Source organism: Bradyrhizobium sp. HKCCYLS2038 (assembly GCF_051167655.1).
Classification (GTDB): Bacteria; Pseudomonadota; Alphaproteobacteria; order Rhizobiales; family Xanthobacteraceae; genus Bradyrhizobium.
This window is the reverse complement of sequence record NZ_JBNPTM010000005.1, coordinates 284,947-708,925: the sequence shown is the minus strand read 5'-3', so window position 1 is coordinate 708,925 and position 423,979 is coordinate 284,947. Positions and strand designations below refer to the sequence as shown.

General features: G+C 65.3%; 385 protein-coding genes, 1 tRNA gene and 1 pseudogene (1 of these 387 cut by a window edge). 219 read left to right on the top strand and 168 right to left on the bottom strand.

Annotation, left to right across the window (positions count from 1 at the left end):
* Positions 1 to 58 precede the first annotated feature (58 nt).
* Entirely contained in the window at positions 59 to 631 is a 573-nt protein-coding gene (locus tag ACQR1I_RS25125) for a nitroreductase family protein (protein ID WP_434867938.1), read from the bottom strand.
* Positions 632 to 895: 264 nt separating this feature from the next.
* Between ACQR1I_RS25125 and ACQR1I_RS25120 the strand changes: the two genes are divergently transcribed.
* Positions 896 to 1,675 (top strand): enoyl-CoA hydratase/isomerase family protein, encoded by a 780-nt coding sequence (locus ACQR1I_RS25120; RefSeq protein WP_434867939.1) that lies wholly within the window; start codon positions 896 to 898, stop codon positions 1,673 to 1,675.
* Positions 1,676 to 1,858: 183 nt separating this feature from the next.
* Here ACQR1I_RS25120 and ACQR1I_RS25115 read toward each other — a convergent pair whose 3' ends face one another.
* On the bottom strand, positions 1,859 to 2,644 hold the full coding sequence (locus ACQR1I_RS25115) for an SDR family NAD(P)-dependent oxidoreductase (protein WP_434867940.1): 786 nt from the start codon (positions 2,642 to 2,644) through the stop codon (positions 1,859 to 1,861).
* A 112-nt stretch (positions 2,645 to 2,756) separates the two neighbouring features.
* Positions 2,757 to 4,319 carry an ABC transporter substrate-binding protein gene (locus ACQR1I_RS25110; protein ID WP_434867941.1) on the bottom strand — a complete coding sequence of 521 codons (1,563 nt, stop codon included), beginning with the start codon at positions 4,317 to 4,319 and terminating at the stop codon, positions 2,757 to 2,759.
* A 360-nt stretch (positions 4,320 to 4,679) separates the two neighbouring features.
* Here ACQR1I_RS25110 and ACQR1I_RS25105 point away from each other — a divergent pair, with 360 nt between their 5' ends.
* From ACQR1I_RS25105 to ACQR1I_RS25080, 6 genes are all read left to right on the top strand, one after another.
* Positions 4,680 to 5,621, top strand: a complete 942-nt coding sequence (locus ACQR1I_RS25105) for an ABC transporter permease (RefSeq protein ID WP_434868433.1) — start codon at positions 4,680 to 4,682, stop codon at positions 5,619 to 5,621.
* Between the two features lie 80 nt (positions 5,622 to 5,701).
* Positions 5,702 to 6,553, top strand: a complete 852-nt coding sequence (locus ACQR1I_RS25100) for an ABC transporter permease (RefSeq protein ID WP_434868434.1) — start codon at positions 5,702 to 5,704, stop codon at positions 6,551 to 6,553.
* Positions 6,550 to 8,247 (top strand): ABC transporter ATP-binding protein, encoded by a 1,698-nt coding sequence (locus tag ACQR1I_RS25095; protein ID WP_434867942.1) that lies wholly within the window; start codon positions 6,550 to 6,552, stop codon positions 8,245 to 8,247. The genes ACQR1I_RS25100 and ACQR1I_RS25095 overlap by 4 nt, the downstream gene beginning before the upstream one ends.
* Before the next feature lie 110 nt (positions 8,248 to 8,357).
* Positions 8,358 to 9,578, top strand: coding sequence for a CaiB/BaiF CoA transferase family protein (locus tag ACQR1I_RS25090; protein WP_434888847.1), 1,221 nt, complete (start codon positions 8,358 to 8,360; stop codon positions 9,576 to 9,578).
* A 228-nt stretch (positions 9,579 to 9,806) separates the two neighbouring features.
* Positions 9,807 to 11,210, top strand: coding sequence for an aldehyde dehydrogenase family protein (locus tag ACQR1I_RS25085; RefSeq protein WP_434867944.1), 1,404 nt, complete (start codon positions 9,807 to 9,809; stop codon positions 11,208 to 11,210).
* A 98-nt stretch (positions 11,211 to 11,308) separates the two neighbouring features.
* Positions 11,309 to 11,536: a rubredoxin gene (locus ACQR1I_RS25080; RefSeq protein WP_434867945.1), complete on the top strand. Its 228-nt coding sequence runs from the start codon at positions 11,309 to 11,311 to the stop codon at positions 11,534 to 11,536.
* A 201-nt stretch (positions 11,537 to 11,737) separates the two neighbouring features.
* On the opposite strand, the gene ACQR1I_RS25075 is transcribed toward ACQR1I_RS25080, so the two are convergent.
* Positions 11,738 to 12,316 carry a DUF308 domain-containing protein gene (locus tag ACQR1I_RS25075; RefSeq protein ID WP_434868435.1) on the bottom strand — a complete coding sequence of 193 codons (579 nt, stop codon included), beginning with the start codon at positions 12,314 to 12,316 and terminating at the stop codon, positions 11,738 to 11,740.
* Between the two features lie 118 nt (positions 12,317 to 12,434).
* The gene (locus ACQR1I_RS25070; protein WP_434867946.1) at positions 12,435 to 13,019 is read right to left on the bottom strand and encodes a TetR/AcrR family transcriptional regulator; all 585 of its coding nucleotides are present in this window, start codon (positions 13,017 to 13,019) and stop codon (positions 12,435 to 12,437) included.
* Between the two features lie 318 nt (positions 13,020 to 13,337).
* On the opposite strand from ACQR1I_RS25070, the gene ACQR1I_RS25065 reads away from it, so the two are divergent.
* From ACQR1I_RS25065 to ACQR1I_RS25055, 3 genes are all read left to right on the top strand, one after another.
* Complete coding sequence (locus ACQR1I_RS25065) at positions 13,338 to 14,609, top strand: cytochrome P450 (protein WP_434867947.1); 1,272 nt, start codon at positions 13,338 to 13,340, stop codon at positions 14,607 to 14,609.
* A 124-nt stretch (positions 14,610 to 14,733) separates the two neighbouring features.
* Positions 14,734 to 15,534 (top strand): enoyl-CoA hydratase/isomerase family protein, encoded by an 801-nt coding sequence (locus ACQR1I_RS25060; RefSeq protein ID WP_434867948.1) that lies wholly within the window; start codon positions 14,734 to 14,736, stop codon positions 15,532 to 15,534.
* A 104-nt stretch (positions 15,535 to 15,638) separates the two neighbouring features.
* A complete protein-coding gene (locus ACQR1I_RS25055) occupies positions 15,639 to 16,439 on the top strand; it encodes an SDR family NAD(P)-dependent oxidoreductase (protein WP_434867949.1) in 801 nt (266 codons plus the stop codon).
* A 143-nt stretch (positions 16,440 to 16,582) separates the two neighbouring features.
* On the opposite strand, the gene ACQR1I_RS25050 is transcribed toward ACQR1I_RS25055, so the two are convergent.
* The 7 genes from ACQR1I_RS25050 to ACQR1I_RS25020 all read right to left on the bottom strand — a co-directional run bounded on the left by ACQR1I_RS25050 (position 16,583) and on the right by ACQR1I_RS25020 (position 23,407).
* Entirely contained in the window at positions 16,583 to 17,359 is a 777-nt protein-coding gene (locus tag ACQR1I_RS25050) for a molybdopterin-dependent oxidoreductase (RefSeq protein WP_434867950.1), read from the bottom strand.
* Positions 17,356 to 18,210, bottom strand: a complete 855-nt coding sequence (locus ACQR1I_RS25045) for a cytochrome b/b6 domain-containing protein (RefSeq protein WP_434867951.1) — start codon at positions 18,208 to 18,210, stop codon at positions 17,356 to 17,358. The genes ACQR1I_RS25050 and ACQR1I_RS25045 overlap by 4 nt, the downstream gene beginning before the upstream one ends.
* A gap of 63 nt (positions 18,211 to 18,273) precedes the next feature.
* The gene (locus tag ACQR1I_RS25040; RefSeq protein WP_434867952.1) at positions 18,274 to 18,909 is read right to left on the bottom strand and encodes a hypothetical protein; all 636 of its coding nucleotides are present in this window, start codon (positions 18,907 to 18,909) and stop codon (positions 18,274 to 18,276) included.
* Positions 18,910 to 19,324: 415 nt separating this feature from the next.
* Positions 19,325 to 20,488: an acetyl-CoA C-acetyltransferase gene (locus ACQR1I_RS25035; RefSeq protein WP_434867953.1), complete on the bottom strand. Its 1,164-nt coding sequence runs from the start codon at positions 20,486 to 20,488 to the stop codon at positions 19,325 to 19,327.
* 76 nt (positions 20,489 to 20,564) lie between these two features.
* The gene (locus ACQR1I_RS25030) at positions 20,565 to 21,326 is read right to left on the bottom strand and encodes an SDR family NAD(P)-dependent oxidoreductase (protein ID WP_434867954.1); all 762 of its coding nucleotides are present in this window, start codon (positions 21,324 to 21,326) and stop codon (positions 20,565 to 20,567) included.
* A 12-nt stretch (positions 21,327 to 21,338) separates the two neighbouring features.
* The gene (locus ACQR1I_RS25025; RefSeq protein WP_434867955.1) at positions 21,339 to 22,523 is read right to left on the bottom strand and encodes an acetyl-CoA C-acyltransferase; all 1,185 of its coding nucleotides are present in this window, start codon (positions 22,521 to 22,523) and stop codon (positions 21,339 to 21,341) included.
* A gap of 95 nt (positions 22,524 to 22,618) precedes the next feature.
* Positions 22,619 to 23,407 (bottom strand): crotonase/enoyl-CoA hydratase family protein, encoded by a 789-nt coding sequence (locus ACQR1I_RS25020; protein WP_434867956.1) that lies wholly within the window; start codon positions 23,405 to 23,407, stop codon positions 22,619 to 22,621.
* A 243-nt stretch (positions 23,408 to 23,650) separates the two neighbouring features.
* Here ACQR1I_RS25020 and ACQR1I_RS25015 point away from each other — a divergent pair.
* Together ACQR1I_RS25015 and ACQR1I_RS25010 are read left to right on the top strand one after the other, a co-directional pair.
* Positions 23,651 to 24,751, top strand: a pseudogene (locus ACQR1I_RS25015) (alkene reductase).
* Between the two features lie 1,227 nt (positions 24,752 to 25,978).
* Entirely contained in the window at positions 25,979 to 26,185 is a 207-nt protein-coding gene (locus ACQR1I_RS25010; protein ID WP_434867957.1) for a hypothetical protein, read from the top strand.
* 951 nt (positions 26,186 to 27,136) lie between these two features.
* Here ACQR1I_RS25010 and ACQR1I_RS25005 read toward each other — a convergent pair.
* From ACQR1I_RS25005 to badH, 5 genes are all read right to left on the bottom strand, one after another.
* On the bottom strand, positions 27,137 to 27,913 hold the full coding sequence (locus tag ACQR1I_RS25005) for an enoyl-CoA hydratase (protein WP_434867958.1): 777 nt from the start codon (positions 27,911 to 27,913) through the stop codon (positions 27,137 to 27,139).
* Between the two features lie 63 nt (positions 27,914 to 27,976).
* Complete coding sequence (aliA, locus tag ACQR1I_RS25000) at positions 27,977 to 29,620, bottom strand: cyclohexanecarboxylate-CoA ligase (RefSeq protein WP_434867959.1); 1,644 nt, start codon at positions 29,618 to 29,620, stop codon at positions 27,977 to 27,979.
* Positions 29,621 to 29,652: 32 nt separating this feature from the next.
* Entirely contained in the window at positions 29,653 to 30,804 is a 1,152-nt protein-coding gene (gene aliB, locus ACQR1I_RS24995; protein WP_434868436.1) for a cyclohexanecarboxyl-CoA dehydrogenase, read from the bottom strand.
* Between the two features lie 102 nt (positions 30,805 to 30,906).
* Positions 30,907 to 31,689: a 2-ketocyclohexanecarboxyl-CoA hydrolase gene (gene badI, locus ACQR1I_RS24990; protein ID WP_434867960.1), complete on the bottom strand. Its 783-nt coding sequence runs from the start codon at positions 31,687 to 31,689 to the stop codon at positions 30,907 to 30,909.
* A 24-nt stretch (positions 31,690 to 31,713) separates the two neighbouring features.
* Positions 31,714 to 32,481, bottom strand: a complete 768-nt coding sequence (gene badH / locus ACQR1I_RS24985) for a 2-hydroxycyclohexanecarboxyl-CoA dehydrogenase (protein ID WP_434867961.1) — start codon at positions 32,479 to 32,481, stop codon at positions 31,714 to 31,716.
* Between the two features lie 128 nt (positions 32,482 to 32,609).
* On the opposite strand from badH, the gene ACQR1I_RS24980 reads away from it, so the two are divergent.
* The 3 genes from ACQR1I_RS24980 (at position 32,610) to ACQR1I_RS24970 (ending at position 35,435) form a co-directional block, all read left to right on the top strand.
* Positions 32,610 to 33,119 (top strand): MarR family winged helix-turn-helix transcriptional regulator, encoded by a 510-nt coding sequence (locus ACQR1I_RS24980; protein WP_434867962.1) that lies wholly within the window; start codon positions 32,610 to 32,612, stop codon positions 33,117 to 33,119.
* Positions 33,120 to 33,202: 83 nt separating this feature from the next.
* Entirely contained in the window at positions 33,203 to 33,691 is a 489-nt protein-coding gene (locus ACQR1I_RS24975) for a MarR family winged helix-turn-helix transcriptional regulator (protein ID WP_434867963.1), read from the top strand.
* A gap of 67 nt (positions 33,692 to 33,758) precedes the next feature.
* Positions 33,759 to 35,435: an FAD-dependent oxidoreductase gene (locus ACQR1I_RS24970; protein WP_434867964.1), complete on the top strand. Its 1,677-nt coding sequence runs from the start codon at positions 33,759 to 33,761 to the stop codon at positions 35,433 to 35,435.
* A gap of 99 nt (positions 35,436 to 35,534) precedes the next feature.
* Here the strand turns inward: ACQR1I_RS24970 and ACQR1I_RS24965 are convergent, their stop codons facing one another.
* The gene (locus tag ACQR1I_RS24965) at positions 35,535 to 35,696 is read right to left on the bottom strand and encodes a hypothetical protein (RefSeq protein ID WP_434867965.1); all 162 of its coding nucleotides are present in this window, start codon (positions 35,694 to 35,696) and stop codon (positions 35,535 to 35,537) included.
* Here ACQR1I_RS24965 and ACQR1I_RS24960 point away from each other — a divergent pair.
* Entirely contained in the window at positions 35,695 to 36,108 is a 414-nt protein-coding gene (locus ACQR1I_RS24960; RefSeq protein WP_434867966.1) for a DUF4142 domain-containing protein, read from the top strand. The two genes, ACQR1I_RS24965 and ACQR1I_RS24960, sit on opposite strands and share 2 nt — an antisense overlap.
* A gap of 92 nt (positions 36,109 to 36,200) precedes the next feature.
* Here the strand turns inward: ACQR1I_RS24960 and ACQR1I_RS24955 are convergent, their stop codons facing one another.
* On the bottom strand, positions 36,201 to 36,992 hold the full coding sequence (locus ACQR1I_RS24955; protein ID WP_434867967.1) for a Crp/Fnr family transcriptional regulator: 792 nt from the start codon (positions 36,990 to 36,992) through the stop codon (positions 36,201 to 36,203).
* A 185-nt stretch (positions 36,993 to 37,177) separates the two neighbouring features.
* On the opposite strand from ACQR1I_RS24955, the gene ACQR1I_RS24950 reads away from it, so the two are divergent.
* The gene (locus ACQR1I_RS24950; RefSeq protein WP_434867968.1) at positions 37,178 to 38,113 is read left to right on the top strand and encodes a c-type cytochrome; all 936 of its coding nucleotides are present in this window, start codon (positions 37,178 to 37,180) and stop codon (positions 38,111 to 38,113) included.
* 6 nt (positions 38,114 to 38,119) lie between these two features.
* On the opposite strand, the gene ACQR1I_RS24945 is transcribed toward ACQR1I_RS24950, so the two are convergent.
* The 7 genes from ACQR1I_RS24945 to ACQR1I_RS24915 are packed head-to-tail and all read right to left on the bottom strand — an operon-like array spanning position 38,120 to position 43,797.
* A complete protein-coding gene (locus tag ACQR1I_RS24945; protein WP_434867969.1) occupies positions 38,120 to 38,530 on the bottom strand; it encodes a c-type cytochrome in 411 nt (136 codons plus the stop codon).
* Positions 38,511 to 39,401 carry a cytochrome c oxidase assembly protein gene (locus ACQR1I_RS24940; protein WP_434867970.1) on the bottom strand — a complete coding sequence of 297 codons (891 nt, stop codon included), beginning with the start codon at positions 39,399 to 39,401 and terminating at the stop codon, positions 38,511 to 38,513. Before ACQR1I_RS24940 ends, ACQR1I_RS24945 begins: the two co-directional genes overlap by 20 nt.
* On the bottom strand, positions 39,389 to 39,724 hold the full coding sequence (locus ACQR1I_RS24935; RefSeq protein ID WP_434867971.1) for a hypothetical protein: 336 nt from the start codon (positions 39,722 to 39,724) through the stop codon (positions 39,389 to 39,391). Before ACQR1I_RS24935 ends, ACQR1I_RS24940 begins: the two co-directional genes overlap by 13 nt.
* Positions 39,721 to 40,323 carry a cytochrome c oxidase subunit 3 gene (locus ACQR1I_RS24930; RefSeq protein ID WP_434867972.1) on the bottom strand — a complete coding sequence of 201 codons (603 nt, stop codon included), beginning with the start codon at positions 40,321 to 40,323 and terminating at the stop codon, positions 39,721 to 39,723. The genes ACQR1I_RS24935 and ACQR1I_RS24930 overlap by 4 nt, the downstream gene beginning before the upstream one ends.
* Positions 40,320 to 42,233, bottom strand: a complete 1,914-nt coding sequence (gene ctaD, locus ACQR1I_RS24925; protein ID WP_434867973.1) for a cytochrome c oxidase subunit I — start codon at positions 42,231 to 42,233, stop codon at positions 40,320 to 40,322. Before ctaD ends, ACQR1I_RS24930 begins: the two co-directional genes overlap by 4 nt.
* Positions 42,230 to 43,240, bottom strand: a complete 1,011-nt coding sequence (gene coxB, locus ACQR1I_RS24920) for a cytochrome c oxidase subunit II (RefSeq protein ID WP_434867974.1) — start codon at positions 43,238 to 43,240, stop codon at positions 42,230 to 42,232. The genes ctaD and coxB overlap by 4 nt, the downstream gene beginning before the upstream one ends.
* Complete coding sequence (locus ACQR1I_RS24915; RefSeq protein ID WP_434867975.1) at positions 43,237 to 43,797, bottom strand: c-type cytochrome; 561 nt, start codon at positions 43,795 to 43,797, stop codon at positions 43,237 to 43,239. The genes coxB and ACQR1I_RS24915 overlap by 4 nt, the downstream gene beginning before the upstream one ends.
* Positions 43,798 to 43,964: 167 nt before the next feature.
* On the opposite strand from ACQR1I_RS24915, the gene ACQR1I_RS24910 reads away from it, so the two are divergent.
* From ACQR1I_RS24910 to ACQR1I_RS24900, 3 genes are all read left to right on the top strand, one after another.
* Complete coding sequence (locus ACQR1I_RS24910) at positions 43,965 to 44,750, top strand: SDR family NAD(P)-dependent oxidoreductase (RefSeq protein ID WP_434867976.1); 786 nt, start codon at positions 43,965 to 43,967, stop codon at positions 44,748 to 44,750.
* An 88-nt stretch (positions 44,751 to 44,838) separates the two neighbouring features.
* Complete coding sequence (locus tag ACQR1I_RS24905; RefSeq protein WP_434867977.1) at positions 44,839 to 45,111, top strand: hypothetical protein; 273 nt, start codon at positions 44,839 to 44,841, stop codon at positions 45,109 to 45,111.
* A gap of 52 nt (positions 45,112 to 45,163) precedes the next feature.
* Positions 45,164 to 45,643, top strand: a complete 480-nt coding sequence (locus ACQR1I_RS24900; RefSeq protein ID WP_434867978.1) for a GNAT family N-acetyltransferase — start codon at positions 45,164 to 45,166, stop codon at positions 45,641 to 45,643.
* A gap of 64 nt (positions 45,644 to 45,707) precedes the next feature.
* On the opposite strand, the gene ACQR1I_RS24895 is transcribed toward ACQR1I_RS24900, so the two are convergent.
* From ACQR1I_RS24895 to ACQR1I_RS24885, 3 genes are all read right to left on the bottom strand, one after another.
* The gene (locus ACQR1I_RS24895; protein WP_434867979.1) at positions 45,708 to 46,610 is read right to left on the bottom strand and encodes a hypothetical protein; all 903 of its coding nucleotides are present in this window, start codon (positions 46,608 to 46,610) and stop codon (positions 45,708 to 45,710) included.
* 10 nt (positions 46,611 to 46,620) lie between these two features.
* Positions 46,621 to 46,749 (bottom strand): hypothetical protein, encoded by a 129-nt coding sequence (locus ACQR1I_RS24890; protein WP_434867980.1) that lies wholly within the window; start codon positions 46,747 to 46,749, stop codon positions 46,621 to 46,623.
* 235 nt (positions 46,750 to 46,984) lie between these two features.
* Positions 46,985 to 47,230, bottom strand: a complete 246-nt coding sequence (locus ACQR1I_RS24885) for a DUF3551 domain-containing protein (protein ID WP_434867981.1) — start codon at positions 47,228 to 47,230, stop codon at positions 46,985 to 46,987.
* A 292-nt stretch (positions 47,231 to 47,522) separates the two neighbouring features.
* On the opposite strand from ACQR1I_RS24885, the gene ACQR1I_RS24880 reads away from it, so the two are divergent.
* From ACQR1I_RS24880 to ACQR1I_RS24865, 4 genes are all read left to right on the top strand, one after another.
* On the top strand, positions 47,523 to 48,608 hold the full coding sequence (locus ACQR1I_RS24880; protein WP_434868437.1) for a YihY/virulence factor BrkB family protein: 1,086 nt from the start codon (positions 47,523 to 47,525) through the stop codon (positions 48,606 to 48,608).
* A 185-nt stretch (positions 48,609 to 48,793) separates the two neighbouring features.
* Positions 48,794 to 50,305 carry an ATPase domain-containing protein gene (locus ACQR1I_RS24875; RefSeq protein WP_434867982.1) on the top strand — a complete coding sequence of 504 codons (1,512 nt, stop codon included), beginning with the start codon at positions 48,794 to 48,796 and terminating at the stop codon, positions 50,303 to 50,305.
* A 15-nt stretch (positions 50,306 to 50,320) separates the two neighbouring features.
* Positions 50,321 to 52,018 carry a response regulator gene (locus tag ACQR1I_RS24870; protein ID WP_434867983.1) on the top strand — a complete coding sequence of 566 codons (1,698 nt, stop codon included), beginning with the start codon at positions 50,321 to 50,323 and terminating at the stop codon, positions 52,016 to 52,018.
* A gap of 118 nt (positions 52,019 to 52,136) precedes the next feature.
* Positions 52,137 to 52,607 (top strand): DoxX family protein, encoded by a 471-nt coding sequence (locus tag ACQR1I_RS24865; RefSeq protein WP_434867984.1) that lies wholly within the window; start codon positions 52,137 to 52,139, stop codon positions 52,605 to 52,607.
* A gap of 94 nt (positions 52,608 to 52,701) precedes the next feature.
* Here the strand turns inward: ACQR1I_RS24865 and epsC are convergent, their stop codons facing one another.
* Positions 52,702 to 53,475, bottom strand: a complete 774-nt coding sequence (gene epsC / locus ACQR1I_RS24860; RefSeq protein WP_434867985.1) for a serine O-acetyltransferase EpsC — start codon at positions 53,473 to 53,475, stop codon at positions 52,702 to 52,704.
* A 278-nt stretch (positions 53,476 to 53,753) separates the two neighbouring features.
* Here epsC and ACQR1I_RS24855 point away from each other — a divergent pair, with 278 nt between their 5' ends.
* The 12 genes from ACQR1I_RS24855 to ACQR1I_RS24800 all read left to right on the top strand — a co-directional run bounded on the left by ACQR1I_RS24855 (position 53,754) and on the right by ACQR1I_RS24800 (position 65,498).
* The gene (locus ACQR1I_RS24855) at positions 53,754 to 54,578 is read left to right on the top strand and encodes a phytanoyl-CoA dioxygenase (protein WP_434867986.1); all 825 of its coding nucleotides are present in this window, start codon (positions 53,754 to 53,756) and stop codon (positions 54,576 to 54,578) included.
* Between the two features lie 72 nt (positions 54,579 to 54,650).
* Complete coding sequence (locus ACQR1I_RS24850) at positions 54,651 to 55,223, top strand: GNAT family N-acetyltransferase (protein WP_434867987.1); 573 nt, start codon at positions 54,651 to 54,653, stop codon at positions 55,221 to 55,223.
* Between the two features lie 109 nt (positions 55,224 to 55,332).
* The gene (locus ACQR1I_RS24845) at positions 55,333 to 56,085 is read left to right on the top strand and encodes a ZIP family metal transporter (protein WP_434867988.1); all 753 of its coding nucleotides are present in this window, start codon (positions 55,333 to 55,335) and stop codon (positions 56,083 to 56,085) included.
* Between the two features lie 128 nt (positions 56,086 to 56,213).
* A complete protein-coding gene (locus tag ACQR1I_RS24840) occupies positions 56,214 to 57,170 on the top strand; it encodes a mechanosensitive ion channel family protein (protein WP_434867989.1) in 957 nt (318 codons plus the stop codon).
* A 189-nt stretch (positions 57,171 to 57,359) separates the two neighbouring features.
* A complete protein-coding gene (locus ACQR1I_RS24835) occupies positions 57,360 to 57,992 on the top strand; it encodes a hypothetical protein (RefSeq protein ID WP_434888846.1) in 633 nt (210 codons plus the stop codon).
* A gap of 791 nt (positions 57,993 to 58,783) precedes the next feature.
* Complete coding sequence (locus ACQR1I_RS24830; RefSeq protein ID WP_434867991.1) at positions 58,784 to 59,296, top strand: hypothetical protein; 513 nt, start codon at positions 58,784 to 58,786, stop codon at positions 59,294 to 59,296.
* A 69-nt stretch (positions 59,297 to 59,365) separates the two neighbouring features.
* Positions 59,366 to 59,878 (top strand): hypothetical protein, encoded by a 513-nt coding sequence (locus ACQR1I_RS24825; protein WP_434867992.1) that lies wholly within the window; start codon positions 59,366 to 59,368, stop codon positions 59,876 to 59,878.
* A gap of 156 nt (positions 59,879 to 60,034) precedes the next feature.
* Positions 60,035 to 60,478 (top strand): DUF695 domain-containing protein, encoded by a 444-nt coding sequence (locus ACQR1I_RS24820; protein WP_434888845.1) that lies wholly within the window; start codon positions 60,035 to 60,037, stop codon positions 60,476 to 60,478.
* A 717-nt stretch (positions 60,479 to 61,195) separates the two neighbouring features.
* Positions 61,196 to 61,591: an EF-hand domain-containing protein gene (locus tag ACQR1I_RS24815; protein WP_434867994.1), complete on the top strand. Its 396-nt coding sequence runs from the start codon at positions 61,196 to 61,198 to the stop codon at positions 61,589 to 61,591.
* A gap of 178 nt (positions 61,592 to 61,769) precedes the next feature.
* On the top strand, positions 61,770 to 62,153 hold the full coding sequence (locus ACQR1I_RS24810; RefSeq protein ID WP_434867995.1) for a DUF302 domain-containing protein: 384 nt from the start codon (positions 61,770 to 61,772) through the stop codon (positions 62,151 to 62,153).
* 1,497 nt (positions 62,154 to 63,650) lie between these two features.
* Positions 63,651 to 65,201 (top strand): L-piperidine-6-carboxylate dehydrogenase, encoded by a 1,551-nt coding sequence (gene amaB / locus ACQR1I_RS24805; RefSeq protein ID WP_434867996.1) that lies wholly within the window; start codon positions 63,651 to 63,653, stop codon positions 65,199 to 65,201.
* Positions 65,202 to 65,300: 99 nt separating this feature from the next.
* Complete coding sequence (locus ACQR1I_RS24800; RefSeq protein WP_434867997.1) at positions 65,301 to 65,498, top strand: DUF3606 domain-containing protein; 198 nt, start codon at positions 65,301 to 65,303, stop codon at positions 65,496 to 65,498.
* On the opposite strand, the gene ACQR1I_RS24795 is transcribed toward ACQR1I_RS24800, so the two are convergent.
* A complete protein-coding gene (locus ACQR1I_RS24795) occupies positions 65,495 to 65,695 on the bottom strand; it encodes a hypothetical protein (RefSeq protein WP_434867998.1) in 201 nt (66 codons plus the stop codon). The genes ACQR1I_RS24800 and ACQR1I_RS24795 overlap by 4 nt on opposite strands.
* 80 nt (positions 65,696 to 65,775) lie before the next feature.
* A complete protein-coding gene (locus ACQR1I_RS24790) occupies positions 65,776 to 66,048 on the bottom strand; it encodes a hypothetical protein (RefSeq protein WP_434867999.1) in 273 nt (90 codons plus the stop codon).
* A gap of 177 nt (positions 66,049 to 66,225) precedes the next feature.
* Between ACQR1I_RS24790 and pncA the strand changes: the two genes are divergently transcribed.
* Positions 66,226 to 66,849 (top strand): bifunctional nicotinamidase/pyrazinamidase, encoded by a 624-nt coding sequence (pncA, locus tag ACQR1I_RS24785; protein ID WP_434868000.1) that lies wholly within the window; start codon positions 66,226 to 66,228, stop codon positions 66,847 to 66,849.
* Between the two features lies 1 nt (position 66,850).
* On the opposite strand, the gene ACQR1I_RS24780 is transcribed toward pncA, so the two are convergent.
* From ACQR1I_RS24780 to ACQR1I_RS24770, 3 genes are read right to left on the bottom strand one after another with little or no spacing between them, the layout of a single operon-like run.
* Positions 66,851 to 67,144: a helix-turn-helix domain-containing protein gene (locus ACQR1I_RS24780; RefSeq protein ID WP_434868001.1), complete on the bottom strand. Its 294-nt coding sequence runs from the start codon at positions 67,142 to 67,144 to the stop codon at positions 66,851 to 66,853.
* A 31-nt stretch (positions 67,145 to 67,175) separates the two neighbouring features.
* Positions 67,176 to 70,715, bottom strand: coding sequence for a molybdopterin cofactor-binding domain-containing protein (locus ACQR1I_RS24775; RefSeq protein ID WP_434868002.1), 3,540 nt, complete (start codon positions 70,713 to 70,715; stop codon positions 67,176 to 67,178).
* A complete protein-coding gene (locus ACQR1I_RS24770; RefSeq protein ID WP_434868003.1) occupies positions 70,715 to 71,197 on the bottom strand; it encodes a (2Fe-2S)-binding protein in 483 nt (160 codons plus the stop codon). The genes ACQR1I_RS24775 and ACQR1I_RS24770 overlap by 1 nt, the downstream gene beginning before the upstream one ends.
* 283 nt (positions 71,198 to 71,480) lie before the next feature.
* Here ACQR1I_RS24770 and ACQR1I_RS24765 point away from each other — a divergent pair, with 283 nt between their 5' ends.
* From ACQR1I_RS24765 to ACQR1I_RS24730, 8 genes are all read left to right on the top strand, one after another.
* Positions 71,481 to 72,932: a 6-hydroxynicotinate reductase gene (locus ACQR1I_RS24765; RefSeq protein ID WP_434868004.1), complete on the top strand. Its 1,452-nt coding sequence runs from the start codon at positions 71,481 to 71,483 to the stop codon at positions 72,930 to 72,932.
* A complete protein-coding gene (locus tag ACQR1I_RS24760) occupies positions 72,929 to 73,816 on the top strand; it encodes a UPF0280 family protein (protein WP_434868005.1) in 888 nt (295 codons plus the stop codon). The genes ACQR1I_RS24765 and ACQR1I_RS24760 overlap by 4 nt, the downstream gene beginning before the upstream one ends.
* 42 nt (positions 73,817 to 73,858) lie before the next feature.
* Entirely contained in the window at positions 73,859 to 74,443 is a 585-nt protein-coding gene (locus ACQR1I_RS24755; RefSeq protein ID WP_434868006.1) for an amino acid synthesis family protein, read from the top strand.
* Between the two features lie 44 nt (positions 74,444 to 74,487).
* Entirely contained in the window at positions 74,488 to 75,675 is a 1,188-nt protein-coding gene (locus tag ACQR1I_RS24750) for an ABC transporter substrate-binding protein (RefSeq protein WP_434868438.1), read from the top strand.
* Between the two features lie 197 nt (positions 75,676 to 75,872).
* The gene (locus ACQR1I_RS24745; protein WP_434868007.1) at positions 75,873 to 77,759 is read left to right on the top strand and encodes an ABC transporter permease; all 1,887 of its coding nucleotides are present in this window, start codon (positions 75,873 to 75,875) and stop codon (positions 77,757 to 77,759) included.
* Positions 77,756 to 78,547: an ABC transporter ATP-binding protein gene (locus ACQR1I_RS24740; RefSeq protein WP_434868008.1), complete on the top strand. Its 792-nt coding sequence runs from the start codon at positions 77,756 to 77,758 to the stop codon at positions 78,545 to 78,547. Before ACQR1I_RS24745 ends, ACQR1I_RS24740 begins: the two co-directional genes overlap by 4 nt.
* Positions 78,544 to 79,248: an ABC transporter ATP-binding protein gene (locus ACQR1I_RS24735; protein ID WP_434868009.1), complete on the top strand. Its 705-nt coding sequence runs from the start codon at positions 78,544 to 78,546 to the stop codon at positions 79,246 to 79,248. The genes ACQR1I_RS24740 and ACQR1I_RS24735 overlap by 4 nt, the downstream gene beginning before the upstream one ends.
* Before the next feature lie 12 nt (positions 79,249 to 79,260).
* Positions 79,261 to 79,773 (top strand): MarR family winged helix-turn-helix transcriptional regulator, encoded by a 513-nt coding sequence (locus tag ACQR1I_RS24730; RefSeq protein ID WP_434868010.1) that lies wholly within the window; start codon positions 79,261 to 79,263, stop codon positions 79,771 to 79,773.
* A gap of 228 nt (positions 79,774 to 80,001) precedes the next feature.
* Here ACQR1I_RS24730 and ACQR1I_RS24725 read toward each other — a convergent pair whose 3' ends face one another.
* Complete coding sequence (locus tag ACQR1I_RS24725; protein WP_434868011.1) at positions 80,002 to 81,198, bottom strand: amidohydrolase family protein; 1,197 nt, start codon at positions 81,196 to 81,198, stop codon at positions 80,002 to 80,004.
* Positions 81,199 to 81,490: 292 nt separating this feature from the next.
* On the opposite strand from ACQR1I_RS24725, the gene ACQR1I_RS24720 reads away from it, so the two are divergent.
* From ACQR1I_RS24720 to ACQR1I_RS24710, 3 genes are all read left to right on the top strand, one after another.
* Positions 81,491 to 82,372 (top strand): aldose 1-epimerase family protein, encoded by an 882-nt coding sequence (locus ACQR1I_RS24720; RefSeq protein ID WP_434868012.1) that lies wholly within the window; start codon positions 81,491 to 81,493, stop codon positions 82,370 to 82,372.
* Between the two features lie 294 nt (positions 82,373 to 82,666).
* A complete protein-coding gene (locus ACQR1I_RS24715; protein WP_434868013.1) occupies positions 82,667 to 83,071 on the top strand; it encodes a hypothetical protein in 405 nt (134 codons plus the stop codon).
* 201 nt (positions 83,072 to 83,272) lie between these two features.
* Positions 83,273 to 84,094, top strand: a complete 822-nt coding sequence (locus tag ACQR1I_RS24710) for an aldo/keto reductase (protein WP_434868014.1) — start codon at positions 83,273 to 83,275, stop codon at positions 84,092 to 84,094.
* Positions 84,095 to 84,174: 80 nt separating this feature from the next.
* Here the strand turns inward: ACQR1I_RS24710 and ACQR1I_RS24705 are convergent, their stop codons facing one another.
* Positions 84,175 to 84,399 carry a hypothetical protein gene (locus ACQR1I_RS24705; protein WP_434868015.1) on the bottom strand — a complete coding sequence of 75 codons (225 nt, stop codon included), beginning with the start codon at positions 84,397 to 84,399 and terminating at the stop codon, positions 84,175 to 84,177.
* Positions 84,400 to 84,534: 135 nt separating this feature from the next.
* Positions 84,535 to 84,987, bottom strand: coding sequence for a hypothetical protein (locus ACQR1I_RS24700; RefSeq protein WP_434868016.1), 453 nt, complete (start codon positions 84,985 to 84,987; stop codon positions 84,535 to 84,537).
* 178 nt (positions 84,988 to 85,165) lie between these two features.
* On the opposite strand from ACQR1I_RS24700, the gene ACQR1I_RS24695 reads away from it, so the two are divergent.
* A complete protein-coding gene (locus ACQR1I_RS24695; protein WP_434868017.1) occupies positions 85,166 to 86,446 on the top strand; it encodes an amidohydrolase family protein in 1,281 nt (426 codons plus the stop codon).
* A 7-nt stretch (positions 86,447 to 86,453) separates the two neighbouring features.
* Here ACQR1I_RS24695 and ACQR1I_RS24690 read toward each other — a convergent pair whose 3' ends face one another.
* Complete coding sequence (locus ACQR1I_RS24690; protein WP_434868018.1) at positions 86,454 to 87,689, bottom strand: PLP-dependent aminotransferase family protein; 1,236 nt, start codon at positions 87,687 to 87,689, stop codon at positions 86,454 to 86,456.
* Between the two features lie 179 nt (positions 87,690 to 87,868).
* On the opposite strand from ACQR1I_RS24690, the gene ribB reads away from it, so the two are divergent.
* The 3 genes from ribB (at position 87,869) to ACQR1I_RS24675 (ending at position 91,271) form a co-directional block, all read left to right on the top strand.
* Positions 87,869 to 88,945, top strand: a complete 1,077-nt coding sequence (ribB, locus tag ACQR1I_RS24685; protein ID WP_434868019.1) for a 3,4-dihydroxy-2-butanone-4-phosphate synthase — start codon at positions 87,869 to 87,871, stop codon at positions 88,943 to 88,945.
* 63 nt (positions 88,946 to 89,008) lie between these two features.
* The gene (locus tag ACQR1I_RS24680; protein ID WP_434868020.1) at positions 89,009 to 90,223 is read left to right on the top strand and encodes an acyl-CoA dehydrogenase; all 1,215 of its coding nucleotides are present in this window, start codon (positions 89,009 to 89,011) and stop codon (positions 90,221 to 90,223) included.
* 130 nt (positions 90,224 to 90,353) lie between these two features.
* Positions 90,354 to 91,271: an MBL fold metallo-hydrolase gene (locus ACQR1I_RS24675; RefSeq protein WP_434868021.1), complete on the top strand. Its 918-nt coding sequence runs from the start codon at positions 90,354 to 90,356 to the stop codon at positions 91,269 to 91,271.
* Positions 91,272 to 91,364: 93 nt separating this feature from the next.
* Here the strand turns inward: ACQR1I_RS24675 and ACQR1I_RS24670 are convergent, their stop codons facing one another.
* The 3 genes from ACQR1I_RS24670 to ACQR1I_RS24660 form a co-directional block, all read right to left on the bottom strand.
* Positions 91,365 to 92,225 carry a DUF1499 domain-containing protein gene (locus ACQR1I_RS24670; RefSeq protein WP_434868022.1) on the bottom strand — a complete coding sequence of 287 codons (861 nt, stop codon included), beginning with the start codon at positions 92,223 to 92,225 and terminating at the stop codon, positions 91,365 to 91,367.
* A 270-nt stretch (positions 92,226 to 92,495) separates the two neighbouring features.
* Positions 92,496 to 93,701: an ABC transporter substrate-binding protein gene (locus tag ACQR1I_RS24665; RefSeq protein ID WP_434868023.1), complete on the bottom strand. Its 1,206-nt coding sequence runs from the start codon at positions 93,699 to 93,701 to the stop codon at positions 92,496 to 92,498.
* Positions 93,702 to 93,868: 167 nt separating this feature from the next.
* Positions 93,869 to 95,497: a fatty-acid--CoA ligase gene (locus tag ACQR1I_RS24660; RefSeq protein ID WP_434868024.1), complete on the bottom strand. Its 1,629-nt coding sequence runs from the start codon at positions 95,495 to 95,497 to the stop codon at positions 93,869 to 93,871.
* Between the two features lie 127 nt (positions 95,498 to 95,624).
* Here ACQR1I_RS24660 and ACQR1I_RS24655 point away from each other — a divergent pair, with 127 nt between their 5' ends.
* Positions 95,625 to 96,740, top strand: a complete 1,116-nt coding sequence (locus tag ACQR1I_RS24655) for an extensin family protein (RefSeq protein ID WP_434868025.1) — start codon at positions 95,625 to 95,627, stop codon at positions 96,738 to 96,740.
* Between the two features lie 134 nt (positions 96,741 to 96,874).
* Here the strand turns inward: ACQR1I_RS24655 and ACQR1I_RS24650 are convergent, their stop codons facing one another.
* Entirely contained in the window at positions 96,875 to 97,555 is a 681-nt protein-coding gene (locus tag ACQR1I_RS24650; RefSeq protein ID WP_434868026.1) for a L,D-transpeptidase, read from the bottom strand.
* 346 nt (positions 97,556 to 97,901) lie between these two features.
* On the opposite strand from ACQR1I_RS24650, the gene ACQR1I_RS24645 reads away from it, so the two are divergent.
* Complete coding sequence (locus ACQR1I_RS24645) at positions 97,902 to 98,879, top strand: magnesium transporter CorA family protein (protein WP_434868027.1); 978 nt, start codon at positions 97,902 to 97,904, stop codon at positions 98,877 to 98,879.
* Positions 98,880 to 99,287: 408 nt separating this feature from the next.
* Positions 99,288 to 99,530 carry a hypothetical protein gene (locus tag ACQR1I_RS24640; protein WP_434868028.1) on the top strand — a complete coding sequence of 81 codons (243 nt, stop codon included), beginning with the start codon at positions 99,288 to 99,290 and terminating at the stop codon, positions 99,528 to 99,530.
* A gap of 249 nt (positions 99,531 to 99,779) precedes the next feature.
* On the opposite strand, the gene ACQR1I_RS24635 is transcribed toward ACQR1I_RS24640, so the two are convergent.
* Together ACQR1I_RS24635 and pdxH are read right to left on the bottom strand one after the other, a co-directional pair.
* Entirely contained in the window at positions 99,780 to 100,532 is a 753-nt protein-coding gene (locus ACQR1I_RS24635; protein ID WP_434868029.1) for an SDR family NAD(P)-dependent oxidoreductase, read from the bottom strand.
* Positions 100,533 to 100,670: 138 nt separating this feature from the next.
* The gene (gene pdxH / locus ACQR1I_RS24630) at positions 100,671 to 101,321 is read right to left on the bottom strand and encodes a pyridoxamine 5'-phosphate oxidase (RefSeq protein ID WP_434868030.1); all 651 of its coding nucleotides are present in this window, start codon (positions 101,319 to 101,321) and stop codon (positions 100,671 to 100,673) included.
* A gap of 125 nt (positions 101,322 to 101,446) precedes the next feature.
* Between pdxH and ACQR1I_RS24625 the strand changes: the two genes are divergently transcribed.
* Together ACQR1I_RS24625 and ACQR1I_RS24620 are read left to right on the top strand one after the other, a co-directional pair.
* Positions 101,447 to 101,851, top strand: a complete 405-nt coding sequence (locus ACQR1I_RS24625; protein ID WP_434868031.1) for an RT0821/Lpp0805 family surface protein — start codon at positions 101,447 to 101,449, stop codon at positions 101,849 to 101,851.
* Positions 101,852 to 101,963: 112 nt separating this feature from the next.
* Positions 101,964 to 102,929 carry a DnaJ C-terminal domain-containing protein gene (locus tag ACQR1I_RS24620; protein WP_434868032.1) on the top strand — a complete coding sequence of 322 codons (966 nt, stop codon included), beginning with the start codon at positions 101,964 to 101,966 and terminating at the stop codon, positions 102,927 to 102,929.
* A 341-nt stretch (positions 102,930 to 103,270) separates the two neighbouring features.
* Here the strand turns inward: ACQR1I_RS24620 and ACQR1I_RS24615 are convergent, their stop codons facing one another.
* Both ACQR1I_RS24615 and ACQR1I_RS24610 read right to left on the bottom strand, forming a co-directional pair.
* Entirely contained in the window at positions 103,271 to 104,041 is a 771-nt protein-coding gene (locus tag ACQR1I_RS24615; RefSeq protein ID WP_434868033.1) for an anti-sigma factor family protein, read from the bottom strand.
* A 103-nt stretch (positions 104,042 to 104,144) separates the two neighbouring features.
* Positions 104,145 to 104,633 carry a sigma-70 family RNA polymerase sigma factor gene (locus ACQR1I_RS24610; protein WP_434868034.1) on the bottom strand — a complete coding sequence of 163 codons (489 nt, stop codon included), beginning with the start codon at positions 104,631 to 104,633 and terminating at the stop codon, positions 104,145 to 104,147.
* A 306-nt stretch (positions 104,634 to 104,939) separates the two neighbouring features.
* Between ACQR1I_RS24610 and fabI the strand changes: the two genes are divergently transcribed.
* The 4 genes from fabI to ACQR1I_RS24590 all read left to right on the top strand — a co-directional run bounded on the left by fabI (position 104,940) and on the right by ACQR1I_RS24590 (position 108,829).
* Positions 104,940 to 105,773: an enoyl-ACP reductase FabI gene (gene fabI / locus ACQR1I_RS24605; protein ID WP_434868035.1), complete on the top strand. Its 834-nt coding sequence runs from the start codon at positions 104,940 to 104,942 to the stop codon at positions 105,771 to 105,773.
* 11 nt (positions 105,774 to 105,784) lie between these two features.
* Positions 105,785 to 106,384 (top strand): histidine phosphatase family protein, encoded by a 600-nt coding sequence (locus tag ACQR1I_RS24600; protein ID WP_434868036.1) that lies wholly within the window; start codon positions 105,785 to 105,787, stop codon positions 106,382 to 106,384.
* A gap of 115 nt (positions 106,385 to 106,499) precedes the next feature.
* On the top strand, positions 106,500 to 107,585 hold the full coding sequence (aroC, locus tag ACQR1I_RS24595; RefSeq protein WP_434868037.1) for a chorismate synthase: 1,086 nt from the start codon (positions 106,500 to 106,502) through the stop codon (positions 107,583 to 107,585).
* 53 nt (positions 107,586 to 107,638) lie between these two features.
* Positions 107,639 to 108,829 carry an adenylate/guanylate cyclase domain-containing protein gene (locus ACQR1I_RS24590; RefSeq protein ID WP_434868038.1) on the top strand — a complete coding sequence of 397 codons (1,191 nt, stop codon included), beginning with the start codon at positions 107,639 to 107,641 and terminating at the stop codon, positions 108,827 to 108,829.
* Positions 108,830 to 108,835: 6 nt separating this feature from the next.
* On the opposite strand, the gene clpS is transcribed toward ACQR1I_RS24590, so the two are convergent.
* A complete protein-coding gene (clpS, locus tag ACQR1I_RS24585; RefSeq protein ID WP_434868039.1) occupies positions 108,836 to 109,141 on the bottom strand; it encodes an ATP-dependent Clp protease adapter ClpS in 306 nt (101 codons plus the stop codon).
* A gap of 232 nt (positions 109,142 to 109,373) precedes the next feature.
* Between clpS and ACQR1I_RS24580 the strand changes: the two genes are divergently transcribed.
* Positions 109,374 to 110,219: a DUF1194 domain-containing protein gene (locus ACQR1I_RS24580; RefSeq protein ID WP_434868040.1), complete on the top strand. Its 846-nt coding sequence runs from the start codon at positions 109,374 to 109,376 to the stop codon at positions 110,217 to 110,219.
* A 295-nt stretch (positions 110,220 to 110,514) separates the two neighbouring features.
* Positions 110,515 to 111,084 carry a septal ring lytic transglycosylase RlpA family protein gene (locus tag ACQR1I_RS24575; protein ID WP_434868041.1) on the top strand — a complete coding sequence of 190 codons (570 nt, stop codon included), beginning with the start codon at positions 110,515 to 110,517 and terminating at the stop codon, positions 111,082 to 111,084.
* 102 nt (positions 111,085 to 111,186) lie between these two features.
* Here ACQR1I_RS24575 and ACQR1I_RS24570 read toward each other — a convergent pair whose 3' ends face one another.
* From ACQR1I_RS24570 to ACQR1I_RS24540, 7 genes are all read right to left on the bottom strand, one after another.
* Complete coding sequence (locus tag ACQR1I_RS24570; protein WP_434868042.1) at positions 111,187 to 112,422, bottom strand: class I SAM-dependent RNA methyltransferase; 1,236 nt, start codon at positions 112,420 to 112,422, stop codon at positions 111,187 to 111,189.
* Complete coding sequence (locus ACQR1I_RS24565; RefSeq protein ID WP_434868043.1) at positions 112,415 to 113,152, bottom strand: TlyA family RNA methyltransferase; 738 nt, start codon at positions 113,150 to 113,152, stop codon at positions 112,415 to 112,417. The genes ACQR1I_RS24570 and ACQR1I_RS24565 overlap by 8 nt, the downstream gene beginning before the upstream one ends.
* Positions 113,153 to 113,375: 223 nt before the next feature.
* Positions 113,376 to 113,933: a nucleoside 2-deoxyribosyltransferase gene (locus tag ACQR1I_RS24560; protein WP_434868044.1), complete on the bottom strand. Its 558-nt coding sequence runs from the start codon at positions 113,931 to 113,933 to the stop codon at positions 113,376 to 113,378.
* Positions 113,934 to 113,964: 31 nt separating this feature from the next.
* Positions 113,965 to 115,890: a 1-deoxy-D-xylulose-5-phosphate synthase gene (gene dxs, locus ACQR1I_RS24555; RefSeq protein ID WP_434868045.1), complete on the bottom strand. Its 1,926-nt coding sequence runs from the start codon at positions 115,888 to 115,890 to the stop codon at positions 113,965 to 113,967.
* 892 nt (positions 115,891 to 116,782) lie between these two features.
* Positions 116,783 to 117,034: an exodeoxyribonuclease VII small subunit gene (locus ACQR1I_RS24550; RefSeq protein WP_009027911.1), complete on the bottom strand. Its 252-nt coding sequence runs from the start codon at positions 117,032 to 117,034 to the stop codon at positions 116,783 to 116,785.
* A gap of 99 nt (positions 117,035 to 117,133) precedes the next feature.
* On the bottom strand, positions 117,134 to 118,063 hold the full coding sequence (locus tag ACQR1I_RS24545) for a histone deacetylase family protein (protein ID WP_434868046.1): 930 nt from the start codon (positions 118,061 to 118,063) through the stop codon (positions 117,134 to 117,136).
* A 115-nt stretch (positions 118,064 to 118,178) separates the two neighbouring features.
* Entirely contained in the window at positions 118,179 to 119,855 is a 1,677-nt protein-coding gene (locus ACQR1I_RS24540; RefSeq protein ID WP_434868047.1) for a bifunctional metallophosphatase/5'-nucleotidase, read from the bottom strand.
* A 104-nt stretch (positions 119,856 to 119,959) separates the two neighbouring features.
* Here ACQR1I_RS24540 and bla point away from each other — a divergent pair, with 104 nt between their 5' ends.
* Complete coding sequence (gene bla / locus ACQR1I_RS24535) at positions 119,960 to 120,844, top strand: subclass B3 metallo-beta-lactamase (RefSeq protein WP_434868048.1); 885 nt, start codon at positions 119,960 to 119,962, stop codon at positions 120,842 to 120,844.
* Here bla and solA read toward each other — a convergent pair whose 3' ends face one another.
* The 5 genes from solA to ACQR1I_RS24510 all read right to left on the bottom strand — a co-directional run bounded on the left by solA (position 120,845) and on the right by ACQR1I_RS24510 (position 124,488).
* Complete coding sequence (gene solA, locus ACQR1I_RS24530; protein ID WP_434868049.1) at positions 120,845 to 122,038, bottom strand: N-methyl-L-tryptophan oxidase; 1,194 nt, start codon at positions 122,036 to 122,038, stop codon at positions 120,845 to 120,847.
* Positions 122,039 to 122,059: 21 nt separating this feature from the next.
* Entirely contained in the window at positions 122,060 to 122,824 is a 765-nt protein-coding gene (locus tag ACQR1I_RS24525) for an enoyl-CoA hydratase-related protein (RefSeq protein WP_434868050.1), read from the bottom strand.
* A gap of 265 nt (positions 122,825 to 123,089) precedes the next feature.
* Positions 123,090 to 123,539 (bottom strand): hypothetical protein, encoded by a 450-nt coding sequence (locus tag ACQR1I_RS24520; protein WP_434868051.1) that lies wholly within the window; start codon positions 123,537 to 123,539, stop codon positions 123,090 to 123,092.
* Positions 123,540 to 123,599: 60 nt separating this feature from the next.
* On the bottom strand, positions 123,600 to 123,965 hold the full coding sequence (locus tag ACQR1I_RS24515; protein ID WP_434868052.1) for a hypothetical protein: 366 nt from the start codon (positions 123,963 to 123,965) through the stop codon (positions 123,600 to 123,602).
* The gene (locus tag ACQR1I_RS24510; RefSeq protein WP_434868053.1) at positions 123,952 to 124,488 is read right to left on the bottom strand and encodes a hypothetical protein; all 537 of its coding nucleotides are present in this window, start codon (positions 124,486 to 124,488) and stop codon (positions 123,952 to 123,954) included. The genes ACQR1I_RS24515 and ACQR1I_RS24510 overlap by 14 nt, the downstream gene beginning before the upstream one ends.
* 386 nt (positions 124,489 to 124,874) lie before the next feature.
* Here ACQR1I_RS24510 and ACQR1I_RS24505 point away from each other — a divergent pair, with 386 nt between their 5' ends.
* Complete coding sequence (locus ACQR1I_RS24505) at positions 124,875 to 126,146, top strand: DUF892 family protein (protein WP_434868054.1); 1,272 nt, start codon at positions 124,875 to 124,877, stop codon at positions 126,144 to 126,146.
* 232 nt (positions 126,147 to 126,378) lie between these two features.
* Here ACQR1I_RS24505 and ACQR1I_RS24500 read toward each other — a convergent pair whose 3' ends face one another.
* Both ACQR1I_RS24500 and ACQR1I_RS24495 read right to left on the bottom strand, forming a co-directional pair.
* Positions 126,379 to 129,222 carry an autotransporter domain-containing protein gene (locus ACQR1I_RS24500; protein ID WP_434868055.1) on the bottom strand — a complete coding sequence of 948 codons (2,844 nt, stop codon included), beginning with the start codon at positions 129,220 to 129,222 and terminating at the stop codon, positions 126,379 to 126,381.
* A 569-nt stretch (positions 129,223 to 129,791) separates the two neighbouring features.
* Positions 129,792 to 130,007: a hypothetical protein gene (locus ACQR1I_RS24495; protein ID WP_434868439.1), complete on the bottom strand. Its 216-nt coding sequence runs from the start codon at positions 130,005 to 130,007 to the stop codon at positions 129,792 to 129,794.
* Positions 130,008 to 130,262: 255 nt separating this feature from the next.
* Between ACQR1I_RS24495 and ACQR1I_RS24490 the strand changes: the two genes are divergently transcribed.
* Positions 130,263 to 130,955: a phytanoyl-CoA dioxygenase family protein gene (locus tag ACQR1I_RS24490; RefSeq protein ID WP_434868056.1), complete on the top strand. Its 693-nt coding sequence runs from the start codon at positions 130,263 to 130,265 to the stop codon at positions 130,953 to 130,955.
* Between the two features lie 138 nt (positions 130,956 to 131,093).
* On the opposite strand, the gene ACQR1I_RS24485 is transcribed toward ACQR1I_RS24490, so the two are convergent.
* Entirely contained in the window at positions 131,094 to 131,387 is a 294-nt protein-coding gene (locus ACQR1I_RS24485) for an HdeA/HdeB family chaperone (protein ID WP_434868057.1), read from the bottom strand.
* A gap of 1,104 nt (positions 131,388 to 132,491) precedes the next feature.
* A complete protein-coding gene (locus ACQR1I_RS24480) occupies positions 132,492 to 134,270 on the bottom strand; it encodes an acyl-CoA dehydrogenase (RefSeq protein ID WP_434868058.1) in 1,779 nt (592 codons plus the stop codon).
* A 289-nt stretch (positions 134,271 to 134,559) separates the two neighbouring features.
* On the opposite strand from ACQR1I_RS24480, the gene ACQR1I_RS24475 reads away from it, so the two are divergent.
* A tRNA-Gln gene (locus tag ACQR1I_RS24475) sits at positions 134,560 to 134,634 on the top strand.
* Positions 134,635 to 134,695: 61 nt separating this feature from the next.
* On the opposite strand, the gene ACQR1I_RS24470 is transcribed toward ACQR1I_RS24475, so the two are convergent.
* Genes ACQR1I_RS24470 through ACQR1I_RS24460 form a run of 3 tightly spaced genes read right to left on the bottom strand, consistent with a single transcriptional unit; the run spans position 134,696 to position 136,826 of the window.
* Positions 134,696 to 135,190, bottom strand: a complete 495-nt coding sequence (locus ACQR1I_RS24470) for a nuclear transport factor 2 family protein (protein ID WP_434868059.1) — start codon at positions 135,188 to 135,190, stop codon at positions 134,696 to 134,698.
* A complete protein-coding gene (locus ACQR1I_RS24465) occupies positions 135,187 to 136,041 on the bottom strand; it encodes an SDR family NAD(P)-dependent oxidoreductase (protein WP_434868060.1) in 855 nt (284 codons plus the stop codon). The genes ACQR1I_RS24470 and ACQR1I_RS24465 overlap by 4 nt, the downstream gene beginning before the upstream one ends.
* Positions 136,038 to 136,826 carry an SDR family NAD(P)-dependent oxidoreductase gene (locus tag ACQR1I_RS24460; protein WP_434868061.1) on the bottom strand — a complete coding sequence of 263 codons (789 nt, stop codon included), beginning with the start codon at positions 136,824 to 136,826 and terminating at the stop codon, positions 136,038 to 136,040. Before ACQR1I_RS24460 ends, ACQR1I_RS24465 begins: the two co-directional genes overlap by 4 nt.
* Before the next feature lie 405 nt (positions 136,827 to 137,231).
* On the opposite strand from ACQR1I_RS24460, the gene ACQR1I_RS24455 reads away from it, so the two are divergent.
* The 3 genes from ACQR1I_RS24455 to ACQR1I_RS24445 all read left to right on the top strand — a co-directional run bounded on the left by ACQR1I_RS24455 (position 137,232) and on the right by ACQR1I_RS24445 (position 138,766).
* The gene (locus ACQR1I_RS24455) at positions 137,232 to 137,528 is read left to right on the top strand and encodes a putative quinol monooxygenase (RefSeq protein ID WP_434868062.1); all 297 of its coding nucleotides are present in this window, start codon (positions 137,232 to 137,234) and stop codon (positions 137,526 to 137,528) included.
* Positions 137,529 to 137,689: 161 nt separating this feature from the next.
* Positions 137,690 to 138,394, top strand: a complete 705-nt coding sequence (locus ACQR1I_RS24450; RefSeq protein ID WP_434868063.1) for a Crp/Fnr family transcriptional regulator — start codon at positions 137,690 to 137,692, stop codon at positions 138,392 to 138,394.
* A gap of 135 nt (positions 138,395 to 138,529) precedes the next feature.
* The gene (locus tag ACQR1I_RS24445; protein ID WP_434868064.1) at positions 138,530 to 138,766 is read left to right on the top strand and encodes a hypothetical protein; all 237 of its coding nucleotides are present in this window, start codon (positions 138,530 to 138,532) and stop codon (positions 138,764 to 138,766) included.
* A gap of 21 nt (positions 138,767 to 138,787) precedes the next feature.
* Here ACQR1I_RS24445 and ACQR1I_RS24440 read toward each other — a convergent pair whose 3' ends face one another.
* Complete coding sequence (locus ACQR1I_RS24440) at positions 138,788 to 139,138, bottom strand: RidA family protein (protein WP_434868065.1); 351 nt, start codon at positions 139,136 to 139,138, stop codon at positions 138,788 to 138,790.
* A gap of 299 nt (positions 139,139 to 139,437) precedes the next feature.
* Between ACQR1I_RS24440 and ACQR1I_RS24435 the strand changes: the two genes are divergently transcribed.
* From ACQR1I_RS24435 to ACQR1I_RS24410, 6 genes are all read left to right on the top strand, one after another.
* Positions 139,438 to 140,415 (top strand): ABC transporter substrate-binding protein, encoded by a 978-nt coding sequence (locus ACQR1I_RS24435; protein WP_434868066.1) that lies wholly within the window; start codon positions 139,438 to 139,440, stop codon positions 140,413 to 140,415.
* A 25-nt stretch (positions 140,416 to 140,440) separates the two neighbouring features.
* The gene (gene ilvD, locus ACQR1I_RS24430) at positions 140,441 to 142,147 is read left to right on the top strand and encodes a dihydroxy-acid dehydratase (RefSeq protein ID WP_434868067.1); all 1,707 of its coding nucleotides are present in this window, start codon (positions 140,441 to 140,443) and stop codon (positions 142,145 to 142,147) included.
* A 105-nt stretch (positions 142,148 to 142,252) separates the two neighbouring features.
* Positions 142,253 to 143,098 (top strand): ABC transporter ATP-binding protein, encoded by an 846-nt coding sequence (locus ACQR1I_RS24425; protein WP_434868068.1) that lies wholly within the window; start codon positions 142,253 to 142,255, stop codon positions 143,096 to 143,098.
* Positions 143,095 to 143,871: an ABC transporter permease gene (locus ACQR1I_RS24420; protein WP_434868069.1), complete on the top strand. Its 777-nt coding sequence runs from the start codon at positions 143,095 to 143,097 to the stop codon at positions 143,869 to 143,871. Before ACQR1I_RS24425 ends, ACQR1I_RS24420 begins: the two co-directional genes overlap by 4 nt.
* Positions 143,868 to 144,629 (top strand): ABC transporter permease, encoded by a 762-nt coding sequence (locus ACQR1I_RS24415; protein WP_434868070.1) that lies wholly within the window; start codon positions 143,868 to 143,870, stop codon positions 144,627 to 144,629. Before ACQR1I_RS24420 ends, ACQR1I_RS24415 begins: the two co-directional genes overlap by 4 nt.
* A gap of 32 nt (positions 144,630 to 144,661) precedes the next feature.
* Positions 144,662 to 145,708 carry a peptidase M29 gene (locus ACQR1I_RS24410; RefSeq protein ID WP_434868071.1) on the top strand — a complete coding sequence of 349 codons (1,047 nt, stop codon included), beginning with the start codon at positions 144,662 to 144,664 and terminating at the stop codon, positions 145,706 to 145,708.
* A gap of 1,351 nt (positions 145,709 to 147,059) precedes the next feature.
* Here the strand turns inward: ACQR1I_RS24410 and ACQR1I_RS24405 are convergent.
* The 5 genes from ACQR1I_RS24405 to ACQR1I_RS24385 are packed head-to-tail and all read right to left on the bottom strand — an operon-like array spanning position 147,060 to position 152,787.
* On the bottom strand, positions 147,060 to 148,046 hold the full coding sequence (locus tag ACQR1I_RS24405; protein WP_434868072.1) for a 3-hydroxybutyryl-CoA dehydrogenase: 987 nt from the start codon (positions 148,044 to 148,046) through the stop codon (positions 147,060 to 147,062).
* On the bottom strand, positions 148,043 to 149,137 hold the full coding sequence (locus ACQR1I_RS24400) for an NAD/NADP octopine/nopaline dehydrogenase family protein (protein ID WP_434868073.1): 1,095 nt from the start codon (positions 149,135 to 149,137) through the stop codon (positions 148,043 to 148,045). Before ACQR1I_RS24400 ends, ACQR1I_RS24405 begins: the two co-directional genes overlap by 4 nt.
* Before the next feature lie 19 nt (positions 149,138 to 149,156).
* Positions 149,157 to 150,671 carry a class I adenylate-forming enzyme family protein gene (locus ACQR1I_RS24395; RefSeq protein ID WP_434868074.1) on the bottom strand — a complete coding sequence of 505 codons (1,515 nt, stop codon included), beginning with the start codon at positions 150,669 to 150,671 and terminating at the stop codon, positions 149,157 to 149,159.
* A gap of 2 nt (positions 150,672 to 150,673) precedes the next feature.
* Positions 150,674 to 151,960: an acyl-CoA dehydrogenase family protein gene (locus ACQR1I_RS24390; RefSeq protein WP_434868075.1), complete on the bottom strand. Its 1,287-nt coding sequence runs from the start codon at positions 151,958 to 151,960 to the stop codon at positions 150,674 to 150,676.
* Positions 151,957 to 152,787 carry an alpha/beta fold hydrolase gene (locus tag ACQR1I_RS24385; protein ID WP_434868076.1) on the bottom strand — a complete coding sequence of 277 codons (831 nt, stop codon included), beginning with the start codon at positions 152,785 to 152,787 and terminating at the stop codon, positions 151,957 to 151,959. Before ACQR1I_RS24385 ends, ACQR1I_RS24390 begins: the two co-directional genes overlap by 4 nt.
* A 171-nt stretch (positions 152,788 to 152,958) precedes the next feature.
* Here ACQR1I_RS24385 and ACQR1I_RS24380 point away from each other — a divergent pair, with 171 nt between their 5' ends.
* The 4 genes from ACQR1I_RS24380 to ACQR1I_RS24365 all read left to right on the top strand — a co-directional run bounded on the left by ACQR1I_RS24380 (position 152,959) and on the right by ACQR1I_RS24365 (position 158,336).
* The gene (locus ACQR1I_RS24380) at positions 152,959 to 153,720 is read left to right on the top strand and encodes an SDR family NAD(P)-dependent oxidoreductase (RefSeq protein ID WP_434868077.1); all 762 of its coding nucleotides are present in this window, start codon (positions 152,959 to 152,961) and stop codon (positions 153,718 to 153,720) included.
* 42 nt (positions 153,721 to 153,762) lie between these two features.
* Positions 153,763 to 154,599: an enoyl-CoA hydratase family protein gene (locus ACQR1I_RS24375; protein ID WP_434868078.1), complete on the top strand. Its 837-nt coding sequence runs from the start codon at positions 153,763 to 153,765 to the stop codon at positions 154,597 to 154,599.
* Between the two features lie 87 nt (positions 154,600 to 154,686).
* Positions 154,687 to 157,035: a bifunctional salicylyl-CoA 5-hydroxylase/oxidoreductase gene (locus ACQR1I_RS24370; RefSeq protein ID WP_434868079.1), complete on the top strand. Its 2,349-nt coding sequence runs from the start codon at positions 154,687 to 154,689 to the stop codon at positions 157,033 to 157,035.
* A gap of 53 nt (positions 157,036 to 157,088) precedes the next feature.
* Entirely contained in the window at positions 157,089 to 158,336 is a 1,248-nt protein-coding gene (locus tag ACQR1I_RS24365) for a flavin-dependent oxidoreductase (RefSeq protein ID WP_434868080.1), read from the top strand.
* A gap of 121 nt (positions 158,337 to 158,457) precedes the next feature.
* Here the strand turns inward: ACQR1I_RS24365 and ACQR1I_RS24360 are convergent, their stop codons facing one another.
* Both ACQR1I_RS24360 and ACQR1I_RS24355 read right to left on the bottom strand, forming a co-directional pair.
* Positions 158,458 to 158,916 carry a cupin domain-containing protein gene (locus ACQR1I_RS24360; RefSeq protein WP_434868081.1) on the bottom strand — a complete coding sequence of 153 codons (459 nt, stop codon included), beginning with the start codon at positions 158,914 to 158,916 and terminating at the stop codon, positions 158,458 to 158,460.
* A gap of 20 nt (positions 158,917 to 158,936) precedes the next feature.
* Positions 158,937 to 160,106 carry an ABC transporter substrate-binding protein gene (locus tag ACQR1I_RS24355; protein ID WP_434868082.1) on the bottom strand — a complete coding sequence of 390 codons (1,170 nt, stop codon included), beginning with the start codon at positions 160,104 to 160,106 and terminating at the stop codon, positions 158,937 to 158,939.
* 320 nt (positions 160,107 to 160,426) lie between these two features.
* On the opposite strand from ACQR1I_RS24355, the gene ACQR1I_RS24350 reads away from it, so the two are divergent.
* From ACQR1I_RS24350 to ACQR1I_RS24335, 4 genes are all read left to right on the top strand, one after another.
* On the top strand, positions 160,427 to 160,921 hold the full coding sequence (locus ACQR1I_RS24350) for a MarR family winged helix-turn-helix transcriptional regulator (protein ID WP_434868083.1): 495 nt from the start codon (positions 160,427 to 160,429) through the stop codon (positions 160,919 to 160,921).
* Between the two features lie 173 nt (positions 160,922 to 161,094).
* Positions 161,095 to 162,774: a benzoate-CoA ligase family protein gene (locus ACQR1I_RS24345; protein WP_434868084.1), complete on the top strand. Its 1,680-nt coding sequence runs from the start codon at positions 161,095 to 161,097 to the stop codon at positions 162,772 to 162,774.
* Positions 162,775 to 162,795: 21 nt separating this feature from the next.
* Positions 162,796 to 163,242 carry a RidA family protein gene (locus ACQR1I_RS24340; RefSeq protein WP_434868085.1) on the top strand — a complete coding sequence of 149 codons (447 nt, stop codon included), beginning with the start codon at positions 162,796 to 162,798 and terminating at the stop codon, positions 163,240 to 163,242.
* A gap of 257 nt (positions 163,243 to 163,499) precedes the next feature.
* Complete coding sequence (locus tag ACQR1I_RS24335) at positions 163,500 to 163,775, top strand: hypothetical protein (protein ID WP_434868086.1); 276 nt, start codon at positions 163,500 to 163,502, stop codon at positions 163,773 to 163,775.
* A 125-nt stretch (positions 163,776 to 163,900) separates the two neighbouring features.
* Here ACQR1I_RS24335 and ACQR1I_RS24330 read toward each other — a convergent pair whose 3' ends face one another.
* The 4 genes from ACQR1I_RS24330 to ACQR1I_RS24315 form a co-directional block, all read right to left on the bottom strand.
* The gene (locus ACQR1I_RS24330; protein WP_434868087.1) at positions 163,901 to 164,773 is read right to left on the bottom strand and encodes a hypothetical protein; all 873 of its coding nucleotides are present in this window, start codon (positions 164,771 to 164,773) and stop codon (positions 163,901 to 163,903) included.
* Between the two features lie 138 nt (positions 164,774 to 164,911).
* On the bottom strand, positions 164,912 to 166,738 hold the full coding sequence (locus ACQR1I_RS24325) for an adenylate/guanylate cyclase domain-containing protein (RefSeq protein ID WP_434888848.1): 1,827 nt from the start codon (positions 166,736 to 166,738) through the stop codon (positions 164,912 to 164,914).
* Between the two features lie 442 nt (positions 166,739 to 167,180).
* A complete protein-coding gene (locus ACQR1I_RS24320; protein ID WP_434868089.1) occupies positions 167,181 to 168,554 on the bottom strand; it encodes a vWA domain-containing protein in 1,374 nt (457 codons plus the stop codon).
* Positions 168,555 to 168,558: 4 nt separating this feature from the next.
* Positions 168,559 to 169,518: an AAA family ATPase gene (locus ACQR1I_RS24315; RefSeq protein WP_434868090.1), complete on the bottom strand. Its 960-nt coding sequence runs from the start codon at positions 169,516 to 169,518 to the stop codon at positions 168,559 to 168,561.
* Between the two features lie 262 nt (positions 169,519 to 169,780).
* On the opposite strand from ACQR1I_RS24315, the gene ACQR1I_RS24310 reads away from it, so the two are divergent.
* The 10 genes from ACQR1I_RS24310 to ACQR1I_RS24265 all read left to right on the top strand — a co-directional run bounded on the left by ACQR1I_RS24310 (position 169,781) and on the right by ACQR1I_RS24265 (position 179,050).
* Entirely contained in the window at positions 169,781 to 170,194 is a 414-nt protein-coding gene (locus tag ACQR1I_RS24310) for a TspO/MBR family protein (protein ID WP_434868440.1), read from the top strand.
* 237 nt (positions 170,195 to 170,431) lie between these two features.
* Positions 170,432 to 171,331 carry a LysR family transcriptional regulator gene (locus ACQR1I_RS24305; RefSeq protein WP_434868091.1) on the top strand — a complete coding sequence of 300 codons (900 nt, stop codon included), beginning with the start codon at positions 170,432 to 170,434 and terminating at the stop codon, positions 171,329 to 171,331.
* A gap of 472 nt (positions 171,332 to 171,803) precedes the next feature.
* Complete coding sequence (locus tag ACQR1I_RS24300) at positions 171,804 to 173,180, top strand: MFS transporter (protein ID WP_434868092.1); 1,377 nt, start codon at positions 171,804 to 171,806, stop codon at positions 173,178 to 173,180.
* A 42-nt stretch (positions 173,181 to 173,222) separates the two neighbouring features.
* Positions 173,223 to 174,248, top strand: coding sequence for an amidohydrolase family protein (locus ACQR1I_RS24295; RefSeq protein WP_434868093.1), 1,026 nt, complete (start codon positions 173,223 to 173,225; stop codon positions 174,246 to 174,248).
* A gap of 15 nt (positions 174,249 to 174,263) precedes the next feature.
* Complete coding sequence (ligK, locus tag ACQR1I_RS24290; protein ID WP_434868094.1) at positions 174,264 to 174,959, top strand: 4-carboxy-4-hydroxy-2-oxoadipate aldolase/oxaloacetate decarboxylase; 696 nt, start codon at positions 174,264 to 174,266, stop codon at positions 174,957 to 174,959.
* Positions 174,960 to 174,962: 3 nt separating this feature from the next.
* Positions 174,963 to 175,901 (top strand): DUF1932 domain-containing protein, encoded by a 939-nt coding sequence (locus ACQR1I_RS24285; RefSeq protein WP_434868095.1) that lies wholly within the window; start codon positions 174,963 to 174,965, stop codon positions 175,899 to 175,901.
* Positions 175,902 to 175,909: 8 nt separating this feature from the next.
* Positions 175,910 to 176,824, top strand: coding sequence for an amidohydrolase family protein (locus ACQR1I_RS24280; protein ID WP_434868096.1), 915 nt, complete (start codon positions 175,910 to 175,912; stop codon positions 176,822 to 176,824).
* Between the two features lie 12 nt (positions 176,825 to 176,836).
* Complete coding sequence (gene ligA / locus ACQR1I_RS24275; RefSeq protein WP_434868097.1) at positions 176,837 to 177,226, top strand: protocatechuate 4,5-dioxygenase subunit alpha; 390 nt, start codon at positions 176,837 to 176,839, stop codon at positions 177,224 to 177,226.
* A complete protein-coding gene (locus tag ACQR1I_RS24270; protein WP_006609597.1) occupies positions 177,227 to 178,090 on the top strand; it encodes a class III extradiol dioxygenase subunit beta in 864 nt (287 codons plus the stop codon).
* Positions 178,091 to 179,050: a Gfo/Idh/MocA family oxidoreductase gene (locus ACQR1I_RS24265; protein ID WP_434868098.1), complete on the top strand. Its 960-nt coding sequence runs from the start codon at positions 178,091 to 178,093 to the stop codon at positions 179,048 to 179,050. It begins immediately after the preceding gene.
* A 71-nt stretch (positions 179,051 to 179,121) separates the two neighbouring features.
* Here ACQR1I_RS24265 and ACQR1I_RS24260 read toward each other — a convergent pair whose 3' ends face one another.
* From ACQR1I_RS24260 to ACQR1I_RS24250, 3 genes are read right to left on the bottom strand one after another with little or no spacing between them, the layout of a single operon-like run.
* On the bottom strand, positions 179,122 to 180,273 hold the full coding sequence (locus tag ACQR1I_RS24260; protein WP_434868441.1) for an ABC transporter substrate-binding protein: 1,152 nt from the start codon (positions 180,271 to 180,273) through the stop codon (positions 179,122 to 179,124).
* A 27-nt stretch (positions 180,274 to 180,300) separates the two neighbouring features.
* Positions 180,301 to 181,149, bottom strand: coding sequence for an amidohydrolase family protein (locus ACQR1I_RS24255; protein WP_434868099.1), 849 nt, complete (start codon positions 181,147 to 181,149; stop codon positions 180,301 to 180,303).
* Positions 181,150 to 181,171: 22 nt separating this feature from the next.
* Complete coding sequence (locus ACQR1I_RS24250) at positions 181,172 to 182,014, bottom strand: shikimate dehydrogenase (protein WP_434868100.1); 843 nt, start codon at positions 182,012 to 182,014, stop codon at positions 181,172 to 181,174.
* A gap of 258 nt (positions 182,015 to 182,272) precedes the next feature.
* On the opposite strand from ACQR1I_RS24250, the gene ACQR1I_RS24245 reads away from it, so the two are divergent.
* Together ACQR1I_RS24245 and ACQR1I_RS24240 are read left to right on the top strand one after the other, a co-directional pair.
* Positions 182,273 to 183,757, top strand: coding sequence for an AMP nucleosidase (locus ACQR1I_RS24245; RefSeq protein WP_434868101.1), 1,485 nt, complete (start codon positions 182,273 to 182,275; stop codon positions 183,755 to 183,757).
* Between the two features lie 87 nt (positions 183,758 to 183,844).
* Positions 183,845 to 184,963 carry an NADH:flavin oxidoreductase gene (locus ACQR1I_RS24240; protein ID WP_434868102.1) on the top strand — a complete coding sequence of 373 codons (1,119 nt, stop codon included), beginning with the start codon at positions 183,845 to 183,847 and terminating at the stop codon, positions 184,961 to 184,963.
* Between the two features lie 365 nt (positions 184,964 to 185,328).
* Here ACQR1I_RS24240 and ACQR1I_RS24235 read toward each other — a convergent pair whose 3' ends face one another.
* On the bottom strand, positions 185,329 to 186,492 hold the full coding sequence (locus tag ACQR1I_RS24235; protein ID WP_434868103.1) for a cytochrome P450: 1,164 nt from the start codon (positions 186,490 to 186,492) through the stop codon (positions 185,329 to 185,331).
* Between the two features lie 133 nt (positions 186,493 to 186,625).
* On the opposite strand from ACQR1I_RS24235, the gene ACQR1I_RS24230 reads away from it, so the two are divergent.
* The 3 genes from ACQR1I_RS24230 (at position 186,626) to ACQR1I_RS24220 (ending at position 190,613) form a co-directional block, all read left to right on the top strand.
* The gene (locus ACQR1I_RS24230) at positions 186,626 to 187,546 is read left to right on the top strand and encodes a helix-turn-helix domain-containing protein (RefSeq protein ID WP_434868104.1); all 921 of its coding nucleotides are present in this window, start codon (positions 186,626 to 186,628) and stop codon (positions 187,544 to 187,546) included.
* A gap of 165 nt (positions 187,547 to 187,711) precedes the next feature.
* Positions 187,712 to 188,884, top strand: a complete 1,173-nt coding sequence (gene pobA / locus ACQR1I_RS24225; protein ID WP_434868105.1) for a 4-hydroxybenzoate 3-monooxygenase — start codon at positions 187,712 to 187,714, stop codon at positions 188,882 to 188,884.
* A 70-nt stretch (positions 188,885 to 188,954) separates the two neighbouring features.
* A complete protein-coding gene (locus ACQR1I_RS24220) occupies positions 188,955 to 190,613 on the top strand; it encodes a tannase/feruloyl esterase family alpha/beta hydrolase (RefSeq protein WP_434868106.1) in 1,659 nt (552 codons plus the stop codon).
* A 950-nt stretch (positions 190,614 to 191,563) separates the two neighbouring features.
* Here ACQR1I_RS24220 and ACQR1I_RS24215 read toward each other — a convergent pair.
* Positions 191,564 to 192,340, bottom strand: coding sequence for an alpha/beta hydrolase family protein (locus ACQR1I_RS24215; protein ID WP_434868107.1), 777 nt, complete (start codon positions 192,338 to 192,340; stop codon positions 191,564 to 191,566).
* A 366-nt stretch (positions 192,341 to 192,706) separates the two neighbouring features.
* On the opposite strand from ACQR1I_RS24215, the gene ACQR1I_RS24210 reads away from it, so the two are divergent.
* From ACQR1I_RS24210 to ACQR1I_RS24180, 7 genes are all read left to right on the top strand, one after another.
* Positions 192,707 to 193,735: a LacI family DNA-binding transcriptional regulator gene (locus tag ACQR1I_RS24210; protein WP_434868108.1), complete on the top strand. Its 1,029-nt coding sequence runs from the start codon at positions 192,707 to 192,709 to the stop codon at positions 193,733 to 193,735.
* A 115-nt stretch (positions 193,736 to 193,850) separates the two neighbouring features.
* Positions 193,851 to 195,317, top strand: a complete 1,467-nt coding sequence (gene xylB / locus ACQR1I_RS24205) for a xylulokinase (protein WP_434868109.1) — start codon at positions 193,851 to 193,853, stop codon at positions 195,315 to 195,317.
* A 5-nt stretch (positions 195,318 to 195,322) separates the two neighbouring features.
* The gene (gene xylA / locus ACQR1I_RS24200) at positions 195,323 to 196,645 is read left to right on the top strand and encodes a xylose isomerase (protein WP_434868110.1); all 1,323 of its coding nucleotides are present in this window, start codon (positions 195,323 to 195,325) and stop codon (positions 196,643 to 196,645) included.
* Between the two features lie 46 nt (positions 196,646 to 196,691).
* Positions 196,692 to 197,453: an ATP-binding cassette domain-containing protein gene (locus ACQR1I_RS24195; protein WP_434868111.1), complete on the top strand. Its 762-nt coding sequence runs from the start codon at positions 196,692 to 196,694 to the stop codon at positions 197,451 to 197,453.
* Positions 197,453 to 198,550 carry an ABC transporter permease gene (locus ACQR1I_RS24190; RefSeq protein WP_434868112.1) on the top strand — a complete coding sequence of 366 codons (1,098 nt, stop codon included), beginning with the start codon at positions 197,453 to 197,455 and terminating at the stop codon, positions 198,548 to 198,550. Before ACQR1I_RS24195 ends, ACQR1I_RS24190 begins: the two co-directional genes overlap by 1 nt.
* Before the next feature lie 121 nt (positions 198,551 to 198,671).
* Complete coding sequence (locus ACQR1I_RS24185) at positions 198,672 to 199,607, top strand: sugar-binding protein (RefSeq protein ID WP_434868113.1); 936 nt, start codon at positions 198,672 to 198,674, stop codon at positions 199,605 to 199,607.
* 348 nt (positions 199,608 to 199,955) lie between these two features.
* On the top strand, positions 199,956 to 200,834 hold the full coding sequence (locus tag ACQR1I_RS24180) for a bifunctional helix-turn-helix transcriptional regulator/GNAT family N-acetyltransferase (protein ID WP_434868114.1): 879 nt from the start codon (positions 199,956 to 199,958) through the stop codon (positions 200,832 to 200,834).
* Positions 200,835 to 200,846: 12 nt separating this feature from the next.
* Here the strand turns inward: ACQR1I_RS24180 and fabA are convergent, their stop codons facing one another.
* On the bottom strand, positions 200,847 to 201,371 hold the full coding sequence (fabA, locus tag ACQR1I_RS24175; RefSeq protein WP_434868115.1) for a bifunctional 3-hydroxydecanoyl-ACP dehydratase/trans-2-decenoyl-ACP isomerase: 525 nt from the start codon (positions 201,369 to 201,371) through the stop codon (positions 200,847 to 200,849).
* A 390-nt stretch (positions 201,372 to 201,761) separates the two neighbouring features.
* On the opposite strand from fabA, the gene ACQR1I_RS24170 reads away from it, so the two are divergent.
* Both ACQR1I_RS24170 and ACQR1I_RS24165 read left to right on the top strand, forming a co-directional pair.
* On the top strand, positions 201,762 to 202,208 hold the full coding sequence (locus tag ACQR1I_RS24170; RefSeq protein ID WP_434868116.1) for a hypothetical protein: 447 nt from the start codon (positions 201,762 to 201,764) through the stop codon (positions 202,206 to 202,208).
* Between the two features lie 193 nt (positions 202,209 to 202,401).
* Complete coding sequence (locus tag ACQR1I_RS24165; RefSeq protein WP_434868117.1) at positions 202,402 to 203,943, top strand: L,D-transpeptidase; 1,542 nt, start codon at positions 202,402 to 202,404, stop codon at positions 203,941 to 203,943.
* Between the two features lie 74 nt (positions 203,944 to 204,017).
* On the opposite strand, the gene ACQR1I_RS24160 is transcribed toward ACQR1I_RS24165, so the two are convergent.
* Both ACQR1I_RS24160 and ACQR1I_RS24155 read right to left on the bottom strand, forming a co-directional pair.
* The gene (locus tag ACQR1I_RS24160; protein WP_434868118.1) at positions 204,018 to 204,692 is read right to left on the bottom strand and encodes a hypothetical protein; all 675 of its coding nucleotides are present in this window, start codon (positions 204,690 to 204,692) and stop codon (positions 204,018 to 204,020) included.
* A 124-nt stretch (positions 204,693 to 204,816) separates the two neighbouring features.
* Positions 204,817 to 204,990, bottom strand: coding sequence for a hypothetical protein (locus ACQR1I_RS24155; RefSeq protein ID WP_434868119.1), 174 nt, complete (start codon positions 204,988 to 204,990; stop codon positions 204,817 to 204,819).
* 14 nt (positions 204,991 to 205,004) lie between these two features.
* On the opposite strand from ACQR1I_RS24155, the gene ACQR1I_RS24150 reads away from it, so the two are divergent.
* On the top strand, positions 205,005 to 205,919 hold the full coding sequence (locus ACQR1I_RS24150) for a PaaI family thioesterase (RefSeq protein ID WP_434868120.1): 915 nt from the start codon (positions 205,005 to 205,007) through the stop codon (positions 205,917 to 205,919).
* Positions 205,920 to 205,951: 32 nt separating this feature from the next.
* On the opposite strand, the gene ACQR1I_RS24145 is transcribed toward ACQR1I_RS24150, so the two are convergent.
* The gene (locus tag ACQR1I_RS24145; RefSeq protein WP_434888844.1) at positions 205,952 to 207,424 is read right to left on the bottom strand and encodes an alpha/beta fold hydrolase; all 1,473 of its coding nucleotides are present in this window, start codon (positions 207,422 to 207,424) and stop codon (positions 205,952 to 205,954) included.
* 435 nt (positions 207,425 to 207,859) lie between these two features.
* Here ACQR1I_RS24145 and ACQR1I_RS24140 point away from each other — a divergent pair, with 435 nt between their 5' ends.
* From ACQR1I_RS24140 to ACQR1I_RS24130, 3 genes are all read left to right on the top strand, one after another.
* Positions 207,860 to 208,579 carry a RibD family protein gene (locus tag ACQR1I_RS24140; RefSeq protein WP_434868122.1) on the top strand — a complete coding sequence of 240 codons (720 nt, stop codon included), beginning with the start codon at positions 207,860 to 207,862 and terminating at the stop codon, positions 208,577 to 208,579.
* Positions 208,572 to 209,849 carry a flavin monoamine oxidase family protein gene (locus ACQR1I_RS24135; RefSeq protein WP_434868123.1) on the top strand — a complete coding sequence of 426 codons (1,278 nt, stop codon included), beginning with the start codon at positions 208,572 to 208,574 and terminating at the stop codon, positions 209,847 to 209,849. The genes ACQR1I_RS24140 and ACQR1I_RS24135 overlap by 8 nt, the downstream gene beginning before the upstream one ends.
* A gap of 70 nt (positions 209,850 to 209,919) precedes the next feature.
* Positions 209,920 to 210,306 (top strand): VOC family protein, encoded by a 387-nt coding sequence (locus ACQR1I_RS24130; RefSeq protein ID WP_434868124.1) that lies wholly within the window; start codon positions 209,920 to 209,922, stop codon positions 210,304 to 210,306.
* 13 nt (positions 210,307 to 210,319) lie between these two features.
* Here ACQR1I_RS24130 and ACQR1I_RS24125 read toward each other — a convergent pair whose 3' ends face one another.
* A complete protein-coding gene (locus ACQR1I_RS24125) occupies positions 210,320 to 211,252 on the bottom strand; it encodes a LysR family transcriptional regulator (RefSeq protein ID WP_434868125.1) in 933 nt (310 codons plus the stop codon).
* A gap of 123 nt (positions 211,253 to 211,375) precedes the next feature.
* Here ACQR1I_RS24125 and ACQR1I_RS24120 point away from each other — a divergent pair, with 123 nt between their 5' ends.
* Together ACQR1I_RS24120 and ACQR1I_RS24115 are read left to right on the top strand one after the other, a co-directional pair.
* Complete coding sequence (locus tag ACQR1I_RS24120; RefSeq protein ID WP_434868442.1) at positions 211,376 to 211,729, top strand: protocatechuate 4,5-dioxygenase subunit alpha; 354 nt, start codon at positions 211,376 to 211,378, stop codon at positions 211,727 to 211,729.
* A gap of 5 nt (positions 211,730 to 211,734) precedes the next feature.
* Positions 211,735 to 212,574, top strand: coding sequence for a class III extradiol dioxygenase family protein (locus ACQR1I_RS24115; RefSeq protein ID WP_434868126.1), 840 nt, complete (start codon positions 211,735 to 211,737; stop codon positions 212,572 to 212,574).
* A 95-nt stretch (positions 212,575 to 212,669) separates the two neighbouring features.
* Here ACQR1I_RS24115 and ACQR1I_RS24110 read toward each other — a convergent pair whose 3' ends face one another.
* Both ACQR1I_RS24110 and ACQR1I_RS24105 read right to left on the bottom strand, forming a co-directional pair.
* Complete coding sequence (locus tag ACQR1I_RS24110; RefSeq protein WP_434868127.1) at positions 212,670 to 213,587, bottom strand: PepSY domain-containing protein; 918 nt, start codon at positions 213,585 to 213,587, stop codon at positions 212,670 to 212,672.
* 266 nt (positions 213,588 to 213,853) lie between these two features.
* A complete protein-coding gene (locus ACQR1I_RS24105) occupies positions 213,854 to 214,417 on the bottom strand; it encodes a MarR family winged helix-turn-helix transcriptional regulator (RefSeq protein ID WP_434868128.1) in 564 nt (187 codons plus the stop codon).
* A 135-nt stretch (positions 214,418 to 214,552) separates the two neighbouring features.
* On the opposite strand from ACQR1I_RS24105, the gene ACQR1I_RS24100 reads away from it, so the two are divergent.
* Positions 214,553 to 215,689, top strand: a complete 1,137-nt coding sequence (locus ACQR1I_RS24100) for an amidohydrolase family protein (protein ID WP_434868129.1) — start codon at positions 214,553 to 214,555, stop codon at positions 215,687 to 215,689.
* A gap of 46 nt (positions 215,690 to 215,735) precedes the next feature.
* Here the strand turns inward: ACQR1I_RS24100 and ACQR1I_RS24095 are convergent, their stop codons facing one another.
* From ACQR1I_RS24095 to ACQR1I_RS24085, 3 genes are read right to left on the bottom strand one after another with little or no spacing between them, the layout of a single operon-like run.
* Positions 215,736 to 216,533: an ABC transporter substrate-binding protein gene (locus tag ACQR1I_RS24095; RefSeq protein ID WP_434868130.1), complete on the bottom strand. Its 798-nt coding sequence runs from the start codon at positions 216,531 to 216,533 to the stop codon at positions 215,736 to 215,738.
* A 32-nt stretch (positions 216,534 to 216,565) separates the two neighbouring features.
* Positions 216,566 to 217,879 (bottom strand): C4-dicarboxylate transporter DctA, encoded by a 1,314-nt coding sequence (gene dctA / locus ACQR1I_RS24090; RefSeq protein WP_434868131.1) that lies wholly within the window; start codon positions 217,877 to 217,879, stop codon positions 216,566 to 216,568.
* Between the two features lie 48 nt (positions 217,880 to 217,927).
* Positions 217,928 to 218,896 (bottom strand): amidohydrolase family protein, encoded by a 969-nt coding sequence (locus ACQR1I_RS24085; protein ID WP_434868132.1) that lies wholly within the window; start codon positions 218,894 to 218,896, stop codon positions 217,928 to 217,930.
* Positions 218,897 to 219,487: 591 nt separating this feature from the next.
* Between ACQR1I_RS24085 and ACQR1I_RS24080 the strand changes: the two genes are divergently transcribed.
* From ACQR1I_RS24080 to cyoD, 6 genes are all read left to right on the top strand, one after another.
* The gene (locus tag ACQR1I_RS24080) at positions 219,488 to 220,720 is read left to right on the top strand and encodes an acetyl-CoA C-acetyltransferase (protein ID WP_434868133.1); all 1,233 of its coding nucleotides are present in this window, start codon (positions 219,488 to 219,490) and stop codon (positions 220,718 to 220,720) included.
* Between the two features lie 240 nt (positions 220,721 to 220,960).
* Entirely contained in the window at positions 220,961 to 222,757 is a 1,797-nt protein-coding gene (locus ACQR1I_RS24075) for a chloride channel protein (RefSeq protein ID WP_434868134.1), read from the top strand.
* Between the two features lie 117 nt (positions 222,758 to 222,874).
* Complete coding sequence (locus tag ACQR1I_RS24070) at positions 222,875 to 224,176, top strand: PQQ-dependent sugar dehydrogenase (protein WP_434868135.1); 1,302 nt, start codon at positions 222,875 to 222,877, stop codon at positions 224,174 to 224,176.
* 72 nt (positions 224,177 to 224,248) lie between these two features.
* The gene (locus ACQR1I_RS24065; RefSeq protein WP_434868136.1) at positions 224,249 to 225,082 is read left to right on the top strand and encodes a cytochrome ubiquinol oxidase subunit II; all 834 of its coding nucleotides are present in this window, start codon (positions 224,249 to 224,251) and stop codon (positions 225,080 to 225,082) included.
* Positions 225,083 to 225,106: 24 nt separating this feature from the next.
* On the top strand, positions 225,107 to 225,748 hold the full coding sequence (gene cyoC, locus ACQR1I_RS24060; protein ID WP_434868137.1) for a cytochrome o ubiquinol oxidase subunit III: 642 nt from the start codon (positions 225,107 to 225,109) through the stop codon (positions 225,746 to 225,748).
* Positions 225,745 to 226,137, top strand: coding sequence for a cytochrome o ubiquinol oxidase subunit IV (gene cyoD, locus ACQR1I_RS24055; protein WP_434868138.1), 393 nt, complete (start codon positions 225,745 to 225,747; stop codon positions 226,135 to 226,137). Before cyoC ends, cyoD begins: the two co-directional genes overlap by 4 nt.
* Before the next feature lie 176 nt (positions 226,138 to 226,313).
* On the opposite strand, the gene ACQR1I_RS24050 is transcribed toward cyoD, so the two are convergent.
* Complete coding sequence (locus ACQR1I_RS24050; protein WP_434868139.1) at positions 226,314 to 227,081, bottom strand: thermonuclease family protein; 768 nt, start codon at positions 227,079 to 227,081, stop codon at positions 226,314 to 226,316.
* 154 nt (positions 227,082 to 227,235) lie between these two features.
* Between ACQR1I_RS24050 and ACQR1I_RS24045 the strand changes: the two genes are divergently transcribed.
* From ACQR1I_RS24045 to ACQR1I_RS24025, 5 genes are all read left to right on the top strand, one after another.
* The gene (locus tag ACQR1I_RS24045) at positions 227,236 to 228,282 is read left to right on the top strand and encodes a S1C family serine protease (protein WP_434868140.1); all 1,047 of its coding nucleotides are present in this window, start codon (positions 227,236 to 227,238) and stop codon (positions 228,280 to 228,282) included.
* A 1,414-nt stretch (positions 228,283 to 229,696) separates the two neighbouring features.
* Entirely contained in the window at positions 229,697 to 230,263 is a 567-nt protein-coding gene (locus ACQR1I_RS24040; RefSeq protein WP_434868141.1) for a hypothetical protein, read from the top strand.
* Between the two features lie 269 nt (positions 230,264 to 230,532).
* A complete protein-coding gene (locus ACQR1I_RS24035) occupies positions 230,533 to 232,038 on the top strand; it encodes an alginate export family protein (RefSeq protein ID WP_434868142.1) in 1,506 nt (501 codons plus the stop codon).
* A 249-nt stretch (positions 232,039 to 232,287) separates the two neighbouring features.
* The gene (locus tag ACQR1I_RS24030) at positions 232,288 to 232,974 is read left to right on the top strand and encodes a cysteine hydrolase family protein (RefSeq protein ID WP_434868143.1); all 687 of its coding nucleotides are present in this window, start codon (positions 232,288 to 232,290) and stop codon (positions 232,972 to 232,974) included.
* Positions 232,975 to 233,049: 75 nt separating this feature from the next.
* The gene (locus ACQR1I_RS24025; RefSeq protein ID WP_434868144.1) at positions 233,050 to 234,693 is read left to right on the top strand and encodes a regulator; all 1,644 of its coding nucleotides are present in this window, start codon (positions 233,050 to 233,052) and stop codon (positions 234,691 to 234,693) included.
* A 90-nt stretch (positions 234,694 to 234,783) separates the two neighbouring features.
* On the opposite strand, the gene ACQR1I_RS24020 is transcribed toward ACQR1I_RS24025, so the two are convergent.
* Positions 234,784 to 235,215, bottom strand: coding sequence for a DoxX family protein (locus ACQR1I_RS24020; protein ID WP_434868145.1), 432 nt, complete (start codon positions 235,213 to 235,215; stop codon positions 234,784 to 234,786).
* 101 nt (positions 235,216 to 235,316) lie between these two features.
* Between ACQR1I_RS24020 and ACQR1I_RS24015 the strand changes: the two genes are divergently transcribed.
* Entirely contained in the window at positions 235,317 to 236,276 is a 960-nt protein-coding gene (locus ACQR1I_RS24015) for a LysR family transcriptional regulator (protein WP_434868146.1), read from the top strand.
* A gap of 223 nt (positions 236,277 to 236,499) precedes the next feature.
* Here the strand turns inward: ACQR1I_RS24015 and soxA are convergent, their stop codons facing one another.
* From soxA to ACQR1I_RS23970, 9 genes are all read right to left on the bottom strand, one after another.
* On the bottom strand, positions 236,500 to 237,279 hold the full coding sequence (gene soxA / locus ACQR1I_RS24010; protein WP_434868147.1) for a sulfur oxidation c-type cytochrome SoxA: 780 nt from the start codon (positions 237,277 to 237,279) through the stop codon (positions 236,500 to 236,502).
* Complete coding sequence (gene soxZ, locus ACQR1I_RS24005; protein ID WP_434868148.1) at positions 237,276 to 237,596, bottom strand: thiosulfate oxidation carrier complex protein SoxZ; 321 nt, start codon at positions 237,594 to 237,596, stop codon at positions 237,276 to 237,278. The genes soxA and soxZ overlap by 4 nt, the downstream gene beginning before the upstream one ends.
* Entirely contained in the window at positions 237,596 to 238,084 is a 489-nt protein-coding gene (locus tag ACQR1I_RS24000; protein WP_434868149.1) for a SoxY-related AACIE arm protein, read from the bottom strand. The genes soxZ and ACQR1I_RS24000 overlap by 1 nt, the downstream gene beginning before the upstream one ends.
* 6 nt (positions 238,085 to 238,090) lie before the next feature.
* Entirely contained in the window at positions 238,091 to 238,537 is a 447-nt protein-coding gene (gene soxX, locus ACQR1I_RS23995) for a sulfur oxidation c-type cytochrome SoxX (protein WP_434868150.1), read from the bottom strand.
* Complete coding sequence (locus ACQR1I_RS23990; protein WP_434868443.1) at positions 238,521 to 239,798, bottom strand: FCSD flavin-binding domain-containing protein; 1,278 nt, start codon at positions 239,796 to 239,798, stop codon at positions 238,521 to 238,523. The genes soxX and ACQR1I_RS23990 overlap by 17 nt, the downstream gene beginning before the upstream one ends.
* A gap of 55 nt (positions 239,799 to 239,853) precedes the next feature.
* Positions 239,854 to 242,037, bottom strand: a complete 2,184-nt coding sequence (locus ACQR1I_RS23985; RefSeq protein WP_434868151.1) for a molybdopterin cofactor-binding domain-containing protein — start codon at positions 242,035 to 242,037, stop codon at positions 239,854 to 239,856.
* A gap of 10 nt (positions 242,038 to 242,047) precedes the next feature.
* On the bottom strand, positions 242,048 to 242,497 hold the full coding sequence (locus ACQR1I_RS23980; RefSeq protein WP_434868152.1) for a (2Fe-2S)-binding protein: 450 nt from the start codon (positions 242,495 to 242,497) through the stop codon (positions 242,048 to 242,050).
* 138 nt (positions 242,498 to 242,635) lie between these two features.
* On the bottom strand, positions 242,636 to 244,036 hold the full coding sequence (locus ACQR1I_RS23975) for an MFS transporter (RefSeq protein WP_434868153.1): 1,401 nt from the start codon (positions 244,034 to 244,036) through the stop codon (positions 242,636 to 242,638).
* 449 nt (positions 244,037 to 244,485) lie between these two features.
* Positions 244,486 to 245,118 carry a GntR family transcriptional regulator gene (locus tag ACQR1I_RS23970; protein WP_434868154.1) on the bottom strand — a complete coding sequence of 211 codons (633 nt, stop codon included), beginning with the start codon at positions 245,116 to 245,118 and terminating at the stop codon, positions 244,486 to 244,488.
* Positions 245,119 to 245,233: 115 nt separating this feature from the next.
* On the opposite strand from ACQR1I_RS23970, the gene bioB reads away from it, so the two are divergent.
* From bioB to ACQR1I_RS23955, 3 genes are all read left to right on the top strand, one after another.
* Positions 245,234 to 246,283 carry a biotin synthase BioB gene (gene bioB, locus ACQR1I_RS23965; protein WP_434868155.1) on the top strand — a complete coding sequence of 350 codons (1,050 nt, stop codon included), beginning with the start codon at positions 245,234 to 245,236 and terminating at the stop codon, positions 246,281 to 246,283.
* Between the two features lie 181 nt (positions 246,284 to 246,464).
* Positions 246,465 to 248,330, top strand: coding sequence for an alkyl/aryl-sulfatase (locus ACQR1I_RS23960; protein WP_434868444.1), 1,866 nt, complete (start codon positions 246,465 to 246,467; stop codon positions 248,328 to 248,330).
* 162 nt (positions 248,331 to 248,492) lie between these two features.
* The gene (locus tag ACQR1I_RS23955; protein ID WP_434868156.1) at positions 248,493 to 249,698 is read left to right on the top strand and encodes a diguanylate cyclase domain-containing protein; all 1,206 of its coding nucleotides are present in this window, start codon (positions 248,493 to 248,495) and stop codon (positions 249,696 to 249,698) included.
* 80 nt (positions 249,699 to 249,778) lie between these two features.
* Here ACQR1I_RS23955 and ACQR1I_RS23950 read toward each other — a convergent pair whose 3' ends face one another.
* Positions 249,779 to 250,849 (bottom strand): glycosyltransferase family 4 protein, encoded by a 1,071-nt coding sequence (locus ACQR1I_RS23950; protein ID WP_434868157.1) that lies wholly within the window; start codon positions 250,847 to 250,849, stop codon positions 249,779 to 249,781.
* A gap of 269 nt (positions 250,850 to 251,118) precedes the next feature.
* On the opposite strand from ACQR1I_RS23950, the gene ACQR1I_RS23945 reads away from it, so the two are divergent.
* The 4 genes from ACQR1I_RS23945 (at position 251,119) to ACQR1I_RS23930 (ending at position 257,088) form a co-directional block, all read left to right on the top strand.
* Positions 251,119 to 252,882 carry an ABC transporter ATP-binding protein gene (locus tag ACQR1I_RS23945; protein ID WP_434868158.1) on the top strand — a complete coding sequence of 588 codons (1,764 nt, stop codon included), beginning with the start codon at positions 251,119 to 251,121 and terminating at the stop codon, positions 252,880 to 252,882.
* Between the two features lie 94 nt (positions 252,883 to 252,976).
* Entirely contained in the window at positions 252,977 to 255,175 is a 2,199-nt protein-coding gene (locus ACQR1I_RS23940; protein ID WP_434868159.1) for an amylo-alpha-1,6-glucosidase, read from the top strand.
* A 47-nt stretch (positions 255,176 to 255,222) separates the two neighbouring features.
* Positions 255,223 to 255,675: a PRC-barrel domain-containing protein gene (locus tag ACQR1I_RS23935; RefSeq protein ID WP_434868160.1), complete on the top strand. Its 453-nt coding sequence runs from the start codon at positions 255,223 to 255,225 to the stop codon at positions 255,673 to 255,675.
* 96 nt (positions 255,676 to 255,771) lie between these two features.
* Entirely contained in the window at positions 255,772 to 257,088 is a 1,317-nt protein-coding gene (locus ACQR1I_RS23930) for an MFS transporter (protein ID WP_434868161.1), read from the top strand.
* Positions 257,089 to 257,099: 11 nt separating this feature from the next.
* Here the strand turns inward: ACQR1I_RS23930 and ACQR1I_RS23925 are convergent, their stop codons facing one another.
* From ACQR1I_RS23925 to fixL, 4 genes are all read right to left on the bottom strand, one after another.
* The gene (locus ACQR1I_RS23925; RefSeq protein WP_434868445.1) at positions 257,100 to 257,792 is read right to left on the bottom strand and encodes a helix-turn-helix domain-containing protein; all 693 of its coding nucleotides are present in this window, start codon (positions 257,790 to 257,792) and stop codon (positions 257,100 to 257,102) included.
* 111 nt (positions 257,793 to 257,903) lie between these two features.
* Positions 257,904 to 258,308, bottom strand: a complete 405-nt coding sequence (locus tag ACQR1I_RS23920) for a response regulator (protein ID WP_434868162.1) — start codon at positions 258,306 to 258,308, stop codon at positions 257,904 to 257,906.
* 77 nt (positions 258,309 to 258,385) lie between these two features.
* Entirely contained in the window at positions 258,386 to 259,003 is a 618-nt protein-coding gene (fixJ, locus tag ACQR1I_RS23915) for a response regulator FixJ (protein ID WP_434868163.1), read from the bottom strand.
* Positions 258,996 to 260,447, bottom strand: a complete 1,452-nt coding sequence (gene fixL, locus ACQR1I_RS23910) for a sensor protein FixL (protein ID WP_434868446.1) — start codon at positions 260,445 to 260,447, stop codon at positions 258,996 to 258,998. Before fixL ends, fixJ begins: the two co-directional genes overlap by 8 nt.
* Positions 260,448 to 260,762: 315 nt before the next feature.
* Here fixL and ACQR1I_RS23905 point away from each other — a divergent pair, with 315 nt between their 5' ends.
* The 10 genes from ACQR1I_RS23905 (at position 260,763) to ccoS (ending at position 270,244) form a co-directional block, all read left to right on the top strand.
* A complete protein-coding gene (locus ACQR1I_RS23905) occupies positions 260,763 to 261,596 on the top strand; it encodes a universal stress protein (RefSeq protein WP_434868164.1) in 834 nt (277 codons plus the stop codon).
* Positions 261,597 to 261,625: 29 nt separating this feature from the next.
* Positions 261,626 to 262,051: a CBS domain-containing protein gene (locus ACQR1I_RS23900; protein ID WP_434868165.1), complete on the top strand. Its 426-nt coding sequence runs from the start codon at positions 261,626 to 261,628 to the stop codon at positions 262,049 to 262,051.
* Between the two features lie 233 nt (positions 262,052 to 262,284).
* Positions 262,285 to 263,931, top strand: coding sequence for a cytochrome-c oxidase, cbb3-type subunit I (ccoN, locus tag ACQR1I_RS23895; RefSeq protein ID WP_434868166.1), 1,647 nt, complete (start codon positions 262,285 to 262,287; stop codon positions 263,929 to 263,931).
* An 11-nt stretch (positions 263,932 to 263,942) separates the two neighbouring features.
* On the top strand, positions 263,943 to 264,677 hold the full coding sequence (gene ccoO, locus ACQR1I_RS23890; protein ID WP_434868167.1) for a cytochrome-c oxidase, cbb3-type subunit II: 735 nt from the start codon (positions 263,943 to 263,945) through the stop codon (positions 264,675 to 264,677).
* 18 nt (positions 264,678 to 264,695) lie between these two features.
* Entirely contained in the window at positions 264,696 to 264,860 is a 165-nt protein-coding gene (locus tag ACQR1I_RS23885; protein ID WP_434868168.1) for a cbb3-type cytochrome oxidase subunit 3, read from the top strand.
* A 6-nt stretch (positions 264,861 to 264,866) separates the two neighbouring features.
* Positions 264,867 to 265,739 (top strand): cytochrome-c oxidase, cbb3-type subunit III, encoded by an 873-nt coding sequence (ccoP, locus tag ACQR1I_RS23880; protein ID WP_434868169.1) that lies wholly within the window; start codon positions 264,867 to 264,869, stop codon positions 265,737 to 265,739.
* Between the two features lie 114 nt (positions 265,740 to 265,853).
* Positions 265,854 to 267,335, top strand: coding sequence for a cytochrome c oxidase accessory protein CcoG (gene ccoG, locus ACQR1I_RS23875; protein WP_434868170.1), 1,482 nt, complete (start codon positions 265,854 to 265,856; stop codon positions 267,333 to 267,335).
* A 17-nt stretch (positions 267,336 to 267,352) separates the two neighbouring features.
* The gene (locus ACQR1I_RS23870) at positions 267,353 to 267,853 is read left to right on the top strand and encodes a FixH family protein (protein WP_434868171.1); all 501 of its coding nucleotides are present in this window, start codon (positions 267,353 to 267,355) and stop codon (positions 267,851 to 267,853) included.
* 13 nt (positions 267,854 to 267,866) lie between these two features.
* Positions 267,867 to 270,068, top strand: coding sequence for a cation-translocating P-type ATPase (locus ACQR1I_RS23865; protein WP_434868172.1), 2,202 nt, complete (start codon positions 267,867 to 267,869; stop codon positions 270,066 to 270,068).
* Positions 270,059 to 270,244: a cbb3-type cytochrome oxidase assembly protein CcoS gene (gene ccoS, locus ACQR1I_RS23860; RefSeq protein ID WP_434868173.1), complete on the top strand. Its 186-nt coding sequence runs from the start codon at positions 270,059 to 270,061 to the stop codon at positions 270,242 to 270,244. The genes ACQR1I_RS23865 and ccoS overlap by 10 nt, the downstream gene beginning before the upstream one ends.
* On the opposite strand, the gene ACQR1I_RS23855 is transcribed toward ccoS, so the two are convergent.
* Both ACQR1I_RS23855 and ACQR1I_RS23850 read right to left on the bottom strand, forming a co-directional pair.
* A complete protein-coding gene (locus ACQR1I_RS23855) occupies positions 270,214 to 271,443 on the bottom strand; it encodes an MFS transporter (protein WP_434868174.1) in 1,230 nt (409 codons plus the stop codon). The two genes, ccoS and ACQR1I_RS23855, sit on opposite strands and share 31 nt — an antisense overlap.
* A gap of 81 nt (positions 271,444 to 271,524) precedes the next feature.
* The gene (locus tag ACQR1I_RS23850; RefSeq protein WP_434868175.1) at positions 271,525 to 272,016 is read right to left on the bottom strand and encodes a cupin domain-containing protein; all 492 of its coding nucleotides are present in this window, start codon (positions 272,014 to 272,016) and stop codon (positions 271,525 to 271,527) included.
* 304 nt (positions 272,017 to 272,320) lie between these two features.
* Here ACQR1I_RS23850 and ACQR1I_RS23845 point away from each other — a divergent pair, with 304 nt between their 5' ends.
* Positions 272,321 to 273,037, top strand: coding sequence for a peroxiredoxin-like family protein (locus ACQR1I_RS23845; RefSeq protein WP_434868176.1), 717 nt, complete (start codon positions 272,321 to 272,323; stop codon positions 273,035 to 273,037).
* On the opposite strand, the gene ACQR1I_RS23840 is transcribed toward ACQR1I_RS23845, so the two are convergent.
* The gene (locus tag ACQR1I_RS23840) at positions 273,025 to 273,921 is read right to left on the bottom strand and encodes a LysR family transcriptional regulator (RefSeq protein ID WP_434868177.1); all 897 of its coding nucleotides are present in this window, start codon (positions 273,919 to 273,921) and stop codon (positions 273,025 to 273,027) included. The genes ACQR1I_RS23845 and ACQR1I_RS23840 overlap by 13 nt on opposite strands.
* A gap of 194 nt (positions 273,922 to 274,115) precedes the next feature.
* Here ACQR1I_RS23840 and ACQR1I_RS23835 point away from each other — a divergent pair, with 194 nt between their 5' ends.
* From ACQR1I_RS23835 to ACQR1I_RS23825, 3 genes are all read left to right on the top strand, one after another.
* Entirely contained in the window at positions 274,116 to 274,922 is an 807-nt protein-coding gene (locus ACQR1I_RS23835; protein WP_434868178.1) for a 3-hydroxybutyrate dehydrogenase, read from the top strand.
* A gap of 66 nt (positions 274,923 to 274,988) precedes the next feature.
* A complete protein-coding gene (locus tag ACQR1I_RS23830) occupies positions 274,989 to 276,143 on the top strand; it encodes a DUF3734 domain-containing protein (protein ID WP_434868179.1) in 1,155 nt (384 codons plus the stop codon).
* A gap of 236 nt (positions 276,144 to 276,379) precedes the next feature.
* A complete protein-coding gene (locus ACQR1I_RS23825) occupies positions 276,380 to 278,503 on the top strand; it encodes a methyl-accepting chemotaxis protein (RefSeq protein WP_434868180.1) in 2,124 nt (707 codons plus the stop codon).
* A gap of 63 nt (positions 278,504 to 278,566) precedes the next feature.
* Here the strand turns inward: ACQR1I_RS23825 and glgA are convergent, their stop codons facing one another.
* Positions 278,567 to 279,982, bottom strand: coding sequence for a glycogen synthase GlgA (gene glgA, locus ACQR1I_RS23820; protein ID WP_434868181.1), 1,416 nt, complete (start codon positions 279,980 to 279,982; stop codon positions 278,567 to 278,569).
* A gap of 351 nt (positions 279,983 to 280,333) precedes the next feature.
* Here glgA and ACQR1I_RS23815 point away from each other — a divergent pair, with 351 nt between their 5' ends.
* The 6 genes from ACQR1I_RS23815 (at position 280,334) to ACQR1I_RS23790 (ending at position 286,070) form a co-directional block, all read left to right on the top strand.
* A complete protein-coding gene (locus ACQR1I_RS23815) occupies positions 280,334 to 281,410 on the top strand; it encodes a CaiB/BaiF CoA transferase family protein (RefSeq protein ID WP_434868447.1) in 1,077 nt (358 codons plus the stop codon).
* A 211-nt stretch (positions 281,411 to 281,621) separates the two neighbouring features.
* Positions 281,622 to 282,689: an alcohol dehydrogenase gene (locus ACQR1I_RS23810; RefSeq protein WP_434868182.1), complete on the top strand. Its 1,068-nt coding sequence runs from the start codon at positions 281,622 to 281,624 to the stop codon at positions 282,687 to 282,689.
* Between the two features lie 136 nt (positions 282,690 to 282,825).
* The gene (locus ACQR1I_RS23805) at positions 282,826 to 283,905 is read left to right on the top strand and encodes an isocitrate/isopropylmalate dehydrogenase family protein (protein WP_434868183.1); all 1,080 of its coding nucleotides are present in this window, start codon (positions 282,826 to 282,828) and stop codon (positions 283,903 to 283,905) included.
* Between the two features lie 123 nt (positions 283,906 to 284,028).
* Positions 284,029 to 284,358, top strand: a complete 330-nt coding sequence (locus ACQR1I_RS23800) for a hypothetical protein (protein WP_434868184.1) — start codon at positions 284,029 to 284,031, stop codon at positions 284,356 to 284,358.
* 414 nt (positions 284,359 to 284,772) lie between these two features.
* On the top strand, positions 284,773 to 285,405 hold the full coding sequence (locus ACQR1I_RS23795; protein WP_434868185.1) for a sigma-70 family RNA polymerase sigma factor: 633 nt from the start codon (positions 284,773 to 284,775) through the stop codon (positions 285,403 to 285,405).
* Positions 285,402 to 286,070, top strand: a complete 669-nt coding sequence (locus ACQR1I_RS23790) for an NrsF family protein (RefSeq protein WP_434868186.1) — start codon at positions 285,402 to 285,404, stop codon at positions 286,068 to 286,070. Before ACQR1I_RS23795 ends, ACQR1I_RS23790 begins: the two co-directional genes overlap by 4 nt.
* A 91-nt stretch (positions 286,071 to 286,161) precedes the next feature.
* Here ACQR1I_RS23790 and ACQR1I_RS23785 read toward each other — a convergent pair whose 3' ends face one another.
* The 3 genes from ACQR1I_RS23785 to ACQR1I_RS23775 form a co-directional block, all read right to left on the bottom strand.
* On the bottom strand, positions 286,162 to 286,980 hold the full coding sequence (locus ACQR1I_RS23785) for an enoyl-CoA hydratase (protein WP_434868187.1): 819 nt from the start codon (positions 286,978 to 286,980) through the stop codon (positions 286,162 to 286,164).
* 429 nt (positions 286,981 to 287,409) lie between these two features.
* Entirely contained in the window at positions 287,410 to 287,805 is a 396-nt protein-coding gene (locus ACQR1I_RS23780; RefSeq protein ID WP_012042961.1) for a helix-turn-helix domain-containing protein, read from the bottom strand.
* Positions 287,806 to 287,812: 7 nt separating this feature from the next.
* Positions 287,813 to 289,045: a LysR family transcriptional regulator gene (locus ACQR1I_RS23775; RefSeq protein ID WP_434868188.1), complete on the bottom strand. Its 1,233-nt coding sequence runs from the start codon at positions 289,043 to 289,045 to the stop codon at positions 287,813 to 287,815.
* A 561-nt stretch (positions 289,046 to 289,606) separates the two neighbouring features.
* Here ACQR1I_RS23775 and ACQR1I_RS23770 point away from each other — a divergent pair.
* Both ACQR1I_RS23770 and ACQR1I_RS23765 read left to right on the top strand, forming a co-directional pair.
* Entirely contained in the window at positions 289,607 to 289,852 is a 246-nt protein-coding gene (locus ACQR1I_RS23770) for a hypothetical protein (protein WP_434868448.1), read from the top strand.
* Between the two features lie 294 nt (positions 289,853 to 290,146).
* The gene (locus ACQR1I_RS23765; protein WP_434868189.1) at positions 290,147 to 290,881 is read left to right on the top strand and encodes a cytochrome c biogenesis CcdA family protein; all 735 of its coding nucleotides are present in this window, start codon (positions 290,147 to 290,149) and stop codon (positions 290,879 to 290,881) included.
* Between the two features lie 19 nt (positions 290,882 to 290,900).
* Here ACQR1I_RS23765 and ACQR1I_RS23760 read toward each other — a convergent pair whose 3' ends face one another.
* Positions 290,901 to 292,418, bottom strand: a complete 1,518-nt coding sequence (locus ACQR1I_RS23760; protein WP_434868190.1) for a sensor histidine kinase — start codon at positions 292,416 to 292,418, stop codon at positions 290,901 to 290,903.
* A 237-nt stretch (positions 292,419 to 292,655) separates the two neighbouring features.
* Positions 292,656 to 293,930 (bottom strand): serine hydrolase domain-containing protein, encoded by a 1,275-nt coding sequence (locus ACQR1I_RS23755; protein WP_434868191.1) that lies wholly within the window; start codon positions 293,928 to 293,930, stop codon positions 292,656 to 292,658.
* A 559-nt stretch (positions 293,931 to 294,489) separates the two neighbouring features.
* Between ACQR1I_RS23755 and ACQR1I_RS23750 the strand changes: the two genes are divergently transcribed.
* The 8 genes from ACQR1I_RS23750 to ACQR1I_RS23715 all read left to right on the top strand — a co-directional run bounded on the left by ACQR1I_RS23750 (position 294,490) and on the right by ACQR1I_RS23715 (position 305,040).
* Positions 294,490 to 295,806 carry a CmpA/NrtA family ABC transporter substrate-binding protein gene (locus ACQR1I_RS23750; RefSeq protein ID WP_434868192.1) on the top strand — a complete coding sequence of 439 codons (1,317 nt, stop codon included), beginning with the start codon at positions 294,490 to 294,492 and terminating at the stop codon, positions 295,804 to 295,806.
* A 63-nt stretch (positions 295,807 to 295,869) separates the two neighbouring features.
* On the top strand, positions 295,870 to 296,778 hold the full coding sequence (gene ntrB / locus ACQR1I_RS23745) for a nitrate ABC transporter permease (RefSeq protein WP_434868193.1): 909 nt from the start codon (positions 295,870 to 295,872) through the stop codon (positions 296,776 to 296,778).
* A gap of 11 nt (positions 296,779 to 296,789) precedes the next feature.
* The gene (locus ACQR1I_RS23740; protein ID WP_434868449.1) at positions 296,790 to 297,584 is read left to right on the top strand and encodes an ABC transporter ATP-binding protein; all 795 of its coding nucleotides are present in this window, start codon (positions 296,790 to 296,792) and stop codon (positions 297,582 to 297,584) included.
* 55 nt (positions 297,585 to 297,639) lie between these two features.
* Complete coding sequence (locus tag ACQR1I_RS23735; RefSeq protein ID WP_434868194.1) at positions 297,640 to 298,854, top strand: NAD(P)/FAD-dependent oxidoreductase; 1,215 nt, start codon at positions 297,640 to 297,642, stop codon at positions 298,852 to 298,854.
* Between the two features lie 19 nt (positions 298,855 to 298,873).
* On the top strand, positions 298,874 to 301,567 hold the full coding sequence (locus ACQR1I_RS23730; RefSeq protein WP_434868195.1) for a nitrate reductase: 2,694 nt from the start codon (positions 298,874 to 298,876) through the stop codon (positions 301,565 to 301,567).
* A gap of 189 nt (positions 301,568 to 301,756) precedes the next feature.
* Positions 301,757 to 302,596 (top strand): aldo/keto reductase, encoded by an 840-nt coding sequence (locus tag ACQR1I_RS23725; RefSeq protein ID WP_434868196.1) that lies wholly within the window; start codon positions 301,757 to 301,759, stop codon positions 302,594 to 302,596.
* A 215-nt stretch (positions 302,597 to 302,811) separates the two neighbouring features.
* Positions 302,812 to 303,762 carry a DMT family transporter gene (locus ACQR1I_RS23720; RefSeq protein WP_434868450.1) on the top strand — a complete coding sequence of 317 codons (951 nt, stop codon included), beginning with the start codon at positions 302,812 to 302,814 and terminating at the stop codon, positions 303,760 to 303,762.
* Positions 303,763 to 303,867: 105 nt separating this feature from the next.
* On the top strand, positions 303,868 to 305,040 hold the full coding sequence (locus ACQR1I_RS23715; protein WP_434868197.1) for a fumarylacetoacetate hydrolase family protein: 1,173 nt from the start codon (positions 303,868 to 303,870) through the stop codon (positions 305,038 to 305,040).
* Positions 305,041 to 305,455: 415 nt separating this feature from the next.
* Here the strand turns inward: ACQR1I_RS23715 and ACQR1I_RS23710 are convergent, their stop codons facing one another.
* From ACQR1I_RS23710 to ACQR1I_RS23700, 3 genes are all read right to left on the bottom strand, one after another.
* Positions 305,456 to 306,712 (bottom strand): 2Fe-2S iron-sulfur cluster-binding protein, encoded by a 1,257-nt coding sequence (locus tag ACQR1I_RS23710; RefSeq protein WP_434868198.1) that lies wholly within the window; start codon positions 306,710 to 306,712, stop codon positions 305,456 to 305,458.
* 53 nt (positions 306,713 to 306,765) lie between these two features.
* The gene (locus ACQR1I_RS23705) at positions 306,766 to 307,866 is read right to left on the bottom strand and encodes a ferredoxin (RefSeq protein ID WP_434868199.1); all 1,101 of its coding nucleotides are present in this window, start codon (positions 307,864 to 307,866) and stop codon (positions 306,766 to 306,768) included.
* Between the two features lie 1,417 nt (positions 307,867 to 309,283).
* Positions 309,284 to 309,745, bottom strand: a complete 462-nt coding sequence (locus ACQR1I_RS23700; protein WP_434868200.1) for an Lrp/AsnC family transcriptional regulator — start codon at positions 309,743 to 309,745, stop codon at positions 309,284 to 309,286.
* Positions 309,746 to 309,883: 138 nt separating this feature from the next.
* Between ACQR1I_RS23700 and ACQR1I_RS23695 the strand changes: the two genes are divergently transcribed.
* The 5 genes from ACQR1I_RS23695 to ACQR1I_RS23675 all read left to right on the top strand — a co-directional run bounded on the left by ACQR1I_RS23695 (position 309,884) and on the right by ACQR1I_RS23675 (position 318,447).
* Positions 309,884 to 312,253 carry a transketolase gene (locus tag ACQR1I_RS23695; RefSeq protein ID WP_434868201.1) on the top strand — a complete coding sequence of 790 codons (2,370 nt, stop codon included), beginning with the start codon at positions 309,884 to 309,886 and terminating at the stop codon, positions 312,251 to 312,253.
* 441 nt (positions 312,254 to 312,694) lie between these two features.
* Complete coding sequence (locus ACQR1I_RS23690; RefSeq protein ID WP_434868202.1) at positions 312,695 to 314,095, top strand: hypothetical protein; 1,401 nt, start codon at positions 312,695 to 312,697, stop codon at positions 314,093 to 314,095.
* Positions 314,096 to 314,313: 218 nt separating this feature from the next.
* On the top strand, positions 314,314 to 314,571 hold the full coding sequence (locus tag ACQR1I_RS23685; protein WP_434868203.1) for a hypothetical protein: 258 nt from the start codon (positions 314,314 to 314,316) through the stop codon (positions 314,569 to 314,571).
* A 54-nt stretch (positions 314,572 to 314,625) separates the two neighbouring features.
* A complete protein-coding gene (locus tag ACQR1I_RS23680; protein WP_434868204.1) occupies positions 314,626 to 316,815 on the top strand; it encodes a peptidase domain-containing ABC transporter in 2,190 nt (729 codons plus the stop codon).
* 201 nt (positions 316,816 to 317,016) lie between these two features.
* The gene (locus ACQR1I_RS23675) at positions 317,017 to 318,447 is read left to right on the top strand and encodes an aldehyde dehydrogenase family protein (RefSeq protein ID WP_434868205.1); all 1,431 of its coding nucleotides are present in this window, start codon (positions 317,017 to 317,019) and stop codon (positions 318,445 to 318,447) included.
* 111 nt (positions 318,448 to 318,558) lie between these two features.
* Here the strand turns inward: ACQR1I_RS23675 and ACQR1I_RS23670 are convergent, their stop codons facing one another.
* Positions 318,559 to 319,527, bottom strand: coding sequence for an SMP-30/gluconolactonase/LRE family protein (locus tag ACQR1I_RS23670; RefSeq protein ID WP_434868206.1), 969 nt, complete (start codon positions 319,525 to 319,527; stop codon positions 318,559 to 318,561).
* Positions 319,528 to 319,616: 89 nt separating this feature from the next.
* Here ACQR1I_RS23670 and ACQR1I_RS23665 point away from each other — a divergent pair, with 89 nt between their 5' ends.
* From ACQR1I_RS23665 to ACQR1I_RS23645, 5 genes are all read left to right on the top strand, one after another.
* Positions 319,617 to 320,435 carry an NAD-dependent epimerase/dehydratase family protein gene (locus ACQR1I_RS23665; protein WP_434868207.1) on the top strand — a complete coding sequence of 273 codons (819 nt, stop codon included), beginning with the start codon at positions 319,617 to 319,619 and terminating at the stop codon, positions 320,433 to 320,435.
* Between the two features lie 81 nt (positions 320,436 to 320,516).
* Positions 320,517 to 322,223, top strand: coding sequence for an IlvD/Edd family dehydratase (locus ACQR1I_RS23660; protein WP_434868208.1), 1,707 nt, complete (start codon positions 320,517 to 320,519; stop codon positions 322,221 to 322,223).
* A 124-nt stretch (positions 322,224 to 322,347) separates the two neighbouring features.
* On the top strand, positions 322,348 to 323,343 hold the full coding sequence (locus ACQR1I_RS23655; protein WP_434868209.1) for a TRAP transporter substrate-binding protein: 996 nt from the start codon (positions 322,348 to 322,350) through the stop codon (positions 323,341 to 323,343).
* A gap of 75 nt (positions 323,344 to 323,418) precedes the next feature.
* On the top strand, positions 323,419 to 324,003 hold the full coding sequence (locus tag ACQR1I_RS23650) for a TRAP transporter small permease (protein WP_434868210.1): 585 nt from the start codon (positions 323,419 to 323,421) through the stop codon (positions 324,001 to 324,003).
* Positions 324,000 to 325,340 (top strand): TRAP transporter large permease, encoded by a 1,341-nt coding sequence (locus ACQR1I_RS23645; RefSeq protein WP_434868211.1) that lies wholly within the window; start codon positions 324,000 to 324,002, stop codon positions 325,338 to 325,340. Before ACQR1I_RS23650 ends, ACQR1I_RS23645 begins: the two co-directional genes overlap by 4 nt.
* A gap of 20 nt (positions 325,341 to 325,360) precedes the next feature.
* Here the strand turns inward: ACQR1I_RS23645 and ACQR1I_RS23640 are convergent, their stop codons facing one another.
* On the bottom strand, positions 325,361 to 326,146 hold the full coding sequence (locus tag ACQR1I_RS23640) for an enoyl-CoA hydratase/isomerase family protein (RefSeq protein WP_434868212.1): 786 nt from the start codon (positions 326,144 to 326,146) through the stop codon (positions 325,361 to 325,363).
* 150 nt (positions 326,147 to 326,296) lie between these two features.
* On the opposite strand from ACQR1I_RS23640, the gene ACQR1I_RS23635 reads away from it, so the two are divergent.
* Complete coding sequence (locus ACQR1I_RS23635; RefSeq protein WP_434868213.1) at positions 326,297 to 327,532, top strand: NAD(P)/FAD-dependent oxidoreductase; 1,236 nt, start codon at positions 326,297 to 326,299, stop codon at positions 327,530 to 327,532.
* On the opposite strand, the gene ACQR1I_RS23630 is transcribed toward ACQR1I_RS23635, so the two are convergent.
* Positions 327,529 to 328,437 carry a ribokinase gene (locus tag ACQR1I_RS23630; protein ID WP_434868214.1) on the bottom strand — a complete coding sequence of 303 codons (909 nt, stop codon included), beginning with the start codon at positions 328,435 to 328,437 and terminating at the stop codon, positions 327,529 to 327,531. The two genes, ACQR1I_RS23635 and ACQR1I_RS23630, sit on opposite strands and share 4 nt — an antisense overlap.
* 23 nt (positions 328,438 to 328,460) lie before the next feature.
* Complete coding sequence (locus ACQR1I_RS23625) at positions 328,461 to 329,354, bottom strand: sugar kinase (protein WP_434868215.1); 894 nt, start codon at positions 329,352 to 329,354, stop codon at positions 328,461 to 328,463.
* A 207-nt stretch (positions 329,355 to 329,561) separates the two neighbouring features.
* On the opposite strand from ACQR1I_RS23625, the gene ACQR1I_RS23620 reads away from it, so the two are divergent.
* The 3 genes from ACQR1I_RS23620 (at position 329,562) to ACQR1I_RS23610 (ending at position 332,941) form a co-directional block, all read left to right on the top strand.
* Positions 329,562 to 330,818, top strand: a complete 1,257-nt coding sequence (locus tag ACQR1I_RS23620; RefSeq protein WP_434868216.1) for a Glu/Leu/Phe/Val family dehydrogenase — start codon at positions 329,562 to 329,564, stop codon at positions 330,816 to 330,818.
* Positions 330,815 to 331,663 carry a VOC family protein gene (locus ACQR1I_RS23615; protein ID WP_434868217.1) on the top strand — a complete coding sequence of 283 codons (849 nt, stop codon included), beginning with the start codon at positions 330,815 to 330,817 and terminating at the stop codon, positions 331,661 to 331,663. The genes ACQR1I_RS23620 and ACQR1I_RS23615 overlap by 4 nt, the downstream gene beginning before the upstream one ends.
* 336 nt (positions 331,664 to 331,999) lie before the next feature.
* On the top strand, positions 332,000 to 332,941 hold the full coding sequence (locus ACQR1I_RS23610; RefSeq protein ID WP_434868451.1) for an NAD(P)H-binding protein: 942 nt from the start codon (positions 332,000 to 332,002) through the stop codon (positions 332,939 to 332,941).
* A gap of 1,035 nt (positions 332,942 to 333,976) precedes the next feature.
* On the opposite strand, the gene ACQR1I_RS23605 is transcribed toward ACQR1I_RS23610, so the two are convergent.
* On the bottom strand, positions 333,977 to 335,197 hold the full coding sequence (locus ACQR1I_RS23605) for a cytochrome P450 (protein WP_434868218.1): 1,221 nt from the start codon (positions 335,195 to 335,197) through the stop codon (positions 333,977 to 333,979).
* A 269-nt stretch (positions 335,198 to 335,466) separates the two neighbouring features.
* Between ACQR1I_RS23605 and ACQR1I_RS23600 the strand changes: the two genes are divergently transcribed.
* The 3 genes from ACQR1I_RS23600 (at position 335,467) to ACQR1I_RS23590 (ending at position 340,513) form a co-directional block, all read left to right on the top strand.
* Complete coding sequence (locus ACQR1I_RS23600) at positions 335,467 to 336,153, top strand: TetR/AcrR family transcriptional regulator (RefSeq protein ID WP_434868219.1); 687 nt, start codon at positions 335,467 to 335,469, stop codon at positions 336,151 to 336,153.
* A 1-nt stretch (position 336,154) separates the two neighbouring features.
* Positions 336,155 to 337,345 (top strand): efflux RND transporter periplasmic adaptor subunit, encoded by a 1,191-nt coding sequence (locus tag ACQR1I_RS23595; protein ID WP_434868220.1) that lies wholly within the window; start codon positions 336,155 to 336,157, stop codon positions 337,343 to 337,345.
* Positions 337,346 to 337,414: 69 nt separating this feature from the next.
* On the top strand, positions 337,415 to 340,513 hold the full coding sequence (locus ACQR1I_RS23590; protein ID WP_434868221.1) for a MexW/MexI family multidrug efflux RND transporter permease subunit: 3,099 nt from the start codon (positions 337,415 to 337,417) through the stop codon (positions 340,511 to 340,513).
* 248 nt (positions 340,514 to 340,761) lie between these two features.
* On the opposite strand, the gene ACQR1I_RS23585 is transcribed toward ACQR1I_RS23590, so the two are convergent.
* The 11 genes from ACQR1I_RS23585 to ACQR1I_RS23535 all read right to left on the bottom strand — a co-directional run bounded on the left by ACQR1I_RS23585 (position 340,762) and on the right by ACQR1I_RS23535 (position 353,209).
* Positions 340,762 to 341,061, bottom strand: coding sequence for a hypothetical protein (locus tag ACQR1I_RS23585; RefSeq protein ID WP_434868222.1), 300 nt, complete (start codon positions 341,059 to 341,061; stop codon positions 340,762 to 340,764).
* Between the two features lie 26 nt (positions 341,062 to 341,087).
* The gene (locus ACQR1I_RS23580) at positions 341,088 to 341,981 is read right to left on the bottom strand and encodes an ABC transporter permease (protein ID WP_434868223.1); all 894 of its coding nucleotides are present in this window, start codon (positions 341,979 to 341,981) and stop codon (positions 341,088 to 341,090) included.
* Position 341,982: 1 nt separating this feature from the next.
* On the bottom strand, positions 341,983 to 342,924 hold the full coding sequence (locus tag ACQR1I_RS23575) for an ABC transporter permease (protein WP_434868224.1): 942 nt from the start codon (positions 342,922 to 342,924) through the stop codon (positions 341,983 to 341,985).
* A gap of 346 nt (positions 342,925 to 343,270) precedes the next feature.
* Positions 343,271 to 344,743 (bottom strand): ABC transporter substrate-binding protein, encoded by a 1,473-nt coding sequence (locus ACQR1I_RS23570; RefSeq protein ID WP_434868452.1) that lies wholly within the window; start codon positions 344,741 to 344,743, stop codon positions 343,271 to 343,273.
* 124 nt (positions 344,744 to 344,867) lie between these two features.
* Positions 344,868 to 345,578 (bottom strand): DUF1028 domain-containing protein, encoded by a 711-nt coding sequence (locus ACQR1I_RS23565; protein ID WP_434868225.1) that lies wholly within the window; start codon positions 345,576 to 345,578, stop codon positions 344,868 to 344,870.
* 14 nt (positions 345,579 to 345,592) lie between these two features.
* On the bottom strand, positions 345,593 to 347,395 hold the full coding sequence (locus tag ACQR1I_RS23560; RefSeq protein ID WP_434868226.1) for a gamma-glutamyltransferase family protein: 1,803 nt from the start codon (positions 347,393 to 347,395) through the stop codon (positions 345,593 to 345,595).
* A gap of 140 nt (positions 347,396 to 347,535) precedes the next feature.
* Positions 347,536 to 348,543, bottom strand: coding sequence for an ABC transporter ATP-binding protein (locus tag ACQR1I_RS23555; protein ID WP_434868227.1), 1,008 nt, complete (start codon positions 348,541 to 348,543; stop codon positions 347,536 to 347,538).
* Entirely contained in the window at positions 348,540 to 349,523 is a 984-nt protein-coding gene (locus ACQR1I_RS23550; RefSeq protein ID WP_434868228.1) for an ABC transporter ATP-binding protein, read from the bottom strand. The genes ACQR1I_RS23555 and ACQR1I_RS23550 overlap by 4 nt, the downstream gene beginning before the upstream one ends.
* A gap of 31 nt (positions 349,524 to 349,554) precedes the next feature.
* On the bottom strand, positions 349,555 to 350,523 hold the full coding sequence (locus ACQR1I_RS23545; RefSeq protein ID WP_434868229.1) for an ABC transporter permease: 969 nt from the start codon (positions 350,521 to 350,523) through the stop codon (positions 349,555 to 349,557).
* A gap of 2 nt (positions 350,524 to 350,525) precedes the next feature.
* A complete protein-coding gene (locus ACQR1I_RS23540) occupies positions 350,526 to 351,506 on the bottom strand; it encodes an ABC transporter permease (RefSeq protein WP_434868230.1) in 981 nt (326 codons plus the stop codon).
* A gap of 104 nt (positions 351,507 to 351,610) precedes the next feature.
* Positions 351,611 to 353,209, bottom strand: a complete 1,599-nt coding sequence (locus ACQR1I_RS23535; protein ID WP_434868231.1) for an ABC transporter substrate-binding protein — start codon at positions 353,207 to 353,209, stop codon at positions 351,611 to 351,613.
* Between the two features lie 526 nt (positions 353,210 to 353,735).
* On the opposite strand from ACQR1I_RS23535, the gene ACQR1I_RS23530 reads away from it, so the two are divergent.
* The gene (locus ACQR1I_RS23530; RefSeq protein ID WP_015668166.1) at positions 353,736 to 353,996 is read left to right on the top strand and encodes a DUF6489 family protein; all 261 of its coding nucleotides are present in this window, start codon (positions 353,736 to 353,738) and stop codon (positions 353,994 to 353,996) included.
* A 199-nt stretch (positions 353,997 to 354,195) separates the two neighbouring features.
* On the opposite strand, the gene ACQR1I_RS23525 is transcribed toward ACQR1I_RS23530, so the two are convergent.
* A complete protein-coding gene (locus tag ACQR1I_RS23525) occupies positions 354,196 to 355,116 on the bottom strand; it encodes an alpha/beta fold hydrolase (protein WP_434868232.1) in 921 nt (306 codons plus the stop codon).
* Positions 355,117 to 355,262: 146 nt separating this feature from the next.
* Here ACQR1I_RS23525 and ACQR1I_RS23520 point away from each other — a divergent pair, with 146 nt between their 5' ends.
* The 8 genes from ACQR1I_RS23520 to paaE all read left to right on the top strand — a co-directional run bounded on the left by ACQR1I_RS23520 (position 355,263) and on the right by paaE (position 361,558).
* Complete coding sequence (locus ACQR1I_RS23520) at positions 355,263 to 355,997, top strand: hypothetical protein (protein ID WP_434868233.1); 735 nt, start codon at positions 355,263 to 355,265, stop codon at positions 355,995 to 355,997.
* A gap of 146 nt (positions 355,998 to 356,143) precedes the next feature.
* Positions 356,144 to 356,620: a phasin gene (locus tag ACQR1I_RS23515; protein WP_434868234.1), complete on the top strand. Its 477-nt coding sequence runs from the start codon at positions 356,144 to 356,146 to the stop codon at positions 356,618 to 356,620.
* Between the two features lie 93 nt (positions 356,621 to 356,713).
* Positions 356,714 to 357,595 (top strand): phenylacetic acid degradation operon negative regulatory protein PaaX, encoded by an 882-nt coding sequence (gene paaX, locus ACQR1I_RS23510; RefSeq protein WP_434868235.1) that lies wholly within the window; start codon positions 356,714 to 356,716, stop codon positions 357,593 to 357,595.
* A gap of 78 nt (positions 357,596 to 357,673) precedes the next feature.
* Complete coding sequence (gene paaA, locus ACQR1I_RS23505) at positions 357,674 to 358,663, top strand: 1,2-phenylacetyl-CoA epoxidase subunit PaaA (RefSeq protein ID WP_434868236.1); 990 nt, start codon at positions 357,674 to 357,676, stop codon at positions 358,661 to 358,663.
* A 15-nt stretch (positions 358,664 to 358,678) separates the two neighbouring features.
* Positions 358,679 to 358,966: a 1,2-phenylacetyl-CoA epoxidase subunit PaaB gene (paaB, locus tag ACQR1I_RS23500; protein ID WP_012043014.1), complete on the top strand. Its 288-nt coding sequence runs from the start codon at positions 358,679 to 358,681 to the stop codon at positions 358,964 to 358,966.
* A 133-nt stretch (positions 358,967 to 359,099) separates the two neighbouring features.
* Positions 359,100 to 359,876, top strand: coding sequence for a 1,2-phenylacetyl-CoA epoxidase subunit PaaC (gene paaC / locus ACQR1I_RS23495; protein WP_434868237.1), 777 nt, complete (start codon positions 359,100 to 359,102; stop codon positions 359,874 to 359,876).
* Positions 359,870 to 360,373 (top strand): 1,2-phenylacetyl-CoA epoxidase subunit PaaD, encoded by a 504-nt coding sequence (gene paaD / locus ACQR1I_RS23490; RefSeq protein ID WP_434868238.1) that lies wholly within the window; start codon positions 359,870 to 359,872, stop codon positions 360,371 to 360,373. Before paaC ends, paaD begins: the two co-directional genes overlap by 7 nt.
* Positions 360,374 to 360,478: 105 nt before the next feature.
* Entirely contained in the window at positions 360,479 to 361,558 is a 1,080-nt protein-coding gene (paaE, locus tag ACQR1I_RS23485) for a 1,2-phenylacetyl-CoA epoxidase subunit PaaE (RefSeq protein WP_434868239.1), read from the top strand.
* A 267-nt stretch (positions 361,559 to 361,825) separates the two neighbouring features.
* Here the strand turns inward: paaE and paaK are convergent, their stop codons facing one another.
* Together paaK and paaI are read right to left on the bottom strand one after the other, a co-directional pair.
* Positions 361,826 to 363,154 (bottom strand): phenylacetate--CoA ligase PaaK, encoded by a 1,329-nt coding sequence (paaK, locus tag ACQR1I_RS23480; protein ID WP_434868240.1) that lies wholly within the window; start codon positions 363,152 to 363,154, stop codon positions 361,826 to 361,828.
* 30 nt (positions 363,155 to 363,184) lie between these two features.
* Positions 363,185 to 363,637: a hydroxyphenylacetyl-CoA thioesterase PaaI gene (paaI, locus tag ACQR1I_RS23475; RefSeq protein WP_434868241.1), complete on the bottom strand. Its 453-nt coding sequence runs from the start codon at positions 363,635 to 363,637 to the stop codon at positions 363,185 to 363,187.
* A gap of 245 nt (positions 363,638 to 363,882) precedes the next feature.
* On the opposite strand from paaI, the gene ACQR1I_RS23470 reads away from it, so the two are divergent.
* Positions 363,883 to 364,929, top strand: coding sequence for a YeeE/YedE family protein (locus ACQR1I_RS23470; protein ID WP_434868453.1), 1,047 nt, complete (start codon positions 363,883 to 363,885; stop codon positions 364,927 to 364,929).
* On the opposite strand, the gene ACQR1I_RS23465 is transcribed toward ACQR1I_RS23470, so the two are convergent.
* The 5 genes from ACQR1I_RS23465 to ACQR1I_RS23445 form a co-directional block, all read right to left on the bottom strand.
* Positions 364,930 to 366,147, bottom strand: coding sequence for a bifunctional alpha/beta hydrolase/OsmC family protein (locus tag ACQR1I_RS23465; RefSeq protein ID WP_434868242.1), 1,218 nt, complete (start codon positions 366,145 to 366,147; stop codon positions 364,930 to 364,932). It lies immediately after the preceding gene.
* An 18-nt stretch (positions 366,148 to 366,165) separates the two neighbouring features.
* Positions 366,166 to 366,684: a hypothetical protein gene (locus ACQR1I_RS23460; RefSeq protein WP_434868243.1), complete on the bottom strand. Its 519-nt coding sequence runs from the start codon at positions 366,682 to 366,684 to the stop codon at positions 366,166 to 366,168.
* A 12-nt stretch (positions 366,685 to 366,696) separates the two neighbouring features.
* Positions 366,697 to 367,359: a sulfite oxidase-like oxidoreductase gene (locus ACQR1I_RS23455; RefSeq protein ID WP_434868244.1), complete on the bottom strand. Its 663-nt coding sequence runs from the start codon at positions 367,357 to 367,359 to the stop codon at positions 366,697 to 366,699.
* 214 nt (positions 367,360 to 367,573) lie between these two features.
* Positions 367,574 to 368,998 carry an amidase gene (locus ACQR1I_RS23450; protein ID WP_434868245.1) on the bottom strand — a complete coding sequence of 475 codons (1,425 nt, stop codon included), beginning with the start codon at positions 368,996 to 368,998 and terminating at the stop codon, positions 367,574 to 367,576.
* 79 nt (positions 368,999 to 369,077) lie between these two features.
* Complete coding sequence (locus ACQR1I_RS23445) at positions 369,078 to 369,854, bottom strand: SDR family oxidoreductase (RefSeq protein WP_434868246.1); 777 nt, start codon at positions 369,852 to 369,854, stop codon at positions 369,078 to 369,080.
* A gap of 169 nt (positions 369,855 to 370,023) precedes the next feature.
* On the opposite strand from ACQR1I_RS23445, the gene ACQR1I_RS23440 reads away from it, so the two are divergent.
* Entirely contained in the window at positions 370,024 to 371,097 is a 1,074-nt protein-coding gene (locus ACQR1I_RS23440; RefSeq protein WP_434868247.1) for a tartrate dehydrogenase, read from the top strand.
* Positions 371,098 to 371,382: 285 nt separating this feature from the next.
* Here the strand turns inward: ACQR1I_RS23440 and ACQR1I_RS23435 are convergent, their stop codons facing one another.
* From ACQR1I_RS23435 to ACQR1I_RS23425, 3 genes are all read right to left on the bottom strand, one after another.
* The gene (locus ACQR1I_RS23435) at positions 371,383 to 372,294 is read right to left on the bottom strand and encodes an NAD(P)-dependent oxidoreductase (protein WP_434868248.1); all 912 of its coding nucleotides are present in this window, start codon (positions 372,292 to 372,294) and stop codon (positions 371,383 to 371,385) included.
* Between the two features lie 221 nt (positions 372,295 to 372,515).
* Positions 372,516 to 373,766, bottom strand: coding sequence for a Zn-dependent hydrolase (locus tag ACQR1I_RS23430; protein WP_434868249.1), 1,251 nt, complete (start codon positions 373,764 to 373,766; stop codon positions 372,516 to 372,518).
* Complete coding sequence (locus tag ACQR1I_RS23425; RefSeq protein ID WP_434868250.1) at positions 373,763 to 374,725, bottom strand: LysR family transcriptional regulator; 963 nt, start codon at positions 374,723 to 374,725, stop codon at positions 373,763 to 373,765. The genes ACQR1I_RS23430 and ACQR1I_RS23425 overlap by 4 nt, the downstream gene beginning before the upstream one ends.
* A 113-nt stretch (positions 374,726 to 374,838) precedes the next feature.
* Here ACQR1I_RS23425 and ACQR1I_RS23420 point away from each other — a divergent pair, with 113 nt between their 5' ends.
* The 6 genes from ACQR1I_RS23420 (at position 374,839) to ACQR1I_RS23395 (ending at position 380,409) form a co-directional block, all read left to right on the top strand.
* Positions 374,839 to 375,657, top strand: coding sequence for a putative hydro-lyase (locus ACQR1I_RS23420; RefSeq protein ID WP_434868251.1), 819 nt, complete (start codon positions 374,839 to 374,841; stop codon positions 375,655 to 375,657).
* 62 nt (positions 375,658 to 375,719) lie between these two features.
* Positions 375,720 to 376,964, top strand: coding sequence for an ABC transporter substrate-binding protein (locus tag ACQR1I_RS23415; RefSeq protein ID WP_434868252.1), 1,245 nt, complete (start codon positions 375,720 to 375,722; stop codon positions 376,962 to 376,964).
* Positions 376,965 to 377,110: 146 nt separating this feature from the next.
* Positions 377,111 to 377,989 carry a branched-chain amino acid ABC transporter permease gene (locus ACQR1I_RS23410; protein ID WP_434868253.1) on the top strand — a complete coding sequence of 293 codons (879 nt, stop codon included), beginning with the start codon at positions 377,111 to 377,113 and terminating at the stop codon, positions 377,987 to 377,989.
* Complete coding sequence (locus tag ACQR1I_RS23405; protein ID WP_434868254.1) at positions 377,989 to 378,993, top strand: branched-chain amino acid ABC transporter permease; 1,005 nt, start codon at positions 377,989 to 377,991, stop codon at positions 378,991 to 378,993. The genes ACQR1I_RS23410 and ACQR1I_RS23405 overlap by 1 nt, the downstream gene beginning before the upstream one ends.
* Positions 378,990 to 379,721, top strand: coding sequence for an ABC transporter ATP-binding protein (locus tag ACQR1I_RS23400; RefSeq protein ID WP_434868255.1), 732 nt, complete (start codon positions 378,990 to 378,992; stop codon positions 379,719 to 379,721). Before ACQR1I_RS23405 ends, ACQR1I_RS23400 begins: the two co-directional genes overlap by 4 nt.
* A complete protein-coding gene (locus ACQR1I_RS23395; protein WP_434868256.1) occupies positions 379,705 to 380,409 on the top strand; it encodes an ABC transporter ATP-binding protein in 705 nt (234 codons plus the stop codon). The genes ACQR1I_RS23400 and ACQR1I_RS23395 overlap by 17 nt, the downstream gene beginning before the upstream one ends.
* A gap of 214 nt (positions 380,410 to 380,623) precedes the next feature.
* Here the strand turns inward: ACQR1I_RS23395 and ACQR1I_RS23390 are convergent, their stop codons facing one another.
* The 7 genes from ACQR1I_RS23390 to otnC all read right to left on the bottom strand — a co-directional run bounded on the left by ACQR1I_RS23390 (position 380,624) and on the right by otnC (position 386,833).
* Positions 380,624 to 380,911, bottom strand: coding sequence for a GIY-YIG nuclease family protein (locus tag ACQR1I_RS23390; protein WP_434868257.1), 288 nt, complete (start codon positions 380,909 to 380,911; stop codon positions 380,624 to 380,626).
* A gap of 232 nt (positions 380,912 to 381,143) precedes the next feature.
* Entirely contained in the window at positions 381,144 to 382,046 is a 903-nt protein-coding gene (locus ACQR1I_RS23385; protein WP_315719168.1) for an ABC transporter permease, read from the bottom strand.
* Between the two features lie 4 nt (positions 382,047 to 382,050).
* Positions 382,051 to 382,986, bottom strand: a complete 936-nt coding sequence (locus tag ACQR1I_RS23380; RefSeq protein ID WP_434868258.1) for an ABC transporter permease — start codon at positions 382,984 to 382,986, stop codon at positions 382,051 to 382,053.
* Positions 382,987 to 383,073: 87 nt separating this feature from the next.
* Positions 383,074 to 384,363 (bottom strand): ABC transporter substrate-binding protein, encoded by a 1,290-nt coding sequence (locus tag ACQR1I_RS23375; RefSeq protein ID WP_434868259.1) that lies wholly within the window; start codon positions 384,361 to 384,363, stop codon positions 383,074 to 383,076.
* A 39-nt stretch (positions 384,364 to 384,402) separates the two neighbouring features.
* Positions 384,403 to 385,437: an ABC transporter ATP-binding protein gene (locus ACQR1I_RS23370; protein ID WP_434868260.1), complete on the bottom strand. Its 1,035-nt coding sequence runs from the start codon at positions 385,435 to 385,437 to the stop codon at positions 384,403 to 384,405.
* Between the two features lie 496 nt (positions 385,438 to 385,933).
* On the bottom strand, positions 385,934 to 386,146 hold the full coding sequence (locus tag ACQR1I_RS23365; RefSeq protein WP_434868261.1) for a hypothetical protein: 213 nt from the start codon (positions 386,144 to 386,146) through the stop codon (positions 385,934 to 385,936).
* 24 nt (positions 386,147 to 386,170) lie between these two features.
* Complete coding sequence (otnC, locus tag ACQR1I_RS23360; RefSeq protein ID WP_434868262.1) at positions 386,171 to 386,833, bottom strand: 3-oxo-tetronate 4-phosphate decarboxylase; 663 nt, start codon at positions 386,831 to 386,833, stop codon at positions 386,171 to 386,173.
* 132 nt (positions 386,834 to 386,965) lie between these two features.
* Between otnC and ltnD the strand changes: the two genes are divergently transcribed.
* From ltnD to ACQR1I_RS23320, 8 genes are all read left to right on the top strand, one after another.
* Entirely contained in the window at positions 386,966 to 387,880 is a 915-nt protein-coding gene (gene ltnD / locus ACQR1I_RS23355; RefSeq protein ID WP_434868263.1) for an L-threonate dehydrogenase, read from the top strand.
* 43 nt (positions 387,881 to 387,923) lie between these two features.
* Positions 387,924 to 388,706 carry a 2-oxo-tetronate isomerase gene (otnI, locus tag ACQR1I_RS23350; protein WP_434868264.1) on the top strand — a complete coding sequence of 261 codons (783 nt, stop codon included), beginning with the start codon at positions 387,924 to 387,926 and terminating at the stop codon, positions 388,704 to 388,706.
* The gene (gene otnK, locus ACQR1I_RS23345) at positions 388,703 to 389,983 is read left to right on the top strand and encodes a 3-oxo-tetronate kinase (RefSeq protein ID WP_434868265.1); all 1,281 of its coding nucleotides are present in this window, start codon (positions 388,703 to 388,705) and stop codon (positions 389,981 to 389,983) included. Before otnI ends, otnK begins: the two co-directional genes overlap by 4 nt.
* Before the next feature lie 250 nt (positions 389,984 to 390,233).
* Positions 390,234 to 392,261: a methyl-accepting chemotaxis protein gene (locus tag ACQR1I_RS23340; RefSeq protein WP_434868266.1), complete on the top strand. Its 2,028-nt coding sequence runs from the start codon at positions 390,234 to 390,236 to the stop codon at positions 392,259 to 392,261.
* Between the two features lie 349 nt (positions 392,262 to 392,610).
* On the top strand, positions 392,611 to 394,302 hold the full coding sequence (locus ACQR1I_RS23335; protein ID WP_434868267.1) for a methyl-accepting chemotaxis protein: 1,692 nt from the start codon (positions 392,611 to 392,613) through the stop codon (positions 394,300 to 394,302).
* 268 nt (positions 394,303 to 394,570) lie between these two features.
* On the top strand, positions 394,571 to 395,536 hold the full coding sequence (locus tag ACQR1I_RS23330; protein WP_434868268.1) for an MBL fold metallo-hydrolase: 966 nt from the start codon (positions 394,571 to 394,573) through the stop codon (positions 395,534 to 395,536).
* Positions 395,537 to 395,575: 39 nt separating this feature from the next.
* Positions 395,576 to 396,679 (top strand): J domain-containing protein, encoded by a 1,104-nt coding sequence (locus ACQR1I_RS23325; protein ID WP_434868269.1) that lies wholly within the window; start codon positions 395,576 to 395,578, stop codon positions 396,677 to 396,679.
* A gap of 130 nt (positions 396,680 to 396,809) precedes the next feature.
* On the top strand, positions 396,810 to 397,148 hold the full coding sequence (locus ACQR1I_RS23320) for an antibiotic biosynthesis monooxygenase family protein (RefSeq protein ID WP_434868270.1): 339 nt from the start codon (positions 396,810 to 396,812) through the stop codon (positions 397,146 to 397,148).
* 63 nt (positions 397,149 to 397,211) lie between these two features.
* Here the strand turns inward: ACQR1I_RS23320 and ACQR1I_RS23315 are convergent, their stop codons facing one another.
* Positions 397,212 to 398,726, bottom strand: a complete 1,515-nt coding sequence (locus tag ACQR1I_RS23315) for an acetyl-CoA acetyltransferase (RefSeq protein WP_434868271.1) — start codon at positions 398,724 to 398,726, stop codon at positions 397,212 to 397,214.
* 181 nt (positions 398,727 to 398,907) lie between these two features.
* Here ACQR1I_RS23315 and yghU point away from each other — a divergent pair, with 181 nt between their 5' ends.
* From yghU to ACQR1I_RS23300, 3 genes are all read left to right on the top strand, one after another.
* Positions 398,908 to 399,783 (top strand): glutathione-dependent disulfide-bond oxidoreductase, encoded by an 876-nt coding sequence (yghU, locus tag ACQR1I_RS23310; RefSeq protein WP_434868272.1) that lies wholly within the window; start codon positions 398,908 to 398,910, stop codon positions 399,781 to 399,783.
* A gap of 620 nt (positions 399,784 to 400,403) precedes the next feature.
* A complete protein-coding gene (locus ACQR1I_RS23305; protein ID WP_434868273.1) occupies positions 400,404 to 401,603 on the top strand; it encodes a molybdopterin-dependent oxidoreductase in 1,200 nt (399 codons plus the stop codon).
* Between the two features lie 5 nt (positions 401,604 to 401,608).
* Positions 401,609 to 401,938, top strand: a complete 330-nt coding sequence (locus ACQR1I_RS23300; protein WP_434868274.1) for a cytochrome c — start codon at positions 401,609 to 401,611, stop codon at positions 401,936 to 401,938.
* Positions 401,939 to 401,956: 18 nt separating this feature from the next.
* Here ACQR1I_RS23300 and ACQR1I_RS23295 read toward each other — a convergent pair whose 3' ends face one another.
* Entirely contained in the window at positions 401,957 to 402,568 is a 612-nt protein-coding gene (locus ACQR1I_RS23295; RefSeq protein ID WP_434868275.1) for a flavin reductase family protein, read from the bottom strand.
* Positions 402,569 to 402,746: 178 nt separating this feature from the next.
* On the opposite strand from ACQR1I_RS23295, the gene ACQR1I_RS23290 reads away from it, so the two are divergent.
* Positions 402,747 to 403,037: a hypothetical protein gene (locus ACQR1I_RS23290; protein ID WP_434868276.1), complete on the top strand. Its 291-nt coding sequence runs from the start codon at positions 402,747 to 402,749 to the stop codon at positions 403,035 to 403,037.
* 72 nt (positions 403,038 to 403,109) lie between these two features.
* Here ACQR1I_RS23290 and ACQR1I_RS23285 read toward each other — a convergent pair whose 3' ends face one another.
* On the bottom strand, positions 403,110 to 403,943 hold the full coding sequence (locus tag ACQR1I_RS23285) for an alpha/beta hydrolase (protein ID WP_434868277.1): 834 nt from the start codon (positions 403,941 to 403,943) through the stop codon (positions 403,110 to 403,112).
* Positions 403,944 to 404,111: 168 nt separating this feature from the next.
* Positions 404,112 to 404,891, bottom strand: coding sequence for an SDR family NAD(P)-dependent oxidoreductase (locus ACQR1I_RS23280; protein ID WP_434868278.1), 780 nt, complete (start codon positions 404,889 to 404,891; stop codon positions 404,112 to 404,114).
* A gap of 164 nt (positions 404,892 to 405,055) precedes the next feature.
* Between ACQR1I_RS23280 and ACQR1I_RS23275 the strand changes: the two genes are divergently transcribed.
* Genes ACQR1I_RS23275 through ACQR1I_RS23265 form a run of 3 tightly spaced genes read left to right on the top strand, consistent with a single transcriptional unit; the run spans position 405,056 to position 407,222 of the window.
* Positions 405,056 to 405,850, top strand: a complete 795-nt coding sequence (locus ACQR1I_RS23275) for an enoyl-CoA hydratase/isomerase (protein WP_434868279.1) — start codon at positions 405,056 to 405,058, stop codon at positions 405,848 to 405,850.
* On the top strand, positions 405,847 to 406,836 hold the full coding sequence (locus ACQR1I_RS23270) for a phosphotransferase family protein (protein ID WP_434868280.1): 990 nt from the start codon (positions 405,847 to 405,849) through the stop codon (positions 406,834 to 406,836). The genes ACQR1I_RS23275 and ACQR1I_RS23270 overlap by 4 nt, the downstream gene beginning before the upstream one ends.
* The gene (locus tag ACQR1I_RS23265) at positions 406,836 to 407,222 is read left to right on the top strand and encodes a DUF6285 domain-containing protein (protein WP_434868281.1); all 387 of its coding nucleotides are present in this window, start codon (positions 406,836 to 406,838) and stop codon (positions 407,220 to 407,222) included. The genes ACQR1I_RS23270 and ACQR1I_RS23265 overlap by 1 nt, the downstream gene beginning before the upstream one ends.
* A 244-nt stretch (positions 407,223 to 407,466) precedes the next feature.
* Here ACQR1I_RS23265 and ACQR1I_RS23260 read toward each other — a convergent pair whose 3' ends face one another.
* A complete protein-coding gene (locus ACQR1I_RS23260; protein ID WP_434868282.1) occupies positions 407,467 to 408,246 on the bottom strand; it encodes an enoyl-CoA hydratase-related protein in 780 nt (259 codons plus the stop codon).
* 160 nt (positions 408,247 to 408,406) lie between these two features.
* Between ACQR1I_RS23260 and ACQR1I_RS23255 the strand changes: the two genes are divergently transcribed.
* Positions 408,407 to 409,681 (top strand): acyl-CoA dehydrogenase family protein, encoded by a 1,275-nt coding sequence (locus ACQR1I_RS23255; protein ID WP_434868283.1) that lies wholly within the window; start codon positions 408,407 to 408,409, stop codon positions 409,679 to 409,681.
* A gap of 190 nt (positions 409,682 to 409,871) precedes the next feature.
* On the opposite strand, the gene ACQR1I_RS23250 is transcribed toward ACQR1I_RS23255, so the two are convergent.
* Positions 409,872 to 411,452: a fatty acid--CoA ligase gene (locus ACQR1I_RS23250; protein ID WP_434868284.1), complete on the bottom strand. Its 1,581-nt coding sequence runs from the start codon at positions 411,450 to 411,452 to the stop codon at positions 409,872 to 409,874.
* Positions 411,453 to 411,578: 126 nt separating this feature from the next.
* The gene (locus ACQR1I_RS23245; protein ID WP_434868285.1) at positions 411,579 to 412,454 is read right to left on the bottom strand and encodes an SDR family oxidoreductase; all 876 of its coding nucleotides are present in this window, start codon (positions 412,452 to 412,454) and stop codon (positions 411,579 to 411,581) included.
* A gap of 101 nt (positions 412,455 to 412,555) precedes the next feature.
* Here ACQR1I_RS23245 and ACQR1I_RS23240 point away from each other — a divergent pair, with 101 nt between their 5' ends.
* From ACQR1I_RS23240 to ppc, 3 genes are all read left to right on the top strand, one after another.
* Entirely contained in the window at positions 412,556 to 413,365 is an 810-nt protein-coding gene (locus ACQR1I_RS23240; RefSeq protein WP_434868286.1) for a crotonase/enoyl-CoA hydratase family protein, read from the top strand.
* A 9-nt stretch (positions 413,366 to 413,374) separates the two neighbouring features.
* Positions 413,375 to 414,919: an acyl-CoA synthetase gene (locus ACQR1I_RS23235; protein ID WP_434868287.1), complete on the top strand. Its 1,545-nt coding sequence runs from the start codon at positions 413,375 to 413,377 to the stop codon at positions 414,917 to 414,919.
* Between the two features lie 129 nt (positions 414,920 to 415,048).
* Positions 415,049 to 417,832, top strand: coding sequence for a phosphoenolpyruvate carboxylase (gene ppc, locus ACQR1I_RS23230; RefSeq protein WP_434868288.1), 2,784 nt, complete (start codon positions 415,049 to 415,051; stop codon positions 417,830 to 417,832).
* Positions 417,833 to 418,515: 683 nt separating this feature from the next.
* Here ppc and ACQR1I_RS23225 read toward each other — a convergent pair.
* The 5 genes from ACQR1I_RS23225 to ACQR1I_RS23205 all read right to left on the bottom strand — a co-directional run bounded on the left by ACQR1I_RS23225 (position 418,516) and on the right by ACQR1I_RS23205 (position 423,040).
* Positions 418,516 to 418,809, bottom strand: coding sequence for a hypothetical protein (locus ACQR1I_RS23225; RefSeq protein ID WP_434868289.1), 294 nt, complete (start codon positions 418,807 to 418,809; stop codon positions 418,516 to 418,518).
* Between the two features lie 174 nt (positions 418,810 to 418,983).
* Positions 418,984 to 420,156 (bottom strand): SMP-30/gluconolactonase/LRE family protein, encoded by a 1,173-nt coding sequence (locus ACQR1I_RS23220; protein ID WP_434868290.1) that lies wholly within the window; start codon positions 420,154 to 420,156, stop codon positions 418,984 to 418,986.
* 126 nt (positions 420,157 to 420,282) lie between these two features.
* Positions 420,283 to 421,197, bottom strand: a complete 915-nt coding sequence (locus tag ACQR1I_RS23215) for an SDR family oxidoreductase (protein ID WP_172112034.1) — start codon at positions 421,195 to 421,197, stop codon at positions 420,283 to 420,285.
* Between the two features lie 285 nt (positions 421,198 to 421,482).
* Positions 421,483 to 422,622 carry a thiolase C-terminal domain-containing protein gene (locus ACQR1I_RS23210; protein ID WP_434868291.1) on the bottom strand — a complete coding sequence of 380 codons (1,140 nt, stop codon included), beginning with the start codon at positions 422,620 to 422,622 and terminating at the stop codon, positions 421,483 to 421,485.
* Between the two features lie 4 nt (positions 422,623 to 422,626).
* A complete protein-coding gene (locus tag ACQR1I_RS23205) occupies positions 422,627 to 423,040 on the bottom strand; it encodes a Zn-ribbon domain-containing OB-fold protein (protein ID WP_434868292.1) in 414 nt (137 codons plus the stop codon).
* Between the two features lie 190 nt (positions 423,041 to 423,230).
* Between ACQR1I_RS23205 and ACQR1I_RS23200 the strand changes: the two genes are divergently transcribed.
* Both ACQR1I_RS23200 and ACQR1I_RS23195 read left to right on the top strand, forming a co-directional pair.
* The gene (locus tag ACQR1I_RS23200) at positions 423,231 to 423,554 is read left to right on the top strand and encodes an AtuA-related protein (protein WP_434868293.1); all 324 of its coding nucleotides are present in this window, start codon (positions 423,231 to 423,233) and stop codon (positions 423,552 to 423,554) included.
* Positions 423,555 to 423,563: 9 nt separating this feature from the next.
* Positions 423,564 to 423,979, top strand: the beginning of a protein-coding gene (locus ACQR1I_RS23195) for an amidase (protein ID WP_434868294.1). Its footprint extends 937 nt past the window's final position; only the first 416 of its 1,353 coding nucleotides appear in the window; its start codon is at positions 423,564 to 423,566; the stop codon falls past the right edge of the window.

Below are 423,979 nucleotides of genomic sequence, written 5' to 3'. Positions count from 1 at the left end.
GCTACGGCGCTATGTGAGAGCGCGCGTCCGGGCGGCTTTGCTCTACCGAGCTACACCACTACCCGGGACACGACCCACGCCAAAAATCGGGAAAGTCGGCTAGAGTAGCCAGAATTGACGTTGCGACTCCGAAAGCTTGGGCCGCAAGCAGAAAATTAGCTATGTAGCCGCCGCAATCGAGAGTACTCAAGTGCCCTAGCCCTCCCGGTGTTGTGACAAGCGCCAAACGAGGAGCGTCAAAGAACTGTAGCTCCTCCGGCTCCACAGCATCGCTCGTCCTGGACGGCAGGTTCTGAGCCTTACGGCGGGAATCCCAGAAGCGCTCGGCGCGCTTCATGTATTCTCCGCTCAGGCATGTAGGAGGGTCTGGCTGTTTCCGATGTTCTTTTGCATATTGACGGATCAAGGTTCGCAGACGTCGGGTCGCCCTGGCGCTAGCGATCGCGACGTTCCAGGGTTGGGTATTTTGCCAGGATGCCGTGCGCTGCGCGGTCAGCAATATCGCGTCGATCGTTTGCTGCGGAATATCCATCGGCAGAAATGCGCGACAACTGTATCTCTCTTGAACGATACCGACGAGTATGTCGCCGCGTCGAAGGAAAAACGAATCGGCGGCGGTTGGCGCCGTCATTGCAGCATCGATGATAGGCCGACATGTTCGATCGCTCACCTTGCTCTTCTCCCACTTCTGCTCGCCTCGGAAAAGCAGCTATTACGAAGCCACACTCGGCGTTTGGGCAACGCCAGGACCGAGGCATCAAGCCACGAGTCGTGAAGATAGGCGTCCCCTGCATTTGATATCGTCATTTCAATACGGTCGTAAATTTGCTAAACAGTCAACAAGTAAATGTTGTCTCGCAGCCCTGTTGGGCTCCCAATTGGTGAAGTGGCCTCCATGAACGACAATGAGCTTGTGTTACTTGATGTGGATGGTGGCGTTGCAACGATAACGCTAAACAGATCTCGGGCCCAAAATGCCTTCGACGGAGCTTTGGCCAGGCGATTGAGCGAGATCGTGCGTCGTGTGATGAAGAATGACACGGTTCGAGTCGTCGTCTTGAGGGGAAATGGCCCCGCCTTTTGCATTGGGGCCGATTTGGCGACGTTCTTTCGCCATCGGGGAGATCCATCCCCTATGGTGAGGGAAATTCTGGGTGATCTCAACGAGGTGTCGCTCGCTCTACGCGAGGGCGGGCGTCTGGTCATCTCAAGCATTCATGGTCGGACGGTGGGCATAGGATTATCGCTGGCAATACAGGCCGACTTTTGCATCGCTGCAGATACAACGACGCTCACGCCGGCCTACGCGCTCCTTGGGCTTCCGCCCGACGGCGGGGCAACCAGGGCGGCTGCGGAGCGGATCGGAATAAGAAGGGCTATCCAGCTCTATCTAGGTGAACAGACGCTTGACGCGGACCGCGGTCTTGAGCTCGGCTTGATCGACCGCCTCGTTCCGGCGGCCGAGCTTGAGCAAGCGACACGCGAGCTTTCCAATCGGCTTGCCCAGAACTCTGCTGACGCGATCCTTCATACGAAAGCACTGCTTCGACAGTCTATGTCGACGCCCCATGCTGTGCAGCTCTTTGCCGAGATGGAGGCGATCATCGATTGCATGGGGACCGAGTTCTATCGGACCGAATTGAGGAAACGCATCCAGACGATCCTTCAATCCTGATGAGACTCGAAGCTGTGGTCCCCAATATCTGCAGCTGCGGCGCGCTGACCCGGCCCGCCGAAAGGGGCAAGGCTGACCCTGCGCACCAACAGGGTCAGCGTTGTGATCGCTTCAAGCGCCCTTGAGCAGAGTGACGTGAAGCAGGAAAGACTCGGGGCCCAGCTTGTGCTCTTCGGCTGGCTGCTAGAACATGCCGCCCCCGGAGCCTCCATCGATGACGATATTCTGTCCCACAACGAAGTTTGCGAATTCGGAAGCGAAGATGGCCGCGAAGCGACCGAAGTCGTCGGGATCTCCCATTCGTCCCGCTGGGATACGCCACTCTTTTGCGACATCCTTCTTCGCACGATCGAGCTCGTCGGTCGACGCGTTGAGCAGCTCGGCGCGCGACAGAAAGGAGTCTGTTGCATACATTCCGGGGAGTAGATTGTTGATGATGACGTTGTGCTTCGCCAGCTTTCGAGCCACCACCGCCGTATAGCTCGCCAGCGCCGTCCGTGGCGCACCAGACAACAGCCGACGCTCGACCGGGAACTTTATGGCAACGGTTACGATGTTGATGATGCGGCCCCAGTGACGGTCGGCCATGCCGTCCACGACTGCTCGCATCAGCTCGATTGGTCCTACCGTGCCAGATCGATAAGCATCGATCCAATCATCGGCTGTGATTTGCCGGAAATCAGGTGTGTACGGCGGGGGCGAAATCGTGGTGACCAAAATGTCGGGGGCGGGGCACGCGTCGAGGAGCGCTGCTCGACCCTCCGCAGTGGTATGGTCCGCTCGAATGAACCTGACCTCTCGACGGGTCTCGCGGGTGAGCTCCGCTGCAGCCTGCCGTAATCGCTCCTCGTTTCTGGCGCTGATCAGGACATCGGCGCCTTCCAGAGCGAGGGCCGCTGCGGTTGCCCGTCCCATCCCGGCGCTGCCGCCGGCCACAATGGCTCTGCGCCCCTTTATTCCAAGATCCACGATAGCTCTCCTCTCTAGCGGGCCGTAACATTGAAGCGACCAGGCACATAAGCAGGCCGACAACGCCAACGGTGTCGGCCTGCCGCGGCCCCGTCCTTTTGCGGGGACCGGATCAGGGCTTCTTTTCGACGTTCCAGAACACCGGCACATTGGCCTCGATGTTTCCACTCACGGTTTTTCGGCGGGCGATGGGTAGGTTGACCTGACCGAGCGGGATATGCGTCGGGTATTCCAACATCCGAATCTGGATCGCCTCGGCAATCTCCGTTTGCCGTTCCATCGCGGTTGCTTGACTGAAGGCGCGCCGAAGGTCCTCGAGTCGTTGATCACAGGGCCAGCCGAACCAAGCCTTGTCGCAGGATGCGTTGACCATGCCATTGACCAGAGGATTATAGAGATCCGAAGCGGTTGGCAGCGTGAACATCGCGCTCCAACCTGCAGGAGGGGGGTCCTTCTTGGCCCTGCGAGAGACCAGGGTGGACCAGTCCATCCGCTGAAAATCGACGACAAAGCCGGCTCGCTCGAGCAGGGATTTGGCGACGGGCCCGAGATTGTTCAGGATTGGAAGATCGGTGGGACCCATGAGGACGACGGGAGTTCCGTCATAACCTGCCTCGGTGAGCAGGGCTTTCGCTTTGGTGAAATTCGATTCGAGCTTGTCGTCCCACCCCTTGGTTGAACCGAAGGGGGTATTACAGATGAAGACTGCCTTACACTTGATATAGAACCGCGGGTCTCCGACCGCGGCATTTAAAAAGTCCTCCTGGTTGAGCGCGTAGAGCACGGCTTGGCGAATTTTGGGATTATCAAACGGCTTGTTCAGCACATTGAAGCGAAGCAGAAACTGGGAACCCTGCTTGCTCAGCGATACGAGCTCGATATTGGGGTCCCCCTCAAGCAGCGGGAAGAGATCGGGTTGAGGTGATTCGATCATATCGATTTCACCCTTCAGCAGCGCATTCACGGTCGTTTGTGCGTCAGCGAGAGTGATCCACTCCACGCGGTCGACTTTTGCTACCTTGCCTCCGGCGAGGCCCGAAGGCGGCTCCGCGCGCGGCTTGTAGTTCGGATTCTTGACGTAAACGGCCTTTTCGCCTGGCTTCCATTCGTCCTTCTTGAAAATGAATGGACCTGAGCCGGTCGTATCGCTCAGTTGGACATTCGGATCGAGCTCGGCAACGCGCCGAGGCATGATGAAGATGCTCAGCGAGGGCTTCGAAAGCGCGGTCATCAACAAGGACGTCGGCTCAGTCAGGACGATACGAAAGGTGCGTTCATCGACGGACGTCATTTCCTTGATCAGCCGCATGAGCGGTTGTCCCAGGGCGGCGTCACGCGCCGACCACCGTCTGATCGACGGAATCACGTCTGCGCTGGTGACCGGTTGGCCATCGTGCCACTGGAGACCCTCTCGCAACTTGAACGTATAGGTCAGCTGGTCTTCGGAAACATTCCAGGAGTCAACCATCTGCGGCCTGATCTGCAAATTTGCGTCGGTCGCAAACAGGGTATCGTAGATCATATAGGCGTGATTCCGTACGATATAGGCGGTCGTCCAGTACGGATCGAGGATTTTGAAATCGGAAGACATGACCACGCGTAGCGTGTTGGCCTCGACCGTGCCTGCGGTTAGCGCGAGGACGGCCGCTACAAGGATGCAGCGAACCCACGACATTTCTTGTTTTCTCCCTCGGTGAACGCCCCTGGAGGGCGCTTCGGGACGAAGTCAAAACACTTGCTAGACAAAAAGCAAGTATTATGATCAAAGTCTCATCTGCCTCGGCCGAAAGAAGTCGGGCAGAAGGGAAGGAGATCACGCCGATGACGTTCCGTCGTCCGGTGCCGTGGAGCTTGATTGCGCGGATATGCTTGCCGTGTCGTAATCCGGCGCTGTCTTGCCTTGCTCGGGTCTGCTCGCGTCTTGATCGGGCCGACCGCGCTCGCCGTCGTCGAGTACGGTTCTGCCGCAAATCGATGTCGGCCGTTGGCCTTGATCTGGCATGCCAAGCTGTCTCCCGCTATCGATGGTGCAGATATGCCTGATTTCATTGTTCGGCGCCTGCTCGGGACGTTGCCCGTTCTCGCCGTTGTGACGATCCTGGTTTTCCTAATGTTGCGCCTCATTCCCGGGGATCCGGCAGCGATCATCGCCGGAGACAATGCGACGTCAGATCAGATTGAGCTCATTAGAGGCAAGCTGGGCTTGAACGAGGCATTGTGGGCGCAATTCGGGATCTGGCTCGGCCACCTTGCGCAAGGGAATCTTGGAGAAAGTTTCTTCTTCAAGACGACCGTCGCTGAACTGATAGGGCAGCGCATCGAGCCGACATTAGCGCTGTCTCTCTGTACGCTTCTCATTGCTACGGTGATAGCGGTGCCAACCGGAGTGTTGGCCGCCTATCGGCAAGGATCGTACTTCGATCGGATCGTGATGGCTCTTTCAGTAATCGGATTCTCTGTTCCGGGCTTTGTTGTTGGCTACTGCCTCATCTACGTCTTCTCGATTTCTCTGAGCCTTCTTCCCGTACAGGGCTACGTTCGGCTGCACGAGGATGCAGTGGGCTGCATCCTTCATCTCATTCTGCCGTCGCTGACGCTCTCCGTCGGCTTCATCGCTCTCATTTCGCGGATGACTCGGGCTGCGGTAATCGAGGTCTTGAAGGAAGACTATATTCGTACAGCCCGTGCGAAGGGGCTGTCCGAGCAGACCGTCTTGGTTCGTCATGCTCTTCGCAACGCTGCCGTTCCAGTGCTGACCATTATTGGCACAAGCGTTGCGGTGCTCATTGGTGGCGTCGTCGTCACAGAGACGGTCTTCGGTCTTCCTGGGCTAGGACGGCTCACCGTGGAAGCTGTGCTCAGTCGCGATTTCCCGACGATTCAGGCGGTGATCCTGATGTTTTCGGTTGTGTACGTGTTGATCAACCTGCTGATCGACATCCTTTATACCATTTGCGATCCGAGGATTCGGCTTTGAGTATGCTGGTTGAAAAAGCGTCGGGTCAGGGACGGAGCGCCAACGTGCGACGAAACCGTGGCTGGCTCTGGCTTCCCGCCATGCTGAGCCCCGGCGTCATCGTTGGAACGTTGCTTCTGCTATCGGCGATATGCACCGCTATGATGGCCCCCGTCCTCGGAACCGTGGATCCCTCGCGGATTGATCCTGGAAACCGCAATCGCAAGCCGGGCACGGAGATCTCCGTGCGGCTGGATGATGGTAGCAAAGTGACGCGGACCGCCCTGATGGGGACCGATACTTTGGGGCGCGACGTTTACAGCCGGGTGATCTACGGCACCCGGGTATCGTTGTTTGTCGGCGTCACGGTCGCCGCCCTCGCCATTGCGATAGGCGTCTTCATCGGCCTTCTCTCGGGGTACATCAGGCGTCTGGATGGTCCGGTCATGCGGATAATGGATGGCTTGATGGCCATTCCAGGCATCTTGCTAGCGGTCGCGCTGGTTTCGATTTGGCGTGGGGGGCTGCTGACCGTCATTTTTGCGATCGTGGTGCCCGAGGTGCCTCGCGTTGCGCGGGTCGTGAGATCGATCGTGCTGAGCGTGCGCGAGGAACCGTATGTAGAAAGCGCGGTATCGGTCGGCACGAGGACGTGGGTTATCATGTTTCGGCACATTCTGCCCAACCTCGTGCCACCGCTCATCGTGCAGGGCACGTTTCTCGCAGCGTCGGCCATCCTGCTGGAGGCCGCTTTGTCCTTCATCGGGATCGGCACGCCGCCTGAAATTCCTAGTTGGGGGAACATTATGTCCGAAGGGCGTGCGTTGTTCCGTATCCAACCTCACAACGTGCTTTACCCCGGCGTATTTCTCGCAGTGACCGTTCTTGCCATCAATATGATCGGTGACGGCCTGCGCGACGCGCTCGACCCTACGAGGGGCGAGGAGCCATGACAGGAGCAGCGGTCATCCCAGAGCGTTCCGGCTCCGAATACCAAGTCGGTAACAAGACGTCGACCGGCAAACCCGTGCTCGAAATTCGCAACCTCACGATAGGTCTTCCGACTAGAATCGATCGCCGCTACGCGGTCCGGGACTTCAACTTGACCGTCAAGGCAGGTGAAGTGGTCTGCCTGGTCGGAGAATCGGGCTCGGGCAAGTCGGTGACAGCCTTTGCTGCGATGGGATTGCTGTCGAAGCCCCTCAAGCCTTCCGCGGGGCAGATTCTTCTCGAGGGAGAAGATGTGCTCAGCGTAGGCGAGGCCAGGCTGCGCCAATTGCGCTGTGCGCGAATGTCCATGATTTTTCAGGAACCCATGACCGCACTCAACCCAGTGTTGACGTGCGGAAGACAGATTGACGAGGTTCTCCAAGCGCACTGTGATATGGGCCCCGCCGCTCGCAAAGCCAAGATCATCTCCATGTTCGAGAGCGTGCGGCTTCGCGACGCAGAGAGGATCTACGCAGCCTTTCCGCACCAACTGTCCGGAGGGCAGCGCCAGCGGATCATGATCGCTATGGCATTGGTTCTCGATCCTGTCCTTCTCATTGCGGACGAGCCAACCACGGCGCTGGATGTCACGACACAAGCCGGAATCTTGAAGCTGATCTCGGAGCTGCAAAGCACCCGAGGCGCGGGCGTACTCTTCATTACCCACGATTTCGGCGTCGTTGCCGAGATTGCGCATCGCGTCGCGGTGCTCCGGTCGGGGGAGCTTGTCGAGGTGGGGCCGACAGATCAGATTTTGTCGAACCCTCGCCAGGACTATACGAAGATGCTGATCTCCTCGGTTCCCTCGCTACAGCCACCGGCGCGCGAGCCAGTGCGGGGTCAACCGATCATTCTCAGGACCGACAAGCTGGGCAAAAGCTATCAGCGATCTGGACTCTTCCGGCGCGGAAGCGTCGTCCGGGCGGCCGCCAATGTGGATATCGAGATTCAAAGAGGAGAGACGCTCGGGATTGTGGGAGAATCCGGCTCCGGAAAGTCGACAGTGGCGCGGTGCATCGCACGCCTGATCGATCCGAGTGAAGGCCAAGTGTTCCTCGGCGGAACGGATGTAACGCATCTTGCGGCGTCACAAATGCGCCCGCACCGCCGGCGGGTTCAGATCGTCTTCCAGGATCCTTATCGATCCCTCAACCCGCGGCTAACGGTGGGCCAGTCAATCATTGAAGGCCCCGTAAATTTCGGCATGAGCAGGACGGAGGCCCTGTCCCGTGCAGCGCGGCTGATGGAGACCGTGCAGCTCGACGGTTCCATGCTACAGCGCTATCCGCATCAGTTCTCGGGAGGTCAACGTCAGCGAATTTGTATTGCTCGCGCGCTGGCGATGGAGCCAGATCTTCTGATTGCGGACGAGGCGGTGTCCGCACTGGACGTTTCGGTCCAGAGACAGGTTCTGCAGCTTCTGGATGACGTTCGTAAGCGCCTCAAGTTGGCGGTTCTCTTCATAACGCATGACCTTCGGGTGGCGGCGCAAGTGTGCGACCGAGTGGCCGTCATGAGGCAGGGGGAAGTCGTCGAGCTCGGTTCGACCGAAGCGATATTCCGGGATCCGCAGCACGATTACACCAAATCGTTGTTTGCAGCCGCTCCTGGCCGCGGTCGCAAGTTTGGTGAGTTCATCACGCAACTCCCCGGCTAATCGCTGGAACGTCCTGAGCGTTGTCAGGATGCGGCGGCGTCGTAGGCGATGCCCGGCGTGCGGCTTTGCGCTCTCAAGCCCGAGCGCCGTAGAAGCAAGGTAGGAATGTTATGAACGCTCGTCAGAATCGTCCGTTGGACGGCATTACAGTGATTGATTTAGGGCAAGTCTACCAAGGGCCATACGCGACCTATCTGATGGCGAAGGCCGGAGCCAACGTCATCAAGGTTGAGCCACTGGATGGAGAGCCAGTTCGCCAGCGTGATGCAGTCAGTCGTGGCTCCGGTGCGCCCTTTGCGATGCTCAATGGGCACAAGAGGTCTATGACCTTGAACTTGAAGAGCGCGCGAGGCCGGGAGATTCTCAAAGCGCTTGTCGGGACAGCCGACGTTCTGTTGGAAAACTTCGCACCAGGCGTATTGGACAGGCTAGGTGTCGGCTGGTCAGTGCTTAGCGATCTCAATCCGCGGCTCGTCTATGCATCGGGATCCGGTTTTGGCCTTTCCGGTCCAGACAAGGACAAGCTCGCGATGGACATTACGGTCCAGGCCGTCTCGGGGTTAATGAGCATCACGGGTTTTACTGATAGTCCTCCTGTCAAAGCGGGCGCGGCAATCGTTGATTTCCTGGCTGGTACCCATCTTTATGCCGGCGTGGTGACTGCTCTCTACGAGCGGCATTTCACGGGGCGGGGCCGTCTCGTCGAAGTCGCGATGCAGGAGGTTGTATACCCGACGCTCGCGTCAAATCTTGCCTATATGTATGATCTCGGGCAGGCGCCTCCTCGTACAGGAAATCGTCATGGAGGCCTCTCGGCTGCGCCATACAACGTGTATAGGTCCAGTGATGGTCATATCGCGATTATCGCAACGAACGAAAGGCATTGGACAAACCTGCTCCGCGCAATGAATCGCGCTGACCTGCTAAGCGATCCGCGCTTCTCGAGCAAGGTCTCACGTGTTCGCAACATGGAGGAGGTCGACCGGACTGTTTCGGAATGGAGTTCGAGAATTACGCGACAGGAGGCCTGCGCAATCCTCGACGAATGGAAAGTGCCGTCCGCTCCGGTCCGCAATTTGTCCGAGGTGAGCAACGATGTTCATATGCAGGCCCGAGGCATGTTGACGTGGATCGATCATCCAAAATTCGGAAGGATCGTCATCCCTGATAGTCCCATCCGAATTCACGGGACTGATCGGCTTCCGGCAGCGATATCTCCAGAGCTTGGGCAGGACACCGAAGAGATCTTGCGTACGATGCTCGATTTCTCCGCTCAGGACATCGAAGGTCTACGATCCGAAGGTGTGATTGGCGGCAAAACAGACGGTTGAAGGTAGGGGGCTGTTTGCGCGCGTATCCGTTCAATGAATTGGGTCCGTTGCCGAATTGGTGACATCCGCCCACATCAGGTTGCGTGAAATTCACGAATAGATGGGTTACGGAGAAACAGAGAAGAGGGTGACGCTCGCTTTGAGAGCGATAGAGCGGTGGCGGCTCCGAGTCTCACGAGCGGGGCTCTTTGTACCAGGGAACGTGCTGCGCGCACGAGGAGGATATCGGTGAACGATTACGCTATGCTGATCAACGGACGTCTCGTCCCAGGCGACTTGACGATGGAAGTCATGAATCCGGCCACGGAGACTCTGGTGGCGATAGCGCCGAGGGCATCGATCGGCCAGCTTGATCATGCCGTCAGCGCTGCCAAAGCGGCATTCCCAAGTTGGAGCCGCATTCCGATTAGCGACCGACGCGCCGTACTGCAGAGAATAGCTGCGGTCGTCGAGGCGAATGCCGACATGTTGGGCCGGATCTTGACCCAGGAGCAGGGGAAGCCTCTCACAGACGCCGTACAAGAGGTTCGTGGCGCAGCCGGCGTATTTCGGGCGATTTCACAGATGGAGCTGCCGGCGAGAATCATCGAAGACTCAACGCAGAGGAGGGTGGAAATCCATCGTAGGCCGCTAGGGGTCGTGGCGGCCATCGTACCGTGGAACTTTCCGATCGCTCTGATGGCTTTCAAGGTTCCTCCGGCCCTTTTGGCTGGCAACACTGTTGTCATAAAGCCGGCAGCAACCACGCCGCTCAGTACCCTCAAATTCGGTGAGTTGATCTCAGATGTTGTTCCCGCCGGCGTCCTCAACGTCATCGCCGATGCGAATGACCTTGGTGGCGCCCTGTCCGCTCACCCGGATATCCGCAAGGTCAGCTTTACCGGCTCGACCGCGACCGGCAAGAAAGTCATGGCGAACGCTGCAGATACGCTCAAACGGCTAACGCTCGAATTGGGAGGTAACGATGCGGCGATTGTGCTGGGCGACGTCGACCCCAGTGCCGTGGCGCCGAAGATCTTCCAACAAGCCTTCCGGAACAGTGGGCAGATCTGCATCGCAGTGAAGAGGGTCTATGCGCATGCGTCAATTTACGACGAACTGTGCAATAAGCTCGCAATGCTGGCGGATGCCGCGGTGGTTGGCGATGGCCTTGAGCAGGGTGTTCAGATCGGGCCGATCCAGAATCGGGCTCAGTTCGAGCGAGTGCGAGAGCTCATCGATGACGCAAAGGAGAATGCCAACGTCATTGCCGGAGGTCTCGTTGAAGGCCGTAGCGGCTACTTCGTTCGGCCGACTATTGTGCGTGACATTGCAGACGATGCCCGGTTGGTCAAGGAGGAGCAATTCGGCCCCGTTTTGCCTGTTCTGAAGTTTACCGATGTCGATGATGTGGTTCGCCGAGTGAATGATAGCCCGTGGGGGCTTGGCGGCTCCGTATGGTCCAACGACGAGAACCGAGCGCTCGAGGTCGCCGGCCAGGTCGAAGCTGGCACCGTGTGGATCAATAGCCATGCGGCGTTAGCGCCTAACGTTCCGTTTGGTGGAAGCAAGCAGTCTGGCTTTGGAGTCGAATTTGGAGACGAGGGACTGGCTGAGTTTACTCAGCTCCAGGTCATTAGCATTCCTCGATAGACCAACAATCTGCCTGCGAATGACGTCTGGCAATCGTAAGAGCGTGAATGAGGCGACGATGGCAGGCAGATTGAACTGTATCAGATGGGAGATGTTTGATGACCGAGATGCGGCGGCTTGATGGAGACGAGGTCAAGACAACTGAGAGCCAGTTCAAGATCTATCAGTGTCGAACGTGCGGGTTTGTCTATGATGAACAGGCCGGCGCGCCCGAGGAGGGGCTGCCACCCGGCACGCGGTGGGAGGATGTGACTGACGAATGGATCTGCCCGGCCTGCGGTGCGACGAAAGCCGATTTCGACATGGTGGAAATTGACCGCGCCTGATCGACGACCGGGGCACTCCGAGCATAGAACGTCACTGCCGGCCTTCATCGGTGCAATTGAGGCTTTCAGCCGCTGATCGTCTCGCGGCAAGTAAGACTGCCCGAGGTCACTCACGCTCGCGTTGGACACGATGACTGAGGCCCTGGATCGGTGTCCAGGGCCTAGTACGTTTCGGCGCAATTGGCGCGGAGCGCGATGTCGTCAGGATGCGGCGGATGCCCTTTGGCGCAATTCGCTCACCACCAGCCATACTGCCGATACCAGGAAGTAGAATGCGCCGCCTGAGGCGTATCCCGCGATGTTCAGAATAGACGGAGGCACAGGCATGCGCGCCTGAACGATCAATATGGCCCCGACCAGCGCCGATTGGCCGCCGCTTAGGATCATCGCCCATTGAGCACCATAGGTCTTCCATCGACGCGCCGCGGTTGCGAGCTGAAGGAGCCCAGCAAGGATCGCCCACGCACCGAATACGCCGATCACCCAATTCATGCTGATTTGGATGGTGAAAGCCACGGCCAGCGTGGCTAAAACGCTCACGATCACGTTGATGAGTTGGGTTCGGTTTTGGGCGAGTCCGCCGCTGCGGGATGCATCCAGGTAATTTGCGAGAGCGTCCCAAGCAGGATACGAGACGAGAAGTGTGGTCGCGGCCGGCTCGGAGTGCTGGCCAACCGTGAACGCTGCAGCGATCCACAGGAGGGATACGCCCGTTCGAACGAAATAGTACTGCTTCAACCAGTGCGCCTGGTTTCGAGGGACTGTTGATGTGGTGGTCATAGGAAGCCTTTCGACTAGTTGGTAGATGATGTGGGCGAACGCTTTTGTCATCGGCTCTGTTTCAGCAGTGGCCTCCTAAGCCTGGTGGCGGTTGGTCCTGGCGGGCGTCGAGTGGAGATCAGTCAAGAGTCGTGAGACGTCTCAGTAGGGGCGTTGTAATGATGCCGAACATCTTGGGGTCGCCGTAGGCCCGGGCTGACAACATTGCCCCGTGTACTGTCGCGATGAGCGCTTCCGCTTCGACGTTAGCCTTACTCGCGAGTTGAAAACGCCCCTGACGCGCGCCGCGTTGGAGGACGGACGTGACCCAAGCTGACAAAGCGCGGAAGTGGCCTCTCACCTCCAGCGCAACCTCCGGCGGCAGCGCCGGGAGCTCACTCGCCAACAATGCGCAGACGCAAAAGGATGCGCTCGAATCGGTGATGCACTTTTCCCAGAACTTGACATAACCGGAGAGTTGCTCGACCGGATCTGCGACATGGCGCTCGAGATCCGCGACACCTGCTTCTGCCTCTTGGCGGTATTGAGAGACCACCGCGCGAACCAGCTCGACTTTGCTCGCGAAGTGATGGTGGATGCTGGGTTTCCGTATTCCGACGACGTCGGCGATATCGGCATAGCTGAAGCCGTTATAGCCACCGGATATGATCAGGGAGCGCGCGCAAGCGAGGATCTGATCGGCTGTCGAGGACACATTCATCATATAAAGAACCTACCGTCTGATAGGTTGAATGTCAATAGACCAATCGCGCTCGGAGGAGCCATTAAGGGAGGGGCCCGCTGAGGAAAAGCGCATGGCAGGTCGCCAGTCGCAGTTGCCTTGGATGCAGAGGGATGGGTTGGGTACCGCGCCCGCGCGGGGCCGGCAGTTTCGTGGCCTGGCTTTGGGATTATGGTCCGAAGGTCGCGCAGAAGAGAAAATACTAGTTGACCAATCAGCAAGTGAAAAACTAGGATACTGTCCAAAATGCCGGTGGGACTCATTGATGTTCGCGGCGCACAATTTGGATGGGAGGGTCAAATGAAGGTCCCGCAGAATTTTGCGGATGCGATCGTAGATCCGCTTGCCTATGCAGAAGTGGAGCGCGTTGACGAAGCCCTTCGCTGGCTCCGCAGGGAAGCGCCGCTCGCTCGTATCGAACCGCGCGGATACGAACCTTTCTGGACTGTGACGCGCCATGCCGACATTCTCGAAGTCGAGCGTCAGAACGAGCTGTTTCACAACGCGGATAGATCCGTAACGGTCATTAGCATGGAAGCTGAACGTAGTATTCGTCAGCTTACCGGCGGTTCACCTCACCTCAATAGAAACCTGACCCGGATGGATAATCCGGACCATTTTGCTCATCGGCGGATCGCGCAAGGGGTCCTGCTTCCGCAAAAGCTTCGCGAGCGCGAGCCCCGAATCCGCGCGATCGCACGCGAGTTCGTCGATCGCATGGCCGAGTTTGACGGTCGTTGCGATTTTGCCAGAGACATCGCCTTTCTTTACCCCTTGCGCGTATTGATGGAGATCATGGGGCTGCCTGCGAGCGATGAGCCATTGATGCTGAGGCTGACGCAGCAAGCATTTAGCTCCACCGACCCCGACCTCAATCGTTCTGGGAAGCAGGTGTCGGACGCTGAGCGGGTGGCCGACCTCCACAGACTTCGCGGCGACGTAACGACCTATTTCACGGACATTGCCAACGATCGGCGAAAATGCCCACGCGACGATCTTGCAAGCGTACTTGCAAATGCAAAAGTCAACGGGGAGCCACTGAAGGATTACGAGCTTGTCTCCTACTACGGTCTGGTCGCGACGGCGGGGCACGACACCACGTCGAATACCATAGCAGGCGGCGCCTGGGCTCTGGCAGAGAACGCCAATCAATTTGCAAAGCTCAAGGCAGCGCCGGAATTGATTCGGGGGCATGTGGAGGAGTCCGTCCGCTGGGAAACTGTCGTGAAGCACTTCATGCGGACGGCAACGGCGGACACCGAGCTGCGTGGGCAAAAGATCGCGAAGGGAGATTGGCTTATGCTCTGCTATCTCTCGGGCAATCGCGATGAGGCCGTCTTCAATGAGCCCTATCAATACGATGTAGGCCGTACCCCCAACAAGCACGTCGCTTTCGGTTATGGGGCACATATTTGCCTCGGCCAGCATCTTGGCCGTCTGGAGATGCAGATTTTCTGGGAGGAGCTTTTGCCGAGGCTGGAGAGCCTGGAGCTCGACGGAACGCCAACGCGGACCAAGGCCAATTTCGTGTCCGGGCCGAAGTCGGTGCCGATCCGCTACAGGATGAACTGAGAAGCTCGACTTGGCCGACGTCTATTTGGACTAGATTTCGTGGAAGAAATTGGGTCGGCGATTGGGACGCTCCGCGCGGGCTTGAGCAAAGCGGGCACGTGCCAAACGAGGGAATGGAACGAGAATGGTTGAATATGAGACCATCAAAGTGGATGTTCGCGGGCAAGTCCATTGGCTGACGCTGAACAGGCCCGAAGCGCTGAATGCCATCAATGCTGCCATGGTGGCTGATCTGCGCGATTACTTTGACACGCTTTACCACAATCGCGTCTGCCGGGTCGTCGTGATGCGCGGCGCTGGTCGCGCATTTTGCGCCGGTCTCGATATCAAAGCTGCGCAACACCAGAAGGCAGAGGACGTTCCGTTCGCCGGTGGCTTCAATTTTCAGAGCTACCTCTCGGACGTATTCGTGAAAATGCGACGATGCCCCCAGCCAATTATCGCGTTGATCCAGGGGCCGGCTTGCGGCGGCGGCCTCGGCCTTGCCCTGGCCTCAGACGTGCGGATTGCAGGGGAGACGGCTCGCATGAATGCCGCTTTCATCCGTCTCGGTCTTTCAGCATGCGACATGGGTGTCAGCTATTTTCTACCGCGGCTTGCGGGCCTTTCTGTCGCCTCCGAGCTGATGCTCACCGGGCGCTTTATCGACGCAAGGCGCGCCCTGGCGACCGGGCTCGTATCAGAGGTGGTCCCTGACGGCCATCTCGAGCAATCGGCTCAGTCATATCTCGACGAGATGCTGCAAACTGCTCCCATGGGGCTCCGCCTTACCAAGGAGGGGTTGAACTTCTCGGTCGATGCACCGTGCCTTGAGGCAGCAATTGCAATGGAGAATCGCAATCAGATGCTTTCCGGTCAGACCGAGGATTTCCGGGAGGGGCTAAGAGCCTTCGTCGAGAAACGTGCGCCGCACTATCGCGGATAATCGCGACCCTAGACTAAAGCCGTTCAGCGTGTCCGCGAGAATCAAGACCGTTGGGCAGCAGAACGGCGCTTTTGCCCGGTGAACCGGAGCCGGAAGGTGCTCAGATGGTCTTCGGATTGAAGGATCGCGTCGCCCTCATCACGGGAGCAGCTAAAGGTATTGGCAGGAGAACGGCTCAGCGGTTGCATGAGGCGGGCGCTCAAGTTGTGCTTTGCGACATTGATGAAGCAGGATTAGCGGAATGCGTTGGCCTGCTTGGGAACGGCGCAAGAGCAATCCGCCTCGATGTGACGTCTGTGGACGATTGGAGGCACGCCATTGCGAGCGTCGAACAGAATGAAGGGCGGCTTGACGTTCTCGTCAACAATGCCGGCGTTATCCTGAGTCGGCCATTTTTGGAAACATCGTTGGACGACCTTCGCCGAGTATATACGACAAATGTGGAAGGGGTCTTCATTGGCATGCAGGCGGCTGTGCCGCTGATGCAGCAATCTGCTAGGATTACGCCGCATGGCGGCTCGATCGTCAACCTATCGTCGATATACGGCCAAGTCGCAGGTCGATCCCATTCGGCATACTCCGCGTCGAAGGGCGCTGTCCGCCTATTGACGAAGGCTGTTGCAGTGGAGCTTGCACGCCTTTCGTCCGGAAAGATTCGGGTGAATTCTGTACATCCCGGACCGACGGAAACGGATCTCGGGACCAGTGGGTTGCATGAAGCAGTCACGCAAGGAGTCTACGCGAACGTTGAAGTCGCCCTACAGCAAAGCAAGGCGGCCTTCCCAATGGGGCGATGGGGGCAGGTGGACGATGTTGCCGGCGTTATTCTGTTTCTCGCCTCGGATGCCTCGAAGTTCATGACTGGTGCGGAACTCACGGTCGACGGCGGTCTTACAGTGCTCTGATACCATCCGATGAGAGTCGTGTAGCGCGATTGTCTGTCTATTCTCGTTGTTAAAACGAAGGCGCGCGGCCAACGCCATACGGGCAAAAAGAGCGCATGAGTTCTCATGACGTCGAGCGAAATTACGTAAGACGCGCGCGTTCTTTAGATGCCCGCGTACCACTCGTAACCACGGTCTTCCCAGAACCCGCCTTTGCCACCCCAGAGGTGGCTGATGGTTGCGACCACTTCGATGCGCATCAGATACTTCGCGTGCTTATAGCCAAGCTGTCGTTCGACGCGCAGTCGCAGCGGCGCACCGTGCGCGACAGGAAGATCTGTTCCGTTCATTCCGTAGGCCAGGATTGTCTGCGGATGAAGCGCATCGAGCAGGTCGATGCTCTCGTAGTAGCGACCGCTGCCATCAAGTGACCGCTCCAGCTCATCCGCGCAGTGGAAGACGACGTAACGGGCGTCTGGCAGTAGGCCGGCGACGTCGAGCACATGGCGAAGGGCAACACCCTCCCATTTTCCGATGGCACTCCAGCCCTCGACGCAATCGTGCCGAGTGATCTGGGTACGAGGTGGGAAGCGCTTCAGTTCAGCAAGCGAGAGTCGGAGCGGACGCTGAACGAGACCATCGACCTGCAGCCGCCAGCCCGCGAAGCCGCCTTCGAGCAACTGAGAATATTCCTCTGAGTCGGGCATCTGCGTTCCATTCGCGCGGAAGGTGGGCGATAGGTCGCTTTCGGCGAACTCGCGGGCCAGCGGCTGGTGAGAGAGCAGAAGCCGCTGGCTGGTCATCGTCCACCGTTCGGCTATTCGGAGCATCGCGTCGACCTCGGCGCTTTGCGTCAGACGATCGCAGCCGGCTAGCGACGCTGCTGCGCTGCCGTACGCTAGTCCGGCGAGAAACTGACGGCGGGAGACGTGTCTGGTCATGAGGCATCCTCCGCGGTGCGGATCGCGTAGCGACCACTCAGCATTGATCGGAGATTGTTCCACGGGCCGGATGCGGCGACCATGGTCACATGGACGGCCACAAACAGAACCAACAACATCGCTGCGATGAAGTGCAAAGTGCGGGCCGAAGCGCGGCCACCGAAGCAGTCCAGCAATAAGGGAAGCGCAGCATCCATCCCAGGGGACATCGTGAGCCCGGTGCAGACCATCAATGGGAGGAGCAGCAGAACGACCAGCAGGTAGGTCATTTTCTGCAGCGCGTTATAGCGCCGAGCCTCCTCGCCCTTTGGAAAATGGAGGCAGGCATGGTCTCGTAACTGGTGCCAAAGGTGGCGTAGCTTCATCTGTTCCCGGCTGAGCAGCAAATCGCGCCGAAAATGCCCGCTGTAGAGTCCGTGCGCCAGGTAGACCGTGCCGTTCACGACGAGCAGCCAGGCGAAAAAGAGGTGCCAGCGCCGACCAGCTGCGAGATCGAGATAAGATGGAAGGGTAAGCCACGCAGGGAACGCCCTTGCTGTTTCGACACCAGCGTCGGAAGAGATCCCGAGGAGACCTGTGGTCGTGATTTTCACCGCGCCAATACGGAGGTATCCGCGCAGTCCATCCGCATGCTGCTCCGCGCTGACGCTGACGAGTGCTGGGTCGGTGTCGGCGCCGTAGGCGCCGAAATGCAGGTGCGGATATGCGTTAAAGATTTGAAGTCCGCTCGGCAAGAGAAACACAAAGCAGAGCAGGTTGATCCAATGGGTCAGCCGCACGATGAAAGAGTGCCGCCAAACAAGGCGCCGTTGCATCAAGGGCGGTGAGGGCGAATCTGTCTCGGCATACATGTTCGGTCTGCATATGACTGGGGGGGAGCCCGACCGTAAGCGCGCACGGTCGGGCCTTGGATGTCACATCGGGGGGACGACGCCGTCCTTACCGACGATCACGTTGCCGGCTGAGATGGATCCGTCTGCCCCTTTTAACGCGGGAATGAAAATCACACTGCCGGGCTTGACGTCGTCTGGCGTTGCCGGTGCCAGCGTGACCACCGGCGTGCCTTGGGGGATCGATATCTTCTTCTCCTGACCATGGAAGTTCACCGTCACCACGCTGCCGCTGACCGACTTGACCGCGTCCGCCACGGTGGCATTTGTCATCGTGCTGCGTGGCTTCAGATCATACGCGAAGCTGCCTTCAGCGGTGCCCTTCAGCGGAGGCGGAAAAATCAAGACCTCTAGTGCGCCATCGCCGCCTTCCGATGTGGGAAGCGATGCGATGCCAACATATCCGCCCGGCTTGATGTCTTCGATCGTTGCCTTCACAACCGCCGACGCGGCCCAGCCAGGGGCAAGGGAGACAATGATATTGGTACCGTCGCGAGACTTAACCTCGAGCTTGTTGCTATTGAGGGCGATCACTGTGCCACGGACACTGATCCTTTGATCCGCCGGACCAGCCGCGGACGCGGAGGACAGGCTGTGGCTGATGACGACGGCAGTCGTCATGCCGACGATCAACGACCTGAAAAAGCTTGGCCGATTCATGTTGGGCCTCGTTTGCATTTGAAGATCCTGGTGGTCTGCTCGGCGCTTGAGTTAGGGTTCTCGGGAAGCTGCGCCTTGATGGCTTTCCTTGAACGTATACCGACTAGTCGGTAGTCTCTGCTTGTAAGGTTGACCTATCGCTCGCCCAGCGGTGGATTCCGGAGAGGATTAGCAGCGGGATAGAAAGAACTGGGGATCGCTTCCGGACCTTGAGGGCCGGCTTCGAACGGGATTTCAGACTTCCGTGGCTAATCTACCAACTAGTTGGTCGTTCAGCAAGTGATTTCGCAAGAATCGCCCGGAATTTGCTTGCTGCTCAATAAGGTTTTGGATTTTTTGAAGAATTGCCGTCTCGGATGCTGCTCGTCGGCCGGACCATTTTCGTTTTGGGACGCGTGGGGCACGGGTCATGAAATCACAGAGCCTCTAGGATTGTGACATTGGCAACGCCACCACCTTCACACATCGTTTGAAGGCCAAACCGCCCACCGCGCGCTTTCAATGAATGAATCAGTGTCGCCATGAGCTTGGTCCCGCTTGCACCAAGCGGGTGACCTAGCGCGATAGCGCCTCCATTTATATTGAGTTTGGCGGGATCGGCGCCTGTCGCCTGAAGCCATGCCAGGGGGACAGATGCGAAGGCTTCGTTGACTTCGAAAAGGTCGATATCTTCGATCTTTATGCCGGCCCGGGCGAGAGCGCGTTTCGTGGCCGGGATGGGTTCTTCAAGCATGATCACTGGATCGCCGGCCGTGACCGTCAAATTGACGATGCGTGCGAGTGGGGTGAGGTTGAAGCGCTTCAGTGCCTCCGCTGATACGATTAGAGCACCGGACGCGCCATCGCAGAGTTGGCTCGCATTGGCGGCAGATATTACGCCGCCTTCCTTCAACGGCTTCACAGAGCCAATGGCGTCAAGGGAAGCATCCCGGCGGATTCCTTCGTCGATCTCATGGAAACCACCGTCGATCGCGAGTGGCACGATCTCACTTCGGAAGTTCCCGCGGGCACTAGCCGCTGCGGCCTTGCGATGGCTATCGAGCGCAAAGCGGTCGAGAGTCTCGCGATCGAATCCGTATTTCGCCGCTATCATCTCGGCGCCATCGAATTGACTGAATGCGTCGACCCCATAGCGGGCTTTGATCCGGTCGCTAAGTGGACCCGTTCCAACACCCTGCTGGGCATGAAATGACATGTTTGAGAACATCGGTACACGGCTCATGCTCTCGACACCGGCAGCGATCACAACGTCCTGCGTGCCCGACATGACGGCCTGGGCCGCGAACTGTACCGCCTGTTGAGAGCTGCCGCATTGACGATCGATCGTCACCGCCGGCACCGATTGGGGAAGCGTGCGGGAGGCGAGGACGACATTTCGCGCCAGAGCGAATGCTTGCTCTCCGGCCTGTGTCACGCAACCGAGAATGACGTCCTCAATGGCGCCGGGATCGATGTTAGTCCGTTCGATGAGCGCGTCGAGGACCTCGGCCCCCATGTTGGCGGGATGCCATCCCGCTAGCTTACCATTGCGCCTTCCGCCTGCGGTACGGACAGCATCGACGATGTAAGCTTCGGCCATGTTTGCACTCACTTCAGGTTCGGATCTTGTTTGCCGCTAAGTTCTGGCGAATGCCGGGGATCCCATAGCCGCTCGGCTATTTAGGGGCCATTCGGATTGCGCCATCGAGGCGAATGACCTCGCCGTTGAGCATGGGATTTCCAATGATGCTGTCGACGAGCTGCGCATACTCAACCGGCTTGCCCAGTCGGGATGGATGAGGAACTTGGGTGCCGAGGCTATCCTGTGCGGCCTGCGGTAGGCCCATGAGCATGGGCGTCAGGAAAATGCCAGGGGCGATCGTCATGACTCGAATTCGATACTGCGCGAGATCCCGTGCGATCGGAAGTGTCATGCCCACCACGCCTCCCTTGGAGGCGGCGTAGGCTGCTTGTCCGATCTGTCCATCATAGGCGGCGACGGACGCGGTGTTGACAATCACGCCAGCCTCTTCGCCCTCGATGCGCGCAGCGATGAGCCGCGCAGCAAATTTCGTGATGGTGTTGAAGCTCCCGATCAGATTGACCTCAACCGCTTTGCGGAAGGCGTCCAGTCCATGAGGGGTTCCGTCTCTCGCAACGACCCGGATCGCTGGCGCGACTCCAGCGCAGTTGACCAATATCCGCGCCACCCCATGCGCGGCCTCGGCCGCAGCCAGTCCTGCGGCGACCGATTGATCGTCGGCGACGTCGACCTTGTGGAAGCTGCCACCAATCCGCTTAGCGGTTTCATTTCCTTCGGACGCGTTGAGGTCGAAAATGGCGATTTCAGCGCCTGCCCGAGCGAGCTGCTCCGCCGTCGCCGCTCCCAGACCGGATGCTCCGCCGGTGATGATTGCCGAGACGCCCTCGATATTCATGAAATGGATCCCTCAAATGAGTTCGATAGCCATAGCGGTCGCTTCTCCGCCGCCGATGCACAGGCTGGCGACGCCTCGGCGCAGGCCGCGGTGCTTGAGAGCAGCCAGCAACGTCACGATGAGGCGAGCACCGGACGCCCCAATCGGATGGCCCAGCGCCGTCGCGCCTCCGTTGACATTCAGCCGGTCTTCTTGAATTCCGAGGTCATGCGCGGCAATCATGGCGACCGCAGCAAACGCTTCATTGACTTCGAAAAGGTCGACGTCATTGACGGTCCAACCAATGTCGGCGAGCAATTTGCCGATTGCCCCCACCGGGGCTGTCGTAAAGAGCGCGGGACCTTGCGCGTGGGCTGCACAGCCGACAACCCTCGCAGCCACTGCCAGATCCAATCTTTGCGCAACGCTTTGCCGCGTCAGGACGAGAGCGGCGGCGCCGTCAGATATTGAGGCGGAACTCGCGGCAGTAATGGTCCCGCTGTTCGAGAACGCGGGCTTGAGAGATGCAATCTTCTCGGGTCGCGCGTGACCGGGCTGCTCGTCAGTATCGACAAGAACAGGACCGGTACGATTAGTCACAGCGACTGGCGCGATCTCTGCGGCAAAAGCTCCGCTGGCGATGGCCGTCCGAGCGCGTTCCAGGGAGCGTAGCGCATAGGCATCTTGCATCTGGCGACTAAAGCGGTATGAGTCGGCTGTATCTTGAGCGAATGCGCCCATTGGCTTACCAGGCTCGTAAGCGTCCTCGAGTCCGTCCATCATCATGGTATCGATCACACGATCGTGGCCTATCCGGGCGCCACTACGATGCTTAGGAAGCGCGTACGGCGCGTTGGTCATGCTCTCCATACCCCCTGCCACGATGATATCCGCAGCGTTCGCCTGGAGAGTCTCGACGGCCATAATCGCTGCCTGCATTCCTGATCCGCACATCTTGTTCACGGTGGTCGCTTGCACCGACTCTGACAGGCCCGCGCCGAGAGCCGCTTGTCTTGCGGGCGCTTGCCCCAGCGCCGCCGAGAGAACGCATCCCATGTAGATGCGGTCGATGGCAGTGAATGCTGCGCCCGCGCGTTGTGTTGCCGCGCGCACTGCCACTGCCCCTAGATCCGTCGCCCTGAGGGACGAAAGTGCTCCCTGGAAGCTCCCGATGGGCGTTCGTGCGGAGCCTGAGATGACGATCGGATCAGTCGACATGGCGCTCCTCTTGGGGCGTAAATGATGACCGCATCACTGATGTGCAATAGGATTTCATAAGTTCGGCCGGTGCTGAATTGACGACGCGAACTCCATCATGCTTCCTTCGCGGGGCTCGACCTGCGCGCTTGTTTATCGAGGAAGGCTGTCATGCGAGCTTCAGCGTCTGGGCTTGTGGCAGTGAAGGCCGAGATGAAGCTTTCAGCGAAAAGACCGTCATCGCGGCTCATTTCCGCAATCCTTGGCAAGCCGTTGAGGATGCTATAGTTCGATAGCTCTGCGTTGCTGGCGGCCTGCTTGGCGAGATCGAATGCGGCGTCCAGAGCCGTCCCCGCGGGTACAACATATTGCACGATGTTCCATCTTTCAGCTTGTTGAGCGTCGATTGTTCGCCCCGTCAGCATCAGATCGGTCATTCGCGCAACGCCCATCAGCCTAGCCGCTCGGACTGACCCGCCGCCGCCAACGAATATTCCGCGTTGTCCTTCGGGCAACGCGAAAAACGCTGTATTATCCGCCACTCGAACATGGGTTGAAGCCGCCAATTCGAGGCCGCCTCCGATGACAGCACCATGTAACGCGCTAAACCAAGGAATTGGGCCAAACTCGATCTGACCAAAGACCTCATGCCACCGACGCGAGCTCCGCATGCCTTCAAAGGGCGTCTTGAGCCTGTGTTCGGCGAGGTCCAGCCCAGCGCAGAAGTGGCCGCCCTTGCCGCAGATCACCCCAGCTCCGGCTTCGCCTCGGGCTCGCTCCACAGCAGCTGAAATTTCCTCGACGACCTGGTTGCTGAGCGCATTCCGCTTATCGATCCGATTCAAGCTGAGGATTGCGATGTTTCCTCGCATTTCATAGGTCACGTATGCGGGCGTTTCTGTCATGCGCAGATCCAATTTGACGCGGACACGGCGGCGCGAACTCCCAGAGAATAGAGCAGGCGGCATCGCAATACTTGCTAAACAATAAACAAGTAATAGAGTCAACCGTGCAATTTGTCTGGCGGGCGGGGCGGAACGATCAGAGGAGTGTACGCCGAAAAGGACGGCACACACGCGAGGCCGCCCCTCAAGCGGAAGGCAAGGCAGTTGGCCAAGTAAGCCTCAATATGCGCAATCGGTGAGAGAATGAACACTTTAACTAACTTGCTTGAGCCGTTCAGGCTGGGCCCGAACCTCCTCCCCAACCGCGTCGTTATGGCGCCCATGACCCGAAGTCGGGCGGTAGCGCCCCTCATGTTGGCAAACCCGCTAGCGGTCGATTACTACGGCCAGCGTTCTTCCGCGGGCCTGCTGATTACGGAAGCGAGCCAAGTATCGCAGCAAGGTCAAGGCTATCAGGACACGCCGGGAATCTATTCCGCGGAGCAGGTCGCTGCCTGGCGCAACGTCACCGAACGCGTGCACGAGTTGGGCGGGCGCATTTTCATTCAGCTCTGGCATACCGGCAGGATCTCGCACACGTCTTTGCAGCCAGGCGGAGCACCGCCGGTCGCGCCGTCGGCGATTCGCGCCAGAAGCAAGACCTTCATCGGCGGCAGCTTGGCGGACGTGTCTGAGCCGCGAGCTTTAGAGTTGGCCGAGATCCAGTTGATCATCGACCAGTTCAAACGAGCGGCCTTGAATGCCCGTGAAGCAGGTTTTGATGGTGTCGAGATTCACGCGGCTAACGGCTATCTTCTCGACCAGTTTGCCAGGGACGGCGCAAACGAGCGCCAGGATTCTTAGGGTGGTTCGATCGAGAATCGCGCACGGCTCATGCTGGAAGTCTCGGAGGCCGTGGCGGGGGAGATTGGCCCCGAACGCACAGGTGTCCGCATTTCTCCGGTGTCGCCGGCAAATGACATGTCGGACTCCAATCCTCAGTCGCTTTTTGAATATATATCGAAACGACTGAATGCGCTAAATCTTGTTTATCTTCACGTGATCGAGGGAGTGGCGGGTGGTTCGCGCGATGTGGCGACGTTCGACTATGCTTCGCTACGGAAGTGCTTTTCGGGCGCCTATATCGCGAACAACGGCTATGATTTGGCGCTCGGCACCGAGGCGCTTTCGAAAAACGCTGCTGATTTGATTGCGTTCGGAAGGCCGTTTATCTCCAACCCGGATTTGGTCGAACGACTCGCGCAAGGAGCGCCTCTGAACAAGTGGGACACCGCCACATTCTACGGCGGAAGTGCGGAGGGCTACATTGATTATCCAAGACTACCGAATCGAGCGAGCTCATAGTGAGCCGCTATATCTGCCCTTCAGTGGTCCGGCCGTTAAGGGGAGGTGTATCGGGGCGCAATAAGCGTCGGTCCGAGCGACCTATGGTGCTCGATCGATCCGGGTAGTCCGCAGCTATTGTCGCTGGCTACCATCTGAAGCGAGATCGAACCCTTACGGAAGCACAAGCACGGTTCGGCGCCGAAGTCTCGACAACGGTTACGAGAGTTGTTTGGCTGCAGCATCGGCTTTCACTCGGTTTCGTAGCAAGGGCGTGAGCGAATATAAAGTGGCGCCTTAGAGGACAGCCAACCCCGGGTCAGTACGTAGTGTGTCAACTGACCAACAAGAATTTGATGGTTTTGTGCTCTTCCGAGTTGAAGGGGCTGGCCCTCGGCCGGATGTTGGAGAGGCGGGAGCGTCGCGCGCGAAACTAGCCGATAGGAGCCTGATGGGCTCATCTATTGAGGTAAAATTGTGCCGACGACGCTCAGCTTGAATGTGCCCTGAAGGATATGACCCTGCTGCTCCTTACTGCGGAGATCCGTTTATGAACTTCATGCCTAGCTTTCGCATTGGCACTAAGCTCGCACTGTCGTCGGTGGCGGATAAAATAGTGGGTTTCGCCATATAGCGGACCCTGACTCCAACCCTCGACTATTGACGATGAGCTCTCCTCTTTGCGCTTATCAACCGAGACTTCATTCCGACAACGAGATTATCTGCTGAGGGTTCATTGCAGGTCTGACGGTCCAGTTGTCGGAATGAACATTAGCTTTCATGCTAGATCGTTGGCCTCTTAATCAGCGGCTTCTGTGGGAAGCGCAGAGTTTAAATTTTTACGGCGCGTGCATGCGCGGCCTCGAAAAACGTGGCGGCTGCTTGGCGCACGCTAGTGCGTGAGATCGGTAAAGCCACATTCCGGCATGGGAAGAGAGAAGAGCGCCTCCATTGTAGTTGGTTTCGCCGATTTCTTTGCACGAGATCCGTTTGGAAACTCCGGCTAAGCTATTGATAATTCTAGTGGCCAATACGGCGATTTTTTCCAAACGGGCACTGAGATGATTGAATATTCAAACTGATTTTGATTCCGCCATTCGGAGGTTCGATCCCTCCCGCCCCAACCGCTTACTCCCCAGATATGCCTGTCAAAAGCCGCACGTTCCGGTGGCGCCCTCGGTCGCATTTGGAAATCCGACGTGTGGGCGCCGACAATCGAAGTGAGAGCGCGCGATTCCGATGGCGGCGATGTCTTATGTTACCACCTTGATCCTGCCGATGGCGCTTTCGGCCGGGCAGTCCATGGACAAGCTTTCGCGTGCGATAATCATGGTGGCTCTGTTCTGGTCCGCCTACGTCGCCGAGGTCGTCGATGGCTGGTTGCAGGCGATCCCGCCGGGACAGGAGGAGACGGCGCCAGCGCTCGGGCTCGGCTATCGCGCAGCATACATCTGATTGTGCTGCTGCACACCTTGCGCCCGGTGGTTACCGGGCTGGTCAATTTAGCGACGGGCTTCCTGCTCTCGACACGCTGCTGGCGGTTATCGGCACCTTTGACGTGCGCAATGCCTCCAAGGCCTCGACCAGCGGTCCGAACTGGATCGGCTTCTACAACGTTGCCTATCTCGTGGTGGCCTTGATTTATTTGAGGTCGGCCATGGCGGGTCGCGCTGCAGCACATCATGGCTGGAACGTTGGCTCGGCCGCAGCGCGCGGCCATAAGGATCGCACCGGTCGCGTTGGCCAATGACAACATCTCGATGAAGGCCTTCACGCGCATGGTCTGATGCTCGTCGGCGGCTCGCGGTGGACGTCCGTCTCCAGCGAGATGCCGGTGGCCTTGCAGCTCCAGCACGCGGGACACCTTGCGCAGGGCCGAGTTCTGGCGCCTGATTTGGTTGGCGACGCGGATTCGTCGGTAGCTTGCCGGTCAGCCAGTACGACAGCCGCTGCTGCTCCTCGAACAGGAAGGCGATCTCGGCGTGATGCTTGGCGCTGGAGCGGAAGGCGGTGACGGTGTCGAGCATAAGCGCATTGTCTCAAATCTGAGCCACGAGCGACTGCCGGCATCGGTGGTTACGCCCTGGGCGGAGGAAGAGCGCTCGCGCCTTGCAAACGAGGGGCGGGTGTCAAAGAGCGAGTCGGTGCGGTGCTTTCATTTGGGCCTGGAGGTGCTTCCCATGAGAACGCCGCAACGAAATCGCAACGAAATAGGCGAAATGATCGTGAACAAAACGAGATGATGTGACCTGCGAGGTCAGAAAAATCAATGACTTAGAGGTTGTTCCGTACGTTCGGGACGCAGGGGTCGCAGGTTCGAATCCTGCCGCTCCGACCATTCTTTCAAGCACTCCCGATTGTGCTTTCCCGATCTCGAAAAATCCCGCTGAGCGAGGCCCTGCTTCGCTAGCGATGAACGAAGACGGGCTTGCGCTTCTCCATGAACGCTTTCATGCCTTCGCGCGCATCCGCAGTTGCGAAACGGGCGTGGAGTTCGCGACGTTCGAACAGGGTTCCTTCCGTCAGCGTCTGCTCGTAGGCACGATTCACGCATTCCTTGAGCGCCATCAGGGCTGGCGTGGAGAACGAGGCGATCGTCGAGGCCAGCTGCATCGTCTCCTCGCGAAGCTGTTCGTCGTCGACCACCCGCGCGATCAGGCCGTAGCGATCGGCTTCGTCGGCATCGAGGGTGCGGGCCGACAGGCACATGTCCATGGCCTTCGCCTTGCCGATCGCGCGGGGAAGCCGCTGCGTCCCGCCGGCGCCGGGCAGGAGGCCGAGCTTGATCTCCGGCAGGCCGAATTTGGCGCTGCGGCCTGCCACGATGATGTCGCAGGCCAGCGCCAGCTCGCATCCGCCGCCCAGCGCCAGCCCGGCAACGGCGGCGATGACGGGCTTCCGCACCCGGCGGATCGTTTCCCAGTTGCGGGTGATGAAGTTGGAATTATAGACGTCGCTGTAGCTCCAGTCCGCCATCGCCGCGATATCGGCGCCGGCGGCGAAGGCCCGTGCCGACCCGGCGATCACGATCGCGCCGATCGCTTCATCAGCGTCCAGATCCAGCAACGCTGCGCCGAGCCTGTCCATCAGCTCGTCGTTGAGCGCATTCATTACCTTCGGGCGGTTGAGCGTGACGATGCCGACGCGTCCCTCGCGTTCGACGAGTATGACTTCCTCTTGCACGCGCATCCTCCATCGCGCCGTCAGCGCGGTTCGATTGACCGGTTCAAAAAAGGCGAGCCGGGCCTAGAGCTCGCCGGCCTTGAGCATGTCGCGCAGCCTGAATTTCTGGATCTTGCCGGACGGCGTCGCCGGCATCGCGTCGCGCACGATCAGCTTTTCGGGAATGTACTGGATCGCGAGCTTGTGCGACTTGAGAAACTCCACCATGCCGGCGAAGTCGATGGTCTGCCCGGCTCTGGGCACGACGACCGCGCATGCGCGCTCGCCGAGGCGCTCGTCGGGATAGGCCACGATCGCAACCTGCGCGACGGAAGGATGCTTGTAGAGCAGCGCCTCGAGTTCGACGACCGGGATGTTCTCCCCGCCGCGAATGATGACGTCCTTCGAGCGCCCGCTGATCCGGATGTAGCCAGCAGCGGTCATGTAGGCGAGGTCGCCGGTGTCGAACCAGCCTTCGGCATCGGTGCCGTTCCATTGCGGCCGCTTGAGGTAGCCGCCGAAATTGGAGCAGGCCCTCACCAGCAGCTTGCCGGTCTGCTCTGGCGGGAGCGGCCTGCCGTCCGCATCCACCACCTTCACCTCGACGCCGGGGAGGGGGCAGCCGTCGGTGGTGGAGGCGAGCTTGTCGTCGTCATCGAGGTTGATCAGCGTGACCGCGCCATTCTCGGTCATGCCCCAGGCCGAGACGATCTTGGCGCCAAGACCCGCCTGCGCCTGCTCGGCCAGCGGGCCCGGAATCGGCGCGCCGGCACACAGGAACGTCTTCAGAGTTGGGACCTGCTTGCCGGCTTCGGACACCGTGCGCGTGAGATCGGTCAGGAACGGCGTGGACGCCATGGTGAAGGTTACCTTCTCGGCGCGGATCAGGTCCACGGCCCGGTTCGGCTCCCAGACATCCTGCAGGATCGCGCTTGCCTTCAGCATGATCGGCATCATCAGGCCGTACATGAAGCCGGTCTGATGGGCCATCGGGGAGGCCATCAGGACGACGTCATCGGCGCCGAGCTTCAGGCGCTGGGCGTAGGGAATGATGTTGGCCATCAGCGTGTTCGCGCTATGCATCACGCCCTTCGGCTCGCCGGTCGTTCCCGACGTATAGATGAGCTGGGTGATGTCGTCGGGCCCGGGCCGGTCCGAACCGAGGACGGCTTTCGCATCCGCGGCGTTTTCCCATTCGGGGATCGTCAACAGCGTATCGAAATCGTCGGCGCCGCCGCCGCCGACCACGACGAGGCGCGCCAGCGCCGGCAGCTCGGGCATGAGCCCCCTCAGCATCGCCTCATGATCGAAATTGCGAAACATCTTCGGAACGATCGCCACCTTGGCGTCGCCGTGACGGAGCATGAACTTGAGCTCGCGCTCGCGGAAGATCGGCATCAGCGGGTTGATGACGGCGCCGATCCTGCTGCAGGCGAGATAGAGCAGCGTGAATTGCCACCAGTTGGGGAGCTGCATGGCAACGACGTCGTTGCGGCGAACGCCGAGACGCGACAGCCCGATCGCCATCCGGTCCGCCAGAGTCGCCAGCTCACGATAGGTGAAGCGGCGCACATCGTTGGTGTCGAGGCGAACCGCGGTCAACGCGATCTTGTCCGGGCATGTCGCCAGGCAGGCATCGAGATCGTCGTTGATCGTACGGTCGTGCCAGTAGCCATTGGCGATGCTGGCTGCGCGGCGCGGCCCAAGCAAGACGGCGTCGAATTCCATGGCTTCCCTCCCGTTTGTTCGTTGTCTTTATGTCAAGCAGGCACGGCCGAGCGTCCTGCGCGCGCGCGTGCGATGATCGTCTTCATGATCTGCGCGGTGCCGTCACCGATCTGGAAGCCGAGAACATCGCGCAGCCGCTGCTCCATCACGCCACGGTCATAGCCGCCATGGCCGTGCATCAGCAGGCATTGATGGATCACGTCATAGGCAAGCTTCGGCGCCCACCATTTGCACATCGCCGCCTCGGCGCTATGGGGAAGGCCCTTGTCCTTCAGCCACAGCGCCTGCAGGCACAGCAGTCGTGCAGCCTCGACCTGCGTATCGCCATCCGCCAGGGGATGCGAGACGCCCTGGAACGCCGACAAGGTCTTGCCGAACGCCTGCCGCTGCGCGACATGCTGCCAGGTTTCATCGAGCGCCGCGCGCGCCACCGCCAGCACCTGAAGCCCGATCAGCGCACGCGAGAAGTCGAACCCTTGCATGACCTGCACGAAGCCCTTGTTCTCGTCGCCCAGGCGGTGCGAGCCGGGGACACGCACGTTCTCGAAAAACAGCGACCCGCGTCCGATGGCGCGCTGGCCGTGACAGTCGAACCGCGAGCGCGTGACGCCAGGCAGGTCGAGCGGGATCAGCAATGCGGTCACGCCATGCGCGCCGGACTCGACCGTCCCGGTTCGGCCGAAGACGACGGCCGCATCGGCCTGGTCAGCGGCGGAGATCGAGGTCTTCTCGCCGTTGACGATGTAGCCGTCGCCGTCATGCTCGATCCGCAGGCGCAGATTGGCGGCGTCGGATCCGCCGCGCGGTTCGGTGAGCGCGATGGCGAACAGCGCCTCGCCGGCGACAAGGCGCGTGAGCCACGGCGTCACGATCTCAGGCTTGCCGTGCTGTGACAGGATCTGGCCGTTCAGCGAGGCCAGCAGATTGACGTAGGACATCGAGAGATCGGCCCGGGCAATCTCCTCGTGGATGACACCGGCTGCGAGGGTCGCCATGCCGAGGCCGCCATATTGCTCCGGCAGTTCGGGCGCGATGAAGCCCATCGCGCCCATCTCCTTCATCAGGCCGCGATCGAGCACGCGGGTGCGGTCGCGCTCCTGAAATCCGGGAGCGAGCCTGTCTGATGCGAAGCGGCGCGCCTGGTCGCCGAGCGCAACGAGGTCCTCGTCGAGATACGGATTCATCGGCATGTCCTCCACGATCTGGTCGCGTTGCCACGGCTCCGCCCCGGAGCCGCCTCGGGGGCACATGACACGGCATCGCCACCGGCGATGCCGTGTGTGCTGCTACTTCACGAACTTCCGGAATTCCGGTTTCCGCTTCTCGGTGAGTGCCTTCACGCCCTCGCGGGATTCCTCGGTGTCGTAATAGAGCTTCAGCGCATACATCCCCATGCCGGCGATGCCGGCCTGGTGCGCCGTGTCCATGTTGAAGGAGCGCTTGGCGATGGCGATGGCCGTCGGGCTGCGTTCGCAGAGCTCCTCGCCCCAGGCCTGCACCGTCCGGTCCAACTCGTCGTGCGGTACGCAGAGGTTTGCGAGGCCCATCGCCTCGGCCTCCTTGCCGGAATAGCGCCGGCACATGTACCAGATCTCGCGCGCCTTCTTCTCGCCGACGACACGGGCGAGGAAGGCGGTCCCATAGCCCGGGTCGACCGAGCCCATTTTCGGACCGACCTGGCCGAAGATCGCCTTCTCCGAGCAGATCGTCATGTCGCAGATCGTCGCCAGCACGTTGCCGCCACCGATCGCAAAGCCCTGAACGCGCGCGATGACGGGCTTGGGAACGTCACGAATGGCCGTATGCAGCTCCTCCATCGGCAGGCCGATCGTGCCGCGTCCGTCGTAATTGCCGTCGTGAGCCGATTGGTCTCCGCCGGTACAGAAGGCGCGGTCGCCGGCGCCGGCGAGCACGATGCAGCCGACATCCTTGTCGTATCCCGCCTTGTAAAGAGCCTTGATCAACTCGTCGCAGGTCGTGCCGCGAAACGCGTTCATCTTGTCCGGACGATTGATGATGATCCAGGCGACGCCGTTGCGGACCTCATAGATCAGATCCTGAAACTGCATGGTGTTCCTCCGGTCTTTTCCTGTTCAGCCGTTCATTGTCAGTCCGCCGGACACGCTGAGCACCTGTCCGGTCACGAACGCCGCATCATCGCTGGCGAAGAACAGAATGGCGCCGGGCAGATCATCGGGCTGGCCGATGCGTCCCAGCGGGATCGAGCGCGTGAAGGCCTCGACAAGCTTCTCCGGATTGCCGGCGCCCTGCTTGTAGTCGGCGAACAGGGCCGTATCCGTCGGTCCCGGGCACACGACGTTCACCGTGATGTTGTGGCGGGAGTGTTCGCGCGCGATCGTCTTGGAAAAGGCGACGAGCCCGCCCTTGCAGGCCGCATAGACCGCCTCGCCGGACGAGCCGACCCGCGCCGCGTCCGATGCAATGTTCACGATCCGGCCGGACTTGCGCGCCGCCATGCCGGGCAGGACGGCATGGTGCATGTGCAGAGCGCCGGTCAGATTGATCGCGATCAGCCGCTCCCAGTCCTTCGGCTCGGTCTTGGTGAATGGCTTGAAGATGTCCCAGCCTGCATTGTTGACGAGAACGTCAATCGGGCCGAGCTTTGCCTCCGCCGCGGCGAGCGCCGTATCGACGCTTGCGCGGTCGGTGATGTCGCAGCGAAAGGCCTCGGCAATTTGGCCGGTGCTGCGAATCCCGGCCGCGACCGCGTCGGCCGTTTCCGGGTTCAGATCGAACACGGCGACCTTGGCGCCCTCGGCTGCGAACCGGCGACATGTCGCGCCTCCGATTCCACCGCCGCCGCCGGTCACGATGACCGTCCTGCCGTCGAAACGTGCCATCCTTACATCCTCCCGTATTGAAATTGCCGGAGTCGCCTTTTTGCGCGATCTTCGCTTGAGTAGCGACTATTTATGCAACATATTGTCGTATCTAGCATGCGATGATCGAGCGCGCAACTGGAGTGTTCATGGATAATCCCGTATCATTCGACGGAAACGCGCAGGAAACGAAGATCCAGTTGGCTAACCGATTGTTTTTTCGACTCTATCAATGCGCTAATATGTTGCATAAAACGGGGTCGCGTGCCGTTCAGGAGGAGGGACTGACGACCCAGCAATGGGCCGTACTGGGCGCGCTGTCCCGCCCCAAGGCCCTGAGCGGGATGAGCATCGGCGACCTTGCCGAGTACCTCATGGTCAGCCGGCAGAACCTCGCCGGACTCGTCGGCCGCATGGAGCGAGACGGACACGTGACGATTGCCCAGGACGAGCGCGACCGCAGATCACGGCTCGTGATGATGACGGAGACCGGACGCCATGTCTGGCAGACGCTCGCGCTACCGAAGATCCATGCCTATTACGATCATGTGCTGGAGGATTTTTCCGTCAACGACACGGTGCACGCGCTGCATTATCTGCTGAAGATTCTCGAGAGCATGAAGAAGCTGGATGAGGGCGATGACCAGGCCGAAGAATGATCGGCTTGCGTGCAACATGAGCCGTTGGCAGAATCCGAAGAACGGCTGCCAGGGCTGATCGCCCTTGATGCGAGTGCTCCAGAATGAATGCGAGATCCTCACGCAAAATGTCGCCTTCGGCGCGAACCGGAACGGCATGGCGCCATGCCAATATCGGCCGGCTGCTCAACAATGCGGTGCGGCGGTTCGAGGCGCGCGTGCTCGAGCTTATGGCCGAAGGCGGCCATGGCGAGACGCGGATTGCGCATGTCAGCCTCACCCGCAATCTCGACGTCGAAGGCACGCGGCTGACCGAGCTGGCGCGGCGGGCGTCGATGAGCAAGCAGGCGATGGGCGAGCTGGTCGATCAATGCGCCGAGTTGGGACTGGTCGCGCGCGAGGCTGATCCGCGCGATGGGCGCGCGCGCATCGTCCGCTTCACGCCGGCCGGGCTGGAATGGCTGCAGGCCTTTGGCGACGCGGTCGATGTCGCCGAGGCCGAGATGCGCAAGGAACTCGGCAAGGCTGCGATGGACGCGATCGTGCAAGGGCTAGGAGCCTACGGCGCACGTTTCGATACGCTGGAGGAATAATAGTCAGGTTGCTTGACTATTTCGTGTCGCGCCCTAGCATCCCCTGCAAACGCGAGGGAGAAGCGACGTGGCCGACATTCTCACCGCCTCCGTCCTGATCGTGGGCGGCGGGCCGTGCGGGCTGATGCTCGCCAACGAGCTCGGACGCCGCGGCGTGTCTGCGATCCTGATCGACGAGAAGCCGGGCACGGCCTTCAACCCGCAGGCCAACGCCACCCAGGCGCGGACCATGGAGCACTACCGCCGCCTCGGCTTCGCCGACGAGATCCGTCGTGCCGGCCTGCCCGCGGACTATCCGACCGATGTCGCCTATTTCACCCGCTACACGGCGCATGAGCTGGCGCGTTTCCAGCTGCCGTCGGCGGCGCGCGCGACCGAGCTGGTGAAGGGATTGTCGGGCTCGTGGAGCGCGGCCGAGCTGCCGCATCGCGTGTCGCAGAAATTCGTCGAGGCGATCCTGCGCCGCCATGCCGGCGAGCTTGCGGGCATTCAGCTGCATTACGGGCATCGGCTCCTTGGTTACGTCGCCAATGACGACGGCATCGCGGCCGAGGTGGAGCGGCTCTCCGACGGCGCCCGGATGAAGGTCAGCGCCGCGTTTCTGGTGGGCGCCGACGGTCCGCGTTCCCCCGTGCGCCAGTCGCTCGGCATCTCCTATGGCGGCAGCACCGGCGTGCAGCGCGATTTCATGGGCGGCCGCATGCTCGCCGTCTATCTCCGCTCGCCGGAGTTCTATGCCAGCATCCCGCATGCCAAGGCCTGGATGTATGTCTGCTTCAACCGCGACCGCCGCGCCTTCATGGCGTCGGTGAACGGGCGTGACGAGTTCGCCTTCCACACTCAGCTGCGCCCCGGCGAGGATGAGAGCGCGATCACTGCTGACGATGCGAAGGCGGCGTTCCAGCGCGCCTGTGGTGCGCCCATTCCGTGCGAGGTGCTGTCGCATCTGACATGGACTGCAGGTCATGCGCTGGTCGCAGAGAGCATGCAGCGTGGCCGGGTGTTCCTCGGCGGCGATGCGGCGCATCTGTTCACGCCGACCGGCGGGCTCGGCTACAACACGGCGATCGAGGACGCCGTCAATCTCGGCTGGAAGCTCGGTAGCGTCGTCAAGGGCCTCAGTCCGATCTCGCTGCTCGACAGCTACCAGGCCGAGCGCCGTCCGGTGGCGCTGCGCAACACCGATTACGCGCGCCGCTTTGCGGATTCGCTCGGCCTGTTCGCTGCGGTGCCGGAGATCGAGGACGCGACGGACGAGGGCGCAGAGGCGCGTCGCATCGCCGGCGCCTATCTCGACCGCCATGCGCGCGCCGAGTTCAACATCCCCGGCATCACCTTCGGCGGTCGTTACGACGGTTCGCCGGTCATCGTCTCGGACGGCACCGCGCCGCCGCCGGATGCTGCGAATGTGTACGTGCCGAGCGCCTTTCCCGGCGGCCGCGCGCCGCATGCCTGGCTGGAGCCGGATGTCTCGCTTTATGACCGCTTCGGCTTCGAATGGACGCTGCTGCGGTTCGAAGGCTGTGCTGGAAACGAGCATCAGCTGCGCGACGCGATTCAGCAGTCGCGTGCCGATGTGAAGATCGTCACCGCGCCGCGCGAACTGCGCAATCTCTACGAAGCCGATCTCGCACTGATCCGTCCTGATCAGATCGTGGCCTGGCGCGGCAGCATGGCCCAGGGAGGGACGCTGGTCGACGTGCTTGCACAGGCGCTGGGGCAGGGGCGCTCGCGGCTTGAGTGATTGCGGGAACTTCGAGCTGAAAGCCTCATGAAGAAGCATCAGTGCGGCAGCCACTGTCATAGGAACAATCGCCGACCGGGACTCTTGCTCTGGCGACAGTCAGGCTTCAACCCGGAGATGAGCGATGACCAGGATGACCGGTGCGTATCGAGTGAGAACGATCCAGGCTTTCACGGCCGCGTGCGCCATGACGTTGATCATGGCCGGTAGCGCCGTGGCCGCGCCAAAAGGGCAATCCACTGCCAAGGACCAGCGTTTCATGACCGAAGCGATCGAGGGCGATCTGTCCGAGGTCAACATGGGCAAGCTGGCGCAGCAGAAGGGGCAGAGCGACCAGGTGAAGCAGTTCGGGCAGGCGCTGCAGCAGGACCATGGCGACCATCTGCAGAAGGCGCAGCAACTGGCGAGTCAGAACGGCATGAAGGTGCCGTCCGAGCCGAGCAAGAAGCAGCTGGCGATCTACAGCAAGCTGGATGGCATGCAGGGCGATCGTTTCGACAAGGCTTTTGCAAAAGCGATGGTCACCGACCACCAGAAGGACCTCGCCGCTTACAAAAAGCAAGCTGCGGCCAAATCTCCGCTCTCGGACTTTGCGCAACAGACCGTGCCGGTGCTGCAGAAGCATCTCGACATGGCGAAGTCGCTCACCACGGCGAAGGCGGGCGGAACCTGACGCCTGATCAGGCCTTGCACGCGCTGGAGAGCTGTCCGGGCGCCGTGGATAGGCGGCCTGCATGTTGCCGCGCGTAGCATCGGATCGATACGTCAGTTGGGTGTCGGAGATCCGAGTGGGTCGGTGCTCTGCTGCGCGGCGGCTGCTGTCTCGAGCATCGGCGTCTGACGCAGCATCAGGTAGTCCGGACGAAAGCCGGCCAGCCGCGTCAGCCCGTCCCAGTTCGTCACCGTGATCGTGCGCGAGTGCCAGTGCAGCAGCTGCTTGCGGCGGAGATCCTGGATGGTTCTGTTGGCATGCACCGGCGAGATGCCGCAGATCGCGGCCAGGTCCGATTGCGTGAACGGCGAAGGGAAGCGCAGGTCGCGCCCGAGACCGACGGCGCGCAGCCGCACGGTGATTTCGCAGATCAGGTGCGCCACCCGGCTGAGTGAATCGCGGCTGCCGAGATTGGTGAGCCAGGTTCGCAGCGACGCCATGTCGGCCAGCATCAGCAGCGACAGCGCATGCGCCAGCCGCACGGATCGCGCGCGCGCATCGCGGAAGAAGCTGTGCGGCACGAACGCGGCCACGACCGGGCTGAGGGCGCTGAGATGCGCGGTCACGCGCGGTGAGACGATCGTATAGAGGTCAGGCACGTCGCCGGGAACGTAGATCGCGGTGATCTGGCCGGCGCCGGCTTCGATATCCTTCCAGCACAAATAGCCCTGCAGCAGAAGGCAACACGTGGACGGTTCATCGCCCTTGCGCCAGACGTCCTCGTGGGGAAGGGCATTCCGAACGGAACTCGGCATCCTCGCCAGCAGATCAAGATCTTCGCTTGATAATTCCAGCAGGCTCGTCAGCCGGTCAGCCAACTTCGTGAACGCAAAACCTGCCTGCATTCCAGTCTCATCCTCTCCTGTCGGGTCGGCGGTGCGATGATGCCCCGACGCTCAATTGTTCAAGCCCGGCAGGGGCAAATGTTCCTAAGGTTCCAGAAAAGGACCGCTGCTCCGCGTTCCCTCGGCAGGAACATTCGCCTGCTACCTTGCGTTTGCGCTCGCGTCGGATGTTGGAGCGAAGCGAGTTGACGCATCGGTCGAAGCGACTCTTGGCCTGGGTCTCGGCGGCGTGCCTGTGCCTGATCGCGTTGGGCGCGGTGATTGCTTGGGTGATCACTGCGCCGCGGCCTGCGTTCGCGGCGGACGCGACCGGCCTTCTGGATCAGGCCGGCGACCCGAAGAAGGGCGAGCAGGTCTTCCTCGCCGCCGACTGCGCGTCCTGTCATGCCTCGCCGGGACAGTCGGACCGCCTGAAGCTCGGCGGCGGCATCGCGCTGGCCTCGCCTTACGGCACGTTCCGCGCGCCCAATATCTCGAGCGATCCCGTGGACGGGATCGGCGCCTGGACGGTGAAGGATCTGGCCAACGCGCTGCTGAGCGGCGTCTCACCCGATGGCAATCACTATTACCCAGTGTTTCCGTATCCGAGCTATTCGCACATGAGCGTGGCCGATGTGGCCGATCTGCTGGCCTATCTTCGGACACTGCCGGCCGTGCATGGCCGCGCGCCGCCGCACGTGCCGTACCTGCTGTTCCAGATCCGTCGCTTCGTGGGATTCTGGAAGCTGCTCTACTTCCGTCCCGGCGAGATCAAGCCGGATCAGCTGCACAACGCGCCATGGAATCGCGGACGTTACCTGGTCGAAGCGCTCGGACATTGCGACGAGTGCCACTCGTCGCGGGATCTGTTCGGCGGCATCAAGGACAAGACGCGCTTCGCCGGCGGGCAGGATCCGTCCGGCACTGGGTTCTATCCCAACATCACCCCGGCGCGCATTGGACACTGGTCGCAAGCCGATCTTGCGGAGCTGCTCAAGTCCGGCAACACGCCCGACCACGGCCGCGTCGGTTCGTCGATGGCTGATGTCGTGACCAACACCGCGCAGCTGCCGCAGCACGATCGCGACGCCATCGCGGCCTACATCAAGTCGCTGCCGGCACGGCCGACGCCGAAGCCGTGAGGCGGCTCAACGCGAATACAGATAGGCCGCGACGTCGCGCGCTTCGGCTTCGGTGATGCCGGTCGCTGGCATCGCGGTACGCGGCGAGAAGGTCTGCGGCGACACGATCCATTGCACGAGATTGTCCGGCGAGTTGTTGGCGACGCCGCCGATGTAGACGCGTTGGCGCAGGCCGGTGAGGGGCGGCCCGACCTGGCCATCGGCTCCCGTGATGCCCGAGATGGTGTGGCATCCGGCACAGCCATAGCGCCGCATCAGTTCGGGAGCATGGTCCGGGTCGCCACCGGTCATGGCGCGCGCAGCGCGCTCGCTCTCCCGAGAGGACGACCATGCCATCGCAGCAGGACCGGCGATCGCGGCGAGCAGGACGACAATGGCGGCGCCGACGAGCACCGATCTAGACAGCATTGAGGACATGGGACTGCCTCGCTTTCCGGCTGGACCTCTTGATCCACAGCACGATGAGAAAGAGCGCCGCGCCGGCATAAATCGTTCCGGCCGGCACCCACATGATCAGCCCGGCGAGTTGCTGGTCTTCCAGCGGGGTGAGGCCCCATGCCGCCGATGTCGCGGTTTGCGCGCCGTAGAGCACGCGCGGCGCCAGCGCCATCAGCGCGCCGAGCACGCTCGTATGCAGCATCGTGACCACGACGTGCCAGGCGGCGGCGCCGGCCTCGCTCCGCCACAGCACCGCCCACCAGAACAGCACGGCACTGCCGAAGAAGCTCACATGCTGCAGCCGGTGCAGGGCGACCTGTTCGACGGCCGCGTCGAACAGCGCCGGCACGTGCCAGGCCCAGATCGCGACGCCGTGCAGCAGCGTGGCGTTGCCGCCGCGCACCAGCCAAGCCCAGGTCCCCCGCAGCAGCGGACGATTCAGGACATGACCGCTCCACCGCCGCGCACTGCGCGGCAACGCCCACAGCAGCGTTCCGAGCGGACGCGCGGCCACGATCAGCGGCGCGGAGATCGCCATCAGGATCTCGTGCTCGACCATGTGAAAGGTGAACAGATGCTCGCCGAGCCAGTGCAGCGGCGACACCAGCGCCGCGGCGAGCGTAAGCCACCCGCTCCAGAACGCAATCGCGCGCGCCGGCCTCGAGCATCGCCTGCGCCGCGCCAATGCCGCGCTACCGGCGAGGTAAAGCAAAGCCGCCGCGAGCAGGGGCGTAACGATCCACGGGTCGAACGTCCATGCCGCGCCATTGGCGTCGGGCGCATCGCCATGGGCCCAGGCCGCGCCGGCCGGCGCCATGAGCGCGATCATAAGGGTGATCAGCGCTCGCATCCGCTCAGCACCATGGATGCGGCCGCCTGCATCAGCAATGCGAAGGCGAACAGGAGAGCTGTAAGCGCACTGAGGCGCGACGAGAACGAAAGCGTTCGGTCCGCGCCGGTCGACGGTTTGCCGTCAAGCCACCACGAGAGCCCGGCTGCGAGCAGAACCGCAGCCAGGAGCGCTGCCGAAATGATGGCTGACGGCCGGCTCCGGCTGATGCAGTCGGGCGTCGCGAGCATCTCGCCGAGCTGGGTGTTCGCGGCCCACCCAAGACCACCGATGATGAGGCCGGCCCAGGCTGTGAGCTTCGTCGTGGTCGTCGGTGTCGTCATGTCCGCGCCAGCCAATAGATGCAGCCATAGATCGGAAGCCACGCGGCGACGACAAAGTTCCAATACATCGCGTTGTCCTGGACGTCGCCATAGCGCCGCGGGTTGTCGGCATGCCCCGAGAACATCAGGGCGGCCATCACCAGGGTGTCGGCGAGGTCGGTGATGATGTGCGTGGTGTGCAGTCCCAGCAGGGTCCACACGATCGAGCCATAGGCGTTCGTATCCCATTTGACGTTGAGCGCCGCGAACTCGAAGACCCGAATGATCGCCGGCACGATGCCGAGCAAGGACATCACGATCATGCCGATGCGCACCTTGCGCAGATCCTGATGCGCCGCCCAGCGCGACAGCATGACGTTGGGGATCACGCTCGCCACCAGCGCCAGGGTCATCAGCGTTCCCGGTAGCAGATCCGGCGGCTTCGCATTGAGCGGCCACACCGGCGCGAGGCTCATGAGATAAAGATAGACCGCAATCACCAGCGCAAAGCCGGTGCCCTCGATCAGCATGAATCCCAGCGTGCCCCACCAGGTCACGCTGGCCGATCCAAGCCCGTGCAGCGGCAGCTTCGACAGGTCGAGGACGACGCGCTCCTTCATGCCTCGTCCTCCGGCGTGCCCTTGGGCCAGAACCAGCCGATCAGCGTGATCGCGATCGGGATCGAGCCCCACACGACGGCCCAAGGCGAGAAGATCGACCACACCAGCATCACGCTGGTGGCGATCGCCGTCCACAGCGGCCAGATGCAGTTCTGCGGCGAGGATTCCCGCGCTTGCGCCTCCGCCGTGGTGATTGTCGTGACCAGCACCTCACGCCGGTCCGTATGCAACCCGTTGGCGACGTCGAGTGCGCCCGGCTGCTCCCACAGCGGATCGGGGCCGCTCACGACCGGGATGTGGGCGAAGTTGTAGGCCGGCGGCGGCGACGAGGTTGCCCATTCCAGCGTCGGCGCGTCCCATGGATTGTCGCCGGCGAGATTGCCGGTGCGGGCGCTCAACACGACGTCGATGAAGAAGACGAGAAAGCCGGCCGACAGGATAACCGCGCTGGCGCTGGCGAACAGGTTGAGGCCATGCCAGGGCAGGTCGGGCTGATAGGTGTAGACCCGCCGCGGCATGCCCTCGAGGCCGAGGATGTGCATCGGAAAGAAGGTGCAGTGGAAGCCGATGAAGATCAGCCCGAACGCCCAGCGGCCGAGCCGCTCGCTCATCATCCGGCCCGTGAACTTGGGAAACCAGTAATAGACCGCGCCGAGCAGCGGAAACACGGCGCCGCCGATCAGCACGTAATGGAAGTGAGCGACGACGAAATAGGTGTCGTGCACCTGGGTGTCGAACGGCACCGAGGCGACCATCACGCCGGTGAGGCCGCCGATCACGAAGGTGACGATGAAGCCGATCACGAACAGCAGCGGCGTCTTGAACACCGGCCGGCCGTCCCACAAGGTCGCGATCCAGCAGAAGATCTGAATCCCGGAGGGAATCGCGATCGCCATGCTGGACGCCGTGAAGAAGCTCTCGCCGAGCCGCGGCAGGCCGGTCGTGAACATGTGGTGCACCCACAGGCCGAAGGCGAGAATGCCGGTACCGATCAGCGCTGCGACCAGCGGCAGATAGCCGAACACGGGGCGGCGCGAGAACGTCGCGACCAGCGTCGAGACCATGCCGACAGCTGGCAGGAAGATGATGTAGACCTCGGGATGGCCGAAGAACCAGAACAGATGCTGCCACAACAGAACGTCACCGCCCTCGGCTGGATTGAAGAAGTGCGTGCCGACGAGACGGTCGAGAATGAGGCTTGTGCTTGCCACCATGATCGCTGGCATCGCCATGATCACGACGAAGGACGTCACCAGCATCGCCCAGACGAACAGCGGGATGCGGTCGAGCGACATGCCGGGCGCGCGCTGCTTGAACACGGTCACGACGATCTCGACCGCGACCGCCAGCGCCGCGACTTCGGTGAAGGTGATCATCTGCGCCCAGATGTCGGCGCGCTTGCCCGGCGCGTATTGCGGCCCGGACAGCGGCACATAGGCGAACCAGCCGACATCGGGCCCCATGTCCAACGCAAACGCGATCCACAGCACGAGGCCGCCGGCCAGAAACATCCAGTAGGAGAACGCATTGAGGCGCGGGAAGGCGATGTTGCGGGTGCCGACCATCAGCGGCACCAGATACACGCCCATCGCCTCCATCACGGGCACGGCAAACAGGAACATCATGTTCGCGCCATGCATCGTGAAGATCTGGTTGTAGCGGTCGGGGCCGAGGATGCGTCCTTCGGGATTTGCGAGCTGCAACCGGATCAGGATGGCGAGCACGCCGCCGAGCAGGAGAAAGACGAAGGCGGTTGTGATGTAGCGGCGGCCGATGATCTTGTGATCGACGGTCGACAGCGCGCCCCACAGGCCGCGCTCGGTCTTCCAGGTCTTAGCGAGCTGGCTCGTCAGCCGGGGCCGGTCCAGCGTCGTATCGAGGATCTGGGCGCGGGTGATGGTCTCGGTCATTTCAGGCTCGCGAGATAGGCCGACACCGCGCGCAGCTCGTCCGGCGTCAGCGGCACCAGCGGCATGTTGTTGCCGGGCTTGAGCGTCTGCGGATCGCTGATCCATGCGGCGAGCGCGCCGCGCGAAGTCGGCAGGAGGCCGGCTGCAATGAAGGCGCGGCTGCCGACATGGGTGAGGTCGGGACCACTGGTTGCAGTGGCCAGGGTGCCGCGGACGCTGTGACAGCCGGCGCAAGGCTTGCGCATGAACATTTCGCGGCCGGCGGCGACCTCCTCGTCATCTGCAGTGGCGGCGGGAGCGCGCTGTGCGTCCGCCCATTTCGCAAAATCCTCGGGTTTGTCGGCAATCACCAGGACGCCCATATGCGCGTGCTGCAGGCCGCAGAACTCGGCGCATTGGCCGCGATAGGTGCCCGGCCTGTCGGCCCGGATGGTGATCTCGTTGGTGCGTCCGGGAATGAGATCCTGCTTCCCGGCCAGGCTCGGCACCCAGAACGAATGAATGACGTCGTCGCCTTGCAGCAGCAGGCGGACGTTGCGTCCGACGGGGATATGGATCTCGTTGGCGCCGACGAAGCCCTGTGCCGGATCGGGACCGATATACTCGACGCTCCACCACCATTGCAAGCCGCCGACGCGGATGGTGAGATCGTCCTGGCCGGCGACGCTGATGCTGCGCGTGGTGAAGAAGCTTGCGACCGTGAAGCCGGCGATGATCACCGCGGTGAGCCCGACGCAGATCGTCACAATCATGCCGATGCGGCGTTCGCGCGGCGCGATCAGATCCAGCGGCGCCCGCCACGCGTCGCGGCGCCGCCACAGCGCGTGCATCATGGCGACCATCACCAGCGCCCAGACGATCGAGCATACCGCGACGATCAGGACGATGAGATGCTTGAGGCTGACGGCCGCCGCACCGTGGACGTCGAGCGCCGATTGCCAGTTACTGCAGCCGCCGAGCGCGAGCAGCGGCAGGCACGACAGCAATCGCGTGAACAGCCGCCTCATGGCGTTGGGCCCTGGTCGGGATGGACAGGCACCGGTCCCTCATTGAACAGGATCGCGGCCGGCGCGCGATTTTCGGCAGGACGCGTCTGCTTGTCGTCATTGCGCGAGGGAGCGGCGGTCCGCGCCGAATAGGCGCCGATGGTCTGGACGTAGCCGGCGAGCTGCCAGATCTGCTCGGTCGTCATCTTGTCCTTGAACGCCGGCATGCCGTGCGGACGGCCGTCGCGAATCGAGGCGAAGATCGAGACCGTCTCCGGTCCGTAGGACCACCAGCCGTCGAGGAATGACGGGCCAATGCCGCCCTGGCCATCGCCGTGACAGGTTTTGCAGCCGAACCAGCTATAGAGCCGCTTACCCTGGCTGAGATTGTAGGCGTTGGTCTCATAGGGCTGGTCGAGCGCGAAATAGATCTGCGGCGGCGCGCCGCCGATCTTGTTGGACATCAGCGCGATTCCGTCCAGCGCGGCAGCCGTTGGCGGATCGAGCCGCAACTGCCGTTCCTCGCGCTGACATCCGCACAGCATCACGATGCAGACTAAACCCAGGACGATCCGCATGGTGAGATCCATCAAAACGGAACGTACAATCCTGCCGTGCTCGATCGGTTCCTAACGGGTTCCGGCGTCCGCCGCGTTGACATTGTCGAGGACGCTCAATCAGGAACGAATGCGAGGCGGTACGATTGGCCGGACATCATCGGCTCACGCGTATCGTGGAGACTCTCATGGCATCATCCGGCCAATTCGCAATCGTCACCGGCGCCTCGACCGGAATCGGCCTGGAACTCGCGCGCTGCTGTGCGGACGACGGCTTCGATGTCCTGATCGCCGCCGATGAGCCGGCGATCGAGCAGGCGGCTGCATCGCTGCGTGCCGAGGGTGGCAAGGTTGAGGCGGTGCAGGCCGATCTCGCTACCAGCGAGGGCGTCGAGAAGCTCTATGCGGCGGTGAAGGGCAGGCCGGTCGATGCACTGCTGGCGAACGCCGGTCGCGGCCTCGGACACGCCTTCCTGGACCAGGATCTCAAGGACATTCGCCGCGTCATCGACACCAATGTCACCGGCACGGTCGAACTGATCCACCGGATCGGCAACGACATGCGCGCTCGCAACGCCGGCCGCATCCTGATCACCGGATCGATCGCGGGCTTCATCCCCGGCAGCTTCCAGGCGATCTACAACGCCAGCAAGTCGTTCCTCAACTCGTTCTCCTTGGCGTTGCGCGAGGAGCTGAAGGACACCGAGATCACGGTGACCTGCCTGATGCCCGGCGCCACCGAGACCGAGTTCTTCCGCCGCGCCGACATGATGGACACCAAGGTCGGCACCGAGAAGAAGGACGATGCCGGCGACGTGGCGCGGCAGGGTTTTCAAGCGATGATGGACGGCGAGAGCGACGTCGTCACCGGGATGAAGAACAAGCTGCAGACATCAGTTGCCAATGTCGTGCCGGCCGAGACGCTTGCCAAGCAGCACCGCAAGATGGCAGAGCCCGGCACGGCGAAAGAGTAGCCGGCGCCCACGGTCGGTGCTTTCCCACCTCGTTGCGGAGCTGCGTCCGGCTTGCTACTTTCGGGTGGTTCGAAGCGGAGAGGCGCGGGTGACCGAAACGGAGAAGGCCGAGCAGGTGGTGGCGGCATTGCGGTCGGCGCAGGCGGCGCCGCCTGAGGCGGCATTGCAGATGTTGAACGGCTTGATGGGGCTGGTGCGCAGCCCGAGCGACGAGCAGCCGCTCGAGACCGAGGAGGCACGCTCGTCGGCGTTCATGTCGATCTGCGAGGTCGGCAAGGCGCTGCACCGGGGACAGCCCGTGGACTCCTTGTGGCCGGCCGCGGTGTCGGCCAGCGAGCGCTGGCTGGCGCTAGCCAAATGAGTGGCAAGTGAGCGGGGGTCAACCCGGCGGGGGCGGGTGGCAATGGCGTGCGATGGCGACGGACGATCTCGCCGGCGTCGATGCAGTCGCGGCGCGCGTCCATCCCGACTTTCCTGAGGATCACGCCGTATTCGCCGAACGTCTACGGCTGCATCCCGCGGGTTGCCGGGTGTTGTCGATGGCCGGCGATACGATCGCTGGCTACGTCATCAGCCATCCATGGGAGCTGGGCCGCCCTCCGGCGCTCAACGTCCTGATCGGCAGCCTGCCTGGCGACGTATCCACCTACTACATCCATGATCTGGCTCTGCTGCCCGAATTGCGCGGCAGCGGTGCCGCGTCGGAGATCGTCCGGCAACTGGTCCGTCATGCGCGCGAGCTTGGACTGCCATCGCTGTCGCTGGTGGCGGTCAGCGGCTCGACGCCGTTCTGGGCGAAGCAGGGGTTTGCCGTCACGGTTCGGCTGGGAAGCGATGGCAAGCTGCAGAGCTATGGCGAGGATGCGCGCCTGATGAGTTTTCATCTCGCGTGAGCTGGTGGACATGAAAACGGCCCGGTCGTCGACCGGGCCGTTGTCTGCTTGATCGGTCGTCGGCTTACTCCGGCATCGACACCGGCCGCCGCCACAAGTCGCGCCGCCGGCTGAAGCGGTTGGCGTGCAGCATCCAGCCGGAGACCGGCTTGCCGTCGCGGTGCCGTCCGCCGCTCTCGGCGCCCATCCAGGCCGCGATTGCACCGAGCAGCAGCGCGGTCGCGACCGAGAAGGCGAGGATCGTCGTGCTCGCGCGCGATCGCGACAACGCGGTCTTGGCGTTGGCGATGGTGGTGTCGACGCGGCGCTCGGCGTCGGGTCCGGCGAGCCCAGTCGTCGCACCGACGAGCTGAACCAAATAGTTGCGATCGTCGGTGCTGACGCCGCTGTGGCTCGACGCCGTCAACAGGATCCGGCCGGCCTCGCTGCGCGCCGGCGCGAGATCAGGACCTGGGGCCCGCTTTGCGGCGCGGAACAGATGGTCGATCTCGTAGCTCAGCACCGACGGTTCATTGGCCGTGGGCGGCGTGCTCATCGGATTGGGACGACTGGCGGCGGAGGCGACCATGGCGGCCAGCACCGTGCCGAGCACCACCGCGAGCGCCCAGGCGGCGACACCATGCAGGCCGTCGCGCTTCTCGGTCTCGTCGCTCTCGGCCAAGTTCTCGGCCAGATCATAGGGCGCGCGCACGCGTCCCGTGACGTAGCCGCCGCAACCGAAGCTGACCAGGGCCTGCAGCACGAGATACAGGCCCGAGAGCAGCCACAGCGCCACCGAGGCGTCGCGCCAGGTTGGCGCAGTGGAGCTGACGCCCAGTCCGACGGTGATCGCGAAGCTGATCAGGATCGACGACACGGCGGCGGCGGTGAGCGCTCCTGCAATGACCGGCGTCCATTGCAGCGTCCACCGCTCGGTCGCCACGCGACCGATGGGGGACGTGGTGACCGGCGTGCTTTCCATGCTCATGGCGGCCGTCTCAGCGCAGGCCGAAGAACGACAGGATAGCCATGACGACAACGATCAGGCCTATCAGATAAATCAGTCCGTCCATGATGTCCTCCTCCGGTTCGAGACGCGTGGCCGTATAAGCCAGGACAACGCGCAATGTTCCGTTCGCCGATCGGCGCCGGAGGAGGAAAGTACGTGGCGTTGCAGCATCGACGCGCTGCGCTGATCCGGTGGGTCTGATGCGATGTGAGCCAACGGGACTAGCGTGCGCTGCGTCACGTTGCGGCGCAACTCGCAGGCAATGTTAGCAAGCGGCAGTCACGACGACGCCGCTTTATGAGGTCATGAGATCCTAGTCGACGCCCATGGGATACGCGCCCGGCCCGAACGAGTCAGTAGCGGCGGTGATGGCCGCGCTGGCGGGCAAAGGCATAGGCCGGGTTGATGCCGCAGTCAGCATCGGTGCCGGAGGCGGTGGCCCGACATTGCTCATAGGTGGAAAACTGGCAGTTGCCGGGATAGCCCCAGCTTCGTCCCTGCAGGCAATAGCGGTCCTGCGCGGCGGAAGCGGGGGAGATCGCGGCAAAACCCGCCAGCACGGCCGTGGCGGACAACGAAGCAAATAACAGACGGCGCATGTGTTTGTCCTTGCGTTAGAAAGTATCGTAGCAACGCGGGCTTGCGTGAGCCCGTTCCTGGCCCGAACATTAACTGTTGTGTCCCTATCGCGGCATCGCATGGCAAACTTGTTTGTTCGCGCAGCAGCGGCTGCGGGCGTCGAAAGCCTCGCGCGTGAGAAAGCCTCGCGCGTGGGTCTGTACGGCAGCAGCCGGAACATTCGCCCACCGCTTCGGTTGCTCCACCGTGCAACAGCGGATGCTCCCCATGTTTGGTCGATCCAGGAAGTCGCACCTCGTACAGCAGGAAAAGATGGGGCTGCTCGGCGTCGGCCGCACGCGCGGGCCGGGCACCGGAGGCATGCTGGCGCTGCTGGGGCTGGCGTTTCTGATTCAATATTTCGATTCTCGCACAGAGCAGGGGAACGCGACTCCAGTATCGCGGCGCGCTGTCGATGATGGCCGCGGACGGCTCGCCGATTCGCCATCGGAGATCCCGGCGCGCGGCTGGAAGGATGTGCTGGTTCGCGTCTACGAGAACGTCGGCGAGCACAGGATCGTCGCGCTCGCCGCGGGCATGACGTTCTACACGCTGCTGGCGATCTTCCCGGCCTTGGCGGCGTTGGTCGCGATCTACGGTCTGTTTTCGGATCCGGCGAAAATAACCGGACACCTCGAGCAGTTGCAGGGCCTGATGCCGGGCGGCGCGATCGACATCGCACGCGACCAACTCGCGCGGGTCTCGGCAAAAGGCAGCCAAGCGTTGGGCCTGACCTTCCTGGTCAGTCTCGCGATCTCGCTGTGGAGCGCCAATGCGGCGATGAAGTCGCTGTTCGATACGCTGAACGTCGTCTATCGCGAGCCGGAGCGGAGGGGCTTCATCAAGCTCAATGCCATCTCGCTGCTGTTCACAGGCGGCGCGATCCTGTTTGCGCTGGTGGCCATCGCCGCGATCGTCGTGGTGCCGCTCGTGCTGAACTCTGTCGGCCTGTCCGGCGTGACCGATCTGCTGCTGCGCATCGGACGCTGGCCCGCGATCTTCGTCTGCGTCTCGCTGGGGCTTGCCTTGATCTATCGCTATGGCCCGGATCGCGAGGAGCCGAAATGGCGCTGGATCAGCTGGGGCAGTGCGCTCGCGGCGGCGCTGTGGCTCGGCGGCTCGGCGCTGTTCTCCTGGTATGCCGCGAATTTCGGCAGCTTCAATGCGACCTATGGCTCGCTCGGCGCCGCGATCGGCTTCATGACCTGGATCTGGATCTCGGCCATCGTGATCCTGATTGGCGCTGAGCTCGATGCCGAGCTGGAGCACCAGACCGCGCGCGATACCACGACCGGGCCTGAAAAGCCGCTCGGCGCGCGCGGAGCCGCCATGGCCGATACGGTCGCCCGATCGAGCTGAACCGATCAAGGCCGCTCGGTTCCATCGATGGAACCGTTATGTTGCCTTTCAGGTTGGTTCCATCGGAACCCCACCCCTATCGACTGTGTTCCTTGTCCTCTCGCCGCGAGGCCTGTGCCAACCGGACCTAGCGTCAGCGGCGAGAACCGTTTGCTACTCACTTGATTTCATCAGGGAGCCTTTCAATGACGGAGGAGCTTTTTGGCAGCCCGGCGGTCGGGGCCAAGGGTCTCCCGCGGATCTCCACCGGGAGTGATGGTCTCGACGACATCCTCGGCGGCGGCCTCGACCCCAACCGGCTGTATCTCTACGAGGGGCGGCCCGGGACCGGAAAGACCACCATCGCGCTTCAGTTTCTTCTCAAGGGCGAGAGCCTTGGCGAACGGGTGCTGTACATCACCCTCTCGGAGACGCTACGCGAGCTGGAGGTCGTTGCGGAGCGGCACGGCTGGTCATTGGCGGGCGTCGACGTGTTCGAACTGGTGCCGCCGGAGACCACGCTCGATCCGGAACGCGAGCTCACCGTCTTCCATCCGGCCGAGGTCGAGCTCAGCGAGACCACCGGACTGATGTTCAGGGAGGTCGAGCGCCTCAATCCGTCGCGCGTCGTGATCGACAGCCTGTCCGAACTGCGGCTGCTGGCGCAGAGTCCGCTGCGCTATCGGCGCCAAGTCCTGGCGTTGAAGCATTTCTTCGCCAAGCGTCGTTGCACCGTCATCCTGCTCGACGATCTGTCGTCGTCGCAGGACGATTTGCAGCTTCATTCGGTGGCGCATGGCGTCGTCATGCTGGAGCAGCTTGCGATCGCGTATGGCTCGGAGCGCCGGCGCCTGCGCGTGATCAAGATGCGAGGCATCTCGTTCCGCGGCGGCTTCCATGATTTCACCATCGCCGAAGGCGGCCTGCGGATCTTTCCGCGGCTCGTCGCTGCGGAGCATCACCGGCCGTTCGCAGGAGAGGTCACCCCCAGCGGCAACCCTCAGCTCGACCAGCTGCTGGGAGGAGGTCTCGAACGCGGCACCAATGCGCTGCTGATCGGCGCCGCCGGCGTCGGCAAATCGTCTCTGGCGCTGTCCTATGCGATTGCGGCCGCCGAGCGTGGCGAGCACGCCGTGTTCTTCGCCTTCGATGAGGGGCGCGGCACGGTCGAGGCCCGCGCGCGAACGCTGGGCCTGCCGCTCGAGAAACACATGGAGTCCGGGCGCATACGCTTCCAGCAGATCGATCCGGCCGAATTGTCTCCGGGCGAGTTCGGCGCCATCGTCCGACTGAGCGTCGAGCGTGACCAGGCGCGTGTGATCATCATCGACAGTCTCAACGGCTACCTCAATGCTATGCCGGACGAGCGCTTTCTGATCCTGCAGATGCACGAGTTGCTGAGCTATCTCGGCCAGCAGGGCGTGCTGACGATCCTTGTGCTGGCGCAGCATGGCCTGATAGGGCCGATGGATACGCCGCTCGACATCAGCTACCTCAGCGATTCCGTGCTGATGCTGCGCTATTTCGAGGTCGCGGGGACGGTGCGCCGGGCGCTGTCGGTGGTCAAGAAGCGCAGCGGGAAGCACGAGCACACCATCCGCGAATTTCGCCTGGGCAGCGCGGGCATTACCCTCGGCCCGCCGCTGACAGACTTCAGCGGCATTTTTCTCGGCAACCCGCGCTATTCCGGCGAGGCCATCCCAGATTTGGGACCGTAGGAATGGGCACGTAGGATGAGCAATGAGCGGGACCAGCGTGTCCTCGTGCTCGCGCCGATCGGACGCGACGGTCCGGCCTCGGCCGAGCTGCTTCGCAATGCCCGGCTCGACACCGGGGTCTGCACCTCGCTGGCGGAGCTGATTGGTGCGTTGAACTCCCGCGTCGGCGCAGTCGTCGTGGCCGAGGAGGGACTGTTCGCGGCGGACACGCTGCCGCTCACGCGATGGGTCGAGCGGCAGCCCGCCTGGTCCGACCTGCCGTTCATCGTATTGACCAGTCACAGGGAGCAGCCTGCGGTGGTCGCGTGGCGGCGCAATCTCGTGCGTTCGCTGCGCAACGTCTCGCTGCTCGAGCGGCCGATCCAGCCGATCACGCTGTTGAGCGCAGTGCAATCGGCGATGCGGGCGCGCGGCCGCCAATACGAGATCCGCGCGCTGATCGAGGCGCGCGAGCAGGCCGCGCAGCAGCTGGAGCGGCTCGTCGTCGAGCGGACGCGCGCGCTGGCGGAATCCAACGAGCACCTTCGCGTCGAGATGGCCGAGCGCACGCGTGTCGAGGAGACGCTGCGCCAGGCGCAGAAGATCGAGGCGATCGGCCGGCTGACCGGCGGCGTCGCGCACGATTTCAACAATCTGCTGATGGTGATCTCCGGCGGCCTGGACATGCTGGACCGCCAGGCCGACCCTGCGCGCCGCCGCCGCCTGATGGACGGCATGATCCAGGCGGCGCAGCGCGGCGCCAGCCTGACCCGGCAGCTGCTGGCGTTCTCGCGCCGCCAGGAGCTGCGGCCCGAGCCGGTCGATATCGCGCGCCAGATCGGCGGCATGCGCGAGCTGCTCGACCGCAGCCTGCGCGGCGACGTGCACGTGCAGTTCGACTTCCCCGAGACGCTGTGGCCGGTCGAGGTCGATCCGGGCGAGCTCGAGCTGGTGGTGCTCAACCTCGCCGTCAATGCCCGCGACGCGATGCCGACCGGCGGCACCATCTTGGTCCGCGGGGACAATCTGCCGAACTGGCGGGATGACGAGGTCGCGGGCGACTATGTGCGCCTGTCGGTCGTCGACACCGGCATCGGCATGACCGAGGAGATCCGGGCGCGCGTGTTCGAGCCGTTCTTCACCACCAAGGATATCGGCAAGGGCTCCGGCCTCGGGCTGGCCCAGGTCTATGGCTTCGTCAAGCAGTCGCGCGGCAGCGTCTGCATCGAGTCCGAGCCCGGCCGCGGCACCACGATCGCATTGTACCTGCCGCGGTCGCACCATTGCGCTTCCGAGCACCAGCACCATCTCGTCGACTTCGATCGGCCGCGACCGCGTCATCGCGACGAAGGCCGGATCCTCCTGGTCGAGGACGACGACGAGGTCGCGGCCCTGGTCAGCGAGATGCTGCGCCAATTGGGCTACGAGGTGACCCGCGCATCCAGCGCGGCGGCGGCGCTCGGCGCGCTCGCCGACGGGCGCACGGTCGACCTGGTGTTCTCGGATGTCATGATGCCCGGCGGCATGAACGGCGTCGAGCTCGCCCGCGAGATCCAGAAGCGCCGCGGCGACATGCCGATCCTGCTGACGTCAGGCTATTCGGGAGCGGCCGTGCACACCGCGCGCGAGGCGGGCGTCCGGATCCTGTCAAAGCCCTACCGGATCGACGAGCTGGCAGCCGCACTCGACGCCGCGAAGTCCGACAACAATTGGTCGAGTGCACGCAGCCTGTGACAGCCAGTATTGCGGTGACGCAACCCAGTCCTGCGTTTTTCTGCGAACGCGATTGATTTGCCGCAATGGCCGCTCCTGCCTTCGCTGCAACATGGTGGCGAAAGAAAGGAGATGAGCAATGTGGCTCACCAAGGACGACTTCCGCATCAAGGCTGACAATTTTGATTTGTCGAATGGCCTGAACATTCTTCGCATCATCTGCGGCTTGTTTTTGTTTCCGCACGTGGCTGGAAAGTTCGCCGCCGGCACGGTCTCGGCCGCCACCGCCGGCTTCTTCGCCAAGGCGGGCTTCCATCCGCCGGAGGTCTGGGTGGTGATCGCGGCCGCCTCCGAATCCGCCGCCGGCATTGCCCTGGTGCTCGGGATCTGCACCCGCTTCGCCGCACTCGGCGCCACCGCGCTGCTGCTGTTCGCGGTCTACGCGCTGCAGGTCGTGAAGGGGTTCGGCTGGACCTGGAACACCGGCGGCTTCGAGTATCCGGTGTTCTGGGCGATCACCTCGCTCGCGGTGGCGATCGAAGCCTGGAAGACGCATCTCGCGCAGGCGAAGCCGCGTGTCGGCGCTGTGCCGGCGAGCGCGGCGGCCTGACGGTCCGCCAGATCAGCGCGACACATCAGTTCAAGACGAGCCGCCCGCGGGCGGCTCTTTGTTTGTGGCCATGGTGTTTGCCGCTCTCAGCGTGTCACAACGCTGCTGCCTCGCGCGACCGCTCCGGGCAGTTCGTCAGCCGCGCCGGCGATCCCACCGCGGTGCAGCCGGCGGGCACGTCGGCCGTCACGACCGCGCCGGCGCCGACCTTGGCGAAGTCACCGACATGGATATCGCCCAGGATGGTCGCGCCCGATGACAGCAGGACGCCGTTTCCGATCCGCGGGCCGCGGCCGGGCAGCGTGTCGTGCCGTCCGAGTGTGACGTTCTGCAGAATGGTCACGTCGTCGCCGATCCTGCTGTGCGCGCCGATGACGATGCCGGTGGCATGATCGAGAAACACCGACATCCCGATCTCGGCCGAGGGATGGATGCTCACCTGCAGCGCAGTGGAGGCGTCGGCCTGGAGCAGCAGAGCGAGATCCGGCTGCGCGTTGCTCCAGAGCCAATGCGCGACCCGATGCGCCTGCAGCGCGATGTAGCCCTTGTAGTTCAACAGCGGCGGCAGCAGCGCGGTCGTCGCCGGATCATGTACAGCGATCGCGCTGAGATCTCGGCTCGCCGCAGCGACCAGCTCGGGCGTCGCTGCGTATGCGTCGAGGACGATCGCCGCAAACCGCCCGCCCGCGGCTTCGCTGCGGCCCAGGCGGGCCCCGATCTGATGCGCGACCACGCTGCCGAGATCCGGATGATCGAGGACCGCAGCAGCCAGCGCGCGGCCGAACAGCGGATCGCGTGCGACGGCGCGCTCCGCCTCGTCCCGGATCGACGCCCAGAGCGCGGTGCTGGATCGGTGTGCCTCGGCCATGCCATTACTTGCCTGGTTGCGGATGCGGCCCGCATTATAGGATGGGCGATGCTCGTCGCCAGCCGGTTTCTTGCTTGGCGTCACCGCAAGTGATAACGTTCCGTCCATGATGATGATCGCTTCCATCGCTTCGGTGTTCTTCCTGAACCGTTGATGCGGCTCGCCCGTAGGCGAGCGCTCGACGAGACGCAGACCTTTGCGTCTTCCAGGATCAGAACCGGCCAATGACCGCGCTATCAGCGGCGATTTTCGCTTGGCCAAGCGATGAGAGACAAATCATGCCCGACAATTCCACGCCTGCAGGACAGACGCGCGCGCTTGCGCCCGCGCAGATCGACCAGTTCATCCGCGACGGCTTCGTCCGCGTCGGGGAAGCCTTTTCCCGCGAGCTCGCGGACGCGGCGCGCGCGATTCTCTGGCGCGACCTGCCATGCCGCGCGGATGATCCGACATCATGGACGCGCCCGGTCGTCCGGCTCGGCCAATATCATGACGAGCCGTTCGAGCGTGCCGTCAACACGCCGCGTCTCCACGCCGCCTTCGATCAGTTGGTCGGAGCAGGACGCTGGCGTCCGCGTCCGGGGCTCGGCACCTTCCCGGTGCGCTTTCCCCATCCCGACGATCCCGGCGACGCCGGCTGGCATGTCGATCTCAGCTTTCCCGGACCTGAGTGCAGCACGCCGGCGCAGCCCGGCTTCTCGCAATGGCGCGTCAACTGGCTGTCGCAGGGCCGCGCGCTGCTGATGCTGTTCCTGTTCTCCGACATCGGTGAGCAAGACGCGCCGACGCGCATCAAGATCGGCTCGCATCTCGACGTCGCGAGATATCTGCAGCCGGCGGGCGAGGCGGGGCGCTCCGCCGACGAACTGAGCCAGTTCTCCGCCAGCCTCGAGCGCCCGCATGCGCTCGCGACCGGCCGGGCCGGCGACGTCTATCTCTGCCATCCCTTCCTGTCCCATGCCGCGCAGATCCACCGCGGCCGCGAGCCGCGCTTTCTCGCCCAGCCACCGCTGCATCCGAGGGAGCCGATCAGCCTCGACCGTGAGGACGGTGCGTATTCGCCCGTCGAAGCCGCGATCCGGCTTGCGCTCGGAATGGCTTGAACGTCGGGCCGGCGGCGCGATCGTCGCCGGCCCGTCCTCCGCTGAACGACACCATGACGCAGCTGCGGACGATTGGAGCCGCCGCTCCTCAAGCTCATAGGGAATTGGCTGATCATGGATATTCGCATCGAAATCATGAGTGGTGCGCAGGGGTGGCGGCTGGCATGCGGTCTTCTGGACGCAGTGTGGCCGGCGGACGTCGTGGCGGACCTGCCGTGGAAGGACGTGGTCTGGGCCGATCCGCACAGCCGTATCCTCGTCATGGATGGGCGTGACGACGTCCTCGCCCATGCCGGTCTGTTCCTGCGCGATGCGCGGCTCGACGAGCATCCCGTCAGGATCTGCGGCGTCGGCGGCGTTGCGACGCGCGCCGACTGCCGCGGACGAGGTCGCGCCGGCGAATTGATGCGCCGTGCCGTGACCGAGATGAGGGACACGCATGCAGTCGATTTCGGCCTGCTGTTCTGCGAACCACGCCACGCGCCTCTCTACGAGCGCCTCGGCTGGTACGCGTTCGCAGGCGAGGTGCATGTCGAACAGCCAAAGCTCGGGCGCATCCGTTTCGACGTCACCGACCCCTACGTGTTCGACATGGGGTTGGCGCCGCGTGCGGGAATCCTGGACCTAGGCGGGCTGCCGTGGTGATCGGCCTTTGCGCAGCGACATCGATCGGGTTGCGAGCTTGGCTATTCGGAACGTCTCTCGGCGCCGGTCGTTCTTGTCAGGTGATTGGCGTGCACGAGAGGCGGATCTGATGCCGGTCTGGTTGTCGGCAGGATTGTGGGGCCTTCTCGGTGCGTCCTCTCTGATCGTCGGGGCGGCGCTGGCTTTCGTGATCAAGCTGCCGCGCTGGGCCACTGCCGGCATCATGTCGTTCGGCTGCGGCGTGCTGATCTCGGCCGTGGCCTATGATCTGCTGGAGGACGGCTATCAGGAGGGCGGCATCCTGCCGATCATCGGCGGCGCGATCGCGGGCTCCATCGCCTATGCGCTCGCCGACTGGCTCGTCTCGCGCAACGGCGCCCACCACCGCAAGCAGTCCGGCGGCGAGCAGCAGGATGCCTCGCAGGGCGGCGGCTTGGTGATCGCAATCGGCTCGCTGCTCGACGGCATTCCCGAAAGCATCGTGCTCGGCCTCGGGCTGCTTGCGGGCCAGGGCGTCAGCCTCGCGATGCTGGCGGCGATCTTTCTGTCCAACTTGCCGGAGGGGCTGTCGAGTGCGCTCGGCATGAAGAGGGCGGGGCGCAGCCGCAGCTACATCTTCGGTCTGTGGCTGGCAATCGCTGTGCTGTCCGCGCTGGCCTCCGCCATCGGCGCCGCGGCCTTTGGCGGTGCGCCGCCGCAACTGGTCGCCGCGGTGAACGCCGTTGCGGCCGGTGCCCTGCTGACCATGGTGGTGAACACCATGATCCCCGAAGCTGTGAAGGGCGACCAGAACCTCACCGGCAGCCTCGTCGTGCTCGGGCTGCTGGTCGCCTTCTCGCTCTCCAATGTCGGTGGCGCCTGAACTGCGGCGCGGAGTGCTGCCGCTGTCCAGTTGGTTCCCGCGGCGAAGGCTCCGTTCAGGAACGAGAGCCGGCCGCAGCAGTCTTGTCGGTGGCATCACGATCTCTCAGCTCAACGGGCCGGAACGACATGGATCTGTTTGGCGTCCCGCTGATCGGTCTCAACGCCGAGAACGGCAAGAAGCTCGTCCTGACCCTGGTGCTGGTCGTGGCAGCGCTGCTGCTGCGCCGCGCCGCCACGTTCGTGATCTCGTTCGCCCTGCAGCGGCGCCATGAGCGCGCCGCGTTCTGGAGTCATCAGGCCGTGAGCCTGACGATCGCCGTTCTCCTGATCCTAAGCGTGCTGTCGGTGTGGTTCGACGATCCTGCGCGCCTGACCACCGCGGCCGGACTGATCACCGCCGGCCTCGCCTTCGCGCTGCAGAAGGTGATCACGTCGATTGCCGGCTATCTGGTGATCTTGCGCGGCCGCACCTTCTCGGTCGGCGACCGCATCACCATGGGCGGCGTGCGCGGCGACGTCATCGCACTCGGCTTTATCCAGACCACGATCATGGAGATGGGCGAGCCGCCCGACGTGCAATCGGCCGAGCCCGCGGTATGGGTGCGCAGCCGCCAGTTCACCGGGCGCATCGTCACCGTCACCAACGACAAGATCTTCGACGAGCCGATCTACAACTACACGCGCGACTTTCCCTTCATCTGGGAGGAGATTCGCCTTCCCATCGGCTACAAGGCCGATCGCGCCAAGGCCGAGGAAATCCTGCTTGCCGCCGCCGCTCGGCACGCGGCGACGCAGGCGCGGCTCGGCGCCGAGGCGCTGGCGCGCATGCGGACGCGCTACTTCGTCCGCAGCGCCGACGTCGATCCCGTCGTCTTCATCCGCCTGACCGACAACTGGGTCGAGCTGACGCTGCGTTTTCTCGCCGACGCGCTGTCGGTGCGCCGCTTGAAAGACGCCATGCACCGCGAGATCCTCGCCGAACTCGAAGCCAACCGCATCGAGGTCGCCTCGTCGACCTTCGAGATTGTCGGTCTGCCGCCGGTGACCATCGTGCGCAACGGACCGGGTCGAGTCGAACCGTGATGGCTCGGCACGCCCTCGCGCGCTAGCGAACAGCCTCTCAGCCCTTTCCCGGCCCGACGGTCGTGCTATCGTCCGCCGCGTGCGGACAGTCGAGAGAGCAAGACCTTGCGATTCAGCTCGCAACCATCCACCTCGTCACATCGGCTTCGCGACGTCCGGTTGCATGGCCTCGTCCTGACGATCGCGCTGTTGATGATCGGAAGCGCGCGCGCTCAAGTCGATACGAGCGCGCAGAACCTGATGGTGGTCGTCAGGGAGGCGATCGGGGCCAACCAGAACTCCGAGACGCTGGAGCCTCTGGGGAGGGGGCGACTGAAGCTCTCCGACGGCAGGGAGTTCGAGTTCGAACTGGCCGCGTTCCTGTTGCTCGGCGACATGCAGATCAGGTTCGTTTTTGATGGGCCTCAGTTCATGTCGAACGCCAAGCCGCAGGACCGCGCACGTCTGGGGCTCGCCCCGGCAGAAGCGCTCGCGCTGGCGGTGGCCAACATCAAGCGGGTCTACGGCGATCCGGTCGCCAAGCCCTGGGAGATGGGATTGATGCAGGTCGAGGGCAGGTCTCCCGATCTCGACAGCAGCTATGTTCTCGATCGGGCGTTCTGGCGGCATCTGCTGCGGGAGCATCCCGAAGGCCTCGTGGTCGCCGTGCCCAAGCGCGGCGCACTCTTGTTCACGCCGGCAAACGAGGAAGCCAAGGTGCAGTGGCTGCCGGATAACATCGCCCGTCTGCACGCAACCAGCGGTAAGTTGCGCGTGTCATCCGCACTCTATTTGTTCAAGGACGATCGCTGGACGGTGTTTCAGTCACCGAGGAGCGAGTAACCGAGCACAATGCAGTCATTCGATGACAGTGATTCAGCACGACACGGGAGGTTACTGTCTCCTCAAGGGGCGCAAAGTCAGTCTCAGGATATGAACTGGCGAAAGAAATCTGTTTCTGGGAGCTGAAATGAGCTTACGCACCATGGCGCATATGAGGCTTGCTATCCTGCTCGTTTTGGCTGGTCTCCATAGCGAGGCCACCCGAGCGAACGAGCAGAAATGTAGTGCGCCTCAACTTTACGCAAACCTGATGAAATCAGACAGCGAATGGGAGGTTGAGGCAGAGTCACCAGAAGAAAGAATAATGGTGGGGTCCGTTGCATTTCACCCCATTGAACGGCTGAGTGTTCGAGGTGGTGCGATCTGGGTGGCTCCATTCAGAACAGACTTCGACAAGGCCAGGATTCGGGTGGTGGGGAACGATGTCAGCCTCGATCGAATCAGATTCCAGCGTCCACTCGGTCCCGAAATGTGGTCCGCCGTGATGACGCAGTTGTACGCTCAGCCACGCGTGCGGTTCACACTTTCCGCGCCAGATGGCGACTGTGGAGCGCGAGCGCTCGTTCTGACAATTGACAGTACGGCGGCTTCCAAACCATTCGGGGTGGGGCGGTGGCAGTTCAAACGAAAATGATGCAAGTGCTGCGATGTCCATCCGAAGTGCGGTGACAGTGCTGGACTGCCCCCTGAAGCGAGACGCGACAGGGGAGTTTTATGCACCGTGTCCGCAACTGCTCAAAGTCGGCCTCTGGATATGAATTGGCGAACGAAATCTGGTTCTGGGAGCTGACATGAGCTTACGCGCCATGGGCCATCTGAGGCTTGTTATCCCGCTCGCTTTGGCTGGTCTCTATAACGAGGCTACCCACGCAGACGAGCAGAAATGTCGTGCGCCTCAACTTTACGCGAACCTCATGAAATCAGACAGCAAGTGGACGGTTGAGGAGGATCCACTTCCACCAAGAAAACGAATAGAGGTTGGATCGGTTGCATATCAACCAATCAAACAGCTTAGTTTTGATCGTGGTACGTTCTGGGTGGCTCAATTCGGGGCAGACTTTTGGGAGGCCAGAATTCGAGTGGTGGGAAAAGATGTCAGCCTTGATCGAATCAGATTCCTCTACGCAGGCAGCCCCAGAATGTGGGAGGCGTTGGTGGGGGAGTGGTACGCTCAGCCACGTGTGCGGTTCACACTTTCCGCGCCTGACGGTGAGTGCGGAGCGCGAGCGCTCGTTCTGACAATTGACGGTACGGCGGCTTCCAAACCATTCGTGACCGAGCAGTGGCGGTTCGAACGAAAATGATGCAGGTGCTGCGATGTCCATTGGGGGTGTGGTGCTGGACTTCACTTCAATCTGGTTCTGGGAGCTGACATGAGCTTACGCGCCATGGGCCATCTGAGGCTTGTTATCCCTCTCGCTTTGGCTGGTCTCTATAATGAGGCCACCCACGCAGACGAGCAGAAATGTCGTGCGCCTCAACTTTACGCGAACCTCATAAAATCAGACAGCAAGTGGATGGTTGAGGAGGATCCACTTCCACCAAAAAAACGAATAGAGGTTGGATCGGTTGCATATCAACCAATCAAACAGCTTAGTTTTAATCGTGGTGCGATCTGGGTGGCTCAATTCGGGGCAGACTTTTGGGCGGCCAGAATTCGAGTGATGGGAAAAGATGTCAGCATTGATCGAATCAGATTTTTGCGCGCCTTTGGCCCAATGTGGGAGGCGTTGGTGGGGGAGTGGTACGCTCAGCCACGTGTGCGGTTCACACTTTCCGCGCCTAACGGTGAGTGCGGAGCGCGAGCGCTCGTTCTGACAATTGACGGTACGGCGGCTTCCAAACCATTCCCGATCGAGCAGTGGCAGTTCAGACGAGAAAAATGAAATTGCTGCGACATCAGTCGGAATGGCGCTGACTGTGCTGGACTGCCCCCCTGAAGTAAGACGCGAGAGCGGTTGCACTATCCTTTATTCGAGGCGCCCGGGCGCGCCGTATTTTGGCTGGTGCAAGTAAGGCGCAGAGGAAAGGTTGCCGGTCGTATGGGTGGTTTGCCGTCGGATGACCAATATGTCCTCGTGGAGTTCAGGCAGCGAGATCTTCCTGGATTTGCCAACGTCAACTCGTCTTTGAAAAGCGTTCAGGCGAAACGCGAGCTGAATTGGCACCTGTCAATGCTTTTGCTGTGCGAAGGCTTGAGCCAGAACTGCCTTCCCTCTGATGAGGAGCAGGCTTTGTTATTTCGCTTTGAGGATGAAGTTCATGACGCGTTGTTGCAGGCCGATGGTGTAAGATTCTTGGCGCGAGTGACGCACGACGGCCGCAGGGAGCTGATCTGGCGGCTCGCAAATCCCGACGCTGCCAACGCCGTTTTGCAACGGATTCGGAATACACGGGAATACCCATGGGAATTCGATTTCCGTATCGATTACGATCCTCTTTGGCAGAAAGCCAAATGGTATCTCGAAGCTGCGCAGTCCAGCTAGCTAGAGTATGCGAACAATTGCAAAATGCGTGTCGAGTTGGGAGTTTCTGCGACACTGCAATAAATAAGTAATTCATTGCCTTCAACATGACACGGATGCTTGGTGCGCTGCAACCTGACTGTTCCTGTTCGTGTGCCGGCCAAGCTCGTGGACGAGATTATGTCTCTGGTCCGCCATGTTCCGCGCGAGCTTCATCTCTACCTTGTGGGTAAACGCGCAATGCCTCGTGCTTGAGCCGCAGGTACGTGCTCGGATTGAATCCGGGGACAACGCTCGGCGTGAGTCGGGCTTGCGTTGATGGAGGACGAGATGCGCAGACATTTCGGTTTGAAGGCAGCATCGACAGCAGGACGGTCGGCATTCACCGGGTCGTCTGGCGCTTCGCAGGACCGGACTGCAGCCGAGTCTGCATCGAGGACCCCCTCGACCGGCAGGTCTCCAACTTCACAGCCCTCTTCCCCGTGCTCCGAGCAGCCGTACTCGCCGGCGAGCTGGCGGGGCTGCCATGGTCGACGATCCACCTCAGCAAGCTGAAGAGCCGCGCCACCGGTCGAGGCAACGACAAGAAGCCGTAGATGCACGGGACCGCCTGGGAGCGGTGGGATGTCGATGCGCGGTGACGTGATCGCGCCCGGCCGAATCGTGAAGCGTCCTCATAGGATCGATCTCCGGCGAGCCGGCTTGTTGCGCCGTGATGACGCATTCGAGGAGGCTTCCATGCGCCGACCCATCCTGCGACTGACGATATCGGCTCTCGTTTTGACTTGCGGCACAGCCGCCGCGCTGGCGCAGAGCCAGACGACGCCGGATCAGCAGAAGATGCAGCCGCCCGCGACCACGCAGGGAACTGGTTCGCCAATGGGCGGGATGATGGGCGGCGGCATGATGGGACAGATGCCGGGCATGATGGGACGCGGCGCGATGGGCGGCAGCGTCATGGGACCGCCCCTGATGCGCATGGTGTTCGCGCTGGTCGACGCCGACGGCGACGGCACGATCTCGCTGCAGGAATTCCAGGCGGCGCATGAGCGCATCTTCAAGGCGATGGACAGCAACAAGGACGGCAAGCTGACTCTGGAGGAAATGCAGACGTTCATGCACGGCCCACGCTGACGGACCTCAAATCGGCGTGATGGCCGGCCGCGCGGGGGCGTGCATCCGGCACCTGCGGCGATTCCGCTGATCTCGATCAAGTGCACGCCGCACGGGCGCGCGATAGTGCCCTCGATCGATGCCGATAGCGCCGCGACGAACGGCGTCGAAGCGGCAGACCTGCCGGAAAGAGGCCAGCATGACCTATTACTTTGCCAAAGCGGTCAATCTGCCGTTCGACGCCGCGATCGAGCGGGTGACGGCCGAGCTGAAGGCGCGCGGCTTTGGCGTCCTGACCCGCATCGACGTGCAGGCCACGCTGCGCGAGAAGATCGGCGCGGAGTTTCGGCCATACACCATTCTGGGCGCCTGCAATCCGAAGCTGGCGCACGAGGCATTGCAGGCGGAGAGCAGGATCGGCACCATGCTTCCCTGCAACGTCATCGTCCAGGAGATCGGTGGAAAGGTCGAGGTCGCCGCCGTGAATCCCGTCGCCTCGATGCAGGCCATCGAGAACGAGGCGCTTTCGACACTCGCCATAAAGGTTTCCGAGGCTCTGAGAGCGGTCGTCGAGGCGGTCTAGACCCGCTCTGCCGTGCAATGAGGGAGCATGCGGCGGCAACGCTCGTGGCGTCCGCTTGGCGTCCTGGGTCATGCCGTCAGAGGGATCAGATTTCGGCGGGCAACGGCTGCTAATGCATGTTTAATCGCGCAGTGACTCAAAATCTCGACGTATCTCATTCCGAGTATCGTACTAGAGGTCTAGCCGTTTCGCGCGAGATACAAAAACGTCCCGCTGGAAGACGATGAGTGTGGTCTAGAGAAGCCGCCACTTGAGCCACTGAAACATAGCCCATGCGAGCAGCGTTAGCCCGAGTGGGATAACCAAAGCGGTGATCCAGAAATATTCTTTCGGAAAGAAGATCGACGGAATTGGAAGGATGGAGAACACACCTCCAAGACACAGGGCAATCCAGAAAACGATCCAGGCGCACCGATCTATTAGCGCGCCGTGCCTCGCTCTCTCGAGGAAGGAATTAGTTTCTTTTGGATTCATCGTCGATACTTCTTCTGCCGAAGAAACTAGCAGAACTCTAGCACAACTCCGGTGACTATGGCGCCAGCGCGGCGACAATCAAGGTGACAACCCAGCACAATCGGGATGAGAGAGCGCCGGCGGGAGCGGAAGGAGGGCATAGCCCGACCGGAGCACCGTTCCCGGCGGGGACGAGGTTGGATCATCTTGTCGATGCGCCAAGCCAGCATGAAGGCCCAATCCGCCAAGCGGAAGGGGGACGCTGGGGACGGGGGCGCGTGCTCATGCTGGACATCTCCAAGTCGTAGCATCCGCCGGATCGACTGGCCACCCTGCCAAAAAAACACTTTCGCGTTTCCAGAAACTATGCTCTACTCCCGTCCATCCTGCTTCGCCACGAGGGGCGTATCGCGATCGTCACGACACGTGAGGCGGGGAGGCGATGGCCGCTGGCTTGCCGCAGTGCGTCTTGGACGTGCGGACGAACGGCAGTTGGCGGACGTGAAGTCGTGTGGTCTTGACGCCGCGGTGCTGGCGTCAAGTCGGCGGGGGGATGATGATCCCTGCTGGCGACGGTGGCTAGACAGCCGTACACCGGGGAGACCACGATATAAGCGTTAAGACCATCGCGCAGGGAATGCCGGAGTTCGGCTGAACCTGTGGTGACTGCCGCCTGCTTTTTGTTTGCAGGCGGGCCATGGGTTGCGGCCAGCGCCCGGCATTCCCTGCGCCCTCGTGATCTCCGGGGGCCGATCGACCTGCAAGCCTCGGGCGCATTGGCGTCGCGGGATCGAACCGATGCGCGCCTGCATGTGCCGGCAAGTGGCGACGGGTCCTGAACGTCCTGCCCCGGCGAGTGCCGTCACGTTCCGGGAACTTCGCCAAGCCGCTTTTCAAGAGCAGACGAACGGACGCGCAGTGGCGGATTGCCCAGCGCCCGGTGCTCGCGCCCTCCGGCGGGATATGATCTACAGGGGGCGATCATGATGGACCGTCCTTGACGTTTTGCGCGCACCGGCACGCAAGACATATCCGGAGTTGTATATGTCCTCTCAACAAGCACATTCCCTCAGCCTCGCTGCTGACGCCACCGACATCCTGACCTCGCTAGGCGTCGCGCCGGCGCGGCTGCAGGGGGGACCGCGCAGCGCGCGCTCGCCGATCACAGGTGAGGTGCTCGCCGCGGTGTACGACCACAGCCGGGCCGATGCGACTGCGGTGATCGGCCACGCCCATGCCGCGTTTTTGCAGTGGCGGCTGCTGCCGGCGCCGAAGCGCGGCGAGCTGGTGCGGCTGCTCGGCGAGGAGCTGCGCGCCAACAAGGCCGCACTCGGCCGCCTGGTTTCGATCGAGGCCGGCAAGATCGTCTCCGAAGGGCTCGGCGAGGTCCAGGAGATGATCGACATCTGCGATTTCGCCGTCGGCCTGTCGCGCCAGCTCTATGGTCTCAGCATCGCCACCGAGCGCGCCGAGCACCGCATGATGGAGACGTGGCATCCCCTGGGCGTCACCGGCGTCATCTCGGCGTTCAACTTTCCCGTCGCGGTGTGGGCCTGGAATGCTGCGATCGCGCTGGTGTGCGGCAACAGCGTCGTCTGGAAGCCGTCGGAGAAGACTCCGCTGACGGCGCTCGCGACCGACGCGCTGCTGGCGCGCGCGATCGACCGCTTCCGCCGCGACGGCGGCGAGGCGCCGGACGGACTCGCCGGCCTTTTGCTCGGCGGCCGCGATGTCGGCGAGATGCTGGTCGACGATAACAGGGTGCCGCTGGTGTCGGCGACCGGCTCGACGGCGATGGGCCGCGTCGTCGGCGCCTGCCTCGCCGGCCGCTTCGCCCGCGCCATTCTGGAGCTCGGCGGCAACAATGCCGCGATCGTCGCGCCCTCGGCCGATCTCGATCTCACCTTGCGCGCCGTGGCCTTCGCGGCGATGGGCACCGCCGGCCAGCGCTGCACCAGCCTGCGCCGCCTGTTCGTGCATGCGGACGTTTATGAGCAACTGGTGCCGCGCCTGAAGCAGGCCTATGCCTCGGTGGCGATCGGCAATCCCTTGGAGCCGGGCACCCTGATCGGCCCGCTGATCGATCGCGGCGCCTATGACGTCATGCAGGCGGCCTTGAGCGCCGCGCGGGATCACGGCGGACGCGTGTTCGGCGGTGAACGTGTCGCGGTCGGCGGCTGCGACGAGGCCTATTATGTCCGTCCCGCGCTGGTGGAGATCGCCGCCCAGGGCGGTCCGGTCGAGCGCGAGACGTTCGCGCCGATCCTCTACGTGATGCCGTATCGCGACCTCGATGCTGTCATCGAGCTGCACAACGCGGTGCCGCAGGGGCTGTCGTCGTCGATCTTCACCAATGATCTGCGCGAAGCCGAGCTGTTCGTGTCGTCGCGCGGCTCCGATTGCGGCATCGCCAACGTCAATATCGGCCCCTCCGGCGCCGAGATCGGCGGCGCATTCGGTGGCGAGAAGGAGACCGGCGGCGGCCGCGAGTCCGGCTCGGACTCGTGGAAGGCCTATATGCGCCGCGCCACCAACACCGTGAACTACGGCCGCAGCCTGCCGCTGGCGCAGGGCGTCAAGTTCGACATCGGGTAGCCGGCGCGATGCCTCGCGCCGGCGCGATGCCTCTCAGTTGTTCTGTCGGCGGAACTGCTTCGACTCCTCGTGCGTTGCGCGCTGACAGGGAGATGCACCATGGCAGCGAAGACGAAGACCACGACAAAGAAGTCCGCGCGCGGACGCAAGCAGGATCGCGCTCGCGTCGCAGGCGGCCAGGACTACGAAGTGCGCTACGAAGCCGAGAAGAGCGGCCCCTCGGCCCAGGCTGTGAAGAAGGCGGTCAAGAAGGTCGGCAACAGCCGCAAGACCGTCGAGCGCAAGCTCGCGCGCTAATGCTTCTGCGGCCGCTGCGGCGGCCGCAGCGAGCCCTTGGCCCAGCCGAGCGCCCTCGGCGAGTGCAGCGGGTCGGGGCCGTCGCAGGCGGGACAGATCTGCTCACGGCGCTCGCCCTTGCCGTGGCGCACCGCAAGCGGCCGGCCGCAGGTCGGGCAGGGCTTGCGCAGCAGCCACGCGGTGGGACGCTTCAGCATGGAGACCTCTCCCGGTCGAGGCCTCAGGCTAGAGCATCTCGAGGTAGTCGCGGAATCACTTATTTGAATCCCGGCGCTTCTTACCGCTCTCCGCGCGGTGAACACTCAGGACAGGTGTCGCCGATCGCGCCGAGGATCTGCTCGATCGCGGCGGTCGCGTCCGCAGGGGAGACGCCGCGCGGCGGATCATCGCAAGCGAGGCGAAGCGCGCGGGCCACGGCGTACGGGTCGCCGCGCTCGTGCATCCAGCCGTGCTCGTCGCAATCGACCACGGCGCCAGCCTCACGCAAGGCTGCCACGGCCCAGCCTTCGAGGCTGCGGATCGGGTTGCGGCGTGTGACGGTGACGGACATCGTGCGAATCTCTCCTGCCGAGAGAATCCACCAGCCGCCGGGCATTTCCAGTCCCGGCGCGCAGGGCAGGGATTCCGGAATGGAGGGGCTGGCTTTTTGGGCCGGACACGAGCGGCTTGAGAACGCCGCCGGCCGCGGCCATGCTGTCCGGGTTTTTGGCAAGCGGATGTGACGACCATGCAGATCAAGGCGAACGAGGACGTGCTGCTCATCATCGACGTGCAGAACGATTTCTGTCCCGGCGGCGCGCTCGCGGTGGCGGACGGCGATGCGGTCGTGCCGGTCATCAACCGGCTGAGCGCGCGGTTCGATCAGGTCGTTCTGACCCAGGACTGGCATCCCGCAGGCCATGGCTCATTCGCCTCCAGCCATCCGGGCAAGGCGCCGTTCGAGAGCATCGCTCTGGCCTACGGCCCGCAGACGCTGTGGCCGGATCACTGCATCCAGGGCACGCCGGGCGCGGCGTTTCACCGCGACCTCGCGACCGACAAGGCGCAGCTGATCATCCGCAAGGGTTTTCGTCCCGGAATCGATTCCTACTCGGCGTTCTTCGAGAACGACAAGACGACGCCGACCGGCCTTGCCGGCTATCTGCGCGAGCGCGGTTTCAGGCGGGTGTTTTTGGCCGGGCTCGCGACCGATTTCTGCGTCCACTATTCGGCCGTGGATGCGCGGCGGCTCGGCTTCGCGGCCGTTGTCATCGACAATGCCTGCCGCGGCATCGATCTCGGCGGCTCGATGGCTGCGGCGCAGGCACAAGGTGCGGAGGCCGGCGTGATCAGGATCGCGGAGCTGGCATGAGTTAGCCGGTGTGGACGGCGCGCGCGCCGACGTCGCGCAGCTCGCGCTCGGTGGTAGCGATCAGGTCGTCATCGGCGCGATGCAGCCGCCCGAGCTCGAACACGAGCAGGCCCGGGCGGTAGCGGCGGCTGCGCGGGTCCTGCTCGAGCAGGCCGCAATCGCGCAGCGAGCGCAGCAGGCGGGACGTCGAGCTCTTCGGCTTGCCGGTCATGACCTGCACGTCGGCAAAGGAGAGGTCGGTCCGGGAGGTCGAGAAGCAGCGCAGGATGTCGATGGCGTTGGTCAGGGCACTCATGTTGATACCTTGTGGTCCATGTTTCGTAGTCTCAGTGCAGCCGGGACGAGCGGATGCGGGTGACGGCGGCATCGATGTTCGTCCAGGCCGGCTTGTCCGGGGCGAACTGGCTGCGCAGATAGCCGACGAGCTCGGCGAGCTGCGCGTCGCTCAGATGGTCCTTGAACGCGGGCATGTAGCCGAGATCGGACGAGGCCGGCTTCATGATGCCGTGCAGGATCACCTGGATCAGATTGTCGGGCGTGGCGCCGTGCAGATTGCTGTTGAGCGCCAGCGACGGCCGGCTGCCGAACAGCGGCAGGCCGCCGACCTCGTGACAGACGGCACAGGCGCCGAGATAGAGTCGGGCCGCCGGAGACGAGGCAGACGTGACCTTGGTGCGCGCCTCGAGATCCGAAGCCATCGACTCCAGTTTCGCCGGCTCGGGCGACGGCGCCTGAAACGAGCCGAGATAGGTCGCCATCGCGCGGATGTCAGTATCGGGCAGCGTCGCGAGATCCTTGACGATCGGCGCCATCGGTCCTGCGGCCACGCCGTGAAAGCGGGAGTGGCCAGTGCGGAGATAGGTGTAGAGCTCGTCTTCCGTCCACGGGATCGGCGCCGATGAGAGCGAGCTCAGCGCGGGTGCTTCCCAACCGTCAGCGAAGCCCCCCGCTAGATAGGCGTTGCGTGGCTCGGCGCCGAGCGCGTTGCGCGGCGAGTGACAGGCACTGCAATGGCCGAGGCTCTCGACGAGATAGAAGCCGCGATTCCACTGCTCCGATTTTGTCGGATCAGGTTTGAAGGATTGAGAGCTGTGAAACAGCGCATTCCAGCCGGCGACCAGCGGACGCAGGTTGAACGGGAAGCGCAGCTGATTGTCCGGCGCCTGCTGCCACACTGGCGTCTGTGCCATCAGATAGGCGTACAACGCCTGCAGGTCCGCATCATCGGTGCGCGCGAAATGCGTATAGGGGAATGCCGGATAGAGCTGCTTGCCGTCGCGGTGCACGCCCTCGCGCATCGCGCGCTCGAACGCGGGATAGGACCAGGCGCCGATGCCGGTCTCGGCATCCGGGGTGATGTTGGTGCTGAACAGCGTGCCGAACGGCGTATCCAGCGCGCGGCCGCCGGCGTTGATCAGGCCGCCATCCGCGGTATGGCAAACCGCGCAATTGCCGAGAGCGGCAAGCGCTTCGCCGCGGGCGATCGTCGTTGCCGAATAGACCGAGGGATCGGGGCGCGTGATCGGGGCGATGGCGCGCCAAGGCAGCACCGCGGTTGCGACGCCGATCGCAGCGGCGCAGGCCGCGACCGCGCCGGCGACGAGACCGCCGCGCTTGGCGAACGGCTTGAGCCAGGTCGTCGTTGGCTTATCCGGCGCGGGAAGGGGCTGTGGCTTGACCGGCTCGACCTGTTCGCCGCGCAGGCCCTGCAGAATGCGTTCCGGCGTGAATGGCGGCTCGCGCAAGCGCACGCCGGTGGCGTCATAGATCGCGTTGGCGATCGCGGCTGCGCTCGGCACCGATGCGGACTCGCCGACGCCGAGCGGCGGCTGATCTGGCCTCGGCAGCATCAGCACGTCGATCTTGGGCACCTCGGGGAAGGTGATGATCGGATAGGCGCCCCATTCGCGCGCCGCGACCTTGCCGCGCGCGAACGGAACCTCCTCCATCAGCGCGCGGCTGGTCGATTGGATGACGTTGCCTTCGATCTGGTGGCGCACGCCGTCCGGGTTGATCATCAGCCCGGAATCCTGGCCGGCGATGACGCGGGTGACGCTGACGTCGCCGGTCGTCGTGTTGACAGCGACATCGGCGATCCAGGCCGACCATGCCGCGCCATAGCCGGGGAACTTGCTGTGGACATAGAGCGCGTAGGCAAAGCCACGGCCGTGCACGACATCGTTCTCGGGCGTCTTCTCCTGCCGCACCGGACGCGGCGTCCAGCCAGCGCGCTCGGCCACCGCGTTGACGAGATCGCGGGCGCGCTCGTCCTTGAGATAGCGCAGCCGGTATTCGATCGGATCGACCTTCGCCTCGGCGGCGAGCTCGTCGATATAGGATTCGTGCGCGAATGTGCTCGGCAGCGCGGAGACGCCGCGGATCCAGGAGGCGCGGACGATCGGCGGCATGTCATGCGCGGTGACGCGCATGTGGTCGTAGTCGTAGGGCGGGATCGCCGTGCGGTCGCCCATTTCGAAGATGGCCGGCTCCGGCGCAATGCGGCCGGTCAGCAGCAGCGCCAGGGTCGGCGCCCCGTTCGAGGGATAGCGCGTGGCGAACTCATAGGCAGCCACCGAGCCGTCGGCATTGAGGCCGCCATTGACGTCCATCAGCTGCGCAGTGCCCTTGGGCTCCCACAGATGCTCCTGCTCGCGCGACAACTGCACGCGCACGGGACGCCCGACGGCGCGCGACAGCAGGAGCGCATCGGCGGTGACGTCGTCGGCGCAGTTGCGGCCGTAGCAGCCGGCGGCTTCCAGCCGGATCAGCTCGATCTGATGCTCGGAGCAGTCGATCAGCTTGGCGAGATCGGTGCGCAGAAGGTGCGGGTTCTGCGTGCCCGAATAGATCCGGATCTGGCCGTCGCGATAGTCAGCGACCGCGCAGGACGGCCCGATCGAGCCGTGCATCTGATACGGCCAGAGATAGGTCCGCGGCATCGGCTTGGCGGCGCCGGCGATTGCGGCATCGACATCGCCTTTGTCGAGCAGCCGGCGCGGCTCGGACGGATTGGCGCGCAGCGCGTTCTCGACGTCATCCAGATCGCGCAAGGTCGGCACCGGCTTCCAGCTCACCTTCAGCCGCTCGGCGGCGAGGATCGCATTTTCCTCGCGCTCCGCGACGACGCCGATGAAATCGCCGATCACGACGACGTCCACCAGACCTGGAACGTCGCGGACCGACTCCTTGTCGACACCGATCAGGCTGGTGCCGATGAACGGGCCGGCATCGACGCCGACATAGGGCGGGCGAACGACACGGCCGTGCAGCATGTCGGGCACGCGGACGTCGTGCACGTAAGTGAGTTCGCCGGTCGCCTTCGCCGGAAGGTCGACGCGCGGCACCGAGCGGCCGACGATCTGATAGTCGTCCACCGCTTTGACGGCGATGTCCTCGGCAAGATCGAGGCGGATCGCATCGTCGCCGATCAACTCGCCATAACTGAGCACGCGGTTGTCGGGACCGCGGACCAGACCGTCCTCGATCGTCAGATCGCTTTCAGCACGTCCAAGCTGCGCCGCGGCCCGCGCCAGCAGGAAGGCGCGTGCCTGCGCCGCCGCCTTGCGCAGCGGCACTGCGGTGATCTGGATGGTTTCGCTGGCGATGGTCGCGCCCTGGTTCGGCACGACGGCGGTGTCGCCGAGCACGACCACGACGCGGGCGAACGATACGTCGAGTTCCTCCGCGACGATCTGTCCCAGGGCGGTGCGGATGCCGGTGCCGAGATCGACATGGCCGTTGAAGGCCGAGACCTCGCCGTCCCGGGTGATTCTGATGAAGGTTTCCGACGACCCGTCGCCGACGCGACGCTCCACCGTCAATACGCCGCGCGGATGATCCGCAGGTTGTTCGACGCGGTCGGCCATCAGTCCAGCGCCTCGAGCGTGTGGCCGGCTGCGCGCATCGCGGCGCGGAGGATTTCGACATGCGCGCCGCAGCGGCAGAGATTGTAGCGCAGCGCCTGCTTGATCTCGTCGAGCGACGGATCGGGCTTGATCGCGAGCAGCGCCTTGGTCGTCATGATCATGCCGTTGAGGCAATAGCCGCATTGCGCGGCCTGCTCGGCGATGAAGGCCTGCTGCACCGGATCGGGCTGTTCGCGCGAGCCAAGTCCTTCCAGCGTCGTGATGCTGCGACCGACGCAGCCTTCGATCGGAATGACGCAGGCGCGGGCGGCGCGGCCGTCGATCAGCACCGTGCAGGCGCCGCATTCGCCGAGACCGCAGCCATATTTCGGGCCGTTCAGGGCGAGGTCGTTGCGCAGCACGTGGAGCAGGATCGTGTCCGGCCCGGCAGCGACGTCATGCGCCTGTCCGTTCACGGTCAGCCGAATCGTTGCTGGCGTCATGCCCTTTTGCCGTCTGCTATGCTATCGTTAACGAGGATGAAATCGCGATCGCCCGGAGCGTATCGTTTGTGTACTAACATGCAAGTGCCACGTTTTGCGCTGCAGTGCGTGCACGATTTGTCGTCATTGTGCAGGGCAAACTGATCGTTTATCCGGCAAACGTGCCTTTCGGGTGCGGCAACGCTTGACAGTCGGCAGAGGGGCGCGACATCATTCGTGTACGAACGAATTACCGCGGTGCGGGCCGCGGCTGCGACCTCCGCTTCAAGATGGGCATCTCCGCATGGTGACTGAGACGGCGAGCGACGCTGCAGGGGACAAGATCCGCTGCGATGCCTGTCCGGTGATGTGCTACATCAAGCCGGGTGCCGCAGGGGCCTGCGATCGCTACGCCAATCAGGACGGGGTGCTGGTGCGCGTCGATCCGCATATCCTGCTGGAGCGCACGGTGTCGCATGGCGGCAAGCTGGTGCCGTTCCAGGCCAGCGGCGACTGGGACGGCAAGATCGTGCACCAGCCCGAGCTGTTCGTCACCGCGATCGGCGCCGGCACCACCTATCCGGATTACAAGCCCGCGCCCTTCATCGTGTCGTCGCAGGTCGAAGGCGTCGACATGGTCACGGTCGTGACCGAGGGCATCTTCAGCTATTGCGGCGTCAAGGTGAAGATCGACACCGATCGCTATCTCGGGCCCGAGGCAGCGACGGTGCGGGTCGACGGCGAGGCCGTCGGGCATGTGACGACCAGCGAATACGGCTCGCAGATGCTGTCGCTCGGCGGCGTGCATCACCTCACCGGCGGTTCCAAGAAGGAGGGGCGCGTCACCTGCGATGCGCTGATGGACCTCAGCAACCGCAAGGCGGTCGAGCTCACCATCGACGGCGGCGCCAGCGTGATCGTGCAGGCGGGGCAGCCGCCGATTGTGAACGGCGTCAAGGAAGAGCGCATGCGGGTCGGCTGCGGCTCGGCCACGATCGGCATGTTCGCCAAGCAGTGGCAGGGCAAGGTCGACGAGGTCGTGGTGGTCGACGACCACATCACCGGTGTGCTGTCGGAACACCAGGCCGGCAAACTGCTCGACATCGCGGCGACCGGCATCAAGATGAAGGGGCGGCGCTCGACCCCGGGCCGCTATTTCCAGGTCGCGCAACCCGGCACCGGCTGGGGCGGCACCGACATTTCCGATCCGTTAGCGATTCTCGGACCGTTCGATCCGAAGACGGCGAAGCCGGGCACGACGCTGCTGATGGTGTCGACCACCGGCGAGCATGCCGGCTACTACGTGCTCGACGACAGCCTGAAGCCAGTGCAGCGCGACATGCCGCCGGAACTGCAGTTCTCGGTCGAGCGCATCCAGGAGAATTGCGAGCCGGCGCTGTGCACCGTGCTGTTCATGGCCGGTGCCGGCGGCTCGCTGCGCGCGGGCGTCACTGACAATCCGGTGCGGCTGACGCGCTCGGTCAAGGATGCGCTGACGCGCGTGACCTCGGGCGGTGCGCCGGTCTATGTCTGGCCGGGCGGCGGCATCACCTACATGGTCGACGTGACGCAGATGCCGGCGGGCGCCTTCGGCTATGTGCCGACGCCGGCGCTGGTGGCCCCGATCGAGTTCACCATGAAACTGTCCGACTATGAGGCGCTCGGCGGCCACATGGATTATGTGCAGCCGCTGGCGTCGCTGAAGGACGTCAGCAAGGACATCCGCCAATTGCCGTGGCCGGGGCCGGGCGCATGAGCCGTCAGCCACAGATCGCTGTCCTGCCTGATCGCCGGCTGCATCTGCAGGACGGGCCGATCGATCTGATCATCGGCGGCGACGGCGCCGAGGCCGACATTCGCGCGGCCTATCGGGCTGCCGCGGAGCGCTTCACGGGTCTGCTCGATGATCTCTGTTCCGAACTGTCCGACCTGCGCAAGGCCGCCGATCGGGATCGTTGTCTTCTGAATGGTGTCGTCGCCCGCCGCATGCATGCCGCGGTGGCGCCGTTCGCCGCCGACATGTTCATCACCCCGATGGCGGCGGTGGCAGGAGCGGTCGCTGAAGAAATTCTCGGCGCGATGCTGGCGGCTGCGGCGTTGCCGCGTGCCTATGTCAACAATGGCGGCGACATCGCGCTGCATCTGCAGGATGACGCCGCCTTCAGCGTCGGGCTGATGGACCGGCCGGACGCCAATGGCGTGATGCGCAGCCTGACGCTTCGCTCCGAGGATGCTGCTCGCGGAATTGCTACCTCGGGACGTCGTGGGCGCAGCTTCTCGCTTGGGATCGCGGATGCCGTCACGGTTTTGGCGCGCGGCGCTGCGCAGGCCGACGCTGCCGCGACCGTGATTGCGAATGCCGTCGATCTTCCCGGACATCCGGCCGTGCTTCGCCGTCCCGCCTGTGAGCTGCAGCCGGACAGTGATCTCGGTTATCGTCTCGTCACCTGCGAGGTCGGCGCGTTGAATGATGCTGACGTGGCGACCGCGCTCGCCGCGGGCGAGCAAGTTGCGCAAGCCTTGCTGTCGGACGGCCTGATCGAGGGCGCCGTGCTGCAGCTCTGCGGGGCGATGCGCGTTGCCGGAACGCGTGCGGTCGAGATCCACCGTCCGGCGCAGTTGCGGGCGGCAGCGGCGTGAGGTTTGATGCATGATGGGCTGGAACATGAGGGACTGCCAACGATGAGCGCCGTCATCCGCAAGATCGTGACCGTGGTCGAGGAGGTTCATCAGGAGATGGGCCGGCCGGTCTCGCCGCCAACGCGGCGGGCCGCGGCCATCGCCGTCATCGAGAACCCGTTCGCCGGCCGCTATGTCGAGGATTTGTCGCCGCTGATCGCGATCGGCGAGGAGCTCGGCGAGATGCTGGCCAAGCGCGCGGTCGCTGCGCTCGGGATCGAGGGGCCGGCTGCGCATAGTTACGGCAAGGCCGCTGCCGTCGGCAGTGAGGGCGAGCTGGAGCATGCGGCAGCGATCCTGCATCCGAAGATGGGCGCGCCGGTGCGCAAGGTGCTCGGCAAGGGCGCCGCGCTGATCCCGTCGTCGAAGAAGCGCGGCGGCGTCGGCTGCACGCTCGACATTCCGCTCGGGCACAAGGACGCCGCCTTCGTGCGCAGTCATTTCGACGGCATGGAGGTGCAGATCAACGATGCGCCGCGCGCGAACGAGATCATGGTCGCGCTCGCCGTCACCGATAGCGGGCGTCCCTTGCCAAGGGTCGGCGGACTCACGGTCGCCGAGATCAAGGGCGACGACGGTCTACGATAGTTTGAACAACAACATTGGAGGCTAAGGGAATGCAACGGAGAACGATGCTTGCGGCAGGCCTGGGCCTTGCCGTCGCGGGATTGACGGGCGCGGCTCGCGCCGAGGACGTCATCAAGATCGGCGAGATCAACAGCTATTCGCTGCTGCCGGCATTCACCGAGCCCTACCGCAAGGGCTGGCAGCTCGCGGTCGAGGAGGTCAACGCGGCCGGCGGCATCAACGGCAAGAAGCTCGTGGTCGTCTCCAAGGACGACAGCGGCAAGCCGGCCGATGCGCAGACCGCGGCGAACGAGCTGGTGTCGAGCGAGAACGTCGCGATGCTCGCCGGCACGTTCCTGTCGAACATCGGCCTCGCCGTCAGCGACTTCGCCAACCAGAAGAAAGTGTTCTTCCTGGCGGCCGAACCGCTGACCGACGCGATCACCTGGTCGAAGGGCAACAAATACACCTTCCGCCTGCGTCCGTCGAACTACATGCAGGCGGCGATGCTGGTCGAGGAGGCCGCCAAGCTGCCCGCGAAGCGCTGGGCGACGATCGCGCCGAACTACGAATATGGCCAGTCGGCGGTCGCGGTGTTCAAGAAGCTGCTATCGGAGAAGCGCCCTGACATCCAGTGGGTCGACGAGCAGTGGCCGCCGCAGGGCAAGATCGACGCAGGCCCCGTGGTGCAGGCCGTCGCCGCGGCCAATCCGGAAGCGATCCTCAACGTCACCTTCGGCGCCGATCTCGTGAAGCTGGTCCGCGAAGGCAACATCCGCGGCCTGTTCAAGGATCGCAAGGTGGTCAGCTTCCTGACCGGCGAGCCGGAGTATCTCGATCCGCTCAAGGAGGAGACTCCGGAGGGCTGGATCGTCACCGGCTATCCCTGGTACTCGATCAAGTCGCCCGAGCACGACGCCTTCCTGAAGGCCTATCAGGCGAAGTACAACGACTATCCGCGCCTCGGCTCGATCGTCGGCTACCAGACCATCAAGTCGGCGGCCGCCATTCTCGCCAAGGCCGGCTCGACCGATGCCGACAAACTGATCGCGGCGGCTGAAGGCCTCTCCGTGCCGTCGCCGTTCGGCGAGATCACCTTCCGCAAGATCGACCACCAGTCGACGCTCGGCGCTTATGTCGGCAAGACGGCGCAGAAGGACGGCAAGGGCATCATGGTCGACACCGTCTATCGCAAGGGCTCGGACTATCTGCCGAGCGACGAAGAAGTCGGCAAGCTGCGGCCGAAGGACTGATCCAGGCCTTCCTGATCCAAGCCTTCCTGCCTCCTCCTCCCGCGGAGGAGAGCAGGCGGGGTGAGGGAGTGCGACGCCCGATCTACAGGTTCGGGCCGAGATCCCTCACCTCACGCTTGCTCGCTGGCTCCATCGGGGCGCATGCGAGCTGCGACGCGGCTCATCCGACACAGACGATCTCCTGACGCGGACTGCTCATGGCCTTCTATTTCGTCCAGTTCCTGACCGGTCTTGCCAGTGCAGCGTCGCTGTTCCTGGTGGCGTCGGGGCTGTCGATCATCTTCGGCGTCACGCGCATCGTCAATTTCGCCCATGGCGCGTTCTACATGCTGGGCGCCTATGTGGCGTTCTCGCTCACGGAGCGGCTGTCCGGCGCGCTCGGCTTTTGGGGCGGCATCGTCGTCGCGGCGCTTGCCGTGGCCGCGATCGGTGTGCTCGTCGAAATGGTGCTGCTGCGCCGGATCTATCACGCACCGGAATTGTTCCAGCTGCTCGCGACCTTCGGCCTGACCCTGATGGTCGAGGACCTCGTGGTGCTGATCTGGGGCCCGGACGATCTGGTCGGCCGCCGCGCGCCGGGCTTCAAGGGCGCGGTCGATTTCTTCGGCCAAGCCATCCCGAGCTATGATCTGTTCCTGATCGCCATGGGTCCAATCGTGCTCGGTGCGCTCTGGCTGCTGTTCCAGCGCACACGCTGGGGAATCCTGGTGCGCGCGGCGACGCAGGACCGCGACATGGTCGCGGCGCTTGGCGTCAATCAGAAGTGGCTGTTCACCTCGGTGTTCGCGGTCGGCGTCTTCCTCGCCGCACTCGGCGGCGCGCTGCAGATCCCGCGAGATGCCGTCCATCACGCGATGGACCTGCGCATCATCGTGGAAGTGTTCGTCGTCGTCGTGATCGGCGGCCTCGGCAGCATCCTCGGCGCCTTTGTCGCGGCGGTGCTCGTTTCCGAGCTCAACGCCTTCGGCATCCTGATCTTCCCGACGATCTCGCTGATCCTCGTTTTCCTGGTGATGGCGGTGGTGCTGGTCGTCCGCCCCTGGGGCCTGTTCGGCAAGAAGGAGGCGCCGGCGCGGCGGACGCCGGGTCTTACCGTCATCCCGTGGCGTCCGCTGAGCTCGGTCGAGCGTCTGGCCTCGCTCGTGGCGCTGGCGCTGTTGGCGATGCTGCCGTTCATCGCCGGCAACTACGCGCTGACCGTCGGCGCCGAGATCGCGATCTTCGTGATCTTTGCCGCGTCGCTGCATTTCCTGATGGCGGTCGGCGGCCTCGCCTCATTCGGCCACGCCGCCTATTTCGGCCTCGGCGCCTATGGTGTCGCGTTCCTCGCCAAGATGGCGGGGTTGCCGATGATCGCCTGCCTCTTACTGGGGCCGCTGCTCGGCGCGCTCGGCGCGGCCGTGTTCGGCGCCTTCGCCGTGCAGCTCTCCGGCGTATACTTCGCGATGCTGACGCTGGCCTTCGCCCAGATCGTCTGGTCGATCGCATTTCAATGGGTCGCGGTGACCGGCGGCGACAACGGCATTCTCGGTCTCTGGCCGGAGAAATGGGCGGCCTCGCCGTCGCATTTCTACTGGCTCGCGCTAGGCGTCTCCGCTGCCGTCGTCAGCGTGCTGCGTCTGATCACGTTCTCGCCGTTCGGCTATGCCCTGCGCGGCATGCGCGACTCGCCGCTGCGCAGCGAGTCCATCGGCATCAACGGCAAGCGCATCCAGTGGACGGCCTTCATCATCGCCGGCACCACGGCGGGCATCGGCGGCGCGCTGTTCGCCTATCTCAAGGGCAGCGTCTTTCCGGACAACATGGGCATCTCGCTGTCGGTCGACGCGCTGGTCATGGTGCTGCTCGGCGGCGTCGAGACGGTGCCCGGTGCGATCTTCGGCGCGATCGTCTACAAGGCCCTCAACATCTGGTTGGTCAGCCAGACCGATTGGTCGAAGCTCGTGCTCGGCATCTTCATCGTGCTGATCGTGGTCGTGTTTCCGAAAGGCATCGTCGGCGTGGTCGAGAGCGTGATGCACCGGCGTCGCGCGGCGGCGCCTAAGCCTGCTGCGCTCGCGGCCAAGATGGAGGGCGCGCAATGAGTCTCGGCGTGGCGCTGCTCTCGGTCGAGGGCCTGTCGAAATCCTATGGCGGCATTCACGCCGTGCGCAACGTGTCGTTCATGCTGCAGGCTGGCGAGATCCTGGCGCTGATCGGTCCCAACGGCGCGGGCAAAAGCACCTGCTTCGACATGCTCAACGGCCAGAACGTGCCGGACAGCGGCCGTATCACCGTGATGGGGCAGGAGACCACCGGCCGCAAGCCGCGCGAGGTGTGGCGGCTCGGAGTCGGCCGTACCTTCCAGATCACGGCGACCTATCCGACCATGACGGTGCGCGAGAACATCCAGGTTGCGCTGGTCTCGCATCATCGCCGTCTGTTCGATTTCTTCAGTCCGATGCTCGGTATCGCGCGCGGCGAGGCCGATCGCCTGCTCGATCTCGTCGGCATGACCGGCTATGCCGAGCGGCCCTGCGGTGAGCTCGCCTATGGCGATCTCAAGCGGCTCGAGCTGGCGATTGCGCTCGCCAACCAGCCCAAGCTGCTGCTGATGGACGAGCCGACCGCCGGCATGGCGCCGCGCGAGCGCGTCGAGCTCATGCGCCTGACCGCGAAGATCGCGCGCGAGCAGTCGATCGGCGTGCTGTTCACCGAGCACGACATGGACGTCGTGTTCGAGCATGCCGACCGCATCCTCGTTCTCAATCGCGGCAGCCTGATCGCGCAGGGCTCGCCGGCGGAGGTGCGCGCCAATCGCGAGGTGCAGGCGATCTATCTCGGCGAGGGCCTGCTGTACGATGCAAGGCATCGCGAGGGAGCATCGGCATGAAGCTGTCGGTCGCCAATCTCAACAGCCATTATGGCCCGGCGCACATCCTGTTCGACATCGGCCTCGAGGTCGGCGAGGGCGAGGTGGTGGCCTTGCTCGGCCGCAACGGCGCCGGCAAGTCGACCACGTTCCGGTCGATCGTCGGCCTCGTCGCGCAGCGCGAGGGCCAGATCATGTTCGAGGGCAGGGACATTTCGTCCGTTCCCACCCATGAGATCGTGCGCTCCGGCCTCGGCTACGTGCCGGAAGAGCGTCGCATCTTCACCGAGCTGACGGTCGAGGAGAATCTCGAGGTCGGCCGGCAGAAGCCGCGGGCCGGAGCGCCGCAATGGACGCGCGAGAAGCTTTACAAGCTGTTTCCCAATCTCGCCGAGATGAAGAACCGGCCCGGCGGGCGCATGAGCGGCGGCGAGCAGCAGATGCTGACGATCGCCCGCACTCTGATGGGCAATCCGTCGCTGGTGCTGCTCGACGAGCCGTCGGAAGGCCTGTCGCCGAAGATCGTCGAGCAGATGGTCGATGCCATCCTGACGATGAAGAAGGAGGGCGTGTCGCTGGTCGTGTCCGAGCAGAACCTGCATTTTGCGAAGCTGATCTCGGACCGTGCCTACATCATCGAGCGCGGCCGCATCTGCTATTCCGGCACCATGGCCGAGCTCGACGCGCGGCCCGATATCCGCGACGCGCATCTGTCGATCTGAGGCGAGGGATCAATGGCAAAGACCGCCACGCTGAAGCGATCGGCAAAAGCTGCGACCAAGGCCGCACCGAAGCCGGCCAAGGCGGCCGTGAAGACGGCGGCGAGGCCTGCCAAATCGAACTATGTGCTCGACGAGCAGATCGGCTTCATCCTGCGCCAGGTCTGGCAGCGCCACACCATGATCTTCGCCCGCGACATCGGCAGCAACCTGACGCCGACGCAATGGGCGGCGATGTCGAAGCTGGTCGAGACCGGGCCATGCTCGCAGAACCAGCTCGGCCGCCTCACCGCGATGGATGTCGCGACCATCAAGGGCGTGATCGACCGGTTGACGGCGCGCGGTCTCACCGAGACGAGCGCGGACCCGCAAGACGGCCGGCGGCTGCTGGTGAGCTTGACCCGAGCAGGACAGCAGCTCGCGGAGAAGACCGCGCCATTGGCGCTTGCGATCTCGAAGGAGACGCTGGCGCCGCTGGATGCGAAAGAACGCGAGACGCTGCTGTCGCTGTTGAGTCGGCTGCGCTAGCTCCATTTTCTCCGTCATTCCGGGACATCGCGCAGCGATGGGCCCGGAATCCATAACCACGATCGTGAGTATGGATTCCGGGCTCGTGCTACGCACGCCCCGGAATGACGGCTGAGAACGCCGGTCATGATTGCCCCGATTGGGCGGACGTTTGCTGTTTCGCGTGATCGATCGTCCTCAAGCCCATCCGTCATTGCAAGCGAAGCTCGCAATGACGGATGGTGGCAACTACTTCGCCACGATCTCCGGGATCTTCGTCGCGGGCGGCGTATTTCGGCTGCGCTGGGTGCGGACGATGCCGTCGATGATGGTCATGCCGATGCCCGGGAGGTCGCCGAGCTGAACGCTGTCGAGCAGCGTCTTGGCCGGCGAGTGCTGCGCCTTGTCCATGATGACGAAGTCGGCGGAGCGGCCGATTTCGATCAGGCCGCAATCGAGCTCGCGCATCCGCGCGGTGTTGCCGGTGGCGAAGCAGAACGCGATCTCGGCCGGGACGTCGCCGAGCGAGGACAGCAGCGACACCATGCGGAGGATGCCGAGCGGCTGCACGCCGGAGCCGGCGGGCGCGTCCGTGCCGAGGATGACGCGGTTGAGCTCGTTCATCTCGCGCGCGGTGCGCAGCGTGAACAATGCCGAGCGCTCATTGCCGTTGTGCACCAGCTCGAGGCCCGCCTTGCAGCCCTCGCAGATGCAGCGGATCTGATCGTCGGGGAGCGCAGTGTGGCCGCCATTGATGTGCCCGATGACGTCGGTGCCGGCTTCCAGCACGACGTCCTTGTCGATCAGGCCGGAGCCGGGGATCGAGGGGCCGCCGGTGTGGATGGTGCTCTGGATGCCGTATTTGCGCGCCCAGCCGACCATCTTGCGCGCGGTCGGGCCGTCCTTGACGCCGCCGAGGCCGACCTCGCCGAGCAGCTTGACGCCGGCCGCCGCGAGCTCCTTGAAGTCGTCCTCGACCATCTCGCATTCGATGACCGGGGCGCCGGCATGCACCTTCACGCCGCCGGGGCGCAGCGTCCAGAATGCGCGCTGCGCGAAGATAGCCATCGCCTTGAGGCCGACGACGTCGCGCGGACGGCCGGGCATGTGCACCTCGCCGGCGGAGATCATCGTGGTGACGCCGCCATGCAGGTAGGAGTCGATCCAGTTGCTCTGGTTCTGCCGCGGCGTCCAGTCACCCGCGACGGGGTGGACATGGCTGTCGATCAGGCCCGGTGCGACCGTCGTGCCGTGGGCATCGACGATCGTCGTCGCGCCTTCGGTGTCGACATCCTTGAAGCGGCCGATTCCCGTGATCTTGCCGTTCTCCGCGACGATCGTATCGGCGTCCAGGATCGGCCGCTCCAGCGCGCCCGACAGCAGCAGGCCGATGTTGCGGATCACCAGTTTGCTGGGGCCGGTTGCTTGCGGCGCGTCATGGGCCATCGGGATATCCTTCTCCTGGCGAGGCATTTTACGGCAGTTTGCGCCTGCACGCGGCGCAGCATCAAGCCGGTTTTGATCATTCGTACACGAATGATAGAGGCCGGCAAGCGGCGGTGCTGCACGAAGATCAGGCGATGTTTGCTCATTCGACGGCCCTGGCGCGCCCATCGAGCCGCGGTGGATCAGTTCCGCGACGGGGCGTCGGCGGACGTCGATAGACATGGCCGGCTCTGGACGTTGCCGCGGCAATCCGGCATCACGCTCTCGTTTTTCGCGAACGGGATGATGCGACATGAGCGACGACCTGCAGACGATCAGCGCCGGCGGCATCACGGCGAGCATCAAGGCTGACGGCGCCGAGCTGTGCTCGCTGAAGACGGCCGAAGGCCTGGAGCTGCTGTGGCAGGCCGGCCCCGCCTGGCCACGTCACGCGCCCTGGCTGTTTCCAATCGTCGGTCGGCTGAAGGACGATCATCTGCGTCATGATGGCCGGGTCTATCCCATGACCCAGCACGGCTTCGCCCGCGACCTGCGTTTCACCTGGCTGGAGCGCAGCGCCAGCGGGTGCGTTCTCCGGCTGACCGACGACGAGACCACGCGCGCCCGCTACCCGTTCGCCTTCAGCCTGACCTTGAGCTACCGGGTCACACCCGATGCCCTGGAGATCACGATCGAGATCGCCAACCCCGCACGTGACGTGCTGCTGGCCTCGTTCGGCGCCCATCCCGCGTTCAACTGGCCGCTGCTTCCTGGGGAGTCGAAGGAAAGCTATCTGCTAACGTTTGCAAAGCCCGAGCCCGCGCCGATTCGGCGCCTGTCCGGCGGATTGCTGCGCGCGCAGCCGGAGCCGTCCCCTATCGAAGGCCGTGTTCTTCAATTGAACGAGGCCCTGTTCGTCGATGATGCATTGATCCTCGATCAGCCGGTCAGCCGTTCCGTTCGCTTTGCCGGAGCCAGAGGCCCCGCGCTGGAGATGGAATGGAATCATTTTCGCCAGCTCGGCCTCTGGTCGAAGCCGGCCGGCGCGAGTTTCCTCTGCATCGAACCCTGGCGTGGTTTCGCCAGCCCGCTCGATTTCGATGCAGAATTTGCTGACAAACCGGGGCTCATGCAGATCGCGCCGGGCGCAGCCGAAACACTGCGTTGCACTCTCAGGGTTACATCGTCTGATTAGTATGACTTATCTACAGCATGACTTTTTAAAGCGCCCAACGCCGTGCACAACGGTAACCGTGAATTCCGAAATTGGCCTGGAAACGGCTTCATCGTGTCCTAAATGAAGGGACGGCGGCGCCGCCGTGACTATGATGCGGCGGCCGGCGGTTCCGATGATGACGTCACGGACGGACAACGGCGAAAGCATCATCTGGCAGCCAACCGTTCGTCCAGCCTGACCGTTGGGGACGGAGCTTGGCGATGCCGCGATCTTGGGGCGGGGGGCGCGCATTCTCTGCGCGTGGAGAAGGCCATGGAGTGGAAGAATCTATTCGGCATTTTGACGTGTGTCGGCTTGCTGTGTGGCAGCGGCGCTTGGGCGACCGAGTATCAGCCGGGCGAGGTGTTTCGCCTCGATCTTTCCAGGGCCGTATTGTCGCCGCGCCCGCTTGGACCCGAAGCGCATTTCGAGCCCGTTCCGATCGAAGCGAGAACGGATCGCGCGAGCATGGCCGCGGAGCGGGACAGGGCAGATGTCACGCGTACGGTCGCGACGGTCAAGCATCGCCATGTGATGCGCTCCGCCGAGCGTCCCCCCACTGCGGCGCGCTCGAGGCTGGCCAATCGCAAGAACCTGCTCGACGCTCAGGCCATGGACACGCGGGTCCAGACCTGGCCGTGCCGGCTCGGCAGTGGCGGAATCTGCAGCTGGCGATGATCGCCGGGCGCGCGCGCTCCGGAACGGTCTCTCAACATCTTGATTGTCGCAGCTGCGGATCGGCTTGAACTCGCGCAAACTCCGCGGGACCATTCAACGCATCCCGACAACACCTTGATCTTCAAGGCTCACCTCGGCGCATCCAGATCATGCCGGAGCGCGGGCGGGCGGCCTTGGTAAAAGACCTTGGCAGGAGACTTCATGGACGCAATCGAAACCCAAGGCATCCACCTTCCCAAGCTCGGGCTCGGCACCTTCCGCATGCAGGGCACCGTCTGCCGGGAGGCTGTCGAGAGCGCGCTCGCGCTCGGCTACCGGCACATCGACACCGCCGAGATGTACGCCAACGAGGACGCGATCGGCGCGGCACTCGCGGCTGCCGACGTGCCGCGTGCGGATTTGCACGTCACAACAAAGGTCTGGCCGGAGAACCTCGCACCGGATGCGATCCGCCGCGCGTTCGACACGAGCTTGAGGAAGCTCAGGCTGGACTTCGTCGACCTCTATCTCATCCATTGGCCAGCCAAGGGAATGAATCTCCCGGCTGCGCTCGAGACGCTTTTGTCGCTGAAGCAGGAGGGGCGCACGCGGGCGATCGGCGTCGCCAACTTCACCGTCGCGCTGTTGAAGCAGGCGGTCGAGGAGATCCAGGCGCCCATCGCCTGCAATCAGGTCGAGTATCACGTGATGCTCGAGCAGTCGAAGCTGATGGCCTACATGGCGGGCCGCTCGATTCCCCTGGTCGCCTATTGTCCGCTGGCGCAGGGACGGGCCGCTGCCGACGAGACGCTGGCCGCGATCGGCCGCAAGCATGGGGCGAGCGCCGCACAGATCGCGCTGAAGTGGCTGCTCGACCAGGACGGCGTCGCCGCCATCCCGAAGGCCGGCCGCAAGGAAAGCCAGCAAGCCAATTGGGATGCAATGAAAGTTCAGCTCGACGACGAGGACCGCCAGACGATTGCCGCCCTCCCGAAGGACAAGCGCTTCGTCAATCCTGGTTTCGCGCCGGAGTGGGATCGCTGACGCGGGCAGACCATTGCTCCAGGTGACAAGGCAAACAGAGAAATGGCCCCTTGCGGGGCCATTTTCGTGTCGACTGCCGATCAGTAGCGCTTGATGACAACCGTGCGATCGTGATGGCGGTGGGGCCTGAACTCGCGATGCATGCGATACTCGGCGCGCGAGCGGTCCCAGCCATGATGGCGGTCCCAGCCGTGATGATAGTGATGGCCGCCACGCTTGATGATCACGGTCTCGGCGTTGGCGATCGACGGCGCTGCGAGCGCAATGGCCGTCAGGGAAGCGAGTGCAAGAGCGATCTTCTTCATGTTGTCCTCCAGATTAAATTGCGCGGGGTCAACTTGAAGTGTCCGAGAACGTTCCGCAGGAACTTCTACGAAGTTGCTGAATGTACGTTCAGATTTCGTCTTGCCAGGACGTGGACGGGCCGCGGGAGCCGGTCGTCAGTCGCACTTCCTGAGCGCGGGCGTCAACTTGCCGTTGGCGACGAAGCGGCCGTCGCGGATGGTGTAGCTGCCGTCCTCGCCGCGGTTGAACACCGAGCGAATGCTGCCGTCGGCGGTCTTGGCAATTCCGTTCTCGCGTGTCTGCCTTGCCTTCGACAGCACGATCGACAGCACCAGCGTCTGGTCGGGTTCAACGCGCGCATCTGCGATCTCGTTGAGATCCGATGCGTCATGGTCACGGCGATAGATCAGGCTGCCGTCCGAGGCAATCTCATAGGAGATGATCGTGCCGCGCCCCTTGACCGCCGGTGCGGAGCAGTCGACCGCCCAGGTCCCGATCAGGCCCCAGTCACGCGCAGTATCCGCAACGCCGTCAGCCAGGGCAGCCGAGGTGAAGGCGCATGTGGTCAGCACTGTGATCTGGAGCAGGCGGGACAGGCGCGAGGTCATGCAATTCGAGTCGGTTGGCAGCCGTCTCATCCTAATGCGTTGCATCAACCTTGCAACGGCCGGACACGCGTCTTTTGTTCTCCGCGAGGTTGCGGTTGATGCGCGGCCAGCATGTTGCGGGTTTTGCTGGGAAGGCGCATGCTGACTTCAACAACAACGTCATCCGGGGGAGGCACGCATGGCAGGGCAATCGCGCCGCGATTTTCTTCGATTGATCGGAGCAGCCGCCATGACGGCGCTGACGGTTCCTGCCAACGCCGCGATGGGTCCTGCCGACAAGTTCGACCTCCTCATCAAGGGAGGGGATGTCATCGACCCCAGCCAGTCCCTCCGCGGCAAGCGGGACATCGGCATCCGCTGGGGCGTGATCGAGGCCATCGAGGCGGATATTCCCGTCGAGCGGGCGCTGCGATCGATCGACGCCGGCGGCCGGCTGGTCATGCCGGGCCTCGTCGATCTCCACAGCCATGTCTATCCCTACGGTTCAGCGATCGGGATTCCGCCGGATGAGCTGGTGCAATTCCAGGCCACCACGACGGTCGTCTCGGCCGGCGACGCCGGCGTGAACAATCTGGCGGCGCTACGCCGCTTCATCGTCGCCCAGTCGCGCGCGCGAATCTACGCCTTCGTCCATATCGCCAACAACGGCCTGTCGGCGTTTCCGGTCGCCGAGCTCTACAACATCGACAATGCGCAGGTGGAGGCCTGCGCCATGGCGCTCGCCGAGAACCCGGACTTCCTGCTCGGGGTCAAGGTGCGGATGTCGGAAAACGTCATCTTCAAGCACGGGCTCGAGCCGCTCAAGCGCGGCATCCAGGCCTGCGAGCGCTGCGGCTGGCCGGCGCGGATGATGGTGCATATCGGCGGCGTCGAGACCGGCGAATTGATGTCGCAGATCCTGGATCTGCTGCGGCCGGGCGACGTGCTCACCCATGCCTATTCCGGAGCGCCCAACCTCAACGGCGCCTTCACCAACATCGTGCAGGACGGCAAGCTGCTGCCGGCGGCGCTCGCCGCCAAGCAGCGCGGCGTGCTGTTCGACGTCGGCCATGGCGGCGGCAGCTTCGACTTCACCGTCGCGGAGGTGGCGATCCCCGGCGGCTGTGGCCCGGACACGATCTCCTCGGACGTGCACGTGTTCTCCGGCAACACGCCCGGGATGCCGTTCCTGCCAAACGTGATGGGCAAGTTCCTGGCGATGGGGTTCTCGCTGGAGCAGGTGGTGACCATGGCGACCTCGGCGCCCGCCAAGATCATCGGCAAGGTGTCGAAGCTCGGCACCCTGCAGGTCGGTGCTCCCGGCGACATCGCGATCATGGATCTGGCCGAAGGCCCGGTCAGCTTCGTCGACACGCGCGGCAACAAGCGCGACGGCAAGCTGCAGCTGAAGCCGGTGCAGACCGTGATCAATGGCGTGCCGTTCGGCCGGCCCTACCAGTCGCCCTTCTCGGTGCGCTGAGGCGCGATCATTCGCTCGCGCTGCGTGCCCTGTTGGCGGACCGCTCGGGCAGGCCGAACTCCTGGTGGCAGACGTCCGCCAGCACGGCGATGCCTTCGCGGATCTCCTGATGCGAGGGGCTGGCGAAGCACAGCCGTACGCGGCTTCGCGAATGCGCCGCGTCGGTCGACCATTCCGGTCCGGGATTGATCGACACGCCGCGCTTGAGCGCGGCCTGCGACAGCTTCATCGCGTCGACCTGGTCCGGCAGCTTGACCCAGAGAAAGATCCCGCCCTTCGGCGCTTCGAACTCGGCGGCCGTCCCGAACTCGGCATTCAGCGCGTCCATCAGCGTGTCGAGCTTGGCGCGCAGGCCCCGCACCAGCTGCGGGACGTGGGTGGCGAAATGCGGCTTGCAGTATTCGGCAAGCACCATCTGCTCCAGCGCGCCCGAGCCGGCGTCGGTCTTGAGCGCAAGCAGGACCGACATGATCTCCCAAGGTGCAACCAGGAAGCCGACGCGCAACGCCGGGGCGACCGATTTCGAGAACGAGCCGAGATGGATCACGCCGCCATGGTCGGACATGCCGTGGATCGCGCGCGGGCGCTTGCCGTCCCAGATCAGGTCGGCATAGCAGTCGTCCTCGAACACCGGCACGCCATAGGCCCGCGACAGCCACAGCAGCTCGGCGCGGCGGCTCTCCGGCATGATGGTGCCGGTCGGGTTCTGCACCGTCGGAATGGTATAGATGTATTTCGGCCTGACGCCACGATCCTTGAGATCGGCCAGCGCCGTCGCCAGCACGTCCGTCCGCATGCCGTCCTTGTCGAGCGGGATGCCGACCGGCTTGACGCCGAGCCGCGCCAGCCGCGTCAGCGTGCCCTGGTAATTGTCCTGCTCGACCAGCACCGTGTCGCCGCGCGTGAGCAGCGCCTGGTTGACGAGGTCGAGCCCCTGCAGCGAGCCGGACAGGATCATGATGTCGTCGGCGCGCGCCGACATGCCGGCATCGCGCGCCAGCTTGGCGGCCAGGAAGTCGCGCAGCGGTCGATAGCCTTGCGGTCCATGCGCGAGGCCGTAGGTGGCCAGCGCCCGGCCTTCCCGCGCGAGCACGGCGTCGGCGGCCGCACGCAAATCCTCGACCGGGACGGCGTCGGCATCATTGTTGCCGCCGACGAAGCTGTATTTTGCAAGGCCTGTCCAGCGTGCGGCTGGAGCCGGGAGGCCGGGACCGAGGAGCGGTGCAAAATCGAATACGGCCATGAGGCACGCCTCCCTTGTTCTCGAATTGGGGCGACTTTAAACAGATACCAGGACGCTTGTCCTGGCAGGACAGGCTTTTTTCCCGGGGAAGGCGACCTCCGAACGGCAGTTCCGCCGCTCTGGCGGGCGCCTTCGATCCCGGCTAAAGCACGCCCCGGAAAAGCTGCGAGACTTTGCAAATGGCCGACTCGATCCAGGAAGTTCTGTACGCCTTCGCAAAGGGCGAGATGGTCGTCGTGACCGATGACGATGACCGCGAGGGGGAAGGCGATCTGATCGTTGCGGCCTCGCTGTGCACGCCCGATAAGATGGCGTTCATCATTCGCCACACCTCCGGCATCGTCTGTGCCCCGATCACCGCCGATGACGCGCGGCGGCTGCGGCTCGATCCGATGGTCGCCCACAACGACTCCAATCACACCACCGCGTTTACGGTCTCGATCGACTACAAGCCGGATGGCGGCACCGGCATCTCCGCCGAGGAGCGCGCCTCCTGCTGCCGCGCGCTGGCCAATCCGAATGCCGGCGCCAACGACTTCGCGCGGCCCGGCCATATTTTCCCATTGATCGCGCGCGACGGCGGCGTGCTGCTGCGCTCGGGCCATACCGAGGCGGCCGTCGATCTGTGCAAGCTTTCCGGCCTGCCGCCGGTCGGCGTCATCTCGGAGTTGATGAACGACGACGGCACGGTCATGAAGGGCGAGCAGGTCGTCCGCTTCGCTGCGGCCCACAATCTCAAGCACGTCACGATCGCCGATCTGATTTCCTACCGGCAGGCGCGCGAGAAGCTGATCGAGCGCGTCTCGACGTTCACGACCGAGAGCCCGATCGGCCCGTTGCAGGGCTACGCCTACCGCTCGCCGTTCGATCCGATCACGCATGCGGCGTTCGTCTACAACGGCATCGGCGATGGCAGGAATGTACTGACGCGGCTTCACAAGCCCAACATCGTGAAGGATCTGATCGCGGGTCCGCAGCGTATTCAAGCGGTGCTGCAGCACTTCAAGAAGGCCGGCCGCGGCGTGCTGATCTATCTGCGGGACGGTGCGGCCGGCGTTCCGGTCGAACCGGTCGCGGAGCCACATACCGCGGAGGCCGATCGCCATCGGCAATGGCGCGAAGTCGGCGTCGGCGCGCAGATCCTGCGCGATCTCGGCGTGACGTCGATCCGGAACCTGACCTCGTCGGCCCATGACTACAAGGGCCTGTCGGGTTTCGGCATCGAGATCGTCGCCAACGAACGGCTTGAAGGCTGAACTCCCAGGATTTAACCTCACACCGCTGTGCTCCGAGCGCAGCGAGACGCGAAAGGACCATTCATGAGCGCGCGCCCTCAGGCAAAGGACAAGCCGGCCCAGTCGAGCTTCCAGTGGGACGATCCCTTCCTGCTGGACGAGCAGTTGACCGAGGACGAGCGCATGGTGCGTGACACCGCGCGCGCCTATGCCCAGGACAAGCTGCTGCCGCGCGTCACCAAGGCCTATCTCGAGGAGAAGACCGATCGTGAGATCTTCAACGAGATGGGCGAACTCGGCCTGATCGGCATCACGCTCCCCGAGGAATATGGCTGCGCCAATGCGAGCTACGTCGCCTACGGCCTCGTTGCGCGCGAGATCGAGCGCGTCGATTCCGGCTATCGCTCGATGAACTCGGTGCAGTCGTCGCTGGTGATGTATCCGATCTACGCCTATGGCGACGAGAACCAGCGCAAGAAGTATCTGCCGAAGCTCGCGAGCGGCGAATGGGTCGGCTGCTTCGGCCTGACCGAGCCGGATGCCGGCTCCGATCCCGCGGGCATGAAGACCCGCGCCGAGAAGGTCGCCGACGGCTATCGCCTGACCGGTAGCAAGATGTGGATCTCGAACTCGCCGATCGCCGACGTGTTCGTGGTGTGGGCCAAGTCGGCCGCGCATGACAACCAGATCCGCGGCTTCATTCTCGAGAAGGGCATGAAGGGCCTGTCGGCGCCGAAGATCGGCGGCAAGCTCTCCTTGCGCGCCTCGATCACCGGCGAGGTGGTGATGGACGGCGTGGTGGTGCCGGAAGACGCGCTGCTGCCCAACGTGTCCGGCCTCAAGGGCCCGTTCGGCTGCCTCAACCGCGCCCGCTATGGCATCTCCTGGGGCGTGCTCGGCGCCGCAGAGGACTGCATGCACCGCGCCCGCCAGTACACGCTCGACCGCAAGCAGTTCGGCAAGCCGCTGGCCGCCACCCAGCTGGTGCAGAAGAAGCTCGCCGACATGGAGACCGAGATCGCGCTCGGCCTGCAGGCGAGCCTGCGCGTCGGCCGGCTGATGGACGAGGGCAAGATGGCGCCGGAGATGATCTCGATCGTCAAGCGCAACAATTGCGGCAAGTCGCTCGACATCGCCCGCCTCGCCCGTGACATGCACGGCGGCAACGGCATCTCGATCGAGTATCACGTGATGCGCCATGCCGCGAACCTCGAGACGGTCAACACCTATGAGGGCGCGCACGACGTCCACGCCCTGATCCTCGGCCGCGCCATCACCGGCATTCAGGCGTTCTTCTGATCGAGACGGAACGCTGCAAGACGTCGTCATGGCCGGGCTCGTCCCGGCCATCCACGTCTTAGCGGTGGACGAAGCGTGGATGCCCGGGGCAAGCCCGGGCATGACGGAGTAACCAAGCGACGAGCACGCCATGTCCGACAATGACGACGTCCCGTTCAACCGTCACTTCCCGCTTCAGGCGGGCGTCGTCGATGAGGTGCGTCCGGGCATCCGCCGCGTCCTCTGCAACAATCCAAGTCCGTTCACCTTCACTGGCACGGTCAGCTACATCGTCGGTCGCGGCAACGTTGCGATCATCGATCCCGGCCCGGATAATGAAGCGCATGCACAGGCGCTGTTGGACGCGGTGCGCGGCGAGACCGTCACCCACATCCTCGTCACGCATACCCACCGCGACCATTCTCCGAACACCGGCCGGCTGAAGGCCGCCACTGGCGCTACGGTCTATGCCGAAGGCCCGCATCGCGCCTCCCGGCCGCGCTACGAGAGCGAGAAGCACAGTCCCGAATCCGGCGTCGATCGTGATTTCGCGCCTGACGTCACCGTTGCCGATGGCGACGTGATCGAGGGGCAGGGCTGGCAATTGGAGGCGGTGGCGACACCCGGCCATACCGCCAATCATCTCGCCTTCGCCTGGGGCGAGCGCAGCACCACTTTCGTCGGCGATCACGTGATGGGCTGGGCGACCTCGATCGTGGCGCCGCCCGACGGTTCGATGGTCGACTACATGGCCTCGCTGGAGCGGCTCGCCGGACGACCGGAGGAACTGTATTTCTCGGGCCATGGGCCGGAGATTCCGGAAGGCCCGCGCCACACGCGCTTCCTGACCCGCCACCGTCAAGCCCGCGAGGCTTCGATCCTGCATCGCCTCGCCAAGGGCGAGGCGGACATCCCGACCATGGTGTGCACGATCTATATCGGCATCGATCCACGGCTCACCACCGCTGCCGGATATTCGGTGCTCGCGCATCTCGAGGATCTCGTCGCCCGTGGTGTCGTCGCGACGGAAGGCGACCCGGTCATTGGCGGGACGTATCGTTTGGCGTAGCGAATGGCGAATAGGGAGTAGCGAGTAGGGAAGGAGAGCAGTCCGGCTCGGCGTCATCCCTATTCGCTACTCCCTATTCGCCACTCGCCCCCTTCACTTCTTCACCGTCTTAGCATTGCCCTTTGCAGCAACCGGCGGCGGCGTGATCTTCTTCACCGGCTTCTGCGCTTCGGCCTCGCCGGCGTTCGACAGATCCTCGATCAGCTTGTTGACGCGCGCGGCGTTGCTGCCGAGATCGGAATCGAAATAGCGCGAGGCAGAGCGGACATCGACGCGGGAATCCTCGCCGTCGGGCTGGATGCGGATCGAGATGTCCTCGCGGAAGCCCATGATCGGCGTGCGCGCGACAGCCTCGATGCGGCCGACTCGGCGCGGCGGCTGCGGCGCGCGTTCGTCGACGACGAACCATTTGCGGCGGTTGACCAGCTTCAGGGCGATCGCATAGGCGCGATCCGGTGGCAGTTCGATCTGCACCGGCTCGATGTCGGGATAGAACTTCTGCTGCTGCTCGGCCGAATAGAGGCCGGCATACACGGCCGTGTTGGTGCCGTCGCCGTTGCGCAGCGGCGCCAGGGCCTCGAAGCGCGGCGGATCGATCGGATCGGTGGTGATGTCGTAGATCTTCGGCAGCTTGCGGTATTGGAGCGCGAGGTAGGCCGGATAGGCCAGCACCACCGCATCGATCATGAACGCTAGGAGGATGCGGCTCATGCCGCGGCTGCCATTGCGCCAGATCGCGACGAAGGCGGCGAGCCCGAGCAGGATCGACAGCGCGGCCAAGCCCAGCGCACCGAAGAACGTGGCCAGCGCCGGCTTCATCTCAAGGAAGTCGAAACGCAGGATCAGAATTGAGACCAGCACGGCGACGACGGAGAACACCGCGAGATTGCGGGTCCACGTCGCAAGGCTGGAGGTGGGCTCCGACAGATAGGGAGCGTGAAACCTGCGGGCCATCGGTTCAGGAACTGCCGGGTTGGGGCGGCCCCGGACGCCGGGGCGTGATGTCGCTTGAGACCATGAGCCCCGGTCAAATTCAAGGGGAGTCTGCGGCCTTGTTCCCGCCCCGGACGGCCGCGAAGTCGGCCCGGGAGCGGTCCTGGCCGCTGTCCCCGCGGGATCGTGGCGGCGGGGCCGAAATCGCTGCTGGAGGATCCGAGAACGCCGGGTTACGGCTGCCGGCCGCAGGGAAGCCGGTCGCCTCACCCGCGGCCAATGTGAACAGCCTCAATGCCCCTGCACCAGCGGACAGGCCGAGTCGGCGAGCTTGCCGAACGCCTCCTCGCCCGACATGGTCTGGATCAGCTTGTAGTAGTCCCAGGGGTGCTTCGATTCCTCCGGCTTCTTAACCTGCATGATGTACATCTCATGCTCCATCAGGCCGTCGGCGCGAATCTTGCCGTTGGACGTGAACATGTCGTCGATCTTCATCTTGCGCAGCTGGTCCATGACCTGGTCGGAGTCGGTCGTGCCGGCCGCCTTGACGGCGTTGAGATAGGTCATCGTGGCCGAGTAGTAGGCGGCCTGGTTCATGGTCGGCTCGCGCTTGGTCTTGTCGTAATAGCGCTTTGCGAAGGCGCGAGTCTTGTCGTTGAGATCCCAATACCAGCCGGTGGTGAGGTAGAGACCCTGCGCCGTCTTCAAGCCGAGACTGTGGATGTCGCTGATGAAGGCGAGCAGCGCCGCCGGCTTCATCGTCTTGGCGATGCCGAACTCATCCGCAGCCTTGATCGAGTTGGTGAAGTCGTTGCCGGCATTGGCGAGGCCGAGAACCTGCGCGCCCGAGCTCTGCGCCTGCAGCAGATAGCTGGAGAAATCCGAGCTGGAGAGCGGCACGCGCACCGCGCCGACCACCTTGCCGCCGTTGGCCTCGACGACCTTGGAGGCGGCCTCCTGCAACTGGGTGCCGAAGGCGTAGTCGGCGGTCAGGAAGAACCAGCTCTTGCCGCCCTGGTTCACCATGGTCTTGGCGGTGCCGTTGGCGAGCGAGGTCGTATCGTAGGCGTAATGGACCGTGTAGGGCGTGCAGTCCTTGCCGGTCAGCGACGCGCCGGCGGCGCCGATCGCGATGAACGGTATCTTCTTCTCCTTGGCAGCATTGGCCATCGCCAAGCTGACGCCGGTGTTGGAGCCGCCGAGGATCATGGTGACGCCGTCGCGATCGGCCCATTCGCGCAGCTTCTGGGCGCCGACATCGGGCTTGTTCTGGTGGTCGGTCTCCATGAACTCGATCTTGTTGCCGAGCACGCTGCCGCCGAAATCCTCGATCGCCATCTTCGCGGCTTCGACACCGCCCGGCCCGATCACGTCGGCATAGAGCCCGGACATGTCGTCGATGTCGCCGATCACGACCTTGTTGGCAGCGGCATGCGCCGCCGTCGCGACCAGTGAGGCCCCGAACAGCCAGGGCAGCAGGCGCGTCTGATATCGCATGGTGGGCGTTCCCTCGTTTCTTCGTTGGTGCCGGAGCTTAGGAACCAGCCCGCAGGCTTTCCTATTCGCCTATGGTCGAGACGAGGGCCGAGGAACTTTTCGCCGAGAACGCAAACGGCCCCTGCGCGGGCGCAGGGGCCGTTCGTCACCCGCGGAGCGGGAGTTTGTTACGCCGCCGCGTTGGGGAAGCGATAAGCCTTGAATTGCTCGCGCAGTGCGGTCTTGAGGATCTTGCCGGTCGCGGTGTGCGGGATGCCGTCGACGAAGGCGACGTCATCGGGCATCCACCACTTCGCGATCTTGCCTTCCATGTATTTCAGGATGTCCTCGCGCGTCGTGGTCTGCCCCTGCTTCAGCTGCACGATCAGCAGCGGCCGCTCGTCCCATTTGGGATGGAAGATGCCGATCACGGCCGCCTCGGCGACGGCGGGATGGCCGACCGCGAGGTTCTCCAGATCGATCGAGGAGATCCATTCGCCGCCGGACTTGATGACGTCCTTGGAGCGGTCGGTGATGCGCATGAAGCCGTGCTCGTCGACGGTGGCGACGTCGCCGGTGTCGAAGAAGCCTTCCTCGTCGAGGATGTTGCTGTCGACCTTGTAGTAGGCCTTCGACACTGCGGGACCGGAGACCTTGAGCCGGCCGAAGGTCTTGCCGTCCCATGGCAGCTCGGTGCCGGAATCGTCGGTGATCTTCATCTCGACGCCGAACGGCGGGAAGCCCTGGGTCTGCAGCACGTCGAGCTTGGCGTCGCCGGTGGCGTCGAGGAACGGCGGCTTCAAGGTGGCGAGCGTGCCGATCGGGCTCATCTCGGTCATGCCCCAGGCGTGGCGCACGCCGATGCCCATGTCGAGGAACGCCTGGATCATCGAGCGCGGCATCGCCGAGCCGCCACACACCACCATCTTCAGATGCGGCAGCGTGAGCTTATGCGCCTGCATGTGCTGCAGCAGCATCAGCCACACCGTGGGCACGCCGGCGGTATAGGTCACCTTCTCGGTGTCGAGCAGCTCGTAGACCGAGGCGCCGTCGAGCTTGGGACCGGGCATCACCAGCTTGGTGCCCATCGAGGGCGCTGAGAACGCGATGCCCCAGCTGTTGGCATGGAACAGCGGAACCACCGGAAGCATTGTGTCGCCGGCGGACGTGCCGAGCGAATCCCTGGAATTGGCCATCAACGCATGCAGCACGTTGGAGCGATGCGAATACAACACGCCCTTGGGATCGCCGGTCGTTCCGGATGTGTAGCACATCGCCGCTGCGGTGTTCTCGTCGAACGTGCCCCATTTGAAATCGCCGTCGGCCTCGCCGATCCACGCTTCATAGGCAACTGCGTTCTTCAGATTCGTCTGCGGCATGTGGGCGGCATCGGTCAGCACGACATACCGCTCGACGCTCGGCAGCTTGTCGGCGAGCTTCTCGAGAATCGGCACGAAGGTCAGATCGGTGATGACGATCCGGTCCTGCGCATGGTTGATGATCCAGCCGATCTGTTCGGGGAAGAGACGCGGATTGACCGTGTGACAGATCGCGCCGATTCCCATAATACCGTACCACACCTCAAGATGGCGGCCGGTATTCCAGGCAATGGTTGCGATTCGGTCGCCGAGCTTGATGCCGTCGCGCGTCAGTTTTTGTGAAACCTTGAGAGCGCGGTCGTGGATTTGCCGGTAGGTGGTGCGAACGATGGGGCCTTCGACCGAGCGTGTCACGACCTCCTGGGAGCCGTGGATCGTCGCCGCATGCTCGATGATCCGGTGGCAAAGCAGGGGCCAGTCTTGCATCAATCCAAGCATCAGGTCGTTCCTCCGGTGGTATTCGCTTTAGGGCAGCGAGGGTCTTTTGGTCCGTTCCGTGAATTTTAGCGCGCGCCGCACCGCGCGCAAATGGCCTTGTGGCGGCCACGACGTCGCGCCGGGTGCGATGGTTAGCGCTGCCGCCGCTGCGCTCGCATTGAGCTGCCTCATGACCGTGCCCGCGACCGCAAGGTCCAGGGAGGCCGCTCAGTCGCAACAGCGCGCCACGGCCGCGGCATCGACGCGCCAAGATCAACCCCTGGCGGTGGTGCCACTGCCTCGCCCGCGTCCCGAGACGGCGCCGAAGCGGGGCGCGCACGAGCAGGCCAAGGATGAAGCCAATGACGGCAAGGACGAGGCGGCCGAGGCACCCAAGGACAGCGGTAAAGACGCGAAGACGCCTCCGGTGCCGCAGCAATCCGCCTGCCGCCTGGCGCTCACCGAGGAGATCGCGGTCGCGCCTTCGATCCCGCCGATCAAGGGGCCGGGCGCCTGCGGCGGTGACGATCTGGTCCGGCTCGAGGCGGTGATGCTGCCGGACAAGCGGCGGGTGGCGTTGGCGCCGGCGGCGGTCATGCGCTGCACGATGGCGACGGCGGTGGCCAACTGGGTCCGCAACGATGTGGCGCCACTGGCCGCCCGGCTCGGCAGCCCGATCGCTGCGCTGGACAATTACGATTCGTATCAGTGCCGCGGCCGCAACAACATCGTCGGCGCCCAGATGTCGGAGCACGGCCGCGCCAATGCGCTCGACGTGCGCGGCTTCAAGCTCGCCGATGGCCGCATGATCGAGCTCACCGACCGCACCCAGCCGCGCGATCTGCGCGAGGCCGTGCTGCATTCGGTCTGCACCCACTTTGCGACCGTGCTGGGCCCGGATTCCGACTGGTATCACGAGGACCATATTCATCTCGATCTGGCCGAGCGCCGCAGCAACTACCGCATCTGCCAGTGGGACGTGCTCGATCCGATGCCTAAGGTCGCCCCCCTGATGCCGGCCGCGCGCCCAGACGACGCGCCGCCGCGTGAGACCGCGGAAGCCGAGGACGACGGCAAGGAGGCGAAATCGGCGGCTCGCCATGGATCAGGCGGCGCAGCAGAGCCGGAGGCCCGCAAGTCGGCCCCGTCCGAGCCGGCATCGGGTGATGCGGAAGCTGGGGAAGCGGAGCCCGCTGTGCCTCCACCCGCGCCAAAGCCGGCGGCTGCGAAGGACGCCAAGAAGAAGCACAAGAGCAGGTCCTGAGGACGATCAGCTTCCTCGCGCACAGCCCCTAACAAACAGCCCCAAACAAAAAGAGCGCCGGTTGCCCGGCGCTCTCGAAAAAGGATGCTAAACGCGTTTCTCGGCTTTTGATTGCGGCCGGCTTCAGCCGAAGCTTATTGCATCGCAGCGTAAGTGCCGCCGCCCTGCAGCGCCATCTGCGGCTTGTACGGCGAATCGCCCTTCTTCGGATCCAGCACCACGACGATGGTGCCGACCTTGACCCGGTTGTAGAGGTCGATCGCGTCCTCGTTGGTCAGGCGAATGCAGCCCGATGAGATCGAGGCGCCGATATATTCCGGCTGGTTGGTGCCGTGGATCCGGAACAGCGTGTCCTTGCCGTTGGCATAGAGGTACATCGCGCGCGAGCCCATCGGATTGTCCGGACCGGCGGCCACGAAGGTCGGCACGCCGAGGCGCTCGATCTCGCTCTTGGTCGGATGCCAGGCCGGCCACTCGGTCATGGCGCCGACCTTGGCGATGCCGGACCAGGCCATGGCTTCCTCGCCGACAGTGATGCCGTAGCGGATCGCCTTGCCGCCATCGAGCACGTAATAGAGGTAGTGAGCGTCGGAATCGACGACGATGGAGCCCGGCGCTTCCTTGCGATGATACTCGACGATCGCACGGCGATAGGGTTCCGCCACCGGCGTATTGGTGTAACGGATCTTCGCCAGAAGCTCCTTGTCCTTCGGCTTGAAGGCCTGGGCGTTGGTCGCCTCATAGGTCGTGGCCTGCATGCAGCCCGACAGCATCAGGCCGGCGGCCAGGAGTCCTAATTTCACCTTCAGCGACATGTCACAAATTCCAATTGACAGCTGACGTTGCAATGGCACGGCCGCGCCACTGCAGCGCGATTCCACATGTCCCATTATCGTCAAAATCGATCGCGATTCCAGCCGATACACGCACAAGTCACGTTGCAGCGCCGTGATTGTTGCTTTTTTGCCGCAAAATTTCGGCCAGTCATCCACAGCTGTGCTCTGAACAGCACGTTCGCGCCCGCGATCGCCGCCGACGCGGCCATTTAGGCCACACACGCGCGAAATGCCGATGGACCCTGTCGGCAAGCTGCGTCACAAGGCAGCAGCATCCCACCGCTAAGCCGCCGAAACCACGTTTGGCGATTCGGAGTCTCCCTGCATGTTCTCAGTGTACGTCCCGTCGGAGGTCTCGCTCAAGAAGGCCCCGGTCACGGATGCCTCGGCGCTGCCGGAGAATGCGGTCTGGGTCGACCTGGTGAACCCGAGTGGCGCCGAGGACCGGGCGGTGGAGAAGCTGGCCGGCATCGCGGTCCCGACGCGCGAGGACATGCAGGAGATCGAGATCTCCAGCCGTCTCTACATCGAGAACGGCGCCCGCTACATGACCGCGACCCTGATGTGTCACTCCGATACCGACATGCCGAGAACCACGGCCGTGACCTTCATCCTCGCCGGTCACCGCCTGGTGACCGTGCGCTACGATCAGCCGCGGCCGTTCGCGGTGGTGGAGGCCAAGCTCGCCCGCAGCTGCGCGCCGGGGATCACCGGCGAGATGGTCCTGATGGAACTGCTCGACGCCGTGATCGACCGCTGCGCCGACATCCTCGAGCGCGTCGGGGCGGACATCGACCAGGTCAGCCACGAGATCTTCGAGCCGAACAACGAACGGCACGGTCACGCCAAGCAGTATTCGCAGATCCTGATCGCGATCGGCCGCAAGGGCGACCTGACCTCGAAGGTGCGTGAAAGCCTGGTCTCGATCGGCCGCCTGGTGACCTTCCTGTCCGCGGTCGTCGAAGGCGTGAAATGGTCGAAGGACATGCGCGAGCAGCTCAAGACCATGCAGCGCGACGTGGCCTCGCTGACCGACCATGCCTCCTATCTCGCGGGCAAGATCACCTTCGTGCTCGATGCGATGCTCGGCGTCGTCAATCTCGAGCAGAACAACATCATCAAGCTGTTCTCGGTCATGGCCGTCGTGCTGATGCCGCCGACCTTGATCGCCTCGATCTACGGCATGAACTTCAAGATGATGCCGGAGCTCGAATGGGCACACGGCTATCCGATGGCGCTGGTGCTGATGCTGATCTGCGCAATCGTGCCGTACTGGATCTTCAAATGGAAGAAGTGGCTGTAGGCGCAGCGCGCCCGTCGATTCGCGCCAGCGATTCCAGAACACTTGGTTTGCACCGTGTGAACGCCTGCATCCCGGATAGCGGCAATTTCTGCCGCATGCGCGCCATGTTGTTAGTAGCGATGCCTCGATGTTCACTAACCGAATGCCATCGCAGGTAACTGGCTATGCACCTCAAGTAACACAGATGATAAGATGCGCGTCATGCCACAAATAGTTGTTAGGCTGGCGGCAATGCCGCTGCAAACCCGCCTCAATTGCTCAGGTAAAATTTGACGGGAACGCTGAACGTTTGATCGAAACTTCTCTGCGATAACTCAGCTCGTGAGCATGGCCAACAAAAAGCGCTTCGGCGCGTGGCATGCAGGAGCTCCAAGGCGCGTTCAATGCGCCCATGGCCAAGAGGCGGCAATGGTTGAGAAACGCATAACGGCATCGAACAACGTGGTCGCGCTCGCCAGCTACCAGCGCAGCCGTGCCGATAGCATCGTGGCCCATGCGCTGTCGCCGCGCACCTGCCGCTATTGCGGCGCCGAGCTCGATCACGACGAACGCGAGGATGACTGCTCCAGCGCGCTCAACCTCAACATCGAATCCGCACGTTTGCGCTGGCGCGCCGCCCAGATCCTCCGTGGCCTGGTGTGCGAGGGCTGAACGAACGTTCTCGCGCCGGCGCCGGGTGGCACGGCCGTCAATTCGAACCGGGTAGGCCGATGCAATCGGTCATACAGCGCTCCCTTCCGGGGGCGCTGTTCGTTTGTGGCACCCGCCCGCCGCGCAACGATGTTTGCAACTGGCGTTAATCGCACCTTGGAGCCGCCACCCGGGTCTCGTCGAGAGCAGCAAGCAGGCGTGAACCAAGTCGGGTCTGGCTTGATCCAGGGTTTGGTTCGTCCGCCGCCCTCAGACGTGCTGGCCGCCGTTGATGTGGATCTCGGCGCCGTTCACGTAGGAGCTGGTTTCGGTGCACAACACGTAGATGATCTTGGCCACCTCGTCCGGCGTGCCGAGCCGCTGCATCGGGATCTGCTCCTGCACGATCTTCTCGGTGCCGGGCGACAGGATCGAGGTGTCGATCTCGCCCGGCGCGATCGAGTTGACGCGCACGCCGACGCGGCCGAAATCCGACGCCATTTCACGTGTGAGTGCGGCCAATGCCGCCTTGGAGGTCGCATAGGCGGCGCCGGCAAACGGATGCACCCGCGAGCCGGCGATCGAGGTCACGTTGACCACGGAGCCCTTGGCGGCCTTGAGCTCCTTGATCAGGCCGCGCGCCATCATGATGGGCGCGAAGAAGTTGACGCGGAAAACGTGATTCCAGGTGTCGAGGTCGGTGTCGACGGTGCCGAGCCGCGCGCCGCCGGAGCCCTTCGGCGAAATCGCAGCGTTGTTCACCAGCGCATGCAGTTCGCCGCCGTCGATGCGCTGCTTGATCTCGGCGATCGCGCGCAGGGTGTCCTGTGGATCGGAGAGATCGACCTGGACGTGGTCCTCGGGGCCCGCACCCCAGGGGCACTCCTCCGGAAAGGGGTGCCGCGAGCAGGTAAGGACGCGCCAGCCGGCGGAGGAGAAGCGGATCACGGTGGCATGACCGATGCCGCGGCTGGCACCGGTCAGCAGCATCGTGCGCCGCGGCTGGTTGGAAGGAGTGGGCATGAATGGGTCTCTCACGATCCCTTGAGGGATCAGCTTACCACAATGGTTGCGTGTTCGGTGCGCTATTCCTGAGCACCGGGGGCGAAGCTCGTTAGTCGACTGTCGCGTGATGAGGGGAGGGCGCTCGGCCGTCGTCCCTTACGGATACATCCTCACTTTGCTCCAGTGCTGGCCAGCGGCCTCGCGCCTGAACTCGATGCGGTCGTGCAGCCGGAATGGCCGGTCGTGCCAGAACTCCATCCGCAGCGGCGTGATGCGCCAGCCGCTCCAGCCCGGCGGGCGCGGCACCTCGCCGATGATGTATTGCGCGGCCGTCTTGGCGATCGCCTGCTCGAAGGCGAAGCGGCTCTCGAGCGGCTGCGACTGCTTGCTGGCCCAGGCACCGAGCTGCGCCTGCTTCGGGCGGGTCGCGAAGTAGGCATCCGCCTCCGCGTCGGTCACCGGCGTCACGAGGCCGCGGATGCGAACCTGCCGGCGCAGCGACTTCCAGTGAAACAGCAGCGCGGCCTTCGGATTGGCGGCCAGCTCCTGGCCCTTCTGGCTGGCCTTGTGGCTGTAGAACACGAAGCCGTCGGCGTCGTAGCCCTTCATCAGCACCATGCGCACGTCGGGCAGTCCGCTGTCGTCGACCGTCGACAGCGCCATCGCATTCGGATCGTTCGGCTCGCTCTTGACGGCCTCGGCAAACCACTCGGCAAACAGAGCAAACGGCTCGCCGGCCTCGGTAAAATCAGCCGATGTACCGGATGTTAAGGTTGTCTGGTGTTTGATGCTCGTGGGGTCGGTCATGTGTATGGGGAGTCCGAGTTTTGCGTTCACCCGCGGCCAAGCGCGCGCAAGGTCATGCTGGTCCGGTCCTATATAGGGCATCGGTCCGGCTTGGCCTATCCGCGATCGGTCCTGCCGGCACCGCTTTGACACTCATTCTAATCGGTCTGTCGGGTGGTGGTTGCAGCTTCTCGCGCCCCGAATCGGCTTATGCCAAGATGGAGGATGCGGAGATCACCGGAACGATCAGCCCGCCGCCCGAGCGCGAGCCGACGGAGGGCGATCTCGCCTTTGCCCGCAACGCCGCCTCCGACGTGCTGACCAAGGGCACCAAGGATTCCAGCCAGCCCTGGCAGAATCCGCAGACCGGCGCCCGCGGCTCGGTGACGCCAATCGCCAAATCCTATACGGCCGAGAACGGCAGGACTTGCCGGGACTTCCTGGCGAGCTACGTCAACGGCAAGACGGAGCGGTGGCTGCAGGGCTCGGCGTGCCGTGTCGAACGCGGCCGCTGGGACATCCATACGCTCAAACCCTGGCAGCAAAGCTAGCCGGGTCGCGTCGGAACCCGTTGCAAAAATACAACGGACTCCCCACATGAAATGCAAAGCGGGCGGGGAGCCCATAGGTTAGTATCAGACATTCTGTAAGGAGACGTGACGGATGCGCGACCCCTATGAGGTCTTGGGGGTGCCGCGAAGCGCCAGCGCTGCGGCCATCAAGAGCGCCTATCGCAAGCTCGCCAAGAAGCACCATCCCGACAGCAACAAGGACGATCCGAAGGCATCGGCCAGGTTTGCCGAGATCAATTCGGCCAACGAGATCCTGGGCGACGAGGACAAGCGCAAGCAGTTCGATCGCGGGGAGATCGATGCCGAGGGCAAGCCGCGCTTCCAGGGCTTTCCCGGCGGCGGCGCTGGCCGTCCCGGTGCCGGTGGCGGCGGCTTCGAGAACTATACCTTCCGCAGCGGCGGCGGGCCGGGCGGCGGCTTTGGTGGCGGCGGCTTCGAGGACATTCTGAACAGCATGTTCGGCGGTGCCGCCGGCCGCGGCGCGCGCGGCGGCGGCAACCCGTTCGAATTCGACACCGGGGGTGTTGGCGTCGATCTCGACCTGAAGGTCGCGATGTCGGTGACGCTCGAGGAGTCCGTCAAGGGCGGCGAGAAGCGCGTGCGCCTGCCGTCGGGCAAGGAGCTCAACGTCAAGGTTCCGCCCGGTGTGACGGCGGGCCAGCAGATCCGGCTCAAGGGCCAGGGTGAGAGCGCGCCCGGGCACCGGCCCGGCGACCTCCTGATCACGATCCAGATCGCGCCGCATCCATACTTCAAGGTCGAAGGCAGCGACATCAGGCTCGATCTGCCGATCACGCTCTATGAGGCGGTGCTGGGCGCCAAGGTGCGCGCGCCGACGCTCGGCAGCGCGGTCGAACTGTCGATCCCGAAGAACACCTCCAGCGGCCGCACCTTCCGTCTGAAGGGCAAGGGACTGCCGAAAAGCGACGGCTCGATGGGCGACCTGTTCGTCACCACCAAGATCGTGCTTCCGGACGGCAACGACGCTGATCTCGAGGCCCTGATGACCAAATGGCGCGACCGCCATCCGTACAATCCGCGCAGCAACCTCGCCTGAGGTTGCGCGTTGCGGGATTGATCGCTGCAGATCTGAGAAGAAAAGTGCGGCCTCGAAGGGGGGACCAGCGCGGTACAAAACCCCGATCGAGGCCGCGTTCGTGTCGATCGGCGGATCGAACACTCCTCATTTTTTCGTGACTATTTGGTGCGATATTGAGACGCGCCGGTGCCATGATTCCAGATTTTCGGTGACGGAATTGCGGCATCCACCTTAACGTGTATCCGGCTGGCGGCGAGCGCACGGAGCGATGCGCCGCCGCATGGCTTGCGGACGCCTCGCAACCGCTTCTGACACGGCCGCAAATCGCCTCCTGGGCGAGATCGAGGCGCGATACTCCGCTAGCCGCCCACGCGTTCGGCCTGGTCATAAACAAGGCGTGCAACCTGGGTGAGACGTGTCCGGTCGCTGCCGCCGGTGACGACATAGCCGACGCCGCGCTCGGCCCAGGACAGCGCGGCGGCATTGCCCTGCGCCGTGTAGCGCATCTGCGCAGCCTCGATCCCGGTCTTGCTCGCATAGACCGTGAAGCGCTCGCCGGAGGTGCTCTCATACATCAGGAACGACGCGGGACCGGACGGGCCCGGCAGCAGCCGGCCGCCGACCAGCTTGAGGCCGGTGGCTTCGAGCTCGGGGGCCTGCACGGTGCGGCCGCAGCGGCGCGTCAGCCATTGCTGCAGATGGACCTTCTCGTCGCCGGGAACTTCGACCGGATGCCGCACGTCGACCACGTAGAGCCTGTGCGCATCGAGCGCATCGCCAACCAGGCTGAGCAGCAGCGACGGCGACGATGCCGCGCCATGTGCGACCCAACCGAGGGCGCCGCCGAGGCTGAACGCGAAGATGCTGGCGGCGGCCGCACCGATGATCCAGCGCCGTGGGCGCCTGTCCAGACGATCGAGGTCGAGGCGCCGCGGCACCGGCTCGTTGGCGACGGCGTCGTAGCGCGCATGCAGGGCTTCGGCCATGCTGCGCCAGGATGCCACCCGTTCGGCATCCGCTGGATGCGCCGCGAGCCAGGCCTCGACATCGCCGCGGCGCTCCACCGGCAGCTCGTCGTCGACATAGGCGTGCAACTCGTCTTCGGTGACGGGAATGATCGGGTCGGTCATGGTCTGGTTCTCATTGCAGCCGCACGACCGCACCTAGGCGCGGCCGCAACGGCCCGGTGCAGGCGACCGCGATAGCGCGGCTTTTGTGCGGTAAATCGGGCAGTCATTTCACCCTCCGGAGCGCCGGCCGCTCACCCTCGAGGACCGCGCGGACGTGGGCGCGGGCGCGAGCGAGGCGGGACATCACGGTCCCAATCGGCACGCCCTGGATCTCGGCCACCTCGCGGTAGCTGAGCCCTTCGAGGATCACGAGCAGCAACACGGCGCGCTGCTCCTCGACCAGCGTGGCCAGCGCGCGCTCGATGTCGCGGCCCTCGGCCTCGGTGCCGCTGGCGTCCGGATTGTCGTCCTGGAGCGGCATGAAATGCGGCCGCCGCGCCAGCGATCGCCGGCGGTTCTTGTTGAGGTTGGTCAGGATCGTGTACAGCCAGCTCCTGATGTCGCCGCCGAGGAACAGCCGCTCCGAGCGCAGCGCCCGCACCAGCGTGTCTTGGACCAGATCGTCGGCCGCATCGACGTCGCGCGCCAGCGCCCGCGCATAGCGGCGCAGTGCCGGGATCATGGCCTCGACGCTCTGGCGGAACGCGCTCATGGGGTGCCCTGCGGCCGTTCGACGTGGGACAAAGGTGCGGGCCGCAACCGCGCCTTGCACAGACCATAACACCCTGATGACACGTCTATTCCGGCATCCGGATCTCTGCGGAGACTTTGCCACAGGAGAGGCGGAATGGCACTGTACCGGGCCAGACCGGTGGTGTACGTCCAGTCCTCAGAGCATGACGCGTTTCCGACGGAAACACATCATGCTCTCATCTCCTTGTTTGAGCATGATCTCTTCGGAAAACCGGTTTCCACTTTTCCGGATCATGCTCCAATCATCAGTTCGATGGGAAGCCGCATGGCGCAGATTTCAGGTTTGATGCAGGGCAAGCGCGGGGTCGTGCTCGGCGTGGCCAACAACCGCTCGATCGCCTGGGGCATCGCCAAGGCTGCCCGCGCCGCTGGCGCGGAGATCGCGCTGACCTACCAGGGCGACGCGCTGAAGAAGCGGGTCGAGCCGCTGGCGGCCGAGCTCGGCGGCCTCGTGCTCGGCCATTGCGACGTCACCGATCCCACGACCATTGATGCCGTGTTCGACGTGCTGAAGGAGAAGTGGGGCAAGATCGACTTCGTCGTCCACGCCATCGCCTTCTCCGACAAGGACCAGCTCGACGGCCGCTACATCGAGACCACGCAGGACAATTTCTCCAAGAGCATGCTGATCAGCTGCTACTCGCTGACCGCGATCGCGCAGCGCGCCGAGAAGCTGATGACCGATGGCGGCTCGATCATCACGCTCACCTATTACGGCGCCGAGAAGTGGATGCCGCACTACAACGTGATGGGCGTCGCCAAGGCCGCGCTCGAGGCCAGCGTGCGCTATCTCGCCGCCGATCTCGGCGAGAAGAACATCCGCGTCAACGCGATCTCGGCAGGTCCCATCAAGACGCTGGCGGCCTCGGGCATCGGCGACTTCCGCTACATTCTGAAGTGGAACGAATACAACGCGCCGCTGCGCCGGACCGTGACCATCGACGAGGTCGGCGACAGCGCGCTGTATCTGCTCTCGGACCTGTCGCGCGGCGTCACCGGCGAGGTGCATCACGTCGATTCCGGCTATCACGTCGTCGGCATGAAGCGGCCGGAGGCGCCCGACATCTCGCTGAGCAATTCCGTCGGCGCCAAGGAATAACTCATCGCGCAATGCCCCGGCCCACGATCTACTACATCCGCCACGGCGAGACGGAATGGAATGCACTCGGCCGGCTGCAGGGCACGCAGGACATTCCGCTCAACGCGCGCGGGCGCGAGCAGGCGGTCCAGGCCGGCAACATCCTGAGCGAGCTGGTGACGCGCAACGGCCATGACGTGGCGCGCCTGCCATACGTTGCGAGCCCGCTGGTCCGTGCGCGCGCCACGATGGAGCTGCTGCGCGGGGTCCTGAACCTGCCGGTGGCGGATTATGCGCTCGACCCGCGGCTGCGCGAGATCGGCTATGGCAAGTGGGAGGGATCGACGCTGCCGGAGATGCAGGCGGCCGATCCCGCCTTCTACGCCAAGCGCCTGACCGAGAAATGGACGCTGGCGCCGGAGGGCGGCGAGACCTATGCCGATGTCGAGCGCCGCGTCCGCGACTGGTATGATCAGCTGTCTGGCGATATCGTGGCGGTCGCCCATGGCGGCACGGCGCGCGCGCTGATGGTGGCGCTCGGCTTCGCCACGCCGCAAGGCGCGGTCGATCTGCCGATCCAGCAGGGCGCGGTCTACGTGTTCGGCGAGAACGGGTTCGACAAGTTCAGTTAGTTTCTGTCCGTCATTCCGGGACGCCTCGCGAGAGGCGGATCCGGAATCTCGAGAGTCCGGGTCTGGTCATCAGGACCATCCCGGAATGACGGTTTTCCGATCGGGTGATCAGCTCATGTCCTTCAACACCTTCGGCCACATGTTCCGCGTCACCACCTTCGGCGAGAGCCATGGCGTGGCCATCGGCTGCGTGGTCGACGGCTGCCCGCCGCGGATTCCGCTGGAGGCGGCCGAGATCCAGACCGATCTGGATCGCCGCCGCCCGGGCCAGTCGCGCTTCACCACCCAGCGCCAGGAGCCGGACCAGGTGAAGATCCTGTCCGGCGTCATGGCCGATCCCGACACCGGTGCGCAGGTCACCACGGGAACGCCGATTGCGCTTCTGATCGAGAACACCGACCAGCGCTCCAAGGACTATTCCGAGATCAAGGACAAGTTTCGCCCGGGCCATGCCGACTTCACCTACGAGGCGAAGTACGGCCTGCGCGACTATCGCGGCGGCGGCCGCTCCTCGGCGCGCGAGACCGCGACCCGCGTCGCCGCCGGCGCGATCGCCCGCAAGATCCTGAACGGGGTGAAGGTGCGCGGCGCGCTGGTGCAGATGGGCCCGCACAAGATCGACCGCGACAAGTGGGACTGGGACGAGATCGCGCGCAACCCGTTCTTCTGTCCCGACAAGGACAAGGCGGCATTCTTCGAGACCTATCTCGACGGCATCCGGAAATCCGGCTCGTCGATCGGCGCGGTGCTCGAGATCACCGCCGAAGGCGTGCCCGCGGGGCTGGGCGCGCCGCTCTACGGCAAGCTCGATGCTGATCTCGCGGCGGCGATGATGAGCATCAACGCCGTCAAGGGTGTCGAGATCGGCGCCGGCTTCGGCGCGGCCGAGCTGACCGGCGAGGAGAATGCCGACGAGATGCGCTCGGCCAATGACGGCACGCGCTTCCTCTCCAACAATGCCGGCGGCATCCTCGGCGGCATCGCCACGGGCCAGCCGATCGTGCTGCGCTTCGCGGTCAAGCCGACCTCGTCGATCCTGACGCCGCGCCAGACCGTGGATCGCGCCGGTCACGAGACCGAGATCCTGACCAAGGGACGTCACGACCCCTGCGTCGGCATCCGCGCGGTTCCCGTCGGCGAGGCGATGATGGCCTGCGTGCTCGCCGACCATCTGCTGCGTCATCGCGGCCAGGTTGGCTGACGTTCGACGCTACGCACAATTGCTGTTGTCGTGCAGCTCGCCTAATGTCAGCCATGGATACCTCCAAGCTGCGGGAGATCAACGACTGGCTGGTCGACGGCGCGCGGTCCGCGGCGACGCCGAGCCAGATGATGGCCGAATGCTGCGCGCGGCTGGTGAGCCTCGGCCTGCCGCTGTGGCGGCTCGGCGTGTTCGTCCGCACGCTGCATCCGGACATCGCTGGCCGCAGCTTCGTCTGGCGCGAGGGCGCCGAGGTCGAGATGGGCACGGTCGATTTCGGCTTCGAGAGCACGCCGCTCTACAAGGATAGTCCGCTCGCGCTCGTATTCGAGCACGGCCACGAGTTCAGGGCCGATCCCCGCGGTCCCCTGGCGGAGCGTTTTCCGATCCTGATGGATCTGCGCGCCGAAGGCGTGACCGACTATCTCACCTTGCCGATGACCTTCATCGACCGCGCAATCCATGCGTCGAGCTGGACCACCAGATCTCCGCAAGGCTTCACCGACGAGCAGCTGAACGCGATCCGCTCGCTGATGCCGGCGCTGGCCCGCTACACCGAGATCATCACGCTCCGGCGCACCGCCTCGATGCTGCTCGACACCTATGTCGGCAACAGCGCCGGCGAGCGCATTCTGGGCGGCCAGATCCGCCGCGGCCATACCGACACGATGGATGCGGCGATCTGGCTGTCCGACCTGCGCGGCTTCACGCCGTTGTCGGATCGGCTGCCGGCCGAAGACGTGGTGGAGATCCTCAACCACTATTTCGACTGCCAGGTGGACCCGATCCGCGAGCACGGCGGTGAGGTGCTGAAGTTCATGGGCGACGGTCTGCTCGCGGTGTTTCCGATTCGCGAACAGGGCGGCGATCAGGCCGAGGTGTGCGGCCGTGTGCTGGCGGCCGCGCGCGCGTCGCGCGCCCGCGTCGACGCGCTGGAATATGGGTCTGGCGGTACCGGGGAGCGCTTTCGCTTCGGCGTGGCGCTGCATGTCGGACGACTGCTCTACGGCAATATCGGCGGCGGCAACCGGCTCGACTTCACCTGCATCGGCCCGGCCGTCAATCTCGCCGCCCGGCTGGAGAAGATCGCTGCGCGGCTGAAGCGCACGGTGGTCGCGTCGGAGGCATTTGTCGGCGCCTGTTCCGAGCCGTCGAGCGACCTCTGGACCGATCTCGGTGAATTCCCGATCGCCGGTCTTTCGACCGAACAGCGCGTCTTCGGATTGCGCGAGGAGGGGACTTAGTCCGCCTCAGGTCTCCGGCTCGGTGGTGAACAGCAGCGGGTAGCCCTTGGCGCGACCGGCGTCGGTCGCCCGCGTCGCCTTGGTCTCGGCGACGTCCTTGGTGAACACGGCGACGACGCAGACGCCGAGCTTATGGGCGGTGATCATGACCTTGTAGGCCTGGTCCTCAGTCATGCGGAATTCCGCCTTCAGGATCATCACGACGAAATCGCGCGGCGTGAAGTCGTCATTGACGAGGATGACCTTGTAGAGCCGCGGACGCTCGACCTTGGTGCGGACCTTCGTCTTCGGCTTGGCGACGGAGTCGTTCATGCAGGGCGCGCTCATGTGTTCCTGATGCGGCGGGTACGCCACAATACAGCCTTCGGCTTCTCCGGGAAACCACGGGCAATTGGCTAGGGATTGATCAGTTGCAAGGCCGCCAGCCCGTGCAGCGGCCACGGCGTGAAAGAAGCTAACCGGAATGTGAATGGACCTGATCGTTCCCGCTTTGCTGAGGGGACTTTGCATGTCACCATCATCTGACGCGATTGGAGGGCAGCTCATGCGCTGGTGGATCTCGGTCGGGGTGGCGTGTCTGGCAGGCGCCTTGGCGGGCGGCGTCGCAGTCGTCGCGGCTGCGCCCAGAACGCCGCCGGCGCAGCAGCTGAGCGAGAAGGAAGCCTCCGTCGACGTCGAGCTGATCCTCGCCGTCGACGTCTCCTACTCGATGGACCTCGACGAGCTCGCCATCCAGCGCGAAGGCTACGCCCAGGCGCTCAGTTCGCGCGAGTTCCTGCAGGCGCTGAAGAATGGCGTTCACGGCCGCATCGCCGTGACCTATTTCGAATGGGCCGCGTCGAGTGATCAGAAGATCATCATTCCCTGGCGCGTGATCGACGGCCCGGAAAGCGCCGACGCGGTGGCGGCCGAGATCATGAAGACGCCTATCCGGCGGGCATCGCGCACCTCCATCTCCGGCGCGATCTACTTCGCGATGCCGCTGTTCGATGAAGATCCCTATCGCGGCCTGCGGCGAGTGATCGACATCTCCGGCGACGGGCCGAACAACAACGGCTCGCCGGTGACGATCGCACGCGACGAGGCGGTCTCGAAGGGCATCGTGATCAACGGGCTTCCCATCATGGTGAAGGAGCCGTCCTATTCGACCATGGATATCGAGAACCTCGATCTCTACTACAAGGATTGCGTCACCGGCGGCACCGGCTCGTTCGTGGTGACGATCAAGAGTCGCGATGAGTTCAAGGAAGCCATCCGCACCAAGCTCTTGATGGAGGTCGCCGGCCGCGCGCCGCCGCCGCGGATCGTGCCGGTCGCCGACTCGCCGAAGGATCCGCGGGTCTCCTGCCTGATCGGCGAGAAGATCTGGCAGGATCGCTGGGGACGCTGAAGCCGCCGCTGCCCTCCGCCTGCTGGGCTGGTCAGCGCATGGACCGCTGGCGCGCGACGAAGGCTCCGGAACGACGGCTGCCGACGCGAGGCATACGCCTCCCGCGGGGAAGCACGGCGCCTTGCGTGCCGATCTTGTGGACAAGCACTCCATACCATCGATCCTGCGTGCCTGTGGCTTAGCAGCCACAATCGCCCGAAAACCAGGAGTTGCGCAGCTCTCAAGTTCACTTTGCCACCGTGCCGCCGCGATTGGGCCGCGACCATGTTGGGGTTGAGGCAGAGGCGCACAGAACATGCGAATCATCCACCGGACAGAACGTCCCGCGCAGCGCGTCTCGCGTGCTGTCATCCAGGGTCCGCGGGTAGGGCTCGGCCGCCAGTCGTTGCGGCTCGTCCTGGTCTGTGCGGCAGCGGCATCGCTTGCTGCCTGTGCGCAGTCGTCGGCCGTTCGGCAGGCGCGCCTGATGGCACCGACCAGGCAGGCGGCGTATGAATTCCGGCCGCAGCCGCAGCGCGCCGAGACGGCGCCCAACTCGGTGGTCCACGTCCGGCAGGCCGAGGCAAGTCCACCGCCTGCGCACGCCGCGTCGTCGGGTCTCGCCAGCTACTATTCGGAAGGCCGCAGGACCGCGAGCGGCGAGCGCTTCGATCCCTCCGAGCTGACGGCGGCGCATCGCAGCCTGCCGTTCGGCACCCGCCTGCAGGTCACCAACGTCAAGACCGGCCGCTCGGTGGTCGTCCGCGTCAACGATCGCGGACCCTTCGTGCAGGGCCGCGTCGTCGACGTCTCCTACTCGGCCGCACAGGCGCTGGGCATGGTCAACACCGGCGTCGCGCCGGTGAAGGTCAGCGTGGTGAGGTAGTAGTTTGATCCGTCATTGCGAGCGCAGCGAAGCAATGCAGAGTCCTTGCTGGGCCCTGGATTGCTTCGCTGCGCTCGCAATGACGCGGAGTGCGGAGTCGGCTCACCGCACCAGCCTGGCCACCAGCTCGACATGCGGTGTGTGGCGGAACTGGTCGACGGGGACCACGGTCTCGAGCTTGTAGCCGCCGTCGATCAGCATGCGGATGTCACGGGCGAAGGTCGTGACGTTGCAGGACACCGCGACGATCACCGGCACCTTGCTGGCCGCGAGCTGCTTGGCCTGCGCCTGCGCGCCCTGGCGCGGCGGGTCGAACACGACGGCGTCGATGTCGCGCAGCTCCAGCGGCATCAGCGGGCGGCGGAACAGGTCGCGGGCCTCCGCCTTGATCGGCTTCAGGCCCGGCGTGCCGGCGGCCTTCTGCAGCGCTGCGATCGAGCCGGCGTCATTGTCCATCGCTGTGACGCGGGCGCGTGTGGCGAGCCGCAGCGCGAACGGGCCGACGCCGCAGAACAGGTCGGCGACGTGCTTGGCCTTGCCGACGCGTTCGACCGCCAGTTGGGCCAGCGTCTCCTCGCCGAGCACGGTGGCCTGCAGGAACGAGCCCGGCGGCAGCGTCACCTGCGCCGTGCCCATCGCCACGACCGGCGGATTGCGCATCAGGACCAGTTCACCATGCCGCGTCAGCCGCGCCAGGCGGTGCTGCTCGGCGAGGCGTGACAGTTCTGCGATGCGCGGCGGCGGCAGCGGGCCGGAGCCGCGGATGTCGATGTCGAGGCCGTTGCTGGTCGCGGTGGCCTGGATGTCGAGCGGCTTGCCGGTCGGCTTCAAGGCTTCCGCCAGCGCCCATGCGGCCTCGAGCGCCCCGTCCAGCGCCGGATCCAGGATCGGGCAGCGGTCGATCGGCACGATTTCGTGGCTGTTGGCGGCCGAAAATCCCACTCTCAGAATGTCGTGCGTGCCCATGCGCGCGTGGAAGGTGGCGCGACGGCGGCCAGCGCCGTGGGCGTCGACGAGATCGGCCACCTCGCAATCGACCCTGGCTGCCTTCAGCGTCTCGATGACGATGTTGCGCTTCCATTGCCGATAGGGTTCGGGCTGCCAATGCTGGATCGCGCAGCCGCCGCAGACGCCGAAATGTGCGCAGAACGGCGCGATGCGTTCCGCGCTCGGTGTCTCCACTGCCAGCAGCTTGCGGCGGTCGGGATGGCCGGGAACCGCGGCCGCCTCGACGGTCTCGCCGGCGAGCGTGTAGGGGACGTACAGCGCCTCGCCTGACGACAGCGACACGCCGTCGCCGCGATGGCCGACATGGTCGATGATGAGATGCTCAACCATGGCGGCGCGCTCCCAGGAAGAATTCGGCGTTGCCGTCGCCGCCCTTGATGGCTGACGGGAAGATCTCGATGTCGCTGCAGCCGAGCGAGGCGGCGAAGGCGGCGATGTCGGCGCAGACGGCCTCATGCACCGCCGTGTCCTTGATGATGCCGCCCTTGCCGTGCGCACCCTTGGCCTCGAATTGCGGCTTGATCAGTGCCAGCAGGCTCATCGGCGACGCCGCCAGCGACAGCGCCACCGGCAGCACGGCCTTCAGCGAGATGAAGCTGCAGTCGATGACGACGACATCGGGCCGCTGCGGCAGCCGCTTGCCGTCGTAGCTGCGGATATCGGTCTGCTCCATCGAGACGATCCTGGGGTGATGGCGCAGCGACGGATGCAACTGGTCGCGGCCGACATCGACCGCGAACACGACCGCCGCGCCATTGGCCAGCAGCACCTCGGTGAAGCCGCCGGTGGAGGCGCCGACATCGAGGCAGACATGGTCCTCGACCTCGATACCGTAATGCTCCAGCGCCGCCGCGAGCTTGACGCCGCCGCGCGACACCCAGGGATGCGCCGGCTCGGCCTGCAGCACGGCGTCGGCCGGGACGCTCTCTGAGGCCTTGCCGACCTGCTTGTCATTGGCGAACACCAGCCCCGCCTCGATCGCCGCCTGCGCCCGCGCCCTGCTTTCGAACAGGCCGCGTTCGACCAGGAGGATGTCAGCACGTTTGCGGGGAGGGGGCATGGTCTTGATCAGTGGTCATGAGTTGTGGAGGTCGCGCCCCCAAATTCAGTGTCGTCCCTGCGAACGCAGGGACCCATAACCACAGGACATAGTTTGTTGGAAGATGGCAACTACGAGTCTGCCCAACACGACTTCCTGTGGTTATGGGTCCCTGCGCCGTGTGCGCAATTGCGCACTAGGCAGGGACGACAGCTAGGGCGTGGCGAGCAGAATGCCTCCCAACCTACGAGACCGTCGCCAGCCGCGCCGCCGCCACCCTCACGCAGTCCTCGAACGCCGCCAGGTCATGCCAGACATCCCCCGGCCGCTTGCGCGGCAGCACCAGCGGCACGCCGTGCAGCTCCAGCGCGTGGATCATCATCAGATTGTCCGGCAGGCCGAAATCCTCGACCGTCAGGTTCTCGGCATCGACCAGACGTCCGTCCTGCTCCGTCACCGTCGTGAAGCGGCGGGCACGGTCGGAATAGAGCGTGGGATCGTTGCAATAGCCGAGGCAGAGCTTGCCGCGGCCGGCCATGTAGCCGAGCTCGTAGACGGTGCCGGCATCGGCGCCGGGGCCGCGGAAGGGCGTGAGATTGGCGATGATGGCATCAGCGCCCTCCATCATCGCCTCGTTGCCCAGGAAGATCTGGCGCGAGGCGTCGGAGGCGGCGAGGTCGATGCTGTTGTCGAGCGGAAAGAGACCGGTCAGACCATGGCGCTCGCAGATCGCGGCCTTACGGCGGCCGATCTCAATGGCGTCTGGCAGGAACACGTCGGGACCTGCCAGATAGATCTTCATGGCTCACCGAGTACCAGGTCGCAAGCCCGCCTCAGGCGAGCTTGACGGCCTCGGTCGCGTAGTCCTTGCCGAGCGCCTCGAACACCTTGCGGACGATGCCCTTGGCGTCGAGACCGGCACGGGCGTACATCGCCGTCGGCGTGTCGTGATCCTGGAATTCGTCGGGCAGCACCATCGTGCGCATCTTCAGGCCGCCGTCGAGCATGCCCTGGTCGGACAGATACTGCATCACATGCGAGCCGAAGCCGCCGATGGAGCCTTCCTCGATCGTGATCAGGATGTCGTGCTCGCGGGCGAGCTTCATCACCAGCTCCTCGTCGAGCGGCTTCATGAAGCGCGCATCGGCGATCGAGGCGGACAGGCCGTGAGCGGCGAGCTCGTCAGCCGCCTTCTCGCATTCGGCGAGACGGGTGCCGAACGAGAGCAGGGCGATCTGCTTGCCCTGGCGGATCATGCGGCCCTTGCCGATCGGCAAGGGAACGCCCACCTCGGGCATCTCCACGCCGCGGCCTTCGCCACGCGGATAACGCACCGCACTGGGCTTGTCGTTGATCGCGACCTGGGTCGCCACCATGTGCACCAGCTCGGCCTCGTCGGAGGCGGCCATGATCACCATGTTCGGCAGGCAGCCGAGATAGGCATTGTCGAACGAGCCGGCATGGGTGGCACCGTCGGCGCCGACCAGGCCGGCGCGGTCGATGGCGAAGCGCACCGGCAGCGACTGGATCGCGACGTCGTGCACGATCTGGTCGTAGCCGCGCTGCAGGAAGGTCGAGTAGATCGCGCAGAACGGCTTGTAGCCTTCGCTCGCAAGGCCGGCGGCGAAGGTCACCGCATGCTGCTCGGCGATACCGACGTCGAAGGTCCGCTTCGGAAACGACTTGGCGAAGATGTCGATGCCGGTGCCGGACGGCATCGCGGCGGTGATGCCGACGATCTTGTCGTCCTTCTCGGCTTCCTTGACCAGGCTCTGACCGAACACGTTCTGATAGGCCGGCGCGTTCGGCTTGGCCTTGGCCTGGGTGCCGGTGGCGATGTCGAACTTGGCCACCGCGTGATATTTGTCGGCCGCGGCTTCCGCCGGCGAGTAGCCCTTGCCCTTCTGGGTCACGACGTGGACCAGGATCGGACCGGTCTCCATGTCGCGGACGTTCTTCAGGACGGGCAGCAGATGGTCGAGGTTGTGGCCGTCGATCGGGCCGACGTAATAGAAGCCGAGCTCCTCGAACAGCGTGCCGCCGTCCATCATGAAGCCGCGGGAATATTCCTCGACGCGGCTGGCGCGGTTGGCGATGACCTTCGGCAGATGCTGGCCGAGCTGCTTGGCGGCATCGCGCAGCGTGCGGTAGGTCTTGCCCGAGTACAGGCGCGACAGGTAGGCCGACATGGCGCCGACCGGCGGCGCGATCGACATGTCGTTGTCGTTGAGGATGACGATCAGGCGCGAGTTCATCGCGCCGGCATTGTTCATGGCCTCATAGGCCATGCCGGCGGACATCGCGCCGTCGCCGATCACGGCGATCACGTTGTTCTTGCCGCCCGCGAGATCACGGGCGACGGCCATGCCGAGGCCGGCGGAGATCGAGGTCGAGGAGTGCGCGGCGCCGAACGGATCGTAGTCGCTCTCGGTGCGCTTGGTGAACCCGGAGAGGCCACCGCCGGTGCGGAGCGTCCGGATGCGGTCGCGGCGACCGGTCAGGATCTTGTGCGGGTAGGCCTGGTGGCCGACGTCCCAGATCAGGCGATCGCGCGGGGTGTCGAACACGTAGTGAATCGCGGTGGTCAGCTCGACCACGCCGAGACCGGCTCCGAAGTGACCGCCGGTCACCGAGACCGCGTCGATCGTCTCCTGGCGCAGTTCGTCGGCGACCTGCCGGACCTGCTCGACCTTCAGCCGGCGCAGATCTTCCGGAGTCTTGATGGTGTCGAGAAGCGGCGTCTTACTAAATGTGGTCACGGTGACATTCCAATTTTGCAGGTCGGCTTCAAGGACCGACACCTGAGAGGTTCATCGTAACGGGCGGCGAAACCTGAAGCCTTGAAGGTCACATCCGCGCGGATCGAAGCCGCAGTCCGGAACCTAGCCGGGTTTTGGATCGATCTATGTGATGTAAGTCACTCTTGGTGGCCTTGCCGTCCTCGTTAGTCGCCCAAGATCGCCAAGTCGTTCAGCCGAGTCAGTTTTGCCAGCTCTTGCAAGCGCTTAGTTCCATGCTCCCGGGGAGAATGGGCACTTCCAAAAAACCGCAGTTCCGAGAAGCTTTACACCAAAGCGCGTCTTAAAGCCAACCCGGCCGCAGATGGCAAGCCCGCAAACGGTACCGTTGCGCCGGACTTCAACCTCGGCGGCGTGTCTGCGGTTCCAGTCAGCTGCATAAAACGATGGCAGCTGCGGGCCCGGAATAGACCGGAGAGACCGGCTGGGTCCAGGGATATTTCTGCGTCGCAAAACTGGCAGTGGTGCGGATCGCGAGCGCCAATTGCGCGATGAGCCATGCGTTCTCGTAAGGGGATCAATCCCCGCATGATCATCAAGACGTCATACGCGTGCAGTCTTTCGTTGAGTCCACAACTGCAAGTATCTGCGTCAGTACCAGCGCGCGAAACACGTCGCGATGCGCTCCATTCCGCCAACGGGCCGATCCACATCGTGTTGCGTGGTAAACAAAGGACGTGGATCTGCGGTTCGCTTGTACCAGCCTTGGCTGGCAACCGAACTTAACCCTTTGCACCGATTTTCGGCTGGACTGCGCGATCGAACGGCATCGCGCGCGTGCGGACAATGCCCGCGGGCGACAGCAAAAATAATTGCTGACCGGCCGCGAGGGGAAATCCGTCTGCGGTATCGGCTACTGCACGTCGAGCGGCGCGGTCCCGGTGGCGCGGCCGCTGGCGTCGGTCGTGATCTTCTCGACCCTCGCCTCGGCCTGGCGCAGCAGCTCCTCGCAGCGACGCTTCAGCGCCTCGCCCCGCTCGTAGATCGTCACCGACTCCTCAAGCGGCACCTTGCCGTCCTCGAGCCGTTTGACGATCGATTCCAGTTCCTCGATCGCGCGCTCGAACGACAGCTTCTTGACGTCGGTTACGGTGTTGTCCGCCATGCGGGTTCCCTGCAGATACTCAACTCCGGGGCCGTGCTTTTACACCCCGGTTGTGGCCCTGTCAGGCCCCCAAGGGGTGCAGCGGTGGGAAACTGGGGATTACGCCCCGGTCAGCGCCGCGACGTGGGCCGAGACGGATTCCTTAAGTCCCTGAAGATCATAGCCGCCCTCCAAGACGGAGACGACGCGCCCGCCGGCGGTCTTGTCGGCGAGTTCCATCAGCTTGCGGGTGACCCAGCCGAAGTCCTCGGCCCGCAGGTTCAGCGACGCCAGGGGATCGCGATAATGCGCATCGAAGCCGGCGGAGATGATCACGAGCTCGGGGCTGAACTTGGTCAGCTGCGGCAGGATCAAATTCTCGAAAGCGGAGCGGAATTCGAGGCTGCCGTCCTCGGATTGCAGCGGCGCATTGACGATGGTGTCGTGCTCGCCGCGCTCGCTGCGGGCCCCGGTGCCGGGGAACAGCGGCATCTGATGGGTCGAGCAGTACATCACGCTCTTGTCGGCCCAGAAGATGTCCTGGGTGCCGTTGCCGTGATGCACGTCGAAATCGATGATCGCGGCGCGCTCGATCCCGAAGGTGCGCTGGGCATAGCGGGCGGCGATCGCGACGTTGTCGAAGAAGCAGAAGCCCATCGGCTTGGCGATCTCGGCATGATGTCCCGGCGGGCGCACGGCAACGAAGGCATTGCGGTGGCGGCCGGACATCACGGATTCGGTTGCCGCGACCGCGCCGCCGACGCCGCGCATCACGGCTTCCCAGGTGCCGGGGGACATCGAGGTGTCGCCGTCGAGATAGACGATGCCCGATGTCGGAGCCATCTGGCGCAGCTCGGTGACGTAGTGCTCGTGGTGGCAGAGCAGGGCCAGCTCGATGTCGGCCTCGGGCGCCTCGTCGCGATCCAGGAACGCGAAGCGCTCCTCGGCCAGGGCCTCCTCGACGGCACGCAGGCGGTCGGCGCGCTCGGGATGTCCGGACGGCGTGGCATGATCCAGGCAGGCTTCATGAGAAAGATACAGCGTCGACATCAGGGCTCTGCCACTCGCGCGTTGCGGGAACGCCCAATCTAGGCGCTGGACGCAGCCGCGGAAAGGGCCCGGAACGGGATATGTCCGGGTTTCCGGCCGGCGATCATTTCGGGCCTTACTGCGCCTTGCTGACGATGCGGTCGCGCGGCGGCGGCGACAGCGGGCTGTTGGCCTTGAGATAGGCGAACAGCGCCTCGTCGTCATAGGGACCGATCACAGCATCGCGGCCGTTCTTGAAGGCGGTGAAGCCGTCGCCGCCGAGCGCGAGATAGTTGTTGAGGGTGACGCGATAGGCGGCGGCGGGATCGATGCGCTTGCCGTCGAGCATCATGCTCGCGGCATCGATCCGCGCGCCGGCGGGCTGCTTCGCATCGAAGGCGTAGGTGAAGCCGCGAGAGACTTGCAGGATGCGCGGCCGCGCCGGATCGAGCCATTGCTGCTCCAGCGCCGCCTTGATGTCGGCGCCGCTCAACGTGACCGTCATCAGCTGGTTGCGGAACGGCTGGCTGGCGAACACGTCGGCATAGCTGACGGCGCCGTCGTCGCGGCGGGCGAGATCGGTGCGGATGCCGCCGGGATTGGTCATGGCGATGACCGCGCCGCCCTTGGCCGCATTCGAGGTGGCGGCGAGCTGGGCGTCTGCGATCACGTCGCCGAGCGCGCTCTCGCCCGACGCGTTCGGCAGCCGCGACAGCGGCTGCGTGATCACGCCTGCGGGCTGGCTGGCGATCGGAGCTGCGAGCGTTTCGTAGGACGCGATCAGCGCGGTCTGCGCGGCGTCCTTCGGCAGCGCGGTGTCGACCACCATGTTGGTCGCGGTCGCGCTGATCACGTCGCGCGTGGTGCGGTCGAGCTTGACGTCGATCGCGGTCACCAGCGTGCCGAACTTGTCGCCGGACGTGACGAGCCGCTTGTCGATGGTGCAGACATAGGCCTGATGGGTATGGCCGGAGATGACGATGTCGACGGCGCTGTCGAGATCCTTGACGATGTCGACGATCGGGCCGGACAGGCCGGGGCATTCGTTCATGCCGCCGGAGGGCCAGCCGCCCTCGTGGATCAGCACCACGATGGCCTGCACGCCCTTGGCCTTCAGCTCCGGGATCAGCGCGTTGATGCTCTCGGCCTCGTTGCGGAAGTCGAGGCCGGCGGAGCTCGCCGGCGAGATGATGCCGGCGGTGCCCTTCAGGGTCAGCCCGATGAAGGCGACCGGGATGTCCTCGAAGGTGCGGATTTCGTAGGGCGGAAACACCGTCTTGTCGGTGCCCTTGAGAAACGTCGACGCCGCGAGATAGTGGAATGTCGCGCCGGTGAATGGCTGCGGTCCGCGGCAGCCATCGGTCGGATGGCAGCCGCCATTCTGCATCCGCAGCAGCTCGTCCTTGCCTTCGTCGAACTCGTGATTGCCGACCGCCGACAGCGCCAGTCCCATCTGCGACATCGATTCGATCGTCGGCTCGTCGTGGAACATCGCCGACAGCAACGGGCTGGCGCCGATCAGGTCGCCGGCCGCCACGAAGATCGTGTTCGGCTGGCCGTCGGACAGCAGCTTGACCAGGCTCGCCATGTGCTCGGCGCCGCCGGCCGGCACCACGCTGCTCTTGGTCGGATCCGCGGGATCGGCGATGCGGATGCCTGAGGATGGCGGCTTCAGATTGCCGTGGAAGTCGTTGATGGCGAGGATGCGCAAGGACACCGGCTCGTCCTCGGCCGAGGCCGACGGGGTGAGGAGACTGGCGGCGGCGATACAGGTCAGCAGGCAGGCGGCGGCGAAGCGATCGAGACGGCTCATGACAAGGTCACATCTGATGCGACCGGCGAGGCGCGATTGCCTCGCCGGAGCGGCAATGACATAACGTGATTCATAACAACAATACCGAAACTCGGGAGGTCTTGATGAAAAGATTGCTGCTGGCGGCCACCGCGCTGTCGCTCGCCGCCGGGTCTGCTGCAGCGCAATCGCTGCCGGACTTCATGAAGCAGTTGATCGCGGCGTGGAATACGCCGACCGAGCCGTTCAAGGTGATCGACAACATCTATTATGTCGGCACCAACGGGCTCGCCTCCTACCTCATCACCACGCCGCAGGGCCATATCCTGATCGACACCGTGATGCCGGAATCCACCGCGCAGATCGAGAGCAGCATCGGCAAGCTCGGCTTCAAGGTCGCCGACATCAAGTACGTCATCAACACCCACGCCCATATCGACCACACCGGCGGGCTCGCCCAGATCAAGCAGGAAACCGGCGCGCAGATGGTGGCTGGTGCCAAGGACGTGCCGCTGCTCGAAGGCGGCTTCTATCCCGGCCGTGAGGAGGAGAAGCACCTCAACTTCCCGCCGGTGAAGGTCGACCGCGCGGTGCGCGAGGGCGACACGATAACGCTCGGCGGCGTGACCCTGACCGCGCATGAGACGCCCGGCCATTCGCCAGGCTGCACCAGCTGGACCACCGACGTGAAGGACGGCGACGCCACGCGCAGCGTCATCTTCTTCTGCAGCGCCACCGTCGCGCTCAACCAGCTGGTGGGACGGCCGACCTATCCGGGCATCGTCGACGACTACAAGAAGACCTATGCCTGGGCCAAGAATGTGCATCCCGACGTGCTGCTCGCGCCGCACCCGGAGATGTACGACATGGCCGGCAAGCGGGCGAAGATCGCGGACGGCGCCCTCAACCCGTTCGTCAAGCCGGGCGAGTTCAACGCCTATCTCGACAAGCTCGAAGGGCAGTTCAACGACGGCCTGGCCAAGCAGACCGCTGCGCTGCAATCCAAGTAGTCATGACGGGCCGGCTGCCGCCAGCCGGTCCAGCGTAAATCCGGAGAGGTCGACGCGCGGCCTCTCGCCTTGCGCCATCGCCGCGAGCGCCTCGCCCACGGCCGGCGAATGCTTGAAGCCGTGGCCTGAGCAGGCCGAGGCATAAATCACGTTCGCGTCGCCGGGGTCGCGGTCGATGACGAAGCGGCCGCCGGGCGCATTGGTGTAGAGGCACACCGCGCTGCGTAGGCACCGCGGTCCGAGATCCGGCACGAACGGCCGGACATAGGTCTCATAGGTCGCTGCGATCTCGCCCGCCGTCACCTCGCGTGCGACGTGATCCGGATCGGTCTCGCCGGTCAGCACCTCATTGGCGATCTTCACGCCGTTGCCCGGCGAGCCGAGCCAGGGGAAGCCGTAGATGTCGGAGGCGGCGCGGTCGCGGCCGGTGACGTCCCAGATGAAGACCGGAGCATCAGGCCCGAAGCGCTGCGGGTTGGACAGGATCTCGAACCAGTACAGCACCTGCCGGGTGACGTTGACGCGACGGCGCAGCGGCGCCACCAGCTCGGTGATCCACGGCCCTGTCGTGACGATCAGCGTCGCGGCCGATGCGGTCGTGCCGTCGTCCATGGTGACGGTGAGCGCGCCGCCCGCGCGGCGGAACGATGTCACGCGCCGGCCGGTGAGCAGCGTTGCACCAAGCCGCATGGCGACCGCGAGCTCGGTGCGCACGCAGTCCTCGACCAGGAGATAGCCGCCCTCGCGGTCGAGAAAGGCGCGGTCGCCGGGCGCGGTGGCAAAACCCGGATAATCCGCGCGCAGCCGCTCCGGCGACAGCGTCTCGCCGTCGACGCCATGCAGCCGGGCAGCGGTCTCGATGTTGGCAAGGAACTGCGCGCTGGTGACGCCGTGCACCTCGCCGCCGTTTTGGCTCGGAATGAACAGGCAGCCGCATTGTTCGAACAGGCGGGCGCCGGTGTCGCGCTCCAGCTCGCGCCAGATCGCGTGCGAGCGCTGCGCCAGCGGCGTGTAGTCGACGCCTTCGCCGATCGCCGCGCGGGTGATGCGGGTCTCGCCATGGGTCGAGCCGAAGCGGTGCGGCGGCTCGAAGCGGTCGATGCCGAGCACGCGCCGGCCGGCTTTGGCCAGGTGCAGCAGCGCGGCGCTGCCGACCGCACCGCAGCCGATCACGATGACATCAAACTGCGGCATGCGTGTCCAACCAGCCCGGCGTCACTTTTTCTTCTTGCGCGACAGGAACGCCTTGAAGGCGCCGACCGCTTCCTCGGAGGTCATGCGCTCGGCGAACAGATAGGACTCCTGGTCGATGCGCCGGGTCAGTTCGTCCGGAGCGGTGCGGATCAGCTTGCGCCCGATCGCGACCGCCTCGGCCGGCAGCCGGCAGATGTCGCGCGCCACCTTGTGCGCCTCGACCTCGGTATGCCCCGGCGCGACCACCGTGTTGACGAAGCCGGCGATGTGCGCGTCCGCCGCGGTCATGCTGCGCCCCATCACCAGCATCGCGAACGCGCGCTGATAGCCCATCGTCTGCGGCATCAGCAGGCTCGAGGCGCCCTCCGGCACCAGGCCGAGATGGATGAAGGGGGTCGAGAACGTGGCCGTCGTCGACGCCAGCACGTAGTCGCAATGAAACAGCATCGTGGTGCCGATGCCGATGGCGACGCCATCAACGGCGGCGATGATCGGCTTGACGTTGTGGGCCAGCGAATACAGGAATTTCGTCGCCGCCGAGGTCCGCGCCGCCTCGCTGCCGGCATCGCCGGCCCGCAGGAAATCCTCCAGATCGTTGCCGGCGGTGAACACGCCGGAGCCGCCGGTGATGATGATGCAGCGAACCAGCGGATTGTTCTGCGCGGTGTCGATCGCATCGCTCATGCCGAGATACATCGCCTGCGTGATCGCGTTCTTCTTTTCCGGCCGCCGCAGCGTGATCGTCCGCGTCTCGCCTTCGTCGGTGACGATCAGATGGTCGGTCATGGTGTCCCCCGGGGTCTCGCTGTGCTGGCCGGCGTCGTCGTAGCCGGTCAAACTGGTCGGCGCCAGCCTACATCATCCGCCGTGCCCGCCAAGCGGACACAGCCGGCATCGATGCGGTGCATGAGGTCGCACCGGCGCAGAGTCCGGACACATGGTTGCCAAACCATGGCTGGCCGGTGGCAAATGCCTCGCGCTGTCCGGCGCGCCTCGCGCTGTCCGGCGCGCCTCGCGCTGTCCGGCGCGCCTCGCGGTCGCAACGCGCGGCTCAGCAGCCGCGGCAGATGCTCACCGCGCCGCGCCGCAACAGCCGGTCGTTCTCCTTGATGCGGGCACGCTGCAGCTTCTGCCGCGTGCGCTTCGACAGCCGCTCCGAGACATAGGGCCTGACATAGCGCGGCTGCGGGGCGGCCAATGAACCCGGCGGTCCAGACCGGTAGCTCGGCGTCACCGGCACCGGATCGGGACGCGGCAGTGGTGGCATGCGCGCCGCATTGCCGATCCCCGAAGGGTCGGCAATCGAATTGTTGAGCCCGTTGACGTTTGCCGGTCCCGGCGGAATGCCGCTGACGCCGGCGTCCTGCGCCCGCGCCGGCATTGCGAGCAGGGCGGCGATGACGCCGCAGCAGATCAGCCGCCATCCGCGTCGGCGCGGCTCCGACAGCGGTGAGCCTGGTCGGCGTAACACTTGATCGGGCGCGCCCATCGGCGTGGTCATCCGTTCGCGAGGGAGAGAGCAGCTAACGGCCGCGGCCGGAGTCCGGTTCCGCGTGCGGAATCACCGCGAGCCGTCGGAGTGCGGCGGGGCCGGCGGGGTCGGACTGGCCGAACTCTGCGGCCGCATCGTGGCGCGGCGGATGGCCTGCTCGAGCACGGCGAGGCGCGATGACATCTGACCGAGCTTTTCGTGGAAGACGCTCTGCACCGTGTGGACCGCCTGCTGCACCTCGCGCAGCGCATCGCGCTGCGTCTCGGCCTTCAGCGTCTTCATGTCGCTTTCGATCGCGGTGAGACGATGGTTCACGGCCATGATCGCCTCAGCGATCTCCTTCTGGCCTTCCTGCAGCGCGCGCACGTGATCGACCAGCCGCAGAAAGTCGGTGATCTCCTCGACCGTCTTGCCGGTGTTGCTACGGCCCCACATTCTTGACGGACCTCAGCAGATGTCTGACCGCGGCCAGATGCGCGTCGGGAGAGCCGAGCCGCGCCGACACGGCGTGCATCAGCTCCTTGCGCAGCTGCTGCAACTCGTCCTCCTGCTCGGTCCGATCGCTCGCGGCGTCGGGCGTGTAGTTCGCCTGCGGATAGGCGCTGACCTGACGCTCTGCGACCTGACGCTCAGTGACATGTCGCTCAATGGCCTGGCGCTCCATGTCGAGATAGGACGGACGCTCATAGGCGTAGACCGACGGCGCGCTGCGCGGCGGCGGCAGCCCCTTGAAGCGTGGTTCCGATGCGCGCGGATGACGCTCGATCGAATCGACGATGGCTGCGAGCGCGACGTCGAAATTGCTTTCGTCGGAATCTTCGAGCGCGAGTTCCATGGCCGATTTCTGCGATGAGGCCGATGTTGCGAGCGACGATTTCAGGTCGCGCAGCCGCTCGATGACCCCGCGCAATCGTGCGCCGAGTCCGGGCTTCGCGCTGACAGGGGTCCGCATCAACATCTTACTCTCCAGCCACTTAGCTTAGGCGAGCGGGGAAAAGCTTAGCAAGAGGTAGCACCGTCGCTGCCAACAGTTGTGTGACGGTAGCCGGAGCCGATGGGCCGGCGCTGATCGACCGGCAAGTGTGAGTCAAGGTGCATAGCGCGGCCACGAGGCGGGATCGGAACGATCCGGAACTTCAGCGGGGACCGGAACGGTCACTGCTGGCTTGCGTGCCGTGAAGGACGGGTCGCGCGTGCGCTGAGCCTGCGGGAGCAGGCCGACCGATCATGCCGGTGCGTCACGGAAGCGCAGCGAGAGGCCCATTCGGCGGTCTGACGGTAAGGAACAACCGTGTAGTGCGGCCGTTCGACCATGGTCTGCTCCCCCCAACGTCCGAGGCCTCCATGTATCACCACGTCAAGAAACTGATGTTCACCGTGCGCGTCGACGAGCCCGATCCGCGCTTCGGCAACATGCTGCTGGAACAATTCGGCGGCGCCAATGGCGAGCTCGCCGCCGCCATGCAGTACTCGATCCAGGGCCTCAACTGCGAGGATCCCGATCGCAAGGATCTGCTGATGGACATCGGCACCGAGGAACTGAGCCATCTCGAAGTCGTCGGCACGCTCGCCCGCATGCACCTGAAGCCGTCGAAATTCGACCGCGAGGCGGCCGAGGCCGATCCGCTCATCGCGATCTGCGGCGGTGGCGGCGTCAATCTGTTCAACTCGCAGGGCAACGCCTGGACCGCGGACTATCTCAAGATCACCGGCGAGCTCGACGTCGACCTGCGCAGCAACATCGCCGCCGAAGCGCGCGCCAAGATCGTCTATGAGCGTCTGATCAACTTCACCGACGATGCCGGCACCAAGGACGCGCTGCAGTTTTTGATGACGCGCGAGATCACCCACATGAAGGCGTTCGCGCTGGCGCTGGAGAGCATGAACAAGCCGGCCTTCAGCGTCGGCCGCATCGCGCCGACGCCGGGCCTGGTCGATCAGTTCTTCAACGACTCCACCGGGGCCGGCGATCACGGCGAGATCGACACCCGTGGCCCCTGGAACGAGGGCGGCGACTGGGTGTTCACCGAGTCTCCGGCGATACAGGCCACCGAGAACGGCGGCGCCGCTAACGCGATCGTCACCGAGAGCTCGCCGCCGGCCGATGAAGCCGGCCTCGGCGATCTCCTCATCGAGCAACTGCGCGACATTATTCATGCCGAGAAGCAGCTCACCAAGGCACTGCCGAAGATGGTCGAGGCTGCGCGCTTCGATCAGCTGCGCGAATTGTTCGAGCAGCATCTGGTCGAGACCGAGGCGCAGATCGAGCGCCTCAACGAGTGCTTCGAGCTGCTCGGCGAGAATTCGCGCGCCAAGCCGTGCAAGGGCATGATGGGCCTGGTCGAGGAAGGCCAGGAGGTCATCGAGGAGAGCGAGGACAAGGAGGATGCCGCCGCCGACCTCGCCTTGATCGGCGCAGCCCAACGCGTCGAGCACTACGAGATCTCGGCCTATACCACCGCCCGCAACCTCGCCTCCCAGCTCCGCCACAGCGCCGTCGTCGCACTGCTGGCGAAATCGCTGGCCGAGGAAGAGAACGCCGACCAGCTGCTCAACCAGGTCGCCCGCTCGCTGATGTCGGTCGCCAAGATGCCGGCCGCGATCGAGCAGGCGTGATTGGGGGGCGACGTACGTGCTCCTGTCCATCCGTCGTCATGGCCGGGCTTGTCCCGGCCATCCACGTCGTCCGGCATCCTGAGCAACACGTGGATGCCCGAGCCTTCGCCGCGCCGAAGCGGCTTCGGCCGCGCAGGCGGGACAAGCCCGGGCATGATGGAACAACTGATGAGCAGCCGCTGCTAGAAGCGATAGCACGAGTCCAAGCCGCGCTCTCGTCCTGGAGCGTCACTCACCATGAATACCGCACCAGGCCCTTGCCGCCATAGCTGCGGCTGATGCTGGCGAACTCGCCGTCGAATGTCAGCGCGGCCGACCAGTTGCTCAGCCACTTCATCTCGGCCATGGCGGTGACAAGGGCGCGGTCGGCGGCCTGCTGCGCGCCGTTGACGACGAAGCTCGCACCCGGCAGCGTCTGGAAGGTCGGCGTCAGCGTGCCGCCCGTGGTGTAGTCGTGCGCCCAGGCGAAGCGCCCGCGCAAGGTCAGCACGCCGTCGGGCATCGCGAACGCCTTGTCGGTGCGCAGGCCGAGCTCGCTGCGCGGCGTTGTCACGCTGCGCGCGCCATAAGCGAGCGCGAAGGTGTTGGCGCCGGCCACCGCCTGCTCGGCATAGGCCGGCAGGTCGTAGGTCGTGAACTGTCCGGCTGCGTAGGGCGTCAGGCCGATGCGCGCCGCCGGCCAGACCACGCGGTAGCCGCCTTCGAGACGCCCTGACCACGAAGTGGCCTTGAACTGTGCACGCAGCTGATCGATGCCGGCCACCGTCACGGTGCGGTTGGTGGTGACGTCCTGCCAGCCATAGGCAAGCGACGCGGTGATGTAGGCCGGGCCGATGGAGTGACGGACGAAGCCGCCCGCCTGGAACAGATCGGAGCGTCCCGAGCCCAGCGCGTTGGCGACGCTGAAGCTGGTGCCGCCCCCGGCCATGGCGAAGCCGGCCACCGTGCTCGGCGACAGCCGATAGTCGAAGCCGACCGCGGTGCCGTAGAGGTTGGAGGTGGTGGTGTTCGATCCGAGCGCGGCATTGCCGTCGGTGGTCTGCGAGCCGCCGAAGGCCGCGGCCCACACGCTCCAGCGCTGCGCGAATGGATCGGCCGGCCGCGCCTTGGTCAGCATCGCATAGGCTTCGCGCTCGGCGCCCTTGCGGCCGCGTCCCGTCGCCGCATAGGCATTCGCCATGTCGCCCTCGTCGGCGAAAGCCGGTGTGCCGCTCGGCGGCACGCCCTCGCCGCGGCCGGCGCCGAACGGATCGGTCAGCACGCCCATGAACTGCGTCATCGCGTTGAAGGTCGTCTGCTGCGAGCCCGTCGCGGCCTCGCCGGAGATCTGGCTGAGGCCCGCCGGCGTCAGCCCGCCGAACGACAGCGGAATGCTGCCATTGCTGTTGAAGTAGTTGATGATGGTGTTGGCGACGTTGGCCTGGTTGGTGTTGAAGCTGCCCGACGGCTGCGCGAAGTTCAGAGCGAGGTTGAGGTAGACGTTGTTGGCGTCATAGGAGAGGCTGGTGTTGAAGCCCGATGGCAGGTTGGTGCTGGTCAGTCCGGAGAAGGTGCCGGTGACGCCGCCGCTGGTCTGCACGATGGTGTATTGCTTGGCGACGTAGCTGCCGGCCGCGAAGTTCGCCGTCACGCTGGCGCCGCCGAGCGTCGCGGCCGCCGCGGTGGTCTTCGACGCCGAGGTCGGGTCGACCTGCACCAGGTACATCGCGCCACTCGCAAAGGCGAGGCTGCCCTGCACGGCGAGCGTCGTGCCGGCGACGCCGGAGCCCGGCGCCAGCGTGCCGCCGTTGGCGACCGAGACGCTGTTGATCGTGCCGATGCCGCCGAGCGTGGCGCCAGTGTTGACGGTGGTCGCGGAGTTCGCCAGCGTGCCGTTCACCAGCAGTGTGCCGGAATTGACGCTGGTCGCGCCGCTGTAGCTGTTGGTGCCGCCGAGCGCGAGCGTGCCGACGCCGGTCTTGGTGACCCCGCCTTCGCCGGCGATGTTGCCCTGCGTGGTCTGGGTGCTGCCGCCGAAAGTGGTGGTGCCGGAGTCGATCTGGAACGTCACGATTTGCGTGGCGCCGTTGATGTAGAGGTCCTGGCCCTTCGGCGCGGTCGGCGAGCCGCCGGTGCCGGCCTGCGTGGTGTTGCCGCTGAAGCTCGTCGAGGTTTTGACCGTCAGGGTCGCGCCGTCCATCACGAACACCGCGCCGCCATAGCCGGCGCCGCCGGAGCCCGGGCCGTTGTTGCCGAAGCCGCCGGCACCGGCACCATAGCCTGCCGCGCCTCCCACGCCTGCGACGCCACCGCTGCCGCCGCCGAAGCCGCCGCCGCCACCACCACCACCGAAGCCGCCGGCGCCGCCATCGCCGCCATCGTACGTGTTGGTCGCCGCGCCCGCACCGCCGCCGCCGCCGCCGGTCCCGCCGGCGCCGCCGGTGCCGCCATTGGAGATGTTGTTGCCACCGCCGGTGCCGGCCACGCCGCCCCCGCCCGGAAACAAGGTCGACGATGCGCCGACGCCGCCGGGGCCGCCGGTGCCGCTGCCGTTCGGTGGGGTGCCGCCGGTGCCGCCGTTCAGCGCGCCGCCGCCGGCGCCGCCGGAATTCGCACCGGACACGCCGCCATTGCCGCCGACCGCCGCGTTGTTGGTGAAGGTCACGCCGTCGATGGTGACGTTGGCGCCGGCCGCCACGAACAGTCCGCCGCCCGCGCCGAGACCGCCGCCGCCGCCGCCGTCACCGCCGCTGCCGCCATTGCCGCCGCGCGCGCGCATCGCGTTGATGGTCAGGTTCGAGATCGTCACGATCGGCGAATTGGTGCCGCTGACCTGGATGCCCTGATAGGTCGAGGCACCGTTGAGCGTGTTGTTGTTGCCGGTGATATTGACGGTGACGTTGGCGGCATTGGCCACCAGCTCGCTCAGCGAGCTCGACAGCGTGAAGCCGGCGGTGAAGTTGATGTTGACGGTCGAGCTCGCACCGGCCGCGGCGACCGCCGCAACGGCGGTATTCCAATCGGCTTGCGATGCGACGTCGAGCGCGCGTGCGCTGCTGCTGATCGCGATGAGCGCGGTGCTCGCGAGGAAAGCCATTCGCCAAGCGCGGCGCGCCCGATGCTGCGTGACGGATCTGGTGCGTGAAGGGGCGGCGATCATTTCCAACGACATCAATGCCTCGAAGACCGATCAGCAGTGCTGACTGCTGATGCGAAAACCGACTCTGAAATAGCCGGCCGAAGCTAGCGTCGCCGCTGCTGCAATTCACTCCTGAGTGTGACGAATTGTGTGCCTCCGTTGCGCCTTATTTACGATTGTTGCCGAGTGGCGACATGCTCTGCATGGAGGCTTGCTTCCGAGCGGTATCGAGAGAGTGTTTTGGTACCATCCTGCTCGTTGTATCCGTAGTTTTACCGGTGTGCGCGACACGGCTGATGGCTCGGTGTCAGGAGAAGGAGGCGACCGGATTCGGCGCGCAATCAGTCTCCACGTCGTGATGCCCGCAGGACACCGTCGCTGCCCGGAGCCCAGTCGCGCGCGGCCTTGTTCGTGAAGGCTGTTCAGGCCTCTGAGTCTCGTCGGACCAATGACCTCGTCGGGCGCAAATTGTGACAGTCCCACATTGTCTCGCCGGATGGCGCTGAATGTGTGATCCTGCTTTCGCTCTATTCCGTGTAGCTCCGCCAGCGCTCCACGCGGCGGACATGCACCGGGGTCAGGCAGCGGCGTGCGCGGTTGATCTGGGCGTCGGTGGCGCCGCGGCTGCGCGCATACATCTCGGCGACCTCGGCGGTGTACTTCTCGACGTAGTAGCGCACCTCCGAGCACGACATCCGCGTCTCCGCACCGGCCTCGTTGGCCGCCTGCACCTCGGTTCCCATCGCCAGCACCAGCAGCCCCGCGCCGATCACCGCCCGCATCGTCTTCCTCCCCATCTGTCGTGGCTAGCTCTCAACAGGCGTGACTCGGTGGGCGCGCGCAAATTAACAATGACGGGCGCGTGACATCGCGGGCGCAGTGTTGCTTCATGGTGTCACCAGCGTGATGGATTTGCATCGGTTGCAACCGACGCCATGGCCGAAATGGAACGAGCGCCGTTGCCAATCTGCTGCGTCGCGCTCTAGTCTTCAGGCCGCATGACCTTCGTTCTCTCTCCTCAGTACACCACGCAATTCAGCGACGCCGGCGCGGTCCGCATTGCCGCGGCGCTCGACGCGGACGCGCTGCGCGCTCTGTTCGACGCGCTCTCCGGCCACGCGCCGGCGCAGGCCGGCACACGCCTGTACGGCGTCGCGGCGCTCACGCCGTTTCTCGCTGCTGACGGGCCTGTCGGCGGCACCGCAGCCGCGCTGCTTGGCGCTGCCGCGCGCCCGGTGCGAGCCGTCTATTTCGACAAGACCGCCGCGTCGAATTGGGCGGTGCCGTGGCATCAGGACCGCACCGTCGTGGTCCGCGAGCGCATCGAGGTCACCGGCTTCGGCCCGTGGACCATCAAGGGCGGCCTGCAGCACGTCGCACCGCCGATCGAGGTGCTGGCGCGCATGCTGACCTTGCGCGTCCATCTCGACGCGGTGCCTGCCGCCAACGCGCCGCTCCTGATCGCCCCCGGCTCGCACCGCCTCGGCCGCATTGCGGAAGCCGACGTTCCCGCCGTGGTGGCGCGCTGCGGCACGGACGTGTGCCGCGCCGAGCCCGGCGACCTCTGGCTCTATGCGACGCCGATCCTGCATGCATCAGAACCGTCGGCGCATCCCGGCCACCGCCGCGTGCTGCAGGTCGATTTCGCCGCGGATGAGTTGCCGGGCGGTCTGGAATGGCTCGGCGTCTGAAGCGATAAGCGTCTGAAGCGATAAGGGAGTAGGGCGGATTAGCGCCAGCGTAATCCGCCATTTCACGAGCGGTGTCATGGCGGGTTACGCTGGCGCTAACCCGCCCTACGCGCGCTGCCGACGAGCGGGCCGCGCCCGTTATTTGCCGAGGATCTTCTCCGCGGCAGTCACGATGCTGACCGTCGGATGCTCTGCGCAATAGGTGCCGAACTTCTTGGCGTTCGCGACGAACTCCTCGGTGTCGAACAGCGCTTCGTCCTGGTCGCCCTTGTACCAGCCGTCCAGCCAGATCAGGACCATCTTGATGGTGTCGTCGCCGCTGTCGACGAACTGCTTGCAGCTCATGGTCGAGAGATCGAGAACGACGGCGGACGCCGGCGCGGACGAGAACATGAGCGCAGCGGCAAACAGCGGGGCGATGACGAATTTCATGGTCGGTCTCCGAATGAATGTGATGAAAAGCAACGAACTATGCAGGGTGTTACCAATCCGTTCGCGAGTTGCGACGATTTGATTCGCCGCGATCGCGTCCGCACGGTGGCTTAGAACTGGCTGGATCGATTCCGGATGTCAAGGACGACACCAGGCACGCGCCAGGCGCGCCGCACGTCCGGCGATTCCGCCTGCCGCAGGCCGGCGGTTGCCGATTGACCTGCTCGTCGGGCAAATCAGGTCTTGCCGGAAAAACCTGTCAATCGGTTCTGAAAAACAGAATTCACTTGCCGAATTCGCCAAATCAGCATTATGGTCCGCGCATCCCGTTGCACGGTAGGGGACGGTTCGCGGTCGTCACGGACGTTGGCTGCGGGTATGCGGTGGACGCGGGCGGCGTCGTGTTCTTTGAAGCACGGACGAACGCTCAGCTCGCGGACGGTGAAGGCGTGTGGTTCTGATACTCCGACGCTAGTATCGAGTGCGATGTGCGTAAAGCGCATTGCGCGACATGGTGGCCAGAAAGCCGGCGCACCAGGAAGAGCGCGCTATAGACCGTTAAAACCATCGCGCGGGGAAGGCCGGGTCTGTCCGGCTGTACCTGTGGTGACTGCCGCCTGCTTTTTTTCTGCAGGCGGGCCACGGGCCTCAGCCGAGGTCCGGCCTTCCTCGCGCCCTCCACTTGGAGAGGGCCGGACTTATGGGCACCACTCGGGCGCGGAGCGCGTCGCGAGAACGGATGCTCGTTTCCTCGATCATCCCTCATGCTGTTTCAGAGTGTGGATCAGTGTTGCCCCTTGCGTCATTGCGAGCGGAGCGAAGCAATCCAGGGTCGAGCAAGGACTCTGGATTGCTTCGCTGCGCTCGCAATGACGGAGTGTTGGGCAGGAGGCGAGCCACAAACTCACCTGTCGTCCCGGACAAGCGCGCATCGCGCGCGCAGATCCGGGACCCATAACCCCAGGGAGGAGTGCGGGGCACGATGCAGGACCAATCTCGCCAGCCACGACCGCCGGTGAGTCTGGGTCCCGGCTCAAGGCCGGGACGACACGATTTGTGTGGCGCGCAGTCTCGCGCCGTCAGCACGTTGTGTGGCGCGAGCCCTCACGCCACCAGCACTGCGTCGGCGGCGAGCACTGCGTCGGCGCCGTCGGTGACGGTCTTTTCCAGCGACGGCGCCTGCACGGCGAAGGTCTCGGCGAAGAAGCGGGCGAGGGCGACGTGACGGGCGCCTTCGCTCTCGTTCTCGCTGCGCGCGGCGAGCGCCTCGTTGGCGAGCATGCAGCCGCCGAGCGCGGAGCCGAACAGGCGCAGATACGGCGTCGCGCCGGCCAGCGCATCGTTCGGGCGGGTCGCCAGCTTTTCCAGCAGCCAGCGGCTGGAGCGATCGAGCGCGCCGAGTGCGTCGCGCAGCTTGGCGCCGGTGGTGCCGAACGCCGGATCGTTCGAGGCCTCGACGCGGCGGACGATGTCGGTGAGTTCGTCGAGCAGCTTGAACACCGAGGCGCCGCCATTGGCGCCGAGCTTGCGCGTCACCAGGTCGATCGCCTGGATGCCGTTGGTGCCTTCGTAGATCGCGGTGATGCGGGCGTCGCGATAGTGCTGCGCAGCGCCGGTCTCCTCGATGAAGCCCATGCCGCCATGGATCTGGACGCCGAGATAGGCGACCTCGTTGCCGATGTCGGTGGAGAACGCTTTCGCAATCGGCGTCAGCAGCGCGCCGCGCGCGGCGGCATCAGCGCGGACGGCCGGATCTTTTGCACGCGCCGCGACGTCGAGCGCCACGGCGGTGGCGTAGCAGATCGAGCGCGAGGCGGCGGTGAGGACGCGCATCTGCATCAGCATGCGCTTGACGTCAGGATGGGCAATGATCGCGTCCGAGCCGGTGCCCTTGCTGCCGACGGCGCGGCCCTGTTTGCGCTCCTGCGCGTAGCTCAATGCCTGCTGATAGGCGCGATCGGCGACGCCGACGCCTTCGAGGCCGACGCCGAGCCTAGCCTGGTTCATCATCGTGAACATGCAGCGCATGCCGGCATTCTCTTCGCCGACGAGATAGCCGATGGCGCCGCCAGCGTCGCCCATGGTCATGGTGCAGGTCGGCGAGGCGTGCATGCCGAGCTTGTGCTCGACGCCGCTGGCATAGATGTCGTTGCGGGCGCCGAGCGAGCCGTCCTTGTTGACGAGGAACTTGGGGATGAGAAACAGCGATATGCCCTTGGTGCCGGCCGGCGCGTCCGGCAATCGTGCGAGCACGAAATGCACGATGTTGTCGGTCATGTCGTGCTCGCCATAGGTGATGAAGATCTTCGAGCCGGTGATGCGGTAGCTGCCGTCGGCGGCGCGCTCGGCGCGGGTGCGGAGCGCACCGACGTCGGAGCCGGCCTGCGGCTCGGTCAGCTGCATCGTGCCGGTCCATTCGCCGGAGATCAGCTTGCCGAGATAGATGTCCTTCAGCTCCTCGCTGCCATGGGCGTCGAGCGCCTCGATCGCCGACAAGGTCAGCAGCGGGCACAGGCCGAAAGCGACGTTGGACGCGCTCCAGATCTCGGTGCAGGCGGCGTTGATGGCGAGCGGCAGGCCCTGGCCGCCATGCGCCTCCGGACCGGACACCGCATTCCAGCCGGCCTCGGTCCAGCGCTTGTAGGCATCGGGCCAGCCCGGGGCGGTCGTCACCTTCTTGTCGGCGAGCTTGATCCCATGCTTGTCGCCGATCTTGTTGAGCGGCGCGAGCACGTCGGTCGCGAACTTGCCGGCCTCTTCGAGCACGGCGGTGGTGATATCAGGATCGAAATCGCCGTAATGGCCGGCTTCGACCGCCGCCTTCAGCCCGGCGCCATGGTTGAGGGCGAGCAGCATGTCGTTGAGCGGGGCGCGATAGGTCATGGCGGATCCTCAGGGGCTCGAGATGGCCGGTTTGGCCGCCGTCATCCCATGAAACCGCCCGGGTCTCAACTTTTTCGCATCCGCCTGCGGCGGGGCGCCCTGGCGGCCTCGGGCGGCCGGGATAAAGGCTTGCCGGCATTGACGAATTGGCCCAGCCTGCGGATCACCGCGCAGGCCAGCAAAATTCCTCCGGCGCAGCGGTTGAAATGGACGGGCGCGCTCGGTAGACCACGGGCGCCGATCCGGAATCGCAGAGGCGTTCGCGCGCGGGGCGATCCGGCTGATCTGATGGGGCGTAGCCAAGCGGTAAGGCAGCGGATTTTGATTCCGCCATTCGGAGGTTCGATCCCTCCCGCCCCAGCCAGCTCGCTCTCTCACCGGAGAGATCTCGCGGGATCACCCGGCAAGCTCGGGCTGTTTTCGACTCACGTTTGCGTCGGCTTGGTCGCTGCAGCTTCCCAGCCTGGCTCGACAGGGACCATGTACCAGGTGGTCAGCACGACTTTCGAAAACAGCCAGCGGCCGTTTTCTCTGACATATTCGTCATCGAAACGGCCGCCGACCATGAGGCTCTTGCCGTTGAGGACAGGGCGCCCGTCGAGATGGCTGTAGCCCCTGCCGTGGTCGCCATCGATCTCGACGACATGCGCGTGGATGAACTGGCGCGCCCATTTGATCGGGAAATTGAGGAAGAAGTCCCGGATGGCCTCGCGGCCGGTGACCGACGGGCGACCGCCATAGGAGACGGTTGCATTCTCCGCAAACAGGTCGGCAAGATCGGCGACACGCTCCTGGTTGACATATTCATGGTAGGTGCAGCGCAGTGTTCGGATCGCCTCGCGATCGTCGTGTTCGGCAACGCGTTTCTCGAGCGCCTCGAGCCTGGCTCTGAGGTCGGCGGTCTCGTCTGAATTGCTCATGGTCCATCCGTCGGCGCAACGAGGCCGTCTGGTGAGAGGTGCGGGTGATCACTGATGATGTTGCGGAGCCGCTCCTCGACGCGGAGCCGCACCGCTGGATGCGGAAGAATGTAGAATTCTTCGTCGTGGATGGCCTGCATCGTCATCCTGGCCACATCGGCGGCGCTGACCTCGGAGGCTTCCATTCCCGCCCTGACGCGCTGATCATAGGCTGCAGTGTCGGGGTTCGTTGCAGCCAGATGTGCGGGGCGATGCCGGCCTGAGTCGGCGATGGCCGTCTTGACGAGCGAGGGGCACAGCACGTTCACCTTGAGAGCAGAGCCGGCGAGCTGAAGGTCCTTCGACAGGCACTCGGACAAGGCGACGACCGCGTGCTTGCTGGCGCAGTACACGCCGGAGCCGGCAACGGCGGTCAACCCCGCAGCCGAGGCCGTGTTGACGATGTGGCCCTGCTCGCCCGCGGCCATCATGCGCGGGACGAAGCTGTGAATGCCGTGGGCGACGCCCAGGAGGTTGACTCCGAGCACCCAGGTCCAGTCTTCGGGCGTTGCCGACCAGACCGGGCCGAGCGCCGCGACGCCGGCATTGTTGAAGAGCAGGTGAACGTTGCCGAACGCGTCAAAGGCGAGATCGGCGAGGCGCTGGACCGCCTCACCGTTGGACACGTCGCACTGCGCCGTGCGCACGGCGATCCCGCTCGGCATCAGGGCTTTCGTGGCTGATAGCCCGTCGCGATCGAAGTCAGCGAGAACGAGCGTCATGCCTTGCGCGGCGCAGGCGGCAGCCAGCGCACGGCCAATGCCGCTCGCAGCGCCCGTGATCACCGCGACCTTGTCCTTAAGCTGCTTCATGCCGCGCTGATGCCGCCGTCCACGGTGAACACCGATCCGGTGATGTAGCTCGCGGCGGGCGAGGCCAGCAGCAGGCTGACGCCGGCAATCTCGTCAGGCATCCCAAGCCGGTTCATCGGCACCATGGCCTGGATGGGCGCGGTCGCAGCCTCGTCCAGCAGGCGGCCGCCGCCGAGCCCGGTCCGGAAGAAGCCGGGGGCGATGGCATTGACCTTGACGTCGTAGGTGGCGAGTTCGAGTGCGGCTTGCCTGACCAGGTTCACCACCGCGGCCTTGGCGGCCGCATACGCATAGGCGGTCGCCGGCGAGCCTCGCAGTCCTCCGACCGAGGCCGTGACCACGATCCGGCCGCTGCGCTGCGCCTTCATGTGACGCGCCGCTGCCTGCATGGTCGCGAATGCGCCGGTCTGGTTGATGGCGACAATGTCGTTCCACGCCGCGAGATCGACGTTCTCGATGTGGCCCTGCGGCAAACGAATTCCTGCGCCGCCGCTGATGCCGGCATTCGCGAACATCACGTCGAGCCGGCCCTTGCGCGCGACGATGTCATCGACCGTCCGCCGGATCGCGTCCGGCTCTGCGACATCGACCGCCACGACCTCGGCGCCCGGGATGATCTCCTCGCCGATCCGCCTCAGGTCCTTCTCGTTCCTGTCGAGCAGGACCACTTCGGCACCGTTGGCCGCCATTGTCCTGGAAATGGCCAGGCCAAGTCCGCTCGCAGCGCCAGTCACGATGATGACGAGGCCCTTGACCGTGAAGAGCTGCTCGGCCGTCAGCGACATGGGGTCTCCTCGTTTCGGCATGGCCGGCGCCGCATCGTGACGGCGACAGGAGACAAGCGCAGTTCATGGCCGAGACTGTCGCAATCGCGACAATCGATCCTCAAAATCACGCTAGCTTGGGGGCGCGGCCCGGAAGATGATGCTGCGCATCATGTTCGCGTGGCGTCATGGCTGCAGCGATGGCCTTCGTCCAAACGCCCGCCTAGTTCTATACCGAGCGGATCTTGCGCGACTTCTTCGAAGCTCGCTTTCTCCACGGGGTGGTCCTCCATCTGACGTATCAGTATTCCTCGGCGAAGCACGGCCAGGTGATGGCAACCGTCATGTCGGCAAGGCGATGAGGGAGCCGTTTGGGGAAAGCGAGCACCGGTATCTGGCGAAAACGAAGAGAAAGGACGCAAGTCGATGATCATCGTCGTGGGATCGGTGGATGGGATTGGCGAAAGCTTTGACCGTCTGTTGAAGGTCAGCCTGGAGCACGTGCATCGCTCGCGTACGGAAGACGGCTGCGTGGAGCACATCGTGCAGGTTGATTGCGAAGATCCCCATCGCCTGCGGTTTTTCGAGCGCTGGCGCGATGCCGCGGCGCTGAAGGCGCATTTTGCCCGGCCGGAGTCGCGGACGTTCGTGAAGGAGGTCGGCAAACTTTGCGCGAAGCCGCCCGTCATGACCATCTATGAGGCCGAGGAGACATCGATCTAACGCCGGCTGGCCAACGAGGGGGACGCGCACCGGTGTACCGGTCCGGCGGCTTCGGGCCTAGGCGGGCACTGTCGTAGGGCCGCCTCGATTGATTTCCGCGACACTGATATGGGATTCACAAGGTCGCGACAGCGACAGATCCCGTCTTCATGTGGCGACGAATGAACAAAGCGGTCCTCAAGGCTGTTCTGCGCAAGAACAAGTGGTTTGCCGGCCTTTCCCCCTCATTGGCCGACAGCATCCTTCGGCTGGGTCGCATCCGAACCGTGGACAACGCCCTGGTCTACTCGGCAAGCGACTCGCGGGACGGATTGATCGCGCTGGTGTCGGGCCAGGTGCGATTGACCAGCTTCTCGCTGTCCGGCAATCCGTCGTTCCTGCTGATCTCCTCGCCCGGGTCGTGGATCGGCGTCACTTCGGCGCTGGACGGGCGTCCCTATGGCTACGACGCGTTCGCGATCGGGAAGGCCGTGCTGTTTCACCTGAGCCAGGAGCGCTTCGAGGCCCTCATCTACGAGAACCAAGAATACTACTCTGCGTTCGTGAGAATGGTCTGCGATCATCTGCGCGTCTCGATGCAGAACCTGATCATCGTCCGCAACCGGCGTCCGCTTCATCGGCTTGCGCAGGAATTGCAGCGGCTCGCAGAGCGTCACGGGCGGCAAACCAAGAACGGGCTGGTCATCGACCTGCGCTTGTCGCAGGAGGACCTTGCCGTGATGATCGGCGTCGGACGACAGACGATCAATCGTCTGCTCAAGAGTCTCGAGCAGGATGGGATCGCGACTGCGAAGTACGCCTCGGTCACGATCCACGATCTCGACGCGATCGAACGTCTCAGCCTCGGCGATGATGCGGAAGGTTAGGCCCGAACCGGGCCGCCGGCGGATACGTCCAGACGTGGAGCGCCGTTCGGCCTGGTGCAGCTCAAGACGCGATCTCGATCATGATCTTTGCCGGGCGCGCAGGAACGATCCGTGCGTAATGCCAGTTGAAACATCATGGTTGGAAGAGACACGCGCGACCTGCGCTCCGGCGCCTATGATCCCGTCAGCAAGGACGGGCTGCCGCAGCCGCAACAGGTCAAGGACGAGACGACGCCCCGCCAGCGGGAGCAGTGGGGCGCCGACGTGCGCGCCGCGCCGTTGCCGGGGACCGAGCCGGTGCTTCCGGAAGGCCTCACGCGCGAGCGGCGCGATCCGCTCAATCGCAAGACCGGCCGCCGCGACACGCAGTAGCGCCGCGACGGCCGTAGCAACTTACTTAGCCGCGATCACCATGATCTCGACGGTGTATTGCGGCGCCGCGAGGCCGGCCTCGACGGTGGCGCGCGCCGGGGTGTTGCCGGCGGACACCCAGCCGTCCCACACCGCATTCATCTCGCCGAAGGTCTTGATGTCGGTGAGATAGATCGTCGCAGACAGCAGCTTCGACTTGTCGGTGCCGGCCTTGGCGAGATGGCCGTCGATGATGGCGAGGATTTCCTCGGTCTGCTTGGTGACGCTCTCGCCGGCCGTCTTCTGCGCCACGACACCGGCCAGATAGACGGTGTTGCCATGCACGACGACCTGGCTCATGCGCGGGCCGACTTCGAAACGCTGGATGGACATCAGGACAACTCCTCAGAAGGTCAATTCGGGGCCTCTCCCTAGCGCGTGCAGCGCGGTCGCGCCAGTCGGTGCGGGCTGCTTTATCGTCCCCGGCCGGGATGCGACCTTGCGTTGCCGGTCCGGCGGCAGCACACGGCAGGCGGTATCGAGGCCGGCCGGCCGCACGCGGCTTCGTCGCGCTGCGGCGCGCCGCTGCCCAGGGCTGAGGCGCGCAGGGAGCGTTTTCCGCGCTTGCACGCATATTTGAGACATGAAACATTCCGCGCGAGGTTCCTTTTTGGACATAACGGAGGGGCGTGATGCGGAAGACATGGATGCTGGCGGCGCTGGCTGTGATCGCGGTGGCGACGAGCGCAGGACCGACGCTGGCGCAGCAGACGATCCGCGTCGGCTGGACCATTCCGGCGGAGGAATCGAAATACTGGATGATGAAGCGGCCGAGCGAGTTTCCGGATCTCGGCAAGACCTACAACATCGAGTGGACCCAGTTCCAGGGTACGGCACCGATGACCCAGGCGCTCGCGGCCGGCGCGCTCGACTGCGCGACCCAGGCGCCGCTGTCGCTGTCCAACGGCGTCGTCGGCGGCGGCCTCAAGGCCTACATCGTCGCCCAGCACGTCTATGAGAAGCCCGGCGGCTTCTCGGTCTATTGGGCCGTGAAGGACGATTCGCCGATCAAGACCATCGCCGATCTCAAGGGCAAGACGGTCGGCATCTCCGTGATCGGCGGCGGCACGCAGGGGCCGTTCAACATGCTGCTGAAGCAGGCCGGGCTCGATCCCGCCAAGGACATCAAGCTGGTCGAGGTCGGCTTTGCGGTGTCGGAGGATGCGCTGCGCCAGGGCCGCGTCGATGCCGTCAACATGAACCAACCGTTCGCCGCGCGCGCCGAGGCCAAGGGTGGCACCCGCAAGCTGTTCCAGCTCTCCGAGGCGATGCCGAACATCGTCCACATCCTGGAAGCCTGCCGCGCCGATTTCGTCGACAAGAACCCGGAGCTGGTGAAGGCCTATGTCCGCGACATCACCACCGGCATGAAGAAGGCGCTCGCCAATCGGGACGAGACGCTCAAGGTCGTGTCCGAGGTGATGAAGGCGCCGGTCGCCGTGATCGACACCTATCTGCTCAAGGACAATGATTTCGGCCGCGACCCGGTGGCTGCACCGAACTTCCCGGCGATCCAGAAGATGCTCGACATCTATGCCGAGACCGGCATGCTGCCGAAGCTCGACGTCGCCCAGTTCAAGCATCCCACGATCGTCGCGCCGATCCAGTAATCGGCGCCTCGCGGAGTTCGTGTCGATGAGGAAGCTGCGCTCGCGCGTGACGGTGGAGGGGCTCGACCGCGCCCCGCACCGCGCCTTCATGCGCGCGATGGGGCTGGATGATGCCGACATCGACAAGCCGATGATCGGCGTCGTCAGCCAGAAGGGCGAGCAAACGCCCTGCAACATGACGCACGATTTCCAGGTCGACGCGGCCAAGACGGGAATCTCCGAAGCCGGCGGCACGCCGCGCGAGTTCGCCACCGTCTCGGTCTCCGACGGCATCAGCATGAACCACGAGGGCATGAAGTTCTCGCTGTTCTCGCGCGAGCTGATCGCCGACTCGATCGAGGCCGTCGTCCACGGCCTCGCCTATGACGCGCTGATCGGCTTCGGCGGTTGCGACAAGACCTTGCCCGGCGTGATGATGGGCATGGTCCGCTGCAACGTGCCCTCGATCTTCATCTATGGCGGCAGCGCGCTGCCGGGGAAGTTTCAAGGCAAGACGCTGACGGTGCTCGACTCCTACGAGGCCGTCGGCAGCTACATGACCGGCGAGATCGACGCCGCCACGCTCGAAGGCATCGAGCGGTCCTGCCTGCCGACGATCGGCGCCTGTGCCGGACAGTTCACCGCCAACACCATGGGCATGCTGTCGGAGGCGATGGGCCTGTCGATGCCCAACGTCTCGATGATCCCCGGTGTCTATGCCGAGCGCGCCCATGTGGCCCGCCAGGCCGGCCGTCTCATCATGCAGATGCTGTCGCGCGGCGGCCCGCTGCCGCGCGACATCGTCACGCGCAGATCCCTGGAGAACGGCGCGGCGATCGTCGCGGCCACCGGTGGCTCGACCAACGCGGCGCTGCATCTGCCGGCGATCGCCAACGAGGCCGGCATCCGCTTCACCCTCGACGATGTCGGCGAGGTGTTTTCGCGCACGCCGCTGATCGGCAATCTCAGGCCCGGCGGCAAGTACACGGCCAAGGACGTCTACGACATCGGCGGCGCGGCCGTCGTCATCCGCGCGCTGATCGAAAGCGGCCACATCGACGGTTCCTGCCTCACCGTCACGGGCCGCACGCTCGCCGAGGAATACAGCTCGGCGAATGGGCCGGACGGCGAGATCGTATTCAGCCCGGGAAAGCCCATCATGGCCGACGGCGGCGTTGCCGTGCTCAAGGGCAACCTCGCGCCCGATGGTGCCGTCATCAAGGTCGCCGGTCTCAAGAACCTGGCGTTCGAGGGCCGGGCGCGGGTGTTCGAGGACGAGGAAGCCTGCGTCGCCGCGGTGCGCGCCCGCAACTATCAAGCCGGCGAGGTGCTGATCATCCGCAACGAGGGACCGGTCGGCGGTCCCGGCATGCGCGAGATGCTCGGCGTCACCGCGCTGATCTACGGCCAGGGCATGGGCGAGAAGGTCGCGCTGATCACCGACGGCCGTTTCTCCGGCGCCACCCGCGGCCTGTGCATCGGCTATGTCTCGCCGGAAGCGTTCGTCGGCGGTCCGCTGGCGCTGCTACGCGACGGCGATCCGATCCGCATCGATGCCAAGGCGCGCACGCTCGACGTGCTGCTCGACGAGCGTGAGCTTGCCGCGCGTCGCGCCGACTGGACACAACGGCCGCCGCGGCATCGCGCCGGCGCCTTGGCGAAATACGCGCGACTCGTTGGCCAGGCGCCGCTCGGCGCCGTCACCCATGAAGGACCGGCGGAATGGCCCTGGTTCGATCAGGAGCAGGAATGAGCAGCGAGCAGCAACGATTGGCAAGGTTCTTGCTAATTTGCAGCCGTTCGTGTGTCCGTGATCTACGGAGCGTTTGAGCGTGCTGCAGCGGAAAGAGAAGCCGACATGGGCGTGACCCCGATCCGACCTGGCCAGCTCGCGGGCGTTGCGCTCGGGCGCCGTACGGGCACGCCGATCATCGAGATCGAACACGTATCGCAGGTGTTCACGACATCCTCGCGCCGTGATCACACCGCGCTGTCGGACATCTCGCTGACGGTGGGCGAGGGCGCCTTCGTCTCCATCCTCGGTCCGTCCGGCTGCGGCAAGTCGACCCTGCTCTACATCGTCGGGGGCTTCGTCAGCCCGACCAGCGGCATGGCGAAGATGAAGGGCAAGCCGATCACCGGACCCGGCACCGACCGCGGCCCGGTGTTCCAGGAGTTTGCGTTGTTTCCCTGGAAGAGCGTGCTCGGCAACGTCATGTACGGCCCGCTGCAGCAGGGCATGAAACCGGGCAAGGCCGAAGCCCGTGCCCGCGCGCTGCTCGCGATGGTCGGGCTGACCGGATTCGAGAAATTCTATCCGAAGGAGCTCTCCGGCGGCATGAAGCAGCGCGTCGCGCTGGCGCGCACGCTGGCCTACGGGCCCGAGGTGCTGCTGATGGACGAGCCGTTCGGCGCGCTCGATGCGCACACGCGCACGCGGCTGCAGAACGACCTGCTCGAGATCTGGGAGCGCGACCGCAAGACCGTGCTGTTCGTGACTCACTCGGTCGAGGAGGCCGTGTTCCTGTCCGACAAGGTGGTGATGATGTCGCTCTCGCCCGGCCGGATCCGCGAGGTGATCGACATCGATCTGCCGCGGCCGCGGCGCCGCGAGGAGCTGCTGCTCGATCCGCGCTACCAGAAGTACATCGTCGACATCGAGCGCATGTTCGACGACACAGGTGACAACGAGCTACCGTCATGAACGGACTGATGAAGCCGCTGGCGCCGGTGCTGGCCTGCTGCGGGCTGCTGCTGGCATGGCAGCTCGCCTCGCTCGGGCTGAAGAACGACAGCGTCCCGACGGCGCTCGAAGCCCTGCGCGCGATCCCGGCGATCCTCACCGACAAGGAATCGCTGATCAACATCCTGGCCTCGCTACGTCGGATGGCGATCGGCTTCGCGCTCGCGCTTGCCTTCTCGATCCCGCTCGGGCTGCTGATGGGCCGCAGCCGCGCCACCGCCGCGTTCTTCAATCCGCTGCTGATGCTGATCTACCCGGTGCCGAAGGCGGCGTTGATGCCGATCATCATGCTGTGGCTCGGCGTCGGCGACGTCTCCAAGACGTTGGTGATCTTTCTCGGCGTCAGCCTGCCGGTGATCTATCACAGCTTCGAGGGCGCCAAGGCGGTGGAAGAGAAGATGCTGTGGTCGGGCGCGGCGATGGGCCTGTCGCCGGCCGCGCGTCTCCTGCGCCTCGTGCTGCCCGCGGCGCTGCCGGAGATTTTGACCGGCTGCCGCACCGGACTGGTGCTGGCGCTGATCACGATGGTGACGAGCGAGATGATCGCGCGGCAATCCGGCGCCGGCAACATCCTGTTCAACGCCCTCGACATGGGCCAGTACGACACGGTGTTCGCGATGATCATCATCATCGGCGCGATGGGCATCTGCCTCGATGCGGCGTTCGAGGTCGTCAGACGCTGGCTGGTGCGCTGGTCGGAGCCGCAATTCGACATGCCCCTGAGCTTCTCATGACGCGGACCTCGAACGACATTCTGCTAGGCGCCGCCCCGATCGTGCTGGTCCTCTTGCTGTGGCAGGGGCTGGTCTCGTTCGGCTACGCGCCGCCGACCCTGCTGCCGCCGCCGGGCCAGGTGTTCCTGCGGATGAGCCAGCAGCTCAGGAGCGTCACCTTCCAGCAGGACATCGCGGCGACGCTGTTCCGGCTGTTCGCTGGGTTTGCGATCGCGGTCGTCATCGGCGTCTCGTTCGGCATTGCCGCCGCGGTGAGCCCGCCCATCAACGCCGCCGTCAGGCCGATTGTGCGCGTGCTGGCGCCGCTGCCGAAGGTCGCGCTCTATCCCGCCTTCCTGCTGCTGCTCGGCTTCGGCCACGAATCCAAGATCATGCTGGTGACGGCGGACGCGTTGTTTCCGATCCTGCTGTCAACCTATTACGGCGCCACGACCGTCGAGCAGAAGCTGATCTGGTCGGCGCTCGCCGCCGGCACGCCGCCGCGCGACGTGCTGTGGAAGGTGGTACTGCCGGCCGCCATGCCGTCGATCCTGACCGGCTGCCGCATCGGCCTCGTGATCTCCTGCATCGTGGTGTTCCTGGCCGAGATGATCACCTCCACCGATGGGCTCGGCCACGTGCTGGTCACCGCCGCGCGCACCTTCCAGGCCGTCGACATGTTCGTGCCGCTGATCACGATCTCGCTGCTGGGTCTCATTCTCAACGCCCTGCTGCAAGGGCTGCGCGCGTATCTGCTGCGCGGCTTCCCTTCGGTCTGATAAGAACACCAACGACAATCGGGAGAACGACCATGCTGGCGGATCGCATCGAGGCGAAATGGATCGACGCATTCTGTGAGATCTTCGAGCGCTGCGCCGTCAAGGCCGGTGACACCGCTGCCATCTTGTCGGAGACGCAGTCGCGTCCGCTCAACGTTCACCTTGCCGAGCTGGCGCTGCTGCGCATGGGCGCGCGTCCGTTTCATGTCGTGGTGCCGACGCCGCGCAACCCCCATCCCGTCCCGGTGCGCTCGACCGGCGCCTCTGAAGCCATCGGCAAGCTCGGGCCTGTCGTGACTGCGCTCCAGCAGGCGGGCTTCGTCGTCGACTGCACCATCGAAGGCCTGATGCATGCGGTGGAGACGCCGGAGATCCTCAAAGCCGGCGCCCGCATTCTCGTGATCTCCAACGAGCACCCGGAGGCGCTCGAGCGCATGCGGCCCGATGCGGCGCTGGAGAAGCGCGTGCGCGCCGCGGCCAAGATGCTCCGCGGGACCAAGCGGATGCGCGTGACCTCGAAGGCCGGCACCGATCTCGACGTCATCATGGAAGGGGCCTCGACCGTCGGCGTCTGGGGCTGGACCGATCGTCCGGGCACGCTGGCGCATTGGCCGGGTGGCATCGTCGTCAGCTTCCCCAAAAGCGGCTCCGTGAACGGCACCATCGTCATGGCGCCCGGCGACATCAATCTCACCTTCAAGCGCTATCTCTCATCGCCCGTCACGATGACCATGCGCGACGACTACATCACCGACCTGGCAGGCGAGGGCGCCGATGCCGCGATGATGCGCGCGTATCTCGCGTCCTGGGGCGACCGCGAGGCCTATGCCGTCTCGCATGTCGGCTGGGGCATGAACCCCGGCGCGCGCTATGAGGCGCTGACCATGTACGACCAGCGCGACACCAACGGCACCGAGCTGCGCGCCGTCCCCGGCAACTTCCTGTTCTCCACCGGCGCCAACGAATTCGCCGGCCGCTACACGGCGGGTCATTTCGACCTGCCGATGATGGGGACGACGATTGAGTTGGACGGCGTGGCCGTGATCAAAGACGGCGTGCTGCAGGACGTGTTCGGGTAGTTCTTCTTGATAGTCTACGAGCCATCACCCCGAAGTCGGTGCGCCCCCCTCCCCCTTGCGGGGAGGGGTCGGGGGTGGGGGTCCACGAGTCCCGCTCTCCGCGAGGAGAACTGCTCTAAATCCGCGACCGAACCGCTCGTTCGAGCCGATGCCTAACCGCGTCATTGCGAGCGCGGCAATCAAGGTTGGGTTGCTTGGTCCTGGAGCGCGTCGCCATCGCCCGAAATGACGAGGCTGTTGAGACGAGCAGCGTCGGCGAGGGCGCCGACAGCCGAATGGTCAGTTGAAGCGCCAGTGAACTCAACGCCGTTCAGCGCCCGGAGACCCCCACCCCCGACCCCTCCCCGCAAGAGGGGGAGGGGAGCGCACCGTCGCCGCGGCGGGTGGATTGCTCCAGGCGGCGAAGCGTTCGCAGTTTCGATGGACCTTTTGGTCAATTCCGAAAAAAATAAACCTCTTGCTATTTTTCGGAATTCATGTTTCTCTCTCGCCATCCCGCCTCACCGCAGAGGGGCGTTGCGCGCGATCGTCACGACACGCGAGGTGGGGATGCGATGGCCGCGAGAGCTCGCAGCATGTCCTGACCGGACGTGTGGACGAACGGGCGCTTGCGGACGGTCAAGTCGCGTGGTCCTGGCCTCCCGACGCTGAGGTCCGCGCAATGCGCGCAAGCGCATTGTCGCGATACGGTGGCCAACAAGCCCGGCGCACCGAGGAGATCGCGAAGCAGCCGTAAGCCCACCGCGCAGGGAATGCCGGATGCTCGGCTGAACCTGTGGTACCTGCCGCCTGCATTTTTTGAGCAGGCGGGCCATGGGTGAAGCCCTCACCCGGCATTCCCTGCGCCCTCTGCATGTTTGCGAGGGACAAACTGATCGCAGACCTCGGGCGCAAGGCGCGGCGAGATCATGTTTCTATGTCCATCGCTGTTTGAGCCGTGAATCCGTCCGCTCCCATCGAAGGCTCTTGCTCGACCAATTTAGTCGGCGGCGCGCCTGTTCGATACAGTGCCCTCTCCCCTTGTGGGAGAGGGCATGTACGGCCTATCCACGTACGCGGTTGGGTGAGGGGTATCTCTCCGCAAACGGCGCTCGTGGAGACATACCCCTCACCCAACCGAGCTAGCCGCACTGTCCTACATGCCCTCTCCCACAAGGGGAGAGGGCGCATTCATGGGCAGTCGCCTTCGTCCATCTTCAAGCCGTAGGGTGGGCAAAGCGGCCGCCCGCAGGGCGGTCGTGTGCCCACCGTGCATCCGCACAAGCGGCGTCAATGGTGGGCACGGCGCGCGAGAGGTCGTCAGGATGCGGCGACCGCGTGGCGCGCCTTTGCCCATCCTACGGCTCGCCGCTCAATCCACCACCGGCGGCCGGGCGAGCTTGAAGTGGCGCAGCATCTCGACCAGGGCGCCGAGCCGTTGCTCGCGATAGGCGGCGACGTCCATGCCGGAGTAGTCGAGAAATCCGGCGCCGGTGCGCAGGCCGATGCGGCCCTCGGCCATGTTGCGCTCGATCACCTCGGGCGCGCGGTAACGGTCGCTGCCCAGCGCGCCTTCGAGATAGCGGCTGGCGTAGTAGAGAATGTCGCCGCCGCCCCAGTCGATGAATTCGAGCAGGCCGAGCACCGCGTAGCGGAAGCCGAAACCGTAGCGGATCGCCTTGTCGATCTCCTCGGCGCTGGCGACGCCTTCGCCGACCATGCGCGCCGCCTCGTTCATGGCGAGCGCCTGGATGCGCGGCACGATGAAGCCCGGCGTCGCCGCGCACACCACCGGCACCTTGCCGATGCCTTCGAGCAGGCTCTTGATGCGCGCCGTGACATCGGGATCAGTGGCCTTGCCCGGCGAAATCTCCACCAGCGGGATCAGATAGGCCGGATTGAGCCAATGCGCGTTGAGGAAGCGCTCCGGCTTTTCGATCGCACCGGAGAGATCGTCGACCAGGATCGTCGACGTCGTCGAGGCGATGATCACCTCGGGACCGACCGCGCGCGACGCGGCGCCGAGCACCTCGCGCTTGAGATCGACCACCTCCGGCACGCCCTCGAACACCAGCGTGGTCTGCGCCAGCACATCGTTGCTGGCGCCAGCCGGCGCCACGGCGATCTTGCCCATCAGCCTGTCGGCATCAGCGGCCTCGAGCATCCCAAGCCGCGCCAGCGTGGCGAAGGTCGCGTTGATCTCGCCGAGCGCATCGCGTTCGAGTTTTGCGAACTCCTCAGCCGTGCGCGGCTTGATGTCGATCATCGTGACGGGATGGCCGGCATAGGCGAAGGCCACGGCGATGCCGCGGCCCATGCGGCCGGCGCCGAGACAGGCGATGTGACCGCGCGGGCTCATGCGGCAAATCCGTCGCGGAGCAGCGCCTGCAGTGCGGTGCGATCCAGGCCACCGAGGCCGAGGCTGGCCAGCGAGCGTCCCGTTGCCATGAAATCCTCTGCGCAGATCGCGCCGCCGATCGAAAGAAATGCGCGAGCCAGCGGCGTGGCGGTGCCCGTCAGGTCCGCGACCGAAATCAGGAACGACAGGCCGAGCCGGAGATCCTCGCGCATGTAGCGATGCTGCGTCAGCACCAGCTGCTCGCGCCAGTCGCCGGAATCGGTCAGCCGGTCATGCGAGCCGCGGCCATACATCCAGATCTCGCCCTCCTTGGCGTAGTGATGCGCCAGCGGGAAATGCGGTGCGCCATAGCCGAGCGCCTCGCGCACCGCGATTCTTTCAGCATCGAGCGCGTCGGTGACGCGGCGGATCGCGGGTTGCGTGCCCTCCTTGTGGATGTCCCAGCGCTCGAAATGCTCGATCGGCCCGGCGTTCATCACGATCAGCGGCGGATGAATGATGCAGCCGGCATTCATCAGCGCGCCCGAGAGCGCATCGCCGCACGGCTCGATCACGCCGGGAAATGCACGGCAGATGACGTCGAGCGCATGCGCCGCCGTACTCAGCGGAAACACGCCGACCGGCAGCCGCTTGGCGCGAATGGTGATCGCGACCTCGAACGGCCCGTGCTTGCGCGTCAGCCAGGGCAGCGTGCCGGTCTCGGCATAGCTGACGTGAGCCGTGTTGCCGGCATCGCGCGCAGCCGCCGCAAAGATCATCGTGCCGAAGGTGGCCGGCGGCAGGAACACGACCTGGCCGTCGGCGAGATGCGGCGCCAGCTGTTTCGCGATGTCGCCTTGCGCAAACGCCGGCGCCGGGCAGAGGATCAGCTCGGCGCCACTGACAGCTTCGCCGATGTCGGTGGTGACCAGCGCCAGCCGGACCTCGTGCCGGCCGTTGACGTCCTTGACGATGATGGTCGATCCGGCCGCTTTGTGCTGCGCCACGAGCTCCGCATCGCGGCGCCACAGCCGGACCTCATGGCCGCCAAGCGCGAAGTCGCCAGCGGCCGCGAACGAGCCGTTGCCGCCGCCGAGCACTGCTATCTTCAAGATCGCGTCTCCCTGTCGGTCATGTCGGGCTGTCGATCTGCCGCAGCAGATGGTGCTGCACCTTGCCGAGCGCGGTGCGCGGCAGATCGTCGACGAAGATGATGTCGCGCGGCACCTTGAAGCGCGCGAGCTGCGCCTGCAGATGCGCGCGCAAGGTTTCGGCCTCCAGCGCGCTGTCCTTGCGCTTGACGACGAAGGCCACCGGCACCTCGTCCCAGCGCGGATCGGGCCGGCCGATCACGCCGCACTCGACGACGTCGGGGTGCTCGCTCAGCACGCGCTCGATCTCGGCCGGATAGACGTTCTCGCCGCCCGAGATGATCATGTTGTTCTTGCGCTCGAGCACGAAGAAGTAGCCATCCGCATCGCGCTGGGCGATGTCGCCGGTGCGGTACCAGCCGTCATGGATCGCCTGCTGCGTGGCTTTGGCGTTGCCCCAATATTCGAAGAACACATTCGGCCCGCGCACCGCGATCTCACCCGCCTTGCCGGCCGGCAGCTCATCGCCATCCCGGTCGATGATCTTGGCCTCGCAGCACAGGCCGGGCAGGCCGGTCGATCCCTCCCGCGAGAGGTCGCCGCCGAGCCGGGTATACACCGCGATCGGGCAGGTCTCGGTCGAGCCATAGACCTGCAGCACCGGCACTGATCGCGCCGTGATGCGCGCGATCAGTGCCGGCGGCACGATGCTCGAGCCGGTCGCGACGGCCTTGAGCGAGGACAGGTCGGCGGCGGCCCAGCCCGGATGCTCGGTGACGGCCTGGATGGTCGCGGGCACCAGCACCGTCAGCGTCGGCCGTTCGCCAGTGATCGCCGCGAGCGTCGAGTCCGGCGCGAAGCGCGCATGCAGGGTGACGGTGGCGCCGTGATGCAGCGCCGGCGTGGTCTGGATGTTGAGGCCGCCGACATGAAACAGCGGCAGCACCGTCAGCACGTGATCGTCGGAGGTGAGGCCATGCATGTGCTGGCTCATCACCCCGTTCCACAGCAGCGCCTCCTGCCGCAGCACCGCGCCCTTCGGCCGGCCGGTGGTGCCCGAGGTGTAGACGATCAGCAGCGGGCAGGAGAGATCGATGTGCGGGTTGCGATCGTCGCCGTGACCACGGGCCAGCAGATCCTCGATCGTCAAGCCGTTCGACGGCGCGAAGTCGATGCCGACCGGCACGGTCTCCGGATGCTGCTCCGCCAGAGCCGGCAGCACCGGCGCAAAGGCCTGCTCCAGCACCAGCACCTTGGCGGCCGCATCCGACAGGATGAAGACCTGCTCGGCGACCGCGAGCCGCCAGTTGAGCGGCACCAGGATCGCGCCGAGCCGTGCGCAGGCATAGAGCAGGACCAGATAGTCCGGCCGGTTCAGGCTGAGGATCGCGACGCGGTCGCCGCGCCCGACGCCGAACTCGGACTTCAGCGCCCGCGCCGTCAGCGCGATGCGCGCGCTGAACGCGGCATAGGTCAGCGTCGCGCCGTCGAAGCGGATTGCCGGATTGTCCGGCGTGAACGCGGCGTTGCGCTCGATCAGGCTGCAGAGGTCCACGCTCAGTCGTCCGTCTCGCCGGGCTCGTACAGCGCCTCGCGGCCGATGCGGTCGAGGCAGAGCTCGGCCGTCCAGGGCAGCATCAGCGAGCCGCAGCGGCTGTCGCGGTAGATGCGCTCAAGCGGCAGGGTCTTCAGCATCGATTGCCCGCCGCAGGTGCGGATGGCGAGCGCGGCGAGCTCGTTGGCGCCTTCCATCACCGAGTACTGCGCGGCATAGGCGCGCAGCACCTGCTCCTTGCTCGGATTGGCGCGCGCCTCGGTGACCGCCTGGAACCAGATGCCCTTGATCTGCTCCAGCTTGATCTGCATCTGCGCCACCGCGATCTGCTTGGTCGGGTACATCCGCCGCTTGACCGGCGGCATGCCCGGCACCTCGCCGCGCAGATACTTCAGGGTGAAGTCATAGGCGGCTTGCGCCAGACCCATATAGGTCGGCGACAGCGTCATGAACATGTGCGGCCAGCGCAGCGCCGCCTGGAAATAGACGCCGCGCGGCATCAAGGCCGCGTCCTGCTCGACGAAGACGTCCTTGAACAGCAGCGTGCGCGAGACCGTACCGCGCATGCCCAGGGGATCCCAGTCGCCGACGACGGACACGCCTGCCGTGTTCGCCGGCACCGCGAGATAGAGCGTGTTGCGGCGGGACGCCTTCTCGCCTTCGCTAACCTCGGTGCACAGCACGCCGTAGTAATCGGCATGGCCGGCGAGCGAAGCGAAGATCTTCTTGCCGTTGATCAGCCAGCCGCCTTCGACGGGCTTCGCCTCGGTGCCGAACGCAACACCGCCCGCCGCGGCCGCGCCGCCTTCCGAGAACGGCTGCGAATAGATCGCGCCGTCGTCGACGATGCGCTTGTAATGAACAGCGCGGCGCCGCTCATGTGCTACCCGCATCTCCTCGTCCATGTCGAGATCGTCGGCCAGCGGGCCCGACCACAGCGTGGAGCAGACGTGCATGTTCCAGGTCAGCGCGGTCGCGCCGCAATAGCGGCCGATCTCGGCGGCGGCGAGCGCGTAGGTCTGGTAGCCGGCGCCGAGGCCGCCCAGCGCCTTCGGGACAGAGATGCCGAGCAGGCCGGCGCGATGCAGGTCCTTGTAGTTCTCGGTCGGAAAACTCGCCTCGCGATCCCAGGTCGCCGCACGCTCCGCCAGCACGCTCTGCCCGAGTTGCCGGGCGCGCGTGATGATGTCGGCCTGCTCGGCCGAGAGCCGGTACGCGGCCGGATCGAACATCGGAGCATCGAGCGCCTCGCCCGACGTCGTTGCCGTCTTCTGGACCTGAATGGTCATCGTGCCTCCGCAGCGGTCAGTGTCGCATGTGCGCTCAGGAACGGTTCGAGAGCGGCGTTGAATTCGGCGGGTCGTTCGAGATTGACGAGATGGCCCGCACCCTGCAGCTCGACATAGCCGGCTCCGGGGATGAAGCTCGCCATCTTCTCCATCATCGGCGCCGGCGCATTGCGGTCCCTGGAGCCCGACAGCACCAGCGTCGGCACCTTGATCTCTTTCAGGGCCTGGCGGCGATCGAAGCCGAGCAATGCCATCATGCTGGCGCGATAGCTGGCTTCGGGCACCGCGGCCATGCAGGAGGTCGCATCAGCGAGGCCCTGCGGATCCGGATCATCGCCGACCAGCTCCTTGACGAGATCCGGCGCCAGCGACGCCATCGTGGCGCCGCGATCGAGCGGCCCGAGGCGCGCTTCAATGAACGATTTCTGCCAGTCGCCGTCGGCCTTGCCGAACGCCGGACTGGTCTGCGCCAGCACCACGGCCGCCGCGTCCTGTGGGTGGGTGAGGAGCCATTCCTGCACGATCATCCCGCCGATGGAATGACCGACCAGGATGGGCCGGTGGGCGGCGATCTGCGTGAGAAAATCCTGCAGCGCGCCCGCGAGCGTGCTGATGCTGACCTCGTTGAGCCTCGACGATTGCCCATAGCCGGGCATGTCCCAGGCGACAGCATGAAACCGTCCGCCGAAATGGTCGAGCTGTCCGCGCCAGGCTCGCGCCGCGCCGCCGATCCCGTGCAGGAAGACGAGGGTCTGCGCCTGCGTTGCGCCGGCGGCCTCGTAGCCGAAGCGGTCGTCATTGGTGGTCAGGATTTGCGAGCCGGGCAAGCAGACCTCCGCATTGCGCCGCGCGCTAGCATCGCGCGCACGTGTCTGTGAACGCTAGCCGGGGAGACAGGGGTGTCAAGCCGCTTCGGCCGTGTTGTTGCAAAAATTTGAAGTTTAAAATAACTTCGCAAGCTGCGACCGTATTGCAAGAAAACACGAGGAGGCGCGCGCATGTCCGGATTGCCTGAAGCGGCGCACGCGATGGTCACGGGCGGCGGACGCGGCATCGGCCGCGAGATCGCGCGCGCCTTGAAGCTTGCCGGCGCAACCGTGACGATCGTCGGTCGCAGCCGCGCAACGCTCGATGAAGCCGTGGCCGCCGGATGTGCCGATCATGTGGTCGTTGCCGATGTCGCCGATCAGGCCGCGCTCAACGCCGCCTGTGCCGACGCGGCGGCGCGCGGGCCGATCGACATCCTCGTTGCGAATGCCGGGAGCGCCGAGTCTGCGCCGTTTCACAAGTCCGACGCTGCGCTGTTCCGCCGCATGATGGACATCAACTTCATGGGCGTGGTGCACGCCGTGCAAGCCGTGCTGCCGGCGATGAAGGCGCAGCCCTATGGCCGCATCGTCGCGGTCGCGTCGACGGCAGGCCTCAAGGGCTACCCCTATGTCAGCGCCTACACGGCCGCGAAGCATGCCGTCGTCGGCCTGACGCGATCGCTGGCTCTGGAGCTGGCGCCGACGCGCGTCACGGTCAATGCGGTATGTCCCGGCTTCACCGATACCGATCTCGTTGCCGACAGCGTCGACAACATCATGAAGAAGACCGGCCGCAGCCGCGAGCAGGCCATCGCCGAGCTCGCCAAGCATAATCCGCAGGGCCGCCTGATCATGCCGCAGGAGGTCGCCGATACCGTGCTGTGGCTGTGCGGCACTGGTGCCGGCGCCATTACCGGTCAGGCGATCGCCGTCGCGGGCGGCGAGGTCTAGGCCGCAACTTTCGATCAGAACAGTCGACCAAAGGGAGCTCACATGTCCAGACCCGCCAACTCCGTCACCGTGCCGCTGGCGGACTACAAGCCGAGCCACTTCCTGCTGACGGTCAAGGATCGCGTCGCGACGGTGACGCTGAACCGGCCGGAGCGGAAGAATCCGCTGACGTTCGAGAGCTATCGCGAGCTGACCGATTTTTTCCGCGCCTGCGCATTCGACGACGACGTCAAGGCGGTGGTGGTGACCGGGGCGGGGGGCAACTTCTCCTCCGGCGGCGACGTGTTCGAGATCATCGGTCCGCTGGTGAGGATGGACACCAAGGGCCTGACCGCCTTTACCCGGATGACCGGCGATCTCGTCAAGGCGATGCGCGCGTGTCCGCAGCCGATCGTCGCCGCGGTCGAGGGCATCTGCGCCGGCGCCGGCGCGATCGTCGCGATGGCCTCCGACATTCGGCTGGCCGCGACGGGAGCCAAGGTCGCCTTCCTGTTCAACAAGGTCGGTCTTGCCGGCTGCGACATGGGCGCCTGCGCGATCCTGCCGCGCATCATCGGCCAGTCGCGCGCCTCCGAGTTGCTCTACACCGGTCGCTTCATGAGCGCCGACGAGGGCGAGCGCTGGGGCTTCTTCAGCCGAATCGTCGCGCCGGCCGAGGTGCTGTCCCAGGCGGTGTCGCTGGCCACCGAGATCGCGAACGGCCCGACCTTCGCCAACACCATGACCAAGCGCATGCTGGCGATGGAATGGGCGATGTCGGTGGAGGAGGCGATCGAGGCCGAGGCAATTGCCCAGGCCTTGTGCATGACCACCGAGGACTTCAACCGCGCCTTCGAAGCGTTCGCAGCAAAGTCGAAGCCGGTGTTCCAGGGGAATTGAGCGCGAGCCGGAACCGAAGGGGCTTGCCAGGAAATATTTTAGGGTTAAAATAATTTCCGTTGGCTCGGCTCTCCATTGGAGGTGCTCATGAAGATCGCGATCATCGGCGGCGGACCTGCCGGTCTCTATGCGGCGATATTGCTCAAGAAGCAGCGGCCCAAGGCCGACATCGCGGTCTACGAACGCAACCGCGCCGACGACACGTTCGGCTTCGGCGTGGTGTTTTCCGACGCCACGCTCGACAATTTCGAGAAGCACGACCTGCCGAGCTACCAGCGCATCACCCAGGAATTCGCCTACTGGGACGACATCGCCGTGCATTTCCGCGGCACCGTGCACCGCGTCGGCGGCAACGGCTTCTGCGGCTGCTCGCGCCGCACGTTGCTGCGCATCCTGCAGGAGCGGGCGCGCGAGCTTGGCGTGACCCTGCAGTTCGAGGTCGATCTCGAAGACGAGACGCAGTTTGCGGATGCCGATCTCCTGATCCTGTCCGACGGCATCAACAGCCGCTTCCGTCAGAAATACGTCGATCACTTCCAGCCCGAGGTCGATCTCCGCGCCAACAAGTTCGCGTGGATGGGCTCGACCAAGCCGCTCGACGCCTTCACCTTCATCTTCCAGGAGACGGAGTGGGGCCCGTTCATCGCGCATGCCTATCAGTACGAGGCGGGGCATTCGACCTGGATCTTCGAGACCGATCCCGAGACCTTCGAGCGTGCGGGCCTGACCGGGCTCGACGAGCGGCAATCCGCCGACCGCATGAAGGAGATCTTCGGCTGGTTCCTCGGCGACCATCCGCTGCTGATCAACCGCTCGATGTGGCGTAATTTCCCGATGATCCGCAACAAGCGCTGGGTCAAGGATAACATGGTGCTGCTCGGCGACGCCAAGTCGACGGCGCATTTCTCGATCGGCTCGGGCACCAAGCTCGCGATGGAGGATGCGATCGCGCTGGCCGAGGCCATGCAGCGCGCGCAAAGCATTCCGGCAGCGCTCGATCTCTACGAGCACGGTCGGCGCGAGGAGGTCGAGAAGACTCAGCATGCCGCCGACGTCTCGCTGGTCTGGTTCGAGCATGTCGACCGCTTCTGGGATTTCGATCCCGTGCAGTTCGCCTTCGGCGTGATGACGCGCTCCAAGGCGATCACCTACGACAATCTCACCTTGCGCGCGCCGGACTTTGTCGCCGAAGTCGACAAGGCGTTCGCCCGCCAGGTCCGCGCGAAGGGTTTTGACGTCGATGTCGAGAAACCGCTGGCCCCGATGTTCCAGCCGCTGAAGCTGCGCGAGATGACGCTCACCAATCGCGCCGTGCTGTCGCCGATGTGCATGTATTCGGCCGAGGAGGGCGTGCCCGGCGACTTCCACCTCGTGCACTACGGCTCGCGCGCCATCGGCGGCGCCGGCCTGCTGTTCACCGAGATGACCTGTGTCAGCCGCAACGCGCGCATCACGCCCGGCTGTGCGGGATTGTGGAATGATGCGCAGGAGGCGGCCTGGAAGCGCATCGTCGACTTCGTTCATGCGAACGCGGGAGCCAAGTTCGCGCTGCAGCTGGGACACGCCGGGCGCAAGGGTGCGACCAAGCTGATGTGGGACGGCATCGACCGCCCGCTGGAGCAGGGCGGCTGGGATGTCGTGTCGGCGTCGCCGCTGCCCTATTTCCCCGACAGCCGGGTGCCGCGCGAGCTCGATCGCGCCGCGATGGATGCGATCAAGGCTGATTTCGTCACGGCGGCAGAGCGTGGCGATCGCTGCGGTTTCGACATGCTCGAGCTGCACTGCGCCCACGGCTATCTGCTGGCAAGCTTCATCTCGCCGCTGACCAACAAGCGCACCGACGACTACGGCGGCTCGCTCGAGAACCGGCTGCGCTTCCCGCTCGAAGTATTCGCGGCGATGCGCGCCGCTTGGCCCGCGCACAAGCCGATGTCGGTGCGCATCTCCGCGACCGACTGGGCCGAAGGCGGCATCACCGGCGATGACGCGGTGCAGATCGCCCGCGCCTTCGGCGAGGCCGGCGTCGATCTCGTCGACGTCTCGACCGGGCAGACCGTGCGCGAGGCCAAGCCGATCTATGGCCGCATGTTCCAGACGCCGTTCTCCGATCAGGTCCGCAACGAGGCCCATGTTGCGACCATGTGCGTCGGCAACATCACCTCGGCTGATCAGGTCAACACCATCCTGGCCGCCGGCCGCGCCGATCTCGTCGCGCTCGGCCGCCCGCATCTGGTCGACCCCGCCTTCACCATGAGGGCCGCCGCCTGGTATGGCGCCGACATGTTCTGTCCGCCGCAATATCTCCCGGGCAAGGAGCAGATCTTCCGCAACAGCGTCCGCGACCGGCAGGATTTCGAGGAGCTGAAGATTAAGGCTAAGCCGAAAACGCGGGCGGAGCTGAAGGCCGAGGCAACGAAGCCGCTTGCGGCGGAGTAAGCCGCCGTGCCACGCTGCTGCCCGGTACGTCCAGATCGAGTGGAGTAGGGGCGATGAAGGCGATCATCGTTGGCGGCGGTATCGGTGGATTGACGACGGCCCTGATGCTGCGGGCGCGCGGCATCGATTGTGAGCTGTTCGAGCAGGCGGATGCGATCCGCGAGCTCGGTGTCGGCATCAACACCTTGCCGCATGCGATCCGCGAACTCGCCCAGCTCGGGCTGCTCGACCGGCTCGATGAGGTCGCGATCCGGACCTACGAGCTATTCTATCTGACGCGGCGCGGCCAGGAGGTCTGGCACGAGACCCGCGGCGTGGACGGTGGCCATGACGTGCCGCAATTCTCGATCCATCGCGGCCGGCTGCAAAGCGTGATCCATCAGGCCGTGATCGAGCGGCTCGGGCCCGAGAAGGTCCATACCGGCTGCCGGCTGGGATCGTTCACTCAGGACGAGGGTGGGGTCACCGCCTATTTCTTCGACCGCACCGGTGCTCATGTCCACACCGTCCGCGGCGACGTGCTGATCGGCGCCGACGGCATCCATTCCAAGGTCCGGCAGACGCTGTTCCCGACCGAGGGACCGCCGTGCTGGAACGGCCTGATGCTGTGGCGCGGTGCCACCGACTGGCCGGTGTTCCTGACCGGGCGGTCGATGATCATCGCTGGCGGCCTCAACGCCAAGGCGGTGATCTATCCGATTGCTGAAGGCTCCAGCCCCGCGACCCGGCTCACCAACTGGGCCGTGCTGGTGCGCATCGGCGATGCCAATACCGCGCCGCCGCGGCGCGAGGACTGGTCGCGGCTGGGTAAGGCGGACGAACTGATGCCGCACGTCAACGGCTTCTCCATTCCCCAGGTCGACTTCGCCGCGATGGTGCGCGCGACGCCTGAGTTCTGGGAATATCCCTGCTGCGACCGCGATCCGCTGCCGTATTGGTCGAGCGGCCGCGTCACCTTGCTCGGCGACGCCGCCCACCCGATGTACCCGGTCGGCTCCAACGGTGCCTCGCAGGCGATTCTCGATGCCCGCGCGCTGGCGGATGCGCTGGTTCGCTCCGAGCATCCGCGCCAGGCGCTGATGGCCTATGAGCAGAAGCGGCTGCCGATGACCGCCGACATCGTCGCCTCGAACCGCCGTGGCGGTCCCGAGGGCGTCATCGATGCCGTCGAGCAGCTGGCGCCGCAGGGGTTCACGGACATCAACACCATCCTCAACTACGAGGCCCGCGAGGGCATCGTGCGCGGCTATGCGAGCCGGGCCGGCTTTGCCGCGCGGATGGTGACGCGGCAGGCGTCGTAACAGTAGTTCGTCAGGACCATTTTCCCGGCTGCCCCTCACCCCAGCCCTCTCCCCGTGAAGAACGGGGAGAGGGAGCGCACCGTTTGCTGCGCGACGACTCTTACGCCAAGGCTCGGATGGCTCACGTCCCCGGAGGCGGGGGCAGGAAGTGGATGTTGTGCTCGGCTGCGAGCTTCACCACGTCGTCGGGGTTCTGCTCGCGCATGTTGTGGATCGCCCAGAACAGATCGTAGAGCCGGCGCGTCGGCGACACCCAGAACAGCGTCTTCGCGGTCTGCTGCGACTTGTTGAAGATGCCGTGCGGCTTGCCCATCGGCAGCCGCACCGTGTCGCCGGCGGTGGCGTATTCCTCGGCACCGTCGAGGAAGAAGTCGAGCCGGCCTTCGAGGATGTAGAGATATTCGTCCTGGTCGGGGTGGATGTGCGGCGGCACGAAGGTGCCGACCGGGAACGTCGCATGCCAGGAGAAGCTGTGCTCGGTGCGGTTCTTCGGCACGTAGATCTGGCCGAGGATGTTCCAGGAGATGCCCTGGATACCCTCATTGGCCCGGGTGATGCCGGCGATTTCCGGATGGCTCATGTTGGTTTCGCTCCCTGTTGTTATTTGGCCGCGCAGTCCTTGGCGTAGCGGTCGGCGTAGTTCTCAAACACCTTCTGCACGATCTCCGTCTGGAACTTGCCGTCCGCGCGCTTGGCGACCTTGGTCAGGTAGAAGTCCTGGATCGGATAGCCGTTGGTGTTGAACTTGAAGTTGCCGCGCAGCGAGGCGAAGTCGGCCTTCTTCAGGGCGGCGGAGACCTTGTCCTTGTCGGCGAGATCACCGCCGACCGCCTTCACGGCGCTGTCGATCAGGAGCGCAGCGTCATAGGCCTGCATCGCGTAGGTGCCGGGCACGCTGTTGTAGGCGGCCTCGTAGCCGGCAACGAACTTCTTGCTCTGCGGATTGTCGAAGTTGGGCGCCCAGTTGGCGCCGCCGAACATGCCGACGGCCGCATCCTGCTGCGCCGGCAAAGTGGATTCGTCGACGGTAAAGGCGGACAGGACTGGGACGCTGTCGGCAAGGCCGGCCTGCTTGAACTGCTTGACCAGATTGACGCCCATGCCGCCCGGCATGAAGGTGAACACGGCGTCCGGCTTCTGCGAGGAGATCTTGGACAGCTCGGGCTGGAAGTCGAGCGTGTTGAGCGGCACGTAGGATTCCTCGACGATCTCGCCCTTGTAGTCGAGCTTGAAGCCGGCGACGGAGTCGCGTCCGGCCTGATAGTTCGGCACCAGCAGGTACATCTTCTTGTAGCCGCGGTCCTGCGCGACCTTGCCGAGAACCGCGTGGACCTGGTCGTTCTGATAGGACGTCACATAGAAATAGGGGCTGCACTCCTTGCCGGCGTAGCTCGACGGTCCGGCATTCGGGCTGATCAGGAAGGTCTTGTTCTCGGTGATCGGGCGGTGGATCGCCTGCAGCATGTTGGAGAAGATCGGGCCGACGACGAAATCGACCTTGTCGCGCTCGAGCAGTCCCTTGGCCTTGGTGATCGCGGCGTCCGGCTTCAATTCGTCGTCGGCGACGACCACCTCGACCTCCTTGCCGCTCATCTTGCCGCCGAGGTCCTTGATGGCGAGATTGAACCCGTCGCGGACCTGCCCGCCGAGCGCGGCGGCCGGTCCGGACAGGGTGACGATGACGCCGATCTTGATCTTGTCGGCGGCCAGCGCCGGCTGGGCGAACAGGCTCGCAATGAGGCCAACGGCCAGCTTCGAACTCACTTTCATGACAACTCCCCCGGGATGCGGAATTTCAGGCTTATGTTTTTTGCACCTGACCGAATGATGGGTCAGACCGCAGCTTCGCCTCAAGCCTAGTCTGATGACGCCCCCAGCCGCAAGCGAGCTGCTTGCGGAACGGGCAGTTTCGGCACGCATGCAAGCGCCGCGCCAATTGCTTGAAGGTTAAAGGAGTTTCGCCTCCCACTGACCGGCGCAAATGCCGGTACGTTTTTCCTTGCTCCCGGGAGGTCCGGAAGGTCACACTCATGGGCCTCGCCCAATGAGGCTGAACCTGCCCGAATGATTCCGTCCCAAGTGATTCCGTCATGACGCTTGATTCCGAGACCAAGGCCGTCGAGCTGCCCGAGGACCATGCCGAGGAGCTGCGGCTGTGGCTGCGGCTGCTGACCTGCACGACCCTGATCGAGGGCGAGATTCGCAGCCGGCTGCGCGAGCGCTTCGACGTGACCTTGCCGCGTTTCGACCTGATGGCGCAGCTCGACAAGGCGCCTGACGGGATGACGCTGTCTGACGTCTCCAAGCGCATGATGGTGTCGAACGGCAATGTCACCGGGCTGGTCGAGCGCCTGGTCGAATCCGGCCATCTCGACCGCCGCACCTCGGACACCGACCGGCGCGTCCAGGTGATCCGGCTGACCAAGCTCGGCCGCGCCGAATTCCGCAAGATGGCGGCCGAGCACGAGACCTGGATCGCTGACATCTTCGGCGATCTCGCGGAGAAGGACGTGCGCGAGCTGATGCGGCTGCTCGCCAAGACCAAGGGGTCCGCGCAGAAGGCCGTGCAGCGCCGGCAGGACTGATAGGCCTGACAAGACGCCGCAGGCTCGCCGCCGCGCACGGCGAACGCTCAAACAATTTGCGGGCAGTGCACAATCTTCGGCTCTTCTCCGCTCTTGCGTCCAGATGTTTTAAGTCTAAAATGTTTAGGACTGAAACGTGCCGGGCGTCCTTCCCTTTGAGACAGGAGCGTGTGATGGCCACTGCCGCCAAGGTTCAGCAGCCGGAGAGCGCCAGCGCGCATGCGCACAGCGCCCACGTCGACACTTTCGCTCAGGACAATCTGCCACCGCATGAGCTGTGGCCCGACTTCGTGTTCAGCCGGCCCGAGTTCCAGTATCCGCCGCGGCTGAACTGCGTGACGAATTTCCTCGACCGCTGGGTCGAGGAGGGGCGGGGAAACGCGCCCTGCATCATCAGCACCGACGTGAGCTACACGTATCGTGAGCTGCAGGCGCTGGTGAACAAGATCGCCAATGTGCTGGTCGGCAAGCTCGGTCTCGTGCCCGGCGGCCGCGTGCTGCTGCGCTCCGCCAACAATCCGATGATGGTCGCGACCTATCTCGCGGCGATCAAGGCCGGCGGCATCGTGGTGGCGACCATGCCGCTGCTGCGCGCCAAGGAGTTGTCGTATCCGATCCAGAAGGCGCAGATCGCGCTGGCGCTGTGCGACGGCAAGCTCGCCGACGAGATGGAGAAGACCCGCGCCGTGGCGCCGGCGCTGAAGCAGGTCGTCTATTGGGGCAACGGCCAGCCGGACTCGCTGGAGGCGCTGATCGCCGATGCCAGCCCGGCGTTCACGGCGGTGGATACCGCTTCCGACGATCTCTGCCTGATCGCCTTCACGTCGGGGACGACGGGCGATCCCAAGGGCACGATGCATTTCCACCGCGACATGCTCGCGGTGTGCGACGGCTATGCCCGCAACGTGCTACGTGCCAGCCAGAGTGACCGCTTCATCGGCACCGCGCCGCTCGCCTTCACCTTCGGCTTCGGCGGCGTGCTGTTTCCGATGCATATCGGCGCGTCCTACGTCGTATTGGAGAAGACGTCGCCGGACGATCTGCTCGCCGCGATCGAGCGCGACAAGGCCACGATCTGCTTCACCGCGCCGACCGCGTACCGTGCCATGCTGAGCAAGCTCGCAGGCCGCGACATCTCCTCGTTGCGCAAATGCGTCTCCGCCGGCGAGACCCTGCCGAAGCCGACCTTCGATGCTTGGCTGAAGGCCACCGGCTTGAAGCTGATGGACGGCATCGGCTCGACGGAGATGCTGCACATCTTCATCAGCGCCGTGGAGGACGAGATCCGCCCCGGCGCCACCGGCAGGCCGGTGCCGGGCTATGAGGCCAAGATCGTCGACGACGAGGGCCGCGACGTGCCGCCGGGCACGATGGGGCGGCTCGCGGTGCGCGGTCCCACCGGCTGCCGCTATCTCGCCGACGAGCGCCAGCGCAAATATGTCCAGAACGGCTGGAACGTCACCGGCGACACCTATGTCATGGATGAGGACGGCTACTTCTGGTACCAGTCGCGCTCCGACGACATGATCGTGTCGTCGGGCTACAACATCGCCGGTACCGACGTCGAGGCGTCGCTGCTGACGCATCCGGCGGTCGCCGAGTGCGGCGTCGTCGGTGCGCCGGACGAAGCCCGCGGCATGGTCGTGAAGGCCTATGTCGTGCTGGTGCCCGGCGCGGAGGGCACGCCGGCGCTGGTGACGGAGTTGCAGGAGCATGTCAAACGCGAGATCGCGCCGTACAAATATCCGCGCGCGATCGAGTTCGTCACGCAGTTGCCCAAGACCGAGACCGGCAAGCTGAAGCGGTTCGCGTTGAGGCAGATCGCGCAGGCCGCGGCGGGCACGACCGCGTAGCAGAGACAGGGAGAGACGTTCGTGAGCACGACCAAAGCGCCCACGCTCGCCGTGGTGAAGCAGGATGAGAGCGCGAGCCCGCGCGTGCTGCAGCCGAGCGGCTGGCCGATGCCGAAGGGCTACGCCAACGGCATCAGCGCCGAGGGCCGCATCGTCGTGACCGGCGGCGTCATCGGCTGGGATGAGCACGAGAAGCTCGCCGACGGCTTCGTCGCACAGGTACGCCAGGCGTTGCAGAACATCGCTGCGATTCTCGCCGAAGGCCAGGCGCGGCCGGAGCATCTGGTGCGGTTGACCTGGTACGTCGTCGACATGGACGAGTATCTCGGCAACCTCAGGGATCTCGGCCGGATCTACCGCGAGATCTTCGGCAGCCACTATCCGGCGATGGCGCTGGTGCAGGTGGTCCGGCTGGTCGAAAAGGCCGCGCGGGTGGAGATCGAGGCCACGGCGGTGGTGCCGCGCTGAAGGTGGCGTCGGCCGGGAGGCGCGCGATCATCTCCCGCTTTGTCGACGTTCACGGCCGAGGTCCGGGCACGAGCTGACCGGGCCCGGCGACGCATCCGTTTCTCTCTTTGAGCTCGCCATAGCGATCGCCCGCCCTCCGAACAAATGTGGTCGCCGAATGACGTGTCTGCCGGAGAGCGGACGCGGGCCCGCCATGTCGCAGCCACCAACCTGTTCGAGCGTGGCGGCCCAGTGGCGGGTGAAAGCAGGGGGCCAATTTGGACTGGAAACTCTTCGTGACGACGGCACTGGCCGCCGGCATCGGCGCTGCGGCCGGTGCTTTGGCACTGGCGAGTGCTGGCGGCGGCGGCATCGAGCATCAGGCCGATGCCAAGATGCTGGAAATCGGCGTCGCCATCCTGCGCGAGCCGGCGCGGATGGACGATGATCCGATGCGGTCGTGGGCGGTGCGCGTCGTCGAGAAGAAATCGGGCGTGAGCTTTACCGACCAGCAGCGCGCGGCGTTGTTGAAGCGGGCGCCGGGCGGACGGTAGACTGACCAGCCGAATGACGTGTCATTGCGGCCTCGGGCGTCATCGCATCTACCGAGCTCGCGCGCCTGCCTGCGTCCTGAGTCGATGTGGCGACGTGCGATAGCCGAGGCCCGGAACACGGCCACTCATTCGGCAATCGACACCGCGCGCTCTGCCCCGACACAGGCCGCCGCGAGAACCTCCTCGTAGGCCGGGCGCGCCCAGCGCTCGATGACCGCGCGAAGCTCGATCGCAGCGCGGGCGCGCTTGTCCAGGGAGTCCGAGACGAAACGACGCTGCGACCCTGGTGCCTCCTTCGAATAGAACGCGGCGGCCTGTTGCAGCATCGCGCGTTGCTGCGGCGTCAGAGCGATCCCGAAAGCCGGGGCAGCGACGGTCCAGATGCTGCGGGGCATCGTGTCATACGCAATGATGCTCCCGCGGCTGGGGTCGAGCTGCAGGATCGCCCGGCAGAACGCGGCATAGATCAGCGCGATGTAGTGGCCCGGACATGAACTCGCATCCGGAGTGATCCCGAGAAGGTCCATGAACGGATTGTCGCGGCATCCTCGAAGCCGGTACCAAACCACAGGATCGGGGTCTTCCATCACCGAGACCGCCACGTCGACGGGATCACGAATGCAGAACACCCAGGGCGTCTGTGGGAAGGCGCGCTGGATCAGGTCGCAGAACAGGACGTTCCAACTCTCCAGCTTGAGCACATAGCTGCCGCCGGCGTGGCGGGACAGGCGCGCCCCCAGGGCCCGCAGCAGGGCGATCATGTCGTCCGGGGTGCCGGGATGAGGAGGGAGCAGCAGATCGTTGATGGCGGGCGGCTGGGAATAGACCGCGACACCGCCACAGCGCTTCAAGAGTTGGCTGACCAGCGTCGAGCCGCACTTCGAGACGTGGTAGATGATCCCGCGCGGCGCGATGCCGTCGACGTCATCGTTTACGGGCCAGGGACCGAGCGTCTCCTCGGTCGCAGGCCACGCGCGACGCGCCAGCGTCTCGGCCACGAACGGGTCCGTGAACTCCTGCTGCGGTATCTTCCTGACGGTGACCGCACAGTTGGATCCCGTCAGCACCAGCTCCGCCGGGAAGTCATGCCCCGCATCGGGCGCGTCCGACGTCCTCATCGCCAGATCCGGCCGCTGCTATTTGAGACCGGCCTTGCGCAGGCCCTTGAGCATCTCGGCCGATGCCGCCTGCAGGGTCGGATTCTTGAACTGCTCTTCCTGATAGTAGCGCGTGATCCGATCGAGATCGAATTGGGAAAAGCTGGCCGTGAACGTGTCGCGGGCCGCCGCAGCGCTGGCATCTGCATTGGTGAGAGCATGGGCGGCGACCAGCCAGGCCTGCGTGTACCAGAGGTTCGGTCGCAGGGCGACCGACTGCTCCAACGCGGCGACGGCGCTCGGATAGTCGCGCAGCGCGAAATGCGCGCGCCCCTTGACCCAGTAGAACACGCCAATGGCCGGATCATTCGGGCTCAGCTGCAGCGCCTTCTCGACCAGCGGCAGCGCTTCCTTCTCTCGGCCGAGGAACACCATCGCGTTGGCCGCTTGCGCATAGCCCCTGGCGAAGTTGGGGTCGATGCTGATGGCCTTGTTGTACGATTCGAGCGAGGCCTTGTGGTCACCGCGCAGACGATACACATAGCCCAGCGCGAAATGTGCCAGCGTCGTGTTGGCGTCCAGCGCGATCGCCCGGCGCGCCGCGGCTTCAGCGCGATCAACCTCGGCCGGCCCGGCTCCGTTCCAGCTGTTGAGAACGTCGCCGACCAGCGTATGGGCAAGCAGACCATGCAATCGCGCATTGTCGGGATCTGCCTTGAGACCAGCCTCGGCGTTGCGACGTGCTTCCAGGAATTTCTCGGGCGTGGGATGGCCCGTCATCGCAGCCATGGCTCTCATTCTTTCATCAAGCGGGTTATGATCGGCGGTCAGCATCCCGACCTCATGTCGGTAGCCGACCCGAATAACTTGGTCGTTCATTGCTGTGGCCAATTGACCGAGCATCCTGTCCTGCAGGTCGACAAGGCTCGAGCCTTCATAGGCAAAGGAGTTGACGGAAAGACTCGTCGCATTGGCGGTATCGATCAGCCGCGCGTTCACCTGCACGATCGTGCCAGACCGCCGTACGCTGCCTTCGAGCGCGAAGCGGACTTTCAGCTCGCGACCGACTTCGCGAGGATCGCTCTGTTTGTTCTTGTAGTTGAAGGCGGTGCCCGAGGAGATCACCCAGGCCCGCGCCAAGCGTGACAACTCCGACGTCAGGTCGTCCGTGATGGCGTCGGCGAGGTACTCGTCCTCGTAGCCGCCATTGTCGTTCTTGAATGGCAGGACGACGATCTTGTTGGTTCGGGGGATGTCGCGGCTCTGCTCCCGGACCATCAGCGCCGAAGCTGTCGACGCAATCGCAATCGCGCCAATCACGGGTCCGATGGCCATGCGCCCCCAGCGAGCGGCGATCCATTTGAGCGGCCCCGATGGGATAGGCTCATGGGCAACCTGAAAGACCTGGATGCGAAACGGGATGTTCTTGACGCGGTGAGCGCCACGGCCCGCGAAGAAGAACTCCGATTGCGTCCGCAACTGGTCGTAAATGCCCTGGCTGACGCACACGGTGCCCGGTGCGGCGAGACTCTCGATCCTCGCAGCCAGATTGACACTATGACCGTAGATGTCGCGATGGTCGACCATCACGTCGCCAGCGTTGATGCCGATCCTCAGGCGTATGGGATTGGGCTCGTCGGCCTGTCGCTCAGCGAACCCGCGCTGAATTTCCAAGGCGCAACGCACCGCCTCCACGGCGCTCGGAAACCAGACCAGCAGTCCATCGCCCATCATGCGCACGAGGTGACCCTCGTGCTTGGCGATGCAAGGCTCGATCAGTGTGCTCGTATAGTCTGAGAGACGCGCATGGGTCGCGTCCTCGCTCCGGCTCATCATGCGGCTGTAGCCGACGACATCGGCCAGCATCACCGCCATGAGGCGGCGCTTCTGGGGTGCGGCAACCGTCTCGACGGCGGTCAGGCTGCCTTCGGAGATGCCCACGACAGGGCTCCTTTAATGCACGAGCGCGGCGCTGCGCGGCCGCCAACAACAGACGAAATGCGAGCGCAATGCATCTGGACCGAAGGTAAAACGGCCCGAGGTTCCCGTCAATCCCAGGATGTGTGATGTGTAGCACGCTCGCTCTTTTCGCAACTTTGGTTAGCCGCCCCGTTGCGAGGGCAGGCGAAAGATGCTCGGATAGATGTTTGCCGAGCTGGCGTGGGGCCGGGCACGTTCGCTCGGCCGGAATGACGGCGGTGGAGCGCTGGCTGTGCTGCCGGTGCGTCTTCAAGGAGCGCAGCGACAAAGCGATTGGCCTATGCCATGGATTGCCGCACTGCGATCGCAAGGGCGGGAGAAAGAGATCCTACTGATACGCCGACACGATGTCGCTCACAGCGCGCTCGAGCTGTTGGGCCGTCGCACACGGGCGCACCACGTTGCAGAAGGTCTGGTAGCGCGGCATTTCAGAGTCGCCCCAGCCCCAGGTCATGCGTCCCTCGGGATTGAGCCAGACGACGCGCTTGGCGCGTTCGGAGATGGCTTTCAGGATATCGGCGCGCGGATCGAGCTTGTTGCTGCGGGCGTCGCCGAGCACGATCACGGTGGTCTGCGGCGTTACCGAGGCCATGAACTGCTTTTCGAAGTCGACCAGCGAGGATCCGTAGTCGGACGAGCCGAAGCCGACCTTGTGCATGATCTCGGCCATCGCCTCCTCGGCGGATTTCTGCTCGAGGATCTCGCTGACCTCGATCAGATGGCCGGAGAAGGCGAACGAGCGGACGTCGCTGACGACATCGTGCAGGCTGTGGATCAACAGCAGGAAGAAGTCCGAGACGCGCGCGACGGAGCCCGAGACATCGCACAGCGCGACGATCTTCGGCCGGTCGCGATGTCGCCGCTTCCACGCGGTGAGGAAGGGCACGCTGCCCCACGCGGCGTTCCGCCTGATCGTGCGGCGGACGTCGAGATGGCCGCGGCGCTGCCGCTTGCGCGGCTTGCTGTAGCGCTCGCGCAGGCGTCGGGCGATCTGCCGGATTAGCGCGCGCATCTCGGCGACCTGGCGCGGCTCGATCCGCGACAGCTGGGCGTTGCGCAGGATCTCGTGGCGCAGGTTCTCGGTTTCCTCGCGGCCGTACAGTGCCAGCGCCTGCGCGACGGCATCACGCACGGTATCGCGCAGGCCGTCGAGACCGGCCTGTAGCCGCTCCGCCAATGCCGGATTGGTCTCGGTCAAAGTATCGAGGTCGTCGCGCAGTTGCTGGATGCCCATCGCCTCCAGCATGCGGCTGGAGAACAGGCCGCGCTGGGTGAAGTAGCGGATCTCGGACAGGCCGACGGCGCTGGAGGCATTGGCGATCGCGGCCGAGATGTCGGCCGTGTTCTGCGTGAGCAGCATCTGGGCGAGGGGACCAAGCTCCGCGTTCGCCTCGCCATCGGCCGGTTGTCCGGATGGCGAGGCCGCCTGGGCCTCGTTCGACGCCGTGTCCTGCGGCGCGTCGTCCTTTGCCTCGGCCTGCGTCGGATCGACATGGGCGAAGAACAGGTCGAAGCAGGCGCCGAGCGCCTTCTTCTCGTCCTCGCTCTTGGCGAGCGTCAGCAGCAGGCTGTCGCGCAGCACCGTGCGATCGGCGAAGCCGACGCTGGCCACCGCGCGCATGGCGTCGATGCTCTCGGCCGGCGAGACATGCACGCCGGCGCCGCGCGCCGCCCGGAAGAACCGATGCAGGTTCTCCTGCATGCGCCTAGCCGAAGATGTTCTGGCGCTGCGCCTTGGCGACGAAGGTCGTCACCTGCGGCAGTGCCACCTCGATGTCGGACTCGTATTTCAAGAGCACGTTGAGCGTGTCCTTGACCACCTCATGGCCGAGCTCGGCGGCCTGCAGCAGCACCAGCACGCGGGCCCAATCGATGGTCTCGCTGACCGAGGGCTGTTTCTTCAGGTCGAGCGAGCGGATGTCGTGGATGAAGGCGACGAGCTGCCGCCGCAGGGTCTGCGAGATGCCGGGCACGCGGCTCTCGACGATGCGCTCCTCCAGCCGCTGCTCGGGGAAGCCGATGTGCAGATGCAGGCAGCGCCGCTTCAAGGCGTCGCCGAGATTGCGCTCGGAGTTCGACGTGAGAATCACGGTCGGCGGCTTGGCGGCGGCGATGCTGCCGAGCTCGGGGATCGTGACCTGGAAGTCCGACAGGATCTCCAGCAGCAGCGATTCGAACTCGGCGTCGGACTTGTCGATCTCGTCGATCAGCAGCACGCAGCCGTTGGGCTCGAGCAGCGCCTGCAGCAGCGGCCGCGGCTCGACGAATTCCTTGGAGAAGAACACGTCGCCGAAATCATGCAACTGGTCGAGCGCGGCATGCAAAGTTTGAGCTCCGCCGAGCACCTCGCCGAGCTTGTCCTTCAGGATCTGGGTGTAGAGCAGCTGCTTGGCGTATTTCCACTCGTACAGCGCCTTGGCCTCGTCGAGCCCCTCGTAGCATTGCAGCCGGATCATCTTCAGGCCGCGCCAGGCGGCGATCGCCTTGGCGAGCTCGGTCTTGCCGACGCCGGCCGGGCCCTCGACCAGGATCGGCTTGTCGATCGCCTGCGACAGATAGACGGCGGTGGCGATCTGGCGGCTGGCGATATAGCCCTGAGCGGCGAGGCCGGCCTCGACGGCCGCGATCGAGGCGATGGCTGAAGAGGGGGCCGGGGAATCAGCCACTGACGAAGCTCCGTTTCCTGGTATCAGGACCCGGCGCAGATGTGATCGGCGTTCCGGTCCCTGGGCGTTGGCATCAGGGCGAAAACCCTGACTTTTCCACGCATTGTGTTATGTCCTGGCTACGCGCACCCGGCAGCCCTGTCCAGTGCGTGCGTGGGTGCCTCAGTCGCATGGCTGCCGGTCGCCAGCGGACGGACCCGAAAATCACGCCGAGCGGAATATGAACCGATCCATCCTGCATCTCATCGTCCTCCTGGTCCTCGTGGTCGGAGGCGGCTGGATCATCGGCGCCTCGAACATGCCCGGCGCCTGGTACGGCTCGCTCAACAAGCCCTGGTTCACCCCGCCGGGCTGGCTGTTTCCGATCGCCTGGACAGTGCTGTACATCATGGTCGCGGTGGCCGGCTGGCGCACCTACGAGCGCATCGTGAGCGGGACAGTGATGCAGGTGTGGTGGGGCCAGCTAGCGCTGAACTTCGCCTGGTCGCCGGTGTTCTTCACCGCGCACCTGATGTGGGCGGCGTTCGCGATCATCGCCAGCATGTTCGTGCTGATCGTGACATTCATCGTGATGCAATGGCGCGAGGATCGCACCGCGGCGCTGCTGTTCGTGCCCTATGCGTGCTGGGTGGGGTTTGCGTCGGTGCTGAATCTTTCGGTGAATGTGTTGAACTGAGATGAGGCGGCTGGTGGGGCGGGGCTTGTTCGAGATGCAGCTTCAAACTCCGCCGTCGTCCCGGCGAACGCCGGGACCCATAACCACCGGCTTTCGTTGTCGAAGAAGACAGACGACGCACAGCCTTTTCCGACAATCAGCCGTCCGCGGTATGGGTCCCGGCGTTCGCCGGGACGACATCGATGGGTATGGCAGGCGGCTGGGCTCATCCTCGACTGACATTCGCGGCCTGCTCCCATGAACCTCAAGCAGCTCGAATATTTCGTCCAGGTGGCCGAGCTCGGCTCATTCAGCAAGGCGGCCTCGGTGCTCGACGTGGCGCAGCCGGCGCTGTCGCGGCAGGTGCGGGCGCTGGAGTCTGAATTGAAGCAGCAGCTGTTTGCGCGCAACGGCCGCGGTGTCGCGCTGACCGAGGCCGGCAAGCGGCTGCTCGATCACAGCGTTGGCGTGCTGCAGCTGGTGGCGCATGCGCGCGAGGATCTCGGCGCCAGCCGCGATGCGCCGGTCGGCCGCGTCACCATCGGACTGCCGCCGAGCATCGCGCGGCAACTCACGCTGCCGCTGATCGATCGCTTCCGCAAAGAGTACCCGGCGGCGCGGCTGGCCGTGGTCGAGGGCCTGTCGACGCATGTCGTCGAGTGGGTCACCACCGGACGCATCGATGTCGGCATGGTCTACAATCCGGAAGCCCAGGCCGGCATCGAGATCACGCCGGTGCTGCAGGAGCCGCTGGCGCTGGTCAGCCACGCGCCGAAGGGCAAGCGCCGCGTGACCGCGCCGCTGCCGATGGCCGAGTTGTCACGCTACCAGCTGATCATGCCGGAGCGCGTGCACGCGATGCGGCGGCTGCTTGAGACGCAGGCCGCGCTCGCCGGCATCAAGCTCGACATCGCCTGGGAGGTGTCGAGCGTGCCCTCGATCATCGATCTGGTCTGCGCCGGCTACGGTCACGCCGTGCTGACGCCGAGCGGCGTCGCGGCCTCGGGACGCGCCGGCGAGCTGGCGATCCGCCCGCTGACCGAGCCTGCCCCGACTAGCGTGCTGTGCTTCGTGACGTCTGCCCACAAGCGACCGACTCCGCTGGCGCAGCAGACGATGAAGTTGGCGACGGCGCTGATCAAGAAACTGCCGCGGTAGCCGGCGTGGCTCGAGCGTCCCGCATTGTTTGACCCCGGGCGTTCGCGGCGAAGACGGTGAGCTCCCTCTCCCCGTTCTTCACGGGGAGAGGGCTGGGGTGAGGGGCAGACGCGCGGGAAGTGTGTGTGGAGAGACCTGTACCCCCTCACCCGGATGGCATCTGACGATGCCATCCGACCTCTCAGCGCGAGCGAAGCTCGTCGCGCTCCCGCAAGCGGGCCGAGGTGCACCGAGCAAGCCGCGCGATTTTAGGTTCCACTCTTCCACACCCATTCTAAATTTAGCATGGCTCGTCTGAGATCTCATGCCGTTTCGGAATAGCTGATAGAAGCCCCCCGGCGCTGGTGCGGGCCGCCACCCTCGGTCACATACCCTGCCAAGCCGCCGAAGCAGCAGGGGCCATCGCGCGAGTAACGTGCGCCTGCCGACCTCGGTCATCGCGCCAGAACAGCAGCCAAGGGGAGCAGAAGCGATGCCAACGACAGGCCGTGTCGACGTCCAGGCCTTTCTCGACGATCACCCGTTTTCCGCCCTGCAATGGCTGATTTTTGCGCTGGGCTTTGCAATCGTGTTGCTCGACGGCTTCGACACGGCCGCGATCGGCTTTATCGCGCCATCGCTGCTCAAGGAGTGGGGCATCGAGAAGTCGGCGCTCGGGCCGGTGCTGAGCGCGGCGCTGTTTGGGCTGGCCGCCGGCGCGCTGTTCGCCGGTCCCGTGGCCGACCGCCTCGGCCGCAAGCTGGTGCTGGTCGGATCGGTGCTGATCTTCGGCATCGCCTGCCTCGCCTCGGCCTTCGCGACCAACCTGACCGAGCTCACCGTGCTCCGCTGCGTCACCGGCATCGGCCTCGGCGCGGCCATGCCCAATGCGGTGACGCTGTTCAGCGAATATTGCCCGGGCCGGATGCGCGCCACCATGACCAATCTGATGTTCTGCGGCTTCCCGCTCGGCGCGGCCTGCGGCGGCTTCCTGGCCGCGTGGATGATCCCGCAATGGGGCTGGCGCAGCGTGCTGGTGCTTGGTGGCGCCGCGCCGCTGGTGCTGACCGTGCTGCTGATCGCGATCCTGCCGGAGTCCGTCCACTATCTGCTGTCGCGCGGTGCCAGCGTGGAGCGCGTCCGCAAGGTGATGCGCCGGATCTCGGCCGCGGCCTCCGAGGTCGGCCAGTTCGTGATGCTCGAGCCGGAGCACGCCGAGACGACCCGCCGCGTCAACGCCACCGGCATCGGCATGGTGCTGTCGCCGGTGCTGCGCATCGGCACGCTGATGCTGTGGGTCACCTATTTCATGGGGCTCGTGATCTTCTACTCGCTGATCAACTGGATGCCGGTCCTGTTCAAGGATGTTGGCCTCAATCCGCAGACCGCCACCTTGATTTCGGCGCTGTTCCCGCTCGGCGGCGTCGGCGCGGTGTTCTTCGGCCTGCTGATGGACCGCTTCAACGCCAACCGCATCGTCGCGGTTGGCTATGCGCTGACGGCAGTCGCGATCTTCCTGATCGGGCAGGCGGCCGGCAACATGGGCCTGCTGGTGGTGATCGTGTTCGTGGCCGGCGTCGTCATGAACACGGCGCAATCGTCGCTGCCGGCGCTGGCCGCCGCGTTCTACCCGACCCAGGGCCGGGCCACCGGCGTTGCGTGGATGATGGGCATCGGCCGGTTCGGCGGTATTGCCGGCTCGTTCCTGGTCGCCGAGCTGACCGCGCGGCACCTGACCTTCAGCGCAATTTTCACCGTGATCGCAGTTCCCGGCTTGATCGCGGCGCTCGCCCTTGTGGTAAAGCAGATCGTGGGTCCGGGCGGCCGCGCCAGCGGCAAGGATGTCGGCAGCCCCGTGGTCGCGCATTGAGCGGCGCCCCGGAAGACAGAGAAGCTTGAGGGAGAGACTGACGTGATCATCGACGTGCACGGCCATTACACGACGGCTCCGAAAGCGCTGGAAGAGTGGCGCAACCGGCAGATCGCGGGCATCAAGGACGCTTCCGTGATGCCGAAGGTGTCCGAGCTCAAGATCAGCGACGACGAGCTGCGCGAGAGCATCGAGAGCAACCAGCTCAAGAAGATGAAGGAGCGCGGCAGCGACCTCACCGTGTTCTCGCCGCGCGCGAGCTTCATGGCTCACCACATCGGCGACTTCCAGGTGTCTTCGACCTGGGCCGGCATCTGCAACGAGCTGTGCTACCGCGTCAGCCAGCTGTTCCCTGACTATTTCATCGGCGTCGCGATGCTGCCGCAGTCGCCGGGCGTCGACCCCAAGACCTGCATTCCCGAGCTCGAGAAGTGCATCAAGGAGTACGGCTTCGTCGGCATCAACCTGAACCCGGACCCGTCGGGCGGGCACTGGACCTCGCCGCCGCTGTCGGACCGGCACTGGTATCCGATCTACGAGAAGATGGTCGAGCTCGACATCCCCGCGATGATCCACGTTTCGACCAGCTGCAACGCCTGCTTCCACACCACTGGCGCGCACTACCTCAACGCCGACACCACGGCGTTCATGCAGTGCCTCACGTCCGACCTGTTCAAGGACTTCCCGACCCTGAAGTTCCTGATCCCGCATGGCGGCGGCGCGGTGCCGTATCACTGGGGCCGGTTCCGCGGCCTCGCCCAGGAAATGAAGAAGCCGCTGTTGAAGGATCATCTGCTCAACAACATCTTCTTCGATACATGCGTGTATCACCAGCCGGGCATCGACCTGCTGACCGGCGTGATCCCGATCGACAACATCCTGTTCGCGTCGGAAATGATCGGTGCCGTCCGCGGCATCGACCCGGAGACCGGCTTCTACTACGACGACACCAAGCGCTACATCGAGGCCGCCAAGCTGACCCCCGAGCAGCGCCACCAGATCTACGAAGGCAATGCCCGGCGCGTGTTCCCGCGTCTCGACGCCGCGTTGAAGGCCAAGGGCAAGTGAACTAGGACCATTGCGATGAGCACACCCATGAACAATCTCGGCGTCGTCAAGACGAAGATCACCCGCGCGGACAAGGCGGCGGTGGAGAAGCTGTCGAAGTTCGGCGTCGCCACCATCCACGAGGCGATGGGCCGCGTCGGCCTGATGCAGTGCTACATGCGTCCGATCTACCCGACCGCGAAGATGTGCGGCACGGCGGTGACCGTGCTGCTGCAGCCCGGCGACAACTGGATGCTGCATGTCGCAGCCGAGCAGATCCAGCCCGGCGACGTCGTCGTGGCGGCATGCACCGTCGAGAACACCGACGGCTTTTTCGGCGATCTCCTGGCCACCAGTTTTCGCGCCCGCGGCGCGCAGGGTTTGGTCATCGACGGTGGCGTGCGTGACGTCGCCGATCTCACCGAGATGCAGTTCCCGGTGTTCTCGCGGGCGGTCTCGGCGCGCGGCACGGTCAAGGCAACGCTCGGCTCGGTCAACATCCCGATCGTCTGCGCTGGCGTCGCGGTCAACCCTGGCGACGTGATTGTGGCCGATGTCGACGGCATCGTTGTTGTGCCGGCGGCGGTCGCGCATCAGGCAGCGGATGCCGCGGCTGCGCGCGAGGCCAACGAGGCCGACAAGCGCGAGAAGCTGGCGTCGGGCGTGCTCGGACTCGATATGTACAAGATGCGCGAGCCGCTGGCGAAGGCCGGGCTCAAGTATATCGACTGAGCGATGAGCGCAGCGTCCAATCCAAATCCTTCGAACCGATGGCATGTCGGGCTGATCGGCTACGGCGAGGTCGGCAAGATCCTCGCCGAGGATCTGCGCAAGGACGGCGTGCGCGTCTCGGCTTACGATTTGAAGCTCGCTGACAGCCGCGGCGACGCGATGCGCGCTCACGCCGACAGCCTCGGCGTGACGTTGGTCGCGTCGCATGCGGAGCTGGCGGCGCAGGCCGACTTCATCGTCTCCGCGGTCACCGCGAGCCAGGATGTGGCGGTGGCTGAAGCCTGCGCAGCAGCGATCAAGCCGGGCGCCTGGTTCCTCGATTTCAACTCGGCCTCGCCCGGCGCCAAGCAACGTGCGGCCGTCCTGATCGACGGCGCCGGCGGCCGTTACGTCGAAGGCGCGGTCATGACCTCGGTGCCGCCGTATCGCATCAAGGTGCCGCTGCTGCTCGGCGGCGCCGGGGCGCGCGAGTTGGCGCCGCTGCTCAATGATCTCGGCTTTGCCGCCAAGCCCGCCAGCGACAAGCTCGGCGTGGCCTCGGCGACCAAGATGTGCCGCAGCATCATGATCAAGGGCCTTGAGGCGATGGTGATCGAGAGCTTCACCACCGCGCGCGCCTATGGGGTCGAGGATGCGGTGCTGGCCTCGCTCAAGGAAACCTTTCCCGGCATCGACTGGGAGAAGCAGGGCGCCTACTTCTTTCAGCGCGTCATCGAGCATGGCCGCCGCCGCGCCGAGGAGGTGCGGGAGGTCGCCGAGACCGTGCGTGACATCGGGCTGACGCCGTGGTCGGCGGACGGTACCGCTGAGCGCCAGGCCTGGGTTGCCGATCTCGCCGATGACGGCCTGTTCGGCACGCGCGGCACCAAGGAGTTCGCGCGCAGCTCCGACTGGCGCACCGAGGCCGATCGCATTCTCAATAAGATCAAATCCAAGGAGTAGGGAACCTCATGGAGTTCCAGAAGACCCCGGGATGGCTGGACTGGTACGACGGCCCGTCGACGCCGCGCTTCAAGGTGCCGGCCGGCAGCGTCGATGCGCATTGCCACGTGTTCGGCCCCGGCGCCGAATTCCCCTATGCGCCGGAGCGCAAATACACGCCGTGCGACGCCTCCAAGCGGCAGCTCTACGCGTTGCGCGACCATCTCGGCTTCGCGCGCAACGTCGTGGTGCAGGCGACCTGCCACGGCGCCGACAACCGTGCCATGGTCGATGCACTCGTGCATTCCAATGGCAAGGCGCGTGGCGTCGCGACCGTCAAGCGCAGCGTCACCGATGAGGAGCTGAAGGCGATGCACGACGCCGGCGTGCGTGGCGTCCGCTTCAACTTCGTCAAGCGCCTGGTCGACTTCACGCCGAAGGACGAGCTCGTCGAGATCGCCAACCGCATCAACAAGCTCGGCTGGCATGTGGTGATCTATTTCGAGGCCGTCGACCTGCCGGAGCTGTGGGACTTCTTCACGTCACTGCCGACAACAGTGGTCGTCGACCACATGGGCAGGCCCGACGTGACCAAGCCGGTCGATGGTCCCGAGTTCGAGCTGTTCGTGAAGTTCATGCGCGAGCATTCCAACGTCTGGTCCAAGGTGAGTTGCCCGGAGCGGTTGTCGGTCGCAGGACCGCGGGCGTTGAACGGCGAGCAGAACGCCTACCGCGACGTGGTGCCGTTCGCCAAGCGCATCGTCGAGACTTTTCCAGATCGTGTGCTGTGGGGCACTGACTGGCCGCATCCGAACCTGAAGGACCACATGCCGGACGACGGCCTGCTGGTCGATTTCATTCCCCATATCGCCGTCACCGCGGAGCTGCAGCAGAAGCTCCTGGTCGACAATCCGATGCGGCTGTATTGGCCCGAAGAATCCTGAAGGAGGGAAGCGATGTCGCTCGACAAACCCTATACCGACGTTCCCGGTACGACCATCTTCGACGCGGACATGTCGCGGATGGGCTATCACCTCAACCAGTTCTGCATGTCCTTGATGAAGGCCGAGAACCGCGCCCGCTTCAAGGCCAATGAGCGCGCCTATCTCGACGAATGGCCGATGAGCGAGGAGCAGAAGCAGGCCGTGCTCGACCGCGACCTCAACCGCTGCATTTCGCTTGGCGGCAACATCTACTTCCTTGCCAAGATTGGCGCGACCGACGGCAAGAGCTTTCAGCAGATGGCCGGCAGCATGACCGGCATGACCGAAGAACAGTACCGCGAGATGATGATCAAGGGCGGCCGCTCGCCCGAGGGCAACCGCTACACCGGGGAGAAGAAGTAAATGGCAAAAATCTCCGCAAGCGTCTTCACCTCGCACGTCCCCGCGATCGGCGCAGCCCTCGACCTCGGCAAGACCGGCGAGGACTATTGGAAGCCGGTGTTTGCCGGCTACGACTTCGCCAAGCAGTGGGAGAAGGAGCAGAAGCCCGACGTCGTGTTCCTGGTCTTCAACGACCACGCGACCGCCTTCAGCCTCGACATGATCCCGACGTTCGCGATCGGTACCGCGGCCGAGTATCAGCCGGCCGACGAGGGCTGGGGGCCGCGCCCGGTGCCCAAGGTGATCGGACATCCGAAGCTCGCCGCGCACATCGCGCAGTCGGTGATCCAGGACGATTTCGATCTCACCATCGTCAACAAGATGGACGTCGACCACGGCCTCACTGTGCCGCTCAGCCTGATCTTCGGTCAGGTCGACGCCTGGCCGTGTCCGGTGATCCCGTTCGCCGTCAACGTGGTGCAATATCCGGTGCCGTCGGGCCGCCGCTGCTTCATGCTGGGCAAGGCGATCCGCAAGGCGATCGAGAGCTATGACGAGCCGCTCAACGTGCAGATCTGGGGCACCGGCGGCATGAGCCACCAGCTGCAGGGGCCGCGCGCCGGCCTGATCAATCGCGAATGGGACAACGCCTTCCTCGACAAGCTCATCAACGATCCGGAAGGCCTGTCCAAGGTGCCGCACATCGACTACGTCCGCGAGGCCGGCAGCGAGGGCATTGAGCTCGTGATGTGGCTGATCGCGCGCGGCGCCATGAGCGACGTCAACGAGACCAAGAAGGGCAACGCGCCGACCGTGCGTCACCGCTTCTACCATGTGCCGGCCAGCAACACCGCCGTCGGCCATGTGATCCTGGAGAACAACTGAATGGCTAAGACGATCAAGGTCGCGCTCGCCGGCGCCGGCGCCTTCGGCATCAAGCATCTCGACGGCATCAAGAACATCGACGGCGTCGAGGTCGTGTCGCTGGTCGGCCGCCGCCTCGACCAGACCAAGGAAGTCGCCGACAAATACGGCATCAAGCACGTCTCGACCGAACTCGCCGACAGCCTCAAGCTGCCGGAGGTCGACGCGGTCATTCTCTGCACCCCGACGCAGATGCATGCGGCGCAGGCGATCGACTGCCTCAAGGCCGGCAAGCATGTCCAGGTCGAGATCCCGCTGGCTGACTCGCTCAAGGACGCGCAGCAGGTCGTCGAGCTGCAGAAGGAGACCGGCTTGGTTGCGATGTGCGGCCACACCCGCCGCTTCAACCCGAGCCACCAGTTCGTGCACAAGAAGATCAAGGCCGGCGAATTCCACATCCAGCAGATGGACGTGCAGACCTACTTCTTCCGCCGCACAAACATGAACGCACTGGGCCAGCCGCGCAGCTGGACGGATCACCTGCTGTGGCACCACGCCGCCCACACCGTCGACCTGTTCGCCTATCAGGCGGGCTCGCCGATCGTGAAGGCCAATGCGGTGCAGGGACCGATCCATCCCAATCTCGGCATCGCGATGGACATGTCGATCCAGCTCAAGGCCGCCAACGGCGCGATCTGCACACTGTCGCTGTCGTTCAACAATGACGGTCCGCTCGGCACCTTCTTCCGCTACATCGGCGACACCGGCACCTATATCGCGCGCTACGACGATCTGGTGAACGGCAAGGAAGAGAAGATCGACGTCTCCAAGGTCGATGTCTCCATGAACGGCATCGAGCTGCAGGACCGCGAGTTTTTCGCCGCGATCCGCGAGGGCCGCGAGCCCAACGCCTCCGTCGCCCAGGTGCTGCCCTGCTATCAGGTGCTGCACGACCTCGACGAGCAGCTCGCCAAGGGCTGATGGTCCTCCTCCTCGCGCGTTTGGCGCGCGGGGAGGGTTTCTTCAGGGGGGCCGACCGCCGCTGCGCCGATCTACGGCGCCTTGGACGGCTTCAGCTTCGGCAGCGTCGCGACGATCTTCTGCTTGCCGTTGACGATCTCGGCCAGGAAGCTCTCGCGGTCGATGTCACCGTTCTTGTCCCAGCTCGCTTCCATCAGCATCCCCGGCGCCTTGTCGGGCGTCAGGGTTAGGCCCTTCATGGTCGCGCCGAAAGCCTGGCGGTCGAACTTGCCGATCGTCTCGGTCACATACTTGATCAGATACACGGCCGTGTAGCCTTTGATGCCGTTGTGGTCGGGCCAATAGCGGTAGCGCTCGCTGAACTTCTTCGCAAAGGCCTGGATGGCCGGAACGGGCGCATCGGCGCTCAGGCCGACATGGCCGCGCACGCCGTTGGCGGCGGGGCCCGCCAGCTCGACGACCTTCTGGCTCAGCAGCGTGGTCTCACCGAACAGCGGCACCGAGAGGCCCTGGCGCTTGGCCTCGATGAGGAAGCGCGCGCTTTCCTCCTCGTTGGTATAGACGAACACGGCGTCCGTCTTGACGTTCTTCAGCTTGATGACGTCGGAGCCGAAATCGACCTGGCCCTGCTCGGTCGACAGGTCCGAGACGACCTCGATCCCGCGGGCCTTCATCTCCTTGACGAAGCTGTCGCGACCGCCCTTGCCGAAATCGTTGTTGACCCAGACGACCGCGACCGACTTCACCTTCAGCTGGTCGTGCAGGTAGTTGGCGATCTTCGGCATGCTGAACTGCTGGCCGAAGGCGGTGCGGAAGATCCAGGGATTGCCCTGGGTCGTGATGTCGGCGGCTTCCGCGCCGACGATCTGCGGCACCTCCGCCTGCTGGGTCAGCGCCATGTTGACCTTGACCGAGCCGGAATAGATCGGTCCCAGCACGACGTAGGGGTCACGATCGAGCACCTTCTGCACCTGGGCGCGCGACACGCCCGGATTGCTCTGGGTGTCCAGATGCTCGGTGGCGATCTTGCGGCCGAGAATGCCGCCGGCGGCGTTGATCTCGTCGATGGCCAGCGCGACACCGTCGCGCCAGTTGGTGCCGGACACGGCGCCCGGACCCGAGAGCTCCACCACATCGGGAATGTACACCGTGTCTTCTGCGCGGGCGAAGCCCGCACAGAGCGACACGGCCAGCGCCACACCGCCAAGTCGTTTGAGATCCATCATGACGTCCTCCCGATGTTCTTTTGCTTATGTTGAATCAGTCGAAGTCTCTGTGAAGCCCAGCAACCGCAACGGCGTGCGCCAGAGCAGGCGATGCTGATCGGCCGGATCTGGAAAGATCTCGGTGATCCCCGCCAGCAGCGGTCCGTAATCGAGACGCTCGGGCGCGCGCAGGAACGGCCAGTCGGAGCCCCAGACACAACGGTCGAGCGTGAAGGCCTCGACGAGCGCTGCGATGAACGGCCATGTGTCGGCGTAAGGGTGGGGCTGACGCGCGAATTTGTAGTAGCCCGACAGCTTCACGACGGCCTCGCGGTCCCGGCCGAGTGCGAGCAGCGCCTGGAACGAGGGGCGCTGCAGGCCATGCTCGACGACCGGCCGACCGCAATGATCGAACACGAGGCGGACTTTGGAGCGCGCGATCAACGGCAACAGGTCGAGCAGTTGATCGTGTTCGACCTGGATCTGCAGGAACAGGTCCAGCTCGGCAAGCTTCTCCAGCAGCGGCGCAGCGTCGCGGTAGTAGTCGCTGCCGTGAAACGGCACGTTGAAAGCGATGCCGATGACGCCGGCCGCCTTGAGGCGTTCCAGCTCCTTGATATCGACGTCCTTCTCGACCACCGCGACGCCCTTGAACCGTCCGTTGCCCTGCCGGAGCGTATCGAGCAGGATACGGCTGTCCGAGCCATAGCCGGAATTCGTCGCGACGATCAGTGCGTGCCTGACGTCGAAGACGTCCAGCACGCGGATGAGATGTGCGGCGGGAGCGATCTCCTGGCCCGTCGGGCGGTAGGGCGTATCGGACGTATAGGGAAAGCGTGCAGGATCGATCGCGTGGATGTGGCAGTCGATCCTGGGAGCTGTCGGCAGTGTCATGATCGAGCGCTTTGTCGCATGGTCAGAACGTCGCCTGAATGGCCTTGATGAGCTCCGGTGTCACGTCGGGCAGCACGCCGAACCATGCCTGGAAGGCGAGGCGCGCCTGGTTGAGCAGCAGGCCGAGCCCGTTGACCGTCGTGCAGCCACGCGTCCGCGCATCCGCCAGGAACGGCGTTTCCAGCGGCGTGTAGATCAGGTCGGCCACGAGCGTCTTCGCCGAGAGCTTCGCCAGATCGATCTCCAGCGCCGGCTTGCCGATCATGCCGCGATCGGTGCTGTTGATCAGCAGCGCGACGCCGGCGACGGCGGCGGAGCGATGGTCCCACGGCACCGTGCTGATGGCCGAACCAAATTCGGCGGCGATGGCCTGCGCTTTCTCGGCGGTTCGGTTGCTGATGCGGATGTCGCGGGCGCCGTTCTCGAGCAGCGCGACCACCACGGCGCGTGCCGCGCCGCCGGCGCCGAGCAGCAGGATGGGGCCCTCGTCGGCGCGCCAGCCCGGCTTGGCGTCGCGCAGGCTCTGCACAAAACCGTTGCCGTCATTGTTGAAGCCGCTCAGCGTGCCATCCTGTTCGACGACGATGGTGTTCACGGCCCCGATCCGGCGCGCAGTATCGTTGACGCGGGCGAGCAAGGGCATCGCCGTCTGCTTGTGCGGCATGGTGACGTTGCAGCCGCGGAAACCGAGGGCCACCAGGCCGGCGAGCGCCTCCTTGAGCCGCTCCGGCGGGACCGCCAGCGGCACATAGGCGCCGCGCAGGCCGTGCGCATTGAGCCAGAAATTGTGGATCGTCGGGGAGCGCGAGTGAGCGACGGGCATGCCGATGACGCCAGCCAATCCGAATCCGTTCGCTTGCGACATGCTGCGCCAAGGCCTCCCGTCTGGATGTCGGCCTGTTCCGGCCGATGCTGAAATCGTCTTATGGGCAATGATCCAGCCAGGCAATTGAAACATTCCGTCACAGTGTCCTTCGCAATGCACGCATCGTTTCTTGATGTGGACTGGATGCAGCATCGCGATACCCTGCCTCTGGGCAAAGCGGCGGCTGGTTTCTATGATCGCGAACCACAGTCGCGCCGAGCCTCCAGGCTGCGTCCGACCGGCTACGAGGGATCTCGATTGACCATTCAGTCTCCGCTCTCCATTGCGACCGAAAGCTTCACCGCCGCCGCCGCCGCGGTGGCCCGTCTCGAAGCGATCTACGAGCGCAACACCGCCTTCCTGCGCTCTCATTTCGAGGCCTATGCGAATGGCGTGGTGCCACCGACCCGGGTCCGCGCGACCTATCCGTTCGTGCGCGTCACCACGGCGAGTCACGCCCGGCTGGACTCGCGTCTGGCCTATGGTTTCGTCGCAGGACCCGGCGTGCACGAGACCAGCATCACGCGGCCGGATCTGTTCCGCTCCTATCTCACCGAGCAGATCCGGCTGCTGATCGAGAACCACGGCGTGCCCGTCGAGATCGGCGAATCCGCCGAGCCGATTCCGGTGCATTTCGCCTATCGCCGCGACATCAACATCGAGACCGCGTTGCCGCATCACGAGAGCCCGCTCGTGACGCGCTCGCTGCGCGACGTGTTCGATGCGCCGGATCTCGCGACCATTGACGATGCCATCGCCGACGGTACGCTGGAGCTGAAGCCGGGCATGCCCGAGCCGCTGTCGCTGTTCCGTGCGGCGCGCGTCGACTACTCGCTGCGCCGGCTCTATCACTACACCGGGACCGATCCCGACCATTTCCAGAACTTCGTGATCTTCACCAACTATCAGTTCTACGTCGATGCGTTTGCCGATTGGGGCCGGCAGCAGCTGGCGGCCGGGCAGGGGGCCGCGGAGGCCTTCGTCGAGCCGGGCAACGTGATCACGCGCAGCGCGCGGCTCGGCGGCGGCACCACCGGCTCTGCGCCGGCGCGCACGCCGCAGATGCCGGCGCTGCATCTGGTCGAGCCGGGGCACCAGGGCATCACGCTGATCAACATCGGCACCGGCCCGTCGAATGCGCGCAACGTCACCGACCACATCGCGGTGCTGCGCCCGCACGCCTGGCTGATGGTCGGCCACTGCGCGGGCCTGCGCAACACCCAACGGCTCGGCGACTACGTGCTCGCGCACGGCTATGTTCGCGAGGATCACGTGCTCGACCAGGAACTGCCGCCCTGGGTGCCGATCCCGGCGCTAGCCGAGGTGCAGGTCGCGCTCGAAGAGGCCGTGGAAGCGGTCACCGGCTATTCCGGTTTCGAGCTGAAGCGGGTGATGCGCACCGGCACGGTGGCCAGTGTCGACAATCGCAATTGGGAGATCTCCGGCCCCGCCGTGATCCGCCGGCTGTCGCAGTCGCGGGCCGTCGCGCTCGACATGGAGTCGGCTGCGATCGCCGCCAATGGCTATCGCTTCCGCGTGCCCTACGGCACCTTGCTCTGCGTCTCCGACAAGCCGCTGCATGGCGAGATCAAGCTCGCCGGCATGGCCAGCGACTTCTACCGCCAGCGCGTCGGCCAGCATCTGCAGATCGGCCTGAAGGCGCTGGAGCTGTTGAAGCATCAGGAGTCCGAGCGGCTGCATTCGCGCAAGTTGCGCAGCTTCGCCGAAGTGGCCTTCCAGTAGCGGCCGCGGTCGGCGTGAAGGCCGCCTCATTGACATCGGAGCCAGGACGTCTACTGGAGCGGTTCCGACCGTCATGGAGCCCACCGAATGTCCGATCTCGATACCAGCGTGCTGTTTCGTCCGTTTCGCCTGAAGACGCTGGAGCTGAAGAACCGCATCGTCATGGCGCCGATGACGCGCAACGCGGCACCGGACGGAATTCCGGGCGAGGCCAACGCCGCCTATTACCGCCGCCGCGCCGAGGGCGGCGTGGGCCTGATCCTGACCGAGGGCACGGTGATCAACCGTCCCGCCTCGCGCAACGAGCCCCACATTCCTTTCTTCCACGGTGAGGCCGCGCTGGCCGGCTGGCAGAGCGTCGCCAGCGCCGTGCACGCCGCCGGCGGCCGCATCGCGCCGCAGATCTGGCACACCGGCTCGACCAAGGGCATGAGCCGCTGGGAGCCCGGCGCGCCGGTCGAGAGCCCGTCGGGCCTGGTCGCGCCGGACAAGCCGCGCGGCAACGCGATGACCGAGAACGACATCGCCGACACCGTCGCCGCGTTCGCGCAGGCTGCCGCCGACGCAAAGCGCACCGGCTTCGACACGGTCGAGGTCCACGGCGCGCATGGCTACCTGGTCGACGAGTTCTTCTGGTCCGGCACCAACAAGCGCGACGACCGCTATGGCGGTCCGACCATCAAGGAGCGCTCGCGCTTCGCCGGCGAGATCGTCACCGCGATCCGCAAGGCGGTCGGCCCCGATTTCCCGATCATCCTGCGCGTCAGCCAGTGGAAGCAGCAGGACTACGCGGCTCGGCTCGCCGAGACGCCAGCGCTGATGGGCGATTGGCTGCAGCCGCTGGTCGATGCCGGCGTCGACATCCTGCACTGCTCGCAGCGCCGCTTCTGGGAGCCGGAATTTCCGGAGATCGATGGTGAGAAGGGGCTCAACTTTGCGGGCTGGGCGAAGAAGATCACGGGCGCCGCGACCATCAGCGTCGGCTCGGTTGGTCTCGCCGGCGACTTCTTCTCGGCGTTCGCCGGCAAGCCGTCGACGACGGCGGATCTCGATGCGCTGCTCGAGCGCATGGCGAAGGATGAGTTCGACCTCATCGCCGTGGGACGTGCGCTGATCAGCGATCCCGACTGGGTCGCCAAGATCAAGTCGGGCGACAAGGCGGGCCTCAAGGGCTTCAACGCGGCGGATCTCGGCGCGCTGGTGTGAGCTGGGGCGGGGCTCGTTCGCGGCGGCCAGTCGCGTCCTCCTCGCGCTGCGTTGGTCGCCTTCGCTCTTAGTTGCGCGCGAGTAGGAGCCACAGACTCGGTGCACCCTCTCCCCTTGTGGAGAGGGTGCCGGAGATGCGCAGCATCGGAGGCGGGTGAGGGGTCTCTCTCCGCACGGGAGCTCGCGGAGAGAGACCCCTCACCCGGCTCGCATTTCGCTGCGCTCATGCGATCCACCCTCTCCCACAAGGGGAGAGGGTGCACCGTCTTTGCCGCGCGATGCTCGCTCTTCTCGCTGTGACGGCGGTCTGTGTGTGGCGCCACTTACACCTCATTGTTAGTACTAGGATGCCCCGTCCGTTCTCCTCAATGCACCGTCAGCTCCAGATAGAGCGGGCTGCGGAACGTCGACGACGGCATCCACGGCAGTTGCTCCTGGGTGCGGCGATACTCCGGCACGACCTTGTGCAGCTCATCGAACGCGATCTTGATCGCCATGCGCGCGATCGCGGAACCCAGGCACGCATGCACGCCGCCGCCGAAGCCGAGATGGCCGCGCGGCTTGCGGGTGATGTCGTAGACATCGGGATTGGGGAACTGCCGCTCGTCACGATTGGCGGAGCCGTAGGCAAGGCAGACGAAGTCGCCCTCGCGCATGGTCTGGCCGTGCAGAGTGAGATCCTTCTGCAGGCAGCGGCGGAAGCGCTGTGCCGAGGTGTTGAAGCGCAGCGACTCTTCGACAGCGTCCGCCATCAGGTCGGGATTGGCGACCACGGCGCGGCGCGCGTCGGCGTGATCGGCAAGATTGTAGGCCAGCATGCTCATGAAGCCGCCGAGCGACTCGATGCCGGCCATGATCAGGGTCGTCGTGGTCAGCAGTACCTCGCGCTCGTCGAGCTTGTCGCCGTCGATCTCGGCCATGCTGAAATGCGAGATCAAATCGTTCTGCGGCCGCGCGCGGCGCTCGGCAATCACTCCGGCCGCATAGTCCTGCATCCAGTTGTAGGCGGCGATGTGCTGCGGGCCCTTGGCGCGGCTGACCGGATCGCTCTGCACCATCAGCACCGCCTTGTCGCGCACCGTCTGCTCGTCGCCGAGCGGCAGGCCGAGGGCGGCGAACAGCACGCGCACGGTGAATTTCGACGAGAACGCCTCGATGAAGTCGAAGCGGTCCTGGCCGCGCAGCGCCTCGGCGCTGTCGCGGGCGATGTCGCGGATCGGACCGGACAGGCTCTCGAGATTGCGCTTCATGAAGGCGTGCTGGACGAGGCCACGCAGGCGGTCATGGCGCGGCGGATCGGTGGTGCCGAGCGTCGCACCGGCGCGGTTCGGCAGTTCGGTCATCAGGTTGCCCTTGGCCGAGGAATAGGTCTGCCAGTTGGTGCCGGCCGCCGCGACGTCGGCATAGCGTGACAGGATCCAGACCTGGGCCTGCGGGCTCCAGAAGCAGGGGTGCTCGTCGCGCAGGGTCTTGTAGAACGGGAACGGGTCGGCATCGACCGCAGGCGAATACGGGTCGAACGTGAACATGTCGGGCCTCCTCTCCATTGAGTGTGGTCGTTGTTGTTCTTTTCACTGATGTAACCGAGCCGTTGCTGCGGCGTGAGACACGAACGCCGGTCAAGACTTGCACTTTTCCGACATTCCGGCTTAGCTCCTGCACATGCCGCGCTTTCGCACCAAGCCGTCGATCCCCGCATTTGCGCTGTATGGCGAGGCCTTGGCGGCGCAGCCCGACATGCTGCACGTCGAGCCGATCCAGGTGCGCAGCAAGCTGTATCGCTGGGAGATCGAGGCCCACACGCACCAGGGCCTGCACCAGATCCTCTGGGTGGCCGCCGGTCCGGCCGAGATCGCCTTGGACGAACGCCGCGAGCGTTGCGCCGGCCCGGTGGCGGTCATCATTCCGCCCGGAGTGGTTCATGCCTTCCGCTTCTCGCGCGACACCGATGGCTATGTGCTGACCTTCAATCCGCGCGCGGTGGTCGAGGGCGACGTGCCGGCGACCGGTGAGGCGTTGCGCGATCTGTTCGCGACCGCGCAGATCCTGCATCTCGAGCCGCAGGCGGTCGCCACCGGCCGCATCGCGGCTCTGTTCGTCGATCTCGCCGACGAGTTCGCGGCGGCGGATGCCGCGGCCTCGCCGGTGCCGCACTGGCTTGGGCGCTCGATCGTGTGGCGGCTGGCACAGCAGAGCGCGCGGCAGTCGCAGGGGGCGCGGCGCGGCAGCGGGCAGGCGGCCCTGTTCACGCGCTTCATCGTGCTGGTCGAGGCGCGCCATCGCGATCACTGGTCGGTGGCGCGCTATGCCGACGAGCTCGGCATGACCCCGGAACGGCTGAACCGCCTGACACGGGCCGAGACCGGCCAGTCCGCGCTCGACATCGTGCATGCGCGGCTCGCGCGCGAGGCCTGCCGCCGCCTCACTTATGTTGCAGCGCCGGTGTCGAAGCTGGCGTTCGAGCTCGGCTTCAAGGATCCCGCCTATTTCTGCCGCTTCTTCAAGCGCCACACCGGCGCCAGCCCACGTGACTATCGCCGCGCGATGGGCGTGGCGGAGGAGGCGGCCGGCGCTCGCCGCTGATCCGGAGAGGGTCCTGATACCGTTGCAAGGTTCCGCGCCGTGGTGTCGGAAAAGTGCAAGAGAATGCAGGGTCCATGCAAGTCGGTCGGCGCGTTCCTTGGTAGAATTCGCGACTGACAAGCAAAGCCAACAAGCCTTTCGTCGTGAATCCGGGAGAAGATGCCCATGAAAGTCCAAGTCTGCATCATCGGCGGCGGCCCGTCGGGCCTGATGCTGTCGCAGCTGCTGCATCTGCAGGGCATCGATACGATCATCCTGGAAAAGTCGAGCCGCGACTACGTGCTGTCGCGCATCCGTGCCGGCGTGCTCGAGCACGGCTTTGCCGAGCTGATGCGCGAGGCGAAGTGCGGCGAGCGCATGGACCGCGAGGGCGAGATCCATCACGGCTTCTACATCGCCCATGACGGCAAGCTCGACCGCGTCGACCTGCACAAATATTCCGGCGGCAATTCCGTGATGGTCTACGGCCAGACCGAGCTGACGCGCGATCTCTACGAGGCGCGCGACAAGCTCGGCGGCAAGGTCGTGCACAATGCGGCCGACGTGACGCCGCACGACATCGCCTCCGACAAGCCCTACGTCACCTATCGCAGCGGCGAAGAGGTGATCCGCGTCGACTGCGACTACGTCATCGGCGCCGACGGCTTTCACGGCGTCAGCCGCAAGTCGATTCCGCAGGACAAGCTGACGGAATTCGAGCGGGTCTATCCGTTCGGCTGGCTCGGCGTGCTCTCCCGCACCAAGCCGGTGTCGCCGGAGCTGATCTATGCCAAGCACGAGCGCGGCTTCGCGCTGTGCTCGCTGCGCTCGCAGGTCCTGAGCCGCTATTACGTCCAGGTGCCGCTCACCGACAAGGTCGAGGACTGGAGCGACGATGCGTTCTGGGCCGAGCTGAAGCGCCGTCTGCCGGCCGAGGTCGCGGCCAAGCTGATCACTGGCCCCTCGATCGAGAAGAGCATCGCGCCGCTGCGCAGCTTCGTCGCCGAGCCGATGCGCTACGGCCGCTTGTTCCTGGCCGGCGACGCCGCCCACATCGTGCCGCCGACCGGCGCGCGCGGGCTGAACTCGGCGGCCTCCGACATCTACTATCTCTATCATGCGCTGCTCGATCACTACAAAAAGAGCGACGACCGCGGCATCGACGGCTACTCGCAGCGGGCGCTGGCGCGGATCTGGAAGGCGCAGCGCTTCTCCTGGTGGATGACGACCCTGTTGCATCGCTTCCCCGACCGGCTGTCTTACGACGACAAGCTGCAGGATACCGAGCTTGCCTATCTGTTCTCGTCCGACGCCGCGCAGCGGTCGCTGGCGGAGAACTATGTCGGGCTGCCGTTCTAGCCGGCGGTCTGCTACAAGCGTGGATGCGAGATCCCGGATCAACGGGACCGACAAGGTGAGGAAATTGACCATGACGAGCTGGCCTCGTGCGAGCGCGATCGCAGTTTTGATGTCGCTGGCGGCGGTGTCTTCGGCGGCCGCCGTGCCGATCAGCGGCGATGCCGCCGCGACCTGCGGCGGCCTGGCCGGCACATCCGACGGTGCCGTGCGAATCGACACGGCAGCGATGCAGGCAGCGGCGCCATTGTCCGTGGCGGAAAAGGCCGGTTCCCCGGCCGCCCGCGTCGTGCCGGCCACGCCGCCGTTCTGCAAGGTGCTCGGACATATCGACCCGAAAGACCCGCAGGCGCCGCCGATCAAGTTCGAGGTCAATCTTCCCGCTGATTGGAACGGCCGCTCGCTGCAATATGGCGGCGGCGGCTTCAACGGCGTGCTGATCACCGGGCTCGGCCTGCCGCCGGCCTATCCGTTCGACAAGGCCTCGCCGCTGGCGCGCGGCTTCGTCACCTACGGCACCGATTCCGGCCACGAGTCCAAGCCGGGCGAGCCGCCGCAGACCTTTGCGCTCAATGACGAGGCGTTCGAGAATTTTTCGCACGTCGCCTACAAGAAGGTGCGTGACGCCGCCGTCGCCATCATCACGCGCGCCTACGGCAGCAAGCCCGCCAAGATGTACTTCATGGGATCGTCCGAGGGCGGCCGCGAGGCGCTGACCATGGCGCAACGCTACCCCGACGATTTCGACGGCATCTTCGCCCGCGTCCCCGTCATCAACTGGGTGGGGCTGCAGCATGCCGGCACCCGCGGCGGGCTGGTGACGATGGGCGACGGCTGGATCAGTCCGGCGCAGGTCAAGCTGGTCGGAGACGCCGTGCGCAACAGCTGCGACAAGGCTGACGGCATCGAGGACGGCCTGATCGCGAATGCCGTCGGCTGCAAGGCGAGCTTCAAGCCGGATAGCCTGCGCTGTCCCGACGGCAAGAGCGGCGAGGCCTGCCTCAGCGATGCGCAGATCAAGTCCATCGCGACGCTGCACGCGCCGTACAAGTTCTCGTTCCCGCTTGCCAATGGGCTCGACGACTACCCGGGCTGGGGCATCTCCGGCGAGGACACGGAGGGCTTCGCCTCGGCCGGCGGCTGGATCTCGTGGTGGCTCGGCAAGGCCGCGCCGACGCAGCCGCCGACGCCTGCCAACGGCATCGCCTGGGTGTTCGGTTCCGGCGCCACGCAATATCTGTTCGCGCGCGATCCCAAGCTCGATGTCACCAAGTATCGGCCTGATGATTACAAGGACCGGCTGCTGCAGGTGTCGCAACTGATGGACTCCACCAACCCCGATCTCAGCCGCTTCCGCGCCCATGGCGGCAGGCTCGTCATTCTCGAGCACATGGCCGACTATGCGCAGAGCCCCTATGCCGGCATCCGCTATTTCGAGTCGGTCGAGCGCAAGCTCGGCAAGGCCGAGACGGCGGAGTTCGCGCGGCTCTACACCGCGCCCGGCGTCGACCATGTCGGCAACGGCGCGCCGGCCAATGTCGACATGCTGAGCGTGCTGGTCGACTGGGTCGAGACCGGCAAGGCGCCGGGAGATCTCGAAGTCGTCGAGCAGAAGATCGAGGCGCCGGCCTTCACCGTCACCCGCAGCCTGCCGCTGTGCCGCTGGCCGGCCTGGCCGCGCTACAAGGCGGGACCGGTGGAGCAGGCCGGGAGCTTTGTGTGCGCTGAGTAGGGCATAGGGATCGTGCGGCGGCAACAACCGCCGTCGTCCCGGCCACCGCCAGGACGGCGATTGAGGTTGATGCGGCGTAGGGTGGGCAAAGCGGCCGCCCGCAGGGCGGTCGCCTGCCCACCGTGCATCCGCACGGCCGGAGACAATGGTGGGCACGGCGCGCGAGAGAGCGTAGCTCGTGGCGTGTAGCGTCGCATGCGCGCCTTTGCCCACCCTACGGCAGTTCGCAATGACTTTGGTAGTTGTCGTTCCGGCCGCAACTACAAACTCCGCCGTCGTCCAGGCCTTGAGCCGGGACCCATACCCCCAGGGAGCGGTTTGAGGCAGGCTGGTGATTGGCATTGTGCTCATCACGACCGCCGCGGCGTATGGATCCCGGGTCGGCGCCACGCCGCGCTGCGCGCGTCGAGGCTTGCCCGGGACGACGCGTGGAAGGAGACTGCTTCACATCTCAAACAGCGACCGGCATGGAGACGTATTCTCGCGGCGCATCGCGCCCGAGGCTGATGTTCGTTGTCGCCCTCCGACATGAGAGGGCGCAGGGAATGCCGGGTGAAGGCCCCACCCATGGCCCGCCTGCGAAAAAAATGCAGGCGGCAGGTACCACAGGCAAAGCCGGTCATCCGGCATTCCCTGCGCGGTGTCTTCACGCTTATACGCAGTCGCCCTGGTGCGCCGGGCTTGTTGGCCACCATTCCCAACGCCATGCGTCAGCATTGCGCCAGGGTGACACCAGCTTCGGGGTGTCAGGCCGCTGCGACTTCACGTCCGCAGGCGATCGTTCGTCCGCACCCTCGTTAGAAGAGAATGCTGCGATCTCCCGCGGTCACCGCATCCCCGCCTCGCGTGTCGTGACGATCGCGCGCTACGCCCCTCTCGTGAGGCGGGATGGCCGGAAGATAAGCATATCTTCCGATAAAACGAAAGAGAAATCTTCTGGAAAGCGGAAATTATTTGGACGCCGCGGTGGGGCCGAGATGCCGCATGAAGAACTCGGTCAGAAGCTCGTAATGCCGGTTCTCGGCGTCGGCGGTGAACCCGTGCCCCTCGCCCTCGTAGAGGTGCACCACCGGTGCCCGGCCATGTTGCGCCAGGCGCGCCGAGAGGCGCCGGGTCATGTCGACGGACCATGTCTCGTCCTTCGTGCCGTGGCTGATGAAGAGCGGTCCAGCGAAGCGCTCGATCTCGATCGGCGTCGATGGAAGTAACTGATCGGAGCTTCCGCGCCACGTCCAGGCCCGGCGTGCCGGATCCCAGGGTTGCCAGCCGGGATCACCGTGGTCGCGCCAGAACTTGGCGTCGAACGCGCCGCAGATTACGTCGGGTGGCGCATGCACGGCGACCGCATCGGGAAGACCGGCGATGCCGTCGCGCGCCATCAGCGATGTCAGCAACAGCGCATGTTCGGCGCCCCGCGAGCCGCCGTACAGTCCAAGCTTGGTGCCGCACAGATGAAAATCGCGCAAGCCGGCCAGCGCGTCGGCTGTGCGGTCGAGCGGGATGTCGTTGATGTTGCCGGCATTCCAGGTGTTGCCATCCTTGGCGTAGCCGAACGGGATCGCCAGGAAGCCACGTGCCGCAAACAGCACGGCGTTGCGATAGCTCCAGCCCGACCAGGCGCCTTCCGAACCATGCAGGAGAACGATCGTCGGGAACGGGCCGTCACCCGACGGGCTGTAGCCCCAGCCCCAACCGGGCCAGGCGCGGCGAACGATCATCGATGACATGAGCCCCCACGAGACGAGCCAGGCAAAATCAGACGCGGCTGAGTTCAACACCCGCGCAGGACATCCGCAAGTGGAAGTGGGATTGGCGGAAGCCTTCGTGCGCCATGGCCAATGACGGCGATGAGCGCACCGCGCACCGCCGTTTGACAAGTCCTCGCAAGGTCAGTTTACTTGATCGTAAAGGTTGAAATGTTGTCGTCATGCACCTTTGTGGCCTGATGCGTCAACCGGCACGGGCTGCTGCCGGAGCGGGGATGGTTGAAGACGTCATGCCGCCAGTTGTGGGCCGCCCCATCGGCGGCACCTCAAAAATGAGTTGCGTACCTCAAAATTCGCGCTAAGTTCCTCAGCTCGAAAGGGAGGAGCATGAACGCGCCGCTGACATTGCGGGATATCGCGCGGCAGGCAGGGGTCAGCCTCGCCACCGTCGACCGCGTGCTGCACAACCGGCCGGGCGTGCGCCCGGATACGGTGCGGCGCGTGAAGGACGCGATGGCGCGTAGCGCGTTCCAGCCGCATGCGGCAGCCTCCGAGCTGGCGCGGGCGCGATCCCGGCGCTTCGCGTTCGTGATGCCCGCGGGCGTCAACCTGTTCATGCAGCAGATCGAAACGCATCTCGGCGAATTGGCGAACTGGATGGCCGCGCGCCGGCTGACGGTCGATGTCGTCACCACCGACGTGTTCGATTCAGCCGTGCTGGCCGCGAAGCTGGATGATCTCGTCGGCAGGGTCGATGGCGTGGCGGTGGTGGCGCTCGATCATCCGAACGTGCGGGCCGCCATCAACGATCTCGTCGAGTCCGGGGCCAAGGTCGTGACCCTGGTGTCGGACGTGCCGTCCTCGCGCCGGCAGCATTACGTCGGCATCGACAACATCGCGGCCGGTCGCACCGCCGCCGGGCTGGTCGGACGTTTTGCCGGTGGCCGGGCCGGGCGCGTGGCGATCGTCGCCGGCTCGCAGGGCCTGCGCGACCACGCCGAGCGCATCTTCGGCTTCACCCAGGTGATGACGTCGGAATATCGGCAGCTTGAAGTCCTGCCGGTGGCTGAGGGGCATGACGCCGACGACCGCTCGGAGCAGCTGATGAGCAAGCTGCTCGCCGAGCATCGCGACATCGTTGGCCTGTACAATGTCGGCGCCGGCACCGCCGGCGTCGCCAAGGCGCTCGCCGAATCCGGGCGCGCGGAGGACATCGTTTTCGTCGGTCACGACGTGACGGCGGTGACGCGCAAGCTGCTGCTGAACGGCGTGATGGATGCCGTCATCTCGCAGAACCCGGGTCATGAAGCGCGTTCGGCGGTGCGTGTGCTGCTCGCGCTGGCGCGCGGCGAGCCGCTTCTGAGCGAACAGGAAGCCATCCGCATCGACATCGTGATGCGGGACAATTTGCCGTGAGCTGGACGGCCGCCGCAGCGGCCGGACTGATCATGGGGTACAGAATGAGTAGGCTGCTGGTGCGAGGCGACATAGATCGCCACATCCCGGTGGCCGGCGTGGGAGGAATGAGGTCGTGTTTCTCGGACTGGATGTCGGCACATCCGGCGTGAAGGCCGTGCTGGAGGACGAGACGGGTGCGCTGGTCGCAAGCGCCTCGCGTCCGCTGTCGCTGTCGCACCCGCAGCCGCTGTGGTCCGAGCAAAATCCGGATCATTGGGTCGAGGCTGCGATCGGCGCCGTCGATGACCTCGCCCGCGACCATCCGCGCGAAACGGCTGCTGTCAGCGGCATCGGCCTGTCCGGCCAGATGCATGGCGCGACCTTGCTTGGCCGCGACGGCCAGCCGCTGCGGCCGGCCATCCTGTGGAATGATGGCCGCTCGCAGGACGAATGCGCCGAGCTCGAGCGGCGCTGTCCCGAGCTGCATGCGATCGCCGGCAATCTGGCGATGCCCGGCTTCACCGCTCCGAAGCTCGCCTGGGTCGCGAAGCACGAGCCTGACATCTTCGCCCAGGTGGCAAAGGTCCTGCTGCCGAAGGCCTATGTGCGCTATCGACTGTCCGGCGAGATGGCGGAGGACATGTCGGACGCGGCGGGCACGTTGTGGCTCGACGTCGGCGCGCGGCGCTGGTCGGAGACGCTGCTGGCGGCGACCGGGCTCGATCTTCATCACATGCCGCGCCTGGTCGAGGGCAATGAGCCGAGCGCGATGCTGTCTCCCGAGCTGGCGCAGCGCTGGGGCACGGGTGCCAAGGTGGTGATCGCAGGCGGCGCCGGTGACAACGCCGCGAGCGCGATCGGGCTCGGCGCGATCACGCCCGGCGATGCCTTTCTGTCGCTGGGCACCTCGGGCGTGCTGTTTCGCGTCACCGACCGGTTCGCGCCGGCGCCGGAATCCGCCGTGCACGCGTTCTGCCATGCGCTCGGCGGCCTCTGGCATCAGATGGGTGTGATGCTGTCGGCCGCCGCCTCCCTGTCCTGGCTGTCGCGCATCCTGCAGACGCCCGAAGCCGCGCTGCTCGCGCCGCTCGGAGCAAGTGTCGATCGTCCGAGCCCGGTGCAGTTTCTGCCCTATCTCGATGGCGAGCGTACGCCGCACAACGATGCGCGCGCCGCCGGCGCCTTCGTCGGCCTGCGCAGTGCCGCGTCGCGCGACGATCTCGTGCAGGCCGTGCTGGAAGGTGTCGCGTTCGCCGCGCGCGACATGCGCGATGCGCTTGGCCGCGGCGCGCATGAGATGCGCGGTGCGCATGAGATCACCGAGCTCGATCTTGTCGGCGGTGGGTCGCGCTCGGCGCTGTGGGCACAGATCATGGCCGACGTGCTCGGCGTGACCGTGCATCGCGTCGAAGAGGGCGAGGTCGGCGCGGCGATCGGCGCCGCACGGCTCGGCCGCCTCGCCGCGACCGGCGCAGCACCTGAAGATGTCTGCCGCAAGCCGCAGCGGCTGCAGAGTTTCGCACCGCGCGCTGCGCAGCGCGCCGGCTATGACGCGGCCTATGCGCATTGGCGCAAGCTCTATCCTGCTCTCAAGGAGTGACCATCGTGAACGTCCAGGCTTCCTTCTTCCAGACCGGCGCAACCGTCAGCTATGGCGGCCCCGAGTCGCGCAGCCCGCTGTCGTTCCGCTGGTACGACAAGGACCGGGTCATCAGGGGCAAGCGCATGGAGGATCATCTGCGCTTCGCGGTCTGCTACTGGCATTCGTTCTGCTGGCCGGGCTCCGATCCGTTCGGCGGCGAGACCTTCCTGCGGCCCTGGCAGCACGGCGACGACGCGCTCGCGATGGCGCGCGCCAAGGCCGATGTGGCGTTCGAACTGTTCCGCCTGCTCGACGTGCCGTTCTTCACCTTCCATGACGTCGACGCCGCGCCGGAGGGCGCGACCCTGAAGGAGTCCGTCGCCAACCTCAACGCCATCGGCGACCTGTTCGAGCAGAAGATGGTCTCCGCCAAGGTGCGGCTCTTGTGGGGCACCGCCAACCTGTTCTCGCATCGCCGCTACATGGCGGGCGCCGCGACCAATCCCGATCCGGATGTCTTCACCTACGCCGCGGGGCAGGTGCGCGCCGCGCTCGAGGTGACGCATCGTCTGGGCGGCGCCAACTACGTGCTGTGGGGCGGCCGCGAGGGCTACGAGACGCTGCTCAACACCGACATGAAGCGCGAGCTCGACCAGCTCGGCCGCTTCGTCTCGCTGGTGGTCGAGCACAAGCACAAGATCGGCTTCAAGGGCCCGCTGCTGATCGAGCCGAAGCCGAAGGAGCCGACCAAGCACCAGTATGATTTCGACGTCGCCACCTGCTACGGTTTCCTGAAGCGCTACGACCTGCTGGACGACGTCAAGCTCAACATCGAGCAGAATCATGCGATCCTCGCCGGCCATTCGTTCCAGCACGAGATCGCGCTGGCGCAGGCGCTCGGCGTGTTCGGCTCGCTCGACATCAATCGCGGCGACGATCTGCTCGGGTGGGACACGGATCAATTCGCGATGAACGTGCCGGAGCTGGCGCTGGCGTTCCATGATATGCTCAAGGGCGGCGGCTTCACCACGGGCGGTCTGAACTTCGATGCCAAGATCCGGCGACAGTCGATCGATCCTGACGATCTGCTGCACGCCCATGTCGGCTCGATGGACGCGTGCGCCCGGGCGCTGATTGCCGCCGATGCCATGCTGGAGGAGGGCGCGCTGACCGCGCCGCTCGCACAACGTTATGCCGGCTGGGATGGCGACGAGGGGCAGGCGATCCTCGCCGGCCGCCGCTCGCTCGCCGAGCTCGCCGACCGCGCCGTCAGCACCGGCCTCGATCCGCAGCCGCGCTCGGGCCGGCAGGAATATCTGGAAAGTGTGGTGAACCGTTATGTCTGACGACAGCAGCCTGCGCCTATCGACCAACGAGAGTGAGGGAGCAGCCATGAGCACTGCGGCGGCAGGTGAGCCGGTCCTCCAGCTGAAAGGCCTCGGCAAGCAGTTCGGCGCCATCCGGGCGCTGCACGGCGTGGACCTTTCGATTGGCGCCGGCGAGGTCGTCGGCCTGATGGGCGACAACGGCGCCGGCAAGTCGACGCTGGTGCGGATCATCGCCGGCAATTTTCCGCCGAGCCAGGGTTCGATCCATTTCTGCGGCCGCGAGGTGCATTTCCATCGCCCGATGGATTCGCGCAGCGTCGGCATCGAGGTCGTCTATCAGGACCTCGCGCTGGCCAACAATCTCACCGCCGCCGCCAACGTGTTTCTCGGTCGCGAGCTCAGGCGCAATTTCGGACCGCTCAGGCTGCTCGACCACAAGGGCATGGAGGCGCGGGCACTGGAACTGTTCCGCGAGCTGCGCTCCGAGACGCGGCCGCATGATCTCGTCAAGGACATGTCGGGCGGCCAGCGTCAGGCGGTCGCGATTGCGCGCACCCGTCTCTCCAACGCCAAGCTCGTGATGATGGACGAGCCGACGGCCGCCATCTCGGTCCGCCAGGTCGAGCAGGTGCTGAGCCTGATCCATCGCCTGAAGGAGCAGGGCATCGCCGTGATCTTGATCTCGCACCGCATGCCGGACATCTTTGCGGTGTGTGATCGCGTCGTGGTAATGCGGCGCGGCGAGAAGAAGGCGGATAAGCCGGTCAACGACACCAACCCGGACGAGGTCACCGCCCTGATCACCGGCGCCAAGGAGGCTGCGTAATGTCTGTTCCGTCGGAGACCCCCGTCCCGGGCAGCGAGGTGACCTTCACCAATGTCGGCGCCATCCGATGGTGGCATCGCGGCGTATTCGCCTCGCAGACGGCCTATGTGACCCTGGCGCTGGTTGCGCTCATCATCCTGATGAGCTTCGCCAGCCCCTATTTCCTCACTGAAGGCAATCTGCAGAACGTCGCCAAGAACTTCTCCTTCATCGCGATCGCCACGCTCGGCATCACCTTCGTGATCATCACCGGCGGCATCGACCTCTCGGTCGGCTCGCTGATGTGCTTCGCGGCGATGATCACCTCGATGGTGATGGTGGCGCTGTCGACCCCCGGCACGCCGCTGTCGTCGCTGTTCGTGCATCTCGCGGCCGACGGCAAGACCGTGGTCGCCAACGTGCCCGGCCTGATCCTGCTGGTCTCGGTGCTCGCGGGGCTCGCCGTGTCCGTGCTCGTCGGGCTCGTCAACGGCATGTGCATTGCGCTGCTCGGCCTGTCGCCGTTCGTGACCACGCTCGGCATGCTGTCGATCGTGCGCGGCCTCGCTTACGTCATCTCCAACGGCCGCGGCAGCTTTCCCGGCGGTCCGGACGCCGACTACTTCTACGCGCTCACTTCAGGCGACGTCTATGGCGTGCCTGCGCCGTTCATCTATCTGATCGCGCTGGCGCTGGTCATGGCGCTGGTGCTCCACCACACGGCCTTCGGCCGCCATGTGTTCGCGATGGGCGGCAACGAGAAGGCCGCGGAGCTGACCGGCATCTCGGTGACGCGCGTCAAGATCGAGGTCTACGTGATCGGCGCGGTCGCCGCCGGCCTGCAGGGCATCATCATCTCTGGCTGGCTCGGTTCGGCGCCGGCCAACATGGCGACGTCCTACGAGCTCAACGTGATCGCGGCGGCCGTGATCGGCGGCGCCAATCTGGCCGGCGGCATCGGCGGTCCGCTCGGCGCCATCGTCGGCTGCGTGCTGCTCGAGGTCATCAGAAACGGGCTGGTGCTGGCACAGGTCAACTCCTACTGGCAGCAGACGCTGGTCGGCGTGATCATCATCGCCGCCGTGCTGGTCGATCGCATCCGCGCAAGGCTTTTGTAACGAAGGCTGTTGTGACGCAGGCTGCTGTGACGTGACGAGATACTGTCCGGGATGTGACTGATCAGGTCTATCCGCGCCCGGCACAGACAATCATTTCGGATAGACATCGAGGAGGGAAACCATGAAAAAGTTGCTGTTTGCGGTCGCATCGCTTGCGATCCTGGTGGGCCCGGCGCATGCCGAGACCAAATACCGTTTCGCCGTCGTGCCGAAGGCGATGAACAACCCGTTCTTCGACGTCGCACGCGACGGCTGCATGAAGCGGGCCAAGGAGCTCGGCAATGTCGAGTGCATCTACAAGGGCCCGATCGAGCACGAGCCCGCCACCCAGGCGCAGATCATCCAGGACTTCATCACCCAGAAGGTCGACGGCCTGGCGATCTCGGTGGCCGACGTCGCCGCGATGACCAAGTCGATCGAAGCTGCGGCTGCGGCCGGCATCCCCGTCATCACCTTCGACGCGGACGCGCCGGGCTCCAAGCGGCTCGCCTATATCGGCACCAACAACAAGGATTTCGGTCTGGCGCTCGGCAAGCAGCTGCGCGAGCTTCGGCCGGACGGCGGCAAGTACGCCATGGTCTCGGGCGGCCCGGGCGCCAAGAACCTTGCTGAGCGTGTCGAAGGCGTGCGCGAGGCCCTGAAGGGCTCGAAGTGGACGGAAGTCGCGGGCTCGCCGACCTTCTGCAACGACGATTCCGCACTCGCCGTGCAGCAGATGACCGATCTGCGCACCGCGACGCCGGATCTCGCCGCGATCGTTCCGGTCGGCGGCTGGCCGATGTTCGCGCCCGAAGGCTACAAGGCCTTCGTCAACAAGAACAAGAAGGACATCGACGCCGGCAAGCTGACGCTGGTCGTCGCCGATACCCTGAAGATGCAGCTCGAACTGCTGCGCGACGGCTACTCCACCGCGCTCACCGGCCAGCGCCCGTTCGAGATGGGCGAGAAGTCGATGGACGCGCTGCTCGCGATCAAGAAGGGCGAGAAGGTGCCTGAAGTGATCTACACCGGCCTCGACCTCGTGACCAAGGACAACGTGGCGAAGCTCCTGAACTGAGTTCCTCCCGGGGAAAGACTGGCGGTTCGGCATCCGGCTTCGGCCGGCGGCCGAGCCGCCTTTTTTGTTTGGGGCAACCGAAGGCACGGCGTGTGGCGCTCCCGCGCGCCATCCACGTCAGACGCGGCGGTCTTCTTGCTCCGCTGTCATCGTCCGCCCCCGGGTCTCGCCTCCGGCGAGCCCGAGGACAAGCTCCGGCGGACGATCCAGTATTCCAGAGACGGCAGTGATCGATCGAGCGGCCGCGGCGTACTGGATCATCCGCCTGCGCGGATGATGACAGTGGTGATTGGGTCTGCTGCCCACATCCAATTGACATCAGCTGATATCTGACCTAAGTCAGGCATCATGCTCGATCCCGTCTCCCGCGTCCGCCGCTTCAATCGCGCCGTCACCTCGGAGGTCGGTGCGCTCGACACCTCGTTCCTGGGGCGCGGCCGGCCGCTCGGCGCCGCGCGCGTGCTCAACGCGATCGGCCACGGTCGCAGCGACGTCGCCGACCTCCGTGACTATCTCGCGCTGGACTCCGGGCTGATGAGCCGTTTTCTGCGCAGCCTGGAGGAGGAGGGGCTGGTGGCGACAAGGCCGCATCCCGACGATGCGCGCCGCCGCATCGCCAGGCTCACCGCCGCCGGGCGGCGCGAGTTCGACGCGTATGAGACGCTGTCGAATGCGCAGGCCGAGGCGATGCTGGCGCGTTCGAGCCGGCCCGAGGCGCTGCTCGCGGCGATGGACATGGTCGCGGCCGCGCTTGCCCGTGATCGCATCAGCATCGAGGAGGCCGATCCGCGCAGTGAGCCGGCGCGCCATTGTCTCGGTGAATATTACGCCGAGCTGTCGCGGCGCTTCGCGCGCGGTTTTGACGTGACGCTGTCGCGTGATCCCGACGCGCTGGACATGATGGCCCCGCGCGGCGCGTTCTTCGTCGCGCTGTCCGACGGCCTGCCGCTCGGCTGCGCCGGGCTGAAGGGCCATGGCGGCGACATTGCCGAGATCAAGCGCCTCTGGGTCGCCCCCGCCGCACGCGGCCTCGGCCTCGGCCGCCGCCTGATGGACGCGGCCGAGGACGCCGCGCGAAAACTTGCGATCAAGACGCTCCGCCTCGACACCAACAGCGCGCTCGGCGAGGCCCGGCAGCTCTACCGCAAGACCGGCTGGACCGAGATCGAGCGCTTCAACGACGACCCGTATCCGGACCTGTTCTTCGAGAAGCGATTGTCGTCATGACGATAGCTGAGCTCATGATGTCGTCAGCGCGACCTTCATGCTCTGCGCCTCGAACACGCTCCTGCCATCCGCCAGCACGCGGCCGTCGGCCAGGCCGAGCACGAGGCGGCCGCGCTTGACCTGGCGCAGGTCGACCTCATAGCGCACGCATTTCACCTGTGGCGTGATCTCGCCCGTGAAGCTCACCTCGCCGACACCGGTGGCGCGGCCCTTGCCGGGCGAGCCAGACCAGCCGAGCCAATAGCCGACCATCTGCCACATCGCGTCGAGGCCCAGGCAACCGGGCATCACGGGATCGCCGCGAAACAGGCAATCGAAGAACCAGAGCTTCGGCGTGATGTCCAACTCGGCCATGATCCGCCCCTTGCCGTAGCGGCCGCCATCGAGGCTCAGCTCGGTGATCCGATCCATCATCAGCATTGGCGGCGCCGGCAGCTGCGCATTGCCGGGCCCGAAATAGCCGCCTTCGCCGGAGCGGAGCAGATCCTCCTTGGAGTAGGACGATTGCGGCACGTGAAAGTCGCGCGGATTGGCCAAGGCGTCAGCTCCGTGTCAGCAGTGGACGCCGACGGGGTGAACGGCATCTGGCGGCCCGTATACAGGATGGGAATGCGGCGCGGGCGTTTCAAGCTGATGCCGTCAAATCACCAAGCGGACGGCGTCCCGTCGAGGCCGGCGCGCACGCGGCGCGCGTCAGACCGGAGCACCGACGCGGTGATCGCCGCGATCCGTGAGGGAGTGGGCCGGCGGTCAAGTTCTGCTATTCTGATCCTGTTAGACCGCGGCGCTTTCGCATTCGACGATCCAGGCTCGAGTCCGACTTGCTCCACACCGTCATGGCCGGGACGGAGCCCGGGCATGGAGGTGGCGCAGCGGAACGAGACAGACCCTCACATGCGATGACCCGCAGGGGCCGGATCAGTATCCATGTATGTCGTTGCCGAGGGCGTGAAGCAGGATCCGGTTCGGCGCTGGGCGTTGCCGGAGCGCGTCTTCTTTGCTTGTGGCGCCTGCCACATCCTTGCCTTCGCCTTTCTCGATGCGTATCCGGACGCTGCCTTCGCTCCGGTGTGGATCAAGCCGGCAAGCGGGTTCACTGGCAACCACATCGTCGTCGTTCGCGGCGAGGTCGCCTTCGACTATCACGGCTATTCCAACTGGCGCCGACTGCGCGGTCACATCGAGGCGAAAGCGAACCGATGGTGGCCCGGATGGTCCGCACAGCTGGTCGAACTGCCCAAGGATGTTCTGATCTCGGAGTCCAAGTCGCGTTCCTACGACGGCCTCTGGTTGCGCGAGCCGCAGCAGTTTCTGCATGACGCCCTGCCGAGGGCACGACGATTCCTGGGCCGGTTTCCGCCTCCGTCAGGCTGATCGGCGCTGCATGCCGGCGCCGTTCCGACATGCTTCCGCCTTGTTCCGTTCAGGAAATGCGGGCCGGCATGTGCGATCGGCATGTCCATGCGCGCGTCTGCCTCACTTCACCCCAAGACATGATCGAGCGTATAAATGCGTGGCAGAAGCGACGCGTGGGACGGGACGGAACGGCATTGAACCAGGACAGGGCATGGTGACACGATTCACGGTGGTTCAGAGCATTGCAGCGCTACGGCGTCGGGGACACGCGCTGCTGACCGTCTCGGTCCTGGCTGCGGCAATGGCCGGCTGTTCCGCGGCCGAGGCCCGGCAGGCGCGGCCGGCGCCGGTGACGGAAGCGACCGCGCCGCGGGCGCATGGCGAACCGATCATGGCGATCGTGTCGATCAAGGCCCAGAAGGTCACCTTCTATGATTCCGAGGGCTGGATCTGGCGGGCGCCGGTGTCGACCGGCGTTTCGGGACGGGAGACGCCGGCGGGCGTGTTCGCCATCATCGAGAAGGACAAAGACCATCACTCGACGCTATATGACGATGCCTGGATGCCGAACATGCAGCGCATCACCTGGAACGGCGTCGCATTGCACGGCGGTCCGCTGCCCGGCTATGCCGCCTCGCATGGCTGTGTACGCATGCCCTATGGCTTCGCCGAAAAACTGTTCGACCGGACCTGGATCGGCATGCGCGTGATCATCGCGCCCGAGGACGTGGCTCCGGTCGATTTCTCCCATCCCGCGCTGTTCGTACCGAACGCGCAGGCGGTCGCGACGGTGCCAGCGCGCGCCACCAGCCTTGGCCGTGAGGCCGAGGATGCCGCGCAGGCGGCCGCGCAGACCAAGACGGCGGCGGCCGCGGCGGAGCGCGAGGCCAAATCGTTGAAGGCCACGCTGCGCAAGCTCGAGCAGGCCAAGGCCCGCGCCGACGCCGAGCTGAAGCAGGCCGAACGGAAGCTCGCCGCCGCCAAGACCGATCAGGCCAAGACCCAGCTCGAGGACCTGCGCCAGAAGGCTGCGACCCAGGCGGCCGATGCCGCCACGCAGCTCGATTCAGCCAAGACCGATGCGACCGGCAAGCTTGCGGCCGCCGCGATCGCCAAGGATGCCGCCAAGGCGGCCGCCGCGAAGAAGACCGACGCGGCCAGGGCCGCGACCGATGCCAGGCTCGCGACCGAACCGGTGTCGGTCTACATCAGCCGCTCGACCCAGATGGTCTATGTCAGGCGCAACACCCACAAGCCGGCACGCGACGGCGGCGGCGAGGAGTTCGATACGTCGATCGAGTCGCCCGTCACGATCCGCGATCCCGACCGGCCGATCGGCACCCATGTGTTCACGGCGGTGGCGCAGACCGGCGCCGGCCTGCGCTGGACCGCCGTGACGATCGATGGCAGCGACAGCGCCAAGGACGCGCTCGACCGCGTGACGATTCCGAAGGAGGTGCTCGACCGCATCGCGCCGACCGCGGTGGCGCGCTCATCGATCATCGTCTCCGACGAGCCGCTGTCGAGCGAGACCAATTATCGCACCGAGTTCGTCGCAGTGCTGAGCAATCAGCCGCAGGGTGGCTTCATCACGCGCCGGCCGACCGCGGATGTGAGCGTCGCGAGTGGCGATGCGTTTGATGATGGGTTTGGCAACAATTTCTTCCAGCGCAGCTGGGATGGCCAGCCCGTCGCGCCGCGGCGGCGCGCGCCGCCGACCACTTTCCGGCAGGTGCAGCCGAGCTGGTGGTAGCCAGCCGGGCTCGTCGTCATGGCAAGCCGCCTCAGGTCAGGTGTAAGCGACCTGTAAAGCGGCGGCCCGAACGATCAGTTCCGGCCCGCGGGCACCACGCCCGGCCACTGCATCATGAACGGCTGCGCCATCTGCGGCTCGGTTTCGGCCGCGCGGGCCACGCGCCGGACGCGATGCTTGTGCGTGCGGCCGATCGAGCTGGTCGCGTCGCGGGCCAGCTCGATGCGCGCGATCTGCTGGCGGATCTCGCCTGCGTTCGTGCGGAGCTGCTCGATCCCGATTTCGCTGGTCGCCGCGCTGGCGCGCAGCCCGCTCAACTCGGCTGACGTATCCTCCTGGGCCGAGCGGAGGCGAATGGTCTGCCGCTTCAGCAGGGCGATGTCGGACTCGATCTTGTCGGCCGCATCGCGCTGAAGCGATGCGCTCTCGCTCGAAGCGGTGCGCAGCGTGGCGAGGCCGGTTTCGGTGCTGGTGAGGCTGGCGCGCAGCTGGATCAGCTCGCCGGACGTGTCGTTCTGCCGCTCGCGCAGCCGGGCGGTCTCCGTCTTCAGCTGGTTGAGCTCCGAGGTCAGGACCGCGACGCGGCTCTCGAGCGAAGGCGAGGTGTCGGCGAAGGACAGGCTCTTGGCCCCGCCGCTGGTCCACCACATCGCACCGGCGCTCGCAGCGAGCGCCAGGCTCAGGACGACTCGTAGTGATGCCGTGCCGCTGCTCGGCGAGGCATCCGGCGTCTTGGTGGGTTTGCGCATCGATCAGGTCTCCGGGATTCGATTGAGCCCATTATGTCCATATTAAGGTTGCCAATGTTCTAAGCGCGCGGCGCAGGTAGCGCATTTCGCCCACGTAGTTTTGCGGGGCGCGCGGTCGCGACGCTCATCTACGAAGTTGTGCGCCGAGCGTCATCGCAGCATCGTTCGCATCCTTGAGTTGTGAGTGCGGCTTGGCCTCCCGAGCGCCATGCATGAATGCGCCGAATTGTTTCGAACGCGAGCTGTGGCGCAGCACCGGAGATCCACGGAAAAACACTTCGCGCTTGTTCAGGATCATGCTCTAACGCGTGCATGTCCAACACGCCTCCGACCGTTCCAACGCCGGCCTTCGATGACCTCGCCGAGGCGATCAGACATCGCCGCTCGGTCTATGGTCATATCAGCGGGCTCAGGATGGACCGCTTCGCGCCCGGCGAGGCCTGGTCGACCTTGCCGTATCGTCCGGTGTTCGTCGGCGACGCCGACACCGGCGTGATCCACGGCGGCGTCGTCACCGCGATGCTCGACGAGAGCTGCGGCATGGCGGTGCAGCTCGCGCTGGACGGCAGCCGCGCCATCGCCACGCTCGATCTGCGCATCGACTATCAGAAGCCCGCGACACCCGGCCTCGACATCAAGGCGCATGCGGTGTGCTTCCGCGTCACGCGCTCGATCGCCTTCGTGCGCGCGACGGCCTATCAGGACGAGGAGAGCGAGCCGGTCGCGACTGCGACCGCCTGCTTCATGATCGGCGCCAACCGCACCAACATGCTGACCGATCGCCCGGCCTTCGACGGGACGGCGCCGTCACTCGACGCGCCCGACGATGCGACGGGGTTGTTTGCCAGCAGCCCGTTCGCGCGCTGCCTGGGCATTCGCCTTTCCGATGACGGCACGTTGATGATGCCGTTCTCGCACAAGATCATCGGCAATCCGGTGCTGCCGGCGATCCACGGCGGCATGACGGGTGCGTTCCTCGAAACCGCGGCGATCGTCACCGTGATGCGCGAGCTCGGCGTGTCAGCGCCGAAGCCGATCGGCCTCACCATCAACTATCTGCGCTCGGGCCGCGCGCTCGACAGCATCGCGTCCGCGTCGATCGTCAAGCAGGGCCGCCGTGTCGTCGCCTTCGAGGCGCGCGCCTGGCAGGACGATGCGGCGAAGCCGATCGCCACCGCCTTCGGTCATTTCATGCTGCGGCAGGCGCCGGGGCAGGAGCAGGACTGAGGCTGGGAGCGTCTCGCTTCGACCGCAGTTCGTCAGCCGGCCACGAACATCGGAAACGACACGCCGAGCGACCACGCCAGGATCAGGCCGAGGCCGATGCCCTCGGCCAGCGGCGAGCAGGTCCGCCGGCCGACGCAGCCGCCGATCAGCCCGAAGACGATGAAGAACAGCACGATCACGGGGATGATGATCAGGAGGAAGAACAGCCGCTTGAGGTCGAGCGCGACGGCGCCGCTGAGCGAGGCCAGGAAGGCCGTCCGCAGCCACAAGGTCCGCCACAGCGCGGCGTGGCCGCCCTGGTTGGCAATGCTGTCGGCCAGCATGTAGGGCACGGCACCAACGGCGATCGCCGCGATGATCGGCAGCCGCGCCGCGATCGGCATGAACGATGCGACATAGCGATCGAGCGCGCCACCGAAGCCGGCGATGCCGTAGAGCGCGAGCGCCAGCGCAGCAATCCAGGCGACGCGGCCGAAGCGGGCGCCCTGCAGGCGCAGCAGCAACAGCGACAATGCCCCGTAGACGAACAGATGCACGGCGAGATAGTCCGCGACCAGCACCGGCAGGAAGCGCGTGTCGACGAACCTCAGCACGATCGGCGTCAGCACCGCCGGCACCAGCGTCGCGATCGCGAACGGGCGTAGCGCCAGCGCGGGCGGCGGGGAGGCGCCCTTCGGCAGCAGCTGCGCCAACGGCCAGGCGAGAGCGACGATTCCCGCGAGCAGCAGCGCGATGGCGCCGCCGGTCGCGGCCACCGGGCCTGAGCTCGTTCGCCCGAACACGCGATCGAGCCAGTCGCGCGCCTCGCGCAGCGCCGCCGTCGAATACAGCACGCTGACATGCTCGACGCCCGGCGCGACGACGGCGCGGCGGCCGCCGCCATCAGCGGGATCGCCGACCGTATCGCCCTCGCTCGCTGCAGGATCCGCGAGCTTGAGATTGCGCAAGGCATCGCGGCGCAGCGCCGTCTCCCATTCGCCTGACATGATCAGCAGGTTGCGCGGCGCGGTGGCCGTGACGGCTTCGGAAAACATCGAGATCGCGACCGTCGCCGAGATGCGCGGATCGGACGCGGCCTGGCGGACGATGATGTCGGAGGCCATCGAATGCCCGAGCAGGGCGACCCGTCCATCGCTTCCCGGCAAGGACATAGCCGCATCGGTGACACGGCCGATCTCGCTCATCAGCTTGCGCGTCGTGCCGTCGATGCGTGTCACGTCTCCGGACATCGGTGTGGGATTGCGGCCGTGCCCTTCGAAATCGAACGAGACCGCTACATAGCCCGCCTGCGCCAGCGTCAACGCATAGGCCTCCATGAGCTGGCGCGAGCCCGCGAAGCCGTGGGCAATGACGACCACGGGGGCCGCAGCGGCGCCGGCGCGGCGATAGATGGTGATCGGGGTCGTGCCGGCCTGCAGCGTGGCGATGGTCAGGCCGGCGCGCGCAGCCTCGAGCTGCCAGATTCCGGCGATGCAGAGCGCGAGTGCGGCCATCGTTGCGGCCATCAAGGCGGCGCTACGCCTGCTGAATGCCATTGATCGGCGCGGCGAGATCCCGCGTTCCATGAGCTTGCTCCGTCTCGGCCCAACCTAACGCAGGGATGCGTCCGGCGACAACCAGGGCTCTCGCAGATGAAGATACGGGGCTGTCGCCGCCAAAAAATCCCGGCAGTTAGTTACTCCGTCATGCCCGGGCTCGTCCCGGGCATCCACGTGCTTCTCAGCGCGCTGAACGACGTGGATGGCCGGGACAAGCCCGGCCATGACCGCGTGGAATGGACGAGCGCACCAGTCCGATCGCGACATAGCCCTGCGGCGACATCGGAGGGCTTCCCAGCCGCAAAGAGCCCGGTCACGATCGAACGAAACCCAGGTCGTTACGTTGACAACGCCGCGGGAGCGATATTCGGTGGCACCGCTCAATCGTGGCGAGGAGGATGCATGAAACCGGAAGTCATCTGCCTGATGGCATCGAGCGTTGACGGCCGGACCTGGCCGAGCCGCTGGCGTCCGAAGGGCTCGGGCGACGTGTTCGAGCAGGTGCACGAGCGGCTCGGCGGCGACGCATGGCTGATCGGCCGCGTCACCGGCCAGGAATTCGCCAAGGGCACTTCCTATCCGGCGACGACGACCGAGCGATTTCCGCGCGAGAACTGGATCGTCAGGCGCGATGCCAAGGCCTATGGCGTGGTGCTCGATGGACAGGGCAAGATCTGCTGGGGGCGTTCCGACATCGGCGGCGATCCGATCGTGGTGGTGCTCACGGAATCCGTATCGGATGCCCATCTCGCGGGTCTGCGCAGCGAGGGCGTCTCCTACATCTTCGCCGGCGAGACCGCGCTCGATCTGCCGCGCGTCCTCGACATCCTTTCGCGCGAGTTCGGCGTCAAGCGTCTGCTGCTCGAAGGCGGCGGCCATGTCAACGGCACGTTCCTGCGCGCCGGGTTGATCGACGAGCTCAACCTCGTGCTGTGTCCGGCCGTGGACGGCGCGAAGGGGGCGCCGATGGTGTTCGACTCGACCGAGGCCGAGTCCGATCGGCGCGCCCCGCTCACGGCGATGACCCTTGAGAGCACGACGGCGCTGGACGGCGGCGCGCTGTGGCTGCGCTACAAGATCACCAACGGCGCGACCGTTCCCGCCCAGGCCAGTCATGGCTGACGCACGCAACCACATCATCGTGGTCGGCGCCGGCGCCGCGGGCCTGATGGCCGCGCGCGAGCTCGCCCGCGCCGGTCGGCAAGTGACGGTGCTGGAGGCGCGCGACCGTTGCGGCGGACGTATCCACCCGCTGGCGGAGAGCGTGTTCGGCTACAGGGCCGATGCGGGCGCCGAGTTCATCCATGGCGAGGCGCCGGTCACCTGTCGGCTGCTCGCCGAAGCCGGACTGTCGGCACGGAGCATCGAGGGCGCGCGCTGGCACGTCGCGAACGGCGCGTTCTCGCAGGACGATCCTGCTGATCGGCAGATGGACCGGTTGCACGAGGTGCTGGCCGGGCTGGACGACGATCTCACCGTCACGACGCTGCTCGATCGCCATTTCGCCGGCGCGGAGTTCGCAGCGCTGCGCGAGTCGGTGCTCGGAATGGTGCAGGGCTATGACGCCGCCGATCCGGATCGCGCCAGCGTGTTCGCGCTGCGCGACGAGTGGATGGGGGGTGACCGTGGCCCACAGCGGCGCATCGTCGGCGGCTATGGCGCACTGATCGGGTTTCTCGAACGCGAATGCCGGGCGCATGGCGTGACGATCGCGCTTGGCGCAGTGGTGACGGCGATCGAGAGCGAAGATGATGGGGCCATCGTGCGCTGTGCCGACGGGCAGGCGTCTCGCGGCGATCTCGTCATTCTGACCGTGCCGCTGCCGCTGCTGCAGACGATCGCGCTGCCGGCCGCGATGCAAACGCAGGCGGCGGCCGCGTCCGACATCGGCTTCGGCAACGTCATCAAGCTGCTGCTGCGCTTCGAGCGCCGCTGGTGGTCCATGACGGACGCGCGCGATCTCTCGGATATGCTGTTCCTGCTGTCAGACGCCGCGGTGCCGGTGTGGTGGACGCAGCATCCGAGCGATCATGCCGTCCTCACGGGCTGGCTCGCCGGCCCCCCGACGCGCGACTTCGCCGCGTGCGATGACGCGGCGCTGATCGAGGCCGGAATCGCCGCGCTCGCGGACATCTTCGCCAAGCCCGCCACCGTGCTCAGGCAGGAGCTCGTGGCGGCGCATGTCAGCAATTGGGGCAACGACCCGTTTGCGCGCGGCGCCTATTCCTACGCGACGCTCGCCACGCGTGGCGCGCAGGATGTGCTCACGCAGTGGGACGGCGGTCCCGTGCTGATCACCGGCGAGGCGCTGTATCGCGGCCGTGACATGGGCACGGTGGAGGCGGCGCTGGCGAGCGGACTGGCGACAGCACAGAGCATCCTCGCGCGTTGATCGCGCGCGCGGTTGCGGTCGTCGCGCTGGGGCTCTAACGTCGTCCATTCTCCGGCAAGAAAGGACCGTCATGCTCGACCACGTCGGCTTTCCCGTCTCTGACTTCGCACGCGCCAAGGCGTTCTACGCAGCCGCACTCGCCCCGCTGGGCTATGTCCTAATGATGGAGATCTCGAACGAGCAGACCGGCGGTCATGGCGACCACGCCGGTTTCGGCGAAGGCCGTCCGGATTTCTGGATCGGAACAGCTGGCACGACCGCGACCTCCACGCATGTCGCATTCCGCGCCAAGGACCGCGCCTCGGTCGATGCGTTCTACCGGGCTGCGATCGCGGCCGGCGGACGCGACAATGGGGCGCCGGGATTGCGGCCGCATTATCACGAACATTACTACGGCGCGTTCGTGCGCGATGCCGACGGCAACAACGTCGAAGCCGTTTGTCATACGCCTGAGTAGATGAGCCCGCGAACTACACCGCCACCGGCATGTGCTCGGCGGCGGCGGCCAGGCTCGGCGCGACCACGATCTCGAGCTGCTGGCGTAGCCAGCGATGCATGGGATCGTCGTGGTGGCGCAGGTGCCAGACCATGTACATCGGCATCGCCGGGCAGGGCACCGGCACCGGCGCGATGCTGAGCCCGCGCAGCATGTAGGCGCGCAGCAGGCTTGGTAGCGTCGCGATCATGCGGCTGCCGCGCAGGAATGGGCCGATGCCGCCGAAGTCCGGCACCTGCGCGGCGAACCGCCTGACGATGCCGCGCTCGGCCATGACCTCGTCGATGTCCAGCCGGCGGCGCGGCTCGTAGACGACGGTGACGTGGTCGCAGGCCAGGTATTCGTCGAGGCTCTGCGGCGGCTCGCGCTGGCTCGCATCGTAGAACACGCGATAGCAGTCCTCGAACAGGCGCTTCTGCAGGATGTCGCTGCCCTCGGGAGGGCGCGGCGTGATGATGAGCTGGCAGTGCTCCTCGCGCAGCATCTCCGGCGTCGGCGCGCCTGAGGGAATGACGCGCAGGCTGAGGCCGGGCGCTTGCGCGCGCGCATAGCGCAGCAGCGAGGGCAGCAGCAGGTCGCGCTGCAGATCATTGGCCGCGATCGTGACCTGCGCCGAGACTTTTGCCGGCTCGAATGCTGCCGCGTGCGAAAAACTCCTGAGATCGTCGAGCAAAGCGCGGGCGCGCAGTGCGAGCAGTTGCGCATGCGCGGTCGGCACGATGCCGCGGCCGGACTTCACGAACAGCGGATCACCGGTGATGGCGCGCAATTTGTCGAGCAGATGGCTGACGGCCGATTGCGTCACGCCGAGCCGGATCGCGGCGCGCGTTACCGAGCCCTCCTCGATCACGGCGAGCAGCAGCTGCAGCAGATGGCCGTCGAGGTCCAAATGATCGAATTGGCTCATGGATCAGATCGGCCGGGCGGCCTTTATCGGCAGTTTGATCGGAGGATACTGGCGGGCATGGAACGCGCCGCGTTTGATCCAGATCAAATGGGCGCGGTCGAAACATCATCAGGGGAGGATCAGATGTCCACCACGACGGCCCGGCAGCCCGTGCCAGGTACCACCATCTTCGACGGCGAGCAGGCCCGCAAGGGCTACGCTCTCAACAAGATGTGCTACTCGTTCAACGATGCCGCAAACCGCAAGGCGTTCGTCGCCGACGAGGACGGCTATTGCGCCAAATACGGCCTCAATGCGCAGCAGCGCGCGGCGATCAAGAACCGCAACGTGCTCGAGCTGATCGAGGCCGGCGGCAACGCCTACTACCTCGCCAAATTCGCCGGCATCTTCGGTCTCGACATGCAGGACATCGGCGCGCAGCAGACCGGACTCACCAAAGAGCAGTTCAAGGCCAAGCTTCTGGCAGCAAGGGGGTAATCGTCATGGCAAAGATCGTAGGCGCAATCACCACCTCGCACGTTCCGGCCATCGGCGGCGCCATCGCCAAGGGGCTGCAGCAGGATCCGTATTGGAAGCCGTTCTTCGACGGTTTCCCGCACGTGCGCGAATGGCTCGCCAAGGTGAAGCCGGATGTCGTCGTGCTGGTCTACAACGACCACGGCCTCAACTTCTTCCTCGACAAGATGCCGACCTTCGCCGTCGGCGCCGCCGACAGCTACAGCAACGCCGACGAGGGCTGGGGCATTCCGCAGACCGCGCCGTTCAAGGGCGATACCGAATTGTCGTGGCACCTGATCGAGCATCTGGTGAAGGAGGACTTCGATCTCACCACCTGCCAGGAGATGGCGGTCGACCACGCCTTCACGCTGCCGATGGCGCTGTGTTGGCCGGACCAGAAATGGCCGGTGCGGGTCGTGCCCGTGGTCGTCAACACCGTGCAGGCGCCGCTGCCGTCGGCCGCGCGCTGCTACAAGCTCGGCCAGGCGCTGGCGCGCGCGATCGAATCCTGGCCTGGGGACGAGCGGGTGGTCGTAATGGGCACCGGCGGCCTGTCGCATCAGCTCGATGGCGAACGCGCCGGATTCATCAACAAGGATTTCGACGAGAAGTTCATGGCCAGCATGATCGACGATCCGGCCTGGGCGACGAAATACTCGACCACCGAGCTGGTCGAGCTGTCCGGCACGCAGGGCGTCGAGCTGCTGAACTGGATGGTCGCGCGCGGCACCTTGCCGGAGAAGGTGCGCAAGGAGCATGCGAACTATCACATCCCGATCTCCAACACCGCGACCGGACTGATGGTGCTGGAGCCGGCGACCTGACCGTTCTTGGTGATGATATCAAGCCAAGAGCGCGCGGACCGGATGCCCGCGCGCTCTTCTTTTTGCGTTCCGCTCGACCGGGAGCCCGCGACGCGTCAGGGCGTTGCGGAGGAAACAGCGGCCGCCTTGGCTTGCAGCTGTCGCGTCCGGTCCGGGCGGCGCAGCCGGCGCCGCGTCCAGATCAGCACGCCCGTGACCAGCAGCGTGAGCAGCACCACCGAGATCAGCACATTGGCGGCGCTGCCGATCAGCGACCAATTGCCCTCGTGCAGCAGCCTCACCCAGTTCCGCGGCAGCGCGGAGAGGCCGTCGGCGGTCACGGCATAGGCGCGTAGCTCGTCGCCCTCGATGATCCGCGCCATCATGCGCCCGCCGCGGCTCCCGATCATGTTGACGGTGGCGAGATCATGATCTTTCGCGACGATGCTGACCGCCTCCGGCAACGAGATGCGCTTGGCCGCAGCCGGCGGCGCGGCGAAGAAGCTGTTGCTCGGATCGAGCAGAACTCCGGTCAGCGGGCTCAGCAGGATCAGCGGCAGCATGAACCACGCCGCGCCCTTGTGCCAGCCGGACAGCGTGTTGCGCAGCTTTGGCAGGCCCATCAGGATGCCGATGATCATGATGACGATCATGCCGATCGTGGAAATCGTCGTGAGGCCCTCGATGCCGATCAGGTGCTCATGGGTCATGCGCGCCCACTGAAACACGCTGGACGTGGCCGGCTTGTCCGTCACGGCGCCGCTGCTCATGTCGAGCTCGGTGCTTGGCCGGCCCTGCAGCGTCAGATGCTGGGCCGCCGGATTGATCGAGAGGCCGCGCGCCTTGCCGTCGGGATCGTACTGCTTGACCAGCGCCACCACGCGCGCCGCATCGACGCTGCCGGGCTTCACCGCGCCGACCTGCGCGATCGGCTCGAAGGAGAGGATCAGTCCGGTGACGATGATGACGAGGAGCGGCAGCGCAAAGGTCAGGCTGATCCAGCGGTGGAGTTTGAGCAGAAGCTGCTTGTTCATCGTCGTCTCCGAATGATCGTCATAGAGATGGCGCGAGGCCAATCGTTGGTGGTCTGCGAAGCGCTCCCTGCGAATGTTTCTTGTTGTTTCTGGTGCGAGGAGCAGCAGCTTCGAGAAGCCGCTGCAATAGTCGTATTAGCTGAGCACACGACGCTTGCGAAATAGCTGAACTATTAATTTTAGGTCATGCGTCGATTGATCGACATCAATGCGGCGCCGAAGTGGCTTTGTTTGCTGCAAGCGGCACACGAACCTGCATCGCGAGGCTACTCCGATCGCCGATGGCGACGTTGTGACGCACCGGTCGGCGCGTGCTCTGCCGGCGCATGATCAGACTCGATCGTCTGCAGCAGCCTGCCGAGCAGCCTCGTCAGAGCTGCGACATCAGATGATGACAAGGCGCCATTGATGAGCGCCTCATCCGCTTCGAGCACGTCGCGCATCGCGCGCTCGGCGACGGCGCGGCCCTTGGCGGTCAGGCGCACCGGCTTGCTCCGCCGGTCGTCTTTATCCAGCGCGCGTGCGATCAGGCCACGGGCCTCGAGTGCGTGGAGCACCTTGGTGAGGCCGCCGGAGGAGATCAGGATTGCGCCGTAGAGATCGGTGGGCAGCAGCTGATGCGGCGAGGGCTGTCCGCGCAAGGTCACCAGCACCTCGAATTCGGTGAAGCTCAGCGCGTGGGCCGCGACAAGACGTGTCGTCTGCTCGAGCATCAAGCTGTTCAGGCGGAAGATGCGAACCATCAGCCCGACGATGGGCGTGGCGGCCTCGGGCCAGGATTTGGCCCGCATTGACAGAAAATGATCGATCGGGATCCGTTCGGCCGTCATCGGCTCTCCTTACGAAAATATCATGAAGAGGTATCTTCCAAGAAAGATAGATCGGAAGTTATATGTCTTGCCAGAAAGATATCAAGTGCGGCGCCGGGATGGCGTCGTCGTGTTCGGCGTATCCAGGAGACCAGCATGATGACAAGCAGACGCGAAGTGATACAGCTCGCAGCAGCAGGCGCGGTGGCAGGCGTGACCACCGGCGCAGCGCAGGCCCAGGCGCCGGGCGGCGCCGTGATCGACGCCAACATGCATTGGCTCCCCGAGGATCTGTTCAGCGACGAGACGCTGCTGACGGCCTTTGCCGGCGCCGTGCCGCGCGAATATGGCATTCACGCCAAGGTCATGCCCGTGCCGGGCAAGCCGCTGCGCCAGATCGTGATCGAGCAGCCGCTGGGCTACGAGGTGCTGAACTACGCCGAGAACCAGTACAGCGCGGCCGGGCAGATCGCCGACATGGATCAGGCCGGCATCTCACAGGCGATCCTGCGGCTGCCATGCTGGCAGGAATGGCTGCCGCTCGAGCTGTGCAGGCGGGTCAATGACGGCCTCGCCGCGCATCTCAAGCGCAATCCGGGCCGCTTCCAGGCGCTGGCCGTCGTGCCGCCATGGGGAACGGCCGACGCGCTGAAGGAGATCGAACGCTGCATCCATGATCTCGGCTTCGTCGGCGTGCAGATGGCCGCGCATTACGGCCAGCTCTATCTCGACGACCCCGCGTTCAAGCCGCATCTGAAATTCCTCGATCGGCTCGGCGTCCCCGTGGTGGTGCATCACACGCCGCTGCCGGTCGACTACGCCTCGATCGTGAAGTACCCGAACCTGCGCCGGCAGTATGGCCGCTGCCTCGCCCAGGGCACCGCGGTCGGGCGTGAGTTGTTCAGCGGGCTGTTCGACGAGTTTCCGAATCTCCGACTGGTGCATTCGATGCTGGGCGGCGGCTTCTTCGCCTTTGCCGACATGCTGGTGCCGCCGAGCACCGGCGGACGCGATGCCGTCGACCGGTTCGAGGACGAGAGCGCCAAGCTGCGCGGCTATCTTGCGCGCAACATCTTCTTCGACCTCTCCGGCGCGCCGCAATGGGGCCGGGCTCAGCTCGAATGCGCGGTCAAGGTGTTCGGCGCCGATCACATCCTGTACGGCGCGTCCTATCCGATCCGCCGCGACTGGTTTCAGGACGGCGTTCCGCTCATCCGCGGCCTGGCATTGTCGGAGGCGGAGAAGGCCGCGATCCTCGGCGGCAATGCACGGCGCCTGTTCAAGCTCGCATGAGCGCAAAGGCGGACCGGCGGTGGTCCGGGAGCGGTCGGTGTGAAGGCTACTTCCCGGGCACCGTCATGCCCTTCAGCCCGGCGCGCTGCGCGGCGGCGCTGACCAGGCCCGACGATCTGATCTCGGCGGTGAAGTCGCGCAGGAAATCGCGTGCGGCATCGCGGCCCTTGGGGATGGCGATCGCGTGGTGCTCCTCGCCCCAGCGGCCGTCGAGCACGCGCGATCCCGGCACCTGCTCGGCCATCTCGAACAGCGTCGCCTTGTTGGTGGCGAAGGCGTCGATCTCATGATCCTTCAGTAGGGCGACCGCGTCCTTCAGGGTCGGCGATCGGATCAGCGTCGCTTGCTTCAGTTCGCGTCCGAGTGTCGCGTCCGAGGTGCTGCCCGTGGTGACGCCGACCTTGCGTCCGCTGGCGTCGACATCGCCGGCGTTGGACAGCGTGGAGCCATCGGGTACGAGATAGCCGAGCTCGATCTCCAGATAGACCGGACCGAAATCCATCTCCTTGGCGCGAGCAGCCGAGGCGTTGGTGAAGACGACATCGACCGCGCCTGTCTTGATGGCCTCGAGCACCTCGGCATTCTTGGTGAACACCACCGGCTCGTAGTCGACATCAAGCCGTCGCGCCATCTCCTTGCCGATTGCATAGCCGACGCCACGCGGATTGTCCGTGCCGTCGGGGAGGATCGATGTCGGCGTCCCCGGATAGAGGCCGGCGCGCAGATGTCCTGATGGCGCCAGGACCTTGGCGATGTCAGAATCGGCGGCGTGACTGCAGTCGGGCGCGATCCAGACGAGCAGCGCGGTTAGGGCGACCCTCATCAATGCAGCGGCTGATGTCATCGGCTTATCTCCCCGCATGGATGCATCAAGCTTTATGCCGTCGGCTCGGTCGCTTCCCCGCCATCCAGCACAATTTTCAACCGCGACGCGTCCAGCGCATTTTCCCACTTGGCGATGACGATGGTCGCCACGGCGTTGCCGATCAGATTGGTGGGCGTCAGCCCTTGCGACATCAGGCGATGAATACCGAGCACCAGCGCGACGCTGGCCACGGGAATGGTGCCGGTTGCCGCGAGCGTCGCCGCCAACACCACGAAGGCTGCGCCGGCGATGCCGGCTGCGCCCTTCGAGGTGACGAGCAGGATCAGCAGCAGTCCGATCTGATGGCCGATGTCGAGCTGGGTGTTGGTGGCTTGCGCCAGGAAGACGGCAGCGGTGGCGAGATAGAGGCAGGTGCCGTCGAGATTGAACGAGTATCCGGTCGGGATCACCAGGCCGACGATGCTGCGCTCGCAGCCGGCGGCCTCGAGCTTCGCCAGCATCCGCGGCAGCACCGTCTCGGACGATGTGGTGGCGATGCAGACGAGGAGCTCGTCGCGGATGTAGCGGATCAGCTTCCATAGGCTGAAGCCTGCGAACGCGGCGATCGGGCCGAGCACGACCGCGATGAAGATCAGACAGGTCAGATAGAAGCTGCCGAGCAGCAGGCCGAGCTTGGAGAGCGAGCCGATGCCGAACTTGCCGACGGTGAAGGCAATGGCGCCGAACGCGCCGAGCGGCGCCGCCCACATCACGATTCTCACGACGCCGAAGATCATTTGCCCGGCGACTTCGACCACATCGGTCACCGCCTTGGCGCGATCGCCGAGCCAGATCAGTGCGAAGCCGCACATCACCGAGATGAACAGCACCTGCAGGATGTTGCCTTCGGCGAAGGCGCCGACGAAGGTCTGCGGGATGATGTTGAGCAGGAACGGCACGAAGCCGACCGCCGCGGTCTGCTTGACGTAGGGCTCGATGGTCGCGGAGTTGATGGTCGCCGGGTCGACGTTCATGCCGACGCCGGGCTGGAACAGGTTCACCGCCGCAAGGCCGATGATCAGCGCGAGCGTCGTGATCACCTCGAAATAGATCAGCGCCTTGATCGCGACGCGGCCGACCTTGGCCATGTCGGCCATGTGGGCGATGCCGTTGACGACGGTGCAGAAGATGATCGGCGCGATCAGCATCCGGATCGCCTTGATGAAGGCGTCGCCGAGCGGCTGCATCTGCGCGCCGAGATCCGGCTTCACGGCGCCGAGCAGGATGCCGGCGGCCATCGCGATCATGACCTGGACCCACAGCTCCTTCCACCAGGCGCGACGTGCGCCGGTCTTGCTGTCGGCAGTGAGGGTCGTGGCAGTCATGATCGGTCCTGTCGTTGCGTACGAATCGTCGGGAGTTGGCGGCCCGCGTCAGCTCTTGCGGTCGAACTTGAACAGCCGTTCGGGGTTGCTGACAAGCAGTTTGCGCTGCAGGGCCGGATCCGGCGCGTAGAGCGGGATCAGGTCGACGAGATCACCGTCATTGGGCATGATCTTGACGTTCGGATGCGGCCAGTCGGTGCCCCAGATGACACGGTCCGGCGCGTTCTCGATCAGCTTCTTGGCGAACGGCACGGCGTCGTGGAAGGGCGCTCCCGTCGCCGAGGCGCGTTCCGGGCCGGTGATCTTGATCCAGCACTTCTCGTCGCTGGCCTGCAGATCGAGCAGCGCCTTGAATTCCGCGTCGTCGATGCCTTTCGCGGCGCTGATCGTGCCCATGTGGTCGATCACATAGGTGACCGGCAGCGCCTTGAGGATCGGCACGAACTCCTGGATCGTGCCGGCCTCGAGATAGATGTCGACGTGCCAGCCGATCGCCGCGACGCGGTCGACCAGGGCGCGAAACACGTTCATGTCGCCGACGCCGCCGAGGCGGCGCAGGAAGGCGAAGCGGCAGGCGCTGATGCCGGCCTTGCCCAGCGCTGTGAGGTCGGCGTCCGACATCGCCGCGTTGATGTTGGCGACGCCCTTGTAGTTGCCGTTGCTCTGCGCGATCGCATCGGTGACGACGCGATTGTCGGTGCCGTGGACCGTGGCATTGACGATGACCGCGCGCTCGACGCCGATCTTGGCGTGCAGCGCCCGGAACATCTCGAGCGGCGCGTCGGGCGGCGTGTAGGGCCGGGTCGGCGAGAACGGGTACGCCGATGCCGGTCCGAAGATGTGGGTGTGGGTATCGACGCTGCCCGGCGGCGCCTTGAAGCTCGGGGTCTTGGTGGCCGGATCCGGGCCGGGGATGCTGGGGGGCGTGGCCTCGCCAGCGGAGCGCGCAGGGCCGGTACCGAGCACGCTCGCCGCTCCCAGCCCGGCCATGGTGGCCAGCAGATCTCGTCTCAACATCACAGCGTCCTCCTCAATGGGCCGCGGTCTCAGGCAGGCGCAGGCCTGCCAGGCCCCGGCATCGTTCGTATCTGCTATCTTCACGCCGCAGCGTAGAGATCAGGTGGCCTTGCAACGTGACAGCGTGGTCATCGTGTCCTCCCGAGCCGGCGCGGTGCAGCGTCCGTATTGCAACGGGGGCGGCCGATTGCCTCGATCCCAATCCGTTTCTGACCGGAGGATCTTGCAGGCGTTGAAGTCTGACAAGAAGCCTTGGGCGAACGGTCAGTTCTCTAGATTGGACAATGCTCTGCGAGCCGTCCTGCGATGCTGCGAATGCGTTAGCTGGAGCTGCATCGCAGCGCATGTGCGCGAGGTCGGCGCCGCTTCAACCAAACTGCCAGGAGCAGGTCCCATGGCGCCATTGCGGTGAATTGTTCGTGCGGCGGAAAGGTGAGGCGCCTCAACGTCATGGCGTGCGTTCTGAGCATGTCGTGGCGGCTTCAAGCGCCGTTGTAGGGACCGCCGGCGGAATGCTATGCGACGACAAAGGCGGTCGTGACGGCGCTGGCTCGCCGCGCGGTCAACTGCACAACGGGCAAAGGAAACACCATGGTCGACGCGCTCATCATCGACGCCTGCAGGACCCCGCGCGGCATCGGCAAGGCGGGCAAGGGCGCGCTCGCCGGGCTGCATCCGCAGCATCTCGGCGCCACCGTGCTGCGGGCGCTGGCCGACCGCACCGGCATCAACACCGCCGATGTCGACGACATCATCTGGGGCTGCTCGTCGCAGCGCGGGCCGCAGAGCGGCGATCTCGGCCGCATGTCGGCGCTGGATGCCGGCTACGACATCCGCGCCTCCGGCGTCACGCTCGACCGCTTCTGCGGCTCCGGCATCACCAGCGTCAACATCGCAGCAAGCTCGATCATGGCCGGGCAGGAAGACCTCGTCATCGCCGGCGGCTGCGAGATGATGTCGATGGAGGGTCGGCGCGGCGAGGGGCCGCTGATGATGGATGCCGGCAATCTGCATCTGCGCGCGCTGCATCCGCAGTCGCACCAGGGCGTCTGCGCCGACGCCATCGCCACCATGGAAGGCATCACGCGCGTCGATGTCGACGCGCTCGGGCTGGAGAGCCAGAAGCGGGCGGCCGCGGCGATCGCGGCCGGCCATTTCAAGAAGAGCCTGGTGCCGGTGCATCGCGAGGATGGTAGCCTCGCGCTCGACCACGAGGAGTATCCGCGGCCGCAGACCACGGCTGAGGCGCTGGCGGGGCTGAAGCCGGCATTCCCGGCGATTGCCGATTACGCGCTCGACGACAAGGGCACGACCTATCGCAACCTGATCCTGCAGCGCTATCCCGGCCTCGAGATCGAGTTCATGCACCACGCCGGCAACTCGTCGGGCGTCGTCGATGGCGCCGCCGCGATCCTGCTGGCGTCGCCGTCCTACGCCAAGGCGCATGGCCTGAAGCCGCGCGCGCGTGTGGTTGCCATGGCCAACATGGGCGACGACCCGACCCTGATGCTGAACGCGCCGGTTCCGGCGACGCGCAAGGTGCTGGCCAAGGCCGGCTTGACCATCGACGACATCGACCTGTTCGAGATCAACGAGGCGTTCGCGGTCGTGGCCGAGAAGTACATCCGCGATCTCAAGCTCGATCGCGCCAAGGTCAACGTGAACGGCGGCTCGATCGCGCTCGGCCATCCGATCGGCGCCACCGGATCAATCCTGATCGGCACCGTGCTCGACGAGCTCGAGCGACGCGACCTCAAGCGGGGCCTGGTCACGATGTGCGCGGCCGGTGGCATGGCGCCGGCGATCATTATCGAGCGGGTCTGAGCGGCGCTCTTTCATCCGATCGATCTGCGTCCGCTGCGGAGCAGTCCTCAGCGGGCGGCGTGACTTCAATGAACAGTTTGCGACTTTCCCGGCTCTCGCTCGTTGATGCCGGATCCCCGCGGGGCCTCCGGCGGTTCCACTTTCCGGACCAGTCAACCACGTTTCGACTGGACGAGAATTCGCGCTTGTTCCGCTAGTTGCGACAGGATATTGCCACCGAGAGGCCTCATCTGAGAAGAAATGGCTCTCGTGCTGTTGGCGCTGTCACATATCATCGATCGCAAGGCCTCGAACCGGGTGGTCACGCGGCTGCGCGCGCTGCTGCGCAGCAACGAGTTCTACCTGATACCGCTGGCGCTGGTGATCGGCGTGTCCACCGGCGGCATCGTCACCGTCATGAGCCTGATCGCGCAGGTCGCGCACGTGCTCATCTTCGGTATCCCGATCGATGTCCGGCTCAGCGCCAATGCCTGGGTCAATCCGATCATCGCGATCATCGCCCCCGCGCTGGGCGGCCTCGCGCTCGGTATCATGGAGTGGCTGCGCCGCCGCTGGAAGATCGCCGCCGCCGTCGACCCGGTCGAGGCCAACGCGCTGCGTGGCGGCCGGCTGTCGATGCGCGACAGCCTCGTGGTCAGCAGCCAGACGCTGGTCTCCAACGGCTCCGGCGCCTCGGTCGGCCTCGAGGCCGGCTACACTCAGATCGGCGCCGGCGTGGCGTCGCTGCTCGGCCAGTATCTCACGCTTCGCCGCAACGATCTGCGCCTGATCGTCGGCTGCGGTGCCGCCGCCGCCATTGCCGCGGCGTTCGGCGCTCCGATCACCGGCGCGTTCTATGCGTGCGAGCTGATCGTCGGCGTCTATTCGGTCGGCAGCGCCGCGCCGATCCTGGCGGCATCGCTGGCCGGCGCCTTGACCTCGCAATATCTCACCGGCGCGCCGTATTCGCTCGAGGTCCAGAAGGTCGGCGCCGTCGGTTTCGAGCAGTACATCGCGCTGTTCGTGCTGGCGCTGCTGGTCGCCTTCATCGGCATCGTGGTGATGCGCGCCTCGCCCGCGGTCGAGCGGCTGTTCGTGCGCATCCCGATCTGGCTGCGCCCGGCGATCGGCGGCGTGTGCGTCGGCGCGATGGCGATCGTGACGCCGCAGGTGCTGGCCGCTGGTCACGGCGCGATGCTGCTCGATCTGCACCGTGAGATGGCGGTCGGATTCATCGCCACCATCATCGTGCTCAAGCTCGCGGCGTGCCTGATCTCGCTGGCCTCGGGCTTCCGTGGCGGTCTGTTCTTTGCCTCGCTGTTCATCGGCAGCCTGCTCGGCAAGCTGTTCGCCGGACTGCTCGCGATGGCCGGTCTCGGGCTCGCGCTCGATCCCATGGTGGCGATGCTTACGGGGATGGCGACGCTCGGTGTCGCCATCGTCGGCGGACCGCTGACGATGTCGTTCCTGGTGCTGGAGATGACCCGCAGCGTCGACGTCACGGCCGTGGTGCTCGCCGCCTGCATGGTGACCTCGGTGTGCGTGCGCGTGCTGTTCGGGCACTCGTTCTCGACCTGGCGGCTGCATCTGCGCGGCGAGACCATCCGCAGCGCCAACGACGTCGGCTGGCTGCGCAACCTCACCGTCGAGCGGCTGATGCGCTCCGACGTCGCCAAGGTGCCGACCACGACCTCGATCGCCGCCTGCCGGCGCGAGTTCGCGCTGGGCACGCGGCAAGCTGTGGTGGTGGTCAACAACAGCGACGACTATTGCGGGCTGGTGTCGCTGCCCGACCTGTTCTCTGGCGAACTGGACACCATCGCCGACGACATCCAGGTGGTCGAGCTGGCCAAATATTTCGAGGTCGCGTTGTTGCCCGAAATGAACGTCAAGACCGCGATGCGGATCTTCGACGACACCGGCGCCGAAGAACTCGCGGTGCTGGAGTCCGAGAACAGCCGCAAGGTGATCGGCTTCCTGACCGAGTCGTTCGCGCGCCGTCGTTATGTCGAGGAGATCGACCAGGCGACGCGCGGCGTGCTCGGCGCATTATCGTAATCGCCTCGCGTCGCCGCGACGGCTGATCTCCACGCCCGGAACGGAGAAGTCTACCGGTCGCTTGAGGCGGGCAGGCACGAGGATGGCATGATGAGTCCAACGAGAGCTGCAGCCGTAATGGCTCTTTGGGCCGTGGTCGCGACCGCGGCGGCCGCCGAGCCCGCGGTGCTGAAGGGCAGGGACGCGTTCGGCAGCTGGCAGGGCGACACGCCCGGCACGACCCGTCTGATCCGTCCCGCGGACCTGCCGAAGCCCGGTGCGACGGCGTCCGCCGCCAACGTCTCGCGCGTGGTGCAGCGGCCGGCCTCGGCCGTGCCGAAGGTGGCCGACGGCTTCAAGATCGCGCTGTTCGCCGAGGGGCTGCGCGAGCCGCGTGTCCTCCGCACGGCGCCGAACGGCGACATCTTCGTCGCCGAGACCCGCGCCAGCCGCGTCCGCGTGCTGCGCCCGAGCGAGGACGGCAGCCAGGTCGCATCCAACGAGATCTTCGCCGACCGGCTCGGCCATCCCTACGGCATCGCGTTCTATCCGAGCGTCGACCCGCAATGGGTCTATGTCGCGAGCACCGAGCGCGTGATGCGCTTTCCCTATCGTGCCGGCGACATGAAGGCCTCGGGTCCGCTGCAGGTCGTCGTGCCAGATCTGCCGGCCGGCTATGGCCATTCCACGCGCGATATCGCCTTCACCAAGGACGGCAAGCGCATGCTGGTCTCGGTCGGCTCGGCCGGCAATGTCGGCGAAGCGCTTGGCGAGCCATCCGGTGGTCTCGCGGCCTGGATCGCCGCGCATCCGCTCGGTGCGGCCTGGGGCGGGGAGATCGACCGCGCCGGCGTGCTGGCCTTCGACCCCGACGGCACCAACCGCAGCCTGTACGCGACCGGCATCCGCAATTGCGCCGGTCTTGCCATCCAGCCCGCGACGGGCATGCCGTGGTGCTCGACCAACGAGCGCGACGGTCTCGGCGACGATCTCGTGCCGGACTTCGTCACGCGGGTGAAGGAGGGGGCCTTCTACGGCTGGCCCTGGTACTACATGGGCGACAATCCCGATCCGCGCCATGCCGGCGAGCGGCCTGATCTGAAGGGCAAGATCACCGTGCCCGACGTGCTGCTGCAGGCGCATTCGGCCTCGCTCGGCCTCACGTTCTACGACGCGGACATGTTCCCGCCGGAGTTTCGCGGCGACGCCTTCGCGGCCGAGCATGGCTCCTGGAACCGCTCGAAGCGCACCGGCTACAAGGTCATCCGCGTCAGGTTGAAGGACGGCGTGCCCACCGGCGAATATCAGGACTTCGTCACCGGCTTCGTCGTCAACGACCGCGAGGTCTGGGGCCGGCCGGTCGGCGTCACCGTCGCGCGTGACGGCAGCCTGCTGATCTCCGAGGACGGCAACGGCACGATCTGGCGCGTCAGCCGCTGAGCGGTGTTTTGCGGCGCAGGAACCTCCGCATCCAATGTGGGTTGGGAGCGGGGTTGAACGCCGGATGACCGCATGAACATTTTCGATCCGCGCGGGCCGATCGCCGCCGCCGAGAAGACGATCCTGATCGACTCCGTCATCATCATGCTGGCGATCATCGTTCCGACATCGATCGCCGTGCTGGCCTTCGCCTACTGGTTCCGCAGCTCCAACACCAAGGCGCGCTACCGTCCCGACTTCGCCTATTCCGGCGCGGTCGAGCTCGTGGTGTGGTCGATCCCGGCGCTCACCGTGATCCTGCTCGGCGGCGTCGCCTGGATCGGCTCGCACCAGCTCGATCCCGGCAAGCCGGTCGACGGCACCGGGCTTCCGATTCGCATCCAGGCGGTGTCGCTCGACTGGAAATGGCTGTTCATCTATCCCGACCAGCGCGTCGCCACCGTCAACAGCCTGACCGTCCCGATCGGCGCGCCGCTGCGCTTCGAGCTGACCTCGGGCAGCGTCATGACGGCGTTCTTCATCCCGCAGCTCGGCGGCATGATCTACACCATGAACGGCATGGTCACGCGGCTCGACCTGCGCGGCGATCATGTCGGCACCTACAAGGGTCTCGCCTCGCAGTTCAGCGGCGACGGCTTTCCCGACATGATGTTCGACACCCATGTCGTTGCGCAGCCCGACTTCGCTAACTGGGTGGCTGACGCGGCCAAGAGCGATCAGGTCCTGGACGAGGCGAGCTACGAGGCGCTCGCGGTGCAATCGGTGGAGAAGAGCCCGAAGACCTACCGGCTCGCCGATCCCGAGCTGTTCGGCAAGATCGCCTCCCAGCACATCCCGCCCGCGCCCGGGCCGCAGCTGAGCGAGAACAAGGCGCGGGAGGAGAGCGGAGCGTCGCATGCCCACTGATCTCCTCGCAGCCGGAGCGGACCGATGTCGGTAACCACAGTCGAGCAGGCGCCTGACTATGCCGATCCGCATCATTTGCGCGCCGCCGAGCATGACGGGCCGGCGCCGAAGCGGATCGTGACCGGATACGGCTTCTGGATCTTCCTGCTGTCCGACATCGTGATGTTCTCGTGCTTCTTCGCGAGCTTCGCGGTGCTGTCGAAAGCGACCGCCGGCGGCCCCGGCGGTGCCGAGCTGTTCGACGTCAGGAACGTCGCGATCGAGACGGGCCTGCTGCTGCTGTCGAGCTTCACTTGCGGCATGGCCAGCATCGCCGCCGACCGCCACAATGCGCTCTGGTTCCAGATCGCGATGGCCGTCACCGGCCTGCTCGGCGCGGGCTTCCTGCTGCTGGAGATCCGGGAGTTCGCCGATCTCGTCGGGCGCGGTGACGGGCCGAGCCGCAGCGCGTTTTTGTCGGCGTTCTTCACCCTGGTCGGCTGCCACGGTCTGCATGTGGGCGCCGGCATCCTCTGGCTGCTGACGATGATGGCCCAGGTCGTCGCCAAGGGCTTTCGCGCCGACATCGAGCGCCGGATTCTGTGCTTCGCGCTGTTCTGGCACGCGCTCGACATCATCTGGGTCGCGGTGTTCTCAGTGGTCTATCTGCTCGGGAGTGCGACATGACCGATCATGCCCAGGAGTTCGACGATCGCGGCGACCTCGCCCCGGGTGAGCAGCAGCATGGCGATTTGCGTTCGCGCATCCTGTTCTACGTCGCCGGCCTCGGCCTTGCGGTGCTGCTGACGGCGACCTCGTTCTTCATCGCCGGCACCAATCTTGTCTGGCAGCCCTCGATCCCGGTTGCGATCATCGTGCTGGCGATCGCGCAGATGGGTGTGCACCTCGTGTTCTTCCTGCACATCACCACCGGGCCCGACAACACCAACAACGTGCTGGCGCTGGCCTTCGGGCTCATCATTGTCTTTCTCGTGGTCGGCGGCTCGCTGTGGATCATGGCGAACCTCAACCACAACATGATGCCGATGGATCAGCTGATGCAGATGCAGCGCTGAGTGTCGTTGCCGATCGCGCCAAGGGTCTTTGCTTAGCCCCTGGATCGCTTCGCTGCGCTCGCGATGACGGAGTTTGCGGAGCATTCGGTGCCCACCACGACCACCGTCATTGCGAGCGTAAGCGAAGCAATCCAGGGGCCGCGCGAAAGGTTCGGATTGCATCAAACACGCCGTGCTCACTTCTTCCCCGCCCGGCAATTGAAGGCGCGGCGGAAGCCGGCGGCCCTTGCGTCGTCCTCGGAGCAGAACCAGCGGTCGGGCTCGGTGGTCGCCGGATAGCTCGGGCAGCCCTGCAGATGATAGATGCCGATGTTGCCGGTGACGCGGGCGCGGACGGCGAACTTGCCCTTGATGGTGCAGCCGGGCGGCGCGCTCGGCGTGTCCGGAAACAGCACCGCGCGGATCTCGCGGTCACGGTCGGCGCGGCAGGAGGCGCCGAGCAGCGGGCCATCCTTCTTGTCGGCGCGGAACTCGCTCGGCGCAACGAAGCAGCCCTTCCACAGCCCGCGCAATGCCTCCCTGGCTGCGGCGACATCGTCCTTGCCTCGGTACTTCACGGCCGGGTCGACGCCGATGGCGTAGCCCGCGCGCGCCATCTGCTGATTGAGGCTGACCTTGTCGCCTTCGACCGCGCAGAGACCGATCTTGCGGGTCTTGAGCGGCTTGTCCGGACCGAGGTCCTCACAGCGGACCGCGCGGCCGCCGATCATCTTCGTCAGCTGCTCGCGCGCCTCGACGCCGCAGCTCCAGGGATCGGCATGGTCGTCGATGCACAGCTGATCGACTTCGGGCGCATCGATGCCGTCGAGGCGATACACGGTGTCGCCGAGCTGGATCGTATCGCCGCTGCGCACCGTCGCGGTCGCCGCCTGCGACGCGCCGGCCAGGCCGGTGGCCATGACGATGGCCCCACACAATGACAACAGCCGGTCTCGCAGCCGCATGTTTCCTCCTGCAATCAACTTCATCAAATATCCAACGGAGTCCTATCACATCGCACGTGAGTCACGGCAAGGGTCGCCGGGAACGGTGGGGAGGATTGTGCACTTGCGCCAAAGCAAGCCGCTACCCATCTGAACGACCGAAGGAAATCTTGCCATGTTGGACTTTACCTCCGATCTCGCCGGCGACGCGCTGTCGCCGGCGCAAGCGACGTCGGCTGCCGAGGCCGACGACCGGGCGCTGCTCGACGCCTATTCCAATGCCGTCATCGACGTCACCGAGCGCGTCGGCCCGGCTGTCGTGCGCGTCGAGACCGGTCCCAAGGCCGGATCGACCGCCGGCTCCCGCGCCGAGCGCGGTGGCCTCGGTTCCGGCATCGTGATCTCGCCGGATGGCCTCGTGCTGACCAACAGCCATGTGGTGGGCAGCTCGAAAAACATCCGGCTGCGCGATGTCGAGGGCGTCGTCACCGACGCGCAGGTGCTCGGCGTCGATCCCGACACCGATCTCGCGCTGCTGCGCGCCAATCACGCCCGCGATTTGCGCTACGCGTCGCTCGGCAATTCCAGGAGCCTGCGGCGCGGCCAGCTCGTGGTCGCCATCGGCAACCCGCTGGGCTTCGAGTCGACCGTCACGGCCGGCGTCGTCTCCGCGCTCGGCCGCTCTATCCGCTCGGTGTCGGGGCGCATGATCGAGGACGTCATCCAGACCGATGCGGCGCTCAATCCCGGCAATTCGGGCGGCGCGCTGGTGTCGTCGGCGGCCGAGGTGATCGGCATCAACACCGCGATCATCCAGGGCGCGCAGGGCATCTGCTTCGCTGTCGCCAGCAACACCGCGCAATTCGTGCTCTCGGAGATCATCCGTCACGGCTACGTCCGCCGCGCCTATATCGGCGTCTCCGGCCAGACCGCGCCGGTGCCGCGGCGGCATGCGCTGCTGGCCGGCGTCGAGAACAAGATGGGCGCGCTTCTGATGCAGATCGAGCCGGACGGGCCGGCCGCGCGCGCCGGTTTGTTGCCGGGTGACGTGGTGATCAGGCTCGACGGCGTCGACATCAACGGTGTCGACGACCTGATCCGCGTGCTCGACCGCGACCGCATCGGCCGCACCGTCGCCATGGACATCCTCCGCCTCGGCCGCCTGCGCGGCATCGACATTCATCCTGTGGAGCGTAAGCCAGCTGCAAGGCAGGGGTCGTGATCGTTGCGGCACGCTGAGCTGTTGCCGCGACCTCTGCTGTCGTCCCAGCCTCGTGCGCAATTGCGCACGCGGCGTTAGGTGAGACGCGCGTCTCGCGCAACACCCGCCGCTGTCGTCCCGGCGCACGCCGGGACCCATACCCCTAGGGAGAGGTTTTGAGGCCGGCTGGTCATTGGCTTTTTGCCCAACACGAACGCCGCGGAGTATGGGTCCCGGATCGGCGCTGCGCCGCGCTGTCGCGCGTCACAGCTTGTCCGGGACGACACGTGGAAAGAGACTGCTTCACATCTCAAACAGCACGGGACACGACATCGCAATCTCGCGGCACATCATGCCCGAGGTCTGCTCTTCGTTCGTCCCTCGCAAACATTGCAGAGGGCGCAGGGAATGCCGGGTGAGGGCCTCACCCATGGCCCGCCTGCGAAAAGAATGCAGGCGGCAGGTACCACAGGCAAAGCCGAACACGCCGGCATTCCCTGCGCGATGGGTTTCACGCTTATACGCAGTCTCCCTGGTGCGCCGGGCTTGTTGGCCACCATCACCACGCGGCGCATCAGCGCCATGCGGCTTGATACCAGCGTCGGGGTATCAGGACCCTGCGACTTCACGTCCGCGCCGAGCCGTTCGTCCGCGCATCACAAGGACACGCTGCGGCTCCATCGCGGCCATCGCATCCCCACCTCGCGTGTCGTGACGATCGCGCGCAACGCCCCTCTGCGGTGAGGCGGGATGGAGGAAGGAAAACATGATTTCCGAAAAAGAGCAAGATGTTTTTATTTTTCAGAATTAGCGGCGAGGGCGGACTGCGCTCGGGGTGACAGCGTCAAAACGAGGCCCAGCTTGCAGGCGGCCGATCGTACGGGCTAGATTGAAGCCATGGTGATTGACATCGACCCGCCGATTTACTCGGGCCTAGCTCGGAAGGTTCGTCGATTGGCAGTGCCATGTGTCACTCGGCACAGAGCCGTGGCGTCGGCCTCCCCATGATTGAACCCGCTGCCGGGCCGCAAGCCGTTGGACGACTCGCCTACCAATCGCGTCGCTTCGTCTTTCAACGGATCGCTGAAATCGATCTCGCGGCGAGGAGACTAAGACTCTCGCGAACGTCCTTCTGGGGGTGGACGAAGACGATCGTCGATTGCTCGCTCGACGATTGTGTTGCGCTCGGCACTGTCGAATACAGCGCTGACGGGCCCCCCTGGTACGGCACCTACTTCAAGCTCCGGAGTGGCAGCTGGTACGCCATCCCAACGACGGACGTCTCATTCAAAACGGCATCCGCCGTCGTGCGGGAGGTTTCTGCCGCGACCGGGATTCCCAGGCTCGATATCAGATATCCCTAGGGATCGAGTTGCAATGTTGCGGGCTTGCGTTGCGGAAGGTCCGCGTTACTCCAGTTGCAGATGGGGAAACGATGAATATCGCTTCGAGCATCATCCATAAGCTCATCGCCAGTCTGGCCGTGGCCCTCACGCTCGTCGCGCGGCCGTGTCTTGGGGGCGAGCCGACGATCGTCGATACGCCCGGGTTTTCCGTCACGTTTGGCGCGATGTGGCACGTCCAGACAGACCACAAGGGCACCATCCTGGGAAGCGTCGGCGGTGAAGAGCCGCCATTCATCGTCATGTATTATGAGGACCAGGTCACGGTTGCGGTTCGTGGCAGGGGGCATGAGCTGGAACGCATGGAGCGCAGCTCGATTGCAGACATGATCGGGGATGGTTTGCCCAGCATGATCGATGGAAGCACATGGCATCGCCATGAGATCGTTCACAGGCCGGATGGGATGATCGTGGAGCAACTGGATCTCGCTGCCGATGCCCGGGACAAGGACGGTCGAGCCATCGCAACGTGCTCATTCCTGAAGTTCTACCATGGCGCGCCGCGCGCGGAGCTTTATCTCGGCTTCATCATGAACAAGCCGTGCGATGACGCGCGCGCGGATTTTGATGGTTTCGAGAAATCGATCAGCTGGAAGTGACGCGCGCGGGACTTCGATCGGGTTGTTGCTGTGAGATGTGCAACCCTGTTGTTTGCAGTTGCCCCTTGGTCGCATCATGCGGCGTCTTGCAGCGATGTTGCCGATATCAGTCAGCACCTGCTACCAAGGTCCCGGTGACAATCCGCACCATGAATGATCAGGTGTGGCGCAACGAGAAGCGCTAGGGGGGAGCGCGCTGGATCGTACCGGTTTGCGACCGACGGCTGTCGGGCGCGCACCGGTCGCTGCGGCGCGTCGAAGAGCTGACGATGGGTGGGTGGTTTTCAAGGGGTTGCAGCAAGAGCCAAGCGGCTGGTCCGCTGCGCATCGGTCGGCTTCGCCGGGCGTTCACGCGCAGTCTTGCCGCAAGCCTCGTTGCATCGGCGCTGGCGTCCGGTCTTCCGGCATGGGCTGAAGAGACCGAGGCAAAAAGCGAGGCCGCTGCGGCCAAGGCTGCACCCCCAGTCCGGCTGTATCGCTGGCAGGAGGATTACTCCTACCTCGCCGACAAGCCGGATCGGGACGGCTGGGAGCGGATGAAATACATCCCCCTGCCGGGTTTGCCGGGCGCATGGCTCTCGCTCGGCGGCGAGGTCCGCTATCGGCTCGACGCCTACGACCCCTATTTGTTCGGAATTGGCAAGAGCGGATACGACTGGGGGTCGAACCAGGGACGTTTCTTCCAGCATGTCGACCTGCACATCGGCTCGGTGTTTCGCGCCTTCGTCCAGTTCGACGCGGCCGCCGAGGGCGGCCGCCCGGTGCAGCGGGCCTATGATCAGAGTGAGCCCGACCTGCGCCAAGCCTTCGTCGACGTCACGCTGCCGGTCGCTTCGGGGACGGCCATGCTGCGGTCTGGCCGGCAGGAGCTCCATCTCGGCGATTCCCGCTGGCTTGCGGTGCGCGATCCCACCAACATCAGGCGATCGTTCGACGGATTTCTCGCGCAGTATGACGATCGCCTGCTGACCCTGCGCGCCTTCGCGGCGCACCCGGTCAATATCGCGCCGGGCGCGTTCGACGACAGCACGTTCAACGCCGAAACTTTCCGCGGCGTCTATGCAGTCGTTCGCAAGCCGTTCGACCTTCCGCTTACGATCGATGCCTATGTCTATGGACGCCAGCAGGCCAGCGCCACCTATGCGCGCGGCACGGCGGCCGAGGACCGCTGGAGCGGCGGCGCGCGACTGGCCGGCCGTTTCAGCGGCTTCGAATATGTCGGCGAGGCCACCTATCAGTGGGGAACGTTCGGCACGGCAAAGATCTCCGCCTACGGCGCGTTCGCCGATCTGGGCTACCGGTTTGCTCCGGTCGAGGGACTTCGAGGCGCGACGCCCAAATTGGGCGTCCGCGCCCACACTGCGAGCGGCGACGACAATCTGAAGAGCGGCGCCTTCCACAACTTCACCGGCGCCTATCCGGCGGCGAGCGTGATCTCGGAGATGTCGTTGCTGTCCGTCTCGAACGTCAGCAATTTTCAGCCCTATGCGCAGCTGTTCGTCACGCCCCGACTCGTGCTCGGCGCGAACTGGAATGTCGTTCGCAAGGTATCGGTGGCGGATTCCGTCTATGGTCCGATCGGCGCGCTCATCACGGCGAAGACCTCGACATCCCTCGACGTGGCGCAGATCGGGCAGCTCGACGTGACCTGGAACGTCAACCGCTTCGTCCAGCTGCACGGGCTCTACGCCCACGTCTATGCCGGCCAGTACATCCGCGATGCCCGTGGACGCGACTTCGACTACTACCGCCTGCAGCTCACGACGCTGTGGTGAGGCTTGCGTCTGCGAAGCACGGCTGCTTGCCGTCAGCGCTCCGCGCGCGCGTGCAGCGGCGCTCAACAAATAGGCGCGCAGTAGCGGCACGGGCGGCTGCCTCGCGACCAGGCGGCGCCGGCCGGCGCCTCAAGCCATTGAATTAGTTGGAAGTTCCAAAGTCAGGGCAAGCCTGGGCCGATTGTACGCAATGGCACAGCGCTTGCTTCGCTACTTGCGATCCATTCTCGTGGGGAGCAGGCGGCTGACATGGCGGACTCAACTGCATCGGCTGGGACGATGATCGCGGCCGAACCGGAGCCGATCACGCTCGATCTGTCCGCGACCGCGCTTCTCATCATCGACATGCAGCGCGACTTCATGGAGCCAGGCGGTTTCGGCGAGACGCTCGGCAACGACGTGTCGCAACTGGCGCGCGCAGTCGGCCCGATCGCCAGCGTGCTGGCGGCGGCGCGAAAGACGGGCATGCTCGTCATTCACACGCGCGAGGGCCACAAGCCGGACCTCTCGGATGCGCCGCCGGCCAAGGTGGAGCGCGGCGCGCCGTCCCTGCGCATCGGCGATCCCGGCCCGATGGGGCGCATTCTCATTCGCGGCGAGGCCGGTCACGACATCATTCCCGCGCTCTATCCGGTCGACGGCGAGGTGGTGATCGACAAGCCGGGCAAGGGCGCGTTCTACGCCACCGAACTCGGCGACGTGCTCAAGCAGCACGGCATCGCCAATCTGCTGGTGTGCGGCGTCACCACCGAGGTCTGCGTCAACACCACCGTGCGCGAAGCCAACGACCGCGGCTACCGCTGCGTCGTCATCGCCGACGGCTGCGCCTCCTACTTTCCGGAATTCCACGAAATGGGCCTGAAGATGATCAAGGCCCAGGGCGGCATCTTCGGCTGGGTGGCGGACTCCGCCGCAGTGCTGAAGGCCATGCTTTGAGAATTGGGCTGAGAGACGCGTCGAGACGAATGAGTTCGATCATGTAGTCGCTGCAGGCAACAGGGGAGCAAGGCGATGAGCGGAAGCGGGACGGCAAGCTCGGTCAAGGCGGATTTCAAGCCGGTGCTCTGGACACCCGGAGACTGGAACGCGTTCTTCGGTTTCGGCACCAACATCCTCGTCAACATGCTCGTCCTCACCGGTCTGTTGCGCTTCGTGCTGAAGATGCCGGACAGCCTGGTGTTCGGCCGCATCCTGCCGGCGCTCGGCCTGATGATGTGCCTGTCGACGTTGTACTACGCGTTCCTCGCCTATCGTCTCGCGCAGAAGACCGGGCGGACCGACGTCTGTGCGCTGCCGTCCGGCGTCAGCGTGCCGCACATGTTCATCGTCACCTTCGTGATCATGCTGCCGATCACGCTCAAGACCGGCGATCCGCTGAAGGGCTGGTCGGCAGGCCTCGTCTGGGTGTTCTTCCAGAGCTTCATCCTGATGATCGGCGGCTTCATCGCGCCGTATATCCGCAAGATCACGCCGCGCGCGGCGCTGCTCGGCACGTTGGCCGGCGTCTCCGTCACCTTCATCTCGATGCGGCCGGCGCTCGAGATGTACATGACGCCGCAGATCGGCCTGGTGTGCTTCGCGATCATCCTCGTCAGCTGGTTCGGCGGCGTGAAATATCCGAAGGGCCTGCCCGCCGGCCTCGTTGCGATCGCCGTCGGCATGGTCATCGCCTGGGGCTCCAACCTGTTCGGCCTCGGGCTCGGCGGCCTCAGCGTCAAGGGCGTGGGCGATGCCTTTGCGAGCTTCGGCTTCTCGGTGCCGCTGCCGGCGTTCGGCACGGTGTTCTCTGGCTTCGAATATCTCGGCATTATCCTGGTGACCGCGATACCGTTCGGCATCTACGACCTCGTCGAGGCGATGGACAACGTCGAGAGCGCGGAAGCCGCAGGCGACGAGTATCCGACCACGCGGGTGCTGACCGCCGACGGCATCGTCAGCCTGATCGGCTGCATGATGGGCAACCCGTTCATCAACGCGGTCTATATCGGCCATCCCGGCTGGAAGGCGATGGGCGGCCGCATCGGCTATTCCGCGGCGACCGGCCTGATGGTGATCGTGCTGTCCTGGCTCGGCATCATCTCGGTGCTGCTGGCGCTGGTGCCGGTGGTCGCGATCTCGCCGATCCTGCTGTACATCGGCATGCTGATCGGCGCGCAGGCGTTCCAGACCACGCCGGTCAAGCACGCGCCGGCGATCGTGCTGGCGTTCACGCCGCATCTCGCGGCCTGGGCCAAGCTGCAGATCGACACCATGCTGGCCTCGACGGTGACGGCGGCGCAGAGCGTCGGCGGTCTGGCGGCGGACAAGGTCGATGCTGTCAAGACCGCCGCGATCGCGGCGCTGCCGCAGCAGGGCGTGCTGTATCACGGCTTGGAAGTGATGGGCGGCGGCTCGATCCTCGCCGGCCTCGTGCTCGGCGCCATCGGCGTGTTCGTGATCGAGCGCGACTTCACCAAGGCGGCGGCGTTTGCGCTCGCCGGCGCGGTCATGACGTTCTTCGGTTTCATGCACGGCGAAGCCGTCGGCATCGGCGTGACGCCGGCGGTGGCGCTGGCCTATGTCGTGGTGGCAGGCGGACTGTTTGCGCTGGGCCGGCTCGGCATGTCCGAGAGCTACGTGCCGCAGACCGACATGCACGCGGCGCCGGCAGAGTAGGTCGACCGCATCACGCCATCTGACGCGTCGTCATTCCGGGGGAGGCCTGTCGGCCTTGCGCCGGAATGACGTCGTTAGGCGGCCGCCGGCTCAACCGCGCGGCGCGACCGGCGCCTTGCCGTTGCGGCCCCACAGCACGAACAGTGACAGCGCCAGCATCACGATGTTGAGCGGCGTCACCGCGCCTTCGCCGCGCGAGATGTGAAACACGAAGGCGAACACCTGCAGCGTGGCGCAGCCGAGCGCCGCGAGGACGGTCAGGCGCGGCATGATCCGGGTCAGCGACGGCAAGAGGATGCCGAGGCCGCCCGCCATGTCGATCAGGCCGATCGTGCGCACGAAGGTGACCGAATACTCGCCGGCCCACGGCATCATCTGCGCGAGATCGTGGATTGGCGTGAACGTCTTCATCACGCCGGAGAAGGTGAACAGGGCAAACACGAGCACCTGGGCGGTCCAGAGGCCGATGCGCAGCGCGAGGGAGGGCTGCAGCGGGAGGTCGTTGGTCGTGGTCGCGGACATCGAGGGGTCTCCAAGGTTGAAAATCGTGCCAAGACATTGATGATTTCTTCCAGTTTGATCATTATGCTCGTTGTTGAAGTATTATTTCCCCTGGGTTGATGATGGATACGCTGGTCAGTATTCGGGTGTTCTGCCAGGTCGCCGAGCTCAAGAGCTTCGTCGCGGCGGCAGACCGCCTGAACATGTCGCCGGCGATGGCCTCGAAGCACGTCATGCAGCTGGAGCAGCGGCTGTCGACCCGGCTGCTCAATCGCACCAGCCGGCGCGTCGGCCTGACCGAGGCGGGCCAGGTCTATTTCGACCAGGTGCGTCCGATGCTCGATCAGCTCGACGAGGCCGAGGCGGTCGTCAGCAGGGCCACGGTGATCCCGCGCGGCACCCTGAAGGTCAGCGCGCCCGTCTGGTTCGCCAATCCGCTGTTTGCCGGCGTGCTCGCGGCCTACCGCGCGCGGCATCCTGATGTCGTGCTCGATCTCGATCTCAGCGGCCGGCTGGTGAACCTCGTCGAGGAGGGTTTCGATCTGGCGCTGCGCGTGTCGCCGACGCCGGGCGACGGGCTGATCGCGCGTCCGCTGCCGCCGATCCTGATGCAGCTGGTGGCTGCCCCGAGCTATCTCGCGACGGCCGGACGGCCGGCGACGCTGCGCGAGCTCGAAGGCCATGCGTTCCTGAGATATGCGCTGTTTCTCGCCAAGGCGCTCACGTTGCCCGGCCCGGAGGGCGAGGTGACCCTGGCGCTCCGGGACGTGCTGATCAGCGGCAACGAGACCCTGCTGCACCATGCCGCCGTCGCCGGCATGGGCATGGCGGTGCTGCCGCGCTGGCTGATGGCCGATGACCTCGCAGCCGGACGGCTCGAAACGGTGCTGCCGGAGGCCATGACGATCCGGGTGCCGCTGCTGGCCGTCTATCCGAGCCGCAAATATCTCTCTGCCAAGGTGCGCACCTTCATCGACTTCATCGCCGCCGACCCACTGATGAAGCAAGCCTCGGAGGGGCCCGCGGCGGCAATCGACGCGATCTCGGCCGGCACAGGGAAGGGACGCAAGGCGGGGGCGTGAGGATCTCGGGTGGCCGAAGATCTCTCCGCCGTCATGGCCGGGCTTGACCCGGCCATCCACGTCGTTGTTCGGGAAAGAAAGACGTGGATGCCCGGGTCAAGCCCGGGCATGACGGAGTAACTAACTGCGAGGGGTGAACGCCGCGAGAGCCCCAAATGTTCATATGTGATTGACCTGCCGCGAGCGGGGCGAGGTGCACCTGCGCCGCAACGCCGATTGATCCTCACGGCCGCACGGCCGGTGCCTCCAGCGCCATCCCTCGCGCGCGGGACATCAGGTACAGCTCCAGCGCGATCATGTCGGGTGCGTCGAAGTCGAACGCCTGCGCGCGGATGCCGGTCATGCAGCCGCGGAGGCGGCGTTGCAGCGAGCCCATGCCCTGCCATTCCAGACGGTAGATCGGATAGCCCGTGGGCTGCCCCTGCGTGATCGCGGAGCCGGCGAGGTGCTTGTCCCAATTGTCGTCGTGGCAAGTGCTGCAGGCGAGATTGAGCTGGCCCTGCCGTTGCGTGAACAGCGCGCGTCCGCGCGCCACGAACGGCGCGAGCCGCGGATCGTCGCCGGTGGTGATCGGCATGCCGCGCGACTGCTTGGCGATCAGCGCCGTCAGCGCCAGCAGCTCGCGGCTCTCCGGTGCGAACGGCTCGGCGTTCTGGTGCTGCTTGCGGCAGAGATTGACGCGCTGGCCGAGATCGACGGGGGCGGCGCTCGCGGCATCGAAGGCCGGATAACGCGTCGCCACACCCTTCATGCTGACGTCCGCCGCGCCATGGCAGTCGTTGCATGATTTGTTCGCTGCGCCGGCCTTCGTCGTCCACAGCGTCTCGCCGTCGAGCACCGACAGCATCGCGGGATTGGCGGTGTCGTCGTCCTGCATCGCCTTGGTGTCGGCCGACATGAACGTGGAGCCGGAGCGGCGCTCGGACTCGGCAATCTCTCCGGCCAGCACAGGCAGCGCGGCGCCGAGCAGAGCCATCACAGCGAGCCAGGCGCGCCGCATCATTCGACCGTGATCGCTGCCGACGCGTTGGCGACAAAGCCGTTGTCGCCGATCCATTCGAACTCGAAGCGGCCGCTCTCGCTGGCCGTGGTGAAGAACGACAGATACGGGTTGGCGGCGATCGCAGGGAACAGGTCGGCGCGGAAGATCTCGGTGCCGTTGAACCTGCAGCTGAAGCTGGTGATGATGTCGCGCGGCACCACCTCGCCGGCCGCGGTGTGGCGATAGCCCGTCTCCATGACGTGACTCATCAGCGTCTTGATCTCGATGACCGCGCCGCGCTTGGCCTTCGGCGGCACGTTGACGAGGGCTGCAGCCATCACGGCATCTCCTCGGTGCAGGCGGCCAAGGTCACGATGATGTCGACGGTCGCCGACCAGAACGAGCCGTCGGAGAGTTTTGCGATCGCGACCACCTTTTGCGTATCGGCGAGCCGGATCCGCGTCGCGACTTGGGCGCGGCCGGCGCCCGGCGTCAGATGGAAGTTGGCGACGTTGGGCTGCGGGTTCTTCTCGTTGAAGACGTGGATGCTCCTGACGTAGCTGTCGGGCGTCATCGGGTGATCGACGCTGACGGTCATCGGCACGGTGTTGCCGTTCTCGACCAGCGGCGGAATGTCGAGCCGGACCTTGCCGACGCTCACCTTGGCGTCGCCGACGACGTTGCGGATGGCGGCCGACAGCATCGCCGGCGTCGCCCGCGCCGGGCGAACGGTGATCAGCGGCAGCGCGCTGGCTGCCGCGGCCGTTCCGGCCAGTTGCAATAGATGGCGGCGGGACAGAGAGAGCGGGTCGGTCATGCGGCTCATGTGGGCTCACTCGCGCAAAGTCGCGAGATAGGCGACGATGTCTTCGATCTGCTGCGACGACAGGATCGGCTTGTCGCGCCAGGCGGAACCGACGCGTGTCAGGCCGTCGACCCGATAGTAGGACGGCATGATCGTCGCCGGATTGATCCTGGAGGCATCGACCAGCCGCAGCCGCAACTGCGCAGCGGTGGAACGGCCACCCGCGCCGGCGAGGCTCGGCGCGAGGTCGCCCTGGAAGCGCACTTCGGGGAACGGGCCGGAGTGGCAGAGGATGCAGGTCGAGCTGCGCGCGAGCAGCAGTGTGCGGCCGCGCGCGGCATCGCCGGGCTGACCGGTGAGCGAGTCCGGGATGCCGTCGCCGCTGATCGCGTACGTCTTCAGCTCCTGCGCGGCCGCAGCGGCGGGAAGGGCGGCAAGGATGACGGCGATGAGCCGGCTAGCCGAAGGCGTCATGGGTCAGCGCCTTGAACCAGCTCGCCGCAGCCTCCGCCTCGGCGGCGCGTGTAGCCTGCGGGGCGTCGATCGGGCTTGTCTTACCGCCCTCGACTTCGGCGAACAGATCCCCTTTGGGTTGATAGACGCCCGACAGCGAGAACGCGTAGTCCGGCGCGACGAGGCTGTAGCAGATGCCGGTCAGCGGCGGCGGCTCGGACCGCCGTGCGATCAGGTCGCGCGCGATCACGGCCGCACAGGCCTTGCCCTGCGCCTGTGCGGCGCCGGCCGATTTCGGGATGCCGCCGCCGAGGCAGGCGTCGCCGATGACGTGGACGTCCGGTATGAGCTTCGAGGCGAAGGTCGAAGCGTCGACCGGGCACCAGCCGGTGCGGTCGACGGCGCCGGCGATCACGGCGATGCGGCCGGCCTTCTGCGGCGGGATGACGTTGGCGACATCGGGATTGTAGTTGCCGAACTCGGTGACCACGGTACGCGTGCCAACGTCGACGCCGGTGACGCGGCCGCCTTGCGACAAGGGAATGCGCTCGATCATGCCCGGGTAGAGCCGTTGCCACGCCTGCTCGAACAGCTTTTGTTGCGAGAAGCTATCCTTGGCGTCGAGGATCAGCACCTTCGACTTCGGCTTGTGTGCCTTCAAATAATGCGCGATCAGGCTGGCGCGCTCGTAAGGCGCCGGCGGGCAGCGCGAGGGATTGGCGGGCACCGCGATGGCGACCGTGCCGCCATCCGGCATCGCCTCGATCTGTTGTCGCAGCAGCAGCGTCTGCTCGCCGGCCTTGTAGGCGTGCGGCATCAGCTGAGACGCCGCTTCGTCGTAGCCTTGCAAGGCCTGGAAATCGATGTCGATGCCCGGCGCCAGCACGAGGCGGTCATAGGCCAGCGTCGTACCGTCGGCGAGCGTCACCTTGTGCGCCTGTGCATCGATCGCCGTGGCGGCTTGCAACACGACGCGCACGCCCTCGGCCGCGATCCTGTCGTAGCTGAATTGCTGGGCACTGATGTCACGCAGCCCGGCGATGACCTCGTTGCTGAGGGGACATGAGGTGAATGTCCTGTTGGCCTCGACCAGCGTGACGTCGAGCTTGCGGTCGGCCTGATGCAGCGCGCGGGCGCAACTGGCGCCGCCAAAGCCGCCGCCGATTACGACGATTCGCGCCGCCGTCTGCGCGCGCAGCACGGCGGGCGCGGCGATCATCGCAACGCTTGCCGCGATCAGGCCGCCGACCTCTCTGCGCGTGCGCTGTCGGGACATTCTCATCATTTCAGAATAGCATCGCGGCGGCCATTGTTCCCAACGGCCGCCGCCACGCCTGTCATGCGAAGGTGATGTTCTGGTCGCGCAGCGGCACCGAGCGGATGCGTTTGCCGGTGGCGGCGAAATAAGCATTCAGCACCGCAGGAGCTGCGACGCCGATCGTCGGCTCGCCGACGCCGCCCCAGAAGCCGCCGCTGGGAACCATGACCGCTTCCACCTTCGGCATCTCGGCGATGCGCATCGAGTTGTAGGTGTCGAAATTGGTCTGCTCGATGCGGCCGTCCTTCACCGTGCAGCCGCCATAGAACAGCGCCGACAGGCCGTAGACGAAGGAGCCTGCGATCTGCCGCTCGACCTGCGCCGGATTCACGACATAGCCCGGATCGGTCGAGGCGACGATGCGGTGAACCTTGATCTTGGTGCCGTCGATCACCGAGATCTCGGCCGCGCCCGCGACGTAGCTGCCGTAGCCGTGCAGCTGGGCCAGCCCGCGATAGACGCCCTGCGGCGCCGGCGTGCTCCAGCCGATCTTCTCGGCGACCGCATTCAGCACCGCGAGATGCTTGGGGTTCTTAGCCATCAGCTTGCGGCGGAACTCCAGCGGGTCCTGGCCGGCGGCGTTGGCGAGCTCGTCCATGAAGCATTCGAGATAGATCGCGTTCTGGTTCACGTTGACGCCGCGCCAGAAGCCCGGATTGATGTGCGGGTTGCGCATCGAATGCTCGATCAGCAGGTTCGGCACGGAATAGCCGATCGTCGCCTCGCCTGATGATGCCAACCCCTGGAAGGTCGCGGGGTCCTTGCCGTTGACCAGCGCGTCGGGCCGCAGGCTGAACAGGATCGACTGGCCGGAGATGCGCATGTGCAGCGCGGTCAGGTTGTTGTCGGCGTCGAAGCCGCCGGTCAGCTTGCACTGCGTGATCGGGTGATAGCGGCCATGCGTCATGTCCTCCTCGCGCGACCAGATCAGCTTGACCGGCGTGCCCGGCATCTCCTTGGCGATCTTCACCGCCTGGCGGACATAGTCGGTCTGGCCGCGCCGGCCGAAGCCGCCGCCGAGGATCAGCTTGTGCACCTCGCATTTGTCGGCCGGAAGTCCTGAGGCCTCCAGCACCGCGGCGAACGCCGCCTCGCCATTCTGCGTGCCGCACCACACTTCGCAGCGATCCGCCGTGTAGAGCGCGGTCGCGTTCATCGGCTCCATGGTGGCGTGGTTCTGATAGGGATAATTGTAGACGGCCTCGACCTTCTTCACCGCGCTCGCCAGCGCAGCCTTGGCGTCGCCATTCTCATTGCCGACGAAAGCGGGGCCGGACTCCAGCCCTTCCGCGAGCCATTTGTTGATCGACGCCGAGGACACCTTGGCGTTGTCGCCTTCGTCCCACACGATCGGCAGCGCGTCGAGCGCGATCTTGGCGTGCCACCAGGTGTCGGCGACGACGGCCACGGCCGTGCCGTCGACCGCCACCACCTTCTTGACGCCCTTCATGCCGGCGATCTTGGCCTCGTCATAGCTCTTCAGCTTGCCGCCGGTGACCGGACAGTCCTTGATTGCGGCGTTGAGCATGTTGGGCAGCTTCATGTCGGCGCCGTAGATCATCGCGCCGTTGACCTTGTCGGCGGTGTCGAGCCGCTTGACGCCCTTGCCGATCAGCGTCCAGTCCTTCGGATCCTTCAGCTTGACGTCCGCCGGTGGCGTCAGCTTTGCCGCGGCCTCCGCGACCTTGCCGTAGGTGGTGGTCTTGCCCGAGGCCTTGTGCGTGATGACGCTGTTGGCAGCGGTGCATTCGGCGGCCGGCACCTTCCACTCGTCGGCGGCGGCCTGGATCAGCATCATGCGTGCGGCAGCGCCGCCCTTGCGAACATAGTCGTGCGACGCGCGGATGCCGCGGCTGCCGCCGGTGGAGAAATCACCCCACACGCGCTTGCGCGCGACGTTCTGGCCCGGCGTCGGATATTCGGTTGTCACCTTGCTCCAGTCGCAGGCGAGCTCCTCGGCGACGAGCTGAGCGAGACCGGTCAGCGAGCCCTGGCCCATCTCGGAGCGGGCGATGCGGATCACCACGGTGTCGTCGGGCCGGATCACGACCCAGGCGTTGACCTCGGGCGAGCCATCCGCGGCGCGCACCACCTGAGGGCCGCCGAAGGGAATGTCGAGGCCGAGTGCGAGGCCGCCGCCCAGCGCGGCGGCGCCGACGACGAAGGACCGGCGGTTGAGGCGCGGCGTTATCTGCTGGTTCATGCCGTCCTCCTCAGGCGTTGGCGGCGGCGTGGATCGCCTCGCGCACCTGCGCGAAGGTTCCACAGCGGCAGATGTTGGTGATGGCGTCGTTGATGTCCTGGTCGCTCGGCTTCGGATTGTCCTTGAGCAGCGCGGCGACGGCCATGATCATCCCGCTCTGGCAATAGCCGCATTGCGGCACGTCGTTCTCGAGCCAGGCCTGCTGCACCTTGTGCAGGCCGTTGCCGCTCGCGAGCCCCTCGATGGTGGTGATCTGCTTGCCCACCGCCTCGGAGACGGTGATGCCGCAGGAGCGCACGGCGGTGCCGTCGAGATGCACGGTGCAGGCGCCGCATTGTGCAATGCCGCAACCATATTTGGTGCCGGTCAAACCAGCGTTCTCGCGGATCGCCCACAGCAGCGGCGTGTCGGGCTCGACGTCGAGAGTATAAACTTTGCCGTTAATCGTCAGGTTTGCCATCGCAGATCCCCGTTCGTTCAACTCACCAGTTGAACTGCGGGGCGCACTGTGGCGCGAACGTTGGAATCCTTCAAATCAAGAATATGCGTTTGCGGCGCGGAAGATTCGTGATGAGCCGGTGTTGTTTGTTGCTGGCGCTCAGGATCCGCGCGGTGGTGCAACCGCAAGCCGCAGGAAACTCATCACGCTGCCGAGCACGGCGAAACCCGCGCCGAGCGCAAGAGCGAGAGTCGCACCTTCGCGTCCCGCGAGGCTGAAGCACAGCGCGGCCAGCGCCGCACCCGTGGTCTGTCCGGTCAGCCGCGCCGTCGCGACGATGCCGCTGGCGCCGCCGCTGCGATGCGGCGGAGCGCTCGACATGATGGCCTTCATGTTCGGCGCCTGGAAGAAGCCGAACCCGATGCCGCAGATCAGCATACGCCAGACGATGTTGGCGATGCTCGGATCGTCCGGCAGCGTCGCGAGCAGCGCCATGCCGGTCCCGAGCATGACGAGCCCAATGCCGCCGAGCAGGCCGGCGGGAAAGCGATCCGACAGCCGTCCGGCGATCGGCGCCATGATCGTCACTGCGAGCGGCCACGGTGTCATGAAGAACCCGGTCTCGACCTGCGAGCGCTGCAGAATGTCCTCGAAGTAGAACGGCAGCGACACGAAGCCGAGGCCCTGGACCGAGAAGGAGCACACCGCGGTCGCTGCCGACAGCGCAAAGACGCCGCGGCGGAACAGGTCGATCGGCAGCATCGGCGCGGGGTGGTCGGCCTGGCGTCGCGTCAGGATGATGCCGAGGATGAGTGCGCCTGCGAGCTCGGCAGCGACCATGGCCGGCGTTGCACCATGCGCGGCGCTGCCGATGCCGGTGATGAACAGCCCGAGGCACAAGGCGGCGAGGCCGGCGCCGAGGAAGTCGAAGCCGTGGTCGGCGCGCGGCGTTGATGGCAGCATCTTCATGCCGATGGCGATTGCGATCAGGCCGAACGGCAGGTTGATGGCAAACAGCCACGGCCACGAGCCGAGCGAGAGAATGGCGGACGCAACGGTCGGACCGAAGGTGAAGGAGATGCCGACGACCAGCGCGTTGTGGCCGAGGCCGCGGCCCAGCATCTTTCCGGGATAGACGTAGCGCACCAGCGCGGTGTTGACGCTCATGATGCCGCTGGCGCCGAGTCCCTGCAGCAAGCGCGCGATCACCAGGGTCGGCAGCGACCAGGCCAGCGCGCAGCCGACCGACGCCAGCGTGAACAGCAAGAGGCCGCCGAGATAAATGCGCTGGTGGCCGACGATCTCGCCGAGCGCGCCGAGCGGCAGCAAGGTCGCCACCAGCGCGATCTGGTAGATGTTGACCACCCAGACCACCTCGGCCGGAGAGACGTGGAGATCCGCCGAGATCGCCGGCAGTGCGATGTTGGCGATCGCGACATCGAGCGAGGCCATCGCCAGCGCAGTGAAGATCGCCGCGACCGCCCAGGGCCGCCGGCCCGGCGCCAGGCCGTCCTCGGAGCCGTCGCCGGCGAGCTTCGAAGCGTGATGGCGGTTGGACATGAGGACCTTCGGTTGGCGGGTGCCGCTCCGATGAGCATGTACACGGGAGCGGAGGAGGACCCCAGCCTTCATGGGCGCATGGGCTTATGCGCGAAGGCCGCGAGACGGCAACCGGCTATGGATGATGATCGACATGGCCGCAGCTCCGGTCTCTCCGCCTTGCGCGCTACGGCTGTCTTGCTCCGTCATTCCGGGGCGCGCGCAGCGCGAGCCCGGAATCCATAGCCACAGGGAGAGGTGTGTCGCGAGATGCCCATGACGTATGTGCCTCACACCCTCTCCTGTGGGTATGGATTCCGGGCTCGCGCTGCGCGCGCCCCGGAACGACGTGGGGAGGGAGCGCGGTATCAAGCCGAGAGAACCCCTTGAGCCAAGTGAGGCGTGGAGTCTTAGACGACCTTTACGTGTGCGGACATCAGAACGGTTCGCGCACATCAAGCTATGGCCAACTACAAGCCCAGCCGGGCCAGCCGCTCGATCGTCTGGTTATGCCTGGTCAGCAGCTCGCAGGCATGTCCGATCTGCCGTTCACGCAACGCCTGCAGGATCAGGCGGTGATCCTGGTTGGTGCGCGGACGCCAGCCGGCGTTGCGGGCCATGGCGAGGACCAGGCGCGAATTGGCGAGCCGCAAGCCGTCGAGGCTCGAAAGCAGGCGCGGCATCGCGCAGGGCGTGACGAGGGCGCGGTGGAAGGCGCGGTTGGCGGTCTCGAACTCCTGGATCGTCTCGGCGTTGTCGGCCTCGATCAATGCCAGCTCGATCGCGGCGAGATGCGCCGGCGTGTAGCGCGGTGCGGCGTTGCGCAGCGCAATGACTTCGAGCGCCACCCGCATCTCGACGATTTCCCTGGTCGACTTCGCATCGAGCGGTGCCACCCGCACGCCGCGCCGGGGCGCAGCGACCACCAGATAGAGTGCCTCGAGCTGGCGGAACGCCTCGCGCACCGGAACGTGGCTGGAGCCGAACTCGCGCGCGATGTGGTCCTGCCGTAGCGGCGCATCAGGCGCCAGCGCGCCGCTGACGATCTGCTCGGTAATCGCCTCGGCGATGCGATGGGCGGTGGTGAGATTCTCGTCCTGCATGGTTATAGATTATCTATTAGAAAAGCTGCTGCGCGAGGAGGGAGCATGTTTTACGGTGTTGAGATACAGTTTTCATAGATAAACTCTATGAAAATCTATAATTTGGAGTCGCGGCATGGTGAGTGTGGGTCGTGCGTGTTCTGATGGGGGCGAGCAGGGCGGCGCAATCCGCCATGATTGGACCAGGGACCAAGCCGAAGCCCTTTACGGGCTGCCATTTCCGGACCTGATGTTCCTGGCCCAGTCGGTGCACCGCCGGCACTTCGATCCGACGCGGCTGGAGACGGCGAGCCTGCTCAGCATCAAGACCGGTGGATGCCCGGAGGATTGCGGCTACTGCTCGCAGAGCGCGCATTACGACACCGGGCTCAAGGCGACGAAGCTGATGGACCGCGACGCGGTCGTCGCCACCGCGCAGCGCGCCAGGGACGCGGGCGCTGAGCGCTTCTGCATGGCGGCCGCCTGGCGCAGTCCCAGGGATCGCGATCTCGACGAGGTCTGCGACATGGTCAGCGCGGTGAAGGATCTGGGCCTGGAAACCTGCGTCACGCTGGGCATGCTGACGCCGCCGCAGGCGGTGCGCCTCAAGCAGGCCGGGCTCGACTTCTACAATCACAACGTCGATACCTCGCCGGAATTCTACGACCGCATCATCAGCACCCGAACTCTGCAGGATCGCATCGACACGCTGGCGCATGTCCGCGACGCCGGCATCAAGGTGTGCTGCGGCGGCATCATCGGCATGGGCGAGGCGGTCGACGATCGTCTCGGCATGCTGGTGCTGCTGGCCAATCTCAAGGCGCATCCGGATAGCGTGCCGATCAACCTGTGGAACGAGGTCAAGGGCGTGCCGGTCAACGACACGGCCGATCGGCCAGACGGAATTGCACTGGTGCGGCTGATCGCAGTGGCCAGGATCATGATGCCCGCAAGCGTGGTGCGCTTGTCGGCCGGCCGGCAATACATGAGCGACGAGTTGCAGAGCCTGTGCCTGCTCGCCGGCGCCAATTCCATCTTCATCGGCGACGTGCTGCTGACCACGGCCAATCCGCAGGCGGACCGCGATGCCGAGCTGCTGGCGCGCCTCGGCATGAGGTCGTCGTTGTCGCTGCGGTCGGACGCGTCAGTTGCTGCGGGCGACGCTGATCGAGCCGTCGTCGCGTGATCGGAAGTGGCCGCGGCCGCGTGAGCTGCGGCCGCCGATTTGCGCTCGCCTGATCCCCGCATTAGCATCGCGTCAAAAGCGTCGTTGCGGGAGGACAGAAGCCATGAATGGGCCGGTGAATGCTGACAGCTCCAAGGAGCCGAAGGACGCCACGGAGGCCGTGAGGGCGGCACAACAGGCCATGCTGGCGGCGCTGCCGTTCGGCGATACCGCAGATTTCGATGACGCGGCGCGCGGCTTTCTCGGCTCCATCGACCAGGCGAAGGTCACGACGGCGCAGGGGCGTACCGTGTGGAGCCTCGCGCCCTACGGCTTCCTCGAGGCCGAGCAGGCGCCGGACACCGTGAACCCGAGCCTGTGGCGGCAGGCGAAGCTGAACATGCATCACGGCCTGTTCGAGGTCGTGCCCGGCGTCTATCAGGTGCGCGGGCTCGACATCGCCAACATGACGCTGATCGAGGGCGACACCGGCGTCATCGTCGTGGATACGCTGACCTCGATCGAGGGCGCGCGCGCCGCTCTCGAATTGTACTATCAGCATCGCGGCACCAGGCCGGTGACGGCCGTCATGTTCACGCACACCCACACCGATCACTGGGGCGGCGCTCGTGGGGTGGTCAGCGAAGATGAAGTCACCAGCGGCCAGGTGCCGCTGATCGCGCCGAACCTGTTCATCGAGCATGCGGTCTCCGAGAACATCATCGCCGGTCCGGCGATGCTGCGCCGGGCGCAATATCAGTTCGGTCCGTTGCTCGCCAAGGGCCCGAAGGGCCATGTCGATTGCGGTCTCGGCAAGACCATGGCGGCCGGCGGCGTGGCGCTGCTGCGGCCGACCGACCTGATCATGGCGACCGGCGACACCAGGACCATCGACGGGCTCAGCTTCGAATTCCAGATGGCGCCGAACAGCGAGGCGCCCGCGGAGATGCATTTCTATGTGCCGCGCTACCGGCTGCTGAACCTCGCCGAGAACTGCACCCACAACTTCCACAATCTGCTGCCGTTTCGCGGCGCCGACGTGCGCGACGCGCTGGCGTGGTCGAAATATCTCGGCGAGGCGCTGCAGCTCTGGGGCGGCAAGGCCGAGGTGATGTGCGGCCAGCACCATTGGCCGGTGTGGGGCGCCAGCCGCGTCGACGGCATGATCCGCGAGCAGCGCGACCTCTACAAATTCGCGCATGACCAGACGTTGCGGCTGATGAACCACGGCCTGACCGCGAGCGAGATCGCCGAGCAGATCAGCTTGCCGAAGAGTCTCGACGGCGCCTGGCACGCGCGCGGCTATTACGGCCACATCCGGCATAACGTGAAGGCGATCTATCAGAAATATCTCGGCTGGTACGACGCCAATCCGGTCAATCTCGATCCGTTGCCGCCGGCCGACGCCGGCCGGAAATACGTCGCGTACATGGGCGGGGCCGACGCGTTGCTGGCGCGGGCGCGCGACGACTACGCCAAGGGCGAGTTTCGCTTCGTCGCGCAAGCGGTCGGTCATCTCGTCTTCGCCGATCCCGACAACGCCAGTGCCCGCGCGCTGCTGGCTGATACGCTGGAGCAGCTCGGCTATGCCGCGGAGAGCGCGACCTGGCGCAACGCCTATCTGTTCGGGGCGCAGGAGCTGCGCCACGGCATGCCGGAGGTGCCGGCACGGCCGGGCATGCCGCGCGAGACCCTGGCCGCATTGCGCACCGAGCAATTGTGGGACGTGCTCGGCGTGCGCCTGAACGGGCCGAAGGCCGAGGGCAAGCACATCGTGCTGAACTGGTCGTTCACCGACACCGGCGAGCGCTTCGTGCTGACCTTGCAGAATTGCGCGCTGACCTACGCCGTCGGCGTGCAGGCCTCCACGGCCGACGCCGGCTTCACGCTGGCGCGCGCCACGCTGGACGAGATCATCGCCAAGGCGACGACGTTTCCGGAGGCGGTGGCGGCCGGAAAGATCACCTTCGTCGGCAACCCGATGCGGCTCGCCGAGCTGATGTCGCTGATGGACGAGTTTCCGCGCATGTTCGAGATCGTCGAGCCGAAGCGGGGCAGGGTGACCTGATCTGCTCAGAGGAGCGAGGGCGAACGAAGTTAATCAATCGCAAAGGCATGCAGCCGGGTTTCAGGACGCGCGAGACGCTTTCCTTAAACTTTGAAGGATCAGGCGCGCCGTAATTTTACCGGCTGTGTCGTACCGTGGGCGCGATTTTTTTGGAGACGCGCCATGTTTTTATTGAGGATGGGGAAGGATCCGGCGTCAATTTCCGACGCGGTTCATGTCGAGCTCGTGAAAACGCTGCACGGCTCGCTGGTGCCGTTGATCCTGTTGGCGGTTTCGCTTGCGATCGCCAGCGGGATCATCGCATGGCACACCGGCGATTTCGCGGTCACCGGCGTGCTGGGAGTTCTCGGCGTTTGCCTGACGATGGCGAGGATGCTCAGCGTGCGCGCCTCTCGACGGCGCATGGCGAGTGAGCGGCCTCTCGGCAAGGATGATATCCTGAAGCTGCGACGACCATGTGCGATCTCCACCCTCATCCTTTCGCTGCTGCTGGGCTTGATGGCTGCGCGCAGTCTGCAGCTCCAGGATCAGACCTGTTCGACCCTGGCGCTCAGCTTCGGCTTCGGCTTCGGCGCCAGTCTCGTCTCTCGCCTGGCGCTGCTTCCCCAGCTCGCCGTTGCTGCGTTGAGCCTGTTGAGTCTTCCCGCCGTCACGGTCGCGTTGATGCAGCACGATCTGCCGCATCTCGGGCTTGCGCTCGTGATGATCATCTTTCTGCTGGCTGGATTCGAGCTGCTGCGGCTGAGCCACAAATCGTCGGTGGGGCAGATCCATCTCAGGGAGCAGTTCGAGCGGCTGTCGCGCATTGATCCGTTGACGGAGGTGCACAACCGGTCAGCGCTGGCATCGGATCTGCCGGCTCTGATCGCCGACCGCAGCCGCGCGATGGTCGCGATCTACGCCATCGATCTCGATCATTTCAAGGCGGCCAACGACCGCTTCGGCCACCCGGTCGGCGATGCGCTGCTCAAGCAGGTCGCTGCGCGGCTGACCTCGCTGGTGGCTCCGGGCGGATTGGTCGTGCGGATGGGCGGCGACGAATTCATCCTGGTCGACACGTCGCTGCGCTCCCGACACGCCGCGAAATCCCTCGCGCAGCGCATTGTGGACGTCGTCGCGGCGCCCTATCACATCGAGGGCCATGACATCGTCGTCGGCGTCAGTGTCGGCGCGGCGCTGTCGGACGATCAGGCGGCGAGCGCCGAGACGCTGCTGTCGCGTGCGGACCGGGCGCTCTATCAGGCCAAGGCCGCCCGCGGCGGGTTCGTCTTCGCTGAGGCTCGGGAGACCGAAACGCCAGACGTCATGACGCAGCGTTCGGGGTGGCCGAACGAGGGGGCGATGTCCCCGGTTGCTTCTGCGGCCTGAGGCTTCGGAAGCTCGCCTGTCGACGTCGTGGATGCGAGGGCCGCGGCGGGCCAGCCCTCGCAATGGTGCGACGTCATCGTCTATTCGGCGCTGCTCACCAGCCTGATGCGCGGCTCGGCCAGTGCGATCAGGCTGCGATAGGCGGCGAGATAATCCAGCGCCATGCGCCGTGCCGTGAAACGCTGCTCGAAGCGCGCGCGCACACCGGCGCGGCTGACATGGTGCAGGCGGTTCACGGCCGCGACCGCGCTGAGCTCATCCTCAACGATGAAGCCTGTGACACCGTCGTCGATCACCTCGGGAACCGAGCCACGATTATACGCGATGACCGGCGTGCCGCAGGCCATCGACTCGATCATGACCAGGCCAAACGGCTCGGGCCAGTCGATCGGCAGCAGCAGGCCGAGAGCGCCGGACAGGAACTCCGGCTTTTCATGGTCGCCGATCTCGCCGATGAAATCGACCAGCGGATTGCCCTTGATCAGCGGCTGGATCTGCTGGTCGTAGTAGTCCTGGTCGGCGCGATCGACCTTGGCGGCGATCTTCAGCGGGATTCCACAGCGCATCGCGATCTTGATGGCGCGATCGACGCCCTTTTCCGGTGCGATCCGTCCGAGCACCGCCAGGTAGCTCGGCGTGACCGGCTTCGGCGTCAGCAGCTTTTCCGGCAATCCATGCAGGACGGTGCGGACCCAGTTCGCGTTCGGCACCGGACGGCGCTGCGCGTCCGAGATCGAAACGACCGGAACATCCTTGAAGACGGAGAACACCGGCTGATGCTCGGGAAGGTCCAGCCTGCCGTGCAGCGTGGTCAGGAACGGCGTCGGCTGCCGGTGAAACAGCGAGAACGGATAGTAGTCGAGATGGAAGTGCAGGATGTCGAACTCTTCCTCGTCGCATCGCTGCCGGACGCCTTCCAGCATCACCATGTGGAGCGCGTTCGGATCTCTCACGGAGCCGTCGAGGCGCAACGCTCTCGGCCAGGTCGGAGACAGCTTCGCCGACGTCTGCGAATCGCCGCTGGCGAACAGGGTGACGTCGTGCCCGAGAGCAACGAGTTCTTCGGTCAACCAATGAACGACCCGTTCCGTGCCGCCATACAGCTTCGGAGGCACGGCCTCCGTCAATGGAGCAACCTGCGCGATGCGCATCTCACCGTCTCCTCTTCGTGATCATGAGTGAAGCCCCCATGGCACCGGCACTGCCAAGGAGCGGGAACGTGCGGTGCATCTGTGAAGTTCCCCTCGCGCGATCACTCTTTATTCGACGTAACGTGTTCCCTCCGACCTCATTGATGCCATCCGGCTTTCCAACGCTTTGACCGCGCCACCGTCAAGGCTGCTGTGCGGGAACCGCAGAAACGGTCCATCGTTCACTGGCCGCAAATGGATGTCGCCGACATCAGATCATCGGGACTACAATGGATCAGCTTTCAGGCTACGCCCACCGGCCGTTTTCGTTCGTCATGCGCTATCTGCGCCATCGTCCGGCAGCCCATCTCATCATTCTGCTCTCAGTCGTCGGCGCAGTTGCCTGCTCGGTAGGCACGCAATACGGCGTGAAGTTCCTCGTCGACAGCCTCTCGGCCGGACCGCACGGCAACGGCGCCGTGTGGGCGGCGTTCGCGCTGCTGATGCTGCTGATCGCCACCGACAATTTTCTCTGGCGGGTCGCCAGCTGGATCGCGAGCTTCACCTTCGTCAGGGTAACGGGAGATCTTCGCCGTGACATCTTCCGTCACCTCACCGGTCACGCGCCGAGCTACTTCGGCGATCGCCTGCCGGGCATGCTGTCGAGCCGGATCACGGCAACGTCGAACGCGGTGTTCACGGTCGAGAACATGTTCGTCTGGAACGTGCTGCCGCCCTGCATGGCGACGCTGGCGGCGATCGGACTGATTGGAACCGTGAGCGGCCCGATGGCGATCGCGCTGCTGCTGATTGCGGCGATGATGGTGCTGGCGATGTTCCGTCTGGCGGCGGCCGGCAAACCGCTGCATGATGACTTCGCCGACAAGGCGGCGATGGTCGATGGCGAAATGGTGGACGTGATCTCCAACATGCCGCTGGTCCGCGCCTTCTGCGGGCTGCGTCATGAACATGACCGCTTCGACGCGACGGTCGACAAGGAGCTGCAAGCGCGCGGGCGCAGTCTTCGTTACCTCGAGAAGCTGCGCATCCTGCATGCGACGGTGACGATCGTGCTGACGGTGGCGCTGATGGCCTGGGCGATCTCGCTGTGGCAGCGGGGCGGCGCGACGACAGGAGATGTGGTGCTGGTCTGCACGCTCGGGCTCTGCATTCTCAACGCAACGCGCGATCTCGCCGTGGCGCTGGTCGACGTGACCCAGCACGTGGCGAGGATGAGCGAGGCGATCGCCACCCTGCTGCAGCCGCACGAGCTGCGCGATCACCCGGAGGCGGAGCCGCTGGTCAAGAGTGGTGCTGCGATCGCGTTCGACAACATCACCTTCCATTATCCCGGCGGCCACAAGCTGTTCGAGAACTTCACGCTGCGGCTGCAGCCGGGCCAGCGCGTCGGGCTGGTCGGCCAGTCCGGTGGCGGCAAATCGAGCCTGTTCACGCTGCTGCAGCGGTTCTACGATCCGCAGGCCGGGCGGATCACGATCGATGGCCAGGACGTCGCCAAGGTGACCCAGCAGAGCCTGCGCGAGGCGATCTCGGTGGTTCCGCAGGACATCTCGCTGTTCCATCGCTCGATCCTGGAGAACATCCGCTACGGCCGCCCGAGCGCGACCGACGACGAGGTGCTGCGCGCCGCCATCGCCGCGCGCTGCGATTTCGTCGAGACGCTGCCGCAGGGATTGCAGACCATGGTCGGCGATCGCGGCGTCAAGCTATCCGGGGGCCAGCGCCAGCGCATCGCGATCGCGCGCGCCTTCCTCAAGGATGCGCCGATCCTGCTGCTCGACGAGGCCACGGCCGCGCTCGACAGCGAGTCGGAGGAGGCGATCCGCGAGGCGCTGAGCCGGCTGATGCGCGGGCGAACGGTCATCGCTATCGCGCACCGGCTGGCGACGTTGCGCAATTTCGACCGTGTGGTCGTGCTCAGGGCGGGCCGGATCGTCGAGGACGGTGCGCCCGACCGGCTGATGCAGAGCGAGGGTCCTTATCGCGAGCTGGTGACCCAGGAAATGAACCGGCTGGCCAAGTTCGCCGCCTGACAAGTTCGACGCCTGATCTGTGTGTCGCGTTCCGTCCACATCGTGCACGCCCGGCCGCGCGGCCGGGCAGGCGCCAACATCGCACGAGGGAAACATGTCGGCCGAAACCGCAACTCAACTCAGCCCGATCGCATCCGAGGGGCCTGCCGAGCAGCCGTTCTACATCCCGATGACCGGGCCCGCGGCGCGGCCGCGGCGTTCGCTGAAACACGATGACACCTTCATCGTGCTCGATGGCCATGGCGACATCGGCGCGTCGGCGGGCGGCCCGGATGGCCTGTTCAACGCCGATACGCGCTATCTCGCGCGGCTCGAGCTGACGCTCGAGGACGTCCAGCCGCTGCTGCTCGGATCGAGCCTGCGCGACGACAATTCGGCGCTGACGGTCGACCTCACCAACCCGGACATCTACGAGCAGGGCCGGCTGGTGCTGCCGAAGGACATGCTGCACATCGTCCGCACCGTGTTCCTGTGGCACGGCACAGCCTATCAGCGCATCGGGCTGCAGAACCATGGCGATCGCCGCGCCAGCTTCAAGATCAAGCTGACGTTCGACAACGACTTCGCCGACCTGTTCGAGGTGCGCGGCGCCGTCAGGGCGAAGCGTGGCATCGGCTCCGGCCGCCTTGTCGGCCCGTCGGACGTGATGCTCGACTATCGCGGCCTCGATGGCGCGACACGGACCACAGCGTTGCATTTCGATCCGCGTCCGACCCTGCTCACGGTCGATGCGGCGACCTATCATTTCGATCTCGACCCGCAGCAATCGACCTCGCTGTTCATCGCCGTGACCTGCAATGCCCGGACCGGCGAGCAGCCGGGGCGATTCTTCCGCAGCCTGCTCGCGCATCGCCGCGAAATGCGCCGCTGCACGCAAGGAGCGACCAGCATCGAGACCTCGAACGACATCTTCAACGAGGTGCTGTGCCAGGCGGCCGCCGATCTCAACATTCTGATGACGGACACGCCGGAGGGACGTTATCCCTATGCCGGCATTCCCTGGTACTCGACGACGTTCGGCCGCGATGGCCTGATCACGGCGATGCAGATGCTGTGGGTCGATCCGCGCATTGCCCGCGGCGTGCTGCGCCGGCTCGCGGTGCACCAGGCGCATAAGACCGATCCGCTCGCCGATGCCGAGCCCGGCAAGATCTTGCACGAGATGCGTGGCGGCGAGATGGCGGCGCTGCGCGAGGTGCCGTTCGCCTGCTACTACGGCAGCGTCGATTCGACGCCGCTGTTCGTGCTGCTCGCGGGCCTGTACATCGAGCGCACCGGCGACATCGCGACCTTGCAGGAGCTGTGGCCGGCGATCGAGCGCGCGTTGCGCTGGATCGACGGACCGGGCGACCCCGACCGCGACGGCTTCGTCGAATATCAGCGCGCCTCCGATCAGGGCCTCGCCAACCAGGGCTGGAAGGATTCCTACGACGCCGTGTTCCATGCCGACGGGCGGCTGGCCGAGGGCTACATCGCGCTGGCCGAGGTGCAGGGCTACGTCTTCGCCGGCAAGCAGCTGGCGGCGCGCTGCGCCCGCCGGCTCGGCAAGACCGAGATGGCGGAGCGGCTGCAGGCCGAAGCGGCGCGGCTCGCTCAACAGTTCGAGGATGCGTTCTGGTGCGAGGATCTCAACACCTACGCGCTCGCGCTCGACGGCGACAAGCAGCCTTGCAAGGTCCGCACCTCCAATGCCGGACAACTGCTGTTCAGCGGCATGGTGCGCGAGGACCGCGCGCGCCGGGTCGCTGCCGATCTGTTGCGGCCGCATTTCTTCTCGGGCTGGGGCATCCGCACCGTCGCCCATGGCGAGGCGCGCTACAATCCGATGTCCTATCACGACGGCTCGATCTGGCCGCACGACAACGCGCTGATCGCGCTCGGGCTGTCGCGCTACGGCCTGAAGCATGCCGTCGAGCATGTGTTCCGCGGCCTGTTCGAGGCGGCGTCCTACATGGATCTGCGGCGGCTGCCCGAGCTGTTCTGCGGCTTCCGCCGCGAGAAGCACCGTGGTCCCACGCTCTATCCGGTGGCCTGCGCGCCGCAGGCCTGGGCCAGCGCGACGCCGTTCACGCTGCTCGAAGCGGCGCTCGGGCTCGAGTTCGATGCGGATAGCGGCCAGATCCGCCTGCGCAATCCGCGGCTACCGGCGTTTCTCGACTGGGTGGTGCTGCACGATCTCCGACTCGGCGGCGCGGCGATCGATCTGCGCATTCGCCGCCACGGCGAGGACGTCTCCATGGAGGTGCTGCGCCGCCGCGGCCAGATCCAGGTCTCGCTGGTGCTGGCGCAATGAGTCGGCCGATCCATGCGTCATGCCGAGCTGTTCTTAGCTGCGCCGTCATGCTGCCGCTGCTCGCGGCGCTGCCTGTGGACCGCGGCCATGCGCAGCAGCCGTCACCGACATCACAGGCCAAGGATGCGGCGACGAAGGAGCCGGTACCGCCGCCGTCGGTGACCATTCTCGGCGCACGCGATGCGCACAGCGTGCTCGGCCGCAACGTGCGCAGCTCGGCCGGCGAGGACATGGGGCGCATCGTCGACGTGATCGTCGATTCTGCCGGCACGGTGCGGGCCGCGGTGGTCGATTTCGGCGGCTTTCTCGGCGTCGGCAGCCGCAAGATCGTGGTCGACTGGACCGCGCTGGATTTCAAGCACATCGCCGACAAGAGCGATCAGGTCACGCTGGACCTCACCAAGGAGCAGGTGAAGGCCGCGCCCGAATACAAGGAGGACAAGCCCGTCGTCGTGCTCGGTGCGGCTGGAAAACTGTCGCCATGGAATTTCGAGCACTGAGTCGATGCGTGAGACGGCAACGTCCGCCGCCGCGTGCGGAGCGGATCTCGTGGAGATGTGTCCCGCAACTTCATCCGACGCGGAACGTTGATTGCCATGCCGATTGCGCGGCCGTCCATTTCACCTGATCGGGGCGCCGAGCCGCACGGCGCGGACGAGTCGCGCCCGAATCCGGCGCGGGGTCATGGCCATGCCGGGAAGCCTGCGCCGTCGCAACAGAGCCTGCGCGGGCTCGACTGGTTCATCTTCTTCCTGGCCGACGTGCAGACCGGATTCGGGCCCTTCATCGCGGTGTATCTGACGACGCAGAAATGGACCCAGGCGCAGATCGGCTTGGTGCTCTCGATCGGCGGTCTCGTCGGGCTGATCGGCCAGATGCCGGGAGGTGCCATCATCGATGCGGCCAAATCCGAACGGCGCGTTGCCGGGCTTGCCATTGCCGCCATCGGCTGCAGCGCGCTGGCCTATGCCGCATGGCCGATCTTTCCGGTCGTCGCCGGCGCGGCAACCTTGCATGCGGCGGCGAGCTGCGTGCTGGGGCCGGCGATCGCGGCGATCAGTCTCGGGCTGGTCGGACCACGCGGCATGGCGGAGCGACTCGGGCGCAATGCGCGGTTTGCTTCGCTGGGCAACGGCGTGGCTGCGGCGGTCATGGGGACGTGCGGCTATCTGCTCTCCAGCCGCGCCGTGTTCCTGGTCACCTTCATTCTCGCCTTTCCGACGCTGATCGCGCTGTCGCGCATCCGCGAGCGTGAGATCGACGTCGCGCGTGCGCACGGCCAAGCCGTTCTGGAGGACAAAGAGGTCGCGCGGCTCTCGAATCTGCTCGGGCTGTTGCGCCAGCGTGCGCTGCTCGTGTTCGCGCTCGGTGTATTCCTGCTGCAGCTCGCTAATGCGGCGATGCTGCCGCTGATGGCCGGCGTGGTGACGACGAAGTCGAGCGAGTGGGCGCCGATGCTGATCGCGTTCTGCATCGTTGTGCCCCAGGCGATCGTGGCGCTGACCTCGCCGTCGGTTGGCGCATTGGCACAGCAATGGGGCAGGCGGCCGCTGCTGATGCTGGGGTTCACGGCGCTTGCCGTCCGCGGCGTGCTGTTCGCCGTGGTGCACGATCCCTACGTGCTGGTGGCGGTGCAGATGTTCGACGGGGTCACGGCCGCCGTGTTCGCGGTCATGATTCCGCTGACCGTGGCCGATGTGGCCTTCGGCAGCGGTCATTTCAATCTGGCGCAGGGAATTGTCGGAACGGCATCGGGTATCGGCGGCTCGCTGTCCACCGTCATCGCCGGCTTCGCCAGCGACCGATACGGCAGCCTCACCGCCTTCATGGGCCTGTCCGGCGTGGCGCTGACAGGCCTTCTTCTCCTCGCGCTACTGATGCCCGAGACCGGGCATCGCGCCCGCAGAGCGTGAGCGAATGACGTTCAGGCGTCCATGCTGCGCAGGCGCTGACGGTTGCGCAGGACGATCTGGCGGGCGCCGGAGAAGCCGAGAACGCCCTGGCTGTGCAGTTGCGACAGCGCGCGCGACACGGTCTCGAGCGTCAGGCCAAGATAGTCGCCGATGTCGCGGCGGCACATCGGCAGCGCCATCATGCCGGCGACGGCGAGGCGGCGGTCCATCTCGAGCAGGAAGGTCGCGACGCGCTCCATCGCGGTCTTGCGGCCCAGCAGCAGCATATGGTCTTCGGCGTGGCGGAGATCGCCGGCGGTCATGGTCCAGAGCTTGCGCGCAACCGCGACGTCGACGCCGGCGGCCTGTTCGAGGCTGCGGCGCTTCACCAGCCGCACGGTAGTATCGATGATCGCCTCGGCGGCGAGGCGGTGGGCGGAGCCGAATTCGAGGCCGAACACGTCGCCGGGAAGATGGAAGGCGCCGATCTGGCGGCGGCCGTCGGACAGCAGCTTGTAGCTGCGAACGGCGCCGGAGATGACCTGATAGACGTACTCGGCCGGCTCGTCCTCGCCATAGATCTCCTCGTCTTTCTTGTAGGAGAACTCGCTGGCGATCAGCCCGGCGTGGCCGGTGATCTCGGCAAACGGATTGGCGGCAGGAGAGGGGACGGTGTGGGAGGCGCTTGTGCTGACGACCGAATTGGTGAGCGACTGATTGAGCATGACCATCTCCTTGCGGCGGATGGCGATGTGGTACATTGCGGCTCCCGTTAAGGACATTTCGCGCGATATCTTAAGGGGGTTCCCTTACGTAGATGTACGTAGGCCGGCCGGTCAGGACGCCCTTTGGGCGGTAGCCGAATGCTCGTTGGCGATCGCTTTGCGGATTCGCTTGACCAAATTGTCGTCGAGCAGCGGCTTGAGCAGGAAATCCTGGATACCGACGGCCGCGGCGCGCGCCTCCAGCCTGTCGTCATAATGCCCGGTGATCAGCACCACCGGCGCGGTGGCGCCCTGTTTGCGCAGCCGTTCGGCAAGCTCGACCCCGTTCAACTCCGGCATCTTGTAGTCGACGACGAAGCAGTCCACCGGCGCGTGGTCCGAGGCCTTGAGCAGCGCGTTGCCGCTGCGAAACGTACGCACGTCGAAGCCGTCGGCTTCCAGCAGGAAGCGCAGCGAGCCGAGGACGTCAGCATCGTCATCGGCTACGTAGACCGTAGGTTTGATATGAGCCGACATCGCACGTGCCGCGAGAATGTGATGGTGAACCGAGGCACAACATAACACTCGAAGCTGTCAAGCCAGCTTGATCTAGCTCAATCCTTCAGCGCGCCGGCCCGCATCGCCAGACGCACCAGTTCGGAAAGGCTGTTCGCGCCCATCTTGGTCATCACATTGGCGCGGTAGACCTCGATGGTCCGCGGGCTGATGTCGTATTCCCGGGCGATCAGCTTGTTGGAGAGCCCGGCCATCAGCCCGTCCATCACCTGGCGCTCCCGCGGGCTCAGGCTCGCAATGCGTCCCAGGATGTCCTGCGTCGCCGATTCGTTCTTCGCCGCAGGCTCGGCCTGCCGAATCGCGAGCTCGATCATCGCGACGAGGCGCTCGTCCTCGAACGGCTTCTCGAGGAAGTCGACGGCGCCGAGCTTCATCGCCTCGACGGCGAGCGGCACGTCGCCATGGCCGGTCATCACCAGGATCGGAAAGCTGCTGCCGATCGCCTTCATGCGCTTGAGCAGCTCGATGCCGTCGATGCCGGGCATTCTCACGTCCGAAACGACGCAGCCGAATGCGAGCGTCGGAAGCCGGTCGAGAAATGCTTGCGCATTGTCGAACAGGGTGACGTCGAAACCCGAGGAGTCGAGCAGGAAGTTGAGCGAGTCCCGCATCGCCTCGTCATCGTCGATCACGTAGACCTTGGCCTGCTCAGCCATCATTCTCAACCTTGGTTGGGGCCGCCGGCAAGGTGAAGCGGAAGGTCGCGCCGCCCGCTTCGTTGTTCTCGGCCCACATGCGCCCGCCATGGGCCTCGATGATCGACCTGCTGATCGAGAGGCCCACTCCCATCCCGGTATCCTTGGTGGTGAAGAAGGTCTTGAAGAGGTTCGGAATGACGTCGTCGTGGAAGCCCGTTCCGGTGTCCGACACCGCCACCTCGATCAGATCGTCGCTGACCCGCCGATTCGTCGCGGCGAGCTCGCGACGCCCGGACTGCGACATCGCCTCCAGCGCGTTGCGGAACAGATTGACGAGCACCTGCTGGATCTGAACCCGGTCGGCGAGCACCAGGTCGGCATCCGGATTGAGCTGGAAGCGCAACTGGACGTTCTGCTCGCGCGCGCCGGCGAGGCCGAGCGCGCCGGCTTCCTCGATCAGCTTTGACAGGCTCTCGACCCGCTTTTCCGATTCGCCGCGCGAGACGAAGTCGCGCAGGCGGCGGATGATCTGGCCGGCGCGAAGCGCCTGCTCGGCGGCGCGGTCCATCGCGCTCTCGATCTTGCCTGTGTTCGGATCGCTGCTGCCGGCCAACAGCCGGCGCGAGCCCTTCATGTAGTTGCTGATCGCGGCGAGCGGCTGGTTGAGCTCATGCGCCAGCGCCGAGGCCATCTCGCCCATCGCGCTGAGGCGCGACACGTGGACCAGCTCGGATTGCAGCTCGCGCAGCCGCGCCTGGGTCTGCTGATGCTCGGTCAGGTCATGTGCGAAGGCAGTGAAATAAGGATGGCCGGCGGACTGCATCTCGCCGATCGACAGGTGCATCGGAAACGTCGTGCCGTCGCGTCGCTGCCCGGTCACGATGCGGCCGATGCCGATGATGTGGCGCTCGCGGCTGGCATGATAGCGGCGGAGATAGCCGGAATGGCGCGAGCGGTCCGGCTCCGGCATCAATTCGTTGACGTCGAGACCGACCGCTTCCGCCTCGCTGAAGCCGAACATGCGCTCGGCGGCGGCGCTGAAGAACTGGATGATGCCGTCGCCGTCGATCACGATCATCGCGTCGGGAACGGTGTCGAGGATCGAGCGGAAATGCTGCTCGCGGAGCCTCAGCGCTTCCTCCAGCCGCTTCTCCTGATCGACGTCGAGCGCAATGCCGCGCAGAAACCGCGGCTTGCCGGCCTCGTCGGGAACCACGCCGGCCAGGACGCGGACCCAATGGCCCCCGCCGGCCACCTTGAATGACATGTCGAAGCCGGTGCCCTCGCGGCGGGCATGCTCGATCGCCGCTTCGACCGGCGCGCGATCATGCGCCCCCAGCAGCGACAGGAAGGAGCTGTAGGTCACCGGCTGATCGGCCGGGACCCCGAACAGCTTTCGCGTCGTCACCGACCAGTAGAACGCGTCGGAGGCGAGGTCGAGATCCCAGGCGCCGAAGCCCAAGGCATGGGCGTCCTCGGGCCTGACGGATGCATCGGGGAAAGGTTGGGTGACGCCGCGCACTTAGAAGCCTTCGATCGATTCGCCGTTCCAACGCAGCCGGGCAGGCCGGCCACAACGTTACTCTATACTAGATCGTGCCGATGCAACGTGGCCCGTCACAACATTTGGTTCGATAATTCAACGCTTTCTCCGCCTGCCGCCGGGTTCCATCAGGCGCTTTCCGGTTGTGTTCCCGTGCCGCACATTGATCTATCTCATCACGCTGGGCGATTTCACCTCTAAGACGTGCATGGAAGCAATGTTTGGAGAGGCGGGATGACGTTCGCCACTGTCATGGTGAGCTTGGCGCTCAACCAGCCGAATGAAGCCCGCCTTCAGGTCGCGAGCGATCTCGCGGGCCGGTTCGAAGCGGCCCTGATCGGCACGGCAGCCGCGGAATTCACCCCGCCGCTCTATTTCACCACCGGCGAGCAGGCTCAGGATCTGATCGAGCAGGGCGAGGCGGCGCTGCTGAAGCGACTGGCCGAGCTGGAGCAGCAGTTTCGCAGCGTCGTCGGCGACCGGGCTGCGCCATTGAGCTGGCGCAGCGCTCTGGATTTCCCCGCGCGCCACGCGCTGGCGCAGGTCCGCGCCGCCGACATTCTGGTCACCGGCACTGCGTCTCACGGCATCTCCGATGCCTTCGCGATCGCAAGCCCGAAGGACCTGGTCATGCAGGCCGGCCGGCCGCTGCTGGTGGTGCCGGACAATGCGGCCTGGCTCGATCTCTCGACCGTGCTCGTGGCCTGGAAGGAGACGCCGGAGGCGCGCCGCGCCGTGAGCGATGCGCTGCCGCTGCTCGCCAAGGCCACCGATGTCGTCGTGACCGAGATCCTGGAAAACGCCTCAGACTATGACGCCTGCGAGATGCGGCTGAATGACGTGATCGGATGGCTCGCGCGTCACGACATCGTCGCCTCGGCCCGCGTCGAGGAAGCGGGGCAGAGCCGCAGCGTCGCGGCCAAGCTCGACGCTGTTGCGGCCGACCTGGCGGCTGGCCTCGTTGTTGCAGGGGCCTATGGTCATTCGCGCTTCCGCGAGCTCGTGCTCGGCGGCGTTACCGAACATCTGCTGACCCGCACTGAGCGCTGCGTGCTGCTGTCGCACTGAGATTCAACTCCGAGAACAGGATTGCCGCCTTGTACAAATTTCTCGAGGACACCGCCGGCAGCTACATGACGCGGACCATCACGACCGTGAGCCGCGACACGACGATTCGCGAGCTCGGCGAGATGTTCGACCGCGACGATTTCAACACCTATCCCGTCGTCGAGAACGACGAGGTGATCGGCATCGTCACCAAGTTCGACGTGCTGAAGTGCTTTGCCTTCACGCCGAATCAGATGCTGCCGCGCTACAGCGATCTGATGAACCGGACGGTCGCCGACGTCATGACGTCCGAGTTCATCTATGTCAGGCCGGATACCAAGCTCACGCGCGTGCTGCAGCTGATGGTCGAGCATCGCATCCGCAGCCTTCCCGTGACCGATGGCGCCAGCCGGCTGGTCGGGATCCTCGCCCGCGAGGATATCGTGAGGGCGCTCGCGGCCGCGGCCAAGGACTGACGGTAACGCCGTCTCTCCGAAACTAATACGGAAGTCTAAGGCGACGTGATCCCGCATGCAGGTGCTGCGTGCGGGACGCGTCTGTTTGCGTGTATCGCGGCCGTGGCCGCCGAAGCCCGGTGGCGCAACATTGCGACGCTTTACTGGCGAACGGGTCGCAAGGTTGATTTCGATCAATTCCACGTGTGGACGATTATGGTTGCTGGTCTCGTGTTCTTTCAGCGAGATTCCGCATGAGCGCGTCCTCACCAACAAAATCCATGACCATCGGCGAAAGTGGCTTGACGCTTACTTTTGCCGTCACCGCCTTCTTGTGCGTCTTCGCTGCGGCGAAGGCACTGGATACGGCCTTCGCGTTCCACGCCTCGCTCGCGGCTGCCGCCAGCGCGGCGTCCGTCTTCTTCATCCTCAACCGCTACTTCGAGCGCGGCGAGCTTCCGCCGCAGGAGATCAACGGCCGGCCGAACTACAATCTCGGCCCGGTCAAGTTCTCCTCGTTCATGGCCATGTTCTGGGGCATCGCCGGCTTCACGGTCGGCCTCATCATCGCCTCGCAGCTGGCCTGGCCGGCGCTGAACTTCGATCTGCCCTGGACCAGCTTCGGCCGCCTGCGGCCGCTGCATACCTCGGCGGTGATCTTCGCCTTCGGCGGCAACGTGCTGCTGGCGACGTCGTTCTACGTCGTGCAGCGCACCTGCCGCACCAGGCTCGCTGGTGACCTCGCGCCCTGGTTCGTGGTGGTCGGCTACAACTTCTTCATCCTCATCGCGGGCACGGGCTATCTGCTCGGCGTCACCGAGGGCAAGGAGTATGCCGAGCCCGAGTGGTACTCCGATCTCTGGCTGACGATCGTCTGGGTAGTCTATCTGCTGGTCTTCCTGGTGACGCTCATCAAGCGCAAGGAGCCGCACATCTTCGTGGCGAACTGGTTCTACCTGGCCTTCATCGTCACGATCGCGGTGCTGCATCTCGGCAACAACCCGGCGCTTCCGGTGTCGGTCTTCGGCTCCAAGTCCTACGTGGCATGGGGCGGTGTGCAGGACGCGATGTTCCAGTGGTGGTATGGCCACAACGCGGTCGGCTTCTTCCTGACCGCCGGCTTCCTCGCCATCATGTACTACTTCATCCCGAAGCGGGCGGAGCGGCCGATCTATTCCTACCGGCTGTCGATCATCCACTTCTGGGCGCTGATCTTCCTCTACATCTGGGCCGGCCCGCACCACCTGCACTACACGGCGCTGCCGGACTGGACGCAGACCCTCGGCATGACCTTCTCGATCATGCTGTGGATGCCCTCCTGGGGCGGCATGATCAACGGCCTGATGACCTTGTCGGGTGCGTGGGACAAGCTGCGGACTGACCCGGTGCTGCGCATGCTGGTCGTCTCGGTCGCCTTCTACGGCATGTCGACCTTCGAAGGTCCGATGATGTCGATCAAGGTGGTCAACTCGCTCAGCCACTACACCGACTGGACCATCGGTCACGTGCACTCCGGTGCGCTCGGCTGGGTCGGCTTCGTGTCCTTCGGCGCGCTGTACTGCCTGGTGCCGTGGATCTGGAACCGCAAGGGTCTCTACAGCCTCAAGCTCGTGAACTGGCACTTCTGGACGGCCACGCTCGGCATCGTGCTCTACATCTCCGCGATGTGGGTCTCGGGCATCCTGCAGGGTCTGATGTGGCGGTCCTACACGGCGCTCGGCTTCCTCGAATACTCGTTCATCGAGACCGTCGAGGCGATGCACCCCTTCTACATCATCCGTGCCGCCGGTGGCGCGCTGTTCCTGATCGGCTCCCTCATCATGGCCTACAATCTCTGGATGACGGTCCGTGTCGGTGAGGAAGAAGTTCAGTCGCCCGTCGCCCTTCAGCCGGCGGAGTGAGGTATCCAACCATGTCATTCTGGCAACGACACCAAATCTTCGAGAAGAACTCGATCATCCTGATCGTCGGCATCCTGCTGATGATCGCGGTCGGCGGCCTCGTCGAGATCACTCCGCTCTTCTATCTGAAGAGCACGATCGAGGCGGTCGACGGCGTGCGTCCCTATACGCCGCTCGAACTGGCCGGCCGAAACATCTATGTCCGCGAGGGCTGCTACCTCTGCCACTCGCAGATGGTGCGTCCGCTGCGTGACGAAGTGGAGCGTTACGGCCACTTCTCGCTCGCCGCGGAGAGCATGTACGACCACCCGTTCCAATGGGGCTCCAAGCGCACGGGTCCGGACCTTGCCCGCGTCGGCAACAAGTACTCCGACGACTGGCACGTCACCCACCTGACCAACCCGCGCGCCATCGTTCCGCAGTCGATCATGCCCGGCTATCCCTTCCTGAAGGAGACCGAGGTGAACGTCGACAACGCCGCGGATCACCTGAAGACGTTGCGGGCGGTGGGCGTGCCCTACACCGACGACCAGATCGCCAACGCCGCCGCCGACTTGAAGGCGCAGGTCGATCCGGACAATGCCGGCGCGGAGGCGCTCACCAAGCGCTATCCAAAGGCGGTGGTGCGCAACTTCGATGGCAAGACGGGTGCGCCGACGGAAATGGATGCGCTGGTGGCCTACCTGCAGATGCTCGGCACGCTCGTCGACTTCAAGATCTACAACGAAAAAGCCAATCTGCGCTGAGATCGAGAGGCGAGCATCATGAAGCCCATCATTGCAGTCGAAAACATCGCGTCGTTACTCGTAACGACGCTGTGGACCCCGATCTTCGTCGCGATCTTCATCGCGATCGTGACCTACGCCCTCTGGCCTCGCAACAAGGCCGCTTTCGACCAGGCGGCAAGCATGCCGTTGCGGGAGGAGTAATTCAACATGGCTGACCATACCGAAGTCGACAGCGTCTCCGGCACCGCCACGACGGGCCATGCCTGGGACGGCATCAAGGAGCTCAACACCCCGCTGCCGCGGTGGTGGGTGATCACCTTCTACATCACCATCGTCTGGGCGATCGGCTACTGGATCGTGTATCCGGCCTGGCCGACCATCTCCAGCAACACGGCAGGCCTGTTCGGCTACTCGTCCCGTGCGGACGTCGCGGTCGAGCTCGCCAACCTCGAGAAGATCCGCGGCGCCAAGATGGCGGCGCTGGCCACCGCCTCGCTCGCCGACATCGAGAAGGATCCGGCGATGCTGGCCCTGGCGCGTGCCAAGGGCAAGACCGTGTTCGGCGACAATTGCGCCGCCTGCCACGGCACGGGTGCAGCCGGCGCCAAGGGCTTCCCGAACCTGAACGACGACGACTGGCTGTGGGGCGGCTCGCTGGAGCAGATCCAGCAGACCCTGCTGTACGGCGTGCGCTCGGGGCATCCCAAGACCCGTGAAGGCCAGATGCTCGCCTTCGGCAAGGATGGTATCCTGAAGCCGGCGGAGATCATCAACGTCGCCAACTACGTGCGGGAATTGGCAGGTCTGCCGACCCGGCAGGGCTATGACGCCAAGGCCGGCGCCAAGGTCTTCGCCGAGAACTGCGTGGCCTGCCATGGCGACAATGCCAAGGGCAATCCGGACGTCGGTGCACCGAACCTGACCGACAAGATCTGGCTGTACGGCTCCGACGAGGCGACCCTGATCGAGACCATCACCAATGGCCGCGCCGGTGTCATGCCGGCTTGGGAGGGCCGTCTCGACCCGACCACGATCAAGGCGATGGCGGTCTACGTCCACTCGCTGGGCGGAGGAAAGTAACGGAAATCCAACGGAACTTTCCTTTCAATTGAGCTGGATCAACTGAGCGGCCGGAGGTGGACATACCTTCGGCCGCAACTGCGAGAAGATACCCCCAGCCATGACCCGCCAGCCATGAACAAGACGGTCACACCCCAGGACCTCAAGTCTCGCGATCCGCAGCCGGTAGACGATTACGGTCCGCTGTATGCCGCGCACAAGAAGGTCTATCCGCAGAGCGTCACCGGCACCTTCCGCCGGATCAAATGGGGGCTGATGGGCTTCTGCCTCGGCGTCTACTACTTCCTGCCGTTCGTGCGCTGGAATCGCGGTCTCAGCGCGCCCGATCAGGCGGTGCTGATCGATTTTCCGAACCATCGTTTCTACTTCTTCTTCATCGAGCTGTGGCCGCAGGAAGTCTACTACTTCACCGGCCTGCTGATCATCGCCGCGATCGGCCTGTTCCTGATGAACGCGATCGGCGGCCGCATCTGGTGCGGCTATCTGTGTCCGCAGACGGTGTGGACCGATCTATTCTACGCGGTGGAGCGCCTGATCGAAGGCGATCGCCGGGAGCGCATGAAGAAGGACGCCTCCGGCGACCCGATGAAGCTGGAGCGGATCTCCGAGCTGGTGCTCAAGCATTCGATCTGGCTGATGATCGCCTGGTGGACCGGCGGCGCCTGGGTGCTGTATTTCAGCGACGCGCCGACCCTGGTGAAGGAGCTCGTCACCTTCCAGGGACCGATGCTCGCCTACATCTGGATCGCGATCCTGACCGCCACGACCTACACGCTCGCCGGCTTCATGCGCGAGCAGGTCTGCGTCTACATGTGCCCGTGGCCGCGCATCCAGGCGGCGCTCACCGACGAATGGGCGCTCAACGTCACCTATCGCTATGACCGCGGCGAGAACCGCATGTCGGTCAAGAAGGCGGCCGAGCTGCGCGCGCTGGGCCAGCCGGCTGGCGACTGCATCGACTGCAAGCAATGCGTGGCGGTGTGTCCCACCGGCATCGACATCCGCGACGGTTCGCAGATGGACTGCATCCAGTGCGGCCTGTGCATCGACGCCTGCGACACGGTCATGACCAAGATCGGCCGTCCGACGCGGCTGATCGGCTATGACAACGACATCAACATCCATCGCCGCCAGGAAGGCAAGGCGCCGGTCTACAAGCTGGTACGCGCGCGCACCGTCGCCTATGTCGCGATCATCGCGGTGGTCGGCGGCGCGATGGTCTACAAGCTCGCGACCCGCTCGCTGCTCGATGTCAGCGTGCTGCACGATCGCAATCCGATCGCGATCAAGCTGTCCGACGGCTCGATCCGCAACGCCTACACCGTGCGCGTCCTCAACAAGCACGGCTTCGATCGCGTCATCGCCATCGACATCGAGGGGCCGGTCAACTCCACCGTCCATGTCGTCGGCGCCGATTCGGTCACGCCCGATCGCCCGATGATCGTGATCGGGCGCGACCAGACCGAGGAACTGCGTCTCTTGGTGACCGCGCCCGAGGAGAACAATCCCGAGAAGTCGATCCCGGTGAAGTTCCACGTCACCGACATCGGCCTCGGCGTCGTCGCTTCCGCCACCGACAATTTCGTCAGCCCGTAAGCTCAAGGAGCCCGTCCATGGCCAGCCGTTCCAAGCCGTCCTTCCAGCTGACCGGACGGATGGTGCTCGCGATGCTCCTCGGCTTCTTCGGGCTGGTGATCGGCGTCAACGTCTACATGATGAAGATGGCGATCTCGACCTTGCCGGGCACCGACGTCGACAGCGCCTATAGCGCCAGCCTCGGCTACGAGAAGGAGATCGCGGCGGCGCGCGCCCAGGAGGCGCGGCGCTGGCAGGTCGAGGCGCATATCGAGCGCGGCGCCGGCGGCGCGGCGATCGTGCAGGTCAATGCCCGCGACGCCAGCGGCAATCCGGTGTCCGGCCTGACCTTCCAGGGCCGGCTCGAACGTCCCGCCGACAAGCGCGCCGACCAGGAGGTCGCGCTGGCCGAAATCGGCAGCGGCATCTATCGCGGCACGGCGGAAGCCATCGCTCCGGGCCAATGGGACCTCGTGCTCGAAGGCGATTCCAGCGGCCGGCGGCTGTTCATGTCCAAGAACCGCGTGCTGCTGAACTGAAGGACGTCCGATCATGCATGCGACGCGTGACTTCTCGCACTACATCAAGGATCTCGGCGCCGGCCTGCAGCATATCGACCTCGCGGTCGAAGGCGTCAGCTGCGCCGGCTGCATGGCCAAGATCGAGCGCGGCCTGTCGGCGCTGCCCGACGTGACCCTGGCGCGCGTCAACCTGACCGACCGCCGCGTCGCGCTGGAATGGAAGCAGGGCACGCTCGATCCGGCCAGATTCATCGATCGCCTCGCCGAGCTCGGCTACAAGGCCTATCCGTTCGAGAAGGCGAGCGCGGAGGCCACCGAGGCCGAGGAATCGCGCTTCCTGCTGCGCTGCCTCGGCGTCGCGGCGTTCGCGACCATGAACGTGATGATGCTGTCGATCCCGGTGTGGTCCGGCAATGTCAGCGACATGCTGCCCGAGCAGCGCGACTTCTTCCATTGGCTGTCGGCCGTGATCGCTCTGCCGGCCGTGGCCTATGCCGGCCAGCCGTTCTTCCGCTCGGCCTGGCGCGCGCTGAAAACCGGCAACGTCAACATGGACGTGCCGATCTGCATCGGCGTGACCCTGGCGCTGGGCATGTCGATCGTGGAAACCTTCCACCACGCCGAGCACGCCTATTTCGACGCTGCGATCATGCTGCTGACCTTCCTCCTGGTCGGCCGCTATCTCGACCAGAACATGCGGCGGCGGACGCGCGCCGTTGCGGGCAATCTCGCGGCGCTGAAGGCGGAGACCGCGACCAAGTTCATCGGCGCCGATGAGATCTCCGAAGTGCCGGTCGCGGCCGTGCGCGCCGGCGACCTCGTGCTGCTGCGCCCCGGCGAGCGCTGCGCCGTCGACGGCGTCGTGGTCGAGGGCCGCTCCGAGATCGACCAGAGCCTGATCACCGGCGAGACGCTGTACGTGCCGGCAGAGCAGGGCACCGCGGTCTATGCCGGCTCGCTCAACATCTCCGGCACCTTGCGCGTCCGCGTGTCCGCCGCGGCGGAAGGCACCTTGCTCGCCGAGATCACGCGCCTGCTCGACACCGCGCTGCAGGCCCGCTCGCGCTACATGCGGCTCGCCGACCGCGCCTCGCGGCTCTATGCGCCCGTCGTGCATGCGACCGCGGCGCTCACCGTGCTCGGCTGGGTGCTCGCCGGCGCGAGCTGGCACGATGCCATCGTCACCGGCATCGCGGTGCTGATCATCACCTGTCCCTGTGCGCTTGGCCTTGCCATTCCAACCGTGCAGACCGTCGCGTCGGGCGCGATGTTCAAGTCGGGCGTGCTGCTCAATGCCGGCGATGCCATCGAGCGTCTCGCCGAGGCCGATCACGTCATCTTCGACAAGACCGGCACGTTGACATTGCCGGAGCTGGAGGTCGTCAACGCCGCCGACATTCCGGCCGACGTGTTTGCCCTGGCCGGGCAGCTCGCGCTGTCGAGCCACCATCCGGTCGCGTCAGCCGTGGCGCAGGCGGCCCATGCGAAATCGCCGCTGATGGGCGCGACCGAGGAGCCGGGGCAGGGCGTCCGCGCCGTCGTCGACGGCGTCGAGATCAGGCTGGGACGTCCGGCCTTCTGCGGTGCCGAGGCGCTGGCGGCGCAGACGGCCAACCTCGATCCAGAAGCATCCGTGGTCGCCTTCAGCCGTGGCGATCAGAAGTATCTGTTCTCGGTGCGCCAGGGCCTCCGCCCCGATTCGGCGAGGATCGTCGCCGGGTTGCAGCGGCGCGGCATCAAGGTCGAGATCCTCTCCGGGGATCGCGAAGCCGCGGTAGCTGCCGCCGCAAAGGCGCTCGGCATCGGCGACTGGCGCGCTGCCGTCACGCCCGCCGACAAGATCGCGCGCATCGAGGAACTGAAGCGCGCGGGCGTCAAGGTGATGATGGTCGGCGACGGCATGAACGATGCGCCATCGCTTGCCGCCGCTCACGTCTCGATGTCGCCGATCTCGGCAGCGCATCTCAGCCAGGCCACCGCCGACCTCGTCTTCCTCGGCCGCCCGCTGGCGCCGGTGCTGGCGGCCGTCGACTATGCGCGCAAGGCGCTGCATCTGATGCGGCAGAACCTGTGGCTCGCGGTGATCTACAACGTGCTCGCGGTGCCGCTCGCCATCAGCGGCGTCGTCACGCCCCTGATCGCGGCGGCGGCGATGTCGGGTTCGTCGATCCTGGTGATGCTGAACGCGCTGCGCGCCCGCAAGGTCGCCGAGGAGACCGCGTCATGGAAGTGATGATCATCCTGGTGCCGCTTGCGCTGGCCCTTGGTCTTGCCGGCCTGGTCGGCTTCCTCTGGTCGCTGAAGAGCGGCCAGTACGAGGATCTCGAAGGCGCGGCGTGGCGGGCGATCGCCGATGACGACGAGGCACAACCGGTGGCTCAGCCGGAGCCCGCACCGAGCCGGTCCTGAGCGCCCGCCAGCGTCAGCCGGCCTGCCAGAACAGCGGCGATCGCCAGCGCAGCAGCCACGCCGGCAACGCAGGCGGTCCAGCCGAATTGGTCGAACAACTGGCCGAGCACGGCGGTGCCGACGATGCCGCCGGCGAAATAGCTGGCGAGATAGAGCCCGCTGGCGACGCCCTGATCATGGCTGGCGGCCTTGCCGACGAAGCCGGTGGTGACAGCCTGCGCAAAGAACGTCCCAGCGCCGACCAGCACCATGCCGGCCAGCACCGCCGCGAGCGATGAGGACAGCATCAGTGCGAGCCCCAGGGCAGCGGTCGCCAGCGATCCCCAGATCGCCGGCCTCATGCCGATCCGCGCCACGATCCTGCCGGCCAGCAGGGTGGTGACGATCGACGGCAGAAACACGACGTACACCAGCCCGATCTCCATCATGCCGAGCGACAGCGGCGGCTGCACCAGCACGAAATTCACGAAGGTGAAGGCGCCGATGAAGGCGAACAGCACGCAGAAGCCGACGCCAAAGGCGGCGCGCAGGCGGCTGTTACGCAAGTGGTCGAAGATCGCCGCGCTACGCAGCGCGTGGTTGGATCCGCCCGCCATGACGCCGCCTCTCATCGTGCTGCCGACCAGCAGGGCGCCGACGAAATTGAGCACCGCGAACACATAGAAGGTCCGCTCGAGACCGAGCGTGCTCGTCAGGCTGGCGGAGAGCAGGCGGCCGACGAGATTGCTAGCGACGTTGCCGGCAATGTAGGCCGCGAACGCACCGGCGGCGTCGGTCGCGCTGCACTGCTCGCCGAGATAGGCCAGAGTGAGGGCGAACGCCGAGGCCATGCACAGTCCCTGCAGGATGCGCAATCCTGCGAACACGGCGAGATTCGGCGCGCTCGCCAGCAGCGCCGTGAAGACCGTGAGCAGGCCCAGGCTACAGATGATGCCGATCCTGCGATCGATCAGCGGGCTGAGCAGGCCGGTTGCCAGGCTCGCGATCGCCATGCCGAGCGTGCAGGCGTTGACCGCGAGTCCCATCGCCGCGGGGCTGACCTGATAGTGCTTGATCAGGGCCGGCAGCATCGCCTGGGCCGCAAACAGATCGACCAGGCTGAAGAATGCGATCAGCCCGATCACCAGGGAGCGCCGGGCCATGGCGCGGGGAGGCGTGCCGTCGACGCGCATCGCGGCCGCGGCGGATACATTGGTCATTGCAAGTCTCCGGCTGTTCGTGGCAACGCTGTCACGCCGGATCGCCTGCGTGGGCGATCCGGACACGGCAGATGGACGCGCTCACATGTTGTGATCGTGCGGATCCTTGCGGACGTCGCCGACATAGAGAATGACGGTCTCCTTGCCGTCGTTCTTCCACCAATGCGACGTGCCGAACATCTCGGGCCTGATGTCGCCGGCCTTGTGCAGGATCGGCTCGGCGCAGTTGCTGGCGTATTCGTAGATCTCGCCCTGCTGCACGAAGATCAGCGCCGGCCGATCGTCATGGCTGTGCCACGGCACGATGCCGCCGGGCGCGATGGTCAGCTTGCGGAAGCGCAGCTCGCGGTCCTTGATGGCGGCGGGCTGCTTCTCCAGGTCGATGGCTCCGAGCGTGACGTCGGTAACGCCGACCGCCTTGACGTCGACCTTGTCGCGCACGCCGGCCTTCATCTTGTCGGCCGGACATTCGCCGGCGTGAGCAATGGACGACGCCATCAGGGTCGTTGCAATGGTCAGGGCGAAAGCCGCGCCGCTGCGGCTGATGCGTTGAGCTGCGATTGGCATGGACATGGGATGTCTCCTCTGGTGAACCGCGGCCGGCACCGAGCTGGCCTCGCGATGCGCAACCATCGGCGCACGGAGGCCATAACGGAAATGCGTCCTTCCTCTGGAGGTGATAGGCCTTCGCTATCGATAGGCGCGCGCTATCTTCGCGATTGGACAACGGCATTTCTCAAGCAGGCGCGGCCGCGCTTGTAATGCGAACGCCCGACGGAAAATTCCTGCCGGCCGTGCGACCGGTGGACGGTGCGCCCTTGTGGGCGGCTTGCCCGGGAAACTATCATGCTGAGGTCCTGACGTGCCGGAGCAGATCATGACAGTGCTTTCACCTGACGATGCCGAGCGGCTCAGGCAGGCGTTCCTGCGTTGCCGGGAGATGCAGGGCACGTTGCGCCAGCAGCTCGAAGCCTATGCCGCGGCGGGGCGCGACATCTTTCCGGCCTATGCCGCTGCAGTCGATCGGCTGGTGGCGCGGCTCGACGAGAATGGCGGCGGCGAGAATGCACCGCGGCCGGGCGAGCCGATGCCGCCCTTCGTCCTGCCCGATGAGAGCGGCCGGCTGGTCAGCCTGCAGGCGTGCCTCGCCAACGGCCCGGTCGCGGTGATGTTCTTCCGCGGCCATTGGTGTCCCTATTGCCGGCTGAACGTTCGCGCGGTGATCCAGGCGCAGCCGCGCATCGATGCGGTGGGCGGTGCTGTTGTCGCGATCATGCCGGAGCTGCAGACGTTCACGCAGCGATTCAAGGCGGAGGCCGGCGCCGGCTTTCCGGTTCTGACGGATCTCGACAACGGCTATGCGCTGTCACTCAATCTCGCGATCTGGCTCGGTCGCGAGATCCAGCAGCTGCTGGCGCATCAGGACATGGCGAGCTTCCACGGCAATGACGGCTGGATCCTGCCGATCCCGGCAGCCTTCGTCGTCGGGCGCGACGGGCTCGTGAAGGCGCGGTTCGTCGATCCCGATTTCCGCAAGCGCATGGAGATCGACGATCTCGTCGAGGCGCTTCGCCAGGCCGCTCAGGGCAGCTGACCGAGCCATTCCTGCCAGTTCTTGCCGCGCAGCATGCGCATCACGGTGGACGCCACCGCTGTGCGCTCCCGCCCGGCCACGCCGTAGAGCTGCACGGTCCGCCTGATATCCAGCCCTTCGACCGCAGTTCGATGCAGGCTCGCAGGCAGCGCGGTGGTTTGCGGCACGACGGCGATGCCGACGCCGGCTTCCGTCAGCGCGATCAGGTCGCGTTCGGAATGGACCTCGTGGTTGCGGCCGAGATCGACGCCGCGCTCACGCAGCAACGCGCGCAGTCTTTCAGCGTGTTCGCAATAGCCGCGGCACAGCAACGCGTCGCCGCCCAGCTCGTCGATCGTGATCGTCTCCTGAGCCGCGAGCCGATGCCCGTTGCTGACGGCGAGCGCAAACTCCTCGGTGAAGAGCGGCCAGACATCGAGTCGATCCCAGCTCTCATCGATCTCCGAGGCGATGCCGAGCTCCGCCTCGCCGCTCTTCAGATGTTCCGCCACCATGTGGCTGCTGCCGCGTAGAAACTTCAGCTCGAGCTTGTTGAACTGACGCTGCAACTGGTCGAGCAGCGGCAGCAGGATTGCGATATCGACCGAGTCGGCGAGCGCGATCCTGAGCGTGCCGACTTCGCCGCTCTTGAACGAGGATGCGAGCGTTCGTGCACCGGCGGCAGCCTCGTAGCACTGCTTGAGCAGGGGATGCATGCGCTGGCCGAGCTCGGTCAGTTGCGCAGCCGGCCGCTCGCGCCGGAACAGGTCGCCGCCGAGCTCTGCTTCCAGCTGCTTGATCGCGCGCGTCAGCGACGGCTGCGTCACGTTGCATTCCTCGGCCGCGCGCGTGAAGTGCAAGAGACGGGCAACGGCAAGAAAATACCGAACCTGATGCATTTCCATGGAAGCGCTCCGTTCGACCGGGCCGACGTCCCGTCTGCAATATCCCAATGGGCGACGCTTGGCATCAGCGATCGCGATAGCGAAACCCTATCGTGTGGCGAGCCAAACGGCATTTCCGTCCGGCGCGGCGGCCCGGCAGATTGTCCTCACCAAGCTGATTTGACGAGGAAGGACACGCCATGGCGGGAGATACGATGAAAGCCGAGCCGATGTTACGTTCGCTGTCCGGCAGGGTGGCGGTGATCACCGGCTCGACCAGCGGCATCGGCCTCGGCATCGCGCGGTCGCTCGCCGGCGCCGGGGCGCAGGTGGTGCTGAACGGCTTCGGCGCCCCCGACGAGATCGAGCGAATTCGGGCCGGAATCGCCGCGGAGTTCGGTGTCCGTACCGGCTACGCAGCAGCCGACATGATGCAGCCGGCAGCCATCGAACGCATGATGGCGGAGACGCTGCGGGAGTTCGGGCGCATCGACATCCTGGTCAATAACGCCGGTATCCAGCATGTCGCGCCGCTGGAGGAGTTTCCCGTCGAGAAGTGGGACGCGATCGTCGCGATCAATCTCTCGTCGGCCTTCCACACCACGCGGCTGGCGCTGAAGGCCATGCGCCGGCACGGCTTCGGCCGCATCATCAACGTCGCCTCGGCGCACGGCCTGGTCGCTTCGCCGTTCAAATCGGCCTATGTTGCCGCGAAGCACGGCATCGTCGGACTCACCAAGGTGGCGGCACTGGAGGCTGCCGAGAGCGGCATCACCTGCAATGCGATCTGCCCGGGCTACGTCTACACGCCGCTGGTCGAAGCGCAGATCGATGGACAGGCGAAGGCGCACGGCATCTCCCGTGATCAGGTCATCCGCGATGTACTGCTGGCGCAACAGCCCAACAAGCGCTTTGCAACGGTCGAGGAGATCGGCGCGCTGACGGTGTTTCTCGCCGGCGACGCGGCTGCGTCGATCACCGGCGTCGCACTGCCGGTCGATGGCGGCTGGACCGCGCATTGATCACAAGGCGACGTAACGACACAGCTTAAGGAAAGCGAACAAGACACGTCACCAGAGGAGGGAGACATGGCCGAGGTCAACGACACGATGCGTACGACGATCGATCGCAGCAAGCTTCCCGGGCAGGTGGTTCTCGTGCTGCAGGGCGGCGGCGCGCTCGGATCCTATCAGGCCGGCGTCTACCAGGCGCTGCACGAGGCCGGTCTGGAGCCGGACTGGGTGATCGGAACGTCGATCGGCGCCATCAACGCCGCCTTGATCGCCGGTAATCCGGTGGAGCAGCGGCTGACCCGGCTGCAGGAGTTCTGGGCACGCATGCACCGCGGGCCGGGCTGGACGTTGCGCACAGCGTTCCCCGATTTCAATGAGCGGGTCTCGTATTGGAACACTGTCACCCACGGCGTCGCCGATTTCTTCCGCCCCAACGCCCTGGCGCATGCCGGCGACTCCTATCCGCTCGGCGCCGAGCAGGCCGGCTACTACTCGATCGCGCCGCTGCGCAAGACGCTGCAGGACCTGGTCGACTTCGATCGCATCAACCAGAGCGGACTGCGTCTGACCGTCGGCGCGGCGCATGTCCGGACCAGCCGGATGCATTACTTCGACAGCCGCGACGGCGCGATCGACCTCCGCCACATCCTGGCCTCGGGCGCGCTGCCGCCGGCATTTCCCGCCGTCCGCATCGATGGCGAGCTGTATTGGGACGGCGGCATCCTGTCGAATACGCCGACCGAGGTCGTGTTCGACGACAACCCGCGCAAGGACTCGCTGATCTTCGCGGTGCATCTGTGGAATCCGCACGGGCCCGAGCCGACGACCATGGCGGAGGTGTTCAACCGTCACAAGGACGTGCAGTATTCGAGCCGGATCACCAGCCATATCGCGCGGCAGCAGCAGACCCACCGGCTGCGTCACATCATCAATCAGCTCGCGGCGCGCTTGCCGGAGTCGGCGCGCAACGATCCTGCGGTTCGCGAGCTCGCCAGCTATGGCTGCCAGACGCGCATGCACGTCGTTCGGCTGCTGGCGCCGCAGCTCGACCGCGAGAGCCATACCAAGGACATCGACTTCACCGAGCGCGGCATCACCGCGCGCTGGAGCGCGGGCTATCAGCACACGCAGTCCGTGCTGGAGCGGATGCCGTGGACGGGTGAGTTCGATCCGCTCTCCGGCGTCGTGCTGCACGATCCACCGGCTCCAACCGCTTTGGCGGCCGAGTAGCCGGTGGGCGGCCACCGTCCATCGCGCATCGCCCAACCGCAGGTGGCATTTTCATACCGGATGGGCTGTCAGGCTTAAGGGATTAGTTGGAGTTAGACCCTAATCATTAAAGCAGCGGTAACGTTGCCGCGATCCGGATTGCGGAGACCTCGCCGGAAGGGCCTATTGCGCTGCTGCGCCGTCGGCCATCGGCTGCTGTCACCGGCCGGGCAAACGCCTTTGATTGGGATCTGCCAATGTCAGAGCACGCGATGCTGCACCACGGGACGGTCGAGAAGAAGACCGGAGCGGTCAGTCTCAAATGGAAGATCCTGGCCGGCAATCTGCTGACCGGCTTCTTCGCCATGGCATTCGCCGTCGTGCTCGCATGGGCGAGCTGGGGCGATTTGCATAAGCGCGAGCAGGCGGCCCGCGTGCTCGATGCCTTCGAGCTGGCGCTGAAGGTCAACGCGCAGATCCCGCTCGAGCGTAGCCAGTGGAATCTTCTGGGTGCTGCAGCGACCGCATCGGCCGACGACGTCGCCAAGCTGGACAAGGCGATTGCGACAACGGACGAGACGCTGGCGCAGGCCAAGACCGTGGCCCAGCTCGCCGGCCTGTCGACCGCGAGTCTCAACGCCGCCGAGCAGACGCTGCGCGGTGTCCGATCCGCCGCGCGCAGCGCCGCGCCGCTTCCGGCCGCGCAGCGCCCGGCGAACATCCAGGCGACGACGACCGACGGTCTCGGCCGCGCCGCGGAGTCGCTGAACTCCGCCATCGACGAGACGGCCATCGAGCTGTCGCGGGTCGGCGGCGACGTCGAAAACCTGCTGCCGTCCGGCCAGCTGGCGCAGCTGTCGCAGTCGATGCGTACGATCAACGGCGCGCGCTCGGCCGTGCTGCGCTTCTTCATTCAGAACGTGGGCTGGACGCCGGCGCGCCTTGCGGAGGTGACGGAGCAGAGCGGCCAGGTCACGCTGCTCTGGCAGCAGATCGAACTCGCCGCGCGCAGCGTACGCAACACGCCGGAGGTCTCGGCCGCGCTGGAGCATGTGCGCACGACCTTGATGGGCGAGGGTGAACGCCGCTATCGGCAGATCGTGACGGCGGCGCGGGATGCCCAGCCGTCGCCGATCACGGCGGAGGAATGGGGCCGCTGGACCACGCCGATGCTCAACAACGTCATCGTGCTGCGCGATGCGGCGTTGAAATCGTCGCATCAGGCGATCGATCAGGCGATTGGCGCGGCGCGGTTGCGCCTCTCCATCGCGCTCGGTGTACTGCTGATGGTCGCCATCGTCTCGGTGGCCGTCGTCATCGGGGTCGTGCGCGGCGTCATCGGCCCCCTGGTCGGACTGACCGGCGTCACGCTGCGCCTCGCCAATGGCGAGCTGGGCGCGGACATTCCGAACGAGGCCCGCAAGGACGAGATCGGCGCCATGGCGCGCGCGCTCAAGATCTTCAAGGATGCGCTGATCGCCAAGAAGGACTCCGACGAGGCAGCGCAGCGCGACGCGCAGGCGCAGATCGACCGCGCCCGCCGGCTCGATACGTTGACGCGCAACTTCGAGGCCACCATCGCCGACATCGTCAACACCGTGTCGTCGGCCGCGTCAGGCCTCGAAAACTCCGCCGATACGCTGACCGGCACCGCGAACCGCTCGCAGGAGCTCAGCACGGTCGTGGCGGCCGCTTCCGAGGAAGCCTCAGCCAACGTCCAGTCGGTTGCGTCCGCCACGGAGGAGCTCTCCTCCTCGGTCAACGAGATCAGCCGCCAGGTGCAGGCCTCCGCCCGCATGGCCAGCGACGCCGTGCAGCAGGTGCGCCAGACCAACGGCCGGGTTGCCGAGCTGTCGCAGGCGGCTTCCCGCATCGGCGACGTGGTCGAGCTCATCAACAGCATTGCCGGTCAGACCAACCTGCTGGCGCTCAACGCCACCATCGAGGCGGCGCGCGCCGGTGATGCGGGCCGCGGCTTCGCCGTGGTCGCGACCGAGGTGAAGGCATTGGCCGAGCAGACGGCGAAGGCGACCGACGAAATCTCTCAGCAGATCTCCGGCGTGCAGGCCGCGACCCAGGAGTCGGTCAATTCGATCCAGGCGATCAGTACGACGATCGAGCGTCTCGCCGAGATCGCCTCCGCGATTGCCGCCGCCGTCGAAGAGCAGGGCGCCGCAACGCAGGAAATCTCCCGCAACGTGCAGCAGGCCGCCCACGGGACCCAGCAGGTCTCCGCCAACATCACCGATGTGCAGCGCGGTGCAACCGAAACTGGCTCCGCCTCGTCCGAGGTGTTGTCATCGGCCAAGTCGCTGTCCGGCGATTCCAACCGGCTCAAGCGCGAGGTCGGCAACTTCCTCGAAGCCGTGCGCGCGGCCTGACCTGACCAACTGCGTAGTTCAATTGAAAAAGCCCGGACAGTGTCCGGGCTTTTTTCTTACGGGCTATGATGTCAGCATCTTCCGATACAGCGCGTTGTAGCAGGCCGCCGACAGGTTCCAGCTGAAGGAGCGGGCCATCGCCGACCGGCGCATCGCGTTCAATGTTTCCGTACTGGTGAAAGCCGAGAATGCGCGTTTGACGCCGCCGAGGAAGGACTCGGCCGAGGGCTTCTCGAACAGAAACCCGGTCTCGCCGTCGGTAATGGTCTCGGCGAGGCCACCGGTCTGATGGCCGATCGGCAGCGAGCCGAAGCGCTGGGCGTACATCTGGCTGAGGCCGCACGGCTCGAAGCGCGACGGCATCAAAGTGAAGTCGCTGCCGGCGAAGATGCGCCGGGCCTGCGCGTCGTTGAAGCCGATCGCAACTCCGATCGCGTCGGGACGGCGGCGGTGCGCCTCCATCAAGGCGCGCTCGATCGCGGGCTCGCCGGTTCCGGTGACCACGATCTGGCCGCCGGCCCCGACGATCTCGTCGGCGGCTTCGAGCACGAGGTCGATGCCCTTCTGATGCACCAGGCGCGCGACGATCCCGAACATCGGGCCGCGCGAGACCGCAAGCCCGAACTGCTTGCGCACGTAGTCGGCATTGGCCTTCTTGCCGTCCCAGTCGCCGGCGGCGAAGGGTTGCGCCAGCTTCTGGCAGTAGCGCGGGTCCCAGCTCTCGTCGATGCCGTTGAGGATGCCAGTCAGCTCATGCGCGTTGGAGCGCTGACGGAGCAGGCCTTCGAGGCCGCAGCCGAGCTCGGAGGTCGTGATCTCCTGGGCGTAGGTCGAGCTGACCGTGGTCAGGTGCGAGGCGTAGACCAGGCCGCCCTTCAGGAACGACAGCTTGTCGTAGAACTCCAGCCCGTCGATATGGAAGGAGGATTCCGGCGCGCCGATCCGGCGCAGCGACTCGCGCGGGAACAGGCCCTGGTAAGCGAGGTTGTGGATGGTGAGGATCGACGGAACCGCAACCCCGCGCCACGCCAGATAGGCGGGCACCAGCGCCGCCTGCCAGTCGTTGGCGTGGACGAGGTCGGCTGCCCAGGTCTTGTCCAGCGTGCCCGCCGCCAGCTCGGCCGCCGCCGCCGCGAGGCGGCCGAAGCGGATGTCGTTGTCCGGCCAGTCGTTGCCGTTCTCGTCGCCATAGGGATTGCCTGCGCGATCATAGAGCTCGTCGCAGAGCAGGACGTAGACCGGCAGTCCGTCGCGGGTCGACGACCTCCCGAGCGCGCAGCCTGGCATCTCCGCCAGCGGATCGCAGTGGCCGACGATTTCGATGTGCGTGAGCTGCTCGATCACGTCCCGGTAGCCGGGCAGCATGATCCTGACGTCGGTATGGGAGCGCAAGGCCCGCGGAAGCGCGGCGGAAACGGCGGCCAGTCCGCCCACCCGGACGAAATCGTCCATTTCGGTCGTAACGAACAGAACCCTCAAGAGATGTCCTCGATCAAGCCCCATGATCGTCCTATGCAAGAAAAGGTCCAAGTTCAGCCATCAACGGAAAGCGTTTGCCGCACCGCGGCGAAAGGCCAAACGCTTTCGACATCGAATGGTTCGATCTACAAGCGACGGGCACCGTCGCTGATGGCTTACGCTTCGTGAATCAGCTGATGATGCGGCCCGTCCGGCCCTGTGAGGTGGCGGCTGCGGAGCGAGAAGAGTCCAAACCAGGGAGCTGCAAGGGTGAGTCTAGTTGGAAACGATGAGAGCCGTTTGACAGGATGCTTCGCGGGGCTCCGCGTCCTCGACTTCTCGACCACCATCGCCGGCCCGCACTGTGCCCGCATGCTTGCAGATATGGGGGCGGAGGTGATCAAGATCGAGTCAGCCGAAGGTGAAACCATGCGCATCCGGCCGCCGGTCCGCGGCGGCTGCTCGACGGCCTTCGGTCAGCTCAACGTCGGCAAGAAGAGCGTCGTGCTCGATCTGAAGTCGGCTGATGGCGTCGAGGCGGTGCGCCGGCTGGTCTCGACGGCCGATATCCTGGTCGAGAATTTCCGGCCGGGGGTGATGACCAGGCTCGGGCTCGACGATGCCTCGCTACGCGCCTTGAACCCGCGGCTGATCTATTGCTCGATTTCAGGCTACGGCCAGACCGGGCCGTCGGCGGAACTGCCGGCCTATGCGCCGGTGATCCACGCCGCGTCGGGCTATGAAATGGCCCATCTCGCCTACCAGCCGGGCCGCAGCCGGCCAGACTATTGCGGCATCTATCATGCCGACGTGGTGACCGGCACCTATGCGTTCGGCGCCATCGCCTCCGCGCTTTATCAGCGCGAGCGCACCGGCCTGGGCCAGCACATCGACTGCTCGATGCTGGAATCAATGCTGAGCCTGACCCTGACCGAGATCCAGGGGGCGCAGTTCACGATCGAGCCGCCGCAGCGGCCGCCGTTCGGTCCGGCTGAAACAAGCGACGGCTACGTGATGATCGCGATCGCCAGCGAGAAGACGTTCCAGAACCTGATGGGCGTGATCGGCCGCCCAGACTGGGTCGAGGACCCGCGCTTCGCGCGCTATGCCGACCGGCGCCGTCACTGGGGGGAGCTGATGGATGGCGTCGAGGCATGGTCGACCCGCCTGACGACCGCCGAATGTGTCGCGGCGTTGAGCGCAGGCGGGGTGCCCAGTTCGGCCTATCGCAGCGTCGCCGATGCGCTTGCCGATCCGCAGCTCGCTCACCGCGACGCGTTGGCCGAGGTCACTGACGCTGCGGGTACGTTCAAGGTGGTCAACCTGCCGTTCCGGATGTCGGCCGCGAAGGTCGCGGCGGGCGCGCGCGCCGCGAGTCTGGGAGAGCATACGTCGGAGATTCTGCAGGAGGTCGGCGCCGGCGGGCCCGGCGAACGCAGAGATCGCTGAGGCAAATGGCTGCAGGGCAGCCATGACGGCCAGCGACGCGCGTGGCCTTGCCGCTCCGCACGTTTCCGGCCAATGTCGCGCCCGCAAGAACAGTCCGGACCAGCCGGACGCGCCCGTGCCGGGAGGATGTTTCGAGGGACCGTTGCCGCGCGCAGCCGTCACCCGCTCGCCCGTCATGTGCCGTCCGCCAACCGGACCACGGGAGTGAGACATGAAGAGCTTCAAGGTCACCGATTTCAACGCGCCGCTGGCCGAGATCGACGAGCCGACGCCGCAGCCGTTCGGCAAGCAGGTGCTGATCAAGGTCAAGGCCGCCGGCGTCTGCCACAGCGATCTGCACATCTGGGAAGGCGGTTATGATCTCGGCCATGGCCGCAAGCCACTTTCGTTGAAGGATCGCGGCGTGTCGTTGCCGCGGACCATGGGCCACGAGAGCGCCGGCGAGATCGTGGCGTTCGGGCCCGAGGTGACCGAGGCGGAGAAGGGGGGCTTGAAGGTCGGCGACGTCGCGCTGGTCTATCCCTGGATCGGCTGCGGCCAATGCGCGACGTGCCTCGCCGGCGACGAGAACATGTGCCTGAAGCCGGCCTCGCTCGGCGTCTATTGCGACGGCGGCTATGCCGACCACATGACCGTGCCGCATCCGCGCCACCTGATCGACCTCAAGGGCCTCGATCCGGTGACGACGGCGCCTTACGCCTGCTCCGGCGTCACGACCTACAGCGCGCTCAAGAAGGTCGAGAAGGATTTCGACACTCCGATCGTGATCTTCGGCGCCGGCGGCCTCGGGCTGATGGCGCTGTCGATCCTCAAGGCGATGGGCGGCAAGGGCGCCATCGTGGTCGACATCGATGCGCGCAAGCGCGAGGCTGCCCTGGCGGCCGGCGCACTCGCCGTAATCGACGGCAAGGCGCCGGATGCGCTCGAGCAGTTGAACAAGGCGGCCGGACAGCCGATCCGCGCGGTGATCGACCTGGTCGGCAATCCCGCCACGGCGCAGCTCGGCTTTGATTGTCTGACCAAGGGCGGCAAGCTCGTCATCGTCGGCCTGTTCGGCGGCGGCGCGCCATGGGCGCTGCCGCTCATTCCGATCAAGGCGGTCACGATCCAGGGCAGCTATGTCGGCAATCTCCGCGAGACCAAGGAGCTGCTCGACCTCGTCCGCACCAAGAACATCGCCCCGATCCCGGTGACGCCGATGCCGCTCGCCAAGGCCAACGACGCCCTGCGCGAGCTGCAGAAGGGCCAGCTGGTTGGCCGTGCGGTGCTGACGCCGTAGGTTTCTGTCCTCTCGTCATGGCCGGGCTTGACCCGGCCATCCACGTCTATGGCGCTGCGGCGTAGAAAACCGTGGATGCCCCGGGTCAAGCCCGGGCATGACGGCTCATTGATCTCGTCCTCGAAAGCTCCGCCCCATGCCCTCCACCAACGCACTCCACATCGCAGTCCTTCCCGGCGACGGCATCGGGCCGGAGGTCATGGCGCCGGCGCTCGAAGTGCTGCGCAAGGTCGAGGCCAAGGCGGGGCTGTCGTTCCGCTTCACGGAAGCGCAGGCCGGCGCCAACAACTATCTCGCCACCGGCGTTTCCATCGCCGACTCCACGATCCGGCTGTGCGAGCAGGCCGATGCGATCCTGCTCGGCGCCTGCGGCCTGCCGTCGGTGCGATATCCCGACAACACCGAAATCGCGCCGCAGATCGAGCTGCGCTTCCATTTCGATCTCTATGCGGGGGTGCGGCCGGCGCGGCTGATCCCGGGCGTGCCGAGTCCGATCGTCGGCGCGGCCGAGCGTGGCATCGATTTCGTCGTCATCCGCGAGTCGACCGAAGGCCTGTTCGCCTCGATGGGCAAGGGTGTGGTGACACATGAGGAGGCACGCGAGACGCTCGTCATCACCCGCAAGACCTCCGAGCGGCTCTTCAACTTCTCCTTCAAGCTCGCCGAACGGCGCAAGGCACGCGGCCGTCCAGGCACTTTAGGCTGCGTCGACAAGGCCAACGTGTTCAAGGCCTTCGCCTACTTCCGCAAGATTTTCGACGAGGTCGCTCAGCTTCATCCAGATGTGCAGACGGACCGGCTCTATATCGATGCCTGCGCGCTGATGCTGGTGAAGCGTCCATGGGACTTCGACGTGCTGGTCACCGAGAACATGTTCGGTGACATCCTGTCCGATCTCGCCGCGGGTCTCGTCGGCGGCATGGGCATGGCGCCGTCGGCCGACATCGGCGATCGCCATGCCGTCTTCCAACCCTGCCACGGCACCGCGCCCGACATCATGGGGCAGGGCAAGGCCAACCCGACCGCGATGATCCTGTCGGCCGCGATGATGCTGGACTGGCTGGCGGACACCCACGGCATCGAGGGCGCCGCCGAGGCCGCACAGCGGATCGAGCAGGCGGTCGACCAGGTCTACGCGTCCGGCCTCAAGCCCTTCGAGTTCGGCGGCCGCGCCGGCACGATCGACGTGACCAAGGCGGTGCTGGAGGCGCTCTAGAATCCCGAGCGTTCGACGTGTTGGATCGGGCCGGTTCGCGTCGCCGCTTTCTCCAGCGAGAACCAGGTAACCTTCTGCACGAAGCCGCGAACGGATCGGCACGTCCTGCATGGAGGCCGGAGCATGTCGCGACACGTCCGGATCACGCATAGGGCCAGCGGCGAGGTCATCGCGGAGGGCCCGATCGCTCTGTTCGGCATCACGCCGTTCGAAGGCAACTACTACATCGCGCGGCGGTACCTGAAGACGGCGCGGCTGAAACCGAACTGGCGTCCCGGGCTTTGCGTCGACAAGTTCTTGTACGTCTGGCTCGACCTGCGTCTTCCGGACGGGACGCGTGAATCGTCGATCGGCTGGCTGTACTGGCTGCCAAATCCGCTGTTTTTCTTCACCGCGTTCCGGCCCGCCGTTCCCCAATCATCTCCGGTCTTGTCGGTCGAGGAGATCGCCTGAAGGCACCGGTTTTGCGGCGATCTTCCTCGCTCCCATCGATCGTGGCGTATTCGAATGCCGACACTGCGTCGAGCCACGTAACCTGCCCCAATCCCTAGCACGAACGGTGACGCCGGAAACCGACCTTGGGCTCCGGCAAGGACATGATCTGGGTGGGGCGCAAGCCTTGACGTCCGGCTGGACGGCGGCGGGGCGAGATCGCCCGTGTAACCTTTTCCGCGCTCCGGCGAACATCTCAAGGAGCGGGCCAAATCGCCCGCTCGCTTGCCGCCGAGCTGTCGGCAAGGTCACCTCGAAGCCAGCGGAGATCGTGTTGTCGGCCTTGCTGATCCCTGGATTTGCGGCGCGCTTGGGCGAGATTGCGATTCCGGTCTGGCGCGCGACCGCCCCGGACATCTCCGCCGGACGCCGTCGATGACCGAACCAGGCGGCCGCGCTCCGCAACTCAGGCTCGTCGGCGGCGATCGTGACGCTCCGCGGATCATATCCGGCCCCACTATCCGCGATGCCGACTGGGCGATCCTGATGGCCCACGCCCAGGACGGCGATAGAGCTGCCTATCAGCGCCTGCTTCAGGAAATCACGCCGTACCTGCGATCATTGGCGGCGCGGCGGCACCGTGACCCGAGCGATATCGAGGACGCGGTGCAGGATGTCCTGCTGACCGTCCACGCCATCCGGCACACATTCGATCCAACCAGGCCGTTCGGCCCGTGGCTCGTGACCATCGCGAAGCGGCGGTTCATCGATCGGCTGCGCCGGCAAGGGCGTCAACGCCGCCGCGAGCTGCCGCTGGCGCCCGAGCATGACACCGTCTCCGGCCCCCAATCGAAGCCGGATGGCGGGCCGGACAGGCACGAATTGAAGAAGGCGATCAATGAGCTCCCACCGATGCAACGCAAGGCGGTCCACCTTCTCAAGCTCAGCGAGATGTCGTTGAAGGAGGCTTCGCAGGCGAGCGGAATGTCGATCACCGCGCTCAAGGTCAACGTGCATCGCGCCGTGAAGAATCTACGCAAGGTCCTGGGCGATCGGAGGGAGCCATGATCGCGACACCCGATCTCATCGACTCGCTGGCTGCGAACATGAAGCCGGTGCGACGCCTGCGACCTCCATTGCTGCGGGCGGCCTGCTGGTTGCTCCTCGCGGCAACGGTCGTGGCGCTCATGGCGGTCAGTCAGGGGGTCCGTTCGGACCTCATGCAACGGCTGCTTGACCCCGTGTTCGCCGCCGGTTTGGCCGGGGCGGCCTGCACCGGCGTACTGGCGTCCGCCGCGGCATTTCTCGTCAGCCTGCCGGACCGCTCGCGGTGGTGGCTGCTGCTGCCTGCGCCGGCCATCGCGATCTGGCTCTCGAACGTCGGCTACCAGTGCCTCTCGCAATGGATATCGATCGGGCCGGACGGGGTCAGTCTCGGCGAGGCGACCCGTTGTCTTGCGACCCTGGTGCTGACGAGCCTGCCGCTCTCTCTCGCCATGCTCGTGATGCTGCGGTACGTGGCGCCGCTACGCCCCATGGCGGTCACGCTCATGGGCAGCCTGTCGGTCGCGGCCATTACCGCGACGGCCCTGTCGCTCCTTCACGCGGGCGACGCGACCCTGATGATCATCATGTTCAACTTTGGAACGGCTGCCGTGTTCGTCAGCACCGGGGGCCTGTTCGGCCGCCGCATGTTCGAGTGGATCGCGCCCCGCGCCGATATCAGGAGCTAGTCCAGACGAGGCCCCGCGCCTGATGCGCCCGCCAGTGTCTGGGCTCTCTCATGAGGACGATCGACGCGACTGCGGGGCGCGAGACCAGAGGTCAGCGTCCCTTGAACGCCGGCTTGCGCTTCTCCATGAAGGCGCGGCGGCCCTCGCGGAAGTCTTCGGAGTCCATGCAGGCGTCGCCGATCTGCTTGATGGCCGCCATGTCGCGGCGGCTTTCGTCCTTCAGCACCTCGGCGATGGTGATCTTGGCGGCCTGCACCGCGAGCGGCGCGTTGCCGGCGATGGTTCGGGCGATCTCGAGCGTGGCCGGCAGCAGCTCGTCCTGGCTCATGATCCGGTCTACGAGGCCAATGCGCAGCGCCTCCGCGGAGTCGATCCGCATCCCCGTGTACAGCAGCAGCCGCGCCTGCGACGGCCCGACCAGCGACACCAGGTTGCGCAGCCCGTCATAGCCGTAGGCGATCCCGAGCTTGGCCGCGGGGATGCCGAACCGGCAGTCGGGCGCGGCGAAGCGCATGTCGGTCAGCATCGCGATCTGCAGGCCGCCGCCGAGGCAGAAGCCGCGGATGCAGGCGATGGTCGGCTTGGGGTAATCCGCCAGCAGCGCCCGCTGGGCGGCGCTGCGCTGCGCGTAGGCCTCGGATGCCGCCGCGTTGTGGCGGCTCTGCTCGAACTGGCTGATATCAGCGCCGGACACGAACGCCTTGTCGCCGGCGCCGGTCAGCACGACCACCCGGATCTCGGCGTCGTCCCGCAGGGCGACGAGCGCCTGGCCGAGGCCGTCCCACATCTCCAGCGACATCGCGTTGCGCTTGTCCGGATTGTTGAAGGTCACGAGGCCGACGCCGCCGCCCGGGTGGGTCAGCAGAATCTTGCCGTCGGCGAAGGCGAGAGACGGGTCAGCGGCCGGCATGGTCGTCCCGGAGCAGGAGGGCTGGTGGCCGCATCGTTCACGGGGGCAGCTGCGGCGTCAACGGACGATCCCGCATGACCGGGCGCCACGCGCCTGTCGGCTGGCATAACCGAATCGCAGTTCTGGGATGGGATCAGGCGGTGACGTGAGGGCCGTGGCTCCGCCACCGGCGCGCATACATCTTCATGCCGCCACTTCCTATGACGGCAGAGAAAACACCATTGGCAGCCGCGCGGTTTCCGCGGGGCGGAGGTTGGACCCGACGCTGGCCGCGTCGATCCACCGACGTGACAAAGCGAGGTCGGGCACTGCTAGACCGTGAACCCCGCCCGAGCTGGCTGGCCGCCTGGCGCCCCCAAGTTGCGCCCTCGAGCGATGATGGCCCACGTCCATCAGGAGACTCGTCTGAACCGATCAGACGGCCGTGCCTTACTCTTCGTTTGCTGCAATCGATTCCATCAGGGCAACAAGCTGACGTTGCACCGTCTGGTCCTTGATCTTGCTATAGGCGCGCAGCAACCGCAGGCTGAAAGCAGAGTCCAGGAACAGCAGGCTCTCGACTTCACGAGCCTTGTTGTCGCCGTCGTAGAAGAACGTGACGGGCACGTCGAGCGCGGTCGCGATCTGCTGCAGGCGCGCAGCGCCGACGCGATTGACACCCTTCTCGTACTTCTGCACCTGCTGGAAGCTCACACCGAGCTTTTCGCCGAGCTCTGCCTGCGAGATCTTCTGCTCCACACGCCGCAAGCGAATCCGCTTGCCAAGCTCAATGTCGGGCTTGCCGGCACTGCGCTGCTTCATCTTCTTTGCCGCTGATTTATTCATACTGATTTTACCGTCCTTCCATCGGAAATCCCCCGAATAGATGGGTCAGGGGTTCACCCATATATACTGTTTTAAGTTGCTGTGGATGAATGAATTCGTCTTTAAACCACGGGTATTTGCCAGGGTTAAAAGCCTCCACCAGCCAGTCGATCATGTGGCGCACCCTAGGGATGCGTCCGGTGGTGGCATGGTAAGATAGCCAGATATCGTAGGACCACTTGAGGTCGACCTCAAGCGGTACGATCTTCCCGCCCAGCGCACTCGCATAGGTTGGGAATACCCCGATACCGGCGCCATGGGCGACGGCCCAATAATTGGCGCTCGACACGTTGGTGGTCATGGCGATCAGGTCTCGCTGATCATGACCGGGGAAGATGCTGGCGAACGCTTCATTGGCGGCGGCCTCGTCGGCGACCTGCAGAACCAAGCGATGTTTGACGAGATCGTCAATCGTCTTTGGTATGCCGTACACCTCCAAATATCTTTCGCTCGCGAAGCACATCAGGTGCATGCGGCCCAGCCGGACCAGCTTGACGTCGAGCGCGGCCGGTCGCGACAGATGGATGGCCACATCGGCCTCGTGCCGCGACACGTCGGCCGAGCGCATCGCGCAATACAGGTCGACATTCACGTTCGGGAAGCTCTGCTGAAACTCGACCAGGCGGGGAGCGAGCCAGAACGTGCCGAGCCCTTCCGTCACGGCGACGCGAACCTCGCCTGAGGCAGCGCCAGCTAGTCCATCGCCCGAACGCAACAGCTCGAACGAGGCGGCTTCCATGCGCTCGACCGCCGAGACCACCAACGCGCCTTCGTCGGTCAGACGGGCACCGTGCACGTCGCGGGTGAACAGCGTCGCGCCGATCTGGCGCTCGAAATCATCGATACGCCGGCGCACGGCGTTGATCGAGAGCGTCAGACGCTCGGCAGCGGAGCGGAAGCTGCCGGCACGCACGACCTCGAGAAAGATTCGCGCGGCATCCCAATCCGTCAGGCTCGCCAGAGTCGGTTTGCCGGCGGCAGCCTTCGCCGGCGCAGCTCGGCCCGGTGCCGCTCGGCCGACTGGTTTTGCCGGCTGTGACTGCGGTGCGGTGACCGCACCTGCATCGGCCGTCTGATCACCATTGGGTGCATTCGGAGCAATAGACGGATCACCGGACTGCGCCGGAACGTCCGCCGTACGTGACCCGGCTACCTCTTGGCGTTCCTTCTGAGGAACGCCCCGTTCCGCCGCAACGCGCATACAAGCTCTCTCCGGCTGCTAGAGTGGTCCCGATGAACTACGGAAGTCTCCGATACGTTGCCATGGGTAGAGTGAGAACAGTCGGTCGGTCGAAAACAGTGGATTGGTCGAGAACAGTGGATTGGTCGAGACATTGACGTTCGACACGTGTGCTCTGCAGCAGGGGACGCTGGTTGCAGAGGTTCGGCAGAACACGCCGAGTAGCACGTGGACACGCTGCGCGCGAGTCGAACGCAGCATCGACGGTTTTTGCCTCGACTGCAATGAAATGGTATTCGAAGATGGCCGGCGGTCATGCTATCTGTATGAACGCTTGGTAGCGCCGACTCTTCAAATGCCGTGTTCGATAGATGGTTGTGCGGTGATGGGGTGACAGTCGGCGTGCCGACCGCGATGATGGGCGGAAGGAATGTTCGACGCGCGTGTCGGGTGCGCATGGGGGCATGCGCTATGAGGAACGAGATGATGCATCTGGAAGCCATCCGCGGGGCGGGACTGTCTCGGCTCCATTTCGTCAGAAGCTAGAACGGAACGACGCCTGTGGCCAATTCAGACGAACAAATGCTTGCGGTGCTGGCAACTCTGGAGCAATGCCGCGCGGCCCTCGTTGCGGCGGGGAATCGCGAATCGGCGCATATGGTCTCGGTTGCGATCCTCGACCTTCGCATGAAGCTCAACAGTCTCAGCGAAGACGACCTCAAATCGCTGTGCGACGAAATGGTGCAAGCTGATAACCCCGATAAGCTGCGTGATCCGAAGCTGCAGCCCGGACAGCGACGCCCGCCGCTGCTCCGAGTCGTCAAATAGCACAATTCGCTATGCGCACAAAGGTGCATTTAGCCTCAACGCGATTTTGATCAGCTGACATGTCCGAGCGAGCGACGTCGCTCGCGCTTCCAAACCCCTCGTGTAAGACGGCGACCGGGCCAAAAAGGCCGGTGTGGGCGGTGGTGACGTCTCGGCGTCTCCTGAAAGGCTCGGCTGCAGCCCTTCGGTTCCCGGCCGTAACTTCGGCGCCTCTGTTGCGTATTCCGGATATCGGCGGCATGAAGCGTCATGCTGCGGCGCCTCGATCGGCGCGGCGCCACGAGCGGGAATAGCATGATCCAGAACGTATCGATTCCGGCCGCGTTCATCGCCGGCCTGGTCAGCTTCCTGTCGCCCTGCGTGCTGCCGCTGGTCCCTCCCTATCTCGTCTATCTGACCGGCGCGACGATCGAGCACATCGAGAGCGAAGAGGCGCCGGCCGTGTCCCGCCGCGCGGTGATGCTGTCCGCAGCGCTGTTCGTGCTCGGCTTCTCCACGGTGTTCGTGATGCTGGGCGCGAGCGCCTCCGAGATCGGCCAGCAGCTCCGCGCCTGGTCGGCCGAGCTGTCCATTTTGGCCGGCATCATCATCATCATCATGGGCCTGCACTTCCTCGGTCTGACCCGGATCGGCATCCTGATGCGCGAGGGCCGCCTGCCGATCCCGAAGCCGGTCAGCCTGTGGGGCGCCTATGTCATGGGGCTGGCCTTTGCGTTCGGCTGGACGCCGTGCATCGGGCCGATCCTCGCTGCGATCCTTTCGATCGCTGCGGCCAAGGCCTCGGTGGCCGAGGGAGCCTGGCTGCTCGCCATCTATTCCGCCGGCCTCGGCATTCCGTTCCTGGTCGCTGCCTTTATGATCGAGCAGTTCTCGGCGCTGTTCATGCGGATGCGCGGCCACCTGGTGAATGTCGAGCGCGCCATGGGCGTGCTGATGGTCGTCACCGGCATCGGCTTCCTGACCGGCGCCGTGTCCACCTTCAGCATCTGGCTGCTCGAGACCTTCCCCGCCTTGCAGAAATTCGGCTGACGCGCCCTGTTGCGCCCGGTCAGTCGGCGAGCGTGAAGGTGATGGTGTAGATAACGCCCGGCGGCAGGAAGTCGACGGTGGCTTCGCCGCCGAGCTGATCGCGCGCGCTGCGCTCGATCAGGCGGGAGCCGAAGCCACGCTGGATCGGCGCCGAGACGATCGGGCCGCCGGTCTCCCGCCACACCAGCCGCAGCCGTGCCGGCAGCTTCTTCGCTGCGTCGGCCTCGCTCAGGAGCTCCCACGACAGGTCGACCGCTCCGTTGTCGTTGGACAGCGCGCCGTATTTGGCGGCATTGGTCGCAATCTCGTGCACAATCATCGACAGCACCACGGCGAGCCGCGGCGACAGCGCCACCTTGGGGCCCGTGATGCGGATTCGTTCGGGATTGTTCAGCCGATACGGCTTGAGCACGCGCCCGATCACGTCATCGAGCTCGGAACCCTGCCATTTCTCCTTGCTGAGGAGATTGTGCGCCTCGGCGAGCGCGCCGAGCCGGCCCTCGAACTTGTCGCGCTCGAAACGGCTGGCGCTGCGGAAGGTCTGCACCGCGATCGCCTGCAGGATCGCCAGCGTGTTCTTGACGCGGTGATTGAGCTCCTCGATCAGCAGATCATGCAGCATCTCGGCGCGTGCGATCGTCGTCGCCATCCGCACCGCGAAGGCAAGGCCAATCGCCAGCATGATGCCGCCGATCAGGCTGGTGATCGCGAGGTTGCGCCACAGCGGGGCGACCAGCGAGGCCTCGCTGATGCCGGCGCCGATGATCCAGCCGGTCAGGGTCGAATGGGTGAAGCTCGACAGCAGCGGCCGGCCTTCCAGCGAGAGGCTCGACAGCGTGGCCTCATGCTCGCTGATCATGCGATCATAGACCGAGCTCGACGCCTGCTTCCCGAACGTCTCGGCAAGGTTGGGCACACGCGCGAACACGGTCGCCTTGCGGTCGAGCAGCGACAGGGTCCAGTCCGCGCTCGGCCGCTGCTTCTCCAAAAGGGTCTGAAACATCTCGAGCGGCGGGCTGAACGAGATGTCGTAGATGACCTCTCCGTTGCGAAACACCGGCACCTCGACGGTGACGATCAGCTTCTTCTTCACGACGCCGTAGAACAGGTCGGAATATTGCGGCTGCTTCGTCTCGAACACCCGCTCGGTGATCTCGCGGTTGCTGCGCAGCGGCAGGTGCGCCGTGTCCGTGCTTGCCGAGGAGAAGAACTGGCGGCCGCTGCGATCGGCGACCACGATCGTGCCGTCCCGGCCGTACTGCTCCAGGAAGCCCATGGCGATCGGCCGGAAGCGATCGAAGTCTCCGTTGGTCAGGGCATCGGTGAGCGCCAGCACCTGGACGCCGCCGGTCATGCGCTGCATTTCGGCATCGAGCGTCAGGCGGATGCTGCGCACCGTCTCCAGCACGCGCTGCCGGGCGTCGCTGCGGTCCTGCATGTAGTCGTGGAAGACGATGCCGCCGGCAAACAGGATGAGCGGAAGCGTGGTCCCCGCGACCAGAAGAGCAAGCCGGACCGGCAGGGAGAGCTTTGGCAAGGAGGCCCCGTTGAGGACGCGATTCGGATCGTCGGTGGGACGAGAAAAAGAGACGTGGGCTCGGTGCGATCGGCAGGCCGCGATTGGATATCAGGCTGGAGCGGCTGCGTTCGCAATGGCTCTGCGGTTGCAGCCGTTCACATCGTCGTCAACATAGGAGCGCGGCGGCGGCGCGCCAAGCTCGCTGCGCGGTGATCTCCCGGTTCCGGCAGCGGATTCAGCGCCACACTCCCGCTGCTACAGATTGCTCTCGGTGATCGCGGCATAGACCATGGTGCGCAGCTCGCGCCGGATCGGATAGGCGCTCGACGGCAGCACCTGGGTCATGAAGATCGTGATCAGCTCTTCCGCCGGATCGATCCAGAACGCGGTCGAGGCCGCGCCGCCCCAGGCATATTCGCCGGCGCTGCCGGCGATCAGCGTCTTCGCCGGATCCATCGTCACCGAGAAGCCGAGGCCGAAGCCGATGCCGTTGTAGGCGGCTTCGGCAAACATCGAGCGCGACAGCGCCGGCAGGTCGACGCCGCCGGGCAGATGGTTCGACGTCATCAGCTTCAACGTCTTCGGCCCGAGCAGCCGGACACCGCCGAGCTCGCCGCCATTGATCAGGGCGCGGCAGAAGGTGAGATAGTCTGATGTCGTGGCGCACAGGCCGCCGCCGCCGGAGATGAAGTCGGGCGGGGTGAGGAAGGTGCTGGTGGCCGGATCATCCTGCAGGGTCAGGCCGCCCTTGCGGTCGGCCGCATGAAACGACAGACTACCTGCAGGATCGGCCGAGTAGCACGCGGCGAACCGGTGCGCCTTCGCTGCGGGGACGTGGAAGTCGGTGTCGGCCATCCCGAGCGGATCGAAGATGCGCTCCTTCAGAAACTGCTCGAACGGCTTGTCCGCGATCTTGCCGACGAGATAGCCGACGACGTCGGTGGAGACCGAGTAGTTCCAGGCCTCGCCGGGTGAGAACTCCAGCGGAATCTTCGCCAGATCGTCGATCATCGATTGCAGCGTGCCGGCCTTCTCCACAGCGCCGATCTTGGCGTCCCGATAGGCGGCATCGACGTTGGAGCGCTGCTGGAAACCGTAGGTGAGGCCGGAGGTGTGGCGCAGCAGGTCGATGATCAGCATCGGCCGCGTCGGCGGCCGGCTGAGGAAGGCCGGCGCCGTGCCTGCGACGAACACGCCGAGGTTCTTCCACTCCGGAATGTATTTGGCGACTGGTTCGTCGAGCGCGACCTTGCCTTCCTCGACCAGCATCATGAAGGCGACCGAGGTGATCGGCTTGGTCATCGAATAGATGCGGTAGATCGTGTCGTCCCTGACCGGTACCTTGCGCTCGACGTCGGCGTAGCCGAGCGAGCTCGCATGCACGATCTTGCCGCGGCGGTAGACCATGAGCTGGGTGCCTGGAAAGCGGCCGGCATCCACGTAGCGCTGCTTCAAATGCGCATCGATGCGCTCGAGCGCGGCTTTCGACATGCCGACGGTTTCGGGCGAGGCGGGTGTCGGGGCGAGCATCAGGCGTCTCCGCGGTCTTTGTCTTGGTCTTGTTGTCCCGATGCGCGTGGCATTATCGAAGGGGCGCATCTCAGGGTGGAGGGGTGATAGCCGAAATCGCCAGCCCTTCCAATGGCGGCAGCCGTGCGCGAAACAGCACCTCAGCGAAGGGCTATTCACATGCTGCGGGCCAGTCCGGCCTTGCCGGACCATGCTTATAAAAGCCCGGTTCTTGGAAGCCGCCGCCAGCTTCGGGCAGGTTCGCCCACTTTTTGTGCAACGCACAGGAAGTGGGCGAATCGCAAATTTTAGGTGCGGTTGCACGCGTCCGAAGCTTCCGGCTGTTTCGCTTAGGCCTTTGATTGGCCAAAGCTTCTCCCTCCATCGATCCTTGGCACAAAGCTTGAATAGATGGTTCCGACGCCATCGATGCCGTCTGCGCAAACCCCATCCGATATCTGACGCTGCCCCTCCGAGGCTGCCCTCGGAACACGCACCTATGCGCCGGGCTGAGCCAGCGACTGGCAGGAGGGGGATTTCAACCGATCGAGCGCTTTTCACACAAGGGACGACAGCACTCATGACGAAGACGACCAATCCTGCTCGCCGTGGCGGCCTCAGCCGCCGCCAGCTTCTCAAGGCCGGTGCCGGCACCGCTGCGCTGCTCGCGGCCGCGAAGCTCGGCTTTCCCGGCGGAGCTTTTGCTCAGGGAGCAGGGCCGGAAGTCACCGCGGCGAAGCTCGGCTTCATCGCGCTCAGCGATGCCGGCCCGCTGTTCGTCGCCAAGGACAAGGGCATCTTCGCCAAATACGGCATGCCGGATGTCGACGTGCAGAAGCAGGCCTCGTGGGGCACGACGCGCGACAATCTCGTGCTCGGCTCCGAAGGCAACGGTATCGACGGCGCACACATCCTGACGCCGATGCCGTATCTGATCTCGTCCGGCAAGGTGACGCAGAACAACCAGCCGACGCCGATGTACATCCTGGCGCGGCTCAACCTCGATGCGCAGTGCATCTCGGTCGCCAAGGAATATGCCGATCTCAAGCTCAGCCTCGACACCGCGCCGTTCAAGGCGGCGCTGGAGAAGAAGAAGGCCTCCGGCAAGTCCGTGAAGGCGGCGATGACCTTCCCCGGCGGCACCCACGATCTCTGGATCCGCTACTGGCTCGCCGCTGGCGGCATCGACCCCGACAAGGACATCGAGACCATCGTGGTGCCGCCGCCGCAGATGGTGGCCAACATGAAGGTCGGCACCATGGACTGCTTCTGTGTCGGCGAGCCGTGGAACGCGCAGCTCGTCAACCAGGGCATCGGCTACACCGCCGTTACCACCGGCGAGATCTGGAACAAGCATCCTGAGAAGTCTTTTGCGATGCGCGCCGCCTTCGTCGACAAATATCCCAAGGCTGCGAAGGCGCTGACCATGGCGGTCATGGAAGCCCAGCAGTGGTGCGACAAGATGGAGAACAAGCAGGAGCTTGCGACCATCATGGCCAAGCGACAGTGGATGAACTGCCCGGTCGAGGACGTCGCCGGGCGCACCGCCGGCAAGTTCGACTACGGCACCGGCAAGGTGGTCGAGAACTCGCCGCACATCATGAAGTACTGGCGCGACTTCGCCTCCTATCCGTTCCAGAGCCATGACCTCTGGTTCATCACGGAGGACATCCGCTGGGGCAAGTACGAGGCCGGCTTCGATGCCAAGTCGCTGATCGCCAAGGTCAACCGCGAGGACATCTGGCGCGAGGCCGCCAAGGAGATGAACGTCGCTGCCGCCGAGATTCCGACTTCGAAGTCGCGCGGCAAGGAGACCTTCTTCGACGGCAAGGTGTTCGATCCGGAAGATCCCGCCGCCTACCTGAAGTCGCTGTCGATCAAGCGCGTCGACGCCTGATCAGGACTGTCGCCGCGCGCCGATCAGCGCGCGGCTCCTCTCATTGCACGGAGAAAGCTTCCGATGTCCATGCCCGCGTTGACCAATGATCACGCGCCGAAGGCCCTGCCGATCGCGTCCCCGTCCGTTTCCGCGTCCATTGTCGCGATGACGCCGAAGCAGCCGCCGAAGGCGGAGCGTTTTGTGAAGGTGGCCCGCGAGGTCGCGGTGCGCGTCGTGCCGCCGCTGATCGTGCTGGCGCTGTTCATGCTCGTGTGGGAGCTGCTGTGCCGGCGGACCGGCTCGGCGCTGCCGCCGCCGTCGCGCGTGTTCACCGAGACCCGCGAGCTGATCTTCGATCCGTTCTTCGATCATGGCGGCATCGACAAGGGCCTGTTCTGGCATCTCGAAGCCAGCATCCGCCGCGTCGCGATCGGCTACGCCATTGCCGCCGTCGTCGGCGTCGCGCTGGGCACGCTGATCGGCCAGTCGGTGTGGGCGATGCGCGGGCTCGATCCGATCTTCCAGGTGCTGCGAACCATCCCGCCGCTCGCCTGGCTGCCGCTGTCGCTGGCGGCGTTCCGCGACGGCCAGCCGTCGGCAATCTTCGTCATCTTCATCACCTCGGTGTGGCCGATCATCATCAACACCGCGGTCGGCATCCGCAACATCCCGCAGGACTATCGCAACGTTGCCGCTGTCGTGCAGCTCAATCCGCTGGAATTCTTCGCCAAGATCATGATCCCGGCGGCGGCGCCCTACATCTTCACCGGCCTGCGCATCGGCATCGGCCTGTCCTGGCTCGCCATCGTCGCGGCCGAGATGCTGATCGGCGGCGTCGGCATTGGCTTCTTCATCTGGGACGCGTGGAATTCCTCGCACATCAGCGAGATCATCCTGGCGCTGTTCTATGTCGGCATCATCGGCTTCGTGCTCGACCGCCTGATCGCGGTGGTCGGCAAGGTCGTCACCCGCGGCACCGCGACGAACTGAGAGGGATAGAGATCATGGCCTATCTGAAGCTCGACCACGTCGACAAGGTCTTCACCCGCGGCGCCGCGACCACCGAGGTGCTCAAGGACATCAACCTGACGATCGAGAAGGGCGAGTACGTCTCGATCATTGGCCATTCCGGCTGCGGCAAGTCGACGATGCTTAACATCGTCGCGGGCCTCACCCAGGCGACCACGGGCGGCGTGCTGCTGGAGGAGCGCGAGGTCAACTCGCCTGGTCCGGACCGCGCGGTCGTGTTCCAGAACCACAGCCTGCTGCCCTGGCTCACGGTCTATGAGAACGTGCGGCTCGGCGTCGACAAGGTGTTCAGCAAGACCAAGACCCGCGTCGAGCGCGACGCCTGGACCATGCACAATCTGAACCTCGTGCAGATGGCCCACGCCAAGGACAAGCGCCCGAACGAGATCTCCGGCGGCATGAAGCAGCGCGTCGGCATCGCGCGTGCGCTCGCCATGGAGCCGAAGGTGCTGCTGCTCGACGAGCCGTTCGGCGCGCTCGACGCGCTGACGCGGGCGCATCTGCAGGACTCGGTGATGGCGCTGCATCAGAAGCTCGGCAACACCATCCTGATGATCACGCATGATGTCGACGAGGCCGTGCTGCTGTCGGACCGCATCGTGATGATGACTAACGGCCCGAGCGCGCATATCGGCGAGGTGCTCGAGGTCGCGCTGCCGCGGCCGCGCAAGCGGCTCGATCTCGCGACCAACCCGACCTACGTCAAGTGCCGCCAGCGCGTGCTGGAGTTCCTCTACGAGCGGCACCGCTTCGTCGAGGCGGCGTAGCCATAGGGCCTTCGGAGAGTGGTCCACCACTCTTCGCCCTGGGGAGGTGAGAACCTTGAGTGAACCGCTCGTCATCGTCGGCAACGGCATGGCCGCCGCGAAGCTGGTCGAGGAGCTGTCGCAGACGGCGCTCGGCCGCTACGCCATCGCCGTCATCGGCGAGGAGCCAAGGCTGGCCTACAACCGCGTGCTGCTGTCGTCGGTGCTGGCCGGCGAAGCGGCGTCGCACGAGATCGAGCTCAAACCGGCCGACTGGTGGCGCGCGCGCGGCGTGACGTTGAAATACGGCGCGCGCGTCACGGCCATCGACGTCGGTCGCCGCGAGCTGCAGATCGCAAACCACGAGAACGTTGCGTTCTCCCGCCTCGTGCTGGCCACCGGCTCGCTGCCGCTGCGGCTTCCCGTGCCCGGTGCCGATCTGTCGGGCGTGCATACGTTCCGCGACAGCCGCGACACCGACGTGCTGCTGAGCCTCGCGGCGAAGAAGGCGCGGGTGGTCGTCGTCGGCGGCGGGCTGCTCGGGCTGGAGGCCGCCTATGGCTTGGCGCGCGCCGGCGCCCAGGTGACGCTGCTGCATCTGATGGACCGCCTGATGGAGCGGCAGCTCGATGTACCAGCGGCGGCGCTGCTGAAGGTGCTGGTCGAGCGCAAGGGCATCGAGGTTCTGCTGCACGCGAGCACGGCCGCGATCCATGGCGCGGCCCGTGTCGAGAGTGTCGAGCTCGCCGACGGCCGGCGGATCGCCGCCGACGCGGTGATCTTCGCAGCCGGCATCAAGCCCAATGTCGCGCTCGCGAAAGAGGCGGGGCTCGCGGTCAACCGCGGCATCGTCGTCGACGATGCGATGCAGACGTCGGCGGCCGGCATCTTTGCGCTCGGCGAATGCGCCGAGCATCGCGGCACCTGCTATGGCCTCGTCGAGCCGGCTTACGAGCAGGCGCGGGTGCTGGCGCGGCATCTCGCCGGGCGCAAGGCGGCCTATGGCGGCAGCATCGTCTCGACCAATCTGAAAGTGTCGGGCGTGTCGGTGTTCTCGGCCGGCGACTTCGTCGGAGGCGAGGGCAGCGAGCCCATCGTGCTCAACGACGCCAGGCGCGGCATCTACAAGAAGCTCGTGATCGCGGAGGGGCGCCTGACCGGCGCCGTGCTGATCGGCGACACGCAGGATGCGCTCTGGTATCGCGACCTGATCCGCGCCCGTGAGCCGATCGCATCGATCCGGACCGAGATGATGTTCGGCCGCGCGGGGGCGCGGCCGCGGGCAGCGTGAGAAGGGGCCACGCACGACCATGACCACAGTCGATCCAAAGCTGCGCACCGTGCGCACCGCCTGTCCTTACTGTGGTGTCGGCTGCGGCGTGCTGGCGACGCCCGACGGCAGCGGCGGCGCCGCCATATCGGGCGATCCCGCTCATCCCGCCAATCTCGGCCGTCTCTGCTCGAAGGGCTCGGCGCTCGGCGAGACGCTCGGCCTCGACAATCGCCTGCTGTATCCGATGGTCCGCTGCAAGCACAGCATGGAGCGGGTGGCGTGGAGCGACGCGCTCGACCATGTTGCGACGCGGCTGAAGCACATCGTCGCCCGTGACGGCGAGGATGCGGTGGCGTTCTATCTCTCGGGCCAGATGCTGACCGAGGACTATTACGTCGCCAACAAGCTGATGAAGGGATTTCTCGGCTCGGCCAATGTCGACACCAATTCGCGGCTGTGCATGGCGTCCTCGGTCGCCGGCCATCGCCGCGCCTTCGGCGCCGACACCGTGCCCGGCAGCTATGAGGATCTCGACCAGGCCGACCTCTTGGTGTTCGTCGGCAGCAACGCCGCCTGGTGCCATCCGGTGCTGCACCAGCGCATGCTGGCCAACAAGCAGAACCGTGGCGCCAAGTTCGTCGTCGTCGATCCACGCCGCACCGATACGGCTGAAGAGGCGGATCTGTTCCTCGGGCTGAAGCCGGGAACGGATGCCGCGCTGTTCTCCGGCCTGCTAGTGCATCTCGCAGACAGCGGCGCGCTTGACCGTGACTACATTGCCGCTCACACGGTGGGCTTCGACGAGACGCTTGCGCGGGCGCGCAATCTCGCCGGCAGCACGGCAGCAACCGCGCTCGCAACCGGCCTGTCGGAGGCGGACGTCGCCGCCTTCTTCAAGCTGTTCCGCGACACGTCGAAGGTCGTCACCCTGTATTCGCAGGGCGTCAACCAGTCGGCGCAGGGCACCGACAAGGTCAACGCGATCCTGAACTGCCACCTCGCCACCGCGCGCATCGGCAAGCCGGGCATGGGGCCGTTCTCGCTCACCGGCCAGCCAAACGCGATGGGCGGCCGCGAGGTCGGCGGGCTCGCCAATCAGCTCGCCGCGCATATGGGCTTCACGCCGCCGGACATCGATCGTATCAGACGCTTCTGGAAGGCCCCCGACATCGCCACCCATGAAGGTCTCAAGGCCGTCGCGATGTTCGAGGCGATCGCGCGCGGCGAGATCAAGGCGCTGTGGGTGATCGGCACCAATCCGGCGGTGTCGCTGCCGGACGCCGATCTCGTCCGCGCCGCGCTGAAGAAGCTCGAGCTGTTCGTCGTCTCCGAGAACGTTCGCTCCAACGACACCGTGGATGTCGGCGCCCATGTGCTGCTGCCGGCGCAGGCCTGGGGTGAGAAGTCGGGCACCGTCACCAACTCCGAGCGCCGCATCTCGCGGCAGCGTGCGTTCATGGCGCCGGCTGGCGAGGCCAAGCCGGATTGGTGGATCCTGAGCGAGGTCGGCAAGCGGCTCGGCCACGGCGCGGCCTTCAACTACACATCCGCTGCGGACGTGTTCCGCGAGCATGCTGCGCTGTCGGCGTTCGAGAACGACGGCAGCCGCGATTTCGACATCGGCTCGCTGGCGACGCTGAGCGACGACGAATACGAGACGATGGCCCCGGTGCAGTGGCCGGCGCCTGCGGGCAAGCCGCCGACGCCCCGCTTCTTTGCCGACGGTGCCTTCTACACCAACGATCGCAAGGCGCGCTTCGTCGCGCCCGAGGTGCCGGCGCTGCGCAGCGAGACCAATGCCGCGCGTCCCTTGCGCCTCAACACCGGACGCATCCGCGACCAGTGGCACACGATGACGCGCACCGGCCTGAGCCCGCGTCTCGGCGCGCATCTGCCGGAGCCGTTCGTCGAGGTGCATCCGGACGACGCGCTGCGCTACGGCCTGACGCCCGACGGCTTCGCCAAGGTCACCACCGAGCACGGCCAGTGCATCCTCAAGGTCGTCGTCAGCGAGCGCCAGCAGCGCGGCATGCTGTTCGCGCCGATCCACTGGAACGCGACCAATTCCTCGCATGGCCGCGTCGGCGCGCTGGTCGCCTCGCATGTCGATCCGTTCTCCGGCCAGCCCGAGGCCAAGGCGACGCCGGCCGCGATCAGTCCCTATGAGTATGTGTTCCGCGGCTTCATCCTGTCGCGCACCGAGCTCGCGCTGCCGTCCCATCTGTGGTGGGCGCGCGCCACCGTGACCGGCGGCTTCGGCTATCTGTTCGCCGACAATGGCGATCTCATGCGCTGGCCGGCCTGGCTGAAGGCGCGCGCCACCGACGACGTCGCCGACTACATGGATGTCGGCGGCGGCGTCTATCGCGCCGCGTCGTTCGAAGGCGATCGTATCGCGACCTGCGTGTTCGTCGGTCCCGGCCATGACGCCGGCGATTGGAACGTCGTGAAGACGATGTTCGCCACTGAGCGTCTCGACGACGAGCAGCGCCGCATGCTGCTGTCGGGACGCGCGCCCGACGGCACCGGCGGCGGCCCGATCGTCTGCGCCTGCTTCGGCGTCGGCCGCGACACCATCTGCGACGCCATCGCCGCCGGCGCGCGGACGCCAGCCGCGATCGGCGCGCAGCTCAAGGCGGGCACCAATTGCGGCTCGTGCATCCCCGAGATGAAGCGGCTGATCGCGCAGGCGCCGGCGCAGGCTTCAGAGTCGGTGAAGGTGGCGAGCTAGCTAGCCAAGCCCACCGTCATTCCGGGGCGAGGCCGCAAGGCCTCGAACCCGGAATCTCGAGATGGGGGAAACGAGCCGGCGCAAACCAATCTCGGGATTCCGGGTTCGACGCTGGCGCGTCGCCCCGGAATGACGTTCCTGTAGGAACGCCAATCGACGCCACGCGCCGCATCCTCTATGCTCGCCGTCATGAAGCACAAGACATTCGGAACCGGTGGCGCTGATGTGTCCGTGATCGGGCAGGGCACCTGGTATCTCGACCACGCCGACCGCAGGCGCGCCATCACCACGTTGCAGCGCGGGCTCGACGCCGGCATGAGTCACATCGACACCGCTGAGATGTATGGCGAAGCCGAGCTCGTCATTGCCGAGGCTATCGCGGGCCGCCGCGACGAGGTGTTCCTGGTCTCGAAGGTGCTGCCGAGCAATGCCTCCCGCAAGGGCGCCATCACCGCCTGCGAGCGCTCGCTGAAGCGGCTGAGGACGGACCGGCTCGACTGCTACCTGCTGCATTGGCCGGGCTCCTATCCGCTCGAAGACACCGTCGCCGCCTTCGAGCAGCTGAAGGCCGCCGGCAAGATCGCGTCCTGGGGCGTCAGCAATTTCGACGTCGATGACCTCGACGAATTGTTCAACATCGCCGGCGAGGGCCAGATCGCCTGCAACCAGGTGCTCTATCATCTGCAGGAGCGCGCCATCGAGCACGCCGTCATTCCGTGGTGCGATCAGCATGGCGTCGCCGTGGTGGCGTACTCGCCGTTCGGCCACGACGATTTCCCTGAGCCGCGCAGTCCCGGCGGCGAGGTGCTGCAGCGGATTGCCGCGCAGCACGCAGCGACGCCGCGCCAGGTCGCGCTGGCCTTTCTGACGCGGGCCCCGTCGCTGCTCGCCATCCCCAAGGCCTCGCGGCCGGAGCATGCCGAGCAGAACGCCGCCGCCTGCGCAATCGCGCTGACCGAAGCGGACATCGCCGCGATCGATCGCGCGTTCCCGCGCGGGCCGAAGCCGCGCGGTCTGCCGATGTTGTGATGCAGCATCATATGTTGTGATGCGGCATCACGGAGTATTACGGATGTTTGCTACCGCGGCGCGTGGCAACGCATAAGTGCTGCCCGCTTTAGGCGGGTTGTCGTAGCGGCGCATTTGGCGTTTTGTCGCCTCTCACCGATTCGCTTCGCATTCCAATTCCGAGTTCGACCGTGACCCCGCCCCCCAGCGCGGCTGCCGCCGCGCGGCTCGACGATGTGCCAACCGTCCAGGACAAGCCACAGGCGGCGCGCAAGCGCGCGCCCGCCCGCGCCGACCGGCCGTTCCACGGCATCGCGCTGATCCTGCTCTCGACGGTGTTCCTCGGCACCTCGGACGTCACGGCGAAATATCTGTCGAAGACGCTGCCCTCGATCGAGATCACCTGGATCCGCTTTTCCATCTTCGCGCTGATCATGGTGCCGGCGATGATCCCGGGCTCGCCGCTGTTTGCGATGCGGACCGAGCGGCCGAAGCTGCAGCTGCTGCGCGGCGTCGCGCTGCTCGGCTCGTCGCTGATGTTCATCACCGGTTTACGCTATCTGCCGATCGCCGAGGCCTCCGCCACCGGCTTCGTCGCGCCGCTGTTCGTCACCGCGCTGTCGATCGTCTTCCTCAGCGAGAAGGTCGGCCTGCGCCGCTGGATCGCCACCGCGGTCGGCCTGTTCGGCGTGCTGGTCATTCTCCGCCCCGGCACCGGCGCCTTCCATCTCGCCGCGCTGTTTCCGATCGCCTCGGCGTTCGCCTGGGCCTGCACCCTGATCATGACGCGCATGATGAGTGGTCGCGAGCATGCCATCACCATCATGACCTATTCGTCGATCGCCGGCGTCTGCCTGCTCACGGCGATGGTGCCGTTCGTCTGGGTCGCGCCGTCCTGGCAGGACATCGGCTTCGGCGTGCTGGTCGGAGTCGCCTCGACCATGGGGCAGTGGATCGTCGTGCTGGCTTTCCGCTACGCCGACGCCTCAGTGCTGGCGCCGTTCTCCTACACCCAGCTGCTGTGGGTCAGCATTCTCGGCTTCCTGGTGTTCGGCGAGCTGCCGGACGTCTGGACCATCGTCGGCGCCGCCTTCATCGTCTCCAGCGGCCTCTACACCGCCCACCGCGAACGCGTCCGCCGCTCACAATTGCTGCAGGTCGCCGGCGAGAGCTCGCCGAATCCGTGAGCGCGGCCCGTCCCCGAACGGAATGAGACTGAGCGGCTTGGAGCCGGCGCAGGCCGATGCTAGGTGTGCCCGGACCAACGAGAAAAGCCAGGGGAGCACGCCGCCATGATCAATCTGACGCCCGAATCCGTCCTGCCTGACGATGGCACCAGCGGAACGCTGGTCGGCCGTGTCTGGCGGCCCGATGTCGATGGCCCGGCGGTGGTCGCCGTGCGCGAGGATGGCGTGTTCGACGTCACCTCCGCTTTCCCCACCGTCACCGCGCTGTGCGAGCACGACGATCCGGCAGCTGCCCTGCGCGCGATGAAGGGCGAGCGCATCGGCAATCTCGCCGCCATCCTCGCCAACACCGCGCCGGACCGCCGCGATCCGGCCAAACCGTGGCTGCTCGCCCCGGTCGATCTGCAGGTGCTCAAGGCCGCCGGCGTCACCTTCGCGATCTCGATGCTGGAGCGCGTCATCGAGGAGCGCGCGCGCGGCAATCCGGCCTCGGCCGAGGCGATCCGGACAGAAGTGGTGCGCCTGGTCGGCGACGATTTCTCCAAGCTCAAGCCGGGCTCGGAGCAGGCGATGCACCTCAAGCAGGTGCTGATCGAGCAGAACGCCTGGAGCCAGTATCTCGAGGTCGGCATCGGTCCCGACGCCGAGGTCTTCACCAAGGCGCCGACTTTGTCATCGGTCGGCACCGGCATGGATGCCGGGCTGCATCCGAAATCGACCTGGAACAATCCGGAGCCGGAGGTCGTGCTGATCGTGTCGAGCCGCGGCGCCATCGTCGGCGCGACGCTCGGCAACGACGTCAATTTGCGCGACTTCGAGGGCCGCTCGGCGCTCTTGCTTTCCAAGGCCAAGGACAACAACGCCTCCTGCGCCATCGGCCCCTTGCTGCGCCTGTTCGACAAGAGCTTTACGCTGGACGACGTCAGGAAGATGGATGTCGCGCTGAACGTCACCGGCAGCGACGGCTTCGTGCTCGACGGCCATTCGTCGATCTCGAAGATCAGCCGCGATCCGACCGACCTCGTCGCCCAGACCATCGGCACCGTGCATCAATATCCCGACGGCTTTGCGCTGTTCCTCGGCACCATGTTCGCGCCGGTCAAGGACCGCGACGCGCCAGGACAGGGGTTCACGCACAAGCGCGACGACATCGTCACCATCTCCGCCCCGCAACTCGGCCGCCTCGTCAACCGCATGCGCAACAGCGACGAATGCGAGCCGTGGACTTTTGGTGTCGGTGCGCTGATGCGGAGTTTGGCGAGGCGGAAGCTGATTTGACGAGGAGCTGCCTCTCCACCTTCGGTGGTCATTCCGGGGCGCGCGGAGCGCGAGCCCGGAATCCATACGCCGCAGCCGTCGTGGGTCCGGTGGCCTGAGTTGCCATCGCGCTTCAACATGGAGAGTCGTGGTTATGGACTTCGGACTCACGCGCTGACGCGCGCGCCCCGGAGTGACGAAGGGGGGCGTTGCGGCCGTTTTTTCCTTGAAGGCGAACGGCCTCCACCCTCGCGCTGTCATTCCGGGGCGCGCGGAGCGCGAGCCCGGAATCCATACGCCGCAGCCGTAGTGAGTCCGATGGCCTGAGTTGCCATCGCGCTTCGACACGGCGGCTCGTGGTTATGGACTCCGGGCTCGCTCGCTATCGCGAGCGCCCCGGAGTGACGACCGTTGATGACGCGCCGTATGGGGCCTCTCACACATGCCCCGACGCCATCTGATTGGCGGTGCGGCGGGGGCGGTCCTGCAGTTGGGGATCGCCGAGCGCGCGTTCGCGGACCAGCGACAGGGCGTGGTCGCGTTCGGCGGCCGCGCTGCGGCGGGGCTCGGGGCGGCGCGGGGCGAGATCGTCTTCGATCGGATCCTTCGGCACCAGCGACAGCGCGCGCTCGAACGGATCGAGCGAGCTGTCGCGGCTCTTGCCGCTCTCGGGCCTCGGCTCCGGCTCGGCTGGCCGGCGCGCCACCAGCGTCTTGATGCGGCCGATCAGGCCGGACGGTGCCTCCGGCGGCGCCGAATCGAACGGATCGGCGTAGAACGTCGCGCCGGCCTTCTCGACCATGCCGGCGAGCGCGCTGACCATGCGCGGCGAGCCGCAGGCATAGATGACATCAGAGGACGTCAGCGTCGGCATGTGCGGCTCGATGCGGCCGGTGCGGATCGACGGGTGATTGATCGGGCCTTCCTCCACGGTCGGAACGATCGTGACGTTCGGCAGCCGCGCGAGCTGCGCCAGGATCGGCGTCATGTAGAGCTGCGGCAGCTTCTTGGCGCCGGCGATGATCACCATCGGCCGGCTGCGGTTCTCGCGCAGCGCCATGGCCGCGATCGCCCAGATCGGCGCGAAGCCGGTGCCGCTGCCGGCGAGGACCAGGCGTCCGGCGCCGCCCGGACGCAGGAAGGCATGGCCATACGGCCCCTGGATGCGCAGCCGGTGGCCGGGGCGGATGCCGTTGCCGAGCGCCTGCGTCACGCGGCCGCCGCGCACCTTCTTGATGTTGAGATGGATGACGCGGCCGCCGATGCGGCCGTCGAACGAGGCGGTCGGGCTGTAGGCCCGCGCCGGATAGCCGGCGAAGGTGAACTTGAAGTACTGCCCGGGCAGATAGCTGATGCTCTTCTCCGGTGCGATCATCAGCTCCATGATATCGGGCGCGACCTCGCGCAGGCCGACCAGCCGCGCCTTGCTGATATCGATCTCGGGCACATCCTCCACATCGACGTCGAGGTCCGACACGACACGAGCCTGGCACGCATAGATCATGCCCTGCGTATGCGTCTCGCCACACACGGTTTGCCCCTTGGAGACGTGAACCATGCAGGTGCCGCAGGTGCCGGCGCGGCAGTCGAACGGAATCTCGACACCGTTGGCGAGCGCGCCATCGAGCAGCACGTCACCCGCGCGGACGCGGAACTGGCGGCCTTTGACGGTGACGGTCCTGAAGTTCGACATGGTTTACTCCTCGATCGAAGACGCTGTGACGGTGGGGAAGGTCGTGCCGCGGATCACGTGCCGGGTGAGACGCGGATCAGATTCTTGTTTGCCGTGCTCTCGAACCGGCTCGACCAGTAGTTCGACGCCATCACCGGCCGCTTCAGCCAGCTCACCTTCGGCGAGCGCAGCACCAGGAACCAGAAGAAGAACGGCGTCGTGACGAGATGCGAGACCAGCGGAAACCAGTCCGGCAGCAGCGACGCCGGGCCGGGCAGGCGGTACCAGTAGTAGGTGCTGATCGCGGCCGCGGCGAAGATGCGATGCATCTTGGTCCGTGTGGCCGGCTTGTAGCGCAGCACGTGCTCGCCGATCTTGAAGATGACGTAGCTGACGATGGCGGCCACGAACGGCCAGGCATAGGCGGTGATGATCTCGGCCTGCCCGACCTGCTCCGGCGGATAGTCCGGCACCTGGAACCAGCCCCAGACGAAGCCCGGAAAACTGCCGGTCAGGAAGTTGCCGAGGAACTGCTGCACCTTGGTGGGCACGCCCGCGGTCGGCGTCAGCTCCGGCGTCGAGTCCGGGCACGGATTGCTGCAGGCCTCGCAGATGTTGCAGCGGGCGTTCTTGAACGTCAGGGCCGGGTTGGTGCCGTAGAGCCGCTCGACCGGGTGGATCGGGCACAGCGAGGTGCACCAGCCCGAGCGCATCTCGAACACCGAGCCCATCGCGAACGCCATGAACGCGGCCGACAGCAGCATCAGCGCCGTCAGCGGTCCGTCGACATTCAGCCCGATGCGCCGCATCGGCACGACGATGAACAGCATGGTCACGCTGATCACCGCGAGCGTCGCCGCTCCCCATTCCGGCATGCGGATGTTCTGCGAGATGCCCATCTTGTTCGGAAGCAGATGGAAGGTCGCCATCGGGCAGATGTTGCGCCACAGGCCGGGCGAGATCGTCACCAGCGCCGGCGCGACCGGAATCAGGAGATTCCACATCAGCGCGATGCCGAGCGGAGGAAAGAACAGCAGCAGGTTCACCAGGAGAACGCCGACGACCAGCATCACCGTCTGCATCGTCAGCCAGAATCGCCGCTCGCCCCGTCCGGTGCTGCGGCTGCCCGGCTGTGCGGCCGGCTGATACCTGGCAGGCGCCACCTTCACCGCCACGTGAGCAAGCGGCCGGGCGTCTCTATATTGCGGAGCGTAGTCGTGTCGGGGCGAACGTTGAGCGCTGTTGTTCTGCATTGCTTTCCAGGTCGCGAGTTGGTCTTCACGATCGCGCCGACGTCACGGCTACAGGGGCGGAGTTGTTAGTCCCGCAATCCCTGCGACTCCGTGCCGCAGCGCATGCTGTGCCGCAGAATCTGACGGCGAGATGTGGCGCTTTTTGACGGCCAATATGGACGTCCCTGGGCCATGCTGCGGTCGGCCTGCGGCCGTTTGATCTGGATCAAATCGAGGAACATCAACGATTTGATTGGGGTCGACGGTGGATTTTTGCACTCGTTTGATCTGGATCAATGACGGCCTTGATCATGACAGACCGCAGGCGTGAATAAGGCGCCGCGCATGGAGATTCTCTTGGAGGCCCCATGGTTCGAGACGGCGCTTTCGCGCCTCCTCCATGCAGAGTTGCTGCTTTGAAGATCGGAGTTTTGCGCCTGTCTATCTTCGGGTCGTCATGGCCGGGCTTGTCCCGGCCATCCACGTCGTTCGGCACACTGAGGACGACGTGGATGCCCGGGACAAGCCCGGGCATGACGGAGTCACTCATTGGCAGCATCGTTGAGAGTGGCAGTTCCGTGCTGATCGTCTGTGCTGTTGTGCATTTCGCTATGCGACTGCACGTCGGGCAAATCAGCTCGTGCGTGCAAATCCTGTCCAGCCCCGCCGCGAAAAATAAACTGCTTGGCGACTTCGTAAAATCAGCATTATTGTCCCGCTCGTTCCGTTGCGTCGGAGGGGGCGTATCGCGGTCGTCATGGACGTCGGCAGCGGAATGCGATGGGCGTGTATCGTTGCAGCGTGATCAGTCGCGCCGACGAACAACGATGCACGCACGGTCAAGTCGCGCGGTCCTGGCACCCCGAAGCTGGTGTCCCGCGTCATGTGCTGATAGCGCATGGCGCGCACGGTGGCCAAAAGCCGGTGCACCGGGGAGAATGCGAAGCAGCCGTCAAAACCGTCGCGCAGGGAGGGCCGGGCGTTCTCGGCCAGACCTGTGGTACCTGCCGCCTGCATTTTTTTCGCAGGCGGGCCACGGGCGCGGCCAGCGCCCGGCCTTCCCTGCGCCCTTCATCTTACGGAGGGCGATGAGATCAGCACAACTCGGGCGCAAGGCGCCGCGGGAAAGCTAACGTATGTGGCGTAGGGGCTGACAATGAGTTCGCTTTCATCAGTGCGAGCGATGACGAAAAGTCTCACCCAGCCCTCCGCTGTCGTCCCGGCGAACGCCGGGACCCATACCCCCAGGGAGGAGTTTGAGGCCGGCTGGTCATTGGCTTTTTCGCGCTTCACAACCGCCGCGACGTATGGGTCCCGGCGTTCGACGGGACGACGGTGGTGGGCGTGGCGGCACCTCGGCTCACACCGGCAATGCGATCGAATACTTCACCTGGCTCAGCGCAAAGCTCGACTCGATCGAGGCGATGCCGTCGAGCCTTGTCAATTTGGTCTTCAGGAACGCCTCGTAGGAGGAGAGATCTGCCGCCACCACGCGCAGCATGTAGTCGCGATTGCCGGTCATCAGATAGCACTCGAGTACTTCGGGCCAGGCGGAGATCGCCTTTTCAAAGCGCTTGAGATCCTCCTCCTTCTGCCGCGCCAGCTTGATGGAGATGAAGACGGAGACGTGCAGCCCGAGCGCCTTCTGGTCGACGGTGGCGATGTAGCGGGTGATGACGCCGCGCTCTTCCAAGAGCTTGACGCGGCGGTGGCAGGGCGACACCGACAGGCCGACCTTGTCGGCGAGCTCCTGCATGGTGATGCGGCCGTCGGCCTGGAGATGGCCGAGGATCTTGCGGTCGATGGCGTCGAGGTCGGGCATTGGGATGAGTCACCGAAAATTGCGGCTTCGATGGGAAAATATCCCAATAATAGCCTCCGGTGCGCGATATTTTGAGAATTTCGGCCGCCGGAGGAGGATTAAAATGGCTCATTCAACAAACCGTCCGGGAGCAGCGCCATGGCCAAGCCATCCGCATCGTCAGACCGTCTCGACATCCTGAACGCGCTGACCCGCAAGGCGCTGTGGCTGTCGTCCTGGACCATCCACCACGCCAACCACATCCGGCCGAACACCGATGGATTGAAGGTCGGCGGCCACCAGGCGTCGTCGGCCTCGCTCGCGACCATCATGTCGGCGCTGTACTTCTCGGTGCTGCGTCCGGAGGACCGCGTCGCGGTGAAGCCGCATGCGAGCCCGGTGTTCCACGCCATCCAGTACCTGTTCGGCCGGCAGACGAAAGAGAAGCTGGAGAACTTCCGCGGTTTCAAGGGCGCGCAGTCCTATCCGTCGCGCACCAAGGATGTCGACGACGTCGACTTCTCGACCGGCTCGGTCGGCCTCGGCGTCGCGCAGACGCTGTTCTCCTCGCTGGTGCAGGACTACGTCAAGGCGCATGGCTGGATGAAGGACCGCCGCGAGGGCCGCATGATCGCGCTCGTCGGCGATGCCGAGATGGACGAAGGCAACATCTTCGAGGCGCTGGCGGAGGGCTGGAAGCACGGCCTGCGCAACACCTGGTGGATCGTCGACTACAACCGCCAGAGCCTGGACGCCGTGGTGCGCGAAGGCCTGTGGGAGAAGTTCGAGACCATGTTCCGCAATTTCGGCTGGGACGTGGTGATCGTGAAATACGGCCGGCTGATGCGCGAGGCGTTCGCCGAGCCAGGCGGCGAAGCGCTGCGCCGATGGATCGACAACTGTCCTAACGCGCTCTATGCGGCCTTGTGCTTCCAGGGCGGCGCCGCGTTCCGCAAGCACATCCAGGACGAGATCGGCGACCAGGGCGACGTGACGCGGCTCCTCGACAAGCGCAGCGACGACGAACTGCTGGCGCTGATGAGCAACCTCGGCGGTCACGACATGGCGAGCATGCTGGAGGCGTTCGAGTCCATCGACCACGATCGTCCGGTCTGCTTCATCGCCTATACCATCAAGGGCGTCGGACTGCCGTTCCAGGGCCACAAGGACAATCACGCCGGCCTGATGACGGTCGCGCAGATGGAGAAGTGGCGCGCACAGCAAAACATCCGCCCGGGCCACGAGTGGGACAAGTTCGAAGGCCTGACACAGGATGCGACGACGCTTGACGCGTTCCTGGCGTCGGTGCCGTTCAACCGCGACGGCCGCCGGCTCGATGATGCCGTGCTCGACGTGCCCCAGCGGCTGACCTTCACCGCGGCGGCGCAGATGTCGACGCAGCAGGGTTTTGGCCTGATCCTCAACGACCTCGCCCGCGGCGACAGCGCGCTGGCCTCGCGCATCGTCACGTCGTCGCCCGACGTCACCGTCTCGACCAATCTCGGCGCCTGGGTCAATCGCCGCGGCCTGTTCGCCCGCGCCGAGAAGGCCGACCTGTTCCGCAGCGAGAAGATCCCATCGACCTTCAACTGGGCGGCCTCGCCGAAGGGCCAGCACCTCGAGCTCGGAATTGCCGAGATGAACCTGTTCATCATGGCGTCGGCGCTCGGCCTGTCGCATTCCATCAACGGCGCGCGGCTGCTGCCGGTCGTCACGTTGTATGACCCCTTCATCGAGCGTGGCCTCGATGCGCTGAACTACGCCTGCTACCAGGATGCGCGTTTCATGGTCGTCGCGACGCCGTCGGGCGTCACGCTCGCGCCGGAGGGCGGCGCGCACCAGTCGATCGCGACGCCGCTGATCGGCATGGCGCAGGACGGGCTGTCGTCGTTCGAGCCGGCCTTCGTCGACGAGCTCGCCGCGATCATGAAATGGGGCTTTGCCCAGATGCAAGCCGCGCCGGGTGAGGGTGGTTCGGTCTATCTCCGACTGACGACGCGCAGCATCGATCAGCCGCAGCGGATCATGTCGCCCGAGCTGGAGGCCGACATCGCCGCCGGTGCCTATTGGCTGCGCAAGCCGGGGCCGAATGCGGAGGTGATCGTCGCCTATACCGGCGCGGTGGCGCCGGAGGCGATCGAGGCGACCGGGCTGATCGGCGAGTCCCGCCGCGATGTCGGCCTGCTCGCGATCACCTCGGCGGACCGGCTGCATGCGGGGTGGACGGCGGCACGCAGCCTGCGGCGGCATCGCCGAGGCGTGCAGCATCTCAGCCATGTCGAGCAACTGCTGGCGCCGCTGCCGCGCGATTGCGGCATCGTTACCGTCATCGACGGCCACCCGGCGACGCTCGGCTGGCTCGGCTCGGTGCGCGGCCATCGCGTCGAGGCGCTGGGCGTCGAGAAATTCGGCCAGACCGGGACCATCGACGATCTCTACCGCCACAACGGCATGGACGCGAACGCGATCATCGACGCGGCCGAGAGCCTCACCGGCGCGCCGGTGCGGCATCGCAAGATGGCGGTGTGAGGGGAGGCAGTCGATCAGATGTCCAAACAGCGCACGCCTCCCTCGCTGGCGGCGAGAGAGGCGGGCTGAGCAAGCGGAGGCAAAAGGTTCGTGCTGAAATCAACAGCTGAAATAGGGGTCGACCAACTGTCCGTTATGAAATCGGTTCGGGCGTTGTCCGAACATCACCCGATCCGCTGATGAGAATAGCCGGGCTTCTGACGGCTCATTGTGAAGCAGTTCACATTTGCGCAGGATTTTCTTGCGGCCTTGAGATGCCTGTTTTTTCAGCGATTTTTTCGGTGACTGCCGGATTCTCGACGAGATGACGACGGCCCCGACTGCGGCAGATGCTTCGGTGTGGCTCGAAAGCGACGTCGCGAGGGCATTCGCGCGGCGACGGGTAGACGCGTAGTTCCGGCACCCCTAGTTTCGCGCGGTGAGCTGGCGATCGACGAACTGTTGCGTGAGATGCTGAACCTGAACGCCGTGGGACAGAGTGTCGAGACGCAGGTCGTGAATGCGGCGCGGCGTCTGCGCCCCGCGGTCAGTCGGAGCGCGACGGCAGAGGCGGGAGTCGAAAGCAGGCCTCTGCCGCAGCTTCGCAGCGAAGTCTATCGCGAGATCATCAGCGCCCCGCCACCGCTGCTGGTTCGTGCGGGCGCCGTCGTCACCGCGATCGCGCTTGCGACTGTGCTCATCGTCGCGAGTCTCGTGCCTTATCCTTCCGTCGTCGGCGGCCGTGCGCATGTCGTGTCCGCCGAAATGCCGGTGACGCTGCTCAGCCGCGGCAGCGGCAAGCTGGCCCTGCTCAAGGTGAAAGACGGCGACGAGGTCGAGCGCGACCAGATCCTGACCGTGCTCGACGACGGCAGCGACGTGCGTCAGCTGCTGCAGCTCGCGCAATGGCTCGCCAGCCTTCCGGCGGATCTGTCGCAGAGCGCTGCGCTTCCGACGCTGCCCGCGGTGACCCCGGCGCGGCTCGGCAGCGCGGCAGCTCCGCTGCTTGCGGTGGTGCAGGCGCTCGGCAATCTCAAGACCTTCCGCGCCTCGACCGAGACGTCCGACCAGGTGGCGCAGCTGCGGCAGGTCGTGGCGACCTACCGGCAGCTGGTCGGACAGTTTGCCGACAAGGAAAATGCCGCAGAGGCCTCGCTGAAGGCCGACCAGCGCATGCAGGCGGGCCGCGAGACCCTGATCGCCAAGGGCCTGGCCGCCCCGGCCTATCTCGACAGATTCGAACAGGGCAAGCAGTCGCAGCGCGACCGCGTCGCCGAGGCGCGCATCGCCACCGCCCGTCACCTCGCGACCATCGCCTCGACCGAGCGCGAGATCAGCGCGCTGCTGTCAGCTCATCGCGACCGCGACACCGAGATGGTCGGGCGGCTGTCGAGCGCGCTGCGCGATCTGCGCGGCGTGATGCAGGAGTGGGATCGTATCAACGTCATTCGCGCACCGCAGGCAGGCCGCGTACGGTTGTTCGGTCTCTGGTCCGAAGCACAGAACATTCGTTCGGGTGACACGTTCGCGATCGTCGAGCCGGTTCATTCGACGCCGTCGGCGTTTGCGTTCATTCCGGAAGCGGGATTCGGCAAGGTCAGGCTCGGGCAGAAGGTCGTGATCCGGCTCGATGCCTATCCGCGGCTCGAATTCGGCCAGCTCGAGGCCAGGGTGGCCGCGATCAGCGCGGTCGCGATCGACGGCAAATACAGGGTTCTGCTCGATCTTCCGAATGGACTGACGCTGTCGAGCGGCAAGACCGTGCAGTTCGCGCAGAACATGGACGGCGATGCACGGATCGAGGTGAACAATCTACGGCTGATCCAGCAAGTGTTCGCGCATCTCGCGTCGTGGACCGAGTAGTACGAAGGCCGGGCGATTAGTTCACGCACCGGACGTCGTGATCTGCAACGTGATCGTACGACAACAGCCGGACACGAAAATGCCGTGGCTGCAGTGATTTCGCGTTGTCGTGGCGACTATGCATGCCATCATTCATTGGCCGGTATTTGGGGACAGGGGACCGGTGGACGAAGCAAACCGCGGCGGCAGTGTCGCACAGCAGGAAAGGCATCACATCCATGCAGACTGATCTCGCGCAGGGACAGGCGCGCAGGCTTTCGGACGACGAGCTGCGGCAGATCACCGGCGGCAACTTCGCGCTGGCGACCGGCCTCAGCGCCATCTTCTCCGGCTTCAATGCCGTTCTCAAGGCGGTGGAAGGGCTTGTCGTGAAGGCCTCGCACAACAATCCGAAGGTCATCTCCGGCATCAACACCTTCAATCAGATTACGACCGGCGTCGAGAACGTCGCCGTCGGCGTCGCCCAGATCATCTGATCCGCGTTCGTCGGGCCGTCGGCGTTCGGCGGCCCGGCGTCCGGCTTGCGTAGCATGGCCGCGTTTCCTCATTATCAGCAACCGGATGCGACGAGCTGCGTGCCGACCTGCCTGCGCATCGTCGCGCGTCACTACGGTAAGCTCATTCCACAGGCTGAGGTGGAGGAGATTGTCCACAAGAGCCGGCACGGTGCCGACCTGCTGTCGATCTGCAAGGCGGCGGAGGAGATCGGCTTTCGCACGCTGCCGGTGAGCTGCGATCTGGTGGCGCTGATCGAGCAGGACCGCTTTCCCTTTCTCGTCCATTGGAAGCAGAATCATTTCGTCGTCGTCCACCGCATCAGCGCCGGCCGCGTTCATGTCTCGGATCCTGCGGCGTCAGGTCTGATCGATCATTCCTTCGAAGACTTCCATCAGGCGTGGGCCACTCATATCGAGAATGATCGGCCGGTTGGCGTCGCCGTATTCTTCGAGCCGACGCCGGCCTTGCGCGACTGGCATTCGTCCAGCGCGCAGCCGTCCACACCTTGGCGGCATCTGCTGAACTATGCACTGGCGCATCGCGAGCTCGTGGTCCAGCTCATGATTGCGACCGGCGTCGGCTGCGCGCTCGCCTTCATCGCGCCGTTCCTCACCCAGTCGCTGGTCGATCAGGGCATCGAGCGCGGCGACGTCTCGCTGGTCACCGTGCTGATCGCTGCCCAGGTCTGTCTGATGCTCGGGCAGACCACGATCACGCTGATCCGCGGCTGGCTGATGCTGTACCTGTCATCGCGGATCAGCATCGCGATGATCGCCGACTTCCTGCAGACGATCCTCAATTTGCCGATGAGCTTCTTCGATGCGCGCACCACCGGCGATGTGATCCAGCGGCTCAACGACAACCACCGCATCGAGGGCTTCCTCACCTCGGGCGTGCTGGAGGCAGCGTTCTCGCTGCTGACGCTCTTGGTCTATGCCATCGTCATCGCGACCTACGGCTGGGTGATCCTGCTGATCTTCCTCGCCGGCGCGATCCTCAACGTTGCCTATGTCACACGCTTTCTCGCGACCCGCAGGCGTATCGATCACCAGCGCTTCGGCGAGGCCGCACAAGCCCTGGCCACCGAAATGGAGCTGGTGCAGGCGGTGGCGGAGGTCAAGGCGACCGGGGCGGCGACGCAGAAGCGCTGGGCCTGGGAACATGTCCAGGTTCGGCTATTCAAAGTCCAGCTCGCGGCGATGAAGCTGCAGCAGTTCCAGCAAGCCGGATCGGCGCTGATCTCGTCGAGCACCTCGATCGGCGCCAATGCATTCGCCGCCTACGCCGTCATCCGCGGCGACCTGACGCTCGGTGCCATGATGGCGCTGACCGCCATGCTCGGGCAGATGACCGCCTCGCTGGACCATCTGGTGTTCCTGGTCCAGCGCGCTCAGGATGCCGTGCTGAGCCTGAGGCGGATCACGGAGGTGCATGCAGCGGAGCCGGAGGATCGCGCCGACCGGGTCTATGCGCCGGTGCCGAGTGGGGATATCGTGTTTGAGGATGTCTCGTTCCGGTATGGCAATCCCAATTTGCCGCCGGTGCTGGATCGGATCTCGCTGGTCATTCCGGAGGGCGGAATGACGGCGATCGTCGGCGCCAGCGGCAGCGGCAAGACGACGCTGCTCAAGCTGCTGCTCAAATTCTACGAACCGGAGAGCGGCGAGATCCGGGTTGGCGATACGCCGCTGAGCCAGCTCCGCGCCCGCGATTGGCGCGACGTCTGCGGCGCCGTGATGCAGGATGGCCATGTGTTCGCCGATACGATTGCGCGCAACATCGCCCTGACGGACGAACGCATCGACCGGCGCCGGCTGCTATGGGCAGCCGATGTGGCGAATGCGCGTGGTTTCATCGAGCGGCTGCCGACGGGCTACAATACCAGGATCGGTGAGAACGGCCTCGGCCTGTCGGGCGGCCAGATGCAGCGGCTGCTCATCGCGCGGGCGATCTATCGCCAACCGCAGCTACTGTTGCTCGACGAGGCGACGTCGGCGCTGGACGCCAGCGCGGAGGCTACGGTGTCGGCCAATTTTGCCCGGCTGACGGAGGGATTGACCAAGGTGGTGATCGCCCACCGTCTGAGCACGGTGCGCAATGCGGATCAGATCATTGTGCTCGATCGCGGACGCATCGTGGAGACGGGGACGCACCGGCAGTTGGCTGCAGGCCGCGGGCTGTATTTCAATCTCGTCCGCAACCAACTCGAGATTGGCGCCTGACCGCCTCGCATTGTGCACCGCAAGACGATCGGGGCTGATGAGCGCGGGCTGACTTGCGCGCAGCGCGGCCTTGCTCCTATATCCGCGGGACGCAACCCCGGTCCCCGCATGTGGCGGGTTCATCCCGCGGATCGCGCGTGCCAGGATGCCGGCCCGCGCGCTGCCGCCCTCCCATATGCTTCCACGTGAAGAGGTTTTCCGATGGTCAATCGCCTGCAATTCTACATCGACGGCGCCTGGGTCGATCCGGTCGTCAAGAAGTCCACCCCGGTCGTGAATCCGGCGACCGAAGAGGCGATGTACGAGGTTGCACTGGGCTCCAAGGCCGACGTCGACAAGGCCGTGGCTGCCGCCAAGCGGGCCTTCGAGACCTTTTCGCAGACCTCGCGCGAGGAGCGCGTCGCCCTGCTCGAGAAGATCATCGCGATCTACAAGGGCCGCATGAAGGAGATCGGTGCCGCCGTCTCCGACGAGATGGGCGCGCCGCTGCCGATGGCCGAGAAGCTGCAGGCCGGCGCCGGCCTCGGTCACCTGATGTCGACGCTGGATGTGCTCAAGAAGTACGAATTCGAGGAGACGCTGCCGTCGTCCGTGGTGGTGCGCGAGCCGGTCGGCGTGGTCGGCATGATCACGCCCTGGAACTGGCCGCTCAACCAGATCGCCTGCAAGGTCGCGCCGGCGCTGGCCGCGGGCTGCACCATGATCCTGAAGCCGTCGGAGTTCACGCCGACCTCGGCGCTGATCTTCGCCGAGATCCTGCATGAAGCCGGCGTGCCGAAGGGCGTGTTCAACCTGGTCAACGGCCTCGGCCCGGAGGTCGGCGCTGCGATGAGCGAGCATCCGGACATCGACATGATCTCGTTCACCGGCTCGACCCGCGCCGGCATCGACGTCGCCAAGCGCGCTGCGCCGACGGTGAAGCGCGTCAGCCAGGAGCTCGGTGGCAAGTCGCCGAACGTGATCCTGGAGGGCTCCGACCTGACCAAGGCGGTGACCGGCGGCGTCATGCACATGTTCAACAACTCCGGCCAGTCGTGCAACGCGCCGTCGCGCATGATCGTGCCGGCGGCCCGGATGAAGGAAGTCGCGGCCATCGCCAAGGGCGTCGCCGACAAGACCAAGGCGGGTGATCCGCGCGGCGAGGGCACCACGATCGGCCCGGTCGTCAATCGCGGCCAGTGGGACAAGATCCAGGCGCTGATCAACAAGGGCATCGAGGAGGGCGCGACCCTGGTCGCCGGTGGTCCCGGCCTGCCCGAGGGCGTCAACAAGGGCTTCTATGTCCGCCCGACGATCTTCGCCGACGTCAAGCCCGAGATGACGATCTCGCGCGAGGAGATCTTCGGGCCGGTGCTGGTCATCATCGGCGCGAGCGACGAGGCGGAGGCGGTCAAGATCGCCAACGACACGCCCTATGGGCTCGCCGGCTATGTCACGGCGCCGACGATCGAGAAGGCCCGCGAGGTCGGCCGCAAGATCCGCGCCGGCAACGTCAATCTGCAGGGCGTTCCGAACGACCGCACCGCGCCGTTCGGCGGCTACAAGCAGTCCGGCAACGGCCGCGAGTGGGGCCGGTTCGGCTTCGAGGAGTATCTCGAGGTCAAGGCCGTCGCGGGCTACAACGCGGCCTGATTGGTGAGGATGCGTGGGGTGGGCAAAGCGCAGCGTGCCCACCGTTCGCGCCAACAACGAAGCAGGTGGGCACGGCGCTCCGCGCCTTTGCCCACCCTACGTCACCGGGTGTCAGCCCCCCAATGCGCCCTGCGTGTTCACGTAGAGCGCGTAGATCGACTGGCTGGCGGCCATGAACAGGCGGTTGCGCTTGAGGCCGCCGAAGCAGAGATTGGCGCAGCGCTCGGGCAGAGCGATGCGGCCGATCGGCGCGCCATCGGGCGCGAAAATCATGACGCCGTCGAGCTCGGGCTTGCCCATGCCCCAGCCGCACCAGAGATTGCCGTCGACGTCGCAGCGCATGCCATCCGGAGTCCCCGGTCCGGCATCGATATGGACTCGCTTGTTGGCGAGCTTGGTGCCGTCGGCGGACACGTCATAGGCGAGGATCTTGCGGTTCGGAACGCCGCGGGATTCGACGATATAGAGGATGGATTCATCGGGCGAGAAGCACAGTCCGTTCGGTCCCAGCACGCCCTCGGCAACGATCGTCGCCTGACCGGTGGCACCGTCGATCCGGTACACGTTGGCGTCGATCTCGGGCTCGGCCTTGTAGCCCTCGTAATTGCCGAGCAGGCCGAAGGTCGGATCGGTGAACCAGATCGAGCCGTCGGATTTGACGACGACGTCATTCGGCGAGTTCAGGCGCTTGCCGTCGAAGGAGTCGATCAGCACCGTGATCGAGCCGTCATATTCGGTGCGGGTGACGCGGCGGCCGCCATGCTCGCAGGTGACGAGCCGGCCCTGGCGGTCACGGGTGTTGCCGTTGGCGAAGTTGGAGGGCTTGCGGAACACCGAGACGGCGCCGGTTTCCTCCTCCCATTTCAGGATGCGCTGGTTGGGAATGTCGCTGCACAAGAGATAGCGCCCGTCGCCGAACCACACCGGCCCCTCGGCCCAGCGCAGGCCCGTAGCCAGCCGTTCGACGGCCGAGAGCTTGAGCCAGTACTTCTCGAAGCGCGGATCCAGCGCCTGGATCGCCGGATCGGGATAGAAGCTGGCAGGGCGCCAGCCCTGGCTATGAGCGTTTCCGTCGGACATTTGGCCGGTCCCGTTATTGCACCGTTGCGATCTCTGCTATCATTGGCCGCTAACGACCGCAAACCTGCGGGGCGAACACGAGGAATGAAATGCCACGTATCTTGATGACCGGTGCGAGCGGAGGAATCGGCTCTTCCTTGCGGAAGCTGCTGCCGCCGATCTATCCGGACCTTTTGCTCAGCGACCTCCGACCTCCGGCCGACCTCTCCAGCCAGGAGACCTTCAAGGCGGCCGATCTTGCCGACCTGTCCCAGGTCGAGGCGCTGTGCGACGGCGTCGATGGCATCATCCACTTCGGCGGCTATTCTGTCGAAGGCCCCTGGAACGACATCCTGCAGGCCAACATCATCGGCGCGTACAACCTGTTCGAGGCCGCTCGCCGCAAGGGCGTCAAGCGCGTCGTGTTCGCGTCGTCGAACCACGCGGTCGGTTTCTATCCGCGCCATCGCAAGATCGATAACGACGTGCAGCCACGCCCCGACGGACGCTACGGCGTCAGCAAGGTGTTCGGCGAGGCGCTCGGCTCGCTCTACGCCGACAAGCACGGACTGAAGGTCACGTGTCTGCGGATCGGCAATTTCGGCGACAAGCCGCTCGATAAGCGCCGGCTGTCGATCTGGCTGAAGCCCGAGGATCTGGTGCAACTCTGCCGCATCGGCCTCGAGCATCCGGATATCCATTTCGAGGTGCTCTACGGCGCTTCGCTGAACGAACGGGCCTGGTGGGACAACCAGCGCGCCTATGATCTCGGCTATCGCCCGAGCGGCCGCGCCGAGGATTTCCGCGAGCATGCCTTGGCCGAGCAGGCCAAAATGAAGGCCGATCCGATCGGAGACTATTTCCAGGGTGGCGCGTTCTGCACCACGGAGTTCGATGGCGACACCAGCCGGATCATCGACTGGGGCTGACCAGAGGTCGTCATTCCGGGGCGCGTCCGCGCCTCGGAATGACAACGACAGATAATAAGAAACAGAAGCGAAGAGACTGACATGACCGACGGCCTACGCAAGGGACTGACCGCTTATGGCGATGCCGGCTTCTCGCTGTTCCTGCGCAAGGCCTTCATCAAGGCGGCCGGCTATTCCGACGACGCGCTCGATCGCCCGATCGTCGGCATCACCAATACCTATAGCGATTACAATCCCTGCCACGGCAACGTGCCGCAGATCCTGGAGGCGGTGAAGCGCGGCGTGATGCTGTCGGGTGCGATGCCGTTCGTGTTTCCGACCATCTCGATCGCCGAAAGCTTTGCGCATCCGACCTCGATGTATCTGCGCAACCTGATGGCGATGGAAACCGAGGAGATGATCCGCGCGCAGCCGATGGATGCGGTGGTGGTCATCGGTGGTTGTGACAAGACGCTGCCGGCGCAGATCATGGCGGCGGTGTCGGCCGATCTGCCGACTGTCGTCATTCCCGTAGGGCCGATGGTGGTCGGGCATCACAAGGGCGAGGTGCTCGGTGCGTGCACCGATTGCCGCAGGCTGTGGGCCAAGTATCGTGCCGGCGAGATGGACGACAGCGAGATCGAGGCGGTCAATGGCCGGCTTGCGCCGTCGGTCGGCACCTGCATGGTGATGGGCACGGCCTCGACTATGGCCTGCATCACCGAGGCGCTCGGACTGTCACTGCCGATGAGCGCGACCATCCCGGCGCCTCATGCCGAGCGCTTCCGCTCGGCCGAGGCCAGTGGCCGGGTCGCGGCGGACATGGCCAAGGCAAAGGGGCCGAAGCCGAGCGAGCTCCTGACGCCGGCAGCCTTCCGCAATGCGCAGGTGGTGCTTCAGGCGATCGGCGGCTCGACCAACGGGCTCGTCCATCTCACGGCCATTGCCGGACGGACGCCGCATAACATCGACCTCGATGCGTTCGACCGCATCGGCCGCGAGGTCCCGGTGCTCATCGACCTCAAGCCGTCGGGCGATCACTACATGGAGCATTTCCACCATGCCGGTGGCGTGCCGAAGCTGATGAAGCAGCTCGGAGGTCTCATCGATCTCGACTGCCGCTCGATCACCGGCCAGTCGCTGCGCGACATCGTCGCTGCCGCTGAGGACGTGCCGGGGCAGGACGTGATCCGCTCGCGCGAGGACGCGATCAAGCCGGAGGGGGGGCTCGCCGTGCTGCGCGGCAATCTCGCGCCGCGCGGCGCGGTCATCAAGCACTCGGCCGCGAGCCCGAAGCTGCTTCAACATACGGGGCGCGCGGTCGTGTTCGAGTCGATCGAGGACATGACCTTGCGGGTCGATGATCCCGGTCTCGACGTCTCCGCCGATGACGTTCTGGTGCTGCGCAATGCCGGGCCGAAAGGCGCGCCCGGGATGCCGGAGGCCGGCTATCTGCCAATCCCGAAAAAGCTCGCGCGCGGCGGCACCAAGGACATGGTGCGCATCTCCGACGCGCGGATGAGTGGCACCGCGTTCGGCACCATCGTGTTGCACATCACCCCTGAGTCCGCCGTGGGCGGCCCGCTGGCATTGGTGCAGACCGGTGACATGATCCGGCTCGACGTCGCCAGGCGCAGCATCGACCTGCTGGTCGACGACGCTGAGCTGGCTAAACGGCGCGCCGCGCTGCAACAAGAAATAGCGCCGGAATGGGCCGCGCGCGGCTACGCCCATCTGTTTCACGAAACCATTCTCCAGGCCGATGACGGCTGTGATTTCGATTTCATGCGTAGCAAGGGAAAAGGCTGAGCTACTTATCCCATCATTGGTGGCAATTCCGGCGCCGACAGTGCAGGTGCCGGGGCGTGCTCAATTGACAATTCAATGCAGCCAATGGGATGATCCCTGAAAATGATAACTCGGGGAGGGGCTCGTGAGAGGTTGGAGCATTAGTGCATGGGCGTTTGCAGCAGCAATTGCTTGTGCCGCGACTGCGAACGCGCAGGACGTCAAGCACTACCGTTTCGCCTATGATCAGCCTCGGAACACCGGCTACTCCATCGCCGGGGACCTGTTTGCCGACAAGCTCAAGGAGTTGAGCAAGGGCACCATGCTGATCGACCAGTATCCGGGCGCGCAGCTCGGGCAGGAGCCGCAGATCCTGCAGCTGGTCAAGGCGGGCGATGTCGACTTCGCCATCGTTTCCTCGGCCAACACGGCGACGATTTCGCCCCAGGCGGGCGTGATGTCGCTGCACTTCCTGTTTCGCAATGAAGCCCATGTGATCAAGGGATTGGCCGATCCCCAGGTGTTCGAAGCGATCAAGACAATGATCGACGAGACCACGCAGGGCCTGCACGTCATCGGGACCGGCTCGCAGGGCGTGCGCCACATCTACAGCAAGAGGGAGATCCACAAGGTCGACGACATCAAGGGGATGAAGATCCGCGTCCAGGCGACCGCGACCGAAGACACCATGTTCCCGGCTTATGGCGCACAGACCGTGCATATGCCGTTCGGCAGCGTCTATACCTCGCTGCAGACCGGCGTGGTCGAGGCTGCGGAAAACAGCATCAACGTCTATCTCGTCAACAAGCACTACGAGGTCGCGCCGGTGCTGTCGATCACCGAGCATGAGGCCAACAACGCCCTGGTCTTCATCAGCGACAAGCTCTGGCAGAGCCTGTCGGCCGAGCAGCGCAAATGGGTGCTGGCGGCGGCAGCCGAAATCAGTTCGAAAGAGCCGGCGAAGGCGTTCGAACTGGAACGAACGGCGGCGGCCAAGCTCAAATCGTTCGGCGTCAAGATCGTCGACGATGTCGACAAGAAGAGCTTCACCACGGTCGCCGATCCCTATCTCGACAAGCTGGCCAAGGAGCTCGGCCCGCACGCCGAAAAGATCAAGAACCTGATCCGTGCGATCAACTGAGCCGACAGAACAACCTGCGTTGTCGTAGCTCGGGCGCTTGCTGAGACGACGGGATCGGGAGCGACGAGGAAGCGGATGTCCATCGCCGACAAGCTCGTGCTGAAAAGGCAGCGTCATCTGAAGTGGCGCAAGCTCGACCGGGTCGAGCTGGTGCTGATGATGCTGTGCGGCGCGCTGTGCTTCGGCTTCTCGCTGTCGGTCACCGCCGACATCATCACACGCACCATCGGTCATCCCTGGCTGTGGCTGCAGGAAGTCACATCCACCCTGTTCATCTACGCGATATTCATCGGCGCTGCGGTGGCGACACGCCGCAATGATCATCTGTATCTGACCGCGATCGCCGAATCGATGCATGGCCTGCCGCGTCTCGTCGTCGAGATCGTGCTGCGTCTCGTCGTGATCGGGGTCGCGTTGTGCCTGGTCTGGTATGGCTACCTCAACTTTCTGCGTGGCTTTGGCAGTTTCCGGCTGCCTTCGGGCACGCCGATCGCCTCGCTCTATGTGATCATTCCCCTCTCAGGGGTGCTGATCGCGCTATTTGCGGTCGAGCAGCTGGTGAATGGCATCGCCAACGGCTTCGATCATCCGGAGCCACCGGACCCGGAGGCCGCATCTCCGCCGCTCCCTGCCGAACCTGCGTGGAGCGATCGGACGTGAGCCCTCCCGTCATCCTCGCGCTGATGTCCATCTGCTTCTTGTCATTCGGCTATCTCGGCGTGCCCGTGCCGTTCTCGCTGCTGGCAGGCGTGTTCGTCGGTGCTTTCCTCGCCGACGTCTCGCTCGCAGCGATCGTGCAGAAGATCTTCGACGGGGTCGATTCAGAGGCGCTGCTTGCGATCCCGTTCTTCCTCCTGGTCGGCGAGCTGATGAGCTCGGCGAATGTCGTGGTCCGGATCGCCAATCTGTCGGTGTCGCTGGTCGGGCATATCCGGGGCGGGCTGTCGCAAGTGGTGGTCGTCTTCAGCATGTTCTTCTCGGAGATGTCGGGATCGACCACCGCTGATGTCGCGGTGATGAGCCGCGCGCTCGGAGGACCGATGCGGCGGGAAGGGTATGAGCCCGCTTTCATCGCGGCGATCATCGCGGCGGCCTCGACCATCGCGGCGCTGGTGCCGCCGAGCATCACGGCGGTGGTCTATGGTGCGGTCGGCAACGTCTCGATCGCCGGCCTGTTCATGGCAGGCGTCGTGCCCGGATTCATGATCGGCTTCGGGCTGATGATCTATTGCTACTTCTTCGGTCCCTCCGGCCTGCGCAAGCCGCGCGCGCCGCTCCGCCAGGTGATGTTCGCAGGCGTCGATGCGGCGCTGCCGCTGATGATCCCGGTGATCCTGCTCGGCGGCATCCTGACCGGCTGGTTCACGCCGACCGAGGCCGGCGTGGTCGCAGTGGCCTGGATCATCCTGGTCGTGATTCCCGCGCTCAATCGCGGTCACTTCAAGAAGATCCCGTATGATTTCTGCCTGGCGGGGCTGATCTTCTCGCTGCCTCTGATCACCATCGGCGCCGCTAATGCGTTCGGCTGGATGCTGGCCTATCTGCGTGGCGCCATCTTCATCACCGACTGGATCACCTCGATCGCCGGAAACGATCCGCATTTGATCATGCTGTTGATGGTGCTGCTGTTCACCATCATCGGTGATTTCATCGAGCCGGTGCCGACCATCATCATCTTCATGCCGCTCGTCAACGCACTCACGCAGGCCGGCGACATCAACGCCGTGCATATGGGCGTGGTGCTGATCGCCACGCTCGCTTTTGGCCTGATCACGCCACCCTATGGGCTTGTGCTGCTGATGGGGTCGAAATTCGTCGGTGTCAGTTTCGGCAAGGCGTTGCGTGCGGCGCTGCCGATCTATGTCGTGTTCCTCTTCACCATCGCCTTCACGATCTATTTCCCGAGCGTCGTGCTGTGGCTGCCCAAGCACGTCATTCCGGAGTCGGTCGGCTGCTTCAAGTCGCCGGCCGGCACCGGCTACATCTGTCCGAACTGAGTGATGCGCCGACTGAAGCGTCATTTGTCCTTGCTGGTGAATTTCCGCGTCGCGGCCCGGAAAGCGTCGGTATGCATGCAGGCGATGATCGCATCGCGTTCGGCCGCCAGTTGATCCTCGACCGAGCTGGTCGGGGCGCGATGGATCAAGGCCTTGGTGGCCGCCAGTCCCGCCGGCATGTTCTGCGCCAGCCGCTGCGCCAACGCCGCGGTCGCCGCGGCGAGTTCGGACGCAGGCACGACCTTGGCGACGAGGCCCCAGTCATGGGCTTGAGCGGCCGTGAAACTGTCTTCGGCCAAAAAGATCTGCAGCGCGCGCCGGACGCCTGCGGCCGCGACGACGCCCACGGTGCCGCCGCCGTCGGGCGAGACGCCCAGCTTGGCGTAGGCCGGCGTGAAGCGCGCTTCCTCAGCGGCGATGCAGAGGTCGGCCGCGAAGGCGAGCGACATGCCGGCGCCGGCCGCGGAGCCGTGCACGCTGGCCAGCACGATCTTCGGCATGCGCCGCAGGCAGGCGATGAAGGCGTGATAGTGATGCAGCAACTCGCTGACCACCGGTGTGATGGTGTCGGCTTCAGCCGCGGCGCCGATCGTCTGCAGGTCGCCGCCAGCGCAGAAGGCGCGGCCTTCGCCCTTCAGGACGAGCACCCGGATGCTCGGATCGGCCTCGACCTGCGCCGCGAGCTGCTCCAGCCGCTTGGCGATTGCCAAGTTGATGGCGTTGAACGCCGCGGGGCGGTCGAGCGTGAGGGTCGCGATCGCACCGTCGATGCTGAGGCGGGTGGGTTCCGCGGCTGCGTCCGACATTCATTCCTCCCTGGTATGGTTGTTGCCGCATTTTGAGTGCAGAGGCGGCCGGTGACAATGGCTGGGAAGTCTGCGACAACCCGGTTCCGCTGGCATGACGGGAGGTAAACCCGCAGCAGGCAAGGCTTGCAAACACGGGATCTGGACAGAATGGGGCAGGGCGCAGTGACGAAGGGACCGGTGGTGATCGTGGGCGCGGGGCATGCGGGCTTTCAGCTCGCGACGTCGCTGCGTCAGGCAGGCTTTGCCGATCCCATTCACCTGATCAACGACGAGCCGCATCTGCCGTACCAGCGTCCGCCGCTGTCCAAGGCCTATCTGAAGGGCACCGGCGGGCCCGAGACCTTGATGTTCCGCCCGCAGAAGTTCTACGCCGACCAGACCATCGACCTCGTCTACGACCGCGTGATCGCGGTTCAGCGTGACCAGCGCAAGGTGCTGCTCGCCTCCGGCAAGACGCTGGACTATGGCCACCTGGTGTTTGCGACCGGTGCGCGCAACCGACTGCTCGACATTCCCAACGCCAATCTTCCGGCCGTGCGCTACCTGCGCATCCTCGACGACAGCGAAGCGCTCAGGTCGTTGCTCGGCGATGCCAAGCGGGCCGTCGTCATCGGCGCCGGCTTCATCGGCCTCGAATTCGCGGCCACCGCGCGCATCAAGGGCCTCGAGGTCGATGTGCTCGAACTTGGGGCGCGGGTGATGGCGCGGGCGGTGACGGCCGAAATCTCCGACTACTTCCAGAAGCAGCATGCCGATGCCGGCGTGCGGATCCATCTCGGAGTGCAGTCCACCAGCATCGAGGCCGATGGCAACAAGGTCACCGGCGTCAGCCTGAGCGACGGCCGGCACATCCCGGCCGATCTCGTCGTGGTCGGCGTGGGCGTGCTGCCGAACGTCGAGCTCGCGGCGGAGGCCGGTCTGCAGGTCGCTTCGGGCATCGTGGTCGATGAGTATCTCCTGACCAATGATCCGCACATCTCGGCGATCGGCGACTGCGCGCTGTTTGTCAGCCCGCGCTTCGGCGGCACGTTGCGGCTGGAGTCGGTGCAGAACGCCACCGATCATGCCCGCTGCGTCGCCGCGCGGCTGACGGGCGACGCCAAGCCATATGATGGGCAGCCGTGGTTCTGGAGCGATCAGGCCAATGACAAGCTGCAGATCGCGGGGCTCACCACGGGGTATGACCAGGTCGTGCTGCGCGGGGACCCGGCGCAAAAGGCATTCTCCGCATTCTGCTACAAGGAGGGGCGGCTGGTCGGCATCGAATCCGTCAACCGTGCCGGTGACCACATGTTCGGCCGCAAGCTGCTGGCTGCGGGCGGCACGCTCGACGCCGCCAAGGCTGCTGATTTGAGCTTCGACCTGAAGAGCGCTCTCGCCTAGAGCAGCGCACGCACCTCCTCGGCCGTCGGCATCGACGGGCCTGCGCCCATCCGCTGCACGGAGATCGAGGCCGCGACGTTGGCGTAGCCGATCGCATCTGCGATCGCGGCGCCCTGCGACAGCCGCGACGCCAGCGCGCCGACGAAGCAGTCGCCGGCGCCGGTGGTGTCGACCGCCTTCACCGCGCGCCCGGCGACCAGCCTTGCTTCCCCAGCCGTGACCGCGACCGCGCCGCGTGCGCCGAGCGTGACGCAGACCGTCTGATCGGGACGCGGACCGAGGGTTCGAACAGCATCGACCACCTGCTGCGGCGTGGGCGCATCACCGAGCTCGACACCGGCCAGGAACCCCAGCTCGGTCTCATTGAGCACGAGGATGTCGACGAGCGGGTAGAGCCCGCTCGCGAACGCGCTGGCCGGAGCGGGGTTGAGGATCGTGGTGGCGCCAGCGGCTTTCGCCCGCTGAAAGAACGCAACGATGGTCGCTTGCGGGATTTCGAACTGGCTCACCGCGACGTCATCAGCGGTCAACGCGATCTGCTCCACATCATCGCTGCTCACTTCGGCATTGCTGCCGGGGATGACGACGATCGTGTTGTCGGCGTTCGCCAGCGTGATGATCGCTGTGCCCGTCGCGGCGCTCGCGCTATCCTTGACCGCGGCGAGATCGATGCCCTGGCTGGCGAGAAACGCTCGCAGCTGCTCGCCGAAGGCGTCGCGGCCGAGCCGTCCGATCAGTGCTGTCGGCGTACCGAGCTTGGCAGAAGACACAGCCTGGTTGGCGCCCTTGCCGCCGGGGAAATACATCACCGACTGTCCCGCGACGGTCTCGCCGACGCGGGGATGACGTACGGCCGTCGCCACCACATCCATGTTGATGCTGCCGGCAACGATGACGCGCCCCATTGGCCTTCTCCCCCTGCGCGCCGCTAGACGCGGGCCTCGAATTCCTGCCGCACCAGGCCGATGTCGGCGAGCGTGGGCAGGCCGGCCTCGTTGCCGAGCTTCTGGATCTTGAACGTCGAGGCCGCGCGGGCGAACTCGAAATGCTCCTTCCAGCTTTTCGCCGGATCGGCCAGATACGAGTACACATAGGCGCCATGGAAAACGTCGCCGGCACCGTTGGTGTCGATCACGCGCTCGCGCGGAATCGGGTAGGCCGGCAGTGTATGCACGGCGCCGACCTCGTCGTACCACAGCAGGCCCTTCTCGCCCTGGGTCACGCCGCCGATCCGGCAGCCGCGGCTCTTGAGGTAGTCGAGCATCTTCTCCGGCGTGAGATCCATCTGCTCGCACAGCCGCTCGGCGACGATCGCCACGTCGATATATTCGAGCAGCTCATGGGTGTTGGTGCGCAGGCCGCCGCCGTCCAGCGAGGTCAGGATGCCGGCCTCGCGGCACAGCTTGGCATAATGCAGGGCGGCGTCGGGCTGGTGGCCGTCGACGTGGAGCGCCCGGCAATTGCCGAGATTGAGCAGTGGGAACGGATGGATGTGCGCATCGTCGCGGCAGCGGACGATGGCGCGCTTGCCGTCCTTCGGCATGATGAAGGACAGCGAGGACGCGTTGACCTTCCGGGGATGGACGGAGATGCCGTATTTCGCCGTCATGTCCTGGAACATGCGTCCGAGCCAGTCATTCGCGATCGTGGCGATCAGGTCCGGAACGATGCCCAGCTTGGCGCAGCAAAATGCCGCAGTCACGGCATTGCCGCCGAACGACACGGCATAGTCGGATGCGACGTGCTTCTCGTCTCCCGTCGGCATGTGGTCGGTGATGAAGGTGACGTCGATGTAGGTTTGTCCGATGAAGAGGGCCTGCATTGGCATTTCTGTCTCATAAAAGGGGTGAACGCGGCCCCGGCGCCGCCAGATTAGCAAGCGGTTAAAGCGGATCAACGCTGAAATTATTCGTCAAATCGTCACCATGGCGGTTGAGATCGGCCCCTTGCACCCGCCGGCCCCCTGCCGCCGGCGCGTGGAGCGCGCTAAGGTCCCAGGCCGGCAGGCGTGCAGATTCGGGAGCGGCAGATGACTGTCTATGCAGGTCCAGTCTTCGAAATGGCGACCAATCAGTTCAACGTGATTGCCGACCACCTTGGCATCCCAGGCGACGAGCGCGACCGGCTGCTGCTGCCGAAACGGGCGATCACCGTCTCGTGTCCGATCCACAAGGACGACGGCACCATTGCCGTCTACGAGGGATACCGCGTCCAGCACCTGCTGACCATGGGGCCGACCAAGGGCGGCACGCGCTTTGCGCCCACGGTGGATATCGGCGAGGTGGCGGCGCTGGCGATCTGGATGAGCTGGAAATGCGCCCTGGTCGGTCTGCCCTATGGCGGCGCCAAGGGCGGCGTCAACGTCGACCTCTCCAAGCTGTCCCGGCGCGAGCTCGAATCGCTGTCGCGCCGCTACATGCAGGAGATGATCCCCTTCGTCGGGCCGCATACCGACGTCATGGCGCCGGACATGGGCACCAACGAGCAGGTGATGGCCTGGTTCATGGACACCTATTCCATGTATCAGGGCCAGACCGTGACCGAGATCGTCACCGGCAAGCCGGTGTTCTCCGGAGGCACGCTGGGACGCCGCGAGGCGACCGGCCGCGGCGTGGCGCACGTCTCGCGCCGGGTCATGGATGAACTCGGCATCGATCCCGCCAACTCCACCGCCGTCGTGCAAGGCTTCGGCAATGTCGGCTCCTATGCCGCGCTCGGCTTCCACCAGATGGGCATGAAGGTGATTGCGGTGAGCGATCATACCGGCGCGCTCCATGAAGCCAGGGGACTCGACATCCCCGCTTTGATGGAACACGCCAGCAGGCACGGCAGCATCGCCGGCTTCTCCACCGAGCTTGCCTTCAATCCCGCCGACATTCTCACGCTCGCCTGCGATATCCTCGTTCCGGCTGCGATCGAGCGCGTGATCGACGCCAAGGTGGCGGCAAACCTCAAATGCCGGGTCATTGCCGAGGCCGCCAACGGCCCGACCACCCCTGATGCCGACCTCGTGCTCGACCAGCGCAAGGAGATCTTTCTCATTCCCGACATTCTGTGCAATTCCGGCGGCGTCATCGTCAGCTATTTCGAATGGGTGCAGGACCTGCAGCAGCTGTTCTGGGAGGAGGAGGAGGTGATGCGGCGGGAGTACCAGATCCTCGACCGCGCCTTCGAGAAGATGGTGGCGCGCGCCAAGGCCGACAACGTCGCGCATCGCACCGCGGCGATGGCGATCGGCGTCGAGAAGGTGCGCAACGCCAAGAACACGCGAGGACTGTTTCCGTGATCACCGGCCTCGACCACGTCGTCGTCCTGCTCGAGGACATCAAGGCGGGCTGCGCCGCGTTCGAGACGCTGCTGGCGCGCAAGCCGTCCTGGCAGAACTCGGGCGAGGGCGCCGACCGCGTGCTCTTCACGCTCGACAATATGAGCCTGGAGCTGATGGCGCCGATGGGACAGACGCCCGCCACCGACCGCATCCGCAACGTCATCAAGATCTGGGGCGAGGGGCTCGCCAGCATCTGCTTCGCCACTGCCGACATCGGCAAGATGCATCGACGGCTGGAGCGGGTGGCGCTGAAGCCCGACCCGATCGCCGAGGTCGACAGCACCGACCGCGTGTCCGGCCAGACGTTGCACTGGAAGCGCACCCGCGCGATGACCGATCTCACCCGCGGGGTGCGGATGTTCTTCCTCGAGCTCGCCGGGCAGCGACCGGCGTCGGAGAAGACTGCCGATTCCGCGGTGCTGGGCCTCGACCACATCGTGGTCTCGACCGAGGACCCCGAACGCGCCGCCGCGCTCTACGGCGCGCGGCTTGGCCTCGACATGGCGCTCGACCGCAGCCACCAGGAATGGGGTCAGCTGATGTTCTTCCGCTGCGGCGACCTGATCGTCGAGGTGGTGAGGCGCCCGGTCGCCGGCAACGACAAGGCCAACGACAAGCTGTGGGGCCTGAGCTGGCGCGTCGCCGACATCGAAGCCACGCGCGCCCGCCTGCTCGCCGCCGGCCTGCAGGTCTCCGAGCCGCGCGCCGGGCGGAAACCCGGCACGCGGGTGATGAGCCTCTACAGCGGCACCTGCGGCATCCACACGCTGATCCTGGAGAAGACACCGCGGGCGGCAGAGTGAGGCAATCGCCTGGCAATGGCACAGCAAGTGGAGAGCGGTACCGACACCAAGGTTCGGGCTTGAGCCCAGCTCTTTCAGCACGTCATGGCCGGGCTTGTCCCGGCCATCCACGTCGCAGCGCGCGCGCCGGACGACGTGGATGCCCGGGCCTTCGCCGCGCCGAAGCGGCTTCGGCCGCGCAGGCGGGACAAGCCCGGGCATGACGAGCACTTCATTGGCAGTCTCAACGCAGCACAACGACAAGCCGTGATATAGATCGCGACGATTGCCAGGGTCCTGCTCAAGCCAATGGTTGCTTCCGCCGTAGACCATCCGTCCAATCCCCGCCGCATCTTCATGCTCGGGGCGACGGGAACGATCGGTCGCGCCACCGTGCGCGCGCTGGTCGCGCGTGGACACGAGGTGGTCTGCCTCGTGCGGCCGCGCCACGACGCCATCGCGATCCCGGGCGTCATCGTCAGAACGGGCGACGTCGGCGATCCCGTCTCGCTCGCGCGCGATGGCTTCCGCGGCGAGCGCTTCGATGCCGTGGTGTCCTGCATGGCGTCGCGGACCGGCGTGCCCCGGGATGCCCAGGCGATCGACTATCAGGCGCATGTGAACGTGCTGGACGCCGCGCGAAACGCCGGCATCACGCATTTTGTGCTGTTGTCCGCCATCTGCGTGCAGAAGCCGCTGCTGGCGTTCCAGAGCGCGAAGCTGGCGTTCGAAGCGCATCTGATGTCGCAAGGGCTGACCTATTCGATCGTCCGTCCCACCGCGTTCTTCAAATCGCTGTCGGGGCAGGTGGAGCGGGTGCAGCAGGGCCGGCCCTACCTCGTGTTCGGCGATGGCCGCCTCACCGCGTGCAAGCCGATCAGCGACGCCGATCTCGGCGACTATCTCGCGGGCTGTCTCGACGACGAGACCCGCTGGAACCGGGTACTGCCGATCGGCGGTCCGGGACCAGCCGTCACGCCGATCGAGCAGGCCGAGCATCTGTTCGCGCTGCTCGGCCGCAAGCCGAACATCCGCCGCGTCCCGGTGGCGCTGCTCGATGTCATCATCGGCGGGCTCGATCTCGCCAGGCGCGTCGTGCCGTCGCTCGCCGACAAGGCGGAACTGGCCCGCATCGGCCGCTACTACGCGACCGAGTCGATGCTGGTTCTCGACCCCATCACCGGCCGCTACGACGCGGACGCGACGCCGTCCACGGGCACCGAGACGCTGTTCGACTACTACGCCAAGCTGGTCCGCGGCGAGGCCACGGCCGAGCGCGGCGATCACGCGGTGTTCTGAAATTCCCGGAGCGGCGTTCAGCATCCACTCTCACCGTCGTCATGGCCGGGCTTGACCCGGCCATCCATCACGCTTCGCGACAAGGAGATGGATGCCCGGGTCAAGCCCGAGCATGACGAGCAATTGCGGCGTTGTTATCCCCGCCGTCATTGCGAGAAGCGAAGCGACGAAGCAATCCAGAGTCGCGGGCGCGACCCTGGATTGCTTCGCTTCGCTCGCAATGACGAGGGTGAGACCTTTGATTTTCGCGACGAGACATGGGCGTCCCCTCTCGCGGCGCGTTTCGCGTCCGAGCTTTGCGCTTCGTCCTGCCCTCTCCGAGGAGAGGGCACGGGGAATGCCGGGCGCTGGCCGCACCCATGGCCCGCCTGCGAAAAAAATGCAGGCGGCAGGAACCACAGGTTCAGCCGAGAACACCCGGCATTCCCCGCGCGATGGTTGGAACGGCTGCTTCGCGTTCTCCCCGGTGCTCCGGGCTTGTTGGCCACCGTCGGTCGCAGGACTCGTCCAGCCCTTCGACCTTGACACCAGCGTCGGGGTGTCAGGACCACGCGACTTGACCGTGCGCATCAATGCCGTTCGTCCGCGCGGCCAAGCCACGCTGCAACATCGACACGCCCACCACATCCCGCCTCAACGTCCGTGACGACCGCGAAGCGCCCCTCTGATCGAGACGGGACGAAGGGACGTATATCATGTCTTCTGAGAAAGCGAAATAGAAATTTTGTCGATCGAAGCCCCAGAGGAGGGCGTCGAGATCGGGTGGCCCAATGGTAGCTGCCACCCACGCCGTCATTCCGGGGCATTCGCGCGCAAAATGGCGCAGCCATTTTGAAGCAGCGCGAATGAGCCCGGAATCCATAGCCACGGAGCGATGTCGTAAGACGAGGCGTCAACGACGAGCCTGCCTCGCACGGCATCCTGTGGCTATGGATTCCGGGCTCGCGCCGCGCGCGCCCCGGAATGACATCGAGTGAAATGGCTTGATTGTACCATGTCAGGACCAAGCGTTTTGATAGCCGCTAAGGTTTTGCCTCACCCCTCGACCACACACGGCACGCTCGCAAACCCCCGGAACCGGACCCGCCCGCCGCGCACCGGCGAGCCGTCGAGCTGATAGTTCGGAAACCGCGCCAAAAACCGCGAGATCGCGACTGCACCCTCCAGCCTGGCCAGCGCCATGCCCGCACATTGATGCGCGCCGGTGCCGAAGGCGAGGTGGCGGTTGGCGAGGCGGGTGATGTCGAAGCGTTCGGGATCGTCGAACTGGGCGGGGTCGCGGTTGGCAGCGCCGATGCACAGGGTGACGGAGGTGCCGGCGTCGAGCATCACGCCGCCGAGCTCGACGGGCTCTGTGGTCATGCGGTTGCCGAGCTGGTTGGAGCTCTCGTAGCGCAGGATCTCCTCGACCGCGGTGCGGATCAGTCCCGGCGCTTCGATCAGCCGTCGGCGTCCGCCCGGATGCTGGCACAGCAGCACGAGGCCGTTGCCGATCAGGTTGGTGGTGGTCTCGTGTCCGGCGTTGAGCAGGAAGATGCAGTTGTGCAGCAGCTCCTTTTCGCTGAGCCGCTCGCCGTCGGCTTCGCCCTGGATCAGCCGCGTCAGCACGTCGCGCTCGGGATTGCCGGGTGCTGCGCGCCGGCGCGCGACGAGGGTTTCGAGATAGGTCAGCATGTCACCGACGGCCTGATTGCCGCGGGCAAACTGCTCCGGCGTCAGCACCGGCTCCAGCGCGCCGAGGATGGCGAGCGACCAGTCGCGCAGCGGTCCGCGCTCGTCATGCGGCACGCCGAGCAGATTGCCGATCACCTCGATCGGAATGGCGGAGGCGAAATCCTCGATCAGCTCGAACCGGTCCTTGGCCGCGATGCGGTCCAGGAGCCCGTCGACCAGCGCGATCAGCGCCAGCTCCATCTCGGCGATCGCGCGCGGCGACAGCGCGCCCATGATCAGGCGCCTGACACGCGTATGCGCCGGAGGATCGTTGAAGACCAAGCTGGTGGTGTGATGCTCGTAGAGCGGCGACGCGCCGTATTTGGGCGCGAACTCGCGCTTCTTGTCGGACGAGAACGTCCTGGTCGCCTTGTAGGCGGTGACAAGATCGTCGTAGCGGGTGAGGAAAAAGGAGCCGTTGCGCATCCGCTTGACCGGGGCCTGCTGCCGCAGCGCGCGATAGGTCGGGTAGGGGTCGGCGTAGAATTCCGGCGTCAGGCTCTCGAGGTCGAACTGGTCGGCGAGCGCGGCGTCGTCGGTCATGGCTGGTCCTCCCGGCGGATTCTCGTTCGTTGCGCCGACCGTCGCACGGCCAGCGATGGAATAAAATCCGCGGGCGATGTCCCCTTGGCATCGCCATCACGAGGCGTGCCGCAGATCCGCCGCGTTTGGACGGTATGAAATTGCCGCCGACGCATTGGTTTTCTCGCCTGTGATTCCAGGGACTTGGCCCCTGAGCCCTGCTGCGCTGCGGTGTGTTCCTTGACATCAAGCAAGTGAGTATTTACTCACGAGTGATGTCCACTCTGCGAATGACAAGCGATCTCCGGCGGCAGCTGATCCTCGGCGCAGCGAAGCGTTGCTTCGCGCGTCACGGCTATGCCGGCACGACGACCAAGAGCGTCGCGGCCGCCGCCGCCATCTCGGAGGCGCTGCTGTTCAAGCACTTCCCGTCGAAGGCGGCGCTCTATGCTGACATCCTGACCGAGGAATGCGAGGCCGATCCTGAATTCGAGCTCTTGCTCGGGCAGGAACCTTCGACCGCCACGCTGGTCAAGCTGATGACCGGAATGGTGCAGCACTTTCTCAGCATCGCCGACGTGCCCAATAACGAGGAAGAGCAGCGGCTGCGGCTGATGGCGTCGAGCCATCTCGACGATGGCGAGTTTGCCCGGCTGCTCTACACCAAGATCGATGATCTGATCGGCGCCAAGTTCGTTTCCTCCCTGGAGAGCGCTGTTGCTGCCGGCGAGGCGCTGCGATCGGCTGCCGCACCTCGGGACCTGTTCTGGTTTGCGCATCACACCGTGTTGATGGCGGCCTTGACCCGGCTTCCATCGACGCCCTGCGTGTCCTACGGAACCGCGGCGAGCCTGGAGCGCCAGCTGAGTGAATTCATCCTGCGCGGCATCGGACTGACCGAGGCCGCGATTGCGTGCTATCTCGACCACGAATTGTCGCAACCTCCGGCCCGGCCGGCGACGGCAGAAAGTGCATGACATGAACATTGCGACCGAACCCAAGCTTTCCGGAAAGCCGATCGACGACAAGCCGCGCAAGCGCACCCGCCCGGTGCTGTGGTTCATCGTCGTGGGCCTGCTGCTCGCGGGACTGGTCGGCGGCCTCGTGTGGTTCAACATGTTCCGCGACAAGATGATCGCGGGGTTCTTCGCCAACATGAAGCCGCCGCCGCTGAACGTCAGCGTCGCGACGGCGACCACGGAGACCGTGCCGAACCTCCTGACCGCCGTCGGCGACCTTGCCGCCGTGCACCAGGTCAACGTCACCTCCGACGCCTCGGGCCGCATCACCGAGATCATGTTCATGCCGGGCACGACGGTGAAGCAGGGCACGCCGTTGGTGCAGCTCTATGATGCGCCGGAGCAGGGCGATCTCGCCAACTTCAAGGCGCAGGTGACGGTGGCTCAGCTGTCGCTCGACCGCGCCAAGCAATTGGCGTCGCGCCAGTTCGGCCCGCAGGCGACGGTCGATCAGGCTCAGGCCGCGTTCGACCAGGCGCAGGCCGGCGTCGCCAAGACCGAGGCGCTGATCGCGCAGAAGCTGGTGCGCGCGCCGTTCGACGGCGACCTCGGCGTCCGCAAGGTCGAGGTCGGCCAGTATCTGTCCGCCGGCACGCAGATCGTGTCGCTGACCGATCTGTCGGAGCTGTGGGTCAACTTCACCGTGACCGAGAAGGACTCGGGCCAGTTGAAGGTCGGCCAGACCGTGCGCGTCGGCGTCGACGCGTATCCGGGCAAGACGTTCGAGGGCAAGATCACCACGATCGAGCCGCAGATCGCGACCGACACCCGCAACATCCGGGTGCAGGCGACGATCGCCAATCCGGAGCACATCCTCAAGCCCGGCATGTTCGCGACCACCACCGTGGTGCTGCCGGACAAGCCTCCGGTGCTGACGGTGCCGGAGACGGCTGTCGACTACACGCTGTATGGCGACTCGGTGTTCGTCATCAACGAGAAGAAGGCCGATGACGGCAAGACCTCGCTGGTGGCCGACCGGACCTATGTGCAGACCGGCGACCGCATCAACGGCCGTGCCGTGATCATCAAGGGCGTCAAGGAAGGCGACCGTGTCGTCGCCGTCGGCCAGCTCAAGATCCAGTCCGGCGCAGCAGTCGCGATCTCGACCGATCCGCCGCCGCCGGTGCCGGCCAAGCCGCCGCGCTACTGAGCTAACACGGGCCGCCGCTGCGGCGGCCCGTTCGGACCTCATCTGCCTCCTGCTGACGGGATTGCCGCGATGCGTTTCACCGATATTTTCATCAAGCGTCCGGTGCTGTCGGTCGTGGTCAGCCTGCTCATCCTGCTGCTCGGCCTGCGCGCCGCGTTCGTGCTGCCGATCCGGCAATATCCAAAGCTGTCGAACACGGTCGTCAACGTCACGACGGTCTATCCCGGCGCCTCCGCCGACCTGATCCAGGGCTTCATCACCACGCCGCTGGAGCAGGCGGTCGCCTCGGCCGAGGGCGTCGACTACATCACATCGTCCTCGGTGCAGGGCACCAGCACGATCCAGGTGTTCATCAAGCTCAATTTCGATCCGAGCCAGGCGCTCACCGAGGTGCTCGCCAAGGTCAACTCGGTCCGCTACCTGATCCCGAAGGAATCCAACGATCCGATCGTCACCAAGACCACGGGACAGACGACGTCGGTGATGTATCTCGGCTTCTCCAGCGAGGAGCTGTCGGGCTCGGCGATCTCGGACTATCTCACGCGCGTCGTGCAGCCGGTGCTGTCGACGGTCGACGGCGTCGCCGCCGCCAACATCCTCGGCGGCCAGACCTTCGCGATGCGGATCTGGCTCAATCCGGAGAAGATGGCCGGCCGCAACGTCTCGCCGACCGACGTCGCCACCGCCATTGCCGCCAACAACTTCCAGTCCGCCGCCGGCCAGGCCAAGGGCTATTTCATCGTCTCCAACGTCACGACCAACACGGGTCTCACCGACGTCAACCAGTTCAAGCGGATGATCGTCAAGGCCAAGGACGGCGGCTTCGTGCGGATGGAGGACATCGCCACCGTCGAGCTCGCGGCGCAGAGCACCGATGCCAGCGTCGCCTTCAATGGCGAGCGCGCGATCTTTATCGGCGTCGACGCGACGCCGCAGGGCAACCCGCTCAACATCGTCAGGGGCGTGCGTGCGCTGTTCCCGGACCTCGAGCGCAATCTGCCGCCGTCGATGAAGATGAAGGTGGCCTACGATTCCACCAAGTTCATCCAGTCGTCGATCGACGAGGTCGAGCACACGCTCGGCGAGGCCGTTCTGATCGTCATCGTCGTGATCTTCCTGTTCCTGGCGTCGCTGCGCTCGGTCATCATCCCCGTGGTGACGATCCCGCTGTCGCTGATCGGCGTCTGCACGATGATGCTGGCGTTCGGCTTTTCGATTAATCTGCTGACCCTGCTCGCGATGGTGCTGGCGATCGGCCTCGTCGTCGACGACGCCATCGTGGTGGTGGAGAACATCCATCGCCATCTGGAGGAGGGCAAGGCGCCGGTCCAGGCCGCGCTGCAGGGGGCGCGTGAGATCGTCGGTCCCGTCGTCTCGATGACGATCACGCTGGCCGCGGTGTATGCGCCGATCGGCTTCCTCGGCGGCCTCACCGGCTCGCTGTTCCGGGAGTTTGCTTTCACGCTCGCAGGGTCGGTCATCGTCTCCGGCGTCATCGCGCTGACGCTGTCGCCGATGATGTGCTCGGTGCTGTTGCGCAGCGCGGAGGAGGGGCGGTTCGCGCGGGTGGTCAACCGCGTGTTCGGCGCGATGACGCGCTGGTACGGCCGCAAGCTCGACCGCTCGCTCGACTACCGGCCAGTCACGGCGCTGTTCGCGGTGACGATCCTCGGCCTGGTCGGCTTCCTCTACATGCACACCTCCAAAGAGCTGGCGCCGGAGGAGGATCAGGGCATCGTGTTCTCGGTCACCAAGGCGCCGAAATACGCCAACATCGACTACATCAATTTCTACACCGACAAGCTCGACAAGGCGTTCCAGAAGTTCCCCGAGACCGACCTGCGCTTCGTGCTGAACGGCATCGCTGGCCCGCAGGGCGGCTTCGCCGGCATGCTGCTGAAGCCGTGGGATGAGCGCACGCGGTCCTCGATCAAGCTGAAGCCGCTGGTGCAGGCGGAGCTGTCGAAGATCGAGGGCATCAACGCCTTCGCCTTCAACCTGCCGGCGCTGCCGGGCGGGCCCGGTGGCTTGCCGGTGCAGATGGTGATCAGCTCGACCAACGGCTTCCAGGCGGTCTATGACCAGATGACCAAGCTGAAGGACGCCGCGCGCAAGAGCGGGATGTTCATCGTCTCCGACAGCGACCTCGAGTTCAACCAGCCGGTGGTCAAGGTCTGGATCAACCGCAGCAAGGCCTCTGATCTCGGCATCAACATGCAGTCCATCGGCAACACGCTGGCCGTGCTGCTCGGCGGCAACTACATCAACCGCTTCAACCTCGAGGGCCGCTCCTACCAGGTGATCCCGCAGGTGCCGCGTGACAAGCGACTGTCACCGGATTCGCTGTCGGGCTACTATGTCGCGACGGCCGCCGGCCAGCAGGTGCCGTTGTCGACCGTGGTGAATATCGAGACCGCGACCGATCCGAACTCGCTGACGCATTACAACCAGCTCAATTCGGCGACGTTCTCAGCCGTGCCGATGCCGGGCGTCACGGTCGGGCAGGCGGTCGACTTCCTCGAGAAGCAGGCCAAGAACCTGCCGTCGGGCTTCAGCCACGACTATCTCGCCGACGCCCGCCAATACGTCCAGGAGGGCAACCAGCTCGCCATCACCTTCGGCTTCGCGCTGATCATCATCTTCCTGGTGCTGGCGGCACAGTTCGAGAGCTTGCGGGATCCGCTGGTGATCATGATCAGCGTTCCCATGGCGATCGTCGGCGCGCTGATCCCGCTGTTCTTCGGCCTGGCCACGATGAACATCTACACCCAGGTGGGTCTCCTGACCCTGGTCGGACTGATCACCAAGCACGGCATCCTGATGGTGGAGTTCGCCAACGAGCTCCAGCTGAAAGAGGGCGTCGACCGCCGCACGGCGATCGAGACCTCCGCGCGCATCCGGCTGCGGCCGATCCTGATGACCACGGCGGCGATGGTCACCGGCCTGATCCCGCTCTTGACCGCATCCGGCGCCGGCGCGGCCAGCCGCTTCTCGATCGGCCTCGTCGTCGTCGCCGGCATGTCGATCGGCACGTTGTTCACGCTGTTCGTGCTGCCGGCCGTCTACACCGTCATCGCCACCGACCACCAGGCCGCCGCCAAGTCGAAGCGCGCCCGCGAGATCGCGCAGTTCGACGCCGAGACAGGGCCCGCGCTGAAGGCGACGTGAGCGGGCGCGCTCCTGGTTTGATGACATCAACGGCGGCTGCCCCAGCAGCCGCCGTTTTGTTTTCGATAGTCCCTCAGCGTCCCTCACTGTCGCCCCGGCGAACGCCGGGACCCATAACCACAGGGAGCGGTTTGAGGCAGGCTCGGAGTGACCTTCTCGCGCAACAACGACCGTCCGTGGCTATGGGTCCCGGCGTTCGCCGGGACGACAGCGGAGTATGTTGCGCCAGCGGCGGTCTGCGGCGCCGCTCAGCACGACGGCTTCGTGAAGAACAGATGGTCAAGCAGGATCAGGACGACCGCGATGCCGACGATGATCGCGAAGGCCGCCGCATATTGCAGTGATCGATAGAAGTGCGTGCGATAGGACGCCGAGTACTCGCTTGCGATCGGGCGTCGGAGCGAGAACAGGCCCCGCCATTCCGGTGCGTGGCCCGCCATCAGGATGCGCTCGCGGAACGCCATTGCCAGGACGATCGCCGCTGCTCCCATGTCGATGATCGTCAAGACTCGCAACAGATCCTCGGCCATCCGAGCCAGCAGCATCATGGCGATAGCTCCTCTGTAAGACGGCCTCACTCTTCCTGCTGCGGATCGAGCGCGTCGCGCAGGCCGTCTCCCAACAAATTGAGGGAGAGCACGACGAGGAAGATCGCAAGGCCCGGCCAGATCGCCATCCACGGCGCGTTGGTGAGGAAGCGCTGGGCGGCGTTGAGCATGCTGCCCCAGGACGGTGCCGGCGGCTGTTGGCCGAGCCCCAGGAACGACAGCGCGGCCTCGGCGATGATGGCGGCGGCGACCGACAAGGTCGCCTGCACCAGCAGCGCCGGCATGATGTTCGGCAGAATGTGCCTGACGGCGATCTGCAGGTCGGTGTCGCCGAGGCTGCGCGCGGCGTCGACATAGTCCTCGACCTTGACGCTCAGCACCTCGCCGCGGGTCAGCCGGACAAAAATGGGGGTCGCCGTGATGCCGATCGCGATCATCGCGTTGCCGAGGCTCGGGCCCAGGAACGCCGCCAGCGCGATCGCCAGGATCAGGAACGGGCAGGCCAGCATCGCATCGGTGATGCGGCTGATCAGGGCATCGATGAAGCCGCCGCGATAGCCCGCGAGCATGCCGATGGGCACGCCGACCGACAGCGCGATGAGGACGGAAATGGCGCCGGCGAGCAGCGAGGCGCGCGCGCCATAGATCACGCGGGACAGCACGTCGCGGCCGAGATCGTCGGTGCCGAACCAGTGCGTCGCCGATGGCGCCTTGCGCACCAGCGACCAGCTCGTCTTGATCGGATCGTAAGGGGCGACCAGCGGTGCGAAGAGGGCGAGCAGGATGAAGGCCGCGATCAGGCCGAGCCCGACCATCGCCCCCCGGCGCTTGACGAGGCGGCGCCAAGTGCGCTGGATCGGCCGCTCGAGCGGAGCGAGGGCGCGTACGTCCGATGCGGCTGGCAGCACCGTCTCGGCCATCTCAGCTCCTCAGGCGCGGATTGACGAGGACATAGGCGAGGTCGGCGATCAGGTTGAGCATGATGTAGACGGTGGCGGTGACCAGCACGACGCCCTGCACGACGGCGTAGTCGCGGTTGAACACGGCATCGACGATCAGCTTGCCGAACCCGGGAATGGAAAAGATCTGCTCGGTGAGCACGGCGCCAGACAACAGCGTGCCGAGCTCGAGCGCGCCGAGCGTGATCACCGGCGTCAGGGCGTTGCGCAGCGCGTGGCCGAGGATGACTTGGCGCTCGGAGATGCCCTTGGCGCGCGCGGTTCTGATGTAGTCGCTGCTCAGCACCTGCAGCATGGCGCTGCGGGTGTGGCGCATCAGGATCGCGGCGATGGCGTTGCCGAGCACGAAGGCCGGCATGATGGTGGCGGCGAGGCTGGCGCGCCAGTCCTCGGCCAGCGAGACATAGCCCGAGGCCGGCAGCCAGCCGAGCTTAATCGAGAACACGAAGATCAGCATGATGCCGAGCCAGAAGTTCGGCGTCGAGATGCCCCACAGCGCGAACAGATTGGCGGCGTAGTCCCAGACCGTTCCGCGCTTCACGGCGGAAATGATGCCGGCGGGAATGCCGATCAGGAACGCGATCACGATCGCCATCGATGCGAGCTGCAGGGTCACCGGCAGCTTCTGCAGGATGAGATCGCGCACCGGCATCTTGATGCGCAGCGACTCGCCGAAATCGCCCGACAGCACGCCCTTGATCCAGTAGCCGTATTGCACGGGCAGCGGCTGGTCGAGGCGATACTGCTTGCGGATCTGCTCGATCACCGCGGGATCACGCTCCTCGCCCGCCATCACCAGCGCCGGATCGCCGGGCAGCAGTTGCTGCAGCGAGAAGATCAGGATCGAGACGAAGATCAGCGTCGGGACGATCTGGGCAAGGCGGCGGGCGAGAAAGGTCAGCATGGTCGGTGCCTCGCCCAACGCCTTGATGACAAATGAGCCTGCGAGTTTGTTACTCTGTCATGGCCGGGCTTGACCCGGCCATCCACGTCGCTCCCGGGGTGCCGAACGACGTGGATGGCCGGGACAAGCCCGGCCATGACGACCTGGGAACAGACGAGCCCATAACTCTGTTCGTCGCATGCGATTGATCTGTCGCTCCTGCGGGCTTGGCACGGAAGGACGTGCCCCACCGGAGATCGGAGTGCGTGGCACCCCCCACCCCAACCCTCCCCCGCAAGGGGGGAGGGAGCGGACCGGCCGCTGAGTGCCGACATCGCGTCCCAACGGCCAGTGGCCACGAGGCCACTCACTTCAGCTTCAGGCCGACCACGCGGACCAGGCCGTCCGGCATCTGCTTGTAGCCCTCCAGCTTCCTGGTGTGCGCGATCAGGATACGGCGGTGGTAGATGTAGAGGATCGGCTCTTCCTCGATTTCGAGTTTGGTGAGCTTCTCGTACAGCGCTTTGCGCTGCGCCATGTCGGTGACAAGGCGCGCGTCGTCGAGCGCCTTATCGGCTTCCGGATTCTCCCAGACGCTGTAGTTTTGCGGCGCGTTCTTTTTCATGAAGACGAAGCTGTTGCCGTCGGGGTCGATGCGCCCGCTCCAGGCCAGCATGTAGGCCTGGTAGTCGCCGGCTTCGGCCTGCTTCAGCGAGGTCGCGAACTCGGTCACCCGGATCTTCAGGTCGAAGCCGGCCTCGGCGGCCATCGACTGCACCACCTGGGCGACTGCTTCGGTCTCCGCGCCCTTCGGCACCATGAAGTCGACCGCGACCGGCGGCGTCACGCCGGCTTCCTTCAGCAGCGCCTTGGCCTTCTCGACATCGCGGGCGCGGATCGGGAATGCTTTCTGATAGTACGGATGCGAGGGATTGACCCACTGGTTGCCCGGCATGAACTCGCCGTTGAAGACCACCTGGTTGAGCGCCTCGCGATCGATCGAGAGATCGAGCGCCTGGCGCACCTTGGCCGACTGGCTGAGCGGGCCCTTGGCCTTGTCCTTGCCGATGTTCAGCGTGATGCCCTGGTAGCCGAGCTCGATGGCGGTCGACAGCGCGAGCTTGGAATCGGAGCGCACGTCCTTGATGTCGGTGGCGAGCACGCGCTCGATCAGGTCGAGCCCGCCGGATTTCAGGTTGGCGAGCCGCACCGTGGCGTCGACGATCGGCTGGTAGACGATCTTGTCGATGAAGACGTTGTCCTTGTTCCAGTAGTCGGCGAACTTCTCGAACACGATGCGGTCCTGCTGGACACGCTCGACGAATTTGTAGGGGCCGGCGCAGACCGGGCGCAGGCCGAACTTGTCGCCGGCCTCCTTGGCGGCCTTCGGCGACACCATCATGCCGGCCCGATCGGTGAGCTGGGCGATCAGCGGCGAGAACGGTGCTTTCAGCACCAGCTTGATGGCGAGGGGATCGACGACGTCGACGTGATCGACCGAGGCAAGCTCGGGCTTGCGGAACGAGCCGGGGAAGGTGAGGTGGCGGTCGAGCGAGAACTTCGCGGCTTCGGCGTCGAACGGCTCGCCGTCGTGAAACTTCACGCCGGGCCGCAGCTTGATCGTGACCTCCTTGCCGTCAGCGGAGGTCTCGTGCGACAGCGCCAGTTGCGGCACGATGTTCAGCTTCTCGTCGATGTCGAACAGCTTGTCGCAGGTTGCGGCAAAGACGATGCGGCCGACATAGGTGCGGGCCATCGTCGGATCGAGGACGTCGGGATCCTCGGCAAGGCCGATGCGCAACGTGGTCTGCGCCTGGGCGGCCATCCCGCAGGAGGCCATGACGACGGCCGCGACCGCGGCCAGGCACCAGTTCTTCCTCAGCATCCGAAGTCCCCTACGTAAATGCAGCCTGCGTTATTGCACTATTGGTACCAACCCCGCTGAACGGCGGTCCTTCCGCGGGTCATGTCTGGTTCGCGAGCGCCGCGGCGATGCCGGCATCGATGGTCGCGCGGTCGGTCACTCCTGCGGGATTGTCGCGCGTCGGCATGAACTGGCGGAACACCGCCCAATGCCTGCGGCTCACGCCCTCCAGGCGTTCGAGTTCGACGAGCGGATCTGGGTGATCGTCGACGCGGAGATCGAGCTCGGACCACTCCTCCTTGCCGTGAATGAGCATGGCGGCGGACTGCTTGCCGCGCTTATCCCCGCCGGCGGCCTCGCCGGCCTTCATCGCCGCGATCAGGCGCTGGGCGAGGGGCAGAGACTGATGCGCGAGATACGCGTTGGCCGTTTCGTTCAGCACCTGTGGGCCGGCCAGCATGTTGCCGGCGATTGAGAAGCCCTGGCCTTCGAGATGGCCGCACCAGTCGATGCAGTCGCGGCCGGTATGCGCCGCGATCTGGCCGTTGTGATCGAGGATATGGATCTGCCGGCTCTCGCGGCCGGGGTCGGCCGAGATCAGGAGCTGCACGATCTCGTGCGGGTGCCGGCCATCGCGCAGCAGCGTCGCGCCGTCGATGCCGTAATATGGATTGACCAGCGCCTGGGTGGCGATGCCGCCTTGCCCGGCCACGATGTGCGGCACGCGGGCGCCGACGGCGAAGAAGCGCGTGGCGACGGCGATGCCGATCTGGCCGGTGAGATCGTCCTTGGCAATGATCGACCAGGTCATCGGCGTCTGCTCTCCTATCGTCCGGCGGCGTAGCCCTGCATGCCCCGCGGATTGGCGGCGGCGCGGCGGCGGCGGCCGATGCGCGAGGCCGCGGTGAGGCGGCCCTCCGACCAGTCGGGGCCGACCTCGACGACATGGCCCCGGCGGCGCAGCTCCTCGATCGTGGCCTTGGGCACGCGACCCTCGACCACGAGCACGCCGGGGCGTGCGGTGCGCGGCCAGAACGAGATCGGGAAGTGCTCGGAGTGCCAGGCCGGCGCGTCGATCGATTCCTGCAAATTCATGCCGGCATGGACGTGGCGCAGGAAGAACTGCGTGTTCCACTGGTCCTGCTGGTCGCCACCGGGCGAGCCCCAGGCGACGTAGGGCTCGCCATCGCGCAGCGCCATGGTCGGCGACAGCGTCGTGCGCGGCCGCTTGCCGGGCACCAGCGCCGCCGGATGATCCTCCTCGAGCCAGAACATCTGCGCGCGGGTGCCGAGGCAGAAACCCAATTCGGGAATGACGGGCGAGGATTGCAGCCAGCCGCCGGAGGGCGTCGCCGAGATCATGTTGCCGTCACGGTCGATGATGTCAAAATGCACGGTGTCGCCGCGCACCTCGCCAAAGCGGCCGACGGTCGGCTCGCCCGAGCCCATCGCGCCGACGGCCTCGCGGTGGCCCGTCGCCTCGCGCAGCTTCACCTTGGCGCCGTAGCCGTCGAGCGTGCCGGGACGCAGCTCGAGCGAGGCCTTGTCCGTGATCAGCTTGCGGCGCTCGTCGTTGTAGGCGTCGGACAGCAATGTTTGGATCGGGATGTCGGCAAACTTCGGATCGCCGTAGAACGCCTCGCGATCGGCGAAGGCGAGCTTGGCGGCCTCGATCTGCCAATGGATGAAGTCGGGCCCGGTCGGGTCGAGGCCGTCGAGCGCAAAGCCCTTGAGCAGGGCGAGCTGCTGCAGCAGCACCGGGCCCTGGCTCCAGACGCCGGCCTTGCACACGGTATAGCGGCCGTACTCATAAGTCAGCGGCGCCTCGATGGTCGGCTGCCAGCGCGCCATGTCGTCGGCTGAGAGCACGCCCTTGTGGCGCGCACCCGAGACGTCCATCACCTCCTGCGTCCGGCAGAACCGGTCGATCGCCTCGGCGACGAAGCCCCGCGACCACGCCTTGCGGGCGCGCTCGATCTGCGCGTCGCGATTCTCCCCAGCGCTCTCGGCTTCGCTCAGGATGCGCGCGTACGTCTCGGCGAGCTTGGGGTTGGTGAACAGCGTGCCGGGACGCGGCACCTCGCCGTTCGGCAGATAGAGCGCGGCAGAGGTCGGCCAATGCGTCTTGAACAGCTGCTCGACGGTCTGGATCGTCGCCGAGACGCGCTCGACCAGCGGATAGCCGTCGCGCGCGTAGGCGATCGCCGGCTCCAGCACGTCGCGCAGCCGCATCGTGCCGTAGTCGCGCAGCAGCAGCATCCAGGACTCGAACGTGCCGGGGACGCAGGCGGCGAGCAGTCCGGTGCCGGGCACCATCTCCAGGCCTTCGCGCTTATAGTGCGCAATGGTTGCGCCTGCCGGCGCGGGGCCTTGGCCGCAGATCACCTCGGTGCGTCCGCGCTTGACGTCGTGCACGATGATCGGCACGTCGCCGCCGGGGCCGTTCAGGTGCGGCTCGACCACCTGCAAGGTGAAGGCGGCCGCGACGCCAGCGTCGAAGGCGTTGCCGCCGCGCTCCAGCATCGCCATGCCGACGGCAGTGGCGATCCAGTGCGTCGAGGTGACGACGCCAAACGTGCCTTCGATCTCTGGGCGGGTCGTGAAGGGATCGGGATTGACGAAGCTCATGGCGCCCTTTGGTCGGTGTAATTAGTCGCCGTCATTGCGAGCGATAGCGAAGCAATCCAGGGCCCAGGTTGACGCCCCTGGATTGCTTCGTCGCTTCGCTCCTCGCAATGACGACCTCATTCAAATTCCGTCGTGTTGCTTCACGCCACCGATGCCGTCGGAACGGCCGTCGTGGCCGGCTGGTTCACCGCATGACACGCCACGCCGCCGATCAGCTCCGGCGATTGCTGCCGACACAGATCGAACGCCAGCGGGCAGCGCGGGTTGAAGGTGCATCCCGATGGCGGATTGATTGGGTTCGGAATCTCGCCCTTGACCGGAATGCGCTGGCGGCCGGACATCGACAGGTCCGGTACCGCGCCGAGCAGCATCTTGGTGTAGGGCATGCGCGGATCGTTGAAGAGTGCGCGTCCATCCGCGATCTCGACGATGCGGCCGAGATACATCACGCCGATCCGGCTCGCCATGTGGCGCACGACTGCGAGATTGTGGCTGATGAACAGATAGGTCAGGCCGAACTTGTCCTGCAGATCGCGCATCAGATTGAGGATCTGCGCCTGCACGGAGACGTCGAGAGCCGAGGTCGGCTCGTCGCAGACGATGAACTCGGCCTCGGACGCCAGCGCGCGCGCGATCGCGATGCGCTGGCGCTGGCCGCCGGAGAATTCGTGCGGAAACTTCTGACCGTCATCCGGATGCAGGCCGACCAGCGTCAGCAACTCGCCGACGCGGTCCCTGATCTGGCGCTCGCCCTCGATGATGTTGAATGCGCGGATCGGCTCGGCGATGATGGAGTCGACGCGGAAGCGCGGGTTGAGGCTGGCGTAGGGATCCTGGAACACCATCTGGATGCGCCGGCGCAGCTTGCGCCGCACCTGTGCCTGACGCGCTTCGCTCATCGACACGCCATCGATGATGACCTCGCCGGAGGTTGGTGCCAGCAGCCCGACCACCATGCGCGCGACCGTCGTCTTGCCGGAGCCGGACTCGCCGACCAGGGCAAACGTCTCGCCCTTCCTGATGCCGAAACTGACGCCGTCGACCGCTTTCAGGAATTCCTGCGGCTGACGTTCGATCACGCGGTTGAGCCAGGGTTTGGAGACGTCGAACACCCGGCGCAGATTCTTGACCTCGACGAAATCGCTCATGCCGCGGTCTCCGTCGCGCGATCATACAGATGACAGGCGACCGCCTGCGTGCCCTGCCGCAGCGGCTCCGGCCGGTCGATGCGGCAGCGCTCGAAGGCGGCGCCGCAGCGCGGATTGAACGAGCAGCCCGCGGGGATCGCCGACAGCCGCGGCATCGCGCCGGGGATCTGCACCAGGCGGCTCTCCTCGCCGGCCAGCGTCGGGATCGCGCCCATCAGGCCTTTGGCGTAGGGATGCAGCGGGTTTTTGATGACCTCCTGCACCGGGCCGATCTCGGCGACGCGGCCGGCATACATCACGGCGACGCGGTCGCAGGTCTCGGCGATCACGCCCATGTCGTGGGTCACCAGCATCACGGCAGTGCCATGATCGCGGCCGAGCCGCTTGATCAGCGAGATGATCTGGGCCTGCACGGAGACGTCGAGCGCGGTGGTCGGCTCGTCGGCGATGATCAGCTCCGGCTCGGCGCACAGCGCGAGCGCGATCACGACGCGCTGGCGCATGCCGCCGGAGAATTCATGCGGATAGCCGTCGATGCGCTTCTCCGGCGCTGATATGCCGACCTCGGCGAGCAGGTCGATGGCGCGCTTGCGCGCCTGCTGGTCGGTAAGGCTGGTATGGGTCTTGATGGTCTCGATGATCTGGTCGCCGACGCGATACAGCGGATTGAGCGAGGTCAGCGGATCCTGGAAGATCATGCCGATGCGCTTGCCGCGCACCTTGCGCATCTCCTCCGGCGGCAGATTGTCGATGCGCCGGCCGGACAGCAGGATCTCGCCGCCGGAGATGCGGCCGGGCGGATCGATCAGCCCGATCACGGCGAGGCCGGTGACGGACTTGCCGGCGCCGGATTCGCCGACGACGCCGAGCACCTCGCCCTTGGCGATGTCCCAGGAGACGCCGTCGATCGCGCGCAGGGTGCCGCGCCTGGTCTCGAATTCGACCTGCAGATTGCGCACGGACAGAACGGGGGCGGTCATGAGGTCAGGCCTTCGCAACTCTGAACGGGGATCATCGCAGTTTCGGGTTGAGCGCGTCGCGCAGCCAATCGCCGAGCAGGTTGATGGCCAGGATCAGTCCGGCCAGCGCAATGCCGGGAAAGGCCACGATCCACCATTCGCCGGCGAACAGATAGTTGTTGCCGATCCGGATCAGGGTGCCGAGCGAGGGCATCGTCTCCGGCATGCCGGAACCGAGGAACGACAAGGTCGCCTCGGTGAGCACCGCGAGCGCCAGGTTGATGGTGGCGATCACCAGCACCGGTCCGGTCGTGTTGGGCAGCACGTGGCGCAGCATGATGACCGGCGCGGGCAGCCCGATCAGCTGCGCGGCGGCGACATAGTCCTTGTTCTTCTCGACCATGACCGAGCTGCGCACGGTCCGCGCATATTGCACCCAGAAGGACAGGCCGATGGCGAGCACCAGGACGCCGAGCATGCTCAGCCATTCCAGATGATTGCCGGACACCGACTTGGCGATGCCGTTCACGAGCAGGGCAATCAGGATCGGCGGGAACGTCAGCTGCACGTCGGCGATGCGCATGATCACGGTATCGACGCGGCCGCCGAAATAGCCGGCGATCAGCCCCAGTGCGATGCCGAGCGCGCCGGAGAAGACGACGCCGAGAATGCCGACCAGCAGCGAGATCCGCAGGCCATAGAGGATGGCGGAGAGCACGTCGCGGCCCTGCTCGTCGGTGCCGAGCAGGAACGGGCTCTGCCCGTCGGCCGTCCACAGCGGCGCGATGCGGGAATTGAGGAGCTGCAGCTGCGCGGGATCGAACGGGTTCTGTGGCGACAGCAGCGGCGCGAAGATCGCGAGCAGGAAGAACAGCAGCGTGACGACGGCTGCCACGACCGTCAGCCTGGAGCGGCGGAACGAGTAGAACAGGTCGCTCGCGAGCGCGCGCTTGAGCCAGCCGTCGGCGGCCGCGCGCGGCGCTGGGGCGGGAGTGGGATGGGGAAGGGCTGCGTCGCTCATGCTCAGGCCGGACGGCTGATGGTCGTGCGCAGGCGCGGATCGACCACGGTGTAGAGGATATCAACCACGAGATTGATGGTGACGAAGATCAGCGACACCATCATCAGGTAGGCCGCCATGATCGGGATGTCGACGTTCTGCACCGCCTGCACGAACAACAGGCCCATGCCCGGCCATTGGAACACCTGCTCCGTGATGATCGAGAACGCGATGACGGAGCCGAACTGCAGGCCGACGACGGTGATGACCGGAACCAGCGTGTTGCGCAGCGCGTGGCCGAAATGAATGGCGCGGGTGGTCAAGCCCCGCGCGCGGGCGAAGCGGATGTAGTCGGTGCGCAGCACCTCAAGCATCTCGGCGCGGACCAGGCGCATGATCAAGGTCATCTGGAACAGGCCGAGCGTGATCGAGGGCATGATCAGCGCCTTCCAACCGGAGACGGTGAATAGTCCTGATGTCCACCAGCCCAGCCTCACGGTGTCGCCGCGTCCGAACGAGGGCAACCAACCCAGGGTGACCGAGAACAGGTAGATAAGCAGAATGCCGATCAGGAAGGTCGGCAGCGAAATGCCGATCAGCGACACCATCTGGAACAGCTTGGCGAGGAACGAGTCGCGGCGGAGCGCAGAAAATACGCCCATCAGGATGCCGAAGACCAGCGCCAGGATGGTGGCGCAGATTGCGAGCTCCAGGGTCGCAGGCATCCGCTCCTTGAGCAGATCGGAGACCGGCTGCCGGAACTGATAGGACACGCCGAACTTGAATTGCGCAGCGTCGAGCAGATAGTGGCCGAACTGCACGATGAACGGATCGTCCAGGCCCAGCGATTGACGGACTTGGGCGCGCTCCGCAGCCGTGGCATCGATGGGCACGATCTGGCTGACCGGATCGCCGGCAAAGCGGAACATGGCGAAGGCGATGATTCCGACGGCGATCATCACGCCGATGGCCTGGATTGCTCGGCGAAGCGCGAAGGCGAGCATCTGATCCTTTCAGCTCTTCAAGCTGCGGCGCGTAGCACCTGCCGCGGGAAATGAAAAGTCCCGAAAAGCAGTTCTGCTTTCCGGGACTCGACGTCGTGTGTGGACTACTCGGTCTTGGTCGCCAGATACAGCATCACCTGGTTGTCGGCGCGCAGCGGGATCTTCACCTTCTTGGAGACGCCCCAGGCGACGGCCTGCTGGTGCAGCGGGATGTAGCCATAGTCCTTGATGCCGATCTCGAACGCCTGCTTGATCAGCTGATCGCGCTTGGCGGTATCGGTCTCGACCAGCACCTTGTCGGTGAGCGCGTCGAGCTCCTTGTTGCAGTAGTTGCCGAGATTGGCCTCGCCCCGGGTCGCGTCCTTGGGGTCGTCACGGCAGCCCATGATGTCATGCAGCACGTTGTGCGCGTCCCCCGACGACGGCGTCCAGCCGAGCAGGAAGAACGACGTGTTGTAGCCGCCCGGCTTCAGCACCTTGGCGAAATACTGCGCCTTGGGCTGGGCATTCAGGTTCACCTTGACGCCGACGCGGGCCAGCATGCCGACCACGGCCTGACAGATCGCGGCATCGTTGACGTAGCGGTCGTTCGGGCAATCCATCCCGACCTCGAAGCCGTCGGGATAGCCGGCCTCGGTCAGCAGCTTCTTGGCCGCATCCGGATCGTATTTCGGCCGCGTGAAGTCCTTCGACAGCGGGAACAGCTCCGGCGCGATCATCAGCGCCGACGGCGTCGACAGGCCGCGCATGACGCGCGTCTTGATCAGCTCGACGTCGATCGCCTTGTAGAAGGCCTCGCGGACGCGGACGTCCTTGAACGGGTTCTTGCCCTTGACGCTGGAGGAGACCAGTTCGTCGCGCGACTGGTCCATGCCGAGGAAGATCGTGCGCAGCTCGGGTCCCTTGAGGACCTGGGCATTCGGGCTGGAATCGACACGGCCGATGTCCTGCACCGGAACCGGCTCGATCAGGTCGACCTCGCCGGAGAGCAGCGCCGCAACGCGCGTCGCGTCGGAGCCAATCGTGGTGAACACGATCTCCTTGATGTTGTGCTCGGGCTTGCGCCACCAGTTCGGATTGACCTTGAAGACGGTCTTCACGCCGGGCTGATGGCTCTCGATGATGAAGGGGCCGGTGCCGTTCTCATGCAGGGCCGCGTAGCTCGGTGTAGTTGCCGAGACCGGCGTCGGCGCGACGGAGTTGTTCTCCTCGGCCCACTTCTTGTCCATGATGTACCACGAATCCCACTGCGAGATCAGGATGGGATTGGGCGCATCGAGCTTCACGTCGACCGTGTAGTCGTCGATCTTGATGAACTTCGCGTCGGGCGGAACGTTCGACAGGAAGTTGGAGCCGGTGGCGCGGACGCGGTAGGCAGAGAAGAGCACGTCGTCGGCGGTGAAGGGATCGCCATTGTGGAATTTGACGCCCTTGCGCAGATGGAAGCGCCAGCGCGTCGGCTCCGGTGTCTCCCAACTCTCGGCCAGCGCAGGGATGATCTTCAGATCCTTGTCGCGTGCCGTCAGGCCTTCATACACGTGGGCATGATGCGCGATCGTGGTCGATTCCTTGAACGTATAGGGATCGAGGGATTTGAGGGTTCCTTGGTTGGCGTAGCGCAGGGTCTGGGCCGAAGCCGGCAGACCCGCAAGGCCGACGAGGATCGCGGCCGCCGCAGCGAGCAGGGATTTGCGTCCCGACATATGTTCAAAATCTCCGCGTTTGACGCTTGTTTTCTCGGCAGGCGCGGATTGCGATCCGGCCTGCATGCTTCGAAGTTCGTGATGTCTGCAGCGCCTCTTGCACGAACTTCAAGAAGCAACAAGACGCTGGGCGATGTACTTGCAAGTCTGGTGCCGCTCGGTAGGAACTGCTTCCCAGGGCTGCGCCTGGCGGCGCCGTTGGACCTGCGGCACGTCGAGTGTCAGCATGTTGCCAGAGTTGGGCAGCGGCGCACAAGTCCGGTTTGTTTAAGCCTAAACGATAAGGTTAGCCGCGAACCGACGCGTGCAGCGCACGCGAAGCTGCGCCTGGAGCCATCGAGCAGGGGGCGCGGCGGATTGACCATGTCCCAGGAATTGCGCGGTTGCAGCAAAGCGCCGCTTGCTAGAGAGGGCCCGGCGCGGTGATACTGCTCCCGCTCGCCGCCATGGCCGGGGCCGTCTCCCGCGACACGGGAAACGGATCTAGGCGCCGGAGGTCGAGAGATACGAACAGTGCGGAGCGGCCATGAAAGTCAATATCGAGATCGATTGCACACCGCTCGAGGCGCGGCAGTTTTTCGGACTTCCGGATGTCGGCCCGATGCAGTCCGCCGTGATGGACAGGCTTCAGCACCAGATGACCAGCAACATCGACAAGCTGACGCCCGAGGCGATCATGCAGAGCTGGTTCACGTTCGATCCGCGGCTGGCCGAGCGGTTTCAGGATATGATGCTGACGATGACGGGGCTCGGCGGCAGCCGCTCCAGCGACAAGAAGTCGGCCTGAGCTGCTTCCACTGGATTTTAAGAGATCCTCGCGACGGCAGCCGCCGTCGCGTTCGTCGCGCCCGAGCCGGCGGCCCTGATGGCTGAAGTGACCGCGGCCGCGGCGCGTCGCAATCACGAGAGCTGATTGTTATCGATCCCGGCGTCGGCCGGAACGGCAGCTCGTTCCAGAGCGGCAGCGGTGGCTATTGGTTGCCGTCCTAAGCTGCCTGCGCGTTCGCGCCATGGGCGTGGTCGGCGATGGCGCCGATGATCTGCGGCCAGGTCGGAATCGGGATGGCGTGGCCCATGCCCTCGATCATCAACAGCTTGGCGTTCGGAATCGATTCCGCGGTGTCCTTGCCGGCGGCCGGAAGCACCAGCGGATCGACGGTGCCGTGGATCACCAGCGTCGGCGCGGTCACCAAATGCAGCCGCGGCTTGCGGCTGCCCGAGGCCAGGATGGCGCGGAGCTGGCGCCCGACACCGGCAGGGTTGAGCCCGCGCGCGAAACAGCGCTCGGCGAGCGCAACGTCGCGCGCCTCGTCCTGCGGGAAGGAGCCGACGCGCAGGGTTTTCCAGGTCGTCTGGAAGCGGCGGATGTATTCGTCCTTGGTGTTCGGCGGCGGCGCCATCAACAGCATCGCGACCTCGCGCTTCGGCGGCGGCAGGCGCGGGTTGCCGGTCGTCGACATGATCGAGGTCAGCGAGCGCACCCGCTGCGGATATGTGATCGCGATCTCCTGCGCGATCATGCCGCCCATCGAGGCCCCCACCAGATGCGCCGACTTGATGTCGAGTGCATCCATCAGGCCGATCGTGTCCTTGGCCATGTCCGAGAGCTTGTAGGGCGCCGCGACCGGGATGTTGAACAAGCGCAGCTTGATCAGCTCGAACGGCGTCAGGCGCTTGCCTCCGTGCAGCTTGCCGGACTGGCCGATGTCGCGGTTGTCGAAACGGATGACGCGGAAGCCGCGCGCCGCCAGCATTTGGCAGAACTCGTCGTCCCAGATGATCATCTGCGCGCCGAGGCCCATGATCAGCAGCAGCGGCGGCGCGGCGGGGTCACCGAACGTCTCGTAGCAGATGTCGATACCGTTGGCGCGCACGAGGTGCTGCGGCTGATGAACGTCTGTGGTCACGGGATCCCCTTCGAAGGCCAACGACCCCCTCTATGGCATGGTTCCGCGGGAGGTGAGAAGTCGGCGCTGATTTTGCTGCATTGCAGCGAGATTGTGCTATGATAGGTTGTATTGAGTCTTTTGTGATGGTCTTAAGGAGCTTGCCGATGGTCAATAAATCCGGCGATCCGATCGCATTCTGGCAGCAGATGGTCGGTGAGATGCAGAAGAGCTTCACGGCCTTCACGCGGCTGCGCCCGATCGGTGCGGCCCGCTCATCCGATGATCCCGCAACTTCTGGAAATGGACAGAAGCCCATGGCCGATCTCATGGAAAACTACTACGCCGGCATGAACGTGCCGAGCCGCGGTCAGCTTACCGCCTTGAACGAGCGGCTTGCCGTGATCGAAGGCGAGCTCGCCGAGACGCGGACGCTGCTGAAGGAGCTGCTCACCGCGACAAAGCTGCCGGCACCGGCGCCGAAGCCGGCCGCCGATCTCGCGCCGCAGTTGAACGAGATCAAAGGCTTGCTCGACAAGCTTGTCGCGGCGTCCAAGAGCGTGCCGGCCCCGGCCGACGTCAGGCCCGAGTTGAACGAGATCAAGGGTTTGCTCGATCGGCTTGTTGCCGCGTCCCAGGCTCCGCAGCCGGAGGCCAAGCCGGCCGTCGACGTCACACCGCAGTTGAGCGAGATCAAGGCCCTGCTCGGCGAAGTGCTGAATGCTGCCAAGGAGCCGCCGCTGGCGCCTGTCGCTTTGGAAGCAGAGCCGGAGCAGTCAGCCGAATCGCCGCCCAAGGAAGCTCTCAAGGCAGCCGAGCTGCCGCGCCAAGGCAAGGCCCGGAACAAGAAGCCGGGCGCGGGCCACGGGTCGCAGGGCGCCGAGACCCGGTCCGGCGGTTAATTGCTACCATCCATCACAAATCTGCAATGATGCATTGCAACATTAATGTTGCAATGCATCATTTGGGCTGCTATAGAGTTAATCACTCCGGTTCATAGCGACGGAGCGAGCCCATAGCTCAGACAACATTGAGGATGGAGACGACCATGAGCAACGACACCAATAACGTGTTCGACACCGTCAAGGACGCCTTTGCGCCGATGACCGACGCGTTCAAGAACCTGCAGACGATGGAAGTTCCGGAATCCGCGCGGGAGTTCGTCAAGAAGACCGCGTCGACCGCCAAGGAGCGCGCTGCGGAGGCCCTGGCCGGCTCCGAGAAGGTGACCTCGGCGATCGAGACCGCCGTGTTCGACGGCGTCACCGAGGCCGGCAAGATCAGCCGCAACATTCAGCAGGCGCTGTACCAGGACACCGAGGCGTTCTTCGACGGCCTGGACAAACTGGCGTCCGCCAAGTCGATCAGCGAAGCCGTCCAGATCCAGGGCGAGCTGGCCCGTGCCCGCGGCGAGGCGCTCGTCGCCCGTGCGAAGTCGACCAGCGAGTATGTTGGCAAGCTCGTCACCGAGGGTGCCAAGGTTGCCCAGCAGAACATGGCCAAGGCCTACAACAAGACCGCCTGATCAAGCTATCAGCGTCAGTCGATCGATCTCCAAGGCCCGCGTCATGCGGGCCTTTTCTTTTGCGGGCAGGCAAAACCGGCTAAAGCGGGCGTCATGCCGCAGCCGCTGTCCCGCATCGTCAGTCAGCTCAAGAGCGAGCCGTCGCGCACGGGATCGCTGATCATCACCGTGTTCGGCGACGCCATCGTGCCGCGCGGCGGCCGCGTCTGGCTCGGCACCTTGCTGACCTTCTTCGACGGGCTCGCGATCGATGGCAGCGTGGTCCGCACGGCGATGTCGCGGCTGACCGCCGAGGGCTGGTTCGAGCGCACCAAGAGCGGCCGCAACAGCTTCTATCGGCTGACCCGGCGCGGCGAGCAGACCTTCGCCGGCGCCACCCGGCACATCTACGATTCGCCGCCCGGGGAATGGAACGGCAGCTTCGAGCTGGTTCTGATCGGCAGCGCCGACGATCGCGAGCAGGCGCGGACCGCGCTGCGCGATGCCGGCTTCGGCAGTCCGCTCCCGGGCGTGTTCGTCGCGCCCTCCAGCATCGCCGTCCCCGACGCGGTGGACGGGGCGATTCGCCTGCAAGCCTCCGCCGGCCCCGACATGGCGCGGCGGCTGGTCGCTGAGAGCTGGGCGCTGGACCGCACGGCAGATGCCTACCGCAAGTTCAGCGCCTCCTTTGCGCCGCTCAAGGCCAGCATCGAACGCGGCGAGATGCTGACCGACGGTCAGGCCTTCACCGCGCGAATCCTGCTGATCCATCATTATCGGCGCATCGTGCTGCGCGATCCCTTGCTGCCGGCCGAGCTGCTGCCGGGGAACTGGCCGGGACGGCAGGCCCGCGCGCTGTGCGGCGAGATCTATCGGTTGCTGCTGCCGGGATCTGAGCGCTGGCTCGATGCCCATGCGACGAATGAGGAGGGGCCGCTGCCGGCGGCCAGTGCGGCGCTGGCGCGGCGTTTCGGCGGCAGGCATGAGGCCTGCTAATATATTACAGAATTCGATTGCACGGATCGAATCTCGTTATATATTGCCGCCAACCAAGTCCTGGGAGGACGCCGCCGCATGTACACGCAGGCGCTTAATTCGCCCGAGGAGGGCAGCCACGCCGAGGACGCCGCGCGCGCCTCGCGTTTTCAGGCCCGTATCGATGCCGAGGAGCGCATCGAACCCAATGACTGGATGCCCGCGGCCTATCGCAAGACGCTGGTCCGGCAGATTTCCCAGCACGCCCATTCCGAAATCGTCGGCATGCTGCCCGAGGGCAACTGGATCACGCGTGCGCCGAGCCTGCGCCGCAAGGCGGCATTGCTCGCCAAGGTCCAGGACGAATGCGGCCATGGCCTCTATCTCTACGCCGCCGCCGAGACGCTCGGCGCCTCGCGCGAGGAGCTGGTCGACGCGATGCTGGCCGGCAAGGCCAAGTACTCATCGATCTTCAACTACCCGACCCTGACCTGGGCGGATATCGGCGTGATCGGCTGGCTGGTCGACGGCGCCGCGATCATGAACCAGATCCCGCTGTGCCGCTGCTCCTACGGTCCCTATGCGCGCGCCATGATCCGCGTCTGCAAGGAGGAATCGTTCCACCAGCGCCAGGGCTACGAGATCATGCTGACCTTGTGCCGTGGCACAGCCGAGCAGAAGGCGATGGCGCAGGATGCGCTGAACCGCTGGTGGTGGCCGGTGCTGATGATGTTCGGCCCGCCCGACCAGGCGAGCCAGCACAGCGACACCTCGACGAAGTGGAAGATCAAGCGCTTCTCGAACGACGAGCTGCGCCAGAAGTTCATCGATGCCACCGTGCCGCAGGCGCAGTATCTCGGCCTGACCATGCCTGATCCCGAGATGACGCAGGATGAGCAGGGCCACTGGCGGCACGGGCCGATCGACTGGAACGAGTTCAAGCAGGTGCTGGCCGGCAACGGCCCGTGCAACCGCGATCGCATGGCCGCGCGCCGCAAGGCGCATGCCGACGGCGCCTGGGTGCGCGAGGCGGTGGCCGCCTATGCCGAGAAGCGCGCGCAGCGCCAGATGGCGCAAGCCGCCGAGTAACAGGGGAAATCAGTGATGGCGACGCCGAACACGCCGTTGTGGGAGGTCTTCATCCGCAGCCGCAACGGGCTTGCGCACAAGCATTGCGGTTCGCTGCACGCGCCGGATGCGACCATGGCGCTGCAGGCCGCGCGCGACCTCTACACCCGCCGCGGCGAGGGCCTGTCGATCTGGGTGGTGCCGTCGAGCGCCATCACCGCGTCCGATCCCGCCGACAAGGCCATGATGTTCGAGCCGGCGGAGTCGAAGATCTATCGCCACCCGACGTTCTACGAGGTGCCCGAGGAAGTCGGGCATATGTGAGTACGTACGGCTGTCAGCCGTCGTCATTGCGAGCGCAGCGAAGCAATCCAGACTGCCTGCTCGGATGAATTTCTGGATTGCTTCGCTGCGCTCGCAATGACGGAGTTCGTGGCGAGCTGATCGGATCGCAACCATGACCGCACCCTCGATCACCGTCTCCGAAACGCCGCTGGTGCTGTATACGCTGCGCCGCGCCGACGATGCGTTGATCCTCGGCCATCGCCTCTCCGAATGGTGCGGGCATGCGCCGATGCTGGAAGAGGACATGGCGCTGTCGAACATGGCGCTCGACCTGATCGGCCAGGCGCGCGAGCTCTATGGCTACGCGGCCAAGGTCGAGGGCCGCGACAATGATGAGGACAAGCTCGCCTATCTGCGCGACGTCAGGCAGTACCGCAACCTGCTGCTGGTCGAGCGCCCCAATGGCGACTTCGCCCACACGATGGTGCGGCAGCTGTTCTACGCGGCGTTCGCGGATCTCTATTGGCGCGGCATGATGGGCTCGACCGATGCGACCTTGGCGGCGATCGCCGCCAAGTCGGAGAAGGAATGCGCCTATCACCTGCGCCATGCCAGCGAATGGGTGATCCGGCTCGGTGACGGCACCGATGAGAGCCACCGCCGCGCACAAGAGGCGGTGGATGATCTCTGGGCCTATACCGGTGAGATGTTCAGCGTCGACGCCCCCGAGCGCGGCCTGATCGACGCCGGCATCGCCATCGATCCGACGCGGCTGCTGCCGAAATGGCTGTCGATCGTGTCGCATGTCGCGCGCGAGGCAACTCTGACCCTGCCGGAAAACGAGTGGATGCAGCAGGGCGGTCGCGACGGGCGGCACAGCGAGCATCTCGGACATCTCCTCAGCGAGCTGCAATACATGCAGCGCAGCTTCCCCGGTGCGGCGTGGTAATCGCGGACACCAGTCCTGCGGAGCTGCGGCAGCGCGCCTGGACGGCGGCGGCTTCCGTGGCCGATCCGGAAATCCCGGTGCTGACGATCGATGACCTCGGCGTGCTGCGCGAGGTCGAAGTGGTCGGCGACCGCGTCGAGGTTGCGATCACGCCGACCTATTCGGGCTGCCCGGCCATGAACATGATCGCGCTGGAGATCGAGCTCGCGCTGGAGCGCGCCGGTTTCCGCGGGGCTCATGTGCGCACCGTGCTGTCGCCGGCCTGGACAACGGACTGGATGAGCGAGGAGGGCCGCCGCAAGCTCCGGGACTACGGCATCGCGCCGCCGCAGCCGTCGAGCGGACGGCGCGCGCTGTTCGGCGTCGCCGAGGTCGCGTGTCCGCAATGCGGATCCGTCGACACCGAGCAACTCGCGGAATTCGGCTCGACCTCCTGCAAGGCGCTGTGGCGATGCAAGGCATGCCGCGAGCCGTTCGACTACTTCAAGTGCCACTGATGCTACAAGCCGTCATTGCGAGCGTAGCGAAGCAATCCAGAGTCCCGTCCACAGCCCTGGATTGCTTCGTCGCTTCGCTCCTCGCAATGACGTGGGGATAGACCGATGTCCACAACGCCACGCTTTCACCGTCTCGCCGTTCGTGACCTGCGCCGTGAGGCGCCTGACGCAGTGTCGCTGACCTTTGCCATTCCAAGCGAGCTGGCGGCGGACTACCGGTTTGCGCCTGGGCAATATCTCACGCTCAAGACCACGCTCGGCGGCGAAGAGGTGCGGCGCTCCTATTCGATCTGCTCGGGGCCTGACGACAACGAGATCCGCATCGCCGTGAAGCGCGTCGATGGCGGCGCGTTTTCCAGCTTCGTCACCGACGAATTGAAGCGTGGCGACGCGATCGACGTGATGACGCCGACCGGGCGGTTCGGCGTCGCGCTCGACCCCGCGGCCGCGCGGACCCATGTCGGCTTCGCGGCCGGCTCGGGCATCACGCCGATCCTGTCGATCGTGAAAGCCGTGCTGGCGCGTGAGCCTGATAGCCGCTTCTTCCTGTTCTACGGCAACCGCACCACCGCGGGCATGCTGTTCCGCGAAGAGCTCGAGGAGCTGAAGGATAGCTTCCTCGACCGCCTCTCGGTGTTCCACGTCATCTCTGGCGAGGAGCAGGATCTGCCGATCCTGCACGGCCGCCTCGATGGCGAGAAGGTCCGCCTGCTGCTGCGCTCGCTGGTGCCGGCCGCAAGCGTCGACCACGTCTTCATCTGCGGCCCGACCGGCATGAGCGAGGAGATCGAGGCCGCCTGCCGCGCGCTCGGCATCCCCGACGACCGCGTTCATATCGAGCGCTTCGTCTCCGGCGCCGGGGGCAAGCCGCGGCCGAAGGCTGTCGTGCCGGACACTGCGCCACCGAAGGCGATCGCCGCCTTGATCATCGATGGCAAGCGGCGTGAAGTCCCGGTCGCCGAGGGCGAAGCCATCCTCGACGCCGCGCTGCGCGCCGGCGTCGATCTGCCGTTCGCCTGCAAAGGCGGCATGTGCTCCACCTGCCGCGCCAAGCTGGTCGAAGGCAAGGCCGAGATGGAGCTGAACTACTCGCTCGAGCCGTGGGAGCTGCAGGCCGGCTTCGTGCTGACGTGCCAGGCCAAGCCGGTGACGGAGCGGGTGGTGGTGGACTACGATCACGTGTGAGGCGGGCGCAACCCCGGATATCAGCTGCGGATCGAGTCTGACGTGAGCACGCTGTTTCGGCGGGCTCGGTGCACCTCGCCCCGCTTGCGGGGAGAGGTCGGATTGCATCGCAAGATGCAATCCGGGTGAGGGGGTACAGGTCTCACCACGCACACTTCCCGTGCGGCTGCCCCTCACCCCGACCCTCTCCCCGTGAAGAACGGGGCGAGGGAGCTCACCGCCGTTGCCGTGATAGCTCACCTCGGCCGAAGCAGATCGTCCACTGAATTAGCCCACCGGCCGCTTGTCCTTGATCCGCTTCGCCTTGCCGGCCGAGCGCTCCAGCGTGTCGGGTGGCACGGCCTTCACCTTTGCCGTCACGCCGATCGTGTTCTTGATGTGGATCGAGATGCGTTCGGCGTGCCCTTCGAGGCCGGTCTCGTCCCAATGTTCCGGGCGGGATTCGGCGTAGACCGTCAGCTCGTCCATGCGGCCTTCGCGCGTCAGCTCCAGCATGAAATGGCCGCCGCACCATTCGGTGGTCAGCAGGATCTCCTCGATCTGCGACGGGAACAGATTGACGCCGCGCAGGATGATCATGTCGTCGGAACGTCCGGTGACCTTCTCCATCCGCCGCATGCCCGGCCGCGCGGTGCCAGGCAGGAGCCGTGTCAGATCGCGGGTGCGATAGCGGATGACGGGGAAGGCCTCCTTGGTCAGCGAGGTGAACACCAGCTCGCCCATCTCGCCGTCGGGCAGCACACGGCCGGTGTCGGGATCGACGATCTCCGGATAGAAATGATCCTCCCAGATGTGCAGCCCGTCCTTGGTCTCCAGGCATTCCTGCGCCACACCGGGGCCCATCACCTCCGACAGGCCGTAGATGTCGGTCGCGTCCATCGCGAACGCGTCCTCGATCTCGGCGCGCATCGCATTGGTCCAGGGCTCGGCGCCGAAGATGCCGATCTTGAGCGAGCTCTGCCGCGGATCGAGGCCTTGGCGCTTGAACTCGTCGAGGATGGCCAGCATGTAGCTCGGCGTCACCGTGATGATGTCGGGGCGGAAGTCGTTGATCAGCTGCACCTGCCGCTCGGTCATGCCGCCGGAGATCGGCACCACGGTGCAGCCGAGCTGCTCGGCGCCGTAGTGAACGCCGAGACCGCCGGTGAACAGGCCATAGCCATAGGCATTGTGGATGATCATGCCGCTGCGCCCGCCGGCGGCACGGATCGAGCGCGCCATCACCGTGGACCACGTCGCGATATCGTTTCTTGTATAGCCGACCACGATCGGCTTGCCGGTGGTGCCGGAAGAGGCGTGAACGCGGACGAGTTGTTCGCGCGGCACGGCGAACATGTTGAAGGGATAATTGTCGCGCAGGTCGGTCTTCACCGTGAACGGGAATTTGGCGATGTCTGCCAGCTCGCGAAAATCCGATGGATGCACGCCGGCGGTGTCGAAGGCGCGGCGGTAATGGGCGACGTTGTCGTAGGCGTGCTTGAGCGACCAGGCGAGGCGCCTGGTCTGCAGCGCCACGATCTCGTCGCGCGAGGCGCGCTCGGCGTCGTCCATGTCGGGCACGTAGCTGCCGGTGGCGTGAGACTTGTTCGATGTCATGGCGTCGGGTCCTCCGGCAGGGACGAAAGGTCACATCGCATCGGGCGCGTCGGTCGACACCAGCGTGCCGCCGATGCTGCGGGAATGGCCGCGGAATTCGGCGATCACGGTATCGCCTGCGGTCACGCGGACGTCGTAGATGCCCGAGCGGCCGCTGCGCGACACTTCGATTGCGCGTGCCGTCATGACGTCGCCGAGCTTGCCCGGGCGGATGAAGCTGATGCTGCCCTGCGCCGCCACGGTGCGGTCGTTGTGCGAGTTGCAGGCAAATGCGAAGGCGGAATCGGCCAGCGTGAAGATGAAGCCGCCATGGGCGATGCCGTGGCCGTTGACCATGTGCGGCTGGACGGTCATCTGCAGGGTGGCGCGTCCCGGGCCGATCTCGGTGATCCGCATGCCCAGCCCCTGGCTGGCGCGATCATCCTGCCACATCGCGTCGGCACAGGCGCGGGCCAGCGCGTCCGGGGAAAGTGCGCCGCTCACGGGCGGGCCTCCAGCGGCGCGCAGGCGAGGGGCGGCGCATGAGGATGCGCTTGTGAAACCACGGCGTTCTCTCCCGCTGATGCTTGTTGGAACAAGCATTCTGAACTAGTTAAGCTCGATATCGTGGCGAATATTCCGCGCGCGTCAAGCGAAAGCAATGCGGACGCAAGCCCGCGAGCCGCCGCGCTTTTTCCGCAACCCAGAAGGACTCCTCGCGCGTGCCGGAAGCTGCTGATATGGCCGTGATGGCCGGTCTCGGGATTGGCGTGATCTATGGCGTGGTCGGGCTGCTGAGCGGATTCTGCATGATGAGCAGCCTGCGCGGCTGGTGGGCCGATGGCGACGGCCGTCTGGTCCGGACCTACGCCCTGGCGATGGGGATCGCGGTCATCGCGACGCAACTGCTGGCGTCCAACGGGATCGTCGATCTCGGCAAGTCGATCTATCTGCAGCCGACTTTTTCGGCGCCGCTGATGTTCGTCGGCGGCGTGCTGTTCGGCTACGGCATGGTGCTGGCCAATGGCTGCGGCTCGCGCGCGCTGGTGCTGCTCGGCCGCGGCAATCTGCGCTCCTTCGTGGTCGTGACGGTGCTGGCGATCGCAGCCGAGATGACCCTGAAGGGCCTGATCGCACCGCTGCGGATCGCGCTGCTGCAGGGCTCGCAGACGACGGCGACCGCGACGTCGTTTCCCGCGCTATTGTCGACCGGTGGCCTGCATGGCGCACCCGCGCGGCTGCTGCCGGCGCTGGCGCTCGGCGGCGCGTTGATCGTCTTCGCCTTCGCGCATGCCGGCTTCCGGCGCGCGCCGGGCCAGATGCTCGCGGGCCTCATCGTCGGCCTGCTGATCGCCGCTGGCTGGTTCGCGACCGGCTTTCTCGGCGCCGATGATTTCAACCCGGTGCCTGTGGCGTCGTTGACCTTCATCGCGCCGATCGCGGACGGCCTGCAATATGTGATGCTGTCGACCGGCTCGACCGTGAATTTCGGCATCGCGACCGTGGCCGGGGTGCTGGCCGGCAGCCTCATCACGGCCATCGTCACCCGCCGCTTCAAGCTCGAAGGTTTTCATTCGCCGCAGCACATGCTGCGATCGGCCGGCGGCGCCGCGCTGATGGGGATCGGCGGCGTCATGGCGCTGGGCTGCTCGGTCGGGCAGGGGCTGACGGGATTGTCGACCCTGGCACTGCCGTCGTTCGTGGCGATTGCCGGCATCTTCATCGGAACGGCGCTGGGCCTGCGCGGCGCGCTACGCGTCAGGCCGTTGCGCATCGAGGCGCAGCCGGCGCGCTGATCACTCCACCGCCCGCGTCACGATGCGGATCTCCGATGTCAAGGTCCGGTGCACCGGGCACTTGTCGGCGATCTCCATGAGCTTCTTGCGCTGTTCGTCATCGAGCGCGCCGTCCATGTGGATCTCGCGCTCGAGCTGATCGATCAGACCGGCCTTGGTCTCGCACTCCGCGCAGTCCTCCGCATGGATCTTGCTGTGGCGCAGGGTCACTGTGATCCGGTCGAGCGGCAGGAGCTTGCGGTCGGCATAGAGCCGCATCGTCATCGAGGTGCAGGCGCCGAGCGCCGCCAGCAGCAGGTCGTAGGGGCCCGGTCCGCTGTCCTGGCCGCCGACCGGCAGCGGCTCGTCGGCGGTGAGGCGATGCGGGCCGAGCGCGATGCTCTGCTGCAGCTTGCTCGATCGGGTCTCGCGCACGACCACGTCGCGCGGGCCATCCGCGGGCGCCGGCTCTGAATCCGCCGCTGCGACATAGCGGCTCGCCCAGCTCGCGATCACCTCGGCGATGTAGGCGGCATCTATCTTGCTGCTGATCAGATGATCGGCATGGTCGAGGGAGATGAAGCTCTTCGGATGCTTGGCGGCGACGAAGAGATGGGTCGCATTGTCGATGCCCACCGTGTCGTCGACCGGCGAGTGCATGATCAACAGTGCCTTGTGCAGGTGCTTGACCTTGTCGAGCAGGCGCTGCTCGGCGATGTCGTCGAGGAAGGCGCTGCTGATGCGGAACGGGCGCCCCGCGAGCGAGACCTCGGCCGAGCCGTCGCGGCGGATCGACTCGAGACTGTCCTTGAACATCGCGGTGACATGGCCGGGATCCGAGGGGGCCGCGATTGTCACGACGGCCTTTGCCTCGGGAATGTCGCCTGCCGCGGCCAGCACCGCGGCGCCGCCGAGGCTATGGCCGATCAGGATCGACGGTGCCTGGCTGGTCTCGCGCAGATGATCGGCGGCGCGGACGAGATCGGCGACGTTGGAGGAGAACGTGCTGTTGGCGAAGTCGCCCTCGCTGGAGCCGAGGCCGGTGAAGTCGAACCGCAGCACGGCGATGCCATGCGCGGTCAGCGCCATCGCGATGCGACGGGCCGCGTGGGTGTCCTTGCCGCAGGAGAAGCAATGCGCGAACAACGCAGTGGCGCGCGGTGCGCCGTCGGGCAGGTCGAGCGCCGCGGCAAGCTGCTCGCCACCGGCGCCTGCAAACTGGAAACGTTCGGTCGGCATGATCTGGTCCCCCAATGATCAGTCGCGCTCGGGCAGCAGCTCGATCTCCTGTTCGCCGCGCCGGATCGCTGTCGGCAGGTCTTGCGCGACGAGATCGGAAATCCATTGCACCAGCGCGGGAAGGCCTTCCTCCTTCGCGCGCCGGCGAAGGGGAGGCAAGTCGCGCTCGTGCGCGGTGCCGACCTTGATGTTGAGACGCTCATACGGAATGTCGCCGTCGGGCGGCCGATAGCGGGCATCGAAGAGACGCCTGCCGTGGCTGCGAACGAGGTGGATGCGAATGCCGCCGAGATCTCGTGCGGTCAGTGCGGCGAGGATGACGGAAGGCTTCAGAAGATACCCATAGCCCTTGGGGATCTTGCCGGTTTCCGAGGTGAACTCCATGCTGCATCTCTCGCAAGTTCGGATATCGCGATTACCGCGTATTGCTGCGGAAGCGATAACATGCAGTCCGTAGGGTGGGCAAAGCGAAGCGTGCCCACCATTCTCTTCCGTCGGCGAAAAACGGTGGGCACGACGCTGCGCGTCTTTGCCCACCCTACGGCTCCGTCAATCCGAATAGCGCTGCTCGGCCCAGGGATCGCCGCGGTTGTGATAGCCGCGGACTTCCCAATAGCCGGGCTTGTCGGCCTCGAGAAACTCGATGGCCTTCAGCCATTTCGCGCTCTTCCAGAAATACAGATGCGGCACGACGACGCGGACCGGGCCGCCATGCTCCCCGGTGATCGGCGCGCCGGACCAGCTGTGCGCGAGCAGCGCGTCTTCGGCGGCGAAATCCTCCAGCGTCAGGTTCGTGGTGTAGCCGTCATAGGAGTGCAGCACGACGAAATTGGCGGTGTCGCGCGGCCGGCAGGCGGCGAGCAGGTCGCGCGCGGCCAGCCCCTCCCATTGATTGTCGTAGCGCGACCAGGTCGTGACGCAATGGATGTCGGAGACGAACTGCCGCTGCTGCTGGGCGAGGAAGGCGGGCATGTCCCAGAACAGCGGATTTTCGACCGCGCCGTAGACGTCGAGCCGCCAGCGCTCCGATGTCACCGATGGCGTCAGCCCGAGATCCAGCACCGGCCAGTCGCGGGTGAGATGCTGGCCGGGCGGCAGGCGTTCATCCTCCGGCCGCACGATCCGGCCGGTCAGGAACTTGCCCTCGCGTGCCCAGCGCTCCTTGCTGCGGGTCAGCTTGCTCTCGGGCGGCAGCCCGGATTCGTCAGCCATCTCGGCACCTCGTCAGGTCGTGCGGGGCTTGCCGGAGGGCGAGCACACACGGTGCATGTCACTTGCTGCGAAAGAGAGACGCATCGTCTGGTCGATCATAGTGGAACGACATCTCGCGCCCAATGCCTTTGAAGCATGGGGATGATGGTCGCAGGCAATGTCCGGCGCATGGAACTGTACGTCTGGTCGATCATCCGCAGCGCTGGTGGCGTGGTCAGCCCTTCGGCGCGCGCGGGTCGATCGGGGTCGAGCTGGCGACACCGAGAACATCTTCCAGCACCTTGGCGCCTGCGAGCAGCCTGGCATCGGCGCGCGGGGCGGCGACCATCTGCAAGCCGACCGGCAGGCCCGAGGCGGTGAAGCCGCAGGGCAGCGACAGGGCAGGGCAGCAGGCCAGCGTGATCGCGTAGACGATGCCGAGCCACTGCACGTAGTTGTCGAACTTGTGCCCGGCGCATTCGGCGACGTAGCGGTTCTCGACCGGGAACGGCGGCACGATGGTGGCCGGCGCCAGCAGCAGGTCATAGGTCTCGAAGAACTTGACCGCGCGCGCGGTGATCGCCACGCGCTGCGCCTCGGCGCGCGCGATCTGCGCGACCGTGAGCTTCAGGCCTTCCTCGATGTTCCAGATCACCTCGGGCTTCAGCAGGTCGCGCTTGGTGCGCAGCAGCTCCTGCTTGCTCATCGCGAAGTCGAGTGCGCGCAACACGTGGAAGCATTCATGCGCCTCGCTGAAATCCGGATGCGCCTCCTCGACGATCACACCCAGCTCGGCGAAGCGCTGCGCCGCCTTGCGGGTGACGGCGATCACTTCGGGATCGACCGGCGTGATGCCGAGATCGGGCGAATAGGCAATGCGCACCGGCTTCTTGCCGGAACGTGCCGCGGCGAGGAACGAGGTCGCGGGCGAGGGCAGCGAGATCGGGTCGGCGGCGTGCTCGCCGCTCATGGCATCGAGCAGCAGCGCGAGATCCTCGACGGTGCGCGCCATCGGGCCCTGGACGCCGAGGTTGCGATCGACGGCGACCGCCGGGGTATGCGCGACGCGGCCGAAGCTCGGCCGCAGGCCGACGATGCCGCAGAAGCTCGCGGGATTGCGCAGCGAGCCGCCCATGTCCGAGCCGTGCGCCAGCCAGGCCATGCCGGTGGCAAGCGCAACGGCGGCGCCGCCGGAGGAGCCCGCGGCTGAGCGCGACGTGTCCCAGGGATTGAGCGTCGCGCCGAACACCTCGTTGAAGGTGTTGGCGCCGGCGCCGAATTCCGGCGTGTTCGACTTGGCGTAGATCACGCCGCCACTGCTCTCGAGATGCTCGACCATGAGGTCGGAGCGTTCCGGAATCCGGTCCTTGAAGATCGGCGAGCCCTGCGTGGTCAGCACGCCCTGGACGTCGGTGAGGTCCTTGATCGGGACGGGCAGTCCGGCCAGCAGCCCGCGTTCGGCGGCAGGCTTCTGCATCAGCGCCTTGGCGTGATCGCGCGCGCGGTCGAAGCAGAGCGTCGGCAGCGCATTGACCTTGTCGTCGACGGCCGCAATGCGCGCTTCCAGCGCATCCAGGCAATCGAGCGGCGTGATGTCGCCGGCCTTCAACTTGTCGACGACGGCGCAGGCGGTCTCGCGGATCAATCCCTGGTCGGCCAAAGCTTCGTTCTCCTGATGGCAAGCGTCCCGGCGCGAAATTGTAGATCACGTTTGCGGCGAGGTGGGAAGGTCGCGGCGCTCAACCCCACCCTGCGCTGATGCCGCCATCGACGGTATAGATCACGCCAGAGGTGTAGCCGGCCCGGTCCGAGGCCAGGAACGCCATCAGGTCGGCGATCTCACGCGGATGTGCCGGGCGGCCGAGCGGCAGGCCTTTCTGGAATTCTGTGTAGCGGCTCTCGTCGCCGAACTGCTGCTTGGCGCGGGTCTTCAGCAGGGTTACGTGACGGTCGGTGCCGACAGGGCCGGGATTGATGCCGACGACGCGGATGTTGTCGGCGAGGCTCCTGGAGCCGAGCGCGCGAGTGAACGCCATCAGCGCCGCATTGCCGGCGCTGCCGCAGATGTAGTTGGCGTCGAACTTTTCGCCGGCCGCGCCGATGTCGTTGATGATGACGCCCGCGCCGCGCACCTTCATCTGGGCGTAGACCAGCCGCGCCAGGTTGATGAAGCCGAACACCTTCAGGTCCCAGGCGTGCCGCCACGTCGCTTCGTCGATCCTGTCGATCGGGCCGCCCGGAATGTCGCCGGCATTGTTGACGAGGATATCGATGTCGCTGGCCTCCTGCGCGAGCCGTGTGACGTCCTCGGACTTGCGCAGGTCGACCACATGCGCCGCTGCATCGATCTGGTGCTTCGACCTGAGCTGCTCGACCAGCGCCGACAGCCGGTCGGCGCTGCGCGCGGCGAGCCGGACATGGCAGCCTTCCTCGGCAAAGGCCTCGGCGGCTGCGGCGCCGATGCCCTTGGAGGCGCCGGTGATGAGAACGCGCTTGCCGCGCAGGTGAAGGTCCATGGCAACTCTCGCTGAATGGGAGGAGACCGGATTGTCTTGTGCGATTGTCTTGCGCGTCAGCCATGCGGTCAATCCCGCACCGCAGCGTTGCGCTTGCCCCTGGTTTGGTCCATTCAGGCGATCGACGATTTCGGCCGGGACAACCGGCGACAATGTGAGGATCCGCTCGATGAGCAAGAAGCCCTATCGCATCGCAGTCATTCCCGGCGACGGCATCGGCAAGGAGGTCATGCCCGAGGGCATTCGCGTCATCGAGCAGGCCGCCAAGAAGCACGGCGTTGCGGTGCAGTTCGATCATTTCGACTTCTCGAGCTACGACTATTACGAGAAGCACGGCCAGATGATGCCTGATGATTGGAAGACGCAGATCGGCAGCCATGACGCGATCTATTTCGGTGCCGTCGGCTGGCCGGCCAAGATCGCCGACCACGTCTCGCTGTGGGGCTCGCTGATCAAGTTCCGCCGCGAGTTCGATCAGTATGTCAATCTGCGCCCCGTGCGCCTGATGCCGGGCGTGCCGTGCCCGCTGGCGAACCGCAAGCCGGGCGACATCGATTTCTGGGTGGTGCGCGAGAACACGGAAGGCGAGTATTCCTCCGTCGGCGGCCGCATGTTCCCGGACACCGACCGCGAGTTCGTGACGCAGCAGACGGTGATGACCCGCACCGGCGTCGACCGCATCCTGAAGTTCGCCTTCGAACTCGCGCAGTCGCGGCCGAAGAAGCACCTGACCTCGGCGACGAAGTCGAACGGCATCTCGATCACGATGCCGTATTGGGACGAGCGCGTCGAGGCGATGGCGAAGAACTATCCCGGCGTGAAGTGGGACAAGTACCACATCGACATCCTCACTGCGAACTTCGTGCTGCATCCGGACTGGTTCGACGTCGTCGTCGGCTCCAATCTGTTCGGGGATATTCTGTCCGATCTAGGACCTGCCTGCACCGGTACCATCGGCATCGCCCCGTCCGGCAACATCAACCCGGAGCGCAATTTCCCGTCGGTGTTCGAGCCGGTGCACGGCTCGGCGCCCGATATCGCCGGGCAGGGGATTGCCAACCCGATCGGCATGATCTGGTCGGGCGCGATGATGCTGGAGCACCTCGGCGAGAAGACCGCGGCGCAGTCGATCGTCGGCGCGATCGAGCGCACGCTGGCTGAACGCACGCTGCGCACGCGCGATCTGGGCGGCAATGCCGATACCACGGCCTGCGGCAAGGCCGTCGCGGAGATGGTGGATTAGCCGCTGTAATTTGTAAGATGTCGCCCCGGCGAAAGCCGGGGCCCATAACCACCGGCCGCCATTGTGGCTACCGGTCTCTGCCACCGTCCGCTCTCGATAAATCACGCGGTATGGATCCCGGCGCCGCGTGCGCAATTGCGCACTAGGCCGGGACGACAGTGGTGTGTGAGGCCACAGCTCGTCCAACACCGTCATTGCGAGGAGCACAGCGACGAAGCAATCCAGGGTCGTCGCGGGACTCTGGATTGCTTCGCTTCGCTCGCAATGACGGAGATGAGATCGTGGCTACGACTTCGCCACCCTGCGGCAGTGCTCCCACGCGGCGTGGATCAGGTTCTCGCTCGCTTCCGGCGTGCGGAAGGCGGAGTGGGCTGACAGCGTCACGTTGGGGATTGTGGTCAGCAGGTGTCCCGCCGGTAGCGGCTCGGTGTTGAAGACGTCGAGGCCGGCGTGGCGGATGTGGCCCGAGCGGAGAGCGTCGATCATCGCGGTCTCGTCGACGATGGCGGCGCGGGCGGTGTTCACGAAGATCACACCCTTGCGCATCTGCGCGATGCGCTCGCGCGACAGGAAGCCGCGGGTCTCGTCGTTGAGCAGGAGATGCAGCGACACGACGTGGCTCTCTTTGAGCAGCGTATCGAGATCGACGAACGCCACGCCCGGATGGCTCTTCGGCGAGCGGTTCCAGGCGATCACCTTCATGCCGCTGCCAGAGGCGATGCGCGCGACTTCCGCCGCGATGCCGCCGAAGCCGATCAGGCCGAGGGTCTTGCCGGTCAGCTGCATGCCGTCGTCGCGCAGCCAGTTGCCGGCGCGCATCTCGCGGTCCATCTGCGCGAGCCCGCGGGCGGAGGCCCACATCAGCGCGATCGCCGCTTCCGCCACCGCCGTATCGCCATAGCCCTTGATCAGGTGCACGGTGATGCCGAGCTCGGCCAGCTCCTCCGGGTTCATGTAGCTGCGCGCGCCGGTGCCGAGGAACACGACGTGCTTGAGGTTCTTGCACTGCTTCGCGACGTCGGTCGGGAGTGCGGTGTGATCGACTACTCCGATCTCGGCACCATCGAGGATGGCAGGCCAATCCTCCGCCTTGATGTCGGGATCGAGATGCACGCGCATCTCGGGATCGCCGGCTTTGCGCTGGCGCTCGAAGATCTCGGCAAGCGAGTCGTTGGCGTCGATGAAAACTCCGCGCACGGGGTGTCTCCTTAGTTTGGGCCGAGCTGATGCCGCGACGGAGGTGTGCTCCCTCCCCCCTTGCGGGGGAGGGTCGGGGAGGGGGTGCCCCGGGCGAGACTGCCCGTGTGGACCCCCACCCCCGACCCCTCCCCGCAGGGGGGAGGGGAGACCAGCGTGGCCGCGTGATTTAGATCAGGGATTGTAGTTGATAGTAGGATTGAGTGAGAACTATCACCCCATCACGACGCCACACCAGCCAGCGACAGCACCGTGTGCAGCAGCACGTTCGTGCCCGCCGCGCAGTCGGATTGGGTGGCGTCCTCCAGTTCGTTGTGGCTGATGCCGTCCTTGCAGGGCACGAACACCATCGCGGCGGGCATGATGGTGTTGAGGTTGCAGGCGTCGTGGCCGGCGCCGGAGGTGATGCGCCGGTGGGAATAGCCGAGCGTGCCGGCGGCGCGTTCGACTGCGTCGACCAGCCTGGGATCGAAATGCGTCGGCGGCTTGCGCCAGACCTGGTCGATCGCGATGTCGACGCGGCGCTTCTTCGCAATCTCGCTTGCCGCAGCACGCAGGCTGGCATCGAGCGCCTCCAGGGTATCGGCGTTGGCGCTGCGGCAGTCGATGGTGAAGGCGATCTCGCCGGGAATGACGTTGCGCGAGGGATTGGCGATCACGGCCTCGCCGATCGTGGCCACCGCGTTCGGCCCGAGCTTGAGCGCGATCTGCTCCAGGGTCAGCGCGAACTCCGACAGCGCCAGCAGCGCGTCGCGGCGCAATGGCATTGGCGTCGAGCCGGCATGGCTCTCGAAGCCCGTGACCTTGCCGTCGTACCAGAACACGCCCTGGCCGTGATCGACCACGCCGATGGTCTTGTTCTCGGCCTCCAGGATCGGACCCTGCTCGATATGCAGCTCGACGAAGCCTGAGAATTTCTGCGTGCCGACCTTGGTCTCGCCGCGATAGCCGATGCCGTCCAGCGCCTGGCCGACCGTCGTGCCTTCAGCATCCTTGCGCGACAAAATGTCCTCGACGGTGAAGTCGCCGACATAGGCCGCCGACGCCATCATCGCCGGCGCAAAGCGCGAGCCTTCCTCATTGGTCCAGTTGACGATGCATAGCGGCGCGTCGGTCTCGACGCCGGCGTCGTTGAGCGTGCGGATCACCTCCAGCGCGCCGAGCGTCCCGAGGATGCCATCGAACTTGCCGCCCGTCGGCTGGGTGTCGAGATGGGAGCCGAGCCCGACCGGGGCCTTCGACATGTCGCGCCCCTTGCGCAGAGCGAACATCGAGCCGAGCGTGTCGACATGGACCTCCAGCCCGGCGTCCTCGCATGCTTTCCGGAACCAGTCGCGGACCTGCTTGTCCTCCTGGCCCAGGGTCAGCCGGCGCACGCCGCCCTTTGGCGTGGCGCCGAATTTCGCCGTCTCGTGGATGCTGTCCCAGAGGCGGGCGGAATCGATCTGCAGATTGGTGACGGCGCGGCTCATGCTTGAAATCCCTGTACTCCGGCATCCTGTCCATCGCGCGATGCGGCGATCGCGTCAACCGATGCCGCGGGATGGCTGGCCGTCTGCGCCGTCCGGGCTGCAAGCTCGGCGACGCGCTCGATCGCAACCATCTCGGGCGACGACAGCCAGCTCGCGGTGAAGGTCAGCGGCGGAATCCGCAGGTCCGTTTTCAGCTCCTGGAGCCTTCCGGTCGCAAGCTCATTGGCGACGATCGCCGCGGGAATGACGGCGACGCCGAGGCCCTCGATCGCCATGTGGATCACGGTCGCCAGCGAGGCGCTGGCATGCAGCCGCATCGGCGGCAGATGCGGCCGGTGGAACAGCGAGCGGACGTTGTCATAGGGCTGCGTCTTGCGCGGAAACGTGATGATCGGAAACCGCGCCATCTGCTCGGCGGTGACGAGGCCATCGCCGAAGCCGAGGGCAGGGCTGGCGAGGAAGCTGATCGGATAATCGCAAAGCACGCGGCTGCGGATCCCGGAGGCCGATGGCGAGCCGAGCGCGAAGGCGAGCTCGATCTCCTGCGCCAGCAGCCGCGCGTGCAGGTTCGGCGTGACGTCGACTTCGATCTCCAGCGACAGGTTCGGGTGGCTCTCGTTGACGCTCTTGATCAGCCGCGGCAGCCAGTCGTGCACGATGGTTTCGGCGACGCCGAGCCGGAGCACGCCGCGCATCGCCGAGCGGTCGCCGACTTCCGCCAGCATCTCCGCGCGCAGGCCGATCAGCTTCTCGGCATAGACCAGCATCTGGCGGCCGCTGGCGGTCGGCGACGCCACGCGATGGTCGCGGTTGAGCAGCTTGACGCCGAGCTCGCGCTCGAGCTGGGCGATGCGCTGGGAAATGGCCGGCTGGGTGGTGTTGAGGCGCTGAGCGGCGCCACGAAAGCTGCCGAGCTTGACCACCCACAGGAAGGTCTCGATGGAACGGAAATCCAGCATTGGCCCCGCCTCGGATCAATTTGTTTTATCGATCCTGATTAAAAACGAAGATTAGACTTTATAGCATGGCTGATGTTCATTGAGTTTGTCGAGATATTAGGCAAGCGGCTCACATGACTGTTTCTGCGGCACTGCAGCAACCGACCGGCGAGACGGGTCTTCTCCCCAGCCATCAGGCCCGCCTGGATTATCGCACCGGCAAGGGCTGGAGCACGGCCGGCGTCGCCAACGGCTTCGTGCAAGGCAATCTGGCGATCATTCCCGAGAAATATGCCGGAGCTTTTCACCGCTTCTGCCAGCTCAATCCCAAGCCGTGTCCGATCATCGGCATGTCCGATCCTGGTGATCCTCACATTCCGGCACTCGGCGCCGATCTCGACATCCGCACCGACGTGCCGCGCTATCGCATCTGGGGCGACGGCGAGATGGTCGAGGAGCCGACCGACCTGATGTCGCATTGGCGCGACGACCTCGTCACCTTCGTGCTCGGCTGCTCGTTCTCGTTCGAAGAGGCGTTGATGGCCGACGGCCTGCCGATCCGCCACATCGAGCAGGGCTGCCGCGTGCCGATGTATCGCACCAACATCGCCTGCACGCCGTCCGGGCCGTTCGCCGGTCCGATGGTGGTGTCGATGCGCCCGTTCAAGCCGGCACAGGCGATCCGTGCGGTGCAGATCACGACGCGCTTTCCGGCCGTGCACGGCGCGCCGGTGCATCTCGGCCTTCCCGCGCAGATCGGCATCGCTGACATCAACAAGCCGGACTATGGCGATCCCGTGCCGGTCGCCGCCGACGAGATCCCGGTGTTCTGGGCCTGCGGTGTGACGCCGCAGGCCGTCGTCGCCGCCGCCAAGCTGCCGTTCGCCATCACCCACGCGCCGGGCCTGATGCTGATCACCGATCTCAAGAACAAGGACCTCGCCGTTCTCTAACGTGTCGCCGGACAGCTCGCAGCCTTCATCGCTCTCAGTCGTCTACCCCAGAGGATATCGCCATGACCATCACGCGCCGTAACGTCCTGCTTGGAGCCACTGCCGCCGCCGCGCTCGGCCCGATCGCCGCCCGCGCCCAGACCTCGGAAGTGAAGATCGGCATCATCTATCCGTTCTCGGGCGCGAGCGCCCAGATCGGCGTCGACGCGCAGCGCGCGTTCGAGACCGCGGCCGAGCTCATCAACGGCAAGTACGATTTCGACCTTCCGCTCGCCCGCACCGAGGGCCTGCCGGGCCTCGGCGGCGCCAAGATCAAGCTGGTGTTCGCCGATCACCAGGCCGACCCGCAGAAGGGCCGCGCCGAGGCCGAGCGCCTGATCACGCAGGAGAAGGTCTCCGCCATCATCGGCTCCTATCAGAGCGCCGTCGCGGTCACCGCGAGCCAGAGCTGCGAGCGCTACCAGATCCCGTATCTCTCCGCCGACAACTCCTCGCCCAGCCTGCATCGCAAGGGCCTGAAGTACTATTTCCGCGCCGCGCCGCATGACGAGATGTTCTCGCAGGCGATGTTCGACTTCTTCGACGCGATGAAGAAGAAGGGCACCAAGATCGAGACGCTCGCGCTGTTCCACGAGGACACCATCTTCGGCACCGATTCCAGCAACGCCCAGCTCAAGCTCGCCCAGGAGCGCGGCTACAAGGTCGTCGCCGACATCAAGTACCGCGCCAACTCGCCGTCGCTGTCGGCCGAGGTGCAGCAGCTCAAGGCTGCCAATGCCGACGTGCTGATGCCGTCGAGCTACACCACCGACGGCATCCTGCTGGTCAAGACCATGGCCGAGCTCGGCTACAAGCCGAACGCGATCGTCGCCCAGGACGCCGGCTTCTCGGAGAAGGCGCTGTACGACGCCGTCGGCGACAAGCTCGAAGGCGTCATCTCACGCGGCTCGTTCTCGCTCGACCTCGCCGCCAAGCGGCCGATGGTCGGCAAGATCAACGACATGTTCAAGGCCAAGTCGGGCAAGGACTTCAACGATTATTCGTCGCGCCAGTTCATGGGCCTGATCGTGATGGCCGATGCCATCAACCGCGCCAAGTCCGTCGACGGCGAGAAGATCCGCGACGCGCTGGCCGCGACCGATATGCCGGGCGATCAGACCATCATGCCGTGGAAGCGGGTGAAGTTCGACGAGAGCGGCCAGAACAACGACGCCGATCCGGTGCTGCTGCAATATGTCGGCGGCAAGTTCGTCACCATCTTCCCGACCCAGGCCGCCGTGGCCGAAGCCAGCTGGCCGATGAAATAAGCATCTCCGGCCCGAGGGCGGGAAACCATGGCGGAGCATCTGTCGTGCTCCGTCATTGCGAGGAGCGTAGCGACGAAGCAATCCAGGGGCCGCAGAGAAGGTCTGGATTGCTTCGCTTCGCTCGCAATGACGGGGGAGCAAGTGAAGTGACAGCAGAAACAATCATTCAAAGTCTCGCCAGCGGCCTGTTGATGGGGCTGCTCTACGGCCTGATCGCCGTAGGCCTGGCGCTCATCTTCGGCCTGATGGACGTCGTAAACTTCGCCCATGGCGAATTCCTGATGATCGCGATGTACGCGACGTTCTTCCTGTTCGCTTATCTCGCGCTCGACCCGTTGCTGGCAGCGCCGCTGGTCGCCGCCGCGCTGTTCGTCTTCGGTGCGGTGGTCTACCTGCTGATCGTGAGATTTGCGGTCAGGGCGAAGGCCAACACCGGCATGGTGCAGATCTTCTCCACCTTCGGTCTTGCGGTGCTGATGCGCGGCGTCGCGCAGTACTTCTTCACCCCTGACTATCGCAGCATCCCGCACTCCTGGTTGGGCGGCAAGACGATCTCGATCGCCGGCATCTATCTGCCGCAGCCGCAACTGGTCGGCGCGCTGATCGCGATCGCGGCCTTCGCGGGGCTGTACTTCTTCATCCACCGCACCGATTTCGGTCGGGCGCTGGAGGCGACGCGCGAGGATGCAGGCGCAGTGGCGCTGGTCGGCATCGACAAGAACAAGGTGTTCGCACTCGGCTGGGGCCTCGGCGCTGCGCTGGTCGGTCTCGCCGGCGCGGTCATGGCGATCTTCTTCTACGTCTTCCCCGATGTCGGCGCCTCCTTTGCCACCATCGCCTATGTCACGGTGGCGCTCGGCGGCTTCGGCAGCGTCTTCGGCGCCTTCGCCGGCGGCATCGTGGTCGGTCTCGTCGAGGCCGTCACCACCCTGATCCTGCCGCCGTCGCTGAAGGCCGTCGGCATCTACGGCGTCTACCTGCTCGTCGTTTTCGTCCGCCCGCGCGGCCTTTTCGGATCAATCTGATGGACAAGGCATTCAATCAACATCGCCGACGGGACCTCATCGTCGCGGCCGGTCTGGCGTTCCTCACTGCGCTGCTGCCGCTGGTCGTCACCAACGGCTACTATCAGGAGCTCATGGTGATGACGCTGCTCTATGTCGCGTTGTCACAGAGCTGGAACATCCTGTCCGGCTATTGCGGCCAGATCTCGCTCGGCCATGCGCTGTATTTCGGCGTCGGCGCCTACACGACGACGCTGCTGTTCACCAAGTTCGGCGTGCTGCCCTGGTTCGGAATGCCGGTCGGCGGCGTGCTGTCAGCTGTGATCGCGATGGCGCTCGGCTATCCGTGCTTCCGGCTCCGCGGGCATTACTTCGTCATCGCCACCATCGTCATCGCCGAGATCGTCCTGCTGCTGATCCAGAACTGGGAATGGGCGGGCGCGGCCATGGGCATCGACATCACGCCGGGAGCCAAAGGCTGGGCAACGCTCCAGTTCGGGCGCGACAAGGTGCCTTACTTCTATTTCGCGCTCGGGCTCAGCTGTGTCGCGTGGCTGGCCACCTGGTGGCTGGCGGATTCCAAGTGGGGCTATTGGTGGCGCGCGGTGAAGGACAATCCGGAGGCCGCAGAGAGCCTGGGCGTCGTAGTGTTCAATTCCAAGATGGGCGCGGCGGCGGTGTCCTCGTTCCTGGTTGCGGTCGGCGGCGGCTTCTTCTCGCAGTTCGTCGCCTATATCTCGCCCGAGAGCGTGATGGGCTTCCAGGTCTCGCTGCTGATGGCGCTCCCGGCCGTGCTCGGCGGCATCGGAACGCTGTGGGGCCCGCCATTGGGCGCCGTGATCCTGATCCCGCTCACCACGCTCACCAACTCCTATATCGGCGGCTCCGGCCGCGGCGTGGACCTGATCGTCTATGGCGGCCTGATCATCGCGATCTCGCTGGCGCGGCCGCAAGGGCTCGTCAGCCTGTTCTCCCGCAAGCCGAAGCCGGCCGCTCAGCCGGTGCGAGAGGCGGTGGCGTCATGACCGCTTTGTTGGAAACCCGCAACATCACCCAGCGCTTCTCCGGCCTGACGGCGAATTCCGACGTCTCGATCTCGGTCGGGCGCGGCGAGATCGTCGGCCTGATCGGTCCGAACGGCGCCGGCAAGTCGACCCTGTTCAACCTGATCGCTGGCGCGTTCAAGCCGACCGAGGGCCAGATCATCTTCGACGGCGAGGACGTCACGGCATTGCCGGCAGCCGAGCGCTGCCAGCGCGGCATCGGACGCACCTTCCAGGTCGTGAAGAGTTTCGAGAGCATGACGGTGATCGAGAACGTCATCGTCGGAGCGCTGGTGCGCACCACCAACATGGGCGAGGCCCGTCGCAAGGCGCGTGAGGTGCTGGAATTCTGTGGCCTCGTCGCCCGCGCCGATGTGCTGGCGAGCGATCTCGTGCCGTCGGAAAAGCGGCGGCTCGAGGTGGCCCGCGCGCTCGCGACGGAGCCGAAGTTGCTGCTGCTCGACGAGGTCTTGACCGGCCTCACGCCGGTCGAATCGCAGAAGGGCGTCGAGCTCGTCCGGCGCGTGCGCGACACCGGCATCACCGTGCTGATGGTCGAGCATGTCATGGAGATCGTGATGCCGCTGGTCGACCGCGCCATCGTACTCGATCTCGGCAAGGTGCTGATCGAAGGCAAGCCTGCGGACGTCGTCCGTGATCCCAAAGTCATTTCCGCCTATCTTGGAGACCGCCATGCTGTCGGTGCGTGACGTCACCACCGCCTATCAGGGCCTGGTTGCGATCTCGAACGTTTCGATCGACGTCGAGAAGGGCGAGATCGTCTGCGTCGCCGGCGCCAACGGCGCCGGCAAGTCGACGCTTTTGAAGTCGATCGCGGGCGCGGAGCGGCCGCGCGCCGGCTCCGTCACCTTCGACGGCAACCGCATCGACGGCATGGCGCAGCATCTGATCACGGCGAAGGGCATTGCCTACGTGCCGGAGAACCGCCGGCTGTTTCCGCGGCTCTCGGTGCGCGATAACTTACGGCTCGGCAGCTATCTCTATCGCAGCGAAGCCAATCGCGAGGGGCCGCTGGAGTTCGTCTTCAAGCTGTTCCCCCGGCTGTCGGAGCGACTCGAACAGCGCGCCGAGACCTTGTCCGGCGGGGAGCAGCAGATGCTGGCGATCGGCCGCGCGCTGATGACCCGGCCGCGGCTCTTGATGCTCGATGAGCCGTCGCAGGGCATCATGCCAAAGCTGGTCGACGAGATCTTCCAGGCCGTCAAGCGCATTCGCGACGTCGGCATGACCGTGCTGATCGTCGAACAGCGCATGGCGGAGTGCCTGGAGATCGCGGATCGGGCGTACATTTTGCAGACGGGGCGCGTGCTCATGCAGGGCACGGCGGCGGAGATCAGCGGCAACAAGGACGTGCGCAAGGCGTATCTGGGGCTTTGAGGCGATGCCTCGTCGGGTGCGCAAAGCGCCGCCGTCAGTCCTGCCGTCATCGCGAGCGAATATGCAATCCGGAGTCTTTTCTGCAGCCCCTGGATCGCGTCGCTGCGCTCGCGATGACGGAGTACGTGGGAACTTCGGTGCCCACCACAACTGTCATTGCGAGCGCAGCGAAGCAATCCAGGGGCCGCTTGGTCGGTAAAACTTTGAGTTCGACTCAGATCAGCGTCTCGTAGAGATCTAGCCATTGCGGGTTTAGCGCTTCGACCAGCAATAGTTTCTTCTTGCGGTTGCCGGACTTGATCTGCTTTTCGCGTTCGATGGCAGCCATCATCGTTTCTTGCGGCTCGTACCACACCAGCATCTTGCAGCCGTAGGTCTTGGTGAAGCCCGGAACGAGGCCTTCACGATGCTGGTAGGCCCGGTTCGGCAGGTCGCTCGTCACGCCCACGTAGAGCGTCCCGTTCCGGCCGCTCGCCATGATGTACACGTAAGGCTGTTTCATCGGCGCACCCAGCACATCAGGCGAAGCGGCGCAGTATCATTTGGAGTCTTTGCTGCTGCCCCTGGATCGCTTCGCTGCGCTCGCGATGACGGAGTATGTGGGATCTGCTGTGCTCGCCACAACCGTCATTGCGAGCGTAGCGAAGCAATCCAGGGGCCAAGGCGAAGGTCTCGTTGGCGAGGATGTCGAACGATACCGGCGGTCGGGCGTTCAACCGTTCAGCCGTCTCGTCTCACACCATCCCCTTGCCCGCATCCGAGCCTTGCCGCCGCTGGCGCGCCTGTAGCACCAGGATCACCGACAATGCGGCGAAGATCACCACGAACGACACCGCCGAGGTCAGCGTGCCCAGGGCGTAGATGTCAGGCTTGGTCACCGTCGTGGTGAGGCCCTGCAGTTCCAGCGGCAGCGTGTTCACCGAGCCGATCGCTTGGCTCGAGCGTGCCAGTTCATCCCATGACAGGGTAAAGCCGAACAGGCCGATGCCGACGACCGAGGGCAGGATGATCGGCAGCACGACGTGGCGGAAGGTCTGCCAGGGGGTGGCGCCGAGATCGCGGGCGGCTTCTTCCAACCGGCCGTCGAAGCGGTTGAAGATCGCGAACATGATCAAGAGGCCGAACGGCAGCGTCCAGGTCAGGTGCGCGCCGAGGCCCGAGGTGAACAGGCCCATCGCGGTGGTGTGGCCCTCGGCCAGCCAGCCGAGGCCGTAATCGGCGGCGTGCTTGTTGATGAAGTCGTCGATCAGCCGGAACTCCAGCGCGATGCCGAGCGAGGTGATGATCGACGGCATGATCAGGCTGGCGATCGCGGTGTAGAACAGGATCGAGGCGCCGCGGAACGGCTTGCGGAACGCCATGCCGGCCGCGACCGACAGCACCACCGTGATCACCATCACCACGAGGCCGAGCGCCAGCGAGCGCTTGAACGCGGCGCCGATGTCGACGATGCCGCCGCCGGAAAACACCTTGCCGAACCAGGTCAGCGACACGCCGTTCATCGGGAACGTGAGGCCGCCGTCGGGGCCCTGGAACGACAGGATGTAGATCGCGATCATCGGCCCGTACAGGAACAGCACATAGGCCGAGAAGAACGCAGCGAGGATGTAGAAGGAGCGGGGGCGCTTGTCTCCCATCTCTTTAGAGCTCCTTGCGCACGTCGACGATCCGCGTCAGCGCGGAGATGATGATGATGGTGATGCCGAGCAGGATCACGGCGTTCGCCGCGGCGGCCGGGAATTGCAGCGCCGACAGCCGGGCCTCGATGATCTTGCCGGCGGAGGCGATCTGCTGGCCGCCCATCACGCCGATGGTGACGAAGTCGCCCATCACGATGGTGATGACGAAGATCGAGCCGATCACGATGCCGGGCTTCGCCAAGGGAATGACGATATTGACCAGCGTCTGCCAGCCGGAGGCGCCGGCATCGTAGGCGGCCTCGATCAGGCGCTTGTCGATGCGGATCATCGAATTGAAGATCGGCACCACCATGAAGAAGGTGAACAGGTGGACCAGCGCCAGCACCACCGAGAATTCCGAGAACAGCAGCCACTCGACCGGCTTGTTGACGACGCCCACGCCGATCAGGCCCTGATTGACCAGGCCGTTCCGGCCGAGCAGGGGGATCCAGGCGATCATCCGGATCACGTTGGAGGTCCAGAACGGGATCGTGCACAGCAGCGACAGCACGATCTGCCAGGTCTTGCTGCGAACGTGGAAGGCGAGGAAATAGGCGACCCAGAAGCCGATCAGGAGCGTCAGACCCCAGGTCAGCAGGCAGAGCTTCAGCGTCTTCAGATAGGTCTTCAGGATCGTGCACAGCTCGGGCAGATTGGCGACGCAGCCCTCGAACGTATCGGTGTAGCCGCGGAAGCTGAGCGCCGGGATCATCTCATATTCGTTGTAGTCCCAGACGCTGACGATGACGACCAGCACCAGCGGCAACAGGAAGAACAGCGCGAACACCAGCGTCATCGGTCCGGCCTGCAGCCAGGCGATCGAGCGCATCGTGAGCTTGCGGAGCTTGCTCTCCGCGGGCGCTGCGGTGTCGGGCGAATTGTCGATCGTCACGGCCACGGCTGAAACCTGTCGATGCGGATGCTGGCGCTGGAAACGTCTGCCGCGCCCATGACGCCATGGGCGCGGCAGCAATGGCTGGTCAGATCAAGCGGCGATGAACTCGTTCCACTTGCGGACCATGTAGTCGTTCTCGTCCATGACGGCGTTCCAGCACACCACGCCGCCCATGCGGTCGTCATAGGAGCCGCCGTCGCGCACGGCGCCAGCCTTCTCCATCAGGGTGCCGTCCGGCGCCTTGATGTCGTTCTTGGCGGGCTTGCCTTCCATCCAGTAGCCCCACTCGTCCTCGGTCATGTTGGCCTTGGCGGTGGAGAGCACGGCCGAGTAGTAGCCCTGGCGGTTGAGATAGGCGCCGGCCCAGCCGGACAGGTACCAGTTGACGAACTCGTAGGCCCAGTCGAGCTTCGGGCTGCCGCCCACCGCCTTCGACACGCAGAAGCCCGAGGCCCAGGAGCGATAGCCTTCCTTGAGCGGCTGGAACACGCAAGGGATACCCATCGAGCGCACCTTGGTGACGGCCGGCGACCACATCGACTGGATCACGGTCTCGCCCGAGGCCATCAGGTTGACCGACTCGTTGAAGTCCTTCCAGAACGCGCGGAACTGGCCGGCCTTCTTGGCCTCGGTCAGCACCTTCATCGTCAGGTCGATCTCGGCCTTGGTCATGTTGCCCTTGTCGGCATATTTGTACTGGCCAGTCGCCTCGACGACGAGGGCGGCGTCCATGATGCCGATCGAGGGGATGTTGAGGATCGAGGCCTTGCCCTTGAATTCGGGATTAAGCAGCTCGGCCCAGGACGAGATCGGACGCTTGATCAGGTCGGGACGGATGCCGAGCGTGTCGGCGTTGTACACGGTCGGAATCAGCGTGACGTATTCGGTCGGCGTCGCCGAGAAGGTCTTGGAGTTCGCGCCGTCGAGATACAGCACCTTCCACGGCGCGGTGCCCTGGCCGCCGATCTTCTTGCCGTTCGGCAGCTCGCCCTTGGTGAAGACGGGCGTGATGTTGTTGAACTCCTTGATCTTGCGCGCATCGAGCGGGAAGATGTTGCCCGACGGAACCAGCTTCTTCAGCGAGAAATATTCGGTGTCGAGCACGTCGAACGAGTTCGGCTGGGTGATGACGCGCTTGGTGACGTCATCGGTCGTCGCCGTGATGTACTCGATCTTGATGCCGGTGTCGGCGAGGCACTTCTTCGAGATCTCGTCGCCCTCGTTCACCGCGGTGCCGAGATAGCGCAGCACCTTCGGATCGGCGGCATGGACGTAGGGCGCGCTGAGCAGCGTGCCGGTGCCGGCGAGACCGGCAATCCCGGCCGCGCCCTTGAGCAGCGAGCGGCGGCTGACGGATGGTGTCTTCGATCGATTAGTCATCATCATCTCCTTGAGGAACGAAAGAAAAGGTCGACGAAATCAGGCGACCAGCTCTGCAGCTGGCGCGGCTGAAGCGGGGCGGGGCGTGAGCGCATCGGCGAGTGCCGGATTCCAGGTGACGATGACACGCTCGCCAATGCTGTGGGTCTCCGCATCGAATTGGTCGTCGCTGAGCTGCGCCGAGATCTCGGGGCCGCCGTCGGTCGCGACGGCGAGCAGCACATACGTGCCTTGATATTCGATCTTGCTGATCGTGCCCGGCACCGCGGGGCCATCGACCGCAGCGTTCGGCGCCTTCAGCTGGATGCGGTCGACACGCACGGCGAAGGTGTCACCCTTCACGGGGATCACGTTGTGGCCGCCGATGAAGCGGGCCGCGAATTCGGTGCGCGGATGGTTGAAGATCTCGCGCGGGCTGCCCTGCTGCTCGATTTTGCCGCCGTTCATCAGCACGACCAGGTCGGACAGCGCCATCGCCTCGTCCTGGCCGTGGGTGACGTGGATGAAGGTGAGGCCGAGCTCGCGCTGCAGCCGCTTCAGCTCGGCACGCATGCGCAGGCGCAGGAACGGATCCAGCGCCGACAGCGGCTCGTCGAGCAGAAGAACCTGGGGCGAGGTGATCAAGGCGCGGGCCAGCGCCACACGCTGCTGCTGGCCGCCGGAGAGCTGCGCCGGCAGCCGGCCGGCAAAGCCCTGCATGTCGACGAGCTCGAGCAGCTCGCGGGCGCGGGCGTGGCGCTCGGGCTTGGCGACGCCCTTCATCTTCAGAGCGAAGGCGACGTTGTCGATCACCGTCAGATGCGGAAACAGCGCATAGGACTGGAACATCATTGCGGTGCCGCGTCCGGCCGGCGGCAATTCGGTCACGTTCCTGGCGCCGACGATGATGTCACCGGATGTCGCGGCTTCGTGTCCCGCGATCATGCGCAGGGTCGATGTCTTGCCGCAGCCGGACGGACCGAGCAGGCAGCAATAGGAGCCGGCGGGAATCCGCAGGTCGATCGCATCGACGGCGGTGACGTGACCGTACATCTTCGTCACCTTCACCAGTTCCAAGCTCGCGCCCGCCGCCATCCGCCCTCCGTGTCTAACCTTTTCGCCGAGAACCGGGCATCGGTCAGCGTCCGCACCATCGGGTGCCCGGCTCCCGACCCGAGTGATGTCTGCAACGGATATGCCAAAGATTGGCCAGCGGACGGTGCGCTGCACAGAGAGCGCGCGCTGAAGCCGACGCGTATGCAATCGGGGGGATCGTATCGCCAGCGGCCGGCGGCGATGCGCTCGGGCCGGGCCGCGGCCCGGGAAAACAGCTGCGACCACGGCGTTGTGGCGGCATTTTTGCCTTTTCCTTTCCTCCCGGGGTGTGCTCAGCCGATGATGCTGCAATCGATAAAGTGAAGAACCGACGCTGCAGCCGCGTCCCGTGGGACCGGCGCCACCGGTGTCTGCCTATCGATCAAGCGTCTGGTCGTTGCCCCCGCAGTCAAGTTCTGCCTCAATCTTAGGCATTGTTGCTGTCTGGAGGCAAGAAGACTTAAGCGCGCGGCGTGGCGGTGCAGGGACAGCACGGCTAGCGCAGCCGGGTGCGCAACTTGCTCTCTGCCGCCGCCATCAGCATGCGCTCGGCGATGGCGCGCAATTCGGCTGCCCCGATCGGATTGGATTCCGCAAAGATCTCGTAGGACTCGGTTGCGATCGGAAACCAGCGATAGAAGCGGGCCTCCTCGAACAGAATGCGGGTCGCTGCCTCGATCTCGGCCGGCGACGGTGCGAGATATTGCATGCGCATCCATCCAGGCCGGTTCGGTCAGTGATGGTCGCTGTGGTCGGGCAGCGAGAGGCCGAACACCTTGACGAGATCATCGACCTGCTGCGGCGACAGATGACGCGGATTGAGCCCGCGCAGCAGCAGATAGAGCTTTGCCGTCTCCTCCAACTCCTCCATCGCGAAGACCGCGGCTTCCAGGGTGTCGCCGGAAACCACCGGGCCATGATTGGCGAGCAGCACCGAGGCATACTTGCCGGCCAAGCCCTTGATGGCGTCGGCAACGGCGGGATCGCCGGGACGATGATACGGCACAAGCGCGGTCTGACCGCAGCGCATCAAATAATAGGGTGTCAGCGGCGGCAGCGCCATCCGCGGATCGATCTCCGGCAGCATCGAGATCGCCACCGAATGCGTCGAGTGCAGGTGCACCACGGCGCGCGCCGCGTCGCGCGTCTGGTACAGCGCGGTGTGCAGCGGCACCTCCTTGGTCGGCGCGTCGCCCGAGACCAGCTGTCCGTTGGCATCGAGGCGCGACAGCTTGGCCGGGTCGAGGAAACCGAGCGAGGCGTTGGTCGGCGTCACCAGCCAGCCGCCGTCGTCGAGCCGCACGCTGATGTTGCCGGACGACCCCGGCGTCAGGCCGCGCTCGAACAGCGAGCGGCCGAACCGGCAGATGGCCTCGCGTACAGCAGTTTCCGCCACGTTATCAGTCCTCGGTGGTTCGCGGGTTGCGGGCTTTGTCTCACGCTTTGGCAGCGCGGCCAAGCCGTGTTACCCAGGGACCGAGCCGGGCCAACCGGACCGTCACCAGGAAACGCGTCGAGGATCTGCCGCATGCCATCGCCAACGCAATTGAACGTCGCCGTGATCGGGCTCGGCTCGATGGGATATGGCATGGCGACCTCGCTCAAGCGCGCAGGTTTCGTCGTCACCGGATGCGATGTCTCGGCGGACGCGGTGGCGCGGTTCGTCGCCGACGGCGGCAAGGGGGCAAACAGCCCGGCCGAGGCGGCCGCGGGTGCCGACATCGTGGTCAGCGTCGTGGTCAATGCGGCGCAGACAGAAGCCATTCTGTTCGGTCCCGGCGGTGCTGCCGAGACCATGCCGAAGGAGTCGGTGTTCGTCTCATCCGCGACCATGGACCCGGACGTGGCGCGCCGCCTCGCCAAGCAGCTCGAGGCCACCGGCCGGCATTATCTCGACGCGCCGATCTCCGGCGGCGCGCAGCGCGCCGCGCAGGGCGAGCTGACCATCCTGGCCTCGGGCGGCGCTGCCGCCTTCGCCAAGGCGCGCCCGGCGCTCGATGCGATGGCCGCCAAGCTCTACGAGCTCGGCGATGCCGCCGGCCAGGGCGCCGCGTTCAAGATGATCAACCAGCTGCTGGCCGGCGTGCACATCGCCGCCGCCAGCGAGGCGATCGCGTTCGCTGCCAAGCAGGGGCTCGATATCAGGAAGGTCTATGAGGTCATCACCGCCTCGGCCGGCAATTCCTGGATGTTCGAGAACCGCATGCCGCACGTGCTCGACGGCGACTACACGCCGCGCAGCGCCGTCGAGATCTTCGTCAAGGACCTCGGCATCATCCAGGACATGGCGCGCAGCCATCGCTTCCCGGTGCCGGTCTCGGCCGCCGCACTGCAGATGTTCCTGATGACATCAGCCGCCGGCATGGGCCGCGACGACGACGCCTCGGTGGCGCGGATGTACGCCCAGGTCACCGGCACCAAGCTGCCGGGCTCCTCCAAGTAGCGTCTGCAAGTAACGTCTGCACGTCACAGCGCGAGTTCGCACCATGCCCCGCTTCGCCGCCAATCTCTCGATGATGTTCACTGAGCATCCGTTCCTCGACCGCTTCGCCGCCGCTGCCAAGGCCGGCTTCACCGCGGTCGAGTTCCTGTTTCCCTACGATCATCCGGTCGAGGAGGTCGGCAAGCGCCTGCACGGTAACGGCCTGACCCAGGCGCTGTTCAACCTGCCGCCTGGGAATTGGGATGCCGGCGAGAAGGGCTTCGCCGCGCTGCCGGAGCGTTTTGACGATCTCAAGGCGAGCCTGGAGACGGCGCTGCCTTATGCCAAGGCGACCGGCGTGAAGCGGCTGCACATGATGGCCGGCATCGCCGATCGCCACGATGCGAAAGCGGTCGAGGCCTATTACAAGTCGGTGGCATGGGCGGCGGAGTTCTTCGCGCCTGAAGGCCTCGACGTCGTGATCGAGCCGATCAATGCGCGCAACGTGCCCGGCTATTTCCTCAACGATTTCGGCTTCGCCCGCGATCTGATCCGCGAGCTGAAGATCCCGAACCTCAAGCTGCAGTTCGACATCTATCACTGCCAGATCATCCATGGCGACGTGACGATGCGGCTGCGCGAGATGATGGACATCACCGGCCACATCCAGATCGCCAGCATCCCTTCGCGCAACGAGCCCGACAGCGAGGAGCTGAACTATCCGTTCCTGTTCGGCGAGCTCAACCGTCTCGGCTATGCGGGCTTTGTCGGCTGCGAGTACAATCCGCGCGGCCGCACTGAGGACGGGCTCGGCTGGTTCGCGCCCTACAAGGGAGTGAAGCCGTGACCCTCAAGCTCGGCTGCATCGCCGACGACTACACCGGCGCCTCCGATCTCGCCAACACGTTGACCCGCGCCGGCCTGCGCACCGTGCAGACCATCGGCGTCCCGGCCGACGATCTCGCATTGCCCGAGGTCGACGCGGTCGTGGTGTCACTGAAGAGCCGCTCGATCGAGGCCTCGCTAGCCGTGACGCGCTCGCGCGAGGCGGACAAATGGCTGCGCGCGCGGGGCGCCCGCCACGTGCTGTTCAAGATCTGCTCGACGTTCGATTCCACCGATGCCGGCAACATCGGCCCTGTCATGGACGCGCTCGCGGGCGATGCCGGCGATGGCATCGTGCTGGTGACGCCGGCGTTCCCGGAAACCAAGCGCACCGTCTATCAGGGCAACCTGTTCGTCGGCGGCGTGCCGCTCAACGAGAGCCCGCTGAAGGATCATCCGCTCAACCCGATGCACGATGCCAATCTGGTGCGCGTGCTCGGCCGCCAGAGCCGGCGGAAGGTCGGTCTGGTCGATCTCGCGACCGTCGTGCACGGCCCCGAGGCCATCGGCCACCGGCTGCAGGAGCTTGTCGGGCAGGGCATGGCGGCGGCGATCGTCGATGCCGTGTTCGATGCCGACCTGACCGCAATCGGTGCGGCCGCCCTGCAGCACAAGGTCTCGGTTGGCGCCTCCGGCATCGGGCTCGGCCTGGCGCGGGCGTTGGTCGCGGCCGGCCAGGCGCATTCGCACGCCTTCGCGCATCATCACGCCGACGCGCCGGTCGGCGGCCTCGCGGCCTGTCTCGCGGGCAGCTGCTCGCAGGCGACGTTGCAGCAGATCGCGCAGGCCGAAGACATCATGCCGGTGCTGCACCTCGACGCGGCGGGCCTCGTCGCCGGCCCTGACGAAACGCACCGGGCGCTGACCTGGGCGCGTGAGCGCATCGGCAAGGGACCGGTGCTGATCGCCTCCAGCGCCACACCCGATCAGGTCGGCGCGCTGCAGGCCAAGCATGGCCGCGAGGCGGCTGGGCATGCCATCGAGCAGGCCATGGCCGATCTCGCCGAGGGGCTGATCCAAGCCGGCGTCCGGCGTCTGATCGTGGCAGGCGGTGAGACCTCCGGTGCCGTCGTCGACCGAATCGGGATCCCGGGCTTCCTGGTCGGGCCGGAGATCGCAGCCGGCGTGCCGGTGTTGCGCGCGATCGGCGCTGAAGCAGGCGACATGCTGCTGGCGCTGAAGTCGGGCAATTTCGGCGGGCCGCAGTTTTTCGCGGATGCATTGGGGCTGATGCGCTAGCGGCGCATCGGCCGCATGCCGGCTGCTCAGTGTTGTGCCGGATTTCGGAACGATCCGCACAGCCGGGGTGCCGATGTCCCGATCTGTATCGCTCGTGCCGTTATAAGCGCCGCAAAGCACAAGGAATCAGCAGATGTTTTTCGCGTGTAATGCGCGATGACTCCCGTAAATTAACGGGTCTCTTAGTACCTCACCCATATACCGCTGAGACGGAGTGCGTCGCGTGACGCGTCCTTCTGTGGGTGGGGCAATGAAACTGAATCGGATCGGCTACAAACTCGGGCTCGCTGGCGTCATCGGCGCATCTCTGGCGGTCGGCATGATCGTCAACCAGATGATGGCGGAGAGAGCCGTCGGCCAGGCCAGTCAGCAGGCCGAGCGCGCGCGGCGCGTCGTCGAGAGCGTCTTGTCCGCCAGCATCAACATGCAGCAGACCCAGCTCGCAGGCCGCTCGGCGCGGCTGGCGCGGGCGCCGGCCGACGCGGAGAAGGCGGCTGCCGAGATTCAGCAGTTCTCGACCGCGATGGTCACCGACATCGAAGCCGCGCTGGCCAGCGTGTCGACCGCCGACAATCGCGCCCGGCTGAGCCGGCTCAAGCAGCTGATGACGAGCTACGCGGCCGGAGCGGTGGACCTCGCCGAGGCGCAAAAGACGCTGCTGCTGCAGATCGACAAGCGCAGCGCGGTCTCCAACGAATGGTCCAACAGTCTGAAGGGGCTGCTGGCCTCGCCTGGCTTGCCGAACCTCGCCTTCCGTGAGCGGGTCGAGCGTCAGCTGCACGCGGCCGACGCCAAGCTGAACTACATGCGCTCCCAGGCATGGCGGTTCGGCGTGACCGGTGATGCCGCGGCGATCGCGACCCTGAAGCAGACGGTGCCGCTGCTGAAGAGCGCGCTGACCGATGCCCGCATGCTGGCCGACGATCGCGAGATCCAGGCCACGATCACCAAGCTCAACGGCCTCGCTTCGGATTTCGTCGTCGCCAACGACGATGTGGTGAAGATCGAAGGGATGAAGGAATCCATTCTGCGTGATCGCACGCTGATCTATCTCAGCGAGGCCGGCGAGCTGATGACGGGCGCGGTCCAGGATGCCCGCGCGCGCAACGCCAGCGCCCGCTTCGACGCCGATCAGGTCGCCGCGCAGGCGAGCCATGTCACCCTGTTCGTCGGACTGGCGGTGCTGTTGTCGGTGATCGGCTTGGTCGTGTTCTCGTTCCTCGGCATCGCGCGGCCGCTGACCCGGCTGAATGCGGCGCTCGGCGAGATGGCACGCGGCCGGCTCGACATCGTGATTCCCGGCGCGGCCCGCGGCGACGAGATCGGTGATCTCGCCAAGACCGTGACGGTGATCCAAGGCAATGCGGAGGACAAGGCGCGCGCCGAAGCCGAGGCCAAGAGCGCGCAGGACGCAGTCCTCGTCCGCCAGCGCAAGGCGGACATGCAGCGGCTCGCCGAACAGTTCGAGGCAGCCGTCGGTGAGATCGTGAACACCGTTTCGTCGGCCTCGAGCCAGCTCGAACAGTCTGCGACCACGCTGACCCAGGCGGCGACGCGCTCGCAGGGGCTGACGACGGCCGTTGCCGCGGCGTCGGAGGAAGCCACTACCAACGTGCAATCGGTGGCATCCGCGACCGAGCAGATGGCGTCCTCCGTCACCGAGATCAGCCGTCAGGTGCAGGAATCCGCGCGCATCGCCATCGATGCCGTCGGGCAGGCCCGCAGCACGACCGGTCGCGTCAGCGAGCTGTCGAAGGCGGCGACCCGCATCGGCGACGTTGTCGAGCTCATCAACACGATCGCGGGCCAGACCAATCTGCTCGCGCTCAACGCCACGATCGAGGCGGCACGTGCCGGCGATGCCGGCCGCGGATTTGCCGTGGTCGCCTCGGAGGTCAAGGCACTGGCGGAGCAGACCGCGAAGGCGACCGGCGAGATCGGCCAGCAGATCTCGAGCATCCAGGTTGCGACCCAGGAGTCGGTCGCGGCGATCAAGGACATCTCGACGACGATCGAGAAGCTGTCGGAGATCTCCTCGGCCATCGCGGCCGCCGTCGAGGAGCAGGGCGCAGCGACGCAGGAGATCTCGCGCAACGTCCAGCAGGCGGCCCACGGGACGCAGCAGGTCTCGGTCAACATCACCGAGGTTCAACGCGGCGCCAGCGAGACCGGCGCCGCCTCGGCGCAGGTGCTTGGGGCAGCACAGGCGCTGTCTGGCGACAGCAGCCGCCTGAAGCAGGAGGTCGCGAGCTTCCTCGGCTCGGTGAGGGCGGCGTGAGCTGACATCGCAGCGATCGGTCAGCTCCGATCTCGACGTTTAACGAAGGCCTGGGCGGCGACGCCCGGGCCTTCGACGTTTCGAAGCGCGCACTATCAAGTCAGCCCCGCTTCCATGTCGCTGCGTCGGCAATACACCGGCCGCGAAGGCGGCGGAATGCGCGCAGTTATGCAACCTCGGGTGCATTGATGGGCCGATCCGTATTTTCCCGGTTGCAAAGCTTTATGTTGGATTAATCGGTGACTGCAAAAGTGGAGCATCGCACCTAACAAAAACAGTCATGCCAATGCGGGCGTGACCGCCACAGCCGTCAGGCATGACCTTTGGGTCATCAGCTGGGAGTCTCGCCATGCGCACGAACCTGCCTGTTACCAAAGTCGAATATCCGATCACGGATGACACCCTGATCGTGTCGAAGACCGACGCGAAGGGCAAGCTCACCTTCTTCAATGAGGACTTCGTCAAAGCCGCCGGCTTCACCGAAGCCGAGCTGATGGGGCAGCCGCACAACATCGTGCGTCATCCCGACATGCCGCCGGAGGCGTTCGACAATCTCTGGACCACGCTGAAGGCGGGGCGGCCGTGGGTCGGCGCGGTGAAGAACCGGCGCAAGAACGGTGACTATTACTGGGTGCTGGCGACCGCCTCGCCCATCCGCAAGGACGGCCAAGTCGTCGGCTACACGTCGGTGCGCACCAAGCTGCCATCCGACCAGCGCGCCGAGGCCGAGCAGGTCTATGCTGCGATCCGCGAAAAGAAGCCGCACGGCTACAAGATCGATGACGGAATCGTTCGGCGTCGCTCGCTGTTCGATCACCTCGCGATGTTCACCGGCTCGATCGCATCGCGGCTGCGGACGCTGGTCGGATTGCAGACACTGTTTCTGATCGCGCTCGGCATCATCTCGTTCGGCGAAGGCGGGCTTGGCGGCATGGCCGGCGCAGCGATCGCGGCTGCAGGCATCGTGCTGTGCGGCCTCATCGGCTTGCGCACCATCAGCGTCATCGTCGGGCCGCTCGATCATGTCAACGAGACGATGGAGAACATCACCCAGGGCAAGCTCGACACCCGCATGCACATCGCGCGCGACGACGAGATCGGCCGCGCCTTGCGCAACCTGCAGACGGTGCAGACGATGGTGCGCTTCAACGCCAGGGAGCTGCAGGAGCAGGAGCAGCGCGCGGCGCGCACGCGCAAGCAGGAGATGTCGGCGCTTGCCGACAGTTTCGAAGGGGCGATCGGCAATATCGTCGAGACCGTCTCGTCGGCGTCGAGCAATCTCGAGAGCTCGGCGAATTCGCTGTCGGGCACCGCAATGCGCGGACAGGAGCTTTCGACGACTGTCGCCGCGGCTTCGGAAGAGGCCTCGGCCAACGTCCAGGCCGTCGCCTCCGCGACCGAGGAGTTGACGTCATCCGTGCGGGAGATCAGCCGTCAGGTCCAGGAGTCGGCACGCATCGCGGCCGATGCCGTAGAGCAGGCCCGCCGCACCAATGATCGCGTCGGCGAGCTCTCCAAGGCCGCAACCCGGATCGGCGACGTCGTCGAGCTGATCAACACGATCGCCGGCCAGACCAACCTGCTGGCGCTCAATGCCACCATCGAGGCGGCGCGCGCCGGTGAAGCGGGCCGCGGCTTCGCCGTCGTGGCGTCGGAGGTCAAGGCGCTGGCCGAGCAGACCGCCAAGGCCACCGGCGAGATCGGCCAGCAGATTTCCGGCATTCAGGGCGCGACCCAGGAATCGGTCGGCGCCATCCGGGAGATCTCGACGACGATCGAGCGCCTCTCCGAGATCGCAGCGGCCGTGGCGGCCGCCGTCGAGGAGCAGGGGGCGGCCACCGCCGAGATCTCGCGCAACATTCAGCAGGCCGCGATGGGGACGCAACAGGTCTCCGCCAACGTCACCGACGTGCAGCGCGGCGCCGCCGAAACCGGCGACACTTCGAGCACGGTGCTCACGGCAGCGCGGCAGCTGTCCGGTGATAGCAACAAGCTCAAGCAGGAGGTCAGCCGCTTCCTGCAGTCGGTCCGCGCCGCCTGATCAGGCAGTCTCTCGATACCGGCGACGGCCAACTATGGCCGTTGTCGCGTGCGATGCACGAACGAGATGCCGGGTCGCTCCGGCCGGTCACCTCGCCGCAACAGCGTTTACCTTGCTCGCTACCAACGAGCCGCCCGCTAGAAAGGCCGTCATCATGCCATAATCCCGCTAAGGTGCACAGGTTACTTGTATCCTGATCACCTTCAACCGGCGGTATTTGTGCGTGGCAGGCGATTGGATAGCAGGCGGAGTTTCGCGCAGGGACTTGGTGCTGACGGCTGCGACTGCTGCCGCGGCCTTTGGTCTCGATGCCGGCATTGCCGTCGTGGCTGCCAAGCCGCGCCGCCGCACGGAAGATCCCGAGCGCGGCTATCGCCGGATCATGATCGGCGAGGCCGAGGTGATCGCGCTCTATGACGGCGTCTGGGAGAAGCCGCACGAGGCCGGCTTCTTCAGCAATGCCAGCGTCAGCGACGTCAAGGAGGTGCAGCGCGCGGCCGGCCTCAGCACCGCTTTCGTCACGGTGCCGATCTCCACCTTCGTGGTGCGGCTGAAAGGCAAGACCGTGCTGTGCGACGCCGGCGGCGGTGGTCAGGTCCAGGGCTACAACTCCGACTCGGTCTTCATCTCCGGACGGATGCTGGACAATCTGAAGGCGGTCGGTCTTCGTCCGCAGGACATCGACACCATTCTCATTTCCCATTTCCATCCTGATCACATCTTCGGCCTGATCCGCGAGGACACCGACACGCCGGTGTTTCCCAACGCCGAGATCATCGTCGCCGCGGCCGAGTACAAGTTCTGGACCGACCCGTCGCAGACCAGCCGGCTGCCGCCATGGCGGCAGTCGCTGGCGCGGCGTATTCAGGGCGTGATCCCGAGCTGGAAGAATGTGCTGCCCGTCGAGGGCGAGGACGAGGTGGTGCCCGGCATTCATTTCGTCAGCGTTCCCGGGCACACCCCGGGACACACCGCGTTTCATCTCAGCTCCGGCGCGGAGCAGCTGATGATCTCGGGTGATACGGCCTACGTGCCGACGTTCTGTCTGCGGCATCCCGAATGGCACGGGGCCTATGACCAGGACGGGCCGGCAGCCGAAGCCAGCCGGCGCAAATTGCTCGATCGTATCGTTGCAGAAAAGATGTTGCTGTGTGGATCTCATTTTCCATGGGCCGCGTTCGGCCGGCTCAACCGTGATGGCGCCCATTATGCGCTCGATCTGCTCCCGGCTTGACCACGCGCCGGGCCCGCCGGCAGGGTGCGGGGCCGAGCCATGAGGACGCATTACGAGGTGCTCGGCGTCTCGCCGCGCGCCGATCTCGACACGATCAAGCGGGCGTTCCGCCAGGCCGCCAAGGCCCATCATCCCGACCTGAAGGGCGGAGGCGACGCGGCGTCGGAGCACGAGCTCAAGATGATCATCGTCGCCTACAAAGTGCTGCGCGATCGCGATCTGCGCGCCGAGTACGACGCTGATCTGGCAGACAAGCGTCAACGCGCCCGGCGCGAGCGCTGGGACGCGATCCTGCAGTTCACCGCCGCCACGGCCGTGCTCAGCGCCATCCTGATCGGGCTGGAGATCCTGCTGCTGCCGTCAATGGGGGACTGGCTCGGCCGGCCACAGACAACGCGCTCGGTCACGCAGCAGCCACCCTCTGCACCGCCGCCTGCGGCGCCGCGCGACATTGCCGCGGCGCCTCCCGTTCAGGACACCGCCAGCGTCGCGAATCCGATTGCCAAACCAACGGCGCCTGAGACCCCTCTGCCGCCTGCCATTGCTGAGCCCAAGCCAGCCGAGGCGGTCGCGGCGACGGCTCCGACCACCGCCGCGTCGTTCCTGAAGCGGGCGCTGGAACGCAGCCGGCAGGGCGATCTCGATCGCGCGGTCGCCGATTTCGACGAAGCGATCCAGCTCGCGCCGCGCAATGCCGACATCTATCGCTATCGCGCCAAGGACCTCGGGCGTCTCGGCCGGTGGGACCTGGCGCTGGCCGACTACGACAGCGCCATCCGGCTGGATCCGTCCAACCCGGCGCTGTTTCGCGACCGCGGCCTCGCGCTTCAGCAGAAGGGCGAACTCGACGAGGCGCTGGTCGATCTCGATCGCGCCGTGCGCATGAGCTTCAGAGATGCCGAGCTGTACAGCGACCGTGGCGCGGTGTGGTTGGCGAAAGGCCGCTACGACCGGGCGCTCGCCGACTTCAACCAGGCGCTCAAGCTTAGCCCGGGCCTGGCGATCGCCGCAGCCCGTCGCGACGAGGCGCTCGAGCGCAAGCGCGAGCAGCAGCTCGCGGGTGACGAGCGCGCGCGTCCGTCAGCGCCGGAGACCACCGGCACGCTGCCGGTCAATGCGGCGCCGGGCGCCAGCGGGCGCTGAGACGATGCCGGTTGCGTGATGCGCGTGCCGAAATCCACGCCGCGGTGCGCAGCGTTCTGCTGACGGCCGTCTGCCTGCCGATCGGGTCGGAGCGGTGTGAGATCCAGGTTCGTCATCCCATGATCACGCCATGAGCGTCTACGTCTCCGTCACCGGCTTCCGTCCGCATCGCGGCCTCGTGCGCCGCGTCCGCTTCTGGTGGCATACGCTGCGCGCGGTGCGTCAGGCGCGCAAGGCCCCTGGTAATCTCCGCGTCGAGCTCCGCCCAGTGGACGGGATCTATCACACGCTGACGGTCTGGACCGACGAGGCCAGCATGCGCGCCTATGTCAGAAGCGGCGCGCACCGCCGCGCGATGAGCGGCTTCCGTGACCTCGGCGGCGGCAGGACACTCGGCTTTGCGGCGGACGCCGATCCCGGCTGGGATGCGGCCTATGCGCGATGGCAGCGAGAGGCGCGGGAGGTGTGAGCGATCAATCTCATCGCGTCACGTCCACCGTTATTGGACCATTCCATCGTCGATGAGGAGCAACTAATTCGCGGTCCACTCAGGTACGCCGTCGGCCGCCATGGTGATGGTGCCGAGCGCGCCGACCGGGGTGCTGTCCAGATTCATCAGGCGCGCCAGCGTGGCCGTATCCTGCGCAGGGACGCGCGCGAGCGTGCGGGTGTCCTGCTCGGTGCGCAGCATGACCACGCCATGCTCGACCTGGCCGTTGCGGTCATGCAACGTGGTGAAGCTTTCGACCTTGCCGTGACCGCCGGCCTCGGTGACGAAATCCGGCGCCGTTGCGCGATGCCGGTCGGCCTCGGCCTGGACGCTGACATCCTGCGACAGCACCGATGGCGGCTCGCGCGAGATCACCAGCGCATGATGCTTGGTGACGAAGCCGCCTTGGCCATACAGCAAGCCGCGCTTGGCGCCGCCGCCGCGCAGCCGCCGCACCATCGCGCAGGCCGCATGCGTCATGTAGGTGTTGAGCGGCGCGCCGAAGAAGGTCAGCCCGCCCGTCACGGTGGGCTCGACGTCGGCGCCGAGCCCGAGCGTTCGCCGCGCCATCTTCGGCACGCAGGGAAAGCAGCTGTAGAGCTCAATGACGTCGAACGCCGTGCCCGTGCCGCCGACCAGATTCATCGCGGCCTGCAGCACCGCATTCTGCGGATGGCTCTCGGCGAACTGATCGCGCGTGAGATAGTCGCGCGGATCCTCGGCCGATGCGCCGCCGAGCGGATAGATCATCCTGGTGTCGGCGATGCCGGCGGCCCGCGCCTTCGCAAGGCTTGTCAGGATCAGCGCCGCGCCCATGTTGACCATGGGATTGGCGACCATCAGCTTGGTGTACGGCCAGGCGATCGGCCGGTTGTCGGGCGACGGCGTCGTGATTTCCTCGGGCGCAAAATGCCGCTTCAGCCAGGCATTCGGATTGTACGCAGCGACCGCCGAGAAGCGCGACCACAGCTCGCCGGATTCGGCGAGCGCCTGCCGCGGCGTCTGACCCCACTTCGCCGCGCTCGCGACCTCGTAGAACGGATAGACCGAGACCGGGCGGAACACGCCGAGTTTGACCGCGAGCGGCTTCTGGAACGCGGCGCCGCGCTTCGGCTCCTCGACATCATGGGCGAACGGCGTCCACGGCAGCTGCACGCCGGCGCGCTCCGCCTTGGTCGCGGTCGACTGCGCCTCCGCGCCGCAGACCACGGCGACCTCGCATTCACCGCGTGCGATCCGCAACGCGGCCTCGTGCAGGAAACGGATCGGGCTCTCGCCGCCGACCGGCCCGTAGTGACAATGCGACGGGTTGATGCCCAGCCGCTGCGCCAGCAATCGCTCGGGATCGCGATAGCGCCAGCTCAGGAAATTGACGACGTCGAGCGAGCCGGCGTCCTGAACCAGCTTGGCGCCGGCGTCGTTTTCCGCCCGGCGGATGGCCTGTTCGAGCAGCGCCAGCGGCTCGAGGCCGTCGCCGATCTCCTTGGGGCGATCGACGATCTCGCCGACGCCGACGATGACGGGAATGCGGTCCGCGGGCAGGGGATTTGCAGTCATCGGCGTTTCCGAGGGCCGGCCCATCAGGGGCCGTCCTTGTTATCTTGTCTCCGTTCTGTCATCGCAGGTTCGACCGCGCAATGCAGAAAATGCGGATGGTGCCCGCGCGCGGCATGGCTTCCGCTTCACGGCATATGCGCTTAAAACCTCTGCATCATTGCCGCTCACGCCGGAGTTATTCGTGTCCGAACAGAACAGCTACGTCCCGCCCAAGGTCTGGACCTGGAACAAGGCGAGCGGTGGCCGCTTCGCCAACATCAACCGGCCGATCGCGGGGCCGACCCACGACAAGGAATTGCCTGTCGGCCGTCATCCCTTGCAGCTCTATTCGCTGGGCACGCCGAACGGCGTCAAGGTCACGGTGATGCTGGAGGAGCTTTTGGCGCTCGGCCATGCCGGCGCGGAATATGACGCTTGGCTCATCCGCATCGGCGAGGGCGATCAGTTCGGCTCCGGCTTCGTCAGCATCAATCCGAATTCCAAGATCCCGGCGCTGCTCGACCGCAGTGGCCCGGAGCCGATCCGCGTGTTCGAGTCCGGCGCCATCCTGGTCTATCTCGCCGAGAAGTTCGGCGCCTTGCTGCCGACCGAGCCGGCCAAGCGCGCCGAATGCCTGTCCTGGCTGTTCTGGCAGATGGGCGCCGCGCCCTATCTCGGCGGCGGCTTCGGCCACTTCTATGCCTATGCGCCGACCAAGATCGAATATGCCATCGACCGCTTCGCGATGGAGGTGAAGCGCCAGCTCGACGTGCTCGACCGGCGTCTTTCGGAAAGCGAATATCTCGCCGGTCCGGACTACACTATCGCCGACATCGCGGTGTGGCCGTGGTACGGCTCGCTGGCCAAGGGCCTGCTGTACGAAGGCGGCGAATTCCTCTCGGTGCAGGACTACAAGAACGTCCAGCGCTGGACCGACCAGATCGCGCAGCGCATCCCGGTGAAGCGCGGCCGCATGGTCAATCGCGTCTCCGGCGATCCCAAGAGCCAGCTCCACGAACGCCACGACGCCAGCGATTTCGACACCAAGACGCAGGACAAGATCGGAGCGGCGGGGTAGGGCACTCCCGCCTTTCACACTGCTGTCATGCCCCGCCATCGGGCTCGCCTTGGCGAGCCCGATGACAGGCTTCGGCGGGGCATCCAGTACGCCGCGGCCCCTCGGTCGATCACAATTGCCTCTGGAATACTGGATCACCCGCTTTCGCGGGTGATGACAGCTGAGTTGTAGGGTGGGCAAAGGCGCTTCACCGCCATCTCGGCGAACACAGTCTCTCGCGCGCCGTGCCCACCGCGCTTCCTCTCCGTCACCGACGGTGGGCGGCTGTGATGGCGTTTGAGGCCGAGCTTCAGCGGGCCGTCATTGCGAGGAGCGCAGCGACGAAGCAATCCAGAGTCGCGCGCGCAGTCCTGGATTGCTTCGCTCGCAATGACGCGGAGAGAGCTGCTGATCCGTCGCTTCGACAGGGTGACCCGCGTCCATACTGCATTGCCCATGCACGGCCGGTTCTTGCCGCAGTGCAGCGGATCGCGATGGATTGATCTCTAGGCAATCACGTCTTTTCTCGGCGCAGCAGAATCGTGCAACTATCATCTGCCTGCGGCTCGGCATGCAGCGCCCCGGACGGCACATCGTGCTGCGATGACCTGGGCGAGAACGACAACTCCGGAGAGAGTTCCATGATCGACAGGCGTGATCTTCTCAAGGGAGCGGGCCTGGCGGCCTTGCTGGGCGGCATTGGCGCTGGGCGCGCGCTGGCTGAGGACATGGTGACGCTGCCCTTCGCCAATGGCGAGCGCCCGCTGGTGAAGTATCCGCAGAAGCGGCCGATGATCGGGCTGACCAGCCGGCCGCCGCAACTCGAGACGCCGTTCGCGGTGTTCAATGACAGCGTGATCACGCCGAACAACGCTTTCTTCGTGCGCTATCATCTGGCGGGCCTGCCCTACGATCTCGATCCGGACAAGTTCACGCTGGAGATCAACGGCAAGGTCGACAAGCCGCTCAAGCTGTCGCTCAAGGACATCAGAAAGATGAAGGCGACGGAGATCGTCGCCGTCAATCAATGCTCCGGCAACAGCCGCGGCTTCTTCGAGCCGCGCGTCGCCGGCGGCCAGCTCGGCAATGGCGCCATGGGCAATGCGCGCTGGCGCGGCGTGCCGCTGAAGACCGTTCTCGAGATGGCGGGTGTCCAGGCCGGCGCCAAGCAGGTCACCTTCGGCGGCATGGATGCCCCGGTCATCGACAAGACGCCCGACTTCGTCAAGGCGCTCGACCTCGATCATGCCATGAACGGCGAAGTGATGCTCGCCTATGGCATGAACGGGGAGGATCTGCCGTTCCTGAACGGCTTTCCGCTGCGCCTGATCGTTCCCGGCTACTACGGCACCTATTGGGTCAAGCACCTCAACGAGATCACCGTCATCGACAGCGTCTTCGACGGCTTCTGGATGAAATCGGCCTATCGCATTCCGGACACGCCGAACAATGCCGTCGAGCCCGGCACGGCGCCGAAAGCGACGATCCCGATCAATCGCTTCACGGTCCGCTCCTTCATCACCAGCGTGAGCGACGGGGCGAAGCTGAAGACCGGCACGGCGACGCTGCGTGGCATCGCATTCGACGGCGGCAGCGGGATCAAGCAGGTCGCGGTCTCGACCGATGGCGGCCAGACCTGGACCGACGCCAAGCTCGGCAAGGACCTCGGAAAATATTCCTTCCGCGAGTGGAAGCTGCCGGTGAAGCTTGCTGCGGGCTCCCATGATCTGAAGGTGCGGGCCACCAGCAATTCCGGCGAGACCCAGCCGGATACGCCGCGCTGGAATCCGGCCGGCTATCTGCGCAATGTCGTCGAGACCGTCCGCGTCACGGCCGCCTGAGGAGAATGACCATGCAACGCACGTCTTTCCTCCTCGCCATGCTGGCCGTCGTGCTTGGCTGCCTCGCCGGCAGCCCCGTCTCGCTCACGGCGGCACCGGTCAACTACAAGGTTCCGCAGGAGACGGCGGTCTTGAAGCCAGGGCCTGATCTCGCCGTCGCGCAAGGCAATTGCACGGCCTGTCACTCCGCCGACTACATCAGGACGCAGCCGCCGATGAAGAACAAGAAGGAGTTCTGGCAGGCCGAGGTCACCAAGATGATCAAGGTCTATGGCGCGCCGATCGCCGAGGCCGATGTCGGCAAGATCGTCGATTATCTCACGGCGGCCTACTGACGCCGTCGCTGCAGGCGATTAAGGCGCACCCTTGGCCGGCGGGAAATCCATCCGGTCGTTGGTGCGGCAATAGCGGTCGGCGAACATGCGCCCGACCGGGTGGAACAGCTCCATCTCGACCCGCATCTTCGCGCTGTCCCAGAGCTCGTCGCGGATGTGGAAGGCGAGGCCCTCGCCGAGCACCAGCACGCGGTCGCCATTGACGTCGATCAGCTGCCAGGTTCTGCATTCCATCGCGAACGGCGCATCGGCCAGCCGCGGTACGCCGATCATGCGCGAGGGCGCGAGCTTGAGGCCGAGGTGATCGGGCTCACCGATCTCGGGCGGGAAGTCGCCGCCGGTCTCGTGCATCGCCTCCGCCAGCGGCTCGTCGGTGATGTGCACGACGAACTCACCGGCGCGGCGAATGTTGACGAGCGTGTCCTTGACCCGGCCGTCGGGCCGCAGATTGATCGCGAACACGCAGAGCGGCGGGTCCTCGCCCATCGCGTTGAAGAACGAGAACGGCGCGGCATTGACGACCCCGGTCTCGCCCTTGGTCGTGACCCAGGCGATCGGCCGCGGCAGCACGAAGGAGGTCAGGATCTTGTAGCGCTCGCGCGGGCTGAGATCGGTCGACAGGTATTCCATGGTTTTGCCTCTGATCGGTCAAGTCGGCCGAGGTTAGTCAGCTGTGACGCAATGCGGAAGCGGATAAAGCGGGCAGCGGCTGCGTGCCTGCACGGCGCCGCGAAATTCCATGTTTCCGGGAACGGCTCGGAGAGCCCCACGTTCGAACAGCACAGCAACGACAAAAGGAGGTTACGCCATGAAACCGATGATCAGCCTGATCGCGTGTGCGTTCGTCGTCTCGGCCACCTCGGCCTTGGCGCAGGGCGGCCAGCAGCCGACCAATCCACCGAGCGCGCAGAACTCGGGAGCGGGCATTCAGGGAGCCGCGGGCAACAAGAATGGCCCCGCGGCAACAAGCTCGGGCACGGTGGGCTCGACCTCGACCATCAATCAGCAGAATCCGAACGTCAGCGCCCAGGATCCCTCGAACATCAAGGGCATGCCGGGCAACAAGAACGGCCCGCCGGCCAAGAAGCCGCAGGACTGATAAATCGGGTCAGATGGCAGCTGCGCCGTGGCGCAGCTGCCATGCACCAATTCGCAAAGCCGCTGCGCCTTGTCAGGGCAGCGCCGCGCCCGCATTGTTCACGATCAGATTGTCCGTGTCCGCCGGTGCCAGCTCGCTGGTCGCATCGCCGCCGAGGAACTTGTCGAGCGTCGCCTGGATCCGCTCGCGCGCCGTGTACGGACCGCGATCGCTCATCCAGGTATGCTGGAACTCGGTCTTGATGATGTCGATGCCGCTCTTTACCCCAAGGTGCTTGGGCAGCACGTCAGGATCGGTCTTGAATTGCGGATCGTCCGAGCGGAACGACAGGATCTTCAGCTTGTCGCGAACGACGAAGGGAACGCGAAGATTGTCGAGCGTCACTACCTGGGACACGATGTCCGGATGCTCCTTGGCGAAATACATCGCGGTGTCGCCGCCGTTGGAATGGCCGACCAGGGTCAGATGGTCATAGTTCGCGTTGGGATGCCGCTTCTTCATCTCGCGGAGCACGCAGAGGATGTTGGCCTCGCCCTTCTTGTAGACGTCGAGCCGGCCGACATAGGGCAGTCCGACCTTGGTGACGAGCGGCGGATCCGTCGGCAGGTCCTGCTGGACGCTGGCAACCAAGTAGCCGCGGGCAGCAAAGACGTTGGCGAGGAAGGAGTACTCGGTGTTCTTCACCGTGTTGCCGTTGCTGATGATCGCGACCGGCAGCCGCCACAGGCCGGCATTGGCCTTCATCTCGTAGTCCTTGCGCACGGCGACGTCGACCGTGATCGGCCGCTGCCGCTCGGCGTCGTAGAACTCACGGCTCTCGTGCTGGATGCCCCACTTGGCGATGGCGAAATAGCCGGCCACAGTCAGGGCAGACACACAGGCCAAAACCGTCAGGCCGCGCTTCATGACTTCCTTCCCCTTGCGTTCTCCTCGTCATGTGATGCGGGACAACGCCGAGGTCACGAGGGCGTGGCAGCCGGGGACGGATTAAATTTCGGAAATCTTGGAATATTCGCCGGGAACAAATCCGGGTCCGGTGGACCGACGCATCGATCCACCGGGATCCCGGGCGGGTCAGAACGCGGTGTAGCCGCCGTCGATCACGAAGCAGTCGGCGGTGTGATAGGACGAGGCCTTGCTCATCAGGTACACGGCGATGCCGCCGAAATCCGACGGCTCGCCGAAGCGGCGCACCGGAATGCGCGGCATCACGTTGGCGACGAACTTCTCGTTGCCCATGATGCCGGCGGTCATGTCGCTCTTGATCCAGCCCGGCAGGATCGCGTTCGCCGTGACGCCGTAGCGCGCAAGCTCCACGGCAAGCGCCCGGCACAGCGCGTTGAGCGCGGCCTTGGTCCCCGCATAATGCTCGTTGCGCGCGGTGCCGAACAGCGACGCGAGGCTCGAGGTCGCGACCAGCCGACCGAAGGCATCGCCGGACTCCGCCCGCGCCGTCATGTGCCGCGCGGCGGCCTGGAATGCGTGGAAGACGCCGTCGAGATTGGTCGCGAACATCTTGCGCCACTCTTCCTCGCTGCGCTCGATGAAGGGCTTGCGGCCGCCGCCGCCGATGCCGGCATTCGCGAAGCAGCCGTCGACGCGGCCGAACGTTTCCAGCGTGCCTTTCATCGCCTCAGCGACGGAAGCGGCACTGGTGACGTCGCAAATTCGGGTGTCGACCTTGCCGGGACCCGCGGCCATCGAAGCCGCGGCCGCCTTGTTCTTCTCCGCGTTGCGGCCCCAGATCGAGACGTTGCAGCCACTGGACGCAAGTGCCTGGGCGATGCCGAGGCCTATGCCTCCATTGCCGCCGGTGATGACGGCCACACGGCCGGTAAGATCGAACATGGTCATGAGCGCTTCCGTGGATGTGAGCGCGCTATCAGCGCTTCGGTTATTTGGATGACGCAACCATGGACAAGCGAAGCGCAAAAATCAAATATGCCGCACGAACCGGGCTGCGCGTCGAATTTCCGCGGCGAAGAATGCAGCGATCGAACAGCACTTGAGAGGAAACCATGCAGTTCAAGCACGTCACGCTCGATTTCGACGGGCCCGTCGCCGTCCTCACGCTCGATCATCAGGAGGTCATGAACGCGGTCTCGATCGACATGCTGGGCGGCCTCGCCGAGGCGCTCGATGAGATCGATGAAAAGAAGGCGGACGTGCGCTGCCTGGTCGTGACCGGCGCCGGCCGCGCGTTCTGCACCGGCGCCAATCTGCAGGGCCGCAATGCGCAGGCCAAGCCTGGCCGCAGCAACGCCGGCGCTGCGCTCGAGACCGCCTTCCATCCGTTCCTGCGCCGCCTGCGCAACCTGCATTGCCCGATCGTGACGTCGGTGAACGGCCCGGCTGCCGGCGCCGGCATGAGCTTCGCGCTGATGGGCGACATGATCCTGTGCGCGAAGTCCGCCTACTTCCTGCAGGCCTTCCGTCGCATCGGCCTCGTCCCCGATTGCGGCTCGACCTGGCTGTTGCCGCGCCTCGTCGGCAAGGCGCGGGCGATCGAGCTGTCGCTGCTCGGCGAGAAGCTGCCGGCCGAGACGGCGCTGCAATGGGGCCTCGTCAACCGCGTCTATGACGACGCGGCTCTGAAAGAGGAGACGATGAAGCTCGCGCACGATCTTGCCAACGGCCCGACGGTGGCGCTGGCGCAGATCCGCCGGCTGTATTGGGAGAGCCCGGAGAACTCGTTCGAGGAGCAGCTCAACGAGGAATTCCAGTCGCAGCGCATCGCCGGCTCCACCGCCGATTTCAAGGAGGGCGTCACCGCGTTCCTCGAAAAGCGTCCGGCCAAGTTCAAGGGCCAATGATCGAGACCGAGCTGTCCCGCTGCGTCGCTTCGTTCATGCCGGGCGCGACCGGCGTGCGGGGCGCTGCAAAGCTCTCCGGCGGCGCCAGCCAGGAGACTTGGCGGTTCGACATCATTCATCCCGGCGGCGACGTCGGCGCCATCCTGCGCCGCTCGCCGAAGGGCTATGGCGCCGCGCCGGGACGCGCCGCCGGCCTCGACAACGAGGCGGCCTTGATGCGGCTTGCGCATGCGGCCGGCGTGCCGTCGCCCGAGGTGCTGCACGTGCTGATGCCGGCCGACGATCTCGGCACCGGCTTCATCATGCGCCGGGTCGACGGCGAGACGATCGCGCGCAAGATTCTGCGCGATGCTGAATTCGCCGAGGCCAGGCCACGGCTGGCGCGCCAGCTCGGCGGTATCGCCGCCGGCATTCACGGCATTCCGCGCCACGCCTTGCCCGCGTTGCGTGAGATGAATACGACGAACGAGATCGCGGAGCTTGCGCGCGAATATCGCAGCTTCGACTGGCCGCGCCCGGTATTCGATCTGGCGCTGCGCTGGCTGTCGCAGAACGATCCCGGTCCCTCGGACGAGGTGGCCCTGGTGCACGGCGATTTCCGCAACGGCAATCTGATCATCGGATCCGATGGCGTGCGCGCGGTGCTCGACTGGGAGCTCGCACATCTCGGCGATCCCATGGAGGATCTCGGCTGGATCTGCGTCAACTCCTGGCGCTTCGGCGAGATCGACAAGCCCGTCGGCGGCTTTGGATCGCGCGCGGAGCTGTTCGCCGGCTACGAGGCTACCGGGCGCAGGGTCGATCCTGACCGCGTGAAATTCTGGGAGGTCATGGGCACGTTGCGCTGGGGCGTGATGTGCTGCGGCATGATGCAGCGGTTTCGCGCCGGTCCCGACCACTCGATGGAGCGCGCGATGATTGGTCGCCGCGCCTCGGAGACCGAGATCGATCTGCTGCGATTGCTGGCGCCGCGAGGAGAGGGCTGATGCAGGACGAGCCGAGGCCGGATGAGCTGGTGAAAGCGGTCGCAGACTTCCTGCGCGACGACATCGCGCCGCTGATCTCGGGACATCAGGCTTTCAAGCTGCGCGTCGGCATCAACGCGCTGGATCTCGTCGTCCGGCAGCTGACGCAGGCGGCGCCGGCGGACGCGGCGGAGCATGCGCGGTTGAAGGAACTGCTTGGGCAGGAGGGCACGTTGCTCGATCTCAATCGTGTGCTTGCCGAGCAGATTGCGAGCGGCGCCATCGACCTCGCGACGCCAGGGCTCAAGAATCACCTCTGGCAGACGACGCTCGACAAGCTCGCCGTCGACCAGCCGAACTATGCGTCCTACAAGCGCGAGGCGGGGAGGGGCACCGACGATGCCTAGATCTCCGCGGTCATTGCGAGGAGCGCAAGCGACGAAGCAATCCAGACTGTTTCGGCGGAGACAGTCTGGATTGCTTCGCTTCGCTCGCAATGACCGCGTTGAGAGCCGGGCAAGTCTCTCGATAACATCCGGTGTCATTCCGGGGCGCGACGCAGTCGCGAGCCCGGAATCCATAACCACGATCAGGAGTATGGATTCCGGGCTCGCGCTGCGCGCGCCCCGGAATGACGACCTCAGTCAGAACTCACCGCCCGAGCCATTTCGGCGCGCGCTTCTCGGAGAACGCCTTGGGTCCCTCGATGTAGTCCTGCGAGTGCATCATCGCCTGCACCGCCGGATAGTCCCGCTGCTCGGTGATGGCCTGCTGCAGCGACACCGCGAGGCCCTTCTCGATGGCCTGCTTGGAGGCGCGGATCGACATCGGCGAGTTCTTGGCAATGGTCTCGGCCCAGCGCTCCGCCGCTGCCAGCGCCTCGCCCTGCGGCACCACCTCGTTGACGAAGCCAAGCTCGTGGCCTTCGCGCGCGCCGACATGGCGTCCCGTGAGGATCATGCCCATCGCGCGCTTCGTGCCGATCTGGCGCGGCAGCCGCTGCAGGCCGCCGGCGAGCGCGGCGAGGCCGACGCGCGGCTCGGGCAGCGCGAAGGTCGCATTCTCCGAGGCGATGATCAGATCGCATGCCAGCGCGATCTCGAAGCCGCCGCCCATCGCGACGCCGTTGACGGCGGCGATCAGCGGCTTGTCGCAGTCGAAACGCGAGGTGAGGCCGCCGAAGCCGCTGCGGCCCCAGCCGCGCTTGCCGCCGGCCGCCTGCCATTTCAAATCGTTGCCGGCGCAGAACGCCTTGTCGCCTTCGCCGGTCACGATCGCGACCCATTGCTCGGGATCGGCTGCGAAGCCGTCGAACACCGCCTCGAGCTCGTAATGTGCGTCTGTATGCAGCGCGTTGTAGACCTCTGGCCGCGCCAGGGTCACGATCGTAACCGGTCCCTTGCGCGTGACCTTCGAGAATTTCAGCTCCATCGGCCGTTCCTCCTGTTTTCTGATTGGCAACGTTGCGCGAGCTTAGCGCCTGCGCTGCATCTGCAGTCATCCAAATACGCGACCGCGCTGCGCGCCACAAGCACGCGGCGGAGGGCTGACCTGATCAAGAGCAACAACGACACGCACAGGGAGACACGCTATGGATTTTTCTTTGCCCAAGGAACTGGTCGCCTATCTCGACGAGCTCGATCGCTTCATCGAAGCCGAGATCAAGCCGCTCGAGCAGGCCGACGACAACATCCGCTTCTTCGATCATCGCCGCGAATGGGCGCGGACGGACTTCGAGAATGGCGGCCTGCCGCGGCATGACTGGGAGCAGCTGCTGCGCAAGGCCAAGGACCGCGCCGACGCGGCCGGGCACCTGCGCTTCGCGATCCCGAAGCGCTATGGCGGCAAGGACGGCTCCAACCTCTGGATGGCCGTCATCCGCGAGCACTTTGCCTCCAAGGGCCTCGGGCTGCACAACGACCTGCAGAACGAGCACTCGATCGTCGGCAATCTACCGATCGTCACCATGCTCGACCGTTATGGCCGCGACGACCAGAAGGCGATGATCGACGGCTCGATCACCGGCAAGTACCGCATCACCTTCGGTCTCACCGAGCCGCATCACGGCTCGGATGCGACCCATATGGAGACCAAGGCCGTTCCGGCCACGCGCAACAACGTAAAGGGCTGGTTGATCAACGGCGAGAAGATGTGGACGACGGGGATGCACGTCGCCACCCACTGCGCGTTGTTCGCGCGCACCTCGGGAAATGACGGCGATGCGCGCGGCATCACCTGCTTCCTGGTGCCGGCCAAGGCCGAAGGCGTGAAGGTCGAGGAGTATCTCTGGACCTTCAACATGCCGACCGACCATCCGCGCGTCAGCTTCACCGACGTGTTCGTGCCGGAGGACGCCCTGTTCGGCGAGGTCGGGCGCGGGCTGTCGTTGGCGCAGTGCTTCGTGCACGAGAACCGCATCCGCCAAGCGGCGAGCTCGCTCGGCGCGGCTGTGTTCTGCATCAATGAGAGCGTCAACTATGCGCGCGAGCGCAAGCCGTTCGGCAAGGCGCTGGCCGAGAACCAGGCGATCCAGTGGCCGCTGGTCGAATTGGCCACGCAAGCCGAGATGCTGCGGCTGCTGATCCGCAAGACCGCGTGGGAGATGGACCAGCTCACCCAGGCGCAGGTCGAGCACACGCTCTCCGACAAGGTCTCGATGTGCAACTACTGGGCTAACCGCCTGTGCTGCGAGGCCGCCGACCGCGCCATCCAGGTTCATGGCGGCATGGGTTATTCGCGCCACAAGCCGTTCGAGCACATCTATCGCCACCACCGCCGCTACCGTATCACCGAAGGCAGCGAGGAGATCCAGATGCGCAAGGTGGCGGGCTTCCTGTTTGGTTACATGGGGGTGAACAAGAGGTGAGGTGGTCGTAATTCGAAGACCGTCTTCGCAAGCGTCGGCGTAGCAATCCAGACCTGTCACGTGGCCCCTGGATTGCTTCGGCGCAAGGGCGCCTCGCAATGACGGCGTCGAGAGAGTGCACGCTCTCTCCACGTCATCGCGAGCGTCAGCGAAGCGATCCGGAATGTATCGCCGCGAAAGGTCTGCACCGTTAGTTCACCTGCCGATCCTTGCCTACCCAATACGGGTCACGCAGATTTCGCCGCAGGATCTTGCCCGAGGGATTGCGTGGGAGGGCATCGAGGAAGTCGACGCTCTTCGGGGTCTTGAAGCCGGCGATGCGGGTGCGGGTGAAGGTGATGATGTCGGTCTCGGTGGCGCGCTTGCCCGGCTTCATGACGACGATGGCCTTGACGGCTTCGCCCCATTTGTCGTCGGGAATGCCGATCACGGCGGCCTCGGCGACATCGGGATGATCGCAGATCGCGCTCTCGACCTCCGCGGGGTAGATGTTCTCGCCGCCGGAGATGATCATGTCCTTGATGCGGTCGTGGATGTAGACGTAGCCGTCCTCGTCCATGTAGCCGGCGTCACCCGTGCGCAGCCAGCCGTCCTTGCCGAGCGTGCGCGCGGTCGCTTCCGGCAGATTCCAGTAGCCGGCCATGTTGGAGCCGGAGCGCGTGGCGATCTCGCCGACCTCGCGCGGCGGCAGCGGATTGCCGTTGGCATCGATGATCGCGACCTCGATGCCGGGCAGCGGCTTGCCGGCCGAACGCATCCGCTCCAGCCCCTCGACGTGGTCCTCCGGCGGCAGCGCGATGATGGTGCCGGTGGTCTCGGTCATACCGTACATCTGCACGAAGCCGCATTTGAAGACGTCGATGCACTCCTTCAGCAGCGCCGCAGGGATCGGCGAGGCGCCGTACAGCATGTATTTCAGCCGTGAGAAATCGACCTGCCGCGCGCGCGGCTGCCGTACCACGAACTGCATCGCCGCGGGCACCATGAACAGCTTGGTGATCCCCGACTGCTCGAAGAAGTCGAGAATCTTGGTGGGATCGAACTCGCGGGCGATGACGCCGCGGGCGCCGTGGTACAGGCTCATCAGGCCCCAGCCGGAGCCGCCGATGTGGAAGATCGGCATCGCGATCAGCGACACGTCATTGGTCGACCATTTGTTCCAGTCCGGCTTTTCCTCGGGGTTGCCGGTGTTGACCAGGTTCAGGAAGTTCGCATGCGACAGCATTGCGCCTTTTGGCTTGCCGGTCGTGCCTGACGTGTAGAGCTGCAGCGCGATGTCCTTGGGCGTGATGACGACGCCAGGATCATCCGTGCTCTGCGCGTCGCGCCAGGACGTGTAGTCCTGCCATTCCGGCGCGCCGCCTTCGGTGGTGATGACGTGCCGCACGCTCGGAATCTGGTCGCGGATGGCACGGATCAACGTAATGAATTCGGGCCCGACGAACAGGGCAGGCGCCTTGCAGTCCTCGACGATGAAGGCGACTTCGGGACCGGCGAGCCGCCAGTTCACCGGCGCCATCACGACATTGGCCTTCATGGCGCCGACCAGGAGCTCGAAATAGCTGTCGCTGTTCTTGCCGAAATAGGCGATCCGCTCGTGCGGCTTGATGCCGAGCGCGATGAGCGCATGTGCGACCTGGTTGGCCTTGCGGTCGAACTCGGCGAAGCTGGTGATCCGCCCCTCGAACTCATAGGCGGTGGCGGAGCCGAGTGCCTGCGCCTGCTTGCGCACGACGTCGACGAGCGTCGACGCTGCCGTCGTGACGGACATGTTTCCCCTCCGATTGTGCCGTGTTCTTCGTTATTTGTCTCTTCCCCGCTCCGGATTGCGACGGAGCGGCCATCGTGCATTCAGTCTACAGGTCGCGCCGCGCTGATCAACAGTGTGCTTGCGCCGTCAGCTCGTGCGCGTGGCGCGATCCTTCTCGTTCTGCGCCTTGATCGACTCCTTGGCCTTGGTCCAGTCGTCGTCGCTCCAGTCGCGCAGCTGATAGAAATTGCCGCCCATCGCCAGCGCCTGCGCGCCGTCCATCGCGATGGTCTCGCCATTGATCCAGTTGCAGCCGCCGGAAATCAGGAACACCGCAAGGTTCTGCAATTCCTCCATGGTACCGACGCGGCCCATCGGGTTCATCGCCTTGGTGCGTGCGCCGGCCTCGTCACCGGGCTTGATGCGCTTGCTCATGCCCTCCGTCGGGATCTCGCCGGGCGCGATGGTGTTGAGGCGGATGCCGTAGCGGCCCCACTCGGTCGCGAGCGACATCGTCATGGCGTGGATCGCCGACTTGCTCATCGCCGACGGCACCACATAGGGCGAGCCATTGCGCACCCAGGTCACCGTGATCGAGACGACGTTGCCCGGCTGCTTCGCCGCGATCCAGCGCTTGCCGACGGCGTGCGTGACGTAGAAGGTGCCATGCATGACGATGTTCGCGACTGCATCGAAGCCGCGCGGGCTCAATTCCTCAGTGCGGGAAATGAAGTTGCCGGCGGCGTTGTTGATGAGGTCGGTTAGGCCGCCCTCCTGGAAGATCGCCTCGACCATCTCCTCGACCGCCATCGCGTTGCGGATGTCGACGCCATGGCTCGTCACGCGACCGCCATAGAGGTCCATCAGTTCGGTCGCGGTCTCGTCGCACACGATTTTCCGCCGGCCGCAAATATGCACCTCGGCGCCGAGCTGGAGAAAGCGCGCGGCCATCGCCTTGCCGAGGCCGGTGCCGCCGCCGGTCACCAGAATGCGCCGGCCTTCCAGGAGATTGTCCTTGAACATGGGAGTTTCCGCCTGACATGTTGTGACTTAATTGGTCGATTGACTAAATCGCTCCGACAGCCTTCTGTAAAGTCACAAAGACATTCGTGAGGAGACGCTCGATGGACAACCGCATCGCAATCGAGATCAAGGACGGCGTCGCCGATGTCCGCCTGGTCCGCGCCGACAAGATGAATGCGCTCGATCAGGAGATGTTTGCGGCGTTGGTGGCGGCGACCGAGCGGCTGTCGAACGAGAAGGGGCTGCGCGCGGTGGTGCTGTCCGGCGAGGGCCGCGCGTTCTGCGCCGGGCTCGACATGGGCCGCTTCGCGGCGATGAAGGAGTCCGGAGGCAATGGTATCGCTGGAGGCGAGAAGCGTGACCTCACCGTTCGCACCCACGGCAAGGCCAACTTCGCGCAGCAGGCGGTGTGGGGCTGGCGTCAGCTGCCGGTGCCGGTGATTGCTGCGGTGCATGGCGTCGCGTATGGCGGCGGCTTCCAGCTCGCGCTGGGTGCCGACATGCGCTACGTCGCGCCTGATACCAAGATGTCGATCATGGAGATCAAGTGGGGGCTGGTGCCGGACATGGCGGGCACGCCGATCCTGGCGACCTTGATGCGCGACGACATCCTGCGCGAGCTGACCTATACCGGCCGTGTGTTCTCGCCGGAGGAGGGGCAGGCCTACGGCCTCGTCACCCGCATCTGCTCCGATCCACGCGCGGCTGCGCTGGAGACGGCGCGCGAGATCGCGGCTAAGAATCCCGACGCGATCCGCGCCGCCAAGCGGATGCTGAACAACCTCTCGGTCGATCCGGGCCCGGCGCTGCTCGCGGAATCGGTCGAGCAGCAGAAACTGATCGGCAGCGCCAACCAGCTCGAATCGGTGCGGGCGAATATCGAAAAGCGCGCGCCGAAGTTTGCGGATTAGAAGGCATTGATGAGCGACACCTCCCTGTTCTGTGGCATCATCTCCGGCGAGCGCCGGCGCAGCCACGGCGAGATCGCCGATCGTGCGGCGCGGATCGCGAGCGGTCTCGCGCAGCTCGGCGTCCGCCAGGGCGATTGCGTCTGCATGCTGATGCGCAACGACATCGCCTTCATCGAGGCGGCCTATGGCGCGATGCGGCTCGGGGCCTATGGCGTGCCGGTGAACTGGCATTTCAAGCCGGAGGAGATCGACTACATCCTGAAGGACTCCGTGACGAAGGTCCTGATTGGCCACGCCGACCTGCTGCATCAGCTTGCAGGCGTGGTGCCGGCCGGCGTGACCGTGCTCAGCGTGCCGACCCCGCCGGAGATCCTGTCGAACTATCGGATCGATCCCGACCTGCTCGCGACACCGGCCTTCGCGATCGAGCTGGAAGGATGGCTGGCGCAGCAGAGCCCTTACAACGGGCCGCAGGTGCCGCAGCCGCAGAACATGATCTATACTTCCGGCACGACAGGACATCCGAAGGGCGTCCGGCGCAACGCGCCGTCGCTGGAACAGGCCGCCTCCGCCGAGCGGATGCGGGCGCTGATCTACGGCCTGAAGCCTGGTGCGCGCGCGTTGCTGCCGGGGCCGCTGTATCATTCGGCGCCGAACGCGTTCGGCCTGCGCGCCGGCCGGCTCGGCGGCGCGCTGGTGCTGATGCCGCGCTTCGAGCCGGAGGAGTTCCTTCGCGTCATCGAGGCCGAGCGGATCGATACCATCTTCATGGTGCCGACGATGTTCATCCGGCTGATGAAGCTGCCCGAGGAGATCCGGCGCCGCAGCGACGTATCCTCGCTGCGTCACGTCATCCACGCGGCGGCGCCGTGCCCGGCCGACGTCAAGCGCGCGATGATCGAGTGGTGGGGACCCGTCATCTACGAGTTCTACGGCTCGACCGAATCGGGCGCCGTGACCTTCGCCACCTCCGAGGATGCGCTGCGCAAGCCCGGGACCGTCGGCAAGGTCTCGCCGGGAGCGGAGCTGCGCTTCCTGGGTGAGGACGGCCGCATTCTGCCGCAGGGCGAGGTCGGCGAGATCTATTCGCGCATGCCGGGCAATCCGGATTTCACCTATCACAACAAGCCGGACAAGCGTGCCGAGATCGACCGCGACGGCTTCATCACCTCGGGCGACATCGGCTACATCGACGCCGACGGTTACGTCTTTCTCTGCGACCGCAAGCGCGACATGGTGATCTCCGGCGGCGTCAACATCTATCCGGCGGAAATCGAGGCTGTGCTGCACGCCGTTCCCGGCGTCCATGATTGCGCCGTCTTCGGCATCCCCGACGCCGAGTTCGGCGAGGCGCTGATGGCCGTGGTCGAACCGCAGCCCGGGGTGACGCTGGACATCGGCGAGATCAAGGCACGGCTGAAAGCCTCGCTGGCCGACTACAAGGTGCCCAGGCACATCGAAATCCACGACAAATTGCCGCGCGAGGATTCCGGCAAGATCTTCAAGCGGCGGCTGCGCGATCCCTATTGGGAGCGGGCGGGGCGGCAGATCTGATGCGTCCGGCTGCGACAGGAGACAAGGCCAGCATCGAATAGGGCAGGCGACGCCTCTTTCTTGATCTTGCGCTGCAATACAGATACGGCAGACTGACCCGTAAATGGGCAGCTGCTGGAGAGCGCATCCATGTCGCCGCAAGCCATACCAGAGGACATTCGTCCCAACCGCGCCGCCGAGGCGCAGGCCATGGAGGAGGACGCGCGGCTTCGCGACGATATCCGCTTGCTCGGCCGAATCCTCGGCGACACCGTTCGCGACCAGGAGGGCGCCGATGTCTTCGATCTCGTCGAGCTGATACGCCAGACCTCGGTGCGCTTCCACCGTGACGAGGACCGCCAGGCGCGCCGCGAGCTGGAGCAGATCCTCGACGGCATGACGACCGCGGAGACCGTCCGCATCGTCCGCGCCTTCAGCTATTTCTCCCACCTCGCCAACATCGCCGAGGACCAGAACAACATCCGCCGCATGCGCGCCAGGAGCGATGCCAATGGCGGCAATGGCATGCTGGCGGCGACGCTGGGGCACGCCAAGGCTGCGGGCTTCGAGGCGGCCGAGCTGCGCAAGTTCTTCTCGACTGCGCTGGTCAGCCCGGTGCTGACCGCGCATCCGACCGAGGTGCGGCGCAAGAGCACGATGGATCGCGAGATGGAGGTCGCGATGCTGCTCGACCGCCGCGAGCGGATGCAGCTGACGCCCGAGGAGCGTGAGGCCAATGACGAGGCGCTGCGCCGCGCCGTGCTCACGCTGTGGCAGACCAACCTGCTTCGCCGGACCAAGCTCACGGTGCTCGACGAGGTCACCAACGGGCTGTCGTTCTACGACTACACCTTCCTGCGCGAGGTGCCGCGGCTGCTGTGCTCGCTGGAGGATCGCCTCAACGACGGCGCCGAGGTTGCCGGCGATCTCGCGTCCTTCCTGCGCATGGGCAGCTGGATCGGCGGTGATCGCGACGGCAATCCGTTCGTGACCGCCGATGTGATGCGCGGAACGCTCAAGCTGCAATCCAGCCTCGCGCTTCACTATTACCTCGAGGAGCTGCACCTGCTCGGCAGCGAGCTGTCGATGGCGGCGCACCTCGCCGATGTCTCCGAGGAGCTGCGGGCGCTGGCCGAGCGCTCGCCCGACACCTCGCCCCACCGCAGCGGCGAGCCGTATCGTCTCGCGGTGTCCGGCATCTATGCGCGGCTGGCGGCGACCGCGAAGAAGCTCGGCATCCAGATCAGCCGTCTGCCGGTAGCAGCGGTCGAGCCGTATCACAGCGTCAAGGAGCTGCAGGACGATCTCGACGTGCTGCATCGCTCGCTGATCGCCAACAATGCCGAGGTGATCGCGCGTGGTCGGCTGCGGATGCTCCGTCGCGCGGTCGACTGCTTCGGCTTCCATCTGGCGCGGCTCGACATCCGCCAGAACTCGGCGGTGCACGAGCGCACCGTGGCCGAGCTGATCGACACCGCGATGCCCGGCATGTCCTACATGGCGCTGAGCGAGGACGCGCGCGTCGGCCTGCTGGTCAGCGAGCTGCGCAATGCCCGGCCGCTGGTGTCGCAGTTCGTCAAATACAGCGATGAGACGGTCGGTGAGCTCGCGCTGTTCCGCGCCGCCGCCGAGGCGCATGCCACGTTCGGGGCCGACGTCATCTGCCAGTGCATCATCTCGATGTGCAAGGGCATGTCGGACATGCTCGAGGTCGCCCTGCTGCTGAAAGAGGTCGGCCTGATCGATCCGGCAGGCCGCTGTGGCGTCAACATCGTGCCGCTGTTCGAGACCATCGAGGACCTGCAGGCCTCCAGCGGCATCATGGACCGCATGCTGGCGCTGCACGATTATCGCCGCCTGGTCGACAGCCGCGGCGCCGTGCAGGAGGTGATGCTCGGCTATTCCGACAGCAACAAGGATGGCGGTTTCGTCACCTCGGGCTGGGAGCTCTACAAGGCCGAGATTGGTCTCGTCGAAATCTTCGAGCGCCACGGCATCCGGCTCAGGCTATTCCACGGCCGCGGCGGCTCGGTCGGCCGTGGCGGCGGCCCGAGCTATGACGCCATCATTGCCCAGCCCGGCGGCGCCGTGAGCGGCCAGATCCGCATCACCGAGCAGGGCGAGATCATCTCGAGCAAATATTCGAACGCCGAGGTCGGGCGCAACAATCTGGAGATCCTCGCGGCGGCGACGCTGGAGGCGAGCCTGCTGCATCCGCGGCAGCCGGCGCCGAAGCGCGAGTATCTTACGGCTATGGACCGGCTCTCGGAGTTGGCCTTCAAGGCCTATCGCGGTCTGGTCTATGAGACCGACGGCTTCGTCGATTATTTCTGGGCCTCGACCGTCATCAACGAGATCGCCACGCTCAACATCGGCAGCCGCCCGGCGTCGCGCAAGAAGACCCGCGCGATCGAGGATCTGCGCGCCATCCCCTGGGTGTTCTCCTGGGCGCAGTGCCGGCTGATGCTGCCGGGCTGGTATGGCTTCGGCAGCGCGGTCGAGACCTGGGTCGCTGAAAATCCGGAGCAGGGCATGCCGTTCCTGCGCGAGCTGTATCAGGAATGGCCGTTCTTCCGCATGCTGCTGTCGAACATGGACATGGTGCTCGCCAAGAGCTCGATCGCGATCGCCTCGCGCTATGCCGAACTGGTTCCGGACGAGACGCTGCGCGAAAAGATCTTCGGCCGCATCCGCCGTGAATGGAATCTGGTGATCGAGACCTTGCTCGACATTACCGGCCAGGAGCGCCTCCTGCAGGGCAACCCGCTGCTGGAGCGCTCGGTGCGCAACCGCTTCCCCTATCTCGATCCGCTCAACCACGTTCAGGTCGAACTGCTGAAGGAGCACCGTGCCCAGAACCCGGACGAGCAGGTGCTGCGCGGGATTCAGCTCACGATCAACGGCATCTCGGCGGGGTTGCGGAATACGGGGTAGCCCGGGACCGCGGCCACAAACTCCCTGTCGTCCCGGCGAACGCCGGGACCCATACCCCCAGGGAGGAGTTTGGGGCAGCCAAGTAGTTGGCATCTCGCGCATCACATCCGCTGCGGCGTATGGGTCCCGGGTCGGCGCCGCGACGCGCTGCGCGTGTCACGGCTTGCCCGGGACGACGGCTGTGGGTGGGGTGGCTTCACAATCTCAAACAGCGGTCGACATACGATCTCATTCCCGCGGCGCGTTGCGCCCGGGGGCATGCGGCGAACGTCCCTTACGAGAGTGCAAGGGCGCGGGGAATGCCGGGTGAAGGCCTCACCCATGGCCCGCCTGCGAAAAAAATGCAGGCGGCAGGTACCACAGGTTCAGCCGAACATCCGGCATTCCCCGCGCGATGTCTTCACGCTTATACGCGATCTCCCCGGTGTGCCGGCTCGTAGACACCGTCGCCCGGGCGATGAACTGGGCATCACCACGGACTTGACGCCTGCTTCGGGGCGCCAGGACCACGCGATTTCACGTCCGCAACGGAGCCGTTCGTCGGCGCATCCCTTCGGACACGCTGTGGCCCATCGCGGCATCGCATCCCCGCCTCGCGTGTCGTGACGATCGCGCGCTACGCCCCTTGCTCGAGGCGGGATGGCGAGAGGAAATCATGATTTCCGAAAAAGCGCAAGATATTTTTATTTATCGGAAATTTTCAGCTGCGGCTTCCCTGCCATCGCGGCCTGCCACGAACGAGGGCAATCGCGCACGATGATCTGGGCGTTGTGCTCTCCTGTCTCAACGCCGTCATGGCCGGGCTTGTCCCGGCCATCCACGCCGTTCGGCATCCTGGGCCCGACGTGGATGCCCGGGACAAGCCCGGGCATGACGGAGAAACGAATTGGCAGGGTTGCTCGTCGCGACTTCATTGGCAATTGCCATCCAATGACCACATCGCAGTGGCGCGACTTATCAACGATCACCGTGGTCATTCCGGGGCAAGGCCGCAGGCCTTGAACGCGGAATCCCGATGTTGTCTTGCGACTGTTCCAACACGCTCGAGTTCCGGGAGCGATCGTCAGCGCTCCGCCATGGCGCAGCATCTGGCCATAAGGACCAAGGGAGCAGCGAGTAGAAGGTCTACTCGCTGCTTCCTCCTGGATCTCCTACGGCTTCAGTGCGCCCTGGGCACTGGTGTAGACCGCATACAGTGAGGTCGAGCCGCAGATGTAGAGCCGGTTGCGCTGCTGGCCGCCGAAGCACAGATTGGCGACGGTTTCCGGGATGTGGATCTTGCCCAGCAACGTGCCATCGGGTGCGTAGCAGCGCACGCCATCCTCGTTCGGATCACCCCAGCCGACTGAGCACCAGACGCGCCCGTCGCGATCGCAGCGCACGCCGTCGGAGATGCTCGGCTTGGGGATTTCGGCGAACACCTTGCTGTTCGACAGCTTGCCGGCGGCATGGTCGACGTCGAACACGCGAATATGGGCGGGATTGTCGGGCCCATCGGTGAAGCCGGTGTCGATGACGTAGAGCTTCTTCTCGTCGGGGGAGAAGGCCAGCCCGTTCGGTTCGACGAAGTCGTCGACGACGACTTTCACCTCGCCCGATTTCGGATCGACCCGGTAGACATTGTGCTTGTCCTGCTCGGGCTCCGCCTTGAGGCCCTCATAGAAGCCGCCGATGCCGTAGGCCGGATCGGTGAACCAGATCGCCCCGTCAGTTGCGACCACCGCGTCGTTGGGCGAATTCAGGCGCTTGCCGTTGTAGCGGTCGGCGATGATCGTGATCGAGCCGTCGTGCTCGGTGCGCGTGACGCGCCGGCCGCTGTGCTCGCAGGTGATCAGCCGTCCCTCGCGATCGATGGTGTTGCCGTTCGAATTCATCGACGGCTGGCGGTAGACGCTGAGATGCCCGTCGTCCTCGGAGAACCGCATGATGCGATTGTTCGGGATGTCGCTGAACAGCACGTAGCGTCCTGCAGGAAAATAGACCGGACCTTCGGCCCAGCGCATTCCGGTCGCGACACGCTCGACGGCCATCGTGCCGGCGAAGGCAGGAAACTCTGCCGGCCCGAATGACAGCTTGGGTTTCTTCGCGGACTCCAAATGAGAGTCCGGATAGCGGCTGCCCGGCAAGGGACCGAGCGGCAGCGGATCCGTCGAGATCGTCGGCGCACCCGTCTGGCCGGGGGGCGTGACCGTTGCAGCCGAGGCGGATGTGGCGGTCGCTGCGGCGGCAGCAAAGGCCGCGGCTCCTTTCAGCAGCCTGCGCCGGTCGAAGCCGTTGGCTCCGGCCGGCTGGTCCTGCGCGATGTCGTGTCGTGAATTCGTCATTGGAGTCCTCCCGTTTTTTTGTTGGGAGGCAACCATACGACAAAATCGTGGCTTTCAGCGGGTCGTCCGAATAAAAAACAACCTAAGATAGTTTGCGCTGCACGCGGCTTTTTGCGCGCCGCAATCTCAGATCGGATCCCAGCCGAACACGTCGGCGGATCGGTCGAGCTTGTAGAACGACGGCTTCAGCGCCGGCATGCCGTGCTCGGCGATGGTCTGCGGCGTCCAGCCTTCGCCGCGGTGCACCGAGCGCAGCGGACGCGACTGGCCCATCAGGAAGATCTCGTTCATGCGCACCGCAAAGATCTGTCCGGTGACGTCCTTCGAGGCATCGCCCAGCAGATAGGCGACGACCGGCGCAATCTTCTCCGGTCCCATCCGCTTCATGCGCTCGACGCGTTCCTTCTCGGCTTCGGTCTCGGCCGGGATGGTTCCGATCATGCGGCTCCACGCGAATGGCGACACGCAGTTGGAGCGGACGTTGAAACGGCCCATGTCGAGCGCGATCGACTTGGAGAGGCCGACGATGCCGAGCTTGGCTGCGGCGTAGTTGGCCTGGCCATAATTGCCGATCAGGCCCGAAGTCGAGGTGAAGTGGACGAAGGAGCCGCTCTCCTGTTCGCGGAACAGCCGCGCGGCTGAGTGCGACACATAGAACGAGCCCATCAGATGTACCTTGATGACGGCCTCGAACGCCTCGATGCTCATCTTGTGGAAGATCATGTCGCGCAGGATGCCGGCATTGTTGACGACGCCGTCGAGCCTGCCGAAGTGATCGGTCGCGGCCTTCACGATCTTGGAGGCGGGGATCGCCTCCGACACGCTCTCGAAATTCGCGACCGCCGTGCCGCCGGCCTTCCTGATCTCCTCGACAACCTCTTCCGCAGGCGCCGCGCTGGTGCCGGAGCCATCTGACGCGACGCCGGGATCATTGACGACGACCTTGGCGCCTTCGGCGGCGCACAGCAACGCGATCTCGCGGCCAATGCCGCGGCCGGCGCCGGTGACGATGACGACTTTGTCCTGGAGCGATTTGGTCATGATGGGTTCCTTGGCTTGATTATGTGGATGTGGTCCGCCCGTTCGCCGCTGGCAACCGCGTATCAGGATCTGAGTGTTTCGCGACGCTGCCTCAACGCTGTCATGCCCGGGCTTGTCCCGGGCATCCATGTCCGTCCCAGGATGCCGAACGACGTGGATGGCCGGGACAGGCCCGGCCATGACGGCGTGGAGAAGGCTCGCCTCAAAGTTGGAGGCAACATATGCGGTCGCCGTGCAGTAGGACGGGGAGAGCGGGTAGAGTGACTCCGGTTATGACGAGCTTCGTTACCTCTCGTTGGTGAAGATGATGGTGCCCGACGCGGCGAACATGCCGCCGACGCCGTGGCACACGGATATTTTTGCGCCCGGCACCTGCGCCGGCGCGATGCCGCGCATCTGCCGCACGCTCTCTTGCAGCGCATACATGCCGTACATGCCCGAATGCATGTAGGACAGGCCGCCGCCATTGGTATTGAGTGGCAGCTTGCCGCCCGGCCGCGTATGACCGGCGGCGATGAACGGCCCGGTCTCCTCATGCGGCATGAAGCCGAGATCGCCGAGCCCGAACAGCGGCAGATGCGCGAACGCGTCGTAGATCATCAGGTGATCGACGTCAGCGTGGCTGATGCCGGCCTCCTTGAAGGCGAGGGGCCCTGCGACCTTGAAGGCGCGCGACGAGGTGAACGTCTCCATCTGGCTGACCATCGGCGTCTCCACGCTCTCGCCGGTGCCGAGAATGTACACCGGCTTCTGCGGGAAATCCTTGGCGCGATGGGCCGAGGTCAGGATCAGCGCGCCGCCGCCATCGGTGACGAGGCAGCATTGCAAGAGGCGGAACGGATAGGCGATCATGCGCGAGTTCAGGACATCCTCGACCGTGATCGGGTCCTTCATCATGGCGCGCGGATTTTTCGCCGCCCATTCGCGCTGCACGACGGCAACCATGGCAAGCTGCTCATGGGTGATGCCGTAGGTCTTCATGTAGCGCAGCACGGGGATCGGAAACATGCTGGGCGGACCGTAGACGCCGAACGGCGCCTCGAACTGGCCCTGCAGGCTGTCAGCCGGAATCGAGCGCGGCTGCTTACCGATCATTGACTTGCCGCTTTCGGCATGGGTGATCAGCACGGTCTTGCAAAGGCCGGCCTCGATCGCCGCGGCGGCGTGGCGGACGTGCAGCATGAACGAGCAGCCGCCGACCGAGGTGCCGTCGACCCAGGTCGGTGTAATGCCGAGATAATGGCACATCTGCTGCGGCGTCTCGACTGCGGTGGCGAAGCCGTCGATGTCGGACAGTTTCAGCCCGGCGTCGGCGATGGCATTGAGCGCCGCATCGGCATGCAGCTGGATCTGCGACATCGTCGGGATGACACCGAGCTCGGTGGTCTCGGCCGCGCCGACCACGGCAACCTGGTTTCGACGCATGGCGTTATCCTTTCGCCGGCCGGAACAAGGGCAGGGTGATCTGTGCGTCGAGCGGCTCGAAGGTGACTTCGAGCGGCATGTCGAGCTCCAGCGCCTCGGGGGTCTGCGGGCAACCGGTGATGTTGCTCATCATCCGCGGGCCTTCCTCGAGCGCGACGACGGCAATCGCGTAGGGCGGCGTGAAGCCGGGCGCGGCCGGGCGATGGTTGATCACGTAGCTGTAAAGCGTGCCTTTTCCCGAAGCCTTGAACACGCTGACGTTGCGGCTGGCGCAGGACGGGCAGAACGGGCGCGGCGGGAAATACACGTGCGCGCAGGCGTCGCAGCGCTGCAGCCGCAATTCGCCGGCTTTGGTGCCGTCCCAGAAATGCTGCGTCTCCGGCGTCGGCTTCGGGCGTGCGCGCATCGGCTCGGCCATCCCTGTGATCCTTCCCTCGGGCAGGCTCCGTCGCCCGCTGCTTTGCAACGGTGATGCGCCATTTGGCGCAAAGGCGTCAACGGTCCATCGCGCCGCGCATGCGGCTCTCCGGACGACGCAGAGGTGCTCGGGGGGCAATTGCCGCCCGATGAAAATTGGTCTTTGATACAGTCACATGATCGGAGACGAGATGAAACTGCGCGACATCGCCCATTCCAGGACCGGCGACAAAGGGGACACCTCGAACATCTCGGTCATCGCCTATGATCCGAAGCACTATCCTCTGCTGCTGGAGCAGGTGACCGCGGAGCGGGTCAAGGCGCACTTCGCCGGCATTGTCCACGGCGACGTGGTCCGCTATGAGCTGCCCAACATTGCAGCGCTGAACTTCGTGATGGGCCGGGCGCTCGGCGGCGGCGTCACGCGCTCGCTGGCGCTGGATGCGCACGGCAAGTCGCTGAGTTCCGCGCTGCTCGATCTGGATATTTCGGCTGAGGCCGCCGACCACGCCTGACAGGATGCCATGACCCTTTCAAATCCGACTCTGGCCGCGCTGGCCGATGATCTCGCCGCCGGACGCACGACCTCCCGCAAGCTGGTCGAGGACTGTCTCGCCCGCATCGCCGATCCCTCAGGCGAAGGCCAGCGCGCCTTCATCCACGTCGACAAGGAGGCCGCGCTGGCGGCTGCCGACGGCATGGACGCGCTGCGCAAGGCCAATGCGGTGCCGTCGCCCTTCGCCGGCATTCCGGTCTCGATCAAGGATCTGTTCGACATCAAGGGGCAGGTGACCCGCGCCGGCTCGCGTGCGCTGGAGGATTCGGCGCCGGCGGACGCGGATGCGCCTGTTGTGGCACGGCTGCGCCGGGCGGGGTTCGTCGTCATCGGCCGCACCAACATGACCGAGTTCGCCTATTCCGGCATCGGCATCAATCCGCA

What these genes read in the sequence shown, in the direction of transcription:
- ACQR1I_RS24770 (WP_434868003.1), bottom strand. Translation starts at nt 71,197, where the DNA reads ATGACGCCAGCAACGATTCGGCTGACCGTGAACGGACAGGCGCATGAC.
- ACQR1I_RS23335 (WP_434868267.1), top strand. Translation starts at nt 392,611, where the DNA reads ATGCGCACGAACCTGCCTGTTACCAAAGTCGAATATCCGATCACGGAT.
- ACQR1I_RS23365 (WP_434868261.1), bottom strand. Translation starts at nt 386,146, where the DNA reads ATGCAATATCTCGCACCGTCGCCGGCCGAGATCGAGGCAGCGACCCGC.
- ACQR1I_RS24740 (WP_434868008.1), top strand. Translation starts at nt 77,756, where the DNA reads ATGAGTCTCGGCGTGGCGCTGCTCTCGGTCGAGGGCCTGTCGAAATCC.
- badI (WP_434867960.1), bottom strand. Translation starts at nt 31,689, where the DNA reads ATGCAGTTTCAGGATCTGATCTATGAGGTCCGCAACGGCGTCGCCTGG.
- ACQR1I_RS23625 (WP_434868215.1), bottom strand. Translation starts at nt 329,354, where the DNA reads ATGCAGGCCCTCTTCATCGGACAAACCTACATCGACGTCACCTTCATC.
- ACQR1I_RS24215 (WP_434868107.1), bottom strand. Translation starts at nt 192,340, where the DNA reads ATGTCATCGATGATCGTTCGCCGCGCCTGGCCCGGTTGGGGCTGGGGC.
- ACQR1I_RS23865 (WP_434868172.1), top strand. Translation starts at nt 267,867, where the DNA reads ATGCATGCGACGCGTGACTTCTCGCACTACATCAAGGATCTCGGCGCC.
- ACQR1I_RS24070 (WP_434868135.1), top strand. Translation starts at nt 222,875, where the DNA reads ATGGCTCTTTGGGCCGTGGTCGCGACCGCGGCGGCCGCCGAGCCCGCG.
- ACQR1I_RS24355 (WP_434868082.1), bottom strand. Translation starts at nt 160,106, where the DNA reads ATGAAAGTGAGTTCGAAGCTGGCCGTTGGCCTCATTGCGAGCCTGTTC.
- ACQR1I_RS24435 (WP_434868066.1), top strand. Translation starts at nt 139,438, where the DNA reads ATGCGGAAGACATGGATGCTGGCGGCGCTGGCTGTGATCGCGGTGGCG.
- ACQR1I_RS25030 (WP_434867954.1), bottom strand. Translation starts at nt 21,326, where the DNA reads ATGAATATCGAGGGCGTCTCGGCAATCATCACCGGCGGAGCATCCGGT.
- ACQR1I_RS24220 (WP_434868106.1), top strand. Translation starts at nt 188,955, where the DNA reads ATGACGAGCTGGCCTCGTGCGAGCGCGATCGCAGTTTTGATGTCGCTG.
- ACQR1I_RS24955 (WP_434867967.1), bottom strand. Translation starts at nt 36,992, where the DNA reads ATGCAGGCAGGTTTTGCGTTCACGAAGTTGGCTGACCGGCTGACGAGC.
- ACQR1I_RS23960 (WP_434868444.1), top strand. Translation starts at nt 246,465, where the DNA reads ATGCTGGCGGCGCTGCCGTTCGGCGATACCGCAGATTTCGATGACGCG.
- ACQR1I_RS23840 (WP_434868177.1), bottom strand. Translation starts at nt 273,921, where the DNA reads ATGGAAATGCATCAGGTTCGGTATTTTCTTGCCGTTGCCCGTCTCTTG.
- ACQR1I_RS24040 (WP_434868141.1), top strand. Translation starts at nt 229,697, where the DNA reads ATGAATATCGCTTCGAGCATCATCCATAAGCTCATCGCCAGTCTGGCC.
- ACQR1I_RS24165 (WP_434868117.1), top strand. Translation starts at nt 202,402, where the DNA reads ATGGTGACACGATTCACGGTGGTTCAGAGCATTGCAGCGCTACGGCGT.
- ACQR1I_RS24650 (WP_434868026.1), bottom strand. Translation starts at nt 97,555, where the DNA reads ATGTCGCTGAAGGTGAAATTAGGACTCCTGGCCGCCGGCCTGATGCTG.
- paaX (WP_434868235.1), top strand. Translation starts at nt 356,714, where the DNA reads ATGCCGCAGCCGCTGTCCCGCATCGTCAGTCAGCTCAAGAGCGAGCCG.
- ACQR1I_RS23215 (WP_172112034.1), bottom strand. Translation starts at nt 421,197, where the DNA reads ATGACCAAATCGCTCCAGGACAAAGTCGTCATCGTCACCGGCGCCGGC.
- epsC (WP_434867985.1), bottom strand. Translation starts at nt 53,475, where the DNA reads ATGGCCGAGGCACACCGATCCAGCACCGCGCTCTGGGCGTCGATCCGG.
- ACQR1I_RS24480 (WP_434868058.1), bottom strand. Translation starts at nt 134,270, where the DNA reads ATGACCTATCGCGCCCCGCTCAACGACATGCTGCTCGCCCTCAACCAT.
- ACQR1I_RS24095 (WP_434868130.1), bottom strand. Translation starts at nt 216,533, where the DNA reads ATGACATCAGCCGCTGCATTGATGAGGGTCGCCCTAACCGCGCTGCTC.
- ACQR1I_RS25100 (WP_434868434.1), top strand. Translation starts at nt 5,702, where the DNA reads ATGCTGAGCCCCGGCGTCATCGTTGGAACGTTGCTTCTGCTATCGGCG.
- ACQR1I_RS25090 (WP_434888847.1), top strand. Translation starts at nt 8,358, where the DNA reads ATGAACGCTCGTCAGAATCGTCCGTTGGACGGCATTACAGTGATTGAT.
- ACQR1I_RS25095 (WP_434867942.1), top strand. Translation starts at nt 6,550, where the DNA reads ATGACAGGAGCAGCGGTCATCCCAGAGCGTTCCGGCTCCGAATACCAA.
- ACQR1I_RS25010 (WP_434867957.1), top strand. Translation starts at nt 25,979, where the DNA reads ATGTCTTATGTTACCACCTTGATCCTGCCGATGGCGCTTTCGGCCGGG.
- ACQR1I_RS24465 (WP_434868060.1), bottom strand. Translation starts at nt 136,041, where the DNA reads ATGAAGCAGCTTAAGGACAAGGTCGCGGTGATCACGGGCGCTGCGAGC.
- ACQR1I_RS24405 (WP_434868072.1), bottom strand. Translation starts at nt 148,046, where the DNA reads ATGAGCCCGCGCGGTCACATCGCCTGTCTCGGCGCCGGCCGCATGGGC.
- ACQR1I_RS23765 (WP_434868189.1), top strand. Translation starts at nt 290,147, where the DNA reads ATGATCCAGAACGTATCGATTCCGGCCGCGTTCATCGCCGGCCTGGTC.
- ccoN (WP_434868166.1), top strand. Translation starts at nt 262,285, where the DNA reads ATGAGCGCGTCCTCACCAACAAAATCCATGACCATCGGCGAAAGTGGC.
- ACQR1I_RS25020 (WP_434867956.1), bottom strand. Translation starts at nt 23,407, where the DNA reads ATGACAGAAACGCCCGCATACGTGACCTATGAAATGCGAGGAAACATC.
- ACQR1I_RS23610 (WP_434868451.1), top strand. Translation starts at nt 332,000, where the DNA reads ATGCTCGGGGCGACGGGAACGATCGGTCGCGCCACCGTGCGCGCGCTG.
- ACQR1I_RS24780 (WP_434868001.1), bottom strand. Translation starts at nt 67,144, where the DNA reads ATGAGTGCCCTGACCAACGCCATCGACATCCTGCGCTGCTTCTCGACC.
- ACQR1I_RS23785 (WP_434868187.1), bottom strand. Translation starts at nt 286,980, where the DNA reads ATGCCGGCCGCTGACCCGTCTCTCGCCTTCGCCGACGGCAAGATTCTG.
- ACQR1I_RS24260 (WP_434868441.1), bottom strand. Translation starts at nt 180,273, where the DNA reads ATGGATCTCAAACGACTTGGCGGTGTGGCGCTGGCCGTGTCGCTCTGT.
- ACQR1I_RS23630 (WP_434868214.1), bottom strand. Translation starts at nt 328,437, where the DNA reads ATGGGGCGCGTCATCGTTGCCGGCAGCATCAACATGGATGTGGTGGCG.
- ACQR1I_RS24795 (WP_434867998.1), bottom strand. Translation starts at nt 65,695, where the DNA reads ATGCTGAAGCGTCCCACCGCGTGGCTGCTGCGCAAGCCCTGCCCGACC.
- ACQR1I_RS24170 (WP_434868116.1), top strand. Translation starts at nt 201,762, where the DNA reads ATGTATGTCGTTGCCGAGGGCGTGAAGCAGGATCCGGTTCGGCGCTGG.
- paaB (WP_012043014.1), top strand. Translation starts at nt 358,679, where the DNA reads ATGGCGACGCCGAACACGCCGTTGTGGGAGGTCTTCATCCGCAGCCGC.
- ACQR1I_RS25080 (WP_434867945.1), top strand. Translation starts at nt 11,309, where the DNA reads ATGACCGAGATGCGGCGGCTTGATGGAGACGAGGTCAAGACAACTGAG.
- ACQR1I_RS24575 (WP_434868041.1), top strand. Translation starts at nt 110,515, where the DNA reads ATGCGAATCATCCACCGGACAGAACGTCCCGCGCAGCGCGTCTCGCGT.
- ppc (WP_434868288.1), top strand. Translation starts at nt 415,049, where the DNA reads ATGTCGCCGCAAGCCATACCAGAGGACATTCGTCCCAACCGCGCCGCC.
- fixJ (WP_434868163.1), bottom strand. Translation starts at nt 259,003, where the DNA reads ATGGCTGAGCAGGCCAAGGTCTACGTGATCGACGATGACGAGGCGATG.
- ACQR1I_RS24510 (WP_434868053.1), bottom strand. Translation starts at nt 124,488, where the DNA reads ATGTTGATGCGGACCCCTGTCAGCGCGAAGCCCGGACTCGGCGCACGA.
- ACQR1I_RS25025 (WP_434867955.1), bottom strand. Translation starts at nt 22,523, where the DNA reads ATGTCGACTGATCCGATCGTCATCTCAGGCTCCGCACGAACGCCCATC.
- ACQR1I_RS23595 (WP_434868220.1), top strand. Translation starts at nt 336,155, where the DNA reads ATGAACATTGCGACCGAACCCAAGCTTTCCGGAAAGCCGATCGACGAC.
- ACQR1I_RS24540 (WP_434868047.1), bottom strand. Translation starts at nt 119,855, where the DNA reads ATGAGCCGTCTCGATCGCTTCGCCGCCGCCTGCCTGCTGACCTGTATC.
- ACQR1I_RS23250 (WP_434868284.1), bottom strand. Translation starts at nt 411,452, where the DNA reads ATGTCCGTCACGACGGCAGCGTCGACGCTCGTCGACGTCGTGCGCAAG.
- ACQR1I_RS24300 (WP_434868092.1), top strand. Translation starts at nt 171,804, where the DNA reads ATGCCAACGACAGGCCGTGTCGACGTCCAGGCCTTTCTCGACGATCAC.
- ACQR1I_RS24810 (WP_434867995.1), top strand. Translation starts at nt 61,770, where the DNA reads ATGACCTATTACTTTGCCAAAGCGGTCAATCTGCCGTTCGACGCCGCG.
- ACQR1I_RS24820 (WP_434888845.1), top strand. Translation starts at nt 60,035, where the DNA reads ATGGGTGGTTTGCCGTCGGATGACCAATATGTCCTCGTGGAGTTCAGG.
- ACQR1I_RS25120 (WP_434867939.1), top strand. Translation starts at nt 896, where the DNA reads ATGAACGACAATGAGCTTGTGTTACTTGATGTGGATGGTGGCGTTGCA.
- ACQR1I_RS23515 (WP_434868234.1), top strand. Translation starts at nt 356,144, where the DNA reads ATGAGCAACGACACCAATAACGTGTTCGACACCGTCAAGGACGCCTTT.
- ACQR1I_RS23290 (WP_434868276.1), top strand. Translation starts at nt 402,747, where the DNA reads ATGAAACCGATGATCAGCCTGATCGCGTGTGCGTTCGTCGTCTCGGCC.
- ACQR1I_RS24525 (WP_434868050.1), bottom strand. Translation starts at nt 122,824, where the DNA reads ATGACCGACCATCTGATCGTCACCGACGAAGGCGAGACGCGGACGATC.
- ligK (WP_434868094.1), top strand. Translation starts at nt 174,264, where the DNA reads ATGAGCACACCCATGAACAATCTCGGCGTCGTCAAGACGAAGATCACC.
- ACQR1I_RS23770 (WP_434868448.1), top strand. Translation starts at nt 289,607, where the DNA reads ATGCTTGCGGTGCTGGCAACTCTGGAGCAATGCCGCGCGGCCCTCGTT.
- aliA (WP_434867959.1), bottom strand. Translation starts at nt 29,620, where the DNA reads ATGGAATTCGACGCCGTCTTGCTTGGGCCGCGCCGCGCAGCCAGCATC.
- ACQR1I_RS23620 (WP_434868216.1), top strand. Translation starts at nt 329,562, where the DNA reads ATGACTGTCTATGCAGGTCCAGTCTTCGAAATGGCGACCAATCAGTTC.
- ACQR1I_RS23935 (WP_434868160.1), top strand. Translation starts at nt 255,223, where the DNA reads ATGCTGCCGCTGCTCGCGGCGCTGCCTGTGGACCGCGGCCATGCGCAG.
- ACQR1I_RS24960 (WP_434867966.1), top strand. Translation starts at nt 35,695, where the DNA reads ATGACCGAAGCGATCGAGGGCGATCTGTCCGAGGTCAACATGGGCAAG.
- ACQR1I_RS24915 (WP_434867975.1), bottom strand. Translation starts at nt 43,797, where the DNA reads ATGCGGATCGTCCTGGGTTTAGTCTGCATCGTGATGCTGTGCGGATGT.
- ACQR1I_RS24620 (WP_434868032.1), top strand. Translation starts at nt 101,964, where the DNA reads ATGCGCGACCCCTATGAGGTCTTGGGGGTGCCGCGAAGCGCCAGCGCT.
- ACQR1I_RS24580 (WP_434868040.1), top strand. Translation starts at nt 109,374, where the DNA reads ATGCGCTGGTGGATCTCGGTCGGGGTGGCGTGTCTGGCAGGCGCCTTG.
- ACQR1I_RS24445 (WP_434868064.1), top strand. Translation starts at nt 138,530, where the DNA reads ATGGTTGGAAGAGACACGCGCGACCTGCGCTCCGGCGCCTATGATCCC.
- ACQR1I_RS23925 (WP_434868445.1), bottom strand. Translation starts at nt 257,792, where the DNA reads ATGCTCAATCAGTCGCTCACCAATTCGGTCGTCAGCACAAGCGCCTCC.
- ACQR1I_RS23590 (WP_434868221.1), top strand. Translation starts at nt 337,415, where the DNA reads ATGCGTTTCACCGATATTTTCATCAAGCGTCCGGTGCTGTCGGTCGTG.
- ACQR1I_RS23470 (WP_434868453.1), top strand. Translation starts at nt 363,883, where the DNA reads ATGGCCGGTCTCGGGATTGGCGTGATCTATGGCGTGGTCGGGCTGCTG.
- ACQR1I_RS23850 (WP_434868175.1), bottom strand. Translation starts at nt 272,016, where the DNA reads ATGTCCATGCCAATCGCAGCTCAACGCATCAGCCGCAGCGGCGCGGCT.
- ACQR1I_RS24875 (WP_434867982.1), top strand. Translation starts at nt 48,794, where the DNA reads ATGACGGAGGAGCTTTTTGGCAGCCCGGCGGTCGGGGCCAAGGGTCTC.
- ccoO (WP_434868167.1), top strand. Translation starts at nt 263,943, where the DNA reads ATGTCATTCTGGCAACGACACCAAATCTTCGAGAAGAACTCGATCATC.
- ACQR1I_RS23845 (WP_434868176.1), top strand. Translation starts at nt 272,321, where the DNA reads ATGACAGTGCTTTCACCTGACGATGCCGAGCGGCTCAGGCAGGCGTTC.
- ACQR1I_RS25045 (WP_434867951.1), bottom strand. Translation starts at nt 18,210, where the DNA reads ATGTATGCCGAGACAGATTCGCCCTCACCGCCCTTGATGCAACGGCGC.
- ACQR1I_RS23305 (WP_434868273.1), top strand. Translation starts at nt 400,404, where the DNA reads ATGATCGACAGGCGTGATCTTCTCAAGGGAGCGGGCCTGGCGGCCTTG.
- soxZ (WP_434868148.1), bottom strand. Translation starts at nt 237,596, where the DNA reads ATGGCTGCAGCCCTCGTCAACGTGCCGCCGAAGGCCAAGCGCGGCGCG.
- ACQR1I_RS24110 (WP_434868127.1), bottom strand. Translation starts at nt 213,587, where the DNA reads ATGAACAAGCAGCTTCTGCTCAAACTCCACCGCTGGATCAGCCTGACC.
- ACQR1I_RS23805 (WP_434868183.1), top strand. Translation starts at nt 282,826, where the DNA reads ATGCCCTCCACCAACGCACTCCACATCGCAGTCCTTCCCGGCGACGGC.
- ACQR1I_RS24050 (WP_434868139.1), bottom strand. Translation starts at nt 227,081, where the DNA reads ATGCGGCTGCGAGACCGGCTGTTGTCATTGTGTGGGGCCATCGTCATG.
- ACQR1I_RS24440 (WP_434868065.1), bottom strand. Translation starts at nt 139,138, where the DNA reads ATGTCCATCCAGCGTTTCGAAGTCGGCCCGCGCATGAGCCAGGTCGTC.
- ACQR1I_RS24775 (WP_434868002.1), bottom strand. Translation starts at nt 70,715, where the DNA reads ATGGCCGACCGCGTCGAACAACCTGCGGATCATCCGCGCGGCGTATTG.
- ACQR1I_RS24825 (WP_434867992.1), top strand. Translation starts at nt 59,366, where the DNA reads ATGAGCTTACGCGCCATGGGCCATCTGAGGCTTGTTATCCCTCTCGCT.
- ACQR1I_RS23685 (WP_434868203.1), top strand. Translation starts at nt 314,314, where the DNA reads ATGCAGACTGATCTCGCGCAGGGACAGGCGCGCAGGCTTTCGGACGAC.
- ACQR1I_RS24375 (WP_434868078.1), top strand. Translation starts at nt 153,763, where the DNA reads ATGTCCAGACCCGCCAACTCCGTCACCGTGCCGCTGGCGGACTACAAG.
- ACQR1I_RS23730 (WP_434868195.1), top strand. Translation starts at nt 298,874, where the DNA reads ATGACCACAGTCGATCCAAAGCTGCGCACCGTGCGCACCGCCTGTCCT.
- ACQR1I_RS23975 (WP_434868153.1), bottom strand. Translation starts at nt 244,036, where the DNA reads ATGTCCAACCGCCATCACGCTTCGAAGCTCGCCGGCGACGGCTCCGAG.
- ACQR1I_RS24980 (WP_434867962.1), top strand. Translation starts at nt 32,610, where the DNA reads ATGGATAATCCCGTATCATTCGACGGAAACGCGCAGGAAACGAAGATC.
- ACQR1I_RS24255 (WP_434868099.1), bottom strand. Translation starts at nt 181,149, where the DNA reads ATGACACTGCCGACAGCTCCCAGGATCGACTGCCACATCCACGCGATC.
- paaA (WP_434868236.1), top strand. Translation starts at nt 357,674, where the DNA reads ATGTACACGCAGGCGCTTAATTCGCCCGAGGAGGGCAGCCACGCCGAG.
- ACQR1I_RS24015 (WP_434868146.1), top strand. Translation starts at nt 235,317, where the DNA reads ATGGATACGCTGGTCAGTATTCGGGTGTTCTGCCAGGTCGCCGAGCTC.
- ACQR1I_RS23640 (WP_434868212.1), bottom strand. Translation starts at nt 326,146, where the DNA reads ATGTCGGACGCAGCCGCGGAACCCACCCGCCTCAGCATCGACGGTGCG.
- ACQR1I_RS23455 (WP_434868244.1), bottom strand. Translation starts at nt 367,359, where the DNA reads ATGGCTGACGAATCCGGGCTGCCGCCCGAGAGCAAGCTGACCCGCAGC.
- ACQR1I_RS25060 (WP_434867948.1), top strand. Translation starts at nt 14,734, where the DNA reads ATGGTTGAATATGAGACCATCAAAGTGGATGTTCGCGGGCAAGTCCAT.
- ACQR1I_RS24975 (WP_434867963.1), top strand. Translation starts at nt 33,203, where the DNA reads ATGAATGCGAGATCCTCACGCAAAATGTCGCCTTCGGCGCGAACCGGA.
- otnI (WP_434868264.1), top strand. Translation starts at nt 387,924, where the DNA reads ATGCCCCGCTTCGCCGCCAATCTCTCGATGATGTTCACTGAGCATCCG.
- ACQR1I_RS23570 (WP_434868452.1), bottom strand. Translation starts at nt 344,743, where the DNA reads ATGGCCTCCTGCGGGATGGCCGCCCAGGCGCAGACCACGTTGCGCATC.
- ACQR1I_RS23755 (WP_434868191.1), bottom strand. Translation starts at nt 293,930, where the DNA reads ATGCTCGCCCCGACACCCGCCTCGCCCGAAACCGTCGGCATGTCGAAA.
- ACQR1I_RS24720 (WP_434868012.1), top strand. Translation starts at nt 81,491, where the DNA reads ATGAGCGACGACCTGCAGACGATCAGCGCCGGCGGCATCACGGCGAGC.
- ACQR1I_RS24730 (WP_434868010.1), top strand. Translation starts at nt 79,261, where the DNA reads ATGGCAAAGACCGCCACGCTGAAGCGATCGGCAAAAGCTGCGACCAAG.
- ACQR1I_RS23575 (WP_434868224.1), bottom strand. Translation starts at nt 342,924, where the DNA reads ATGCTGACCTTTCTCGCCCGCCGCCTTGCCCAGATCGTCCCGACGCTG.
- ACQR1I_RS23955 (WP_434868156.1), top strand. Translation starts at nt 248,493, where the DNA reads ATGTTTTTATTGAGGATGGGGAAGGATCCGGCGTCAATTTCCGACGCG.
- ACQR1I_RS23800 (WP_434868184.1), top strand. Translation starts at nt 284,029, where the DNA reads ATGTCGCGACACGTCCGGATCACGCATAGGGCCAGCGGCGAGGTCATC.
- ACQR1I_RS23285 (WP_434868277.1), bottom strand. Translation starts at nt 403,943, where the DNA reads ATGAAGCGCGGCCTGACGGTTTTGGCCTGTGTGTCTGCCCTGACTGTG.
- ACQR1I_RS24745 (WP_434868007.1), top strand. Translation starts at nt 75,873, where the DNA reads ATGGCCTTCTATTTCGTCCAGTTCCTGACCGGTCTTGCCAGTGCAGCG.
- ACQR1I_RS24570 (WP_434868042.1), bottom strand. Translation starts at nt 112,422, where the DNA reads ATGGTTGAGCATCTCATCATCGACCATGTCGGCCATCGCGGCGACGGC.
- ACQR1I_RS23205 (WP_434868292.1), bottom strand. Translation starts at nt 423,040, where the DNA reads ATGGCCGAGCCGATGCGCGCACGCCCGAAGCCGACGCCGGAGACGCAG.
- ACQR1I_RS24515 (WP_434868052.1), bottom strand. Translation starts at nt 123,965, where the DNA reads ATGTGGGGCCGTAGCAACACCGGCAAGACGGTCGAGGAGATCACCGAC.
- ribB (WP_434868019.1), top strand. Translation starts at nt 87,869, where the DNA reads ATGGCCGACTCGATCCAGGAAGTTCTGTACGCCTTCGCAAAGGGCGAG.
- ACQR1I_RS23715 (WP_434868197.1), top strand. Translation starts at nt 303,868, where the DNA reads ATGATCAATCTGACGCCCGAATCCGTCCTGCCTGACGATGGCACCAGC.
- ACQR1I_RS23815 (WP_434868447.1), top strand. Translation starts at nt 280,334, where the DNA reads ATGCTTGCAGATATGGGGGCGGAGGTGATCAAGATCGAGTCAGCCGAA.
- ACQR1I_RS24765 (WP_434868004.1), top strand. Translation starts at nt 71,481, where the DNA reads ATGGTGACTGAGACGGCGAGCGACGCTGCAGGGGACAAGATCCGCTGC.
- ACQR1I_RS23210 (WP_434868291.1), bottom strand. Translation starts at nt 422,622, where the DNA reads ATGCGTCGAAACCAGGTTGCCGTGGTCGGCGCGGCCGAGACCACCGAG.
- ACQR1I_RS23605 (WP_434868218.1), bottom strand. Translation starts at nt 335,197, where the DNA reads ATGACCGACGACGCCGCGCTCGCCGACCAGTTCGACCTCGAGAGCCTG.
- ACQR1I_RS23400 (WP_434868255.1), top strand. Translation starts at nt 378,990, where the DNA reads ATGACCGCTTTGTTGGAAACCCGCAACATCACCCAGCGCTTCTCCGGC.
- ACQR1I_RS23245 (WP_434868285.1), bottom strand. Translation starts at nt 412,454, where the DNA reads ATGTTCAAGGACAATCTCCTGGAAGGCCGGCGCATTCTGGTGACCGGC.
- ACQR1I_RS24715 (WP_434868013.1), top strand. Translation starts at nt 82,667, where the DNA reads ATGGAGTGGAAGAATCTATTCGGCATTTTGACGTGTGTCGGCTTGCTG.
- ACQR1I_RS23540 (WP_434868230.1), bottom strand. Translation starts at nt 351,506, where the DNA reads ATGCTCGCCTTCGCGCTTCGCCGAGCAATCCAGGCCATCGGCGTGATG.
- ACQR1I_RS23395 (WP_434868256.1), top strand. Translation starts at nt 379,705, where the DNA reads ATGCTGTCGGTGCGTGACGTCACCACCGCCTATCAGGGCCTGGTTGCG.
- ACQR1I_RS24425 (WP_434868068.1), top strand. Translation starts at nt 142,253, where the DNA reads ATGGGCGTGACCCCGATCCGACCTGGCCAGCTCGCGGGCGTTGCGCTC.
- ACQR1I_RS24935 (WP_434867971.1), bottom strand. Translation starts at nt 39,724, where the DNA reads ATGACGACACCGACGACCACGACGAAGCTCACAGCCTGGGCCGGCCTC.
- ACQR1I_RS23530 (WP_015668166.1), top strand. Translation starts at nt 353,736, where the DNA reads ATGAAAGTCAATATCGAGATCGATTGCACACCGCTCGAGGCGCGGCAG.
- ACQR1I_RS23550 (WP_434868228.1), bottom strand. Translation starts at nt 349,523, where the DNA reads ATGACCGCCCCCGTTCTGTCCGTGCGCAATCTGCAGGTCGAATTCGAG.
- ACQR1I_RS23810 (WP_434868182.1), top strand. Translation starts at nt 281,622, where the DNA reads ATGAAGAGCTTCAAGGTCACCGATTTCAACGCGCCGCTGGCCGAGATC.
- ACQR1I_RS23950 (WP_434868157.1), bottom strand. Translation starts at nt 250,849, where the DNA reads ATGCGCATCGCGCAGGTTGCTCCATTGACGGAGGCCGTGCCTCCGAAG.
- ACQR1I_RS24945 (WP_434867969.1), bottom strand. Translation starts at nt 38,530, where the DNA reads ATGTCCTCAATGCTGTCTAGATCGGTGCTCGTCGGCGCCGCCATTGTC.
- ACQR1I_RS23320 (WP_434868270.1), top strand. Translation starts at nt 396,810, where the DNA reads ATGAGCGTCTACGTCTCCGTCACCGGCTTCCGTCCGCATCGCGGCCTC.
- ACQR1I_RS24470 (WP_434868059.1), bottom strand. Translation starts at nt 135,190, where the DNA reads ATGAGCAATTCAGACGAGACCGCCGACCTCAGAGCCAGGCTCGAGGCG.
- ACQR1I_RS24500 (WP_434868055.1), bottom strand. Translation starts at nt 129,222, where the DNA reads ATGGCTTTCCTCGCGAGCACCGCGCTCATCGCGATCAGCAGCAGCGCA.
- ACQR1I_RS24450 (WP_434868063.1), top strand. Translation starts at nt 137,690, where the DNA reads ATGAACAAAGCGGTCCTCAAGGCTGTTCTGCGCAAGAACAAGTGGTTT.
- ACQR1I_RS24660 (WP_434868024.1), bottom strand. Translation starts at nt 95,497, where the DNA reads ATGCTTGGATTGATGCAAGACTGGCCCCTGCTTTGCCACCGGATCATC.
- ACQR1I_RS24755 (WP_434868006.1), top strand. Translation starts at nt 73,859, where the DNA reads ATGAGCGCCGTCATCCGCAAGATCGTGACCGTGGTCGAGGAGGTTCAT.
- ACQR1I_RS24155 (WP_434868119.1), bottom strand. Translation starts at nt 204,990, where the DNA reads ATGATCCTGAACAAGCGCGAAGTGTTTTTCCGTGGATCTCCGGTGCTG.
- ACQR1I_RS23325 (WP_434868269.1), top strand. Translation starts at nt 395,576, where the DNA reads ATGAGGACGCATTACGAGGTGCTCGGCGTCTCGCCGCGCGCCGATCTC.
- cyoD (WP_434868138.1), top strand. Translation starts at nt 225,745, where the DNA reads ATGACCGATCATGCCCAGGAGTTCGACGATCGCGGCGACCTCGCCCCG.
- ACQR1I_RS24505 (WP_434868054.1), top strand. Translation starts at nt 124,875, where the DNA reads ATGTATCACCACGTCAAGAAACTGATGTTCACCGTGCGCGTCGACGAG.
- amaB (WP_434867996.1), top strand. Translation starts at nt 63,651, where the DNA reads ATGTCCTCTCAACAAGCACATTCCCTCAGCCTCGCTGCTGACGCCACC.
- ACQR1I_RS23280 (WP_434868278.1), bottom strand. Translation starts at nt 404,891, where the DNA reads ATGACCATGTTCGATCTTACCGGCCGTGTGGCCGTCATCACCGGCGGC.
- soxA (WP_434868147.1), bottom strand. Translation starts at nt 237,279, where the DNA reads ATGATGCGGCGCGCCTGGCTCGCTGTGATGGCTCTGCTCGGCGCCGCG.
- ACQR1I_RS24895 (WP_434867979.1), bottom strand. Translation starts at nt 46,610, where the DNA reads ATGAGCATGGAAAGCACGCCGGTCACCACGTCCCCCATCGGTCGCGTG.
- ACQR1I_RS24145 (WP_434888844.1), bottom strand. Translation starts at nt 207,424, where the DNA reads ATGGCCGCAACGATGGCCGCACTCGCGCTCTGCATCGCCGGAATCTGG.
- ACQR1I_RS24130 (WP_434868124.1), top strand. Translation starts at nt 209,920, where the DNA reads ATGCTCGACCACGTCGGCTTTCCCGTCTCTGACTTCGCACGCGCCAAG.
- cyoC (WP_434868137.1), top strand. Translation starts at nt 225,107, where the DNA reads ATGTCGGTAACCACAGTCGAGCAGGCGCCTGACTATGCCGATCCGCAT.
- ACQR1I_RS23825 (WP_434868180.1), top strand. Translation starts at nt 276,380, where the DNA reads ATGTCAGAGCACGCGATGCTGCACCACGGGACGGTCGAGAAGAAGACC.
- ACQR1I_RS24565 (WP_434868043.1), bottom strand. Translation starts at nt 113,152, where the DNA reads ATGCCCCCTCCCCGCAAACGTGCTGACATCCTCCTGGTCGAACGCGGC.
- ACQR1I_RS23255 (WP_434868283.1), top strand. Translation starts at nt 408,407, where the DNA reads ATGGATTTTTCTTTGCCCAAGGAACTGGTCGCCTATCTCGACGAGCTC.
- ntrB (WP_434868193.1), top strand. Translation starts at nt 295,870, where the DNA reads ATGTCCATGCCCGCGTTGACCAATGATCACGCGCCGAAGGCCCTGCCG.
- ACQR1I_RS24735 (WP_434868009.1), top strand. Translation starts at nt 78,544, where the DNA reads ATGAAGCTGTCGGTCGCCAATCTCAACAGCCATTATGGCCCGGCGCAC.
- ACQR1I_RS24640 (WP_434868028.1), top strand. Translation starts at nt 99,288, where the DNA reads ATGGTTGAGAAACGCATAACGGCATCGAACAACGTGGTCGCGCTCGCC.
- ACQR1I_RS24790 (WP_434867999.1), bottom strand. Translation starts at nt 66,048, where the DNA reads ATGTCCGTCACCGTCACACGCCGCAACCCGATCCGCAGCCTCGAAGGC.
- ACQR1I_RS23650 (WP_434868210.1), top strand. Translation starts at nt 323,419, where the DNA reads ATGTCCATCGCCGACAAGCTCGTGCTGAAAAGGCAGCGTCATCTGAAG.
- ACQR1I_RS24030 (WP_434868143.1), top strand. Translation starts at nt 232,288, where the DNA reads ATGGCGGACTCAACTGCATCGGCTGGGACGATGATCGCGGCCGAACCG.
- ACQR1I_RS23375 (WP_434868259.1), bottom strand. Translation starts at nt 384,363, where the DNA reads ATGACTAATCGATCGAAGACACCATCCGTCAGCCGCCGCTCGCTGCTC.
- ACQR1I_RS23780 (WP_012042961.1), bottom strand. Translation starts at nt 287,805, where the DNA reads ATGAATAAATCAGCGGCAAAGAAGATGAAGCAGCGCAGTGCCGGCAAG.
- ACQR1I_RS23920 (WP_434868162.1), bottom strand. Translation starts at nt 258,308, where the DNA reads ATGTCGGCTCATATCAAACCTACGGTCTACGTAGCCGATGACGATGCT.
- ACQR1I_RS24195 (WP_434868111.1), top strand. Translation starts at nt 196,692, where the DNA reads ATGAGCACTGCGGCGGCAGGTGAGCCGGTCCTCCAGCTGAAAGGCCTC.
- ACQR1I_RS25050 (WP_434867950.1), bottom strand. Translation starts at nt 17,359, where the DNA reads ATGACCAGACACGTCTCCCGCCGTCAGTTTCTCGCCGGACTAGCGTAC.
- ACQR1I_RS24830 (WP_434867991.1), top strand. Translation starts at nt 58,784, where the DNA reads ATGAGCTTACGCGCCATGGGCCATCTGAGGCTTGTTATCCCGCTCGCT.
- ilvD (WP_434868067.1), top strand. Translation starts at nt 140,441, where the DNA reads ATGAGGAAGCTGCGCTCGCGCGTGACGGTGGAGGGGCTCGACCGCGCC.
- ACQR1I_RS24460 (WP_434868061.1), bottom strand. Translation starts at nt 136,826, where the DNA reads ATGTCGCTGACGGCCGAGCAGCTCTTCACGGTCAAGGGCCTCGTCATC.
- ACQR1I_RS24725 (WP_434868011.1), bottom strand. Translation starts at nt 81,198, where the DNA reads ATGGCCCATGACGCGCCGCAAGCAACCGGCCCCAGCAAACTGGTGATC.
- badH (WP_434867961.1), bottom strand. Translation starts at nt 32,481, where the DNA reads ATGGCACGTTTCGACGGCAGGACGGTCATCGTGACCGGCGGCGGCGGT.
- ACQR1I_RS23270 (WP_434868280.1), top strand. Translation starts at nt 405,847, where the DNA reads ATGATCGAGACCGAGCTGTCCCGCTGCGTCGCTTCGTTCATGCCGGGC.
- ACQR1I_RS23560 (WP_434868226.1), bottom strand. Translation starts at nt 347,395, where the DNA reads ATGAGCTTCGTCAATCCCGATCCCTTCACGACCCGCCCAGAGATCGAA.
- ACQR1I_RS24180 (WP_434868114.1), top strand. Translation starts at nt 199,956, where the DNA reads ATGCTCGATCCCGTCTCCCGCGTCCGCCGCTTCAATCGCGCCGTCACC.
- ACQR1I_RS24080 (WP_434868133.1), top strand. Translation starts at nt 219,488, where the DNA reads ATGGTCGACGCGCTCATCATCGACGCCTGCAGGACCCCGCGCGGCATC.
- ACQR1I_RS24250 (WP_434868100.1), bottom strand. Translation starts at nt 182,014, where the DNA reads ATGTCGCAAGCGAACGGATTCGGATTGGCTGGCGTCATCGGCATGCCC.
- ACQR1I_RS23660 (WP_434868208.1), top strand. Translation starts at nt 320,517, where the DNA reads ATGACCGACGGCCTACGCAAGGGACTGACCGCTTATGGCGATGCCGGC.
- ACQR1I_RS24365 (WP_434868080.1), top strand. Translation starts at nt 157,089, where the DNA reads ATGAAGGCGATCATCGTTGGCGGCGGTATCGGTGGATTGACGACGGCC.
- ACQR1I_RS23225 (WP_434868289.1), bottom strand. Translation starts at nt 418,809, where the DNA reads ATGACCACGGTGATCGTTGATAAGTCGCGCCACTGCGATGTGGTCATT.
- ACQR1I_RS23665 (WP_434868207.1), top strand. Translation starts at nt 319,617, where the DNA reads ATGCCACGTATCTTGATGACCGGTGCGAGCGGAGGAATCGGCTCTTCC.
- ACQR1I_RS23750 (WP_434868192.1), top strand. Translation starts at nt 294,490, where the DNA reads ATGACGAAGACGACCAATCCTGCTCGCCGTGGCGGCCTCAGCCGCCGC.
- ACQR1I_RS24190 (WP_434868112.1), top strand. Translation starts at nt 197,453, where the DNA reads ATGTCTGTTCCGTCGGAGACCCCCGTCCCGGGCAGCGAGGTGACCTTC.
- ACQR1I_RS23235 (WP_434868287.1), top strand. Translation starts at nt 413,375, where the DNA reads ATGAGCGACACCTCCCTGTTCTGTGGCATCATCTCCGGCGAGCGCCGG.
- ACQR1I_RS24695 (WP_434868017.1), top strand. Translation starts at nt 85,166, where the DNA reads ATGGCAGGGCAATCGCGCCGCGATTTTCTTCGATTGATCGGAGCAGCC.
- dctA (WP_434868131.1), bottom strand. Translation starts at nt 217,879, where the DNA reads ATGACTGCCACGACCCTCACTGCCGACAGCAAGACCGGCGCACGTCGC.
- ltnD (WP_434868263.1), top strand. Translation starts at nt 386,966, where the DNA reads ATGCCATCGCCAACGCAATTGAACGTCGCCGTGATCGGGCTCGGCTCG.
- ACQR1I_RS23390 (WP_434868257.1), bottom strand. Translation starts at nt 380,911, where the DNA reads ATGAAACAGCCTTACGTGTACATCATGGCGAGCGGCCGGAACGGGACG.
- ACQR1I_RS25040 (WP_434867952.1), bottom strand. Translation starts at nt 18,909, where the DNA reads ATGAATCGGCCAAGCTTTTTCAGGTCGTTGATCGTCGGCATGACGACT.
- ACQR1I_RS23315 (WP_434868271.1), bottom strand. Translation starts at nt 398,726, where the DNA reads ATGACTGCAAATCCCCTGCCCGCGGACCGCATTCCCGTCATCGTCGGC.
- ACQR1I_RS23420 (WP_434868251.1), top strand. Translation starts at nt 374,839, where the DNA reads ATGACTGTTTCTGCGGCACTGCAGCAACCGACCGGCGAGACGGGTCTT.
- bioB (WP_434868155.1), top strand. Translation starts at nt 245,234, where the DNA reads ATGGTGAGTGTGGGTCGTGCGTGTTCTGATGGGGGCGAGCAGGGCGGC.
- ACQR1I_RS23265 (WP_434868281.1), top strand. Translation starts at nt 406,836, where the DNA reads ATGCAGGACGAGCCGAGGCCGGATGAGCTGGTGAAAGCGGTCGCAGAC.
- ACQR1I_RS24410 (WP_434868071.1), top strand. Translation starts at nt 144,662, where the DNA reads ATGCTGGCGGATCGCATCGAGGCGAAATGGATCGACGCATTCTGTGAG.
- ACQR1I_RS24075 (WP_434868134.1), top strand. Translation starts at nt 220,961, where the DNA reads ATGGCTCTCGTGCTGTTGGCGCTGTCACATATCATCGATCGCAAGGCC.
- ACQR1I_RS23445 (WP_434868246.1), bottom strand. Translation starts at nt 369,854, where the DNA reads ATGGACCTTCACCTGCGCGGCAAGCGCGTTCTCATCACCGGCGCCTCC.
- ACQR1I_RS23700 (WP_434868200.1), bottom strand. Translation starts at nt 309,745, where the DNA reads ATGCCCGACCTCGACGCCATCGACCGCAAGATCCTCGGCCATCTCCAG.
- ACQR1I_RS23520 (WP_434868233.1), top strand. Translation starts at nt 355,263, where the DNA reads ATGGTCAATAAATCCGGCGATCCGATCGCATTCTGGCAGCAGATGGTC.
- ACQR1I_RS23430 (WP_434868249.1), bottom strand. Translation starts at nt 373,766, where the DNA reads ATGAGCCGCGCCGTCACCAATCTGCAGATCGATTCCGCCCGCCTCTGG.
- ACQR1I_RS24380 (WP_434868077.1), top strand. Translation starts at nt 152,959, where the DNA reads ATGTCCGGATTGCCTGAAGCGGCGCACGCGATGGTCACGGGCGGCGGA.
- ACQR1I_RS23990 (WP_434868443.1), bottom strand. Translation starts at nt 239,798, where the DNA reads ATGAGAATGTCCCGACAGCGCACGCGCAGAGAGGTCGGCGGCCTGATC.
- clpS (WP_434868039.1), bottom strand. Translation starts at nt 109,141, where the DNA reads ATGAACGACTCCGTCGCCAAGCCGAAGACGAAGGTCCGCACCAAGGTC.
- ACQR1I_RS24160 (WP_434868118.1), bottom strand. Translation starts at nt 204,692, where the DNA reads ATGCGCAAACCCACCAAGACGCCGGATGCCTCGCCGAGCAGCGGCACG.
- ACQR1I_RS24710 (WP_434868014.1), top strand. Translation starts at nt 83,273, where the DNA reads ATGGACGCAATCGAAACCCAAGGCATCCACCTTCCCAAGCTCGGGCTC.
- ACQR1I_RS23695 (WP_434868201.1), top strand. Translation starts at nt 309,884, where the DNA reads ATGGCCAAGCCATCCGCATCGTCAGACCGTCTCGACATCCTGAACGCG.
- pobA (WP_434868105.1), top strand. Translation starts at nt 187,712, where the DNA reads ATGAAAGTCCAAGTCTGCATCATCGGCGGCGGCCCGTCGGGCCTGATG.
- ACQR1I_RS24560 (WP_434868044.1), bottom strand. Translation starts at nt 113,933, where the DNA reads ATGAAGATCTATCTGGCAGGTCCCGACGTGTTCCTGCCAGACGCCATT.
- ACQR1I_RS25110 (WP_434867941.1), bottom strand. Translation starts at nt 4,319, where the DNA reads ATGTCGTGGGTTCGCTGCATCCTTGTAGCGGCCGTCCTCGCGCTAACC.
- ACQR1I_RS25035 (WP_434867953.1), bottom strand. Translation starts at nt 20,488, where the DNA reads ATGGCCGAAGCTTACATCGTCGATGCTGTCCGTACCGCAGGCGGAAGG.
- ACQR1I_RS24420 (WP_434868069.1), top strand. Translation starts at nt 143,095, where the DNA reads ATGAACGGACTGATGAAGCCGCTGGCGCCGGTGCTGGCCTGCTGCGGG.
- ACQR1I_RS23585 (WP_434868222.1), bottom strand. Translation starts at nt 341,061, where the DNA reads ATGATGCTGCTGGCTCGGATGGCCGAGGATCTGTTGCGAGTCTTGACG.
- ccoG (WP_434868170.1), top strand. Translation starts at nt 265,854, where the DNA reads ATGAACAAGACGGTCACACCCCAGGACCTCAAGTCTCGCGATCCGCAG.
- ACQR1I_RS24965 (WP_434867965.1), bottom strand. Translation starts at nt 35,696, where the DNA reads ATGAAACGCTGGTCCTTGGCAGTGGATTGCCCTTTTGGCGCGGCCACG.
- ACQR1I_RS24285 (WP_434868095.1), top strand. Translation starts at nt 174,963, where the DNA reads ATGAGCGCAGCGTCCAATCCAAATCCTTCGAACCGATGGCATGTCGGG.
- ACQR1I_RS23790 (WP_434868186.1), top strand. Translation starts at nt 285,402, where the DNA reads ATGATCGCGACACCCGATCTCATCGACTCGCTGGCTGCGAACATGAAG.
- ACQR1I_RS24105 (WP_434868128.1), bottom strand. Translation starts at nt 214,417, where the DNA reads ATGACGGCCGAACGGATCCCGATCGATCATTTTCTGTCAATGCGGGCC.
- ACQR1I_RS23945 (WP_434868158.1), top strand. Translation starts at nt 251,119, where the DNA reads ATGGATCAGCTTTCAGGCTACGCCCACCGGCCGTTTTCGTTCGTCATG.
- ACQR1I_RS24910 (WP_434867976.1), top strand. Translation starts at nt 43,965, where the DNA reads ATGGCATCATCCGGCCAATTCGCAATCGTCACCGGCGCCTCGACCGGA.
- ACQR1I_RS23635 (WP_434868213.1), top strand. Translation starts at nt 326,297, where the DNA reads ATGGGGCAGGGCGCAGTGACGAAGGGACCGGTGGTGATCGTGGGCGCG.
- ACQR1I_RS23275 (WP_434868279.1), top strand. Translation starts at nt 405,056, where the DNA reads ATGCAGTTCAAGCACGTCACGCTCGATTTCGACGGGCCCGTCGCCGTC.
- ACQR1I_RS24880 (WP_434868437.1), top strand. Translation starts at nt 47,523, where the DNA reads ATGGGGCTGCTCGGCGTCGGCCGCACGCGCGGGCCGGGCACCGGAGGC.
- ACQR1I_RS24645 (WP_434868027.1), top strand. Translation starts at nt 97,902, where the DNA reads ATGTTCTCAGTGTACGTCCCGTCGGAGGTCTCGCTCAAGAAGGCCCCG.
- ACQR1I_RS23465 (WP_434868242.1), bottom strand. Translation starts at nt 366,147, where the DNA reads ATGCCGACCGAACGTTTCCAGTTTGCAGGCGCCGGTGGCGAGCAGCTT.
- ACQR1I_RS24265 (WP_434868098.1), top strand. Translation starts at nt 178,091, where the DNA reads ATGGCTAAGACGATCAAGGTCGCGCTCGCCGGCGCCGGCGCCTTCGGC.
- ACQR1I_RS24230 (WP_434868104.1), top strand. Translation starts at nt 186,626, where the DNA reads ATGCCGCGCTTTCGCACCAAGCCGTCGATCCCCGCATTTGCGCTGTAT.
- ACQR1I_RS23240 (WP_434868286.1), top strand. Translation starts at nt 412,556, where the DNA reads ATGGACAACCGCATCGCAATCGAGATCAAGGACGGCGTCGCCGATGTC.
- ACQR1I_RS23680 (WP_434868204.1), top strand. Translation starts at nt 314,626, where the DNA reads ATGGCCGCGTTTCCTCATTATCAGCAACCGGATGCGACGAGCTGCGTG.
- ACQR1I_RS23415 (WP_434868252.1), top strand. Translation starts at nt 375,720, where the DNA reads ATGACCATCACGCGCCGTAACGTCCTGCTTGGAGCCACTGCCGCCGCC.
- ACQR1I_RS24115 (WP_434868126.1), top strand. Translation starts at nt 211,735, where the DNA reads ATGGCAAAGATCGTAGGCGCAATCACCACCTCGCACGTTCCGGCCATC.
- aliB (WP_434868436.1), bottom strand. Translation starts at nt 30,804, where the DNA reads ATGAATCCGTATCTCGACGAGGACCTCGTTGCGCTCGGCGACCAGGCG.
- ACQR1I_RS23855 (WP_434868174.1), bottom strand. Translation starts at nt 271,443, where the DNA reads ATGACCAATGTATCCGCCGCGGCCGCGATGCGCGTCGACGGCACGCCT.
- ACQR1I_RS24840 (WP_434867989.1), top strand. Translation starts at nt 56,214, where the DNA reads ATGGATCTGTTTGGCGTCCCGCTGATCGGTCTCAACGCCGAGAACGGC.
- coxB (WP_434867974.1), bottom strand. Translation starts at nt 43,240, where the DNA reads ATGAGGCGGCTGTTCACGCGATTGCTGTCGTGCCTGCCGCTGCTCGCG.
- bla (WP_434868048.1), top strand. Translation starts at nt 119,960, where the DNA reads ATGAAAAGATTGCTGCTGGCGGCCACCGCGCTGTCGCTCGCCGCCGGG.
- ACQR1I_RS24705 (WP_434868015.1), bottom strand. Translation starts at nt 84,399, where the DNA reads ATGAAGAAGATCGCTCTTGCACTCGCTTCCCTGACGGCCATTGCGCTC.
- ACQR1I_RS23795 (WP_434868185.1), top strand. Translation starts at nt 284,773, where the DNA reads ATGACCGAACCAGGCGGCCGCGCTCCGCAACTCAGGCTCGTCGGCGGC.
- ACQR1I_RS23300 (WP_434868274.1), top strand. Translation starts at nt 401,609, where the DNA reads ATGACCATGCAACGCACGTCTTTCCTCCTCGCCATGCTGGCCGTCGTG.
- ccoP (WP_434868169.1), top strand. Translation starts at nt 264,867, where the DNA reads ATGGCTGACCATACCGAAGTCGACAGCGTCTCCGGCACCGCCACGACG.
- ACQR1I_RS24035 (WP_434868142.1), top strand. Translation starts at nt 230,533, where the DNA reads ATGGGTGGGTGGTTTTCAAGGGGTTGCAGCAAGAGCCAAGCGGCTGGT.
- ACQR1I_RS24185 (WP_434868113.1), top strand. Translation starts at nt 198,672, where the DNA reads ATGAAAAAGTTGCTGTTTGCGGTCGCATCGCTTGCGATCCTGGTGGGC.
- ACQR1I_RS23675 (WP_434868205.1), top strand. Translation starts at nt 317,017, where the DNA reads ATGGTCAATCGCCTGCAATTCTACATCGACGGCGCCTGGGTCGATCCG.
- ACQR1I_RS24485 (WP_434868057.1), bottom strand. Translation starts at nt 131,387, where the DNA reads ATGAAATTCGTCATCGCCCCGCTGTTTGCCGCTGCGCTCATGTTCTCG.
- ACQR1I_RS23870 (WP_434868171.1), top strand. Translation starts at nt 267,353, where the DNA reads ATGGCCAGCCGTTCCAAGCCGTCCTTCCAGCTGACCGGACGGATGGTG.
- pdxH (WP_434868030.1), bottom strand. Translation starts at nt 101,321, where the DNA reads ATGACCGACCCCACGAGCATCAAACACCAGACAACCTTAACATCCGGT.
- paaC (WP_434868237.1), top strand. Translation starts at nt 359,100, where the DNA reads ATGACCGCACCCTCGATCACCGTCTCCGAAACGCCGCTGGTGCTGTAT.
- ACQR1I_RS24125 (WP_434868125.1), bottom strand. Translation starts at nt 211,252, where the DNA reads ATGAGCCAATTCGATCATTTGGACCTCGACGGCCATCTGCTGCAGCTG.
- ACQR1I_RS24100 (WP_434868129.1), top strand. Translation starts at nt 214,553, where the DNA reads ATGATGACAAGCAGACGCGAAGTGATACAGCTCGCAGCAGCAGGCGCG.
- ACQR1I_RS24345 (WP_434868084.1), top strand. Translation starts at nt 161,095, where the DNA reads ATGGCCACTGCCGCCAAGGTTCAGCAGCCGGAGAGCGCCAGCGCGCAT.
- ACQR1I_RS24690 (WP_434868018.1), bottom strand. Translation starts at nt 87,689, where the DNA reads ATGGCCGTATTCGATTTTGCACCGCTCCTCGGTCCCGGCCTCCCGGCT.
- ACQR1I_RS24045 (WP_434868140.1), top strand. Translation starts at nt 227,236, where the DNA reads ATGTTGGACTTTACCTCCGATCTCGCCGGCGACGCGCTGTCGCCGGCG.
- ACQR1I_RS24085 (WP_434868132.1), bottom strand. Translation starts at nt 218,896, where the DNA reads ATGTTGAGACGAGATCTGCTGGCCACCATGGCCGGGCTGGGAGCGGCG.
- aroC (WP_434868037.1), top strand. Translation starts at nt 106,500, where the DNA reads ATGTCCTTCAACACCTTCGGCCACATGTTCCGCGTCACCACCTTCGGC.
- ACQR1I_RS23830 (WP_434868179.1), top strand. Translation starts at nt 274,989, where the DNA reads ATGGCCGAGGTCAACGACACGATGCGTACGACGATCGATCGCAGCAAG.
- ACQR1I_RS23985 (WP_434868151.1), bottom strand. Translation starts at nt 242,037, where the DNA reads ATGAACCAGCAGATAACGCCGCGCCTCAACCGCCGGTCCTTCGTCGTC.
- paaE (WP_434868239.1), top strand. Translation starts at nt 360,479, where the DNA reads ATGTCCACAACGCCACGCTTTCACCGTCTCGCCGTTCGTGACCTGCGC.
- ACQR1I_RS23370 (WP_434868260.1), bottom strand. Translation starts at nt 385,437, where the DNA reads ATGGCGGCGGGCGCGAGCTTGGAACTGGTGAAGGTGACGAAGATGTAC.
- ACQR1I_RS23385 (WP_315719168.1), bottom strand. Translation starts at nt 382,046, where the DNA reads ATGGGAGACAAGCGCCCCCGCTCCTTCTACATCCTCGCTGCGTTCTTC.
- ACQR1I_RS24750 (WP_434868438.1), top strand. Translation starts at nt 74,488, where the DNA reads ATGCTTGCGGCAGGCCTGGGCCTTGCCGTCGCGGGATTGACGGGCGCG.
- ACQR1I_RS24415 (WP_434868070.1), top strand. Translation starts at nt 143,868, where the DNA reads ATGACGCGGACCTCGAACGACATTCTGCTAGGCGCCGCCCCGATCGTG.
- ACQR1I_RS23885 (WP_434868168.1), top strand. Translation starts at nt 264,696, where the DNA reads ATGAAGCCCATCATTGCAGTCGAAAACATCGCGTCGTTACTCGTAACG.
- ACQR1I_RS24590 (WP_434868038.1), top strand. Translation starts at nt 107,639, where the DNA reads ATGGATACCTCCAAGCTGCGGGAGATCAACGACTGGCTGGTCGACGGC.
- solA (WP_434868049.1), bottom strand. Translation starts at nt 122,038, where the DNA reads ATGCCGCAGTTTGATGTCATCGTGATCGGCTGCGGTGCGGTCGGCAGC.
- ACQR1I_RS24845 (WP_434867988.1), top strand. Translation starts at nt 55,333, where the DNA reads ATGCCGGTCTGGTTGTCGGCAGGATTGTGGGGCCTTCTCGGTGCGTCC.
- ACQR1I_RS24885 (WP_434867981.1), bottom strand. Translation starts at nt 47,230, where the DNA reads ATGCGCCGTCTGTTATTTGCTTCGTTGTCCGCCACGGCCGTGCTGGCG.
- ACQR1I_RS24865 (WP_434867984.1), top strand. Translation starts at nt 52,137, where the DNA reads ATGTGGCTCACCAAGGACGACTTCCGCATCAAGGCTGACAATTTTGAT.
- ACQR1I_RS24855 (WP_434867986.1), top strand. Translation starts at nt 53,754, where the DNA reads ATGCCCGACAATTCCACGCCTGCAGGACAGACGCGCGCGCTTGCGCCC.
- ACQR1I_RS24635 (WP_434868029.1), bottom strand. Translation starts at nt 100,532, where the DNA reads ATGCCCACTCCTTCCAACCAGCCGCGGCGCACGATGCTGCTGACCGGT.
- ACQR1I_RS23220 (WP_434868290.1), bottom strand. Translation starts at nt 420,156, where the DNA reads ATGACGAATTCACGACACGACATCGCGCAGGACCAGCCGGCCGGAGCC.
- ACQR1I_RS23535 (WP_434868231.1), bottom strand. Translation starts at nt 353,209, where the DNA reads ATGTCGGGACGCAAATCCCTGCTCGCTGCGGCGGCCGCGATCCTCGTC.
- ACQR1I_RS25055 (WP_434867949.1), top strand. Translation starts at nt 15,639, where the DNA reads ATGGTCTTCGGATTGAAGGATCGCGTCGCCCTCATCACGGGAGCAGCT.
- ACQR1I_RS24930 (WP_434867972.1), bottom strand. Translation starts at nt 40,323, where the DNA reads ATGAAGGAGCGCGTCGTCCTCGACCTGTCGAAGCTGCCGCTGCACGGG.
- ACQR1I_RS24325 (WP_434888848.1), bottom strand. Translation starts at nt 166,738, where the DNA reads ATGCTGGCCGATGTCGTCGGCTACAGCCGCATGATGAGCCGGAGCGAG.
- ACQR1I_RS23775 (WP_434868188.1), bottom strand. Translation starts at nt 289,045, where the DNA reads ATGCGCGTTGCGGCGGAACGGGGCGTTCCTCAGAAGGAACGCCAAGAG.
- ACQR1I_RS25070 (WP_434867946.1), bottom strand. Translation starts at nt 13,019, where the DNA reads ATGATGAATGTGTCCTCGACAGCCGATCAGATCCTCGCTTGCGCGCGC.
- ACQR1I_RS23835 (WP_434868178.1), top strand. Translation starts at nt 274,116, where the DNA reads ATGAAAGCCGAGCCGATGTTACGTTCGCTGTCCGGCAGGGTGGCGGTG.
- ACQR1I_RS24240 (WP_434868102.1), top strand. Translation starts at nt 183,845, where the DNA reads ATGTCCGATCTCGATACCAGCGTGCTGTTTCGTCCGTTTCGCCTGAAG.
- ccoS (WP_434868173.1), top strand. Translation starts at nt 270,059, where the DNA reads ATGGAAGTGATGATCATCCTGGTGCCGCTTGCGCTGGCCCTTGGTCTT.
- ACQR1I_RS24065 (WP_434868136.1), top strand. Translation starts at nt 224,249, where the DNA reads ATGAACATTTTCGATCCGCGCGGGCCGATCGCCGCCGCCGAGAAGACG.
- ACQR1I_RS23545 (WP_434868229.1), bottom strand. Translation starts at nt 350,523, where the DNA reads ATGAGCGACGCAGCCCTTCCCCATCCCACTCCCGCCCCAGCGCCGCGC.
- ACQR1I_RS24520 (WP_434868051.1), bottom strand. Translation starts at nt 123,539, where the DNA reads ATGACCACGCCGATGGGCGCGCCCGATCAAGTGTTACGCCGACCAGGC.
- ACQR1I_RS24210 (WP_434868108.1), top strand. Translation starts at nt 192,707, where the DNA reads ATGAACGCGCCGCTGACATTGCGGGATATCGCGCGGCAGGCAGGGGTC.
- ACQR1I_RS24455 (WP_434868062.1), top strand. Translation starts at nt 137,232, where the DNA reads ATGATCATCGTCGTGGGATCGGTGGATGGGATTGGCGAAAGCTTTGAC.
- ACQR1I_RS23980 (WP_434868152.1), bottom strand. Translation starts at nt 242,497, where the DNA reads ATGGCAAACCTGACGATTAACGGCAAAGTTTATACTCTCGACGTCGAG.
- ACQR1I_RS24140 (WP_434868122.1), top strand. Translation starts at nt 207,860, where the DNA reads ATGAAACCGGAAGTCATCTGCCTGATGGCATCGAGCGTTGACGGCCGG.
- ACQR1I_RS25065 (WP_434867947.1), top strand. Translation starts at nt 13,338, where the DNA reads ATGAAGGTCCCGCAGAATTTTGCGGATGCGATCGTAGATCCGCTTGCC.
- ACQR1I_RS23670 (WP_434868206.1), bottom strand. Translation starts at nt 319,527, where the DNA reads ATGTCCGACGGAAACGCTCATAGCCAGGGCTGGCGCCCTGCCAGCTTC.
- ACQR1I_RS25075 (WP_434868435.1), bottom strand. Translation starts at nt 12,316, where the DNA reads ATGACCACCACATCAACAGTCCCTCGAAACCAGGCGCACTGGTTGAAG.
- ACQR1I_RS24495 (WP_434868439.1), bottom strand. Translation starts at nt 130,007, where the DNA reads ATGGGAACCGAGGTGCAGGCGGCCAACGAGGCCGGTGCGGAGACGCGG.
- ACQR1I_RS24120 (WP_434868442.1), top strand. Translation starts at nt 211,376, where the DNA reads ATGTCCACCACGACGGCCCGGCAGCCCGTGCCAGGTACCACCATCTTC.
- ACQR1I_RS24615 (WP_434868033.1), bottom strand. Translation starts at nt 104,041, where the DNA reads ATGACCGACCCGATCATTCCCGTCACCGAAGACGAGTTGCACGCCTAT.
- ACQR1I_RS23940 (WP_434868159.1), top strand. Translation starts at nt 252,977, where the DNA reads ATGTCGGCCGAAACCGCAACTCAACTCAGCCCGATCGCATCCGAGGGG.
- ACQR1I_RS24680 (WP_434868020.1), top strand. Translation starts at nt 89,009, where the DNA reads ATGAGCGCGCGCCCTCAGGCAAAGGACAAGCCGGCCCAGTCGAGCTTC.
- ACQR1I_RS25125 (WP_434867938.1), bottom strand. Translation starts at nt 631, where the DNA reads ATGACGGCGCCAACCGCCGCCGATTCGTTTTTCCTTCGACGCGGCGAC.
- ligA (WP_434868097.1), top strand. Translation starts at nt 176,837, where the DNA reads ATGTCGCTCGACAAACCCTATACCGACGTTCCCGGTACGACCATCTTC.
- ACQR1I_RS24490 (WP_434868056.1), top strand. Translation starts at nt 130,263, where the DNA reads ATGACCTTCGTTCTCTCTCCTCAGTACACCACGCAATTCAGCGACGCC.
- ACQR1I_RS23725 (WP_434868196.1), top strand. Translation starts at nt 301,757, where the DNA reads ATGAAGCACAAGACATTCGGAACCGGTGGCGCTGATGTGTCCGTGATC.
- ACQR1I_RS24550 (WP_009027911.1), bottom strand. Translation starts at nt 117,034, where the DNA reads ATGGCGGACAACACCGTAACCGACGTCAAGAAGCTGTCGTTCGAGCGC.
- ACQR1I_RS24760 (WP_434868005.1), top strand. Translation starts at nt 72,929, where the DNA reads ATGAGCCGTCAGCCACAGATCGCTGTCCTGCCTGATCGCCGGCTGCAT.
- paaK (WP_434868240.1), bottom strand. Translation starts at nt 363,154, where the DNA reads ATGACATCGAACAAGTCTCACGCCACCGGCAGCTACGTGCCCGACATG.
- ACQR1I_RS24350 (WP_434868083.1), top strand. Translation starts at nt 160,427, where the DNA reads ATGACGCTTGATTCCGAGACCAAGGCCGTCGAGCTGCCCGAGGACCAT.
- ACQR1I_RS23970 (WP_434868154.1), bottom strand. Translation starts at nt 245,118, where the DNA reads ATGCAGGACGAGAATCTCACCACCGCCCATCGCATCGCCGAGGCGATT.
- ACQR1I_RS24600 (WP_434868036.1), top strand. Translation starts at nt 105,785, where the DNA reads ATGCCCCGGCCCACGATCTACTACATCCGCCACGGCGAGACGGAATGG.
- ACQR1I_RS24280 (WP_434868096.1), top strand. Translation starts at nt 175,910, where the DNA reads ATGGAGTTCCAGAAGACCCCGGGATGGCTGGACTGGTACGACGGCCCG.
- ACQR1I_RS24135 (WP_434868123.1), top strand. Translation starts at nt 208,572, where the DNA reads ATGGCTGACGCACGCAACCACATCATCGTGGTCGGCGCCGGCGCCGCG.
- ACQR1I_RS24815 (WP_434867994.1), top strand. Translation starts at nt 61,196, where the DNA reads ATGCGCCGACCCATCCTGCGACTGACGATATCGGCTCTCGTTTTGACT.
- ACQR1I_RS23260 (WP_434868282.1), bottom strand. Translation starts at nt 408,246, where the DNA reads ATGGAGCTGAAATTCTCGAAGGTCACGCGCAAGGGACCGGTTACGATC.
- ACQR1I_RS24370 (WP_434868079.1), top strand. Translation starts at nt 154,687, where the DNA reads ATGAAGATCGCGATCATCGGCGGCGGACCTGCCGGTCTCTATGCGGCG.
- ACQR1I_RS24390 (WP_434868075.1), bottom strand. Translation starts at nt 151,960, where the DNA reads ATGACCATTCAGGTCCAGAAGACGGCAACGACGTCGGGCGAGGCGCTC.
- ACQR1I_RS23200 (WP_434868293.1), top strand. Translation starts at nt 423,231, where the DNA reads ATGAAACTGCGCGACATCGCCCATTCCAGGACCGGCGACAAAGGGGAC.
- soxX (WP_434868150.1), bottom strand. Translation starts at nt 238,537, where the DNA reads ATGACGCCTTCGGCTAGCCGGCTCATCGCCGTCATCCTTGCCGCCCTT.
- ACQR1I_RS24320 (WP_434868089.1), bottom strand. Translation starts at nt 168,554, where the DNA reads ATGCAGGAGAACCTGCATCGGTTCTTCCGGGCGGCGCGCGGCGCCGGC.
- pncA (WP_434868000.1), top strand. Translation starts at nt 66,226, where the DNA reads ATGCAGATCAAGGCGAACGAGGACGTGCTGCTCATCATCGACGTGCAG.
- ACQR1I_RS23405 (WP_434868254.1), top strand. Translation starts at nt 377,989, where the DNA reads ATGGACAAGGCATTCAATCAACATCGCCGACGGGACCTCATCGTCGCG.
- ACQR1I_RS24670 (WP_434868022.1), bottom strand. Translation starts at nt 92,225, where the DNA reads ATGGCCCGCAGGTTTCACGCTCCCTATCTGTCGGAGCCCACCTCCAGC.
- ACQR1I_RS23600 (WP_434868219.1), top strand. Translation starts at nt 335,467, where the DNA reads ATGACAAGCGATCTCCGGCGGCAGCTGATCCTCGGCGCAGCGAAGCGT.
- ACQR1I_RS24665 (WP_434868023.1), bottom strand. Translation starts at nt 93,701, where the DNA reads ATGCGATATCAGACGCGCCTGCTGCCCTGGCTGTTCGGGGCCTCACTG.
- ACQR1I_RS24360 (WP_434868081.1), bottom strand. Translation starts at nt 158,916, where the DNA reads ATGAGCCATCCGGAAATCGCCGGCATCACCCGGGCCAATGAGGGTATC.
- ACQR1I_RS24870 (WP_434867983.1), top strand. Translation starts at nt 50,321, where the DNA reads ATGAGCAATGAGCGGGACCAGCGTGTCCTCGTGCTCGCGCCGATCGGA.
- ACQR1I_RS23580 (WP_434868223.1), bottom strand. Translation starts at nt 341,981, where the DNA reads ATGGCCGAGACGGTGCTGCCAGCCGCATCGGACGTACGCGCCCTCGCT.
- ACQR1I_RS23340 (WP_434868266.1), top strand. Translation starts at nt 390,234, where the DNA reads ATGAAACTGAATCGGATCGGCTACAAACTCGGGCTCGCTGGCGTCATC.
- ACQR1I_RS23295 (WP_434868275.1), bottom strand. Translation starts at nt 402,568, where the DNA reads ATGGAATACCTGTCGACCGATCTCAGCCCGCGCGAGCGCTACAAGATC.
- ACQR1I_RS23555 (WP_434868227.1), bottom strand. Translation starts at nt 348,543, where the DNA reads ATGAGCGATTTCGTCGAGGTCAAGAATCTGCGCCGGGTGTTCGACGTC.
- ctaD (WP_434867973.1), bottom strand. Translation starts at nt 42,233, where the DNA reads ATGACCGAGACCATCACCCGCGCCCAGATCCTCGATACGACGCTGGAC.
- ACQR1I_RS24150 (WP_434868120.1), top strand. Translation starts at nt 205,005, where the DNA reads ATGTCCAACACGCCTCCGACCGTTCCAACGCCGGCCTTCGATGACCTC.
- ACQR1I_RS24800 (WP_434867997.1), top strand. Translation starts at nt 65,301, where the DNA reads ATGGCAGCGAAGACGAAGACCACGACAAAGAAGTCCGCGCGCGGACGC.
- ACQR1I_RS24235 (WP_434868103.1), bottom strand. Translation starts at nt 186,492, where the DNA reads ATGTTCACGTTCGACCCGTATTCGCCTGCGGTCGATGCCGACCCGTTC.
- ACQR1I_RS24020 (WP_434868145.1), bottom strand. Translation starts at nt 235,215, where the DNA reads ATGTCCGCGACCACGACCAACGACCTCCCGCTGCAGCCCTCCCTCGCG.
- ACQR1I_RS24900 (WP_434867978.1), top strand. Translation starts at nt 45,164, where the DNA reads ATGGCGACGGACGATCTCGCCGGCGTCGATGCAGTCGCGGCGCGCGTC.
- ACQR1I_RS24940 (WP_434867970.1), bottom strand. Translation starts at nt 39,401, where the DNA reads ATGCGAGCGCTGATCACCCTTATGATCGCGCTCATGGCGCCGGCCGGC.
- ACQR1I_RS24610 (WP_434868034.1), bottom strand. Translation starts at nt 104,633, where the DNA reads ATGAGCGCGTTCCGCCAGAGCGTCGAGGCCATGATCCCGGCACTGCGC.
- ACQR1I_RS24700 (WP_434868016.1), bottom strand. Translation starts at nt 84,987, where the DNA reads ATGACCTCGCGCCTGTCCCGCCTGCTCCAGATCACAGTGCTGACCACA.
- ACQR1I_RS23425 (WP_434868250.1), bottom strand. Translation starts at nt 374,725, where the DNA reads ATGCTGGATTTCCGTTCCATCGAGACCTTCCTGTGGGTGGTCAAGCTC.
- ACQR1I_RS23905 (WP_434868164.1), top strand. Translation starts at nt 260,763, where the DNA reads ATGACGTTCGCCACTGTCATGGTGAGCTTGGCGCTCAACCAGCCGAAT.
- ACQR1I_RS25105 (WP_434868433.1), top strand. Translation starts at nt 4,680, where the DNA reads ATGCCTGATTTCATTGTTCGGCGCCTGCTCGGGACGTTGCCCGTTCTC.
- ACQR1I_RS24655 (WP_434868025.1), top strand. Translation starts at nt 95,625, where the DNA reads ATGGTTAGCGCTGCCGCCGCTGCGCTCGCATTGAGCTGCCTCATGACC.
- ACQR1I_RS24000 (WP_434868149.1), bottom strand. Translation starts at nt 238,084, where the DNA reads ATGAGCCGCATGACCGACCCGCTCTCTCTGTCCCGCCGCCATCTATTG.
- ACQR1I_RS24305 (WP_434868091.1), top strand. Translation starts at nt 170,432, where the DNA reads ATGAACCTCAAGCAGCTCGAATATTTCGTCCAGGTGGCCGAGCTCGGC.
- ACQR1I_RS23440 (WP_434868247.1), top strand. Translation starts at nt 370,024, where the DNA reads ATGAGCAAGAAGCCCTATCGCATCGCAGTCATTCCCGGCGACGGCATC.
- ACQR1I_RS23565 (WP_434868225.1), bottom strand. Translation starts at nt 345,578, where the DNA reads ATGACCTGGTCGATCATTGCCAAGGACGATCTCACCGGCCAGATCGGC.
- ACQR1I_RS24025 (WP_434868144.1), top strand. Translation starts at nt 233,050, where the DNA reads ATGAGCGGAAGCGGGACGGCAAGCTCGGTCAAGGCGGATTTCAAGCCG.
- fabI (WP_434868035.1), top strand. Translation starts at nt 104,940, where the DNA reads ATGGCGCAGATTTCAGGTTTGATGCAGGGCAAGCGCGGGGTCGTGCTC.
- ACQR1I_RS23710 (WP_434868198.1), bottom strand. Translation starts at nt 306,712, where the DNA reads ATGTCGAACTTCAGGACCGTCACCGTCAAAGGCCGCCAGTTCCGCGTC.
- ACQR1I_RS24675 (WP_434868021.1), top strand. Translation starts at nt 90,354, where the DNA reads ATGTCCGACAATGACGACGTCCCGTTCAACCGTCACTTCCCGCTTCAG.
- ACQR1I_RS24545 (WP_434868046.1), bottom strand. Translation starts at nt 118,063, where the DNA reads ATGTCGACGCTGTATCTTTCTCATGAAGCCTGCCTGGATCATGCCACG.
- ACQR1I_RS23930 (WP_434868161.1), top strand. Translation starts at nt 255,772, where the DNA reads ATGCCGATTGCGCGGCCGTCCATTTCACCTGATCGGGGCGCCGAGCCG.
- ACQR1I_RS24270 (WP_006609597.1), top strand. Translation starts at nt 177,227, where the DNA reads ATGGCAAAAATCTCCGCAAGCGTCTTCACCTCGCACGTCCCCGCGATC.